This is a genomic window from Seonamhaeicola sp. ABD4_175 (assembly GCF_056160885.1).
On record NZ_JBSWYC010000002.1, the window covers coordinates 57,672 to 519,044 of the forward strand.

Here is a 461,373-nt window from a genome sequence, read left to right on the forward strand (position 1 = left end):
GGTTATTTTTTTAATGATGTTTACAGCATTTCCTTTGGTTTTGACCACATGAAATACGTGGTTGATAGCCCACAAAACGTTACTATTAATGGCTTTATTGATGATAATAGCAACTTTAAAGGCACTTATAACAATGAAACCATAACTATTAATGACGATTTTTTGCAATTTGAATATACTGATGGTTTAAACTACATAAATTTTGAATTAAATAGGTTTGACCATTTGAAGTTTATAAAAACTAATCCTGAAAAAATATATATCAACACAGTTATTGGGGTAGGCACAGGCGTTATGTTTCCAAGAACCAATGCTACATTTTTAGGCAGACCAAAAAATGATAAATTTTCAATTTCTGGTTTTGGTACTTCTATTAAAACGGGTTTAAATATTACATTTTTAAAGCACTTTTTTGTACAAACCGAAGTTAAGAGTGGTTACGTAAATATTCTAAACTCAAAAACTACTAGCAACTCTAATAATAAAGCAAAGCATCACTTTTTTTATTTACAACGCAATATTGTTTTTGGTGGTAGGTTTACATTATTTAAGTAATATGCCAAGGTTTTTTTTGTGATTCAGCTATTTTGGCAGCCGCTAAAAGTAGCTTCTCAAAATGTTCTTGCTTTAAATCTTCAAGGTTTTTTAATTGAATAGATCTTACTTGTTTTCGGTTAGCATCATTCTTTAATTCAGGAAAATCTTTTTCTAATAAAACGCCATGTACAAAAGCAACATCAACATAATCTTTCCCTTTTAATACATTTAAGTAAAGCATTGGTTTTTTGCCAATATTATAAAACGGTATTTTATAACTGTAACGCTCAATTACATTTGGTAAGGTTTTTAAAATAACACTTCTAACATATAGCATTATAGATTGAAATGGTTCTTTTTGATTAAAAAAATAAGCATCAACAGGTTTCAATTTTATTAATTTTAAATAGTTAACTTCAAACTTAACAAAAATTTATGAGCGTTATATCATTTTAATTTACTTACTTTGCAATTCAAAGTACTTTAATATGGAGTCTAAAGATTATTTAAAAGATATTGGTGAAATTAAAGATTTAATGAATAAATCTTCAAGGTTTATATCATTAAGCGGTTTATCTGGTATTTTGGCCGGCACGTATGCTTTAATTGGCAGTGCAATAGCATATTGGTTTGTAAACCAGTACAGCAACGGTATTTTAATTTTAAATGGTTGGGTATTTAATTATTGCTTACTAACACTTGCTTTGGTGGCTTTTTTTAGTATTGTTACTGGTATTTTACTAACTACTAAAAAAGCAAAAAAACAACACATTAGCACATGGAACAGTACATCTAAACGATTAGTTTTAAATTTTTTAATTCCTTTAGTTACTGGCGGACTGTATATTTTAATTATTCTAAGCCAAGGAAAGTACGGGCAAGCGGGTGCTTTAATGCTAATTTTTTATGGTTTAGCCTTAATAAACGCATCAAAATATAGTATTGGAAACATTAGGTTTCTTGGTATTATACAAGTTATTTTAGGCTTAATTGGGGCTATTAAACCTGGGTATGGTTTTTGGCTTTGGGTACTAGGTTTTGGTATAATGCATATTGTTTACGGCACTTGGATGTATTTTAAATTTGATAAAAACAATTCTGAAGTTTAAATAGTTTTTTTAAGAATCATTTACCGTGAGCATAATTAACAACATAAATAAATTATTTGACCACAGGATAAGACTTGGCATCATGTCTATTTTAATGGTGAATGAGTATGCCGATTTTAATATGCTTAAAGAACTTTTAGGCGCTACTGATGGTAATTTAGCTAGCCACACTAAAGCACTTGAAAAAGCAGAATACATAACCATTGAAAAGCAATTTATAGGAAGAAAACCTAACACGCGTTATTACACAACTAAATTAGGTAAAGCAGCATTTAAAAAACATATTGAAGCGTTAGAAAAAATAATAAAGAATCAAACATAAATTTTTTTACAACTACACTTTGAAATTCAAAGTACTTTAAATAAACATCTATGAACACATCAAAAAAAGAACCACAAAACAAGTTTGTGCATTGGCTAAAAACGTCAATTACAGCACGTATGATAATGATTGGCTTTTTAACCCTTTCATTATTAATTCCGTTGTCTTTTATTCAAAACTTAATACAAGAACGCGCGCACAGACAAAATGAAGCCTTAAGTAAAATAAATAACCAATGGGGAAAAGAAATTTTAATGTACGGCCCAATTTTAAAAATTCCATACAAGGTGTATAAAGAAAAAATAATTACAGATAAAAACACAAAAAAAACATATACAGAAACCTACAGCGAAACTAAAGTTGCTTACTTTTTTCCTGAGCAATTACATGTAAATACAATTATAAATCCTGAACCAAAAAAAAGAGGCATTTACACTACAGCCGTATACAATTCTAACTTAAAAATTGATGGTAATTTTGTAAAACCAGATTTCTCTGAAATAGGTATTGATAATGATAATGTTTTATGGAACAACGCTAAATTAATTATTAAAACATCAAACGTAAAGGGCATTAATACGGCAAATTTGCAGGTAAATAGCACACAGCAAAGTTTAACATCAAAATACAATGCCAAAAAAAATTATGGGGATAATATTTATAACCTACATAGTTTAGAAACTAAAAACATATCTGTAAATACAATAAATACGAAACCTTTACATTTTACTTTAGAATTTAGCATTAAAGGCAGCGAACAAATTAGTTTTGTGCCTGTGGGTAAAACTACACAAGCCAATATAAAATCTAATTGGAAAGACGCCAATTTTGTTGGTGAGTTTTTGCCATACAATAATGATAAAATAACGAATAATGGCTTTGATGCGAAGTGGAAAATTTTAGATATTAACAGACCATTTTCTCAGCATCATTTTAATAATTTACCACAATTAAACGACTTTGCTTTTGGTGTAAACTTTATGATTCCGGTAGATGAATACCAAAAGAGTGAGCGCTCATCTAAATACGGTTTTTTGGTTATTAGCTTAACTTTTTTAATTTTCTTTTTAATACAATCTTTAAGCAAAATACATATTCATCCGTTTCAGTATTTAATGATTGGTTTGGCACTTACCATGTTTTACACATTGCTGGTATCAATATCTGAACACAGTAACTTTTTAAAAGCCTATGTAATTGCTGCCGCTTCTGTAATTGTACTTATTAGTTTATACTCTAAAACCATTTTGAAAAAAATAAAATTCCCGCTATTTATTGGCACATCTTTAACCGCTTTGTACACGTTTATTTATGTAATTATACAGTTAGAAAATTATGCTTTATTAGTTGGCAGTATTGGTCTGTTTATAATATTGGCTATTGTAATGTTTGCTTCTAAAAAAATAGATTGGAGTAACGGATAAATAATGAACTGCTTTAAATTGTAAAACATGTATTTAAAACATACTTATATTATTTGGACTTTAATATTATTTGTAACCGAAGTGCTTATAGCTTACTTTTTAAAAACGGGCTTTATTAGGCATACCTTTGGTGACTATTTAGTGGTTATACTGGTTTATTGTTTTGTAAAATGCTTTTACAGCAAGTACAACAACATAATTGCTTTGTGTGTATTAGCCTTTTCATTTTTTGTTGAATTTCTCCAATTAATACGTATTGTAGATATTTTTGAAATTAAAAATAATATTGTAAAAATTATAATAGGAACTACGTTTCAATTATCAGATTTAGTGGCGTATACTTTGGGTATTTGTACTGTTTTAATTTTAGAAAATAGAAAAGCTATTTGGAATAATTTTTGTTATATTAATTAATGGCTGCGTTTTACCTATTACAAAAGTTTTGGTACATTTGCTGCCCGCGTTAAGGATTGAAACGGCATCCTTTTGCTTTTTTTGCAAAAGATATAGTGGAAAGCCTGACCCGATAGGGTAACGCCCAAAATGAAAATTTACTATTTAATGGGGTCGACTGGTTTTGACAGCGAGATTAATTAAACGGTAAGCACGTGGTGTAAGGACTTTGATACACCTTAAAGGCTAAGTCAAACTTTAAACGGCGAAAATAATTACGCTTTAGCTGCTTAATAACTGAATTATAGTAAGTTCAAGCCACGGCGCACAAGGTGCGCAAGCTAAATGTCTCCGGAAAGCCTTGGTTTATGGCGTTCTTTTTTGAGGCATCGTAAAAATAAACTAAGGTGTTATTTTGCTTTGATGTAACACCAAGATTTAAAAGCTAAGTTTTAAGTGGGTTGTTTTTTGCCAGCTTATTACCTAAAATTAAGTTAAAACTAAACGTGTAGAAAGCCCTTTGGTTACTTGTTTGGACCCGAGTTCGAATCTCGGCGACTCCACAATAAAAAAAGAGAACAATTTATTTTTGTTCTCTTTTTTTTCTTTTAACTTAATTAACATTTGTTAATATCCGTTGAAAATATAAGGAAAACCCCTTAACATAAATTAAGCTTTGGTTGTACTTTTGTAGGGCTATTAATTATTATCATAAGGGCAAAAAAATGAGCTCTAAACATTGAGAGGTTTAGAGCTTAATTTTGCTCTGTTTTTTTTAGATAAAACCCTGCTCTTCGGCTACTTTAAATAGTACTCTATCACTTTTGCCATCTACTCTAAATTTTTCTTTTAGTATGCGTTTTCTGCGTTCTATGGCTGCCATTGATAGGTTTAATATTTCAGGTAGCTCATTCATTCTGGCTCCTTTTGAGAGTTCTAACAGCATAACTCTATCTGTAGTATCAAGCACTATATCATTAGTTGTTTTTTTACGTAAAAACTTTATTACGGTTTTACAATAATACGGTGGGTCTTGTATAACGGTTTCAATGGCTTGGGTTAAAATTTCTGGAGTTAAATCGGTTTTTATTAAAAACCCATCTGGGTTAATATTTTTTAATATACTATTAAGTCTTGTATTTTTTGTGTAGGTTGTGGCCACTATAATTTTGGCATTTGGTATTTGTTTGCGTATTATAATACCCAAATCTTCACCTGACACTATTTTACCATCGGTTGATGGTGGTACGCTAATATCTAAAAACACCAAACTAGCATTAGTACATTTTACTAGTTGTTGTATTTTTTGGTTGGCTTCATCACAATTATTGGCTGCTTGTGTGTTAAAAATATAATTTGCATTTGTTTTTCCTAAATGTTTTATAGCGCTATGATAGGCTTTTACTATTAACGGATGATCATCTATTATTAAAACATTTAATGTTTGTGCCATAATTATATTTATATTGAAACTGTTACTAATATGGTTGTGCCTTTACCTGGTTTAGATTTAACGCAAAACGTACCATGCTGCTTTAAAATTCTAGTTTCCATGTTTTTAAGTCCTATACCTTGTTTTGTTTTTGTGGTTACAAACCCTTTACCATCATCATTAATACTTAAGCTTAAAACTTTAGAGGCTTCTCTAAATGTAAGAAATATATTGTTAGCTTCAGAATGTTTTACCACATTTAAAATAGCTTCTTGTATTACTCTGTAAAGAGATATTTTAATTTTATCAGAAATATTGCCCCAGTTAATTGTGTCATCAAAGTGAATAGAGTAATTAAAACCATGCGCTTTACTTTGATTAGATATGTAGTCTTCTACTATAGATGTAAAATCTTTACTAGATTTTAAAATGTTATTTTGAAGCGCATGCGAAATACCTCTAATTTCCTTTTCAATTTCATGAAGTTCATTTAAATAAAACTTATATTCAGTTTGATCTTCTTCATCTCCTTTAAGGTTTAAAAACCCCATACCTACTCTAGCACCAAATAACTTGCCTAAAATACCATCATGCAGTTCTTTTGAAATTCTGTGGCGCTCTTGTTTTCTAACTTCTTCTAAATTTGAATGTTGTTTTAAAAGTAAATCGTAAATTTCTTGATTTGCTTTTTCTTGGTTTTTATCAAACAACAATTCTTTATTTTTAATACGCTGTTGCCTTATAAAGTATAGCAGTATTAACAAAATAATAGCAATAGCTGAAAATACTGTTATTAATATATTTTGCTTTGTTAACCGTTTGGTTTTTTTAATATACGTATCAGTTTCAAAAGCAATACGGTTAAACTTATTTCTTATGCTACGCTCTTCGGTTTGTAAACTATCATTTAATTGAATATAGGTTTCTAAATACTTAGTGCTTTTTGTTTTATCTAATTTTGAAAGAAGTTTTAATGCTTCTAACCTATCTTCATTATCAAAAATTTTTACAGCCAAATTTTCGGCTTCTGTGGCAAGTTTTATAGCTTTTAAAGTATCGGTTTTATATGAATAAAATTCTGCTAAATGTATTTTACTTAGCACAATACCCGAAATTCTGTTAACACTATCTCTAATTTTTAACGCTTTTAACAAATTAGTTTCAACACCAATAGTGTCTTTATTTAATAATTTAGTGTAGTACAAATTATCAATAATTCTAGCGTACCTAGTAGGATCATAACTTTGTAATAACGTAGCGTTTAATGCTTGTTTGTAATTATAAATTGCTCTATTATAATTACCTATTTCTCTGTAAACGTTACCAATATTATTAAAACTAGCAATTTTGTAAAGCTGCTCTCTGTTAGATTTTTTTAAATACTCTAAAGCTTTATTATGGTATGCTAAAGATTTATTGAACTCTTTTAGCTTGTAAAAAATTACGCCCAATAAATTGTAACTTACATACAAAGAGGTGTATTTATTTTGCTTTTCAAATACTTTTATGGCGTCAAATATTAGCTTTTCGCAACCTGTAAAATCTCTAATATTATTTTTAACAACTGCCATAGAATATAAAGTTTTTGCGGCTTTGTATTCACTATTAGAAGCATCAAAAAACTTTTTGGCTAAATTGAAAGCATAAAACGCACTATCTAGTTGTTCTTTTGAAAAGTAGTAGTTTCCTTTAGCGCAATAATATTCTGCTATACCAAAAGAGTCTTTTATTTTTTTTGAAAGCTGCAACCTTTCAGCATTAACTTGTTTAAAGAACGCTGAATCTTTTAGCTTGTAGGCTCTGTAAACAATAGTATCTAAATACTTATTTTTTAGTGTATTATTTTTTTGAAAACGTAAAAGCTTATGTGCTTTTTTTAAGTGTAATATTTTTTGGTTGTAATTTTTTGAAGTATTTCTAGCTAAATCAATATACACAGAAACACTGTCTGTTTTTGATATAATATCTTTTGAAAGTTTATGTTTTTCACAAGTAAAAAGTACAAGTGATAACACACACACAAACCATATTTTTAAGCCAATATTTACCAAATAACAATTCAAACACAACTAATTTAAGGTAATAAGTATTACAAAGTAATTACACATTATGATAGTAGCATGTGTTATTCAACACACTTTAATTTATCAATAAAAAACGCTTTATAATTAATATTTGTAATTTCTTTTGCGCCCTTGGTACCTTTTAAAACAATAGATTTTATAGGAGATTTTTGTAATGTTTCCACATAGTTGGGAGCTAATTTCCCTTTAAACTCAAACCCGCTACAACTGGTGCCATATGTATGATATAACACAACCGAATTGCCATTTTCTAATAAAATTTTAACGTAAGTGTTTTTGTTAGAAAAACCACTAACACAACCAATATTGATGTTTGAAGTTAAAAACAAATCAATTCTTTTTCCTTTTTTATAAAGTTCAGCTTTTAAATCGTCGTGAATTTTATAAGCTTTAGTCATGATCACCTTTTCCTGATAAAGATTATCAAATTCATTCATAACATAATGGCAAGCGCTTCTATATTTCTGAAGTTCTAATTCTTTAATATTTATTTTTTTTCTATTATTTTTTTCTTCAGCCTCAGCCTTAGCCATAGCTTCTAGACGTTTTTTTTCTCTTAAAGCTTCTGCTTTTTTTATAGCTCTTTCTCTAATTAAGGCCTGTTTTTTTCTTTCAAACTCTTTTACCCTAGCCACTGAATCTAAACGACGTTGGTTTTTTAATGCTTCTGCTCGTTTTCTTGCGGCTTCTTTTTCCAAAGCTATACGTTTGCGTTCAGCTGCTTCTTGTTCTAATGCTATACGCTTGCGTTCGGCGGCTTCTACTTTGGCTATGGAATCTAAACGACGTTGGTTTTTTAATGCTTCTGCTCGTTTTCTTGCGGCTTCTTTTTCCAAAGCTATACGTTTGCGTTCGGCGGCTTCTACTTTAGCTATGGAATCTAAGCGGCGTTGAGTTTTCAATACTTCTGCTCGCTTTCTTGCGGCTTCTTGTTCTAATGCTATACGCTTGCGTTCAGCTGCTTCTACTTTGGCTATGGAATCTAAACGACGTTGTGTTTTTAATTCCTCCACTCGTTTTCTTTCAGCTTCTTGTTCCAAAGCTATACGCTTACGTTCAGCTGCTTCTACTTTGGCTATGGAATCTAAACGGCGTTGTTGTTTTAATGCCTCAGCACGTTTTCTTGCGGCTTCTTGTTCTAAAGCTATACGTTTGCGTTCGGCTGCTTCTACTTTAGCTATGGAATCTAAACGGCGTTGTTGTTTTAATGCTTCTGCTCGCTTTCTTGCTGCTTCTTGTTCTAATGCTATACGTTTGCGTTCGGCGGCTTCTTCTTTGGCTATGGAATCTAAACGGCGTTGTTGTTCAATCTTATCTTTATTGACTATTTGATATAACCTCTGTTTACGCGCCTCTTCCTCTTTTAATCTTCGTTGGTGTTCTTTCTCTTGAAATTCAAAATACAAATCATCTATCGCATCATTAACTTCTAAATCTTCAATGGTTACTAAACCCGTCCAATCTTTAAATTGTATTTTATAATTATCATTGCCTAAATAGGCAATTACAGTACATTTTTGTCCTTCTTTAAAACTTGCTATAGGATTTTTTAATTGATTTACGGCTTCATCAAGGCTTTTAAATAATTTTCCTTCTTGTGAAAAGCGTGTAGGTATACTCGCTTCTTGTGCAAAAGATATTGCACAAAAAAACAGTAAAATATAAATGTATAAATGCTTTACCATAAATATAAATAAACGCTTATTGCTTTTAACATGCGCTTACAGATTTTACTTTTAATAGATTTAGGGTTGTGAAATTACAAGTTTCATTACAAATAAAGTAAATAAACTTGTAATAAAAAACCCATACGTAATTATATGGGTTTTAATTTATAAAATTGCTAATAAATTAGCTAACTTTTTGACTTTGTTTTAGTTTCATTTTTTCTAATAACATAAGTTCATGCTGAATTTCTTCTTTGCGTTGGTTGAACTTACGTAATTTTTCATCTCTAATTTTTTGATTAGCTATAAGGCGTTGCTTTTTTAGCTCATCTTTTTCTTCTTGAATTTTTAAATTCCTTTTTTGTTTAATTTTTTCTTGGACTACAGATAAATACGCAAAACCGTACATGCTTAAAAACAGTAGTGCTATTATCCCCAAAATAATATAACCGTTATCCATGATTTAAAATGCTATAATTAATTGTTAAGTGAATTATTTTCTAAGATTTTTAACAAAATCCTAATTACTTATAAATTTATAAAATATAGCTGTTTAAGTAAAATAAAAAAGGTGAATTACCTAAAAAATTGGCTAAAAGCAATTTAAAAATTATGGTGTGATTTTTGTGGTATTATTTTTACTTCACAACGTTGTGTTTTTTACCTTTCCAATTTAAAAAACCTCCGTATAAATTATATATTTCATTAAATCCGGCTGCTTTAAAAACTTCTGTACTTTTAGCACTTCGCCTACCAGATTTACAATAAATATAAACAGGTTTTGTTTTATCTAAAACTTCAATATTTTGCTTAAAATTATCTGATAAAAAATCAATATTTTTTGAGTTCGCAATATGCCCTTCATTAAACTCTTTTGGTGTTCTTACGTCAATTAATTGAATAGTTTCAGTGTTTAAAATTTCAACTAGTTCTTCGGCAGTTATATTTTTATAACCGTTTTGGGCTTTTATATTTTCACAATTAAAAAATAAAACGCACAAGGTTAAAAAAATTATTTTCTGAAAATGTTTCATAGGTTAATTAGTTTCAACCACATCACCTGTCCATTCTAACATGCCACCTTCTAAATTATAGGCATTTTCAAAGCCCATTTCTTCCATAATAGCACATGCTTGTCCACTTCTATTTCCAGATCTACAATACACATAGTAATTTTTACTTTTATCTAGTTTATCTAAGGCATCAATAAATGCATCACCTAAATAAAAATCTATATGTTTAGCGTTTTTTATAATACCTTCAGCAACTTCGGCATCGGTTCTTACATCTAAAACAACAGCATTATCATCTTTTGCTAATTGTTCTACCCATTCTTCTTGTGTTAAATCTTCCATTTTTAAATATTTTGTAAACAAAATTAGTATTTATATATTTTATAGACGAAAAAAATCTGAAGCATTACACCTCAGATTTCAAAAAAAAACATTCGTTTTTCTGTTATACTTTTATTGTGCAACCAATGGCTTTTGTTTCTTTTTCTGGCACCTCTTTTGAGTTAATTAAAGCATCAACTGCGTTTTCAACATATTTGGTAGTTACGGCTTCGGCACTTTTGTAATTATCATCAATAGCACCAATATACTTAACTATATTACCTATTCCTGTTTTTTGCAAAACGAAAACATGTGGTGTTTTTGTGGCTCCAAATTTTGGATATATTTCTTGATTTTCGTCAATTAAATAAGGGAATGTAAACCCTTTTTCTTCAGCACGCTTTTTCATTGCCTGTAAATTATCACCAGGCATTACTTTTGTGTTGTTAGGCATAATGGCAATTACAGGGTAGCCTTTAGCAGCATATTTTTTATCTAAAGCTACTATTCTATCTTCGTACATTACTGCGTATGGGCACGTGTTGCAGGTAAAAGTGACAATAAAACCTTTAGCGTCTTTGTAATTTGATAATGACACCTTTTTACCATCGATGTTTTTTAGTGAAAAATCTTCAGCAATATCGCCAATTTTATAACCTTCTGTGGCATTATTAGAGGGTAAAGTTAACACTACCGAAATTACTGATACGAAAGCTAAGGTTAATAATTTAATTGTTGTACTCATTGTTTTTTGTTTAAAATTTTTGGAGGTTGGTTTCTAATTCTTGGTAAGTAAATGACTGTTCATAAAAACTACGTTTGTTGTTTTTATATATAATGGTTGCTGGTATAGAGCCAGACCAGTTTTTGCTAATTTTTGGTATCCAACTGTTAGAATTGGCATCATCTAAAACCACAACTTTACTTTTTAAATTATGTGCTTTTATAAATGGTTTTAGTTTGGTTTCATATTGGTGCGGAAAATCTAAACTCACCAAAATTACTTCCACATTTTTATTACTGTAATTGGCTTGTAATGTTTCAAAATAAGGTAACTCTTTTACACATGGTGCACACCAAGTAGCCCAAAAATTTACAACATATGTTTTACCATCATTTTTATGCAAAAGTGGTTTTAAGCCTTCATAATTATAAATTTCTAAATCAATATCTTGAGTTTCCTCAACTGTTTTACTTTGTGTTGCATCATCAATTTTAGCCATAGTTTTTTCTTTCACTTTGTTGTTGCAACTAAATAAAATTACAGCTAATAAAATGGTGGCGCTTATTTTCATTTTTAAAATGCTTTCTATTTTTACATTATCATATTCCTATTTACGCATAAAAATAGCAAATAGATTTTTTAACTATCAACCAATTAACAATCTTTTAATTAAAAATTTAAACAAAGTATTGTTTAATAATGTTTTCGTTTTTATATTTGAAGCATAAAATAATTTTACAAATGAAAATATCTTTAAATAATACTTGGTGGTGGTGCTTTCGAAACTAACATTCGTGAAGTAACACCTAGTATATTTAAAATTGAAATATAAATAAAGGCTTGTCATTCACGACAGGCCTTTTTTCTTTGCTTATCACCAAATAAGCATTAAAAACATATAAAATGAAAACATTTAACCTTTTTACACATCATAAAAAAATATTAACAGATACTATTACACCGGTAACCGTATACTATAAAATACGCGATAAATACCCTAATAGTATTTTATTAGAAAGTGGTGATTACCACCGCAACCATAAAAACTTCTCATACATTTGTTTTAACCCAATTGCTTCTATTAAAATTGAAAACGAGGTGATTTCGCAAACATTTCCTGATGGAAGCACTACCGAAACCACTATTAATAACAATGTTAATGTAGTTGATGAAATTTATAAATTCACAAAACGATTTAACACTTCTTGTGATGAAAATTTCAAATTTATAAACAATGGTATTTTTGGTTATACCGCCTATGATGCTGTTAGGTATTTTGAAGATGTTAACATTAGCAAAAAGGATGATTCGGTTAATATTCCAGATGTATATTACGCGGTTTACAAAAACATTATAGCCATAAACCATTTTAAAAACGAAGCCTACATTTTTGCACATTGCTATGATGATATGGATAATAACATTCATGACATTGATGCTTTAATTAACGTTCAAAACTTTGCTTCATATAAATTTACTGCTAAAAACAACATACAATCTAACTTAACTGATAACGATTTTAAAGAACAGGTAAAGCTTGCAAAAAAACACTGCCAACGTGGTGATGTGTTTCAATTGGTACTATCGCGCCTTTTTTCGCAAGAATTTACAGGAGACGATTTTAACGTTTACCGCGCCTTACGAAGCATAAACCCATCGCCCTATTTATTTTATTTTGATTATGGCGATTTTAAAATATTTGGTAGCTCACCCGAAGCCCAATTAATTGTAACAGATGGTTTAGCCGAAATTCATCCAATTGCAGGAACCTTTAAGCGAACTGGTGATGAAGCAAAAGATGAGATTTTAGCCGAAAAACTAAAAAATGACGACAAGGAAAATGCCGAACACGTTATGCTTGTAGATTTAGCAAGAAACGATTTAAGCAGACATGGCAATAATGTAAAAGTAGAAACCTATCGCGAAGTTCAATTTTTCTCGCATGTAATTCATTTAGTAAGTAAAGTTACAGGGCATAAGCACAAACAAACATCTACAATGCAAGTAGTAGCCGATACGTTTCCGGCAGGAACACTAAGCGGTGCACCAAAACATATGGCTATGCAACTTATTGAAAAATATGAAAAAACAAGTCGCGGTTATTACGGTGGAGCCATTGGTTTTATGGATTTTGATGGCAATTTTAACCACGCCATAATGATAAGAACTTTTTTAAGTAAAGATTACAAATTAAACTGGCAAGCCGGAGCAGGTATGGTATCAAAATCTAATGAAGAAAGCGAAACCCAAGAAGTTTACAACAAACTTGGTGCGCTAAAAAAAGCTATTAAAGTAGCCGAAGAAATATAAATAGATTTTAGATGATGCTAAAATTTCAAATTAAATTAAAAACAATAATTTTTTTCCTAAAACAGGAAAATTAAAAAGTTGATATGAAAAAAGTATTAGTAATAGATAATTACGACAGTTTCACATACAATTTAGTGCATTATTTAGAAGACTTAAACTGTAATGTAACTGTTTACCGAAATGATAAATTACAATTAGAAGATGTTGAACCTTTTGATAAAATTGTATTATCTCCAGGTCCTGGCATTCCTGATGAAGCTGGCCTTTTAAAAGCCATCATTAAAAAATATGCCGCCACCAAAAGTATTTTTGGTGTGTGCTTAGGCCAACAAGCAATAGGCGAAGTTTTTGGTGGCACTTTAGAAAACTTAAACGATGTGTACCACGGTGTTGCCACCAATGTAACAATAAGTGTTGATGACGAATATATTTTTAAAGGATTAAATAAAAACATTGAAGTTGGCCGTTACCACTCTTGGGTTGTAAATGCTAATTTACCCGAAAGTTTAGAAGCTACATCATTTGATGAAAACGGGCAAGTAATGTCTTTACGCCATAAAACTTTTGATGTTCGTGGTGTACAATATCACCCAGAATCGGTTTTAACACCAGATGGCAAGAAAATTTTAGAAAATTGGGTAAATCATAAGTAAACAAAAGTAAACACTCCCTATTGAAGAGAATTTAATAAAGAACATGAAAGACATACTAAACAGACTAATAAACCACGAAACCCTCACCACACAAGAGGCAAAACAAATTATAGTAAACATATCAAATGATATGTACAACCCTAGCCAAATTGCATGTTTCCTATCGGTTTTTATGATGCGAAGCATTACTTTAAATGAGTTGCAAGGCTTTAGAGATGCGCTTTTAGAACTTTGCATAAAAGTAGATTTTAATGATTTTAATACCATAGATATTGTTGGTACAGGTGGTGATGGTAAAAACACCTTCAACATATCAACATTATCATCATTTATTACCGCTGGTGCCGGTGTTAATGTTTCAAAACATGGTAATTATGGTGTATCTTCAACCTCTGGTTCTTCAAACGTTATGGAAAATTTAGGGGTTAAATTTTCTAACAATCAAGATTTTTTAAAACGCTGTTTAGATAAAGCAGGCATATGCATTTTACACGCGCCCTTATTCCATCCTGCCATGAAAAATGTAGCTCCAATTCGTAAAGAGTTAGGCGTAAAAACCTTTTTTAATATGTTAGGGCCTATGGTGAACCCATCATTTCCTAAAAGCCAATCGTTAGGTGTTTTTAATTTAGAAGTATTGCGTCTTTACAGTTTTATATACCAAAACACAAATATAAACTATAGTATTGTTTATGCTTTAGATGGTTATGATGAAATTTCGCTTACAGGCAAAGCAAAAATAGTATCAAACCATTCTGAAAAACTATTCTCACCAGAAAATTTAGGATTAAATAAAGTAAAACAGCAAGCAATATATGGAGGCAATACTGTTAAAGATGCCGCTAAAATATTTGTTGACATTATAAGCGGTAACGGTACAGAAGCGCAAAATAACGTAGTTTGTGCAAACGCTGGTTTAGCTATTGCCACTTCAAAACAAATAACACATAAAGAGGGTTTTGAATTAGCTAAAGAATCTTTATTCTCTGGTAAAGCAAAACAAAGTTTAGATAAATTAATAGCATTGAGCAAATAATTTAAGTCTAAGTTAGATGTTAGAAAAATTAAAATTTCAGAATAGAAAAGAAATAAAGACAGCAAAAAAAAGCAAGTCTCAAATTTCGACACGGTTGAAAGCTCAATCTATAGAAATATAGAGCAAAAAACAGAATTGCGAAGCGCAGCTTCAAGCATGAAATTTTTAAAGCGAATGTTCCTAAGGAACTTCCTTAAATTGGTTTGATTTTTTGGTTCAGCTTCGCTTGGTACTCACGTTTAAAAAATACTTTAAACTTAGCAATGTATCAAGACAAAATGAACATAACAAAATAAAAAAAATGAATATACTAGATAAAATAGTAATAGATAAACGCAAAGAAGTAGATTTAAGAAAAAGCTTAATTCCAACTTCACAATTAGAGCAATCAATATTGTTTTCTAAAAACACAATTTCTTTGGCCAAAAGGTTAAAAAACAGTGCTTCAGGCATTATTGCAGAGCATAAACGTCGTTCACCATCAAAATCAATAATTAATAATAGTTTAAACACACAAGATGTAGCCTTAGGTTATGAAAGCGCAGGTGTTTGCGGTATGTCTGTTTTAACCGATGGAAAATATTTTGGTGGTTCTTTAGATGATTTATTAACAGCCAGAGCAGCTTGCAATTTACCTTTATTACGTAAAGAGTTTATAATTGACACATATCAAATTCTTGAAGCCAAAGCCTATGGTGCCGATGTTATTTTACTCATTGCTGCTATTTTAACTAAAGAAGAAATTAAACAATTTTCAGAACTAGCAAAAAGTTTACACTTAGATGTACTTTTAGAAGTGCATAATTTAGAAGAATTACAAAAATCTATTATGCCTAGTTTAGATATGTTAGGCATAAATAACCGAAACTTAAAAACCTTTGAGGTAAGTTTAGAAACCAGTAAATTATTAAGTTCTGAAATTCCAAATGATTTTGTAAAAGTATCCGAAAGCGGCATTAGCAACATTAAAGCCATAAAAGAACTACAACCATTTGGTTATCAAGGTTTTTTAATAGGTGAAAATTTTATGAAAACCGATAATCCTGGAGCAAGTGCAACAAAATTTATAAAAGATTTAGAAGAATGAAGTTAAAAGTTTGCGGAATGAAATATCAAGATAATATTGAGCAAGTTGCCACATTGCAACCAGATTATCTTGGGTTTATATTTTATGAAAAATCACCAAGACATTTTGATGGCATCATGCCTCAATTACCTGAAACCATAAAAAAAACAGGCGTTTTTGTAAATGAAGATTTAAATACAGTTATAGAAACTGTAAATAAATTTAAACTGCAAGCAGTACAATTACATGGCGAAGAGTCGCCGTTTTACTGCAACATGCTAAATACCACAAAACAGCTACATAAACCCATTGAAGTTATAAAAGTATTCTCAGTAAAAGAAGGCTTTAATTTTGAAGTTTTAAAACAATACGAGAGCGTTTGTAAATATTTCCTTTTTGATACCAAAGGCAAACTACCTGGTGGCAACGGCTATACTTTTAACTGGAGCATTTTAAACAACTACCCGTCAACAAAACCTTTCTTTTTAAGTGGTGGCATAGGTTTAGATCAGGTTGCAGACATTAAAAAATTTAAAGAAAGTAACGCTGCAAAATATTGCTATGCTTTAGATGTAAATAGTAAATTTGAAATAGCACCCGGATTAAAAAATATTAGCATACTAAAAGAGTTTCAAAATAAATTGAATAATAAAACTATGCAACAGAATTTTAATGTAGATGATAAAGGCTACTACGGCAACTTTGGTGGCGCTTTCATACCTGAAATGTTATACCCAAATGTAGAAGAGCTACGCCAAAATTATTTAAAAGTTATGGCAGAACCAGACTTTAAAAATGAATTTGATAAGCTTTTAAAAGATTACGTTGGGCGTCCTTCACCGCTATATTTTGCTAAACGCCTTTCAGAAAAATACAACACCAAAATTTATTTAAAACGCGAAGATTTAAACCACACAGGTGCGCACAAAATAAATAATACAATTGGTCAAATTTTAATGGCAAAACGTCTTGGTAAAAAACGCATTATTGCAGAAACTGGCGCAGGCCAACACGGTGTAGCTACAGCTACAGTTTGTGCACTTATGGGCTTAGAGTGTATTGTTTACATGGGCGAAATTGATATTGCAAGACAAGCACCAAATGTTGCACGCATGAAAATGCTTGGCGCAAAAGTTGTGCCTGCGTTGTCTGGCAGCCGTACATTAAAAGATGCTACAAACGAAGCTATACGCGATTGGATTAACAACCCTGTAAACACCCATTACATTATTGGTTCGGCCATTGGGCCGCATCCATATCCAGATATGGTTACACGTTTTCAATCTGTAATTTCAGAAGAAATAAAATGGCAATTAAAAGAGCAAGAAGGTAGAGAAAACCCAGATTATGTGGCCGCTTGTATTGGTGGTGGCAGTAATGCAGCCGGTACTTACTACCATTATTTACACGAAGAAGACGTAAAAATAATTGCTGTAGAAGCTGCTGGTTTAGGTGTAGATTCTGGTGAAAGTGCAGCCACCTCTGTACTAGGAAAAGAAGGTATTATTCATGGCTGCAAAACATTGTTAATGCAAACAAATGACGGGCAAATTACAGAGCCCTACTCCATTTCTGCAGGGTTAGATTATCCTGGTGTTGGCCCAATGCATGCGCACTTAGCCCAAACAGGTCGCGCAGAATTTATATCAATTACAGATGATGAAGCCATGAAAGCTGGTTTAGAACTTTGTAAATTAGAAGGTATAATTCCAGCCATTGAAACATCTCATGCGCTTGCTATTTTTAACCAAAAACAGTTTAAACCAAATGATGTGATTGTAATGAGTTTATCTGGTCGTGGCGATAAAGATTTACAGAATTATATTGATTATTTTAAGATATAAATGTTGATGACTTTTCATTTCCGAGAAATCGGAAATCTTAGTTTATTTTGAAACAACTAAATACGTTAACAACTCTATTAAAAGAGAAAGACAATTAAAAAATGGAATAGGGAATGGAAAATTAGTTTAATAAATAGCTTAAAAACCAGACTATAAAGACCTTACAGAATACATTTAAAAAAGATTCCCTCTTCTGAGAGAATGAAAAAAGTCATTTAAAATGAACAGAATAAACCAAAAATTACAAGAAAATAAAAAGCTACTGTCTATATATTTTACTGCAGGCTACCCCAATATTGATGATACCGTAAAAATTATTCAAGATTTAGAAAAAAACGGAGTAGACATGATAGAAATTGGACTGCCTTTTAGTGATCCGTTAGCCGATGGACCAACCATTCAAGACAGTTCAACAAAAGCCTTAAAAAACGGTATGACCACTCAAGTGCTTTTCAAACAATTGCAAGATATTAGGCAATCTGTTAGTATACCACTAATAATTATGGGATATTTTAACCCCATGCTGCAATATGGTGTTGAAGATTTCTGTAAAAAATGTCAAGAAATTGGTATTGATGGTTTAATCATTCCAGATTTACCAGTTGATGTTTACCATGAACAATACCAAGCTACTTTTGAAAAATACGGTTTAATAAACGTGTTTTTAATTACACCACAAACAAGTGATGAGCGTATTCGCTTTATAGATTCTGTTTCAAACGGATTCATTTATATGGTAAGTAGCGCCAGTACAACCGGAGCAAAATCTGGTTTTGGAGATGAGCAAACAGCTTATTTTGAGCGTATAAATAAGCTAAAATTAAAAAACCCTCAAATTGTTGGCTTTGGTATAAGTAATAACAAAACCTTTACAGCCGCTACAAAATATGCTAAAGGTGCCATTATTGGTAGTGCTTTTGTAAAACACATTACTGCTAATAATGCAAAAAATATTGATGTTTTTGTAAATTCAATTTTAAAATAAAACGCTAAAAAATGGCTAATAAAGAAAAGGTTGTAATTATAGGTGCTGGTTTTGCAGGTTTGCGTATTGCCCAAGATTTAATAAATCATCCGGCCTATGATGTACTGTTAATAGACAAACATAATTTTCATCAATTTCAGCCATTAATGTATCAAGTAGCTTCGGCGCGTTTAGAGCCTGCAAGTATTTCATTTCCTTTACGCAAAGTTTTTCAACGTGCTAAAAATGTAAAAATTAGAATAGCAAAAGTTGAAAATATTAACACTAAAGAAAACTGTATTTCAACAACAATTGGTAATTTTAATTATGATCATTTAGTAATTGCTATTGGTTGTACTACCAATTATTTCAACAATAAAAACTTAGAAGATTATGCTTATCCAATGAAAACCATTCCGGAAGCCATTCAACTAAGAAACAGAATTTTACAAACGTTTGAAGATGCTCTAAATACAAAAGATGACAACCAACTACAAGCATTACTAAATTTTGTTATTGTAGGCGGTGGACCAACTGGTGTAGAGTTAGCGGGTGCTTTAGCCGAAATGAAAAAAAACATTTTACCTAAAGATTACCCAGACAAAGATTTTTCAAAACTCACTATTTATCTTTTAGAAGGTGCACCAAGTACCCTTAACCCCATGAGCAAAGGGTCTCAAACAAAATCGCAAGAATATTTAGAAGATTTGGGTGTGGTTGTAAAAACAAACACACTTGTAAATGATTATGACGGTAATTTGGTAACCTTAAATACAGGTGAAAAAATAACCTCTAAAAATGTAATTTGGGCTGCTGGTGTTACCGGAAATATTATTGAAGGTTTACCCAAAGAAACTATAACACGCGGTAACCGCTTAATAGTAAATAAACAAAATAAAATAATTGGGTTAAACAATGTTTATGCCTTGGGCGATATAGCTTATATGGAAACACCAAACTACCCCAAAGGACATCCGCAATTAGCAGGTGTAGCCTTACAGCAAGCTAAACTACTTGCTAAAAATTTAAAAAACAGTTATAAAAATAAACCCCAAAAAGCCTTTGAATATATAGATAAAGGCTCTATGGCAACCATTGGAAAACGTAAGGCTGTGGTAGATTTACCAAAGTTTAGTTTTCAAGGGCGCTTAGCATGGTTTACTTGGATGTTTATTCACCTTATGCTTATTTTAAGTGTGAAAAACAAACTTTTAATTTTTATGAATTGGAGCATAAGCTACTTTAGTAATGATAGTACTCTTCGTATTTTAATGAAACCAGTAAAAAAACGTGTTAAAACCAAATAAAATGTCTTTAAACATTGTTTTATTTGAGCCCGAAATACCAAACAACACTGGGAATATTGGTAGGCTAACCTTGGCTTCGGGTTGCAAACTGCATTTGGTTAAACCTTTTGGTTTTGAAATTGATGATGCTAAATTAAAACGTGCCGGTTTAGATTATTGGCCACATTTAAATGTTGTTTATTATGAAAGTATTTCGGAATTTTTCAGCATAAATAGAGCAAAAAAACTTATATTTTTGTCTAGCCATGGTACAAAAAATCATTGGAACATTCCTTTTGAAGATGATATGTTTTTAGTTTTTGGAAAAGAATCTGTTGGTCTACCAAAACACATCATCGAAAGCCATGAATCATCGCTTTATAAAATTCCTATTTACAGTAAAAAAGTGCGTAGTTTAAATTTAGCAAATGCCGTTAGCATAATTGTTTATGAAGGCTTACGCCAATTAAGCATTTAATAAATTTACCAAAGCTGGTTTTAAATGGTGATGCTCAAAATTATAACCACTATCTTCAATTTTTTTACTGCTTACACGCTGGCTATCAAATAAAATAGTATGCATTTCGCCTAAAACTAATTTCATAAAAAACTTAGGAATATTAGGTAGAAAAAGTGGCTTGTGTAAAATGCTAGCAATGGTTTTTGTAAGTTCATTATTAGACACCGGATTTGGAGACACGGCATTGTAGACACCAGATAAATTATGTTCTAAAACATGCATGAAAATATTAGCCAAATCATCAATATGAATCCAAGATTGCCACTGTTTTCCTGTTCCAAAGGCAGCACCAACACCATATTTAATTGGCTTTACCATTTGTTGTAATGCTCCGCCTTGGCTAGCTAAAACCAAACCAATTCTAATTTTAGCTGCAGGTATATTTACTTTTGAAAAATCATCAACCGCCTTTTCCCAAGCGTGTACCACCTTGGCTAAAAAGCCGGTATCTTTCCCTTTAAAATCTTCTTCATAATAATTAGTTTGAGAATCTGGATAAACACTAATTCCGCTAGCCGATATAACCTGTTTTATACTGTGTGTTTCGCCTTTAAGCGCGTTAATTAGCACATTAGCAGATTGTGTTCTACTTTGTAAAATTTCCTTTTTATAGCTTTTGGTCCAGCGCTTAGCAACTGTAGCTCCTGCTAAATGAATTATAGCATCTACATTTTTAAAGCACTCAATATCTATATCATTTTTAGCAGGATTCCAATAAAAACCTTTGTAAGTTTCAGTATTTTTAATTTTAGATTTACTTGTGGTTAAGTAATTTACAGTAATATTTTTTTCATGACAGCGTTTTACAATCTCTTGTCCAATCATACCCGTAGCGCCTGTAATTAAAACTTTCATTTTTCAATTTTTAATTAAATTTACAAAACGTTTATTGTAATTGCTAGCTATTTAGCTAAGGTTTAACAGTTGATTATAAAGAAGTAAACGAATACGATATTTAATGTTAAATATTTAAGAAATTTCTTTTCATTTTAAAGGTCAATTAACAATTAAAATACAAAAAAACACACATTTATATTTATAATTTTACACAGAAGAAACGATATGTTTTGTGGCTCTTAGCATTTCGCGCTTTCCTGGTGGCCCTGGTAATTTTTCAACCAAAAACCCTACAGCTTGCATAGCTCTACGCACACTACCTTTGGCGGAATACGTAACTAGTACACCTTCATTTTTAAGCGCTTTGTACATCTTTTTAAAAATAGTTTCTGTCCATAATTGGGGTTGAACTCTAGCTCCAAAAGCATCAAAATATATAAGATTGAACTGATTTTCACAATCAATATCATCAAAAAACTTTTCTTGTTTGGTTAATGTAAATGTGTTAGAAATTTGATGTGCTTCTTCCCAAGTTGAAGCGTGTAATTCATTAAAAAATGATGTTTCAACTTGTAATTCTTCAGCATAATTTAGTTTAGCAACTTCATCCAAAGAAACAGGGTAACCTTCAACCCCAACATAATTTACTGGTATTTTAAGTTTTCCAGATTCAATATACGTTATTAATGCGTTTAAACCTGTGCCAAAACCAATTTCAAGTATTGCATATTCTGTATTAAATTTTGAATGGTAAATATGATGTAAACCATGTTTTATAAAAACATGATATGCCTCTTGTATGGCGCCATGCTTTGAATGGTATTGTTCATTCCATTCAGGAATATGAATGGTTGATGAACCATCGGCGGTAATAATAATTTCGCGTTTCAATGTACCAAACTATTGCGCTACCAACACACCATCGGCTTCAAACGAAAATGTTTTTTTAGGCTGGGTAATAGCGGCAATTTCTTCAGCAGATTTTCCTGCATCTTCAGCGTAGTGTTGTAATTCTTCAACAGGTACTTCATTTACAAAAGCTTTACCGTTTACAATAACTTGTTTGCCTGTAATATCTTTTGGCACAAAAAAACCATAGTCTTTAAATTTTACCATAGTTTCATTGCCATTACCCAAATCTAAAGTCATCCAACAACCTTTTGCCTGACATACATTTTTAACTGTGGCTACAATTTTTGAGTTTATACTATCGCCCACATTCATATCTTTAAAATGAGCTAACATAGATTTAGACGCAATGGCATCATCTGCAATAATTTCTTTTCCAAAAGATGTGTAAGCAACTTTTTCTACTGTTTCTTCAGTTTTTTTAGTTTCTTCAACTTTTTTCTTGCAAGAATTTAACATGAACACACTAATAAATGCAACAATAAATAGCCTCATAGTATAAAAATTTCAATTTTAAATGATTTATGTAAAGATACCCTTTTTTTACAAACCTTTTATTTAACTTTGTTCTTTAAAATTACAGGCTTATGAGCACAATAATCAATGATATTGAGGTTATAAAAACAAAGTCTTCTAAAATTAATGAAGTAGACTTTGATAATTTGAAGTTTGGAAGTGTATTTTCAGACCATATGTTGGTGTGTGATTATAAAAATGGTAAATGGCAAGCACCAAAAGTTATGCCTTACCAAGGAATTACATTAGATCCATCTGCAAAAATTTTCCATTACGGGCAATCTGTTTTTGAAGGCATGAAAGCTTACAAAGATGCCGAAGATAATGTTTGGTTATTTCGACCATTAGATAACTGCAAGCGTTTAAATATTTCATCAAAACGTTTGGCAATACCCGAATTGCCTGAAGATTATTTTATGGAAGGCCTAAAAGCTTTATTAGAAGTTGATAAAGATTGGATTCCTAAAAACGAAGGTAGCTCATTATACATACGTCCGTTTATATTTGCATCGGGCGAAGGCTTTCACGCATCTCCTGCCGATGAATATAAGTTTTTAATATGTACAGCGCCTTCAGGTTCTTATTTTTCTGGCGAAGTAAAAGTATTAATTGAAGAAAAATACTCGCGTTCTGCAAATGGTGGTGTTGGTTTTGCTAAAGCAGGCGGTAATTATGCTGGCCAATTTTACCCAACACAATTAGCCAAAGAAAAAGGTTACCAGCAAGTTATTTGGACAGATGATAACACCCACGAATATATTGAAGAAGCTGGTGCTATGAATATTTTTGTTAGAATTAATGACACATTAATTACTGGGCCAACAAGTGATAGAATACTTGATGGTATTACCCGTAAAAGTATTATTGAATTAGCAAAAGCCGAAGGCATAAATGTTGAAGTTAGAAAATTAAGAGTTGATGAAGTAGTTGAAGCAGCTAAAAACGGTAATTTAAAGGAAATGTTTGGCGCTGGTACAGCTGCGGTAATTTCACCTATTGCCGGATTTGGATACAAAGGTGAAGATTATGATTTACCTAAGTTTGATGATACTTACGCTAGCTTTTTAAAGAAACGCATTACTGATATTCAAACAAATAAAGCTGAAGATCCATTTGGATGGCGTTATAAGGTTTAGCCCATCCCTATCCCTTCCCAAAGGGAAGGTGATACTCATAATTAAATAAAAAAAGGTAGCAATATGCTACCTTTTTTGTCATTCAAAATGACAAATTTTATTTGTCTAAAATAGCTTTTATATTAGGTTTAAAATAATTTGGGCCTTTAAGCACTTTACCATCTTCTCTATAAATTGGCTCACCATCATCTCCTAATTTACTCATATTACTACGCTGTATTTCTTCAAAAACCTCTTCTATTTTATGTTGTAAACCATGCTCTATAATTGTTCCACATAAAATGTAAAGCATATCGCCTAGGGCGTCAGCTACTTCAACTAAATCATTATTATTAACAGCCTCTAAATACTCTTCGTTTTCTTCTCGCATTAATTTATAGCGTAACATATTTTTGTCACTACCTAAATCTGCTTTAGGTGTTTCTCTATAACCAATTTTAAAGGCTGTATGAAATGCTTTAACAGCGTCTATTTTATCTTTCATAAATTTTATATTTTGAAATTAACGTAAAAGCGAAAATCTCATCATTATTAATTAAATTTGCATAAAAGTAATTATATGTTTAGTAAGGGTCAAATAGTATTTGGTGTTTTATTTTTTATTGTATTCGCTATTATTATAGGTTTTATGTACCGTAAAGATTTGAAACTTCATAAACGTTTTTACAAAGGCAGTAGTTGGATATTGCTAGCATTTATTTCCTTTATTTTATTTATTGCCGCAATTAAATTCTTTTTTAAATAATTTTACAAGAACGTATACGCTGTTATTTAAGTTTACAAACTACCTTTTCTTATATAATTAGAAGTAATAGTCTGATTTTCTAATAAATACATTTTAGACAAACTACCATTTACTTCTATAAAACACACACAAGCGCTTTAAATAATTGCTTACTTTTGGGCAGCTATTAACAATTAACCTTAAATAATGAAAACTTTAAAACTGCTAGTATTTTGCTTAGCAAGCGCACTATTTTGTAATTTTTTAAACGCCCAAAGCTTTATTGGCTATACCACAGATAATTATTCTGGCATACATTCTGTAACTGTAAACCCTGCTAACGTAGTAAATGATCACTTTAAACTAGACTTTAATTTAATTTCTTCTAGTGCTTTTGGTGGTAGTGATTATTTTGGTATTAACTTAAGTGATATTATTAAATCTGATGGCGGTTTAGATTTTGATGAAGACACAGAAAGATTTCCCACAAACAACAACAATTTCTTTTTTAATGCTGATGTTTTAGGGCCATCGTTTATGTTTAAACTATCACCAAAAAGTAGCATTGGTCTTACTACAAGGGTTCGCGGATTTTTAAACTTACACAGTATTAACGGTGAACTTTATGAAAATATTACCGATAATTTTAACAGCGAAGAAGACTTTGATTTTGAATCTAAAAACTTGGTTGGAAACATACACGCTTGGGCTGAAATTGGCGTAGCTTACGGACGTATTCTTGTTGATAATGATGCTACTAAACTTAAAGCGGGTGTTACTTTAAAATACCTACAAGGTGCTGGAAGCGTTTTTGTTAACAGTCCTGAATTTAACGGACAATACAGGTACAATGGCGGTAATGGAAACCAAACACTTACAACCACAGGAAGTTTAATTTACGGCTCTAGTAACGATTTTGATAGTGACGATATTGATTTTAAAGACCTAACCGCTGGTTTTGCAACAGATATTGGATTTGTTTTCGAATTGAAAAATAAAAATGTAAACGAAGCATTAGACTCGCTTAACGTACACGCATCACAATACAAATTAAAATTAGCAGCTTCAATAACAGATCTTGGTAGCATAAATTACAAAGAAACCACCATTACTACCTACGATTTAAATGCAACTGCAGATGCTTCAACTTTTGATGATGATACACAAGAATTTTTAGACAACAATTACACATCTACCGAAACAATTGCTGCACAAAAAACTAAACTACCAACAGCCTTACACCTTTTAGCAGATTATAGTTTTACAAAAAAAATATTTTTAAGCGTACAAGGCGATTTCTCTTTAAATAAAGAAACCGAAATGAACGCCAACAGCATAATTAACCAAGTAACCGTAATGCCAAGGTTAGAAACAAAATTTTTAGGATTATATTCTCCAATAAGCTTTAGGCAATATGATTCTGTTGCTTGGGGTGCAGGCTTAAGAGTTGGTCCTTTAACCATTGGCTCTGGTTCTGTATTGAGTAATTTGTTATCAAGCTCTTCAAAAACTACTGATGTATTTGTAGCCACAAAAATTTCTATTAAGCGTAAAAAATAACAATCTTAACTAAAATTAACTTAACATCTAAAAAAATGAAAACTCTAAAAAAAATAACACTATTCAGTTTTATTTTAACGGCACTATTATTTTCTTGTTCTTCTGAAGACTCTAACAATAATAACAACGGTGGAGACACTAAATTAGCCGAAGAACAAAATGCAACAGAAGAAAGAGCCATTCCGCTTTCAGAAATAGAAGCTGGCGTAAATATAGATGGCGCTATAACCAAAACAGGTTTACCACCAGCACCTACAAATAATATAGATTTTCAAGTAGCATCAAATACTGCAACAGCATTTCAAGACAACGGTTTGGTACTTTCATTTTCTTCAACTGATAATTTTAACGGTGCTTATATTGTTTTACAAGATGTAAACGGTAATAAAGCTAACAGCTATATTGAAGTACCACAATCATCAATTGAATTTGGTAAAACTAAAAATCCAAAACATGCTAAATTCTTCAATTTAACTAAAAAAAATGATTCAGATTATGAATTAGCTATTGATTTAAACAATGTTAATCCAGGGAAATTCTGTTATGAAATTTGTCTTTTTGATTCTGAAAATAACATTAGTAGCATTGAAAAAGTTTGTGTTGAAGTTGAAGCTTGGGGTGGTAATGCTTCAATTGTTGATAATTGGGAACTTATTGAACAAATTTATGAAGGTGAAAATGATAATATAACATGTGAAAATGGTGGATCTGTAAGTTATGATGAAGATGATTCTATAGTTAAAAGAGAAGCCAGCATTGATATAAAAAGCAATGGTGATTTTGTTTTAAACTTCTATGAAGAGTATAAAGATTTAGACTGGAACAAAACCTATGAAACCTGTACACTAACGTATTATGAAACCGACATTTATAATGAACGTGAAACAGGAAAATGGGCTTATAACGAAGCTACTAATAAACTTACACTAGTATCTTTTAAATTTGAAGATTTAACAAATGCTGAAAACAATGAAGATTATCCTGACGGCGACCTTGTGGTAGATTCTGCTGATGTTGAAATAGACGGCAATACAATGACATTAACACAAACATACAGTTTTGGCAACATTACTGAAACTTACATAAATATTTTCAAAAGAAAATAAATACTAAAATTTATAAAAAAACAGCCTTTGCTTAATTGTTAAGGCTGTTTTTTTATGCCGTAAAATGCGACATTCATAGTTTGAATGCATCAAAATAAAAAAGCTAACTAGGAAAAACAGTATTATAACTGTTATATAATAAAGCACGATTTTTCACGCAACCTTTTTTTGCCTTATGCATCTAACTAATAACTAAACACCAATAAACAAATGAAAACGCTACTAGTAATTTCTATTCTATTAGTTGTTAATTTACTGCTGCTAATATTTAGTGTTAACAAAAAAACAGAACCTTAATTGCTTAAAGTTCTGTTTTTTATTTTTAGTTTTAATTAAAAAACTAGTTTACTGCAGGTAAAAAATTATAATTAGTACTATAATTTAGCATTTACGCTTCAAAAGTTTCTAGTTGTGTTACTTCAATAATTGGTATTATTCAAATATCATATTTATTTAAACGCTAAAACTAGATTTAAAAATCTAGAATAAAGTGTAGACTTAATTATTAAGTAGATTACAACACTTTTAATATTGGTACCTAAACAATTAATTAATAAAATTAAAAAAATAGTATCTTTGGTATACTAATCTCTCAACCAATCAAAATGAAATATTTAAAGTACATATTTTTCCTTTTACTTATAGCTATTATTGGCGCTGCTATTTATGTTGCTGTGCAGCCAAACGAATTTGAATTTTCTAGAAGCAGAGACATTAATGCACCTGCACCTCTACTGTTTAAAAAAGTAAACGACTATAAAAATTGGCCTGAATTTTCACCTTGGATGGAACAAGAACCAAATGCAAGTTTAAGTTACGGCAATAAAACTACAGGCGTTGGCGGAAGTTACGCCTGGAGTGGCGATATTTTGGGCGAAGGCAATATGGAAACGCTAGCCACTACACCAAATACAAGCATTGAACAACGTATTGAATTTATTAAACCATTTGAATCTGAATCTGATATAACCTGGAATTTTGAAACTACCCAAACAGGCACAAAAGTTACTTGGGCCATGAAAGGCAAGCAAGATTTTATGACCAAATTATTTACTACTTTTATGGGGTCTATTGAAGAAAACACAGCGCCCGATTTTGATAGAGGTTTATTTAAATTAGACAGCATAGTTACAGCAAATATGAAAGAATTTAGTATAATTATTGATGGCGAAACCGAATACGGTGGTGGTTTTTACATGTACAAAACAACATCGGCCACAGGTGCTAACATTAGCCAAATTATGGGTAAACAATATGGCGAAATTATGAGCTACATGGCAAAAAATAATATAGTTGCCAACGGTATGCCATTTACTATTTATAATGAAATGAACCCAGAAACAGGCAATATAATTATGAGTAACGCCATACCAGTTATGAATAAAATAACTGTTGAAAACGGTAGCGAAATACTCTGTGGTTTTATGCCAAATATTAAAACTTTAAAAACTACACTAAAAGGCAATTACACCAATTTACCAAAAGCTTGGGAAGCATCGTATAAATTCATTGCCGAAAATGGTTTAGAAGCAGCCAATTTTAGTCCGTTTGAAGTTTACACCAATGACCCGGGCGATTTTCCAAATCCAGCAAATTGGGTTACTGAAATATACATTCCTTTAAAATAAAAATGAAACAACTTTTATTGGTTTTTATTGGTGGTGGTTTAGGCAGTGTACTGCGCTACTTAATTGGTAAATATTTAAATAATACGCAAACAGGCATACCATACGGCACTTTTACAGCCAACATTTTAGGAAGCCTTCTTATAGGTATAATTTTAGGTTTAGCGGCAAAAAATAACGCGTTAAGCCAAAATCAAACCTTATTATTAGCCACAGGCTTTTGTGGAGGCTTTACAACCTTTTCAACCTTTGCTTATGAAAATCATGTGTTTTTAAAATCGGGTGATTTTACAACCTTTGCTTTTTATACTATTGCTAGTTTTGTTCTTGGTTTTTTAGCGGTATTTTTAGGGATGTTTTTAGTAAAATAACCTCGAAATACTTCACAAAAAAATCATTCATAAAAAATATAACAAACCTTATTTTAACATTTTTTTTTGATGCTTTAACCACCTACAAAGCATAACTTTGCGCCTAATATAATCTTATAGTGTTTGTAATGAATTTAACCATTGAAAACATATTATTAGTTGGCTCATTGCTATTATTTATTAGCCTTGTGGCAGGTAAAACATCCTATAAATTTGGCGTACCAACCTTAATATTATTTTTAGCAATTGGCATGCTTGCAGGCTCTGATGGTATTGGAGGTATTCATTTTGACAATCCGGAAATAGCACAATTTATTGGCATTGTTTCACTAAATTTTATATTGTTTTCTGGCGGATTAGACACTAACTGGAACTACGTAAAACCCATTTTAAAAGAAGGCATAGCGCTTTCAACCCTAGGTGTTTTACTTACAGCACTATCTTTAGGTGTTTTTGTGTGGAGCATTACTAATTTTACCATTTATGAAAGCATGTTGTTAGGCTCCATTGTATCATCAACCGATGCTGCTGCTGTATTTTCTATTTTACGCTCAAAAAATTTAGCTTTAAAAACCAATTTAAGACCAACTTTAGAACTTGAAAGTGGTAGTAACGACCCAATGGCTTATGTTTTAACTATTGCTTTTTTAACATTGGTTATAAATCAAGATCAAAGTTTAGCCTCTGTAATACCACTTTTTTTACAGCAAATGATTTTAGGTGCTGCTTTAGGTTTTGGCTTTGGTAAACTAAGCAAAATAATTATAAATAAAATTAAATTAGATTTTGAAGGATTATATCCTGTACTGGTAATTGCCCTAATGTTTATAACCTTTTCTGCTACCAATTTTGTTGGTGGCAACGGGTTTCTTGCTATTTACATTTGTGCCGTGTATTTGGGAAATCAAGACTTAATTCACAAAAAAACTATTTTAAAAATGTACGATGGTTTAGCATGGTTAATGCAAATTGTGCTATTTCTTACTTTAGGGCTTTTGGTTTTTCCAATGCAAATAATTCCGTACGTAGGCATTGGTCTTTTAATTTCAATATTTTTAATTTTAGTAGCCAGACCCGTAGGCGTTTTTATTAGTTTAATATTTTTTAAAATGCCCACCAGAAGACGCTTTTACATATCATGGGTTGGGTTACGTGGTGCTGTACCTATTGTATTTGCAACGTATCCGTTATTGGCAGGTATTGATAAAGCTCACATGATTTTTAATATTGTATTTTTTATTTCAGTAACATCAGTATTAATTCAAGGCACAACACTTTCCGTTGTTGCTAAATGGTTAGGCGTTGCTTTACCAGAACAAGCCAAAAAACTCACTGCAACCGATTTACTTTTAACTGAAAACCCAAAGGCTGAAATGAAAGAAATTTCAATTACGCCTCATTGTTTTGCTGTTGATAAAAAAATTGTTGAATTAGGTTTTCCTAAAAACGCAATTATAGCCATGATTATTAGAAACGACAGCTATATAACGCCCAACGGCGCTACAAAAATTGAAGCCGAAGACACACTTATTGTTTTAGCCGATAAACGCGAAGTTTTCGATGACGTTTACAAAACGCTTCAAATTAATTTATAAAATTTAATGTTTTTTAAAGGCTTTTACACCAGCTTCAACTCTTAATCTTAAATAATTTTCTCTTGGCACAACAGGGCAAGAATACTTTTCATTGTATGCACAATACGGGTTGTAAGCTTCGTTAAAATTAATAACCATAGTATTACCTTGGGATATTCTGGCATCAATATATCGGCCACCGCCATAGGTTTCAACACCATTAGTTTCGTCTAAAAAAGGTAAGAATAAATAATCTTCAAATCCTTCGTCTTTCATTAAATCTTTCCCTTGATATATGTTTAATTGGCATTTAACCCCCTTTAATTCAAAATTCAAAATACCATAAACACGTTCTTTTGTAACACGCTCTGTTGTTGTTTTCATATAAAACCATTTAGAGTCTGGAGTTCTTTGCAAGGTAGCGGTTACCACGTAACTAGAGTCTGCTTTAAAAAAATCTAGTCCTGAAAAATGCTTTAAATCTTTTTCTTTTAAAGGCGATTTTGTTACGTCTTTAAACATGGCATTTTGATCTCTTTGGTAAGCAGTTTCACCTTTTATTGGTTGTTTATCTTGACCACAACCTACACATATAATTAAACAAAATATGGCTACAAAAAATTGTTTCATTAGTTATTTGAGTTGAATGATGGTGATAAATTAGTACTATAATTTTGTAATAAATTTGATGAAAACGAGTTAAAGGTGTTTTCGTCTGCAAAAGATTTTATTTTCTCAGGATCAAAATTTCCTTGTAAATAATACGCATAAGTACCTGCCTTTGTGCTATTAAAAATAATAGCATCTGTTACTACAGCGCCTAACTCTTTTACTGAAATTATACGGGTTTGATCTATTTCATTTTTTCTAAAAACATCTAAATATCCATTATTGGTAACGGCATTCATTTCAGTAATTAAAAGTTGCCTTTTGGCTTCGTTAACATTGGTAAGTTTTATGTATTTAAAATCATGAATATTACCAATAGCATGTTTAACATCATGAGATAAGTTACTTAAAACTGCTTTCATAAAATTAGGAACTTGAAAACTTGTAGCCCCAACATCGGCTTTATGGTTGTTGTAAAACCCCTGAAAACTACTGCCACAAGCACATAGTAAAATGCTTGAAATTAGAATGATAAAAAAACGTTTCATATAAAAAAATTCATTTCAAAAATACAACTTACAAATATTTTATGTAGGTTTGTTACTCAAAATTATTAGATAATGAGATATTTCGTCGCAATTTGTAAAAAGCAATGGATGATTTCCTTAACCAAGGGATCATGTTGGGCTAATTATATATTGTGGTGATGTAACTATAAAATATTGCAATATTAAAAAGCCCGACTTTACAGTCGGGCTTTTTATTTTTAGTTGATAATCAACATTTTAATTAAACATTTTTTTATGACTTAGAAAATTAGAACACATGAAAACACTAATTAACAACTACGTAAACACGTTTAAAGGACTATCAAGAGAAGTATGGTGGTTAGCGCTCATAACCCTAATTAACAGAGCCGGCACCATGGTAATTCCATTTTTATCATTATATCTTACAAAAAGCTTAGGTTTTACCGTAAGTAATGTAGCTTGGATTATGAGTGCCTTTGGTTTAGGTTCTGTAGTGGGTTCATGGTTAGGCGGTAAATTAACAGACCAAATTGGCTACTACAAAGTAATGTGCTACAGCTTAATTAGCACAGGTATTTTATTTATTGCACTGCAATTTTTAAGCACTTTTGTGGCGTTTTGTATTGGTATATTTTTAGTAATGCTGGTAGCAGATACTTTTAGGCCTGCCATGTTTGTTGCACTTAGTGCATATAGCAAACCCGAAAACAAAACACGTTCTGTTACATTAATTCGTTTGGCTATAAATTTAGGCTTTTCGGCAGGTCCTGCGGTTGGTGGCTTAATTATAACTACATTAGGTTACGGTGGTTTATTTTGGGTAGATGGTATTACATGTATTGTCGCTACATTAGTTTTAATTAACGTATTAAACCCTAAAACCACAAAAATTTTAGACAATATTAAGGTTAACAACCCAAAATCGGCTTATGCAGATAAAGCATTTTTAATATTTTTAGTAGCCATGTTGTTTTTTGGCATTGTATTTTTACAATACTTTTCAACCATGCCTATTTACTATAAAGACGTGCATTTTTTAACCGAATTAGAAATTGGTTTTCTTTTAGGTATGAATGGCTTTTTAATATTCGTTTTTGAAATGCCACTTATAAAATGGCTAGAAAATACTCGTTTTAAAAAAACAAGTCTCATGCTTTTTGGCGCTATTTTAACGGGTTTAAGTTTTATAATATTAAACCTTACGGGTTGGGTTGGTGTATTAGTAATAGGCATGCTGTTAATGACGTTTGGTGAAATGATAGCCTTTCCGTTTTCAAACGCTTTTGCAATGGAAAGAGCTAAAAAAGGCAACCAAGGTGAGTATATGGCATTATATTCAATTGCATTTTCAATAGCCCATATTTTTGGGCACAACATGGGTTTACAATTAACAGCAAACGTTGGATTTAATAACACCTGGTTTTTTATAACAGCACTAGCAGCGGTTTGTGTATTTTTGTTAGTTGGTTTAAAAATATATTTAAAAACTAAAAAGAAATCAAAATCATCATTTATAGCTATTGAAGATGAAGAAATTTTATGGATTTAAATCAAATAACCATACCTTCAATTAATGTTGAAAAAGCAACTAAATTTTACAAAACCTTGGGCTTGCATCTAATTGTTGAAGCACTCCCAAGGTATGTAAGGTTTGAATGCCCAAACGGCCAAAGCACGTTCTCTATTCATAAAGTTGAAAAACTGCCCAAAGGCAACGGTATTACACTTTATTTTGAAGATGAAAAATTAGATGCTTTGGTTGAAAGCCTCCAAAAAAAAGGTATTAATTTTACACAACTACCCGAAGACAAAACATGGCTTTGGCGCGAAGCCCATTTATACGATTTAGATGCAACAAAATTATTTTATACCACGCAGGAAAAAACCGAAAAAATCCGCCGTGGCGCATAAATTAATTCTAATTATATGACAAAAGAAACTTTGCAAACAGAAAAAGATATTATAATTATTGGTGGCGGCCCTATTGGCATTGCTTGTGCTTTAGAATGTAAAAAAAGAAACTGGAACTATGTGGTTATTGAAAAAGGCACTTTAGCTAATTCCCTTTTTAATTACCCTAAAAACATGACGTTTTTTTCTACTTCTGAAAAACTAGAAATAGACAACATTCCCTTTACAAGCAACAACCCCAAACCTAACAGAGATGAAGCACTAGAATATTACAGGCGTGTAACAACATCAAATAACTTAAATATAAATTTGTATGAAACTGTTGAAACCATACTAAAAACAGCCCATACTTTTAAAGTAAAAACAAGTAAACGCCATTACACAGCAAAACATGTTATAATATGTACAGGGTTTTATGATATTCCAAAAATGCTAAATGTTCCTGGTGAAAACCTAAATAAAGTGACACATTATTACAAAGAAGCGCACAATTACACCTTACAAGATGTTGTGGTGGTTGGAGCAAGTAATTCTGCTGTTGATGCTGCTTTAGAAATATGGCGAAAAGGCGGACGTGTAACCATGGTTGTAAGAGGCGAAAACATTGGCCAACGTGTAAAATATTGGGTTAGACCAGATATTGTTAATAGAATTGAAGAAGGCAGTATTAAGGCATATTTTAATTCTGAAATTGAAGAAATAACACCAAATTCAGTTACTGTAAAAACCCCAAAAGGCACGGTTACTTTACTAAATGATTATGTTATTGCTCTTACAGGTTACTTGCCTGATTTTAATTTGCTAAAAAATAGTGGCATTGCAATAACTGATGATGAAAAGCAAATTCCTGTTTATAATAATGATACAATGGAATCTAACATTGAAAATCTATATTTGGCAGGCGTTATTTGTGGCGGAAAAGAAACACATAAATGGTTTATTGAAAACTCTAGAATACATGCAAAACGTATAGCTAAACATATTGAAACAAAACTAAATTTAACCAATTAACATCTTTAAATAGGTTTAATTTCGCTTTGTTTAACAACTCTAGAAAGTACTATTTGCGTTTTACTTTCACCATAAATTATAAGCTGGTCTATAAATGTTTCTAAGTGTTTTTGATTTTTTAAAACCACTTCCATTACAATATTTTCATCGCCTGTTATACGGTAACAATTAACTACTTCATCAAAAGTTTTCACCTTTTCTAAAAACGGTTTTAATTTTCCCATAAAGGCGCGTAGAGTAATAATAGCTTTAAGTTGATAGCCAATTTCAAAAGGAGACACTAAAGCTTTATAGCCATCAATAATGCCCAAATCTTCCATTTTTTTTATGCGCTCTGATACTGCAGGCGAACTTATACCCACTTGTCGGCCAATTTCGGCATTAGAAAGTCTGGCATTTTGCTGTAAACACCTCAAAATCTTCTTATTAAGCTCGTCTATTTGCATTTAAAGATTTTAAACTATAAAAACATATATTTTAAAGCAAAAATACAAATTTACTTTAAATATTAAAGCAAAAAATAATTACTTGTGAGTAATTTTGATAAAATTGTAGTGAAAAAGGAAGCCATGTTACACAATACCCCACAAAACCTATCGGAATTACCTATTTATAGGAAGGCTCTAGAAATTTTAGCGCTTTCTCAAAGTATTTCAACGTATTTAAATGATGATTTAGCGCCATTGAATGAAAATGGCTTTGAAGATTCAAACATTTACTTTTCTGGTGATATTGTGCAACAATCTGTAAACTTAGCGCCAGAAATTGCAAATGCAGAATTGCAACGCCATACTGAAAGAAAACATAAACATGTAGCTTCTTTAAGGCGTTTAACCAATTTGCTTTACAAAAACTCTTACCGTTTAGAAAAATCTAACAGTAATGGTAAAGACTTTTTACCTATTTTAAGGTATGAGTTAAGAAAATTTAAGAAGTTACAGCGTAATTGGATGTTAACACTTTAGTGGGTATTACATACTTTACAATAGGCTTTTTCTTTTAATTCGCCCACCAAGTAACCGTTTTCATTTAATTTGAAATCACAACAATCTACAAAACCTTGTGCTATTAACTTTCTAGCGCGCTGTATTTGAGATTTTACTGTGGGTAAAGGCAGCTGTAATTGCTCTGAGATTTGAACTTGTTTCATGCCTTTTATATCACTTAAAAATAACGGATCTCTGTATTTTTTTGGTAAATTTTTAATAATACCGTGTAAACAATCTTCTTTTGTATGCTCTAGTTTTTTATCTTCAAAAACAAAATCGTCATCGGTAGTTTCATAAACTATTTTTTTGTTTCTAAAATAATCTAAAACCGTATATCGGGCTATTGAGAATAGCCAAGATTTAAGCTTGTCTTCATCTTTTAAAGTATTAAGTTTTGTGTGCACTTTAATAAATGTTTCTTGCAATAAATCATCGGCAACCATAATATCTTTCACTTTACTTAAAATAAAGTGTTTAATAGCATCAGCATAAGTATTCCATACATCTTTAGTATTCATAAATCATCAATAAAATTGCGCTAATTCTAGTTTAAATTTACTAAAATTAGCGCAATTAATTTATGTTTTAATAATGATTAACAGTCACAATTTGAGCATGTGCAGTTGGTACATGTACAATTTTTACAGTTTCCAGTTTTGCAACCAGTGCAGTTGCAGGTACAGTTATTTTTCATGATATCTATTTTTTAAGTTCATAAAATAGACGTAGATGTTTTTAAAAAGATGCAAAAAATTTATGTTTTTTCTAAATGAATTTATTGCAACATAAATACTTTATCAAATTGTCTGTTTTCATCTCCGTAGAACGTAACATTGAGTGTAATTTTCCATTGATTATCTGATAGTTTTTCACCAGAAATAATTCCTGTTGGTGCTACATTTTTTTCTGGAGTATCATCAAAAAAACAAAAACAAGATTTTGATAAAATAACTTTAGCTTCGGTTAAAGCCTCATTAGTTAACTCAAAATTATTTATGGTATTATCAACTTCAAAATATATAAATTCTGAATATTCGTCATCGGCAATTTGTTCATCATCTTTGGCTTTGAAATGGTATTTAAATACTAAATTATTGCCTTCGGAAACTAAACCATATTTCATGTAAGATCCTTCAATAGTATTTACGGTAAGTTCACTTTCAGAGAAAAAATGATATTCATATTTTTCACCAGAAACACTATCATTACTACAAGTAAACATTACAAAACAAATAAGTAAAATGCCTATTTTTTTTATCATAACTTTTTTGTTTTGTAGACGTTAAAATCTTGTATTGGTTGCGTTATGATGTTTTGTTTTTTCTATTTATGATTTAAATTTCATATCAATTTTATACCGAAACGAGTTCGGGATAAGCCATTCACACACTTTTTGAAAACATCTAAAAGTGGTTCTATGCTTACATATTGCGCCTATACTGCCCGCCAACCTCAAACAGGGCATTTGTTATTTGCCCAAGTGAACATACTTTACATACTTCCATAAGTTCATTAAAAATGTTTTCATTATTTATGGCTGCATTTTGAAGCTTTTTTAACAACGCCTCAGTATCATTTGTTTTATGAAGATTTTCTAATGTTTTAATTTGAAATTGCTTTTCGTCTTCGGTTGCTCTAATAACTTCGGCAGGCAATATAGTTGGAGACCCTTTACTACTTAAAAAAGTGTTTACGCCAATTATTGGGAACTTGCCATTGTGTTTTAGGGTTTCATAATACAAACTTTCTTCTTGAATTTTACTGCGTTGATACATGGTTTCCATGGCGCCTAAAACACCTCCACGCTCTGTAATTCTATCAAATTCTTGTAATACGGCTTCTTCAACCAAATCTGTTAATTCTTCTATTATAAACGCGCCTTGTGTAGGGTTTTCGTTTTTAGCCAACCCTAATTCTTTATTAATTATTAATTGAATAGCCATGGCACGACGAACAGATTCTTCGGTTGGCGTGGTTATGGCCTCATCATAAGCATTGGTATGCAATGAGTTACAGTTATCATAAATAGCATAAAGCGCTTGCAATGTGGTTCTAATATCATTAAAATCTATTTCTTGCGCATGTAAACTTCTACCCGATGTTTGAATATGATATTTTAACATTTGTGCTCGCTCATTAGCGCCATATTTATCTTTCATGGCTTTGGCCCAAATACGTCTTGCCACACGCCCAATTACGGCATATTCGGGATCTAATCCGTTGGAAAAGAAAAACGATAAATTAGGTCCAAATTTATTTATATCCATGCCTCTACTTAAGTAATATTCTACATAGGTAAAACCATTAGAAAGCGTTAAAGCCAGTTGTGTTATTGGGTTTGCACCAGCCTCGGCAATATGATACCCAGAAATTGACACCGAATAAAAATTACGCACATTATTATTAATGAAATATTCTTGCACATCGCCCATTAAACGCAATGCAAATTCTGTTGAAAAAATACAGGTGTTTTGCGCTTGGTCTTCTTTTAAAATATCGGCTTGTACAGTACCACGAACCTGTGCAATGGTATCTCTTTTAATATTTTCATAAACATCTTTTGGCAACACTTTATTACCTGTAACGCCCAACAACATTAAACCTAAGCCATCATTACCTTCTGGTAAATCTCCATTATATTTAGGTCTTTCTTTACCTTTATACATGGCGGTTATTTTAGCTTCAACTTCAGCTTCTAAATTATTTTCTTTTATATAAATTTCGCATTGTTGGTCTATGGCTGCATTCATAAAAAAACCAAGCAACATAGGTGCTGGCCCATTAATAGTCATACTTACCGAGGTTTTTACATGGGCTAAATTAAAACCAGAATAGAGTTTTTTAGCATCATCTAAACAGCAAATACTTACACCGGCGTTACCTATTTTACCGTAAATATCGGGTCTGTAATCTGGGTCGTTTCCGTAAAGTGTTACGCTATCAAAAGCAGTTGATAATCGTTTAGCAGGCATGCCTTTACTTACGTAGTGAAATCTTCTGTTTGTGCGTTCAGGCCCACCTTCACCAGCAAACATTCTTGCAGGATCTTCGCCTACTCTTTTAAACGGATACAACCCTGATGTAAAAGGAAATTGCCCTGGTACGTTTTCTTGTAAAATCCATTGTAACAAATCTCCCCAAGCGGTGTATTTTGGCAATGCAACTTTAGGTATTTGAAGATGCGATAACGACTCTGAATGTGTTTCAATTTTTAATTCTTTATCACGAACCTTAAATGTATAAACTGGCGCTTTGTATTTTTCTACTTTCAATTGCCAATTGATAATTAACTCCCAATTTTGTGGTGTTAAATTCATTTTTACGCGGTCAAACTCTTTAAACAGAAGTTTTAAGAGTTGAAATGTATTGCTGGTTATGTCTTCTTCAGTAGAAATACTATTTTCATTTTTAGTAATGCGAAGAATTTCATCCTGATTTATTCCATTGTTATTTAAAATTGATTTTTCATTGACATTTGAAATTTCAGCAACAGAACAAATTGTTTGGTAAATACCGTACAGCTTTTGGGCAATACCGGCTTGTTCTTGTCCTTTTTTATTGTAATTGCGATTGTTTTCTGAAATTTCAGAAAGATAACGTATTCTTGACGGCGGAATGATAAAAAGCTTTTCACTTAAATGATGCGTTAATTTGAAAGACGACTTAAAATTTGCACCTGTTTTTTCAACCAAAGCATCAATAACCGCTTTGTATAATCGGTTCATTCCAGGATCATTAAATTGTGATGCAATAGTGCCGTAAACTGGGAGTTCATCTTCTTCAGCATCCCATAAATTATGGTTTCGTACGTATTGTTTTTTCACATCACGCAGGGCATCTAAAGCACCTCGTTTATCAAATTTATTGACAGCTACAATATTGGCAAAATCTAGCATATCAATTTTTTCAAGCTGTGTGGCTGCACCAAACTCAGGCGTCATTACATACATTGGCACATTGCAATGCTCAACAATTTCAGAGCCCGATTGCCCAATACCCGATGTTTCTAAAATAATTAAATCGAAATTGGAAGCTTTTAAAACCTGTATAGCTTCATCAATATGTTTTGATAGTGAAAGGTTAGATTGACGTGTTGCCAAACTACGCATGTACACCCGAGAATTGTTAATAGCATTCATTCTAATTCTATCACCTAAAAGGGCGCCGCCAGTTTTTCGTTTTGAAGGATCAACAGAAATAATACCAATGGTTTTTTTAGGAAAATCAATTAAAAAACGCCTTACTAATTCATCTACTAATGATGATTTTCCGGCGCCGCCTGTTCCTGTAATTCCTAAAACAGGGGTATTTGAATTTTCTTTATTTATAATTTGAAGCTGTTTTTTTGCAACATCAGGAAAATTTTCGATAGCTGAAATTATTCTAGCAATAGCGCCATGGTTTTGTGCCTTAAGCAACTCAACTTCATTTGTTAATACATTACCAATGGCAAAATCTGATGTTTTAACTAAATTATTAATCATTCCTTGCAACCCCATAGCTCTACCATCATCAGGCGAATAAATTCTTGCAATGCCGTAATGCATTAAATCTTTAATTTCACTTGGTAGAATAACACCGCCGCCGCCGCCAAAAATTTTAATGTGTCCTGCTCCTTTTTCCTGCAATAAATCATACATATATTTAAAATACTCATTATGTCCGCCTTGATATGAGGTTAAACATATAGCATTTACATCTTCTTGAATTGCAGTATTTACAACCTCTTCAACACTTCTATCATGCCCTAAATGAATAACTTCAACGCCCGTAGCCTGAATTATTCTGCGCATTATATTTATAGCAGCATCATGTCCGTCAAATAAAGACGCAGCAGTTACAACTCTAATATTATGTTTTGGTTTATATATATTGGTTTCACTCATTTTTAAAGAAATATCATTTTTACGCTTGCAATTTACGAAATATTCAAAAATACAACCTAATTATAAATTATTTTCAAAAAATATAATTTTAAATAGCATTAGTTCAATTTTAATATAATTTTACTGGCGTTTATATATTTTATGCCTTATGAATAAGATTACCATTTTAATACACTGTAATGATAAACCTAACATTATAGCATCAGTTACCAATTTTATTGCTCAACAAAACGGAAATATTGTTTATATAGACCAACATGTTGATAGAGAGCAGAATATATTTTTTATGCGCTTGGAAAGTGAATTTGCTTCTGAAGCTTTTTCTACTGATGCTTTTAAGGACGCTTTTAAAGGTGTTCTAGCCGATAATTTTGATATGAAATGGCGCATTTATTCTTCTGAAAAGAAACCAAAAATGGCTCTGTTTATTTCAAAATATGATCATTGTTTATATGATCTATTAGGCAGATACAATGCAGGTGAACTTAATTTAGAAATTCCGTTTATAATTAGTAATCATAATACACTAAAAACCATTGCCGATAATTTTAATATTCCTTTTTACCATATTCCGGTAACTAAAGACACCAAAGCTAAAGCCGAAGATGAACAATTAAAATTATTAGAAGAGCATAAAATAGATTTTATTGTGTTGGCACGCTACATGCAAATAGTTTCACCTAAACTAATTAATAAATACACCAACAAAATTATAAACATACATCACTCTTTCTTACCAGCTTTTGTTGGTGCAAAACCATATCACTCAGCATACAAACGTGGTGTTAAAATTATTGGTGCCACCAGCCATTATGTTACTGAAGAGCTTGATGCTGGCCCAATTATAGAGCAAGATGTTACACGTGTTACACATGCACATTCTATACCAGATTTGATTGCTAAAGGCCGTGATTTAGAAAAAATAGTTTTAGCAAATGCAGTAAAATTACATGCCGACAGGAAAGTAATGGTTTACAATAATAAAACCGTAATTTTTTCTTAACAATAAAATTATTACAAAAATAACCTTAAGATTTAGTTAATGTAATGTGACTTTATTATTTTGTGTGTGTCTAACAAGCAAGAAAATTAAAACCATTAACTAAATTTTTTTTTATGAAATCAAATTTTATTTTATGCCTAACTTTACTTTTAGGTTTCGGATTCTCACAAGCTCAAAACTTACCAGCAAACCCAGAGCCTGGTAAATGTTATGTTAAATGTATTACTAAAGATGAATTTAAAACAATAGAAGAAACTATTGAAGTTTATCCTGCTTACACAACTTTAGAAGTTGTTCCTGCAACATACAAAACTGTAGAAGAGCGTGTTTTAGTAAAAGAAGCTACTAAAAAGTTTGTGTATGTTCCTGCTACTTATGAAACTATTGATGTTTCTTACATTAAAAAAGAAGGCAGAAGTGACATTACAATTAATCCTGCTACTTTTGGTAAAAGCTCTAGAACTTTTGAAACATATCCAAAAACTTCTGGATGGGAATACAAAGAAACTGTTTGTAGCTCTCCAAACAAAGAAGATTGTGTTGTAGCATGTTTTGTTGAATACCCAGCGCAATACAGAGATGTAAGCTACACTACTTTAGCTACTGATGCTAATACTAACAATGTGCCTGTTTCTGAGATTCCTTCAACTTACAAAAAGCAAGTTATTAAAACACCTGCTAGAATGGAAGAGCAAGTAATTCCTGCACAATATGCTACTATTAAAAAACAAGTTGTTGATAAGCCTGCTTACACAAAAAGCGTAACTGTACCTGCTAAAACACAAACTGTTACAAGAACTGTATTAGCTAAAAAAGGTGGTATTACTACATGGGAAGAAGTTGATTGTGGTTTATTAGATGCTAACGTATTACCTATTTTTTATGAGTTAGGTAGCGCTAGAATTACACCAGCTTCTAAAAAAGTAATTGATGATACTTTATTACCATTATTAAACAATAAGCCTGTAAGCATTGAGTTAATGTCTCATACAGATTCTAGAGGAAACGATGATTACAACATGTCTTTATCTCAACAAAGAGCTAACTCTGTTGTAAACTACTTAGTTTCTAAAGGTATTTCTAGAAATAGATTAATTGCTAAAGGATATGGTGAAACTAGATTAGTAAACAGATGTTCTAACGGTGTTGATTGTTCTGAAGGTGAGCACAAGAAAAACAGACGTACTGAATTTAGAGTAATTAGCAACTAATAATTACCGCTAAATAATAATAAAAAAAGCACCTTTTTTAAGGTGCTTTTTTTATTATTAAATATTTTTCAAGTGGGGTTTTTGCTTTTTCTAGTTTAATACCATAATTGTCTGATAGGTTAGAAACCATTAAATCATAAAACTTATAATGAATATCCCAATCATGTAAACGTTCATTATTATTTGCTTTATTATTTTTTACAACCACCGGACTCTCTAAAACTTTACTTAACATATAAACCATATCTTTTACTGATACATTATCGGCTTTAATATCAGAATCGCCAATTAAAAAACGCTCTGGGTTATCCTCCCAATTAATTTGAAACGTATCCCATAAAGTTGATGCATTCATATCTAAAACATAACTATCGGTTAAAACAGTTTGTGTTTTCAATTTCATTTTAAGCTTTTTTAAAAATGTATCAGGAAAATTTCTATAGTGCTTAGAGTCTTTTTTCAAATACAATTTATAATATTTATTATCTGCCGGATCAACGTTTACTTGATTTATATTAACCTTCCAACCATAAGCCAAAATAGCATTTAAACGCCCCTGTAGCTCAACATAAGTATGCTTATTTATTATTTGAAAATCTTCGGTTTCAATTACATCAGTTTCTTCGATTTCAATATCTTGCCTTGGCGAATAACTTTCAGCTACTGTATTTTCAGAAATTACAACTTCAAAAACATCAGAAAAAGCACGTTTATTTACACTATTATTTACAAAACCCTGTAATGTGTGGGCCTTTAAATTTGCTGGATGCCCTTCCCAAAGTTTATTACCATTAGCATCAAACAAAACGCCATAAGGTAAGCTTTGTACGTTGTTGTTTTTAAAGGTTTCACCATTATAATCAATAGCCGTAGTTAATGCTAAATTATGCTTAGTTAAGAAGTTTGAAACTATTGCCGCATTTTCTTGTGATAGAGACACAATATGCAAATCATTTGGATGTTGCTTTTGTAAAACCGTTAAGTACTTTGAAGCGCTAATACAGGGTGCGCACCAAGTAGCCCAAAAATCTATAAAATATAATTTGCTTTCATTAGTGTTAACAATTTCAGACTGTTTTATAACTTCTGAAATTCTTATTTGCCCATAAGACAAGAAGTTAAAAATTATAAAACAAACTAATAAAAGTATTTTTTTCATTCTCATGTTTAAATTCATTTATACAATTATAACAAATATCATGCTAAAAAATTATAATTCAAGTTAATAAAACTATTAATGTGACAAATTAGAAAAATTAGTGTCTTAATAAATGTTAAGTATTTATGATTTTAAAAGTGATGTTTTTTTTTGAAGTACGGCATCATATCATCTCCCTAAGGCATCATTCTCTCAGATGCCTTTTATATTTAATATTTTTTAACTTTACACTTAAAATAGAAAACATGATAAAAAAGTTAATTACCCTATTATTAATTTGTAGTCTTACTTCATGCGCAGAGTTGCAACAAGTAGTTAATCAACTGCCGCAAAGTGGCGGTATAACAAACACCGACATTGCTGCTGGTTTAAGGCAAGCTTTAGATTTTGGTATAGATAAGCAAGTAACTAAACTTACCCAAAAAGATGGCTTTTATAAAAACGAATTAGTTAAAATACTTTTACCCCAAGAGCTACAAAAAGTAGATAAAACCCTAAGAGGTATTGGCTTAAGCAAATTAGCCGATGAAGGTTTAAAAGTATTAAATAGAGCTGCCGAAGATGCAGTTAACGAAGCAACACCTATTTTTATTGATGCTGTTAAAGGCATTACCTTTGCCGATGCCAAAAATATATTATTAGGTAATGATAATGCTGCTACACAATATTTAACAAGCAAAACACAAACGGCGTTATATGACAGATTTAACCCGGTAATAAAAAACTCATTTTCTAAAGTGGGCGCAGATGATATTTGGAAAAATTTAATAACCAAATACAACGCCTTACCGCTAACTAATAATGTAAACCCAGACTTAACAGATTATGTTTCAAACGAAGCCTTAAAAGGTGTTTATACCATGATTGCTGTTGAAGAAAAAGAAATTAGAAACAAAGTAAATTCAAGAACTACAGATTTACTAAAAAAAGTATTTGCCTTACAAGATTAATACTTAAATAGACTTATTTATAATAAAAATCTGAATGGTTCATCTGTTCAGATTTTTTTCTTTTAAACCCAAGCATTTAAAACCTATAAATTTAAACATAAATAAATTTGAATACTTCAATAAAAAACGTATATTTAATTTCTTCTTATTCAATAAATTATGGATAGATTAATATTGATAACGCACAAAAAAAACGCCCTAAACCGGCGCTATAAAGAACTTGTTGAAGAAGCCTATAATTTTAGGCAAACAGATTCTGCGTTAAGTGATATTTCTGAATACCGCGCCATAAAACTACTTGATAAAATTAACAAGCTTAAATATTTATCTAGAGATATTGCTAAACCAGCTTAAAAACTTTAGTAATTCTTTAACTTTTTTCTTACATCTAAATTACATGTATTATCGTACTTTATGGTGTAAAAAAGAGAACGTTATGAACAAGCATTTTTGTAGAGTTGGTAAAATTAAGCCTAATTTAAACAAAGTTATTAGTTTAAAAGAAATTGAAAGAACCATTGCTAATTTTGTTGATGATATTAGCAAAGTTGAATTTACTAAAGATTTAAACGAAGCGCTTTAAAATAAGCAAATACTTTTATTAGCCTAGAGCCATACCAAGAAAACATTTCACCGTCTACCAAAATTATTTTTGCGTTAGGAAAAAATGTTTTCAAGTCTTTTTTATGCTTTTCATTAAACGGAAAAGGCTCGCTTGATAGCATAACTAAATCAATTTCCAAATTTACTTGCAATGTAATTTCTGGGTATCTGCTTTGGTTTTTGTAATAATTATTAAAACCATTAATAGCTAATAAATAATTTATAAATGTATTATTTGCAGCTACCATCCAAGGGTTTTTCCAAATAAAATAGGCTACATTAAACTGCTTTTTATTTTTAATAAAATGCTCAAAACCTTTTTGTTGTATTTTTATTTCATTACAAATACGTACTGCGTCTTCTTCAACATTAAATAAAGTACCGTATTGTTTTATAAGTTGTAAACTGTCTTGTATTGTATAAATATCTGATACGTGTACGGTACAAAAAGCTTCACAAGCTTCAACTATTTCTTTTGTGTTTTCTTCTTTATTACAAAGAATAATATTGGGCTTTAATACTTTTATTTTTTCAATATGTATTTGCTTTGTACCACCAACTACAGCTGCATTAGTTTTTATAAAATGCGGATGTACGCAAAACTTTGTAACCCCAATTATTGAAGATTCTAAACCCAAATCGCACAATAATTCTGTTTGACTTGGCACTAAAGAAATTATACGATTTGGTGTTTCTTCAAAAGCAATAATTCTATTTAGTTGATCTTTAATTTTTAGCATTCTGAAGAAAACATTTTACTTTCAGTACTCTTACAAAGCGATTACAATAGCTTTATTGCTTTTAAGAAATACGAGTCAACTCAATTTCCATTTGCTGCTGAAGTTCTTTAGCTTTATTTGCTGCTGCTTGAGCAAAATCTTCATTATTTGAAGCATAAATAATACCGCGCGATGAATTTATTAACAAGCCTATGTTAGCACTCATGCCGTATTTACAAACATCTTGCAAGTTTCCGCCTTGTGCACCTACACCTGGTACTAATAAAAAACTGTTTGGAATAATGCTTCTTATATCTGCCAAATACTCTGCCTTAGTAGCACCTACTACATACATAAGGTTTTCAGAATTACACCATGTTTTTGATGTTTCTAACACTTTTTTATAAAGCTCTTTACCATCAACCGTTTTTGTTTGAAAATCAAAGGCGCCTTGGTTTGATGTTAAAGCCAATAAAATGGTATGTTTGTTTTCAAAAGCTAAAAAAGGTTCAACAGAATCTTTTCCCATATATGGTGCCACGGTTACAGAATCAAAAGCTAAATCTTCAAAAAAAGCTTTGGCATACATAGTACTTGTATTACCAATATCACCTCGTTTAGCATCGGCAATGGTAAATATTTCGGGGTAGTTTTTGTTTAGGTAATTAATTGTTTTTTCTAGCGCTTGCCAACCTTTAATACCGTAAGCTTCATAAAACGCCGTATTAGGTTTATAGGCAACGCATAAATGATGTGTAGCATCAATAATAGCTTTATTGAAAGCAAAAATAGGATCGTCTTCTTTTAAAAGATGTTGTGGTATTTTATTTAAATCTACATCTAACCCAATACATAGAAAGGATTGTTTTCTTTTTATTTCTGAAACTAATTGTTGTGTGGTCATTTCTATTTATTTCAAAACAAACATTTATATAAAAAGATTCCCGCTATTGCGGGAATTACAAATTTATATGGTTTCGTCACTAGCTTTTAACTTTTCAGTATTTTCAGCTAGCATAAGTTCATCAATTATTTTTTGAATATCGCCGTTTACAATGTTTTGTAAATCGTAAAGTGTTAAACCAATTCTGTGGTCTGTAACACGCCCTTGCGGATAATTATATGTTCTAATTTTAGCACTTCTATCACCCGATGTTACCATACTACCACGTTTAGCCGCATCTGCTTCTTGCTTTTTTGCTAATTCTAAATCATATAACCTAGAGCGTAATACTTTAAAAGCTTTTTCTTTATTCTTGTGCTGAGATTTTTGGTCTTGACACTGTGCCACTAATCCTGTTGGAATATGCGTTAAACGCACTGCCGAATAGGTAGTATTTACAGATTGCCCACCAGGACCTGAAGAACAAAAATAATCTATACGAACATCTTTAGGGTTAATTTCTACATCAAACTCTTCGGCTTCTGGAAACACCATACAGGTTGCTGCACTGGTATGCACGCGCCCTTGGGTTTCCGTTTGTGGTACACGTTGTACACGGTGTACACCAGCTTCAAACTTTAATGTACCATAAACATCTTCACCTGATACTTCAAACTGTATTTCTTTAAATCCGCCATTGGTACCTTCACTAAAATCTACCGTACTAACATTCCAGCCTCTGCCTTCACAATATTTGGTGTACATTCTAAACAAATCTCCAGCAAAAATACTTGCCTCATCGCCACCTGTACCAGCACGTAACTCTACCACCGCATTTTTAGCATCTTCAGGGTCTTTAGGTATAAGCAATACTCTAATTTCTTCTTCTAATTTTGGTATGCCTTCTTTGGCTTCATCATATTGCATTTTGGCCATTTCAACCATTTCTGCATCACTACCATCAGAAATTATTTCTTCAGCTTCAGCCAAATTATTAGTTAATTCAATGTAAGCTTCACGCTTATCCATTAAAATTCTAAGATCTTTATATTCTCGGTTTAATTCTACATAACGTTTTTGATCTGAGATAATATCTGGTTGAATGATTAAATCACTAACCTCATCAAAACGCTGTTTTACTATTTGTAATTTCTCTAACATCTGCCGCTTTTAATTGGTGACCAAAAATACGATAATTTATCAATTTTATATAAAGCCTTTTAAGCTATTACTATTATTTGGCAGAATATTTTTATTGAAAGCACGTTTATTATACAACTATGCAGCAATTATTTTCAATATTTATATTTTATAAACCATACTTTCTTTGGTCTTTTGCTATTAATGTATTGTTTTCTTTTATGAAAATTGAACCTGTAGCTATTGTTATAACTAAATTGTTTTTAATAGTTTTTTTATGGTATTTTATTACCGAAACTAACGCCCGAAGAAAATTAGTTCTTTATAAAAACCTTGGCATTTCAACTTTTAAATTATTTTCATTTATCTATTTAATAGATGTTTTATTAAGCATCCCTTTTTTAATTATACTTAGTGAGTTTGTATGATTTTTGAGACTAAAGTTTAGGTTATAATCCAAAAAAGGAAGCCATTTCAGCTTCCTTTTTATTACTTTCTTTTAGTTTTATCCACATTTAGAAGAGCCACAATCTTTACAAGTTAAGCAACCTTCTTGGTAAATTAAATTTTCAGAATTACAGTTTGAACACGTTTGCCCTTGGGCTTTTGTACCATCGGCCACATAACGTTTTAAGGCTCTACCAACGCCATTCTTCCATGTGTTTATAGATTCTGTATCTAGCTGCAAACTATTAATTAAATCTACAATTTTGTCTATTGGCATACCATGACGTAAGGTACTTGAAATTAGTTTAGCGTAGTTCCAATATTCTGGGTTAAATTTATGCGATAAACCTTCAATGGTTATTTTATAACCTCGTTTATCTTTATACTGAAAATCATAACGCTTAGAGCCGTCTTCATTTCTATTTTTAATAATTAGCCCATTATTTACCCAACGCGGAATTAAAATACCGTCTTCATCATCAATTAAACCTGTAAAAATCTCGTATGGCTTCCCTTCAATTAAACCAATAAAGGCAATCCATTTTTCTTTATTATTTTGAAAACGAACAACATCGGCTTCTAAGCTTTGTGGTCTTTTTGTTGGAAAAGCTGTTAAAGTGTTATTATCTGTGGTGTCTTCTTCTTTTTTCTCATCATTGGAAATTAAAACACCTGAGCGTGAACCATCTCGATACACTGTAACGCCTTTACAGCCTACTTCCCAAGCTTTTAAATATAGCTCGCCCACCAAATCTTCGTTTACATCGTTTGGTAAATTTATAGTTACACTAATTGAGTGGTCTACCCATTTTTGTATTGCACCTTGCATGCTAACCTTACTCAACCAATCTACATCATTTGAGGTTGCTTTATAATAAGGCGATTGTTTTACTAAAGCATCTAACTCTTCTTGTGTAAAGTTTTTATTGGTATCAATACCGTTTACTTCCATCCATTGCTTGAATCTATGGTGAAATACCACGTATTCTTCCCATGAGTCACCAACTTCATCAACAAAATCTACGCGCACATCTTTATCACCTGGATTTACTTTTCTTCTACGTTTGTAAACAGGTAAAAATATAGGCTCAATACCTGATGTTGTTTGCGTCATTAAACTTGTTGTACCGGTTGGTGCAATGGTTAATAATGCAATATTTCTTCGGCCATATTCTAGCATTTCGTAATATAGTTTGCTATCGGCTTCTTTCAATCTATTAATAAATGGATTTTCTTTTTCTCTTTCAGCATCAAAAACCTTAAAAGCACCACGCTCTTTAGCTAAATAAACCGAAGCTCTGTAGGCTTCAATGGCTATAGTTTTGTGTACTTCTAAAGAAAACGCATTGCCTTTTTCACTACCGTATTGAATACCCAATGCGGCTAACATATCACCTTCTGCAGTTATACCAACACCTGTACGCCTGCCCTCTTCTGCTTTGCGTTTTATATTTAACCAAAGGTTGCGCTCAATAGATTTTACTTCGGCTGTTTCTGGATCTGCATCAATTTTTTCTAGAATATTATCAATTTTTTCTAACTCTAAATCAATAATATCATCCATTATTCTTTGTGCAAACGCTACATGTTTTTTAAATAAATTAAAATTGAAAGATGCCTTTGCTGTAAAAGGGTTTTCAACGTATGAAAACAAATTAATAGCCAACAATCTACAAGAATCATAGGGGCATAATGGAATTTCTCCACATGGGTTTGTTGATACGGTTTTATAGCCTAAATCTGCATAACAATCTGGCACAGATTCATTAATAATGGTATCCCAAAATAAAATACCTGGTTCTGCAGATTTCCATGCGTTATGCACTATTTTCTTCCACAGTTCTTTTGCTTGAATTGTTTTTAAGGCTTTGGGGTTTTTACTGAACACAGGGTATTTTTGCGTATACTCTGCATCATTTTTTACTGCTTTCATGAAAGCATCATCAATTCTCACAGATACATTGGCTCCTGTTACTTTACCTTGCTCTAGTTTTGCGTTTATAAAATCTTCAGAATCTGGGTGATTAATAGATACTGAAAGCATTAAAGCACCTCGCCTACCGTCTTGCGCTACTTCTCTTGTAGAGTTTGAATAACGTTCCATGAAAGGCACAATACCTGTTGATGTTAATGCTGAATTTTTAACGCCCGAACCTTTAGGACGAATATGTGAAAGATCATGCCCAACGCCGCCTCTGCGTTTCATTAATTGCACTTGCTCCTGATCTATTTTCATAATACCACCGTAAGAATCTGAATCGCCCGAATTACCTATAACAAAACAGTTTGATAATGAAGCTATTTGATACGGATTGCCTATTCCAGCCATTGGGCTTCCTTGTGGCACAATGTATTTAAAGTCTTTTATTAAATTAAAAATCTCATCTTCGGTTAACGGATTTTTATATTTTAACTCAATTCTAGCAAGCTCTTTTGCTATACGACGGTGCATATCATTTGGCGTGAGCTCATAAATGTTTCCTTCAGAATCTTTTAAAGCATATTTATTTAGCCACACTCTAGCCGCTAAATCGTCATTTTTAAAATATTTTAATGATGCTTGAAACGCTTGGTCTTGGGTATACGTTTTTGGGGGCGTTTTGGTTAAGTGCTCTTTCATATTTGCTTGAATGTTAAGTAAAGTTTTGTTAAAAAAAAGTAAACTGCAAATATAGCTAAACAGCACAACTTAACACATGATAAAAATCATAAAGCTTACAAGAAAAACAACTTAAATATTTGAATATTAGATAGTTAAAAATTTATTAACACCAAAAAGTTAACAAGTTTTTAAAATTAATTATAGAAAATAGAAATTAAAAATCTACAGCAAAACCAATACCAAGAAACTGTTTCCACTGTACTTTGGCGCCTTCTTCATCAAACTCTCCATCTACATCGGTTTCTTTTAAGGTTTTAACATCATCATCATACCTTAAATGCGATCCTAGTCTGGCGCGTATGTAGTTATTCACTTTAAAATCAAAATCTAATCTCCAATCTACATCAACATTTCCAAAGTTGTGTATATAATCAGTATACAAACTAACTTTATGCTGCATAGTAATATTTTGTGCCACTTCCATTTCGTAGCTATTGGTAATTAAAATACCTAGTTCACGCCTAAATTGTTCACCCGGTACAATTACATTTCCATCTGCATCTAACTCTGCTGGTTCTACTCCAAAGGCACCAGAATTAGCCAAATCTTCATCTAAAACAAAGGTTGCTTTAAGCGTTAATGGCGAAAAATAAGCCGATATTTTATCAATATCTTTTCCATACTCCATTCCGCCACCAAAAAACAAATACCCCGGTGCTAAAAATCTAGAAATAGGATTATTAGTATCTGGATATTTGTAACCATTAGCAAACTGCGTTCTAAAATTTAATCTTGCAGAATAATACCAATGCGAAGACACAGTAGGTTTGTAGCCAATATTTGAGTTTAGCTCAACTAAATCATCGGTTTTTCTTAACTCTCTAGATTGTTGTTTATTAACACCATAACGCATAATAATATTGTTACGCCATGAAAAATATTTATCGCTATAGTTTCTAGTGGCCTCAAAACCTACAAGCCCCGAAATTGAATTGGTACCACCGGCATTCCAGTTTACAAAAGCCACCTCATTTAAGTCTACAGTAGCTTTGTTTTTTCTTACCCACTGTGGGCCATCGTATTTTTTTGGTTTTTCTTTTAAGTACAGAGAATCTGGCTGCGCGTTTGAAAATAAAAAAGACAAACAAAATAGCGCTAAAATGGTGTATCTCATGGCTTTATGTTAGGTTGTTATAAAGTGTTGAATTTATCAACAATCGTTCCATTTTAACAAAACGAAGTAAAAATATTAATAATTAAACTCCCCAAACGCACTTTTTATGGTGAGTTTTTTTTCTTTTGAAGCTTCAACCCTTCCTATAATTTGCGCATCAACATTAAAAGATTTTGATACTTCTATAATGCTTTCAGCTATTTCAGGTTTTACATACAACTCCATACGGTGCCCGCAATTAAACACTTGGTACATTTCTTTCCAATCTGTTTTTGATTGTTCTTGAATAAGTTTGAACAACGGTGGAACTGGAAATAAGTTATCTTTTATAACATGATTTTCATCTATAAAATGAAGTATTTTAGTTTGCGCTCCTCCTGAACAATGCACCATACCATGTACAGTATCACTATTATATTTTGATAAAATTTCTTTAATTATTGGCGCATAAGTTCTTGTTGGAGACAACACCAATTTACCAGCATTTATTGGTGAATTTTCAACGGCATCAGTTAATTTAACAGCTCCAGAATACACTAATTCTTCTGGCACTGAAGCATCAAAACTTTCAGGAAATTTTTCAGCTAAATACTTATTAAAAACATCATGACGGGCAGACGTTAAGCCATTACTACCCATACCGCCATTATATTCTTTTTCATAAGTTGCTTGCCCAAAAGATGCCAAACCAACAATAACATCTCCGGGTTGAATGTTAGCATTATCTATTACATTACTACGTTTCATTCTTGCCGTTACGGTAGAATCTACAATTATGGTTCTTACTAAATCTCCAACATCTGCAGTTTCGCCACCTGTTGAATGAATGGTTACACCAAACGTTTTTAATTCTGAAATTAATTCTTCTGTACCATTTATAATTGCTGAAATAACTTCACCGGGAATTAAGTTTTTGTTTCTACCAATAGTTGATGACAGCATAATATTATCTGTGGCGCCAACGCAAAGTAAATCGTCTATATTCATAATTAAGGCATCTTGTGCAATACCTTTCCATACTGAAACATCGCCCGTTTCTTTCCAATACATATATGCTAATGATGATTTTGTACCAGCACCATCAGCGTGCATTATTAGGCAATAATCTTCATTATTGGTTAAATAATCTGGTACTATTTTACAAAATGCTTTAGGAAATAACCCTTTATCAATATTTTTTATAGCATTGTGTACATCTTCTTTTGATGCTGAAACACCACGTTGTGCATAACGTTTAGAAACTTCTTGACTCATAATGTTGTATTGTGCTGCAAATTTACTTTTTTGAATTAAAAAATCCTGCTTTTTTGAGGCAGGATTTTGTAAGTTTTAAACACTAGCGTGTAAATAACAATTCTCTGTACTTGGTTAATGGCCAAATTTCATCATCAACTAAGAGCTCTAATTTATCACAATGGTAGCGAATATTATCAAATAATGGTTTTACACTGTTGCAATAAGCCATGGCTTTGTCTTCCATTTTTTCAATTTTATTGGCTTCTTTTCTGGCATCAACCATTTTGTTTACGTGGGTATTTATACCTTCTATATGTGCTGAAATTTGTTCTATTAAATTTATTTGTTCTTTAGCCACCGTTTTAAAGCTTTTCTCAAAAATATCTTTTAAACCTTTTACGTTTTCAATTAAAGTATTTTGATATTTTACAGCTGTAGGCACAATGTGGTTTAATGCAATATCACCAAGTACGCGTCCTTCAATTTGAATGTGCTTAATGTAAGCTTCCATTTCAATTTCATAGCGTGCCCTTGTTTCTATTTCACTCATAACATTCATTTCTTTAAACAAATTAATTGTTTGCTTTGAAATTTTTGCTTTTAGGGCTTCGGGTGTGGTTTTATTGTTACTTAATCCGCGCTTTTTTGCCTCGGTTTCCCATGCTTCGCCATAACCATTTCCTTCAAACAAAATGTCTTTGCATGATTTTATGTACTCGCGTAGCACATTAAAAACAGCTTCATCTTTTTTTAAGCCTTTGGTGTCTATAAGTTTATCTACATCAACTTTAAAATCTTTTAATTGTTTTGCTACAATGGTATTTAAAATTGTCATTGGGTTACCACAATTGGCAGTAGATCCTACGGCTCTAAACTCAAATTTATTTCCAGTAAATGCAAATGGCGATGTCCTGTTTCTATCGGTATTATCTAATAAAACATCGGGTATTTTACCAATTACATTTAGTTTAAGTTCTGTTTTTTCTTCGGGTGATAGTTTTCCTTTTGTAACCCCTTCTAAATCTTCTAAAACCTTAGTTAATTGTTGCCCAATAAACACAGACATTATAGCTGGTGGCGCTTCATTACCGCACAACCTATGATCATTACTTGCTGAAGCTACAGATGCTCTTAATAATGCCTCATGCGTGTGTACTGCCTTAATAGTGTTTACAAAAAATGTTAAAAACTGAAGGTTGCTCATAGGTGTTTTTCCTGGAGACAATAAATTTACACCCGTATTTGTTGATAAAGACCAGTTGTTGTGTTTACCTGAGCCATTCATACCTACAAATGGTTTTTCATGCAGTAAAACTTTAAAATTATGACGCGATGCCACACGACCGATGACATCAACCAACAGAGAATTGTGGTCTACCGCTAGGTTAGCTTCTTCAAAAATTGGTGCAATTTCAAATTGGTTTGGTGCTACTTCATTATGTCTTGTTTTAGCTGGTATGCCTAAAAGCATGCATTCGTGTTCTAAATCTCTCATAAAATTTAGAGCACGGTTTGGTATGGCTCCAAAATAATGATCATCTAATTGCTGACCTTTAGCCGAAGAATGCCCTAACAAAGTACGCCCAGTTAAAATAATATCTGGCCTACTAGCTGCTAATAATTTATCTACCAAAAAATATTCTTGCTCCCAACCTAATGAAGCGTATACTTTTTTTACGCTTTTATCAAAATATTTACAAACATCGGTTGCCGCACTATCAACTGCATTTAGCGCTCTTATTAATGGCGTTTTATAATCTAGCGCTTCACCGGTATAAGCTACAAAAATAGTTGGAATACATAATGTTGTACCGTAAACAAATGCTGGTGAAGAAGGATCCCAGGCGGTATAACCTCTGGCTTCAAAAGTATTTCTAATGCCACCACTTGGAAAACTTGATGCGTCTGGTTCTTGTTGAACTAACTGGCCTCCATCAAACTTTTCAATAGCTACACCATCACTAACCGTTTCAAAAAACGCATCGTGCTTTTCAGCGGTAGAACCGGTTAATGGTTGAAACCAATGTGTGTAATGTGTAACACCTTTAGCCAGTGCCCAATCTTTCATAGAAACGGCAACTTGGTCTGCTACATTTCTATTTATTTTTGTTCCATGCTCAACCGCATTCATAACACCTAAAAAGGCATCTTTTGTTAAATATTGACGCATTGTTTGCTCATTAAACACGTTTTCGCCAAAAATTTCAGAACGCTTTTTTTCTTCTTTTACATGAATTGGCTTGCGCGAAAGTGACACTTTTATAGCATGAAATCTTAGTACAGACATTTATTTAGTTTAAGTGGTTTAATTGTTAATGCAAAAATAATGATAGCGAATTAAAGAAAAAAAGAGATTTAATGATTTTGCAATAATTACATAAAATACTTTACATTTTTTAATGTATACCCTAAAAAAATAGGGTATAAATAAAAATAACATAGCCCTTTACTAAAACCACCCTGCAAAATTTAAAGTATCTATATAAAAGTATATATTTGTTGGAAACAATATTAATTACTCATATTAAATAATACATTATGGCAAAAATTAAACTGGAATACATTTGGTTAGATGGCTATAAGCCAACTCAAAATTTGAGAAGTAAAACCAAAGTAGAAGAACATGAAAATTTTCAAGGCACACTTGAAGAATTAAGTAACTGGTCATTTGACGGTTCATCTACAAGACAAGCTGAAGGAGGATCTTCAGATTGTATTTTAAAGCCAGTTGCTATATACCCAGATCCTGAAAGAAGAAATGGTTACTTAGTAATGACTGAAGTATTAAATGCTGATGGTTCGCCACACGAATCTAACGGTAGAGCTACTATTGATGATGATGACAACGATTTCTGGTTTGGTTTTGAGCAAGAGTACTTTATCATGGATACGCATACACAATTACCTTTAGGTTTCCCTATTGGTGGTTACCCTGCTCCACAAGGTATGTACTACTGTTCCGTTGGTGGTAAAAATACACACGGTAGAGATTTAGTTGAAGAGCATGCTGATTTATGTATTGATGCTGGCTTAAACTTTGAAGGTATTAACCAAGAGGTTGCTTGCGGGCAGTGGGAATTCCAATTATTTGCTAAAGGCGCTAAAAAAGCCGGTGATGAAATTTGGATTGCTAGATATTTACTAGACCGTTTAACTGAAAAATATGGCTACTACATTGAGTACCACCCTAAACCATTAGGTAAAGATATGGACTGGAATGGTTCTGGTATGCACGCTAACTTCTCTAACACTACATTAAGAACTTGTGGTTCTAAAGAAGTTTATGAGAAAATTTGTGAAGCATTCCGCCCTGTAGTAAAAGAACACATTGCTGTATATGGTGAGTTTAACGACCAACGTTTAACTGGTGAGCACGAAACACAATCTATTGACGAGTTCTCTTATGGTATTTCAGATCGTGGAGCATCTATTCGTATTCCAATTATCACTGTAGAGAAAGGTTGGAAAGGTTGGTTAGAAGACAGAAGACCAGCTTCAAACGGTGACCCTTACAAAATTGCAGGAAGAATTGTTAAAACTGTAAAATCTGCTAAAGTTTAATTATAAAGATTAAATTTTGTTCATAATAAAAAAGCACTTTCAATTGAAAGTGCTTTTTTAATTTATCTATTCTAATTTATATTATAAAATCCAACTAGTTTCTTGTAAATAATAAAAACATTAGCACACCATAACCAGCTACTAAAAACATACCTTTAAATCTGCTAATTTGCATACGCTTTGGCAAAAATACTAAAGGAATTAATACCGCTGCAAAACCTAACATCCAAAAAATATCATTAGTTAAAATAGTAGGTTCAGTTACAGGTATGGGTTTTATAATTGAAGTTAAACCTAAAACAGAACCAATATTAAATATATTTGAGCCTATTAAATTACCCAAAGAAATAGCTTTTTCTTGTTTAGCTGCTGCAATTACAGAGGCCGCTAATTCTGGCACACTTGTACCAATAGCAATTAAAGATAAACCTATTACACCTTGACTTACTCCTACTGAAACAGCAATTTCCTCTGCGCCTTTTACTAACCACTCACTACCAAAATACAGCGCTGCAGCGCCTATTAATAACCAAATTACTATTTTAAAATTTGATACAATAGCTAGGGCATCATCAACCTCTTCTGTAATTGTGTCTTTTTTTGCACTTCGTATTAAAATAAATAGAAATAAAATCAATCCTAAAAATAGCGCACCACCTTCTATAGCAGACAAAACACTATCGTTTTTTAAAAAAACATACAAAAGCATTGAAAACACCATCATTACAGGCCAATTGAGCTTGTAAAAAGAGGCATCAACAGCAATAGCACCAACCAAAGCCGTTACACCTAATACTAAACCTATGTTAGCTATATTTGATCCTACTACATTATTTATAGCTATTGCTGGAGAACCAGATAATGCTGCATTTAAACTTACAAGTAATTCTGGCGCTGATGTTGCAAATGAAACAACCGTCATACCTATTACCATTTTAGATATGCTAAATTTAAAAGACAATGCTACTGATGATCTAACCAAAAACTCACCACCAACAACTAAAAGAATAAAACCTAATATTACATAAAGAATACTCATAAACATCTATTTTCTGCGAATATAAACCAAAGTAAAAAGTGAAAAGTGAAAAGTGAAAAATTTTTTAACTGTATTAACTCTTAAAAAAACAAAATTTCAAAAAAAACGTATTAACAAAATAAAAAGCCCCTTGATTTTATAAAAACACTCAAAAAAAGCCCCTTAAAAGTTATAATTCATAACAAAAAATACATTTAAAACTTTCATTTAACAACAATTATAAAGCGCTTCACTTAAATCACAAAACCAATTTCTCTTTTTTACTTACAACTCTATATGCAATTTCATCGATTTTAGATAAAATGTTTGGAAGACATATTCCCAATTATATATCTTAAAAAAACATTGATATAAATAAACTTTTTACTAACCCTAAAACCTTTAAAAAATGATGACACTTGCCAAATTTGTAGTTGATTTAGTAACCACAATTATCACTTCAATCTAAATCAATTAAAAATGTAAAGCTTAGTTCTAGAATAAGTTTTACTATTTTTAACCTCACAAAAGGCATTAAAATGAAAAAGCAAGTTTTTAAAGTTTTAGCAAAAGTTAATAAAACTATTTTACCAAGTTATTCTAAAAAAAGATTAGACCTTGCAAAAGCAAACAAACTACAAATGGCTATTATTGGCTGGAAATGGTTTGTTACAAAAAATGCTTTAGATTAATTTTTAAACATAGAATTATAATCTTGTGGTGTATCGATATCTTTTAAAACATTACCTCTATTTGGAGTTACAGAAACCACATTAAAAACATTACTGTTTAACAATTCTTTAGCGCCTTTATCTCCCTTTAATTTTAAAAGAGTTTCAAAACTTTCCTTTGGAAAAATAGCCGGAACACCATTTTTATCTCCATAATTTGAAGCTATAATACTTTTAGTGTTTTCAGTGTAAATATTAATGAGATTATTAATATAAATAGTATCTACAAAAGGTTGGTCGCAAAGCATAATTAAAATGCCGTCTGGTTGTATTTTTAATGTTTCTATAAAATTAATTCCTGAAACAATACTTGTACTTAAACCTTTCTTCCAGTCTGAATTATAAATAAACTCAACTTGCTGGCTTTTAACTGTATTCTTTATTTCAATTGAATTAGCTCCTAAAACACAATACACTTTATGAGCTTTAGACGCTAATGCCTGCGAAACTGCATGTTCTATAAAGGTTGATTTTTTAAAAGAGAGTAATTGCTTCGTTTTTCCCATGCGAGAAGCGGCTCCGGCGGCAAGTATAATTACAGAAATATTCACTTTAGCAGTGCAATTTACCATTAAGTGTTTTTAAAGAAAAAGGTTCTCTATTTCTATTAACTGCTAAAATTTCAGAAAGAATGGATAACGCAATTTCTTCGGGCGTGATAGCACCTATATTTAAACCGGCAGGACTATGAATACTTTCTAAAAAGCTTTCATTTAAATCTTCAATATATTCAAATAACTCATTTTGAAGCTGCTGCCTTCGTTTCACCGAACCTAAAATGCCAATGTAAGTGAGTTTACAGTCTTTCAACTTTAAAAGGTATCGTAAATCTTGGGCATAATTATGCGTCATTAAAACAACCGAACATTCAGCATCTATTTTATCAACAACAAAAGCCTCGGGTGTATTTGCTACTACCTTTTTTGCTCCAGGAAAATCCTTTAGCTCTTTTGGATCACTCATAGAAGTTACCACATCAACCTCCCAACCTAATAATGACGCCATTTTACATAGTTTAACAGCATCATGCTCTCCGCCAATAATTAAGAGTCTAAAGCAAGGTGGTAATGTTTGAGAAAAAACCTTTAATCCTGCTTGTATTTTAGCTACTTTAAAACCTTCAGAAAATGTAAATTCTTTATTATTTTCAAATTTTATTTTTGATCCAAAATAGCCAATAGCATCATCTTCTTTTTTAAAATAAGATTCAATATTGAATGTTTTCCTGTTTTCTATATTTTGAAAAAATGCGGTTTTGAGTTCTTCTGAAACAAAAAAGGTTTCAATTAAAATATATAGTGAACCTTCGCAACCCAACCTGTAACGTCCATCATAAACCATAACTTTAGATACTCTAGTTGAGAATACAGATTGTGCTCTTCTTAACACCTCCTTTTCAACACAACCACCACTTACTGCGCCCTCCATTACACCGTCTTCAGCAATTAGCATTCTAACTCCTGGTTTGCGGTAAGAAGAACCATCTAAATCAACCACCGTTGCCAAAACACTTTGTTTTCCTTTATCCTGATTTTGAAGAGCAGCTTCTATGATTTGCTGTAACTCGTGGGTCATTAATTCTAAGTTTAGTACCTAAATATAAAGATTATTTACATGGCTAAAGTCTGTTGCCGTATTTCTTTAGGAAATTTTTAAGCTTTTTTAAGGAATTATCATCAAGATTACTTTGCTCTCTTAAATACCAATATACGCGTCTTGCTATAAGAAAATCTGCTTGTAAAAAAGGTAATAAGGCCTTATTAACAACTTCTGAATTCATGTTTTTCACTTCCATTAAACCAAGAAAAACAGAAACTTCCTGAAATGATTTTAAATGATGAATCTCTTCAGCAAAACTATCTAAAAAACCTGCTGAAATAACGTTTTTATTATATTGAAGTGATCTTAATATGGCTATTCTTTGAAGTGCATCTGTGTTTTTAAATATTAACTTTAAAGATAACTCATAAACACTTTGCGGCGCTTTTTCTAAATATTGAATTGAGGGTTTAATTAAATTCTTATTCTTAGACGCTTTTTGGATTATTACATTAACAAATTCTGATGTATAATTATTCCGTTTAGCTAATTCATTTAAAGCAACTTGGTAATAAATTTTATTCTCACTTTTTACAAACTCTAATAACTGTTTGTTTGAAGCGCTTGCTCCTGTTTTGTTTTTTATAATTTCAATAATACCACCATTGGCCCAATGCCATAGCGTATAACATGTTAATGCAGCGCCAGGAACGGTATCTTTTTCATCTAACTGTAAAGCGGTAGCACCAGAAACGGCATCAACACCACCATCTTCACCAACAGATAAGACTTCTGTAATTAACACCTCTTTAAACAGCGAATTTTCATTTGCCAAAACACTATGTAACTTCTTGTAATCTTCAGGCTCAAAAACATCGGCTTTGTATTTTTCTAAAGTTTCTCCCTCTTTTAAAGTGTATTTTTGATAAACACCAATATTATTCCAATGTAATTTTACAGGAATTACTTTGCATACCTTTTCTAAACAGATTACAGAAACCACATTCATAGTATAACCAATAGTTACACTATCTTTATTTTTAATTTCTATTAAAACCACTTCGGTAGGCACGTATTCCCCTGGGTGTTTTACAATAACTTTATGTTCTATTTCAATATTATTATTTGAAATAACATTTGTGTTATTGAAAAAACACATCCAAAAAGGAATTACAAGTAACGATATGATTTTTAATTTATGAATCATTATGCATAACATCTAACCTCAAAAAGTTTAACATTTTTAGCACCGTAAGTATCTTTTAGTTTTAATTTGACTGCTGTAACTTTAGATGGTTTAAACTTGAATTTTATAAGCCTTGTTTTATTATCATCAATAATTCCTAAATCTTGCCACTTACCATTAACTCTCCCCTGTAAACTAAGAGATTTTAGCATTTCAACAGGTACATGGTTTCCGTATAGTTCATCATTTTTACTATCCTTGCGCATCATGATGTTTCGTTTTACATTAGTATCACATTTAAGTTCTACTGCCGAAATTTCTACTGGGTTTTCCCATTCTAACTGAAGTTCTGCATTTAAACCATCAGATTGCCAATGATTAATTGCACCATCAATATCTCTTGAAACACCATTTAATAAGTTTTCAGCATTACCAGAAGATGTACTTGAAGCAAAAATTAAACTGGCTTTTTTTGCCCAATCATTTGCATCATTTGCAGGCCTATTAGGTATAAACGCATCATCTCTCATTAACTGTTCTTGCAGCTCATTAATATATTTTTTAGCAACGTCTCTTGGCAAAACACCTTTCTTGTTACATATAGTTGCAGCAGTACCAACAGCCTGCCCCATTAAAGCACAAGTTGCCATGATTCTTGAAGAAGATAATGCAATGTGTGTTTGACTCACATTTCTACCCGCAAACATTAAATTTGATATGTTTTTGGAATATAAACTTCTAAATGGAAATTCATATATTTTTTTAAAATGATAATGAAAGTAACTTGGCGGTTCTGAAATATTTTCAATTCCTCCTGGGTTATGTTCATCTAAAGACCAACCTCCATAGGCAACGGCATCATTAAAATGTTTATGCTCTGTCATATCTTTTTCAGAAACAATATAATCTCCAATAAATCGGCGCGACTCCCTTCTAGAAGGTAAAGAACCTACCCAATCTAGAGCTAAATTTTCTGCTTCAGGAAAATTACCTGAGTTTTTTATATAATCCCAAACACCGTGTAAATAGCCCATTAATTTATGTCTATTAACCTCAGCATCTGCAATAATATCACCTTTACTGCCAACTTCAATCCACCAAATACCATCTTTAAACCATTTAAAATGTCTACGCGGATGCGCACCTTCATGGGTATATTTTATGGCATATGAAGGCGGATTATACTTCATAGGTCTGCCCATATCTTTTGAAGACATTAAAAGCGTTGCTCCCATTTGCCAACCGTCTGGTTCATCTGGTGCGTAGGTCTCGTTGAATTCTGCTTTTCCTTCTCTACCCGTTCTATATTCAGCTCCTGCCGAAGCTGCTAACAAACCATCGCCAGAGCAATCAATAAAAATAGGTGCATTTATTGTAAACATAATTTCGGTAGTTGCTTGCCAACATTTTGCTGATTTAATTTTATCACCATCCATTATTGCTTCTACCGCCTGTGTATTCATCATTAATGTTAAATTGGGTTCTCTAACCACAAAATCATACATTACATGATCAAAAACAGGATAGGATTCTTGTTCATTTTCAAACCTATTATGTAAAAGCAATTCTTCTATTATACCTGTTTCACGTTCAGCTTTTCCCTTAATGCTATTAACCCCATTAAGGTGTACGCGCATTTCACTTGAGGCATTTCCCCCTAACACTGGTCTATCTTGAACCAATACCGTTTTAGAACCATTTCTTGCCGAAGCTACTGCAGCACAAATACCTGCAGCGCCACCACCAATAACGGCAACCTCAAAATCCTTTGTTACCTTTCTTTCCGGAATGGCTTTTTTACCAGCCCCTAAATGATACCATTTATCTTTGTTTCTATCATCAATAATATCTTTTGAAGTAGCGCAAGATGATGCAATAATTGGTACTACTCCTGCAGCTACAGCTGCTGTTGTTCCTTTTTTAAAAAAATCTCTTCGCTTCATATCTTTTACAATACGCTTATTTCAAAATAAGCTCAATTATATAATGTTTATGTGTTTATGCGTTCAATTAAAGTTGCTTAACGTCAATTTTTAGATGGGTCTATTTCCTTTCCAACCTCTATTAAATTGTTGGGTCAATGTTTCTACCAACTCTGGGTTTTCTTCAGCAATATTCTTTGTTTCGTTGGGGTCTACCATATGGTCATATAATTCAACAAAAACAGGCTTTTTAGATTTGTTAGTTCTGTCCTTCCATAAAATCAATCTATATTGTTGCGTTCTCATGGCGTATCCCATTAAATGGTTTTCAAACAGATCTCTATCCCAAGCATCTCTTTGTTGATTCTTAATTTTTTGCTCTACTTCAGTAAGAAGTGGCCCAAAATATGTTTCTCGCATTGCAGGGCGAATAGGAAATGCTCCCCATTCTCTTAAGGCTGGAGATGGAAACTGACTAAACGCAGCACCTTTCCATGATATAGTAGGGTTTTTAATAAGTGGTTTAAAACTTGTTCCCTCAACATGCTTTGGTGTTTCTATTCCTGCTAAATCACAAAGTGTAGGGTACATATCTATTAATTCTACTAAAGCTTCTGTCTTTTTACCTTGTGCTTCTTTGAGCATATCTGGCGTCCAAATTAACATGGGAACTCTTGTGGCAATTTCGTAGTTAGTTGCCTTTCCCCAAATACCCATATCTCCCAAATGCCAACCATGGTCACTCCAAATAATAATAATTGTGTTATCTCTAACACCAGCGGCTTCTAAAGCGGCTATCATCTTTCCTATTTGTGTATCTACATAACTTACACAAGCTAGGTACGCATGTTTAAGCGTTACAGCCAATTCATCTTCTATCTTTCCTATTTTCGGAATTCCACTTCTAACTCGTAATTCAAAAGATGGATGCAATCCAACTTGAGCTCCATTTTTAGGTGCAACTGTTTGTGAAGTCAATTTTATATCATCACGATTATATAAATCCCAATACTTCTTGGGAGCAACCCAGTTTAAATGTGGTTTATTAAACCCGAGTCCCAAAAAGAAAGGTTTATCAGGATTTTTAGCGAGCATATCTTGCATTGTTGCAATAGCCATTTCGGTATTATACCCATCTGAATATGTATTATCAGGAACGTCTGCACTTTCATATGCTTTCCCCATAGCCAAACCATATCGGGCTACTTTTCCATATGTTTTAAACATGGCTTTACGAGTTGCACTACGTTCCTTTAAATTTTCTTCTAGAGCAAAACCAACAGGATCTTTTATACCCTTGGCTTTCATGCTATCTACTGAAGGCAATCTGCTCCAAGATTTTTCATCATCTAAGTCGCCATGATGAAAAATTTTTCCGCAGTAAACTGTTTCATAACCATTATTTTTAAAATGCTGAGGCAGTGTAATTACGTTAGGACTAGTGTCTCTAAATTTTATATAATTATGAAATACGCCATTAGTTTCTGGTCTAATACCCGTTAAAAGACTTGCTCTACTGGGGCCACAAATAGCTTGTTGACAATAGGCTTTATTAAATTGAAGCCCTTGGGAAGAAAACTTATCTAGGTTTGGACTTATTGCAATGTCTGAGCCGTAACATCCTAATTCTGGCCGTAAATCATCAATACCAATAAAAAGAATGTTTGGTTGCTTTTTAACCTCACTCTTTCTTTCTTGACAGCTAAACATTATAGCTACGGATAAGATTAGGATAAGGTTTTTCATTTGTGTGCTTATTTCTTAGTCCAAACTCTAATATAATCTACATACATGGTAGTTGGTATTCCTTCTAATTGTTTTTTAGCTTCTTCGTCTTTTAGCGGATTTACAGCTCTATTTGCATTGTTTGAAAACTTAACAAAAGGACGTCTTAAACCTAAAGAGGCTGTAACATTCATTGGTCTGTACCAATCTGTATTGGGTTTGCTTGCTATTTTAACACCATCTACATACCAAATAATCTCTTTTTCATTTACTTCACAGCCATAAACATGATAATTTCTACTTGGGTCATCAGGTAAACGGTATTTATTTAATTGCGTTTCAGGGTATTTTTTGGGACGAAACCAAACACCTTTACCGTTAACTTTTTTTACTAAATGTAAGTTATGGTCTGAATCTTTAATATCATCTTGGTGGCCATTATGCCAATCGAATTGCTGTAATTCAACTACATCAATCTCGCAATAAATAGTTTTTCCCTCTTGAGCTTCTTTATCAAAATTACTATACAACCAAAAAGACGGACAAACACCATAGCCATTTTTTGGCCCAGGCACATTAATAACCGCTCCTTTAATTCTTGCTTCTACATAACCTGTTGTAAAGGTTTCTTTTGATTTTAAAATACCAGATTTAAAATAAGTTCCATTATCTGAAGCATTATTTTCATTATGGCGCATGGTTAATTCTGCAACACCATTTTCAAGTGTCACATTTTGTGAGTTATTCCATTTCCAACCTGTAGTATTTGGTAAATTTGATGTTTTAAACCATTTGTTCCAGTTAACTTCAGCATCATTAAACTCATCAGACAAATTAGAAACCATTTGCCAATTATTCGAATTAGGCTCAGATAATGGCTTAAAACTATCATTTAAAACCACTTGTTTTGTTTTACAACTTGAAACAATTAAAAACAAAACCAATATGCTTACACATTTTTTTTTCAACAGATATTATTTTTAAAATTATTTTACTTCTAGTAACAATACTTCCTCTGATGCTAGGTTAAATGTAGCCTCAACAGTATTTCCTGTCATTAAATTTTTGATAGAACTTATGGTTCCTGATTTTAATGATAATGTGATTTTTGCTGTATTGTTACCCACGTTTAGTAAATTAACCAAATACGAGCCATCATTTTGTTTAACAACACGCGATACTGTTGTTTTAAATTCTTGTCCATTATCTGAAGTTACAACAACATTGGGCATAGCGCTAGCAACCTCAGCTAAAGCTTTTGATTTTATTTCTGAAATGCTGGCATTTTCTAAAACAATTAATTTACCATTACCAGCTTGTAATTTTTGGTTTCGTTTTTTACCATATTCATCCATTGAAAGGCTTTCTTCTGAATCTAAAATAACAGTACCACCATTACTTAAATACGTTTGTAAAGCAGCAAACTCATTATTAGTTACATACTTTGTATTGTAAACAACTACGGTATTCCAGGTGTTATTGTCTTGTTTTTCAATAATGTTTTTAGTTACAAAACCAAGTGACAAGCCTTCAAAAAATAACGACTTATATAATTTTGTAGTTTCCGTCATGTATTTATTGGTGTTTATTGCTGATGTTTCAGAATAAAATAAACGTAATGGTCGTGGTTGCTTACGTAATTCAATAATTTCTTCAGAGAATGAATTTAAATCATACATAACCTGTGTAACCTCATTGGTAATGTGAGGTTGCATGTTATTTGAACCAGCATATGCGCCACCTAAACCAGGATCAAAAAAGTTTAATTCGCCTTCCAACCTATCTTCAGGAGAACCGTCTGGGTCACGTGCCCAAAACCAACCAGTGTTAGCATCCATACCCATTAAAGTTGCTAGCCAATAAACATTGCGTACGTAACTAGTTCTTGAATCTAGATCTCTCCACATGCCTGATGACAGGAAATGTGATTCTGAATTTACATTGATTTTGTTAGGTGCTACAGACTCTAAGAAATCGTGTAAAATGGCCATTCCGTCCCACTTGTAAGCATAATCTTTAGTCCAATCAGAATTTATATGAGGCCTAATACTTGCACTACCTAAAGCTTTAGCATCATGCCCTATCATGGTTGTTAATTCTGTAAGGGCTTCAAAATCCATTCCATGCGAACGAGAATCTTCATAAAACGTTCTTGGGAATAATTTTATATGTGTATCTGCCTCAGGATTTACGGTATGTAATTCATTTTGCATAAATGTAAACCAATCTGTACTACGTTGCATGTTGTAACGGCACCAATCAAACCAAATTGGTTTTCCTCTTAAAGCTGTATCAATAGGAATTTCAATAGTAATAGCATCAAAACTTTTAAATTTAGATTCCCAATTTGTATTTAGTTTTGCTAAATTGTTGTTGTATTTATTTTTTAACCAAGTTCTAAAATTATTTAAGGTATATTTTGAAATACCATTCATTTCCTTGTATCTGTAAGTCCAATGATCTTTTTCTGAAAACCAATGAGGCTCATTAGCAAACACATAACCTAACTCTGTTACTTTTTTTCCTTTGGTAAGCTCTCCTGTTTTTCTAATTATTTTACCCCATAAATCTCGTGCTACAGGGTTATCAATATCAAAGCCAGTGAATAACGAACGGCCTTTTCTAATTTCAGGCTCTTTCTTTTCTACCCATTCTGGAATTCCCATAGACCAGTAGTATAAAAATCCAATATTGGTATCTGGAATGCCTGTTAGTTCTTTCATTAATTCTTCATTAAAAGTTCCATCTTCTTTTAATAAAAATGAATTTATAGCACGATCATGATCTACAGGATATAAATTTTCTCCACCATGATATAATGCTCCCAAATGATCATTATAAATAGCTTCATTTGTTAAAGGCTGGCCAACTGTTTTAGAAAAATAATCATAAGGAAATGATGGTTTTCCGTTACTTACAAACATATTATCTGCAGCTTTTGCGTTTTGCCAATCTACTTTATTTACTGGGCGACGTTTGGTTTCTCCACTTAACTCTTTATTTAAATCTGCAATACTTTTATCTAAAATTTGAATAACTTTTTTACGCTCAAAATCTGGCAAAGCTTTAGCTAAAGAATCTTTTTTTGGAGCATAGTAACGCTCATAACCAAACAATTTAGCAACGGCTTCTTGGTTATTTTCATCCCAATTAGCAAACTTTAAAAATTCATTTGCAAACCATAGTGTAGTTTCCTCTCGGGTAACATCAATAGATTTACTTCTGGCTTTGTCCATAAGTCCTTCTAGGGTTTCAATTTTAGACATTGCATCTTGTTGTAGTGTTTTTTCAGACTCACAAGACAATATATTAGCCGCTATAAACAAGCCAATTATTAGGTTTAAGAAATTAGATTTTAAAACATCCATGATTAGTGATTTTATGTAGTATAAGTATTTTGAAATTATAATTAGTTTTTTATTCATTTAAGTCTAAATATGAAATGGTGTATGGTTTATCATGTTTAGAATTTATCATGCCTTTAGCAACCATTAAATCGAAATTTGAAATAATGAGTTTACCATTAAAAACAATAACATCGGCTGGTTGATCTAATGCACCTTGGGCTCCATTATTATCTGGATATTGCGCTAATAATTGCACCTTTTTATTAGTATCAACTTTAAAAATTTGATTTTGTGCAAACCCAGCTACATAAAGGTTTCCTTTGCTGTCAATATTAATTCCATCGGGTGCTGAATTTACAGGAAGTTTTGCGTAAACCTCTTCATTTTCTACTTTTCCTTCAGCATTTAAAGTTAGTTTATAAATAGTGGCATCTCCTAGATTTCCAACAAATAATTCACCTTTTTCATTAAAAACCAACCCATCTAAACCTACTTGACGTTTTTTATTTTGTGTGGTTGAAGTGTAAATTAAACTATCGTCAGAAGTATCGTTATTAACTTTAACATTTCTATCAGACGTTTTAAAACGATACACCCCACTAACTACTTTATCGGTTTTAAGCTTAGGCAAACTGGTTTGTGTAATGTAAACATATCCGTTATTGTACCTTATACCATTTATAGAATTGAAACCAAAAGCAACAACTTTAGTAGAAATCAACTTATTTTCAGCAAAGGTTATTCTTAAAATTCTTCCTTTATTGGTTTGATTATCGCACACATAAAGTGCTCCTTCATCATCATAAGCTATACCCATTGGATTAGAAATTCCAGAAGATTTCAATGCAGGTACATCTATTAATTTTGTTACAGTTCCATTTTTGGTAATGCGCATTAAAACACCTGGTTTAGATTGGTCTGCAAAATTAGGGCAAGATAGTGTTAAACTACCATCAGGCGCCACATCAAAAGCATCTGGTGTTGGGCATATGTTTGGCAATTCGGCAAATAATTTTGCGGTGTTTAAGTGGTTATCTTGAGCTGTACACACTAAGGTGATACAACATAAAAAATATATGAAATGAATTTTTCTCATTTTAACAAAGCTTATTTTGTTTGGTATGTTTTATTAACGCTATTTATATTTAGTTTTAAAGTTTCGCCATTACTCCAAGTAACTATGGCTTCATCTATTGTTTTATAATCACCCAAACCAACATGCAAATAGGTATCTAAACCTTGAGAATATGATGATGATGTAGCCCCAACCACACGTTTATAAATGTTACCATTTACTTTTAGCTGCAAAACGGCACCAATTGCAGATGCTTTACCTGAAGGTGAATTACCTACATTAACCACCACATAATTGTTATTAGATTTTAAATTATTTGTAAACAAATGCCACTTACCACGTTCGTTAGCATAAATAATGTCTAAATCGCCATCTTTATCATAATCAAAAGCTTCGGCACCCATACCTGTGCTACCTCGTTCTTTTCTAATAATGCCATGATTTTTTGATAGTTGAAATGCTTTTCCTTGGTTATTTAAATACAAGAATTGCTCAATAACAGATGCTGATTTTTCATTGCGTACTATAAACATATCTGTCCACCCGTCATTATTAAAATCGGCCACTGCTGCACTTGTTGTTTGCTCATTAATGTTAATGCCCAATTGTTTGGTAACATCAACAAATTTTCCGTTTCTATTTTCTAACAATTTAGCAGGAAGCTCCCTAAGTTTAATAGTTTTAGGAGATTCTATTACATTGTGAATAACCGCTGTTGTTGGTGCGTTTGTAAACCCACCAATACGCCAATAACCGTTACCTAAATAGCCTATGTATAATCCTTTTTTTGAAGTATCATCTGGCCAACCTTTAGCCTCTTGCTGGGTTAGTGTTAAGTCATGGTGCCCGTGTTTATCGGCATTACGCTTGTATAAAGTTTTATTTTTTCCAATAAACACATCAAAATGCGGATATGCCATTTGAAGGTTTTCAATTTTAAAATCACCTTTAACTTTTATACTATCATGCTGAAAGGGTTTGCGTCTGGCTAAAAAATAAAAGGTTTTATCTTCGGCATTATAATCAGCTTCAGAATCAAACGGATGTTTTGCTCTTGTGAGGAACAAATCAAAATCACCATCATTATCAAAATCTATTTCAGAAATACTACTCACCAAGTTGGTGTTAGCTACATTTCCTAATACAGTATCAGTTACATCAGTAAAACCAAAATCTTTATTTCCTTGAACGGCTATTACTTTGCTTCCGCCATAAAACAGAAAATCTTTAATATTATCATTATTAAAATCTGTTATGCTTGTTCTCATATTAAACCTATCAGCGTATGGTAATAATTTTTCAAAAGCAAAATATTTAGATTCGTCTTTTCTGTATAAAAAATGAGCTCTTTCGTATTTATTTTTAGCAGGAAATGCCGATAAAATTAAATCTAAATCGCTATTATTATTAGCATCAAAAAACTTTACAGCACGCCCACGGCTTGCTTCAAAATGCTTAAATTCAAATTCTTTTGAAATTGTTCTATCTGTATTTATGGTGTATGCTCTTAATTTTCTTGGATTTTTGCCATCACCACCACCTGGTTGCACAAGTACTTCAAGTAAACCATCATTGTTATAATCGCCAACCGTCATGCCGTGTGTATCACCAAAAATGAATGGTTCTCCTTGTTCAAAAGTGCCTTTGTTATTCCAGTACAATTCTACTCTACGAGAATGTTCTATTAACAACATATCTAACCAACCATCTTGATCTAAATCGGCTATAACAGCATTGTCAAACTTTCTTCGTGATCGGTCTTCAAAAGATACCACTTTAGAATCTTCAGAAAATGATACATCTTGAATTTGTTGTGCTTTACAGGCAAAAAAAGACAGACCAGACAACAAAAAACATAAGTTATATTTTATGTATTTATTCATATTTTAATTAATTACAACTTTTGATGTAGCAGATGTGTTACCCGATTGAATTTTAAACAAATACACTCCTGATGGTAAATTTAAACCATCTATTTTCTTTACTATTTTTTCTTTTTGAAAACTTTTAAGCAAAACACCCGCCATATTAAACACACTTACGGTACCGTTTAATGGTGAATTAATATGTAAACTATTTTGCGCAGGGTTTGGGTAAATTGAAAAGTTTTCAGTATTATTTTTTGCAGTACTTAACGTATTAGCAAACGTGATATCATCTACATAAAACAAGGCTTGAGCGCCCGATACATTTGCAGATTGTAACATAAACCTTATTCTATCACCGTTTGTTAAACTTTGATTTGAAGCGGCACTACGGCTAAATGTTTTTGAAACTTCTACCCATTGCCCTTTTTGAACTCCTGAAACATCAACATCAATTACCGTCCATGGGTTTTCTAAAATCATTCGTAATGAACTTATTGTAGTACTTGGATCTATCCAAACCTTAAAATTAACTTGGTTACTACCTGCAGGTAAATTTAATGAGCCGTAGGGTGTAAATGTTGTGTAATTGCCTGAAAATGTTCCTGAATGCTGAAAACGCAAACTAAAATCGCCACTGGCAGATTTTTCATTTTTTATGCGCCATTTTGCTGCTGGACCATTCCACCAATGTTGGCTTCTACCTTGAAAATAAAAAGGACCTTCAAAACCTAAGGCATTAAAATTTGGTGGTGTTATGTTTTTTTGCCAAATTCTTACATAATCTATTTTAAACTCTGCTGGCGTAGCTAAGTCTGCCTGAGCAGGCAAACCGTACCAATAGAAAACCTCAGAATCTAACCAAAGTTCTTGAGGATAATCATGCCTCCACTGGTTGTTAGCTTCTAAAGTTTGACGTGTTACTTCCCTTAATAAATTACCATCAACATAGGTTTTTATATAATCTTTATCCCATTCAAAACCGTAAATATGATAATCTTCGGCTAGTCTAACACCCATATCGTTTTCTACTTTCCAATTTTGATGATTTGAAGGAGCGTCGGGGTCCCAATTAATCATATTGGTTCTTTGCTTTCTTTCAATAACCGCATTCGTATTTTCTGGGTTTTCAATAGGTCTTTTACCATAATTTTCAACCATATCAATTTCAGAATGGTACCCTGTTGTCCAGAAAGCAGAAGTAACAGGTGCATTGGCTATTTTAGCTCGAATTTCCATATAGCCATACCTAAAAAAAGTTTCACTCATTACACAGGCCTGTGTAATTGGTTTACTATTATCTGCACTGGTTGCGGTACCTCCGTAATAAGTACCATCTTGTTTTTCATTGGCAAAGGTATAGGTAGGTTCCCATTGACTGGTTAAAACCAATTCGCCACCTTCAACTTTAACATTATGTGGTGCAAACTGCCCTGGTGCTCTACCTTTCCATTTATTTCTATAGTCTCCATTTTCACCTAAAATCCACCATTTAGATGTGTCTAATTGTGGTGTATTAAATTCATCACTAATAGTTGTATTTAAAATCCAACCTTCATTATTTGAAGGATCGGAAAACGGGTTTTGAGCAAATAATACATGCGTAAAGCATACTGCTAATGCAAAGTTTAAGTGGTGTTTTAGTTTGTTGGTTTTCATTTTTTCTTTTTCTTTTTTTACTTCGGAAGGTTGCCTTTCCAACCCTTATTAAATTGTGCTAATAATTGTTTTACTAACTCTGGATTTTCATGAGCTATGTTTTTAGTTTCACCAGGATCTGTTTGGTGGTCATACAACTCATAGAACAATGGTTCACTATCTTTATTTGTGTAATCTTTCCATACAATAAATCTGTAATTTTCTGTACGCATAGCATACCCCATTAAATTGTTTTCAAATAAATCTCTATCCCATTTATCACCCATTTGCGCTTTAATTTTAGCTTCAACATCTTCAATTAAAGGCCCAAAATAGGTTTCTCTCATACCTTGTGATAATGGGTTTGCAGCCCACTCACGTAATGCTGGTGTTGGGAACTGACTAAAGGCTGCTTGTTTCCATTCTTTATTAGGGTTTTCAATTAAAGGTGCAAAACTGAAACCTTCTAAATGCTCTGGTTTTTCTAAACCAGCTAATTCGCATAATGTTGGATACATATCAACCAACTCTACCAAAGCATTAGATTTTACACCTTGTGTTTCTTTTGGCATATTTGGGGTCCAAATCATTAATGGAACACGGGTAGCAACTTCATAATTGGTAGCCTTACACCAAATACCCATATCGCCTAAATGAAAACCATGATCACTCCAAATAATTATAATGGTATTATCTCTAATACCAGCTTCATCAAGCGCATCAATCATTTTACCAATTTGGGCATCTATATAACTTACACAGGCTAAATATGCATGTTTTAAAATTCTAGCTTGCTCATCCTTAATAGGTCCTTTTTTAGGAATACCGTATCTAGCACGCAGCTCAAAAGACGGGTGTAAGCCCATGGTTGCACCGTTTTCTGGCGCTTCAGTTAATGTGGCTAATGCAATATCATCAGGGTTGTATAAATCCCAATATTTTTTTGGTGCTAACCAGTTTAAATGCGGTTTTTTCATACCCACGCCCAAAAAAAACGGTTTATCAGGATTTTTTTGAAGCATATCTTTCATAGTAGCAATAGCCAATTCAGCATTGTAACCATCTTCATAAAAGGTGTCTTCAACATCGGCCTTTTCATAAGCAGGTCCTTTACCTAAACCATTTCTTGGTGCATTTGGCCCATATTTAGCAATAACTTCGGCAGTAGCTTTTTTTGAGAATTCTTGATTTTCTGGCAACGCATAACCACCTGGTGTATTGTTTGGTTTAATAGTCATTTTATCATAGGCTGGTTCTCTGCTCCATGATTTTTCTTTATCTGCCCATGCTTTTTTATGATATATTTTTCCCGTATGAACGGTTTCATAACCATTATTTTTGAAGTGTTGAGATAGGGTTACTATATCTGGATTGGCTTCTCTAAAATAGGTGAAGTTTTCAATAACGTTGATGGTTTCAGGTCTTGCACCCGTCATTAAACTAGCGCGCGAAGGACTACAAATAGGCTCTTGGCAGTAGGCATTATTAAATAACAAACCTTGAGATGCAAACTTATCAAAATTTGGCGTTATTGCTATTTCTGAACCGTAAGCACCAATTTCTGGCCTTAAATCATCAATAGCTAAAAAAAGAATATTTGGTTTTTTAGCAGGTGTTTCTTTAGACGCTTCTTTAGATTTACACCCTACTACAATAGCAAACAAAAGCACTATTTTAAGGAATTTCATAATTAAGGAAATTTATTAAATATACATCCTTCAAATTACGAAAAAATAACCCCTTAAAACAGTGCTTTAGTTACCTTAAGCTTATATTATTTTAACTTGTTTTGTTACAATTTTGGTTTTAATTAAAAGTTATAACAAAACAAACTACTACTTTATTTGTAATATTACTTCTTGTGTTTCAAAACCATCAGATTTAGCTTTTACCTTTACAGTACCTGATTTTAAATTAGACTGCAAAATCATTAACGCTCTGCCTTTTGCACTTGTTAAACTATTAGATTTAAAATCTTGAACATTACTCCTAGCGCCATTATCTACACCTAAAACTCTTGCATCACCCTCAACTTCAAATTCAAATTTTGCATTTTCTGTTTTAACAGGCAAACCATCTTTATCAACCAATTGAACCACAAAATGAGACACATCGTACCCATCAGCCTTTAACGTAGTTTTATCTGCAGTTAAAGTAAAACCTACTGGTTTTGATGTTGTTTTTAATTGGGCTGTAACTTTTTGTGAACCAAAACCTGCTTTTGCTGTTAGCGTGCCAGCTTCAAAAGGAATAGTCCAACGGAATAATCTATCAGGACTTTCAGACATGCTTCTACTACCAAGTGAACGACCATTTAAAAATAGCTCTACAATAGAGTAATTAGAACACACTTCTACAACTACCTGTTCACCTTCATCATAATTCCAATGCATGTTAGAGTCTCTCCATTTGTAAGCGCTACTATTTTCTGGCAGCTGCTGCCCAGAAATTCCTGTTTGTTTAAAGCCTGATTTTGCAACTGGCAAAGTACCTATTGAAATATGAGGTTCATCTACCCAAATGCTTTTAAAATAATTCCAACCTTGGTATTTAAAACCAGCTAAATCTAATAAATCTCCCCAACCGCTTTTTTCAGGCCAATCACCATCGCGCTCACCCATATAATCAATACCTGTCCACATAAAAATACTGAACACGCCTGGGTTTTCAAGTACCTGTTTCCAGTCATCCCAAGTCCCTGGGTTTTCGTTTATGGTTATATGTCTATCTGGCCAGTGTTTATTAGCCCAAGCAATATCTAAATTTCTATAGCTAAAACCAGAAATATCAACAGCATCGGCATAGCCACTAACCATACTTGTTTGAGGCACTACCATGTTGGTTGTTACAACTCTGGTTGGATCTAAAGCTCTGGTCCATTTAGCTAACTTATGGGCTGTTTCTGTTAAAATATGCTCACCTTTTTTAGCGGCATCATAATTAGCTTTAATTTTTTCGGGTGATAAAATTGGCGCACTACCCCAGTAACCACCGGCTGCTTGAGGGTTGTTAGGATCTTTCCAAAAACCGGTATCATACCTGTAGTGTAAATATGTCCATTCAATTTCATTACCAATACTCCATTGAAATACAGAAGGGTGATTTCTATCGCGCAGCATGGTACGAGTTAAATCGCTTTTTGCCCATTTTTGAAAATGTTCTACATAACCACGTGTAATGTAATCTGTGTTTCTATCGTGATAATTTTTACGCTTATCTTTTGCGTAATCCCATTCATCAAAAAATTCATTTTGAACCAATATTCCCATTTCATCACATAACTCTAAAAATTCTTCAGAATATGGGTTGTGTGCGGTTCTAATGGCATTTACACCACAAGCTTGTAATGCCTCTAAACGACGTTTCCAAACACCTTTAGGAACAGCTGCCCCTACTAAACCAGCTGCATGATGTATGCATACACCTTTAACCAATGTGGGTTCTTCATTTAAATAAAAGCCAGATTTGGCATCAAAACGTAAACCTCTAATACCAAAAGGTGTTGTGTATGTATCTATTATTTCGTTTTTATGAATAATATTTGTTACCGCCTTGTACATGTTTGGGTTTTTAGTGCCCCAAAGTTTTGGATTTAAAACAGTAAAATCTTGAACAAACACTTGTTTATTATTACCTTTTAAAGATAGTTTATCTTCTTTTTTAGCGACTTCGTTTCCTTTATTATCAACAATTTTAGTAACTAAAGTAAATTTGCTTTTTTTAGACGACTGATTATTAACAGTAGTTTCTAAATTAATAGTAGCTTTTTCTTTAGTTGCTATTGGTGTTTTTATAAATGTACCCCAAACAGGTATGTGAAGTTTATTAACCGTAATTAGTTTTACGTTACGGTAAATACCACCGCCTGTATACCAACGTGCATCTGCATATCTTGAGTGATCTACGTGTACGGTTAAAATATTCTCTGAATTTTTACTTAAATATGGTGTTAAATCAAAATACACCGGCGAATATCCATACGGGTTTTCGCCTAATTTTTTTCCATTTAACCAAAATGTGGCATTATTGTAAACGCCATCAAATAATACGTAAACACTTTTATTTTCTGTACTTCCTGATAGTTTGAAGTGCTTTTGATACAAGCCAACACCACCTGGTAAATATCCTGTACAACCTTCAAATGCTTCACTAAAAGATTGCTCTACACCAAAATCATGTGGTAATCTAATATCACGCCAATTAGCATCGGCTAATGGAACTGTTGTTGGAAGGGTTGTATCATCTTGTAAATGAAATTTCCAATTAAAATTAAAATCTGTTTCTCTGTTATTGACACTTATTGTTTCTTGTGCTGAAACAAAAAGACAAAAACCAAATAAGAAAAATGTGAGTAAAATACGCTTGTTCATTATATAGTTTAGTTTAAGAACATGCAATTTAATTAAGATTTAGCATTTTTTACTCTTACTAATATTAAAAAAAGCGCTGTCTAGTTTATGTATAGTCTTTTTACTGTAAACATTTAATTATTTCATATGTAAATTTGAACATTTGTTATATGTAATTTATACAAAAACTATTTTTGCCATATAAGAGGCAACCACACACTCATTTCGGCTACACCTCTATTACTCCAAGCAAAATATGGTACAAGCTGAATATTTTTAGTTTCCCAATTGGTATTATTTAACTCTCTATACATAGCTTGAGAAGTATCTTTTTTTAGTTTTACTTCTGCATTAATTGTAGTTATACCTCCCAAGAAATTTGGTTTATAAGTAAGATTTAATTTAGATTCCAAAGGTAAATAAACATCTGTGATTTTTGTATTTTCAGGTAAATCTGGAGATTCTACGCAATACACTACTGGACCTCTTTTTATGGCCACTTGATTTCTAACTTCTTCTATCTGTGGATGCCCTTCGTACAATTTAGCTTCCATAGGCATGTTTATTGTAATAACATCTCCTTTTTTCCAAATTCTATGTATCACTGCAAATGTGCCTGCTTTTATTACTGTATTGGTATTTTCTCCATTGATTAAAATTGAAGTGCCTTTTGCCCATTCTGGTATTCTTAAATAAACATCAAATGCTTTTTTCTTAGCCTGATCTATAGTAATTTTAACAGAACCTTCCCATGGATACTGCGTTTGCTGATGTAGCTTAAGCCTTGAACCATCTAACATTTTAGCATCTAATTTATTTCCGCCGTAAAGGTTTACTGCCACACCATTATTTGTTAAACTATAGGCCCAACCAGATAACTTTGTTATGGTACGTACCAAATTTGGCGGACAACAAAAACAAGGAATGTAAGGTACTCTATTAGGATAATCTGTAATTCCCATATCATGACCAAAACTTCGTCTTAAGGGGTTAGTGTAAAAATAATTTACACCTTTTAAATCTATACCCGAGAGCCCACTATTAAACATTACGGTTTCTATAACATCGGCATATTTAGACTCTCCATGTACGCCCAGTAATCTGTAATTAAACATGGCGTTGCAAAGGTTTGCACATGTTTCATTATAAGAATCTGCATTATGCATTTGATAATCTAGAGTAAACGCTTCATGAACAAAATCTCTATTGGAAGAAGCTCCATCATGTACCTGACCGCAGGCTCCGGTTATATACATTTTCTTATCCACTATGTTATTCCAGATTCTGTCTAAAGCATCGATTAAAGGCTTCTCACCAGTTTCAGCATATATATCGGCTGCACCTGCCCACATGTAAAGTCCAAGAACCGCATGCCCAACGGCTTCCGTTTCCTTTCTTAAAGGTGTTCTTTCTTGAACCATATCTCCAATCATACTATAGCGCACTGTTTCATCTGGCACTACTTTAGATTGCCCTCTCATGTTTACAAAAATTTCAGCTAACTCTAAATAACGTTTGTCTTTTGTAGTTCTGTAAAGCTCTACTAACCCCATAATTTGCACCTGATTAAAACCAAATCTTTTTAAATGTTTTGGTTGAGGCTCAAATGTTTCATATAAATTATTAGCGTGTTTAATTGCAATATCTAAAAAGTTCTTTCTACCTGTTACTCTGTAATAAATACATGCTGCTATATAAAGATGTCCGCTGTTATACATTTCATGATACCTTCTATTTGAAAAGGGCTTAATGCCTCTAATGCTTATTTGAGTTTGAAGAAATCCATTAGACTGTTGTGCTTTGGCTATTATTTGAATATACTCTTCTAGCCTTTTTAAAAGTTCTTCATCCTTGTTAATTGCGTAAACATACGTAGCTGCTTCAATCCATTTATAAAAATCGCCATCATGCCAATGCATTCCTTTGTGTTTCCCTTCTTTAAGGCCAGCTGCTATTTTAAAATTATTAAGTGCATGTCCAACATCTCCTGTAAGCACTTGTTCCATATAAGGCACCATAGATTCTTGAGCTATTTTAAACTTGTCTGCCCAAAAACCATCTGTCCATTGGCAATCACCAATGTTAATACTTTTAAATTTTACATGGTTACTTTCTGAAGTATTTACAATTCCTTTTTCTTGAGAAAAAGAAACATTTACTAAAACAACACTGATAAGGAATAAGGTATTAAGCTTCATTTTACAAGGTATTTATAAATGATTAACAAGAATTAAAAACACGAACTAACAACATATTATAAAATGTAGTGTAGCTTATAATAATAAAATTGTTTTTGTAAGTATATTAGAAAAGTAACATTTTAGCTTTACCTAGATTACAAGCACATTTACATAATCTTATTACTTTTTTCCTACCGAAATTTTAGTGTTTACAGTTTTAATGGTCTTTTTTAATATTTCTCCGTTTGTCCAGATGATTTTTACTTTTACAGTTTTACTACATTTAGAAAGACCAAAATGCACTAAGTTATTATGCCCTTGAGAGTATTGTGAATTTGTTGAGCCAACTCTATATATTTGCTTTACTCCACAAGAAGACAACTCAACTTTTGCACCTAACGGAGATGCATTATTTTTTGGAGATTTACCAACTAAAACATTAATAAAGCTATTGTTTGAATTTTTATTTTTTTGATTTTGAAACAAGTGCCACTTACCACGTTCATTACCAAGTACTACATCTACAAATCCATCTTGGTTATAATCTATAACCTCAACAGCCATACCTAAGGCGCCTAAATCTTTAGTTACAATACCATGTTTTTGTTGTAAATGGAAACCTTCATCTTTTGTATTCACATATAATAGTGCTTCGTTTTTATAAACCAACTCACCCCTTCTAATTATTAAAATATCTTTTAAACCATCATTATTAAAATCTGCTACTGCACTGGCCACTGAGTGATCTTTAGTTAGGTTTTTTAATTTATGTGATGCATCTTTAAAAGTACCTTTTTTATTTTCTAAAAGGATATTTTTAAACCCTTCATTATGCTTGTATTTTTTGTAATTAGATACATTGTGAACAACACCTGTTGAAGGTGCCCATAAATAACCAGCTATACGCCATTTTTTATTTCCAACATAACCAATGTACCAGCCTTTTTTTTGCTTATAATCTTGGTTATCTGGAAAGCCTAACGCATTACTATTTACCAGTTTTATGTTTTTACCAGAATGTGTTTCTCCTTCAAATTCATAACTATAACCTGTTTCTCCTAAAAAGTAGGTATCATTATTTGGCCACTGTGATTGCATGTTTTCAAGTTGTAAAACATCGCCTGTTTGAAAATCATCAAACTTAAATTCTCCGCGTGTTGTAAAAAAGCCTACTGTTTTTTCGGTTTCATTATAAAATGTTTCACCTTTTTCAAATTCATTTTTTCCTCTGGTTATAAACAAATCAAAATCACCATCATTATCAAAATCTATTTCGCTTATACTTGTAGTTTCTTCAACATCAAAAGGAAAAACACTTTTTGTAACTTCGGTATATGTTAAATTGCCATTGCCTTTAAAAGCTTTTGTTTTTCCTTGCCCGTATAAAATAATATCAAAAATATTATCATTATTAAAATCTGTTACCAGTGTTTTTTGTCCGTTACCTTTTGCTGCTGGTAGTTTAGATTTTAAAATTAAATTACCGTCACCATCATTTTCATAAATATAATTTTCGCTTGCTTTAGTTGCCCCCATAATTGACGCATCTAAACTTGGGAATGCGAAGTTTAACAAATCTAAATACCCATTATTATTACCATCAATAAATTTTACGGTGCGCCCACGCATTAAGGCTAATGGTTCTATAAAATCTGGCAAAGGAATGAACTCACGCCCCACCACGCGGTACATTTTAGAATTTCTTGCGTTGCTACCCGAGCCACCACCACGAGACATAATAACTTCTAAATGACCGTCTTTATCAAAATCTGCAATTGAAACACCGTGTAAATCGCCCATAATAATATCATATGGTTTGGCAAATTTACCCTTGTTGTTCCATTGTACTTGTATACCAAAGCCATGATCATTTATTAATAAATCTTGGTAACCATCTTGATCTAAATCTGCCACAACAGGCGCGTCCCATTTGCGTAAGTTTTTTTCTTGTCTTGGATAGTTTTTATCTTCTGAAAACACTATTGCATTATTGCTTTCAGAAATATTTTGAGCGGTTGTTTTAGTAGAAACTGCTATTAAAAAAAGTAGAACGGTTAATAGATGAAAAACTGGTTTTTGAATATGACTCATGTTTTAATTTTTGTATTCTGAAAGTTTTAAAATAAGATGAATTTCAAAATAACTGTTTTTTAAAAAAAATCTTGTATAAAAATTTACCTTATGCTTGCGCTATTTTATCAATTTAACATTGTATTAAATAAAAAAACTGAGAACTTTCGCTCTCAGTTTCCTATCTAAACTAAACTAAACAATATGATTTATGAATTAATTACATGAACCACAGTTTAAATTTTAATACCCATCATTTTGAATAAGGGCAGGTGCTTTATCTATTTCTAATTGTGGTATTGGTAAATAGTAGTGCTTGTTAAACCAAGGCCTGTTTATTACTGTATACTCTTCATGCACCAAGTTACCACTAGCATCTTTGGTCCATTTTAAACCTTTAATATCAAAGCCTAAATTATCAGGGTTCATCCAACGTCTTTCATCAAAAAAGTTGTGTCTTTCAAAACATAACTCTATACGTCTTTCTCTTTTTATGGCTTCTTTTAAAGCATCGCCACTAGATGTGATTTCAGGTTGTAATGCTCTAGTTGACACTCTATTTAAATACGTTCTTGCAATACCATCATTACCCAATTCTGCATTAGCTTCGGCATAGTTTAAGTAAACTTCTGCTAACCTGTAAAGTATGTAAGGGCGCGCCGGTGATAAATCTGTTAAACCAACACTTTCATCTTGAAACTTACGAATATTATATCCTGTTTTTGATGAGTGCAATACGTTACCTAAACCTCTAGGAGAATCTAAACCATCATTCACTTCGTTTACATCTAAAGCATAATCTACAGCTCTACCTCTAAACATTGCTCCTTGATAATTTAAGTTTGCATAATAACGCATTTCTCTATTATCATTTGGATTTGCAGGGTCATAGGTTGCGCCGCTAGTGGTTGTTCCATCGGCCATATTAAATTCTAATGCAAAATTGTGTGTTGGTGATGATAACGCCCAACCACCGTAACCACTAGGTGCTTGTGTTTGGTTTGGTAAAGAATTTACATCTAAACCAAAATCATAAAACTCACCAAATGGTCTTGCAAAAAGTATGTCTTGATTAGCTTGTAGAAATAGTTTCCTATAATCTTCTGCGTTATTAACAGCAATTAAATCTCTATCACCAACCATATCAATTACTTCTTTAGCAGCATTGGCAGCGTCTTGCCATTTTGTTGCTTTTGTATAATCATATAATGGGCCACTTGGCTCTGTGCTAGGGTCATGCAACTTACTAGCTGCGTATAATAACGTACGTGATTTTACAGCTAAAGCAGCTAGAGCTGTAGCTCTACCAAATCCTGCAGCATCTCTTGTTATTGGCAAAACTGCTGCGGCTTCATCTAATTCTGCTACAATAAAATCTACACATTCTTCATAGGTGCTTCTTGGTATATTAAAATCATCATTTAATCCTAACGCCTTGTCTAATAAAGGTACACCACCATATAGTGCTATTAATTTTGAATAGATGTTGGCACGAAGAAATTTCATTTCTGCTTTTAAAACATTTACCTTATCAGGATTTTGTTCCATAGCACCACTATTATCTACTCTATCTAAAAATTCATTTATTTCTCTAATAAACTGATAATAGTCTCTCCATTTATTTCTAAAATCGCCATCATTTAGAGAATTCCAGCCATTAGCTCTTAGGCGTAACCTATCTAAATCTCTAAAATTAAATTTGGCTTCAAAAGATCCTACTTCTAAATTATACCTTCTTGCCCACCAAATGGTTTTATTTAAGCCCCAACTCTCGGTACTGTTGTAAGCAGAATATACAAGTCTTTCAACCTGATCTGGGTCATTATACACTAAATCTTCTCCAAAGGCATCAAGTGCAGTTGTATCTAAAACATCATCACAACTTGTAAATGTTACACAAGCAGTAATAATACAAACTATAATTAGCTTTATATTTTTCATACTGTTTTTTTTTAAAAATTGAAATTAACCCCAAACGTATACATCTTTAATGATGGATAAGTTGCATCTCTAAAATTGTTATAACCTGTAGCCTCTGGATCTAAGCCTAAATCTGCTATATCAGAGAACATTGTTAACAAGTTAAACCCTCTAGCAAATAATTTTATGCTAGCAAACTTAGCTATCTCTTTAGGTATTGTATAACCTATTTCTACTTCTTTTAACCTTAAGAAAGATGCATCATGCAACCATAAATCTGCACCTTGAAAGTTATCTGGATTACCACTTTGGTTTCCGCTATAAGTATCATTTAAACCAAAGGCTCTTGGGTATCTTGAGTTTCGGTTATTAGGCGTCCATCTTTGGTCAAAAACGTATGTTGGTTTTGCTCCATTTTGATCAAAAAACACTAAGGCTTCAGCTTTAGCTTGCCCTTGTAGTAACATGTTAAAGTTCCAGTTTTTGTAGTTAAAGCCTCCTGAGATACCGTATTGAATTTCAGGAATATTAGATATTGATTTTCTTATTCTATCTTTATCATCAATAACATCATCACCGTTAGTATCAACATAAATAGGTTCTCCTTCTACAGTTCCTGCTAACTTAACTGGTGTAGCATCAACTTGGGCTTGGTCTCTAAAAATTCCACTAGTTGGGTATACTACATAAGAACCTATTGGGCTGCCTTCAAGTTTTAAAGCATCAGGAACATTATCGGGTTGTGGAAATGTTTTAATTTCGTTTTTAGCCTGTGTAAAATTGAAGCCTAAGTTGTAGCTAAAATTATCATTTACTTGGTCTGCCCAACCTAAAGTAAGCTCTAAACCGTGGCTATCTACACGACCAAGGTTTTCATCTGGAAACCTAATACCTGTAAAATCTGCAACGTTGCCTGTTCTTGGTATTAAGATGTCTTCTCTTTTTTGTTTGAAATAGTTAATATCTCCTGTTAATCTATTATTTAACATAGCAAAGCTTAACGCAAAATTGCTCATGTAAGCGGTTTCCCAAGTTACATTTGGGTTTGGCACGTTATCACTTCTAAAGCCATTAAATGTTACTCCTGTTTCACCAAAAACGTAATAGTTTGGTCTTGCTGTGTTAGGGTTTGTGTTACCGTAAGAGTAGCGTGTTAAGAATTGAAATGGTTGAATTCTATCATTACCCATTACAGAGTAGCTTGCTCTTAGGTTTAAAGCATCAATCCATGATACATCTTTTAAAAAGTCTTTATTCAATGCCCATGAACCACCAATGCTGTAAAACGTATCAAACCTTTTACCCGGACCAAAATTACTAGAACCATCGCGTCTAACGGTTAATTCTAAATAGTACTTAGAATCGAAATTATAAGCAAAAGACCCCAAATAACTTAATAAAGCACTTTCTGAAGCAGAACCGTTTGCTATAATGCCTTCAGAGCTTCCAGCGAATAAATACGGATGATCTGGTGTTGGGAAATCTATTTTTCTAGCCCAAAAGTTACTAGTTTCAGATGTTTGTTGTTCAAAACCAACAAATGTATTAACAGAATGCTTACCAAAGGTATTGTTGTATCTTAAGGTTGCATTTATTAATGTTTCATCAAATTTCCAGAAATCTTCTCTTAACGTGCGTTGTTGCCCTCCTTGTTGCGAAAATCCTGTTTCTGGGTTGTAGTTACCTGTAACATCATCAAACCTATAAATAGTCCATGGTGTATACCAAGATTTTGTATTATTGTTCATGCGGCGTATCCCTACATAAGCATTAGCGCTTAAACCTTCGGTAATATCATCTAACTTCCAATCTAAAGCTATTCTTCCTCTTAAATCATTAGTATCTCTATCTAAAAAACCAGATTGACCACTAGACATTACTCTTGGGTTAGCACCGTTTTCACCACCCCAACCGTAAAGTCCGTTTGGATATTGGCCAACTTCGGTAGGAAGATTGGTGTAAATGTGTTTATAAATAAAGCCAGCTTCTACACCAGGTTGCTCATCAACAGCAAATCTTCCTGAAAGGTCTACACTAACTTTTATGTCATCGGTTAATTTTACATCAAGATTAGATCTTACTTGTGTTTGTTTGAAATTTAAATCGCCTGATGCAAAAATACCCTGCCTATCAATAAAATCACCACTAACAAAGTAGCTTGTTTTTTCGCTTCCACCAGAAATAGATATAGAACTACGTGTTTCTGGTGATGAATTTGCAAATGTTAAATCTGCCCAATCTGTACTAACCCCAGCGCCCGATGCGAATTCATTAATTTGATTTTGTGTAAAAGGCAAAGTAGTACCGTTTCTATCGGCTATTTCATTTTCATAAATAGCATACTGCTCTGAGTCCATTAAATCTGGCGTTACAGAAAATGACGACAAACTATAAGAGGTAGATAAGCTTACCTTTGGCTTACCAGATTTACCTCTTTTTGTGGTTACAATAATAACACCATTTGCAGCTCTGTTACCATAAATAGCGGCAGCACCATCTTTTAAAACACTTACAGATGCAATGTCTTGTGGTGCAAGTTGGTTAAATGTACCAAAGCCAGATTGTACACCATCAATTAATATAAGTGGTTGGTTATTATTTAATGTTGAAACACCTCTAATTAATAAAGAAAAATCATTAGAACCAGGATAACCACCTCTATCTGAAACTACTAAACCTGATACTCTACCAGATAATGATTTTGCCACATCTCTATTTGATGTATTTTCAATATCTTTTGATTTTACTGTACTAACAGAGCCTGTTAACTCACCACGTTTACGCGTGGTATAACCTACAACAACTATTTCATCTAAACCAGCTATATCTTCTTCTAAAGTTACATTAAGTGTTGTGTTATTTCCAACAACAACTTCTTTTGATTTAAAACCTAAAAAAGAAAAGACTAATGTTGCGTTTTTATCAACAGAAATTGAATAATTACCATCAAAATCTGTTTGTGTTCCTTGTGTTGTACCTTTAATAACAATATTTACACCCGGAAGTGGCCCTGAAGCATCAGAAACTGTTCCGCTAACTGTAAGTTGTTGTAGTTCTATTTTTGTTTTTGAAGACGCTTTATCTTCTATTGTATTTGCATTTAATTGAAGAACGGCTAAAGCAAATACAAATAGCGTAAGTTTGAGTTTAAAATCAAACTTAGAAAAGCAAGACATTTGATATGCTAAATAAGACATATGAGGCCCTGCATGAGCTTGAATTTTCATATTTTTGAATTGAATTTGTGGTTAAATTTTTTAATTTAATCATTTAAACTAGCCAGAAGATGCTCCAACATTTTCTGGTTTTTTTATTTAAATGCTTTGTCTGAAAAAAAGTTGAGAAGTGTTTATGCCATGGTGTTAATAATTTAGTTTATTTTACTTAGTTTGTTAGTGTAAGAAATTAGGTTACAATAGAATAGTATAACCTTAATACAAAGTAAGAAATTATAGAGTGCTATTTATTAAAAAAAATTACCCTTAACTAGTATTATTTTATCAATTAAACACTAATTAAGGGTATATTTTATTAAGCTATTAAATATTTACCAAACAACGGGCATAAATACAGTCATTTCTGCTTGCCCTCTATTACTCCAAGCAAAGTATGGTACTAATTGTGTTTTATACGAAGTTAGTACTGGTTTGGTAATAACTTGATACATTTCGTCATTTTTATCTTTTCTTAATTGCAACTCTGTATTAATTACTGTAACTCCACCTAAGAAATCTGGCTTATGTTCTGCAACTAATTCTGCGTCTCCTTTAATGTAAACATCTAAAATAGATACGTCTTTTGGTAAATCTGGCGTTTCAATACAATATACAATTGGTCCTCGTTTTACAGCTATTTGGTTTCTAGTTTCTTCAATTCTGTTGTGTCCTTCAATTAATTTAATGTCCATTGGCATATCTAACACAATTGAGTCTCCTACTTTCCATTCTCTATTGATAACTGCAAAAGTTCCAGGTACTATTTCAATACCTGTATCTTCTCCATTTACTTTTAATGTGCTGCCTGTTGCCCATTTAGGTATTCTTACTTTGATATCAAAAGCAGCTGCTTTACATTCGTCTACAGTAATTTTCACAATACCTTTCCAAGGATAATCTGTGTCTTGAGTTAACTTGATAGCAGATCCATCTAATAAATTAGTATTTAAAGTATTACCTCCAAATAACACAACTGCTACTCCATTTTCAGATAAGGTATACGCCCAACCTGAACTTTTACAAATAGTTCTTACTAAGTTAGGAGGACAACAAAAACATTCTAAATATGGTTGTCTTACAGGACTCTCCGTAACGTCTGCATGCGCTTCGTAATCTCTAGATCCATTTACCATTCTTAATGGATTAGAGTAAAAATACTCTTTACCATCAATACTAATTCCTGATAAACCACTATTGAATAATACTAATTCAATAATATCTGCGTAACGTGATTCTTCTTTTAAGGCCATCATTCTGTTACTAAACATGGCATTACAAAGGTTTGCACACGTTTCATTATAGGCCGTCATATTGGGCATCATATATGCATCAATAAATCCTTCTTCTATCATATCTAAGCTTGTAGATGCGCCGTAATGTGCTTGCCCTACTGCTCCGGTAACATACATTTTTTTACCTGTAACGTTTTCCCATAATCTATCTAATGCTTCAATTAAAGCTTTTTCTCCTGTTTCGGCATAAACATCGGCAGCTCCTGCGTAGTAATATAATGCTAACACCGCATGCCCCACAGCTTCTTTAGCTTCTCTTAAGGCTGTACGTTCTTGCACCATATCTCCAATAGGATATCCTTCAGTTGTTGAGTCGTGCTTAATTTCATAGGTACCTCTTCGGTTAATAAATTTTTCAGCTAATTTTAAATACTTTTTATCACCAACTGTTCTGTATAGCTCAACTAATCCCATAATTTGAGTTTGGTTAAACCCAAAACGTTGGTAATGTTTAGTATCTGGCATAAAGTAAACACACAACAAATCTGCTTGTTTTATAGCGATATCTAAAAAGTTACGTTGTCCTGTTAAACGGTAATGTACACTTGCTGCTATAAAAAGGTGACCATAGTTATACATTTCATGATACTTTCTGTTTGAAAAACGCTCAGCACCTTCTGTTATTTGTATGTGTGTATGAATGTATCCATCTTCTTCTTGAGCTTTCCCTATCCATTCTATATATTCATCTAATTTCTTTAAAAGCTTTTCATCTTTGGTTAAAGCATAAATATACATACAAGACTCCATGTACTTGAAAAAGTCTCCATCATGCCAATAAAATCCTTTATGTTCTCCTTGTTTTGCTCCCGCCGCAATTTTAAAGTTGTTTAATCCATGACCTATATCTCCACATAAAACGTCTCCCATATACGGAACCATTATTTGAGCAGCTGCTTTTTCTTTATCTGCCCAAAACCCGTCTTTCCATCTACAGTCACCAAAATCAATGCTCTTTAATTTTACGTAGGGACTATTTACTGTATTAGTTATAGCTCTTGTATGCTTTTTATTATCCATTTCTATTATGAATTTAGATGTATTTAAAATTTGTTTTAATCGTATTTCTTCATGTATTCTTTAACTAACTCTGGGTTTCTAAACCAGTCCATTCTGTTAGTATCGTATTTTTCAAACTCTTGTTTTAGAGTCCATAAAGGGCGTTCTAAAGTGAGCTCCCACTCCCATAATTTTTTAAACATGCTTTTTAAACGATCAGGTTCTTGAGATGCTAGGTTGTTTTGTTCTGTTAAGTCTTTAGTTAAATCGTACAATTCGGCTGGTCTATCTGCAAAGCGAATTAATTTCCAATCGTTTTGTCTGTAAACGGCACGAACATCTTTTTTCCAGAATAAATCTTCGTGAGGTCTTGCTTTATTTTTTCCTGTAACATAAGGCAATAAGTTTACACCATCAATATCTATCAAATCATTTACATTACCACCAGCTGCAGCGTAAAATGTGGGCAATAAATCAAAAGTACTTACAGGATAATTGTATACCGTACCTGCTTTAAGTTTTTTTGGCCATTTTATTAAGTATGGCACTCTAAAACCTCCTTCAAGATGGTTAGATTTTGTACCACTTAATGGTAAATTAATTGATGCATTTTTATCTGTTGGACCACCATTATCGTTAGAAAACACAATAATTGTATTATCATCTAAACCTAATTCTTTTAATTTATTCATTACATTTCCACAAGCTCTATCAAGCGCCAAAGTCATAGCTGCAACTTCTTTACGCTTTCCGTTTAAATGTGGAAATTTATCAAGATCTTCTTGTGTGGCTTCCATAGGTGTATGGACTGCGTTAAATGCTAAATAAATAAAGAAAGGTTTATCTTTATGTCTTTCTATAAAAGAAATGGCTTCGTTTGCAAAAGCATCAGTTGCGTATGTTGTGGGTTCTTCAAAATTACCAAAATTACGTTCCATTTTATTGTCATGGTGTACGCCTTTAAAATCTTTTATTGGAAAATAGCTTCTTCCACCACCTCTAAAACCATAAAACTCATCGAAACCTCTATTTAAAGGATGAAAACGATCTGCATTTCCTAAATGCCATTTCCCGTACATTGCGTTGGTATAACCAAGTTTTTTTAGATAATCTGCCATGGTTACTTGGTCTGTTGGTAAGCCCATATCATCACCTAAAAACTTAGAGTTTTTGCTCATATAACCAGGGACATTAATTTCCTGATAACCAAACCGTTGTTGGTATTTCCCTGTTATTAAACCTGCTCTTGAAGGGCCACATGTAGCATCAGTAACATAGCCTTGTGTAAAACGCACACCTTGATTAGCAAGTTTATCTAGATTAGGCGTTTTCATGATTTTACTACCGTGAAAACCGAAATCTCCATAACCGGCATCATCAGCAAACAAGAAGATAATATTAGGTTTTTCTTGAGCTTTTACTGGAGATTTACACGACACCAATAAGGTTAATACTAAAAGAAGCTTGAATGTTTTCATAAATAAAAAATTAGCTTAAAACAATTAAAAAGATTATTTCTATTAAAATATAAAATTAATTGCTTTTAAGTTGAAAAATCTAGTGTTAAGTATCCTAAACTAAAACTTTTTTATCTTTATTTTACACGATTTACATCAACAAAGTGTGGCCCCACCGCTAACCTTTCTACTTTCACATATGCATGTAAATTCCCTACAGCCTCAGGAAATTCTACATTTTTAAATATAATTTGTTTCTGCCCTTTTTTAATTGGTAATTTTAAATGAAGCTTATTGTATTTTAAATGCGCAAAACCATCTTTGTTTATTTCGGGCAAATCTAAAGATACATTATAAACTCCTTTTAAAGTTTTAACCCTCCAATATCCTAGTTGATTGTCTTCTATAACTCTAGGACCGCCATAATCAAAACGAGAGATAACACGAGGCCCACCCCAATCAAATCTTGATAAATTAACATTTGGTTGTTCTTTTGTTCCTAAGAATATGCGCTGAATGCCTTTAGCATCTCTTTCTTCTGTTACTTCATCAAACCAATTTTCATAGCGTTCTAACATAGCGTCCACAACTTCGGGATGCTTTTTAGCTATATTTATTCTTTCGCTAGGGTCATTTTCAACATCGTATAATTCTAAATTCTTTAAAACATTTTTTAAAACAAAATCTGTTGGTTGATGTACAATTCCATGAGGAAAATCATGCGGACTAACCAATTTGTATTTATCTGTTCTTACAGCAAAATGCATGTATTTAAATGGTGTTGGTCCATAATGCATTTGCACATAAAAGTCTCTATTAATTAAAGCCTCTGAATTTCCATTTAACCAAAGTGGTAATAGCGACTTCCCATCAACTTTTAAGTCTTTTGGTAATTTTGATTTTGTAGCTTCTATGATAGTTGGAAAAATATCAATTATAGCTCCCATGTTAGATAAGCTATTTGATGGTTTAATTTTATTGGGCCATCTTACATAAAAAGGCACTCTAATACCCGCATCATAAACACTGGTTTTGGTTCCTCTTAAATTGGCAACCCAACGCCCAGGGTACGAATCATTTTTAGTTCTTCTGTGTCTTGGTCCATTATCTGATAAGAAAATGACAATGGTATTTTCTTCAATACCTAATTCTTTAAGTTTATTTAGTACTCTTCCAACATTATAATCTATACTAGCAAGCATTCCATAGGTAAGTGCATTGTCTTCATGTAACCCCATTTTCCTGTATGGTTCGGCTAACCTATCTGGCACTTGTAAAGGAAAATGAGGTAGATTGGTTGCTAAATAAGCGAAAAACGGCGTTTCTCTGTTCTTTTCTATAAAGTTTAAAGTTGCTTCGGTAAAGATGTCGTCGCAATATCCATTATATGTTTTGGGCGTACCGTTATGCTCCAAAACAGGATCAAAATACGTGTTCCCTTTGGGACCTGCAGCTTGACCAATACCGCCTCCTCTATGAACTAAGGTTTCTTGAAATCCTTGATCTATTGGTCTCATAGGCATATTATCTCCCAAATGCCACTTTCCGAAAATCCCTGTTTTATATCCATTTTCTTCAAGCACTTCTGCAATAGTTACTTCTGATGTATTCATAAAATGATCTACCTGAGTTACAGCCGTTACTCCAGCTCTGTAAGGGTATCTTCCGGTTAATAAAGCTGCTCTTGAAGCAGAGCAATTAGGATATGAAAAGAAATGAGACATTTCTATACCTTGTTCTCCTAGAGTTTCTATTTGCGGTGTTTTAATATAAGGATTACCATGAGCACCAATATCTCCATAGCCTTGATCATCCGTCATCATAATAATGATATTAGGTTTTTCTTGTGCAGATATACTTTGAAATTGAGCAACAAATAGCGCAACTAATACAATTAAATGAAGTTGTGTTTTCATGTTAAGAATTTTAATTTATTGTGATTACCAATTGGTAAAAGACCCATCTTTTCTTATTAGGCGTGGTGTTTCAACAGGCTTAAATCCTTCCTTCAATGCTAATTCTTCATTAAACTCTATGCCCAATCCAAGTACGTCGGAAACTTTGTATCTATTCCCCTCTAATTTTGGTTGTTTTGTATAATAGTTAGCATCATCTAAACCAGGATTTTCAACTGGGGTATTCATTTCTTCTAACCAAGTAAAATTTGGAGAGGCAGCCGCCAAATGTATTGTTGCTGCAGTACAAATTGGCCCTATTGGATTATGAGGAAGTAAATCTATATAATGTGCTTCGGCCATGTTTGCCACTTTTACAGCTTCTGTAATGCCACCTACGTTGCATACATCAATTCTAGCAAATTGGGTAATATTTTTTTCTATGTATGGTAAAAACTGCCATTTACTTGCAAATTCTTCGCCTATTGCAAAGGGTACATTTACCATTTTTCTTAATTCTTGGTATACTTCTGGAGATTCATCTCTTATTGGTTCTTCAATAAAATCTAAAGTTCCTTCGGGCATCCTTTGTAAAAAGGAAACTGTTTCTGGAACTGATAATCTATGATGATAATCTATACCAATGGTTGGTTTAAACCCAACTTCCTTTCTCAATTCTGTAATCCAATCTGCTATAATGGCTATAGATTCTCTAGGCTCAAAAGTAGAGTTATATTTTCCTTCTTCGTATTCAGCTGGGGCTAACCTTAGCATTTGCCAACCTTCTTTTATTAAAACTTTGGCACGTTCAATTAATTCTTCTTTAGAACTAAAGCGAAGGGATGCAAAACACTCTACATAATCTCGTTGCTTTCCTCCTAGTAACTCATATACTGGCACCTCTAGAGCTTTTCCTTTAATATCATAAAGTGCAATATCAATGGCCGATATGGCAGCAGTTAAAACTCTACCTCCTTCAAAATATTGCCCTCTATATAAATCTTGCCAAATAGCACCAATTTGCATTGGATTTCTCCCAACTAACAAGGGTTTAAAATGATTAATAGCACCAATAACGGCATATTCTCTTCCTGTAATACCAGAAGCTCCCCAACCATAAACCCCTATGTTGGTTTCAATTTTTATATTAAGCTGGCTTCTTCCTGCTATGTTTACTGGAAATACTTTTACGTCTGTTATTTTCATTTTAAACATTAATTAAATACATAACAAAATCTGTCAAAAAAACTTTTTTGATTAATATCAATACCTAAAACAGCTTATAGCTTATAAGTTTAGGTTTTTATTTTTGAAGTTTAGCTTGAATTTCTTCAATACTCAAGCCTTTAGTTTCAATTAAGTATTTTGATAAAATTATCATACCCAAAAATACAGTTACAGCATAAAAAAGGAGTGTATTACTAATACCAAAACTTGCCAATTGGGAAGGAAAAAACGCCTGAATTAACCAACTTGTAGTACTTGTTATAAACGTAAAAAACGGTATTGCAATACCCCTTATAGCATTGGGGAAAATTTCAGAAAACAACACCCACATTACTGGCCCTATAGAAAAATGGAAAGCAGCAATAAAACTTAAAATACCTATTAAAATTAATATGGCATTGATTTTAGCTGATTTTTGTATTAACAATCCTGAGTATTGGCGTGCTTCATCTTCACCAATAGCATCAAAAAGGGCTTTTTTAAGTTCAATATCACTGCTGTATTGTATACCAATCATACTTTGTAGCCTTTCAGGATTTTTAAATTCAGTCATTTCAGCCACGGCTTCTTCAGTAAGTGTGTAACTAGCTGTTTTAAATCCGTAATATGCTATTCCTAAACTTAAAACCACCCAAAGCATTCCGCCTAAAATCATGGGTTTTCTTCCTAATTTATCAACACAAACTAAACCTAAAATGGTAAACAACAAACCCGTTAAACCTGTCCAGATAGCTTGCATAAAAGCCGCATCTTTACCAAGGCCTATTTGCTCAAAAACTGTTGGTGCATAAAATAAAATAGCGTTTATACCAGAAGTTTGTTGGGCTATAGCAAGTGTAAAAGCTATTATAAAAACAACTCTATATTCTTTACTGAATATGCCTTTAAATTGTGCCCATACAGACCTATTATCTGTTTCTTGTAAACTTTTATCCATTTCAACAATATGTCCATCAACTTCAGAGGCAGGCATTAATTTTACTAATGTTTTTTTAGCCTCATTAATTTTGCCTTTGAAAAATAACCACGATGGACTTTTTGGCACTACAAACAACAATACAAACCATATGATTGCTGGTATAATTTCAGAACCCAACATCCAACGCCATGTATTTTCATTTAAACCTAAATCTGTTGCCCAATTATTACCAGTTGTTGACCATTGTAATATTAAATAATTGATGAAATAAGCTCCAGATAAACCAATTACTATATTAATTTGTATCATGGTTACCAACTTACCTCTTAACTTTGGAGGTGCTATTTCACCAATATACATTGATGCTAATGATATTGATGTAAAGGCTAAACCACCTAAAAACCTAAATGATAAAAGCGTCCAGTAATCTGGTGCTAATGTTGAACCTATAGCAGATACTACATATAAAGCCGCCACAATTTGCAGGGTAGTTTTTCTTCCTAATTTATCACATGAATAGCCCGCAAAAAGCAATGCTAAAATTACACCTAAAGCAGGTGCGCCAACTACCATACCTAGTTCAAATTCATTTAGACTAAATTCTTGTGAAATAAAATCTACCGTTCCAGATATTAATGCCGCATCTAACCCAAAAACGAAGCCGCCCATGGCTACAATAGTTGAATATATATAAGCTTTCCTTTTATACGAACCCATAATAATTAGTTTAAATAGTTTAGTTTAAGTTGAAGTGTGTTTAGTTTTTTAATTTTGAAGTAATATCTTTAAAAGTATTCATTACAAGCCCAACATCAACTGAATAAGATATATATTGAACTCCAATATCTTTCCACATTTTTGCTTTCTCTGGAGATTCTGTAAATGTACCTAAAGCCTTTCCATGTTTTTTAGCAATTTCAACAGCATCTTTCATAGCGTTCACTACTTTAGGATTATTTACATCACCTGGAACACCACAAGACTGTGATAAATCATAAGGTCCTAAGAAAATAACATCAATACCATCTACCTTCACAATTTCAGTAAGGTTTTCAATACCTTCCATTCCTTCAATATGTACAATTGAAATAACCGAATCATTTGCTTTTCCAAAATGATCTTGCGGACCAATATTTGTATATTCTGCAGCTCTTACATACCTGCACATACCACGCTCACCTTTTGGATAAAACTTAATAGCTTTTACTACCTTGTCTGCATCAGCCTTTGTACACACCTGTGGCACTTGAATACACTTAACACCAATATCTAAAACTCTAAGAATTAATGTTTCAGAGTTTTCTGTAACTCTTACTACCGGTGTAATACCCTGTGCTTCTGCTGCTCTTACCATATTTTGAGCAGACTCTACACTAAAAGGGCCATGTTCCATATCAATAATAACAAAATCAAAGCCACTATGAGCTGCTATTTCAACTATTGCCGGATCTTGTAGTTTACAAAAAGGGCCAAATACAGTTTGACCCTCTTGTAGTTTATTTTGTAATAAATTTTGTTTCATGTTTTAGATTGCTGTTGTAACTCGTTTTTTAACTAAATAATCTTCTAAAGCTAAATGCGAACAATCATGACCAATGCCACTGTTTTTATATCCACCATGTGGCAAATAAATAGCGTACTTAACACCGTTAATTTGTACTTCTCCAAACTCTAACTCTTCAGTGAATTTCTCAATTCTCTTATGATCATTTGTAAAAATATATGATGCTAAACCAAACTCAGTATCATTAGCCAATTCTAAAACTTCTTCGTCTGTTTCAAAAGGCATAATACCTGCAACGGGACCAAAAGTTTCTTGAGTAAATAGTTTCATATCTGTTGTTATACCAGAAACTACTGTTGGCTCAATCCAGTTTCCTCCTTCAGGGAATCCTTCAGGAATTTTTCCTCCGTATTCTAAGGTTGCTCCTTTACTTACGGCATCATCAACAAGATCAAACATTCTATCTCTATCCTTTTTGCTCACCACAGGCCCCATGAAAACTTCAGGGTTTTCCTTAATACCAAACCCTAATTTAATTTCAGAAGCTTTTTTCACATAAGCTTTTACAAATTTATCATAGATATTTTTATGTACAAATATTCTGTTAGCTGCGACACAAACTTGACCTGAATTTCCGAATCTTAAAGCTATTGCAAGTTCTAAAGCATTGTCAAAATCAGCATCCTCAAATACTATAAACGGTGCATTACCGCCTAATTCCATTCCAAACTTTTTTATTGATGTTGTACTATCTGCAATAACCTTTAAACCTGTTTGTGTAGATCCAATCATTGTTAATACAGCGGGTATATGACTAGTGGTCATTGTTGTTGCTACCTCACTACTAGGTCCTGATAAAATATTTACAACACCTGCCGGAAAATTAATAGAATGCATTATCTCTCCAATCATATAAGCAGATAATGGCGATAAAGCTGAAGGCTTAATGATTAATGAACATCCTGCTGCTAAAGCCGGCCCTATTTTGTACCCTACATTTAATAATGGAAAATTCCAAGCTAAATACGCCACAGCAACACCTGCAGGTTTAGATATCATTTTATGAGCATGTGTATTATCATGATCTGGTATCTGCTCTTCTCTTAAGTTTTGCATAGCATTAGGATACCACTCCAAAGCTTCTGTTAGTCTATCGATATCTTCTTGTGACCCTGCATATGTTTTACCCATTTCATGTACCATAGCTGTTCTTAAATCATGCTCCTTTTCTAGAATAGCATCTTTAAGTTTTAACATCCAATTAGTACGTTCTGCTAGAGACAGTTTAGACCAATACTTGAATCCTTTTTGAGCAGTTTCTAAAGCTTTTAACGCATCTTCCTTTCCTGCTCTTGCAACTTGAGCGATAACCTCTCCTGTGGCAGGACAAATAACATCATCTCTTTCTCCACTTGCGGCGTCAATTAATTCTCCGCCTATATATAATTTTTTGTATCCGAAATTTTGGGTTTTCATTGTTCCTTTTTTATACAATAATTTTTTTTGATTTTTTTTCTGAAAAACTTTCTAAAACATCTTCATCAACATCAATACCTAAACCTGGTCTTTTTGGTACTTCTATATAACCATCTTTCATTTCTATTGAAGGAAAGGTTAATTTTTCTCTAAGTCCGTTTTCAGTTTGATCGTATTCCATTAAGAAATCTGGTTGATACATTCTACCAGGAACAGATTCTATATTTGAAATAAAATGAAGCGCCACATGAATACCAATAGAAGTACCCCAAGTATGTGGAATTATGTCTACACCATTAGCACTTGCTAAAGCAGAAATTCGTTTAGCTTCGGTTAAGCCTCCACTTGCGCAAATATCTGGCTGAATAATATCAACTGATTTATTTTGAATTAACTGTTGAAATCCGAATCTTAAATATTCACACTCACCACCAGAAATTGGTATGGTTGTTTTTTGTCTTAATTCACTATACTGTTCATAAAACTCTGGAGATAAAGGTTCTTCAAACCAACCAATGTCATATTGCTCTATTTTTCGGGCCAACTCAGTAGCTTCACGTAATGTGTAAGCGTGATTAGAGTCTACCATTAATTTTATATCTGGCCCAATAACGCTTCGCATTTTAGCAACATTTTCAACATCGGCTTTAATACCTAAACCAACTTTCATTTTCATGGCTTTAAAACCTTGTGATATGTATAGTTTAGCTTCTTCTTCAAAATCTCTTGAAGGGTTATTATGATCTGTAAAATAAAGCCCCGTAGCGTATGGCTGCACCCTATTTCTGTGTGCACCACCTAATAAAGTTGACACTGGTAAACCTAGAATTTTACCTTTTAAATCCCATATTGCAATATCAATTGCACTCATTGAAGCAACTAAAATACCACGTCTGGCAAAGTCTAATGTTTTGCGGTACATTTTATTCCAGATCACTTCATTTTCAAGCGGGTTTTCTCCAACTACAAAAGGTTCTAACAGCTTTATTCCAGCTTCTAAAACTGGTGCAGGCCCGTAACCTTCTCCCCAACCATATGTACCATTGGTAGCTGTAACTTTAACTACACAAATACAACGCTCTGAATACTCCCACTGAGAAAAGAAAAAACTTTTAGATAGTTTATCCTTTAGTATAAAAGTTTCAATTTTTTCTATCACCATCTTAATAATTATTTACGTTTTGGGCTTTTGTAAATTATTATGCCCTTGATTTAGTTGTTACTAAATTAAATTATATGCTAGTTTTAACAGCTCATTAATTTACCCTACAAGTAATCAATATTACCTCTTTTAATAGCATTTATTATATTATCTTGATGAAGATAGTAAAAAAACTATCCATTTTAAGCTTTAAAATACTTTTTAAAAGGTTTGAGTAAATTACACAATAACTTTAATTTAGCTTAAATGTTTCATTAAATCTAGGCATATTATCTGCTTGCCATTGTTGCCCTTCTTTTTCAATATGAAACCATAACGGTTGCTTGTGGCTTTGGCTCCAGGTTTTCCCTTCTTCTACTAAAGTTTTTAAAATTTCAGGATGTGTTTTGCTTACATCATTATTTTCACTTATATCTTTTTCAATATTGAAAAGCTGCCATGGCTTTTGGTATACCTTTAATGCTTTCCATTGGTTTTTTCTAATTGCTACATCACTAAAACCTTTTCTGTGGCGCATTATAAATAGCGGTTGATTTTTTCTTGGGTTTTCGTCTTTTAAAAAGTGATTCCAAAAGTTTACTCCATCTAAAGCTTTATCTTCGGGTATTTTGGCATTAGCTAAATGTGCAAATGTTGGATAAAAATCTAAAGCTGAAATTGGGTAACTGTATGTTTTTCCTTCAGGCACCACGTTTGGCCAGTGTAAAAACATTGGTACACGGAAACCGCCTTCAAAAGCACTACCTTTACCTTCTTTTAACGGATAATTATTAGCCCCAGCCACTGTTTTACCTCCATTATCACTCAAAAACACTATAAGTGTGTTTTCAAATTGATTAGTTTGTTTTAATTTTTCAACAATTTTACCCACACCTCTATCTACAGCATAAACCATAGCTGCATAAGTACGTCTTTTTTTATCTTTTATATGTTGAAACAATTTTAAATCTTCTTTTTTAGCTTCTAAAGGCGTGTGAGGCGCGTTGTAAGATAAATACATAAAAAACGGCTTATCTTTTTTTGTAGCATCATCAATAAAACGGATGGTTTCTCTTGATAAAGCATCGGTAACATACTCTGTTTCATCAACCTCATTTCCGTTATGTTCTAATGGGCGTAAATATTCCCAAATAAAGTCTTGTCCATTAGCTTTTTGCCTATTGTAGGCCTCTTTAAATTGCTTAGGAAAATACTTGTGACCTCCACCAAGAAAACCGTAAAAATCATCAAAACCTCTAGTGTTTGGGTGATACTCTGTTTGAAAACCTAAATGCCATTTACCCATTACTCCCGTGTAATAGCCGGTTTGTTGCAATACCTTACTTATATAGGTTTCACTAACATCAACACCTTTAGTTTCATCACCTTCAGTAGGTAAATTAAACTGTGCGCCAATTTTATGTGCGTATCTACCTGTTAACAAACTAGCTCTACTAGGTCCGCAAAATGGATGTGCCACATAAGCATCATTAAAAATAGTTCCTTTAGCTGCTAGGGCATCTATATTTGGTGTTTTAATGTCTTTTGAGCCATTAAAACCAACATCAGCATATCCTAAATCATCACATAAAACCAATAATATATTAGGCTTTTTTGGTGTTGATGTTTCAGCTTTTTCAGCATTGGTTTGTGCTTTACAGTTAAACACAAACACCAACATTGACAATGCTGTAAGTTTTACAAAAACGGACACTTTTATCATTTTTGAAATATGTTTTTATTTAAGATTTTTTAATTCTTCACGCATTTTAGCTAAAAAAGGCTGTAACTCTTTATAAGGTTTACCTGTTATATTTATCATTTTGTTGTGAAAATCTTTATTAAGCTCCTTTACTTTTTCTTTTATTTCATCTGCATTTAATGCATTAACTTTTGAGTAACCAACAATAAGCGCTGTTCTGGCATTTAACAACTGTTCTTTTTTATCTGGATTTAAGTTATATGTTTGAGCTGATGCTTCAACAAAATGATTTATAAGCTTTTGCTGCCATTTGTTTTGACCAAATGTTACCGTAGCTGTTAGCATAAATAATGCTATTATTAAAATGTTCTTCATAATTTAATTTTTTAAATGTTAATATTTAGTTTTAGTTACTTAACGTTATTGCTTTTGCCAAACTCTAACATATTCAATTTCAAAATCTACAACGCCATCATGTTTTTTATTTTCAGGGCTATGTGCCTCTAGTTCTTCTTTGCTTTTTGGAATGTCATTCCAAGGAAATATTTCCATATCTAACCACAAACTTATTGGCCTTGTAGCTACGTAACCATTATAATTTTCGGGCAATGTTATTTTTTTTCTATTTTCTTTTGCCCAAGCAGTTACCTCTTTGGCTGTAACTTTAGAAAATAGTTTACCGTCTATATAATACTTAACGCCACTAGCATCCCACTCTATACCCCAAACGTGCCAATTATCTGCAATTCTAAAACCAACGTCTTTCTTTTCTGTATAAGTGGGTTTGCCTGTTACGGGTTTATCCCAATCTCTAATAGACCACCACAATTGGTTATCTAAATGCTTTTTTTTGGGGTTAATAGTACCGCCATAGGTTTCAAAAAAATCAAACTCTAACCTATCACCCATAGACCAAAATGCGCTAGATACAGGAGCATCAGCTGCTTTACTTTTAATTTCAATGTAGCCGTATTTAAAAAATTTACGACCTATAAAACACGCTGTTGTTATGTTTTCATAAGGCAAAGCTTCACCAAAAACGGGTTTTCTTATTTCATCACTAAACGGAAAATCTGGCTCCCAACGCGCTTCTAACTTGAGTTTACCATTTTCTAAGCGGTAATTTTTACCAGAAAATTGCGAAGGTGCTCTACCTTTCCAAACTTTTTTATTTGGCAAATCTGGGTGTTTATAAAAAGGCTTTCCGTCTTTAAACTTACCAACAATGTACCAACGATTTTCATCTATTTCATCTGCATCAAACTCGTCACTAACATCTGTATTTAAAACCCATTTGCCATTATTTTCTTGATCTGAAAATGGTAAAACTTGTTGTGCTGATAAATTTAATTTATTTACTGATTTACAACTTGTTATTAGTAATAATACGCTTGCTAACAACAGTGTTTTTCTCAAATTAATCATAAAAAACGTTTTGTTTTAATGTATACAAAACAACACAAAAAAAGGGTTAAGTTATTTAATTAACTTACCCTTTATATATGATATTTTACCTATGTTTTATTGCGAAATAGCAAAAGCTATTATCTACAATTTGTACCTATAGGCTTTTGGTGTTTGGCCCATTATTTGCTTAAATTGTTTATTAAAGTTTGGTATTGATTTATACCCTACAAGAAAACATACTTCGGATATTGGATAATTTTCTTGTATCAACATTCGTGCTGCATTTCTTATTCTTATTTCATTAAGAAATTCAGTAAATGATTTATTAGTCATTTTTTTAAAAAATCTACAAAAAGAGTTTGTTGTCATGCAAGCAATATCTGCAATATCACTTAATGAAATGGTGTTCATGTAATTATCTGAAATATACTTTATAACAGTATCTAACCTATCTGGGTTTTCAGTTGAAAATTGCCTCATATCTGTTGATGAAAGTGTTTTTTTGTCTTCAACCTGCGATAATCTATATAGAAAATCTAACAACCTTATTGATTGTTCTCCTTTTGATAATTGAACTATTTCTAAAATTTCATCGTGCATTTTTTTACTTACACTTTTATCAAATAACACTCCAAATTTAGATTCATCTAGAAGTTTAGCAACTTCGGCAAATTCAGGGTTATCAAAAGTTCCTTCACCCATAAAGTTTTTGGTAAATTTCATCACTATGGTTTTCACTTTTAAATCACCTCCTTTTTCATAATAAGCAGGGTCATTTCTATACAAATGGGGTAAGTAAGAACCTATTAAAACCAGTTCACCTGATGAGAAATGCGACACATTATCTCCAACAAACCTAATACCGCTACTTTTTGATATATATAACAACTCAAACTCTGGATGGTAATGCCATGCAGAATCTAAACAAGGTTGCTCTTTTTTTACAATACTTATTCTTTTGTTTACAAAATTGGCGGTATTTTTTAAAACTAGTTTCATATGTGAAATTTTAACACTTATTAATCATTTTTACCCTAATAAACACAAAAAATATGATTTTTGAGATAAAATTGAATATAAAATAAGCTATTTACACCAACAAGATAGTAATTAAAAAGGAAACCTAAAATATTTTAACATTTTAGCTATTACAAAACACCTAACAAGATAAATTAGAGTAGGTTAAAGGTAATTATGAGTAAAAAAAAAATAATAGCATCCATTAATTTGGAGGTATTAACAACAATACACAAAACTAATATTATGAGAAAATTTTACTATTTATTAATTACTACTTTTTTAACATTTGGTATTAACCAAACGCAAGCACAGGCAGATTTAGAATACACCTTTGATGGTGCTACTTGGGAAGGCTGGACACAAGGTGGTGGTGGCACAGGCCCTTGGGCTTCCTTTTTTGGAAATAACCCCAATGGCGAATTAGAAATAACATGGCCAACAACTACTAATAATGCCATAATGTACGCCCCTGCTGCTGTTGAAGCTTTAGATACTAATTACAAACATTTTGAATTAAAAGTAAGTAACAACTCTAGCCAAGTTAATTTATTAAGAATACGTGCCAGAGATGCTGGAGGCAACTGGTTTAATGCTGCCGACATTGCCATTACTACAGATGCTGTTGGTGTTTTTAAAACATATAATTTTGAAATTACAAATGCTAGTTGGACTGGTACTTTACAAAAGTGGCAAGTTATTTTTAGAAGAAGTGATAGTGGAGATATAACAGATGGAGGCACTGTTCATGTTGATAATATTCTGGTTTCTCAATCTGAAATTTTATCAACTAACAGCAAAAATGCTTTTGAATTTAGTGCTTACCCAAATCCTGTTAAAGATGTTTTATATTTAAATACAAAAGAACCAATTAACAAGGTTGAAGTTTTTGATTTATTAGGCAAATCTGTTTTAACAAAAAACAACGTAACTAACCACATTAACGTTTCTTCATTAAACAAATCTATGTATTTGGTTAAGTTAACATCAAAGAATGGGGTTTCAACTAAAAAATTCTTAAAGCAATAGCTTCAGTAGTTTAAAAATACTTTAATTAAAACGCCTCTTTTTTAAGGGGCGTTTTTTTATTCTTTAAGGTTTATATTAATGGTTGTTAAATAGGAGATTATTCTCTTAGTATCTTCATTTAATAAACTTATTATGGTTGTTAATATGAAAAACCAAACCTCTTAAAAAAACACTTTTTAAAAAGAATTTAAATTTAATATTACTTGTTTTAATAATGCATTATGCAAACCTGAAACACATTAACAGCTTGTTTAATTGTTAACAGCCACTCATTTTAATTATTGTTCAAGTTTAAAATTACCTATAAAAAAAGGGTGAAATTGTAATTTCACCCTTTTCAAACTAACTAAATAACATACTTACTATTGCTTTACAACTTAAGTATTAATTATAAACATCAACTTCGTTTAGTACTATATTGTGTACTTCTGCTCCGTCGTTTATTGTTAAAGTACCTTCACCTGTAGCTTTATCGGCTATTATTTCATACGATTGTGAAGGTGTTTCATCTTCAGAAACTCTAGTAACAACTATATTATAACTGGTTTCTGTTGAATTATCTTGATAATTAGATGTTTTGTAGCTTACAACATTAACTTCAGAAATATATTCTATAATTAAAGCCTTTTCTCTGTAAATATTAATTTTAAAAGGGCCATTACTAATGTTTGTTAAACTGTAAACTGGTGTTAAAACAGCATCAAAATCTTTAAAGTTACTTTCTTCATCACAGGCTGCAACTGTTAATATTATTGCAATTACTGTACATATTTTTATAATTTTTTTCATATTTTTACTTTTAAGGTCTTACTTCTAATTCAACAAATTGAAGATTATCTATATACATTACTTGATTACCTGTAACACCGGGGTTTTCGGCAGCATGTGGTCTAAAGGTAAATCGTAAGTTCATGGCTGGTGTTATCTCATCAGTAGTTACTGTATTTGAAACAGTAATCCACTCTCCTCTTGGTTCATTTTCTACATCCCAAATTTGACGACTAAATGCTGGTTTGTTAAACTCTGTTCTGAAAGTTTTTAAGGTAGTACCTGATTCTATAAACAAATCATAAGACATTAAATATGTTCCGGCTGGTATTGATGCTATTCTGGCTAAACCAAAGCTCCAAAGGTTAACATTAGGGAATGGATTTGATGCTGGCGTGCTCCATTTCATACTAGCCATTCCATCTGAAGCTCTTTCTGTAGTTCTTTCAAAAGCAAAATTACCGCCTCCTAAAATGTTATTATTACCTGTAAAATAATTTAATGCAAAAGCTCTGTTAGCTGCGCCACTTGGCTCTTCAAAACTAGCATGCGCTTTTTCTGGTATAATGTTGCCTGCAAAATGCATTGCAACTGTTTCTGGCCCAAAGGCTTGCAAAACTCTTTCATCGGCAGATTGAATGGCTCCATTTCCGTTGTATGATACTGTTACAACATCACTATTATAAATAGGTGCCGTTAGTACCAGCTCTAAAAAAATAGCATTTTCTTCACTAACTCTAGCTGATGCTACTGGTATATCTTGATTAAAACCTGTTGCTGCGTTGGTTACATTAACTGTGAAATTAGATTCTTCGCCTGTAAATGGTACAAGTTCTCCATTTACTCTAAAACGAATAACTTCACTTTCATCTTCAGTTAAAGCTCCGTCAAATTGAAATGGTTGAGTAGATTGTACTACTTTTACTTTTAACGGAATTACTTTTTCGGCAGTATAACGCGGTAATTCATTTAACCTTAATGAACGAATGGTACCTGCATTAAAAGTTCCTAACTTAAAGAATTTAATTTCACGTTCTGTGCCTCCTATTTGGTTTGGTACACCGTCAGGAATTATCCAGGTTGTACCATTGGGTCTTCCTATGGTTGTATTATCAATATAAGTTAAACCGGTTGCTGCTTCAATTTCTACTGTTGGCCATGAAGCTTCGTCTTCTAAAGATGTTTCTTCATCTCCAGTAATATTTAAAATTTCATTGCCATCTTGTAAAATTGAAAATGCTGGTTTTATTTTAGCATATACATCAAAAGTAAATGTGGTGTCTATTACCCAAAAATCACCTTCTTGGTGTGCCTCAAGAATTCCTTCGCTAGATTTATAGGTTACTTTTTCTTTAAACTTATTTAAAAGTCTTACTTTATTAATTCCGCTATTTTTAAATAACACGAATGCTTTTGGATCTGTTATAGATAAACCTGCATCTTCCATAATAAAAGCATCAAAAATAGAATCTTGAGATTTAAAGCCTGTTTTTAAAAAGTTATTACCCTCTTCTATAATCCATTCATGGCTTAAAGCACCTTGTGATAAATCTAGAAAAGGTACTTGTGTATCTACATTTATACTAAACGGATCATTAACAAATGGCTGTGTACCTATTAGCCATGAAACATCTGACAACTCATCAGGTGCTGTAAAATCTGCATACTCTTTTTCTTCACAACTTGTAAAGCCTAGTAAAATTATACAGATTATTATGTATATATTAATGTTTTTCATAACGTGTTTTTTAGTTTATGTTTGGGTTTGCATTAGCTTCGGCAAATGGTATTGGATAGTACTTTTGAGTACTTTCATTGTAGTTTAATGCCGAAGTGTTATACTCATAATCTACTACTATGTGTTCTCCTACTGGTTGTTCACTTACTAGCGAAGGATAATTAAACCTTGTTTGAATATTACCTTCTTCGTTTACATAACTAAAGTTAACAGCATATAACACTGTGTTTGCTAATTCATTAAGCCTATCTTTAAAGCTATAGTTATCGGATTTTTCCCATCTTACAAAATCTAACCAACGGATTGCATGTCCTTCAATTGACATTTCTAAAGGTTTTTCTACATACATTAAATGCCTCATTAGCGTGCTTTCATTATAAGAAACATCATCATAAGTTCTGTTGGTATTGCCTCCTTGTTCGCCAAGTAATACAAGCCCCCAACGCTTACGTATATTATTTATAAGATCTAAAGCCCCATCAACATCTCCTGTTTTAATTTTACATTCTGCTTGCATTAGCATAACTTCAGATAACCTGTTAACTACTACATTTTTTTCTGATAATGTTGAAGCACCTGTTGGTAATTGACCTTCGGAAGCAACTATATCATGATTTGTGTATTTTTTCCACCAAGCAAAACCCCATGCTGTACCATGAAATCTACTGTATGCACTGGTTTGCACTTCATAATATGTGGTTTGTGTATCATCAACAAGGGCTATCATTGATGATGCTCTTAATGGCACATTTCGTAATGTTAAACCAGTGTCTGGATCTATGTAATAATTTCTATTATCAAGCGGATCCATAGGCTCTGTTTTGTATGCGTGTGCTATCCACGCAGGCCCAACAGCTCCTTTTGTGTTAGAGGTTTGTTGGTTTAACCAGTTGGTTCCTGTTTCACCTATCCATCTGCTTTCGTTTGTTAAATCGGCATCTATAATACTAAAGTTAATTTCAAAAATAGATTCGCTATTAAATTCACCAGCTGTGGTAAACATTTTATCTAAATCGTATTCTAACTGGTAACCATGATTATTAATTACGTCATCAAAATAAGGCATGGCTTTAGCGTACTCTAGGTTTTGTAGGTATGAATGCCCAAGTATTGTTGCTGCTGCGCCAGATGTTACTCTAGTTATATCTCCATTAGGGTATTCTCCTTTTTTGTATAAATTTGAGTAGGCATACTCTAAATCTTCTCTTACAAAGTTTATAACATCTTGAGCAGGTGATAATGCTTTTGCGTAATCTTCATTAGTTACTGGTACTTTATCTCTAATTATGATGCTTCCCTCATTAAAAGTTGTGTATAAATAGTAATGAAATAGCCCTCTAAAAAATCTAGCCTGCGCCATTTGAGAAGTCCATTCTTCTAGGTTATCAGTATTATCTTGTATATTAGTTAGTGCCTCAATTACTTGATTAGCTCTAAATATACCTTGATAACATGTTTGCCATTTATCAATAACTTCATTTGTACCACCGTTGTAGGTGTGTAGATAAAAATCTTCGGTGTTTTGTGGTACTGGCCTGCCGTAACCAGGGTAACCCATATCAGATCTTAATGTTTCAGCAATTACGTTTAATACTGCAGGATGGTACATGGTTTGATAAACGGTGTTTAATCCGGCATTTGTTTCTGATAAGTTTCTCCAAAAACGATCTACCCCAATTATGTTAGGGTTTTGCTCTTGTAGAAACTCATTGTCTGCACATGAGTAGAATGCACTCACTGTAAAGACTAGTATTATTGATTTTATTAATATATGTTTCATAACAAATAAAAGTTTTATCTAAAAGTTTAAGTTGATACCAAATAGGTATTGAATAGATATTGGTCCTGTATCTTTATCTAAACCTCTTGATACAATACCTCCGCCAATTTCTGGGTTATAACCAGAGTATTTAGTAAATGTTAGCGGATTTTGAGTTCTTACATAAAATCTCAAATATTTTAAGCCAAGTTTTTCAACTTTACGTTTAGGTATTGCGTAACCTAAAGACACTTGTCTTAGCCTTAAATACGAGCCATCTTCTAACCAAAAATCACTATATCCTAAGTAGTTAGGATGTCTTCTAACATCATTTCTAAACGCTGGAATTGGAGAATCTTGATTTGCCTCAGACCATTGATAGATTAAATCTTTATGTCTTCCAAAACCATAAGCCCAGGCATCAAAACCATTCATAATTTCTTGTCCTAAGGCAGCGTACCAGTTCATTGAAAAATCCCAACTTTTATAATTTAGGTTTAAGGTGTAGCCTAATTCATATTTTGGTAAACCACTACCACTGTAAACGCGGTCGTTATCATCTAAAATACCGTTACCATCTTGGTCTATGTATCTGGTATCACCCATTCTTGCGTTATTATCAATTAACTGATATTCAGCTAATTTTTCTTCGGTATCAATAATTCCATCAGTTCTCCATAAAAAGAACGCACCGGCTTCATGCCCAGTTGCTAAAGCTGTAACTCTAGATTGTTGAGGTGCTCTTCCCACTAAACCAAAATCATTAGTTAACTGAAAATCTGAATCGCCATTAATTTTAGTGATTTCATTTTCATTGGTTGAGAATGTTCCGTTCATATTAAACCTAACTTTACCAATGTTTCCGCGGTATGCTGCTGAGAGTTCTACCCCTTTATTAATCATGTTACCCACATTTAGGGTTACTTGCGCATTATTACCTCCACCTGCTGATAATGGTAAAAACACAGGAAACAACATGTCTTTTTTATCTGCGTAATAATACTCGGCTGTAAGCGTAACTTTGTTTTTTAAGAACCCTAAATCTATACCAACGTTTGATGTTGTTGTAGATTCCCATTTAAGAGTTTTATTGGCAAAATCTAATTGAGTTGAGCCTAAGTTTACAATATCATTAGACCCAGAGTTTCCTATATAATTAATATTTTGTTCTATACCAGGAATGAATGAATACGGCCTAACACGATCATTACCAATGGTACCATGAGATAACCTTACTTTAAAGTTATTTACAATTCTTTTGTATTTACCCCAAAATGCCTCATCTGAAGCGTTCCAAGCAAATGAAACTCCCGGGAAAGTACCCCATTGTTTTTTAGGTGACACTAAATATGATACTAACGATGAGCCATCTCTACGCACACTTGCACTTAATAAATAACGGCCTTTATAACCATAAAGCACACGCCCAATAGAACCAATTCTTGTTGTTGTATAATCAAAACCAGATGATACACTTTGATCTCCTGTAGCTAAATCTAACACTCTTGCATCTGGATTTGTTGCCTCTAAACGTCTAGCTCTAAAAGCTTCGTTTTGATATTTTTCTCTGTCAACAAAAAATGCAAATGTTAACTTGTGGTCATCATTTATAACCTTTTGGTAGGTTAAACCTGCATTAATATTTAATGATCTGTTATAACTTGTTCTATTATCAATATAACTATTTATAGGTTGTGATTGTAATATGCCTTGGTTATTAAAAATTTCTTGGTAAGGCCTATAATCTTTTCTAAAAGTATTGAAAGCAGATAAGCCTATATTACTTGTAAGTGTTAGGTCTTTAGCGATATCATAATCAATTCTAAAAGAAGCATTTGTTCTTACACTTTTTTGATTTTGCTCAGTTCTTAAACTTTCTAAAACCCACCCTAGCCTATTAACATCATCACCTCCTTGTTCTAACTCATCAAAACTATCTAAATCTAAACCATTTTGCGTTGGCCTATAAACAATAGCTTGTGATAATAAATTTCCTTGAGGAATATCTCTATTATCTTGAATAAAAGCTAAACTAGATTGTATTCTAATTTTATTCTTTTGATATACTGTATTAAAACGCGTATTAAAACGTTGGTATGCAGAATTTACTTGTATACCTTCTTGATCAAAAAAACCAAGCGCTACGTTATATGTAATATCTTCTGTACCACCAGATATATTTAGGTTGTGTGTTTGCGTTGGCACATCTTGATTAAATATAATATCGTTTAAATTTGTTTCGTTTTGAAACTGAATAGGGTTTTGTAAAAGTTGTAACCTTACTTCATCATCAAAAGCGCCACCTGTATTTCTTTGTGTAACAACATCAAAATATGTTTGCTCAACCGAATTCATTAAAGGTACTGCTGCTTGCCTACGCTGTATAGCATAATTACCATGATATCTTACTTGTAAAGACCCTGGTTTACCTTGCTTTGTTGTAATAATTATAACACCCGTTGCACCTCTTGCCCCATAAATTGCTGTAGATGCTGCATCTTTTAATATATCTATAGTTTCAATATCAGTTGGTGGAATTCTTGGATCTCCTTCTTGAACTATTCCATCTACTACGTACAAAGGTGTATTGTTATCTAATGATGTAATACCTCTAATAAGTATTTCAGAATCTCCACCAGGTGTTGAAGAAGACACTACATTAACACCAGCAGCCTGCCCTTGTAAAGCCGTACCCAAATCTGCACTAACAATTTTTTCTAAAGCATCACCCTTTACTTGAGTTACAGCACCAGTTAGTTCTTTTTTCTTAACGGCACCATAACCAATTACAACTACTTCTTCAAGTTCATCAACTTGGGCTTTTAAAACCACATTTAGCTCAGTGCCAATAACTTTTAATGTTTGCGCTGTCATACCTAAATAGCTAAACTTTAGGGTGTCACCAATAGTAGCTTCAATGGTATAATTGCCATCAAAATCTGTTACCGCTCCTGTTGTTTTGTCATTTTTAACAAGAATTACAGAAGCCCCAGGAATAGGCATTCCGTCTTCACCTGAAACCACACCTTTCACTGTTATTTTTCCAGTTTGTGCAAGTAAAGCACAACTTGAAAATAGAAAAACAACAAGCATGAAATTGCTCAGTAATTTTCTCGTAATAAATACGTTTTTCACTTTCATTTGTTTAAGTTTAATTAGCTTGTTTTAATTAAGTTTAAATTTTTGCTTTCAACAGAAAACACATATAAACTGCTGTTAACAAGATGTTAAATTGAGTTTATCAACGTAAAATTACACCATGAAAAGAGGTTATGAATAACAATATTTACCCATAACCTAACCTAAATTACCTAGCTAAACATTTATATTGCTTACCTCATGTTAAAACACAAAAAAAAGCTTGCGTAAAACGCAAGCCTTTTTTACCTCTTTATTATAAAATTATATTTTAAGCACTTTTTTTACAGTTACATTATCATCATGATACAACCTTAAAAAATAAGTACCTTGTTGAAGATTTGACACATTTATTTCAGCTGAACTAACATTAGTTTTTTGTAGTATTTTAACAACTCTTCCTGTTAAGGAAACAACCTCTGCTTTTAAATGGTTTATTACACTTTTAAATTTGATGTTGAAAACATCTTGTGAAGGGTTTGGGTAAACAGTTAATACTGATGCCTTTTTTGAATTTATACTTAAAGTTCCCGAAGCGCCTATTTGGCCAGCGACAGAACCAGAAGTTTCATTATAAGGCCATAAATTATAGTTTGTTGTTTCTGAAGTTATCCAATTTGAAGAATTATTAATACTTGCCCTTAACTGAGCAGGTGTACCAACCAAAGCTCCTGTGTACACACCGTTATCTTGATCTGTTCCTACTGCATTAGCATTAACACCGTTTGTTAAAGCTGTAGGCAATGCACAAAATGTATTACCTCCACCTGTAGCCCAACCTCCATTGGTATTTAAGCCAGTTATCCAAACACTAGAGTTAGGGTCTGTAGGCAACATGAAAGGGTCTACTTGAAAAATTAAAATACCGTCTCCAGCAGTAGCCATATCAAAATCACCATCACTACTTTCAGTTTCTTTACCTGTATGATCATGTGATGTAGTGCCAACTACCGTTTGCGCTCCTTCTGTTACTTGTTTTACAAGACCATCAGAATCTAACACAAAAATAGCGCCAGTGCTAAAAGCATCACCAGCAGTCCACGTCCAAATATCATCAACACTGTAATTTCCAGTCCATCCATCTTGTGTTCCTGCCCACGACCTGTTTGAGATAGATATTTTAGTTGTGGCCGAAATATCTTTAAGCAACATAAAAGCAACAGCCCCGTTATTGGTTCCTTCAGCTTTAAAACCAACAATGGCAATATCTCCAGCTGTTAATGTTGTTGGCACAATAGCATCTAAAACAAAAATACTTGCAGGCGTTGTATTTACTGTACCATAACTTGTTGATTGCAACGTAATTGTTAAGGTTTCAGATGTTTCATCTAAACCATCGGCTGTAGCTTCTACTACTATATCAACGCTGTTTTCACCATTTAAAATAGTTGCAGTGCCTGATAATGTTGTATAATCTGTACCGTTAGTTGTTTCGCCACTAATTGTGTAATTTATGGTTATAGTTTCTGGAGCCAAAACACCTTCGGGTAAGCTTACTGTAAAAATACCATTTACTTCACCTTCAACAGCATCTGTAACTCCTTCAATTGAAATTTGACTTATTTCATTTTCTAATAGTAATTGCTGACTTTCAAATAATCTATTATAACCTGGTAATGTACCATCGTTCCATAAAAAACTATGCGGGTGCCCGCTTCCATCACCATCATTATCATACCAAAGTGGCTTAACATCTTTAAAGTTTACTACTGTGGCCACACCATCATCTAACATATCCTGAATAATTTGTTCTGCATTAGGCTCAGTACTTCTTAAATCTGTAGTTTCACCAGGATCATTCAAAATATCATACAATTTCCACTCACCACTAGCGGTTTTAACAATTTTCCATTTTCCATTTGAAACACCTCCGTTGTGAAATCCGTTTTGTGGTCTCATTATTATAACAGATTCACTTGGTCTTGCATCGGTTCCTGCAATTAAATCATCCATAAAATCTACGCCATCTAGTGTTTTATTTGCGGGTACTGTACCTCCTGCTAAATTTACTAGTGTTGGGTATAAATCTAAAGCGCTTAATTGATAATCATATACAGCGTTTGATGCTATTTGAGCTGGCCAATGTACAAACATAGGTACTTTATGTCCACCTTCTTTAACACTACCTTTTAAAGCATCTAACGGCCAATTAACAGCACCTTTACTAAAGGTATAACCGCCGTTATCACTTAAAAAGATGATGACAGTATTATTAAATTCAGTCATATCTTTTTGTAGTTCGGCAACAACTCTACCAATATTTTTATCCATATTGGCTACCATTGTTGCATAGGTTATTCGAGCTTCAGTTAACTCATCAATTTTGGCTTGTTGCTCTGCTGGAGGTAGTTTTGTAACCGGATTAGAATTTTTTATGTAATCACTATTGCTTACTAAAGATTCAAAATTTGGGTTATCAGCTTTAAATTGTGCTATTTCTGCAGCAGGAGCTTGTAACGGGGTATGAGGTGCATTATATGAAAGATATAGAAAAAAGGGATCTGATGAAGGTGCATTGGTTGCTATGTAATTTATAGCTTCATCAGTAAGTACATCTGTTAAATAATCTTCTTCAGGAGCATCACTAAATTCACTTTCAGCTACGTAACCTCTATTTCGCCAAAGCGGATCTTGATATTCATTTGTTACAGGATTACTTCCCCCCAACCTATTATAATAGGCGTCTTCATAAATATTTTCAAAATAATTCTTTCCACCACCTAACATACCAAAGAAATAATCAAAACCTCTATCTAAAGGTTGGTAAGCGCCATTTTCATGCCCTAAATGCCACTTACCAATAGCTGCTGTATTGTAATTGGCATCTTGTAGTACATTTGTAAAGTATGTTTCATTAGTAGGCACTCCTAAAGTTGTAGTATTATCATTGGGTAAATTATACTGTGCTCCTATTCTATGTGGCATTATACCAGTTAACAGCCCCACTCTACTTGGGCCGCAAAATGGATGTGCTACATGAGCATTTCTACAAATAATACCATTATTGGCTAAAGCATCAATATTTGGTGTTGGTATTATACCACGCTCAGCAGGAAATGGGTGTGTATTACTGTAGGCATCTCTATTGAAACCAACATCTCCATAACCTAAATCATCTGCAAGTATAACAATTACATTAGGTCTTGAACCTGCTGTTTGAGCATTAAATTTTGTTGAATTAAATATTATTAAGGAAAAAATAAAAATTAGGTAATAATGTTTCATCATTTTAAAGTTTAGCTTGGTGCCGTAAAATTAAAATGTTTACTACCTTAAATGGTTACTGCAATTACCATATAACTATTATAATTTACCCGTAAAATGTTTAAACGCAAAAAACATCTTTAAAATGCAAAATCATATACTATAATTTAAACTTTAATTAAAATACTTTAATTATTTACTTTTTTAAACTTTAGTAAATCTATTAACTCTCATAAAACAAAAAACAAGTTTAATTTTTCTAAAATAAAATACAACAAAAAATTTAAATAACTGAAAAACAACGACTTAAACAAATACCAATTTAACATAAATTTAATATTTAGAACTTTTGTGTTACTCAATAGAACATTTGTTTCCCTTAAAACAGGCTATTTTATTCAAATTTGTGTATCAAAACATTTAAAACTAACAAAATATGAAAATCAAATTACTTGAAAGATTGCTATTTAAAGAATGGCAATTCAAGGCTTTTCTTATTGCATGTATTTGCTTAATTGGTGTAAGTAGTGCACAAGCACAAACTTTATCAATTAACGGAAAAATTACTGATACTGCTGGAGAGCCTTTAGTTGGAGCCACTGTAATTGTAGTAGGAAGCTCAACCGGAGCTGTAACAGACTTTGATGGAAACTACTCTATTAAAGCTGCTACTGGAAGCAAACTACAAATTAGCTACCTAGGCTTTGTAGATGAAACTGTTACGGTAGGAACCTCTACAACAATTAATGTAAAATTAAATGAAGACACAGCTGCTTTAGATGAAGTTGTTGTTGTTGGTTATGGTACTCAAAAACGTAAAGAAATCACAGGTGCTGTAGGACAAGTTAAAAATGAAGATCTTGTGCTAAATGCAACTGCAGATTTAGGTACCGCATTACAAGGTTCTGTAGCTGGTGTAAACGTTACTGCTTCTAGTGGTCAACCAGGTGCTGAATCTAATGTACTTATTAGGGGTATTGGTTCTATTAATGGTGTTAACACTCCTTTATACGTTGTAGATGGTATTCCTTTTGATGGAGACCCTAAATTAAGTATTGATGAAATTGAAACTGTAGACGTATTAAAAGATGCTGCTTCTACTGCTGTTTATGGTACTAGAGGTGCTAATGGTGTAATATTAATTACCACAAAAAAAGGTAAAGAAGGTATCATGAAAATGAATATCCATACTTGGTACGGGTTACAATCTATTACATCTGGCCTTCCTTTAATGGAATTAGAAGATCATTTATACGCTACACACTTGAGAACAAATGCTTTAAATGGCACAAACTTTGGGAACACGTGGACACCTATAGTACAAGGTACTCATCAGTTAACAAACAATTCTAATTTAACAGACATCATTCAACAAGATAGTGCTCCTATACAAAACCACAACCTGAGCATTTCTGGAGGAAAAGATGGATTAGCATACAATATTAATGCATCATTTTTTAAGCAAGATGGTATGTTAATTAACTCTGGTTATGAAAGATTTAATGTTAGAGCCAACACTCAATACAGAAAAGGCAATTGGAACATTTCTACTGGTATGGGCTTTAGAGTTGAAGAAAGAGATAGAGAGCCTTGGCAGTTATTACTTATGGCATACAAATACAATCCATATTCTCAACAGCTAGATCCAGATGCAACTGAAATAGAAAACCCAGGATCTACAACAGATAACGATGCTATTAACCTTTCTCAAAACCAACAACGTTTAATTCAAACCGATAAAGATAATGTTGATAGTTTTGATGCCAACATGACTGCAAAGTATAACTTCAATGATAATTTAACATATACAGCAAGAGTTGGTTTAAACATTTCAAATAGCACAAGACGTGTAATAAACCCTTTATTTGTTCAAACAAATGAAGATGGTGAAATTGTACCTCCTCAAGTACTTTCAGGTATAAGAGAAATTTACACAAGAAGAACCAAACAAACTTTTGAAAACTTTTTAAACTACAAAAAAAGCTTTGGTAACCATAACTTTAACTGGACTGGTTTATTCTCTGCAGAAACATCTTTTGCTAGAAGCACTTTTGCAGATAGAAGAGAGTTTGTTAGTAATGAAGTACAAGAATTAGGAGCCGCATTAGGAACATCTGACGTAGGTAACAATGGAGGCAGATGGAACAACCGCACCATAAACCTAATGGGTATGATGACTAGGTTACAATATAACTTTAAAGGTAAATACTTATTAAGTGGTGCTGTAAGACGTGATGGTTCTTCTCAATTTAGTGAAGACTTTAGGTGGGGTAACTTCTTCTCTACATCTGTAGGTTGGAACGTATCTGATGAAGCTTTTTGGCAACCTTTAAAAAGAGTTGCTACATCATTAAAGCTTAGAGCTGGTTATGGAGAAGTAGGTAACGAAGGATTTGAACCCTACAGTAACCAAGCAACTATTCAAATTGAAAGAGATGCAATTTTAGGTCCAGAAGAAGCTGATGCTTTACTTGCCGGGGCTATTCAAGAGCGTTACGCAAACGATAAAGTAAAGTGGGAAACTTCTATATCTAAAAACGCAGGTTTTGAGCTTGGTTTATTTAAAAATAAATTAAACATTTCTGCTGATTTTTATAAAGAAAACAAAAGAGATTTATTACTACCATTATTATTACCACCAACTACATCTGGAGCATCAAATTCAACTGTTATAATTAACATTGGTGATATGGAAAATAAAGGTATGGAGTGGTCTGCCAACTATAAGCATAAAGGAAAACTATCATGGAACGTTGGTTTAACTTATACCAAAAATGAAAATACTGTTACTCGTATGTCAGGTGGTAATGATATTTTATATTTATCAGGAAGTCAAGTTGTACAAGGCGTACCTAACGAAGATTTAGTATCTGCTGTCGCTTTAGGTTACCCTGCAGCTTCTTTCTTCTTAATTAAAACAGACGGTATTATTGACAGCCAAGAAGAACTAGATGAATACAACCCGCTTGTTGGTGGTAATGCCAATTTAGGTGACTTAAAATATGTTGATGCTCCTACGGTTGATACCAACAATGATGGCATTCCTGATGCTGGTGATGGTATTATAAACCTAGACGACAGACAATTTGCTGGTGGTGGTTTACCTGAATTTGAAATGGGTCTTAACTTTGGTGCTAATTATAAAAATTTCGATTTTTCTATGCAATGGTATGGAGCTTTTGGAGGTGAAGTTATGAATGGTAGTAAAGCTTTTGCATACAAATCTGGTCGTCATCAAGACCTAGTACACCAATGGTCTCCTCAAAACACAACTTCTCTAATACCTACAGACCGTGGTAGAGATCATGAAAACTACAGAGGTTATACTGATTATTGGTTAGAAGATGCTTCATTTGCAAGACTAAGAAACGTAGCTATTGGTTATACTATTCCTAAAGATGCAATAGAGAAACATGGTATTTCAAACATAAGAATATACTTGTCTGCACAAAATGCTATCACTATTACTGATTATACTGGTTTTGATCCTGAAGTTGGTAATAACGGATTCAGTACAAGAGGTTTAGATAGAGGCTCATACCCTGTTAGTTCTAGTTTTAGACTAGGTGTTCAGTTTGCCTTTTAATCATAAAATTAATATCTTATGAAAAAAACATTTAATAATAATTCTAACAAATACACAATTATGAAAAAGAAAACATTAAAAAAATTGGCTTTTTTGTTAGTAACTTCTCTAAGTTTTTTCAGTTGTTCTGAAGAATTCTTAGAAGAAACTAACCCCGTTGAGCTTTCAACTAGTAGTTTTTGGCTTAATATTAATGACTTAGAAACAGGATTAACAGCCGTTTACAATGCCTTTAAAGATGGTAGTGTTTTAAGAACTAGTGACGAATATAATAGATCTGACATGACATTCCCTGGTTGGGGGCGCCCTAATACCAGTAACGTATATTGGTTGCAAACATTTAACAATTCTGCTGGTGCACCCAATGCTAAATGGGCAGCATTATACAAAGGTATTTTTAGAGCTAATCAAGTTATTGAAGCTACAGAAAGATTATACCCTGAATTCACAGGTGAAACGCAAGAGCGTGCAGATTTAGTAATGGCTCAAGCCAGAACTTTTAGAGGTTTATACTATTTTTACCTATACACAGGTTTTAATAATGGTGCTGTGCCTATTCTAGATTACGTACCTCAATCTATTGACGATTATTATCAACCTATAAGTCCTGCAGAAACAGTTCAAGAATTTTACAGAGCAGATTTAGAATATGGAGCAGAACATTTACCAATGTCATATTCTGAAGGTAAAGAAGGTAGATTAACATCCGGTGCTGCTATAGCTTTATTAGGTAAAAGTTATCTTTATGAAGGTAACTATACCATGGCTGCCGAATATTTTAAAACTATTATTGATGATCATCCATATTCATTAACACCTGATATTGGTAGCAACTTTACAACCAGAGATGAGTTTAATGAAGAGTCTATTTTAGAAATAGGGTATTCTTTAAATTACAAAGAAGAATTAAGTCCTTACGGACAAGATCAAAACTCATCTACAAACAACTTTTCTTTTAGTCCAGTAGGTGGTTGGAGATCTCTTTACCCTGCATGTTGGTTAAACGATCTATACAGAAATGAAGTACTAGATATGCGAGACCCTAGAAACTTCGTTAGCAGACCACAAACAGATGCAAATGGGCTAGTTGTTAGAGATGTAGACGGAAACCCTGTAATGGAGGAAGATGTACCAAGAGTATTCTCTTTACGTACTTCTGCTTCCATAGCACTTGTTGATGATTTAGATACACAATATTACTTAAAAACGTCTGCACAAGCAACTCCTTTTAATAATGCTGAACATAGTTACTGGAGAAAGTATACAAACTGGGATATTGCAGAAAGCGAAAGAGACATTTCTGCAACAGTACCTAGATCTGGTGTTAATGTACGTGTAATTAGATTAGCCGATATTTACTTAATGTATGCTGAAGCCCTAATTGCTGGTGGCACAAATGATGCTGGTGTTGATGAAGCTTTAGTTTACATAAATAGAGTTAGAAGACGTTCAGGTGTAAGATTACTTGGGTTAGACGGTACTGGTGAATACCCTGTAAATGATCATGATAATGTAACTTACAATGCACAATCTTTAATGGAACACTTAATGTATGTTGAAAGACCTTTAGAGTTATCTGCTGAAGGAAATGCAATACGTACAATAGACTTACGTCGTTGGGGTATTACTAAACAACGCTTTGAAGAATTATCTCAAAGACAATATTGGTCTGATAACTTTAAATTTGAAACAGAAAAAGGTGAAAGTAGTACAAGATGGGGCTCAATTTTATCTGGTACACAAATAGATGATAAAGACCCAGAGCCTAAATGGACTGAATTTGAGCAAGCAGCAGCTAATTACACAGAAAATCTTCATGGTTATTGGCCAATACCTAATAGTGAAGAAGTAGCTAACCCTAGATTATATGAGACTCCATAAAAAAATAAATAACATGAAAAAACATAATATAAAATACAATTTAATTATGGTCATCACTATACTTGCTGTAATATTTACAGCATGTAATAAAGATGATGAGTATGATCAACCAAATTCATTCAGTGATGTAGGTTGGTATATAGCCTATGAACAAAGTCCTTGGCCTGATACACTTTTAACAAATAAAGATGATTATTTAACATTTTCTGATTTATCTCAAAACGCTATTAGCCACAAATGGGAAATTGAATCTGGTAACTTTTTCTTAGAAGGTCCAATTCAAAGATTAGACTCTATTTTTGATGACAAAATAATAGGTTCTGGTTCTTCAGAAGATAAAACAGTAAGCGTTTTATTTAAAAATTCAGGTTATAATCACGTAAGATTGTTTAACATATTTAAAGACAGCGTTACTTTTAGAGGACCTACAGAAGAAGATAATATTTCTGCTGTAAAAGTTGGAGAAAACTGGGTAATAGACAAAACTTTTGTTGTTGATGTCTATGATACAATTGTTCCTACTATAAGAATTGAAAGAAGTAATGGTGAAATTTTAAACCACACTAGCACAGACACCATTTATGTTGAAGCCGGAGACGCTATTAATGTGTTTGATTTAACAGACACTGGAAGACCAGATGATTGGAATTGGAGTATAGGTGGTTCTACAAGCACTGAAAAAGATGCTACTCTAGTATTAAAAAAATTAGGAGCTTTTAATGGTACTTTAACCTTAAGAAGATCAGGACAAAATATTCCTGGAGATTATGAGCAGTATAAAATTCCAGCTCCTTTTAAAGTAATTCCATCAAGTCAACCATTTAGGCTAACAGGAAATGCTTATGAATTAGAAGATCAAACTATAGTTGTTCCTTTTAATGGAGAGTTTGCACCATTTATTAATCATGAATCTTATTTTAGTGTGAGTGTAAACGGAGGCGCTAACCCTGTTACTATAAGCAATGTTAGTACAGATCCTAATGATGCTACATTACTGTGGATTACATTAAATGAAACTATATACAGATCAGATAACGTTACTGTGTCTTATGATGGAAACGGAACTTTCGAATCTACAGATACAAGAACCCCTGAAGTATTTACTGATGCCCCTGTTACTATGCATAATTACAACTATATTAATAGTGATGTAATGGCTAGCTTTGAAGAAGCTGGAAATGGCTGGGAAGAAAGAGGAGGTCCAACATCAGTTGAGTATATTACAACAGCTCCGTCTGGTGAACCTATTCCTGATGGTAATTATATTTTAAAAATTGTAAGCTCTGGTGGTGGTCAAGGTGCCATATTAAAAGACTTTGGTAACTTTGAACCTGGTGTAGATTATAAGCTAAGCTATTGGGTATATGCTGAACCTGGTTCTGCTAACTCATGTCGTGCAGACTTTTTAATTGGCGTTAATGATGCTTTTAATTTCTGGCATAGTTTAGCCCCTGGACCTGCTAGTTGGCAATCTGGTGCTGCTCCTGGTGCTTTTGGAGAGTGGAGAAAAGTAGATAATAAAATCATTAACGTTGATAATGCTAATGATCATTCAATATTTTTCCGCCCCAACGGAGCAGGAACATTTTACTTTGATAATATATATATAGAAAAGGTAGATGTAAGACCTTAATTTTAGAAATTATATTCTTAAAAAGACCTATTTATATTTATTAAATAGGTCTTTTTTTATTAAAAAAAATAATTAGTATATTTAAGTAAAACTAAACTAACATTGAAAAACTTAACATTAATATTATTAATCTTCTGTTCTAATATTATTTTCTCTCAAGTTTTCAAAAACATTGAACAACAAGCAAATCTTTCAAACTTAAGAGAAAACAATGGTGTAGCTGTAGCAGATTATGACGGTGATAAAGATTTAGATTTAATTGTTGTTGCCAAGTCTAAAGACAATAACAATAGCAAAAGCATAACAAGGCTATTTAAAAATAACAACAATGGTACTTTTACAGATGTTACTATAGAAGCTGGTTTAGTTGATTTATATCCTGATTTTGAAAACTCATCTGAATTTAGCGGAATTGACGGTATTAAACACGGCGTTTCATGGGGTGATTATGATAATGATGGATATCCTGATTTATTTTTTACTCACAGCTATAAAGTTCAATTATTTCACAACGAAGGTGACGGATCATTTATAGAAACAACAGAACAAGCAGGAATTTTAAAAAGAAACAATTGCAGAAACACAAGTGCCACCTGGTTTGATGTTAATAATGATAGTTATTTAGATTTATATATCTCAGAATGGGGTGAATGTGAAAATAATACCTTCTACTTAAATAATGGTAATGGCACATTTTCAAATGTTACACAGCAATTTGCACCTAAAAGCCTTAAGTTTTCATACATGAGTATTCCTTTTGATTTTAATAATGATGGTTGGATGGATTTGTATGTAAACCAAGATACAGGTGGAGATAATGACCTATTTATTAATAATAATGGAAGTAGTTTTACAGAAGAAGCAACTAATTATGGATTAAACACTGCTAACAACAATATGGGAGTTGCCATTTTTGATTATGACAATAATGGTTGGTTTGATTTTTTTGTAACAACTATAAATTTAAATGTATTTTTTAAAAACAACAATAACAATACATTTAATAAAACTTTAGAATTTAACAATTTAAGAAACACAGGTTGGGCTTGGGATTTGGCTTTTTCAGACTTTGATCTTGATGGTGATGAAGACCTTTTTATTACAAACGGATTCAAAGAAATGGCTCCTAATGAAAAACAAGAAAACTTTTATTTTGAGAATTTTAATGATAATGGTACAATTTCATTTATTGACAAATCACAAGAAACAAAATTAAACAACCTCTCTGTTAGCGTTGGTGCAACACCTTTTGATTATGATAATGATGGCGATTTAGATTTGTTTGTAACAAACAATAACAGCCCATCAAACTTATATGAAAATAAAATAATAGATTCCTCTCAAGAAAACTTAAACTGGTTCAAACTCATACTTGAAGGCACAGTTTCAAATCGTCAAGCAGTAGGAACCACAGTTTCAATTAAAACTAATTTAAACACACAGCACAGATATTATACAGGTGTACGCTATTTATCTCAAAGTATTCAACCTGTACATTTTGGCTTAGGGCAAGCCACCGAAATTGAGGAAATTTCTATTAAATGGCCTTCAGGAATAATTGAAGTATACAGTTCATTAGAAATTAATTCTACATTTAAAGCTATAGAAAACCAAGGTATTGAAAATTACAATGCTCCTATTGCAATTAAGAGAAAAGGCTGTACAGATATTTCTTCATGTAATTATGATCCCGATGCGTTAATTGATGACGGTTCATGCACTTACTTAAACGCCGGTGAAATAATGGGCAGCACTAATGCTAGCATATTAGAAACCGAACAGTATACATATAACGGTGATAACGGAAACTCAAATTTTTACTGGCAAATTGAAGGAGGAAATATAATATCTGGTCAAAACACAAATACCATAAACGTAAAATGGCATTTATCCTCAAATAATAATATATCTATAACAGAAACAAACTCTCAATGCTCTACAAAAAAAATCACGCTTAATATATCTAATAACCTTGATAATTTAGACATTAATTATTCAATAGCTAGACTTTGGAATGAAGCACTTCTACAAGCTATTAGAAACGACTACGCAAGACCAACAGTACACGCAAGAAATTTATTTCACACAGGAGTAGCAATGTATGATGCCTGGGCTATATATAACAAAAACCACACGTATTTAATTAAAACTGAACAGAACAACCTTTTTGATAATTTCAACCCTGAAAACACAGAAAATCTTAATAAAACCATAAGTTATGCCATGTATAGATTGCTCAACCATAGGTTTAGTAATTCACCAAAATATGAAGACACAAAAATTATTTTAAATAAGCTAATGTCTTTACTAAACTATGATGTAAATTATTCTTCAACAAACTTTAAAGACGGTAATCCAGCTGCACTTGGTAATTATATTGCTAAAACTATAATTGACTATGGCAATAATGATAATTCAAACGAAATAAATAACTACCAAAACAATCACTACCAACCAATTAACCTCCCATTAGCTCCTTCTATTTCAGGAAGCGGAATAATAAATAACCCTAATCGTTGGCAACCATTGAGCTTAAACCAATTTATAGACCAAAGTGGTAACATTATATCTGGTAACACCCCTGAATTTCTAAGTCCAGAATGGGGCCAAGTATTGCCTTTTGCCTTAAATGATAGTAATAAAGTAAATTACAACAGAGAAGGAAATAATTATGCAGTATTTCATGACCCATCTACACCACCCTATCTAAATTTAAACAATGAAAATACTTCAAGTGAAGCCTATAAATGGGGGTTTGGTCTTGTTTCAATTTGGGGATCACATTTAGATCCTACAGACGGTATTCTATGGGATATATCACCAAAATCTATTGGTAATCTAAATATTAATAACTTCCCAAAAAGTTTTGATAACTACTCAATTTTTTATGATGAATTTAATGGTGGAGACAATAGTATAGGGCACAATATTAACCCTATTACTGGGCAACCTTATGAAGAACAAATTGTACCAAGAGGAGATTATGCAAGAGTTTTGGCAGAGTTTTGGGCAGATGGACCCGACTCTGAAACACCTCCAGGGCATTGGTTTACAATACTAAATTATGTTAATGATCACCCATTATTTGAAAGAAAACTAAATGGAAGCGGCAAAGTACTTACACCACTAGAATGGGATGTAAAAGCGTATTTTTTACTTGGAGGCACCATGCATGATGCTGCCATAGCAGCTTGGAGCGTAAAAGGCTGGTACGATTATATTAGGCCTATTTCTGCTATTCGTTATATGGCAGAACTTGGGCAAAGTAGTAATAATATGCTGCCAAACTACAATATAGCTGGTATACCTCTAAAACCTGGATATATTGAACTTGTTGAAGAAAGTGATGATCTCTCGGGAGACTCAAATGAACATGTTGGAAAAATAAAGCTTTACACATGGAAAGGACATGATTATATTGATGATACTAATACTAATGTGGCAGGTGTTGGCTGGATTTTAGCCGAAAACTGGTGGCCTTACCAACGCCCAAGTTTTGTAACGCCGCCTTTTGCTGGTTATGTATCTGGGCATTCAACATTTTCTAGAGCCGCTGCAGAATTAATGACGCTGCTTACAGGGTCAGAGTTTTTCCCAGGAGGTATGGGAGAATTTATTGCCAAGAAAAATGAATTTTTAGTGTTTGAAGAAGGCCCTAGTGTTGATGTTAAATTGCAATGGGCTACTTACCGAGATGCTTCAGATCAATGTAGTTTATCAAGAATTTGGGGTGGTATCCACCCACCTGCTGATGATATACCAGGCAGATTAATAGGTGAAAAAGTAGGAAAAGATGCTTACAATTTTGGAGTTAAATATTTCAACAGCAAACAAACAAATACGGTTTCAGAATATAAAATTTACCCTAACCCAATTAATAACGATTTTGTAATACATATAACAAATACTTCGGTTAACGATAAATTTCAATTAATTGATTTAAAGGGAAGTATTTTTAATATTTCTGAAAAAAAATATAACGAAGAAACAGGCAAAACACAATTACTACTACCTAATAGTTTAGCGTCGGGAGTTTATATTCTTAAAATAAACCAAACTTCCAAACTAATAATAAAACCATAAAATATTTATAGCGTTTATTAATACAAAAAGAGCAAGCTTTTAAGCTTGCTCTTTTGTTGTAGTGACCACGGCAGGATTCAAACCTGCAACCTCTTGAGCCGTAATCAAGTGCGCTATTCAGTTGCGCCACGTGGCCTTTTTTTGTGGGTGCAAATATAGCATTTATTAAAACTATAACAAACATTTATTTAAAAAAACGAAATAAAGCGTTCAAACTTTAAATTAAAAAGATAATTAAACTGAAGATTTTTAAAATATCATATAGTTTTTACATGTTACTTTACATTAAAACCAAGTATTTTAGAAAATTAAAAACTTTGTAATTCGTTATTTTTATGAAATGTTAAATTTTAACAGAAAATAATTTTAAGTTATGTAATATTTATTACAAATAAGACTGAACTGAATCGTATTTTTGTTATAAACTTACAATTATGGATACCGAAATTTTAGCCAGAATACAGTTTGCCTTCACTATTGCGTTCCATTACATATATCCGCCTTTAAGTATTGGAATAGGTTTAATCATGGTAATTTTTGAAGGCTTATATCTAAAAACAGGTAAAAAACAATATGAAATTTTAACACGTTTTTGGTTAAAAATTTTCGCCATAACCTTTGGTATTGGTGTTGCCACAGGAATTATTATGGAGTTTGAATTTGGCACCAATTGGTCTGTATATTCCAGATATGTTGGCGATATTTTTGGTAGTGCTTTAGCAGCAGAAGGTTTGTTTGCTTTTGGGCTTGAAAGTACTTTTTTAGGTATTTTAATTTTTGGCTGGAATCGAGTATCTCCAAAAGTACATTTCATTTCAACTATTGGTGTGTTTCTGGGGTCAATGTTTTCGGCAGTTTGGATTGTAGTTGCTAACAGTTGGCAACAAACACCAGCAGGATATCATATTGTTGGCGAAGGTTTTAATGCCAGAGCAGAAGTTACCGATTTTTGGGCTATGGTTTTTAATCCCTCTAGTGTAGACAGAATTATACACGTATGGCAAGGAGCATTTTTAGCTGGTGCATTTATGGTTTTGAGTGTACATGCATATTATTTATTGAAAGGGCGTTACGTAGAAATTTCAAAAAAAGCTTTTAAAATTTCATTGTTGGTGGCAACAATTATTTCGCTAACACAATTAGTTTCAGGACATAGTTCTGCAGATGGTGTAGCAGTAAATCAACCTGCAAAATTAGCAGCAATGGAAGGTCATTATAATGAATCTTCAGCTGCAGATTTATATTTGTTTGGTTGGGTAAATAACGAATCGCAAAAAGTTACCGGATTAGGCATTCCTGGTGGTTTATCATTCTTGGTACATCAAGATTTTGAAGCACCCATACAAGGTTTAAATGCATTTCCAAAAGATGAAATTCCAACACAAGTTAATGCGGTATTTCAGTTTTATCATATCATGATTTCTATTGGAATGTTTTTAATAGGATTAACACTATACGCTTCTTATTTATGGTGGAGAGGAAAGTTATTTGATAAAAAATGGTTACTTAAAATATTTGCATTTTCGGTGTTATTACCTCAAATAGCTAATCAAGTTGGTTGGTTTGCTGCCGAAATGGGTAGACAACCTTGGGTGGTTTATGGTCACTTAAAAACAAGCGAAGCTTTTTCACAAGAAGTGTCTTCAAATCAAATATTATTCTCGTTAATTTTATTCTTAGTAGTTTATACAATATTATTTTTACTGTTCCTTTATTCTTTAAATAAAAAGATAAAACATGGACCATATAACGAAGCAGAAAAACCAGACGAATTTTTAAAATACACTTAATAGCAGCATTATGGAAACATTTTTAGGTATAGATTATCCAACGTTATGGTATTTAGTTGTAGGACTCTTGTTTTCGGGTTACGCCATTTTAGAAGGTTTTGATTATGGTGCTGGAGCATGGCATTTATTTTTAAGAAAAGACATAAGCAGGCGTATAGCCATTAATGCTATTGGTCCGCTTTGGGATGCTAACCAAGTATGGTTAATTATTGGTGGAGGTGCTTTATTTGCAGGGTTTCCAGTAATGTATGCCACCATGCTATCTGCAATGTACATTCCATTCATGCTGTTTTTAATGCTATTGGTGCTACGTTCTGCAGCCATAAAATTTAGAAGCGCAGAAGAAATGACATGGTGGCGTAAAACATGGGATATCACCTATTTTGTTTCAAACACCTTAATAGGATTTTTATTAGGTGTTGTTTTGGGTAATGTGCTTCAAGGCTTTGAGCTTTATGAGAATTTTGAATATAAAGGCGGCATATTCCTTACTTTTTTAAATCCGTATGCTTTAATGACAGGGTTTACAACCTTATCTATTTTCATGACACAAGGAGCCATTTTCTTGATGCTTAAAACAGAAGGTAGATTGCACGACAGATTATCATTTTTACTTAAAAGAGGTATGATATTTTTTATAGTAAGTTTTGCCTTCACTACATTATATACTCTAATTTTCTTGCCAGGTGTAACCGATAAGTTTAAAGAACATCCAGTATTTTTTGTATTACCTGTTTTGGCGTTTTTAGCAGTTGCAAATGTGCCTAGATTAGTATCTAAGAAAAAATATTCTTACGCTTTAATATTTTCGTCTTTAATCATGGCATTTTTATTAATGTTGGTAGCTTTCCAATTATATCCGGTGTTACTGCCATCTACAATAGATTCTGAGTACAGTGTTACTATTTACAATGCAGCTTCTTCGCAAAAATCTTTAGGTATTATGCTAACTATTGTGCTCATTGGCGCTCCGCTTTTAGCAGGATATTTTTTATTTTTATACAAAACATTTCATGGTAAAGTGAAATTAGATGACACCAGTTACTAGGTATAATTTACTAAATTTTGTAATTATGTATCATTTAATACTCTTAAAGTAACAAAAACTGAAAATGACATTTTTAAAAAAAGCATTTACTATTAAAATTGTTATTTTTGAATATGAATTATGAATTATTACTTCAAAAATTTGGGCATAACTTAGATGATGAGCTAATTAAAGAAATTTCAGAAAAGGGAATTTTTAAAAGTTTTAATAAAGACGATATTATAATAGATATTAATCAACCCTTAAAGTTCATACCTCTTTTATTAACTGGTGATATCAAAATTATAAGAGAAGATAATGATGGCCATGAATTACTTATTTATTTTCTAGAGGCTGGAGATACTTGTACAATGTCTCTTACCTGCTGTTTGGGTACTACAAAAAGTAAAATACGTGCCGTTGCAGAAAAAAATTCTTCTTTAATTATGATACCTGTTGAAAATATGCAAAAATGGTTTCATAATAACGAAAGTTGGCGAAACTTTATTTTAGAAAGTTACCAAACCAGATTTGATGAAATGCTTGATGCCATTGATAGTATTGCATTTTTAAAAATGGATGAGCGTTTGCACAAATATCTACTAAATAAAGCCATACTAAACAGCACTAATATTATTGAAATTAAACATCAAGAAATAGCTGAAGATTTGCACTCATCTAGAGTAGTAATTTCCAGACTATTAAAACAACTTGAACGCGAAGAAAAAATAAGCCTTGGCAGAAACAAAATTGAAATTTTAAAAGCTTAAGTAACCATTGTTACACCTTAACCATTTCTATAACCTTAATTTTGCAATTAAATTAAGTGAAAAATGGAAAATATTTTAAACCCTTGGCCTTGGTATGTTTCTGGCCCTTTAATTGCCTTAATAATGGCTTTACTGTTTTATTTTGGCAAAACTTTTGGCATGTCTTCAAACCTTAGAACCATGTGTTCTGCTTTTGGCGCCGATAAATTTGCAGACTTTTTTAGATTTGACTGGAAAGCTCAAAAATGGAACTTAACCGTTGTTTTAGGTGCTATAATTGGTGGTTATATTGCAGTTAACTTTTTATCAAATAACACACAAACCAATTTAAACCCAACTACAATTGCCGAACTTCAAACTTTAGGTTTTGAAAACGCAGGCGCTACACTTGTGCCAACCGAAATGTATGGTTTAGATGCCTTAACGTCTATTGAAGGTTTACTTATTTTAATTTTAGGCGGCTTACTTGTTGGTTTTGGTACACGTTATGCTGGCGGTTGTACTTCGGGGCATGCTATTACTGGTTTAAGTAGTTTACAAAAACCATCATTAATTGCTGTAATTGGCTTTTTTATTGGTGGTTTAATAATGACAAATGTTATACTACCATTAATTTTCTAACGCATAAATTCTAATTAAAATGAAATTTTTAAAATTTTTAATAGTTGGTATTATCTTCGGAATAATATTAGTAAAATCTGAAGCCGTTTCATGGTACAGAATTTATGAAATGTTTAGGTTTCAATCCTTTCATATGTACGGTATTATTGTTACTGCTATTGCCTCGGGTATCCTATTTCTTCAATTAGCTAAAAAGGGCATTATAAAAAACATTCATGGTGAAAAAATAATGGTTCCTAAAAAAGACAGAAGTTTTGCTCGCTATATTATTGGCGGTACTATTTTTGGTCTTGGTTGGGCTTTAATTGGTGCTTGTCCTGGGCCTATGTACATACTTTTAGGTACGGGCGTAATTAGCATGCTAATTGTAATTGCTGCTGCACTATTAGGTACATTTTTGTATGGGGTTTTAAAAAACAAACTACCTCATTAAAATGGATAATACACAAATTTTTGGCTATATTGGAGCCTTAATTGTTGGTTTGGTGTTGGGTTTAATAGGTGGTGGCGGTTCTATTTTAACAGTACCTTTGTTGGTATATCTTTTAGGCTACAACCCTATTATTGCCACGGCTTATTCATTATTTGTAGTGGGTACAACATCATTAGTTGGTACATTTCAAAAATATAAAAAAGGGTTAGTTGATGTTAAAACGGGGCTAGCCTTTTCGTTCCCATCATTTGTAGCTGTATATTTATCTAGGCGCTATTTAGTACCAAACATTCCAGATAGCCTTTTTTTAATAGGAAATATTGAAATAACTAAAGAAATGGGTATCATGATTTTCTTTTCAATAATCATGCTTATTTCTTCTATTTCTATGATAAAAAATAAGAAACAAAAAAACAATGTTACCGGTAGCAGTCAGCCTTATTACAAGACTTTTGTGCAAGGTGTAACAATAGGTACAATTACAGGAATTATTGGTGCTGGCGGAGGTTTTTTATATGTGCCCGCTTTGGTTCTTTGGGCTAATATACCCATGAAAAAAGCCGTTGGCACATCGTTAATTATAGTTACTATTAATTCTTTAATTGGCTTTACAGGTGATATGCAAACGCTAGCTATAGATTGGTTTTTTCTGCTGTCATTCACCATTACATCTATAATTGGTATCTTATTAGGTGTTTACCTTTCAAAATTTATAAGCAGCAAAAAACTTAAAAAAAGCTTTGGAGTTTTCACCCTAATAATGGCTATTTACATTGTTTATAAAGAAACTATTCTAAAGTAGTTTATGTGACTTAAGTCACACTCATAACATACACACTTTAGTAAATTTGAATAAGAAAAAATTAAAAAATGAAAATAGAACAAATATATACAGGATGTCTAGCACAAGGTGCTTATTACATAGAATCTGAAGGCGAAGTTGCCATTATTGACCCATTACGCGAAACACAACAATACATTGATAAAGCAAAAAACGAAAATGCTACAATTAAGTACATTTTTGAAACGCATTTTCATGCCGATTTTGTGTCTGGCCATATTGATTTAGCAAACAAAACGGGCGCTACCATTATTTTTGGTCCCAATGCTAAAACAGATTATGATGCCTACATTGCTAAAGACAATGAAACTTTTAAAATTGGCAACATAACTATAAAAGTGCTTCATACACCCGGGCATACTCTAGAATCTGCTACTTATTTATTAATTGATAAAAACGGTAAAGATCACGCTATTTTTTCGGGTGACACGCTGTTTTTAGGTGATGTTGGCAGACCAGATTTGGCTATAAAATCTGACTTAACAAAAGAAGATTTAGCAAGTATGTTGTATGATTCACTTCGAAATAAAATAATGCCTTTAGCCAATGATGTTATTGTTTACCCTGCCCACGGCGCTGGTTCTGCTTGTGGTAAAAACTTAAGTAAAGAAACTGTTGGTATTTTAGGAGAGCAAAAGCAAACAAACTACGCCCTTAGAGCAGATATGACAAAAGATGAATTTGTTAAAGAAGTGCTTGATGGTATTTTACCGCCACCACAATATTTTGCAAAAAATGCGCAAATGAACAAATCTGGTTATACCAGTTTTGATACTGTTTTAGAAAAAGGTGACGTAGCGCTAAACCCAGAAACGTTTGAAAATATAGCCAACCAAGAAGGAGCCTTAGTTTTAGATGTAAGAACCGAACAAGAGTTTGTTAAAGCACACATACCTAATTCAATTTTTATTGGTATTCATGGTGGTTTTGCACCATGGGTTGGTGCCTTAATTACAGATTTACAGCAACCTATTTTATTAATAACGCCTGAAGGTAAAGAACAAGAAACTGTTACAAGGCTATCAAGAGTAGGTTATGATAATACCTTAGGCTATTTAAAAGGAGGTATTGAAGCTTGGAAAAACGCAGGAAAAGATATTGAATCTATTGAGTCTATTTCAGCTGAAGAATTAGCGGATATAAATAAAAAAGATACTATTAAAATTTTAGATGTTAGAAAAGATGGCGAATATAAATCTGAACATTTAAAAGGAGATAACGTACATCATTTTCCGTTAGATTATATTAACAATAATATGAATACTATTGATAAAAAATCTAATTATTACATACATTGTGCTGGTGGTTATAGGTCTGTAATTGCAGCATCAATCTTAAAAGCTAGAGGTTTTAATGTAATTGATATAGCTGGTGGATACGCTGCCTTAAAAAAGACAGATTTACCAAAAACAGATTACGTATGTCCTTCAACTTTATAAACATGAATACTACAATACAAATACAAAACTTAAAATGTGGTGGTTGTGCAAATACAATCACCACTAAATTATCTGAATTAGAACTTGTTGATAATGTAACTGTTAACAATGAAAATAATAGTGTTTCATTTTCATATGACAATGAAGAAACACTTAATACAGCAAAAAAGCTACTTGTTAAATTAGGATACCCTGAGGTTGGTACTAATAATGCTATTACTACAAAAGCAAAATCTTTTGTAAGTTGTGCTATTGGCAGAATGCAAAAGTAATTACACTATTTCTGCGCTTAAACCGGCGTTTAACAAGGCTGTACAACGTGGTTTTAAATCATCATAAGCTCCTGTTTTTACTGTGCATTTTCCTTTGTAATGTACAATAATTGAGCATTGTTCAGCTTGTTCAGGAGTATGCTCACAAGCTGTTATTAATGTTTCTATAACGTGATCAAAAGTATTTACATCATCGTTATATAACACAATTTCGTTTGAATTAGCCTCTTTTTCTAAAACGCTAAATTGTTCTTGTATTTTTTCATGTGTACTCATAGCAAGTCAAATTTATAAAAAAATACGTTACAAAAATTGTAAGCATGATATAGATTTTAATTTTGGTGCAGAAAACACGCTTTTTAGTAGCCCATTTTCAGTATTAATTTTAAAAACTTCAATTGTAAAAGAATCTTGATTAGCCACCAATAACCAATTTCCGCAAGGTGAAATTTCAAAATCTCGCGGCGTTTTACCATAAACTTCTTGAATTCCAATACGTTTTAAAACACCTTCGTTCTCAAAAAAACTAAATATTGTAATGGTTTCACTTCCGCGATTAGCGCAATATAAAAATCTACCATTTTTTGATAGTTTTATGGCTGCGCTTGATGGTGTATCATTATAATTTTCTGGTAGAGAATTTACATTATTTATAACTTCAAACCTATGATTGTTTAATTTTAATATGGAAACATCACCGGTTAATTCATTCATTAAAAAACCAAACAAACCGTTAGGATGCATTACTAAATGTCTTGGACCGCCACCTAAAGGTGTATTTATTCTATAAGCCTCTTTAAGCGTGTTTTTAGCTTCAATAGTATATACAACAACCTTATCTAAGCCTAAATCTGGCACAAAAATGTGGTTATTGTGTTCATAAACCATGTGCGTATGTGGGGCTTCTTGCCTAGTTTTATTAACACTACTACCTTTATGCTGTAAAATTTGCGAATGCGCATTTATAGAGCCATCATCATTTAATTGATATACATGAATATTCCCTGTCCAATAACAAGCTACCAATAATGTTTTATCGTTATTTATAAGGTTGATATGGCATGGTAAACCACCCAAAATGGGTTGTTTATTTATAAGCGTTAAACTTTTATCTTCATTTATTTTATAAGCTAATACCTGCGGATTTTTTTCTGGCATCACCTCTTGAAAACTATATAAATACTGCTTGTTTTTTGAAATTACTAAATATGCGGTGTTTACATTTTCATGAATATGCAAAGGTGTTAAACTACCTGTAATTTCATTAAATTTTAATGTTGAAATACCTTTACCAAAACCTTCTAAACCTGGTAAAACTTCGGTTGTATATGAACCTGTAAATACAATCATAATTTATTGATATTTTAATGCTACCCAATTGTTGCGCTCAAAAGTTTCTTGTAGTTTAAGGTTGTTTTTTGAAACCTCAGCATCAATAGTTGGTATGTCGTTATTGTAAAATCCGCTTAAAAATAAGGTACCACCTTTGTTTAAACAAGCAGTGTAGGTTTTCATATCTTGAAGTAAAATATTTCTGTTTATGTTGGCTATAATTACATCATACTTTTTATCTTGTAACAGTGATGCATCACCTTCAAACACTGAAATATTTGAACAATTATTCCTTTCAACATTTTCTAAACTGTTTAAATAGCACCAATTATCAATATCAATAGCATGAATAGGTTTGGCGCCTTTCATTTCTGTTAAAATAGCTAAAACGCCTGTACCACAGCCCATATCTAAAACCGATTTATTTTTAAAATCTTCTTTTAAAATATGCTGAATCATCATATGCGTAGTTTCATGATGCCCGGTACCAAAACTCATTTTAGGCTCTATAACAATATCAAATTCAGTATTAAATTTTTCGTGAAACGGTGCACGAACTGCACAAACATCATCTACAATAATTGGGTTAAAATTCTTTTCCCATTCAGCATTCCAATTGGTTTGTTCAATTTCAGAGAAAGTGTATGTAATTTTAAACTCATTTGAATTTAAAATATTAATATTATTTAAAATAGCATTATGCCATTCATCTTTTTGAATGTAAGCTGTAACGCCTGTTTCGGTTTCAACAAAGCTTTCAAAACCAGCGTAACCTAATTCTGCAATAAGAATTTCGGTAGCTGGTTGCAAAGGTTCTACTTTAAACTCGTAACCAATGTATATGATGTTTGATGACATATTTTATTTTTTGATGTAAATATAATACTTAAGCGTTAACATTGTAATTGAAGTATAATGAAAAAAAGCGCTCAAATTTTAAATTTTGAACGCTTTTTAATTTAGATGTTATTTGAAATGCGTAAGCAAATTCAGCATAACAAGAATATCTTTAATCTAGAATGCATTTACAATAGCAAAGAAATCTTCAGCTTTTAATGATGCACCACCAATTAAACCGCCATCAACATCTGGCTTAGAGAAAATTTCTTGTGCGTTGGCTGGTTTTACACTTCCACCGTAAAGAATTGAAACGCTATCAGCTACTTCTGCTCCGTACTTATTTGCTAACGTTTTTCTAATAAAAGCGTGCATATCTTGTGCTTGCTCTGGTGATGCAGTTTCACCTGTGCCAATAGCCCAAACTGGTTCATAGGCTAAAACTATTTTATTAAATGCCGATGCTTCTAAGTGAAACAACGCATTTTTAATTTGATTTTCTACTACGGTTTCTTCGTTTCCAGATTTTCTATCGGCTAACTCTTCACCAAAACAGAAAATAACGGTCATATCATTTGCTAAAGCAGCATCAACTTTTTTAGCTAAAAGCTCATCAGTTTCATTAAAATATTCTCTACGCTCACTATGCCCTAAAATAACAATTTCTGCTCCAACACTTTTAAGCATGCTAGCGCTAATTTCACCAGTATAAGCACCGTTTTCTGCAAAATGCATGTTTTGAGCGGCTACATGAATATCGGTTGATTTTAAAACTTTATAAGCTTGGTATAAGCTTGTAAATGTTGGCGCTACAATTACCTCTGCGTTTGAAGTTTTTGTTTGGTTTGCTAAATCTGCTAATAACGCTTCAGTTTGTGATAAATCGTTATTCATTTTCCAGTTACCGGCAACAATATTTTTTCTCATAATTCCCATCCTAACCTTCCCAAAGGGAAGGAATTTGTTTATTATAGTTAATTATTATTTTGAATTTGAGACGCTAAAGTACTTAATTTTTAACAGCTTTAATAAGATTTTTGTCATCAGCTTCAATAACATTAAATACAACGATTTCGCTGGCTTTATTTATAACCATATATCTGGGTATCCAACTTATGTTTACAAAATTTGCAAACTCACAATCTTTACCATTTGGCATGTAGTAGTGGTCTCCTTGTACATTGTATTTTTCAATACCCTTTTTCCAAGCAGCTTCTCCTCTATCTAATGATAAAAACACATACGCTACATCTTTATAATTTTCTTGTAAAGCTTTAACTTTTGGCATGTTTTTTATACAATCTCCACACCAAGATGCCCAAATATCAACAACAATGGTTTTGCCTTTGTGCTTGTTTAAAATAGATTGAAAAGTTACGCTTTCACCATTTAACGTTACAAACGTATCATTTAAAGCTGCCTCGCTAAATGTTTTTGGGTCTGGTGTTTTACAACTTAAAAAAGTTACTATTACTAATAGTATTACATATATTTTTTTCATTATTTGATTTTTTTTAAATGTGATTTCCGCCAAAACGGAGATTAAAAATTACTTCAATTTTACTTTAGGATCTAACCAAGCGTAAATTAAGTCGACAAATATATTAATCATTACAAATAAGGTAGCAATTACTAAAACAGCTCCCATTATTACTGGTAAATCTAGCGTGTTTAGTGCGTTAACAATTTCTTTTCCTAAGCCATTCCAACCAAAAATATATTCTACAAAAACAGCGCCTGCTAGCATTGATGCAAACCAACCCGAAATAGCGGTAACCACTGGATTCATTGCGTTTTTTATAGCGTGTTTTTTTATAATTTGAAACTCAGATAATCCTTTTGCTCTTGCGGTTCTTATATAATCTTGATTAAAAACTTCTAAAAGAGAATTTCGCATAAGTTGAATTACAACGGCTAACGGACGAATACCCAACACCACCGCTGGCAACACTAAATTTTTCCATTTTATGTGCATGGCTTCTCCAAAATCGTCTAACTCATAAAGGCTTCCCGTCATTTCTAAATTCGTGTATTCATGTAAAACGAAGCCAAATAACCAAGCAAATAAAATAGCGCTAAAAAATGATGGCACACTCATGCCTAATGTGCTTATCACTTGTATAAATTTATCTAACCATTGGTCTTTATACAACGCTGAAATGATACCCAAAACAACACCTAAAACAATAGCTATAAAAATGGCCGATATGGCCAACACAAACGTATTGGGCAATGTTTCACCTAAAACTTGGGTTACTTTTTTGCCTTGTTTTGTGAAAGATTCTCTTAAATATGGAAACTTTAAAACAGTTGTTGTATTTCCAATGGTAAAAAGTGGCTTAGCAGTGTATTTTCCAGATTGTAAAGCAGTGTAATCTTCTTTATTTTTTGAATGAAATGACAGTGGCGATAAGTCATTTAAATAGTAAACATATTGTATTGAAATAGGCTTATCAAAGCCATATTTCTGTTTTACTAATTTAAGTTGCTCTGTATCTTCATTTTGACCTAACATCATTTGCGCCGGATCACCCGGGAGCACATTAAACAAAAAGAAAATAACAGTTACCACACCAAATAATGTGAGTAAAGCATAAATGATTTTATTTAGTAAATATTGTATCAGCTTATTATTCTTTTAAAACAACTTCAATCATTCCAGAGTAATTACTATTCTTTAATTGATTAATTGAATCCAAAATAGTTGAGGCTGAAGCATCTTTAGTAACACGTATATCTTGCACCTTAAGAGAATCAATAGTATCAAATTTTTCTTTAGATGAGATTTGTCCATTAATCAAATACAAAATTCCATCATTTTTAACCAATGGTACACTTCTTTCAACCTTAGGTAATTCAAAACCTTCCAAATCATTCCAGTGTACTTTTTGTTTAACAGTACCTTGATCTAACTCTAAAATACCAGGGTTTGAACGTACTACAGTTTTAAGCGCTTTTTCATCACATAAATACCAAGTAACATCTAAACCAAAAGCTTCATTTATACGTTGCTTAACATCTTCACCCGATGCTGTTAAACCAATAACCTGATAACCTTGATTTTTAGCGCTTTCAGTAAATGTTTTTAATTTTTTGGCGCCTTCCAATTCAATTTTGTTAAGGTTGTATGACACAATAACTACTACATTATCTTGTGTTAAAAAATATTCGGTTAAATCGTCATTTTCACTTTCAATTGAAAAATCATAAATTGGTGGTTCATAACCTTTTTCAATTTCTGTTGTTTCAACGCTAACAAAATCGCCTTCAACTGTAGGGTAATCGCCTAATGTTTTAATAATTTTTTCTTGGCCATTAACATTAAATTTCCAAGCGTATTCTGTAACTGGTTTTGGTGCATCATCTGGTATACTCATACCTTCAGCTATATTTTTACCAATAGCGTAACCTCTAAAATCTATGGCTGGTAAATGCATTAAAACGTGGTAACCAAACCATAAGCTTACTATAAAACTTAACAACGCTAAAATGGTTGTTTGTAGTTTACTAAATACCGCATTTATATGTTTTACGCCAACAAAAAGTATTATAATAAGCACCAGCAATACAACATCTTTAGTAAAACTTTCCCATGGTGTTAGTTTAAGGGCATCACCAAAGCAGCCGCAGTCTTTTACCTTATCAAAATATGCCGAATAGAAGGTTAAAAATGTGAAGAAAAGTATCATTAAAAGTAAGCTCCAAACGGTAAATTTTGGTTTATATCCTATTAAAAGAAATACGCCCAAAACTACTTCAAAAACCACAACAAAAACAGATATTAGTAATGCGTAAGGTTCTAAAAATGGTATATTTAAAACATCGGCGCTAAAATATTCTTGGAGTTTATATGAAAACCCAAGCGGATCATTAAGTTTTATAAATCCTGATATTATAAAAAGTACGCCTACAAATATTCTTGATATACTTACTATTGCTTTCATGTAGTTTTAATTTATTTTGAATTTTATTCACTTAAGTGAATTAGGGCAAATACCGAGTAGTTTATCATGTCTTGATAATTAGCATCAATACCTTCGCTAACCAATGTTTTGCCTGCATTATTTTCAATTTGTTTAACGCGTAGTAGTTTTTGCAAAATTAAATCGGTTAAGCTACTTACACGCATATCGCGCCATGCTTCGCCATAATCATGATTTTTATTTTCCATTAACTCTTTGGTAATGGCTATGTGTTTTTCGTATAACTTAACGGCTTCTTCGGTGGCTAAATCTGGCTGATCTGCCACACCTTTTTCAATTTGAATTAAAGCCATAACACAGTAATTAATAATGCCAATAAATTCACTTTCTTGCCCTTCGTCTACCTTTTGTTCTTTGTTTTCTTGCAAACCTCTAATACGTTGTGCTTTTATAAAAATTTGATCGGTTAAAGATGGTAAACGCAGTATTCTCCAAGCGCTTCCGTAATCGGCCATTTTCTTTTTAAATAAACTTTTACAAGTTTCAATTACAGCGGTATATTGTTTTGAGGTGTTTTGCATGAAATTAATATGTATTTTGCGTAAATTTCGCTTAAATAGTTCAGAGTTCAAAGTTCTTAGTTCGTATTTATGATTTTATTAAAACTTTAAACCCTAAACAACCCATTTTGAACCCTTTTTTATGACCATAAACTGCAGAGGAAAACTTATTGATTTATCTACCCCAAAAGTAATGGGCGTTTTAAACCTTACACCCGATTCTTTTTTTGATGGTGGTAAATTTAATAATGAAACAAACATTTTAAATCAGGTTGAAAAAATGTTAACTGATGGTGCTACATTTATTGATGTTGGTGCTTATAGTTCGCGTCCAGGAGCCAATTTTGTTAGTGAGCAAGAAGAGCTTAACCGCATTGTTCCTGTGGTTAAACTTATTTTAAAACACTTCTCAAAAACCTTAATATCAATAGATACATTTAGAGCAGAAGTTGCTAAACAATGTATTGAAAATGGCGCTGCTTTAATTAACGATATTTCGGCAGGAAAACTAGACAAAAACATGCTAAAAACCGTTGCTAATTTACGTGTTCCGTACATAATGATGCACATGCGTGGTACACCACAAACCATGCAACAACTAACTAGTTATGATGATATTGTTAAAGACCTTATTTTTTATTTTTCTGAAAGCATACAAACTGCCCACAATTTAGGTATTGCAGATATTATTGTTGATCCTGGTTTTGGTTTTGCAAAAACATTAGAGCAAAACTATGAACTTTTAAATAAACTAGAATTATTAAATATACTTGAAAAACCCATGCTTGTTGGAGTTTCTAGAAAATCAATGATTTATAAATTATTAGAAACCACACCACAAAATGCCTTAAATGGCACTACAGTTTTAAACACCATTAGTTTACAAAAAGGCGCTAACATTTTAAGAGTTCATGATGTAAAAGAAGCCCTAGAATGTATTAAGTTAGTTGAAAATTTAAAAGTTAGAAGTTAGAAGTCATGAAACATTGTTTTTTAGTAGTTTTAGTAGTTTGTATTTTTTCCTGTGGAAATGAAAAAGTAGTGCAATTACCAGAAATTAGTCATTCTGAAATAACAGAAATACAAGATGTATCGGCAGCCTATTTATTTTATAATAACACCAAAACTGATAGTGTTGAGCTTAACCGAAAAAACCTAATTAGCACCACCAACTGGCTAGTTAACGTAGATAAACGTTTAACCCTAAAACAAGTGATTCCGCATATTAAGTTTTTACAAAACAAAAAGGCAAATGCAGGACACAAAAACGAAAAGGCAAAAAACTATTTTACATGCCATGATATTAGTAAAAACAATTTAGGGTTTGTTGAGTTTACTAATGTGGTTTATAACAATGCCATTTCTAACTTAAAAGCATCAAGCAATGAAATAATTCTAAATTTTAATACACCAAATATTATCAGGATTATAAATATAAAATCAGATACCGTTTCAAAAACAATTTCTAAAAATGAGCTTGCAAATACAATAAAACCGCTTGATTTACCTGAAAACACTATTAAACTTCATTTCAATTCAAATGTATCATTTCAAGATTATATTTCGTTTAAAAAACTCATTTCAACAGAAATAAAACAAGCTAAAATCTCTAACAAAGAATCTATTTACAATTAACCTTATTTTATTAAATTTACCAAAACCATTATTCTATTGGACATCTTTAAAGACATTTTAAATCTTCGTTTTATAGATTACCTTGATGTTGTAGTGGTAGCGCTCCTACTCTACTACCTATACAAATTAGTTAAAGGCACCGTAGCCATTAATATTTTTATTGGTATTATTATAATTTATGGCGCTTTTAAACTTACGGGGTTTTTAGATATGCAACTTCTTAACGGCCTATTAAAAGGCTTTATTGAAGTTGGTATAATTGCTTTAATTGTAGTGTTTCAACCAGAAATTAGAAAATTTTTACTCATGGTTGGGTCTACCAATTTTGGGCACAGATTTAAGTTTTTGCAGCGTTTTAAATTTTTAAAAACCGATGCCACAAGTACTACTGATGTTAATGCTATTATTGCAGCTTGTAATAAAATGTCTATGTCTAAAACTGGTGCTCTAATTGTTTTTGAACGTAATAATAACCTAGATTTTTTAACACAATCTGGTGATGAAATGAACATTAAAGTTACCCAACCTATTATAGAAAGTATTTTTTTTAAAAATAGTCCGCTACACGATGGTGCTATAATTGTGAGCAATAATATTGTTAAAGCAACCCGTGTAATTTTACCCGTAAATAACGAAAAAAACATACCACAACGCTTTGGTTTACGCCACAGAGCTGCTATTGGTATTACTGAAAAAACCGATGCGTTAGCACTAGCAGTTAGTGAAGAAACTGGGCATATTTCGTATTTTAAAGATGGCGATTTTATTGCTTTTGAAGATACTAGCCAACTTATTTCTGCCATAAAAAAAGATTTAGCTTAATAACTTATGAAATGTAAAAACTGTAACAGTACCTTAAGAACCGATTATAGTTTTTGTCCAGATTGTGGCGCTAAAGTAATACGAAGCCGTATTACTGCTAAAAGTTTAATTTTTGATTTTTTTGAACGCTATTTTAACCTAGACAACACATTTTTTACCACACTTTGGCATATGCTAATAAAGCCACAGGCTGTTTGTGGTGGCTATATTACTGGTTTGAGAAAAAAATATTTAAATCCAGTGAGTATGCTTGCTATATCATTAACAGCATCGGGTTTTGTAATGTTTTTAATGAAAAAAGTAGCTTGGGAAAACATAGACTTTTCTAAAATAAGTTATGCCCAAACTAGCGGCCAAAATATGGGTACCGAAAAAATAATGGCCGCAACTATGGAGTACAGCTCATTTATTTATTTCTTATATATTCCTATAATTGCTTTTGCTAGTTACGCCGTTTTTAACAAAAAAAATTACAACTATCCAGAGCATATTATAACTGCTATTTACGCACTTACAAGTTTTAGTATTATTTCTACTATTTACACTACAACTTTACTGCTAACAACACCGCAAGCCTTTATTGATACTGCACTTATTTATACAGCTGTTATGGTTTTATTTAGTTTATATGTAGCTTATAAAAATGCACCCGCAAAAAAAACATCACTACTGTGGCGTATTCCTTCGTTTTTAATAATAGTTTTTATGGGCTATATTTTTAGCTCAGTTTTTATGTTAGCTATGTTATTTATTACCGGTGAAATTACGGTACAAGATTTTATACCCAAATAATAAATTACTACGCTACATTTTCTTCTTGTAGAAATTGCACTTCGTAAAGATTTTTGTAGTAACCGTTTTCTTTTTTAAGAAGTTCGTGGTGCGTACCTTGCTCAACAATATTACCAGAATCCATTACAATAATTTTATCGGCTTTTTTAACAGTTGCCAAACGGTGTGCAATAACAATAGATGTTCGCCCTTTTGTAATTTTTTCAGTTGCATTTTGAATGAGTTGTTCTGAATACGAATCTACTGAAGATGTTGCTTCATCTAACACCAAAATACTTGGGTTTGTAACATAAGCTCTTAAAAACGAAATTAACTGTCTTTGTCCAGAAGATAACATAACACCACGCTCTTTAACGTTATAATTATAACCATTTGGTAAACTCAAAATAAAGTCGTTTATTCCAATATCTTTGGCCGCTTGATGTACCTGTGCTTCAGTAATTTCAGGGTAATTTAAGGTTATGTTATTCAAAATAGTATCAGCAAATAAAAACACATCTTGTAAAACAACCGCTATTTGAGTTCTTAACGATGCTAAAGTTACATCTTTAATATTGGTGTTATCTATGTAAATATTACCGCCTTTAATTTCGTAAAATCTACTTAACAAATTTATAATAGTAGATTTTCCGGCTCCTGTAGCACCAACAATAGCAACGGTTTCTCCTTCTTTCACACTAAAAGAAATGCCTTTTAAAACATCTTCATCTTCAACATAACTAAAATGAACATCATCAAATTTAATATTACCTTTAAAATGGTTGGCCACAATATTACCGGTATCATCAATTTGCGATGTAGTATCTAGCACTTTAAAAACACGGGTTGCTGCTACCATACCCATTTGTAGTGTATTAAATTTATCTGCTATTTGGCGTAAAGGCCTAAAAAGCATAGGTATAAACATTATAAATGCCACTAAAACACCTTTAGTAACAGAGCCTTCAACTACATTTAAACCACCATACCACGCAACTAAACCAATGGTAACTGATGACGCCAAATCTGCAATAGGAAAGAAAAACGAGTTGTACCATACAGTTTTTAACCAGCCTTTTTTATGGCGTTCGTTAATTTCTTTAAACTTTTTAAATTCGGTAGCTTCGCGCGTAAAAAGTTGTAATATTTTCATGCCCGTTATACGCTCTTGCACGAAAGAATTAAGATTTGAAACCTCGGTTCTAACTTCTTCAAAAGCTTTCTTCATATATTTTTGAAATACGCGTGTGGCATACAGCAAAACTGGTAACATTAATAATACTATTAGGCTTAATTTCCAGTTTGTATAAACCATAACTCCAAATACAACAAGCATGGTTAAAATATCTCTAAAAATCATGAAAAGTCCTTGCCCAAAAATATCGGCAATACGCTCCATATCTGTAACAGATCTTGTAATTAATACACCTACCGAAGAATTATCATAATACTTCATTTTAAATTTTAATAGGTGATTAAACAGTTTTGTTCTTACATCTTTAACCAAGTTTTGCCCTAACCAAGCAGCATAATAAATAAAACCTAATTGAAAAATGGTTTGTAAAATTAAAACCGCAAACATTATTACCACATAAATTAAAAATGTATTGGGTTTGTTTAATGCTATACCTTTATCTATGGCATCTTTGGTTAAATATGGTGTTGCAGCACTTAATCCTGCTAAAAGAATTACTAAAACAAACAGCCCTATAAAAATACTTTTGTAAGGTTTTATATACTGAAAAAGGCGCTTAAAAAGCACAAAATCAAAAATACTTTCTTTCTTTTTAGTCATTATTTAGTGTTATACTTTTTGGGTATTCTACATTAATTAAATATAAAGCATGTGCAGGTACAGAATATCCAGCTTCGCTTCGGTTTTTTGATGCTATTATTTTATGCACATCATCTATGGTAATTTTACCTAAACCTACATTTATCATGGTGCCCACAACTGCCCTAACCATATTACGCAAAAACCTATCGGCTTTAATTACAAAATGAAGTTCGTCATCTTTAAAAAACCATTGTGCTTTCATAATATCACAATTATACGTTTTTACATCGGTATTTGTTTTAGAAAAGCATTGAAAATCTTTATAATTAAATAAAACATCTGTGGCTTTTTGCATGTTTTCAACATTTAAATCTTGCTTCATAAACAACGCATTATTATATGAGAACACGTTTTTTTTTAGCGTAATTCTGTACAAATAGGTTCTGCTTAAAGCATCAAAACGTGCGTGTGCATTAGGATTTACTTTAAAAATACGTTGTATAGCAATATCTTTTGGTAAAAATGCATTGAGCTTGTAAGCTAATTGTGTTTTACTAAAAGTTACATTTGTATCAAAATGAGCAAACATTTGTGAGGCGTGTACACCTGTATCTGTACGGCCTGCACCAACAATTGCTGTAGGTTGTTTTAGTAATGTTGATAATGCTTTTTCTATAACTTCTTGCACCGTAATTGCTGTAGGTTGGTTTTGCCAACCATGATAGGTGCTTCCGTTATAAGATAGTTCTATAAAATACCTCAAATTGTTTTAATACATTTGTTGAAACAGCAAAGATATATAGTTTTAAGATTCTTTGTACTGTTGAAATCTTAATTAAATATTAAAACACACCAAGTGTTTATTGATATATGACCAAAATTCTACTACTTTCTGATACGCATAGTTATATTGATGATGATGTACTTAAATATGTTAAACAAGCTGATGAGGTTTGGCATGCTGGTGATATTGGCAGTTTAAAGGTAACCGATGCTATTAAAGCCTTAAAACCTTTAAGAGGTGTTTATGGCAATATTGATGATGCTGGCGTTAGGGTTGAATTTCCGGAGCATAACCGCTTTATGTGCGAAAGTGTTGATGTTTGGATTACGCATATTGGTGGCTACCCTGGCGCTTACAATATGCGGGTTAGAGAACTCATTAAACAGCAACCACCAAGGTTGTTTATTTGTGGGCACTCGCATATTTTAAAGGTAATGCCTGATAAGAAACTTAATTTAATTCATATGAATCCGGGGGCGGTTGGTAAACATGGTTTTCATAAAACACGTACTATGTTACGGTTTACTATTGATGGTAAAAAAATTGATAATTTGGAGGTTATTGAGTTTAACAAGCGCTAGTTTTTTTTATGTTTTAATTGAAACTAACTTGACAAATAAGGCTTTTTTTGTTTTTGAAATTATGTTGGCTGGTGGTTGCGTTAGGGATTGCAGCGGTAGCTTTTGGCGAAGTGCGCTTTGAGCCAAAACTTTAAGCGTAAAGCCCGACCCGATAGGGAAACGCCATAATGACACGTTTATTTTTCTAGATTTTAAATTATAAAAAAGCCCAAAGTCTTCACTTTGGGCTTACGCACTAATACTACTAAGATATTAGGTTTTTATCGTAATCTATCTACTGATTTTACAAGGTCTTCGTCCTTTTTAATGGCTTTATTAGCTAAAGCTAAAAATACGATAGAAATTATAGGAAGAAGCACCCCAATACCTTTCTCAGAAACCGCCGTTTCTCCAGATAAATTTAGTGATTGATATACAAAAAATCCTAGTAAGATAAAGTTTAATATCATGTTTAGGCGGCCCAACATAAATTGAGACTTCCTGTTTTTGTATCTAAAAATTGTTACCAATGAAAAAAATGCCGATGTTATAAAAGCTGCAAACACATAATTAATATCTTGGGCATAAACTACGCTACCGCTAGTGGTTTTCCATAGGTTGAATACAAATATTAACCCGCCAGAAACTGCGGCTGCAAGTAAAAGATATATGGTTTGTATACGTTGTAACATACTTATTTCTTGTAATTGGACAGCAAAAATAACAGTTTCTTTAAAATTTTAGTGCAAAAAATTAAAATAAAGTTGTATAATTGCAGTAATAATTCACAACAACCGCTGTTACAAGCGGTTAATTCTCCAGATTAAATCATTTTTTCTCAGAATTACTCAAAAAAAATTATACTCAAAAAAAATTTATATTCAATTATAAACATCAATGTTTGAAATTTCACAATTAAAAGCAAAAAAACTCTCTGAACTACAAGAGATTGCGAAAGAATTAAGTATACCTAAATACCGTTCTTTAAAAAAATTAGATTTAGTTTACCAAATTCTAGATCATCAAGCAGCCAACCCTAAGGCTACAACTGAGGCTAAACCTGAAACTAAAGCCGAAGACAACAAACCAAAACCAAAAAGACAGAGACAGCGCGTACAAAAAAAGCCTGCAAACACAAGCAATACTGCTAAAACTGAAACTACTGCACCTAAAGCTACCGAAGAAAAAGAAAAACCACAAGCACAAGCTAAAAAAGAGGAACAAACTCAAAGTAAACCTCAAAATAATAGCAATAACAACAATAATAACGGTAGTAATAACAATAACCAACAAAAGCATCGCCAACACAAAAACCAACATAAAAATCAAAAAAACAATGTTGATAACGGCAATAAAGACAATAGAAACCGTTATAGAGAACCTGATTTTGAATTTGATGCTATTATTGAAAGTGAAGGTGTTTTAGATATTATGCAGGATGGTTATGGTTTTTTACGTTCATCAGACTATAACTACCTATCATCACCAGATGATATTTATGTATCTCAATCTCAAATTCGATTATTTGGTCTTAAAAAAGGCGATACTGTTTTAGGAAATGTACGCCCTCCAAAAGAAGGCGAAAAATATTTTCCGTTAATAAAAGTAAACAGAATTAATGGGCAAAAGCCCGAGGTTGTTAGAGACCGCGTTTCTTTTGAGCATTTAACACCGCTTTTTCCTAGAGAAAAATTTAATATAGCTGAAAAACAGAGCACCATTTCTACAAGAATAATGGATTTATTTGCTCCTATTGGTAAAGGGCAACGTGGTATGATAGTATCACAACCTAAAACGGGTAAAACCATGTTACTTAAAGATGTGGCCAATGCTATTGCAGCCAACCACCCTGAGGTATATCAAATGATTTTATTAATTGATGAACGCCCAGAGGAAGTTACAGATATGCAGCGTAATGTACGTGGCGAGGTTATAGCATCTACCTTTGATAAAGAAGCACATGAACACGTAAAAATTGCCGACATTGTTTTAGAAAAAGCAAAACGCTTGGTTGAATGTGGCCATGATGTTGTAATACTTTTAGATTCTATTACACGTTTAGCAAGGGCATATAATACCGTACAGCCAGCATCTGGTAAAATTTTAAGTGGTGGTGTAGATGCCAATGCTTTACACAGGCCAAAACGCTTTTTTGGTGCTGCCAGAAATATTGAAAACGGCGGTTCTTTAACAATTATTGCTACTGCACTTACCGAAACAGGCTCAAAAATGGATGAAGTAATTTTTGAAGAATTTAAAGGTACTGGTAATATGGAACTACAGTTAGATAGAAAAATATCTAACAGACGTATTTTCCCTGCTATTGACCTTACATCATCAAGCACAAGAAGAGATGATTTATTACTAGATGAAAACACCATTCAACGCATGTGGGTATTACGCAAATATCTAGCAGACATGAACCCTGTTGAAGCCATGGAATTTACAAACGATCGTTTCAAACAAACTAAAAACAACGAAGAGTTTTTAATATCTATGAATGGATAGAACTAAACACAATTAATATAAAAAGCCTTAACAAAAATTTGTTAAGGCTTTTTTATTTTTCAATTATACAAAGCTTATGCAAACAATACAAATATTATGCAAAGTCAATAAACTACCATAATCATAGTTAGCAATTCATTCTTATTTTTTCAATAAAACTTATATTTGAAACTTTCATATTACCAAAAAAATAAATGCTATTATCATTAAAAAAAATTGCAGCTATTTTAGTTGCACAAAACAAAGAAAAAGAGGGTATAAAATTATTTGTAGAATGTAATTGCGATAAAAATTATATTAGGCAAGAAGTTAAACACATAAACCATGTAAGAGACCAAAGTTTAGCAAATGTGGCTCTTTTTATTTACGATTTACCTAACGAAGCGGAGGCAAAACTTATAAGCTAGAATTTACAGGAAAATCTTCTTTTGAAGGAATTAATAAAACTTTGACTTTTGACTCAAACGCAAACATGACTGCCGATGATGTTAGAAAACGATTAACATGGCGCATTGGACGTGGGTTACTTAGATATGTAATTGAATCTGATTTAGAAAATAAAAGGACAACCAAAAAACAAAGAAATTATTGTAAGAGACCCTTGGAGAAATTGGATTTTTGAAGTTTACGGTCAAGGTAAATTCAGTAAAGAGTCTAGTAGAAAAAAGTTTGATTATAAAGTTGGACTTGAAAGTGATAAAGTAACTGAAAAATGGCGTGTTAGAGCTGATGCTCAACTAAGTCATGCTAACAGTAAATTTATTAGAAACGATGAAGAATTTACTAGTTCAAGAGACAGATATTGGGGGGCATCTAGTATTGTACGTAGTATATCAGACCATTGGTCTACAGGTATATTTGGTAATTTAAGCCATGACACTTACACAAACATAGATTTGGCCTTGGGGTTTTCTCCTGCAATTGAGTATAACATTTTTCCTTACAGCGAAGTTTTAAAAAGAGAAATAGTATTTGCTTATAAAATTGGGTACAAATACAACAATTATATTGAAAAAACGATATTCAATAAAAATGAAGAGTCTATATGGAATCACTCTTTCGATATTCAAGTACGTTACAGGCAACCATGGGGAAATATATACTCTAGAATTGTTGCGTCAAGTTTTTTACAAGATTTATCAAAAAACAGAATACAAAACAATAATACCGTTTCTGTAAGAGTTGTAAAAGGATTCTCAGTTAGATTTACCAGCAACTTACAGTATATTCAAGACCAAACAAACCTGCCTGCGGGAGACGCTTCAATTGAAGACGTGTTATTACAACAAAAACAAATAGCTACAAATTTTAATTTAGGTTTTTCTGTTGGCGTATCATACACTTTTGGTTTTGCTTTTAACAATATTATTAATACAAGGTTATAAAGTATTAAAAAAAGTATAAAAAATTAATTAGTTTCTACTAATTAAAAAAGGATAATTATTGTGAATACATTTATTATTTGTGAAATTTCGGCCATAAAAAAAGCCTTTCTTTTCAGAAAGGCTTTTTTTATAAAATCGTTGTACTACTATAATGCAGCAACATGCTTAGCTAAACCAGATTTAAGGTTAGCCGCTTTATTATTGTGTATAATATTTTTCTTAGCTAATTTATCTAACATAGAAACAACTTGAGGAAATAAAGCCTCAGCTTCTTTCTTATCAGTAAGCTCACGTAACTTTTTAATAGCATTACGTGTAGTTTTGTGTTGATATCTATTTAACACGCGTTTAGCTTCGTTACTTCTTATTCTTTTTAATGCTGACTTGTGATTTGCCATTTTGTTTTTTCTTTAGTAAAAAATTGTAGCCCGTAGGGGAATCGAACCCCTCTTACCAGGATGAAAACCTGGCGTCCTAGCCGATAGACGAACGGGCCATTTAGGTTATTTCAGTGTTTTTATGAACTGAGCAATTCGTGATTGCGGATGCAAAGATACTACTAATTTTGAATGCTGCAACACTTATTTAATTTTTTTTCAAAAAAATTTAAATTAATATGCTTTTGCAAATAAAACCCTACCTTTTGAAGGCGCTCCTGAATATACACAACTACCTGATTCTTCAGTGTTTTCTAAAGGAACACATCTAATTGTTGCTTTTGTTAATTCTTTTATTTTGTCTTCAGTTTCAGGTGTTCCATCCCAATGTGCCGATATAAATCCGCCTTTGCTTTCTAAAACATTTTTAAATTCATCAAAAGTTTCAACCTTGGTTATATGCTCATTTCGGTATGCTAAGGCTTTATTAAACAAACTTTGTTGTATATCTTCTAATAAATCTTCAATTACAACATTTATTCTGTCTAAAATAACGGTTTGTTTGGTTAAGGTATCTCTACGCGCTACTTCAACTGTACCTTCTTCTAAATCTTTTGGACCAATAGCTATTCTTAAAGGTACACCTTGTAACTCATGCTGTGCAAATTTAGCGCCTGGTCTTAAAGTATCACGTTTATCAAACTTAACAGATATATTGCGTTCTCTTAAATCACTAATTATATCTTCTGCTACTTTACTAATGGCTTCAAATTGCTCTTCATTTTTATATATAGGAACAATTACAACTTGATAAGGTGCTAAATTTGGTGGTAAAACCAAACCATTATCATCACTATGTGTCATAATTAGTGCGCCCATTAAGCGTGTTGAAACACCCCAAGAAGTTGCCCATACGTAATCTTGCTTACCTTCTTTGTTTGCATATTTAACATCAAAAGCTTTGGCAAAATTTTGGCCTAAAAAGTGCGATGTTCCTGCTTGAAGTGCTTTTCCGTCTTGCATTAAAGCCTCAATACAATACGTTTCATCGGCTCCAGCAAAACGTTCGCTTTCAGTTTTTACGCCTTGTACTACTGGTATTGCCATGAAATTCTCAACAAAGTTGGCATACACGTTATTCATTTGCTTAGTTTCATCTAAGGCTTCTTGTTTTGTTGCATGTGCTGTGTGGCCTTCTTGCCATAAAAACTCTGCTGTACGCAAAAATAAGCGTGTACGCATTTCCCAACGTACTACGTTTGCCCATTGGTTTACTAAAATTGGTAAATCTCGGTAAGATTGAATCCAATTTCTGTATGTATTCCAAATTATGGCTTCACTGGTTGGCCTTACAACTAATTCTTCTTCTAACTTTGCTTCAGGATCTACTCGTAACTTACCTGGTTTATCTGGGTCATTTTGTAATCTATAATGTGTTACTACAGCACATTCTTTTGCAAACCCTTCGGCATTTTTTTCTTCAGCTTCAAATAAACTTTTAGGAACAAAAAGTGGAAAATATGCGTTTTGATGCCCTGTTTCTTTAAACATTCTATCTAATTCTGCCTGCATTTTTTCCCAGATGGCGTAACCGTAAGGTTTTATAACCATACAACCTCTAACTGCCGAATTCTCAGCTAAATCTGCTTTTACAACCAATTCGTTATACCATTTGGAATAATCTTCTGCTCTACTGGTAAGTTTTTTACTCATATAAATGTTTTGGCACAAATATTGTGATTATGTTAAATAAAAAAATAGTTCAGCAAAACTAACTATTTTTGTTATGTTCAACAATAAAAATTCTAGAGATATGCACTTTTATAACTATACAAAACAAAATGTATCATTCTTAGCCTTAATTGGTTTAATGTTTGGTATTGTATCATGTGGGTCTTATCAATACGTTGGTGTTGACGATGATGGTATTTACGGCACATCTACCGTACAAGTAGCCAATACCCCTACACAAGCAGTTAACGAAGTGCCCGATGATAACAGAAGTAATTATTATAAAAACTACTTTAGAAACAAATCTTTAGAATACGAAAACACATTACAAAACGACGCTATTTTTACTGATATTGATGGTTATTATACTGATGATTACGCGGTAAACGACACTATTTACAATGATTACCAAGGACATGCTGGTTGGGGGCAAAACCCTAACAATGTAACCATAAACTATATTGACAACGGTTGGAATAACTGGGGTTGGAATGCTGGTTTTGGTTGGGGCTGGAACAGACCTTACTCTAGATGGGGATGGAACAATTGGGGTTGGAACACCTATTGGGGATGGAACGACTGGAATTGGGGTTGGAATAACTGGGGCTACTATGATCCTTTCTGGGGAGGTGGCTTTTATGGTGGTTTTTACGGTGGTTGGGCATACAACTCATGGAGAAACTACCCGAACAGATATTATGGCGGTTATTATGGTAATAACAGATATTACAGCAACCGCGGTTACGCATACAACTCTAGCCGCAGAGGCAGCTACTACAATAAAAGCTCAAGAAGTGGTTTAAGTAGTAGAAACTACACTTCTAGACGTGCAACAAGTACAACATCAAAATATAATACAGCTCGCCGTAGCAGTGTTTCTAGCACCTCTAGCAGAGCTTCAACGTATAACAGACGAGGTACAACATCTAGAATTAGTAGCAGTAATAATAGAAGTGCTACAAACAATTACAATTCTGCTAGAAGATACAGCGGAACTAATAGATATTCTAGCACACAAAGTAGAGGTACAACGGTAAATAGAACACCATCATCAAACTCTACTACTAGGTCATCAACACCATATAATAGAAGAAGTTCTAGTTACCAACAACCTACTAGAAACTACAACAATAATTCATCTAGAAGTTCATATCCTACAAGAAATTATGGTAATTCATCTTCAAGTGGAAGAAGTTCTTCTTACGGTTCGTCTAGCCGAAGTTCAAGCTCAAGATCAACAACATCTAGTTCATCATCTAGTAGCAGAAGTGGTGGTAGAAGCTCATCTAGCGGAGGAAGAAGACGATAAAATTTCAGTTTAAAAAAAAAATAAATATCACATATGAAAAAGTTACAATTACTTTGCATAGGCTTGCTATCTATGTCTGCAGTTTACGGTCAAGATTTAACCGATGCGCTTCGATATTCTCAAGACGAAATTCAAGGAACAGCGCGTTTTAGAGCCTTAAGTGGCGCTTTTGGCGCCTTAGGTGGAGACATGAGTGCGGTAAGTATAAACCCAGCAAGTTCTGCTGTTTTTAGCCGAAGTCATGCTTCCATTACAGGAGCAAGCCTTAACACTAAAAATAAAACAGATTATTTTGGTGGCACTGGTAGAACTGATGATACAAACTTTGATATTAACCAAGCAGGTGCTGCATTTGTATTTGCCAGCAACAATAACTCGCCATGGCGTAAATTTTCATTAGCCGTGGCTTATGAACGTACAGCAAATCATGAAAATAATTGGTATGCGCAAGGTTTAAATACTGTTGTTGATCCTGATTTTAGTAATTCTATTGCTAGTTATTTTTATGATTTTGCCCAAGGTTTAAGATTAGATGAAATTTCAGCTTTTGATGGAGAATCTTTAGCTGATGCCTATTTAGATATTGGTACTTCTTTTGGCTTCCCCCATCAACAAGCTTTTTTGGGTTATGAAAGTTTTATATTAGAACCTGAAGAAAACGACGATGCAAATACTAATTACACATCAAATATAGCTGCCGGTGATTTTCAACATGACTACACTTATGCTGCCACTGGTTACAACGGCAAAGTCTCTTTTAACGTAGCTACACAGTATGAAGACAACTTGTATTTAGGTTTAAATTTAAATTCTCACTTTATAGATTATCAACGTTCTACATTACTTTTTGAAGAAAATAATAATGTAGGTTCAACAGTTAATTTTGTTGAATTTGAAAATAATTTAACCACAAGAGGTAATGGTTTTTCATTTCAACTTGGTGGTATCATGAAAGTTACTGATGAATTTAGAGTTGGTTTAACGTATGATTCTCCTACTTGGTATACTATTGAAGAAGAAACTTCACAATATTTAGGTACCGATGGTGCTAATGATTTTGTTGGTATAAATCCGCAAATAATAAACATTTACCCTCAATATAAACTAAAAACACCTTCAAAAGTTACAGGAAGTTTAGCCTATGTATTTGGTAACAAAGGTTTAATTAGTTTTGATTACTCTAGAAAAGATTTTAGCAACACCGAATTTAGACCTGAAAATGATGATTTCTACCAGGTTTTAAACGAAAATATAAGCAATACATTTACTGATGCTTCTACTTACAGATTTGGAGGCGAATACAAACACAAACAATTTAGCTTTAGAGGCGGTTACCGTTTTGAAGAAAGCCCATATAAAGATGGTTTTACAGTAGGCGATTTAAATGGTTACTCACTTGGTTTAGGCTATAATTTTGGCAATACAAAACTAGATGTAACCTACGATTATTTTGAAAGATCTTACATTAACACACTGTATAATTTAGATTTTGGTAACGCCCCAATAGCAACACGAGACAGAAAAGATTCTAACGTAACAATATCATTAAGTTTTAACATATAACCACTTAATAACTTTTTTGAGTGTTAAAAGCTTGAGGAGAATAGCCCCCTCAGGCTTTTCTTTTTTGTAATGATTCCCTAATTAAACAGACCAAAACAAGCATTAGCAATAAATTACAATTAATTGTTAATAATATTAGTTAAATAACCGAAAAACGTATCTTTGCACTCCAAAGTTTATTTTTTACGTTTTTCAACCGTAAAAACAAAAGTTTTAGACACATGAAATTGGAAAGTAATTTAGATGATTTTGATGCTTTAGGAGATGAGCACATTGGTACATCGCAAGACACACCTATGCGTAGTGATGCCTTCAAATTAACTAATGAAGAAAAAATAGACATTATAAAAGATGATGTTCGCCATATAATGGAAACCTTAGGTTTAGACCTTACAGATGACAGCCTTAGAGGCACACCAAACCGTGTGGCTAAAATGTTTGTAAACGAAATTTTTGGAGGGCTAAACCCTAGTAAAAAACCAAGCGCATCAACTTTTGATAATAAATACAAATACGGTGAAATGCTAGTTGAAAAAAATATTACCGTTTACTCAACCTGCGAGCACCATTTGTTACCAATAGTTGGTAGAGCACACGTAGCATACATTTCAAACGGTACAGTTGTTGGTTTATCAAAAATGAATCGTATTGTAGACTACTACGCAAAACGCCCTCAAGTACAAGAGCGTTTAACCATTCAAATTGTAAAAGAATTACAACAAGTATTAAACACCAAAGATGTAGCTTGTGTTATTGATGCTAAACACCTATGCGTAAACTCTAGAGGTATTAGAGATATTGAAAGTAGCACTGTAACATCAGAGTTTGGTGGTAAATTCAAAGACATGGCTACCAGAAAAGAGTTTTTAGATTATATAAAATTAGATACTAAGTTTTAAGGGATAATTTCTAGCAATCAACAACCAAAGCACATCAGCAACCATGCAACTTTACAAAAATCAGGAGATAAAAATTTATAATTCAATTACTGGACAAAAAGAAGTTTTTAAACCTATAAATGAAGGACACGTAGGCATGTACGTTTGTGGCCCAACAGTGTATAGCAATGTACACCTGGGTAATGTTAGAACTTTTATGTCTTTTGATGTGATTTTTAGATACCTAAAGCATTTGGGTTACAAAGTACGCTATGTAAGAAACATAACTGATGCAGGACATTTAGAAAATGATGCCGATGTTGGTGAAGATAAAATAACAAAAAAAGCACGTTTAGAACAAATTGAACCTATGGAAGTAGTGCAACGCTACACCGTAGATTTTCATAACGTATTAAGTACACTAAACTTTTTACCACCAAGCATTGAACCTACTGCAACAGGCCATATTATTGAGCAGATTGAGTTAATTTCTAAAATAATAGACAACGGTTTTGCTTATGTAATAAATGGCTCAGTCTATTTTGATGTGCATAAATTTGATGAATCTAACGAATACGGAAAACTAAGTAAACGTAAGTTAGAAGACTTAATTCACAACACCCGCGAACTTGACGGGCAATCAGATAAAAAGAACCCACAAGATTTTGCGCTTTGGAAAAAAGCCGAACCACAACATATAATGCGTTGGCCTTCTCCTTGGGGCGATGGTTTCCCAGGTTGGCACTTAGAGTGTACTGCAATGAGTACAAAATATTTAGGTGAAACGTTTGACATTCATGGTGGTGGTATGGATTTAAAATTTCCGCACCACGAGTGTGAAATAGCTCAAAATGAAGCTGCTCTAGGCAAATCGCCTGTAAATTATTGGATGCACGCTAATATGCTTGAATTAAACGGGCAACGCATGTCTAAAACCACAGGTAACACCATAAATCCGCATGAATTGCTTTCAGGTAATAATGATAAAATGAGTAAAGCCTACTCACCTAGCGTTATTCGGTTTTTTATGGCGCAATCGTCATACCGCAGTGTGTTAGATTTAACCGATGCAGGTTTACTTGCCAGCGAAAAAGGCTATAACAGACTTATGGAAGCAATGGCATTAATACCATTGCTTAAAGCTTCTGCTTCATCAACATTAAATATAAATGAATGGCTTCAAAAATGTTATGATGCCATGAATGACGATTTTAACACACCAATTTTAATAGCTAATTTATTTGAAGCTGTTAAATATATAAACCTAGTTAAAGATGGTAGTGCAACCCTAACTGCTGATGATATTACACTATTATCAAACAGTTTGAACACTTTTGCTTTTGATGTTTTAGGGCTTTTAAAAGATGCCCAAACAGCCGCTGGTGGCGATAAATTAGCTGGTGCTGTAGATGTTTTAATAAAACTAAGGCAAGAAGCCAGAGCAAATAAAGATTTTGCCCTTTCTGATAAAATTAGAGATGAATTAGCAAGCGTTGGTATTGTACTTAAAGATGGTAAAGATGGCACAACGTTTTCGGTTAACTAATTTCTAATATTTTGTTATTTAGAAAGATATAAAACAATAAATTTTCTAAAATTCAGAAAAATATTAGCCTTCTTACATGCGCTTATAATGATGTTATATAAGTATTTACATATCAGAAATTTAAAATGATTAAAAAAATACTCATAGCACCATTTCTGTTTTTAATAAAAATATATCAAACATTTATTTCACCATTAACACCTGCTACGTGCAGGTATCACCCAACCTGTTCACAATACAGTAAAGAAGCCTTAAAAAAACACGGGCTTTTAAAAGGTGGTTGGCTTGCAATAAAACGTATTTTTAGTTGCCACCCATGGGGCGGATCAGGCCATGATCCAGTACCTTAAGTTTTTAGTTTTAAATATAAATTTACATTCATATTTAAACTTCATAAATTCAAAATTCTTTAGATTTGTGTATCTAAACTATTCTTATGAAAAAACTATTCTTTTTTGCTATTTTGGCAATTACGTTTTCGTGTAAAAACAATACAAAAACATCTGAAAAAGAAGCTTTAAAACAAACTTCAAACGCTAACCCAAACATTATTATTTTTTATGTTGATGACTTAGGATATGGCGATTTAAGTTGTTACGGTGCCACGGGTGTTAATACACCAAACATTGATAAATTAGCCAATAATGGCGTAAAATTTACTGATGCCCACAGTGCCACAGCTACTTGTACACCATCACGTTATGCAATGCTTACTGGTAATTATGCTTTTAGAAGAAAAGCGGCCGTTTTAAAAGGTGATGCACCGCTAATTATAAGTACAGAGCAGCCTACGTTACCTAAAATGCTAAAAAAAGCAGGCTACAAAACAGCCGTTATTGGTAAATGGCACCTTGGCTTAGGTAATGGCAATGTAAATTGGAATACTACCGTTAAACCTGGCCCCAATGACATTGGTTTTGATTACAGTTTTCTTTTACCTTCAACCGGTGATAGAGTTCCTTCGGTTTATATGGAAAATGGAAATATTGTGAATTTAAATGAAAACGATCCGTTAGAGGTAAGCTACACTGAAAAAATTGGTAACAGACCAACAGGCTATGAAAACCCTGAATTAAGACGACAAGTAGCCGACGACCAACATAACAAAACCATTATAAATGGTATAAGTAGAATTGGTTGGATGAAAGGCGGAAAATCTGCAGAATGGACTGATGAAGAATTCCCATACAAATTAACCGATAAAGCCAATAACTTTATAAAAAACAACAAACAACACCCCTTCTTTTTATACTATGCATTTCATGACATTCATGTGCCACGTTTACCTCATAAAAACTTCCAAGGAAAAACAAATATGGGCCCAAGAGGTGATGCTATTGTACAGGTAGATTATGTTGTTGGTGAAATTGTAAAATCTTTAGAAGCAGAAGGTATTGCTAATAATACCATGATTATTTTTACTAGTGATAATGGCCCTGTTTTAAATGATGGCTATGAAGATGATGCAGTTGAAAAATTGGGTAATCATAAACCCACAGGTATTTATAGAGGCGGCAAATACAGTGTTTATGAAGCCGGCACAAGGGTACCCACAATTGTACATTGGCCAGAAAAAGTAACACCAAAAGTTTCTAACGCTTTAATGAATCAAGTAGATTTTTACAGCTCTTTTGCAGCCTTAACAAACCAAACACCTGAAGCATCAATTTTAGATTCTAAAAATTATTTAGATGCATTACTAGGTAAAACAGACGCTGGAAGACAAGAGGTAATTTTAGAAGGCTATACACTAGCACTTAGGCAAGGAAACTGGAAATACATTAAACCATCAAAAAACAAAGGCACATGGATTACCGAAGATAAAAAAATTGAAAGTGGTTTAACAACACAAGAACAACTTTTTGATTTAAGTAAAGACCCAAGTGAACAAAATAACCTTGCTGAACAGCATCCTGAAAAAGTTGAAGAATTAAAAAACAAACTTCAAAACATAGAAAATTTATCTAAATAAATCATTTAAAAAAAGAGACTAAAACAAAGTAGTCTCTTTTTTTAACATTTGTTTTGGAATATTTATTCCAAAAACATATTATATTTGCCTCATGACAAAAAAAGATAGCATAGTAAACGCAGCTTTAAAACTACTTACAGAACAAGGAGTTCACAATACTCCAATGTCTGCTATTGCTAAAGAAGCTAAAACTGGCATGGGTACTATCTATAATTATTTCCCTAATAAAGAAACTTTAATAAACTTCATTTATATAAAAATTAAAGAAGAAGAAAAATTAATAATACAACCATTTAATAATAACAAGCCCATTAAAATTCAGTTTGATAATTATTATTTAACAACTATAAACTTTTTTATAGAAAACCCAATGTATTTCAAGTTTATGGAGCAGTTACAGGCCTCTCCTATTATTACTGAAGAAAGCAGAAACCTTGGTACAGAATCAATGATGCCCGTTTTAAATTTACTAAATAAGGGCAAAAATGATAATATTATAAAAAATATAGATACCTATGAACTCCTAATGTATTTAGGCGGTGCTATACTATCATACCTTAGGTGGTATTTTGGTTCAAAAAAATCACATATGCAATCTATAAAAAATCAATTACAAATGGTATGGGACGCCATAAAGTCTTAAAAAAAATTTAAACAAAATTTGGAACGAACATTCGTTCCGTAAAATTCAAAATTATGAAAAAAAACATTTTAATTACAGGTACATCAACTGGCGTTGGCTTTGAAAGCGCATTACTATTTGCCAAAAATAATTATAAGGTATATGCCAGTATGAGAAATTTAGAAAAGGCTACAAAATTAAAAGAAGCTATTGAAGGTGATAACTTAAATATTGAAATTCTTCAACTTGATGTTACAGATACTGCATCAATAAAAAGCGCTGTAAATTACATTATAAACAAAGATAATAAAATAGATATTCTTTTAAATAATGCGGGTGCTGGTTTTGCAAAAACTACAGAACAAGCCTCTGAAACAGAAATTAATTGGGTAACAAATGTTAACTATCACGGTGTTGTGTTTTGTACCCAAGCTGTTTTGCCTCATATGCGCAAAGCTAGAAACGGACAAATAATTAACATTACATCTGTTGGTGGTTTAGTTGGTCAGCCTTTTAATGAGTTATATTGTGGAGCAAAATTTGCTGTTGAGGGATATATGGAGGCACTATCAACTTATGTTTCAGACGGTTTTAATATTAAAATCACAAATGTTGAACCAGGTGGCATTGCTACAGAGTTTATGACCTCGGCTGTAGAAAAAACAGCTGTAAATGGTGCATTAGCTACAGGTGAATATGCTCCTATTTTTGAAAAATATTTAGCCGGAAACCAACAACGTGCTAAGGAAAGTAAAGAGCAAACTTACCAAACAGGAAATGAAGTTGCTAAAGTGGTTTTAGATGTAGCACAAAATGAAAACCCTCCATTACGTATAAGAACTTCAAAATGGGCAGAAGATTTATGCTCATTGAAAACACAAGCTGATCCTGATGGAACAAAACTTGTTAACCAAATTAAAAAGAGTTTTTTATAAAAACACATTAAAAAACGCCTATAAAAAATAGGCGTTTTTTTTATAAAAATTTTGAAGCAAGCTTTATTAATCGTAATATTGCAATATAAAAATAAATAATGGGTTTAACTAAGTCTGAAATATTTACCAACTCTCAAAATGACATTGCACTTTTAGCCAAGGCCTTTGCGCATCCGGCACGTGTGGCTATTTTAGAACATTTATTCAAAATAAACAGTTGTTATTGCGGAGATTTAGTAAACGAAATTGGTTTAGCACAACCCACTATTTCACAACATTTAAAAGAGCTAAAAAATCTTGGTTTAATAAAAGGCAGCATTGAAGGTACAAGCGTTTGTTATTGTATAAACGAAGATACTTGGAAAAATATGAAAACTGTTTTAGGTGCATTTTTAAATCAAGATATAAATAATAGCAACCAATGTTGTTAAAAAAAATTTGAAAACATTAATCGCATTATTACGATAAAACAATAGAAGCATGAAAAAATTAAGTTTTTTAGATAGAAATTTAACCCTTTGGATATTTTTAGCCATGGCCATAGGTGTGGCGCTTGGGTATTTTATACCATCACTTCCAAACGTTATAAACTCCATGAGCTCTGGTTCAACTAATATTCCCATTGCTATAGGCTTAATAGTAATGATGTATCCTCCACTGGCAAAAGTTAATTACAGCCTTTTACCTAAAGTGTTTAAAAATGTAAAAATACTATTAACCTCATTAATTTTAAATTGGATTATTGGCCCTATATTAATGTTTGTATTAGCCATTACCTGTTTACAAGATCATCCAGATTATATGGTTGGCCTTATTTTAATTGGTTTAGCCAGATGTATTGCAATGGTTTTAGTTTGGAATGATTTAGCTGAAGGCAGCAGTGAATACGGTGCTGGTTTAGTAGCTTTAAACAGTATTTTTCAGGTGTTTGGTTATAGTTTTTATGCGTGGTTATTCATTACAAAACTACCACCTATTTTTGGTTTTGAAGGTGCCATAGTTGATATTTCAATAGCTACCATTGCAGAAAGTGTGCTGATATATTTAGGCTTACCATTTTTAATGGGCATTTTAAGTCGTGTGTTTTTAGTTAAACTGAAAGGTGAAACATGGTATAACAACACATTTATACCTACCATTTCACCGCTAACGCTTATAGCATTATTATTTACCATAGTGGTAATGTTTTCGTTAAAAGGCGAACTTATTGTTGAAATACCAATGGATGTTTTAATTATAGCAGTTCCGCTACTAATATACTTTATAATAATGTTTATTGTGGGCTTCTTTTTTACCAAAAGTGTGGGCGCAAATTATACAAAAACTGCGGCTGTTGCTTTTACCGCTGCTGGTAATAATTTTGAATTGGCCATTGCTGTTGCAATTGCTGTATTTGGTTTAAATTCCGGACAAGCATTTACTGGTGTTATTGGTCCTTTAGTTGAAGTACCCGCTTTAATTTTACTTGTAAAAGTGTCTTTTTGGTTAAAACGAAAATATTTTAAAACTTCAGTAGTTTAATAAAAAAAACTGCCACTATAATTGTTATTGTGAATTTAGCGTGGCAGTTTTTTTGTAAATTATTAAGCTAGCTTTTTTAAGCTTCTGGAATGTTTTTCAAAATTTCTAAAACAAATTTCCAGTATTTTTTAACCGAAGAAATTTGCGCACGTTCATCGGGTGAGTGTGCGCCTTTAATGTTTGGGCCAAAACTAATCATATCCATTTCAGGATAATTTTGACCTAAAATACCACACTCTAAACCTGCATGACAAGCCGCCACGTGTGGTTTTTCGCCATTTAAATCTTCATACAACTTAGTCATTACTTTTAAAATTGCAGAATCCATATTAGGTGTCCAACCCGGATAATCACCTGATAATTCAACTTCACAACCTGTAAGTTCAAAAGTGGCACGTAGTGTATTTGCCAAATCTAATTTTGCACTTTCAACTGAGCTACGTGTTAAACAGGCAATTTTTATATTACCAGCTTTAATATGCACACGTGCTAAATTATTAGAGGTTTCAACCAAATCTGGAATATCAGCACTCATGCGGTACACACCGTTTAAAGCAGCATATAAAGCTCTTGTTACGCCCTCTTGCACGCCTAAATCCATTATTAATTTGGGTGTTTCAGTTTTTGAAATAACAACATCTAAATCGGGCTCTGTAGTTTTAAATTCTTTTTTTATGGTGTTTGAAAGCATTGCCATTTCAAGTAAAAAAGCATCTTCATGAATAGCATCAATAGCTACAATAGCTTTACTTTCTCGTGGTATAGCATTACGTAAACCACCGCCATTAATTTCAGAAATACGTAAACCATAGTTTTCAAAACCATCAAAAAGTAAGCGATTCATAATTTTGTTAGCATTACCTAAACCTTCATGAATTTGCATACCAGAATGCCCTCCTTGAAGCCCTTTTACTTCAATAGAAAATCCTATTTTAAATTCTGGTGTTTCTTCTTCTTTGTATGTTCTTGTGGCTGTTACATCTACGCCACCTGCACACCCCACACCAATTTCGTCATCTTCTTCGGTATCTAAATTCAAAAGAATTCCGCCTTTTAAAAGTCCGCCTTCAAGCCCCATGGCACCTGTCATTCCAGTTTCTTCGTCTATGGTAAAAAGGGCCTCTATTGCTGGGTGTGCTATATCTGTACTTTCTAAAATTGCCATTATAGTGGCAACGCCTAAACCATTATCTGCGCCTAAGGTTGTGCCTTTTGCTTTTACCCAATCGCCTTCAATAAACATGTCTATACCTTGGGTATCAAAATCAAAAACAGTATTGTTGTTTTTTTGGTGCACCATATCTAAATGAGACTGCATAACCACTGTTGTTCTTTGCTCCATTCCAGTTGTTGCTGGTTTTTTAATAATAACGTTACCAACTTTATCAACTTGAGTTTCTAAACCTAAATTTTCTCCAAATTGTTTCATAAAGGCAATAACGCGTTCTTCTTTTTTTGAAGGGCGAGGTACTGCGTTTAAATCGGCAAATTTATTCCAGAGTTGTTTGGGTTCTAATTGTCTTATTTCTGCGTTCATAATATTTAATTCAAGTTTCACAAAGATACTGTTTAGTAGTAAATGTAGCCTTTACAAGTAGGCACTTTTTTTGCAGCTACTCCTGATTGTAGTGGCATCCTTTTTTTGAGGCACGAAAAAAAAGATATAACGGAAAGCAGGTAGAAACCTTTATTAACTTGCACTATGCTGCCGTACTAAATTTTATTATTTTTGAAACTATGCTGAAAAATAAAAAATTACTGCTTGCACTTAGTTTAATACCGCAATATTTACTGGTGTTATGGGCTTCTAAAAACCCTGTTTTTATTGAAAATTTTTACAGCAATGGCCTGTATATTTATATTGCTAAACTATTTAGGTTTGTGTTGGGTTGGTTACCGTTTTCGTTTGGCGATTTTGTTTACGGCTTGGGTATTTTATATGTTTTAAGGTGGGTTATAATTAACCGGAAACGCATTTTAAAGGATACCAAAAATTGGATTATTGATGTTGCTGCGGCTTGTGCCCTACTGTATTTTGCGTTTCACTTATTTTGGGGCTTAAATTATTACCGTTTACCACTGCATAAAAACTTAAATTTAAGTAGTGAATATTCTACTGAACAGTTAATAGCGGTTGCACATAAACTGATTGCAAAGTCTAATAAATTGCATTTTGAAATTACCAAAAATGACACTGTTAAAGTAAAAATGCCTTATAGTAAAAGTGATATTTTTAAAATGGTGCCTAATGGATATGATAATTTAAAAAACACATTTCCGCATTTGGAATACCACCCAAAGAGTATAAAAAAATCGTTATTTAGTTACCCGTTAACTTATATGGGTTTTAGTGGCTATTTAAACCCTTTAACCAATGAAGCGCAGGTTGATGGGTTAATACCTAGTATAAAATTCCCTACAACTTCTGCCCATGAAATGGCGCATCAATTGGGCTATGCTGCCGAAAATGAGGCTAATTTTATTGGTTGTTTGGCATCTATTTATAATGATGACGTGTATTTTAAATACTGTGGTTACGCCTTTGGCTTACGCTATTGCTTAAACGAAATTTACAAACGTGATGAAATACTTTTTAAAGATATTACTAAAACTGTTAATAAAGGTATTTTAAAACATTACGAAGAGGTAAAACTTTTTTGGGAAGCGCATGAAAACCCTATAGAACCTTTTTTTAAAACCTTTTACAGTGGTTACTTAAAGGCTAATAACCAAAGCAAAGGCATGCAAAGTTATAGCTATGTTGTGGCGCTTTTGGTTAATTACTTTAATGAATAATTATTACTACAAGTTAAAATGTGTTAAGAATTTTTTAATAAATTCTTAAATTAACTAATTTAACGCCAAAATAAATATTATTTATGCTTAAAAACTACCTTTGGTTTATTGCCATACTTTTTGTGTGTACAATAAACGCTCAAGACTATTTCCCTAAAAATGATGGTGTAAAAACCCAAAACACTAACTACACAGCATTAACCAATGCTAAAATTTACGTAACGCCTACCCAAATTATAGAAAAAGGCACGCTTTTAATTAAAGATGGTAAAGTGGTAAACGCTAGTAAATTGGTTAACATTCCAAAAAATTCAATTGTTATAGATTTAAATGGCAAAAGTATTTACCCGTCTTTTATTGATATTTATTCTGATTTTGGTATTGAAAAACCTCAAGCCTCTGCATCAAAATCACATTCAGCACAGTATAACCCATCGCGTACTGGCTATTACTGGAATGACCACGTTATGCCCGAAAACAATGCCATAAACAATTTTAATTACAACAAAAAAGAAGCTACCCAATTACTTAAAGCTGGTTTTGGTGTTGTAAACACACATATACATGATGGTATTGTGCGTGGTACCGGAGCATTAATTGCCCTAAACAACACAAATGGTAATGAACAACGTATTATAAATGAAACATCTGGACACTATTTATCGTTTAAAAAAAGTGTAACTTCATCACAATATTACCCTGGCTCTATCATGGGCAGTATAGCACTATTAAAACAATTATACATTGATGCAGATTGGTATGCTAAAGGTAATATTAGCACCAAAGATTTATCACTTGAAGCTTTAAATACAAACAAAAATTTAATTCAGTTTTTTGAAGCAGGTAGTAGAGCAAATATAATGCGTGCAGACAAAATTGGCGATGCTTACGGCATACAATATGTTATTCTTGGTGGCGGCGATGAATATGAGCGTATTAACGATATTAAAGCCACAAATGCTAAAATTATTTTACCATTAAACTTTCCTGATGCGTATGATGTGGAAGACCCATTTGCAACCGCTTCATTATCATTAGAAGATATGCGCGCATGGAACCAAAAGCCGCATAACCCAAAAATTTTAGCAGATAATAACATTGATTTTGCTTTTACGGCTTTCAAACTAAAATCTGTAAAAGAACTGAAATCTAAAATTATAAAAGCCATTGAAGCAGGCCTTTCTAAAGAGAAAGCTTTAGCAGCTTTAACCACTATTCCTGCTCAAATATTAAATAAAAATACCAGTATTGGTTCTTTAAAAAACGGATGTTTAGCTAACTTTTTAATTACTTCTGGTGATATTTTTGATAAAGAAACCACCCTTTATGAAAACTGGGTACAAGGCCAAAAAACAGTTTTTGAAAGTTTAAACACCAAAAACATTTCAGGAACCTATGCCTTCAATATTGATAATCAGCCTTATAAAATGGTTGTTTCTGGTAAACTAAGTAAACCTAAAACCAAAATAACAACGGGTTCGCATACGTTAGGCTCTAAAATAAATTATAAAGATGATTGGGTAAATATTTCGTTTACAACCATTGATACTACAAAACAAGAATTTATTAGAATTGTTGCTAAAGTTGATGACACCAATACGCTAACAGGAAAATCTATTCTTCCAAACGGAGACATATTACCTTTTAATGTAAAATCATCAAAGGAAGATGATGATGATGATTCAAAAAAAGAAACCGATAATGAAGAAAATAATAACACATTTTTTTCTGTTACTTATCCTAATAAAGCCTTTGGTTTTACTAAGTTACCTGAAGCTGAAACGCTACTGTTTAAAAATGCTACCGTTTGGACGGGAGAAGCCGAAGGTATTTTACAAAACACCGATGTTTTAATTAAAGACGGTAAAATTGCAAACATTGGTAAAGATTTAACTGCTGGTAAAGCCAAAGTTATTAATGCTACTGGCAAACATTTAACTGCTGGAATTATTGATGAACATTCGCATATTGCAACAGCATCAGTTAATGAGGGCGGACAAAACTCATCAGCCGAGGTAACAATTGAAGATGTAATTGATGAAACCGATACTAATATTTACCGCAATCTTGCTGGCGGTGTAACATCTATCCAAATTTTACATGGTTCAGCAAACCCTATTGGTGGCCGTTCAGCAATTATTAAATTAAAATGGGGTGAATCTGCCGATAATTTAATTTACAGCAATACGCCTAAATTTATCAAATTTGCCTTAGGTGAAAACGTAAAACAATCAAATTGGAGCAGTTACTCACGCTTCCCACAATCGCGTATGGGTGTTGAGCAATTGTATATTGATTATTTTACAAGAGCAAAAGCTTATGATGATTTGAAGAAAAGCGGAAAGCCATACAAAAAGGATATTGAACTTGACGTTATTGCTGAAATTTTAAATAAAGAACGTTTTATTTCATGTCATTCATATGTACAAAGCGAAATTAATATGCTTATGAAGGTTGCCGAAAAATTTAACTTCAACATTAACACATTCACACATATTTTAGAAGGTTATAAAGTAGCCGATAAAATGGCAGAACACGGTGTTGGCGGCTCTACATTTAGTGATTGGTGGGCCTATAAATACGAAGTAAACGATGCTATACCGTACAATGCAAGCATAATGCACAATGCAGGAGTAACGGTAGCTATTAACAGTGATGATGCTGAAATGTCGCGTCGCTTAAACCAAGAAGCCGCTAAAAGCATAAAATATGGTAACGTTAGTGATGAAGATGCTTGGAAATTTGTAACCTTAAACCCTGCCAAATTACTACATATTGATGACCGTGTAGGCAGTATAAAAATTGGTAAAGATGCCGATGTAGTTTTGTGGTCTCACAACCCTTTATCTGTTTACGCTAAAGCCGAAAAAACTATAATTGAAGGTGTTACTTATTTTGATATTGAGCGCGATAAAAAAATGCGAGAAGCCATAAAATTAGAAAAAAACACACTTATCAACTTAATGCTAAAAGCTAAAAACAAAGGCTTAAAAACACAAGCTATTAAAAAGAAAACCAAAGAGCTTTTACACTGCGATTCTATTGATAAAGAAATATAATTTACTATGAAAAAAATAATAACATACATATTTATACTCAGCATATTTATTGGTTTTGCTCAACAAACACCAGCCCCAAAACAAAACAAAGCCATAACTATTGAAGGTGCAACTGCTCATTTAGGCAACGGTAAGGTTATTGAAAACGCCTTAATTATGTTTGAAAAAGGCAAAATAACATACGTTGGCAGTGCTTTAACAAAAATTGCACGAAAAGGCGAAATTATAAATGCTAAAGGCAAACATGTTTACCCGGGCTTTATAGTTCCTAATTCAACTCTTGGTTTAGTTGAAATTGATGCCGTAAGAGCTTCTGATGACGATGCAGAAATAGGTAATTGGAACCCCAACATTAGAAGCTTAATTGCTTATAACGCGGAATCTAGAGTTGTAGAATCTATGAGACCTAACGGTGTACTTTTAGGGCAAATAACACCTCGTGGAGCACGACTTACAGGTACATCTTCTGTTGTTCAATTTGATGCTTGGAACTGGGAAGATGCTGCTGTTAAAGTTGATGATGCCGTACATTTAAACTGGCCACAAAACTTTAAACAACGCCGTGGTGTTGTTTCTCAAAACAAAGAATACAAAACACAAACTTTAAAAATTGATGAATACTTTAACAATGCTAAAGCCTATTTAAACGGCAACAAAACTACCTCACATTTGCCTTTTGAAGCTTTAAGTGATCTTTTTAATGGTTCAAAAAAACTATTTATTCATGTTGATGAAGAAAAAGGTATTATTGATGCTATAAATTTCACCCAAAAGCACAAACTACAAAACATAGTTATTGTTGGTGGTTATCAGGCTGAAAACACAATAGATTTACTAAAAAAACATAACGTTCCTATAGTTTTAAGGCGTGTGCACTCTTTACCTAATTTAGATGATAATGATTACGATTTACCTTTTAAATTAGCTAAAATTTTAACTGATGCTGGCTTAACTGTTGCTTTAGAAACCAGCGGAGATATGGAACGTATGAACACCCGAAACCTGCCGTTTTATGCAGGAACAACGGTAGCTCATGGTTTAACCAAAGCACAAGCACTACAACTTATAACACTTAACGCTGCTAAAATTTTAGGTATTGATGATAATTATGGGTCTTTAGAAAACGGAAAAAGCGCTACGCTTTTTATATCAGAAGGTGATGCCCTAGATATGAAAACAAATAAAATTTCACACGCTTTTATTGATGGACGCGGTATTAGTTTAGAAACCCACCAAACTAAACTCTGGAAACGGTATTCAAAAAAACTTGAAAAATAGATAAAAAGAAAGCGGTTAATCAACACATTTGATTAACCGCTTTTTTTTTAATTATTATTAAAACTTATTCTGTAACTATTTCAGCATTAGTTGGTTTTTCAAATAACGCATCTGCCGGTTTTTTTCTTGAAACTTTTACATTTATAAACTTATTTTCACTGTGTATAGTTGTTGGTAAATTATTTTCATAATTATAACGAATGCTATTTGCTGGCAATAATAAACCATTTACCGTTTGCCACTCACTGTAACGTCTAAAATGTAATTGTTGTTCTTTTTCTTGTGTAAAAAATGTTACGGTGTAACCTAACCATTCCATCTTATAAGTTTCAGGGTTGTAGTATAGTACATATTCATCTTCTGGAGACTCACCCACGCCAGAATTATACGAAATACTAATTCCTGGATAGGTTTTTCCTTCAAACTCTAAAGGTTTTGCTTCACCATACACAATACCATCATCAGCTAAAACAAAAGGCATTGCATAAAAATAAAACATTAAGTTGTAATAAAATTTTGGGCTATATCCTTTAAATTCTGTTTCTTCTTCTTTTTGTAACCATACATTTTCACCATCAAAACCAATAGCATGACTTGGGGTTTTAATTAAAGATTTTCTTGTATACAAATTGGTTGTAGTAACTTCATCACCCTCTGGTTTTGGCATTGTAAACTCTAAAAACTGCATTTGTTTCCAGTTGTTTAATCCACCATGAGCGTCAAATACTTTTACAAGATTTTCAGGATATTTTTTTTCTACTACTGTAGTTTCTTGTTTAGGTTCAGTTTCAGTAACACTAACCTCTTTTTTTTGCTCTTTACATGATGCAAATAATACAGCTATGACTATTAAAAAAAATTTGTTCATTTTATTAGTAATTTTATTTTTTGTTAAATGTTTTACGGTGCATAATTACACAAAAAGAAGTATTTTAGTCGAGACTTTATGAAAGAAATAACAAGTACCCAAAATAGTTTTATAAAAAACCTTATTCAGTTAAAAGAAAAATCTAGAAAAAGAAAAAATTCTGGTACATTTTTAATTGAAGGACAACGCGAAATTACCCTTGCCATAAAAGGAAATTACAAAATTGAAACTATATTGTTTTATCCGGAATTGTTTGATAAAACTACACTTAATGATTTTACAACTAATGAAACAACTGTAATAGAAATATCAAAAGAAGTATACCAAAAACTTGCTTATAGAGATACTACCGAAGGAGTTTTAGCCGTTGCAAAATGTAAAGAAAATAGCTTAAATGATTTAAAATTCAACACCCAAAACCCTTTAATTTTAGTTGCCGAAGCACCTGAAAAACCAGGAAATATTGGCGCACTTTTACGTACTGCCGATGCCGCTAATGTAGATGCCGTAATTATTGCTAACCCAAAAACCGATTTGTACAACCCAAACATTATACGCTCTAGCGTTGGTTGTTTATTTACAAATAACGTTGCTACAGGAAACACACAAGAAATTATTGATTTTTTGAAGTTAAAAAACATTAATATTTATGCTGCTATTTTGCAAGAATCGGTGGCTTATAATACACAAAACTTTACCAAACCAACCGCCATAGTTGTTGGTACAGAGGCCACAGGTTTAAGTGAGCAATGGCGCATTAATGCTACACAAAATGTTATTATACCTATGCAAGGCGAAATAGATTCTATGAACGTATCAGTTGCTGCCGGAATTCTTATTTTTGAAGCGAAAAGACAACGAAATTTTGAATAGAAATTTATGCTTATGTCAGTCTGAGCGCAGTAGAAGTGCTTTATAATTTCTACATATAATGCGTTTCAACTGCGCTCAGACTGACATAAAAACCAATTTAACATTAGAAAACAATAATGGATTCAACCACCCTTTTTTACATCATCATAGCAATTATAATCATCAATTTTATAATTGACAAAATACTTGATGCACTAAACGCTAAACATTTTAATGACGCATTACCACCCGAATTACAAGACGTTTATGATACCGCAGCTTATAAAAAATCGCAAAATTATAAAGCTACCAAATACAAATTTGGTTTTTTAACCTCTACATTTTCTATTATTTTAACCTTGGGTTTTTTATTTTTTGATGGTTTTGAATTTGTTGATAATATTGCCAGAAGTTATAGTACAAACCCTATTATAATTGCTCTTATTTTTTTTGGTATTATAATGATTGCAAGTGATGTTTTAACCACACCTTTTGAATATTATAGCACATTTGTAATTGAAGAAAAATTTGGTTTCAACAAAACCACAAAAAAAACCTTTGTTTTAGATAAAATAAAAGGTTGGTTAATGAGTGCTTTTTTAGGTGGTGGCATATTAGCCGTAATTATATGGTTCTACAATGCCACAGGCAAACACTTTTGGTTATATGCTTGGGCATTGGTTACTTTTTTTACGGTGTTTATGAATATGTTTTACTCTAAACTTATTGTACCGCTGTTTAACAAACAAACCCCTTTGGAAGCAGGTGAATTGCGAGATAAAATTTCGGAATATGCTAATACCGTTGGTTTTAAGCTTGATAAAATTTTTGTAATTGATGGCTCTAAACGTAGCACAAAAGCTAATGCTTATTTTTCGGGCTTTGGTAGTGAAAAGCGTGTAACACTTTATGATACTTTAATTAATGATTTAGATGATGATGAAATTGTAGCGGTTTTAGCCCACGAGGTTGGTCATTACAAAAAGAAACACATTATTTTTAATTTAGTAACTTCCATTTTGCTAACTGGTTTAACGCTTTATATTTTATCTTTATTTATTGCAAACCCGCTACTATCACAAGCTTTAGGTGTTGAAATGGCTAGCTTTCATGTGGGTTTAATTGCGTTTATGATGCTCTACGCGCCTATTTCAGAAATTACAGGCTTAATTATGAATGTATTTTCTAGAAAATTTGAATATCAAGCTGATGATTATGCTAAAAACACTTTTAAAGCCAAACCTTTAATTAGTAGTTTAAAAAAACTTTCTAAAAATAGTTTGAGTAATTTAACGCCACACCCGGCGTATGTGTTTATGCACTACTCGCACCCTACTTTGTTGGAGCGCATAAAAAATTTAAAAGACAAAAAGCCTTAGTTTTTTAAACAAAGGCTTTTATACTTGAGAGGAAATCTATTTTTACTTCTTTACAAATTTATAAACACCCTCATTAACTGTTAAAAAGTAGAGACCTGATTTTAGCCCCTCAACGTTAACACTTCCCGTAAATGTTCCAGAATCAACCTTAGCTCCTAAAATATTAACAATAGAATATGGTCCTCTTTCTAAATTTCCTTCAATTTTATTTATTACTGGATTAGGACTATAGATTCTATTTGCAATATTATTCTTCACAAACTTTTCTGTACTCAAACTATTATCACCAAAAATCATGTCATCAATCTCAAATTGAAAAGGTGAAGTGTATGTTACAGCTCCATCTATTCTAACATCTAACCTATTAATAAAAGTACCTTCATCAGCAGACATATTAAAAGCTAAAGTTTGCCAAGAACCAAAAGTTGCGGTTCCGGTTCCACCACCATCACCAACATAATTCACTGAAACTTCAGTACCACCAAACGGCTGCAAACTAATTGATCCGTCAGAATCTTTATTGGTTCTAAATTTTAATTGAATAATATAATTGGTAGCATCTACAGTAACACCTTTTGTTCCGTCTCCATTTTTCCTACAACCTACAAGGTGCCATGCAGCTGTATTGTTAGTTGCTTTTTCTATTAAAACAACTTTTTTAGAGTCTACAACACTGATATGATTGACCGTTGGCGATGGATTTGAATAAGTTGGACCTTGTCCAAAAGTTTCATCCCAAAGAGCAGTTACAGTTGAGCCTCCATCTAAAAGTACAGTTTGCGAAAATGATATTCCGCTAATAAGAAAGACTAAAATTAATGTAATTTTTTTCATAAGTTTTTGTTTAAATTAGTTTTGATAAAACTATCAAATAACTTATTACCATAGTAAAACAAATGGTTACATATGTAGAACAAATGTATATAATCAATTAAAACTAAAACATATTAAATAATTATCCTTTCTACTTAACAACCAATAATAAGTAACTAATTAAATACATTCTATCTCAACTATGTCATGTTAAAAACACATTCAAATAAAAAAATACTATATTTGCACCTTTAATGCCTCAGGGTGAGGCTGTGTTACAAGAAGGTTTAGTTTTTTAAGTATGTCGGTTCACTTCTTTATGTAACACTACATAACATAACCACATTACTTAAACTCAAACAATGAGCACATTCTCAAACTTAGGTTTGCAAGATAATCTATTGCAAGCCATTACAGATTTAGGCTTTGAAACACCAAGCGAGGTGCAACAAAAAGCCATTCCTATTTTATTAGAAGAAGAAACAGATTTAGTGGCATTAGCCCAAACAGGTACTGGTAAAACGGCTGCTTTTGGTTTTCCTATGTTACAAAAAATTAATGTAGATAGCCGTACCACTCAAGGTTTAATATTATCACCAACGCGCGAGCTATGTTTACAAATTGCTAATGAACTTAAACTTTACGGTAAATATTGCAAAGGTTTAAATGTTACTGCTATTTATGGTGGCGCAAGCATTACAGACCAAGCCAAACAGGTAAAACGTGGTGCGCAAATTATTGTAGCTACACCGGGTAGAATGAAAGATATGATTAACCGTAGAATGGTTGATATTTCTAAAATTGAATATAGCGTTTTAGATGAAGCCGATGAAATGTTAAACATGGGCTTTTATGAAGATATTACAAACATTTTATCGCACACGCCGCATGATAAAAGTACCTGGTTATTTTCGGCAACAATGCCTAAAGAGGTGGCTACTATTGCTAAAGAATTTATGCATAACCCAAAAGAAATTACGGTTGGCCATAAAAATGAAGGTAGTAAAAATGTATCGCATGAGTATTATTTAGTAAACTCGCGCGATCGTTACCAAGCTTTAAAACGTTTAGCCGATGCTAACCCTGATATATTTTCGGTTGTATTTTGTAGAACTAAACGCGATACACAAAAGGTTGCAGAACAACTTATTGAAGATGGTTACAACGCAGGCGCTTTACACGGCGATTTAAGCCAAAACCAACGTGATTTAGTAATGAAAGCCTTTAGAAACAACCAAATACAAATGTTAGTGGCTACCGATGTTGCTGCACGTGGTATTGATGTTGATGATGTTACTCACGTTATAAATTACCAATTGCCCGATGAAATTGAAACCTACACCCACCGCTCTGGTAGAACAGGACGCGCCGGAAAAACAGGTGTTTCAATGATAATTATTTCTAAAAGTGAAGTTAGAAAAATTAAAAGCATTGAGCGCATTATAAAAAAGCAGTTTGAAAAGAAAAACATACCTGACGGGTCTGTTATTTGCGAAATTCAGCTTATGGCACTTGCCAATAAAATTCACAACACAGAGGTTAACCATGCCATAGACAAGCATCTTGATAATATTAACCAATTGTTTGAAGACACTAGTAAAGATGAATTGATTAAAAAATTCTTCTCTGTAGAATTTACACGTTTTTACAACTATTACCAAAAATCTAGAGATTTAAACGTAGCAGATAATGGTAGAGCCGAAAGTAGTGGTGGCAATTCTACACGTTATTTTATTAACGTTGGAAGAAAAGATGGCTTTGACTGGATGAGTTTAAAAGACTTTTTAAAAGAAGTTTTAGAACTTGGAAGAGATGATGTTTTTAAAGTTGAAACCAAAGACAGTTTTTCATTTTTTAATACCGAAAATGAACACCAACAAAAAGTTTTAGACTTTTTTACAGATTACAAACACAACGGACGTTATGTAAATGTTGAAGTTTCTGAAAACCGAAGTCGTGGAAGAAAACGTGATCGTAAAGGCGGTGGCGGAAAAAAACGTAATTTTTCAGGCAGTAAAAACAACGACGGTAAACGCTCAGGTGGTAAACGCAACAACTCTAACAGCGGAAACTTTGGTGCATCTCGCCCAAGACGCTCAAGAAGATAAGCACCCATAAATTTAAAAAAAAAAAAGCAAAGCATTTTAAATATCATCCATTTAAGCGCTTTGCTTTTTTCATACAACTTCATTAAAAAATCCATATAATACAGTTTGTTTTGTTAATTTTTAGTCAAAAAACCAAACAAAACCACATGTTAATATTTTGTTTAGTACTTTTATACTAAAATTGTTATATTTCAATAAAATGCAAAAATACTTACTCCTTACTATTTGCCTATTTTTTTCATTGGCTACTTTGCACGCCCAAGATGGAAAACGCGCTATTGGGGTAGTTTTAAGCGCTTCAAAAAACAAACCTTTAGAAAGTGTAAATATTGTAAACCTTAACCAAGTTACAGGAACAATTACAAATGATAAAGGAGAATTTAGTATTGCTGCAGAAGTTAATGATACTTTACATTTTTCGTACTTAGGGTATAAATCTATAAAAGTTAGAGTAACAAACGACTGGTTGAAGTTTGGAAGCGCTGAAATTAAACTTACTGAATTAGCCGAAGCTTTAGAAGAAGTAGTTGTAAACCAATTAAGGCTTACAGGTTATTTAGAGGTTGATATTAAACAAGTACCAGAACCTAACAGCAATTACCGCTACCAAATATCTGGTTTACATACAGGTTATGAAGCTTCTAAACCAACAGCAATAAACAAAATAATTGGCTCTATTTTTAATCCGGCAGATTTTTTACACCGCATGTTTGGTAAAAAACCTAATGAGTTACGTAAGCTTAAAAAAATGAAGCAAGATGATGAAATTAGAAACTTATTAGCTTCAAAATTTGACAGAGAAATGCTTACTGCTTTACTTAAAGTTGAAAAGATTGATTTAGACGAAATTGTAACCCAATGCAACTACTCAAAGGGTTTTATACAAACTGCCAACGATTTACAAATACTTGATGCTATTAGTGAGTGCTACGAAGAATACAAAGTACTTAGTAGAGGCAGAAATAATCGTTTGTAATTTTTTATGATTCTAAAATAGCTTTTAAAGCCGTTAAACCTTCATCAAAATCTTTTCCTACGGCTTTATCCATGTTAAAAAACAACATAAAAATACTGAATGGAAATTTGTTTTTCCCTGAAAACCCCCACACAACCTTAGTTTTATTATCACTTAAATATTCAACTTTTAAATAAGCATCAGATTCTGATTTCCATGGCCTAAAAAAACGCAATTCAGACTCTACAACATTATCTTTAACAATACGCTTTATTTCCTGTTCACCTGAGCCTACATCTTTATTACCATTCCATCTAGATATAAAACCAACTTCGCCATCAGTACCTTCAAAATCTTGATCCATATCAGGATCTTTTTTCTTCCACGGAGACCACGCATCTTGGTTTTTTATAAACTTTAAATAATTAAAAACATCGGTTAGCGGTTTTTCTATTTCAACACTTCTAAAAACATGATATTTTTTTGGTGCTATTAACGCTAAAATTGCAAAAACAACAACCAGCGCTAATATAACGTAAAGGAGAGTATACATAATTTTTGGTTTTAGTTAGTTTACTAAATTTACAAAAATTTATGATTTATTATAAAAACGTGATACAATTTCATCGTAACTCTTAACAGTTTTAGCTATCCAATCTATTTTTTTTGCGTTTATTTCATTTTGTGTTAGCTGCCAATTTATATTGGTTTTTCGCAATTTTGTGGTAACATGTTGCAAAATAATTGCTGCTGAAACCGATATATTTAAACTTTCTGTAAAGCCAAACATGGGTATTTTTAAGTAACTATCTGCTGCTTCAATAACCGCTTCAGATAAACCTTCGGTTTCTCTTCCAAAGAAAAAACAAGACTTTTTTGTTACATCAAAATCATGCAATTCGCAATCATTGGTGTGTGGTGTAGTTGCTACAATTTGATAGCCTTCTGCTTTTAAATTTTCAATACAACTTTTAACAGAATTATAACGCTGCAAGTCTACCCATTTTTGTGCACCCATAGCAATTTCTCTATCAATGCGTTTGGTATTTTGTTCTTCAACAATATGCACTTCTTGTATGCCAAAAACATCACAACTTCTTATAACTGCACTGGTATTGTGTAATTGATAAACATCTTCGGTAGCTACCGTAAAATGTTTGGTACGCTGTGGTAAAACTTGGTTAAACCTTTGGCGCCTATTTTCAGTTAAAAAAGTTTCTAAATGTTTTAAAAGTTCTAAATCTATCATAATTCAAATGTAATAAACTTAAAAAAATTGATGGCTTTGTTTACAAAAACAGATTACTTATTTTTATATCTATGAAACAACATTTAGTAGTGCTTACTGGTGCTGGTATTAGTGCCGAAAGTGGTGTAAAAACGTTTAGAGATGCTGGCGGACTTTGGGAAGGGCATGATGTTATGGAAGTAGCATCTCCACAAGGTTATACTGCCAACCCCGAACTAGTTTTAGATTTTTATAACCAAAGACGCAAACAATTATTTGAGGTTGAACCTAATAGCGCGCATAAAGATTTAGCAGCGCTTGAAAACAATTATAAAGTAACCATTATAACCCAAAATGTTGATGATTTACATGAGCGTGGTGGCAGTACAAACGTTGTTCATTTACATGGCGAACTTTTAAAAGTAAGAAGCACCGTTGATGAAACCGATATACAAGAATGGAAAACCGATTTAGTTTTAGGCGATTTATGTAAAAAAGGGCATCAATTACGGCCCCATATTGTTTGGTTTGGTGAAGATGTACCCATGATTGAAAAAGCCATTACTATTTGCGAAACCGCCGATATTTTGGTAATTATTGGCACATCAATGCAAGTATACCCTGCTGCCGGTTTAATTAACTATGTAAAAACTAATGTGCCCATTTATTTTATAGACCCCAACCCTGCTATAACACAAAATAAAAACTTAACGGTTATAGCAGAACCTGCCACAACGGGCGTAAAAACACTTATTACAAAACTTTAATTTGCCACAAATTTTAGCCCAACAATTGATATTATTAAAGTTGTTATAAAAAACAAACGCCAAAATGTAGCGGGCTCTTTAAATACAAAAATGCCCACTAGCACGGTTCCAACAGCACCTATACCCGTCCAAACGGCATAAGCGGTTCCAATGGGTAAGGTTTTTGTAACTTTTACCAATAACAACATGCTAATGGCTAAACAAGCTAAAAACCCCATAAACCAATAGGTTGCCTGAGTTCCTGTTGTTTCTTTTACTTTGCCCAAACACGCAGCAAAGGCTACCTCAAATAAGCCTGCAATAATTAACAAAATCCAGTTCACTCGTATTGGTTTTTTATAATTCTAAAAGTAAGATTTATTCTTGAATTAATTTGTTTTTTGGTTTTAGGTATTTTGTGTTTCCAGAAATGCTGAGTTTTACCTTGCATTAATAAAAAACTACCGTGTTTTAAAGGAATATCAACCCGCTTTAAATTTGTTTTAGTTAAGTGTTTTAGCTGAAATGTACGTGTTTCTCCAAAAGTTACCGATGCAATAACGGGATTTTCACCAAACTCTTTTTCATTGTCTTGATGCCAATCCATACTATCATTACCGTTTCTGTAGTAGTTTAACAAGCAACTAGTAAACTTTACATTTGCCACAGTTTCTACACGCTTTTTTATAAACTGTAAATCGTTTGTCCATGCATGCGGATAAAATGTTAATCCGGAATATTTATAAACATCATTTGTTTCTCCATACAGTGCTGTAAGCCTTGGTACATCAATTATTTTACCATAAAACTTAACTTGATCTTGCTGCCATTTAATGGATGTTTTTAAACTATTGAATAATTTATTTGATTCTTCCGAAGTAAAAAAATTATCATACAACACCACATTAGCATCAGGTAAATTGAAGTCTATTATTTCAGGCTGTTCATTAAATAAACTGTTTTGTAACATGTTATTATTTAGTGTTTTTAGCTTCAATCCATTTACTCATAAACTTAGTGCTTTGTAGTGTGTGATGTTGAAGCATTTGCCCTGTAAAGTTATTAAGTCTGTGTGATTGTAAATTTTGCAATAAAAAATCAAACTTTTCAATACATTTAGTTTGAAAGTTATTTTTATTAAATCTGTTATTTACTACCTCAAACCCGTTATGTTGTTTTTCTTTCCAAAGGGTTTCATTTGTATATAATTCAACCGCTTTTTGGGCAAACTGTTCTACTGAGTTTTCTACAAAACCATTAGGTGGTAAATTTCCAAACATCCCTTCTGCCCCAATATGTGTGGTTACACATGGCGTACCGTTTTGCATAGCATCAACAAGCTTACCTTTTAAACCAGCACCAAACTGCAAAGGCGCTAAACACACTTTGGCTTGTTGCATAACTTTGGTAACATCTGCGGCAAACCCATTTATTAAAAAACCTTCTTTTTTATTATGTAATTGATTTACTTTTTCGCTAGCATAGGCGCCATAAATATGCATTTCGGCATTTGGTAATTGTTTTTTTATAAGTGGCCATATATTTTGTTTTAAATACAAAACACCGTTATAATTGGGTTCATGCAAAAAATTACCAATAGTTATAAAATGTGATCTTTCTGAAAATGATTTTAATTGTTGTATGTCATTTTCAGGAATTTGTTCTAACAAAAATGGTAAATAGCACAATAGAGATTGGTTTACATTAAAATTTGTTTTAAGTATATCTATTTCAGCTTCAGAAATCATAACACTTAAATCGCAACGGTAAATACTTGCTATTTCGCGTTTAGCAATAGTGTTAAATAAATATGCTTTGTTAAAAACAGCCCCATCTTTAAAAGCTTGGTGTCTACCCTTGCGTAAACAATGTAAATCTTCGGTGTCTAAAATTTTAAGTGCTTCAGGACATTGTTCTGTAACGCGCCACCCAAACTGTTCTTCGGTCATAAACCTATCAAACATAACTATTTTGGGGTTTAATTGCTTTACAAAAGCATCAAAACTACTATTGTTTAATTGAATTGAAACTTGCGCAACCCCAATGCTTTCTAAGTTAAACGCATTACTGGTTTTTGCACAAGCACTGGCAAAAGTTATTTTGTAATTAGCTAATTGAAACGTTTCAATAAGTTGCAACATTCTGCTACCTGCTGCTGAACTTTTGGGCTCGGGCCAAACAAAACCAATAATTAGCAAAGTGTTACTCATAAGGCTATATTCACAATATAAAAAATTAAATTCCAAAACCCAAAGCGCTTCTATACTTGGGTTTTGGAATTTTTAGTTTTTGAAAAATTTTAAAGATTTATTCTGGTTTTTGTTTCAAATCGTACGATGTACGCACTTGTTTTGCCCAGGTAATTAAAGCATTAATTTGCTGTGGCGTTAGTTTAGCATCGGCATGCGTCCATGTATAAGAATCTAAAGGCATTTTCCCTTCTTCAACCTCTTCAATAAGTTCTTCAAATTTATGATCTTTTCGTTTTAAAGAATTGCCTTCCCAATTTGATACATTAAAATGCTCTTTACCTTCTTCAACATGATGATTTAACCAATAATTAAGTGGTGTTATACTGTTGTACCATGGGTAGCGTGTAACATTACTATGGCAGTCAAAACAGGCGTTTTTCAAAATTAATTTCACATCTTCTGGCGGGTTAGTCTCAGCATAAAATGCATCTATAGACGCTGCATTTCCATTGTTTTTTTCTGGACCAAAAAATTGGGCAATTATTAATAAAACAACAAGTGCTAATAATACCTTTTTTATAATTTTCATTTTTAATACTTTTAGGTTATAAAAATATGAAATTAGATTTTGACAGCCACCGAACTTTATAACGAATTAAATTACGTAAATCACTCGCGCGAAAAACGTAACTACTACGCTAATTTAATGATTAACAACCCTAATTTAATACCAAAACTACTTGATATTTTATTTATGGTTGACGATAAAATTTCGCCAAGAGCCGCTTGGGTTTTTGAGTTTATGTGCAGTAAAAACATTGATTTTGTAGTACCACACTTAAGCACATTTACCCAAAATATTAAGCATGTACACATTGATGCTGCCGTAAGACCCGTTGCAAAAGTTTGCGAACTTATTGCTGTAGCTTATAAAAACAATCATAAAAAAATAACAAACACCTTAACCCAAACCCACAAAGAACTAATAATTGAAACGTGTTTTGATTATTTAATTAATGATGAAAAAGTAGCCCCAAAAGCATACAGCATGACAACGCTTTATATTTTTGGAAAAGAGTTTGATTGGGTTTACCCCGAACTTATTACCATTTTAGAGCGTGATTTTAACCAACAAAGTGCTGCCTTTAAAGCAAGGGCAAAACAAATACTTAAAAAATTGAAATAGTTTTGAAACAGTTTCTACTTTTTAGGTTTTGAAAATTTATATTTCAACTGCTAATTCATTAAAAAAACTATCTTTGCAACTTGTTAAAAATCAAATTACACTATGTCATTATCTGTATTAAATGCCATTTCACCAATTGATGGTCGTTATAGAAACAAAGCAAACGCCTTAGCCCCTTTTTTTTCTGAAGAAGCACTTATTAAATATCGCGTTTTAGTTGAAATTGAATATTTTATTGCCTTATGCGAAATTCCGTTACCGCAATTAAAAGACGTTGACACCGCTGTTTTTAACGATTTAAGAGCCATTTATAAAACATTTTCTGCGGAAGATGCTTTGGCTATAAAAGATATTGAAAGTGTAACAAACCACGATGTTAAAGCTGTTGAATATTTTATAAAAGAAAAATTTGATGCCTTAGGGTTATCACAATACAAAGAATTTATTCATTTTGGATTAACATCACAAGACATAAACAACACCGCAATACCATTAAGTATTAAGGAAGCTATGAATGATGTTTATGTGCCTGAATATTTTGAAGTTTTAAAAAGATTAAAAGAACTATCTGAAGAATGGAAAGCTGTACCAATGTTAGCAAGAACACATGGTCAACCAGCTTCTCCAACACGTTTAGGTAAAGAAATTCAGGTTTTTGTAACCCGCTTAGAAGAACAATTTAATTTGTTAAATGATATACCAAGTGCCGCTAAATTTGGTGGTGCTACTGGTAATTTTAATGCACACAATGTTGCATACCCCGAAATAGATTGGAAAGCTTTTGGATCTGGTTTTGTTCAAGAAAAATTAGGTTTACACCACTCTTTTCCAACTACGCAAATTGAACACTATGACCATATGGCTGCGTTATTTGATTGCCTAAAACGCATTAACACCATTTTAATTGATTTAGACAGAGATGTGTGGACGTACGTTTCAATGGACTATTTCAAACAAAAAATTAAAAAAGGTGAAGTTGGTAGCTCTGCAATGCCACATAAAGTAAACCCTATTGATTTTGAAAATAGTGAAGGAAATTTAGGTATTGCTAATGCTATTTTTGAACATTTATCAGCTAAACTTCCAATTTCTAGATTACAACGTGATTTAACTGATAGCACAGTTTTACGTAATGTTGGTGTACCATTTGGGCACACTATAATTGGTTTTAAATCTACTTTAAAAGGCTTAAACAAATTACTTTTAAACGAAGGTAAATTTGCCCAAGACCTTGAAAATAATTGGGCTGTAGTAGCTGAAGCTATTCAAACTATTTTACGAAGAGAAGGCTACCCAAACCCTTACGAAGCTTTAAAAGGCTTAACAAGAACAAATGAAGCTATAAATAAAGACTCTATTTCAAATTTTATTGATACTTTAGAGGTAAACAATACAATAAAAGACGAATTAAAACGTATTACACCTAGCAACTATACAGGAATTTAATATTTAACAATTTATGCTAAGCGACAAACAATCTATACTACTTTGCGGATTTATAGCTGTAGTTTTTTTTGTTGCTGGTATGTTAGATGCGCTTAATAATTTTATTGTTTTAACTTTATTAACATTAGCATTTTTAGCCATCGTTCTTAATTTAATTACCGCAAAAAACTTTGTTAAAAAAGACAATGAAGAATTAAATAAAAAGAAATAAAAAAGGTTTACCGTTTGGTAAACCTTTTTTTTATTTAGAATGAGTGTTTTATTATTTGAAAAAATTCATAATTCGCTCAATTTGTGCACCATCAACATCGGCATTTTGTAAACTGTTAATTAATACACCAATTTTTTCAGGATTCATATCATTACCTAAAACGCGTACAATACCAAACCCCATATTTTTGTCTGTTGCAAAAACAACTACTTCATCGGCTGTATCATCTTCACCAATATATTTAACTATTATTTTTCGGCCTTTATCACTAACTTCCATAAGGTCGTTGTACTTTTCATGGCTTAAAATATTTTTTACTTTGGTAATTTCTGCTGTATAATTTTCAACATTATCTTCAGAAGCATTAAAACCTAAAAAATTAAGTTTTTGCACAGAATTATAGGCTTCTTCTTGAGCATCTGTAAAGTTTGATTTATCAATATTTAACATTGATATTGGAAAATCTTGCGATATAAAATTTGAATTCTCTTGGTTATCTACGTAATAACGCTGTAGGCTTTCACCATTACCGCAGCTTATTAATAAAACTGCGGTTAAAATGGTTAAGCATAAATATTTAAAAGTTCGTTGCATGATTGATGATGATGTGTTTGTTATTATTTACCGTTAAGGTGTTGGCCTCCAGGAATGTTCATTTTATTTGTAAGCTTTGATATTTCATTTAAATTAATATCACCAGTAAGAGACACCACTACGGTTTCAATTTTACGTTCTTTACCGTTAATTTCAATTTTATCATCCATTACTTTATCAATACCGTTTACAAAAATTAAAAGTTCTTTAACGTGGTCTGAATCTTTACCTTCTTTTACATAAAATTTAACTTCGGTGCCATCATCTTTTACTTCCATTAACTCATCTAAAGCGCTTGAGCGTGATTTTACCCATTTTGAAATATCACCAGATATAGCTTTATTATCTGTTACTATGGTTTTAAAGCTGGTTATACTTTTAACCATATCAATGTATGCTTTAGCTTCAGGGTCTTCAACATCAATTCCCATTTTTGCTATCATTTGAAACATTTTTGGTTTTATTGATACATAAGTTACATCGGCATTATCGCTATATTTTTCAAAAATATTGCTTTGTGCTACGGCTGTTAATGGCAACAACATTATGGCCATTATTGCTATTATTATTCTCTTTTTCATTGCTATTGTTCTTAAATTTATTGTTGATTTCATTTTTTTAATTTTTTACTTTTTAAAAATAATACTGGTTGTGTTCTCTACTTCGTTTAAGTATCCAAGGGTTGCTGCGCCTTTTTCAAACGTATTTAAATAATTTACACTTTGTGTGCCTTTATTAAAGTGGTTTGAAATCATTGCTAATTGCTTTGATACTTCGTTTAGAGCTTGTTCGGGTTCGCAATAAGTACCTAACTCATTACAATCATTTGTGTTAAACACATTTGAATTTAAATAAAACCCTAGCATAAGAACCGCCACTGCTGCAACAGAAATCCATTTATAATTAAATGTTTTTTTAGTTTTTAATGGAACGTTTTTAGTAAACTGCTCTTGCTTATTTAACAAAAAATAGTTGAACATGGGTTTGTACATTTCTAAATGTGGTGCTACAGTTTCTTGCGAAAAATAGTGTTTTAACTGCGCTTCTTCATTTAAGGTGGTTTCACCGTTCTCGTACTTTTCTATTAATTTTTCTATATTATTTAATACCATAATTATGTGTATTAGTTAATTTTTCTCTTATTGCTTTTCTGGCTCTAGATAGGGCTACACGTACTGCTGTGTTATTCATATCAAGCATTTTTGCTATTTCATCAAGATCGTATTCTTCAATGTCTCTTAATTGAATAATCATTCGTTGTTGTTCTGGTAAATCTTCTATAATTTTTTCTACCCAATTTACGCTATCATTAAGTTCAACCTGTTTTTGTAATGATGTGTTTCCGTCTTCATAATTACTATGCACAATTTTTAAATTTTGTGCTTGTTTAGATTTCAACTTATCAAAACAAAAGTTTTTTGTCATGGTCATTGAAAACGCTTCAACATTTTTGTACTCTTGTATTTTGGTTTTGTTATTCCAAAGTTTTAAAAGCACTTCTTGTGTGGCATCTTCGGCCTCTTCTGTAGATATTAGTAAACGTTTTGCTAAACGAAATACTTTATCTTTAAAAGGCATTACAATATTTAAAAACTCACTTTGAGTCATTTTTGGTGGTTTGGTTTGTTAGCTTTTTGGGCTATTTGTAATTACGACGAGCCATTTACTTTTTTGTTACACAGCTTTTATTTTTTTTCAAAAAAAACAATTTTAACATCCCTTTAAACTAATATTTAAGCCCATTAAACACTTATATTTTAGTTGTAATACAAGCTTTTATTTTTAGTTACACAATTTTGTGTGTAATTTTAGGTTTTTAAATACTACTAAATGTAGAAAATTGCACTATGAAAAACATAAAACTATACCTTATATGCTTATTGGCTATAACTTTTGTAAGCTGTTTTGATGATAACGATGATGACACTGTAAGCGCCAGCCAAATAAACGATTTTGTTTACAAAGGCATGCACAGGTATTATTTGTATAAAGACAATGTTTCTGATTTAGATAATGACAGATTTACAGGCAATGCTGAATATGCAAACTACTTAAACAGTTTTGAAACACCCGAAACATTATTTGAAAGCTTAATTTTTGATAGACAAAACGTAGATAGATTTAGCTGGATTGTTGATGACTATTTTGAATTAGAACGACAGTTTCAAGGCATAAGAGGTACAAACGGCATGGAATTCAGGTTATTTTTTCAACCTAATAGCAACTCAAAACTTTATGGTGTTGTGAGGTTGGTTTTACCTAATAGTGATGCCGATAACAAAGGTTTAAAACGAGGTGATATTTTTGATGCTGTTAATGGTGAAGCTCTTTTTTACAATTCTGAAACAGATAATAATTTAAACCTATTTAACCCCGAAACGTACACCTTAAATTTTGCCAATTATAATGATAATGGCACAACAGAAACTACTGATGATACTGTTGAAAGCAGCAACCAAAGTATTACACTTACTAAGGCTGAATATGTTGAAAACCCTATTTACAACACCAACCTTTTTGAAGTAAACGGGCAAAACGTTGGATATTTAATGTTTAACGGTTTTACTTCAAATTATGAAAACGAATTAAATAATGTTTTTGGTAATTTTAAAGCTAACAACGTACAACATTTAGTGGTAGATTTACGCTACAACCCTGGCGGAAGCGTTTTAATAGAAACTTATTTAGCCAGTTTAATAACTGGGCAATTTACAAACCAATTGTTCACAAAACTTATTTATAACAGCAATTTTAACGATAGTAATTTTAATTTTACTGATAAAATTGATAACGGTAATGCTTTAAACAGCCTAGGTTTAAATCAAGTTTATGTATTAACAACAAGCACATCTGCATCGGCAAGTGAGGGTTTAATTAATGGTTTAAACCCGTATATTGATGTAGTACAAATAGGCACTAACACTACCGGAAAAACACAAGCTTCAAGAACAGTTTATGATTCTCCTAACAATGATTACAGGCGCGAAGGCGCTAACCCAAATCACACCTATGCAATGCAACCATTAATTGCCGATGGTGTAAATAAAAACGGTATTAAAGTACCACAAACAGGTTTAACGCCAGATATTGAGTTTGAAGAAAACAACTTAAATTACGGTATTATTGGTAATGAAAACGAACCTTTTTTAGCGTTTGCGTTAGCCCAAATAGAAGGTTCTACAACTAAAATAAATACACTAAAAAAACAATCTGAAAGTTTTAATTTTAAACTAGTAAAAGATAGTAATGATTTTTCGCCTCGTGAAGGTGGCATGATTGCTGAATAAATTCTTTTATCTTGAAAAAACACAAAACCTATTTTAACTGGAGCACTGGTAAGGACTCCGCTTTGGCGCTTTATTACTTGTTGAAAGATGAAAAATTCATAGTTGATGAATTAATTACAACCGTAAATAGCCATTATAACCGGGTTTCTATGCACGGACTTAGAAATGAGTTACTTGAAGCTCAAACCAATGCTATTGGTATAAAAGCCAACCGTATTGAATTACCCGAGATGCCTGATATGGAAACCTATGAAACCATAATGAATAAAACGGTTTATAGGCTAAAAAATGAAGGCTATACACACAGTGCTTTTGGTGATATTTTTTTAGAAGATTTACGCAAATACCGTGAAGACCAATTAGCAAAACAAGGCTTTAAAGCTGTTTTCCCAATATGGAAACGTGATACTAAAGAACTACTCAATGAATTTTTACAATTAGGTTTTAAAACCATTGTTGTCTGTGCCAATTCTAAATTTTTTAATGCCGATTTTGTAGGCACAATAATAGATGACAGTTTTATTGATAACTTACCCGAAGATGTTGACCCTTGTGGTGAAAACGGAGAATTCCACACCTTTTGTTTTGACGGCCCCATTTTTAAAAAACCGGTAACTTTTTCTATTGGCGAAAAAATATATCGCGAATATAAAAACCCAAAAACAGATGATTCTGTATGTAACAGTAATACCAATACATATGGCGTTTGGTATTGTGATTTAATTCCAAAGTAATTTTTGCACTTAACAACTAATTTGTTTTTCAAGCGCCATAAAGTGTGTTTTGTTATTATAGCCAAACAACGGAAAAATGCTTACTTCACAATTATAAATTTCACCACTTTTTTTATAATTAACAACAAGCTCATGAAATGGTTTATTTTCCTTTAGTAACTTCTTAATATTTTCTTTTGTCTTTAAACTTGTTTTTGGTCCTTGCAAAAACCTTGGTGTTTTGTTTAACGCTTCAACTTTAGCATAACCTGTCATTTTTGTAAAACCTTTATTTACCCAAATAATATTTTGGTAAACATCTGTAACTATAATAGCCTCAAAATTGATATTACTAAAAATAGCATCAATATTGTTTTTCCAATGTAGTTTTTGGGCTAATGTTTTAACGCTATTAATATCGCGTTGGCGTTCGACTTTTTCAAATAAATTTAATCTATTCTCATTAATTACATCCCAACTTTGCAATGGCATTCTACTTTTAATATTATACTCTAACTTACTAGAAACAGCTTTGTATTCATCATTATTTAAAGCAGATAAATACACATCTAGTGCCATCATTTTGTTCAAATTGTACTTCATAATACCATGTGTTTTTCAAAACAAAAAACACCACACACTAGCAGATAATGTGTGGTGCTTTTATTCAAAACCTTATCTCTCACTATAAGGTTATATTTAAACCAAGGTTTACGTTTCGGCCTCTTGTTGTGTAATCTAGAATTTCAAAATAATCTTCATTTAAAATATTAGTTACGTTTAAAAAAAGCTTCACTTTATTTTTTATTAATTTCTGACTGAAATACACATCTATTAAAGAAAATGCATCTAAATCAACATTAGAAAATGTTGCAAAATCTGTATCTAATCGCGTACCTACATATTGATAGTTAATTGAGGCAAACGTTTTTTCATTAAAACTATACCCTAAACCTGCATTTGCTTTATGCTTTGGCACTTTTAAACGTTGGCCGTCTTTCAATTCAGTAAACGTGTAGTTTGCATTAAAACTTAAGTTTTCAATAAGCTTAACATTTGCTTCTACCTCTAACCCATGCACAGTAGCATTAGCACTTGCGTTTTCATAAGCACTTGTGTAAATAATGGTGTTTTCTTCTTTTCTGTTAAAATATAAAGCGCTAAGTAGCAATCCTTTTTTTGTGTTATACTCTAAACCACCTTCAATAGTTGCGTTTTCTTCGGGCTCTAAATCTGGATTTGCTCCAAAAAAGCCAAATAATTGTGATAGATTTGGAGCTATGAATGATGTTGCATAAGACCCAAAAACCTTAGCATAACCGTTATTCACATTTATTTTGTAAGATGGATTTATACTATAAACAAAGTGAGAACCATACTCACTGTGGTTGTTTAATCTACCTCCAAGGTTTAAGTTAAATCCGTAATCTGATACATAAACCACATTTAAATATGGATCTGAAGTGGTGTAATCTTCTTCATCAGTAAAAACAGTTTGAAATTTACCGTAATTAAAGCCTACAATGGTATAAAATTTATCACTAAAATTATACTTATTAAAAGCATCAACCACGTAACTTTCTGCTTCAAAAGCAGCACTAAATTCTGAAATAGTTTCTCGGTCAATTTTTGTGTAAGCTGCATTTACGTTAAAACTACCGTTTTGGTAAGTAAATTTAGGCGCTACTCCTACCCTAGTTTGTTCAGATTTGTATTGGTCATTTGTATCTGCAAAGGTGTATGTTGGCGCCGGAAAACCATCAATATCGGTTTTAAAATTATCATGTGTAGCATATGCTTTAATTTCAAAACTTTCAGAAAATTGATACCCCAAATTCACATTCATATTATATCGTGAAAAGGCATCTTTTTCAGCATTTTCAGACTTTGCAGCCGATAAACCATCGGCATAACTATTACCAAAACCTGCAACATAACTAAATTTATTTGCAGTACCGTTAATGCTTACATTATTTGAAAAGTTAGCAGCATTATAATTTTGGTTGTCTTGATTTTGGTTAGTACCAACCACCGTTAAAAAACTACCCGAAATAGTGTTTTTTGATGCTTTTTTAGTAGTAATATTTATTACGGCCGTAGCAGCTGCATTACCGTATAGTGTACTAGCTGCACCTTTAATAATTTCAATAGATTCAATGGTGTTTAAATCTAAATATCTTAAATCAAAATCATTAGCAACGCCAGATGGGTCGTTAACTTGTACACCGTCAATTAACACTAAAACTTGGCGGTTATTGCCACCACGCACAAAAGTGCTTATGTTTTGTCCGGCCACACTGCGGCTACCATTTACCTCAATACCACTTTTGGTATTTATAAGCTGTGCAATGGTTTTTCCTTGATTTTTTTCAATCTCTGCTCTAGAAATTTTAATAACAGTTTTACCTGTGTTTTCACGTTTTAACGCAAATCTAGAATCTGTAACTACCACTTCATCTAATTGTTCAACATTAGTTGAATTTTCATTTTGTTGTGCAAAGCCAACCCATGATATGCCTAGGCATAACAATGCAAAAACATGTGTTTTTTTGTTCATTTTAATAACTAATTAATCGAGAATCGCATGGATTATCATACGCAAACTTTTATCCCGAAAGTTTAACTTATTTGTTTTGTGAAATTGGCAGGTCTCCTGACTTGTTTTACATTATTTATACCTTCCCAGAAAAAACCAGTGGTATTGCAGTAAATAATGCCCTCAATTTAAGGCACTAGAAATATCTAGCGTAAACTTTACAGTTGCGGGAACAGTTCTGGAATTTCACCAGATTCCCTTTTAATCTACTCAGCAGAAACTGAGCAAAACCAAATTTCGGCTCAAAAATACTTTTAAAAATTGTTTTAACTCTAATAAAACTCACTTTTTCTTATTCATTTTATAAATAAGAAAAATAAAACCAATAAGAAAATGAGCAATAATTACTCCAGCTACTATATATATTGTTAAATTTGAACCGTCTCTCATGGTTATATTTTTTTCAAAATTAGAAATCCTTTACATGAAAAAACGTGATAAAAATCACATAAAAGCAATAAAATACAGCTTAATACTAGTTTTTGTTTGTGCTTGTTTAAGCTGTAAAAACAAGCCTAAAACCCAACTTAAAACAACACCAACAGGCACAAAAATTCAATTAAAATATGCTACAGGTTTTTCTTGTGAAAATTATGATTCATATAAAGTTTTACAAATAAACAAACCTTGGCCAAACGCCACAACAACATACAAATACGCAATAATTAGCAAAGAAAATGCTGCAAAAACCAGTTTTTTAAAAGATGAATATGATGGTATAATACTTACACCCATTGAAAAACTAATAGCTACATCTACCACGCACATACCAGCTTTAGAACTTTTAAATGTTGAAAATACACTTGTTGGTTTTCCGCAAACAAATTTTATTTCTTCTAAAAAAATAAGAAAAAGAATTGATGAAGGTTTTGTTAAAGACATTGGTAAAAACGAAAGTATAAATACCGAAATTCTTTTAAATATTAACCCCAACTTAGTAATTAGTTTTGGTATTGAAGGCGGTAACAAAACCATTGAAACTATTAAAAAAACTGGTATTCCTGTAATTTATAATGGAGATTGGGTTGAACATTCGCCATTGGCAAAAGCAGAATGGCTTAAGTTTTTTGGCATCCTTTTTAATAAAGAAGCCAAAGCAGATTCTATTTTTAACACCATTGAAACCAATTATAACACAGCAAAAAAAATAGCTGCTAAAGTTGAAAACAAACCAACCATTTTAAGTGGCGCTATGCACGGTGATGTTTGGTATTTGCCAAATGGCACAAGTACAGAAGCACAACTTTTAAAAGATGCCAACGTAAACTATTTATGGGCAAACACAAGTGGTGTTGGCAGTTTAAAACTTAATTTTGAAACTGTTTTTAACAAAGCACAACAAGCCGATATTTGGTTAAACCCATCAAACTACTCAAGTTTAGAAAACCTTGAAAACGGTAGTTTACACCATACTAAGTTTAAAGCCTTCCAAAGTAAAAGTATTTACACTACAGCTAATACAACAGGAACTAGTGGTGGTGTTTTATATTATGAATTAGGCTTTGCAAGACCAGATTGGGTTTTAAAAGATATTATTAAAATTTGCCACCCAAAATTATTAACAAACTACACACCTCATTTTTTTAAAAAACTACAATAATTGCCTAATAATAAAAAACATAGCTTATTATTTATAGCACTATTCTTAGTGTTACTTATGTGTTTTTTGGCAAACATTAGTTTTGGTTCTGTATCCATACCGCTAAAATCTGTTTTTAAAAGTTTAATAGGTAATATGCCTAATAACACTGCTTGGAACCATATTATATTACAATACAGGTTGCCAAAAGCTGTAACAGCCATAATAGTTGGGTCTGGTTTAGGTATTTCTGGCTTGTTAATGCAAACACTTTTTAGAAACCCATTAGCGGGCCCATTTGTTTTAGGTATTAGTTCTGGGGCAAGCTTAGGTGTTGCACTTGTAATATTGGGGGCTTCTATTTTTGGTGGATTTTTCGCTATGGTTTTTGCTTCAAAATGGGGTATTGTTTTAGCCGCTAGTTTAGGCAGTTTTTTAGTGCTTTTAGCAGTTACTTTGGTTTCTACTAGAGTAAGAGATACTATGGCCATACTTGTTATTGGACTTATGTTTTCTAGCATAACTTCTGCAATTGTTGGCGTGCTTTCATATTTTAGTTCTGCCCAACAATTACAGCAATATATTTTTTGGGGCTTTGGTAGTTTAGGTAATTTATCATGGCAAGAAATTTTTATTTTAAGCATAGTTTACCTGTTTGGTCTACTAATTAGTATAACAACCATAAAACCTTTAAATAGCTTATTATTAGGTGAAAACTATGCCAAAAGCTTAGGTGTTAACATAAAAAAAAGTAGGTTGTTATTAATAATAGCCACCAGTTTACTTGCCGGAACAATTACAGCATTTGCTGGCCCAATTGCATTTATTGGTTTGGCAATTCCGCATATAACAAGGCAAGTTTTTAATACCACAAACCATAAAACATTAGTGCCAGCTGTATTTTTAATGGGCGCCATAGTTATGTTAATTTGCGATAGTATAGCCCAATTACCAAGCGCCGAATTTACATTACCAATAAACGCTATCACATCATTAGTTGGAGCACCCGTAGTTATTTGGCTTTTGATTAGAAAACGAAACATACTATTTTAAAACGTTTAAATTCTGAATTTAAAATGCTAACTAAACAAGCACACAACGTCATTTTAAAAACCAAAAACCTATCCATTGGTTATACTTCTAAAAAAGCGAAAACCGTTGTGGCTTCAAATATTAATGTAACCCTAAAAAAAGGTGCACTTATTGGTTTAATTGGCACTAATGGCATTGGTAAATCTACATTGCTACGTACACTAACCAAAGTGCAACCGCCTATTAGCGGACAAATTTTTATAAACAATAAATTACTAAACACATACTCTAGTTTAGATTTAGCAAAAACATTAAGTTTAGTACTAACAGAACCCTTAGCCTCAAAAAACTTCACTGTTTTTGAATTGGTAGCTTTGGGTAGGCAGCCATACACTAATTGGATTGGTAATTTAACCCAAACCGATACTCAAATAATAAATAATGCGCTTAAAGAAATTAATATTGAACACTTAAAAAACAAAAAGTGTTTTGAACTTAGTGATGGGCAATTACAAAAAGTATTAATTGCCCGCGCACTAGCACAAGATACAGACATTATAATACTAGATGAACCCACCACGCATTTAGATATGTATCATAAAGCACGCACATTAAAACTTTTAAAAGACCTAGCTAAAAACACCAATAAAACCATCCTTTTTTCATCACATGAAATAGATTTAGCCATTCAGCTTTGTGATGAAATGATTGTAATGACAAAAAATGAAGCTGTTATAAACACACCTTGCAACCTCATTTCTAATGGTATTTTTAATGCTCTTTTCCCTGAAGATTTAATTGCCTTTGATGAAAAAACAGGTAGTTTTAAAGTGAAGAAATAATAATTTACTTAGCAACTTTTCTACATAAAAATTATCTTTGATAAAATCTAAAATTTCAAATGAACGACAGCCTAATTCTCATCATTTCAATACTCGTTTCTGCTTGCATTGGCGGTTACATTGGTTTAACCATTGCTAAGCTAAAAAGCAAAACCGAAAAAAGCACTTTAGAAGAACGCAACAATAATTTACAGCAACAAATTACTGAGCTTAAAACCTTTCACAATACTGAAAACGAAAAACAAAATGAACGTTTTAATAGTCAGTTAAACGATTTAAAAGAAGCTATTTCAAAAATTGAAACTGAACGCGAAACTGTTAGAAGAGAAAAAGAGTTTTTAAATGCCGAATTAACCAGAAAAAACACTGAGTTTGAAAACCTTCAACTTAAAAATAACGAACAAAAAGAAGAGGTTGAAAAACTACAAGAAAAATTCACTAAAGAGTTTGAAAATTTAGCCAATAAAATTCTTGATGAAAAATCAAATAAATTTACAGAGCAGAATAAAGAAAACATCAAAAATATTTTAAATCCGTTACAGGAGAAAATAAAAACCTTTGAAGAGAAGGTAGATTTAACACAAAAAGAAAGCATTAGTATGCATTCGGCTTTAAAAGAGCAATTACTTGGTTTAAAAGATTTAAACCAACAAATGACTAAAGAAGCCACAAACCTAACACGTGCCCTAAAAGGTGACAGCAAAATGCAAGGTAATTGGGGCGAATTAGTTTTAGAACGTGTGTTAGAAAAATCGGGGTTAGAAAAAGATCGTGAGTATTTTGTACAGCAAAGTTTCACTAGAGATGACAACTCGCGTGTAATGCCCGATGTGGTTTTACATTTACCAGACGGTAAAAAAATGATTATTGATAGTAAAGTATCTTTAACCGATTATGAACGCTTTGTTAATGCCGATGATGAGCAAAAAGATTTGTTTTTAAAAGCACACGTAAATTCGGTTAAACGTCATGTAGATCAGCTTTCAGAAAAAAACTATCAAGACTTATATGATATTGAATCGCCAGATTTTGTATTAATGTTTATTCCTATTGAACCTGCATTTGCCGTTGTTGTAAACCAAGATAACACCATATACAACAAAGCGTTTGAAAAAAATATTGTTATTGTAACCCCATCTACCCTTTTAGCTACATTACGCACCATTGATAGCATGTGGACAAACGAAAAGCAACAACAAAATGCCTTAGAAATTGCAAGACAAGCGGGAGCTCTTTACGATAAATTTGAAGGTTTAGTAAAAGATTTAACTGGTGTTGGCAAAAAAATAGACGCTGCTAAAACCGATTATTCTGCAGCTATGAATAAATTGGTTGAAGGCAGAGGAAACCTGATAACTAGTGTAGAAAAACTCAAAAAAATGGGAGCTAAAGCAAAAAAATCGCTGCCGGAAGCCATTATTAAACGTGCAGATGAAGAGTAAAAACCGCACAACATTATCACATAAAAACATGATTTTGTTGAATATCACAAAAAAATACTATATATTTAAAATTCCTTAAATATGGAATATATTTAATTATTCCTTAAATATGGAATATTTATAATTATTCCTTAAATATGGAATTAAAACAGCTGTTGTTTATGACAAGTGTAATTACAGGTGATATTATAAAATCTAGAGGCACAACCCCTGATGTTTGGATGAGTGTTTTAAAAGACGCATTAGTAAAATTAAATTCAAATAACGCACAGTGGGATATTTACCGCGGAGATAGTTTTCAAATTGAAATTCCTAAAATAGAAGACAGTTTTTTAGCAGCTATATACATAAAAGCCTGTATAAAAACCTTAAAAAATCTTGATGTTAGAATTGCCATTGGTATTGGCAAAAAAACATTTAATGGCAAAATGGTAACAGAATCTAACGGCGAAGCTTTTATTTTTTCTGGTGAAACATTAGAACTTTTAAAGAAGGAAAAACAAAACCTTCAAATTAAAACCAGTAACAAAACCTTAAATACTGAGCTAAATCTATATTTTAAATTGGCTTTAACCACCATGGATAATTGGACTACTAATTCTGCCGAAATAGTAAAACTTTCCATTGAAAACCCTAATGCGCTACAAAAAGAACTCGCCGAAAAAATAGGCACCAAACAAGATGCTATAAGCAAACGCCAAAAAAGAGCTGCTTTAGATAATATTTTAGAATTAAACCAAATGTTTAAACAAAAAATTGCTACACTATGATGCTTTTAGTAAAACTAATTTTAGCACACATTATTGCCGATTTTTTTCTGCAACCATCAAAATGGGTAGCTGAAAAAGAACAAAAAAAACTAAAATCTGGCAAGCTTTACATACATGTTTTAATTCATATTATAATAACAGCAATACTATTATGGAATATTAATTTATGGCATATATTACTTTTAATTGGAATATCACATTTTATAATTGATGCGTTAAAACTCATACTTCAAAATGAAAAAAACAAACGCATTTTATTTTTTTTAGATCAATTGTGTCATATAATAGTTATTGTTTTTGCATATATAATAGCTACAAAAAAAGTTATAAATACCGCTATTTTATTTAATGAAACTAATATTTTGTTGGTAACCTGTTTGTTATTTTTAACAATTCCGGCATCAGTAATTATGAAAACTATTTTTTTAAAGTGGAATATTTCAGAACTTTTTAAAAGTGAAGATTCTTTAGAAGATGCTGGTAAATATATTGGTATTTTAGAACGCTTGTTGGTGTTTATTTTTATAATATCAAACCATTGGGAAGCTGTTGGCTTTTTAATTACGGCCAAATCTGTTTTCAGGTTTAAAGATTTAAGAGATTCAAAAGACAGACAATTAACAGAGTACATTTTAATAGGCACACTAATAAGCTTTGGCATAGCCATAATAACAGGAATACTTTTCAATTTAATAGCTTAAACATGTTTAAACACCCAAAAGAATCGCAAGTAACAATTACAGAACTTATGCTGCCATCGCACTCAAATTTTAGTGGAAAAATTCACGGTGGGCATATTTTAAATTTAATGGATCAAATTGCATTTGCATGCGCATCAAAACATTCAAGACATTATTGTGTTACAGCATCTGTTAACAGAGTAGATTTTTTAAATCCTATTGAAGTAGGCGAACTAGTAACCTTAAAAGCATCTGTAAATTACACCGGAAGAACATCAATGGTTGTGGGTTTAAGGGTTGAAGCAGAAAACATTCAAACAGGCGTAGTAAAACATTGTAATTCATCATATTTTACAATGGTTGCAAAAGATGAAAACGGAAACAACGCCAAAGTACCTGGGCTTATTATTGATAGTGTTGAAAGCGTAAGACGTTTTGCACGAAGCATTGCCAGACAAGAACAGGCTAAAAAGAGAAGTTCAAAATTTAAAGCTTCAGAGTTTGAACTTGATGATTATTTAGACATTTTGAAACAACATAACGTAATGATGAATTTATAAATTATAACTTTAAATAGACTAAAATGATTTTTAATACATACAAAAAAATATTTCTACTTACTACATTAGCTTTGTTGTTATTTTCTTGCTCTTCAGACGACTCTGAGAATAAACTTGAAGATGAAATTCTTATTGGCTCGTGGGAGTTTCAAAGACACGGAGAAACATGTTCAAACGGTTTTGACTTAGAAGAAGGCCCTTCTTTCGATTTTATATTTCTTGATAATAACACTGTTGAATTTACAGAACCAGGATATCTAACAAGTTCGTATTACGAATTAATTGACAACGAATTGACTCTAGAAACCGTATACACTTTACCGTCTGGAAGCACACGCGAATTTGTAGGCACTTACACATATTCTGAAGACACAAATAGCTTTACAGGCACCAATACTTTCTCTGCTTTTGACAATGGGGAAACGCTATGGACATGCAATGGTACAACAAGCATTTTTAGAGAATAATATAATAATATACCTATAAATTATCTTATAAAAAAAGCCGCTAAATTTTAATTTTAGCGGCTTTTTGTAAATAAACGTTTTGTTATTACTTACTTAAGTACATTTTTCGTCTTGAATATAAATCGTAAAACGCATCATCTTTTAAGCTATCAATAAATAATATGCTTTCACCTGTACTTTTCATTTCAGGGCCTAAAGTTTTATCAACATTAGGGAACTTATTAAATGAGAAAACTGGTTGCTTTATAGCATAACCTTCTAATTGAGGATTAAACGTAAAGTCTTTTACTTTCTTTTCTCCTAGCATCAATTTAGTGGCATAGTTTACATAAGGCTCTCCGTATGCTTTGGCTATAAATGGTACTGTTCTAGAAGCTCTAGGGTTTGCTTCAATAATATAAACTTTATCATCTTTAATTGCAAACTGTATGTTTATTAAACCTACTGTATTTAGTGCTAATGCAATTTTTTTAGTATGATCTTTTATTTGTTGCATTACATATTCACCAAGGTTAAATGGTGGCAATGTAGAATTACTATCACCTGAATGCACTCCACAAGGTTCAATATGTTCCATTATACCAATAATATAAACATCTTCTCCATCACAAATTGCATCTGCTTCAGCTTCTATTGCTCCTTCTAAATAATGATCTAATAACAACTTATTATTAGGAATTTTATTTAAAAGACTTACCACGTGCTCTTCTAATTCTTTTTCATTAATTACAATTTTCATGCCCTGACCGCCTAAAACGTAAGATGGTCTAACAAGAATTGGGAAATCTAATTCTTTAGCAACGGCTAAGGCTTCATCGGCAGTTTCTGCCGTATCAAATTGCGGGTAAGGAATATTATTCTCTTTTAATAATGTAGAGAAACTTCCTCTATCTTCGGCTAAATCTAAAGCTTTATAACTTGTACCTATTATTTTAATACCGTAACGATCTAATTTCTCAGCGAGTTTTAAAGCTGTTTGCCCACCTAACTGTACAATTACACCTTCTGGTTTTTCATGCTTAATTATATCATAAATATGTTCCCAGAAAACAGGTTCAAAATATAACTTATCGGCTGTATCAAAATCGGTTGAAACTGTTTCTGGGTTACAGTTAATCATAATAGTTTCATAACCACATTCTGCTGCAGCTAAAACCCCATGTACACAACAATAATCAAACTCAATACCTTGCCCAATACGGTTTGGTCCTGAGCCTAAAACAATTATTTTCTTTTTATCTGTTACAACACTTTCGTTATGTGAAAAACGCTCGCCATTAGCTGTTTGCATATCACTTTCAAATGTTGAATAGTAATATGGTGTTTTGGCTTCAAACTCTGCCGCACAAGTATCAACAAGTTTGTAAACTCTGTTTATATTTAACGCTTCACGCTTGCTATAAACTTCGCTTTCTAAACACCCAAGCATATGGGCTATTTGCCTATCTCCGTAACCTTTTTGCTTCGCTTCTAATAAAAGTGGTTTTTCAATGGTGTTAATATTGAAGGTTGAAATTTCTTTTTCTAAGAAATACAATTCTTCATATTGTTTTAAGAACCACATGTCAATTCTGGTAATTTCGTGAATTCTACTTAACGGAATACCCATTTTAATGGCATCGTAAATGATAAAAACACGATCCCAAGAGGCATGTGTTAATTTTTCAATTATTTGTTCGTAATTGGTATTTTCTTTACCATCGGCACCTAAACCATTACGTTTAATTTCTAAAGATTGCGTTGCTTTATGAAGCGCTTCTTGAAAAGAACGCCCAATACCCATAACTTCACCTACGGCTTTCATTTGAAGTCCTAATGTACGGTCTGATCCTTCAAACTTATCAAAATTCCAACGTGGTATTTTCACAATTACATAATCTAAAGTAGGCTCGAATAATGCAGAAGTTGATTTTGTAATTTGGTTACTTAATTCATCTAAACTATACCCTAGCGCTAATTTAGCCGCAATTTTTGCAATTGGATAACCGGTTGCTTTACTTGCTAAGGCTGATGAACGTGATACACGCGGATTAATTTCAATAGCAATAATATCTTCGTTTTCATCTGGTGAAACTGCAAATTGTACGTTACAACCACCTGCAAAATCGCCAATACTACGCATCATATGTATAGCCATATCGCGCATTTTTTGGTAGGTTCTATCGCTTAAAGTCATGGCTGGTGCTACTGTTATAGAATCACCTGTATGAATACCCATTGGGTCCATGTTTTCAATAGAACAAATAATAACTACGTTACCATTTGAATCTCTTAGCAACTCAAGCTCGTATTCTTTCCAGCCTAATAAGGCTTTATCAATCATTACTTCATGAATTGGCGAAATTTCTAAGCCATTACGTAGTAATTTATCAAAGTCTTTTTCTTCATAAACTATAGCTGCACCTGCGCCACCTAATGTAAATGATGAGCGTATACATAAAGGAAACCCAAATTCTTGCGCTATTTCTTTTCCTTTTAAAAATGATGTTGCTGTAGCTTGTGGTGCCATTGGAATTCCAATTTTACCCATAAGCTCTCTAAACTGTTCTCTGTCTTCTGTTATATTAATAGCATCAATATTAACACCTATTAATTCTACACCAAAGTCTTCCCAAATACCTTTTTCATCGGCTTCAATGGCAAGGTTTAATGCAGTTTGCCCACCCATAGTTGGCAAAACGGCATCAATTTGTGGGTGTTCTTTTAGAATCTTAATTATAGATTTGGTGTTAAGCGGCAACAAATACACATGATCTGCCATTGAAGGATCTGTCATTATTGTTGCTGGGTTTGAATTAATTAAAATGGTTTCAATACCGTCTTCTCTTAAAGACCTTAATGCCTGTGAACCAGAATAATCAAACTCACACGCTTGCCCAATAATAATAGGACCCGAACCAATAATTAGAATAGATTTTAAATTTGGATTTTTTGGCATTTTTATAAAGTATTCTTGTTAAAAAAAGTTAGTTACAAAATTAGTAATTAGAAAACATAAAAAAAGGCGTTACACTTAAGCAACACCTTTAATTTATAAACAATTGTTAATCATTATTTTTTATGTCTAGACTCAGATGAAACAGACAATTTCTTTCTACCCTTAGCTCTTCTACGGGCAAGTACTTTTCTACCATTAGCAGTAGCCATTCTTTCTCTGAAACCGTGTTTGTTTCTTCTCTTTCTTTTTGATGGTTGAAACGTTCTTTTACTCATTGTCTTATATCTTTAAATATCTGAAATGTAATTTTAATATATGGCTTTGACCTTTCCGCAAAACCGAGTGCAAATATACAACAGTTTTTTATTTCACAAACTTATTTTAATAATATTTTTTATAGAAAATTTTAGTTTCTTTGCATTTTAAAACAAAACCCTAGTAAATATGGGCAAATATACCCATAATAAATATTTAAAATAAATATGTACAACAAAATTATAAAGCTAATTATAGCAGCAGGAATTATAGCTTACGCCATTTATCAATTTATTGAAGGTTATATAGGTAACGGTATAGCACTTATATTACTATCGGGTATTTTTATTTTTCTGTACTTTAAAAATGAATTTATTTTACTTTCTTTTTTAAGATTGCGTAAGCAAGATTTTGATGGCGCAAAAAAATGGCTTGATAAAATTAAAAATCCAGAAGCCGCTTTAGTAAAAAAACAACAAGGCTACTATAATTATTTACATGGTTTAATGACTATGCAAGATAATATGAACGACTCTGAAAAATATTTTAAAAAAGCAGTGTCTTTAGGCCTATCTATGAAGCATGATTTAGCCATGGCTAAATTAAACCTTGCTGGTATTGCTTTTTCTAAACGTAGAAAACAAGAAGCACAAAAATTATTAAGTGAAGCTCAAACACTTGATAAACACGGTATGTTAACAGATCAAATTAAAATGATGAAACAAAACATGAAACGTGCCGTTGGCCCTAACCAACATTATGGTGCGGGCGGATCTTTAAGATCACAAAAAAGACGTAGCAGATAATACCTCATTACATAACAACATTAAAAGTGAAGCTTTAAGCTTTGCTTTTTTTTTGGTTTAAACTTGAACTTTAATTAGTAAAAATATATTTATTTATAATTAGTCTAAATAAATTTTGTGAATTTATTTTTTAAAATTAGATTTGCCAACAAATAAAAGCACACTAATACATATGAAAAAAAACACCTATACTTTTAGAAAACTAATAAATGATATACACCTTTGGTTGGGTATTGGTAGTGGCATTATTATATTTTTAGTTTGCTTTAGCGGTACTATTTTAGCTTTTGAACACGAAATAAAACATTTGTTTTCTAATGAAATTGAAATTAATGAAACCGAAAACAAAAAAACTGTAACAGAACTAATTAACATTGTAAAAAATAGTAATAACGGTTTTGTAACAGGCTTGAGTATACCCAACAACACTCATGAAGCATATACATTTACAGTAAAAAAAAGCATGAAAGAAAGACGCGGTAGCTCTATGCTAGTAAACCCCTACTCTGGCGAGCTACAAACGGTTGAAAAAACAAGCGCCGACGCCTTTTTATTTAGCATGTTTAAGCTACACCGATGGTTGTTATTAGACTCAAAAATAGGAAGACCCATTGTAGGTATTGCTACCATAATATTTTTAATACTATCTATTTCTGGTATTATTTTATGGTTTCCAAGGAAATTAAAATGGAAAAACTTTAAACCCGGATTTAAAATTAAAACCAATGCAAATTGGAAACGCATTAACCACGATTTGCATAACACATTAGGTTTTTACGCTTGCATTTTTATTGTTATAATGGGAATTACTGGTTTATGCTGGTCTTTTGAAGGTTACCGTAACGGTTTAGGCAATTTAATTGGCACTAAAATTTTTAATAGATCTACACTCAAAATAGAGTTAAACAATACAACTAAAAACATTATTTCTGTTGATAAAGCCATAAACATTGCCAATAAAACACTTAACTATAACGGAAAGCTTAGTGTTTCATTTCCAAACAAGAAAAATAATTATTATGCATTTAGAAAAACTAATGCTAATAATTGGTCTCCTGTAACAACCGATAAGGTTTACATAGACCAATCTGGAAATGTTTTAGCTGTTGATATTTTTAAAAACAAACCGTTAAATGTAAAAATAGCATCACTAATCAAACCTATTCATACAGGTGAAATTTTTGGAACAACTACAAAAATAATATACTTTTTAGCCTGCTTAATTGGAACAAGTTTACCCGTTACGGGCACAATTATTTGGATAAATAAACTTAACAAAAAGAAAAAGAAGAAAAAAACTAATTAAATTAAGGGCGACCATAGCCTGCAATACGATTCTTTTAATTTCTCAAATTTAGAACGATTTGAATGTGCTTTGTAATCTACCTGGTTGCTATGTTTTAAATCTTCTAAAAAGTGTGCTTTTAGTTCTTTACTTTTTTCAATATTATAAATAAGAGAATTTATTTCGAAATTAATATTGAAACTTCTGTAATCCATATTTGATGTGCCTACCATAGCAAAAATATCATCAATAACAATAGTTTTAGCATGCACAAAACCTTTATGATACTTAAAAACTTTTACATTGGCTTTTAACAAAGCTTCTAAAAATGAATTCGAGGCATGCTTAACCACCCAAGAATCTGACTTTTCTGGAATTATTAACCGCACATCAACACCACTTTTAGCCGCTATTTGTATGGCAGCAATCATTTCGTCATTAGGCACAAAATAAGGTGTTGTAATGTACACATATTGTTTAGCTGTAATTATGGCAGTAATTGCTAATTCCATAATATTTGCCCAGTCTGTATCTGGGCCACTACCTGCAATTTGTAATGCTATTTTGGTGTTTAATGCTTTTGTTTCAGGAAAAAAAGGTTTGTAATGTGTTATAATTTCGTTTGAAACAAATTTCCAAGTAGATAAAAAATGTATTTGTAGTGATTTTACAGCATCACCAATAATTCTTAAATGGGTATCGCGCCAAAATTTATTGCCGTTATTTATGTATTCATCGCCTACATTAATACCACCAACATAACCTATTTCACCATCAATAATGGCTATTTTTCTATGATTTCTGTAATTCATTTTACCTGTTAACGCAGAAAATAAAACAGGCATAAAAGGAAAATGATTAACACCAGCATTTGTTAACTGTTGCTTCATTTTTTTTGAAATTTTGCTCCCTACATCATCATAACTTAATCTTACAGTGGTTCCTGTTTTTGCTTTTTCACATAATAAATTAAGCAATTCACTACCAATAGCATCATCTTTAACAATATAATATTCTAGATGTACATGATCTTTTGCTTGCTTAATATCGTTTAATAACTTTTTAAACTTATCATTACCATTTCTTAAAATTTCAACATCATTATTTAGGGTTAAAAGTTCATTTTCATTGTTATGCAACAGCTTTACTAATTTAACTTTTTCATCTAAATAATTTTCAATTTCATTAAATTGATTTCGGCTTAATTCTAATTCTTTATTAACTGTTTTTATTACATTTTTATTTACTATTCCTTTTTTGCTGAAAATTTTGTTTTTTCGGTATTCTTGTCCAAATAAATAGTAAACAATAAGTCCTAAAAACGGAAAAAACACTAAAACTACAATGTAGGATAGTGTTTTTGTTGGGTTTAAATTTTTAAGTATAATTGTTATTACTGCCGATGCTGCAATTACATAATTAACAATAATTAGAATACTCCACCAATTGTGTTTTAGGTATTCTAACATATTATTGGTAGTAGCCTTCTTTAGGAATATCTATGTGATAAAGTTTTCTAGATTTATTATTTAAATGCTTTTCGCGAAGCCAAGGGTTGTGCAACTTTAAAATTTTATAGTTTATACCAAATTTTTCGGCAAACTTTGAAAAATCTGTTACAGCAGTATCAACTTCTACTTTATAAGTTGGAATATTAGTGTATAAATCTTTTTCTCTAAAATTAAAACCGTATTTACCTGGGTTTGATAAAATTTCTTTTAAGGCTACTATTCTAAATAAATATCGGCCGGTTTCTTCTCCAAGTAATAAATCATAATAATCTGTAACATTTTGTTCTCTTAATCTTCGAGAAACACCTGCGGTACCAGCGTTGTATGCAGCTGCAGCTAGTGTCCATGAGCCTAAATTTTCTTTAGCTCTAATTAAATATTTACAAGCTACTTTGGTTGCTTTTTCTAAATGGTATCGTTCATCAACATTGGTGTTAACTTCTAAACCATTTTCTCTACCGGTAGCTTTCATAATTTGCCAAACACCTCTTGCGCCTGCTGGTGACACGGCGTTTGTTAATCCGCTTTCAATAACGGCTAAATATTTAAAATCATCTGGCACGCCATGTTTAGCTAAAATAGGTTCAATTATTGGAAAGTATTTTTTAGCACGTTTAAACATTAATAACCCGTTAGATTGCCAATAGGTGTTAACTAAAAGCTCTCTATCCATACGTTCTAAAATATCTGGATTGCTTAAAGGCATTTGTTCACCTGCAAAATTTAAGTTTTCAGGCACTTGTAATGCATAAACATTATAGTCGTTTATTAATTTTTTTTCAAAATTTTCATCGGTAGGTGCGTCTTGTAGGGCATAAATAAATATAAAACATAAACTTAACAATCCTACACACGCTAAAATGCGTTCTGCTGTCTTCATCATTTAAAAGTTTTGCTTAAAATTACTAAAAAAGCATTAATCTTTTAAAATAATATTGGGTAAATGTGTGTTAAACCATCGGTATTTATTTATAATCATAATATGCGTTCCTTTGGGTATTGTAATACAATGGTTTATGCTTTTAATAGGAAAAACGGCATCATTATCTCCATGAATATGAATTATATTTTCTTGAGGTTTTTCTTGGTTCCAACTTACCATTTCTTTTATTGCCCAATCTAAATATGTATTATCACTAACCGCTAAGTATTTTTTGTACAGTTTTAAACGTTTAGTAAAGCCTTTGCCAAAAGCGTATTTTTCTAAAATATCAATTTTACTTGCTAAATGTGTTGGTAGCAGCTTGTAAACACCTGTGGTTTTGGCTAATTGCATGTGTATTGGTATTTCTTGCCTACTTTTAACACTAGAAACTATAATTACTTTTTTTACCTTAATGTGTTTGCTCATTTCTTGCACAAGCACACCACCAAAGGAAACACCTAATAAAACTGGGTTTTGGTGTTCTATTTTTTTTGTCATTCTTAAAGCATAACTACCTAAGGATTCATCAGTTAAGGGTATTTCCCATTCTAAATAATGCAATTTAAAAGTATCTTGGGGCAAATCTATATATTCAAAAATTAACGAACTAGCGGCCATACCCGGCATTAAGTATATGTGTATTAACTCTTGACTCATAGGCTATTAACTTTACTAAATATTTAATATATGGTTTTTTTTTCGTACTTTTGCACTTTAAAGTAAACGTAGTAAATCGTTTACGTATTTTATTCCTCGCTTAAATTAAAACAAATATACAAATGGTTGATGCTGCTGAATTAATAGACAATGATTTTTTACGCCAATTTGAATTAAAAGTTGATGACAAGTTAGCTAAAATTGAATATTCTTTACAAGAGCGTAAAATATTTTTAACAAAACTTATTATTCCTGAAACAATTAGTGATGACGATTTTAAAAAAGAGTTTTTAGAAGCTGTTTTTGAGTTAATTCAGGAAAGAAACTTAAGCATTGTACCAACAAGTCCGGAAATTGCAAAATTTGTGAGAAGTAACCGAAAATACAAGCGTATGTTACCTGTTGGTGTTAGAATTTAAGTTTCATTTAAAAAAAATTAAAACCGCTACATTGAGTATTCACTTAATTTTAGCGGTTTTTTTAATTATTTTCTAAAAGCGAATAATCATTTGAAATTTTATTCAATATGATATTAGTTTGATTATTAGCCACTAATTGGTTTTGTGTGTTTACAGTATATACTTCAGTTTCTCCGCTTGCTAATACAATTTCAATAACACCATTAGTATTTTTCCAGCTTTTATTGTCTTGAAAGTTTGAAATAATATGTCCTTCAGCATCTTCAACAACATTTATTTTTGCCGATGCACCATGTGTTCCAAAAATTAATTTTAAGGTGTGTGTACTTTGGTTTATGGTTGATATATTTTGCCAAGTACCATAGATAGTAGTGTTTTCATCTACATTATCTTTTGAACACGATAATGTTAAAAAAAAACCAATTAATACTATTTTAGACCAATATGTCATTTTTTTTTTGAAACTTAATATTTTCAATTCAAATGTAACATTAAGCATGTAATGAAAACAAACAAATCTGTTTAAGCGTTATAAATTTAAGTTTAAAATTTAGGCTAATACTTTAGTAAAATTAAAACGCACCAAACCATCTGCATCTATTTCGGTTAACTCAACTTGATGCAACGTATTAACCAAAGCAGGATTCCACGGTGTTTTTACCTTCACGTAATTTTCTGTAAAGCCATGAATATAACCTTCTTTATTTTCGCTTTCAAAAAGCACTGTTCTTGTAGTTCCTATTTGGCTTTCGTAAAAGGCACGACGTTTTTTAACTGATAAGCCACGTAGCATTTTACTGCGTTTACTGCGTATGTTTTTTGGCACTACACCGCCCATAGCTGCTGCTTCAGTATTATCTCGTTCAGAATACGTAAACACATGTAAATATGAAATATCTAATTCATTTAAAAAGTTATATGTTTCTAAAAAATGAGCATCAGTTTCACCAGGAAAACCAACAATAACATCAACACCAATACAGGCATGTGGCATAACTTCTTTTATTTTAGCTACCCTATCAACATACAATTCACGCATGTAACGGCGCTTCATTTTTTTTAAAATTTCATTATTTCCACTTTGTAAAGGCACATGAAAATGTGGTACAAATGCTCTAGATTTTGAAACCAAATCTATAGTTTCATTTTTAAGCAAATTAGGTTCAATAGATGAAATACGTAAACGCTCAATACCTTCAACTTTATCAAGCTCTGTAACTAAATCTAGAAATGTATGCTCATGTTTTTTATTGCCAAATTCACCTTTACCATAATCGCCTATATTAACACCCGTTAAAACAATTTCTTTAATGTTTTTAGCAGAAATTTCTCGGGCGTTTTTTAGCACATTTTCCATGGTATCACTTCGTGAAATACCACGTGCTAAAGGAATTGTACAGTAGGTACATTTATAATCGCAGCCATCTTGCACCTTTAAAAAAGCACGCGTTCTATCTCCAATAGAGTATGAGCCCACGTAAAAATCGGCTTCTTCAATTTCGCAAGAGTGTACTTCGCCAAAATCGTTTTTACTTAGATCGTTCAGATAATCTGTAATTTTAAATTTCTCGGTAGCACCAAGCACCAAATCTACGCCATTTACATCGGCTAACTCTTGTGGTTTTAATTGGGCATAACAGCCAAGAGCGGCTATAAATGCTTTTTCATTAGTTTTTTGTGCTTGCTTTACAATGGTTTTAAAGCGTTTATCGGCATTTTCAGTAACAGAACATGTGTTAATTACATAAATATCTGCTTTTTCAGAAAAATCTACCCTTTCAAAACCTTCATTATTAAAATTTCTTGCAATGGTTGATGTTTCAGAAAAATTAAGCTTACAGCCTAATGTGTAAAATGCCACTTTTTTGTTCATTATATTTGTGCCCTTAACTTGTATCAGGTTCTATTTAAAATTATCTTTACAACTAAAAGATTGCAAATTTACAACTAATAAGTTATATGATAAAACCTATAACAAACCAATTAACAAACTATTTTTCAATTAGTTGTATTATTATTTTTTTATTTTCTTGTACTAATAATGAAAAAACAAACAAAGATCATCTTGTTTTTAGGTACAATGAATATGCTAATATTAACACGCTAGACCCTGCTTTTTCTAGAACGCTACAAGATAACTCTATAAACAATCAGTTGTACAATGGCTTGGTTCAGCTAGATGATGAACTTAATATAAAACCTTGTATTGCAAAAAGTTGGACCATTTCTAAAAATGCAAAAACCTATACGTTCTATTTAAGAAACGATGTTTATTTTCATAAACATTTGCTATTTGGTAAAGATTCAACCAGGACCGTAAAAGCTTCAGATTTTGAATACAGCTTAAACCGCCTAAGAGATGAAAAAATAGCGGCTCCCGGCAGTTGGGTATTAAATAAAGTAGATAATTTTAAAGCCATAAACGACACCGTTTTTCAAATACAACTAAAACAACCTTTTCCTGCATTTATTGGTTTGCTTACCATGAAATACTGCTCTGTAGTGCCAAAAGAAATTGTTGAACATTATGGCAACAATTTTAGAGCAAACCCCATTGGCACAGGCCCTTTTAAATTTAAACGTTGGGAAGAAAACATAAAATTGGTGCTACGAAAAAACAATTTATATTTTGAAAAAGATAGTCTTGGAAATAAATTACCCTATTTAGAAGCTGTTGCGCTTACGTTTTTACCCGATAAGCAAAGCGAATTTTTACAATTTGCGCAAGGTAATATAGATTTTATATCGGGTTTAGATGCATCATACAAAGATGAGCTTTTAACCAGCAATGGTACTTTAAGAACAAAATATGAAACAACGGTGAATATGATTCGTGGCCCGTATTTAAACACAGAATACTTGGGTTTTTATTTAGATTCTGAAACACCTGAAATTCAATCTAAACTCATAAGAAAGGCCATTAATTATGGTTTTGACAGAAAAAAAATGATGCTTTACTTAAACAACGGTGTTGGAAACCCTGCGAATGGTGGTTTTATTCCTTTAGGTTTAGCTGGCCACAGTAAACAATCTGGTTATAACTACAACCCTAAAAAAGCCAAACAATTAATTACACAGTTTAAAAACGAAACAGGTATTGAAAACCCTGAAATTACATTAGTAACAACAAGTAATTATTTAAGCTTTTGTGAATTTATTCAACGCGAACTTGAAAAAGCTGGTTTAAAAATTAATGTTGATGTTATGCCCGAAGCCGCATTACGTAGTGCACGCTCAAACGGTAAAGTAGATATGTTTAGAAGCTCATGGATTGCCGATTATTTAGATGCCGAAAACTACCTATCTATTTTCTACAGCAAAAATTTTGCGCCTAACGGTTCAAATTATTTTCACTTTAAAAACAAAACTATTGATAGCCTATACAACAAAGCCTTTACAATAAGTAATATTAGTGAGCGTAAACATATTTACAAAACTATAGATTCTATTGCTATGGATAATGCTATTATGGTGCCGCTATATTATGATGAAGTCATACGTTTTACAAGAAAAAATGTTGACGGCTTAGGCATTAACCCCATTAACATGATAGATTTACGGTTTGTAAAAAAAGCCGTAAGCAATTAAAATTTACTTTCAAAAAGTGGTTTTACATATTGTTTTTTACCTTCTTCAACAAAACCTGTAATAATTAATAATTGTGAAATACCATAAAACAGCATCATAAGCAATGGGTTAAAAGGAATAATTACTGACGAAAAAGAAGATAAAGATATAAGACTATCTGATACAATAGAAGCCAGTACACCATATAAAACCCACAAATAACTAGACCTGTTAACGGCATTTTTTCTTAATAGCGTAAATAAAAATACATTTACTCCTACAAACAAATAAGTCATGGCTAAATAAAACCATTGGTCATTAAAGTTACTGTACATTAATGAAAAAATAAGCACCATGTAAAGAAACAAAATTGATAAATAAGGTAAAATTTTAGAAAACCTAAAGTCGGTATTTGTAATTAACCTTAATATATAGCATATTTTGGCTAGTGTAAAACATATTACCGCTGCATCGTATAAATGTGGTATTTTATAAAATAACATTAAAATATCTCCAGCCCAAAAAAATAATAACGCTATTGTAACATATATAAAATGACGTTTTTTTTGGTACTGGGTATTGTTATAGCAATAAAAGAATAATGTGAGAATTAATCCCGATTTGGTTATAACCCTTAACAATGAAGTTTCTTCAATAGATTTTATAATAATATCTATTAAAAGTATACTACAAAATATTATAAAAACACGTTTTCTGTTTTTAAAGAGAGACAGCATTAATTAGTTTTTGTATAGTTTACTAAAATAAATAATATTATAAATTATAAAAAGCAAAACTAAAACTATTCGTTTAAATACATACAAATCAATGGTTAACAACTAAGAAACATGTTATTTAGTGTTATGTTCTACGGTATTTTTTAGTTTCTTCAAAAACATGTTCTAGTATTTTTTTATCTAATTCTGTAAAGTCTATTTTACGTCTTGCCATAACTACTTTAGCAACTTCAAAAGCTTTTTTGGTTAAATAGGTTGTAAAACCACTACTTCCACCCCAACTAAAACTTGGCACAAAATTTCTAGGGAAACCGCTACCAAAAATATTAGCACTAACACCAACTACAGTACCTGTGTTAAACATGGTGTTAATACCACATTTACTATGGTCTCCCATCATTAAACCACAAAATTGTAAGCCTGTTTTTGCAAAACCTTCTGTTTTATAATCCCATAGTCTAACTTCGGCGTAATTATTTTTAAGGTTAGAGTTATTGGTATCTGCACCTAAATTACACCATTCACCCAAAACAGAGTTTCCTAAAAACCCATCATGCCCCTTGTTTGAATATCCAAAAATAACGGAATTATTAACTTCACCACCTACTTTACTATGTGGTCCAACCGTAGTTGGTCCATAAATTTTTGTTGCTAATTTTAATGTAGCATTTTCGCATAAAGCTAATGGCCCACGTACTACTGTTCCTTCCATAATTTCGGCATTTTTACCTATGTATATTGGGCCAGAACTAGCGTTTAGGGTCGCAAAATTTAATTTTGCTCCTTTTTCAATAAAAATATTTTCGGCATTTAGTGTATTAACAGTGGCAGGAATTGGCTGCGATTTTCTATTCTTTGTAATAAGATTAAAATCTTCTTGTGTTGCTTCTCCATTTTTTGAAAAAATATCCCAAGTATTTTCAATTTTCAAGCAATCATCTTCAAACTCAATGGCTTCAAATGTTTTAAAATCTATATTTTCTTGAGCTTCTTTTGTATAAAATGCAATTACATCTTCATCTTTAAAAATAGCCTGATTTTCTTGTAAGTTTAACACCATTTCAACCAACTCTAAATTTGGTAAATAGGATGCATTAATCATTATATTTTCATCCATTTCTACCATTGGATATTTTTCAGACAAATAATCTTCAGTAACTGTTGTTGTGGTAGTATTTAAAAACGTTTCCCATTTTTCTCTAATGGTTAAAATACCAACTCTAATATCGGCTACAGGGCGCGTGTAGGTAAATGGTAGTAAATTATTTCTAAAAGGCCCATCAAAAAGAATATAGTTCATTTTTTTAGTTTGAAGTTTAATTTTAAACGTTTTGCTTTAACAACGTTTTCAATATCAAATGTAATTTAAAAGTATAAAACAAAAAAGCCTTTCTTATTCAGAAAGGCTCACAAATATTATTATATAGTTAAGTTTATTTTTTAAACTTAGCGTATTTAGTTTTAAATTTATCAATACGTCCTGCTGTATCTACTAATTTAGATTTACCAGTGTAGTAAGGATGCGATGTTCTTGAAATTTCCATTTTTATTAGTGGATACTCAACACCATCAACCTCTAGAGTTTCATTAGTATCAGCAGTAGATTTTGTTAAAAAAACATCATCATTAGACATATCTTTAAACGCTACTATTCTATAATTTTCTGGATGTATACCTTTTTTCATCGCTTTAAACTTTTAAAGTCCTTAATTTTTCGAGGTGCAAATTTAATCATTTTTTATAATTGAACAACACTTTTTTTAAATTTTATTTAAACTTTTTTTGTAACTATTCATTACTTTTATGCACTAACGCTTTAAATCAACTTTAAAATTACAAAAATATAATGGAAAAATCATTTAAATCTGTAGCGGTAAATTTTGGGCTTTATTTGGGTATTGCTTTAACAATGCTTACTCTTGGCGCCTACATAATTAACGTTGAGCTGTTTTTAAACACACTATTTGGTGTATCATTTTACATCATTGCCATTGCTTTAGCCATTGTTGCTATTATTAACGTAAAAAAACTTTTAAACGGTTTTATTAGTTTTAAAGAAGCTTTTACAACGTATTTTATAACAATACTAATAGGTTTTGGCATTGTTACCTTAGTATCATTTATACTATTTAATTTTGTTGATGTTGAAGCTGCTGCTTTATTAAAAGAAAAATCGCTTGAAAAAATTGCGCGTGTTTATAAAAGTATGAATTTTGCCCCTGAGAAAATTGCAGAAATGGTTGAGAAAATAGAATCAGACAACATGTTTTCTTTAAAAAACTCAATAATATCATTATTTGTAAATTACTTACTACCTTTAAGTATTATTGGGCTGCTAGTTGCTGCAGTTATGAAAAAAAATAATCCAGAGGCCAGATAATTTCACTATTTTTGAGGCTATCTTAAGTTTTCAAATTTTTTAAATGAATATATCTGTAGTTATACCACTACTTAACGAACAAGAATCTTTAAAAGAATTACATGATTGGATTGCGCAAATTATGCAATCCAATCGTTTTTCATATGAAATCATTTTTATTGATGATGGTAGCACAGACAATTCTTGGCAAGTAATTAAAAGTTTATCTTTAGAAAACACCAATGTTAAAGGTATTAGGTTTTTAAAAAACTTTGGAAAATCACAGGCATTACACGCTGGTTTTGAAAAAAGCCAAGGCGATGTTGTGATAACCATGGATGCCGATTTGCAAGATAGCCCAGATGAAATACCCGGACTTTACAACATGATTATTAATGATGGATATGATTTAGTATCTGGCTGGAAAAAGAAACGTTTTGATTCTATTTTAGCAAAAAATCTACCATCAAAACTATTTAATTGGGCTGCCAGAAAAACATCGGGTGTAAAACTAAACGATTTTAACTGCGGCCTTAAAGCCTACAAACAAACTGTTGTAAAAAATATTGATGTTAACGGCGAAATGCATCGCTATATACCCGTACTATCAAAAAACGCTGGTTTTGCCAACATAGGTGAAAAAATAGTAATTCACCAAGCTAGAAAATATGGCGAAACCAAATTTGGCATGAACCGTTTTATAAATGGCTTTTTAGATTTAATAACCATTTGGTTTATTTCAAGGTTTGGCAAACAACCCATGCATTTATTTGGCGCCTTAGGTGTTATTATGTTTATAATTGGCTTAGGTTTTTCAATGTATTTGGGTATAGATAAATTGTTTTTAAACCCCACAGGCCGTTTAATAACAGATCGTCCGCAATTTTATATAGCCCTTTCAACCATGATAATTGGTACTCAATTTTTTGTTGCTGGCTTTTTAGGCGAAATTGTACTACGCTCAACCCAAGACAAAAAACGCTACTTAATAAAAGACAAACTAAATTTATAACAACCTTGCATTTATAGCCGTATTTTTTAATCATTTAACTATTTTTGTACCATAAAAATTTATCCACGCCATGATTCAAATTGAACCAAAAATTTTAGACAGAATAAACACTTGGTTAACATCAACTTTTGATGAAGAAACCCAACAATTTATTAAAGATAGTATTGCGAACAACCCTAAAGATATTCAAGAAAGCTTTTACAAAGATTTAGAATTTGGTACCGGTGGCATGCGTGGTGTTATGGGCATTGGCACAAATAGAATAAACAAATACACCTTAGGCAAAAGCACACAGGGTTTAAGTAATTATTTAAAAGAATCTTTTCCTGGTGAAAACATAAAAACTGTTATTGCTTATGATTGTAGAAATAACAGCAAAACATTAGCTAAAGTTGTAGCCGATGTATTTTCGGCAAATGGCATTGAAGTATATTTATTTGAAGATTTACGCCCTACCCCAGAACTTTCATTTGCTGTAAAACACTTAAACTGCCATTGTGGTATTGTTTTAACAGCGTCTCACAATCCGCCAGAATATAACGGATATAAAGTGTACTGGCAAGATGGTGGGCAATTAGTACCACCACAAGATGGCGCTGTAATAAATGAAATAAATGCTTTAAAATACGAAGACATAAAATTTGAAGCCAATGAAAACCTCATTAATTATATAGGTAAAGATATTGATGACGTATTTATTGATGCTTCAGTAAAAAACGGTAGTTTAAACCTAACACAGCAAGCAAAAGATAACTTAAGCATTGTTTTCACATCACTTCACGGTACATCAATTACCGCTGTTCCTGAAACTTTAAAACGTGCTGGTTATAAAAATGTACATATTGTTGAAGAACAAAGAGAACCTAACGGAAACTTTCCAACGGTAAAATCGCCAAACCCAGAAGAACCTGCTGCTTTAAAAATGGCTTTAGAATTAGCCAATAAAGTAAATGCAGATATTGTAATTGGTACAGACCCAGATTGTGACAGGCTTGGTGTAGCCGTAAGAAATACCGATAATGAATTGGTGCTTTTAAACGGAAACCAAACTATGGTAATGATGACCGATTTCCTTTTAAAACTCTGGAAAAACGAAAACAAAATTAAAGGCAACGAGTTTATTGCAACCACCATTGTATCTACCCCAATGCTTTCAACAATTGCCAAAAGCTATAACGTTGAAAACAAAATAGTTTTAACGGGCTTTAAATGGATTGCTAAACTTATAAAAGATTTCCCTGAGTTAGATTTTATTGGCGGTGGCGAAGAAAGTTTTGGCTTTATGGTGGGTGATTTTGTGCGCGATAAAGATGCCGTAACCTCTACCCTTTTAGCTGTTGAAATTGCAGCACACGCTAAAGCAAATGGCAGCTCATTTTTTGAAGATTTATTAAAACTTTATGTAGAACACGGTTTTTACAAAGAAAAACTAGTATCATTAACCAAAAAAGGTATTGAAGGCGCTGAAGAAATTAAACAAATGATGGTTGATGCCAGAAACAACCCCTTAAAAGAAATAAACGGCGAAAAAGTAGTGCTTATTGAAGATTACCAAACATCAAAAGCAAAACACACGCTAACTGGTGAAGAAACAGATATTGACGTACCAAAATCTAACGTATTAATTTACTACACAGAAAATGGTACACAAATAGCATTAAGACCAAGTGGTACAGAGCCTAAAATTAAATTTTATGTAAGTGCCAACACCTCTCTAAAATCTATTTCAGAATTTAAGAATATTGAAAATACTTTAGACGATAAATTAGATGCTATTTTAAAAGACATGAAGCTTATTTAATGCACTATTTTAAACAGATAATTGCTTTTGCTAAGCCCTACAAGGCTTATGCAATACTAAACATAATATCTAACATATTCTACGCCCTTTTTGGCACTTTAGCAATGGTTTCGTTATTTCCAATGCTAAATGTTTTATTTGACAAAACAAAGCGGTTAGAAACTAAACCTATTTGGAGTGGCATTGCAAATGCTAAAGAATATGCAGAGAGTTACTTAAATTATTTTGTTACTCAAAAAGCAAATCAAGGTAATGATGATGTTTTAATTTTTATGGTAATACTAGTAATTAGTATGTTTTTACTAAAAAACATTTTTAATTACTTAGCCATGTATTTTATTACATTTTTACGCAATGGCGTTTTAAAAGATTTAAGAAACGCACTTTATAATAAAATAATTAACCTTCCTCTTTCATATTTTTCCGAAAAGAGAAAAGGTGATACAATGGCAAGAATTTCTAATGACGTTCAAGAAATTCAGCATTCTTTTTTATCAATTTTAGAACTTATTGTTAGAGAACCACTAATGATAATTTTCACCATTATCACTATGTTTATAATTAGTGCAAAACTCACACTATTTGTATTTATATTCATTCCTGTTTCTGGTTTTTTAATTTCATTAGTTGGTAAAAGTTTAAAAAGAAAATCAGACAAGGTTCAAAAAGAACAAGGTAAATTCTTATCTATTATTGAAGAAACACTAGGCGGTTTAAAAGTTATAAAAGGCTTTAATGCAGAAGAACAATTTAGTAACAGTTTTAAAAACTCTACTACCAGGTTTTTCAATTTTTCAAACAAGCTATTAAATCGTCAAAATTTAGCGTCGCCAACAAGCGAATTTTTAGGTATTTCCGTAATATCTGTATTACTTTGGTACGGTGGCCAAATGGTTTTAATAGATAAAACTTTAGATGCTGGTCTATTTATAGTTTATATGGGGTTGGCCTATAATATTTTAACACCTGCAAAAGCTATAAGTAAGGCAAGCTATAGTGTTAAAAAAGGAAATGCCGCAGCAGAACGTGTACTTGATGTTTTAAACACAAAATCACCTTTAGAAGACAAACCTAAAACTACTAAAAAAGATAATTTTCAAAATACTATTAGCTTCAAAAATATATCTTTTAAATACGAAGACGAATACGTTTTAAAAGACTTTTCATTATCTATTGAAAAGGGTAAAACTGTTGCGTTAGTTGGGCAATCTGGTAGCGGAAAAAGTACCATTGCAAATTTGGTTACTAGATTTTATGATGTTAATAAAGGTAGCATAAGTATTGATGGTGTTGATATTAAAGACATGCCAAAAAAATCATTACGCAGCTTAATTGGTTTGGTAACACAAGAATCTATTTTATTTAATGACACCATTAAAAACAACCTCTTAATAGGCAAAAAAACCGCTACTGATGCTGAGATTATTGAGGCCTTAAAAGTGGCAAACGCCTGGGAATTTGTTAGCGAGTTACCCAATGGCATTGAAACCAATATTGGCGACTCTGGCAACAAGCTTTCTGGCGGGCAAAAACAACGTTTAAGCATAGCACGAGCCGTTTTAAAAAGTCCTCCAATAATGGTTTTAGATGAAGCAACATCTGCCTTAGATACCGAAAGCGAACGCTTAGTGCAAGTAGCCTTAGAAAACATGATGAAAAACAGAACATCAATTGTAATAGCACATAGGCTTTCTACCATTCAAAACGCCGATGAAATTATAGTGCTTAAAAAAGGTAAAATTGTTGAACAAGGCAAACACAATGAACTCATTGAAAAAAATGGCACCTACAAAAACCTTGTTGAAATGCAAAGTTTAGCTTAAATACAAAATACATAAAAAGTAAAAAGGATAGACATTTGGGGCATCTATCCTTTTTTTAGTTAGTTGATAGACATTTGGGGCATCTATCAACACAAGTAGGTTCTGGTACAAACATATTACAAAAAGAAATATTTCACAAGAAAAAAATGCATTTAATCGACTTTAAATGTATTTAATCGATTAAAATTATTATAAATAATTGAATATCAATAAATTAATTTTGTTTAAAATTTTTCTACAAAACAATTAAACTTTTGTAATTTTAAAACGTCTTATAACTAAACTTTGCTGGTGATAAACGAAGACGAATTAATACAACAACTAAAATCTAACACGCACAAAGAACAAGCTTTTAAAGCACTTGTAACGCTTTACAAAGAACGTTTGTATTGGCATATTAGAAACATTGTGAAGCTTCATGATGATGCTGATGATGCTTTACAAAACACCTTTATAAAAGTGTATAAAAACATACATAATTTTAAAGGTGACAGCAAACTATACTCATGGTTGTATAGAATAGCAACCAATGAATCTATAACTTTGTTAAATAAAAAAGCCAAACAACATCAAATTACTAGTGAAGAAATACAACAATTAGCTATAAATAATTTAACATCCGATGTGTATTTTGAAGGTGATACCATTCAATTAAAATTACAAGAAGCTATTGCCAAATTACCTAGTAAACAACAAATGGTTTTCAATATGAAATATTTTCAAGATTTAAAATATAAAGAAATAGCCGAAATTTTAGAAACTAGTGAAGGCGCCCTAAAAGCATCATACCATATAGCCGTTAAAAAAATAGAAAGCTATTTAACTAACAATTAAACCTTTAAAAAAAATAATAGTCTTAGTATTAAGATGAAAAAAGATAAATTACATAATATTAAAAATACGGGTTTTAAAACACCAAAAAACTACTTTAATAGTTTTGATGATAACGTAATTAACAACATCAAACTTAAAGCGCAAGTAGAAAATACAGGCTTTAAAACACCAAATAATTATTTTAATAAGCTAGAAGATGACATAATTAACAACGTTTCAGCCTCAAAAAAACAACCTAAAGTTATTAAGCTGTTCAGCAAAAAACAATTAATATATATTTCTGGCGTTGCTGCAGCCATTGTTTTATTGTTCACTTTAAATATTAAAACTACTGAAAAAACTACAGATTTAGATTATACTACAGTTGAAAACTATATTATTGAAGAAGATATAAGCTCTTATGAAATAGCTGCTTTATTAGATGATACAGATTTAAACGAAACAAATTTTATTGAGTATAACACCATTGAAGAAGATGCTGTTGAAGATTACATTTTAAATAATTTAAATGTTGAAGATTTATATTAAAAAAACTACTATGAAAAAATACATAATAACCATAATAATTTACTTAGTTACAATAACAATAAGCGCGCAGCATAACCGCGAAAAAATACAATCATTAAAAGTAGCGTTTATTACAGAGCAGTTAGATTTAACTAAAAAAGAAGCTCAAAATTTTTGGCCAGTTTACAATGCTTTTGATAAAAAAAGTGCCACTATTAAATATCATGAAATGCGCACACTAAGGCAAGAAATTAAAGAGAACGTAAACACGCTTACAGATGAAAAAGCTTTAGAGCTAATGACTAAAATAGAAAGTATTGAATCTAGATTATGTACACTTAGAATCAATTTTTCTGAAAAAATAAAAACCATTTTACCACCAAAAAAAGTTATAAAACTTAAGGTGGCCGAAGAAGATTTTAAACGAAAAATGCTAGACCGCTACAGAAAACATAGAGGCCCAGATAAACGATAAAACTAAAAGAGACGCACAACAATCGTCTCTTTTTTTATTCAATAAATGTAAGCTTACAAATTCTGCCACTACCAGCAGCGTATGCAACAGTATCATTTAAAAATCTAATGGTGTAAAACGCTTCATCACTTAAATGTTTCCAAGTGTTTCCAGCGTCATTACTATAATCAATTCCTTTAAAACCAACAGTAACTAATGCTTTTGCGTTACTATTAGGCACATATTGCACACAACTTCTATAACCCGGATTTATATTTTGCGCTACTAACTTCCAAGTTTTTCCACCATCGTTAGTTCTAATTTTATTAGCTGCATTACTATTAGGCGCTGTGTAATCTCCACCAATGGCAAAACCGTTATTTTCATCGTAAAAATCAATAGAGTAAATACCTTCAGTGTCTTTACCGCTAATAATTGGTGTGTTGTAAACACGCCATGTTTTTCCTTTATCCTCTGAAAAATAAATTCTACCTGATGTAGTAGCTATCCACGTTTTATTACCTACAACTGCAATATTTGTATTACTAGCAGCAAAAGCACCTTCGTTTTCAAGAGCTTCAGGCAAATTATTGCACGCTATTTTTTGCCATGTATTACCACCATCTCTGGTAATAATTATACTTAAACAACCATCAATTTGGTCGCCAATAGCAATGCCTTCTTGTGTATTCCAAAATGCCATGGCATCATAAAACACTTGTTTATGGGTTTCTTTGTAAACCAATTCCATTTCACCAGAATTTCCAGTTTTAAACAACAATGCCGGATTTGCAATACTCAACATAAAAAAATCTGCATTATTATTTGCTACAGCTCTAAACTCTATATTCAAACTATCATAATTTTGTTTTGAAATAAGCCATTTTCCCGTTTTTGCATCGTACAAACCGTAAGTATTATTATTAGCTGCAAAAGACAAACTGTTTTTATCTAAAACATCAATAGCTCTAATGCTTAAAAGTGTATCATTTAAAATAGTTTCAAAATTAATTTCATTAAAAATTATTGATTTTTCAGCTTTATTGTTTCCGCAAGAAGCTAAAATTAAAACTAGAATTAAATAGGCTAAAAATTGTTTCATTAATTATTTTTTTTGAAAGATAACTTAATATGCTAAATATTAAAAACATTGGCTAAATGTTTACAATTAGTGTAACTTTGCAACCTTATTTATATACAATGCGATTACACCGAAATTTATGCTTTGCCGTTATTGATGGCTTACACCAAATATTTAATGAAGATGAATATGCCGATAAGGTTATACAAGCCCTCTTAAAAAGAGATAAACGCTGGGGCAGCAGAGACCGCGCTTTTGTGGCAGAAACAACCTATGATATTGTTAGATGGAAACGCTTGTATGCAGAAATTGCTGAAGTTAAAGAACCTTTTAACCGAGACAATTTATGGCGTTTATTTGCAGTTTGGGCAACACTAAAAGGCATTAAATTACCCGATTGGAAATATTTTACAAACACACCAACTAGAAAAATAAAAGGCAAATTTGATGAACTCTCTAAAATTAGAAAATTTAGAGAATCTGTACCAGATTGGATTGACGAAATTGGCGCTAAAGAACTTGGTGAAGACATCTGGACCAAAGAGCTTGCAATACAAAACAAACAAGCCGATGTTATTTTGCGCACCAACATTTTAAAAACTACTAAGGAGCAATTACAAAACACATTGTTTGACCAAGGTATTGAAACCGAATTCATTAAAGGCTACCCATTGGCTTTAAAACTTAAAGAGCGCGCCAATGTTTTTGTTACTGATGCTTTTAAAAAAGGATTGTTTGAAGTGCAAGATGCCTCATCTCAATTAGTTGCCGAAATGCTTGATGTAAAACCAGGCATGAAAGTAGTTGACACCTGTGCAGGAGCCGGTGGCAAAACATTGCACATGGCCTCTTTAATGGAAAATAAAGGGCAAATTATTGCTATGGACATTTACGAAAGTAAACTAAAAAAGTTAAAAATTAGAGCCAGACGCAATGGTGTACATAACATTGACTTAAAGGTTATTGACTCTACAAAACCTATAAAAAAACTATATAATAAAGCCGATCGTGTTTTAATTGATGCCCCATGTTCTGGTTTAGGTGTTTTACGCAGAAACCCAGACTCAAAATGGAAATTAGAACCTCAATTTTTAGATCAAATTAGAAGTATTCAACAAGATATTTTACAACAATACTCTAAAATGGTTAAATCTGGCGGAAAATTAGTGTATGCTACCTGCTCTGTTTTACCTTCTGAAAACGAAAATCAAGTTAATGATTTTTTAACATCAGAAGCAGGTAAAGCGTTTACCTTTGTAAACGACAAAAAAGTGCTAGCCCACAAATTTGGATATGATGGGTTTTATATGGCGCTTTTAGAAAAGCACTAACGTAATAAAATGAAACACATACACCTACTGTTGTTTGTAACCTCCTTTTTGGGTTACACGCAAGTTACACCGCCTGCAAACTTACAAAGCTATTATAACGGTGTAGATTTTAACAAAACAGGTTTAAATTTATTTAATGATTTAGCTAACAAAACCTCTAGTAAACACACCAACTTTTTAAGTTACACCCCTGGAATTTGGGAAGCCAGTAAATTTACAGATGAAGACCCAAACAATAGTAATAATGTTCTACTCATTTACGGCTACAATGATAACGGTAGCACTACAGTACATCGCTCTCGCAGCAAGAACAGTAACGGTGGTAACTCTGGAGATTGGAATAGAGAACACACCTATCCAAAATCTTTAGGAAATCCAAATCTAGGTACAGTTGGTCCTGGTGCCGATGCGCATCATTTACGTCCTTCAGATGTGCAAATGAATGCAAACAGAGGAAACAAAAAATACATTGACGGTTCTGGTTTTGCAGGTAGTACTTCTGGAGGTTGGTATCCTGGTGATGAATGGAAAGGTGATGTAGCACGCATGATGATGTATATGTACTTACGCTATGGCTCTCGGTGTTTACCTTCAAATGTTACAATTGGTGCAACAAACAGCATAGACACCAATATGATTGATTTATTATTAGAATGGAATGCCCAAGACCCTGTTTCTGCTTTTGAAGATAACCGAAACACATACCACAGCAACACAAGTAATACATACGCACAAGGCAACAGAAATCCGTTTATAGACAACCCATATTTAGCTACCATAATTTGGGGCGGCACACCTGCCGAGAACCGTTGGGAAAACCCAACAACTCCAGATAATGAAGCGCCTACTACCCCAACAAATTTAACGGCTTCAAACCCTACAGCCACAACGGTTAACTTAAACTGGACGGCTTCTTCCGATAATCTAGCAGTTACAACCTATAACGTATATGTTAACAACAATTTTTATGCATCTACAAATAGTTCTTCAACCTCATACATTGTAACAGGCTTATCTCCTGAAACCTCATACAGTTTTGCCGTTTTAGCTAAAGATGCTGCCAATAACACATCTACACTAAGCAATATTGTTAACCAAACAACATTAGCAAGTGGCAGTAATAATAATGGTAATAACTGTATTAATGAAACTTTTGAAAACATTCCTGCCAATGCTTCAAACTACACTACAAGAACATGGACTGGTGATGATGGTGGTACTTGGACAGCTACAGACGCCAGAACAGATCAAAATTTAAACAACCGAAGTATTTGCATTAGAAATGGATCATTAACATCTCCTACAATATCTGGTGGTATTGGTAACTTAACCGTTACTATGCAATCTACATTTAGCTCAGATTCGTCAGGAAATTTCACATTACTTATAAACGGAAACGCTGTTGGAAATATTCCTTACAACAAAAATTCGTCAACAACTACCACAATTTCTAACATTAATATTTCAGGAAATGTTACGGTGGTTTTAGAAAATCAATCATCATCAAACAGAGTTAGAATAGATGATGTATTATGGACATGCTACCCAAGTTTAAGTACAAAAAAAACACCATTAAACAACGTAAAAATTCACCCAAACCCTATTAAAATGGGTGCTTATTTAAATATTGAAACCTCAACAAATATTACGGTAAATGTTTTCAATGTAATGGGAACTCTAATAGTTTCAAACAATGTAAACCCAAAACACAATAAAATACAGCTTAAAAAATTACATGCTGGTATTTATATTTTGCAACTTTTTGATGGTTTAAACGCATCAACCAAAAAACTAATTATTGAATAAACCATTGTGTTTTTGTTAAAACTTTTGTTAATAATCAAATAGTGTTTCTAAAAAAAAGAGGTTATGAATAGCTAAAAAAATGTATTTTTGCATTTTTAAAAGCAATCGTAATACACTACAAATGATTCATTTCTTCGGAAACCAAAACAGTAAAGTTTTTGCTGTTCAAGCAACAAAAGAATTTACTCCAGAAACTATTTCAAAATTAACATGGTTATTTGGCAACCAGCCTAAAATAGAGCAAGCATCAATTGATGCTTTTTTTGTTGGTCCGCGTGCAGCTATGATAACACCTTGGAGTACAAATGCTGTTGAAATAACCCAAAATATGGGTATTGAAGGCATTATTCGCATTGAAGAATTCACTGCTGTCACTGAAGATTTTAAAGGCTATGACCCTATGATTTCTGAGAAATTTAAGGGGTTAAACCAAGAATCATTCACAATAAATATTCAACCAGAACCTATTTTGAACATTGAAGATATTGCCGCTTATAACCAACAAGAAGGTTTATCTTTAAGTGATGAAGAAGTGGCATATTTACAAGGTGTTTCAAAAAAAATTGGAAGACCGCTAACAGATTCTGAAGTATTTGGTTTTTCGCAAGTAAACAGTGAGCACTGTCGCCACAAAATATTTAACGGTACGTTTGTTATTGATGGTGAAGAAAAACCAACATCGTTATTTAAATTAATTAGAAAAACATCGGAGGCAAACCCTAACGATATTGTTTCTGCCTATAAAGATAACGTAGCGTTTATAAAAGGCCCAAAAGTGGAACAATTTGCACCAAAACGTGCCGATGTGCCTGATTTTTATGAAACTAAAGATTTTGATTCGGTAATCTCAATAAAGGCTGAAACGCACAATTTCCCAACTACTGTAGAGCCTTTTAATGGTGCTGCAACAGGTTCGGGTGGTGAAATTCGCGACCGTTTAGCTGGCGGAAAAGGCTCACTTCCCTTAGCCGGAACTGCTGTTTACATGACATCTTACTCGCGTTTAGAAGAAAACCGCCCTTGGGAACAAGCCGTTAAAGAGCGCAATTGGTTGTACCAAACGCCAATGGATATTTTAATAAAAGCTAGTAATGGTGCTTCAGATTTCGGTAACAAATTCGGGCAACCACTTATTACAGGTTCGGTATTAACCTTTGAGCATGAAGAAGAAGCACGCAAACTTGGTTTCGATAAAGTGATTATGCTTGCAGGTGGTATTGGTTATGGTAAAGCAGACCAAGCCCTTAAAGACACTCCAAAAAGAGACGACAAAGTTGTTATTCTTGGTGGCGAAAACTACCGCATTGGCATGGGCGGCGCAGCAGTTTCTAGTGCTGACACCGGTGAATTTGAATCTGGCATTGAGCTTAATGCTGTACAACGATCTAACCCAGAAATGCAAAAACGTGCTGCCAATGCAGTTCGTGGCATGGTAGAAAGTGACGAAAATTTTATCGTTTCTATTCACGATCATGGTGCTGGTGGCCACTTAAACTGTTTAAGTGAATTGGTTGAAGATACTGGCGGGCATATAGATTTAGATAAACTACCAGTTGGAGACCCAACATTGTCTGATAAAGAAATAATAGGTAACGAGTCTCAAGAGCGTATGGGATTGGTGATAGCTGAAAAGCATTTGGAAACCTTACAAAAAATTGCTGATAGAGAACGTTCTCCAATGTACACCGTTGGTACCGTTACAGGTGATCATAGATTCACATTCCAATCTAAAACTAAAGGCAACAAACCTATGGATTTAGCTATGGAAGACATGTTTGGGAGCTCGCCAAAAACAATAATGACAGATAATACGGTTACACGAAATTATACAGATGTAGCTTACAATAAAGATAAATTTTACGATTATTTAGATCAACTTTTACAACTAGAAGCCGTAGCTTGTAAAGATTGGTTAACAAACAAAGTAGACCGCTGCGTTGGTGGTAAAGTAGCCAAACAACAATGTGTGGGCCCATTACAAATACCACTAAACAACGTAGGCGTCATGGCTCTAGATTTTAAAGGAAAAGAAGGTATTGCTACATCTATTGGGCACTCGCCTATTTCCGGATTAATAGATCCGGTTGCAGGTAGTAGAAATTCTATTACCGAAGCCTTAACCAACATTATTTGGGCGCCTTTAAAAGATGGTTTAAAAAACGTATCATTGTCTGCAAACTGGATGTGGCCTTGTAAAAACGAAGGTGAAGATGCGCGTTTGTATGAAGCGGTTCAAGCAGTATCAGAATTTGCAATAGATTTAGGTGTGAATGTTCCAACAGGAAAAGATTCACTATCTATGAAGCAAAAATATGCTAACGAAGAAGTAATTTCTCCTGGAACAGTTATTATTTCTGCTGGTTCAAACTGTACTGATATTACCAAAATAGTTGAACCTGTTTTACAAAAAAATGCTGGTAATATTTATTACATCAATTTATCGCAAGACAATTTTAAATTAGGTGGTAGCTCGTTTGCACAAATTGTAAATAAAATTGGAAATGAAGCGCCAACAGTAAAAAGTGCCAATTATGTAAAAACAGTATTTAATACCATTCAACAATTAATTTTAGATGAAAAAATTGTTGCAGGGCACGATGTAGCTTCAGGTGGATTAATAACAACACTTCTTGAATTATGTTTTGCTGATAATAATTTAGGTGCCGAATTAGATTTATCTGCTTTAGCTGAAAATGATTCATTTAAATTATTATTTGCTGAAAATGCAGGATTGGTTATTCAAGCTGCTGATGCTTCTATTGAAACAACTTTATCTGAAGCAAATATTGAATTTTTTAACATAGGAAGCGTTACTGATGCTGATGTTTTAAGCATTATTAACGGCACTGATGTTTTTACTATGACTATTTCACGTTTGCGTGATATGTGGTATAAAACGTCGTTTTTACTTGATCAAAAACAAACAGCAAACGGTTTAGCAAAAGATCGTTTTGATAATTACAAAAGCCAACCATTACAGTTTGAATTTCCAAAGCATTTTACAGGAAAACTTCCTGAATTAAACAACCAAAATTCTAGACCTAAAGCAGCTATACTTCGTGAAAAAGGGAGTAACTCTGAACGCGAAATGGCAAACGCCATGTATTTAGCTGGTTTTGATGTAAAAGATGTACACATGACCGATTTAATTTCGGGCCGTGAAACTTTAGAAGATATTCAGTTTTTAGGTGCTGTTGGAGGTTTCTCAAACTCTGATGTTTTAGGCTCTGCAAAAGGTTGGGCAGGAGCTATTAAGTATAACGAAAAAGCTAATGAAGTTATTAAAAACTTCTTTGAAAGAGAAGATACACTTTCTGTTGGAATTTGTAATGGATGCCAATTATGGATGGAATTAGACCTTATAAACCCAGAACACGAGGTTCATGGAAAAATGGTTCATAACAATTCTCATAAACACGAAAGTTCATTTACTTCAGTTAAAATACAAGAGAATAATTCTGTGATGCTATCAACTTTAGCGGGCAGTACTTTAGGTGTTTGGATTTCGCATGGTGAAGGAAAATTTAATTTACCGTATGCCGAAGACCAATATCACATTGTGGCAAAATATGGTTATGAAGGCTATCCGCACAATCCAAATGGCTCCGATTTTAACACCGCTATGATGACTGATAAAACAGGCCGTCATTTGGTAACTATGCCGCATATTGAGCGCTCAACATTCCAATGGAACTGGGCTAATTACCCAAATGGACGTAAAGACGAAGTTTCTCCTTGGTTAGAAGCCTTTGTGAATGCTAGACTTTGGATTGAAAAACAATAAGCCTACTTTCTTTCTGAAAAAACAAAAACCCCGGAGCTTAAAATTTATAGCTTCGGGGTTTTCAATAAAAAAAGAAAAAATGGAAGTTTTAGAAGTTTGAGTTAAGCAAACTTCAATTGTTTATTTATTTTTCTGTAAGCTAAAGTTACTGTTCGTTTCATTAATAATGCTACAATTAAGGCTATTACAAATAAGCCTGCAAAAACCATTAAAGTGGCATCTAGTGAGCCTGTTGTATTTTTAACAATATCATAAATAGTTGGACCTACAACACCCGCAAGCCCCCAAGCTGCTAAAACCATACCATGTATAGCACCTAATTGTTTGGTACCAAATAGGTCTCCTAAAAAAGCAGGTAAGGTTGCAAAACCACCACCATACATTGTAATTACAGTAAACAATACTACTAAAAATGTTATTTCCATTGAAATTTTAGGCAATATCCAAAATGCTAAAATTTGAAACGCAAAAAAAACAATATATGTATTTGCTCTACCTAAATAATCTGATAAAGTAGACCACATAATGCGCCCTAAGCCATTAAAAACACCTATTAACCCAACAATGGCAGCAGCCTGCATTGGTGTATAATTCAATTTCTCTTGCATCATAGGGCTTGCTGCTGAAATTATAGCAATTCCACAGGCTATGTTTATAAACATCATAATCCATATATAATAAAAACGAGGTGTTTTTAAAGCTTCGTTAGCTGTAATATTAGCCATATCTGCTTTAATAGTTTTTCCTTCGCCAGGTTTAAATCCTTCAGGCATGTAACCTTCGGGAGGTCTTTCAATATACCTAGCAGAGGTTAAAATTAAAATCATGTAAATGGCTCCTAAAATGTAAAATGCATTTGACACACCAACACTATCAAATAAAGATTGCATTACAGGCCCAAAAATTAAAGCTGCAAAACCAAACCCCATAATTGCCATTCCTGTAGCTAAACCGCGCCTGTCAGGAAACCATTTAACCAAAGTACTTACAGGCGTAATATAACCTAGCCCTAGCCCTATACCTCCTATTACGCCGTAACACAGATAAAACATCCAAAGCACTTCTAACTGAACCGCTAAACCAGAGCCCAAAATACCTAAACCATAAAATAAACCCGCTGTTGTACCACTGACTTTAGGACCTACTTTTTCTACCCATCGCCCTAAAAAAGCCGCTGATAAACCAAGTAATAGTATAGCTATTTTAAATGCCCATTTTATGACGCTTCCGTCAACTTCAAAAATATCTTTAACAGGATTTGTCATTACCGAATAAGCATACACAGACCCTATAGAAATATGAATACCTACAGCCGAAGCTGCTATTAACCACCTATTTTTTAATTTAGTTTTACTCATAATTTTTTATTTTCAGCTAATTATACATTAGTTAGTTTACTTTTACTTCTTTAAAATATTTTTCTAAAATATTTGTAGCGCTTTCAATTTCGGCTTCTGTATTCTCTCTAGCATCGTGCAATTGATATTGCCAACCCAATTTTTCCCATTTATGGATACCGAGTTTATGATATGGCTGTAATTCAATTTTTTCTATGGTTTTATAATCTTTAAAATGCTTACCCATTGCATGTAACAGTTCTGGGGTGTTTGTTAATTCTGGAATTAACACATAACGCAACCACATGGGTTTACCTGAAGCCTCTCTATGCTTAGCAAAATTAAAGGTTGTTGTGTTATTTTTTTGACCTGTAATCATTTGATAACCATCTTCTTGCATATGCTTAATATCTAGCATTACCAAGTCTGCATAATCATCTAACAACTGTTCTGTAAAATGATTTAACACTCTACCATTAGTATCAATATTTGTATGAATTCCTTCTTCTTTTAACCGCTGAAAAAAATGAATTAATTCTTTAGACTGAAGAAGTGGTTCTCCACCCGACACTGTTACACCACCCTCTTTTCCAAAATAAGGTTTCATGTTAACTGCGCGTTTTACTAAATCTTGAATGGGCATTTCTGTACCGCCGTGCGTATCAATAGTATCAGGATTATGGCAATACAAACATTTTAATTTGCAGCCTTGTAAAAATACAACCATACGAATACCAGGGCCATCATGAGTACCAAAAGATTCTACAGAATGAACTCTTAATGTGTTTTCTAAAGTTTTAATAATATGTGCTTTTATGAGAACTTCCGATGGGTATTTTCACCTTCGGAAGTTCTTGTTTTTGACTAATTCTAAAAACTACATAGATTCGTGGAACGATCTTGTAATAACTTCTAACTGCTGTTCTTTAGTTAATCTTATAAAATTTACAGCATAGCCTGAAACACGTATTGTTAGTTGCGGATATGCTTCTGGGTTTTCCATGGCATCCATTAGTGTTTCTTTATTAAGCACGTTAACATTTAAATGTTGCGCATTTTTTTCAAAATAACCATCTAGCATAGCGGTTAAATTGTCTATTCTATCTTCTTGTGAAGCACCTAATGATTTTGGTACTATTGAGAAGGTGTTTGAAATACCGTCTTGAGAATCTTCATAATCTATTTTAGCTACAGAGTTTAATGATGCTATGGCTCCGTTAGAATCTCGCCCATGCATTGGGTTGGCACCTGGTGCAAATGGTACACCTTTAGCTCTACCATCTGGTGTAGCGCCTGTTTTTTTACCATACACCACGTTTGATGTTATGGTTAGTACAGATAGTGTTGGTTCTGCATTTTTATAAACAGACAACTGTTTTAGCTCGTTATTAAAATCTCTTACTGCATCATGAGCAAATACATCTACTCTATCATCATCATTTCCATATTTAGGGAAATCGCCTTCAATTTTAAAATCTACCGTTAAACCTTCTTCATTTCTAATAGGTTTTACTTTTGCGTATTTAATAGCCGATAATGAATCTGCCACAATTGATAAACCAGCAATACCGTATGCAATATTAATATCTGGATTTGTATCAATTAAAGCCATTTGTGCTTTTTCATAATAATATTTATCGTGCATGTAGTGAATAATATTCATAGAATCATTGTACACACGTGCAACTTCTTTCATGGCTATTTTAAAGTTAGCCATTACTTTATCAAAATCTAAATACTCACAGTCACAAGGTGCTATACCTTCAACCATTTGTGTTCCAGAGTTTTCACAACGTCCGCCATTTATAGCTAATAATAATGTTTTAGCTAAATTAGTACGTGCTCCAAAAAACTGAATTTGTTTACCTAAAGCTTGGTATGATACGCAGCATGCAATACCATAATCATCAGAGCCTCTTAAAGTACGCATCATATCATCATTTTCAAATTGAATTGATGATGTATCAATTGCTACTTTAGCGCAGAATTTTTTAAAGTTTTCTGGCAAATTACTAGACCAAAGAATGGTAATATTTGGTTCTGGTGAAGGTCCTAAATTATAAAGTGTGTTTAGAAAACGGAATGATGTTTTGGTTACTTTGGTGCGACCATCTTCAAACATACCACCAATAGCTTCGGTTACCCAAGTAGGGTCGCCAGCAAAAATTTCATCATAAGCTGCCATACGCAAGTGGCGTACCATACGTAGTTTCATTACAAACTGGTCTATGTATTCTTGGGCTTCGTTTTCAGTAATTATACCTTCTTGTAAATCGTTTTCAATATAAATATCTAAAAATGTAGAAACATTACCTAAAGACATGGCTGCTCCATCTTGCTCTTTAACTGCTGCAAGGTAAGCCATGTAAGTCCATTGCACAGCTTCACGTGCATTTTCAGCAGGACGCGATAAATCTAGGTTATATTTTGCGCCCATTTCTATCATGTCTTTTAAAGCCTTAATTTGGTCTGACACTTCTTCTCGAAGACGAATAACAGCATCAGTCATAGGGCCTTTAATTGCTTTTAAATCGGTTTTTTTAGCTTCAATTAAAGCATTGATACCGTAAAGCGCCACACGACGGTAGTCTCCAATAATTCTGCCTCGGGCATAATTATCAGGCAAACCTGTTAAAAGTCCGTTTGAACGAAATTTTCTTATTTCGGCATTGTATGCTGCAAAAACACCATCGTTATGTGATTTTACGTATTTACTAAATAATTCAGACACGGTATCACTAGCTACTAAACCATGTTCACTTAGTGCTTTTTGCACTACTTTAAAACCTCCAAATGGTTTCATGGCACGTTTTAAAAGCATATCGGTTTGTAAACCAACAATTACTTCGTTTTCTTTATCTATGTAACCCGCTTCAAAGTTATTTACACCAGAAATAGTTTCTGTATCAACAGCTCTAACGCCGTTATTTTGTCTTTCCTCTTTGGCGGCTTCTAAACAAATGTCCCAAAGTTTTTTTGTGCGTTGTGTAGGTCCAACTAAAAAAGTGGCATCTCCATAATATGATGTAATATTGTTTGTAACAAAATCTCTAACATCAATTTTATCATTCCAAACACCCGCTCTAAATGCTTTAACTTCCATAATATTTCTTTTTAAAATGAGTAACTAGTATTTAACAAGTTCAAATTTATGACTGAATATTAAGCATTTAGATGACATTTGTCATATACACATTAATTATCATAATCCTAATAAAACAACCTATTAAATTATCATTTTATTAAAATTAAAGCCTCTTTATTCCTATTTTAATAATACAAAATCACGTACTTTAACACATTATTATTAAAACAACTATTGTAATTTTTATTTATTTTCATATTTTGGTGCACCACATTGAAAAAAGATGAAAGAGATTAATAGAATTTTTGATTTTCCTCACTACCAATTAGAGAATTTCAATTTAGAAAAAGCATTCACTTCTAAATACAACGGAAAATGGGAAAGCATATCTACCCAAGAGTACATAAATCAATACAATAAATTAAGTAGAGGTTTACTAAGGTTAGGTGTACAACCCAATGATAAAATTGCCGTTATTTCTACCACTAACAGAACTGAGTGGAATATTTTAGACATGGCTGTTTTACAAATTGGCGCCCAAAATGTGCCTATTTACCCAACTATTTCTAAAGAAGAATATGAATATGTACTTTCACACTCTGAAGCCACTTATTGTTTTGTATCTGATGTATCGGTTTTAGAAAAACTAAACCCAGTTAAAGGCAACACTAAACTTAAAGCTGTTTATACTTTTGATGACATTGCAGGTGAAAACAACTGGAAAGAGGTTTTAAATTTAGGTGAAGATGATAGCAACCAAAATGATGTTGAAACCAGAAAAAGCAACGTTAAAAGTGACGATTTAGCCACTTTAATTTACACATCGGGTACCACCGGAACTCCAAAAGGTGTTATGCTATCTCATAAAAACTTGGTTTCAAATGTTATTGATAGCTCGCCACGCGTACCCATGGAAAACGGTAAAGCCAAAGCACTAAGCTTTTTACCCGTATGCCATGTTTTTGAACGTATGATATTGTATTTATACCAATATTGTGGTATTGAAATTTATTTTGCTGAAAGTATTGAAACCATTAGTGATAATTTAAAAGAAATTAAACCTAATGTAATGACTGCCGTTCCTAGGCTCTATGAAAAAGTTTACGATAAAATTATTGCAAAAGGCGCAGAACTATCTGGCATTAAAAAAGCCCTGTTTTTTTGGGCTGTAGATTTAGGCTTAAAATTTGAACCATACGGCGCCAATGGCTGGTGGTACGAGTTTAAATTAAAAATTGCCCGCAAACTTATTTTTAGCAAATGGAAAGAAGGCTTAGGTGGTAACCTTGGTACATTAGTATCTGGTAGTGCTGCTTTACAACCACGATTAATTAGAATTTTTTCGGCTGCCGAAATGCCAATTCTTGAGGGTTATGGCCTTACCGAAACATCACCCGTAATATCTGTTAACTGTCCTTTTAATAAAGGTATAAAAATAGGTACCGTTGGAAGAGTTATTGATAATGTTGAAGTAAAAATTGCCGATGATGGCGAAATTTTAGTAAAAGGCAACAATGTAATGATGGGCTATTACAAAGACCCAGAACGTACAACTCAAGTTATTTCAAACGGTTATTTCCACACCGGAGATATTGGTGAGTTAAGCAATGACAATTTCTTAAAAATAACAGACCGTAAAAAAGATATGTTTAAAACCTCTGGCGGTAAATACGTAATACCTGCCCTATTAGAAAATGAGTTTAAACAATCTCGCTTTATAGAACAAATTATGGTTATAGGTGAAGGTGAAAAAATGCCAGCAGCTCTTATTCAAATAAATTTTGAATTTGTTGAAGAATGGGCGCGTCGTCATAATATATCAAACCAAAACCTAATAGAAAACACACAACTAAAAGAACGAATTCAAGAAGAAATTGACCAAGCCAACACAAAATTTGGCAAATGGGAACAAATAAAAAAGTTTGAAATTACACCCGATGTTTGGACTATTGATGATGGCTTACTTACCCCAACCATGAAAATGAAACGTAAAGCCATTAAAGAAAAATATAAAAATTTAATTGAAAAAATTTATAGAGGCTAACACATAGTTAATGCTTAAATAATACATAATCAAACAATTAAATACAACAACTAAATGCTTTACAAAACAGTAAAGTATTTTTTATTTTATAAGGTAATTTAAAAAAATATTATGCATGCATAGTATTTTTTTATATATTTGGAATATAAGAACTAACCATGAGGGATAAAACAATTGATTATGTACTAAGAACAACATGGCTAACTGTTCAAAAAATGTACAACGAAGAAGCCGCAAAGTTTGATAGTACAATGGCAACAGGATTTACATTGTTAAGTATAGACCCAGAAAATGGCACACCATCAACCGCTTTAGGTCCTAAAATGGGAATGGAAGCCACAAGCCTCTCAAGAATACTTAAAACAATGGAAAAAAAAGGGCTAATTGAAAGACACCCAAACCCAGATGATGGCAGAGGTGTATTAATTCACCTAACAGACTTTGGTAAAGAAAAAAGAACGTATTCAAAAGACCGCGTTTTAACCTTTAACAATACTATAAAAGAGTGTATTGATAAAGATAAACTAAACAACTTTTATGAAGTTGCAGAATTAATTTTAGATATGGTTTCAAACAAAAAAATTTACACTAAAACGTAATTAGACTAAACAAGAATGAGCAAACGAATTATTAAAAAAGTTGCAGTTATTGGTTCTGGTATTATGGGTAGCGGTATTGCATGCCATTTTGCCAATATTGGTGTTGAAGTATTACTACTAGACATTGTACCAAGAGAACTAAATGACACTGAAAAAGCTAAAGGTTTAACTTTAGAGCACAAAACAGTTAGAAACAGGCTTGTAAATGATGCATTAACAAAGGCCTTAAAATCTAAACCATCACCAATTTATCATCAAAAATTTGCCAATAGAATTACAACGGGTAATTTAGAAGATGATATAGCAAAAGTAAACGATGTAGATTGGATTATTGAGGTAGTTGTTGAACGTTTAGACATCAAGAAAAAAGTATTTGAAAACCTTGAAAAATACCGCAAACAAGGTACTTTAATTACCTCAAACACTTCAGGAATTCCTATAAAATTTATGAGCGAAGGCCGTAGTGACGATTTTCAAAAGCACTTCTGTGGCACACACTTTTTTAACCCAGCTAGATATTTAAAACTTTTTGAAATTATTCCTGGACCCAAAACCAGTCAATCTGTTTTAGATTTCTTAAATAATTATGGCGAACAGTATTTAGGAAAAACATCGGTAGTTGCTAAAGACACACCTGCTTTTATTGGAAACCGTATTGGTATTTTTGGTATTCAATCACTATTTCACCAAGTAAAAGCATTAGATTTAACCATTGAAGAAGTTGATAAACTTACTGGCCCTGTAATTGGCAGGCCAAAATCGGCAACCTTTAGAACTGTTGATGTTGTTGGCTTAGACACCCTTGTGCATGTTGCAAACGGCATTTATGATAATTGCCCTAATGATGAAGCGCATGAGCTTTTTAAACTTCCAGATTTCATCAACACCATGATGGAAAACAAATGGTTAGGAAGCAAAACAGGACAAGGTTTCTACAAAAAAGTTAAAGGAGAAAATGGTAAAAGCGAAATTTTATCGTTAGACTTAAACACCTTAGAATATCGTTCTAAAAAAAGAGCAAAATTTTCAACTTTAGAACTTACTAAATCGATTGAAAAAGTAATCGATAGATTTAAAATATTAGTGTCAGGTAAAGATAAAGCAGGCGAATTTTACAGAAAAAACTTTGCCGCTATGTTTGCCTACGTATCAAACAGAATCCCCGAAATTACCAATGAATTATATAAAATAGATGATGCCATGAAAGCCGGTTTTGGCTGGGAACATGGCCCATTTCAAATCTGGGACGCCATTGGCGTTGAAAAAGGTTTAGAAATTATGAAAGCCGAAGGTGTTACACCTGCTGCTTGGGTAAATGATATGTTAGCTTCTGGTAGTAAATCATTTTACACAGTACAAAACGGCGCAACATATTTCTACGATATTACTTCAAAAAAACAAGTAAAAAAACCAGGGCAAGACGCTTTCATAATATTAGACAACATCCGTAAATCAAATGAAGTATTTAAAAACTCTGGAGTTGTAATTGAAGATTTAGGTGATGGTATTTTAAACTGCGAATTCCAAAGCAAAATGAATACCATTGGTGGCGATGTTTTAACAGGATTAAACAAAGCCATTGATTTAGCCGAAAAAGATTTTGAAGGCTTAGTTATAGGTAACCAAGGTGCTAATTTTTCAGTAGGTGCTAATATTGGTATGATTTTTATGATGGCTGTTGAACAGGAATATGATGAATTAAACGGCGCCATAAAGTATTTTCAAGATACCATGATGCGCATGCGCTACTCAGCCATTCCAACAATATCTGCGCCTCACGGCATGACGCTTGGTGGTGGTTGTGAATTATCATTACATGCCGATAAAGTAGTGGCTGCAGCCGAAAGTTACATAGGTTTAGTTGAATTTGGAGTTGGCGTAATTCCTGGAGGTGGCGGCTCTAAAGAAATGGCTCTTCGTGCTTCAGATTCCTTTAGTAAAGGTGATGTAGAATTAAATGTACTTCAAGAACACTTTTTAACAATTGGTATGGCAAAAGTTTCCACATCTGCTTATGAAGCTTTTGATTTAGGAATTCTTCAAAAAGGAAAAGATGTAGTTGTTGTTAATAAAGACCGCCAAATTGCTACAGCAAAAGCACACGCCAAATTAATGGCTAATGCAGGCTACACACAACCTATTAAACGTAAAGATGTAAAAGTACTTGGTAAACAAGCTTTAGGTATGTTTTTAGTAGGAACAGATTCTATGGAAGCTTCAAATTACATTAGTGAACATGATCAAAAAATAGCTAACAAACTAGCTTATGTAATGGCAGGTGGTGATTTATCTGAGCCAACCCTAGTTACAGAGCAATACTTGTTAGATTTAGAAAGAGAAGCTTTTTTAAGTTTATGTACAGAACGCAAAACATTAGAACGTATTCAGCACATGCTTAAAACAGGAAAACCTTTAAGAAACTAAGAAAAAATGAAAACAGCATATATAGTAAAAGCATACAGAACAGCCGTAGGTAAAGCTCCTAAAGGTTTGTTTAGGTTCAAAAGAACCGATGAACTTGCTGCCGAAACCATTCAGCATATGATGAATGAACTTCCGCAGTTAGACAAATCAAGAATTGATGATGTTATTGTTGGTAACGCAATGCCCGAAGGTTCTCAAGGATTAAACATGGCGCGTTTAATTTCTTTAATGGGATTAAATAGTGTTGATGTGCCTGGGGTTACCGTAAATAGGTTTTGCTCTTCAGGCGTTGAAACCATTGCCATTGCAACAGCTAAAATACAATCTGGAATGGCCGATTGTATTATTGCCGGTGGTGCAGAAAGCATGAGTGCAGTACCAATGACAGGTTTTAAACCTGAACTTAATTATGACGTTGTTAAAGCCGGACACGAAGATTATTATTGGGGCATGGGAAATACTGCCGAAGCTGTTGCTAACCAATTTAAAGTATCACGTCAAGATCAAGATGAGTTTGCATACAACTCACACATGAAAGCATTAAAAGCTCAAGCTGAAGACAGGTTTCAAGACCAAATTGTGCCTATTGAAGTTGAACAAACCTATATTGATGAAAACGGAAAAAAAGCTACCAAAACCTATACTGTAAACAAAGATGAAGGCCCAAGAAAAGGTACAAGTATTGAAGTTTTAGGAAAATTACGCCCTGTTTTTGCTCAAGGCGGTAGTGTAACAGCGGGTAACTCATCACAAATGAGTGATGGCGCAGCCTTTGTAATGGTTATGAGCGAAGATATGGTGAAAGAATTAAATCTTGAACCTATTGCAAGAATGGTTAATTATGCCGCAGCCGGTGTAGAACCTCGCATTATGGGTATTGGCCCCGTTAAAGCAATTCCTAAAGCTTTAAAATTAGCAGGTTTAAAACAAAACGATTTAGAATTAATTGAATTAAACGAAGCTTTTGCCTCTCAATCTATAGCAGTTATAAGAGAATTAGGTTTAAACCCAGACATTATTAACGTTAACGGTGGCGCCATAGCCCTTGGCCATCCACTAGGCTGCACAGGTGCTAAACTATCAGTACAACTATTTGACGAAATGCGTAAACGAGATATGAAAGGTAAATACGGCGCAGTAACAATGTGTGTAGGAACCGGACAAGGGGCTTGTGGCATTTTTGAATTTCTTAAGTAAAAAACACAACAAAAACTAAGTATAAACTGATTTATAAAATCTACTATAAAAAATGGAAGAAAAAGATATATTAAGAGGTGGACAATTTCTTGTAAAAGAAACTAATTGTGAAGATGTATTTACACCTGAAGATTTTAATGAAGACCAGCTAATGATGAAAGAGGCTGTAACCGAATTTGTTGATAGAGAAATTTGGTCTAAAAAAGCACAATTTGAAAAGAAAGACTATGCTTTAACCGAATCTTGCATGCGTAAAGCAGGTGAACTTGGGTTTTTAAGCGTTGCTGTACCTGCCGAATATGGCGGTATGGGCATGGGCTTTGTAGATACCATGTTGGTGTGCGATTATATTTCAGGAGCAACAGGATCTTTTAGTACCGCTTTTGGAGCACACACAGGTATTGGCACAATGCCAATTACACTTTACGGAACCGAAGAGCAAAAACAAAAATACGTACCTAAATTAGCAAGTGGCGAGTGGTTTGGCTCTTACTGTTTAACTGAACCTAGTGCTGGTAGTGATGCCAACTCTGGAAAAACAAAAGCAGTACTTTCTGAAGACGGAAAAAGCTATAAAATTACAGGACAAAAAATGTGGATTTCAAACGCTGGTTTCTGTAATTTAATGATTGTTTTTGCTAGAATTGAAGACGATAAATACATTACCGGTTTTATAGTAGAATATGACCCAGAAAACCCAAACGGTATTACTATGGGTGAAGAAGAGCATAAACTTGGTATTCGTGCTTCTTCTACACGTCAGGTATTTTTTAATGATACAGTTGTACCCGCAGAAAACATGCTATCAACCAGAGGCAATGGCTTTAAAATTGCTATGAATGCATTAAACGTTGGTAGAATTAAATTAGCTGCCGCTTGTTTAGATGCACAACGCAGAACCATTACCGAGTCTATTAAATATGCCAATGAGCGTATTCAGTTTAAAACGCCAATTTCAAGTTTTGGTGCTATTCGTCAAAAAATAGCTGAAATGGCCACTAACTGTTGGGTAGGAGAAGCCGCAAGTTACAGAGCTGCTAAAAAAATTGAAGACCGTATTGAACTAAGAAGAAACAATGGTAAAGACACACACCAAGAAGCCGAATTAAAAGGTGTTGAAGAATATGCTATTGAATGTTCAATTTTAAAAGTTTCGGTTTCAGAATTTGTACAAAATTGTACAGATGAAGGTATTCAAATTTTAGGTGGTATGGGCTTTTCTGAAGAAACCCCAATGGAATCTGCTTGGAGAGATGCGCGTATTGCTAGAATTTATGAAGGCACCAATGAAATTAACCGTATGTTAAGTGTTGGTATGCTTATTAAAAAAGCCATGAAAGGTCATGTTGATGTGTTAACACCTGCTATGGCTGTAAAAGATGAATTAATGGGTATTCCTTCTTTTGATACACCTGATTTTTCAGAATTATTTTCAGAAGAAAAAAGTATCATCAAAAACTTAAAAAAGTTATTTTTAATGGTAGCTGGTGCTGCACTTGAAAAATATGGTGAAAAAATTGAAGAACAACAACAATTAATGTTAGCTTCTTCAGATATATTGATTCAAATTTACTTAGCAGAATCGGCTATTTTACGTGCCGAAAAAATGGCTAAAAAAGAGGGCGAAGACAACGTAAAAGAGCAAATAGCTATGGCCAAACTTAACCTTTTCCATGCTATTGATGTTATTGAAACTGCAGGTAAGCATTCAATAATTTCATTTTCTAGTGGTGATGAGCAACGTATGATGTTAATGGGCTTAAAACGTTATATTAAATACGTTAACATGCCAAACATAATTGAATTAAGAAACATAATTGCCAACAAGGTTATTAATGAAAATAAATATTGCTTTTAATTGTTAAAAGTATATTGTGACTAACTCAAAAACAAAAAAGTCTTTACGTAACTGTAAAGACTTTTTTAATTAGCAGTTTTCTGTTAATTATTCTTCTTGTTGTTTATTTTCTTTTTTTCTAAGTACAGCATTATTTTTAAAAGCTATTAAATTTATATCTGGCGTACCATAAATTACGGTTTCAGAATCGCCATATGCCTCTATGGCAAGTGTTTTTGCTGCATTCACAACAGCATCACATTTATCTTTTGTTACTAAAGTTATATCATCTAACAACAAATTTTCAGCATTTAACTTACTAGTTTCTTTTAAATTAGCAGTTAATTTAGCACATCCGCCATCAATTAAAACATTGGCGTGTTGGCTTAAATTTGTTGTAATTACAGATCCTGTAATGTGTGCATTTAGTCTTGTATTGTCTTTAAGTGATAATGCTATGGTGTTAGATGTTATACCCAAATCGGCTTTAGCTTTACCCTTACTTACATATTCAAAATCTTTAGAAATTACATTAAAATTGGCTTTTGTAAAATCATTAGCCAGTACTTTTAATGTATCTAACTTTAAAGTGGTGAGCGATGTTAACTCTGCGTTACCAGCTAATGCTATGGTGTTAAGCGCTTCGGTATAAATAACCCTAACATCTAACATTTTGCTAGATGTTATTTTATGAGTTGTTTGAAATTTAAGTTCACCTTCAAAAACATTAAAAGCAATAACATCATGTAAATTACTATCAGTAATAATTTCAACCGAAGGATCACAACCTTGTACCAACGTTACTTTAAAATTATCGGCAAAAGCTAATTTTGTAAAATACGATACTTCACTCAACTGGTTAGTTACAACCCTATTTCCTTTTATCTTCTCTTTATTTTGTGAACTGCATAGTATACAAAAAAGAAAAAAGGCAGAAAGCAAAACTTGTTTAGTCATTATTTTGAGGGATATTTTTTATAATTCAAATATATAAAACTGTTTTTGTATCAAGAGCCTCTTACAGTTAAGTTTTTGATGCGCTTCTTATTTTCAGTATTTTTGATATAAAAACTCATTAAAATGACATTTAAAACACTGCTACTTTTTCTTTTTACTATAAGTATAACTTACGGCCAACAAAAACCTGAAATTTACAATATTATTGAAACTGTTTCGGCTGAAAGAATTCAAAAAGATATTCAAACTTTAGTAAACTTTGGCACGCGTAATACCTTTAGTGACACGCTTTCTAACACACGTGGAATTGGCGCTGCTAGACGATGGATTAAAAAAGAATTTGAAAACATTTCAAAAGAATGTAACAACTGTTTAGAAGTGTTTTACCAAAAAGATTTTGTAAAAAAAGAAGGCAACCGCAGAGTACCTCATGATGCGTGGGTTGTAAATGTAGTTGCAATTCAACGTGGTACAAAATACCCAAACCGCTTTGTAATTATGAGTGGCGATATAGATTCTAGAGCCAGTGATACTATGGATTTTACTACTGATGCTCCTGGAGCAAATGATAATGCCTCTGGTATGGCAGGAACTATTGAGGCTGCCAGGGTTTTAAGTAAATACACTTTTGAAAGCAGCATTGTTTATGTAGGCTTATCGGGTGAGGAACAAGGGCTTTTTGGAGGCGCTGGTTTAGCTAAATATGCAAAAGATAATAATTGGGATATTATTGGAGTTTTAAACAATGATATGATTGGAAACATAAAAGGGGTTGACGGTGTTATTGATAATAGAACTTTTAGAATTTTTTCTGAACCTGTGCCGCCCACAGAAACCGAACGTCAACGTAAACTACGCCGTTTTTATGGTGGCGAAGTTGATGGAATTTCGAGGCAATTGGCACGCTACATTCATAAAAACACAAAAACATACATGCCTGAAATGAACCCTATGATGGTTTATAGGTTAGACAGGTTTGGTCGTGGCGGTCACCATCGTCCGTTTAACGACTTGGGTTTTGCGGGTATTCGTATAATGGAAGCCCATGAAAATTACACACAACAACACCAAGATATTCGTGAAGAAAATGGTATTAAATACGGTGATGTTATTGAACACGTGAATTTTAATTACGCTAAAAAGCTAACAGCTGTAAACGCAATTAATTTAGCAAGTTTAGCTTGGGCGCCACCTCAACCAAAAAATGTAGCTATTGGTGGTATTGTTGAAGCTTCGGTAAAATTTAAATGGACTAAAGTTGAAGATGTTAAAGGCTACAAAATTTATTGGCGAGATACCACATCACCAACCTGGGATTATAGCCGATATGTAGGCAATGTTTCAGAATTCACACTAAATGGTATTGTTATTGATAATTTTTTCTTCGGAATTTCATCTGTTAACGAAAATGGTTTTGAAAGCATTGTAACATTTCCAAATGACGTTTTTCAAAATTAAATTATACAATCTTTAACAAAAACCTATTGAGAAATAAATATTTTTGAGAAAAATTAAAAATATGAAGCATTTTTACATAATAATCATTTTAATATGTATTTCAGTAAATAATATACAAGCACAATTACTAACTGAAAAACACCACTTTACCAAACAAGATACACTTCGTGGCAGCATAACACCAGAGCGCGCTTGGTGGGATTTAACGTATTACCATTTAGATATTAAGGTAAACCCCGAAAAAAAATTTATTTCTGGTAAAAACACCATAACCTATAAAGTTTTAAAACCACATACGGTAATGCAAATAGATTTGCAAACACCCATGAAACTTTTAAAAGCAACACAAAACGGTAAAGAACTTAGTATAAAACATGAAGGTAATGCGCACTTTATTACGCTTATAGACACGCAAGAAATTAACGCTATTAATACCATTGATGTTTTTTATGAAGGCCACCCGCGAGAAGCAGTTAATGCCCCTTGGGATGGTGGTATTTCTTGGAAAAAAGACACCAACGGAAATCATTTTATAGCCTCTTCTTGCCAAGGCTTAGGCGCAAGTGTTTGGTGGCCTTGTAAAGACCATATGTATGATGAAGTTGAAGGCATGAAAATTAGTGTTAATGTACCCGATAATTTAATGAATGTATCTAACGGTGTACTTGTTAGTGAAGAACAATATGGTAATACAAAAACATACCGTTGGCTTGTAAAAAACCCTATTAACAACTACGGTGTTAATATTAATGTTGGTGATTATGCTAGTTTTTCTGAAGTTTATGATGGCAAAGGCGGAAACCTTAAAATGAGTTATTATGTACTTAGAGACAATTTAGAAAAGGCCAAAGAACAATTTAAACAAGCACCAAAAACCATTGAAGCTTTTGAGCATTGGTTTGGGCAATATCCGTTTTATGCCGATGGTTACAAACTTGTTGAAGTACCGTATTTAGGTATGGAACACCAAAGCAGTGTTACCTACGGAAATAAATATAAAAATGGCTATTTAGGCAATGATTTATCGGGTTCTGGTTGGGGTTTAAAATTCGATTTTATTATTGTTCACGAAACCGGCCATGAATGGTTTGCAAACAATATAACCAATAAAGATATTGCCGATATGTGGATACATGAAAGTTTTACAGCATATTCTGAGAGTTTATACGTTGAGTACTTTTTTGGTAAGCAAGCAGGCGCAGAATATGTTGTTGGCACAAAACGCGCTGTATCTAATGATAGGCCTATGATAGGCAATTACAATGTAAACCACGAAGGCTCTGCCGATATTTATTATAAAGGCGCTAACATGCTACACACCTTACGCCAACTAATTGAAAATGATGAGAAATGGCGTGAAATTTTAACTGGTTTAAACACCACATTTTATCATCAAACAGTTACAACTAAACAAATTGAAGATTATTTAAGTCAACAAACAGGTATAGATTTAACCGCTTTTTTTAATCAGTATTTAAGAACTATAAAAATTCCAACTTTAGAATATACTATTAATGGTAAAAACTTAAAATACCGTTACACTAATATTGTTGACGGTTTTGATATGCCTATTAAAGTTATATTGAATAATGAAGCACAATGGCTATATCCAAAAGCCGATTGGAATACATTGAAAACCGATAAAAAAATCACTAATTTTAAAGCAGATTCTAATTTTTATATTGAAGCGAAAAACAATTAACTCTTGAAAGCATTACCCGAGCTTTATTTTGAACGAGATACCGATTGGTATGATTGGCTTTTAAAAAACCACCACACCAATGATGCCGTTTATCTTATATTTTATAAATTAGAAATGAACATTCCTACAATGCGATGGGAAGAAGCTGTTAAAGTAGCACTCTGCTTTGGTTGGATAGATTCTACTGTAAAAAGTTTAGGCAACGGTAAAAGACGTCAATATTTTAGCAAACGTAACCCTAAAAGTACATGGAGTGCGCTTAACAAGCGCTACATAGCAGAATTAGAACAATCTGGTTTAATACAAAAACCGGGTTATAAAATGATTGAGCTAGCAAAACAAACCGGTACTTGGACGGCAATGGATGCTGTTGAAAATGGTATTATTCCAAATGAACTTCAAAAAGCTTTTAATAAAAACCCTGAAGCATTTAAAAACTATAAAAACTTTGCCAAAGGTTACCAAAAGCAATATTTATCTTGGTTAAATAGTGCTAAACGGCAAGAAACCCAACAAAAAAGAATTACTGAAATTATTAAACTTTGTGAAGCAAATATTAAAACGCGCTAATTAATTTGCATTCATAAACTTTTCAACCTCACTTAGGTTTATTTTGGGGTTTGCCCCTTCTTTACTGGCTACCAAAGCACCCACAGCACTTGCAAAATCTAGTGCTTTTTGTTTATCATTACCTTGTAATAATTGACTAATTAATGATGCTAAAAAAGAATCGCCTGCACCTACGGTATCTTCAACCTTTATTTTATAGGTTTTACCAAAAAAAATTTCGTTATTATAAAATAAAAGCGCCCCTTTTGCACCTAATGTTACGCATATATGCTTTGTGTTTGTTTGTTTAGAAATAAACTTTACTGCAGGCTGCACCTCACTAAAATTACTTCCTAGTAGTTCACAAATTTCAAAAAGTTCGTCATCATTAAATTTTATAAAATTAGCTTTTTCCATTAATGTTATTAACGTACGTTTTGTGTAATGAGGCGCTCGTAAATTAACATCAAAAACGTTATAAGGTGATACGTCTAACAACTCAAATAAGGTTTTTCTAGACACGTCATCTCTAGTAATTAAGCTACCGTAAATAAAAGCATTGGCGTAATTAACAGCATCTGTCATGGCGCTTAATTTTACTATTTTATCCCATGCTTTCGGATAGGTTATGGTGTAACTTGCGCTTCCATTAGCATCTAAAGAAATGGCTACTTCACCTGTACCAAAATCTTTTTTTTCTTGAATTAAATCGGTGTTTAATTTGTGCATTTTTAGGTGTTTTAAAAGTTCAACACCTAAATCGTCTTTTCCAATAGCACTAATCATTTTCACGTCATGATTAAAAGAAGCTAACCTTAGTGCTACATTTAATGGTGCTCCGCCAATTTTTTTGGTGTTGTTAGGAAACACATCCCATAATACTTCACCAAAACAAACAACTTTATACATAATTAATAAATGTTTGTTTCCATGGTTTGTTGGTTTATTGAATTTCTAAACACTTGTAACATGCGTTTAGCAATACCAGTCCAACCAAAATTTCTTCTTGCAAAACGGGCACCTTCAACAGATAATTCGTTTCTTAAATTTGGGTACAATAAAGGCATTGAAAGCATTGCACCAAATTCTATTGGCCTATGCGGATCTGCAAAAAGTGCTTGATTTCCAAAATCAATTAAATCATACAAACCACCATGAACTGTTACTACACTTGGTGTACCACAAGCCATAGCTTCAATAGCTACCATACCAAATGGCTCGTAACGCGATGGCATTGCAAATATATTTGCAGAACGATATACATTGGCTAAATCTTCATCGGCTATATAATTTTTCCATTTAATTTTATCTGTTACGCCTAACTCTGCAGCCAATGTTTTCAGCTTTTTAATACCTAATTTATCTTGTGTAGAATCTCCACCAACAGCTGCCACCAATCGTGCTTCCGGGCAAAGTTCAAAAACAGTAGGTAATGCTTTAATTAACAAATCATAACCTTTGTTATGTGCCATTCTTCCTAAGGCTAAAATATCAGTTGGATTAATATCATACTTCACCCTTATTTTATCGTTCTCTTTGGTTGGCACCGGAAAAAATCTATTTTCATCAATTCCTGGAGGAATCATAGTACAATTTCTAGGTAACACATCATATTGTTGCGTTAATAAATCTACCTGCGGAAGTGTTGTTGCTACAATATGGTTACACATTTGGTATACAAAATATTCTTTTCTTATACGCTCTTTAAAACGATAGGTTTTCTCCATTTCTTTTTCGTCCATATCGCTTCCCATAGTGTGTTGTTTCCACCACCCTAAAGAATGCGGTGTATGCACGTGCGAAATACCTAATTCTTCGGCTATTTTTTGTCCTGCCCAACCTGCATCCCAGTAATGAGAATATACTATATCATATTTTTTGCGTTCTTTTTTTATGGCCGCCAAGGTATTAGTTACAAACTTTTTTAGGTGGTCATGCATATCTTCTTTCCTAATGAATTCTTTACCACCAAATGGAATACGCCATACGCTAAAGTTATCATCTACATGATCATATTCTGGTTGGTCTTCAAATTGGCGTGTAACTAAATCTACATTTCTGCCTAAACGGCTAAATCTATCAGCTAATTCAAGCACATAAACTACTTGTCCGCCTGTATCAGGTTTTCCAAGTTCTGGTGTTGCTGATACGTATCCGTGTAAAGAGATCATTAAAATTGATTTCATAATTCTGTAGTTTTATTTTTTAATTAATTTTAAATCATGGCAAGCCGATATATATTGTGCGGCAGACCATGCTTGGTATGCTTTACCCATTGGTTTTCCTGTGGTTCCGTGTGCCCACTCTGTAAATTCCCATTCGTTATTTATACCTTCTTTATTTATTAAGGCTAGTTTGTATAATTCTGAAATTGCTACGTCTTTTAATCCTAATTTATTAACAAACTTCACCCAAAAACCGCCTACAAATGGCCATATACCCCCATTGTGATAATGGTTTGGAAGGTTTAATAAATTAACCGTGTAGTATGGTCTCCAATCAGGGTCGCCTGGGCTTACCACCGGGTATACATTGGCTACAGGATATGGGTCATTAACACCAACACCTAACATAAATTTAAACGTTTGATGTGCTTTTTCAGCATCAATAGTACCATGTAAAAAGGCTAAAACATTTCCTAAAACATCACAACGCCAACTAAAATCAAAAGGTGTGGTTTGTGCAATTAAATAGGAAGTATCACCTAGTGTGAATTGTTTTTCGGCAAAAGAAACAGATTGAAATAATTGTTGCTGCGTTGATGGCCAAAAGTTTTGTACAATTTCTTTTTTAATAACTTGAGACCAACGAATATATTCGCCTGCTTGCTCATGATCACCTAACATTTCATGCATACGCCCGTAGCAAACATTGGCTCTATACCATAAAATTTCATCGTATAAAATATTGTAGCTTCTACCAAAAAGGTCTGTCCAATCACCTGCTTCAGGAATTTCTAAAAGTGCATCATTATTACTATCATGCGCACTTAACCAACGCATGGTTTCTTTAATTCCATCAATATGTTCGCGCAGAAAAACAATATCTTTAGTTACGTTTACATATTCATAAAAAGCAATTATTACCCAAATACCGCTATCTATTGAGCATATGCCACCAACACCAGAATAATCTGGCACGTTGTCTTTTATGCGTACATTTGAAGGTATTTGCCCATTTCTTGAAATATGCTCAAAAAGTGTTAATAATGTTTGCCTTTGGCATTGGTGTATTTCTTTATCATGAATTAATGGTAAAGAGCCTATTACTGTAATAGCACCATCTCTGGCCCACACACTGTAATAATTTTCATCGGTACCATGCGCTACGTTATCTTCTATTGAACAGGCAGAAAAACCTAAGGGTGTAATATTTTTTTTCAAGGCTTCAACCGCTTTTACATAACCTTCTTTAATTAGTGCTACTTTTTCATCTTCATCTTCTGAAGCAATACTATCTAACTCTTTTTTTATAAAAAAATCATCGCTATGATCAATGGTTGTAGCTACTTTTGCTTCTTCTGGAAGGACTTCAAAATATATCAACCCTTCAATAACACCATTACTTTTTTCTTGTTCTGTGTGGTATACTTGTTTGTGCTTTGTGTATTTGTAAAGTTCTTCATGGGCATTTGAAACCACAATACCTTTCACATTTTTTAAATCGAACATGGCCGAATCATTTCCGCTATCGCCCGCCACAACAGTTTCAACTGTGCTAATATTTAACTTTTTAAGCAACCATTGTAGTGCGTTACCTTTATTGGCAAATTTTGGAAGAATATCTAAATATTTTTCTTGTGAATACACCACGTTTACATGCATATCTGCACTGTAAAATTGGGCCTCTATATTTTCTATTAAATTTGCTGATGCGTTATGAAAAAAATAGCTGCGTTTGTAAGCATGCTGAAACCTTGAAGGCTGCTCACTTATTGGATGATTTATATTATTTATAATAGTTTCAACAGATTGCAAATCCCACCCATCATCTAAAACATCATTAAATTCTTTTAGAACAGCATTATTTTTAAAATCGAAAATATGTGTACCAACACCAGATATTATGTAATCTGGTTCTGGTAAAACGCCTTTTTCTATTAGGTTTAAAACATCATCAATTAAACGCCCAGTGTTGTATGTTAAAAGAATACTTTCGGGCTTATGCTTTTTCCAAACATTTTTAAAACTACTTTTATAGGTATGAAAATCTATTAAAGTATTATCAATATCAAAGGACAACAACTTTATGTTATCTTGATTTTTAATGCCTTTTTCGCTCATAGAAAAATTTTAATTTTTATGCGTTTTTACCTGATTTTTGATTAAATTAAGGCTAAAAACACACAAAAACAAGCAAAAAAGGACTGTTTTAATACATTTTCAGAATGTGCTAAACTGATAGTTTTATGATTGCTGATATGTGAAACTATGTAGTATTTTGTTGCTGATTTAACAATATTAAATACCGCTAATAAAACTTCCGTAAGGATCTTTAAACTGTAAGCCTTTTGAGAAACGTTTTTTGCTAAGCTGTTTATTTTCGGCAAGCGCCCAAAGCACAAATTCTTTCATAAAGTACGTGTCTTCTGGTTTTAAATTGGGTGTGTATTTAGCCAACAAATCGTTTAAAGGAGACACGGCATCTAAAATGCTTTGGTATTCTTTATTTCTTAAATCGTCTAATAACTCAAAACCTTCGGTTTGGTTAAAAAACCAAGACACAATATCATCATAAGGTGTTTCTTCGTTTTGCTTTTTCAACTTCTCAATAGGCGGAAACATTGTTTCATATAAACTTTTTACAGCAGCACCTATTAAACTGTAAGCAACCACTGCAGCTCCTTCTTGCTCGCCTTCATACACCAACTCTACTTTGCCTGTAATAGATGGAATAACGCCTAAAAAATCGGTTAATCTAAGCATTGTGTTTTCATCATTAGCTAATAAAGCGCGTCTTTCGGCAGTGCTTAATAGGTTTTCAAAAGCGGTAATACTTAAGCGTGCACTTACACCAGATTTGGCATCAATGTACTCGCTATTTCGGGCCTCAAACACTATTTGTTCTAATAAATCTTTGGCTAATTCGGGCACATACACATTATTTTTTTGGCTTTCAACCAAATTAGCTTCTTGTGCTGTAATGGTGCGTGCTGTTTTAATATCTTGCGGATAATGTGTTAAAATTTGTGAACCAATTCTATCTTTTAAAGGTGTTACAATACTACCTCTGTTGGTATAATCTTCTGGGTTTGCTGTAAATAAAAATTGAACATCTAAAGGCAAACGCACTTTAAAACCTCTAATTTGGATATCACCTTCTTGTAAAATATTGAACAACGCTACTTGAATTCTGGCTTGTAAATCTGGCAACTCATTGATTACAAAAATGCAACGGTTGGCTCTTGGAATCATGCCATAGTGAATAACACGATCATCGGCATAACTTAATTTTAAATTAGCCGCTTTAATGGGGTCTACATCGCCAATAATATCGGCCACAGTTACATCAGGTGTGGCTAATTTTTCTGCAAAACGTGCACTTCTGTGTAACCATGTAATTGGAGTATCATCTGCTTTTTCTTTAATTAATTCAATGGCGTATCTTGAAATTGGGTTTAAAGGGTCGTCATTAATTTCAGAACCTTCAACTACCGGTATATATTCATCTAAAAGATTGAGCATTAAACGTGCTAAACGTGTTTTTGCTTGCCCACGCAACCCTAATAGGTTGATATTATGACGTGATAAAATGGCACGCTCTAACTCTGGAATTACGGTATTTTCATAACCGTGAACGCCTGTAAATGCCGTTTCTTTATTTTTTATTTTTTCGATTAAATTATCTCGAAGTTCATCTTTTATTGATTTAGGTTGGTATCCTGTTTTTTTTAGTGCTCCTAATGTTTTAATATTTTCCATTTCTTTAGCTTTTGCTATTAACGTTTAATTAATTAGCCTTTTATTCTTTTTTTTCTGTTGGTTTCATAATCTTCAAAAATCATTTCACCTAAACCTTTAAGGCCTGTGTAAAATGCTTTTCCTTGGTTTGCATAAGTAAACTCACGCACAAATTGCATGAGGTAATTGTCTTGAGCAATCATGAATGTTGTTATTGGGATGTGAAGCTTTCTGGCTTGCTGCGCCATCATATAACATTTGTTTACAATATGCTCATCTAACCCCATACTGTTTTTATAATATTGACCATCTGGCAAGCGTAAGCAGCTTGGTTTACCATCGGTAATCATAAAAATTTGTTTATTGGTATTTCGTTTTCTTCTTAATAAATCCATTGCTAATTCTAAACCAGCAACGGTATTGGTATGATATGGGCCAACTTTTAAATAAGGTAAATCTTTAATTTCTATTTGCCACGCATCATTACCAAACACTAAAATGTCTAGAGTATCTTTAGGGTATCTGGTAGTTATTAATTCTGCCAAGGCCATGGCTACTTTTTTGGCGGGTGTTATGCGGTCTTCGCCATATAAAATCATGCTGTGGCTAATATCAATCATGAGTACGGTACTCATTTGAGATTTATGCAAGGTGTCTTCAACAACCAAATCGTTTTCCGAAAGGGTAAAATCTGAAATACCATGATTTATTTGCGCGTTTTTTAAGCTTTCTGTTACAGAAACTTTATCTAAAGCATCACCAAATTGATAGGCTCTAAAATCTCCGGTGTGTTCATCTCCAATTCCTGGTGCTTTACTTTTGTGATTGCCTTGGCCACTGCGTTTAATTTTACCAAAAATTTGGTTTAAGGCTTGTTGCCTAATGGCGCGTTCGGTTTTTGCAGTTATTGCTAAACTACCATTGCCGTTAGGGTCTATTTCTTCTTTTAAATAGCCTTTTTTCTTGAGGTCTTCAATAAAATCATCAACAGTATAATCTGGTGTGGTAAGTTTGTATTCTTTATCTAGCTCTCTTAACCAATCTATGGCCTCATCAAAATCACCAGAAGTATGTGTTATTAACTCTTTAAATATTTCAAAAAGCTTATCAAAAGGCGATTGGTATGGTGCTTCATATGTTTTAAATACAAAGCCCTTTTTTACGGTTTTAGTGTGTTTCATAGCCCTATAAAAATACTACATTTTGATGTAACCTTTTACAGGGTGATATTATATTTATCTATAGTTTAACACAATTTTATTATTGTGAGCTATTCAATACGCTTTAAACCTTCAATGTTTTCAATTTTAATGTATTTGCCTTTAGTTGAAATTAAACCTTCTTTTTTAAATTGAGATAATACACGTATGGCAGATTCTGTTGCAGTACCAACAATATTAGCATAATCTTCGCGAGATAAAAGTACGCTGAGAGTACCATCATGGTTTTCGCCAAAACTATCATGAATGTATATTAGTGTTTCAGCTAAACGCTGTTTTACCGATTTTTGTGCCATATTTACTATAACTTCATCGGCTTCCTTTAAATCATTAGCCATATTTTTTAAAACATCTAAAGTAAATTTTGGATTTTTTTGTAAATCGGCTAGAATTTCTCTTTTAGGAATAAAACATAGTTGCATATCATTTAAAGCTATGGCTTTTAGGTTAGAGCGTTCTTCACTTACTACAGAACGTTGCCCAAGCAAATCACCTTGCACCACCATTTTTACTATTTGATCTTTGCCGTTTTCGCTTAACTTGGTGAGTTTACAAATACCATCGCGTATACAATATACGCCATTTAGCATATCGCCTTCTTCAAAAATAACATCGCCTTTTTTTACTGTTTTTGAAGTTTTGCATGCTGAAATTCTAATTAACTCACTTTTTGTTAATGATTTAAGCGAATTAAATTGTTTGATGATACATTGTTCACATTTGCCCATAATACGTTGTTTTAATAAACTACCTGACGTTTTTTAGTGTAATACCAAGAAAGGAATATCTGTGTAATATTTTATTTTTGGCATTTTTGGATGAAACAAGATTTTTTCAAAATAGCTTAAGTTTTTGGCAAGCATAGTTATTAGGTTAATTTGCTGTTTTTCAACAAAGTCTTGCACCTGATTTTCTATGTGATTGTTTGATAAGAAATGAAAACTATGTTCATTGGTTCCTAAATAAGCATCTAATAATTCTTTATTTCGTTTTTGGTCTTCGTTTAAAACTGTAGTTTCATTTTTAATGTGTAAAACCCTTGCCGATGCTTTGTTAGACTCTATAATTCCTGTAATAGCATCTAATGTTTTTGAAGAATACACCGAGAGAAAATCTGTTGGAAACGCTATTTCTGTTAATTGTGAATATTTTGCATTTTCTGGTACCACAATAGTGGCACACCTAACCTTGGTAATTACGTTTGATGCATTGCTACCAATGGGTGTATTTTTAATACCAGAACTTCCTCTGGTACCCATTACTATAAAATCTATTTGATTTTGCTCAACTTGTTTACGTACTGAGCTTACCAAATAACCAGCATCAATAACACTAAAAAACTTATGTTTTGAGCTGTCTGGTAGTTGCTTTTTAATTTTACTTAAAAGTAATTGTAATTGCTTTTTGCATGTTTCCTGCTCATTAAAAGACGCCTTTGCATTAGGCCCATGGCAAACATGTAACACGTAAAAGTTGCAGGTTGATTTTTTAAAAAAATGAACCGCATACTCAACTGCATTCCAAGCATTATCAGAAAAATCTGTTGGTATTAAAATATTAGCCATTGCTTCTTCTTCCTTAATTTACAAGGACAAAGATAGTGCTAAGGCTAAAATTGAAATATGACCAATATCAGAATTTAAGCTGGCTAAAACTGGTTATTCTATTTTTTTTAGCTCTTGTAGGTTTAATACTTTAATATTGCGGCCTTCAATTTCAATAATACCAGCATCTTTAAAACGCGACAATGTTCTAATTAAACTTTCGGTTGCAACACCGGCTACACTGGCTAAATCGTTTCTAGAAATTCTAATAAAATCGGTTGGTTTACTGCCTAATTTATCGGCAAATTTTAAAATAGTAGTAGCTGTTCTCTTTTTAACAGAACTGTAAGCCATTTCTAATAATTGATCTTTTACATTTACTAAATCGTCATTTAAAAGCTGAATTAAATCTAAAGTAACATTATGGTTGCTACTAATAATTTCCATAAATTCATTTTTTGCAATACCAAGTAAAACAGATTCTTTAATGGCTGCAGCTGTTTCTTTATAAGTAGTATTATCTGTAAAAGAGGTGTAACCAAACAAATCATCTTCTTTGTGTAATGCTGTGGTTAAATCTTTTCCTTGATCATCTAATTTATGGCATTTTACTAAGCCTTTTTCTATTAAATAAATGTAGTTTGAATGCTGTCCTTCTTCATAAATTATTTCGCCTTGTTTAAAGGTGAAGGTTTTACCATTATCATCAAAAAAGTTTTTTAAATCGTTTAAATTTCTAATGCTTTGGTCATCATCATCACTATTTACAGCATTTTCTCTGTTATCTTTTAAAATAGCTGCTTTGGCTAGCCTACTTTCAATGGCGCTAATTAGCTCATCTTCTTCAAAGGGTTTTGTTATGTAATCATCGGCACCTAAATCCATACCCTTTCGCACATCTTTTCGTTCAGTTTTAGCTGATAAAAATATAAACGGAATGTGTTTGGTTTCTTCTGTTTTTGATAACCCTTGCAACACACCGTAACCATCTAATTCGGGCATCATAATATCACATACAATAATATCTGGCTGTATATTTAATGCCGTGTTTAAGCCTATTTTACCATTTGGTGCTGTGGTTACGTTGTAGTTTGATAGCTCTAATAATTCGGCTGTGTTTTCTCTTAAAATTACATCGTCTTCTATTAAAAGTATGTGTTTCATTAATTAGCTTTATTTGGTAATTTTATGGTGAATGTGCTTCCTTTGTTTTCTGTACTTATAAAATTTATAGTGCCGCCTAAATTGTTTAAATGGCTTTTTACAATATTTAAGCCTATGCCGGTGCCTTGAATTAACAATGCGTTTTCAGACCTAAAGTAACGATTAAAAATTTGTTTTTGGTCTTTTTCTGGTATGCCAATACCGTTGTCTGTTACAGTAAATGTTGTAGTACTATCATCTTGTTGTATTTGTAAGATAATTTCTGAGTGCTCTGGCGAATATTTAATAGCATTATGCACCAAATTACTCAAAGCTAATTCTACTATTTTCTCATCTTGATGTAGTGATAAACCATCAATATTTTCAGGGTATTTAATAGTTTGTCCTTCTTTTAAAAGCATATTAGCATTATATACAACCTCATCAACCACTTTTGTAAGCATAAAGTTTACACATTTGTATGATACTTTACCGGTTTCTAGCTTTTCAATAGATAAAAAATCATTTAAAATATTGTTTAAATAATGTACTTTATCTGTAATAGTTTTTATGTGTTTATCTCGCCTTTCCTGCTGCTCTGTTAATTTATATTTACTTAACAACATAGCCGATGTTAAAATGCCACTTAATGGTGTTTTAAACTCATGCGACACTAATGACAAAAACTTAGTTTTCAACTCATTAAGTTCTTTTTCTTTTTTAAGCGCATTACTTATTTTATTTTGAGCCTCAATACGTTTTTGTATTTCAACATCTCGTTTTTGGTTGGCAATTTTAAGTTCTGTAACTGTGGCACTTAACTGTGCTGTTCTTTCGGCTACTTTTTGCTCTAATTTATTATTTAACGCTTGTAATTCTTGCTCTTGTTTTTTTCTAACAGAAATATCAATAACCAGCGCCATTATGTAATCTTCGCCATTAATGTGCAACGGGTTTAAACCTGCTTCAACCGGAAACGTTGTGCCGTTTTTACAAGCGCCATACAAATCTCGCCCCTGCCCCATTTGGCGCTTTTTTTGTTTTTTCATAAACCCTTCAACATGCGCACTATGGCCTGCTTTGTACTTTTTGGGTATTAACGTATCTAAATGTTTATTAATTAATTCTTTGTGGTTATAGCCAAACATACTTTCGGCAGATTTGTTTGCTGCCACAATATGCTGTGTTTTATCTACTACAATTACGCCTTCTGAAACAGCTTCAAAAAGCACATTAAAAACATTTGTATCGTTTTGAAAAATCATTAAAACATTAGTTGGTTACATAAAACTGTAAAAGGTAAAAATATATAATTCATGACAGAAATCATATTTTAATTTTAAGCATCTGCTCAATTTTGCAAAAGGTAAAATGAGCAAAAATTATGGAACATAAAACGTGTTTCCACTGTGGATTAGATGCTACAAAAGCAAATATAACTTTTGATAACAAACCCTTTTGTTGCAATGGCTGTAAAACGGTTTACGAAATTTTTACAGTAAACGATTTAACGTGTTATTACGATTTGCAAGCGGCTCCTGGCGCAACACCCAAAGAAGTAGCTGGTAAATACAACTTTTTAGAAAACCCTAAAATAACAGAAAAACTTTTAGAGTTTAACAGTGATGATGTGCATATTGTAAACCTTTACATTCCGCATATACATTGCAGTTCTTGTATTTGGATTTTAGAAAACTTAAATAAACTAAACAAAGCCGTAAGCACATCAACGGTAAATTTTGGTAAAAAAACGGTACGGATTTCATTCAATCCACAAAAAACCAACCTTAAAGAACTGGTAATTTTACTAAGCAGTATTGGTTATGAACCCTATATTAGTTTAGAAGATTACAGTGTTGGAAAAAAGAAAACCAACCGTTCTTTAATTTACAAATTAGGCGTAGCGGGGTTTGCATTTGGCAACGTTATGTTTTTATCGTTTCCTGAGTATTTTGAAGTTGGCGAATACTGGCTAGAACAGTACAAACACCTGTTCCGTTGGCTTATGTTTTGCTATAGTTTACCTGTAGTTTTTTATTCGGCGCAAGATTATTTTATATCAGCATACAAAGGCTTACGCTCAAAAATTTTAAATATTGATGTACCCATTGCCCTTGGCGCCGCTGTATTATTTATTAGAAGTAGTGCCGAAATTATTTTAGATATTGGCTCTGGTTTTTTTGATAGTTTAACTGGCCTTATTTTCTTCTTGCTTGTTGGTAAATTTTTTCAGCAAAAAACCTATACATTTTTATCGTTTGAACGTGATTATAAATCGTATTTCCCCATAGGAATAACAAAAATTACTGCTGAAGGAAATGAAACTTCTATTCAGGTGTATGATATTAAAAAAGGCGACCGATTACTTATTAGAAATGAAGAACTAATACCGGTGGACTGTATTTTAATTAAAGGAAAAGCACGCATTGATTATAGTTTTGTAACTGGAGAATCTAAGGCGGTAACCAAAGCATCGGGCGACAAATTATTTGCCGGCGGAAAACAACTTAACGGCACTATAGAAGTTGATGTTTTAAAATCTGTTGAACAAAGTTACTTAACCCAATTATGGAGTAATGATGTGTTTAAAAAAGACAAAGAATCTGCTTTTACTACCCTTACCAACAGCATAAGTAAAAATTTCACTATTGCTATTTTATGTATTGCCATGGTAGCTACAAGCTATTGGCTTTTTTTTGATGCTAGCAAAGCTATAAATGTATTTACAGCTGTTTTAATAATTGCATGCCCATGCGCCATTGCTTTATCTGCGCCATTTACTTTTGGTAACATTTTACGCATTTTAGGTAAAAAGAAATTTTACCTAAAAAACGCCAGTGTTATAGAGCAACTAGCTAAAATTAACACCGTTATTTTTGATAAAACAGGTACTATAACTTCAAATAAAAGCACCACTATTACTTATGAAGGCGATACACTTACTGCTGATGAAGAAAATTTACTTAAAAGTACTTTACGCGGCTCAAACCACCCTTTAAGTCGTTCTTTATATGATATATTAAACAATGAAAACATTTTAACTTTAGATGATTATAAAGAATACACCGGCAAAGGTATTGAGGCGCACTACAAAACCCAATCTATAAAAGTTGGTGCTGCTAATTTTGTAGGTTTGCAACCCCAAAAAAATAACGCCTTAAACACAGCAGTACATATAAGCACCAATAATATTTACAAAGGTAAATTCACTTTTTACAATGCGTATAGAAAAGGGATGTCTAAACTTTTTAACAAGCTGAAAAAAGAGTATGATTTAGCTATTTTATCGGGTGATAATGCAGGTGAAAAAGATAATTTAAAAAAGCTATTACCATCTAAAACCAAGTTACTATTTAACCAAAAACCCGAAGATAAACTAGAATATATTAAATACCACCAAAGTGAAGGCGCCAATGTTTTAATGATTGGTGATGGTTTAAATGATGCTGGGGCGCTGGCACAAAGTAATGTTGGTATTGCAATTTCAGAAAATGTGAACATTTTTTCGCCTGCATGCGATGCTATTTTAGATGCTTCAAAATTCAATCAGTTATCAAATTATTTAAAAATTGCAAAATCGGCCATTAGTATTATTAAATGGAGTTTTGTGCTTTCTTTTATATATAACTTTATTGGGCTTTACTTTGCGGTTACAGGGCAATTAGCACCCGTTGTTGCTGCTATTTTAATGCCCTTAAGTTCTATTAGCATTGTGGTTTTTACAACCATTTGTACAAATATTATTGGTAAGAAATTGCAATAGAAACAGTGCTAATTTTGGCAAATTATTGCGTTAGGGATTGAAGTGGCATCCTTTTTTGCTTTTACAAATACTCTGCTATTTTGAGACGCAACAACAGCGTAAGGTTATTTACTTACAGGTTGCTTAAACACGCAAAAAAGATATAACGAAAAGCCCGACCCGATAGGGAAACGCCAAAAAAAAAAGATACTGCAAGAAACATGACAAATGTCATTTTATAAAATAAAGGTTGAAAGTACTTTTGACCCATAACTTCAAATAGGTATGAGTGTTATATATGTTTTATTAGCTATAAGCGTAATTGTAGCTGTTGGTTTTTTTATAGCTTTCATTTTAGCCGTTAAAAGCGGACAGTATGATGATAGTTACACACCTTCTGTACGCATGCTTTTTGAAGATGAACTTATTAAAAAAAACATTGAAGAAAACTGTACTAACCAAAAAAAAGATTAAGAATTAAATATGGAACTGCAACAATTTCATTACGATAACAAAATAGTTACAAAGTTTATTTATGCCACCATAGCTTTTGGTGTTGTAGGTATGCTAGTTGGTTTACTACTGGCATTTATGTTTTTGTTTCCAAACCTAACCGATGGTATTTCATGGCTTAGTTTTGGGCGCTTAAGGCCACTACACACTAATGCTGTAATTTTTGCCTTTGTGGGTAACGCCATGTTTGCAGGTATTTACTACTCATTACAACGTTTACTTAAAACCCGTATGGCTAGTGATTTGTTAAGCAACATTAACTTTTGGGGTTGGCAACTTATTATTTTAGCAGCCGCTATATCATTACCTTTAGGTTACAGCACATCAAAAGAATACGCCGAGTTAGAGTGGCCAATTGATATTGCCATTGCCCTTGTTTGGGTGGTTTTTGGTGTGAATATGATTTGGACTATTTTAAAGCGTAGACAACGCCATTTATATGTAGCTATTTGGTTTTACATTGCCACATTTGTTACGGTTGCTGTGCTGCATATTTTTAATAGTTTAGAGCTTCCTGTTGCTTTTTCAAGTATGAAAAGTTACTCGGTTTACGCTGGCGTGCAAGATGCCTTAGTACAATGGTGGTACGGGCATAATGCGGTAGCTTTCTTTTTAACTACGCCGTTTTTAGGTTTAATGTACTATTTTGTACCCAAAGCTGCTAACAGGCCTGTTTATTCATATAGGCTTTCTATTGTTCACTTTTGGTCTTTAATATTTATTTACATTTGGGCTGGCCCTCACCACTTGCTATACACTGCTTTACCAGAATGGGCCCAAAATTTAGGGGTTACATTTTCAGTAATGCTTTTAATGCCATCTTGGGGTGGTATGATAAATGGTTTACTTACACTGCGTGGTGCTTGGGATAAAGTTAGAACAGATCCTGTTTTAAAATTTATGGTAGTAGCTATTACTGGTTACGGTATGGCAACGTTTGAAGGCCCTACTTTATCTCTTAAAAACGTAAATGCCATTGCCCACTTTACAGACTGGATTATTGCCCACGTACACGTTGGTGCTTTAGCTTGGAATGGTTTTATGGCTTTTGGTATTATTTACTATTTAATACCACGTTTATTTAAAACCAAATTACACTCTTTAGCATTAGCTAACCTACACTTTTGGTTAGGTACTTTAGGTATTATAATGTATGCATTACCCATGTATGTTGCTGGTTTTACCCAAGCTAGTATGTGGAAACAATTTAATCCAGATGGCACCTTAGTTTATGGTAACTTTTTAGAAACAGTTACCGAAATTATACCAATGTACTGGATGCGTGCCATTGGCGGCAGTATGTACGTTATTGGCTTACTAATTTTGGTATACAATATTGCTGTTACCATTAAAAAAGGAAGTAAAGTTGAAGATGAGTTAGCCGAGGCTCCTGCGCTTGAGCGTGTTACAAAAAGACGTACTGCTGGCGAAGGTTTCCATACGTGGTTAGAACGCAGACCAATACAATTAACCATTTTAGCAACTGTAGCTATTTTAATTGGTGGAATTATTCAAATTGTGCCAACCATAATGGTAAAATCTAACATACCAACTATTGCAAGTGTAAAACCTTATACACCTTTAGAGTTAGAAGGAAGAGATATTTATATACGCGAAGGTTGTGTGGGTTGTCACTCACAAATGATTCGTCCGTTTAGAAGTGAAGTTGAACGCTATGGCGAATACAGTAAAGCAGGAGAATTTGTGTATGATCATCCGTTTTTATGGGGAAGTAAACGTACCGGACCAGATTTACACCGTATTGGCGGTAAATACTCTGACAACTGGCACTTTAACCACATGTATGACCCACAAAGCACCTCATCTGGTTCCATTATGCCGCGTTACCCATGGTTAATTACAGGGTCTTCAAGTACACTAGATAAATCTGATACTGAAGCTAAAATGAAAACCATGATTGCTTTAGGCGTACCATATACAGATGAAGATATTACCAACGCACAACAAAGTATGCTAGAACAAGGTAAACAAATAGAAGAAAATTTATATTCTGATCCCGATTTTGCTAAAAACTATGAAGCCAATAAAAAATATGCAGCTGAAAACGGCGAAGATTTTGTTGAAATGCATAACAGAGAAATTGTAGCACTTATTGCCTATTTACAACGCTTAGGAACAGATATTAATGTTGAAACAGCACAAAAATAGCTAATAGTACTAACCTGTTGGTTATTAGAAAAAACCAACAAACAATAACAAAACACAGAATACTATGTTAAAATTTGTAAAAAATCATATGGAGAGCATTACAGGTATAGAAATATACCCAATAATCTCTTTACTTATATTTTTCATTTTTTTTGTAGCACTTTTTTGGTGGGTTGTAACCGCAAAAAAAGACTATATAAAAACCGTTAGCAACTTACCCTTAGACAACCAAAATAACAACAAAATATCATGAGAAAATTAATGCCATCTTGGGTAAGAGTACCCGTTGTATTCTTCATCATCTTTGGTGTTGTAGAATTTTTTATTGACTCTGGCGAGAAACCTGCATTTATAAAATTCCCGGTAGTATTACTGTTTCTATTTTTAGTGCTTTTAATTTTAATTGCTATTGAAGCTATAGTTGGTGCCTTAGAAAATGTAATGCTTCAAAAAATGGACGAAGCTGCCAAAGCACGTTTTCTAGCCGATAAAGAAAAAACAGTTCAATTTACATGGTTTAAGAAAATTTACAACAAATTACTAGACCAAAAACCTATTGAACAAGAAGGCGAAATAGTTTTAGACCATAATTATGATGGTATTAGAGAGCTTGATAACAACCTACCGCCTTGGTGGCTCTATGGCTTTTATATTTCTATTGTATTTGCCGCTATTTATTTAGTAAGATTTCACATGTTTGATGGTCCAGGGCAAATTGATGAACTTGAAACTGAACTAGCGCAAGCTAAAATAGCCATTGAAGAATACAAAAAAACAGCTAAAGATTTAGTTGATATTAATACTGTGACTTTATTAACCGATGCATCAGATTTAAACGCTGGTAAAGAAGTATTCAATACCAACTGTGTGGCTTGTCACATGGTAGATGGCGGCGGAGGCATTGGCCCTAATTTAACCGATGCACACTGGATTTTAGGTGGCGGCATTAAAAATGTTTTTAAAACAATTTCTGAAGGTGGACGCTCTGGCAAAGGTATGATTGCTTGGAAAGCTCAATTAAAACCATCGCAAATAGCACAAGTTGCCAGCTACGTTTTAAGTTTACAAGGTACAACACCCGCCAACCCTAAACCTGCCGAAGGCGATGTATGGGTTGAAGAAAACACAAATATTGAAAACTAACATTATTACATAAACTAACTAATGTTAACTAAAACCTGCAAGTAACCATACTTGCAGGTTTACAAAAATTTAAAAATTGGAAACACCCGAAAACGAAATATTTAGAGATTCTATTAGCACAATTACCACCGAAGGTAAGCGTGCTTGGGTGTACCCTAAAAAACCAAGCGGCAAATACTATGATAAAAGAAAACTTGTAAGCTACGGTTTGCTGGCTTTTTTATTTGCAGCACCTTTTATTAAAATAAACGGTAACCAGTTTTTGCTTTTTAATGTTTTAGAACGTCGTTTTAACATTTTTGGCTTTCCGTTTTGGCCACAAGATTTTCACTTGTTTGTTATTTCAATGATAATTGGCGTTGTATTTATTACGCTATTTACAGTGGCTTTTGGTAGAATTTTTTGCGGTTGGATTTGTCCGCAAACCATTTTTATGGAAATGGTTTTTAGGCGTATTGAATATTGGATTGAAGGTGACAGAGGCAAACAAATACGCCTAAATAAACAACCTTGGAATGCCGAAAAAATAAGAAAAAAAGGACTTAAATTTTTCATTTTTTTAATCATTTCATTTTTAATTGCAAATATATTTTTAGCGTATTTAATTGGTAGTGATAAACTTTTACAATATATAAGCGATGGCCCTTTTAGCCACGTGAGCACACTTATTCCATTAACTATTTTCACGGCCGTTTTTTACTTTATTTTTGCTTGGTTTAGAGAGCAGGTTTGTGTTATTGCATGCCCTTACGGAAGATTACAAGGTGTGCTTTTAGACACAAAATCTGTGGTGGTTGCTTATGATTATAAACGTGGTGAAGGCTCTAACGGCAGAAAAAAATTTAGAAAAAACGAAGATAGAAATGCTTTAGGCCACGGTGATTGTATTGATTGTTTACAGTGCGTAAACGTGTGCCCAACAGGAATTGATATTAGAAACGGCACACAATTAGAATGTGTTAACTGTACCGCTTGTATTGATGAGTGCGACCATATTATGGAAAGCATTAATTTACCAAAAGGGTTGATAAGATACGCAAGCGAAGAAAACATTAAAACCAACAAACCGTTTAAGCTAACTGCCAGAATGAAAGGCTATGTTGCGGTACTCTCCATTTTAATTGGCATTTTAACAGGCATGCTGTTTTTAAGAAACGAGGTTGAAGCCAATGTATTAAGGCTACCAGGGCAACTTTACGAACATAAAGATAACAACATTATTAGCAATGTTTTTACCTATAAATTGGTTAATAAAACCACCAAAGCTATTAATAATGTTTCGCTTAAGTTATTATCGCATAAAGGTGATTTAAAATTAGTATCAACCACTAATGTGTTTACAGTACCAAAACAAGGTATTGCTGAAGGTACGCTATTTATTGAAATTAATAACGCTGCTTTAAGTGGCGATAGAAATAAAATTAAAATTGGTGTTTATGCCAATGATACGCTTATTGAAACTTGTACGGCTAATTTTTTAGGTCCTAGAAGTTATAAGTAATTAAATTTTTAGTTTTTGATTGAATGTTAAATGTAAGAACAGACCACCAAAAACTAATAATATAGTTTGAAGTTTTAAAACAACTTTAACTAATTAGCGCATTAGGGATTGAGGCATTTGTTGGAGCTCTCTTGTAAAGAAGCGACTGCCGAAAGCCCGCCCCTAAAGGGTAATGCCCAAAAAATTAAATATCTTAATTGTAAATTAAGAATATAAAAATATAATTATTATGAAACTAAATTGGGGAACCGGTATTGTTATTGCTTTTGTAGGCTTTATTGCTTTTATAATGTACTTTATTATTACAATGAGCGTAAATACTAATTATGATCATGATTTGGTGGTTGAGAATTATTATGCCGAAGAATTAGCTTACCAAACGGATATTAATAAGCTAAAAAATGCCGAAAAATTAAGCACCAATATTATAGTTAAACACACTACCGAAGGTTTGGTTGTTGTGTTTCCTGATGATTTAGATTTTAAAAATATTACTGGAAAAGTGTTCCTATACAGGCCATCTAACAAACAACTAGATTATGAAAGTACCATTTCATTATCTAATACACATTTGCTCATACCTGACTCACGTTTGGTAGATGGCCGTTGGAACATTAAAATTGATTGGCAATATAACGGAATTTCTTATTTATTTAAAAAATCTATTACTTATTAACATGTTATCAGCTGCATTTGCATTGGGTATTTTGGGTAGTTTTCACTGCATTGGTATGTGCGGGCCCATTGCCTTTATGCTGCCTGTTGATAGAACTAATACTTTTAAAAAAACACTTCAAATTACAGTATATCACTTTGGCCGGTTGCTTGCTTATAGCATTATTGGTTTAGTGTTTGGCCTTGTTGGTAAAAGCTTTTACTTATTTGGTTTTCAGCAACAAATCTCTATAATTATTGGTATTGTTATGATTGTTATTGTTTTAATACCACAACAAAAACTTAATAATTTTGGCCTTACAAAACCTATTTATAAAGTAATTAGTAAAATAAAAGTTGCTTTGGGTGCTTCGCTTAAAAAAAAATCGGCCGATACGTTTTTAACCATTGGTTTTTTAAACGGTTTTTTACCGTGTGGTTTAGTTTACATGGCGGTTTTTGGAGCAGTATCTGCTGGAAATGCTTTTAATGGTGGTTTGTACATGCTACTTTTTGGTCTTGGTACTGTACCTTTAATGACTACTGCTATTTACGCAAGCCACTTTTTAAAAGGAAATGCCAGACAAAAAATACAAAAAGCTATTCCTGCTTTTGTTGTGATAATAGGCCTATTATTTATTTTGAGAGGCTTAGGTCTTGGTATTCCTTACATATCTCCTGCCCCTGTGCAAAATATAGTTAATAGCAGTATAGAGTGTCATTAATTTCTTTTCTTAAATTAATCTTAAAGTTATAAATAGCTTTAAAAAGTGTTTTATTTTTGAAACATGCTTTCAAAATTAAAAAATAGCACTTTAACAAAGTTTATTTGGGGTTTTATGGGCTTGTATTTATTAAACATTTGTGTTGATACTGCAGACCCTAATCCGCAATATATTGCTGAAGATCTTACTTTTAACGACCAAGAAAGTATTATTGAAATTATTATTGAAAAAGTTTTGGGTTTTGAAGATGCCATTGATGAATACGATGATTGCGATTCTGAAGATTACAACAATAAAAAACAGGTGAAAATTAATTTATTAATTAATTATTTGCCAACAAAAAACACCCCTACATTAATTACCTTATCTAAAAAAGAACAGTTTATAAACCACAGTGCTGCGGTTTTAAACGGTTTCATAGAAATTGATAGTCCGCCTCCTAAAGTTTATTGTTAACACAAATTACTCCAAGAATAAATGCTTGGTTTCCTTTTTTAACAATTAACTTTATTAACAATGAATATAAAAAAAACATTGATGATTGGCTTTGTATTGCTATCATCATCACAATATATACTTTCACAAAACACAAATACTGTAAAAGACAGTTTATATATTTCAGAAATAGAAGACACGAAAAAACCTGACAAAGTTTTACATGCCGAACCTTTATATATAGACCTAATTAGAGATTTAGGCGCTAGAAAAGGAGAAAGAGAATGGAACTTAGGATTTGGCATTACAGACAACTTAAGCTTTGATGCTTATGAAACCCTAGTTGAATATGAATGGGCACCCGCAGATAGATTAGGTTTAGAAGTTGAACTGCCTTTTACATTTTATACACCAGTTAATGGTAGCGGCCCAACACCTTCAAACCAATTGAACAGTATAAAAATAGCTGCCCAATGGTCTTTTTTTGTGAATAAAAAAATAGCCACCTCTATGGCAATTGGCTATATAAATGAATTTGAACTATCTGATTTTAAAAACTTTGGAGACCCTTTTATTAAAGGTAATGTTTACAACCCATTTTTTGTTATTGCTAAACGTTGGGGAAGCAACTTTCATTCATTAGTTTACACAGGCCCCATGATTGAACAAAATTTTAGCACACATAAATTTCACACAACTTATGATATTAATACTAGTTTTCATTACATGATACCTGGCACCAGAAATTTGGTTGGCATTGAATTTAACAAATCTTTTGACAAAAATGATTTTGATATGACAATGCGCCCACAAATGCGAGTTGGTATTGCAGAAAACTTGCTAGTTGGTATTATTGCTGGTGTACCTGTTAATAGAGAAGACCAGAGATTCAGTTCTTTTTTAAGACTAATTTGGGAACCTAAACATAAAAGCTAAAAAATAATATAAGCGTAATGTATTTTCTATTGGCATTACGCTTATTTTAGTTTTATTTACACTATGCTTCACACAGTAATAAAAAGTATACTATAAAATTTTATTATTTAGCCCATAAACACAATTGATAGTTTATATTTCAAAAATAAAAGTATTACTATTATTTTTGTTAGCAAATATATTAATAATGGATAAACTGCTTTCAAATTTAAAAATAACAGTTCCTGAAAAAATTTATATAAAAGACCCTGAATCTTCAAACTTAGGGAAACGCATAGTTGAACATAGTATTTTACTAATTAATGAAATAGGCTTTGAAGCCTTTAACTTTAAAAAACTAGGCGCTTTAATAGAATCTAATGAAAGTTCTATTTACAGGTATTTTGAAAGCAAACACAAACTTCTTTTATACCTATCATCATGGTATTGGTGTTGGGTAGAATACCAATTAGTGCTTGAAACTCATAATTTAAACACCAAAGAAAAGCTAACCAAAGCCATTGAAATTGTTTCAAGGCCCACCCAACAAGATGCTAACTTTATGCATATAAATGAAGTTATTTTAAATAAGATTATAATTAGTGAAAACTCAAAATCTTATTTAACAAAAGAAGTTGACCAAGAAAATAAAGAGGGTTATTTTATTATTTACAAACGTATTGTATATAGGTTAAGAGATATGATTAATGCGCTTAACCCCAATTACCAATATGCATCTAGTCTTGCAAGTACCATTATTGAAAGCAGCTTACACCAACACTATTTAAAAGACCACTTTAAATCTATTACTGATTGTGATGAAAATGTTTCGCCAGCGGCGTTCATAAAAAATTTAGTTTTCAACACTATTAACAATCAAATTGTATGAAAAAACAAAAAACGCCTTGGCTTAGGCTTATTGGCTTATTAGAACTGGAGAAAAAAGATATTTTTCAAATTTTTTATTACGCCATTTTTTCGGGTTTAGTAGCGCTTTCGCTACCGCTTGGTATACAAGCTATTATTAACTTAATTCAAGGTGCACAAATATCTACATCATGGGTTATTTTAGTTATTTTAGTTACTATTGGTGTAGCATTTTCAGGAGCGTTACAACTTATGCAACTACGCATTATTGAAACCATACAGCAGCGTATTTTTACAAAATCGTCTTTTGAATTGGCTTACAGATTTCCAAAAATTAAAATGGCAGAATTACGTAATTACTACCCACCAGAACTAGCCAATAGATTTTTTGATACCATTACCATTCAAAAAAGCTTATCAAAAATTTTAATTGATGTTCCAACTGCAGTTTTACAAATTATTTTTGCACTCATACTACTTTCTTTTTACCATCCGTTTTTTATCATTTTTGGTTTACTGTTATTGGTTCTTGTTTTAGTTGTTATAAAATTCACAGCTAAAAAAGGTTTAGACACCAGTTTAAAAGAATCTAAAAGCAAATACAAAGTAGCCCATTGGATTCAAGAAATAGCACGCTCTATTCATAGTTTCAAACTATCAGGAAGTACCAATTTGGGTTTAAGTAAAAATGATGTTTTAGTAGGCAATTATTTAAAAGCACGCGAAAGTCATTTTAAAATACTAATGCTTCAGTTCATTCAACTTATAAGTTTTAAAGTTATAGTTACAGCTAGTTTGCTACTCATTGGTGGTGCTTTGGTATTAAACCAAGAAATGAACATTGGCCAATTTGTTGCCGCCGAAATTATTATTATTTTAATTATTGCATCGGTTGAAAAACTAATTTTAGGTTTAGAACCTTTTTATGACACCTTAACTTCATTAGAAAAAATAGGCCAAATTGTAGACAAAGAACTTGAAAGTCAAGAAGGAGACACACCAGAATACACAAAAAATATAAACATTGAGTTAGAAAACATAACATATAGTGTTTCAGACAGAAACAAACCTATACTTCAAAATATTTCTTTAAATATTGAACCTAAAAGTAGAATATTAATTAAAGGCGAAAGTGGCTCGGGCAAATCTACTTTACTTAGGTTAATTTCGGGTGTAATTACAGCAACAGCGGGCAATGTTTACGTAAACAACATGTCTATAAACAGCTTAAAATTAAACCATTACAGATCTCAGTTAGGTTTATCACTGTCTGATGAATCTCCTTTTGAAGGCACCATAAAAGAAAACTTAACCTTTGGCAATGAAAGCATTACCACCGAAAATATTTACAATGTTTTAGAAACAGTTGGCTTAAAATCATTTTTAAGAGAACAACCCGAAGGACTAAACACCGTACTTTACCCAGACGGAAAACGACTTTCATACACTATTTCAAAAAAAATAGTATTGGCAAGAGCCATTTTAAAAACACCAAAAGTTTTAATTCTTGAAGATGCCCTTGATAGATTTAACAAACAAGAAACTCAAACCATAATAGAATATTTAACGCATAAAGACAGGCCTTGGGGTTTAGTTGTTGTAAGTAGTAGCAGCGCATGGATAAACAAATGCACGCAAATAATAACTCTAGAACAAGGTAAAATAAAAAACTAATAGCATGCTAAATATATCTAACAATACACTAAAAAAAGTAGATATTACAGAGTACAAATCTGCTAACTACATTATAAACAAAAGCTACTTTAAATACTTTAATAAGTTTTTATTAACTGCAGCCATTATTTTATTAATAGTGCTGTTTTTACCCTGGACACAAAATATAACTGGCCAAGGCATTGTAACAACACTAAAACCCAATCAGCGTCCGCAAACCATACAATCACCTATTCCTGGTAGAATAGAACAATGGTTTATACAAGAGGGCGCATACGTTAAAAAAGGTGATACTATTTTAAGAATATCTGAAATAAAAACAGATTATTTTGATGACAAACTTGTTGAAAGAACCAACAATCAATTAAAAGCAAAAGCGTCATCTGTAACAGCATATTCAAGCAAAGTACAAGCTTTAAAAAATCAAATAAACGCTTTACAAAATGAGCAAGTTTTAAAACTTCAGCAAGCAAAAAACAAATTATTACAATCGCAATTAAAAGTAAAAAGTGATAGTATAGATTTACAAGCTGCACAAACTAATTTAAACATAGCACAAACCCAATTTAACCGTACTCAAACGCTTCAAAATGAAGGTTTAAAAGCCGTGAAAGATGTTGAAGAAAAGCAACTTAAGTTACAAGAAAATCAAGCCAAGTACATTTCACAACAAAACAAATTTTTAGCTGCTAAAAACGAAGTAATTAACGCCAATTTAGAACTCTCTAGACTTAAAAGTTACTACATTGATAAAATATCTAAAGCACAAAGTGATATGTACACGGCAGAGTCTAGCAAATTTGATACCGAAGCGCAGGTTAACAAACTTGAAAACGCATTTTCAAACTACAAAAAACGTAACAGTTTACTATATGTTACGGCACCACAAAATGGGTACATAAACAAGGCGCTAACGGGCGGTATTGGTGTTACCTTTAAAGAAGGTGAAGCATTGGTTAACATAATGCCTTCAGATTATGATTTGGCGGTAGAAACCTATGTAAAACCAATAGATTTACCTCTGGTTCACATTGGTGAAAAAGTACGCATTCAGTTTGATGGTTGGCCTGCCATTGTTTTTAACGGTTGGCCCAACGTATCATACGGTACTTACGGTGCTAAAATTGTAGCTATTGAAACCTATATTAGCGCCAATGGTAAATACCGTGTTTTATTGGCGCCAGATGAAACCGATCATCAATGGCCAGAAGCCTTAAGAGTTGGCTCTGGTGCACAAACCATTGCTTTGCTTGACGATGTGCCTATTTGGTTTGAATTATGGAGACAACTAAACAGTTTCCCACCAAACTATTACCAGCCACAAACTACCAGCAAAAAACAAAAAAAGTAACACCATGAGATACTTACTTTTAAGCATTTTATTAACCATAACCTCAAGCTATTTAAATGCACAAGATAGCACATCGGTTATATCGCTTTCAGAGTATTTAGGCTACGTAAAATCATTTCACCCCATTGTAAAACAAGCCAATATAGCTTTAAGCGAAAGCGAAGCAAAACTTATGAAAGCCCGTGGTGCTTTTGACCCCAAACTTGAGGTTGATTACAACCGAAAGAAGTTTAAAAACACTGAATATTACGACAAATTAAACACTACATTTAAAATACCAACATGGTTTGGCATTGAATTAAAAGGTAATCTTGAAGAAAATACTGGCGAATATTTAAACCCAGAAAATAATGTGCCGCTAGATGGCTTATACAGTGTTGGCGTATCTGTACCCGTGGCCAGAGGCTTATTAACCAATGAGCGTATGGCTACCTTAAAACAGTCTAAATTATACGTAAAACAAGCCCAAGCCAAAAGGCAATTGGCCATAAACAATATTTTGTACAAAGCCACAGAAACGTATTTTAATTGGTTAAAACATTACAATGAAAAAACAGTGTACGAAACCTTTTTGGCTAACGCCGAAATACGCTTTAAAAACACCAAAACTAGTTTTGAAGCTGGTGATAAACCTGCCATTGACACACTTGAAGCACATATAACATTAACCAGTAGAAAGCTTAATTTAGAAAAGGCTCGTATAAACTTTATTAAATCTTCTTTAGAAATTTCAAACTATTTATGGCTAGACAACAATACACCAATTGAGCTTGAAGCTGGTGTTATACCTGATGTTGATACTAAAACAACTGTAGATTTAACACTAAACACTTTAAATTTTAATATTGAAAATTTTGAAATAAATAACCACCCCAAATTACAAGCTCTAGATTTAAAATACCAAAGTTTAAATATTGAAAAACGACTAAAGCTCAATGAGTTACTACCACAAATAGATTTGCAATACAATTTTTTATCTGAAACCCCCGATGTTGTACGATCTTTTAGCACATCAGCTTACAAAAGCGGATTAAACATAAGTTTCCCATTGTTTTTAAGAAAAGAACGCAGCAACCTAAAACTTGCTAAACTAAAATTACAAGATACCAAGTTAGAAATTTTAAACACTGAAGTAGCATTAAAAAATAAGGTAAATGCATTAAGCAATCAATTAGACTCCTACACGCAACAAACTAATTATACCACTACTATTGTTAAAGATTATGAAACCTTATTATCTGCAGAAGAACGTAAATTCTTTTTAGGCGAAAGTTCTTTATTTCTAGTAAATTACAGAGAAGCTAAGCTAATAGAATCAAAATTAAAAGCTATTGATATTGAAAACTTATTTTTAAAAACTAAAGCTAGTTTATTTAACATTTTAGTTTTACCTAATAATTAAACATGAAAAAAGCGCCGAAATCACACACAGTTTCGGCGCTTTTTAACAAAAACTAATTATCTAAAAAATCACACTATTCTATAATTTAAAGGTCATAACTGGTAGTGTTGAGTGGTTTGCAACATCTTCACTTATGCTACCTTGAAAAAAGTGAGCTAATCCTTTTCTGCCATGTGTTGGCATAATTATTAAATCTGCTCCCAATTTATTGGCACTATTAATAATACCATCTTCAACGGTATAATCGTTAACGTAATAAACATCTTCCATTTTATCTAAATTCTTTTCAGCTTTAGTAAAAAAGTTTACTACTTGTTTTTCAATTTCAACAGAACTTTTAAAACCATCATTTGGTAAGTTTACGTGTACCAAATACAGTTTAGAATTCATTTCATTACATATTTTTGAGGCCTTTATGTAAGAAGCCAAACATTCTTCAGAAAAATTGCAAGCCAAAACAACTACATCAAAATTAACATCGGCTATATCGTTTTTTATTACCAAAACTGGCACATCGGCATTACGTACAACGCGCTCTGTATTTGAACCTACAAAAAATTCTTTAGCACCACTTACACCGTGCGATCCCATTACAATTAAATCTGCGCCTTGCTCTTTAGCAACTTCATTAACTTCGCTAAACACTTTAAAATGTTTTACTATGGGCGTAACTTTAATATTTTGCAGATAGTTTTTATTTAAAAAGCTTTGAAACTTTTGTTCGGCTAATTTTAAAAAGTAAATTACTCTTTGAGGTTCTTCACCACTACTAGTAAGCATTATTTCTGGCATTTCTAGCATGTGTAATGCTAAAACTTCGGCATTATTTTTTTCTGCTAATTTTGCAGCAGCTTTTAATGCATATTCAGAATACTCTGAAAAATCTACGGGTACAATTATTTTTTCCATGTTCTTTCTTTTTTTAGTTTAAACTAAACAGTCATTGAAAACAATTGCGTGTTGGGTTGTTTACGTTGCAATAGCAAATCAAACGCCATACACACATTTCTAACAAATGGCTGTCCTTTTTTAGTCACCTCAATACTTTTTGAATTTATATTGATTAATCCGTCGGTTTCCATTTCCTTCAATCGTATTAACGTTTCTGAAAGCTCGTTAAAATACAAGTTATTTTTACTCCAAGAGGTTTTAAACCTGCACATTAAGTTAAGAATATGCTTTCTTATTATCAAATCTTCCTCGTTCAAAATATGTCCACGATAAACAGGAATGACATCTTTTTCTAAAAATTGATAATACGTTTCAATACCTTTTACATTTTGCGAAAAACCATACCAACTATCACTTATTGACGACACACCTAAACCAATCATTGCCTGTGTTTTAGAGGCTGTATAACCCATAAAATTACGGTGTAAATCTCCGTTTTGCATTGATTTATATAAACTATCAGAAGTTAGCGCAAAGTGATCCATTCCTATTTCATGATAGCCTACCTGTGCTAACAGCTCTTTTCCTAACTCATATTGGCTTCGTTTTAAAGCTGCCGATGGCAAATCTTCATCACTAAAACCTCGTTGACCATTTCCTTTTATCCACGGCACATGGGCGTAGCTGTAAAAAGCTAATCTGTCTGGTAATAATTCCTTGGTTTTTAAAATAGTTTCTTTTACATGTTGTAATGTTTGAAATGGTAAACCAAAAATAATATCATGCCCTACAGATGTGTAACCAATGTTTCTTGCTGCTTCAGTTACGTGTTTTACGTTTTCAAAAGGCTGTATTCTATGTATAGCTTTTTGTACTGTTTCATTATAATCTTGCACACCAAAACTAACACGCCTAAAACCTAAATTAAATAAGGTTTGTAAGTGTTCTTTGGTGGTGTTATTTGGGTGTCCTTCAAAACTAAACTCATAATTATTGGCTAAAACCGCATCATTTAAAATACCTTTTATGAGTAATTCTAAATTTTCGGCACTAAAAAATGTTGGTGTACCACCACCTAAATGCAACTCTTTAATTACTGGTTTTTCATTAAACAACTGTAAATACAAACGCCATTCTTTTAGTACGGCGTTTATGTACGGGTTTTCTACGCTGTGTTGTTTTGTAATACGCTTGTTACATCCGCAAAATGTGCATAAACTTTCGCAAAAAGGCAAATGAATGTATAAGCTTATGCCTTCTTTTAAATTACTTTCATTTAAAGATTTGGCCATTGATGCCTGCCAATTTTCTAAAGAAAACGTATTGGCATTCCAATAGGGCACCGTTGGGTAACTTGTATAACGCGGCCCCGCAATATTATATTTATTTATTAACGCTTTTAACATACCTAACTGTTATGCTACAAAACTACAGGCAATGGCGTTATTAAAATATGACATATATCATGTCTTTAATTTGATGTTAGCCTAATAATGATTACCTTCACACTATAAAATTTCACAATAAAAAACCTTTAAAAACTTACAATCCACATGAAAAAGATTAGTTTTTTATTATTAGTTTTTACATTAAGTATTGTTGCTTGTAAAAACGAAAAAAAAGACACAAAAACTACTGAAACAGAAGCTACAGAAAAAACAACGCAGTTTGTTGTAAAACCTGAAGCAACATCAGTTAAATGGACCGCTTATAAAACAACCGAGAAATTAGGTGTTGGTGGCGAATTTACAGTATTAAATTTTGATGAGAAATCAGGCGCATCACCACAAGAAGCCTTAAATAACCTAACATTTTCAATTCCTATTAGTAGCGTATTTACTAATGATGCTACTAACACCCGCGATGCTAAAATTAAAGAATCATTTTTTGGCACTATGTTAGACACTGAATTTATTAAAGGCACCATTAAAGTTGCAGACAATAAATATGTGGCATCTTTAACAATGAATGGCGTTACCAACAATTTACCTTTAGATGTTAAAATTACTGATGAAAGACGCGTTACTTTAAGCGGTGTTATGAATTTAAAAGACTGGAATGCGCTTGACGCTTTAGCCGCTTTAAATAAAGTATGTTTTGATTTACATAAAGGGCCAGACGGCGTTAGTAAAACTTGGGAAGATGTTGCTATTGAGGTGAATACTTACCTTAGAGAAAACTAATAAATCTCAATTTTAATGACAACCCAACAAATTCTTGAAAAATTAGTATCATTTTCTGTTTTAGGAGGCGATTCTAATTTAGACATTATTAATTGGATTAAAAATTATATTGAAAGCTTTGGTGTAACCACTTTTTTAGTTCCTAATGAAGATTACACCAAGGCTTCACTACATTGCCGTATTGGGCCAGCTGTTGATGGCGGCGTTATACTTTCTGGCCACACCGATGTTGTGCCTGTAAGTGGCCAACCTTGGGAAACTAACCCCTTTGAACTAATTGATAAAGGTGACGGTAATTTATACGCCCGCGGTAGTTGCGATATGAAAGGGTTTTTAGCCTGTTGCCTATCTGTGTTGCCTAAAATGGTAAAAGCACCACTACAAAAACCCATTTATTTTGCATTTACTTATGATGAAGAAATTGGATGTTTAGCTGCCAAATCACTAATAAATCATTTAAAAAAAAGCTATACCGAAACACCCCAATTTGCCATTATTGGAGAACCATCAATGCTACAACCTATTATTGGGCAAAAAAGTATTCATATTTTAGATATTACTATTAACGGTTCTCAAGGCCATAGTAGCCGTATTAAACAAGAAGTAAGTGCTGTACACGAAGCTGCTAAAATTGTACTTTGGGCCGAAGAAAAAATGAACAGCCTCATACAAATTAGTAAAGATGAGCGTTTTAATCCGCCACATTCATCATTACATGTTGGTACTATTAATGGTGGCATTGCGGCCAATATAATAGCAAACAAAGCTACACTATCATTAGATATTCGATGTTTACCAAAAGACAATGCTAACCAATTACACTTAGATTTATTAAACTTTTGTGCTGGCAGAGAAAAACTACAGCAAGCATTGTTTCCTGGTTTTAAAATTAGTGTTGTTGAAAACCATCCTATTGTACCCGCTTTAAACACGCACCAAACATCTAGCGTTGTTAATTTAATTGGCAAAATAACAGGCAATTACAAATGGAGTACGGTTTCATATGCATCAGAAGCTGGCCACTTTGCAAATGCTGGTTTTGAAAGTATTATTTGTGGCCCAGGCTCCATAAAACAAGCACACAGAGCCAATGAGTTTATATCAAAAGAGCAATTACAAAAAGGCACAACCATGATTGAAAACTTAGTAAATGTATTAGAAAATGCTATTTAATGCCTTTGCTTTTGGTTTCAACTAAATTATAACCTAAATTCACCAAAAATTTCTTAAAAAAGAAACACGCAGTATTGCATGCAACTAGACACTCTTGTAAAAAATTTTCAGAATAAAGATGAACAAGCTTTTGAGGCTTTATACACCATGTATAGCCAAAGCATTCACGGTGTTGTTTTTAATATTTTAAAAAACAATGATTTAGCTGACGAAATTACACAAGATGTGTTTATTAAAGCTTGGGATAAAGCGCACACATACAACAGTAGTAAAGGTAGATTTTTTACGTGGATTTTAAATATTGCCAGAAACGCAGCCATTGATAAAACACGCTCAAAAAATTTTAAGAAAAATAAACAAAACCTTAATGCCGATTTTTTCGTAAACATTATAGAAGCCTCTGATAATTTAGATAATAAAACCGATGCTATTGGTATAAAAACGTTTGTTAACAAACTAGCCGATAACTGTAAAAAACTAATTAACCTACTATATTTTAAAGGTTATACACAAAGCGAAGCTTCAGAAACATTAAACATGCCAATTGGCACTATAAAAACAAGAAACCGAAATTGCATTAAAGCATTACGAGAATTAGTGCTTAATTAAAAAATGGATATAAAAGCATACATAGAATCTGGAATTTTAGAGCTATACGTAGCCGGCGCCCTTTCTGAAAAAGAAAACAAAGAGGTGTACGCGCTTATGCAAAAACATCCTGAAATTTTGCAAGAGGTTTTAGAAATTGAAAGCGCTGTAGTTAAACTTACAGCAGCAACCTCAACACACAATCCTAAAAAAACGGTTCAACATTTAAAAGAAAAATTAGGTTTTAAAAACACCAAAGTAGTTTCAATAAAACCTAAATATAATTGGCTAACATATTCTGGTTGGGCAGCTGCTGTAATTTTAGGAGCTGGTTTATTATGGACGGTTAATAGAAACAACCAATTACAAACTGATATTAATGTTGCAACTGTAAATGAGCAATTATTAGAATTTGAAATTGAAAAAGCTAATAACAGCTTAAAAGATGCCAAACATCTTATTTCGGTTTTAAGAGACCGAGATATTATTGCGGTACCACTTGCAGGACAAACCGTTTACCCCGATGCTTACGCAAAAGTTTATTGGGATAAAAAAGCCAATAATATTTATTTAGATGTGCAAGGTTTACCAACACCTCCAGATGGTAAAGTATATCAAGTTTGGTCTTTAACTTTAAATCCGTTAAGCCCAACTAGTTTAGGCACATTAGATGATTTTAACACAGACGAAAATAAAATATTCACTATAGAAAACGCCAACCAATCTCAGGCATTTGGTATTACTTTAGAGCCCGCCGGCGGAAGTATAACACCTACTCTAGAACAACTTTACACTTTGGGTGTAGTTGAAAACAATTCATAAGGAAACTCCTGTTTTTTTTAATACTTTAATTATTTTTTTATTGTTTTATAAATAATAGCAACTTGCTCTATTTTATTGACTTACTAACAAAAAAGAAAGGAAAGCACCTAATTATTTCTAATTAAGTAACTTTCCTTGCAAACCAACCAAAAAATTAGCAATCCCTCGCTAATAGTTCTTAAGAGAATTTTTAAAACTTATAGCTTATAACTCCTTTTATGAAAAATGGCGTACCTGGTGTAAAATGTATTTCTTCAACCGGAGTGGTTTCATTTTGCAATCTAGATTCTGTAGCAAATTGTGTTTCATTCCACTCAGTATCAAAAAGGTTTTCTATTACAACACCAAAGGTTATATTTTTAATTGTGTAGTTAGCATTAATATCGGTTACAAAATATCCATCGGCTACAATGCTGTTATCTTCATTAGCAGGTCTATCATCCAAATATCTGTAGTTAATACTTCCTGAAAAGCCTTTATAATCTTGCAGAGACAAACCACCAGTTACCGTAAAATCTGGTGCCAACGGAATGTAATCATTACCTTCATCTTCTTCAATACTTCTGGCTTTGGTATATGTAGCATCGGTATTAAAATATAAATAATCTGAAAACTGATAGCGCACACCAAAATCTACGCCATAGCGCTCTGTTTTTCCGCTAGGTTCAACAACACCAGCATCACCAACATACACAAACTCTTGTTGTAAATACAAGTACCAAAGTGCTGTATTAATGAAAAGGTTTTTTGTGGGTTTCCAAATATTACCAAAATCTACACCATACGCTTTTGGTAGTATATTTTCTTCGGCATTGGTAACAACCACACGCGTATCGTTGGAATGAAAACCAATACCCGATTTTAAAAACCATTTTAAATTGTTATTAGCCGTGTAAAACAAGTTTAATTTAGGACTAAAAATAGTTTTGCTTTCAGCCTGTGTTCTGCCTGTATTATTAAGTTTGTCTTTGTAAATAAACTTGTAATTATCTAACCTAATACCTGGTGCAAACGTAAATTTACCTTTTGTGAAAGCGGCATTAAAAAACGCCGATGTATTGGTTTGATTGATATCTCCTAACTGAACAGCTTCGTTTAGCGTTGTTTTATTTATAGTTTTTGATAATTCATTGTTGTTTGAAATATCATGTCTAAAAGACAACCCGTAGTTTAAATTTACTTCGGTTTCATTTAAAAATGTTTCGGTTGTAAAAGCAGTGTTTAAGCCAAAAATATTTCTGTTTTCCTTTTGTTTAATTTGGTCTCCGTTGTCTTCATCATCTAAAAAGAAGGTGAAATTTGAAAACAATTCAAAATTATAATTACTGTAAAAAGCGTTGGTTTTAAACGTAGTATTATCACTAATTTGTTTTGTGAAGCTTACATTGAAATTGGTTCTATCTGTTGTGCCACCTTCAGTATCATCAATAGCGCCAAATCTTGAAATTAATCCGCTATTAACAGCTCTTACAGGAATTTGCCCCGAAGCATCCCAAGTACTTGTAAAATGTGATGCTGTTAGCGTTATTTTATCGTTTGAAGGTGTTAAAAACACATATTTCCCAAACATATTAAGTCTGTTGAAATTTTGTGGAGACTCAAAAGGGCCATCGCTTTGTAAATTTTCAATGGCTAAATACGCATGTTGATTATTCACCTTATCTAGCAAATTAAACATACCTAACACGCGAGATGTATTAAATTGCCCTAAACCAAATGAAATTTCGCTGTTATTTAAGTAATCTTTAGTTGAAAAATCAACATAACCCGCAGTGTTAAAATCGCCTTTATTGGCATAATACGGCCCTTTACCAAAATCTATTTTATTTACAGTTTCAGGTATAATAAAGTGTAAATCACTGTAGCCTTGTCCGTGCGCGTGAGATACCATATTTACGGGCATACCATCAACAGACAATGCAATATCAGTACCATGATCAATATCAAAACCGCGTAAAAATATTTGTTCGGCTTTACCGCCACCAGCATGCTGACCAATAATTAAACCTGGTACTTTGCGTAATATTTCTTGTGATGATTTTACGGGGTTTGTATTCAAATCTAAATCAGTAATAGTGCTTAACGCATTTAATTGTTCAGAAATAACCAATTCATCTAAACTATATATTTTTTCAGATAATTGAATAGCCATATGCTCTTGCAAATTCTCTACAGCTATTATTTTAGTATTGTAACCTAAGAGTCCAATTTTAATAGAATCGCCCGCCTTTGTATCATTTAAAATAAACGCGCCAGTTTCCAATGAGTGTGCATGACTTTTTGAGTTTAAATTGTAAATATATGCGGCTTCTAAAGGTTGCTTTTTAGTATTTGCTACGTGTCCTTTAAGTTGTTGAGCATTACTATTTGAGAAAATAAACAACATTAGCAAGCTAAAGAGTAATGTGGTTAGCTTTTTAGTCATAATTAAATATTTTGTATTTTTTTGGTTGTAATAGGGCCTAGTTCAAAGCTACTTTCTAGCAACTCTTGTTTTAGTTTTTTGGCTTCATTAAGCATACCATTTGCTTTGTAAATTTGGGCTAAATGGTATAATGCTTCTGGCTCAAACGTTTTGCCTACTACATGGTTTTGCATTATTGTTAATGCATTTTCTTTTTGGTTATTATTGAAGTAAACCCACGCAAGCAAGCTGTAAGTTTGTGGTGTAGCTCTATTTTCTATTTCAGAAAAAGCTGAACTTAAAACCTCATCAAAACGCGCTGATTCTTCGGCATGCAAAAGTACATTGTGTGTATTATACATGTGGCCATACTGCGGGTTTTTAACACTTTTTTTGTATAATTCTAACTGTGTTTGCTCAAGCGCACTATCTCCTTTGTAGGCTGCTATTTCAGTTTTTAACAAGTAATAATCTGGCGCTTTGTAAGTTGTAGTTATGGTTTCTAAAATTTTTAAGGCTTCATCTGGCTTTTTTTCATAAGAATACACTATCCAAGCAATGCCTTTTTTGGCATACGCATCATTGGGGTTTAACGCTAAGGCTTTTAAATAGTGATTATATGATGTTTTTATGTTTCCGGCATGCCCGTAATAATCGGCTAAATTGGTGTAAACCCATTGTTTCATGCCTTTTAAGTTTGAAGACTCTGCAATGTCTTTAGCGCGTTCCATGTAATTGATGGTAGCATCTAAATTTCCTTTGTGGTCTGACCATTTGGCAATTCTTATTAAAAAATCGAAATCTTTAAAATCTTCAATCTTTTTTAAATAGTTTTCTGCTAATTTATAATTACCCAATTCTAAATGTACATCAAATAACATGCATTGCGTGCCTCTTAGATTTTCGCCAATGGTTTCGGCTTTTTCAACTAATTCAAGCGCTTCTTTAAAACGGTGCTGCGATATGTAATTTCTTGCTAAACTTCTTAAATAGCCCGCTTTTTTATAATGCGTGCTTTTGTTGGCTTCTATTAAATATTTTTCGGCATTTTTTAAATATTCAATATTAGCTGTTTCATTAAATAAAACAGTTTGAGATGCTGCTAGTTTTGCTAAATAAGGAAATTGATTTGGTTCTTTTTCAAGCTTTTTTTTCCAAAATGTTACATCTTCTTTTGCTAAACGCAACATCTCATTATCTGTAATATTTAAAAATGCTGAGTATTCTGATTTTTTGGTTACTTTTTGCGATGTTTTATTACAACTACTTAGGGTTATAACAAGTGCAAAAAGTGCTATTATGGTTTTGGTTTGCATATTCTTTTATTTTTGGGTTTAACTATAGTAGGTTTGGGGCATAGTTAAAAACCCAAGACTTTAAAAGCCTTGGGATTTTATGTTACCATGGCGATGCCAAGTAAGGGAATGAGGCTAAAAAAGGTTTGTCGTTTGCATCAACATTATCATTTGATAATCCTGGGTTTTCAGAAAAATCTTCGCCACCAAAAATAAGTAGTAGTTCAACAGTAATAACATCATCGGCCAAGGCTCTTCCTGTTAAAACGTTTGTTCCGTCGTAAAACGTAGTAGTTCCGTCTAATGATACATTTAAAACATCGGTAGCTAAAAGGCCTGTAAACGTTGCTGCATCTTGCCCAAGAGCATTGGTGTCACCATCATTCGCAAAAGCCGGACTTAAAGCCGTTAAATTAGTTTGAAACATGTTTTGAAATGCTGCATTTTGAGCCGATGGCACTGTTACATTAAACATATCTTTACTATCTGAAGACACAAAAACGGTGTTAACAGCAGGTCTTCCCATTTGATCTTTTTGGGCGTAGGTTCCCGAAAAATCTATAGGATCTGGTTTCATAATATCATTATTATCATCATCTGAACAATTAAAGGCTACAAATGCTACAGCAAGTGCTGCTAATATTTTTATATTTTTCATAATTTTAAATTTTAAAAAGTGTTAGTTATTTTCTTTTAGCTTCAACCCAAGTATTAATGGTACCACTACCACCAATCATAGATTTTGGTACTTCAACTATAACAGACATTACGTTGGTACCCGCAAAAGTATCGGCTCCAGGATTGTTAAAACTTGTGGCATTACCTGCAATAATTTCAGAATATTGAGCAAAATCCATAAAGAAAGGATCATCTCTTGGGCCAGCAAAAAATGTCATACCGCCATTGGTAGCAATAATTTCTGTGGCATCATACGGCGTAATATCTACAACACCACCTGAAGTTGCATTAATTTGCACAGTACTGTTTAAACCTGTTGATGACGGAGCTACAGGCCCAAAGAAATACATTTTACCATCTCTTGGAATAGCTTGAATTACTAGATCTTCAACATTATCACCCGTGTTATCAATATTAAATTCAATTAATACGTTTTCATCAAAAGCTGCTGCTCCTGTTGCTGATGGGCTTAACAAACCTTGTACATTAGCTACAAATACCATATTATCTGTATTGGCACCTTGGAAGGCGTAAAAATCGGTGATATCACTTGTACCACCCTGTACATCGGGCGCATCAATATGATCTGCTGCCACCATAAAGAAACCTGCTATTGCTACAATAGCTATTCCTATAACATTTCTAACTTTTTTCATAATTTTTGACATTTAGTTAATTAAAAATTCATTTATGCCCATACCTACGAAAAAACAGTTTTAGTGGTTTTGTTAAAATTTTGTTAACGAAAAAATTTTTAGTTTATACGCTTTAAATACTACATTTACATAAGCAAAAAAACACCCCATGAACCCATCTGCACAAGGTTGGATAAAAAAATTATTAAAAGAAGTAGAACAAACGCCTGCTTTTTTAAGTTTGAATACCACCCAATTTTATGATGGTTTAAGAAACTGTGGTTTTATTTACGGCAGCAACCTAAATGTGGTTGCTGGTGTTATTACAAATGAAGACCTAACGGAAGAAGAGCGCTCTAAAACCAACCTGTTACTTGCTCTATTTTATACCCATAGCAAAGCTGAAACAAACATACCGTTTATTGATAGTACTATTGATTTTTATACGGCTATTGATGAGTTAAAAACTTCATTTTTTCAGGGGTTGTTAGGTGGTAAAAAAAACAACGAACAACTAGAAAAACTTATACACAAACGCACACAAATTGATGCCAATGTGCTTACAAAAAACTTTAAATATTTTATTATAAATGCCCTATTGTATATTGATGTTTTAGCTTACCAACAATATTTAAAAAATAATACCATTACTATTGATTATTTAAAACAAATTGAAGCCTCAATTGAAGCCATTACACTATCAGTTTTAAATTTAAAATCACATAAAAACCAGTATGATGAAAGTTTAATAAAACTTTTTGAATCGTCTTTACGCTACCACAACAGTGACCCCCTGCAATATGATACTGCCATAAAATACATTACTACAAACCAAGAAAAAAATTACATTTTAGACTTGGCGTGTATGGCTACTTGGACTGATAAAAAAATTGATAAAAACGAACAACGCTTTTTAGTAAAACTTGGTGCAGACTTAAACATACCTAAAGAACGCACCAAAGAAGCTATTACAACCATTAATAAGTTTTACACAGAAAACAAAGACAACATTGCGCTTTTAAGCTCTAAAAATTTAGTGCAAAGTTTTTATAATAATTCTAGTAAAATGGTTACTAAACTTATTTCTAGAAACCGTAAACGCCTGTACCAAGAGTTAAAAGACAGTAAAGAACTTATGGTGTTGCTTACACAATCTACAGTGCGCGATTTAACACAAGAAGAACAAAAAAAAGTACAAGACCAACTGCTTGATGTTTTTAAAAGCATACCAAGTTTAGCCATTTTTATGTTGCCTGGTGGCGCTATTTTATTACCACTTGTTGTTAAGTTTATACCTAAACTTTTACCTTCGGCTTTTGATGAAAATCGTATAGAAGAATGATTTTATTTATTTAAGCCATGCTTAACTTAATTCTAAAACACCTAAAACCATGAAAAAAATAATTTTACTACTTTTTACCGCTTTAATGCTAACAGCATTTAACACCTCTGAAAATTCTGATTTTAGTATTGTAGGAAAATGGGAAGGAGAAGATAAAGGTGATATTGGATATTTTATTTTTGATGCTGAAGGTTATGCGTATATGAAGGTGAAAAATTTTGAATTAGGCGGAAAAGAATTCGAGTTCCAAGGAAAAAGAGGTAAAATGGAATATGAGGTTGACTACTCTAAATCTCCAATTGAAGTTGATTTTGTTGTTACTATTTTTGACGATAATGTAACTAAACGATTATTATGTATTGCTAAAAAAATTGATAATGACAATATGTTATTTTCAATAGGCTTTAAAGGCGATAGACCTTTAGAATTTACAGAAAACAATCAGATGATTTTTAAAAGAATTAAAGAATAGTTTCTTAAAACTAACTACTCTAACCAAGCTTTAAAATCTTTTACACGCTCTCTAGCCACAATAACCTCTTGCTCATTATAGATATTTAATTTTATTTGTAAACGTGAGTTGGTATAGCTTACCATATCTTTTATGGCGTTAATATTTACATAAAACTTTCGGTTAATGCGGTAAAAGGTTTGTGGTTCTAAATCTTCTTCAAGTTGATCTAAAGTTTTATCTAACAAATAGTTTCTGCCATCAGTTGTAAACAAATAAGTGCCTTTGTTTTCAGAATAAATACATTCAATGTCATCAACATTTATAAGCTTTAAATGCTGACCAACTTTTACTGAAAATCGTTTTTTGTATTCTCTATCTAAAGGATTCACTAACAAGTTTTTAATATCGGTAAAATCTAAAGTTACAGCTTGTTTTTTAGGCGCATTTTCTTGATATTTTACTACTGCATTTTCTAATTCATCGGTATCAATTGGTTTAAGTAAATAATCTATACTGTTTAATTTGAATGCTTGTAGTGCGTACTCATCATAAGCTGTTGTAAAAATTATGGCCGATTTTATTTTAATGGTTTCAAAAATTTCAAATGATAAACCATCACTTAACTGTATGTCTAAAAAAATTAAATCTGGATGCGTGTTTTCCTGAAACCATTGTATAGATTCTTCCACAGAGTGTAACATGGTTTCAGCTTCAACACCTAATTTACTTAACATACGTTGCAAACGGCGTGCCGATGGTTTTTCGTCTTCAATAATAATAACATTCATAATAACTACAGTAAATTTTTAAATATTTTGAATTGTGATATTTATACTATTCCCACATTGTGGTTTCTTCCTTTGTGGCTTGTTTTTCAATATAATCTTTAGCTTTTTTTGCTTCCCAACCTTTACTAAAAAAGGTTTTTCCTTTTATGGCCCAACGCCAGTGTAGCACAATAAAAACCGTCCACGCTACAATAAATATACTATTAAACCACGTAAAAAAGTTAGTGTATTTACTTGTATAAATATGAATGTAATAAATATTGTAGCCCATAAGCCCAACAGCTATTAAATAGCCCACCAAATGCAAGTAAAATATTTTCACATGTCTTACTTTTTCTTTGGCTTTAAAGTAGGCTTGCTTGTTTTTATTATTGGTTGGTTTGCTCATGTTACTCATATTTTTCAGTTTCCTCTTTACGCATGTATTCTTGTATTTTGCGTTCTTCCCAGTTTTTACTAAAAAATATGTTTTTACCAAACACCCCCAAAGCATGAAATGCTAAACCTATGCCCCAAAAAAATGCTGTTGCAAATGTGCCAAAGTGCCAAATATTTCCGTTTGAATTTGCACCAATTAATACAATAAGTATTATGTTAATTACCAAATACCACAAGGCGTGAGCGTAAAAACCTTTTAAATCTTTTACACGTTTTTGCGCGCGTAAATAAGCCTCTTCTTTTTTATAGTCTGTATTAAAATCTTTTAATTGTTTCATGTTTTTTTTAATTAGTTCCAACGATCTTTTTGTTCCTCTTGTTTCATGTATTCTTGTATTTTGCGCTGTTCCCAGTTTCTGCCAAAAGCACCGTTGTGTACAAAAACCCTAAATGCTTGTATAACCAAACCTATAGCCCAACCAAACATTGGAAACCAAAACCATTGGAAATGCCACGAGGTTCTATAATTTACAAAAATTAAAAAAGGGATTACAAAAATATATGCCACTAAACTGTAGTAAAAGCCTTTAAGCTCTTCAACATGATTGCGTGCACGTAAATAACTATCGTCTATTTGATTTGATGATTTTGTTCTCATAATTGATATTTGTTTTGTAAGCATTGGTATTGCTACCAAAAACTTAGTTGTTTGTTTGTTAATATCTACCTTGCGGGTAGTTAGCAAATTGTAACGTTGCATAATGTTGCTTAAACCAACACCGCTGCTTTTTTTTACAATTTGCTTGGGTTGTAAATTGTTTTCTACCACTAGGTAACCATTATCTTCAAAAATGGTAATGTGTAAAGGTTTACTTGGGGTTACCATGTTGTGTTTTACTGCGTTTTCTAAAAGTAGTTGTAATGATAATGGAACTACTTTACTTTCTGGGTTAGAAGCTTTTGCTGGCATTGTGAAAACTATACTATCTTCAAAACGCATTTTTATTAAAGACATGTACGTTTTTGCAAATTGCAACTCTTCATCTACAGATACTAATTCTTTGCTTTTTTGCTCTAAAACATACCTGTATACTTTTGAAAGTGATGTTGTAAAATCTTGAGCTTTATCTGGGTTTTCATCAATTAAACTGGTTAACACATTTAAACTATTGAATAGAAAATGCGGATCTAATTGATTTTTTAAAGCATCAAACTTAGCACTTGCTGTACCTGCTATTACTTTTTGCTCTTTTATTTTATTTTGCTGATACCTATTGTAAAAATAAATTACATGAAAAAAGGTAACAATGGTAAGTGTAATCCATAAACCAAAGCTATAATGCCTGTAAGATTGGTTTGCTATAAAATGGCTTACTGTTTCACCACGTAATGTTATAGCCATTATTAAGTTTAGTACAAAAAGACACACAAGAGTAAGTACGGTTGCACCAATAATACCTATAATTATACGTTTAATTTTATCGGTTGGTCTCCAGGTTAATTTTTCTAAATAATCAAAAAAATACATGTTTGAAAACCCAATTACAAATGAGTACAACTGGTAAATCACAAAGGTTACAAGAAAATCTTCGGTAGATTGATATTTAAATCCGTTTGATAAAAAACTTCCAACAACAAACACAACAATGCCTATTATAAATGATGTAATTATATTTTTTAAAAGATGTTTCATTGTAACGTTTTTGTATTTGTACGGTATTTACCTTATTATTCTTTACAAGCTTTTAAAGCCATTTCAGCACGATCTTGCCCCCAATTAGGGTGAAAAGGTGTTTCTGGTTTAAAATTAGCAAAAAGATCTAAAGCTTTTTCTAAATCTTTGCAAAACGGCGTGGTATCTTGCCCAAAAAACTTAGCGCCACCAATATTCCATTCGGCATGGCAATACACAACTCTTGGGTTATTTGGCGCAATGGCCTTAGCTTTAGTATAAATTTCAACTACTTTTGGAGACAATGTCATGCCATATGTTGCGCCATCAAAAGCTACCCAAGCGGTGTGGAGCATTGCTTGCATTACTAAAATTTCGGCATTGTTTTTAGATATTGCAGTGGCATCGTTTAATAAATCTTGTGCCTTTTTTAATTGAGCGGTTAGTTTTTCTTTGTCTTTTAAACCAAAACTATACACAATGTTAATTTGGGCTGCGTAATATGGCGGCAACCAATTATCTTGTTCTGCATTTGCAATACGTTCAAATAAATTAGCTGCTTCAACAGGTTTGCCGTTACTCCACAAATCAAAAGCTTTTTTCATGCCTTTTTCATAATTTCCTTGTGCATTTACTAAACCTGTAATTAATAATACGGTAATGATGATTATTTTTTTCATGTGTTTTAAATTTAGATTAATAACTGTTTGTTTTTTAATTATGACACAAATATGCAACACACATGAAGGTTTTAAAAAAGTGAATTACCCAACTGTAATTTTTATATGATGAATTGTAAATACTTTAAATAGCACATAATTTAGCGGTAGCTAAAAACAAAAAAACCAAGAGCTAATTAATTAACTCTTGGTTTTCCCCACATTGAAATAAAGAACTTTTTACAGACCTATCCTTCTTGATACTTGAAGAATATTGGCACAGCATAAGAAACTTTAACTGGTTTACCGCGTTGTTTACCGGGTTGCATTTTTGGCAACATTCCAATAATACGCTCTGCTTCTTTTTCTAATATTTTATCGGGTCCTCTAGAACGTACACCTGTTACGTGCCCTTTAGTATCTATCATAAATATTACTGATACACGACCTTGTATTCCCATATCTAGTGCAGCCTGGGGATATGTAAAGTGTTTTACAACGTGTTCTTGCATTTTTTGCTGAAAACAAGCTTTTGTTTTTGCCTTACTTAGTTTTTCACAACCTGGAAATACCGGTACGTCTTCAATAATAGCAAAAGCCACCTCTACGTCTTCATACACCTCTTCAACCACAATATCACTTACTTCAACTACCTCTGCAATAGCGTCGTTTTGATCGGTTTCAGAGCTTTCTATAAAGGTTTCTTCAACCTCTTCAGTATCTTCAACAATTTGCACATTTTCTTGAAGAGCAACCGGTGGTGGTGGCGGTGGTGGTGGCGCCATTTGATTTACTATTGGTATTTCTTCTTCAAATTCACTCTCAACTTCTACAATATCAATTGAAACTTCATCTTTCTCGTAAGTTTTGTATTCTAACATACGCCAAGAAAGAAGCAGCATCAAATTAAGACCTATAGCAAAATACAATGTGCTATTGCGTCCTATTTCTAAATTTGGATTCTTTTTTGGTTTCATGACTCTAAAATTTTATACCATAAAAGTAGTTTCAAAGTACATGATAAACTATGACAAAAATCATATCTAAAACTGCAACTATCATTCAAAAGCCTTACATTAGTTTTATGTAACAACACAATTATGAAACTTTATTTCAACATTATAATTTTATTATTATCAAGCACACTAGCTAATTGCCAACAACAAGAAAGGCCCATTTATAAGGTTATAAAAACCAAACAAAACATGGTTATTGATGGTAAAATGAACGAAACCAATTGGCATAAAGCAGAAGCCCGCAAGTTGACACATTTTTACCCACTAAAAAGCAACAACACCTACCAAAACACAACCTATAGAATGCTTTGGGATACTGAAAATTTGTATTTATTTTTTGAATGTAAAGACACCAATATTGTTGCAAGAGAAACCCAAAGAGATGGTAAACCATTTTTTGATGATTGTGCTGAATTATTTTTAATACCAGCCCCAAAACCATTAAACGCACATATTGCACTTGAAGTTAATTTAAACAAAGCCAAAAATGATGTTTTGTTTATTAATAATTTTGAAAAAGATAAAAATATTGTAGCAAAATGGTATAACCCCGAATATGAAGTTGCTGTAACTATTGATGGCTCTGTAAATGATAATTCTGACACTGATAAGGGTTGGACTATGGAGTTTAAAATACCTTTTAATATACTTTGGGGATTAGACAGGGCTTACCCCGTAAAAGCCGGTGCAAAATATATGTTTTTAGCCATTAGGCAAGATAGAAATGAGCTGGAAGGAGAAAACCGCTCTACAACCACTATTTTTCCGGTTGAAAATATTGCAACTAAAGATGTACACCAACCTAAAATGTTTGGTTTATTACAATTAACTGAGTAATTTACCTTTGCAGCCTACCCGAAGTATTGCCATTTAAAATAGCGGTAACCTCATCAACTGTGGCTAAATTTACATCGCCTTCATAGGTATGCTTTAACGCACAAGCAGCACTAGCAAATTTCATGGCTTTACAATCATCAAAACGTTGTAAACCATAAATTAATCCTGCCGCAAAGGCATCGCCCGTGCCTATTCTATCAACAATATGTGTAATATCTAAATCTATAGTTTCTTTAAATTCTTTACCATTATACATTCTTGCACGTATTTTATGCCATGATGAATTTAATGACGTTCTAATTTTATCAAACACTTTTTCAATACTAGGAAATGTTTGCATTAATGCTTTTGAAGCTTCAATAAAATCATCATTTGAATACCCATAATTTGTACCCAAAACTTCGTTTATTTCATTTATACCACCAATAAAAACGGTTGATAACTCTAATAATTCAATTAAAGCATCTTTTGCATCAATACCGTAATTCCATAGTCCGTTTCTGTAAGTTGGGTCTGCAGATACGGTCATACCTTTTTCTTTTGCTAATAACAAACCTTCTTTTAAAATATGAAACGCATGTTTTGAAAGAGCAGGTGTTATACCCGTCCAGTGTAACCACTCAGCGTTAGTTAATGCTTTATCCCAATTAACCATATTGGGTTGTATTTCAGAAAAAGACGAATGTGAACGATTATACGAAATGGTACTTGGGCGCATTACGGCTCCTACCTCTAAAAAATAAACCCCTAACGGACGTTTTGAACGCACAATTGATGATGTATCTACCCCAAATTTATTAATGTAAGAAATGGCTGTTTCACCAATAAAATCATTTGAAACTGCACTAATGTGTTTTACATGGCCGCCAAAACGTGCAATAGAAATGCCAACATTTAACTCTGTGCCTCCAAAAAAAAATTCGGCCACGTTAGATTGTATAAACTTTTTATTTCCCCAAGGTGAAATACGCATTAAAACCTCACCAAACGTAATAACTTGCCCCATATTTATTTTTTTAAAGTTTTAAATTATTGCAAGATAACCAATTATTTAAAACTGGTTTACCAATTTAACAGGTTATTTTTTAGAAGATAAAAAACAAAATTTAGTTCTACAAATTATCTAGCTGGTTGCTTTTTTTATCTTCACTAATTGTCCAGAAAAAACCAATAAAAAAGAACTGATCTGCCGCTGGTGTTAAAGTACGCCTATTAAATTGCCCATTCATGTTTGGTGTGCTTGCGTATTGGTAACCATTTATATTTTTAAAGCCTAGAACATTATTAACAGAGGCGTATAATATTTTTTGAGGCGATATTAAATAGGCCCAATTTAAACTTAGGTTATTAAATGCTTTTGTTTTTTGGTTTAAAAAACCAGACTCATTGGGGTTTGTATAAGTTCTTCCTGAGGCCAAACCATAACTAAACCCAACTTGACTGCGCCATTTATTTATAAAATACTTACCTACTACAGATACGTTATGCTTGTTTGCAAAATTAGGCTGCGCCTTTGTTGGGTAATTTCTGTAATCTCTTTTAGTATCTAAAAAAGAGTAGCTTAACCAATAGTCAAAGTTTTTAATAGAGTTATTGTCTCTCCAGAATAAATCTAAGCCTTTTGCAAAACCATTTCCGTTGTTGTTAAAATCACTTTCAAAACTTGTAAAAGCGGTATTATATTTTACTAGGTTATTATATTTTTTGTAGTAAGCTTCAGCCCTAAAAATACGTCTATCTGCGTTGTATTGATAGTTCATAATATAATGCGTGGTATTTTCGGCTTTCAAATTTTGTTCAAATTTTAAAACATCGCTGGTTGGGTTTTGGTAAAAATTACCATAAGCTAAAGACAACTGACTTTTATTTGATGTTTTATAAGCTAAAGACACTCTTGGAGCCACGTTTATATCTTTAAAAATTTCACTATATTCTGCTCTAATACCTGTTTTAAAAGCTAAATTTTTAGAGATAAATATATCTGCTTCGGCAAATGCAGCAGCAATATTATTATTGTAACCATAATTTACTTCTTCAATAGTTTCATCTTTATAAGTTTCATCATAATCTGTAGCAAAATATTCTGCTCCATAGTACAATTTGAATCTATTACTAAAACGATTTTTAAACTTCAACTTAGCATGAAAAGAATTTTCAGTGTTATTTACATCACTATCAATTACCCCCAATTTATTATTAGCTCTTGTAAAACTTACCCCTCCAAACATAGACCAAGTATCTGTTAAAATACCGCTATATGATCCATTCATATATAAATTTTTATTATTTAATTTGAAGTTTGCACCTTCAGAAAAATCAATATGCGTTTGTGTTAATTCAAAATTACTGGTATCAAAAGCGCCGTAAAACTTAAATAAACCAGAATCTGTTTTATGCCTGTAAACGGCTTCACCTGCAAAGGTTTCAAAAGGTTTTTTCCAATCGTTTCTATCTGGAAACAAAGCAATGTAAGGCGCTAAATTTACATAAGATGCATTTACACTTAAAGAATTAGCACCCCATTTTTGAGTATTTCCTAAGGTTGCTCCAACGCTCATAATACCAATATCTGTTTTTTCTTGGTCTGGTTCATCTATAGTATTTAACAATAAAACACTTGATAAAGCTTGCCCATACTCTGCCGAATAACCGCCTGTTGAAAAGGTAATACCATCAAACAAAAAAGGAGAATAACGTCCGCGTGTTGGTGTGTTATTTGCTGTTGGTGTGTATGGTGTAAATACACGAATACCATCAATAAAAATTTGTGTTTCATTAGCATCGCCACCACGTACAAATAAACGACCATCTTCTGCCACAGTTGATGTCCCTGGAAGCGTTTGCAATGCCCCAACAAAATCTCCTAAAGCACTTGCTGTAGTTACAACATCTAAAGGTTTTAGCACGCTTACTTTACTATTATCACCGGCAGAAAATGTACCTGCCGATAGCACTACGGCATCTAAAGTGCTTACGTCTTCTTTTAGTGTAATGGTTAGGTCTTTCATATACGCTAAATCTCCTACCATTGTAAAGGTTTCATAAGCCAAATACGATACTTTTAAACTTTGAGTGCCGGTTTCTGTGGTTGTAAATGAAAACTCGCCTTTTTCATTTGAAGTGCTTCCATCATAAGTGCCTTCTAAATAAATATTGGTACCCATAATAGGTTCTTTTTTTGAATTAACTACTTTACCTTTAATTAATGTTTGGGCCTGTAATTGAATACTAAATAATGTAATTAAAATGATGATTAGTTGTTTCATGATTATTTAAATACTATTTGTTATTATTGATTGACAGTGCAAATTTGAAGTAGAATTAAGAGTTTCTAAACTTTAAATAACCGAACTGTAAAATCTAATAGATGAATTGAAATTTTAATAGTATTTTCATCTTTTTTGTAACATTTTTAATTTTTAAGCTACCTATTGGTATAACCAAACCATCACATTGAAAAACGAACTAGAACAAAATTTTGTGGAACTGCTTGAAAAGCATCAAAACATCATACATAAAGTATGTAGGTTGTATACCAACAACTATGATGCTCATAATGATTTGTTCCAAGAAATAACCATTCAACTTTGGAAAGCCTACCCAAAGTTTCGTGGCGATTCAAAATTTAGTACCTGGATGTATAGAGTTGGTTTAAATACTGCCATTACCCTATACCGAAAGTCTAAAAGAACCATTAACACCCAAGATTTTGATGGTGTTGCTTTTAAAATAAAATCTGAAGATTATGATGATACTGAAGAACAACAATTAAAAGTACTTTACAAAGCAGTACACCAGCTTAACGATATTGAAAAAGCATTAGTTTTCTTGTATTTAGAAGACAAAGATTATAGAGAAATTAGCGAGACAATGGGAATTAGCGAGGTAAATGCCCGCGTGAAAATGAACAGAATTAAAAACAAGTTAAGAACCATTTTAAATCCGTAATAGCCATGGATGGATTAGATTTACTAAAAAAAGATTGGAATAAACAAGATACCCAAGCTACATTAAAAGCTAAAGATATCTTGCCAATGCTACATAAAAAATCATCTTCAATAGTAAAAACACTTTTTTACATTAGTATTGCAGAGTTAGTTTTCTGGATATTAGTTAACACTATACCTTATTTCACATCAGACACCTACAGATCTCAACTTGATAAAGTATATTCAGATGGTATCATGACAGGATTAAGCATTTTTAGCTATGCCGTAATTTTAGTTTTTATTTTTCTACTGTACAAAGCATACAAATCTATTTCTGTTACAGATAATGCCAGACGTTTAATGAAAAGCATTATAAATACCAGAAAAATTATAAAGTATTATGTTTTATATAATTTAATAATGGTTGCCGTTTCCTTTATTATAGGCTTTTATTATTCATCACATTATGACCCTAACGTTATGAAAGCCATTGAAAGCGCAGGTATGACGGTATATATTATTATAAGCGTTTTGGTATCTGTTGTGTTTATAGTAATTATTTGGTTGTTTTACAGGCTTATTTATGGGCTACTTTTAAAACGCCTTAACAAAAATTATAACGAACTTAAAAAATTAGAAATTTAATAATTAGGGCGTTCCCCTATCGGGTCGGGCTTTCCGCACTACACGGTAGTTGCTTCAATCCCTAACGCAAAGCTTAGGCAGTTCAATAACATCACCAACTTGCATGTTATTTAAGTGCATATTACCAACACGCACACGCACCAAACGCAAGGTTGGAAACCCCACCGCCGATGTCATTTTTCGTACTTGCCTAAACTTGCCTTCATTTAAAGTAACCGAAACCCAAGTAGTTGGCCCATGCCTAGCATCGCGTATTTTTTTTGAGCGCGTTGGTAAATTAGGCGTTTCATTTAAAACATAAACATCACAAGGTTTGGTTTTATATTTTTTACCGTTAAAACCAATTTCAACACCCTTTTTTAATTGCGCTATGGCTTCATTTGTTATGGCGCCATCAACTAAGGCATAATATTGCTTATCTACTTTTTGGCTGTTAATGTAATCACTAATTTTACCATTGGTAGTGAGAAGTAGCAAACCTTCAGATTTTTCATCTAACCTACCAATGGCCATGATTCCTTCAGGAAAATTATATAATTCACCTAAAAATTTCTTTTTTTGCTGCTTAGAGTCGTTACTCATAAACTGACTTAAAAATCCGTAGGGTTTATAAATAATAAAATGGCGGTGAGACATTAAAAATTCTCCTTTAAAATATTATAAACAAGTGCCTTTGTTGGTGTTTGCCCGTTAATTTTAGCTTTAACGGTTTCAAAAGTTACCTTAAAATCACAACCTGTTTTATAGTTACTACAACCATAAGCTGTTTTACCTTTTATAATGGTACCCTTATTACACTTTGGGCAAATGTTATCTGCTGGTTTTGTTTTAACCGTAGCGTTTTTTGGTTCTAACTTCACATTAAAATTATCATCAAAACGCAATAAACCTTCAACAGTTCCTGTTTCAGTTTTAAAACCTTTCAAATTAACAGTGCATCCTTTTTCTAAGAGCCTTATAAATTGTTTTTCAGATATTTTTTTATTGTGAATTTTAAACGGTAATGTAAAACTACAACCATTTTTATAGTTACTGCAACCGTAAGCTGTTTTGCCTTTTAACAAATTGCCTTGTTTACATTTTGGACAAGCAATAGCGGTTATTCCTGCATCTTTTTTAGCTTCTGCCTTAGCTTTATTTTTTTTAACGTTAGCCTCATATGATATATTGGCACGCTTGGTTTCTGTTCTAACCTCATACACCAAAGCATCAACCATACGCTTCATATTATTTATAAAGGCGCCCGCACTAAAATGGCCTTTTTCAATATCTTTTAATTGCTTTTCCCAACGCCCTGTTAATTCAGCCGATTTTAATAAATCATTTTGAATAGTATCAATAAGTTGAATACCAGTTTGTGTGGGTAAAACCTGTTTTTTATTGCGCTTTATATACTTTCTTTTAAAAAGTGTTTCAATAATATTTGCCCGCGTTGATGGGCGTCCAATACCGTTTTCTTTCATTAAATCGCGCATTTCATCATCATCTACCTGTTTACCTGCGGTTTCCATGGCACGTAACAATGATGCTTCAGTAAATTGGTTTGGTGGTTTGGTTTCTTTTTCTAAAAAACTTGGTTCATGCGGTCCTTTTTCGCCTTTTGTAAATGTTGGTAACACGCCTGTTTCTTTTTCTTTAGCATTTGGGTTTATAAATACTTCGCGCCAACCTTTACTTAAAATTTCTTTACCTGTAGTTTTAAACAAAACATCGGCCGCTTTACCAGTAACGGTGGTATTTGCCACATTACAATCTGGATAAAAAACTGCAATAAAACGCTTTGTAATAATATCATACACTTGCTGCTGTGCAGGTTGTAGCCTACCTTGAATACCTGTTGGAATTATAGCGTGGTGATCTGTTACTTTTTTATCATTAAAAACCTTACTAGATTTTTTAATTTTTTTACCTAACAAAGGGGCAACTAACGTAGCGTAATTAGTAAGTTTTTTTAAAATACCTTCAACTTTTGGATAAATGTCTGTTGGTAAAAAAGTGGTATCAACCCTTGGGTATGTAACTACTTTTTGCTCATATAAACTTTGCGCTATTTTTAAAGTTTCCTCTGCCGAAAATCCAAATTTAGTATTACAATATACTTGTAAGCCTGTTAAATCAAACAATTTTGGTGCATACTCTTTTCCTTTCTTTTTAGCAATTGAAACAATTTCAAAATCGCTTTCTTTTACTTTATCGGCTAAAACTTGGCCAGCTTCTTTTTTAAAAAAACGACCTTCTTCATAACTAAAAAGCGTATCTCTATATTTGGTTTGAAGCTCCCAATATGGTTGTGGTTTAAAATTTTCAATATCTCTAAACCTACTTACAACCATGGCCAATGTTGGTGTTTGAACACGCCCAACCGAAAGCACTTGTTTATAACCACCATGTTTTACGGTGTACAACCTGGTGGCGTTTATGCCCAAAAGCCAATCTCCAATAGCACGCGAAAAACCAGCATAGTATAAATTATCATAATTTGTGGCTGGTTTAAGGTTTTCAAAACCTTCTTTTATAGCCTCGGTGGTTAATGATGAAATCCATAAACGTTTTACTTCACCTTGGTAATTAGCCTCATTCATTACCCAACGTTGTATAAGCTCTCCTTCTTGCCCTGCATCACCACAGTTTATAACAACATTGGCTTTTTCAAATAAACTTTTAACAATTTTAAATTGCTTTTGAATGCCCGAGTTTGCTACAACTTTAACTTCAAATTTATCGGGAAGCATTGGTAAATTATTCAAATCCCAACTTTTCCAGTAAGGTTTATAATCTACAGGTTCTTTTAAAGTACATAAATGCCCAAACGTATAAGTTACCGCATAGCCATTGCCTTCAAAATAGCCATCGTGCTTAGTTTTAGCTCCTAAAACAGCCGCTATTTCTCTGGCAACACTTGGTTTTTCTGCTATACAAACTGTCATTTACGTTTATTAAATTTTAACAACGCAAAATAGGCATTTATGTGTTTTTAATAAAACAGTTTTGTTATGATTTATTAACCGCTTATACTCTATTTTTTAACCAACCTGTTACACTTAATCTGGTTATGTTACTTGTAAGCACCTCATGTGGCAGTGTACTTTTAAAAAAAACAAGCCTACCGGGTAATGGCTGCACTTTGGTAACTGAATTATTGTTAGCGTATAGCAGCAGCTCACCACCATCGCCTTCACTCCACGTTTCTGTTAAATATAAAACTACTGAAAATTGCCTGCTATCATCATTAACAAACTGATCTACGTGTTTTTTATAAAACGAACCTTGTTGATAAACCGCATGATGAAACTCAAATGATTTTAAGCCCGCCATACAGGTTTTATTTAAATATTGCACAAAATGTTCAATTTGATTTAAAAATGCTTTTTCATTGTCATCGGCTTTTGAAGTTTCTAACCAATGAATTTGATCATTTCTAATTCTTTTTGCAGTTTGAACATTATCTTTATTACCAATACCCGCTACACGAAAATTATCATTTTGATAGCGTGTTAGAAGTGATTTTCGGAGACCATTTAGTTGTTCTGCTGTCAACCAATTGTCTACGGATTCAAAACCTTTATCCAAAAGGCCTTGAATCAATGTTTCATATGTACTAAACACAATTTACCCTTGCGTAAACCATGAATTTTTCAAAGGCGCGCAAAAGTAAATTATTTTACAATTACTTGTGTTTTTTTAGGTTATTTTTTTGAAGAATTTTAAACCCTATAAAGTTTCTTTCCAAGGTTTTACAAAAAAGCCAGCCAGTTTACCTTTTAAATTGAAAACGGCTCTAACTTCTATATTTGAATTTGAAGTAAAAACGCCTTTAAACCTGTATATTTTATAAGGGTTTGCTAGATTACCTTCAAACATTGATTCAAAATTTAAACCAATATAATCGCCTACCGAAGCTTTGATGCGCTGGTAGGTTGTTTTTTGAAGACTTTCATTTAAACCACTAACCATATCTGGAGTTGCTTCGCTTTCATGTAAGCTATAAAAACTGCCTGTTTTTTGTGCAGTAAGTATTTTATTTGATAATTCTTTGGCATACAAAACATCAATAATATCAACTTTTGATGTTTCAACTTTTGTGAAGTTAGAATGTTCACTAGGTTTGTTTTGGCAATTAACCAACATAACAAATGTTAGCAGAAATAAAAGGCGTGAAATTTGTTTCATGCCTACAATTTAGGCATTATAAACTTGACCTCTATGTGGTTTTAACGCATTTCTTACCTGTGGCATGTTAGTTTCTGAAACTACTAAAAATGCCAGCGTATGCATGTCATTTATGGTTTCAACACCAGTAATTTTATATTCTAAATTTTCGGCAATAGCATATTCTTTCAAATGAATTTCATGATGGCGAGCTGTATTTTCAGCAGCAGGCCCTCTAAAATCCCAAATAAGCTTTAGTTTTTTCATCTTCAAATATTAAAAATTACCATTCTCTAAGTTTATTTAACTCTTCTTGTTCTTTAATTTGTTGCGGTGTTAACACTTTTAAAAATGATGGATGCTGCTCAATGGCATACTCAATTTTACTAACAATATCTTGGGTTGTTTCGTTATCGTAATCAATTTCCAATGGTGCTTTAATTTCCATTGTTTGTAAAATATTTTTCTTTTTAATTCTTAAGCCTTTTTTATCAAATGACCGCCTAAAACCATCAATAACTATAGGTACAACAATAGGTTTATAGCGTTTTATAATATGTGCAGTACCTTTTCTAATAGGCTTAAAAGGTGTGGTTGTACCTTGCGGAAATGTTATTACCCAACCATCATCTAAAGCTTTACCTATATTTGAAATATCACTCATGCGTACTTGCCTGTTTACGTTTTGTCCTGCAGAACGCCATGTACGTTCAATGCTAACAGAACCTACGTATGCTAAAATTTTAGGTAGTAAACCAGCTTTCATGGTTTCTTTAGCTGCCACATAATAAATATTAAGTTTAGGATTCCAAAGATATCCTACATTTTTTATAGAATCTACCCTACCGCTTAAACTGGCGTTAAACACATGAAACATAGCTACAACATCGGCAAAATATGTTTGGTGGTTTGATATAAACAGTACGTTTTTATCGGGTAAATTTTTAATAATTTCAGACCCTTCAATTTGTAATTCATTAAACCCACGAAAACGTCTGTGAGTTATGGTGCCCAAAATTCTTATGAGCCATTTTTTTAAAAATAATATATGTCCGAAAGGATTTTTTTTGAATAATCCCATGAAATTTAGTTTCTGCTTGGTTTTGCTACAAATGTAATAAAACTAAGCTATTAGAGTAGCGCCTTTAATATATCTTTAATTTCGCTAAGCATCATTGCGGTAGCACCCCAAACGGTATAACCATTTAATTTAAATGCAGGCACCTCAACCTCAACACTATATGAGGTTTTAACATTTTTTACAACTTGAACTGTTTCATCTAAAAAATGGTTAACATCAACCTCTATAATACGTTCAACCTCAGCTTCTTCTTTAATAAAAACAGGTGTTTTTTTAGTAATTGCTATAAAAGGTTGTACGTTAAAATTACTTGGCGGAATGTAAACTTGCGATATTTTTTTAACTATTTCCACTTGGTTTGTGGGCACACCAATTTCTTCAAACGTTTCTCTAAGTGCTGTATCTTTTAATGATGTGTCTTGCGGCTCTAATTTACCACCAGGAAAAGCCACTTGGGCAGAATGAACACCTTTATAGGTTTTTCTTAAAATTAAAACGAATTTGGTTTGGTTTGAGAAATCTGGATAAAACAAAGCCAAAACACCTGCCTTTTTAGGGTTTTTCATGACTTTTTTTTGTGCCTGCATTAATTGCTTTCTAAAAGGAGGCACCATTTTAAGCTGCGATATTTCGGCTGGCAATGGTATATTTTCTATTTTTGAAATAGATTTTAAAAACTCATCATAATTCATATTCTATGCGCTATGTAATGCTTTTTTTTGCGTTTATTCTTTTTTTTAATTGTGAAGATAAACAAAAGAAAACTACAACTAAAACATTAAAAACAGTTAACACAGAGAAAACAGACATTAATACTGATACAGTTACAGAAACTGAACCCGACAGACCGTTTCCTAAATTAAACTCTAAAAGCGCTATGGAGTTTTTTTTAAAGTACAACGACATTCACAAAGAAAATAAGGTGCGTATTTTTACAGATTTTGGCACTATTGATATTTTACTTTTTGATGAAACCCGTTTTCACCGTTCAAATTTTATTTTTTTAACAAAACAGCAGTATTTTACAAACACACAATTTTATCGTGTAGTGCCCAATTTTATAATTCAAGGTGGTAATAGTGATGATGTTGAAACCTCAAAAAAACGTGCTTATATTGGCAAATATTTGTTACCACCAGATACTAAAAGAGGTTTTAAACATCACCGTGGTGTTGTATCAATGCCTAGTAGCGAAATTGAAAATCCGCATAAATTGGCATCTCCTTACGAATTTTTTATTGTACAACAACAAGGCGGCGCTTACCATTTAGATGGTGATTATACCGTTTTTGGAAAAGTAATTAACGGCATGGATGTAGTTGATAAAATAGCCAATGTTGAAACAGATGATGGTGAATGGCCTATGAAAAATGTTTACATAAGAAAAGTAGAGATTATTGATTAGTTGTTGGTTTAAACTACGCTTTTAAAAGGCTTTCTTTTTGTAAAACTTTAACTTTCAACTTTTAACTTTCAACTTTTCACTTTAGAACCTTAAAATCACTAAACTAAAACTCTGTTTTATAAATATTTGGTAGTGAAATTTTAAACCTAACAGCTAATAACCTAGTTACAATAATTACGGCTGCTGAAACCATGTAAACTATGTTATTATCAATATTAAAATTATCTAATAGAAAATACACAAAACCTCCTAAAATACAGGTAGTAGCGTAAATGGTTTCGCGTCTAAAAATAATAGGTATTTCGTTACACAAAATATCTCTAATTACGCCGCCAAAACTAGCTGTCATGGTACCTAAAGCTACACAAATTAACGGGTGTAAACCCTCTTGCAAACCCTTTTCAATACCAATTAAGGTATACAAACCAATACCAATGGTATCAAACAAAAACAATGATTTACGTAAATAATTTAAGCGTTTTCTAAAAATAATTGCAAAAATAGTTGAGAAGATAATAACGTAAGCATAGCTTATATCTACCATCCAAAAAACAGGTGTACTTCCTATTAAAACATCGCGCAAGGTACCGCCACCAACAGCTGTTACAAAGGCAATAATTAAAATACCAAAAGCATCCATTCGTTTTTCAAAAGCTATTAAAACTCCTGAAATTGCAAATGCAATGGTACCCAAAATATTTATAATGTAAAACATGCTCATTTTTTCAATATTTAAATAGTGATTTTGTCTTTTTAACTGGCTGTATTATACGAAATACCTAGGACTTTTAGACGTGCTACGAGTATGCAAAACAACATAATTTTACACACTTTTTCAAATAATGATGGTTTACATATTTTGAGTGTAGTAATTGTAATCTTTTAAAATTACATCAATAAACTCAATATCGGTTTTTTGTTTTACATCTTTAATATCTACAACCTCAATAAGTTTGTTTCGTAGTTTTATTAAAGTAGGATAATCTTTTGATGCTTTTGCGGTAGTAAATGTATCTTTAATTATACGCGCATCATTGTCCGATAGTTTAATTACGTTGGGGTATGATGGTGTATAATTTTCTTTTAAATCTTCTAAAATAGTATGACTAATATTCACATTGTTTTTTAAGGCTATAACGGCAGTTCCTGCGGTTATATCACCCAAACGCTGATTTTTTTTACTTGTTACAATGGCAATTAATGCTACTATACCGCTAGCTATGTTTAAATCTATAATTCTGAAAAACCATCTTACAACAAAATCGGCCAATGAGGCTTGGTAACCATCAATTTTTACTACTTTAATTTTAAGCACCCGTTTTCCAGGTGTTTGTCCGTCTAATAAAGTTTCAAACATTAACGAATAAAAAATTACAGGTAAGTAAAAAGATACGTAAATAGCGGCTTGAGACCACCTGTCCATACCAAATACTAAATCTTCAACTCTAAGTAAATTAAACACTATTTGGTAGGTAACAATTATGTATGCTATTTTAATTACCCAATCAACTAAATAAGCCAAAAGGCGTTCACCAACACTAGCAGCCGTAAAATTAATATTTACATTTTGTGTGGTATTTATTTGTAATTGAGCCATTAAAAAGTATTATTTTTCTTTTACAAATCTATTGTAAATTATTGTAAGATATGAAGTACTTTAATAAAATTTTATGTAGCTTTGATTTTAATGAGAGAAGTTGCCTTTATTAAACAAAATAAAGAAAAATGGCTAAATTTTGAAAAAGCTATTTTTGGAAAAAACCTAAAAAACCCTGACGAACTTGCTTCACTTTACATACATTTAGTAAATGATCTCTCGTATGCGCAAACCTATTACCCTAAAAGTAAAACAATACTTTACCTTAACAACTTAGCCGCTAAGGCTTTTCAAAAAATTTATAAAACAAAACGGCAAGACACCAACCGTTTTGTGCATTTTTGGAAAATTGAAGCACCTTTAATTGTATATGAATACAGGCGTTATGTACTTTATGCCTTTATTATATTTTTTAGTTTTGCCGCTATTGGTGCACTTTCTGCAGCTTATGATGATACGTTTGTGAGACTCATTTTAGGTGACCACTATGTAAACATGACGTTAGAAAATATTGAAAAAGGAGACCCCGTAGCGGTTTATAAAAGTGGCAGCAACTGGGGTAGCGCCTTTGGTATTACTTTAAACAATTTATATGTTGGCATTTGCTCTTTTGTATTTGGTGCCGCTGGCGGTTTAGGCACTGGTTATTACATGCTTAACAATGGTATTATGTTAGGCGCTTTTCAGTTTATGTTTTACAAACATGGCGTACTTTGGGAAAGCGTTAGAGGTATTTGGATTCATGGAGCCATGGAAATTTTTGCTATAGTTATTGAAGCTGCCGCTGGTTTAGCGTTGGGTGCTAGTATACTTTTTCCTAAAACATATTCTAGAATAACATCATTTAAAATGGGCGTAAAAGATGGGGTTAAAATATTAATTAGTACTTTTCCTTTTACTATTGCAGCTGGTATTTTAGAAGGCTACGTTACAAGATACTCTAACACTATGCCTAATTGGTTATCGGTTGGTATTATATTAACAACCTTAAGTATTATTTCATTTTACTACTTAATTTACCCATTCATTTTACATAAAAAACTAAAAAACAAACATGCAATTATATAAATCTAGAGGATTTAGTGATTTTTTTCAAGATACCTTTAGTTTTTTAAAACTAAACGGGAAACATTTTTTTAAACACTATTTTATTACAAACGGTATTTTTTTAATTCTGCTGCTAATAATTGGCTATTTTTTTACGCAGTTTTATTCAGATTTTATTTTTAGCGGTTTATCAAACCAACAAAACCCGGGCACTTTAGATGGTTATATGAATGAGAACTTGCCCATGTTTGTTATTTTAGTAATATTATTTTGTATTGTTGGTTTAATTTCGGCCATTATTTCATATTCATATACACCAATTTACCTGCAACTTTACAATACGCATGGTAGTAATAACTTTGATACCAAAGCTATAATTACTAGCTATAAAAAAAATATTGGCAAACTATTAACCTTTATAGTTTGTGGTATTTTAATGGGTATTCCGTTACTAATTGTATTTTTTATATGTGCTTTTGTACTTATAATAACAATTATTGGTTTTTTAGCATTACCTCTATTAATAGGCGCTTTTGCATTGTTTTATTATATGGCGTTATCTGAATATTTAGAAAACAAAAAAGGCATTTGGGATTGCTTTGGGTATGCGTGGACTTTATTAACATCAAAATTTTGGGCGGCAGTTGGCTGTGTGGGTATTTTTTATTTAATAAGCTATGCTTTGCAGTATATTATTCAATTAATAGCTTCAATATTTACTATGGGCGGTTTGTTTATAAATCCAACATCGGCAACTGTAAACCCTACTGATGTTTCCAATAGTATGTCTGTTTTCATGATTGTAACATTCTTTTTATCATTTGCATTAAGCACTATTTTAGGTAGCATTTTACTGCTTAATCAAGGTATTGTTTTTTATAGTTTGAAAGAAGACAAAGAACATATAAACACAAAAGATATTATAGATCAAATTGGTGCAGGTGCATAAAAAGCTTTTTTTACATATTATTTTATTTTTAATAGGAATAACAGCATTTGCTAATAATAACTTACCGGCAAAAGACAGTTTAAACGTTGATACTTCAACAGTTATAAAACCTAAAAGTTTAGATAATTTAACCGAAACCTATAACACCGAAGATTTTATTTATGAACATGATATTGATAAAGCTGGTTGGTGGATGCGTTTTAAACAATGGTTGAATGATTTCTTTTCAGATCTTTTCAACCTAACAAATCAAGGGCAAGCATCAAAAGCCACAGATATTGCTATAAATATTGCCGGTGTAATTATATTTTTACTAGTAATTTACTTCATATTTAAGGCTATTATAAATAAAGAAGGTACTTGGGTTTTTGGTAAATCGTCTGATAAAAGCATTATTCCTGTTACTGATGTTGAAACCAACATTCATGTAACCGATTTTAAAGCACTTATTAATGAAGCCGAAACCAATAACAATTACCGTTTAGCCATTAGGTATTACTATTTATGGCTTTTAAAACAACTTACTGAAGCTGCTATTATTGAATATGATGTTGAAAAAACAAACAGCGATTACCAAAACGAAATTACTAAAGCCAACATAAAAAAAGAGTTTGCCTACACATCATACTTATACAACTACATTTGGTACGGCGAGTTTAATGTAACCGCTACAGAGTTTGACCAAGCCAAACATGCTTTTTCTAACTTTTTAAATAGTTTAAAAGCATGAATAAAACTATAAAAATATACCTTGTTGTTTTAATTGTGCTTTTTGCTGGTGTTATTTTTATTGACATCACAAAGCCAAAACCTGTAGATTGGAGTGCTACTTATAACGAAGAAGACAAAATACCCTATGGTACATATATTTTACACAATGAATTAAAAACGCTATTCCCAAATAGTGCATTAAAAAACATAAAAACCACGCCTTACCAGTACTTCAACCCCAGTTTCAATACAACAGACAGTGTTTACACTAAAACTGGTACCTATATTCAAATAAAAAACTTTTCGCAAGTAGATGATATATCTGCACAAGAACTTTTAGATTTTGCATTACATGGTAACACAGTATTTATTTCTTCAAACTATCCGCCACAAAAAATATTAGATTCACTATCTATTAAAGTAAAAAACCATTACAATTTTAAAGGTAAAGCCACTTTAAGTTTCTCAAACAAATACTTAAAAAACGATTCTATTACCATTAAAAAAGGCCTTAGCAACTACTATTTTTCAAAATTAAACAAAGAAAATACCACGGTTTTGGGCTACCAAAAATTTGATAGTATAAATAGAATTAACTACGTTAAAATAGCACACGGTAAAGGCCAAGTTTTTATTCATTTACAACCTGTTGTATTTACAAACTATCATTTACTAAAAAATAATAATAGTAAATATGCCGCGGGTGTTTTAAGTTATTTGCAAACACATAAAACTTTGTTTTATGATTCGCCTAATAAAGTTGGTGCTAATTTAAGCAGGTCGCCCATGCGTTTTATTTTAAGCAAACCAGCATTAAGAAGCGCTTGGTATTTAGCATTAATTACACTTATTTTATTCATGATTTTTAATGCAAAACGCAGGCAACGCATAGTAAAAGTTATAAAACCTTTAGAAAATTCTACCGTTGAATTCACTAAAACAATTGGTAATTTATATTATGAAACTAAAGACCATAACACCATAATTGAGAAAAAAATAACGTATTTTTTTGAACATATAAGACGAAAATATTTATTAAGCACCGAAGTTTTAGACGATAAATTTGTTAAAAACCTAAGCTTAAAAACCAATAAGCCAAAAGATAAAATTGCGCCGCTTATTACATTAATTTTAAATTTAAAAGCCAAGAACCTTTGTACCGAAGCCGATTTATTGGCGCTTAACAAAGCTATTGAAGATTTTTATACAGCATAATTATGGAGGACACAAACAACCCAGAAAACCAAGATTTACAATCAAACAACAAACAAGAAGCGTTTGAACAAACACCTTCAAACAACACCAATGGCGATTTAGCCTTTAAAAATCGTATAGATTTAACAGAGTTACAAGAAGGCATTAACCTTATAAAAGATGAAATTAGCAAAGTAATTGTAGGGCAAAAAGGCATGATAGATCTTTTAATTGCTTCAATTTTAGCCAATGGTCACTCGTTAATAGAAGGCGTTCCTGGTGTTGCCAAAACAATTTCAGCTAAATTATTGGCAAAATCGTTAGACATTGGTTTTAGTCGTATTCAATTCACACCAGATTTAATGCCAAGTGATATTTTAGGAACTTCGGTTTTCAATGTAAAATCTTCAGAATTTGAATTTAAAAAAGGGCCTATTTTTTCAAACATGATTTTAATTGATGAAATAAACCGTGCGCCCGCAAAAACTCAAGCGGCACTTTTTGAGGTTATGGAAGAACGCCAAATAACTATTGATGGCAACAAATTTATAATGGATTTACCTTTTATTGTGTTAGCTACCCAAAACCCTGTTGAACAAGAAGGCACATACCGCCTACCCGAAGCTCAACTAGATCGTTTTTTGTTTAAAATTGATATTGATTACCCTAATTTAGATGAAGAAATTGAAATTATTAGTAGAGAACAAAACTTGCAAGGTAGCACTAAAACCGATAAAGTAACAGCACATTTAAACCAAACACAAATAGCAAAATTTCAAGATTTAGTAAACCAAATTATAATAGAATCGCATTTAGTAAAATACATTGCAAACATAATTGTAAACACCAGAAATAATGCCTTTTTATATTTGGGTGCTTCGCCAAGGGCATCTATTGCTATTTTAAAAGCAAGTAAAGCCTTTGCAGCTATGAATGGTAGAGATTTTGTAACACCCGAAGACATAAAACAAGCTGCAGTACCAGTATTGCAACACCGCGTTATTGTAACACCAGAACGTGAAATGGAAGGCGTTACAACCAAACAAATTATAAAACAAATTATTGAAACGGTTGAAATACCCAGATAACTTTTAACTTTTAACTTTTAACTTTTAACTTTTAACTTTTAACTTTTAACTTTTAACTTTTAACTTTTAACTTTTAACAAGATTAGTGAAACGCCTAAAATCCTTTTACATACAAAACCGTTTATTTTATGCCTGTATTGGTATTATGATACTATTTATAATAAGTTTTGTATTTCCTGTTTGGTTTAACACTGTTAGGCTTTTACTACTTATTTTAGTTGCTTTAGCGCTACTAGACACCTTGTTTTTATACACTACCAAAAAAGGCGTTTTTGGTGAAAGAATAGTGCCCGAAAAATTATCAAACGGCGATGAAAACCCCGTTCAATTAAACATACAAAACTTTTATACAGTTCCTGTTTTTGTTAGAATTATTGATGAAGTGCCCGAACAATTTCAACTTAGAAACTTTAAAATAGACCGAAAATTAGCACCTTCAAGCAGTACAACTTTAGAATACCAATTACGCCCTACTGAACGTGGCGAATACCACTTTGGCAAGCTTAATATTTATGTAACCTCGGTTTTTGGTTTGGTTGCGCGCCGTTTTAGTTTTAACGATGGCGTAATGGTACCAAACTACCCCAGTTTTATACAGTTACGCAAGTATAATTTACTGGCTATAAGCAATAACCTATCACAATATGGTATAAAAAAAGTGCGCAAACTTGGGCACACCATGGAGTTTGAACAAATAAAAGATTATGTTTTAGGTGATGATTTACGCACCATAAACTGGAAAGCAACAGCTAAAAAAAATCAGTTAATGGTAAATCAATTTCAAGATGAAAAATCGCAACCTATTTATTCGGTAATAGATAAAGGTAGGGTTATGAAAATGCCTTTTAATGGCTTATCGCTTTTAGATTATGCTGTTAACGCAGCTTTAGTTATATCAAACGTAGCATTAAAAAAACAAGATAAAGCTGGTATTTTTTCGTTTTCAAAAAAGGTTGAAAACAGAGTTGTTGCAGAGCGAAGAACCTCGCAAATGAATTTAATTTTAGAAGCGCTTTATAACGTAAACACTAATTTTTTTGAAAGTGATTTTGGGCGTTTATATGCAGATATTAAACGTAATATAACACACCGTAGCTTAATTTTATTATACACAAATTTTGAAACCTTAGATGGCCTACATAGGCAACTACCGTATTTAAAAGGTATTGCAAAAAGTCATTTATTAGTAGTTATATTTTTTAAAAACACAGAACTTAATAACTTAATACACAACAAAGCCGAAACTGTTCAACAAGCTTATGATAAAGTAATTGCCGAAAAGTTTGCCTTTGAAAAACGTCTTATTGTAAACGAATTAAAAAAATACGGCATTTACTCTATTCTTACTACTCCCGAAAATTTAACTATTGATACTATAAACAAATACTTAGAAATAAAAGCCAGAGGGTTATTATAAAAAAAGGCTTTTTTAACTAATACGTTAAAAAAGCCTTTGCTATTAATCAAACCAAACTAACTACACATCTTCGTTTAACCATGCTTTCATCATCCACACGGTTTTTTCTTGTTCGGTAATAAAATCACTCATCATACTATTTGTTCCTTCATCATTAGCATCACCTGCTTTTTCTAGTATGTTTCTTTCTATTTCTAATAATTCTTTTAAAGAATCTACAATTAATCTAACAGCTTTTACATCTTCAGATATATTTTTACCAACTGGCACTTTAGCAGCTGCCGTATAATCTTCAAAAGTATGCAAAGGCGTTACACCTAAAGTTAAAATACGTTCTGCAATTTCATCAACTTTAGCGTTTGCATCGGTATAAAGCTCTTCAAACTTCTCATGTAAATTAAAAAAAGCCTTCCCTTTAATATTCCAATGAATACCTCTTAAATTTTGATAATAAATTTGAAAATTAGCTAATAAACCATTTAAATCGTTTGCTAATTCTACTGTTTTTTTGCTGTCTAATCCTATACTATTTGTTTTCATTTTGGTATCATTTTTTATTATCACAAAATTAATTTATAATTAACATTATTTATTATAAGAATTATTGATAGTTTTTATATTTTTATAATCTAAATTGATTAAAATGACTATTACACAATTATATTATGTATTGGCAGTTGCCGAACATCAAAACTTTACAAAAGCGGCAGAAAAATGTTTTGTAACACAACCAACATTAAGTATGCAAATTCAAAAGTTAGAAGACGAACTTGATATTCAAATTTTTGATAGAAGTAAAAAACCTATTGAGCTTACTGAAGTTGGTAAAAAAATAGTAACACAAGCCAGAAACATAGTAAACGAATCTTACAGAATACAAGATATTGTAGACCAACAGAAAGGATTTATTGGTGGCGAATTTAAATTAGGCATAATACCAACTATAATGCCTACTTTACTGCCCATGTTTTTAAAAACTTTTATAAAAAAACACCCTAAAGTAAAGCTTAAAATTGAAGAGTTAACTACTGAAGAAATAATGAGCCGCATTAAAGATGGCCATTTAGATGCTGCCATTGCCGCAACACCTTTAGAAGATGAAAACATAAAAGAACGCCCACTTTACTACGAACCTTTTGTAAGTTACATACCAAAAAACCACAGGCTATACGGACAAAAAACCATTGCAACTAGCGATTTAGAAATTGAAGACATGCTACTACTCGAAGACGGGCATTGCTTTAGAGATGGTGTTATAAACCTATGCAAAATATTTAAAAACCATGAAGATGATAAATTTCAATTAGAAAGTGGTAGTATTGAAACACTTATAAAATTATCAAACGAAGGTTTAGGCATGACACTTTTGCCCTATTTACATACCTTAGATATAAACGACAAAGAAAAAAACAACTTACACTATTTTAATGAACCACCACCAGCTAGAGAAGTGAGTTTAATTTACCATAAAAGCGAACTTAAAATGCAAATTATTGAAGCCCTACAAGATGTAATTGCAGGTATAGTTAGAGGCGCTATAGCGTTTCAGGATGTAAAAATTATTAGTCCGTTACCTAAATAACAAAATAGCTGCTTAACAATAAGTGTATTTGCTAAGCAGCTATTTTTTATAAACTATAATTTAAATATAATGCTAGCCTGTTTTTAGATTGTACGTTGCCCCCAAATAAATCTTGATGTATTGGCGCCGTAAAATTAACACCTAAAACTAAAGCTTTTAAGTTAAATTCAGTGCCAATTGAAGCGTTAACAATAGTACCATTGGTATCATTTAGTGTTTCATTGTACTGCTTAATTTTGCTGTAACTATCTCCCGAAAGTCCTAAAAAAGGCATAACATTTATTTTTTCGGTTTTAAAAACTGTATAAACATTGGATGAAAAACTAATTTGATCTCCAAACTTATATTCGTTTTTGTTTTCACCTTTTAAATAATAAGAAAACAGTGTATTTACACCTATTTTATTACCCGCATAATTATATCCTGCAGAAAAAACACCATCAAAACTACCTGTACCAACTTGAAAACCCGGATTAACATTATCTGCCAAAGCCTCTTCAAATTTTCCTGTAGGTAATTTTACCCCCAAACCAAATAATAGTGTATGTGCTGTTGCTTGGTTGGTATTATTAAAATCTACTTTATCATCTTTGTCTTTCTTTTTTAAAAGCGGTAGTTTGTACCATGCAATTATGTTTGCATCACCAATTCCATTAATATTTTGAGTTGTTTCGTTTAATGTTCTTGTTAAATCTTGGTAAGGCACATTAGCAGTTATATAATAAGTTTTACTTATTGGAATTTGGGCCCAAAGCTGATAGGCATTAAAGTTTTCTTTGCTTTTAGGTGAATTTTGAAACACACCGTTTTGAGATTCAAACCTTTGATAAATATAACGCAAGCCTACAAAATTAGCATTATTTAAGGTACCAAAGCCCATACTACCACTACTGGTTGAACAGCTACATAAATCACACAAAACACCAAAGTCTGTCTGTGATTTACATGGCCATTCAAAATCTTCGTGAGCATTAATTTTTGTAAAAATCAATACAAAAAAAATAGTAACTAAATGTATTTTATTAAAACTCGGCAAATCTTTCATCATTTAAAAATTCATAATCTGTTAGTGTTTTTAAAAAAGCAATGATGCTTTCCTTTTCGTACGCCGATAAATCAATGCCCAAACTACCATCTTCTTTAACCAAAACAGCATCTACGTTACCTCCATTTTCAGTAACACCATTGCTGTAAAAATCTAAAACAGCTTCTAAAGTTGATAATCTACCATCATGCATGTATGGATTAGATTTTTCAATATTTCGTAAACTGGGAACTTTAAATTTGTATAAATCGTTAGTGTTTTCAAAAATATTAAATCGGCCTTTATCATTTAATCTAGGGTTTACTGGCAAGCCGGTGTTTCGGTAGCTTTGGTCTGTAAACAAATCGGTTGCATGACACGTGGCACATTTATTTTTGAAGGTATTTAAGCCATCCATTTCTATGGTTGAAAGCGTTACGCCATCTTCATTTCTAACATATTTATCGTATTTAGAATTTGATGAAATCATCATAACCATAAATTGAGATAAAGCTTTAAGCATATTTTCACCGTTAATTTCACCATCTTCAAAAGCTTTTGCAAACTGTTTTTGGTAGTAAGCATCGGCTTTAAGTTTAGTTATTACATTACCAATAGTTTCACCCATTTCAACATCACTTGTTAATGGAATTATAGGTTGTAAATCTAGGTGTGTTGAGGCTCCATCCCACATAAATTCAGACTGAAATGCTAAATTTTGCATAGGTTGCGCATTGCGTTTACCAACACCGCCATTTAAACCGTGGCTAACCGTGTGTTCATGGTGCGTAAAAGCAAATGCTTGCTCATGGCAAAAGGCACACGGAATGGCATTATTTGCTGATAACTTACCTTCATAAAATAATTTTTTACCTAGTTGAAAACCCTCTTCTGTAATAGGGTTGTTCTCTAAATTATAAACAATATCTGGAAAGTTTGAAGGTATTTCAACATTTAAAGATACCGGCACATAATCATCAACATCATTAGATTTGGAACAAGAAAAGGCTACTAAAACTAGTAATATTACTATTAGTTTTTTCATAACTTTAATTGTTTTATAAGAAGTTGTGCAAAATCTTGTTTTAAAAGTTTCACACAACTTCAATATTATTTTTTAGTGATTGTGTACGTGGTGTACCATAAACATAGCTGCTACATTTGCTGCTATAATAGGAGTTTCAACTTCATCTACATGAACTTGATCATAGCCATCAGAAAAATTTACAGATTGTACGCCATCAAAGGCTTTCATTAAATCTGCTACAATATGAACTTCAGGTGTTTTATCATTTCTTACAACTATATTGTTTGGAAAAGTAAGTGTGGTTTCTTTGTAATTATCTAAACTTGTGCCCACGCTACCCATATGCATATTTAATGCTTCATTGGTTACAGTATCATTAGAATACGTACCGTCAAACCTAATAAACTTGTAGCCAGTAGCCCAACTCCACATCATGCCTTCTGCCTCAGCTTGTTCTAAAAAATCTCCTTGACCTTCGGCTCCTAAAGCAAAACGTGCTTGATCTATACCAATACCAAACGTAATTTCGGTATAGTTTGCTGCATCAACACCTGCTAATTCTACCCAAATTTCGCCAGCATTATTGGCATTTGCTTCATTTATAATAAAGGCATTATTTTCTGTAGGATACATAAAAGTATTTCCGTTAGCATCTTTAAATCTAACGTTACTAATTATGTATTTTACGGTTTCTAGTTTGAATGATTCGTTGTTTGATTTGCTATATTCAGTATTGAAAATAAAATCGTTACCATCAACACCGTTATCAAATTTTAATACGATGTTTCCTGTTTGTCCTGTTAAATCTTCAGAATCATCTGAAGAACATGAAGCCATTATAGCACACATTAAAAGTGCTATTGAAAGTTTTACAATTTTCATTTCTTAATTTTATTGTAGTGTAGCAAAACACTGCTATAAGTAATGCTACTATAGTTAATTTTTGTTTGATTTGTTTAAAAAAGGGAATTAGGCTAACATTTTTTAACCTATTGAACTTATAAAAATTAAGCTATAAACCGTGGTGGTTTATATTGAAATGATTGAAAATTGAAAGTATATAGTTTAGTATAACTATTTAAAATATTTTTATTAGTAAATTCTGAAGGATTTGATATTGTAAATTGTTGAGCTGCTTGGTAAAATACTACCGAAACAACATCTAAAAAATGTAAAATTGCTGTATCTTCTTCTGAGTTATTTTCTGTAGCTTGAAGTTGTTTAGCTAAATGACATTTACCATTACATGCCATTTCTACTTTTTCTTTATTTACACAAAAAACATCTGTTATATAATCTATATTTATTTGGTAATATGCCAAATAACATAAATTATACATAGGCTTTACTAAAAAAGCAACTAGTAATATGACAAGAAATAGCTTTTTCAAAATTTAGCTGCAAATATAAATAACTTTACAAGTATTTTTAAGAAAAAACGTAATAGAAATTAAAAAGCGACTAATTAGCCGCTTTTTCTTTATGGTTTTAAATAAATTAAACACTGATTAAGTTCTGGGTTTTGCAGTACAAGTGAATTGATAAATATTTTAAGCTCTTCAATTTCATACGGTAGTAATCTAGTAACCGCTTTTTGTACTTCTCTGCAAAACAACGTAGCATCAAAACTCACTTTATTAAGTACAGTTTTAGTGTACTCTAGCATTGCTCTTGCCATAATTATGTTAAGGTTTAGGTTTTTAAAAATTTATAAAAGTAGATTTGTTTATAGGCGAATATATAAAAATTTTGCAGAACTAAAATTAATAAAAAATAATTCTCAAAATTATTTTTAGTCAAAATTTAACATTTTAACCGTATGTTTTTACAGTTCATCGATGCAAAAATAGCTTTTCATCGAAAAAAAAGCTTGTTTCATCTATAAAATTTACTATATTAGCCACTGAATAACCCCAAACTATTCAAATTGCTAAAATAATAAACCAAATCTCTCGTATTATGAATGTAATATACCTACGTTTTCTCTCAGTTCAGTTAAAAACCTTTTTTAAGAAAAGTAATTAAACTCAGTTAATTTTATTAAAACACATGCCTCTCATTAATCTGCAAAGATTAAAGCAATGTGACCAATCGTAAATTATTGTTTCTAAACAATATAGCGCAATATGCCTATATTATTTAAATGTAAATTGCTATGAACTCTCAAAACCTACTATTAGCTTTATGCTATCTGTTATTTTTATGTACCCATGCCCAAACTGGGCCTGGTGGTGTTGGCAATGCTTCAAACAATGGTTTGTGGCTTAGAGCAGACGGTATTTCACAAACAAACAACACACCAGTTGTTACTTGGAACGATGCATCGGGCAACAACAACCACGCCAATGCCATTATTACTGAACAGCCCTTGTTTATCTCTAACAGCAGTTTTAATAATATGCCCGCTGTAAGACTTGATGGGTTAAACGACCAAATGCTAGTTAGTGACGCTGATATTCTTGATGGCTCTGAAGGATTAACTTTTTTTGCTGTAGTAAGACCTAATAACTTAAATGGAAGTACTCCAAGAGGTATTTTAGGCAAAAGAATAAGTTATACCGTTTCATCAAACTATGCTTACACTTGGTTTTTTTGGGGAAGTAATTATTTAACTACCGATATAAATACACAAAATAACAGGTTTGGCACAAGCCCTACTAGTTTTACAAACAACACAAACTATATTTTAAAACTTGGTTTTAACGGTAGCTTACCATCTAACCAAAGAACACATATTAGTAGCGCTGGCAGTTTGGTTAAAACCAGCTCAGAATCTAGTACAAGTGTAATTAATAGTAATGCAGATTTAGTTATTGGAGCTTTAAACCATAATTACAGTTCTTATTTGGGAGCAGATTATGCCGAGGTTATTCATTTTAATAAAGATTTAAATCTTGCTGAAGAAACAATTGTAAACAACTACCTATCTGCAAAATACAATATAAATTTATCTTCAAATAATTTGTACACGCATGACAATAGTGGTTCAGGCGATTTTGATTTTAATGTTGCGGGTATTGGTCAAGCTTCAGATGGCTCTAACCATACAGATTCACAAGGTTCTGGTATTGTTAGAATAAACAATCCTACAAACTTAAATAATAACGAATACTTATTTTGGGGTGAAAAAACGGCAAATCCAACTTACACGTTTAGCACAAATAACCTAACACATACTGAACAATTAAACTCTGTTTGGCGCGTACAAAAAATTGGTAATGTTGGAAGAATTGACATTTCTTTTGATATAAGTGCTTTAGATTTATCTGGAAAACAAAGCTGCAAACCTTTACAACTTGTTTTTGATAATGATGCAGATTTTTCAATGACAGATTCTAATGACGAAGTTTACAACCTAACCATTTCTGGTACAACAGCAACCGCTACAAATGTAAGAGTTAGAAACAACCGCTATTTTACTTTAAGATATACTGATGAAATAGTTTGGAATGGAAGTGCTTTTTGCAATGGTTCAGGAAGCTCTCAAGCACCAAGTGATACTGATGAGTGTTTAAAATTAACGGTTAAACCTGGAACTGATGCCGTAATCACATCACACGCACATGTTAGAGAAATTGAAATTGAACCTGGCGCTACACTAATAGTTAATGATGGTGTTTTACTTGAAGTTGAAAATTTTATAAATACCAATGGTACTATTGATTTACAGGGCGAAGCTCAACTAATTCAAAATCATAATTACCCAAGTAGCAACAGTGGTAGCGGTGTGCTTATAAAAAAGCAACAAGGCGCTACCAATTTATATAATTATAACTTTTGGAGCTCACCAGTTAACAACGCAGGTCATTGGCAAATTGGCGCTATTGAAGATACCAATGGTGTTATAAACTTTCATAGCAACCCAAATGCCGATGCTTCTACCACACCAATTACACTAAGTTCTACATGGCTTTACAGTTACAATGGCTTATCAAACAACTATGCTTCTTGGAACAAATTAACAACCTCTAGTACATTAACACCAGGATATGGTTATACAATGAAAGGCTCTGGAGCTGTTTCAGCTGAACAAGAATATATTTTTAAAGGCATACCTAATGATGGCAACTACACAATACCAATAGCCGCTGGCGATGATATTTTAATAGGAAACCCTTACCCTTCTGCTATAGATGCCGAAGAATTTATAAATGACAATTTACATGTAATTAATGGTTCACTATATTTTTGGGAGCATTTTTCAACAAATAACAGCCATAATTTATCAGATTATGAAGGTGGTTACGCCATTAGAAACTTAATGATGGGTACTGCAGCGGTTTCTGACGCCTCTGGCTTAACAAGCGGCAATGGTTCTACCTCAAAACCCGCACCACCACAATACATTCCTGTTGGCCAAGGCTTTTTTGTAAGAGCAAGTAGTGCTGGTGGTAATATTCAATTTAATAATGGGCAACGTGCTTTTGCAAAAGAATCATTAAGTGAATCTGTATTTTTTAAAGGAAAAAATAAAAAAGCTACAGTTAAGAAAGACGAACGCACTAAAGTTTGGTTATCATTTACAAAGCCCAATAAAATGACAAAACAACTTGGGCTTGGTTTTGATAAAAACGCCACAGTGGATTACGATAAAGGTTATGACGCTATTAGTTATGACGATTTAAGAAATGATGCTAATTGGTTGTTAAATGAAGAAACTTTAGCAATACAAGCATTGCCTGAAATAGAAATTGAAAAAGAACTTCCTTTAAAAATTAAAGTTACTGATGCCGGTATTTTTAAATTTGGCATTGATAAAACTGAAAACTTATCAGGAAACATTGATGTTTTCTTAAAAGATAACTCTAGTAATTCTTTCTATAATTTAACCAGCGATAATACTGAAATTCATATAGAAAAAGGTGATTATAACGATAGGTTTTCTATAGTATTTAAAGAAACACAAAGTTTAAACGTTGAAAATAACAATGAAGATGAAAAACTATCTGTTTTTTATGACAAAACCTCAGGAAGTATAGTTATAAATAATTTTAATAATCTTTCAGAAATTAAAAATGCTAAAGTATATAACAGCATTGGGCAAGAGGTTAAATCTATTAATAACTTAACCTCCAATTATATTAACATTTCAAACAATGCTAACGGCGTTTACATTATAAGTATTACAGCCAACAATGGCGTAAAAACAGGTAAAATTATAAAATACTAACATATTAAAAATCCCCCAAATCACTACACAGAAACAGCCCTTATTCTTAATTTGAATAAGGGCTGTTAACTTTATTTAGTATCTATTTTAGAATCTATTATCGCCATCAAGCAAATCGCCTAAACCACCAAGAATACTGCCTTCTCCTTTACTATTTCCGCCACTTCTTGGAGCCGATGCTAAAACACGTCCGGCTAAACGGCTAAACGGTAAAGACTGTACAAATACGGTGCCTGGGCCTTTTAAAGTTGCAAAAAACAAACCTTCGCCACCAAAAACAGTATTTTTTATACCACCAACAAACTCAATATCATAATCTACAGTATGATCAAAACCTACAATACAGCCTGTATCTACTTTTAGCACTTCGCCTGCCATTAATTCTTTTTTTGCCATAGTACCACCAGCGTGAACAAAAGCCATACCATCACCTTCAAGTTTTTGCATAATGAATCCTTCACCACCAAAAAGTCCGCGACCTAATTTTTTAGAAAACTCAATACCAACACTCACACCTTTGGCAGCACATAAAAAGGCATCTTTTTGGCAAATAAATTTGCCTCCAAACTGCGTTAAATCTATGGGAATAATTTTTCCTGGGTATGGTGATGCAAATGACACACGACGTTTACCAATTATTTCATTGTAAAAAGCTGTCATAAACAAACTTTCGCCAGTTAAAATGCGCTTTCCGGCGCCTAGTATTTTACCTAAAAACCCAGTGTCTTTTTGTGAACCATCTCCAAAAATAGTTTCCATTTTAATGCCTTCGTCCATCATCATAAAGCTTCCGGCTTCAGCAATTACACCTTCTTGCGGGTCTAGTTCTATTTCTACGTACTGCATTTCTTCGCCGTAGATTACGTAATCTATTTCGTGTGCTGTCATTTTTTAATTGATGTTTTTAATTAATGTTGATTTATATATATGTTGATTTGTTTTGTGTTTTGTTACAATTTACTGTTTGCTTTTAACCTTCACACTCCATTCAAAATTAAAGGTAGAAACCTCAACACCATCATTATTAACGCCAACTGCTTTTACCCAAACGGTTTGCCCCTCACCGGTTTCAATAGTTTTTTTTAAAGCCTCATCAATTAAAGCGCCATCATTACAGGTAAAGGTTATTTTACCTGTAGCTTTTTTGGTAAAAGTAGCATTGTTAGTAGTTACTAGCATTGATATTTTTTTGCCAGATTCTTGTATTTTTTTAATCATTAACGCTCCTGATGCTAATTCGGCCGCCATACCTTGTACTGCCCAAAACATAGATTTAAATGGGTTTTGATTAATCCATTTATGTTTTACTGTTATTATGCATTTAGTATCATCTAAATACTTTGCTCTTACACCACATAAATACGCCGAAGGCAGCTTAAACATTGTAAAACTATTTAATTTACTGGGAGTTACATTCATACTATTTGCTTTTAATTTTTCTCTAATTTATGAAATAAAAACACAATACAAAATGTTAAAAAAATGTTAATTTTAAGTACTATGCGTAACAAAGTACCTGATTTTAAACATATATTTGCATAAGAAACTATTATATGTTTTAAAAATCAATCAAAAAAAAGACAATAATCATCATGTTAACTAATCACGTAAAAAACATTGCCACCTTTATTCACCTCTCTACTTTTAGCAGGTTTATAATACCGTTTGGCAATTTTATTGGCCCCATAATTTTATGGATTACGAATAAAGAAAAATCGGAATTTATAGATATGCACGGTAAACAAGCTATAAATTTTCAAATTAGCATTTTGTTGTACGCTATTATTATTGGCACTTTAACTATTCCGTTTTTTATTTTTAAAATTTTTAGCGGTATAGACTTTATAGATTTTAATGGTTTTAGCAATTTTCATGTGAATGTGGGCAAACCATCGCCACTTTTATACATTGGTGGTGCATTGGGTTTTTTAGCGGTTATTGGTTTTATTATTGAACTTGTTTTAATTGTTATTGCCAGCTTAAAAGCTAGAGATGGCGAGTATTACCAATACCCTTTTACTATTAATTTTTTAAAATAATGAGTGGCGCGTTAGGGATTGCAGTGGAAAGCCCACAGTGAGGTACGAACGAGGACTTGAAACGTAAAGCCCGACCCGATAGGGTAACGCCAAAAAAATAAACTTTCATCAACACAATCAATCAATCAATCAATCAAAAAATGAACAGTATTAAAATATTAAACGAATTGAAACTATGAAGATAGAAAACACAAAAGCACAAATGCGTAAAGGCGTTTTAGAATTCTGTATACTATCTGTTTTAAAAAATAACGATGCATACGTTGCAGAAATTTTAAGCACGCTTAAAGATGCAAAGTTGCTGGTGGTTGAAGGTACTATTTACCCTTTACTAACACGACTTAAAAATGCGGGATTATTAAATTACAGATGGGAAGAATCTACCTCTGGACCGCCACGTAAATATTACGGTTTAACTGAAACCGGTAAACTTTTTTTAAAAGAATTAGACACCACCTGGAACGAGCTACAAAACGCCGTTAACATAGTAACAAACCATACAGAAACAAGTACAGCACAAAAAACAACAACCAATGAATAAAACAGTTAACATAAATTTGGCGGGTATATTTTTTCATGTAGATGAAGATGCGTACCTTAAATTACAACGCTATCTGGAGGCCATAAAACGGTCTTTTACAGACTCGCAAGGGCGCTCTGAAATTATTGCTGATATTGAAGCTAGAATTGCAGAGTTATTTAATGAGCGTGTACAAAACACAAAGCAAGTTATTGGCATTAGCCAAGTAGATGAAGTTATTTCTATAATGGGGCAACCTGAAGATTATTTGGTTGATGACGAAATTTTTGAAGACGAACCAAACACTAATTATAAAACAAAATCTGCGCCCAGTAAGAAGCTTTTTAGAGATACTGATAACTCATACATTGGTGGTGTATCAGCTGGTTTAGCTCACTATTTTGGTGTTGATGCTATTTGGATTCGTTTAGCTTGGATACTTTTAATTTTTGGTGCTGGCACCGGTGTTTTACTTTATATTTTACTTTGGATTTTAGTACCCGAAGCTAAAACTACTGCCGAAAAAATAATGATGGCAGGTGAGCCTGTTAATATTAGTAATATTGAAAAGAAAATTAAAGATGGCTTTGAAAATGTTACTGATACCGTAAGCGATGTTGCTAAAAATGTTAGCCACTCTGTATCTGGTGCTGCTAAAAACGTGAGTGATGCTGCAAAAAAGGTTGATTTTAAAAAGCAAACTAATAAAGTAAAATCTTCATCAAGTGCTTTTTTTGATACCATTGGAGAAATTTTTATGTTCTTCTTTAAAGTTTTTGCAAAGTTTATTGGTTTACTGCTTGTTTTTATTGGTGCTGTAACGCTTATATCGTTAGTAATTGCATTCTTTTCTGTGGGTGTTTTAGATATGATTCCGGGTAATTTTTCTCACTTTATAAATGCAGGTAATACGCCTATTTGGTTAGCATCATTGCTAGGTTTATTTGCAGTTGGTGTTCCGTTTTTCTTTCTATTTTATTTAGGTTTAAAAATTTTAATAAACAACTTAAAATCTATTGGTAAAGTAGCCAAATTCACACTACTTGGTGTTTGGCTAATTAGTGTTATTGGGCTTACAGTTATAGGTATTAATGAGGCTAGAGAACATGCTTTTACTGAAACCTACACCGTAAAACATACGCTTAACGTTAAAAGTAATGATACTTTAAAAATTAAAATGACATCTAACGATGTTATTGATAATAGGTTTAACCGAAATGGTTCGTTTAAAATTATAAACAACAAAAACGGCTCTAAAACCATGTATAACTCTGATGTTAAACTTATTGTGAGATCTACCACTGACTCTACAGCCTTTATAAACCTAAAAAAACGTGCCGATGGTAGTGATTATGATAAAGCCATTAACCGTGCTAAAAACATACATTACAATTACAACCTTAACAATAACACGCTTTTACTTGATGCGTTTTTAACTACTGAAATTGACAATAAATTTAGTGACCAAGAGGTTGACATCATTTTATATTTACCCGAAGGAAGCTTTGCTAAATTTCATAACAACACAGAATCGTTTTTAGGGTATTATAAAAACAGTAGTGACATTGTTTCGGCAAACAACACCAACCATTTATTAGAAATTATTGAAGATGATGTTATATGTTTAGATTGCCCAAATAATAATGAAGATAATTTTGATGTTAACATTGATGTTGATAATGATCATTCTAAAGTAAAAATCAACAAAAAAGGTATTGAATTTAAAGACGACGATGTTAATATTAAAATTAACAACAACGGTATTTTATCTGAAGATAACGATGTTAAGGTAAAAATTGATGCCAATGGTATTGAAGTAAAATCAAAAGACAATTAAATAACAATTCATCATTAAAAAATAACATTTCAGAAATTGAAATTTTAAACACACAGCAAAACTTGTAATATTTGCTTCATCAAACAAAAAATCAAACAAATCAAAAAACGAACAATTATGACAACCTTAGTAAAAATTATTGTAGCCACAGTGCTAAGTTTTACACTTTTTTCGTGTAATTTTAATATGAACTTTGATGCCGGCGTTAAAGGCAACGGTAATGTAATTACTAAAAAACGTAATATAGATTACAGCTTTAACACCATTAAAGCCACCGAAGGTTTAGATGTTTATTTAACACAAGGCAACAGTACACACATAACTGTTGAAGCCGATGAAAACATACATGACCTTATTTTAACTGATGTTGAAGATGGTGTTTTAAAAATTCATACCAAACAAAGTATTGGGCGTGCAGCATCAAAAAAAGTACATGTAAGCTTTAAAGATATTAGCGCCATTATTTCCACTAGTGGAAGTGATGTGTATACCGAAAACACTATTACTGTAAATGAGTTAGATGTAAAATCTACCAGCGGAAGTGATATGACGCTTAGCGTAAATACCCAAATTTTAAACTGTAAATCTACCAGCGGAAGTGATTTAAAAATATCAGGAAGCACCAACAAATTAATTGCCGAAGCCACTAGTGGTAGCGATATTAAGGCGGCCAATTTACAAGCGCAATCTAGCACAGTTAAAGCCAGCAGTGGCGCAGATATTACCGTTAACACTGCTAAAGAACTTATTGCAAAAGCCTCTAGCGGTGGCGATATTAAATACTACGGAAACCCAGAAAAAGTTGACAAAACCGATAGTGCTTCGGGTAGTATTAAACAAAAATAATCAACGCAAACCAAACTATAATCAACCAATGTAAGCCACAGTAAATTTTTGTTACTGTGGTTTTTCTTTGAATAAAATGTTGTGACTTCACCATGTTTTTTGGGTCTAAAACTTACTTAAGTAACATTTAACCCATTACAAATGAAAACATTACTACCTGCAATTATACTTTGTATAACTAGCATTTTTAATATATACGCACAAAACACCGAAAAAATTAAAGGTGATAGAACCGTAACTACTCTAGAAACTGAGGTTGACGCTTTTCACACTATTGCATTAGATGAAGATTTTGACATTGAAATTATGCATAGCAACAAACCGCTAGTAATTATTGAAACAGATAGTAACCTGCATGATGTTATTAAATTTAGTGTTAATGATAGTGTTTTAACTTTTGACTTTTTGAAAAAAATAACATCGAAAAAAAGACTATTAATTAAAGTAAATTACACAAATAACCTTAAGGAAATTATTACAAATGATAACGCTGAAATTAAAACCATTTCACCTATAAAATCAGATATTTTTAAAATTAATGCTAATGATGCTTCAAAAGTAAACATGCACGTAAACAGCACTAAATTTGAGTTAACTGGCAAAGGAAAATGTAAAATAACATTAAACTTAAATAGCGAAAACATGACGGCAAGTTTGCAAGATTTTGCTAAACTTAATGTACAAATAAACAGTAATACTTCTCAATTTATTTTACATGAAAAAGCAAGCATTGACATTGATGGTTATACTGATACTGCCAATATTGAAGCAAATAACAACACTAATTTTTCAGGAAAAAATTTAACCGTAAAACAAGTAATGGTAATTGCAGAAATTTCTAGCAATATTACTGTAGAAGCTATAGATAACATTAATATTGAGGCCTCTGGCAATAGCGCTGTAAATATTTACGGCAACCCTGAGATTGCCGTAAATAGATTAGTTGATACATCAAAAATTCAGAAGAAATTGAGGTGATTTTAGTAATACACTTCTAATATTTTAGCCGAATTTGATGCTATGCTTATATTTTTTATTGCTGCCGGAAGCAGTAAAGTTTCACCCATTTTAATACTATAATCTTTGTTATTATGGGTTAATGTTGCTTCACCTTCAACACACATAAAAATTATAAAAGAGTCTATGTTTGAATAATCTTTATCTATGCTACTTTTTAAATCTATTATATTGGTTTTAAAATAAGGCGAGTGCACTAGTGTGTTTGAAACATTAGGCGTTAAACTGTAGGTTGCTTTATAATTATCTTGTGGTTTAAAATCTAAAACATCTAAAGCCAAATCGTTATGTAATTCACGTTTTAGGCCCGTTTTGGCATCTACTCTATCATAATCATAAATTCTATATGTAACATCTGATGTTTGCTGGATTTCAGCCAATAAAACACCTGCACCTATGGCATGCACACGGCCTGTTGGAATGTAAAATGTATCGCCAGCAGTAACATTTTCATGATGCATAACATCTAAAACAGTGCCTGCTTCTAAATGTTTTAAATAGGTTTCTTTACTTATTTCTTTTTCAAAACCAACAATTAATTCGGCTTCATCATCGGCTTGCATTACATACCACATTTCATTTTTCCCAAATGAATTATGACGTTGTTTAGCAACTTCATTACTTGGATGTACTTGTATTGATAGCGGCGTTTTAGCATCAATATACTTAATTAGCAACGGAAATTCTTCTCCAAACTTTTCATAAACAGTATTGCCAACAAAGTTGCCTTTATATTCACTAATAAGTTCTTTTAAAGTTTTTCCTTGTAAGCTACCATTACTAACTAATGTTTCATCATTCTCAACATCAGATATTTCCCAAGATTCTCCAATATTTTCTTCGGTATAATCTTTATTAAATAAATCTTTTAGTTTTTCGCCTCCCCAAATTCTATATTTAAATAAAGGGGTGAATTTTAGTGGATAAAATGTCATGTTATTGGGATTTATTTCTACTATTACTGTAAAAGTATTAAATTCAAATTTAATAGTTACTTTAAATTAAAGTTACTAATTTTCTTTCACATTACTTAAAACTTTAAATTTTTTTCTAAATGCCTAATATAACTATTATTTGCTTTTGCTTTTTTGGCTAAATTGATGTTTAAATTGTTTTTCAGTGAATCTAGGTAGGTGAATGATACGCTTAAACAAACATAATTTATCTTGATTAAATAGTAAAAATAAAAAAAGAACCCTAAATTTCTTTAGGGTTCCAAAACTCAAACTAACTAAATAATAAAACTTCTAACATTTACTTGTTTCCTGTAGAAATTCTCATATTTAACTTTAAAAACTTTTATTGCCACTCTTCTAAATTAATTTCTGTATTTCTGTAAATTAGTTCTTCTTCTACATTGTGTTCATTGCCATTTTCATCAGTATAATTATATTGTAATGAAAAATTTCTAGTATTTGCATTATAATTTCCTGAACCACTTAAATTAGACACTCCTGATTCATCTGACAAAATAACATTTCCGTTATCTTCAATTTGAATTTCCATACTTCTTCCTTCTACTTTAGGGTTTCCTACATATGGTACTGATAAACCATCTTTAGATATTGTAGTTAATAACACATCTTCATTTAGCACCAAATCTGTTTCTGAATAGGTTTCTACGCTGTTATCTACTGTATTAGTATCGGTTCCTTTTACATAATACCAACCTTGATATTTATTAAAATATTTTACTACAACTATTGTATAGTGTTTATCTTGCAATATTGAGTCTGTGGTTGAATTTACTAGTTGTAAAGGCAATGCATAATTATTACCTACAGACATATCATCGGCCATAAAAAGCTCTTTGTTTAATACAACAGGTAAACTCCCTTTAAAATCTCCACTTGGTATTGTAAAACTGTTTCCAGAAATATTATAATAATTGTCTGGTAACTGTGTTAATTCAGGGTATGCATTAAGTAATGTGTCCTGTACAATAAACTCTACTTGTTCATTAACGCTATTACTATATTTACCTCCTAGCACAACACCTACTTCAAACTGTAAATTACTTCCATCTTCATCCACTACTGTTCTAAGCGGAAATTGACGAGAAAAATAAGTGGTTGAATAGAGGAAATCTTCTTTATAATCATCATAACACCCTTGCAGAAGAACAAAGGCACCTAAAAGCATAAGTACTGTTATTTTTTTTATCATTTCTTTTTAATTTACTATTAATATTTTTTTTACCAACCTTGGTTTTGAGTAAGGTTGTTAGTTCTTAACAACTCATTAAAAGGTAATGGCCCATAATTCATATAATTTCTATAACTAGGTGTTTGAATAATTTTTCTTGAATAGTTAAAAGTTCCATTACCATTATTGGTAATTGTTACTCCTGAAATAGGTTCGTTTAAGTTATCTTCCCATCTTCTTAAATCGTAAAACCTATGTCCTTCAAAACAAAGCTCAATGCGTCGCTCATTTTTTATTAATTGTCTCATATCTTCTTTAGAAGAAATAGAGGCCAAGTAATCATCAGTTCCATTAACAGCAACACCTGCTCTTCTCCTTACTTCGGCAATAGCTTCTCTGGCAGACAGACCAAAAGTAGTATCATCTGGTCCATTTGCCTCATTAGCTGCCTCTGCAAAATTTAAAAATATTTCTGCTTTACGAAAAATTGCATTGTAATGAACATCGTTTACTGTGTTTCCATCAACTAAGTTTGCTTCAGAACTAATCCACTTTCTTAAATAATAACCTGTTCTAGTTGCGTTTTCAACTGTAACACCAGGAGCTCCTACCATATGGGTGCCTCCTTCAAAAGTTTCAATTGTTTTACCTTTAAAATCTTGGTTATTGTACATAACGGTTATATAAAACCTGGGATCTCTATTTTGGTACATTTGATTTTCATTATAGCCACTTCCTGCCTCTGATATTGGATAACCGTTAGCCATTGGGAAAGCATCTACTAAATTTTGAGAAGGATTACAGTTACCATTGCCTTCTAGTCCTGCGCCAGGAGGAAAGTGATTTCTTTCTAGGTTATTATTACCACCTGTTCCACCACTAACTTTACGCATTATTAACTCTTCATTTAAATCGTTATTAAAAAAACTATTTGAGATATTGTTAACATTATAAACATCTGGAAGTGTGGCCCCTATATCATCAATAACATCTTTAGCTGCTTGTGCTGCTTCATCATATGATGCAGTTCCAAAGGCTGGACTTGCTGCGTACAGAAGTACTCTAGATTTCAAAGCCTTACAGGCTATTGTTGTAGGCCTACCAAGGTTGGTTAAATCAAAATCAGGATCTACAGTACTATTATCATAAGCTTCAGGAAGTCCTGCGCTTAATGCCGTATTTAAATCATTAATAATTTGTTGTACAGTTTCGTTATAACTATTACGCGGTATACTTGCAATGTTAGCATCTGTGATATCTAAGCTAGATGTCATTAAAGGCACTCCCGTTAATTCTCCATTTTCATCAATACCGCCGTATCTTTTTAATAATTCAAAATGAATATATGCTCTTAAAAAATAGGCCTCACCTTTTAATCGTTCTTTAAAAATAGCGTCTCTAGTTGGGTTAGATCTATAATACATTACCCTATCATCTAAACCTACTTCAATAAAAAGATTTATATTTTTTAAATCATCATATCTATCTTGCCAATTATCAAGAGGGTTTCTAACCGCTGTCCACCAACCATCAGTAGCACTCATTTGGTTCATTGCTCCTGTAAGGTTATTTGATAGTGCATTGTCTGTTGCGCTATCTAAAAAGTCTGTACCGTACATATCAAAAGTAGAGGGAATAGCTCTGTAAGCATATGTTAGTAAACCTCTTACATTATCTGGCTGTGTTAAAAGAACATCAAAAGTTCTTTCATTTGTTAATTTAGGTTCAAAGTAATCTTCACATGAAGAAAACATTAATAAAACACCTAAAATAAATACTAAATTCTTCATTTTATATTTTATTTTGAAAACGTTTATACTTGGTGTACTAAAGTTTTTATTTAACTTATCTTTCATAACAAACTTATTTAGTAAGTTAATTTTAAGCCTAATGATAAAGTTCTAAAACCCGGATAATTAGTAATTCCTGAGTCTAAACTTTCTGGATCTAAGTCTTTAATTTTTGAGATAGTAAACAAATCATTACCTCTAACAAAGAGCCTAAAGTTTGTTGCTCCAAATTTTTTACTAATTCGCTCTGAAAAATTATAAGCTAACTCTGCTGTTCTAAGTTTAAAATAATCTCCACTTGTTAACCAATAGCTAGAAGTACGATAACTATGAGACTGATTTAAAGATGTTAACCTTGGGGCTGTAGCTCCTGAAACTGAGGCTGGATTAGCTGAACCTAAAGCGTACACGGAATATTTATTTTCACCTGTATTCCAGTAATATGAATTATTCAACACTCTATCTGCTCCTGATGTGCCTTGTCCTAAAAGAAATAATTCAACACCCTTGTATTCTAAATTAAGGTTTAATGCATAGTTTACTCTTGGGAACCAATTACCTATAATTTTTCTATCAAATTGATCAATTAAATTGTCATTCTTATCGTTTGTAATATCTAGTAATTTAACATCTCCAGGAATAATTTCACCATACGAGGAAGTAACTCCATGCGAAGTAATATCTGCATTATCTTGATACAACCCATCTGCTTGCCACCCCCAAATACCATCAGTTATCTGTCCGGTAAGGTTTAGGTGTGCATATTCGTTTAATTCATCAAATACTTTATTAACTGCTTTAGAGTAAATAATATTTGCTCCAATAGAATAATTAAAATTATTAATTTTATCTGTATATCTAATTGAGGCATCAATACCATTATTAGATATCTCATTGAAGTTCCCTATTGGTTTTAAATCACCTGTATAATCGGGTAAAGCATTGCTAAGCACCACAGGAATACCTGTTCTTAACTCATCAAAATAATTAATCTCTAAATCTAGTTTATTATTGAAAAATTGGGCTTCTATACCAATATTTATTTCTTGTGACTCTTCAAATGTTAAACTAGGATTACCTATTTGACCTGCTCTCCAGCCATACTCAACATTAGAGTTTTCGGGACCAGTTCTATGTGCTCCACTAGCTTGATAAAAATCACGGTATAACAAATAATCAAAAGCACCTTGTCTATCATAACCCATAACGCCATATGATCCTTTTAACTTTAAATAATTGATAGTTTTATTATCTTTTAAAAAGTCTTCATTAGATATTAACCAAGCAAAACCGCCGGCACCATATAAACCCCATCTTTTATCACTTAAAAACTTATCAGACCCCATGTATGATGAAGAACCTTCAATAGTGTACTTGTTATTTAAAGTATAATTTACTCTTGCTCCAATATTTACATTTTTGTCATCTTGCTGTGTTGTTGGACCACTTAAAGTTGTTTTTCTTTTAAGTGTTTGGTTTATGCCAACTAGATTAATTTGTAAATCATTGTTACCCCAAGACCTTTCATAATCTATTTGTGCTACTAAACCTAAATTTTGTGTAGAGTTATCTCCTCTTCGGCTTTCATCACCGTCAAGCTTATCGGTACCTATTCTTGTTGTTAATGATAAATCATTAGGGTCATCAAATCTTATTCTAGAGTACTCTAAAGGTTTACCTATAGCTATATTATTAAACACATCAAATGTTACATAGCCTTTAGCACTCAAACCTTTGAGTATTCTGTCTAAATTGAAATCAATGCCTAAATTTGTTTGAGCATAATAATTTTTTTCATTAACATAACCAGATCGAGCTAATTCACCTAAAATATTGGTATTAACTCTTGGGCTATAGCCTAAATTATCTGTGTCTCCAACTTCTCCTGCCCATAGAGGATAATCATTAGGACGATGTGAGGAAAGGGCACTAAAAAACTGGCTATTGCTTATATTGGCTCTGTCCCAAATATCCATTCTACCAGCTAAATCTAGAAACATTGATACTGTTTTATTTACAGAGTAATCTAGATTTGCTCGTATATTTAAGCGATCAAATTTTTGAGTTTGCCCTTGATTTTCTAAACCATCTTCATGAATATAGCCCAGATTTAAGAAATATTTGGACTTAGCATCTCCTCCAATTAATTGAGCATTAAACCTTTGAAAAGATGTGCTCTTTTTTAGTAATTCATCGTAAAAATCTACATCTGGGTAAATTACAGATGGATTGTTAGCATAATTATCTATATCTTCAGGTGAATATATGGGGTCTAAGCCATCATTTTCTCTAGCTTGGTTGTATAACATAGCATATTGTGCTGAGTTAACATACTTAGGTAATCTTGTTGGTGTTTTAACCCCATATTCATGATAAAAAGACACTTTACGTTTACCGTTATAGCCCCGTTTTGTGGTTAGCATTATTACACCATTTGCAGCTTTACTACCATATAGCATTTTGGCTGTGGCGTCTTTTAAAATCTGTATGCTTTCTACTTCATCAATTGCTATACTTGATAATGCTCTGTTTGCAATACCATCAATAACAATTAAAGGAAAATCATCTTGTCCGCCTCTAGAAAGTCCTCTAATCTTCATCCAAGTATTATCTAATCCAGGTGAGCCGTTACCTTCATAAACAACCAGTCCTGATGCTTGACCTGCTAGAATTGATTCGACATTATAGTCTGATGAATGCAATAAATCCTCTCCTTTAATTACATCAACAGCTCCTACTAGTTTATCTTTATCAACTTTAGAAAAAGGAACCGCAACTTTTTTAGAGATTTCAACCTTTATTAGTGTATCATTTTTCTGTTGTGCAGAAACACTACCCATAAAGGCAGTTAAAAATAATAATATGTAGTATTTCATTTTTTTAGTTTTAATTACCACCCCGGGTTTTGTTCAAATTTTGTCATTATATCCATAACCTGAATTGGAAAAGGATACCAATAATGTTTATCTTCAAATACGCGTTGCGCACTTTCTATAACCTTTTTTCCATACACAAGTTCTCCATTTATTTCCTGAATATCAGCTGCATAAATCTCTCCTTCTCCTAAAACTTCTTTAGCTAATCTCCAGCGTCTTAAATCATGCCATCTATGTTGCTCATGGTAAAGTTCTACAGCTCTTTCGTTATAGATACGATTTCTAAATTCGTCTTTATTTACAGTATATTTTGACAATACATTAGGCATATTTGCTCTATTCCTTACAACATTTATAGCTTCAATAGCAGTTAAAGAACTTCCTGGAGCTGTACCTGTAGGGCCAAAAGCTTCATTAACGGCTTCGGCATAATCTAAATACAGTTGCGCTACTCTAATGTGCGGAAATGAGCGGTACCATCCTGCCACACGGTTCCATCTATCACAACCAACCCATCTATGCTTTCCTTTATGATAATATCCTGTAAACATTTTATTTTTAGAAACATCAAAATCATAGTGCCATCCATTAGGACTAGAAGCATCTAACACTCTTATGTTTGTATTGCTAGGGTTAGGTAAACCCTCAAACATTTCATCACCGTGTGTAAATATTAGTGTTTTTAATCTAGGATCTCTATTGGAATAGGGGTCACTTGGATTAAAACTTCCACTTGAAATGGCTTCAGGGTCATTTACATCATATCCATCTATGGTTTCAAACCATTCAACAGCATTATGCGTTGGAGGACTCTCGGCAAACCAACCGCCTGCAAATTGAGGTAATAACCAACCCTCTCCTATTAATCCGCCTGCTGGATCTGAATGTCTTGAAAACGGTGGTATAACTAAAGCTTCTTTTGAAAAACCAGGAGATCTACTTAACCAATTTTCTTTATAATTTTCCATAGAGTACATTTCATACCCTCCTGCAGCATAGCCATTTATAGCCTCAGCCGCAGCTATTGCTGCTTTTTCTGCATAGGCTGTATTATATACTTTTGAGTTTGAACCATAAGGGTTTAAATCTGGGTTCATTAGTGGACTTGCGGCATAAAGTAAGGCCATGGCTTTTAAAGCTCTTGCTGATGTTTTTGTAGCTCTACCTGCGTTTTGGTCATTCCACTGTGTTGGTAATGCTTCAATAGCTTTATCTAAATCTGACACTAAAAAATCTGTAGACTCTAGATATGAAGGACGTACTTCATCAAAATCATGACTCGTAGAATAAACTCGATCCATTATAGGGAAACCTCCGTATCTTCTAATAATTTGAAAGTAATGAAAGGCTCTTAAAAAATAACATTGCCCTATTAATTGATCTTTTAATTCTTGTTGTGTATACCCTAACTCTGTTGGATAGTCTTCTAATAAATCTATATTTTCTAAAACAGTATTTACAGCTCTAATACCTAAAATGGCTTTGGCTGCTGGCTCAGAATTAAAATCACTACCATTAAATTCTGCCCCTGCCTTCAGATATTTCATCCCGCCAATTTCTCTATAATCAGAGTTCATCCATACGCCTGCATTAAGGGTAGAATGGGTTGGAAATCTAGGTTGGGACATTTGACATTCATCTGACATGGCTCCAATTTCACTAGACCAATCTGTTCCGTTATAAGCATAGTTATGAATTAACCTATTAGCCCTATCTACTGCGCCTCTTGTACTAAAATAGTTAGTAAAAACCTCCTCTTTATCTATGCCTAAATCTGGGCTAACATCTAAATAGTCTTCACATCCCATAAAAACCATTGCTACCACTATTAAAAATGATAGTTTTTTATAATATCTTTTCATATTTGTAATATTTTATTAAACTTTTAAAATGAGGCTCTCACTCCAAAATTATACCTTCTTACAAGTGGATACACCAATAACTGCCTTTGTTCAGGGTCAAACTCATCTGGTAGTTTAGACCAAGTTGCTATGTTATTTCCATTAGCAAAAATTTCGAAAGATTCAAAAAGACCAATTTTCTTGTTAAGTTCTTTACCAAACTTGTATTTAACTTCTAAAGTTTTAAACCTTAAGAAATCACTTGATCTATTTGTGTATGTACTTTTTTGTGTATCATGTGCGTTAGATGAAGTACGCAATGCTGGATGAACTCCATTTGGGTTTGAGAATGACCACGCATCTCTTTGCTCATTATTTAACAATTGAAACGTGTTAACAGAAACACTAGAATGCTCAAACAAGTAAAGAGTTCCTAAGTCTTTAGATATATCAAACATACCATTAAATAAACCATGAATAGAAAAATTCTTGTAACTAAACCCTAAACTAAAGGCATATGTTTTTGTTGCAAAAGAAGGATTGTTAATAGGTACTCTATCATTTTCATTAATAATACCATCTCCATTATAATCTACAAAACTCAACATACCGGGAATAGCAATGTTATTTGGCATCCATTGAGAAACTGTACTATTGTACAATTCGTCCCATGATGTATGTAAGCCATCAGATATTAAGCCACTATTCCAACCTATAGGTTTTCCTGCTAAACGCCTATGCTCATCTGTTGCTGCTGGATCATCTCTTTCTATTACTCTACTTTCACTTAAAGACATATTTGCTCTTAAAAAATACTCAAAGTCATTGCCTATTCTATCATTCCATTTCAGCTCAATATCAATACCATGATTTTTTGTTTCTCCTATATTTGCAAATGGGGCAGAATTGCCAAACCAAGGTGCCACAGTACGACGCTGCATTAATATGTCACGCCTACGCTCATCAAAAAGTTCTATTTGTAATCTCATTCTGCTATTAAGCGTAGCTAACTCAACGGCTAAATCTTGTTTTATTGCAGTTTCCCAAGTGTTATCTGGTACAGCTGGCAAGCCTTCTCTAAACACACCAAAATCACCTGCACCATAATTAATTAAAGGATCACCATAGAAAAATGCATTTTCCCATGCAGTTCTTGATTCAAATGGTGATATATATAAAAACCTATTGTTACCAATTCCGCCATCTGAACCTATTTCTCCATAAGAATATCTAAACTTTAAAAAATCTAGGAACCTTACATTATCTTTGAACCAATTTTCTTTTGAAACAACCCACCCTACTGCTGCTGAAGGAAAAAATCCAAAGCGTAATCCTGGAGCCCAATTTTCATTTCCATTATATGCTCCATTAAATTCTGCTAGGTATTTACCTTTGTAGCCATACGTGGCTCTACCTACCCAACTTTCTTCATATCTTGGAAAGGCTGTATTACTTTGAGATCTTCTTCTAAAAAATAGTCCCATAATACCAACATCATGGTTTTCTCCAAATGTTTTATCATAGTTTAACCTTAATTCATAATATAAACTACTACTTGATCCTGATATACTTTCACCACTTACAACCGGAGGTGCCTCTACGGCATCAGGGTTATCTGGTAAAGTAAAATCATCAATATCTTCATCATAGTAATAAAATAAGGGACTTGCTGTTATACTACTATTATAACCTTGGCTATAATTGTATGATAATTTTGCACTGGCCTTAAAGCTTGGTGTAATATCTTGAATAAATGTGAAATCGGTATATAATGTATTAGATCTTCTTTTCCACTCACCTTCTCTCTCTACTCTGTAAAAATTTGGATTAACTGTAGCTCCTAAAACAGTTGTTAGCCTACCATCATCTAAAATTGGTTGGGGGCCCGCCAAAGGTGTTTGCCAGATACGCGTAAAACTATCTCCACCTCCTGAAGCTATACCGTTGTTAGTTAGCCTAGTTACAGAGTTACCACTCCATTGTTTAAAATTACCACCAAGACCTACTTTAAACTTAGTAGTTTCACTAAAATTGAAATCTAAATTAGAACGCCAATTATAACGATTTTGAAAAGTACGAGGATCAAAATCTCTTTGTTTTTCAAAATTGAAAACATCACCATCATGCTGATACCCCAAAGAAGTAAAATATTGTACAAAATCATTACCTCCAGAAATATTAAGGTTATATTGAGATGCTTTTCCTGTTGTAAGCAACTCATTAATCCATGTTGTATATGAATACCTTCTTTTATCTCTATTAGGGTCTCTCCAAGTATCAATTACACTTTGAGGCACTAGGTTGCTGTATGCCCTATCATTCATATTTGCTTCATTAAAAGCTTCTAAAGTTGCTGGATAATCTGCAAAGTAATTTGTATTCATAGTAGGTTCTTTTAAGCCCCAACTGCTTGTAAAACTTACTTTGGTTTCTCCTTTTTTACCTCTTTTAGTTGTTACAACTACAACTCCGTTTGCAGCTTTCACACCAAAAACGGCAGTAGCCGAAGCATCTTTTAATACAGATATAGATTCAATTTCGTTTGGGTCTATATCATTAAAATCTCTCTCTACACCGTCTACAACAAAAAGTGGATTGTTATTAGTCCATGTAGACTGCCCTCTTATGAGAATATTTGATGCTGTAGAACCTGGTTGACCAGCAGCTTGCATTGTTGATACACCGGGCATGATACCAGCTAGCGCTTCAGACACTGTTCCTACATTACCAGCCCTAAGAAGTTCTTCTCCTTTTGCTTGTGTAATTGATCCTACTACGGTTTCCTTTTTTTGGCTTCCAAAACCAACTACAACAACCTCATCAAGTTCTGATAGGTTTTCTTTTAATACTATTTTAATTTGTGATTGATTATTAACTGGTATTTCTCTAGTATTAAACCCCAAAAAAGATACAGTTAGTATGGCATTTTTACTGGCTACCTTAAGGGCAAAATTACCATCAAAATCGGCAGTAGCACCATTTGTTGTACCTTTTTCAATAACATTTGCTCCTGGTAGTGGTTGCCCATTTTCGTCTAAAATTGTACCGCTAACCAAAAACTTTGTTTGCCCTTGAGCGTTTATTGATGGCGTCACGTTTTTAAATACCTGTTTAGGTTTTAATACAATTTGATTTCTAGAAACTTTGTATTGAATTTTTGTGTTGAAAAACAAACGATCTAATACTTCTAAAAGCGGTTTTTTAGTGGCGTTTATTGAAACGCGCTTTAGGTAGTTAACGTCTTCATCTTTATAGACAAATTTATAATCGGTTATTGTTTCTATCCGATTTAGCACCTTTTCCAAGCGCACGTTTTCTAAGTTAATAGTTACCGTTGTATTATCTTTTTTAGATACAGGGTTTGCGTGTGTTTGAAACAAGGCTACAATTAAAAATATTGTGGTTAGTTTCATTTTTAAATTGCGTTGTAACAAAAAGAGAGTAGTTTCCCTTTGAATAACAAGGTTTTTCATTATTTTTATAGTTCTTTACGTTGGTTATTAATTTAATCACGCATTTAACCGGTAAAATGTTCCCGCATTTTCCGGTTTTTTTTATGCTTTGTAAGCATATTAAAGTGATTAAGTAGAATAATAAATAGTTTGTTGTGTGGTGTTTTTCTATGTCATATGTGGTATAGTTTAGTTTAGTTGATTATTATAGTTGGCTTGTTTGTTTTGTTATTTATAGTGTAGTTAATACTATAATTTTCTTTAAATGTTTGTAAAATATACTCTATGCTTGTATTATTAAAGCTTGCTGTAAACGATGTATTATTTAAGGCTGTATTAGTACACTGTATTGAAACATCATAATACCTTTCTAGCTTTTTAGTGATATTCTTAAACGGCTCATGTTTAAAACTTACAACGCCATTTACCCAAGAGGTATACAATGAAACATCTACATTTTCTACAATTAAATTAGCACTTTCCCTGTTTAAAACGGCTATTTCTCCTGGCTTTAGTGTTGCTTGAGTTTCATCAATGTTTTCAGCAAATAAACTTACAGCACCTTCTACTAATACTGTTTCGGTTTCTAAATCTTCAGGATATGAAGACACATTAAATTGTGTACCTAAAACCTTAACATTTATACCTTTTGCCTTTACTATAAAAGGGTGGTCTTTATCTTTAGTAACATCAAAAAACGCCTCACCCGTAATAAAAACCTCTCTATTAAACCCTTTTAAAAATTTAACCGGATATTTTAGTGAGCTACCAGCATTTAGTGTTACTTTTGTACTATCAGACAACACAACATCAAACCTTTTACCATAAGGCACTTTTAAGATATTATATATCAATTCTTCAGTTTTGCTATTGTTATTATAATGCAAAACATTTCCTTTTTGCTGCCCGTAATTATTTCCTTTTGAATCTGCTATATCAGCTGTGTTATTCTCTGTAATTATTTTTGTTTCACCAGTTTCTAATTGTAATACTATGGCATCTTCTGGAATAATAATATTGCTACTACTTTGTGACAAGAAATAGACATAGCTAACACCTAAACAAACCACCAAAATAGCTGCATATTTTAAGAGCATAGAAAATTGTATAGTTTTTCTATTTAAGCGCTCAGAATAATCGTTATAGGCTTTATCTGTATTGACTACCTTTAACGTTTCATCAAAAGTTGAAGCCAGGTGTTTTGCTTTCAATACATTAAAGATTTGCGCATTTTGAGCTGAAGCATTTATCCAATTCTCAACAGTCTTAACCTCTTCAGGAGTAGCTAATCCTTTAATATATTTTATGAGTATAGTGTTTTTCATAGTTAGTTGATATTATATAGACGACTAACTCTACAACTATACCTAGTTATATTTTAAAAAAAATGATAATTAATGTTAAATATTCTTTCAAATGAAGTCTCATATGCTGTAAAGCCGTTGAAATATGGGCATCTACAGTTCTTTTAGAAATTTGAAGTTTTTCGGAAATTTCAGCATGTTTTAATCCTTCGAACCTACTTTTAACAAAAACTTTCTTACATTTATCAGGCAATGCTTCAATGGCTCTGTTTATTCGTTCTTGTAATTCAGATTCAATAATTAATGAAACTGCTTCATTTTTAATAAATTGTTTTTGAATTAAAACTCTTTGCTGATAAGATACTGAAAAGTTGTTTTTAACCTTTTGATGCTTAATTAAATCTAAGCAAGCATTTTTGGTAATAGTATGAAGATAATTATTTATGTTTTTAACAGCAGATAAACCATCGCTTTTTTCCCAAATTTTGATAAATACATTTTGCACAATACCTTCAGCATCTTCATAATTATCAAGATATCCTTTGGCTATGTGCAACAATTTACCATAATATAGACGAAAAAGTACCTCATGAGCATTAGTATCTTTTCTTTCTAATAAACTGGTAAACTTTTTAGAACTAATATCTAAATTTGTTTTTTTCAGTTTGGTTGTAGTTAGTTTAGTTTCATAAAACTACTCATTTAATAAAACCATGCTATACTACAAATGATTAAAATATTACAACAAATGATTATTTTACCTTTTTTTGAACGGTATTTACCTTAAAACACCAGTAAAGGACTACTTTATATAAAAAAAAGAAAAACTATATAATGTTTTATTTTAGTAAGAAAATTATAATAATTGAGATAAAAACAGTTAACACAAAAATAAATGCTAACTATTATATTCTTAAAACATTATAACATGCAAGAAAAAAAAGTCGGGATGACAGGATTTGAACCTGCGACCACACGGCCCCCAGCCGTGTACGCTAACCGGACTGCGCCACATCCCGAATTTTAAATAGTTTCCAAAGAAAACATATTTTTAAATAATTACAAAACACAAAATAGCCAAAGTTTTTCCTTTGGCTATTTTGCGTTTCTTTAAGTAGATATTTGCTATTAATTATATGTTGAAGTAGATACTTCAAAAGAAGCATCTTTAGCTGCTAAATAACGCTCAGCATCTAAAGCTGCCATACAACCTGTACCTGCAGCAGTAATTGCTTGTCTGTAAACATGGTCTGCCGCATCTCCAGATACAAATACACCATCTACATTTGTTTTTGCTGTACCTGGTGTATTAATTATATAACCTGTTTCATCCAAATTTAAATAATCTTTAAAAATATCTGTATTAGGTTTATGCCCTATGGCTACAAAAAACCCAGTTGCTGGTATTACGTGTTTTTCTTTTGTTTGGTTATTAAAAACGCGCACGCCGTTTACTAATTGACCATCACCTAAAACCTCATCGGTTTCTGTATTAAATAAAATTTCTATGTTTTCTGTGTTTTTAACACGTTCTGCCATAATTTTTGATGCTCTAAACTCATCACGTCTTACTAACATGGTTACTTTTTTACAAAGTTTAGAAAGATAATGAGCTTCTTCACATGCAGAATCTCCTGCCCCAACAATTACTACTTCTTGATTTCTATAGAAAAAACCATCACAAACCGCACATGCTGAAACACCGCCACCTAACTTTAAATATTTTTGTTCAGATTCTAAACCTAGATATTTTGCTGATGCTCCTGTTGAAACAATAACTGTATCGGCATGAATTTCTTTTTCGTCATTAATCCAAACTTTATGTACATCTCCCGAAAAATCAACCTTAGTAGCCCAACCATCACGAATATCGGCTTCAAAACGTCTAGCTTGCGCTTGTAATTGCAACATCATTTCTGGCCCTGTAACACCTTCTGGGTAACCTGGAAAATTTTCAACCTCGTTAGTAGTTGTTAATTGACCACCTGGTTGTGTACCTTGATATAAAACAGGGTTCATATTGGCTCTTGCAGCATATATTGCTGCTGTGTAGCCTGCTGGCCCGGAACCAATTATTAAACACTTTACTCTTTCAATTGTATTAGACATAATTTTAAAATCTTTTAGGTTAAAACAAAAGTAGAATTTTTAAACAAATCCTTACTTAGAATGTATCAACAGTTTTTATAAAAAAATAAGTAATTGCTATGGTAAGCAAAAAAAACTTTTACTGTATACTTTTAGACGTCATTTAAAAGCAATACCCTTATTAGTTTTTTGTAATATTAATTTTTATGATAATTATCATCCCAATTTTTAATTTTAGGATTACCCAATTTACCAAGAGATTTGGCTACTAAGGTAGAAACTGTAGCATCTCCAGTTACGTTTATTGTTGTTCGGCACATATCTAACGGCCTGTCTACTGCAAAAATTAAGGCTAAGGCTATTGGTAAAATATCAGACGGAAAACCTATAGCTTCTAAAACAATTACTAACATTACCATACCTGCCCCTGGTACGGCAGCGCTTCCTATTGATGCTAAAAGCGCTGTTAAAATTATCATTAACTGATTACTAAACACTAAACCTTCTGGCCATAAAACCTGCATAATAAATACTGCTGCAACGCCTTGATAAAGGCTTGTACCATCCATATTTATTGTAGCTCCAACGGGTAAAACAAAACTAGAGACTTCTTTGTCTACTCCAATATGCTCTTCAACACGTTCCATAGTTACTGGCAATGCTGCAGCACTACTGCTTGTTGAAAATGCTAATAGTTGTGCTGGACTAATTTGGCTTAAAAACCAAATAGGCGATTTTTTTGCGTATAATGCTATTAAAAGTAAATAAAAACATATCATTAATACGAGACCTAAAACCACTACACCAGCGTATTTTAATAGGGCTATGAGTATTTCAGGATCATCGGCAGATACTACAACGGTTGCCAAAAGCGCAAATACTGCATAGGGTGCAGATAGCATAATTAAATCTACCAATTTCAAAATAACTTCATTTAAAGAATCAAAAAAGTCTTTTAAAGGTTTTGCTTTTTCTTCAGGAACTAACAAAATACAAATACCTAATAGTATTGAAAACACAATAACTTGAAGCATTAATTTATTATCGCTCATGGCTGTAACAGCATTATCAGGCACCATATCAACCACAAAATCTAACGGACCAGCTTCAGCTTGTTTTTTCGCATTATTTAAAATGGTTTGCGCTTTTCCGCTTCTAGCATATTTTTCTTTTAGCATTGTAACAGTTTCAGGTGTAATACCCGCTCCTGGCTTTAAAAAATTTACCAAACCTAAACCTATAGTAATTGCTATTACGGTAGTTAAAATGTACACAAAAATAGTGCGTACACCCATATTTTTAAATTTTGAAATATCTTTTAAATCTGACACGCCTTTTATTAACGAAGCTAAAATTAAAGGCACTGCAATGAGTTTTAACAACTTAACAAATATTTTACCAATAGGCTCTATCCAATCTAAAACAAATTGTTGAAGGTTAAATGATGCCATTGTGAAACCAAAAACAACACCAAGCACCATGCCTATTAGTATTTTCCAGTGTAATGCCAATTTCTTCATATATTAAAAGTGAGAATTTAAAAGGTATAAACTTACGGAATTTGCAGCAATTTTTACGAAGTACAAATATTACGGCATAAAAAAAGCACTGCAAAATGCAATGCTTTTTGTCGGGGTGGCAGGATTCGAACCTGCGACCTCCGCGTCCCAAACGCGGCGCGATAACCGGGCTACGCTACACCCCGTAATTGTAACGGGCTGCAAATATAATTTTTTTATTTATTTCAACACCTATTTTTCAAAAAAAATATTAAAATCTAAATCTTTTTAAACTTATTACATAACTTGCTTGCTCTTAACAATACCTTGTGAACAAAAAAAACATTTATTTTATTGTTGTGTTACTTACTAGTGCACTAAGTTTTAGTCAAAAAATAATATCAGGAAAAGTTACCGATTCTAATAACAATATTATAAAGCTTGTTGAAATTAAAAACACTAAAACACAAGATGTTTTTTTTACCAATGCCAACGGAAATTTCGAAATAAAAGCAGAAGGAGTTTATTCCTTTAAAAAAGAAGGCTATACTACAGAATACATACAATTAATTTTTGGAGAAATTTATAATATTCAACTTCAACTAAATCCTTCACAATTAAATGAGGTTTTTGTTACCAGTAGTATAATACCTCAAACGTTAAAAACACTACCTACAACCACAAATATTATTTTAAAAAAGGATATTAATTTAGGTAACAACATTAATATTAACAGTACTTTAAACACAATACCTGGTGTTTTCATGCAAACTGGCGCATTAAACACTAACCGTATTACAATAAGAGGCATTGGTGCTAGAAATTTGTTTGGCACATCAAAAATTAGAGCTTATTTTAAAGATATTCCGTTAACCAATGGTAGTGGCGAAACAAACATTGAAGATTTTGAACTTGGCGCCATTAGCCGCATTGAAATCACAAAAAGCAATGCTTCTAGTGTTTATGGTGCTGGTTTAGGTGGTACAATAACTTTATTTCCTGAAACTTCAAATTTCAATTCTCAAGTCATAAATAACCAATTTACAATAGGGTCTTTTGGGCTTATTAAAAACTTAATCAATATAAATTTTCACACTAAAAAACATAGTTTTAATACTATTTACAGCAATACGCATAGTAATGGTTTTAGAGCTAATAATACATATAATAGACAAACATTTTTACTATATACAAATCATTTTATAAACAGTAAAAACCAAGTATCTTTTTTGGCAAGTTATGTTAATTTAAAAGCTTTTATACCGAGTTCTTTAAACAAAACTAATTTTGAAAACAACCCCGATATTGCAGATATTAACTGGAATAATACCAAGGGTTTTGAAGATTCTAAACGAGGTATTTTTGGCATATCATGGGAGCATAACTACGGCCAAAAACTAAAACAAACCACAAGTATTTTTACATCTTTTAGAAATGCTTTTGAGCCTAGACCTTTTAATATTTTAGAAGAAAACACTGTGGCTTATGGCGCCCGAACCCGATTAACTAACAACTTAAAATTATTTACCAAACCATTAAATTGGACCTTGGGTGGTGAGTATTTTAAAGATATTTATTCATACAAAACTTTTGAAAATTTATATGAAGATTTTCCGTCTAACACAGGTAGTGTTCAAGGTGATTTACTTTCAAACTTTGAAGAAAACAGAAGCTATTTCAATATTTTTTTTGAAGCTAATTACAGCCTAACAAAAAATACAACGGTTATAATTGGTTCAAACCTAAATAAAACATCATATACACTATATGATAATTTTACAGCAAGTACCGATAATCCAGATCAATCAGGCAAATTCAAATACAAAACCATAATATCACCAAAATTTGGTGTATCGTATCAAGCCACAAAAAACTTCAATATTTACAGCAATGTAAGTCACGGATTTTCACCACTTTCTTTAAATGAAACACTTCTACCAAACGGATTAATAAATCCAGATTTAAACCCTGAAACTGGTTGGAATTTTGAAACAGGCTTAAGAGCAACATCAACAAACCATAAATTACATTTTAACATGGCTGTTTACAGGTTAAGCCTAAAAAATTTATTAGTAGCCCGAAGAACTTCCGAAGATGAATTTATTGGTATAAATGCTGGCAAAACACAACACAACGGTTTAGAAACCAGCATGAGTCACCAAATTATTTCAAACAAAAAAATAGATTTATACGCAAGCATTAATGCATCTTTCACAAACTACAAATTCAAACAATTTATTGATGCTACTAACAACTACTCTGGCAATAAAGTTACAGGCGTTCCTTTAAACACCGTAAACATTATTTCTAAATTTAATACAGCCATAGGTTTTTATGGCAACATCAACTTTTTACACGTTGGAAAAATGCCAATTACAGATGCCAACAACTTATTTTCAAACGCTTACAACCTTACTAACACCAAAATAGGTTTCAAGAAAAACATAAATAAAAACATAAAAACAAACCTTTTTATTGGTATAAATAATATATTTGATGTAAAGTATGCATCGCAAATTTTAATAAACGCCTCTAGTTTTGGCGGTAATGCACCCCGATATTACTATCCGGGAAATCCTGTAAATTATTACTGCGGCATTAACTTAAATTACGCATTTTAACAATGAAAAAACTAAGTTTAATACTTATTACATTTATAACTTTTGCTGCTTGTGCGCAACAAACAGAATCTGTTGTAAAAGCTGAAACACCCACAGAAATAAACTATACAACCGAAATGGTTGTACCAGATTTAACAATACCTTGGGGCATGACTTTTTTACCCGATGGTAGCATGCTTATTACTGAAAAAAGTGGCGATTTAATTCTTTTTAAAAACAATAAAAAAACTGTTATTGAAGGTGCACCTGCTGTTTACGTTCGTGGGCAAGGTGGCTTTCTAGATATTAAACTGCACCCCAATTATGAAAACAACGGGTGGATTTACATGACGCACGCCTCTAGCCAAGGCAACGGTGACGGCGGAAACACCGCGTTAGTTAGAGCGAAACTTAACGGCAACAAACTTGAAAATTTAGAAACCCTGTATAAAGCTAAACCTAACACAAAAAAAGGACAGCATTTTGGCTCTAGAATTGCTTTTGATAATGAGGGCTACTTATATTTTTCGGTTGGAGACCGTGGCAATAGAGATGAAAACCCCCAAGATATCACCAAAGATTGTGGTAAAATTTACAGATTACATGATGATGGTACCGTGCCAGAAAGTAATCCGTTTATAAACACCAAAAATGCTAAAACCGCCATTTATAGTTACGGGCACCGTAACCCACAAGGTATGGTAAAACACCCTGAAACTGGCAAAATTTGGACACATGAACATGGTCCGCAAGGCGGTGACGAAATAAATATTATTGAAAAAGGTAAAAACTACGGTTGGCCCGTAATTTCATACGGTATAAATTATAGCGGCACTACTTTTACTGATATTACTGAAAAAGAAGGCATGGAGCAACCTTTATTTTACTGGGTGCCATCCATTGCTCCGAGTGGTTTAGCCATTGTATCTTCAAATAAATACCCAAACTGGAAAGGTAATGTTTTAGTGGGCTCTTTAAAATTTCAATATTTAGAGCGTTTAATTTTAGAAAATAATAAAGTTATTAAACGCGAAAAACTTTTTGAAAATATTGGTAGAGTTAGAAACGTTATACAAGCACCAGATGGTTTTATATATGTAGCCGTTGAAAACCACGGCATTGTTAAAATTGTTCCAAATTAAATTTTAAAAAAAGATGAAAAATTATTACCTACTTACACTCGCTTGCTTATCATTTGCATTTGCACAGGCACAGAATAACCTAAAACAAAGTATTGAAAACGGTAAAGAAATTTACAATGATTTTTGCGTAACATGCCACATGGCAAAAGGCGAAGGCGTTAAAGGCACCTATCCGCCATTGGCAAAATCTGATTATTTAATGAACAACCGAAAAGCCGGCATAAGAGCTATTAAATTTGGCATTTCGGGTGAAATTATTGTAAACGGAGAAACCTACAACAATACCATGGCAACACTAGGCTTAAGTGATGATGAAATTGCCGATGTTATGAACTACATAACCAATGCTTGGGGCAATAAAAACAACAAAATGTTTACAAAAACCGAAGTTAAAAACACGCAAAACCAAAATTAAACACTAAATACTGTTTATGCATTTAAACAATTTTTAGCAGGTTTTTATTTAATTATTCGTAACAAAAACATTAAATACACTAAAATAATACAATAAATAATTTTAAATTTGCCTGTATAATTTTAGGCAAAAACACATGTTAATAATAGGCATTGCAGGCGGTACAGGTTGCGGAAAAACAACAGTAGTAAACCAGCTTCTTAAAGAATTACCCGAAGGTGAAGTGGGTGTTATTTCGCAAGACTCGTATTACAAAGACACGTCACACCTGTCTTATAATGAGCGCGTAAATATTAATTTTGATCACCCAAGATCTATAGATTTTGAACTTATAGAAGCTCATTTAAAACAATTAAAAAAGAATAAACCCATACATCAACCCGTTTATTCTTTTGTAAAACATAATCGCACGGGCGATACTATTTTAACGCACCCAAGAAAAGTTATGATTGTTGAAGGTATTTTAATTTTAACAAACCCAGAGTTAAGGGATATGTTTGATATTAAAATATTTGTTCACACAGATTCTGACGAGCGTTTAATTAGACGTTTAAAACGTGACATTTCTGAACGCGGCAGAGATTTAGATGAAGTTTTATCGCGCTACCAAAACACGCTTAAACCTATGCACGAGCAATTTATTGAACCTATGAAAGAATATGCCGATATTATAATACCAAATAACAGGTACAACACAGTTGCTATTGATATTGTTAAAACAATTATAAACGAAAAGCTATAATGGCATTTTTTAAACATCCTTTTTTTAAACCATTTAAAAACATTTTTATATTAATACTAGTTGCTTTTGGTATTTGGATGCTTTTTTTTGATGCTAATTCACTACTTATTCATCATGAATTAAATTCTGAAATAAATGATTTAGAAGATGAAAAAGAATACTATAAAAAGGAAATAGAAAAAGACAATAAAGCACTAAAAGAACTTAGCACAGACAAAGGTTTAGAAAAATTTGCAAGAGAAGAATATTACATGAAACGCAATAATGAAGAAATTTTTATTATTGAATATGAAGATAGCCTAAAAACAAAAAATAATGAGTAAAAAGTTGTTTAATGGTTTTGATGCGGTTTCTGCTAAACAGTGGAAACAAAAAATTCAGTTTGATTTAAAAGGTGCAGATTATAACACCACATTGAACTGGAATACAAATCATGACATTACAGTTAAACCTTTTTATCATGCCGATGATTTTGAAGCACTTCCAAACACATCCAAAACGCAAGCCACACAATGGCGTATTTGTGAAACTATTTATGTTGCTAATGAAAAAACAGCCAACAAAAATGCTGTAAATGCTATAAAAAAAGGTGCTGATAGTATAAAATTCATTATCCCTTCACAAAACATTTCAATTGAAACTTTAATAGAATCTATAAATACTGAAAACATTTCAATGCATTTAGAATGTGATTTTTTATCTGAATCATTCACTAAAAACACACATTCAAAATTCATAAAAAAGCCTATTTTTCAAAATGACATTATTCACAATTTAACAAAAACAGGTAACTGGTATTCTAATTTAAATTCAGATTTTAATACATTAAAAAATATTGTTTCGGCAACAAATAGTATAAGTATAAATACTGCCTTATACCAAAACGCTGGTGCCAACATAGTGCAGCAATTGGCCTATGCTTTAGCCCATGCTAATGAGTATTTAAACGCTTTAATATTGCCACAAAACGCCGTAATAAATTTTAATGTAGCCGTAAGTTCTAATTATTTTTTTGAAATTGCTAAACTTAAAGCCCTAAGGCTTTTATGGGAAACGCTAGCTCATGAATACCAAACAAATACAGAGTGCCATATTTTTGCAACACCAAGCAAACGCAACAAAACTATTTACGATTATAATACCAACATGCTGCGTACAACCACCGAATGTATGAGCGCTATTTTAGGAGGCGCTAACACCATTAGTAATTTAGCCTATGATAGTGTTTATAATAAAACCAATGCATTTGGTAGTAGAATAGCCCGAAATCAACTATTAATTTTAAAACACGAAAGTTATTTTAATAAGGTTAACAATCCTGCCGATGGCGCTTATTATATTGAAAGCTTAACCCAACAATTAGCTGAAAAAGCTTTAGAATTATTCAAAAATATTGAAAGTAATGGTGGATTTTTAAAACAGCTAAAACTGGGCATTATTCAACGTAAAATAAAAGAAAGTGCCGCTAAAGAAATTGAACAATTTAACAACGGAACACTAGTACTTTTAGGCACAAACAAACACCCAAATAGTTTAGATAAAATGAAAAACAATTTAGAGTTATATCCGTTTGTTAAAACCAATAAAAGAAAAACACTCATTGAACCCATAATTGAAAAACGATTAGCCGAAACTTTAGAACAAAACCGTTTAAAAACTGAAGCATAAAACCTTTTACAATTAATTTAACCCATGAAATCAATTTTAAAAACCTTCATTTTAGCACTTACTTTTGTGTTGTTTAATTGCAAAAACACTAGCAATAATTTAAAGTACAAATACACAAACAAACCCGCTACTATTGCTTGTAAAAACACTAATACTAAACTTTATGCAGAAGCTTTATATGCTTTTGAAGAAGACATTTTAAATTACTACGGAAAAAATAGCCGAAACAACAACGCACAACCTAATTTAACTTATGCTTACAGCCAATTTGTTAGAAATGCTGTTTATAGCAAACCACCTTTTGAAAGTGTTATTTCTCAACACACCATTGATGTATTTCAAGCTTTAAAAAACGATAACACACTATGGGATGCCAATAACACAAAAAGCCATTTAAATTACAACAGCCCACTCATAAAATGTGTTGCTGAAAACTTAAAAAATGATAATTTAAAAACAACATTTAAATCGTTACTTTCAATAAATGATTTGAACCCAAAACTAATTGGGCCTCCAATTGTTTCAAACTACCGAAGCGCTTTAAGCGATAAGCATTTAGCCACTTATATTGCTTTTGATTTCTTTTACGCTAAACTTTTTGAAGTAGATTTAACAAAAGTAAATCCGCACAAAGTAGATTCTAAAGTAGATTTCAACAAAACACCAACTACACCAAAGCAACAATAAAACACAAATAGCTTTTGAGAAAAAACCTTGAACATATTACCCTAAAAAATAGCCAAAGCAATACAACAGAAGAGAAAGATACTTTTGAAACTTCTGAAGGTATTTTAATACAATCAACATATTCTAAAAACGATATAAAAAATTTAGAACACCTTGATTTTGCTGCTGGTATTGCACCCAATTTACGTGGCCCATACAGCACCATGTATGTACGCAGACCGTGGACTATTAGGCAATATGCAGGTTTTAGTACTGCTGAAGAAAGCAATGCCTTTTACCGCAGAAATTTAGCAGCAGGACAAAAAGGTTTATCTGTAGCGTTTGATTTGGCTACACATCGTGGTTACGATAGTGATCATGAACGTGTGGTGGGCGATGTAGGTAAAGCAGGTGTAGCCATAGATTCGGTTGAAGACATGAAAATGCTTTTCAACCAAATTCCACTAGATAAAATGTCGGTTTCCATGACCATGAATGGTGCTGTTTTGCCAATTATGGCATTTTATATTGTGGCTGCTGAAGAACAAGGTGTAAAGCCAGCATTACTATCAGGCACTATTCAAAATGATATTTTAAAAGAATTCATGGTGCGTAATACCTATATTTATCCGCCAACACCATCAATGAAAATTATATCGGATATTTTTGAATTCACCAGCAAAAACATGCCTAAATTCAACAGTATTAGTATTTCTGGCTACCACATGCAAGAAGCGGGTGCAACTTGTGATATTGAATTAGCTTACACCCTAGCCAATGGTTTAGAGTACATAAGAAAAGGCCTTGAAGCAGGTATGGACATTGATACCTTTGCACCACGTTTATCATTTTTTTGGGCTATAGGCATGAATCATTTTATGGAAATAGCCAAAATGCGTGCCGCACGAATGTTATGGGCTAAAATTGTAAAACAATTCAATCCTAAAAATCCAAAATCATTAGCATTACGCACACATTGCCAAACTAGCGGTTGGAGTTTAACTGAGCAAGACCCATTTAACAATGTTGCCCGCACTACTATTGAGGCTGCGGCCGCAGCCTTTGGTGGCACACAAAGTTTACATACTAATGCTTTAGATGAAGCCATTGCACTACCAACAGATTTTTCTGCTAGAATTGCTCGTAACACACAAATATTTTTACAAGAAGAAACACATATTACCAAAACCGTAGACCCATGGGCAGGCAGCTATTACGTTGAAAAATTAACACATGATATTGCCAAAAAAGCATGGAGTTTAATTGAAGAAGTTGAAGCCCTTGGCGGTATGACAAAGGCTATTGAAACTGGTATACCAAAAATGCGCATTGAAGAGGCTGCCGCAAAAAAACAAGCAAAAATAGATTCTGGGCAAGATATTATTGTAGGTGTTAACAAGTACGTTCTCAAAGAAGAAGATCCAATTACTATACTTGAAGTTGATAACCATACCGTAAGAAACCAACAAATAGAAGGTTTAAAAAAACTGAAAGCTACCCGAAACACTGAAAAAGTTAAACAAACGCTTTTAAAATTAACCAAGGCTGCTAAAACAGGTGAAGAAAATTTGTTAGCTTTAGCCATTGAAGCCGCAAGAGCACGTGCAACTTTAGGTGAAATAAGCAACGCTTTAGAAACTGTTTTTGGACGTTACAAAGCACAAGTAAAATCGTTCTCTGGTGTATACAGTAAAGAAGTGAAAAACGATAAATCATTCATAAAAGCACAAGAATTAGCCAATACTTTTGCCGAACAAGACGGCAGACGCCCGCGTATTATGATTGCTAAAATGGGACAAGATGGTCATGACCGTGGTGCCAAAGTTGTGGCCACCGGTTATGCAGATATTGGTTTTGATGTTGATATTGGCCCTTTATTTCAAACACCACAAGAAGCCGCAAAACAAGCCGTTGAAAATGATGTACATATTTTGGGGGTTTCATCATTAGCGGCAGGCCACAAAACCCTTGTTCCGCAAGTTATTGAAGCTTTAAAAAATTATGGCAGAGATGATATTATGGTTATTGTTGGCGGTGTTATACCAAAACAAGATTACCAATATCTTTTTGATGCTGGTGCAATTGCCGTTTTTGGTCCTGGCACCAAAATTAGCGATGCAGCTATTAAAATTTTAGAAATTTTATTGGATTAAAATTGATAATAACCAACTAAAAACTGCATTCTATTTTTATTTAATCATTGTTAACAAAATGGGTTTTTATTCCTCATAAATAATTGTATTTTTACCGTTAATAAAACCAAACTATTTAATGGGTAAAATCATTGCAATTGCTAATCAGAAAGGTGGTGTAGGAAAAACAACTACATCTATTAATTTAGCAGCTTCACTAGGTGTTCTTGAGAAAAAAGTATTACTAATAGATGCAGATCCTCAAGCAAATGCAACTTCAGGTATTGGAATTGATGTAGAATCTGTTGAAATTGGCACATACCAATTATTAGAACATTCACATACTGCCAAAGAAGCTATAGTAAAAACAGAAACTCCTAATCTTGATATTATACCTGCTCATATTGATTTGGTTGCTATTGAGATTGAATTGGTTGACAAAGAATCTAGAGAATATATGCTTAAAACAGCTTTAAGCGATATTAAAGATGAATACGACTATATTTTAATAGACTGCGCTCCATCATTAGGCTTATTAACACTAAATGCCTTAACTGCTGCAGATGCCGTAATAATACCTATTCAATGCGAATATTTTGCTTTAGAAGGTTTAGGCAAACTATTAAACACCATTAAAAGTGTACAAAAAATACACAATAAAAATTTAGATATTGAAGGTTTACTATTAACCATGTATGATTCGCGTTTACGCTTATCTAACCAAGTTGTTGAAGAAGTTCAAAAGCATTTTAACGATATGGTTTTCCAAACCATTATTCAACGAAACATACGCTTAAGTGAAGCACCAAGTTACGGCGAAAGTATTATAAACTATGATGCTAGCAGTAAAGGCGCCAATAACTACTTAAGTTTGGCAAACGAAATTATAAATAAAAACTCCTAAAAAATGGCCAAGGCAAATAAGAAGCAAGCTTTAGGAAGAGGTTTATCGGCCTTATTAAAAGACCCTGAAAACAACATACAATCTGCTCAAGATGAAGGAGCAGATAAAGTAGTTGGCAATATTATTGAATTAGATTTAGATTATATTGAAGTAAATCCGTTTCAACCTAGAAGCAATTTTAACGAAGAAACCCTTCAAGAATTAGCCACTTCTATTAAAGAATTAGGCGTTATTCAACCTATAACAGTTAGAAAACTAGATTTCAATAAATACCAATTAGTATCTGGTGAAAGACGTTTTAGAGCTTCTAAATTACTTGGGTTAGAAACAATACCTGCTTACGTACGAATAGCAAACGACCAAGAATCATTAGAGATGGCCTTGGTTGAAAACATTCAACGTCAAGATTTAGACCCTATTGAAATTGCGCTTTCCTACCAGCGTTTAATTGATGAAATTAACCTAACTCAAGAGCAAATGAGCGAGCGTGTTGGTAAAAAACGCTCTACAATTACAAACTATTTACGCTTATTAAAACTAGACCCAATTATACAAACGGGCATGCGTGATGGTTTTATTTCTATGGGCCACGGGCGCGCTTTAATTTCTGTAGAAGACACATCAACACAGCTAGATATTTATGGCAAAGTATTAGAAAATGAACTTTCAGTAAGAGCTACAGAAACCTTAATTAAAAATTACAACGCCACTAAAAAAGTTACGGTACCTACCAAAGAAAGTGATAATGACGAAAGCACACCTAAATTCATAAAAAAAGGGATTAACGTGTTTTCAGAATACTTTGGACACAAAATAGACGTTAAAGTTTCTAAAAATGGTAAAGGAAAAATAAGCATTCCTTTTCATTCAGAAGAAGACTTTAATCGTATTAAAAAATTAATTGAAGGTGCTAAATAAATCCTTAATAGTAAGTATACTAGCCTTTTTGTTTTGTTTTTCGTTGGTAGCCCAAGAGGAAAAAGAAAAAAAATCAAAACGAAAAAAAATTTCAAAAGAAATAGTAGTAGATTCTGTAATACCCAGAGAACCTATAGACCCTTTATCTCCATCAAAAGCAGCTTTTTACTCTGCTATATTACCTGGTTTAGGGCAAATTTATAACAAAAGATATTGGAAAGCGCCTATAGTTTGGGGCGCTTTGGGTACAGGTATTTACTTTTACACCAACAATAATAAAGAGTATAACAGATACCGTGATGCCTACAAAAGAAGGCTTGCTGGTTTTACTGATGATGAATTTTTAACCGTTGAACAAGATGGTTCTATAACCGAACGTGTTACTACCGAAGGTTTAGAGCGCGCTCAAAAATTTTACAGAAGAAATAAAGAAATATCATTACTTGTTACCATTGGTATTTATGCTTTAAATATTATTGATGCCAACGTTGATGCGCATTTACTGCAATATAATGTAGATGAAAACTTATCTTTGGCACCGCATTACAAGTTCAATGAATTTGATGGCAAAAGTAATGCTGGCTTAACTCTAAACTTTAAATTTTAGTTCTCTTTTACTTGAACTTTAGCAAAAACACATAACCTTTCAAAAATTAAACACATGAAAATTGCTTTATTAGGATACGGACGTATGGGGCAAACCATTGAGAAAATAGCAATTAGCCGCGGACACGATGTGGTTTTAAAAATTGATAAAGACGATGTAGATTATGATATAACACAAGCCGATGTTGCTATAGATTTTAGCTTACCTACAGCTGCTTTTGGAAACATAACAAACTGCATAAACAATAGTGTTCCTGTAGTTTCAGGTACAACCGGTTGGTTAGAAAATTACGAAAAAGCAGTGACCCTTTGTAATGATAAAAAAGGCGCTTTTATTTATGCTTCAAATTTTAGTTTGGGTGTAAATATCTTTTTTGAACTAAATAAAACCTTAGCAAAAATGATGAGTAACTTAAAACAATATAATGTTACTATGGAAGAAATTCATCATACAAAAAAATTAGATGCTCCTAGCGGAACAGCCATTACTTTGGCCGAAGGTGTTATTGAAAACAATACAAATTATAATGCTTGGGAGTTAAACGAAACTAAAAACAATAACGCTATACCAATTGTAGCAAAGCGTATTGGCGATGTGCCTGGTACACATGTAGTTAATTATGCCAGTGAGGTTGACACTATTAACATTGAGCATGTAGCACACAACAGGCAAGGCTTTGCATTAGGTGCTGTTGTTGCTGCAGAATGGTTAGTGGGAAAAACGGGGGTTTTTTCAATGAATGATGTTTTAGGTATTAAATAAATTTGTAAATCTTTGTTAAATGGGTACAAATGCTCACTCATAATTTTTATTTCACCCAGAAAAACTGCAAATTTGAAGCGCTAAAAAATTAACCTAATTGTTTTCAAGCAATTACAATAACATAAAATTATGTCATTATCTCAATGGTTCATATTAATTTTTATAATTCAAGTGATACATGCATTAGGCACTTGGAAATTATACATTAAAGCCGGCAGACAAGCATGGGAAGCCTTTATTCCTGTTTATAACGGTGTTATTTTAATGAAAATAATTAATAGACCGTGGTGGTGGGTAATTTTATTATTTCTGCCTATAGTAAACCTTTTTATGTTTGCAATTATTTGGGTTGAAACAGCTAGAAGTTTTGGTAAAAACCAATATTTAGATACTTTTTTAGCTGTAGTTACACTTGGCTTTTATAACTATTATTTAAACTATGTTGCAGATGTTAGCTATGTAGAAAATAGAGATTTAAACCCTAAATCATCATCAGGTGAATGGACAAGCTCTATACTTTTTGCTATTGTAGCCGCTACTATTGTACATACATATTTTATGCAACCGTTTACAATTCCGTCTTCATCATTAGAAAAATCATTATTAGTAGGCGATTTTTTATTTGTAAGTAAGTTTCATTATGGTGCCAGAGTGCCAATGACAACCGTTGCTGCTCCTATGGTGCATGATACCATTCCTGTTTTAAAAACAAAATCGTATGTTTTTGACGATGATTTTTCAAAACGAAACACCTCATGGTTAAACAAACTACAACTACCCTATTTAAGAATTCCTGGTTTTCAAAAAATAAAAAGAAATGACATTGTAGTATTTAATCAACCTGCGGACACACTTCGTGATATGAATGATTTTCATCCAGACAGGAATTACTATAAACCTATTGATAAAAAAACAAACTTAGTTAAGCGTTGTGTTGCTATTGCTGGTGACACCTTTGAAATAAAAGACGGCTACGTATACATAAACGGCAAAAAAAATGAATTACCAGACAGAGCTAAACTTCAATTTAGTTATTATGTACAAACAAAAGGACGCTTAAACCCCGATTATTTAAAAAAACGCTACGACATTACCGATAACATTTACGCCATGGATGCCCAAGGCACAAGCTATTTACTATCGGCGGTGAGTGATGAGGCCTTAGCCAAATTTAAAAATCACCCCAATGTTGTAAACATTGTGCCTAATAAACAAAAAGAAGGTAAAGGCACACCCGAAGAAACCTTTCCTCACGACCCAAATTACCAATGGAATCGTGATTTTTTTGGTCCGCTTTACGTGCCTGAAAAAGGAAAAACAATTGATATAAACCTTGAAGTTTTACCACTTTACAAACGTGTAATTACAGAATATGAGCACAACAAACTGCAAGTAAAAGGCAATCAAATATTTATTAATGATGCCTTAGCTACCACGTATACATTTAAACAAAATTATTATTGGATGATGGGTGATAACCGCCACAATTCTATTGATGCGCGCGCTTGGGGCTTTGTACCTTTTGATCATGTTGTAGGTAAACCTGTGTTTATTTGGATGAGTTGGGACGGTTTCCCTAATGCACGTTGGGAGCGCTTTTTCACAACCGTTGGTGGTAGTGGTAAAGCAACATCTTTCTTCATTCCGTTTGTAATAGCTCTTTTAGGTTGGATAGGTTTTAATAAATGGCGAAAACGCAAACAAGCCAATGCCTAAATTTATAGGGTTAAACCATGAATAACATACTTATTCACCCAACATATTTTCCTAATGTAGCTCATTTTGTAGCTATAGTTAATGCGGAAAATGTGCATTTTGAAGTTGCAGATAATTTTGTTAAGCAAACTTACAGAAACCGTACTTACATTTATGGTGCCAATGGCAAACAAACCCTAAACATCCCTGTAGTTTACACACAAAAAAACAGACAATTATACAATGAAGTACAAATTTTTAATGACGAAAACTGGCAAGCCAACCACTGGAAATCTTTACTTTCAGCCTACAGAACATCGCCTTTTTTTGAGTATTATGAAGATGAACTTCAACCTTTATTTGAAGAAAGAGAAGACAGCATTTTAAACTTTAACCTAAAATGTTTTAGTATTATTTGTGATTGTTTACAATTAGATATTACACCTTTACAAACTACTATTTTTGAAAAAAAACCTATTAACAAAACAGATTTTAGGCATTTAGTGAACGCAAAAAAAGAACCGATTTATAATTTTGAAAAATACACCCAAGTATTTAGTTCAAAGCACGGTTTTATTGAAAATTTAAGCATTTTAGATGTATTGTTCAACGAAGGCCCAAATGCACTAAATTATTTGGAAAACCAAACCTTAATTACCCTTTAATGCTTCAACCTATAGCACATTACGGTTGCCATTTTTTATTACCATTGGCCGTTGCTTTAATTGCCTTTAAACAACACTGGCAAAAAGCCTATTTAACTATGATTGCTGGTATGTTAATAGACTTAGATCATCTTTTAGCAACACCCATTTTTAGCCCAAACCGGTGCAGTATTAATTTTCATCCGTTGCATACTTATTATGCTATTGCTGTTTATATTTTGTTATTAATTCCGAAGAAAACCAGACTGATAGCCTTAGGTTTGGTAATACATATAATTTCTGATGTTGTTGATTGTAGTTTTATGACATAAAAAAATCAGTCTTTTTCAAGTGATAAGTTAGCCGTAATAGGAAAATGATCAGAAAAATGCTGATTGTAGGCTTTAAAACTGTTCACGCTAAAAGCTTCATCAGCAAAAATAAAATCTATACGCATAGGAAAAAACTTAAAATCGTGCGTACGCCCAAAACCAGTACCAGCTTCATCATAAGTATCTTGTAAATTACCTTTAATTTTTCGGTACACATACGAAAATGCTGTATTATTAAAATCGCCACAAATAACCATTTTATATGGGCATTGTTTTTTATGCATTAAAAATAATTCGGTTTGAAATTGCTGCATTTTAAATGTTGAAATTACGCGCTTAAATAAACGCTCAGAATCTTCGTTTTTTAAATGTTCAACATTGGTATTAATTTTTAAAGATTCTAGGTGAATGTTATAAATTCTAATAGTATCTGCGCCATTAACAACATCAGCAAAAATGGCATTATTGGCTGTATTAGGAAACTCAATAGAACCCGAATTAACAATAGGAAATTGCGAAAAAATAGCCTGACCATATTTATCTTTTTTACCCGATAATTTTTCAAACTTATATTTAAAAAAAGACAGGTTTATATTTTTATGCGGATGATACTCTTGAATGCTTAAAACCTGAGGATTTTCGGTGGTTAAAAAATCTACAATTTGAGTTTCAATGCTATCTTTATCAATCCATTTATATAAATTAAACAACCTAACATTGTAATTCATAACCTTAAAATTGTTAGGGCTTTCAATGTTTTTTGATGCTGAAAACTTAAATAACGATCCGTAAAAAACATATCCTATTAATAAAATAACAATTGAAAGCAAACTTTGCCTTTTCAACTTTAACAACCAATAAACAGCAAATAAAATATTTAGAAGAATGAGCAAAGACACCCCTAAATTTAAAACTGATAATACCGAGAAAGTTTTAGGCGGTAAATAAGGCAGCACGTATGAAAACAAAAGTGCCAGCGCTACTATAACGTTGATGAAGTAAATAATTTTATTTAAAAAACTAAGGTGCTTCATCTTTCATTTAAATTATTGGTGTGTTTTAAGTATTATTGTTTTCCGGCTCTGAACAAGAAATCTTTTTCTTCTGAAGTTAAACTATCGTAACCGCTTTTACTAATTTTATCTAGAATTACATCTACTTTTTTCTGGTTATTAAACTCGTTAAATTCACTTTTAGTATAACCACCAACTTTACTTTTATTTTTATGAACTGTTTTTAACGGACTTTTTTTTGAGGGCTTAAAAACATTAACCAACCCATCCATAAACCTCTCAAAACCTTTACCAATATCAGTGCCTTTAGTAAGCTGTGTTGCGTACAAATACCCCAACAAAGCACCACCTAAATGGGCTAAATTTCCGCCAGCGTTTACTGAGCCTAAACCTATTACGTCTAAAGCCACTATTGCTACAGCTATGTACCAAAGCTTAATTCTAAAACTTAAAAGTGCAACTTCTTGGTTGGGCATATATGCACAAATAAATATGAGCAACGCCCTTACTGATGCTGATGCACCAACTAGTGTAGATGTTCCTCCAAAAATTCCAGGGAATATTTCATACCCCAACATAAACAGTAAACCACCAAAAATGGCTCCTAAAAAATATACGTTTAACGCCAATTTTGGATTAAACAAATTCAAAACACTTTTACCAATAAAGTAAAGCCAAAGCATATTGAAAAGGATATGAAAAAAATCATGATGCAAAAACGCATAAGTTACCAAGCTCCATGGTTTTAAAATAAAACTAGAAAAGCTACTAGGTAACATAAACCATGATAAATTTAAGCGTAATACTACTTGCACTAAATAAATAATAACATTTATAGCTATTATTTTTTCTAGAACATTGAGTCTGCTAAATTTATATTTTATGTTGTTTATAAACGTTGTCATTAATACCAACGGTTTTTATTAAACTGATTTTTTTTCCAGTACCACATAATTAAAAATCCCGTTAAAGCACCACCAACATGGGCAAAATGGGCCACATTACCGTAACCAAAAATAGATTGACCGCTAATACCTGAAATTAAATCTATTAAAATAATACCCGGAATAAAGTACTTTGCCTTAATAGGAATTGGTAAAAATATCATCATAAGTTCTGCATTAGGATTCATCATTGCAAAAGCAACCATTATACCCATTAAACAACCAGATGCACCAACCATTGATGCGTTAAAAGCCGAAAATATGCTTTGTAATTGCGAAAATTGCAGCTCTGTTATACCTGTATCTAACACTTTGTTGGTTGATAACATTTGCAAAATTTCACTTGGTGTTAAACCCGATGAAACTAAGGTGTTATAGGTTGGCACAAACTCATAATAATGGTAACCAACCTGCAAAGCCACAGCACCTAGACCAGCCGAAAAGTATATAAACAAAAACCGTTTACTACCTAAAACCTGCTCTACTGGTGTACCAAACATCCAAAGGGCAAACATGTTAAAAAACAAATGCGCAACACCACCATGCATAAACATATGAGTTACTATTTGCCATGGTTTAAACGCATCATTTTTAGGAAAATGCATTGCAAACCAATCATAAAACAATATGCCGTTACCTACAGCCAAAGTACCAATAAACATAATAACATTAATGATTATTAAATGTTTAACGGTTTCTGAAATTCGCATCATATTTTAAATAAATTTTTTATCTAACTCATCAACACTCATAGTTATAAATGTTGTTTTATTAGTTGGTGTAACATTAGGCTCTTTACAAGCAAAAAGCTTATTTACCAAATGTTCTTGTTCGTCTTTTTTTAAGCTTTGCCCTGTTTTAATAGCTAAGCTTTTTGCCATAGATTTTGCCAACAAGTCTGTAGCGCTAAAATGCGCATTAGGCACTTCATTTTCAACATCGCTAATAAGCTGCTCTAAAATAATTGACACTTCACTTTCTGGTACACTAACGGGCACGCCAGTAATTTCTACAGATTCGTTTAAAACATTAGAAAACACAAAGCCTGTATGCTCTAAATCTTCTTTTAATTGTTTTAAAATTTCAATTTCTTGTACTGAAAAATGTAATTCTAAAGGAAATAGTAATTGCTGACTTACGGCTTCTTTTATTGTCATATTTTTCAAGAAATCTTCATATAATATACGTTGGTGTGCACGGTGTTGGTCTATTAACAACATGCCAGATTTTATAGTACTTACTATATATTTATTGTGAAGCTGATAAGTTGTATGTGTATGCTCTACTTCTTTTTCATCATTAAAAACAGAAGTTGTAGTTTGTTCACTTTCAAAATGAACCTCGCTAAATTCTTGTGGTTCATTATTACTTTTAGATTCTAAACCTACGTACAAACCTTCCCAATTACTCGTTTTTTCTTTTTTATAAGAATAATTGGTTGAAGTTGATGATGGTGTTTTTATGGGCGTATCATCTGCAATAAACGGATTAAAACTTCTATCTACCTCAATAGTAGGAGAATTGGTTTGTTTACGCTCAAAATTATACGGCGTATCTAAGGTTGCATCACGTTCAAAATCTAAAACAGGTGCTATATTAAATTGCCCCAAACTGTGTTTTACTGCAGAGCGCAATAAGGCATAAAGCGTGTGCTCATCATCAAATTTAATTTCGGTTTTTGTTGGGTGAATGTTAATATCAATAGTTTGCGGGTCTACTGTTAGGTTTAAAAAGTAGCTTGCATGTGTACCAGATTTTAACAAACCATCAAAAGCCGATGCTATGGCATGGTTTAAATAGGCACTTTTTATAAATCTGTTATTCACAAAAAAGTACTGTTCGCCTCTTGTTTTTTTAGCATATTCGGGTTTTCCTACAAAACCTGATATTTTTAAAACTTCGGTATCTTCTTCAACAGGCACTAATTTTTCATTGGTTTTTGTACCAAAAATATTTACAATACGTTGCCTGTAGTTGCTAACGGGTAAGTTAAAGGTTTCACTTCCATTGTTGTAAAGTGCAAAATTAATATTACAATGCACTAAAGCAACTCGGTGAAATTCATCTATAATATGGCGTAACTCTACCGCATTTGATTTTAAAAAATTACGACGTGCCGGAATATTAAAAAATAAGTTTTTAACTGAAACTGAAGTGCCTTGTGGTGTAACAACAACCTCTTGAGATGTTACTGTGCTTCCTTCAATAACAATAGCGGTACCAACATCATCACCGGTTTGTTTAGTTTTTAATTCTATATGTGCAATGGCCGCAATACTAGCCAAGGCTTCGCCTCTAAAACCTTTGGTATTGAGTTGAAATAAATCATCAGCCGATTTAATTTTTGAAGTAGCATGACGTTCAAAACACAAACGGGCATCTGTAACACTCATACCTTTGCCATCATCAATAACCTGAATTAAGGTTTTGCCTGCATCTTTTATAATTAATTTTATGGTTGTAGCACCTGCATCAATAGCGTTTTCTAATAACTCTTTAACAACTGATGCTGGCCTTTGTACAACTTCGCCAGCAGCTATTTGGTTTGCAACATGATCAGGTAATAGCTGTATAATGTCTGCCATTTATTATTTTGAAAAGAAAATAGATAAATCAAACCCAATAATAAACAAGAAAATTAATACTAGTATACCAATAATTATTAGCACGCGTTTATCTGCTTCTTTATCTGGGTTATGTTTGTAATCGTTTAATGCATTATTAAATTTTGCTTTTATACCGTTATTGCTGCCAATGGTGGTTCTATGCTCATCAAATTTATGTTTAATTTCATAAGGGTTACCTTCACCTTTATAATAACGTGGCGAATAACTAAATTTTTTGTTTTTTCGCGTTTTTAAAAGTCCCATAATGTGTTGTTTTTGTGAGTTACATGTATTTTTTTTCTAATACATACATGAGAATCAATAATAATACCAAAGCAAGAATTAGGGTTCTTACGGGCAATACACCTTTAACTTTGCGTTTGCCATCTTTGGCAGCTTTCCATTTAGAAATAAAATCGGGCTTAGATTCAATGTTTATTGAATCTTCAGGCTCATGTTCTTTTGAAAACCTTGGCTTGTAATTAAACGTTCTATGTTTACGCTGCTTAAACAAAATAAGTAATACTTGTACTTTCAAAAATACAAACTATAGTTTGAAGTTAAAAGTAGAACCTTAGTAACTTAACAGAAAGTTATGAAAACAGGCAGATATTAACTATTTTTTCTTAATTCTGCCATTTTAATAGCAGCAACAGCAGCTTCGGTTCCTTTATTACCATGTTTACCTCCAGCGCGGTCTATGGCTTGTTGCATTGTATTATCTGTTAACACACAAAAAATAACAGGTGTTTCTCTGTTTACATTTAAATCTTTAATGCCTTGAGAAACTGCTTCACAAACAAAATCAAAATGTTTAGTTTCACCTTGTATAACGCTACCTATTGCTATAACGACGTTTACCATTTGCTCTTGCATTTTTTTTGAGCCGTAAATAAGCTCAAAACTTCCAGGAACATCCCAACGTATAATGTTGCTTGGTAAAGCGCCATTTTCAATTAAAGCATCATGCGCACCTTGGTAAAGTGCTTCGGTGATGTTGTTGTTCCATTCTGAAACAACAATCCCAAACCGGAATTTACTCGCGTTTGGGATTGTTGTTTTATCGTAATCTGATAGATTTTTGTTTACCGTTGCCATAAAAATTTCAAAATTAATTTTGAATTAGCTTATAAACTACAAAGTTAGGCAATATTATTTACTTGCCAATACTTGGGCTTTACCAATAAATGCATCAATATTGGCAGCTTCTGTAGCATTTGGGTAATCTGTTTTTATTTTTTCAAAGTATGATAATGCTTTGCTTGCCTTTCCTAAATCTAAAGCAATGTTACCAGCTTTAAACAAATACATAGGCGTTGTAAACTCATTATCTCTCATATTAGCTGCTTTTTCATAATATCCTAAAGCATCTTCTGGTTGGTTTAACTGCACAAAAGCATCACCAATGTTTCCTTTTGCTAAAGGTGCTAAAACTTCATCGTCACTTTCAAAATCACTTAAATATTCTACAGCTTTCTCATAATCTTTCAATCTTAAATACGCTGTTCCTGCATAGTAGCTTGCTAAATTAGCAGCGTCGGTTCCGCTATATTCACTAATAATATCTAGCATACCATATTTACCTTCACCTCCATTTAATGCTAAATTATAAAGTGAATCTTTTTCAACGGCTGTAGTTGCTTGGTCAAAATATTTTTGTGCTTGAAACATATCATTCATAGCAGTAGTTTGCTTTGGGCCAGCTATAAACTCTCTATAACCAATGGTTCCTAAAACAACAGCAGCTACTACGCCAATAATTATGAAAATGTATTTTTGGTTTTTTTCAACAAAAGCTTCTGTTTTTGAAGCACCTTCATCTAAAGTATTAAAAACCTCTGCAGTTGTAGAGCTTTCTTCAATATCATGTTGTTTTTCAACTTTAGTTGTAGGTTTGTATCCTCTCTTCTTGTACGTTGCCATATATTTTAAATTAATGCGCCGCAAAAATATAATTTTTCTTCATAACTAAAAGGCTATTTATTTGATATTTTTCAATAATTTGCACATCTTTTTGAAGGTTTTCACATAAAAACCATTAAAAAACTGCTTTTGGTTATATGATTTTAAAATCCATTTCATTACTTAACTATAAAAATTTTGACAGTAAAACGTTTACTTTCAATGAAAAGATAAACTGCATTGTTGGCAACAATGGCATAGGTAAAACCAATGTTTTAGATGCTATTTACCACCTTTCTTTTGGTAAAAGTTATTTTAACCCAATAGCTTCTCAAAATATAAAACATGGCGAAGATTTTTTTGTTATTAATGGTGAATACACAAAAAATGATAAACCAGAAAAAATTGTTGTTAGCTTAAAACGCGGACAAAAAAAAGTTATAAAACGAAATGGTAAAGCCTACGATAAATTTAGTGAGCATATTGGTTTTTTACCGCTTGTAATTATATCTCCCGCAGATAGAAACTTAATTATTGAAGGTAGTGATACCAGAAGAAAATTTATTGACAGCGTAATTTCACAAAGCGATAAAACATACTTAAACCATCTTATTAATTACAACAAAACCTTAGTACAACGTAACGCCTTACTTAAATATTTTGCGCTAAACCACACATTTAACGCCGATACTTTAGACGTTTACAACACACAACTCACAGAATTTGGCACGCATATTTTTGAAAAAAGACAAGCTTTTTTAAGTGCCTTTATTCCTATTTTTAAAGAACGTTACAAAGCAATAAGCAACGGTAATGAAACCGTAGATTTGGTTTACAACAGCCATTTATTTAATAATGATTTAAACACCTTGTTAAAACAAGTAATAAATAAAGACAAGGCATTACAATACACCAGTGTAGGTATACATAAAGACGATTTAAGTTTTGATATTGAAACTCACCCTATTAAAAAATTTGGTAGCCAAGGTCAACAAAAATCTTTTTTAATAGCACTAAAAATGGCTCAGTTTGATTTTATTAAAGCACAAAGTGGCGTTAACCCTATTTTATTGTTAGATGACGTTTTTGATAAATTAGATGAACAACGTGTAGCGCAAATAATTAAATTAGTTGATGATGAAAACTTTGGGCAATTATTTATAAGCGATACCCACGCCGATAGAACTGAAAATGCTGTAAAACAAGTGCATCAATCTTTTGAAATTTTTAAATTATAGTTTAACATGTTACCATTTAAAATTTTGGTACTTTTGAAAATTATAAACCTAAGCTTGTTTTTTATTAAATCTTAGGTAAAAACTACACACACTTAAGCTTTAAAAACCATGCCCAAACGCCATAGCGAACATATAAGTATAAAAGACGCTTTAAAAGAATTTGTTGAAAGTAACAAGCTAGACAAAGGGTTAGATAAAGTAAACGTTGCCGATGCTTGGGCAAAATTAATGGGTAATGGCGTAAACAATTACACAAATACTATAACAATACAAAACGGCACACTGTATGTACAACTAAGTTCTAGTGTTTTAAGAGAAGAACTTAGCTACGGAAAACAAAAAATTATATCGTTAATTAACGAAGAGCTAGGTAAAGAAATTGTTAAAAAATTAATTTTGCGTTAAAAAGCGCACAACCTCAACAAATAAAAAACCTCTTACAACCCCTTGTTTTAAAGGCTATAAGCAAAGCTTAAAAAAAAATATTAAAAAATAACGTAAATTAATGATTTACAATTGTTTTAAACACTACCTTAGCAGCAGTATTAATTTAATTTTTATTTAAAATGAGTAAAGGAACAGTTAAATTCTTCAATGACACTAAAGGATTTGGTTTTATTGTAGAAGAAGGTTCACAAAAAGAACATTTTGTTCACATTTCTGGATTGGTTGACGAGATTAAGCAAGGAGATGAAGTAGAGTTTGACCTACAGGAAGGTAGAAAAGGCTTAAACGCAGTAAACGTAAAGGTAATTTAACATATAGTATTACTTATTATTTACAAAAAAAGCCCGCAATTGCGGGCTTAGTTTTTTTATAACATGTTGTATTAAAACTGCTCTCTACCTGAAAAATGAAAAGCACCTTCAATAGCTGCGTTTTCATCACTATCGCTTCCATGAATAGCATTTTCACTTATAGATTCTGCATATAATTTTCTAATAGTACCTTCAGCAGCATCAACAGGGTTTGTTGCTCCTATTAAAGTTCTAAAATCTTCAACGGCATTATCTTTTTCTAAAATAGCTGCTACTATTGGTCCACGCGTCATGTATTCAACTAAATCTGCAAAAAACGGACGCTCATTATGTATAGCGTAAAACGTTTCAGCATCACCTTTAGTCATTTGTGTTAATTTCATAGCTACAATTTTAAAACCTGAAGCTGAAATTTTTTCTAATATTGCGCCAATGTGCCCTTTTTCTACAGCATCTGGCTTAAGCATTGTAAATGTTCTATTTGTTGCCATTTGTTTTTTAAAATTTTGCGCAAAAATACTGTTTTATATTTATTTACGCTATTTATTTAATGTTCATTAATTTTAATGCAAAAGTAAAACTATTGCTTTAAAGCATATGTTATTAAATTGTATATTCGCTAATTATGATAAAACAAGATATTCCTAACATAAAACAATTACTTTCTACACCTAAAAAAATTGTAATTGTACCACATAAAAACCCAGATGGAGATGCTATTGGCTCTACCCTTGGCTTATTTCATTATTTAAATAAATTCAACCATAACGTTAGCGTAATTACACCTAATGATTATCCTACTTTTTTAAAGTGGATTCCCGGTGAATCAACCATTTTAAAGCATGATAGCCAAACAAAACAATGCGATGCTTTAATTAATGAAGCCGAAATAATTTTTACTTTAGATTTTAATGCCTTTCATAGAACAGGCAATATGCAAACCATTTTGGCTAATAGTAACGCTTTAAAAATAATGATAGATCACCACCAGGCTCCCGATGATTATGCCACTTACACCTATAGTGATGTTAGCATGAGTTCAACCTGCGAAATGGTTTACCATTTTATTGATATGCTTGGTGATTTAGAAACCATTAATGCCAATATAGCCACTTGTTTATACACAGGAATTATGACAGATACGGGTTCTTTTAGGTTTTCATCAACAACCAGCACAACCCACAAAGTTGTAGCCACACTTATTGAAAAAGGCGCAAACAACAGCCAAATACACAATAATATTTATGACACCAATAGCTACAACAGGTTGCAATTATTAGGTTGTGCTTTAAATAACTTAAAAATAATACCAGAATTAAAAACTGCTTACATTGTACTTTCTCAAGAAGACTTAAACACTTACAACTACACAAAAGGTGACACAGAAGGTGTTGTAAACTATGGATTATCACTTAATGGAGTTGTATTAGCTGCTATTTTTATAGAAGATAAACAAGAAGGTATTGTTAAAATATCATTACGCTCAAAAGGTGAGTTTTCGGTTAATGAAATGTCTAGAGCCCACTTTGATGGTGGCGGACATACTAATGCTGCTGGCGGAAAAAGCTATTTGACGTTAAAAGATACTGTTGAAAAATTTATTAGTATCTTACCAACATATAACAAAGCCCTAAACAATGCATAAATACATTACCTACTTTATAGTATTACTAATTTTTGGCTGTAAAACACCCGAGGCTCGTAGGCCTATTACTTCAAAATCAGGATCATTCATTAATGCATCTATTGCCAGAAACAAAGCCTTAAACGCTAAAGAAACTGCTATTATTGAAAAAATAATGCAAGAAAGCAACAAAAATTATATAGCCTCAGAAAGTGGTTTTTGGTACTATTACAATACAAAAACTGAAGCAGATACACTTTTTACAGCCCAATTTGGAGACATTGTAAACTACAATTATAATGTTAAAGCGTTAAATGGCAATATAATTTACAGTAAAACCGATACTAAAACTCAAAATTACGCCATGGATAAAGAAGAATTATTCACGGGCTTACGCGAAGGTTTAAAACTTATGAAAACAGGAGAAACTGTTACCTTCTTATTTCCATCACAAAAAGCTTACGGTTATTATGGTGATGAAAATAAAATTGGCACTAATGTACCTTTAATTTGTGAAGTAACTGTAAACTCTATAACCAAAAGCCAAAACTAAACATGCAATTAAGCCCCCAATTTAAGCTGTTTTTACTGGTGTTAACCATAGTTTTCATTTCATGCAAATCTTCTTATGAAAATTTAGACGAAGGTATTTATGCCGAAATTAAAACAACCAAAGGCACCATGTTAACTAAATTAGCCTACAAGAAAGCGCCTGTTTTGGTAGCTAATTTTGTGTCTTTAGCCGAAGGCACAAATACACTTGTAGATAGCGTTTATTTGGGTAAAAAGTTTTATAACGGACTCATTTTTCATCGTGTTATAGACTCATTCATGATTCAAGGAGGAGACCCATTAGCAAACGGCTTAGGCAACCCAGGCTACAGGTTTAATGATCAATTTCACCCAGATTTAAACCACAATAAACCTGGTGTTATTGCCATGGCCAATGCTGGCCCAAACACCAATGGTAGTCAATTTTACATTACTGAAGTTGCAAGACCAGACCTTAATAGCGGTTATTGCGTATTTGGTCATTTAATTGAAGGCACAGAAATACAAGATAGCATATCTAACGTAAAAACCGATGCTAATAATAAACCACTTGAAACCATTAGTATTGAAACTGTAAATATTATTAGAAAAGGCAAAGACGCTAAAACGTTTGATGCTCCAACAATATTTAAAAACCATTTTATTGCTGAAGCTAAAAAAGAAAAGAAAGCCAAAGAAAAAGCCTTAGCCCTATTAAAAGAAACCAAAAAACATTTTGAAAAACAAAAAGCAAAAGCTAAAACATTACCATCTGGTTTAAAATACTACATCACTAAAAAAGGCAATGGGCCAAAATTACCTCCAGACGCTGATGTTAAAACACATTACGCTGTATATTTTGAAAATGGCCAATTACTACAAACAAGTAGTTTAGAAATTGCAACAAAACAAAACGTCGTAAACCAAAAACGAAAAAAAGCCAACGGATACCAACCAATTATTGCTAGCATAAGTGCAGATGCGCAAATGATTCCAGGCTTTAAAGAAGGCTTAAAGCAACTTAACGTTGGAGACAAAGCAACCCTTTTTATACCCTATCATTTAGCCTATGGTGAAGAAGGCAACAGAGGTATTCCTCCAAAATCAAACTTAATTTTTGAAGTAGAAGTTTTAAGTATTAATTAACCCAACATTTTTTTAACACTTAAGTTACAGCAAACACGTATATTTACAGCGCAAAAAACACAAGCATGCAAGCATTAAAATTTGATTGGAACCCTATTACAGGAATAGATATTGTTGGTAATTTTAAACTTCATTTTTACAGCCTTATGTGGGTAGTTGCCTTTATACTTGGTTGGTATATAATGAAACGTATTTTCACAAAAGAAAAAGTATCATTAACTTATCTAGATCCTTTATTTATTTACACCGTTTTAGCCACCATGATTGGTGCGCGCCTAGGGCATGTATTATTTTACCAATCTGAACTTATTGATGATGATTTTTTTAGTATTTTCTTACCTTTTAAATTTAAAGGCGGCATAGAATTTACCGGATTTCAAGGGCTTGCAAGTCATGGTGCTGCTATTGGTATTATTATTGGCATGTATTTATACCGCAGAAAATACAAGTATAAATCAATGCTTTGGATTTTAGATAGAATTGTAATTTCGGTAGCAAGTGGTGCTGTTTTTATACGAATAGGAAACTTTATAAACTCTGAAATAATAGGAAAAGTTTCAGGTAATTTCCCTCTAGGTGTTCGTTTTATTCAAGATGAATATTATAAAAGCCAAATTGTAAAATTAACAGGTATAAAAGATGTTCAAAAGGCATACAACGCCGTAACCGAAAATCCGCAATTTGCCGAATTATTAAACAAAGTTCCTTACCGCCACCCAGCGCAATTATATGAATCTGCTTGTTATATAATTGTATTTTTAATACTGTGGTTTTTCTACTCCAAAACAACTAAAAAGGACCAAACCGGCTTTTTATTTGGCCTATTTTTAATTTTATTATGGACGGTTAGATTTATTGTTGAATTCTTTAAAGAACCACAAGGAGACGAGTACATAAATTGGTTTGGCTTTAACACCGGCCAATGGTTAAGCATTCCGTTTATTTTAATTGGACTTTATTTTATGTTTGGTTTCAAACAAAAAAACACCGTAAAATAATGCACATAAAACATCTTGTTTTCTGTTTAGTTTTTATAGCATTATCCGCATGTAAAAACGATAAAAAAATAGTTTCGCAAACTAAGGTTGCTTTTACCAAAGAAGGTGAACTTACAATACATAAAAAAACACCTGATACTTCAAAAATTAATTTTGATATTGAAATAGCTGATACTGATTTTGATATTCAAACAGGATTAATGTATCGTACCTCAATGGCACAAAACCAAGGTATGCTATTTGTTTTTAATGATGAAACCGAACGGTATTTCTACATGAAAAACACTAAAATACCCTTAGATATTATTTATGTAAATGCAGCTAAAACCATTGTAAGTATTCAAGAAAACGCAAAACCTTTTGATGAAACTTCGTTACCATCAAACGCACCTGCAAAGTATGTTCTTGAAATTAATGCAGGTTTAACACAAACACTAAACATAAAAGTTGGTGATAGCTTAAGTTTTTAAAAACAAGTTTTAAGTTTAGTATATTTATTACAGAAAACAACTAAACTTTATGATTTTAAAAACATTTAAACTAATTGCTTGCGTGCTTTTAATAGTATGCGTAAGCTGTTCAACACCTCAAAAAAAAGGTATAAAAACTGAAAACTGGGGCACTTTTAATAATGAACCAATACAACTTTACACCTTAACCAATAAAAATGGCACAGAAGCAAAACTCACTAATTTTGGTGCCATACTTACAGCGCTTTCGGTTCCTGATAAAAACAACACCTTTACCGATGTTGTTTTAGGTTTTGATAATTTACAACAATATGTTGATGATAATCCTTGTTTTGGCGCCACTATTGGTAGGTTTGCAAACCGTATTAAAAAGGCGCAATTCACAATAGATTCCACTTTATATCATGTTGAAAAAAATGATGGCAATAATCATATTCATGGTGGGCAAGAGTTTAATAAAGCTGTTTGGAAAGGTAACACTTTTGAAAACGATGATGCTGTGGGTGTTACCTTTAGTTACCTGTCTAAAGATGGTGCTATGGGTTTTCCTGGAAATTTAAACTGTACTGTAACGTATACATTAACAAATTTAAACGATTTAAGGATTGACTACACAGCCACGACCGACAAAACCACACATGTAAATTTAACGCATCACAGCTACTTTAATTTAGCTGGTACAGATAAACTCATTTATGATCATAAAATAAAAATTGATGCTGACAATATTACTGCTATTGATGAAGACATAATACCTACTGGTACTCTAGAAAATGTTGTAAACACACCAAAAGACTTAACTAAACTTACAAGAATTGGTGATAATATTGGCACATTTAATAAAAACGGATACCACTTTTGCTATGTTTTTAATAAGAATTTAAATGAAGGCAAAACGGTTATTGAAGTTGTTGAACCTACTTCTGGCAGAACAATGACGGTTACAACAACACAACCTAGTGTACAGTTTTATAGTGGTAATGCTATTAGTAATAAAATTATTGGAAAATATGGGGTTACCTACAAACCACATTCGGCATTTTGTTTAGAAACACAACATTTACCAAACACGCCAAATTTACTTAATTTTCCTAGTACATTGCTAAAGCCCAATGACACTTATAAAGAATATGTTACATATAGCTTTGGTGTTATTAAATAAATTATAATTCTATACTAAGTAAATAAAAAAGCCTATCAACATTTTGTTGATAGGCTAAAACATAATAATTAGTTTTTGTTTTAGTTTTTCTTCTTTTTATCTTCTAATCTTTGAACAGTATCATACATTATTGGTGTTGCTATAAATAACGATGAATATGTACCTACAATTACACCTACTATTAAAGCAAACATAAAGCCTCTAATAGAATCGCCACCAAAAATAAAGATAGCTAATAATACTACCAATGTAGTTAATGAAGTGTTTAATGTTCTACTTAACGTACTACTTAATGATTGGTTTACAACACGGTCAAACTTCCAACCTGTATGCTCATTGAAGAATTCACGAATTCTATCAAACACAACCACGGTATCATTTAATGAGTAACCAATTACTGTTAGAATTGCTGCTATAAATGCTTGGTTTATTTCCATGTTAAAAGGCATAAACTTATATGTTAATGAAAATATACCTAATACAATTAATACATCATGGAAAACTGCTACAACAGCACCAAGTGAATATTGCCAACGTTTAAAACGGAATAAAATGTACAGGAATACAACTATTAAAGATCCTAATACTGCCCAAACAGATGCTTGTTTAATATCATCGGCAATTGTAGGACTTACTTTATCAGACTGCATTAAACCTGTTTGTTTAGTATCATCACTTAAATCTACAAACGCATCATAAGTCATACCATCTAAATAAGGCTGTAAACCATTAAATAATTTTTGTTTAATTTCTTCATCAACCTCTGCTCCACTTTCGTTTACTTTATATTTAGTTGTAATTTTTAACTGATTTTCTGCACCAAACGTTTTAGCTTCAGCACTACCAAAAACAGACTCTTGAGATAAAGCGTTTGTAATTTCAGAAGGACTAACATCATTAGCAAAACGTACTTGATATGTTCTACCACCAACAAAATCTACCCCTTGATCTAAACCTGTTGTAATTAATGAGCCTAAACTTACCGCTATTAAAATTCCTGAAATTATAAACGCAACTTTACGTTTCTTTAAGAATTCAATATTTATATTTCTGAATAAGTTTTTAGTTACAGGTGTAGAGAAGTTTAAGTTTCCGCCTTTGTTTACGTACCAATCTATTAATAATCTAGTAATAAAAATAGCAGTAAATAATGATGTACCAATACCTATTAATAAAGTAGTTGCAAACCCTTTAATTGGGCCAGTACCAAAAATAAATAATATTAAAGCTGTTAAACCTGTGGTAATATTAGCATCTAAAATTGAAGATAATGCGTTACCAAAACCATCGGCAATAGAGTCTTTCAACCCTTTTCCTTTGGCAAGTTCTTCTCTTACACGCTCAAAAATAAGCACGTTAGCATCTACAGACATACCAATTGTTAATACAATACCAGCAATACCAGGTAATGTTAAAACAGCTCCTAAGCCAGATAACACACCAAATATTAAAAGAATATTGAAAGCCATGGCAACATCAGCAAATGCACCTGCTTTACCATAGTAAACAATCATCCAAAGTAATACTACAATTAATGCAATAATAAAAGACATTGTACCACTATCTATAGCTTCTTGCCCTAATGATGGCCCTACAACTTCACTTGAAATAATATCTGCCGATGCTGGTAATTTACCTGCACGTAAAACGTTTGCTAAATCATCTGCTTCTGCCACAGAAAAATCACCAGAAATAGAAGAATTACCACCTGCAATTGGCCCAGTAGTAACACCTGGCGCAGAGTACACAACGTCATCTAAAACAATAGCTATTTGGCTTCTGTTGTTAAATGCATCGCCTGTCATTTTTTCCCAAAGTTTAGCGCCTTTAGCGTTCATTTGCATTGATACTTCTGGCTTACCTGTTGGCCCAAAATTAACACGAGCATCTGTTACTACCGCGCCACTTAATTGCGGTACATTTTCTCTGTTTCCAACTAAGGCGTATAAACCAACAAGCTCAGAATCTTTACTTGGTTTGCCAAAAGCAAATTTTGCAAAACGTTGTTCTGCTGGTAAAAGTGCTCTTACTTCTTTTTTGTTTAAATACTCAAGAATTGTTTCTTTATCTTTTAACTCAAACTGTGCAATAACTGGTCCGCCTTGGTAACCAGGACCTCTAACTAAATCTAGTAACGGATTAACTGTTGCAACCGTTGTAGAATCGGTTGTTGCTTCACCTAAAAGCTCATCAACAGCGTCTTGTGCGGTAGCATCTTCAGCATCATTCCCTTTTACTTCTTCTTGTGGTTTAGTACTTTCAACCAATGGTTTTAAAACCTCATTAGCTTGCGCTAAAAAGTTAAAGAATTGCTCACCTTTGTAAGCATCCCAAAATTGTAATTGTGCCATGGTTGTAAAATTGCGTTCTGCACGCTCAATATCTTTTACACCTGGTAACTCAATTAAAATTCTACCTGAATTTCCTAAACGCTGAATGTTTGGTGATGTTACTCCTAAACCATCAATACGCTTACGTAATACTTCAAAAGCAGATACAACAGACTCATCAATTTTAGTTGAAATTATTGATTTAACCTCATCATCTGTCATGCTTCCATTAATTTCACCATCTAAATCTTTTGTATAAAAAATATCTGGTGAAGCTAATTTTGTATCGCCCTTAATTTTATCAAATTCAATGAAGAAATCTTCTAAAAAAGTATTCTGACTGTTTTTTTGTACTTCAGAAGCGTTTTCTAAAGCTGTATTAAAAACAGGATCTTTTGTATTGTTTGCTAATCCTTTTAAAATGTCTTTTACAGATACTTGAAGAATTACGTTAATACCACCTTTTAAATCTAAACCTAAATTCATGGCTTTAGATTTTACATCGTCATATGTGTATTTTGCTACACCAATATTAAAAACGGTATCTTTTGCAATAGACTCTAAATAACTAGCTTCTTCTTGACTTCTTTTTGCGCGATAATCTTCTTCTGTTTCGGCTATTTTTTCAATAGCTAAAGCCTCGGCATTGCTTTCAACTTGATTTGCTTTAAATGTGAATGATAATTGATAAATACTTACCAAACCAAACAACAAAGCAAATATTTTTACTAATCCTTTGTTTTGCATTCTTATATTATTTTTGGTCAAAAATTTTATAGTCCTAAATTTTAGAACGCGCAAATGTATAATTTACGGGAAAATTTGACAATTATTTTTATGATATTGTTTGAAATATAAGCGCTTAGAACGCTTTTATTTTTTAATGATAGTGGGGTTGTGAAGATTTTTTAACAGATAGGGCCTGCCCTTACCTCTGGAACTTTATGAGGTACGTTTTTTACAGTAAATTGAACCTGCTTGTTTACTTTATAAGCGGTTTTTACTAAATGATTTGTTTTGTTTATTGCTACGCTTATTAGCGGAAAATATACGTTAGGGTTGGTAAACCTATCGGAATCATATTTTATTTGTATGATGTGTTTACCGTTTAAACTTGAAGGGTCTGAGCCTTTTTCAATTTCGTAAACATTTACATTATATGATGATTTTGATGAAGAAGAGCCATCATTTTCTTGCTCAAAAGGTAGTTGTTCTAATACTAAACCATGCTTTTTGGCAAGTATTTGTTTTACATGGTTTACATTAATTACACTGAAGTAACAAATTTTTAAGGTGCCGTTTTTTCCTTCTTGCACCTTAATATTGGTAGCGCCAACGCTTTGCAACTGTTCTTTAACATTATTTATAGCTGTTTGTACCGTTTGTTTGGTAACGTTTGCATTATTGACAAACTCTAAAACAACTTCCTGATTGGGTACAGTAACCTGCTTTTGGGTTAATCCAAAAAAAGCAAATGCTAATAAAAATGTACTAAAGAACCATTTTGCGTTCATGCGCCAAATATATAAAAATAAAGACTGTATTGCTACAGTCTTTATTTAAATGTTATTTTAGTGTTAAAGCATTAAGCTTCAACATTTAATAAACCGTTAGTTTTTCTAACACCTTCGGCACTAGCTTTCATGTGTTCTTTTTCGGCATCACTTAAAGGAATATCTACTATTTTTTCAATACCGTTTTTTCCTAAAACTACTGGTACCCCAATGCAAATATCGTTTAAGCCATATTCACCTTCTAACAAGGTTGAACAAGGATAAATTTTCTTTTGATCGCAAGCAATAGCTTGTACTAAACCACTAACTGCAGCACCTGGTGCGTACCAAGCAGATGTACCTAATAATTTAGTTAATGTTGCACCTCCAACTTTAGTATCGGCGGCTACTTGTGCTAAACGTTCTTCGCTTAAAAACTCAGATACTTTAATACTGTTTCTGGTAGCATGACTTGTTAATGGCACCATACCAGTATCACTGTGACCGCCAATTACCATACCATCTACATCAGAAATAGGAGCTTCTAAAGCTTCTGCTAACCTGTATTTAAAACGTGCAGAATCTAAAGCGCCACCCATACCAATAATTCTATTTTTTGGTAAGTTAGTAGATTGGTGCACCAAATAAGTCATGGTATCCATTGGGTTACTAACTACAATAATTATGGTGTTTGGTGAATGCTCAATTAAGCTAGAAGACACAGATTTTACAATGCCAGCGTTAATACCAATTAACTCTTCGCGAGTCATACCTGGTTTTCTAGGAATACCAGAGGTAATAACACAAATATCACTATTAGCTGTTTTACTATAGTCATTTGTAACACCAGTTATTTTAGTGTCAAATCCGTTTAATGATGCTGTTTGCATTAAATCCATAGCTTTACCTTCAGCATAGCCTTCTTTAATGTCTAACAAAACTACTTCTGAAGCAAAATTTTTAATAGCAATGTATTCAGCGCAACTTGCACCTACTGCTCCTGCTCCTACTACTGTTACTTTCATGTTTTTATTATTTGTTATATTATTTGAAAATATTTTAACGTTCTATTTTATTGGGTTTGCTTAGCAAATTTCAACAAATAAAAAGAAAAAACTCTTGATTAAAGTCATACAAAATTAAGAATTAATATGCTCTAAATAAAAAAAGTACAAGATTAAATCTTGTACTTTTTTAAACAAAAAATTAAATATAAACTAACTAAAATTAAAACATCCTGTTTTTGATGAACTATCGTTAAAATTGATAGTTGTGTTTTATTATCTGAATCCGAAATTAACACCTACAGAAAAGGCGTTAAAATCTGATAAATGATATTCTGCATTAAGTCTAAAAAAACCTAATTTTAATTTTGTACCTATTGTTCCTCTTACGGCTGATATTTCACTTGATACTGAGAATGGATCTTGAATGGTTTCAGAAGAAAATGGTCCACTTCGTACAATGTAAGTTCCTAACAAATCAGATTCTGATGTGCCTTTAATGTAACCAACACCGCCGTAAAAGTTAATTACTGGCAATTTGGTTGAGGCAATTAATTGAAACAACCAAGTGCTTGTATCATTTTCTAAACGTTGGTTTTCTCCATCGATATTTGAAGACTCGGTTAAATCATAACTTCCGTTTAAGTTTGTGTAAGCCACTAAACCAGATATAGCTACTGGCAATAATTTATCTGCAGGTAACCATTTGGTAAACTCAACCTGCAAACCAGCACCATACATACCTAATTCTACATCATCAGTTTCAATATTAGGCACAAAACGCGCTTTCAATTCAATACCTTTACTTAAGCCTATAGCGCCTTGTAAAAAGGCTGTTGGCAATAAATTTGCCGTAGCTGAACCTATACCACTTGGCAGCGTTATTGTTTCTTGTTGTTCACCTAAAATAGCATCTTCATAAGTAATAATAACATCTACATCTGGGTTATTTTCGCCTAAAGCCGTTGCTACGTTTTTAGTAGTAGCTTGGTCTGCAAATTCTATGGTAAAATCTTGATCTGGATTGCTGTTATAATCAGCAATATTCATTAAAAAAGATTTGTTTTCATCATCAACCATGGCTGCATTTGCAATTATAGAAATTTCAAAACCACCAAGAGGTTTGGCATCGGCAGTATTAAACCAGTTGGCATTCATGCTGTGCATTAAACCATTTGTTCCTGGTTTTAAATAATCATTAGCAAATAATTCTGCATTTTCAACACCTGCAGCTAGTAAAGCATCAATGTCTTGAGCTTTGGTTGTAATTGTAGCTAAACATAACACTAGTAGTAACGTTAACTTTTTCATAGGTAATTTTGAGATTTTGGTTAAACAAATGTATAAAAAAAACGACACAAAACAATTTTTTGTCGATATTTTTTGCTTTTAATCGATGATTTTAACTAAAACTGACATCTAAAACTAACATTTGGCGTTAAGCCAAGTGATGTGTTTTCAATTTTAATAGTTGTATTGGTATCATTGGGGTTTACTTCGTAATAAGTGTTTATAATGTTCTGTTTATCTAAAATATTAATTACACCTATTTTTAATGATGATTTTAGGCTGTTTGTTATTTTAAAACTATAGTTTAAAGAAGCATCAAATCGTATAAAATCATTTAAATTCTGGCTATTTGGGGTATCATAATTCACAAAAACATTATTACCGCTTTGTACGGTTTCATTACCTTCAACAGGTTTTGTAAACGGTTGCCCAGTACGCCAAACACCACCAACTGCAACATTTAATTTTTTTAAAACATCATAATTAAATGCCACTGAAACAGAATGCCTTATATCTACATTATTAGGAAAAACCGATGGTGTTAGGGTTTTAAATTCATAATCATTTAAACTATACGTATAACTCAACCAAGCACTGTAATTATTTGCGGTTTTGTTAATTAAAACCTCTGTACCTTTTGCTGTATAATTTCCTATGGCATTTATACTTTGAAAATTGTTATAAAACCCTTGGTTTGATGTAGTAATGCCGTTTACATATTTGAAAAATCCTTCAACATCAAAAAGCCAATTGTTTTTATTATACTGAAACCCGCTTGAAATTTGTTTACTTTCTGAAATTGGAATGCTTTGTTCATTAGCTAAAATCCAGCGCCTTTTTTCAACACCTAAAAAATCATCTTGAAAATCTATAATTTGAGTAGCCGACTGGTTTTTAAATTCGCCTTGTAATTTAAACGCTAAATTGGGCCACAATTTTTGCCTGAAGTTTAACCTTGGCTCTATTAAAAACTTACTAAACTTTTGAAAATAATTCCACCGAATGCCAACGCGCACATACGTTTTGTTGTTATTAAATTCTAACTGGTTAAAAGCGGCATGATTTAGCAACACGTCTTTTTTTGTTTTATCATAAGCTGGAGCGCTTACATTTGTTGCATTTAAAATACCAATTTCGCTAAACTGATAACCGTTTAATAGGTTTAAAAAATTGTTAAGTTTATAATTAACTTTAAGTTTTAAACCAGTTTCTAAAACCTCGTTAGTTTGTGTAAGTTCTTGATCTGTTTCAACTCTGTAATCTTTTGAAAACACATTATATTTTGAGTAAAATCCGCTAAAACTGGTTGTTAATTTTGTATTCCAAACAGCATTCCAACTACCACCAAAACCTAAATTTTCTTGTTTTAAATTACTGGTTTTAGATTGTGTTTTGTTGTTAGTATCTGTAAATTCTTCGGTATAATCTAAATTATTATTTATACCAATAACATGCGCTCTAAATGTTTGATTTTCATTTAAATTGAAAAGCAATTTTGACGTATAATCATAAAAGAAAAAATTAGACGAGCGATTACTCTCACTTATATTATCACTATTTGTGGTTAGTTCACTATCTTGAAAACTCCGGTTAAAATACTTATTATAGGTTGGAGAACTTAAATAGTCTGTAAATGAACGCCTACCGGAAACATGAAATGCTAATTTTTTGGTTATTGGTATTTCAAAAAAAGCATCGGCGTGCATTAAATTAGCGCCAAAACCGCCAGAAAATTCTTTATTAATGGTGTTTTTCGTTTGCATGTTTATAGTGCTTGAAACACCATCACTAAACTCACTAGATGTACCATTTTTAGTTACTGAAACCTTATTTGTTAAATACGGATTATACGCCGAAATTAAACCAAAAAAATGCCCTGAATGATACATTTTTATACCATCCCAAAGTATTAAATTTTGGTCGTTAGTGCCGCCACGTACATTAATGTTAGCAATGCTTTCGTTTACACTTTCTACACCAGGTAATGTTTGAATAGACTGTAAAATATCTGGTTCTGTAAGTCCTGGTAAAATGCCAAATAACTTGGTATTTAAAACCGTACTTCCATCGGTTTGTTTTTGGAAACCTGCGGTTAAAAACTTATAAACCAACACTTTATTTAGGCTTTCTTTTTGCTCATTTAATATGATGGTTTTACAACTATTATCAGTTTTTAATAAATCTTTAGCAATAAAACTAGCAGTTTCAAAACCTAAATACGATATTTCAATAACATCATTTACTTTCAAATTAGTTAATGTAAACAATCCTGTTTCATTGGTAATTACACCTTTTGATGTATTTTTTACTGCTACCGAAGCTCCAAAAAGTGGTTCTTCGTTATTACTTCCAACCAAAATAGCACATACCGTAATGGTTTTATGTAATGTTGACACTGTAATATAACGCTCATTTAAAAATTGAAAATTTAGTAAGGTAACGTCATTTAAATAATTTACTATGCTTTTTAATGTTTTTAATTGCTTGGGTATAGAAACCTCAACATCTGCAACATCATTTACTGAATATGAAAACTTTACATTAAAAGTGTTTTCTAAATGTGCAATTACTGTTTTTAAACGCTGTTTTTCTTGTGCCTGTATTTGTATTGCGAAAAAGACAAAAATCACTGAGCATATAAGGGCTTTATTTAGCTTCATAATTAAATAACTCAACATTTTTACCATTTATTTTGTAGCTAAGTTTTAAAGGAATAGTTACGGCTTGCAGCGCAATATCTTTATTGGTATGCGTAAAACTACCTGTAAAAGGTACTGACATATCAATATTTTTGGCTGTAATTACAATATCATATTGTACTTGTAATTCATTTATAACTTGCCATAGTGGTACATTGTTAAATGTAGATTCTTTTAATAACCATGAAGGTGCTTTTGTGTTTAAATCTTCAACATTTACAATATTTCCATTAACAACTCTAAAGGTTTTTCCGGGTGTTAAAATAGTTTTATTGGTGTTTTGTGTTACACTTACTGAACCTTCATAACAGGTTACTTCAAAAAAATTATCGCGCTCTTTTACGTTAAACTGTGTACCTAAAACTTGTACTAAGCCTGCACTTGTTTGTACGGTAAATTTTTCACCTTTTGTTACTTTAAAAAATGCTTCACCATCTAAATTTAAAGTTCTATTATTTTTCCATGTTTTTTTGTTGAATGATAAGTTAGATTGTGCATTTAATATAACTTCAGATGCATCAGGAAGCTGCAATGTTTCGGTTTGAGCCACAGCTGTAGAAAATGATTTTGTACTATTAAAAAACGTAAAATATGATGCTGTTAAAAGAACAACTAATACTGCTGCAACACGTAAAAACGTTTTTATTTGAAGCGAAATTACCTTTGGCTCTTTTTTAGTTTGCTTATTTTTAAATGCCTGTAGTGCCTGGTGCTTATCAAGTTTTGGTGTTTGTAAATGCTTTGAATAAAACCCAATTTTTTGCAAAGTTGCAAAGTCTTCGTTTGGGTATAAACGTTGTATTTCTTCTGAAGAAATTTCACCATTAAACCATTTTAATATGTCATTTTCTTTTTGCATTTTTTTGGCTTTATATCTTTAAGACACCTTTATTGTTTTTTACCCTACACTAATTAAAAATTAAATTTTCACACCATCCATTTTTTCTCTTAAAATTTTTAAAGCGGCAGACATACGTTTCTCTACCGTTTTTTGCGAAATATTTAAAAGGCTGGCTATTTCTCTATATTTTTTATCTTCTATTCTGTTTAATAAAAAAACTTCGCGTTGCTTATCACTTAAATTAGCTATAACATTTTGTAGTTTTTGTTTAAACTCATCTTCTTCTAAAATATATTCAGGGCTTAAATTTGTTTTATCTAAATAAGGGGTTTCTTTGGCGTAATTTAATACCACTTTAGCATGCCTAACAGTATTTAAAAACAAATTATTTACGGTTGTAAACAAATAGGTTTTAGATTTTGAAACATCAATTTTTGAGCAATTTTCCCAAATTTTAGCAAAAGCATCTTGCACCAAATCTAATGCTGCAGCTTGGTCTCCACATTTATAAAATGCAAAATTATTTACAGCTTCAACATGCTCTAAATAAAAGGTATTAAAGTAACTTTCTTCACAAAGATTAGACTTAGGGTTGCTCATAAATTTATATTAACTCATGTATTCAGCAAAAATATAAATAAAAAAACAAAGATTTATTTACTTAAAAATCAGATAAATACATTCTTTTTAACAAAAAAACAAAAAAAATGATAGGGTAATTTTTTCTGTTAGTGTCTTATTACTGTAAACACAAAATACTATTTTGCCGTAATAAAAAATAAAACACGTGTAGGGTAAAATAAAAATGAAGTGTCTTACCAATAGAAAGCAAAATTGCTATGAAAAAGAAACATTTAAAAACCCAAAAAAACATTGAAATCATGAAAAATTTAAAATCTTTATTTACTATTTTATGTATGTCGTTATTAACGTTTACATCATGTCAAGATGAAATTGACAGCGAAAACGGAGACAGAACAAACACGAATTCAGCCACCTCTCCTACTGCAAATAATTTAGAACGCTCATCAATGTATGATGGCAGCTTTGATGATTTTCTAGACGGCATGTCTTGCTCATCAATATTACTACCAGTAACTGCCACAATTAATAACCAAGAAATCACATTAATTTCGCAAGCAGATTATGCATTAGTTTTAAATATTTTAGGTGAAATTGTTGGTGATGATGATAGTATTGAATTTCAATTCCCTTTATCTGTAAGACTAAGTAATTATACCGAAGTACAAGTAACAAACCAAGCTGAATACGATGCTTTAATGGATGCGTGTGAAGAAGCCGAAGACAAAGCCGAAAATGCTATTAACTGCTTAAATATTGATTTTCCGGTAACCATTTTAACATACAGTTTAAATCTTGAACAAACCGGTAGCATAGTTATTGAAAGTGAACAAGCACTTTATACTTACATGAATAATTTTGGTGATAACGAATTATTTTCTGTTAACTACCCAATAACTGCAACATTAAACAATGAAACCGTTGTTGAAATTTCAAGTGACATAGATTTAAACGCAAGAATTAATGAGTGTTTAAATATTGATGAAGATATGGATGAAGCTGAAGATAATGCAAACCAAGTTGAAGGCATTTTAATTGAGGGTGCTTACAAAATTGAATCGTTTATTAATGCTGGTGTTAACACCGCTAATGATTTTGCAGACTATAGCATAAACTTTGCTAACAATTTAACTTGTACTGCAACAAATACCGTAAACACAACTGCCCAAACTGTTGAAGGCACATACACTGTAACATCTGAACTTGAAGTTTATTTATCATTAACCTTTTCAGGTAACACTACCTTTAATGTTTTAAACAAAACATGGGAAGTAACCAGTTATTCTGAAAACTCAATCTCTCTGCAAAGTACTACAAATGCAGCCGCAACACTTGTTTTAACTAAAATTTAAACTAGTTTAGCATTTGTAACATATGTTATGGTAAAACAGCTGTCATGCATTTGGCAGCTGTTTTTAACAATAAAAACTATAAAAAATGAAACTTAAAATTATAACCTTACTGGCTTTTTCACTTCTATTTTTTGGCTGTACAAAAGATGATGACAGCGCTAACACAAATACCAGTGTAAATAAAAATATAAACAGGCAAGAAACGGGTAGTTCAGCCAATGACATTTTATCTAGCAATACTTTTAAAAGCTTGTTTATAGAATTAGTGTATGTTGAAGGTTTTGAGCCTACACAAACTGCCATTAACAATTTAGTTTCATTTATAAACAACACCTCTAATAAACCAAACGGTATAACAGTACAAAAACGCGCTATACCAGCTACAGGAAAAGATACGTATACAATTAACGAAATTGCTGATATTGAACGTGAACAGCGCCAACTTTACAATACAGATACGCAAATAGCTATTTGGGCATTATTTGTTAATGGGAAATCTAGTAACGACTCTAACAACACCGTTACGCTTGGTAGTGCTTATTGGAATACATCATTTGTAATTTACCAAGAAACTATTGAAAACCTAAGTAATGGCCCTTTTGAACCAGAAAGAACATTACTTGAAACCACTGTAATAACCCATGAGTTTGGGCATTTATTAGGTTTAACTAATGCCGGTACAGATATGCAAAATGATCATGAAGATGAAGAACACCCCAGACATTGTAATGAACAAGATTGTTTAATGTATTGGGCTGCAGAGTCTGGTGCTTCAATTAGCAACATGTCTAACATGAATACGGCCCCACAGCTAGACGCACAATGTTTAGCCGATTTAAAAGCCAATGGCGGAAAATAAAAACATTAATCCCTAAATTATATATTATGAAAACTAATTTTTTAACAGTTATTGCAATTTTAAGTTTTGTGTTTTGCTTACATGCACAAGACAAAGCCACATCAAACGCAGGTATTAAATTTGGTTACAATTTAGCCGCCGTAAGTTTTGATGGTGAAACCGAAACTAGCCAACGTCACGGTTTTCATGCCGGGTTTTATGGCGAATCATTTTTATCTGAAGCATTAGCACTTCAAATTGAAGTTTTATACTCACAACAAGGTTATGAACTTAATGATGGTAGCGGAACTTTTACCCAAAAGCTAGATTATATTAACATGCCGCTACTTTTAAAAATTTATCCTGATAATAATTTTTATTTAGAAGCTGGTCCACAAGTTGGTTTAGCCATAAATCATAAAGAAGAGTTTGATAGTAACTTTAGCTTATTCAGCACATCACAAGAGTTTGATCCTAATAATTTTGATTGGGGCGTAAACCTTGGCGCTGGCTTTAAAACAGATTCTGGCGTAAGCTTAGGTGTAAGATATCATTTAGGCATGGGTAGCGTTTATGATGAAGGCGACCCACAAAATAGAGTATGGCAATTCTCATTAGGCTTCGATTTTTAAAAAAATTTAAAAAAGCGTAGGGTAAACACAACTGTAAGTGTCTTATTAATGAAAAGCGTTTAAAACGCCTTTGTTAAACTAAAAATGTAATATTATGAAAACACTAAAAACAGTTATAGCAGCTTTACTTTTTACAATGTCATTTTCAATATATGCTCAAAATAATGAAGATACAACTAAAAATGCTTCAGTAGATAAAATGAGCTATTATGAAAAACGCGCTAAAGAAGACGCTAAATTTGAACAAAAGTTTAAAGCTGAAAACACCACCGAAGAAGAAAGCTTTTGGGAAGAACAAAAAGCGTATGAAAAAGAGCTAAAAAAACGCGACAAAAAAGCTTATAGAGCATATATGCGAGGAAAAAAAGATGCGTACGCTGAACATTATGAGCATTGTGATAATCATTGTCATCATGGACAACATTACTACAGTCATGCATCATTTTATTACTACAGATATGACAACCATTATTATGAAAGATACCCAAACCGAGGCACAAGTATAAATACCAGTATTCGGTTAAGAACACCTCGTGTTAGTGTTGGTTTATTTTAAATCATAAAAAAAGCTTCCTAAAATTGGAAGCTTTTTTTATAAATATTAACCTAGAATAATTTCAAGATGTTTTTTAAAAAATTACAGTGTTGGTTCCCAACCTTTTTCGTACTCACGTTTCCAATGCTTCATGGCTTTTTTATTACCTTTAACTTTACCTGTTTGTGTATCAATATTAATTGTTTCACCTACAAATTGGGCCATATTCCCGTAGTGGCATAACGCTGTACTTATAGCTGCATCGGCAATTGGTGAGTTTTGTTTTTCGCCTACTCTAATAGCATTAAAAAAGTTACCAATATGCTTAACATCTAAACTACCAGCTCCTGCGGTATTTAACGTTGCACTCTTTTCTTTTTCATCAACTTGTTTAATTAATTTACCATCTAAACCAAACAATTGGTAACTATTTCGGCTCAAAGTAATTGTGCCTTTACTACCATAAATAGTAGCGCCTCTACCAGGTTGATTTGGCAATACTTTACCACGGCTATGGCCAACCCATTTTATGTACTTATCATTATCAAACTCATAAAAAACTTCTTGGTTATCGGTAAATTCCCAATCATCATCATACGTATATTTACCGCCAAAAGAGGTTACTTTGTTGGGTAAATTTAAACCAAGTGCCCAACGGCAAACATCAATTTCATGCGTACCATTATTGTGCACTTCACCAGTTCCCCAAGTTTTAAACCAATGCCAATTATATGGGTGAATATTATCACGGTATTCCTCTCTTGGAGCTGGACCTTGCCATAAATCCCAATCTAAAGTACTTGGTACTGCAACAACTTTACCTTTGCCAATTGAGCCACGATTATTTGAATAATAAGCTTCACCTTTATAAGCTTCGCCTATAATACCTTCTTTTATTTCTTGAACCGCTTGCTGACTTGTTATAGCTGAACGTTGCTGGTTACCCATTTGCACTACTTTGTTGTACTTTTTTTGTGCTTTTACTAACAACTCATTTTCAAAAAGATTGTGGCTACACGGTTTTTCAACATACACATGTTTACCTGCTTGCAATGACGAAATAGCCATAGGCGCATGCCAATGTTCTGGTGTTGCAATAAAAACAGCATCAACATCTTTATCTTCTAAAACCTTTCTAAAATCTTTTTCAACCTTAGCTTTATAGCCTAGCTTTTCAAGCATCCATTCATTGTTCTTAGCTATAATATTATCATCAACATCACAGGTGTAGATAATTTTAGCATTAGGATATTTATGAATAGCTTGCATTAAAGATTTTGCTCTACTACGCACACCTATAACAGCTACATTTACACGCTCATTAGAGCCTAAAATGCTACTATTTGCAAAACTCATACTTGGTAAAACTGTAGCGGCCAAAGTGCCGGTAGCTGCTTTTTTTATGAATTGTCGTCTTGTTGGGTTCATATTGTTTAATATTTTTTAGTTTAGTTGAATTCTCTAATTTTTATACTTCTGAAATGTACCGTATCTCCATGATCTTGTAACAAGATATGACCTGCTGGCCACTGACCAAAATTATCCCATTTTTTATATTTACTGTAAGCAACAAGTGCTCTAAACATATGCGAAAAACGATCGTATTCAATTACTTTTTCGTTGTTTAACCAATGCTCTACTTTGCCGCCGTTTACAATAATTCTGGCTTTATTCCAGTTACCAATACCTTTAAATTGTTTACTTCTTCCTTCAACTGTATAACCTTCAGCAGTCATTAAATCGTATAAAGAACCTACAGTTCTGTTGCCGTTTGTACCTTTTTTAGCATCTGGGTGCTTTTTATCATCTAAAATTTGAAATTCACAACCAATTGCAGAACCTGCGCCTTTATTCAAATTAGGGTCAACAAAATATTTAATACCACTATTAGCACCTTCGGTTATTTTAAATTCTAATTCTAATTCAAAATTGCTAAAAATATCAGTTGTAACAATATCACCAGGACCTGTAGACTCGCCTCCATCGGTAGCCAAAACGGTTAAAACACCATCATTCATTTCCCATCCTGAAGGCGGAAAATCATCACGTTTAGCACCACGCCAACCGTTACTTGTTTTGCCATCCCAAAGTAAACGCCAACCATTTCTAAGTTCAGTATTAGTTAAAGTGTTAACCAAATAGCTCATTTCTTTAACCTCAGGATCTTGTGGTGTTTTACTGTTTTCTAAATTATTGGTTTTAATTCTTATGTTACGCCATTTTATTTGCTTACCATTTTTTTGGTTGTTACCTCCAATTGCATGTACTTGCAGGCCAATAAAACCTGAAGCCGTAATATCATCTACCAAATTGGCACATTGAACGCCATTTATAAATGTTTTAATTGAATTACCAATAGCTTCAATGCGGCAAGAATTCCACTGCCCATTTTTGAAAGCTTTTCTACCTTTTTCATTTAAAGAAAGTGGGTATAACCAACCGCGTCTGGCTTCATCAAAAATACCTCCACTAAAACCACGGCTACTAGGGTCTAATTCAAATTGATAGCCATGAACGCGTCCGTTATTATAATCTTTAAAACTATTAGACCTGAATTGAACACCAGTATTTAGAATAGGGTCTACCATAACTTCAAACTCTAAAATAAAGTCTGAATACATGTCTTTTGTACATAAAAAACTATTGGGTGTTCCCTTTATTGATGTACCTACAATGGCGCCGTTTTCTACTTTATAATCTGCTTTGCCATTTAACTGTTTCCAACCTTTTAAATCTTTTCCATTAAAAAGTGATTTCCACTCGCTATTATTAGCTTGCGCATTAATTTTAACAGACATTACTAACGCTAAAGCTAGCGTAAACAGTATTCTGTAATTTTGTTTTACATTCATTTTAAATTAATTAATAATTATATTATTTAGTTTTCGTGTGCGTGCACGTAAAATTATAAATTTAGTTTTACTATATCAAATAAATACAGTTTTTTATGTTAATTTGTAGCGTTAAAATATGCGTTTATAATAGTTTAGAATATTGACAACAATAAAAGACATAGCAAAAAAAGCAAACGTTTCTACAGGAACGGTAGATAGAGTAATACATAACAGACCTGGCGTATCAAAAAAAACAAAAGCACATATAGAGAAAATTATTAAGGAACATAATTTTCAAATAAATACAATTGCCAGTACTTTGGCATTAAATAAAACATACAAAATTGCTGCATTAATACCCGAAGCTAGCACTGAAAATGAATTTTGGAGCGCACCAAAAAAAGGTATAGAAAACGCTACTGAAGATGTTAAAAACTTTAGAGTAAGCACCTCTTTTTTTATGTATAGCCAATTTGATAGCGCTTCATACAAAAGCGCTTTTAATGCAATTATAAATAATAATTTTGATGCTGTTTTAATAGCGCCTATTTTTCAAAAGGAAACTATTGATATTGTTAAATTGCTTGACAAAAAAAATATACCATATGTTTTTATAAACTCTCAAATAAATGGTTTGAAACCATTGGCTTTTATTGGACAAAATTCTTTTAAAAGTGGTTATTTAGGAGCTAAACTTATGCAAGTAATGGTACCTAAAAACAGTAATATTTTAATTCCTGTATTTAGGCTAAATAAAGGAAACCATACTTCAATAAACGAACGCATTAATGGTTTTAAACAATATTTTGAAGAAAAAAAATATGCTGTAAATATTATTGAAGTAAACATACCTAGTTTTACAGATTTTAATAGTATTACTGAAAAACTAAACCTTGCGTTTAATAGTACATTGTTTAATGGTGTTTTTGTACCATCAAGTAATACGTTTTTAATTTCGAAGTATTTAGAAGCTTCAAACACTAAAAATATGAGAGTTATTGGTTATGACACGAGCAAAAAAAACATAGCTTATTTAAAAAATGATACAATTGATTTTTTAATATCTCAGAATCCATTTTCTCAAGGCTATGATGGTATTAAGCTTTTAAGTGATTATTTGGTTATGAATAAATTACCAGAGTCTCACTATTATGCTCCTATTACTATAATTACTAAAGAAAATTTAGATTAAACAAAAAGCCTCGTTTTAAAAACGAGGCTTTTCAAAAAAACTGTCTTATTTAGTGGTATTACGCATCAATATTAGCGTAAATAGCATTTTTCTCAATAAAATCTCTACGTGGCGGCACCTCATCACCCATTAACATAGAAAAAATTCTATCAGCTTCAGAACCGTTATCAATTTGTACTTGCCTCATGGTTCTAAACTTTGGGTTCATTGTTGTGTCCCATAGTTGCTCAGCATTCATTTCTCCAAGACCTTTATAACGTTGTATTTTGCTACCTTCACCAAATTCTGCAACAACTTCATCTCGTTCTTTATCACTCCAAGCGTAACGTTTTTTGGCTCCGCGTTTTACTAAATATAATGGCGGTGTAGCAATGTAAACATGCCCACTTTCAATCAATTCTTTCATATATCTGAAAAAGAATGTTAAAATTAAGGTTGCAATATGGCTACCATCAATATCGGCATCACACATAATTACAATTTTATGGTAACGTAGTTTTGAAAGATTTAAGGCTTTACTATCTTCTTCTGTACCAATGGTAACACCAAGAGCTGTAAATATATTTTTAATTTCCTCATTTTCAAACACTTTATGTTGCATTGCTTTTTCAACATTAAGAATTTTACCTCTTAACGGTAAAATAGCTTGAAAATTTCTATCTCTACCTTGTTTGGCTGTTCCGCCCGCGGAATCACCCTCAACTAAAAACACCTCACATTTTTCTGGATCTTGTTCTGAACAATCACTTAATTTACCAGGTAAACCGCCAATACTCATAACGGTTTTACGCTGTACCATTTCGCGTGCTTTTTGTGCGGCATGACGTGCTTGTGCTGCTAAAATAACTTTTTGTACTATTGTTTTAGCATCATCAGGATGTTCTTCTAAATAATCGGTTAACATTTCAGATACGGCCTGACTTACTGAAGCAGACACCTCTCTGTTTCCTAATTTAGTTTTTGTTTGGCCTTCAAACTGTGGTTCTGCTACTTTAACAGAAACAATGGCTGTTAAACCTTCACGGAAATCATCTCCAGAAATATCAAACTTTAACTTATCTGTTAAACCAGATGAATCTGCGTATTTTTTTAATGTGTGTGTTAACCCACGACGAAAACCAGATAAGTGCGTACCTCCTTCGTGTGTGTTAATATTGTTTACGTATGAGTGTAAATTTTCAGCATATGATGTATTGTAAATCATGGCAACCTCAACAGGAATGCCATTTTTTTCACCTTCAAAAGCAATAACATCTTTCATTAAAGGCTCTCGTGTAGCATCTAAATATTGAACAAACTCTGTTAAACCAGCTTCAGAATGAAACGTTTCTGTTATAAATTCTCCTTTTTCATCTTTATGTCTTAAATCTGTTAGTACTACGGTAATACCTTTATTTAAGTAGGCTAACTCACGCAAGCGGCTAGCTAAAGTATCATAGTTATACTCTAAAGTTTGTTGAAATATTTGCGGATCTGGTTTAAAAGTTACCACAGTTCCTGTTAGATCTGATTCGCCTACAGTTTTTACAGGGTAAAGTGTTTTACCACGCTCATACTCTTGTTCCCAAATTTTACCTTCTCTGTAAACGGTTGCCTTTAAACTTTCTGAAAGTGCATTAACACAACTTACACCAACACCGTGTAAACCACCCGATACTTTATATGAATCTTTATCAAACTTACCACCGGCACCAATTTTAGTCATTACAACCTCAAGTGCAGAAACGCCTTCTTTTTTATGTAAACCCACTGGAATACCACGTCCGTTATCTTCAGTAGTAATAGAGTTATCTTCGTTTATTGTTACTTTTATGGTATCACAATGTCCTGCTAATGCTTCATCAATAGAGTTATCAACCACCTCATAAACCAAATGGTGTAAACCGCGTACACCAACATCACCAATATACATTGAAGGGCGCATGCGTACATGCTCCATACCTTCTAATGCTTGAATACTATCAGCCGAATAATTATGCTTTTTAGCTTCTTCGCTCATACTTTTATATTTATTTTATTTTTGCTTTTTTTCTGCGCCAAGGCAAGTTAAATTTATGTTGCAGCTATTTTACTTATTACTGCAGTTAGAATTTTGTTTACACAAAAAATGACGCATCATTTCATCGTCATTAAAAACAAATATACGAAATAAAAAAGCGATTTTAACGCTTTTAAAAGAGTTTATACAAAAATTATTAACAATTACTGCAAATTAAAAAAGCTGCTTAAACGCGCTAAAAAACACCTTAAAACAAATTTTCAATATAACGCCTTAAAACTTATTTCAACAAAAACATAAAAGCGCCTTACAACGCATGTTTTATGAACAAACTTTTATAAATTAAGTTTACTTTTAATTGGCTTGTATTAAACTATTACAATATACACTCTAAAAACACTTATTATTTTCACAATTAACTTAAACAGATTACAATTTAAAATCATTTTTTTTAGCAATTCTTTAATTATGAAATACGCCTTAAAAAAAATTTAGTTACTATGCATATTCTAACTATCTTTGGAGCAATAAAAATGAGACATATTAATAACAACAATAATAATTTCAATAATCCTAATTGTTAGGATTGGAAGGTTATTGTTTAAAAATATATAAAAGCCTTCCAATAACGGAAGGCTTTTTTTAATCTAAAAAAGTTAGTAATGAGCAAAATTATGACAGTCGACATTCTGTCGAGTATTAAAGACGCTAAACCTTCTGAAGCCGTTAGCAAATTGTTTGATGTTATAAAAAATGCACATGCCACAAACAATACATTTAATACCAATAAAAGTAATGCTGTTTCTGTTAGCAGTTTAAGAGATGATGTTGTTATTGAAAGCTCTGAAACAGAAAAACAAATTATAAAAGACAATTTTCCTAAGCAGAAAAAAGGATATTTAGTTGTTTCTAAAGTTATAGAAGAATAAGTATGGATTCTCAAATACGCTCATTACACAATAAACTTACAAGCAAAGAAATTTCTTGTGTAAGTTTAGTTAAAGAAAAATTAGCACTTTTAAAAGCCAATACACACAATACCGTTAATAGCTTACTTGATGATATAGCTATTAATTTAGCTGAAAAAGTAGACCGAAAAATAGCAAATGGCGAACCTATTGGCTTGCTAGAAGGCATACCTTTTGGTATTAAAGATGTGTATATGGTTGAAGGCACGTACACTACAGCTAGTTCAGATTTGTTAAAAAAATACAAATCGGCCTATACTGCAACATCCATAAAAAAATTATTAGATGCCGGCGCTATACCTTTAGTAAAAGAAAACTGCGATAGTTTTGGCCACGGCTCATCTAGTGAAAACACCATTTTTGGCGCTGTTAAAAACGCCAAAAACCCAGAGCTTGTTGGTGGCGGCTCTAGTGGCGGTTCTGCTGTAAATGTTGCTAAAGATTTTACCGTATTCTCAATAGGTGGTGATACCGGCGGCTCTGTACGTCAACCTGCTGGTTATAATAGCATTTATGGTTTAAAACCAACGTATGGTCGTATTTCTCGCTACGGTTTAATGGCTTATGCCTCATCAACAGATTGCGTTGGGCCAATTGCAAAATCTATTGAAGACATCCGTATTGTATTAAATGCTATGAGTGGTAAAGATGTAAAAGATCAAACCACTTACGCTTCTTCAGAAATTGAGCAAAATGCAGTTTTAAATACTGAAAATATAAAAACCGTTGGCTATTTTAAAAACTTTGTTGACAGTAATGCTATTGATGAAAACATCAAAAAAGATTTTCTTTCAACTATTGAAAAAATAAAAGCAAAAGGTATTGAAGTAAAAGCTTTAGATTTTTTTGAAGCAGATACTTTAGTTTCTACCTATTATACATTGGCAATGGCCGAAACCGCCTCTAACCTTTCACGTTTAGATGGCACAAATTACGGCAACCGTATTGACGCCGATAATTTAAAAGAAAGCTATTCTATTACGCGTTCTGAAAACCTTTCGGAAGAAACAAAACGCAGAATTGTTGGTGGTAATCAAGTACTATCGCAAGGATTTAGTGATGAAATTTACTTAAAAGGTTTGGCTTTAAGAGACCAAATTTCTCAAAATTTTGAAAAAGATTTTAATGAAGTTGATGTTATTGTTTCACCTGTAACGCCAATGGCGCCACCAAAAATTGGCGACAGTTTAAAAGACCCACTAGCCATGTATTTATCTGATGCTTATACCGTTGGTTTTAGCTTAGGGCAATTACCAACTTTAACAGTTCCACAAGGCACTGAAACAGGCTTACAAATTACGGCTGCTAAAAATAATGATGAACTTGTTTTGAAGTTTGCTAACTTCTTAAAAGACATACTATAATGGATTTAGAGCAATTAAATAACGCACTAAAAGCGCACGAACTTGAATTGGTTATTGGGCTAGAAACACACATTAGATTAAATACAAAAACCAAATTATTCTGCTCGTGTCCTAATGAGGAAACAGATATACCTAACCATCATATTTGCTCTGTTTGTACTGGGCAAATGGGTGTTTTACCTGCTGTAAACAAAGAAGCCATTACCAAAGCTATTTACTTTGGAAAAGCAGTAAAATCTACTTTTAGCAATGAGGTTATTTCTTGGGATAGAAAGCATTATGAATACCCTGATAACCCAAAAAACATTCAAATTACACAGTTTCATAATCCGGTAATTCCAGACGGACAAGTAGCGTGTTTTAGAAACGACGGTAGTGAATTTACCGTAAATTTAACACAAGTACATATTGAAGAAGATGCCGCTAAATTAATGCACGAAAAAAACGTGTCTTTAGTAGATTTTAATAAAGCCGGCGTACCTTTAATTGAAATTGTTACAGAACCATGTATTAGAAATATTGAAGATGCTTCAACCTACGCGCAATACTTACAACGTATTGTTCAAAACTTAAAAATTTCTGAAGCTAATCTTGAAAAAGGTGAGTTCAAATCTGATGTTTCGGTATCTTTAAGAAAAAAGCATAGTTATGAACTTAACCCAAGAACCGAGATTAAAAACCTCAATTCTTTTAAATTCATGACCGAAGCTTTAATTGAAGAAATTGGTAAACAACTCAACTACTTTTTAGAGCATAAAAAATTTAGACCAGACCAAACTACTGTTTTATTTGATGCAGATTTAAAGCAAACCAAAACCATGCGTAAAAAAGAGTTTGAAGCAGATTACCGCTTTATCTCTGAGCCAGATTTACCTTTTGTAAATATAAAAGACGTTGTTAATGCTATTAATGTTGATACTAGCGCACTACCCCACGCCGTTGAGCGTATTTTAATTAAAGGTGGCGTGCTACCTCAAGATGCTAAGTTTTTTACCGCAGATGCCTTACGTTCTCAAACATTTGTTACCATAAACAATGTAATTAAAGAACCGTCATTTGTTGCTAAAACGCTAACCAACAATTTAAAACCAGAAGATTACGCCAACATTAAAAACATCAATGATTTTATTGAAGTTTTCAGTTTATTTAAAGAAGATAAAGTTACACCTGTTTTAGCACAAAATGCTATTTCAAAACTTATTGAAAATCCAAACTTCAACTATAAAACCTATTTTGAAGAAAACACCATTTCTGAAACCACTATAAACAATGCTATTGCTAAAGTAATTTCTGAAAACGAAACCGTTGCTAACGATATTAAAGCCGGAAACCAAGGAAAAGCTGGTATTTTAGTTGGTAAAGTTATTGGCATTATTGGTAAAGGCGCTTCAGGTAAAGTTATTCGCGAAAGTATTTTAAAAGTACTTTCGGGTAAAAATGATGAAAAACAAAATACCGAAATTCACAGTAAAAAAACATCAATAGCCAACAACCAACAACCAACAACCACACAAAAGGAAGAGGTTTTACCAGAAATTCCTTTAGTTATTAAAGATGAATACAGAACCCATATTGCATCGCAACTATCAGAAGATGCTATATCACAAACTGTAACATTAGCAGGTTGGGTTTCTAGTGTTAGAGACCACGGTGAATTAATGTTTATTGATTTACGAGATTCTAGTAACGAAATTTTCCAAGTGCGTTTAAGCAGAGAAACCTATGGTAATATTGACGATTTAGTAAAACTAAAACCAGAATCTGTTATTATGGTTACGGGTATTATTGTAAAACGAAAAGAAGACGATTTTAACCCAAGCTTAAGAACAGGCACTATAGAATTAGAAACATCTGCTTTAGAAATTTTAAACCTTTCAAAAACCCTACCTTTTGAGATAAAGCGCGCTTTAAAAACTAATGAAACCACACGTTTTCAGTATAAATTTCTAGACCACAGAAACCAAGATGTACACCGTGTTATTAGAAACCGCCACAAGGTTATAAAATTAATACGCGATGTTTTAGATGCACAAGATTTTCTTGAAATTGAAACACCAATTTTAAGTGCAGGAACAGATGAAGGTGCACGCGAATTTATTGTACCTTCACGTAAAGAACCCGGAGCGTTTTACACCTTACCACAAGCACCTCAACAATTTAAACAAATGCTTATGGTGAGTGGTTATGAAAAATATTTCCAAATTGCACGTTGTTTTAGAGACGAAGATTCTCGTGGTGATCGTCAACCAGAATTCACCCAATTAGATATTGAAATGGCTTATGCCAGCATGCAACAAATTATAGATTTGAACACCAAAATGTTCAATGATATTGTTACCAAAATTTATGGTAAAAAATGGATTTTAAAACCTTTTGAAGTTTTAACCTACAAAGAAGCCATGGACAAGTATGGTTGTGATAGACCAGATCTTCGTTTTGGTCTAGAAATGCAAGACATTACAGCTATTGTAAAAGATACTACTTTCCAAGTATTTAGCAAACCTATTGATGAAGGCGGTATTGTTAAATGCATAAAAGTATCAGCTAAAGATCAAGGCAAAAAACGCATGTCTAAAGGGCAAATTGAAAAGCTTACTAGTATTGCCCAAGAACATGGCTTAGGCGGACTTGCTTACATTATTGTGAATGAAGACGATTTACAATCACCTATCATTAAGTTTTTAGGCGAAACTATCGCGGCCAATATTATTAAAGCAACAAATGCTAAAGTTGGAGACATTGTATTTTTCTCAGCTGCAGATTATGCCACAGCAAACAAAGCCTTAGATGCTGTTAGACAAGAAATGGGGCGCATGCTAAACCTAATAAACGCTAAAGAATTAAGACCTGCTTGGGTGGTAGATTTTCCTATGTTTGAAAAAACCGACGAAGGAAACTGGACTTTTACCCACAATCCCTTTTCAATGCCAGCAACCTATGATATTGAAAAACATATAAACGGTAAAGAAGAAGAAATTGGCAAAATTATAGCCCAACAATATGATTTAATTTTGAATGGTTACGAAATTGGAGGTGGCTCTGTGCGTGCGCACAAACCTGAAATTTTAGAAGCCACATACCGTAACATGGGGTACAACAAAGAAGAGATGATGAAAAGTGTTGGCACCATGTACAAGGCATTCCATTATGGCGCGCCACCACACGGTGGTATTGCTTGGGGTGTAGACCGATTAATGATGATTTTAGAAAAGAAAGCATCAATTAGAGAAGTTATGGCTTTCCCAAAAACAGGAACCAGTGAAGATTTACTATTTGGGGCTCCATCACTTTTATCTGATAAAAAGGTAGAAGAAATGAATGTAAAAGTTATGAAAAAATAATATTTCAAACTTAGCTTATCGCTTTTTTAGCTAAGTTTGTTATATGAAATTCATAAAACTATTACCTTTTTTTATAGGTGTAATTACCTTTGCACAAGCAAATTGGCAAGCAGTGCCCAACTTAGTCTCAAACGGAGACGGAACACGTTTTGATGATGTTTTCTTTTTAAACGAAACCATAGGTTGGGCAGCAAATGGTTGGCATGCGGCTGTTTATAAAACTACTGATGGCGGTTTAACCTGGACAGAACAGCTTAATGAAATCAATTTAATTGGCGATTATTATTTTAGAAACATCATTTTCTTAAATGAAAACATTGGATTTTTAGGCACCCTTAACAATACCTTTTTTAAAACTACAGATGGCGGACAAACTTGGAGCGAAGTAACAAATATTACACCAAACCCTAATGCCATTTGCGGTCTCGATACCGCTGGAACATCAACAGTTTATGGTTGTGGCGCTTACTTTGAACCTGCCCACATTATAAAATCTACAGATAGTGGCGCTACTTGGCAATACATTGATATGTCTGCATACGCCATAGCTTTAGTTGAAATAAAATTTACTTCGGAAACTACAGGTTATGCCGCAGGAAAAAGTGCAACTGGCGCTATTATTTTAAAAACTACTAATGGCGGCTTAACTTGGACAGAGATTTACAACTCTAACATTGCTGGTGAATATGTATGGAAACTTCAAATTTTAAACAGCGACCCTAATATTTTTTTTGGAGCAATTTACAGTACTGCTCCTAACCCAGGCAAATTAATTTCTTCATCAAATGCTGGTAATACTTGGAATAGTTTTAATGCACCAGAAAGTGATATTCAAGCTGTAGGCTTTATTAATGAAAACACCGGCTATATGGGTGGCCACAACACTGGTTTTTATGAAACCACCAACGGAGGACAAACCTGGACAAATTTAAACATAGGCGGAAATTTAAACCGCATTTTTGTTATAAACAATACCTTAGCTTATGCAAGTGGCACTAGTATTTATAAATTTAGTAATGCGTCTTTAAACACTGAAAACACCAATATAAATCACTCTAAAAACCCGTTAAACATAATCATAACCAAAAACCCAATAAAAGACATTTTAGCTTTTAAAATAGATTTTAAGTCACCAGACAATCTTCTTATAAATTTATATAACAGCAATGGTAAATTAATAAAAAAACTACAACGTGATATAATAACAGCTTCAACAGAAAAAACATATAGTTTTAACTTAAACAACTTAAATAGCGGTATTTACATTGTTGAATTTCATAATAACTTAGGTAGAGTTTCAAAACAAATAATTAAATTATAACTTGTGGTTTTAAGCTTTTAGGCTTTAACATATTTTATGTAAAATTTAACGTTTACAAGGTAAGTTTCACACTAACTTGCGGACAACATTAATTGAATTACATAAAACAAAAAACATGAAAAAATTATCTTTTTTAGGTGCTATTACATTAGCTTTAACCTTATTTTTAACTACCAATGTTACCGCTCAAGAATTTAGAGATTTAGACAAAAGCCCAATGGATGCTGCTGCATTTCCTACAAGCTACAAAAATTCAGACAAATTAATTAAAATAGTATACAGCCGTCCGCAATTAAAAGGAAGAGATATTGCTACTTTAGCTCCTAACGGAAAAGTTTGGAGAACGGGCGCTAATGAAGCTGCAGAACTTACCTTATTTACAGATATGAAATTGGGTAATACTAACGTTAATGCTGGTACATACTCATTTTACACTATTCCGGGTGATAATGAATGGACTGCCATTATTAGTAAAGATGTTAATGTTTGGGGTTCTTATTTTTATAAAGAAGCTAATGATGTTGCAAGACTTACCGTGCCTGTAACTAATGCAAGTGATTCTTTAGAAGCATTTTCTATAGCATTTACTGAAGCTAGCAACGGTGTTACAATGCATTTAGGATGGGGAACAACAAGAGTAGCTGTACCTTTCACTAAATAACAAAACCAAAAAAGCGCTGTAATTCAGCGCTTTTTTTATGCTTTATCATCTAAACTTTCTAAAGCTTCAGACATGTAGTAAAGTTTTTTCAAACTTCGCTTTAATGTTGTAAACCGGTACACACCAATTATTAAAAACAAGCCACTAAATACTAATGATGCGCCTGCTAAATATTTAAAATTAGGAAAATCTTTCAATTGGTAAAATGCAATACTACCAAGTAATAAATATAGTGAAGACCTTATGTATGACAGCAATGTGCGCTCATTTGCCAAACGTGTGCGTTCAATGGCTAAATAATCTCTTAAAATTACTTTTTCATCGGGTTTAAAATGTCTTCCAAAGCTTGGTAACTTCATAACCTTTTCTTTATGGAATATTTAAATATTTATGCGTTTGTAATGATACTTTCCATTTGGGGTTTTGCATAACATAATCTACAATTAATGGCACAACTTTATCGCGTTTACTCCATTCTGGCTGTAAATATAAAATACAATTATCACTTACTTTAGCGGCTTGTTCTTCCGCGAAGCGAAAATCGTCTTTATTATAAACTATAACCTTAAGTTCGTTGGCTTTTTTGCTAACTTCTTGGGTTGGTAATTTCATTTTTTTAGGAGACAAACAAATCCAATCCCATTCACCTGTTAACTTGTAAGCACCCGAAGTTTCAATATGTGTTTTTAAACCTTCGGCTTTTAATTTGGTTGTTAGCAACGTCATATCCCACGTTAAAGGTTCTCCTCCTGTAACAACTATGGTATCACTATACTTTTTAGCGTTTTCAACAATTTTAGTGGTTTTTGTTGGTGGGTGCAAATTAGCATTCCAACTTTCCTTTACATCACACCAATGGCAACCCACATCGCATCCACCAACCCTAATAAAATAAGCGGCAGTACCCTTATAATAGCCTTCACCTTGTATGGTGTAAAACTCTTCCATTAAAGGCAACATTTCACCTTTGTTTACCAATGTTTGTATCTCTTTATTCATAAGGACACAAAGATACGTATTAGTATGGTTTTATATTATATATTTTGAAATTACGTTGAAAACCTATATATTTGGTTTATAAAAATTGCTGATTTACCCAAATCTCTCAATTCTCTCAAAATGAAAAAAACAGCTTACCTACTAGCGCTAGCGCTACTATGCTTTAATGTTTACTTTAGTTTTTCACAAGTTGGTATTGGTACCACAACCCCTGATGCTTCTTCCATTTTACATGTTGAAAGCACAGATAAAGGTATTTTAATACCCCGATTAACTGATGCGCAAATTACTGCCATTACAAACCCAGCTATTGGCCTAATGGTATTTAACACAACTACTAATAAGTTTCAGTACAATAGTGGTTCACCATCTGTACCTATTTGGGAAGATATACAAACAGCCTCATCGTCTTCTGCGTATTTTGGCAGTTTTATAATTAGCAGTACGGGCGCAACCACAATTAAGGGTTTGCCGTTTATGCCTTCTCAAATAAAATTCACAGCTTGTGCCAATGTTGAAACCAGTAACTTAAACGCTGATAATGACGTTGGAAACAACCACGGTGGATTAGCTAATGCTTTTGGCATGATGAGTGGTTATGCTAGCAACTTTGGTGGCTCAATTACCCAGCAAGTTATGTATATTGGTGGAAGCGGAAATTCAATTAACGATATTTCTCGTTACGCCTCAAGCAGTCATGCTATTGGGCTTAGGTACTCTAACCAAAACGGTGATTCTTTAGGCTTAACAAATGCTTCATTAACTAGTTTTAACGCTGATGGTTTTACTCTAAATGTAGCAAACCACTCTGATGATATTTTAGTTATTTATGAAGCTTATAGATAGCTAACTTTCAACACTATTCAAATTAAAATATTAAAGCATTAGCTTCTATTTTTTTTCTTTTTGCTTTTAGTGTATTTTTATGCAAAATTATACGGCATGAATACTAAAGAAACGTTTTTTAATTATATAACTGAAGGCAACAAAACCAAAGGTGATTTTATACCAGTTGGTGCTGCTATGTTAAATGGCGAAACTGTTACAGGAGCGCATGTAAAAATACCGTTAAAAACTTTAAATCGCCACGGTTTAATTGCTGGTGCAACAGGTACCGGAAAAACAAAATCGTTACAAGTATTAGCCGAAAATTTAAGTGAAAAAGGCATTCCTGTTTTACTTATGGATATTAAAGGCGATTTAAGTGGTATTGCCCAAGCCAGTGAAGGACACCCTAAAATTGATGAACGCCACGAAAAAATTGGTTTACCTTTTGAAGCCAAAGCGTTTCCTGTTGAAGTTTTAACATTATCTGAACAAGATGGCGTTAGGCTTAGAGCTACCATTAGTGAGTTTGGTCCCGTTTTATTATCTAGAATTTTAGATTTAACCGAAACACAAAGTGGCATTGTATCGGTTATTTTTCAATATTGTGACGATAATAAATTACCTCTTTTAGATTTAAAAGACTTTAAAAAAATATTACAATACGCCACTCAAGAAGGTAAAGCCGAATTTACCGAGGCTTATGGGCGCATTTCTGCCGCATCAACAGGTGCAATTCTTAGAAAAATTATAGAGTTAGAACAACAAGGTGCCGATTTGTTTTTTGGTGAAACCTCTTTTGAAGTTGATGATTTACTGCGCGTTGATGAAAACGGACGAGGTTACATAAATATTATTAGACTAACCGATATACAAGATAGACCAAAACTATTTTCAACATTTATGCTTAGCCTTTTGGCAGAAATTTACTCAACCTTCCCTGAGCAAGGTGATAGTGATAGGCCTGAACTTGTCATGTTTATTGATGAAGCTCACTTAATTTTCAACCAAGCATCAAAAGCACTACTAAATCAAATAGAAAGCATTGTAAAACTTATACGTAGTAAAGGCGTTGGTTTATATTTTGTAACCCAAAACCCAACCGATGTACCCGAAGAAGTTCTTGGGCAATTAGGTTTAAAAATTCAGCATGCCTTAAGAGCTTTTACTGCCAAAGACAGAAAAGCTATAAAACTTACTGCGCAAAATTACCCCGAATCTGATTACTATGATACTACCGAAGTTTTAACATCATTAGGTATTGGTGAAGCATTAGTTTCTGCTCTTGATGAAAAAGGCCGCCCAACACCATTAGCCGCTACCATGATGCGCGCTCCAATGAGCCGTATGGATGTTTTAACCGACAATGAACTTAGTAGCCTTGTAGCAAACTCTAAACTAGCCAAAAAATACAACAAAACAATAGATAGAGAAAGTGCTTACGAAATGCTTAACGAAAAAATTAAAAAAGCCGAAGCAGACGAAGCTAAAGAAAAAGCAAAACAAGAACAAGAAGCTTTAAAAAAAGCTGAAGCAAAAAGAAAATCTAGAAGCACCTCAACCAGACGCCGAAGCACCAGAATGAATCCTGTAGTTAAAGTACTAACAAGCGCCACGTTTATTAGAAGCGTTTTTGGTATACTAACCAAAGTAATGAAAAACAGATAAGCTGTATTATTTAAAACAAAAACCTATGCGTAAATTAATTTTTAGCCTTTTGGCGCTTACCCTATTTTTAACTAGTTGTAAAAAAGAACAAAACCCATTTGAAGTTACCAAACAACATATTGGTTTACTAACAGACTCTACCCAAATTAAAGATTTAAAAACCATTTTTATAAATGATTCAGTAACAAAATATACCGCAGGCGATGAGTTTGCTGGAGGCATAAGTAATATTGAAATTTTTAAAAAAACTGGCGAAAAACTATTAGTGCTTACCCCAGAAAACGCATTAGACTCCACCTCAACCATACAAAGCATTCAAATTATTGATCCTTTATACAAAACTGCCAAAGGCATTTCTACAGCTAGCACTTTTAAAGATATTGCCGCTGCGTATAAAATTTCTAAAATTGATAATTTAATAAATTCTGTAGCACTATCTGTAAATGAAATCAACGCTAGTTTTGTTATTGACAAAAAAGAATTACCCGCAAATTTACGTTTTGATTTAAATTTAGATTTTGAAGAAACACACATTCCGGACAATGCTAAAATTAAATACTTTTTCTTAATGTGGAATGATTAAATATATACTATGAAAAAGTACACCATACAAAATAACCCATTTATAGTACCAACAACCGATGGCAAAACCATAAAAGAGCATTTTGGCAATGCCACAAACGGCAATTCACAAATTAGCATTGCCCACATGATTGCACCAGCAGGCTGGAGCGAACCGTTTCAAACACCCGAGTTTGATGAGTATACATTTATTATTAAAGGAAAAAAACAATTTATAATTGAAGACGAGGTTGTAACTTTGCAAGCAGGACAATCTATTAAAATTGAAAAAAACACCCGCGTTCAGTATTCAAATCCGTTTAAAGAACCTTGTGAATACTTAGCCATTTGTTTGCCAGCTTTTTCAATGGATTTAGTTCATAGAGAAGATTAACTCATGAAAAAGATTATAAAAAAAAGCATACCTAAAATTATAGGAACCTCATTAAATACCTTAAGCTTTATTGCACCAAAATATGCAACATCAAAAGCTTTAGATATTTTTATGACACCGCGTAAAGGCCGTTTAACCGAAAAACAAAGTGCGTTTTTTGATTCAGCACAACAGCTAGAATTACAATATCAAAGCCACCGTATACAAACTTACAATTGGGCTAACAATGGTAAAACCATTTTATTAGCGCACGGTTGGGAAAGCAATAGCTACCGCTGGAAAACTTTAATTAAAAAATTACAAGCATTTAATTACAACATTGTAGCGCTTGATGGTCCTGCACACGGAAAATCTAGCGGCACAAAATTCAATGCTATTTTATATTCTGAATTTATAAATGTGGTAGCAAACCACTATAAACCTCATATTATTATTGGTCATTCGGTTGGCGGAATGGCTTCTGTATTTTTTCAGCATAATTATCAATTTAAAACCTTAGAAAAATTGGTTTTACTTGGCGCACCTTCAGAATTTACTAAAATTTTCAAAGGTTATGTTCGTATGCTAAATTTCAACAGTAAAATAGAAAATGGTCTTAATAAAATGGTTGAAGAACGTTTTGATAAAGATACAGCGTACTTTTCGTCGGCTAATTTCACAAAAAAAATAGAAACCGAAGGGTTAATCATTCATGATAAACAAGATAAAATTATTGGTTATGATGAAGCTGAACTTATTGCTAGAAATTATAAAAATTCAACGTTAAAAACTACCGAAGGTTTTGGGCATGGTTTAAAAGATGCAAGTATTGATGATGCCATAATTAACTTTATAAACACGTAACTTTTGAGCGATAATTTAACACGATTAAACAAATATTTAAGTGAAGTTGGCTACTGCTCTAGGCGTGAAGCTGATAAACTTATTGATGCTGGCAGAGTAACTATTAATGGCATTGTACCCGAAATGGGCACCAAAGTGGCGCCAAACGATGTGGTTGCTGTTGACGGTGAAATTATTGAAAACACAAAAAAAAGCTTTGTTTATTTGGCTTTTAACAAGCCTGTTGGCATTGTTTGTACAACTGATACGCGTGTTGAAAAAGATAACATTATAGATTTTATTGGCTACCACAAACGTATTTTCCCCATTGGAAGGTTAGACAAGCCTAGTGAAGGTTTAATTTTATTAACCGATGATGGTGATATTGTAAACAAAATTTTACGTGCTAGCAACAATCACGAAAAAGAATATGTTGTTACGGTTGATAAGCCTATTTCGCAAACCTTTATAGAACGCATGCAAAAAGGCATTTATCTTGAAGAATTAAAACAAACAACTAAACCTTGCAAAGTTAAAAAGATAAATACTTCTACCTTTAAAATAATTTTAACCCAAGGTTTAAATAGGCAGATTAGGCGTATGTGCGCTCATTTAAATTACGAAGTACAAACACTTAAACGGGTAAGAATTATGAATATAAAACTAGATTTACCCCTTGGAAAATATAGAGAATTGACTAAAGATGAATTTAGTGAATTAAGTAAACTTATTAGTAGTTCTTCTAAAGAATTTAAACCTAAAAACTTAAGCAGAAGAAAACGTGCTTAACTTTTTAAATGCCTTTCTCTAGCAAGTAGCGTATTTTTTAACAACATAGCAATAGTCATTGGGCCAACACCTCCAGGAACTGGAGTGATATAGCTTGCCTTTTTACTTACAGATTCAAAATGGACATCGCCAGCTAAACGGTAACCATTCTTTTTAGTTTGATCTGGCACGCGTGTAATACCAACATCAATAACAACAACATCTTCTTTAACCATATCTCCGGTTAAAAACTCTGATATACCTATGGCAGCCACAATAATATCGGCAGCTAAAGTAATTTCTTTTAAGTTTTTGGAACGACTATGTACCACTGTTACCGTAGCATCACCAGCTTTACGTTTCTGGCTCATTAAAATACTCATTGGGCGCCCTACAATATGGCTACGCCCCATAACCACTACATTTTTACCTGATGTTTCAACTTGGTAACGCTCTAGCAACTCCATAATTCCGTATGGTGTTGCTGGTAAAAAGGTTGGCAAATCTAGAGCCATACGGCCTACGTTTGTTGGATGAAAACCATCAACATCCTTATCAGGATTTATAGCCATAAGTACTTTTTGCTCATCAATTTGTTCTGGTAATGGCAATTGTACTATAAAACCATCAATATCATTATTGTTGTTTAACTCGTGTATTTTTTCTAACAATGCTTCTTCTGAGGTATATTCAGGTAATTCAATTAGTGTAGAGTTAAAACCTATTTTTTCACAAGCTTTAACTTTAGCATTTACATAGGTCATACTTGCACCATCACTACCAACTAATATGGCTGCTAAATGAGGTACTTTTTCACCTTTAGAAACCATAGCAGCTACATGTTCTGCTATTTCTTCTTTAATATCATTACTTACTTTTTTTCCGTCTAAGATTGTCATAGGTTTTCTCGAAAAGGCGCAAAAAACGCCAAGTTTTTTTATATGTTTTTAAAGTGCTTCGACTGCGCACAGCATGACACTTTTAACTTTTAACTTTTAACTTTTAACTTTTAACTTTTAACAAGATTAACGCATATTTTGCATCATTTGCATCATTTTACGGCCACCGCCACCTTGCATCATCTTCATCATTTTACTCATTTGGTTAAATTGCTTTAACAACTGGTTTACTTCTTGTACTGAAGTACCTGAGCCTTTGCCAATACGTTTTTTTCTACTTGCGTTTATTATTGATGGGTTTTCTCTTTCTTTTGGAGTCATTGAGTGAATAATAGCTTCAATACCTTTAAAAGCATCGTCATCAATATCTACATCTTTCATCATTTTTCCAGCGCCAGGTATCATGCCTATAAGGTCTTTCATGTTACCCATTTTCTTTATTTGCTGAATTTGTTTTAAGAAATCATCAAAACCAAATTTATTTTTAGCAATTTTCTTTTGAAGTTTTCTAGCTTCTTCTTCATCAAATTGTTCTTGAGCTCTTTCAACAAGCGAGACAACGTCTCCCATACCCAATATTCTATCGGCCATACGTGATGGATGGAATACATCAATAGCTTCCATTTTTTCGCCTGTACCAATAAATTTAATAGGTTTATTTACAACAGATTTTATTGAAATGGCTGCACCACCACGTGTATCACCATCTAATTTTGTTAGTATTACACCATCAAAATTTAATACATCGTTAAACGCTTTTGCTGTGTTAACGGCGTCTTGCCCCGTCATAGAATCTACCACAAATAAGGTTTCTTGTGGTTTGATAGCTTTGTGAATGTTTGATATTTCGGTCATCATAGCTTCATCTACAGCTAAACGACCTGCGGTATCTATAATTACTACATTATGCCCGTTAGATTTTGCATGTGCTATTGCTGCTTGCGAAATGGCTACAGGATCATTATTTCCTCTATCACTAAAAACCTCAACACCAATTTGATCTCCAACAACATGCAATTGATCTATTGCTGCAGGACGATACACATCACATGCAACTAAAAGCGGTTTTTTAGTTTTTTTATTTTTAAGATAGTTTGCTAGTTTACCAGAAAAGGTAGTTTTACCAGAACCCTGTAAACCAGACATTAAAATTACGCTTGGTGTGGCTGATAAATTAATACCTGCAGCATCACCACCCATAAGTTGTGTTAACTCATCTTTTACAATTTTAACCATTAATTGCCCTGGTTGTAATGTAGTTAATACATCTTGCCCAAGTGCTTTTTCTTTTACTCTATTGGTAAAATCTTTGGCTATTTTAAAGTTAACATCGGCATCTAATAAAGCGCGTCTTACTTCTTTTAGGGTTTCAGCAACATTTACTTCGGTTATACTTCCGTGCCCCTTTAAAACGTGTAAAGCTTTATCTAATTTATCACTTAAATTATTAAACATAATTTTTTTAAATTTTAAGAATTGCAAATTTAGTGAATTGCCCTGTATTTATAAAGTTTGTTTTTTGTAAAAACAAAAAAAGGCTACCATAATTGGCAGCCTTTTATAGGAAACTTAGCTAATTAACCTAAAAACCGAAAATCTAAGTTTCTATATTTATAATTATTGTGTACTCTCTAACACAAGTATGCGTTCTATTTCGCCTGTAGATGAATAGTCTTTTAACTCTACTCTGTTAGGTGATATTTCTTTAATTTTCCAACGGTGTGTAAACTCACTAAAAGGTTCATCTTGTGTTTTAAAGTTTAAGCCCAAGTATAAGCCTTCATTTCTGTATGATAACCAAGAGCCGTAAAAGTTGTTGCCATCACCTTCAGCAAATACTTTTCCATTTTCATTAAAACCAATTACATAAGCTGCGTAGTTTTGGGTTTCATCTGCTCCCATATCATTATAATTAGCAACTTTCCATTCACTAGAAACTAATACATCTAAAATGTAGTTTATATCTTGGTCTTCTTCAGGGCAATATCTTGCTAAAACCATTTTATTATTTACGTTTTCTAGTTTTATTATGTTTTCTGAAAGGAACGTAATTAACCACTGTAATTTTAAGTTTGGCCTGCCTTCTAAATTAATTTCTAAGCCAATACCGGCATTTCTAACTAACACTTCATAAGTACCTTCAATTAATTGTCCGTCAACTCTAATTTTAACTACGTTATCATCGTAAAACTTTAAAGGTGTTCCTATGTATTGTTTGTCGTTGTCAGTTCCTTCAACATTAATTTTTGTAATACGCCATAAACATTCTTTTAGATGGTTTTGCACGCGTTCTTTTGTGTGCTCAATTACAACATCACAATTACGTTTTAAAATAATGCGGTTACCGCCTTCTTGATAAATTTTAACTTTACCTTCTTCGATTTCGTAAACAAACCAATCTAAAGTAAAATCGGCTAAATTTTCAAAAGCCATTTTAATTCTAGCGCCTCTATCTGTAATTCTAGTTTCCCAACTTCCTGTTAAAATATCACCTTCTCTATCTCTCATAATTACCACGCCATCTTCTTTAAAGTTAATGGCATATTCAAAGAAACCTTCAGTATTATCTTGGTTATCTCTTTTAAATTCATAAACTAACCATGGACATTTTTTTAAGTATTCATCTAAACGTTCTTTAGTAAAATCGTCATCATTATGGTCATTATCATCATCTTCATCGCAAGCATTTTTAGCACCTTTAATTGTATTGTGAAGTTCTTGATTGTTGTTAACCTCAATTTGAGTACCATCGGCAAGTACTAAACTTACAGGGTAATTAATGCTTGCAATTACTTCTTTATTTTTTATGCGTTTCATAAAACGAAACAATTGCTTATCGTTTTCAATTTGAACGGTATCAATTATTTGAAATTCGGCATTAAAAATTGAGAATGATATTGGGTAATTAAAATCTATACATTCAATATCATCATCTTCTTCATTTTCGCCAGCACAGGCCTCAACATATGCTTCAAGTTCATCTTCATTGTTAACAGTAATTTCATCATGTTCAGCATTAATTACTGTAATTGGAAAAATCATATCTAAATCATCTTCATCATCATCAAATTCATCAAAAATGGCTTCAATAACATCAAAATCTTCTTCAGAATCTACAATTATTTCTAAGCCATTCACAATAACTGTAAGTGGTAATTTAACCGATATGCAGCTTGCTTGGTCTATAATATTGTCTTTAGAGCCATCCAATTTAGCGGTAGCGCTAACAAAGGCTGTTAATTCTGCATCAGCAACTAAGGCTTCAGATTCAGAAGGTTCTGTAATTTCAACTACTTCTTCTTGGCATGCTGTAAATAACATGAGGGCAAAAAAAGGTAGCATTAGTAAAATTCTCCATTTAGTTTTCATAGTATTTAATTTTGGGTTACACATAGCTTTTGGTTATAAAACAATTTAAGTTTAAAAACTCCTACCCTAATTGTTAAAAAAAATCAAAAAAAATAATTTTACAAACCCACAACAAATTGCTAAAACCTTTATTTTAGTGGCATTAACTAAACTTTAAAATGAGTAAACAACTACGTGATAATATTTGTGAAGAGCGTATTTTTTCGTCTATTTTTAAAAAACACGCCACAGATTTACACAATTTTCTATACTACAAGTTTGGCAATCTTTTAAATCCGCAAGACAAAACGCAAGAAGCCTTTGTTAAACTTTGGGAAAATTGTAGCAAAATAACACCAGACAAAGCTAAAAGCTTTTTGTTTACCACAGCTAATAATTTAATGTTGAATGAAGCTGCTCATCAAAAAGTTGTTTTAAAACACCAACAAATAGCCAAACCAAAGCTTAGCACCAATGAAAGCCCCGAGTTTTTAATGCAACAAGACGAATACAATAAAAAACTACAAAAGGCTTTAGCTAATTTAACCGAACCACAACGTGTAGCCTTTTTAATGAACCGCATTGAAGGAAAGCGTTTTAAAGAAATTGCCGAAATTTTAGGTATTTCAACAAAAGCAGTAGAAAAACGTATTTATGGCGCTTTGGAAAAATTACGAAAAGACATTAAAGAGTTGTAATAATAGTTTCTAGTAAACTAAAGACTGAAAATTTAAATTTCAAAAAAAATTAAATACAAGGGTAGGAAAAAATAAAAGTAACTTGTTTTATAATTGAATAAAGATAAAATGGATAGAGAAGCTTTAATATTAAAATGGTTAAATAATGATTTGAATGATCATGAACTTCAGGCGTTTAAAAAACTTGAAGATTATGATGATTTAATACAATTAAACACCAGTATTAAATCATTTAAAGCACCAAAATTTAATGATACAGACGCTTTAAACAATGTACTCAACACAATAAAAACAACTAAAAAACCGCAGAAAAGCTATATAAAACCGTTAATGCGTGTTGCTGCTATTTTAGCTATTTGCTTTGGACTTTATTATTACACAACTACACTAAACACTACTATTACAACAGATTTAGCGCAAAAAACCGAAGTAACTTTACCCGATGCTTCTAATGTATTTTTAAATGCCAAATCTGTTTTAATTTATAATAAAAATACTTGGAAAAATAACCGAAACGTTGAATTACAGGGCGAAGCTTTTTTTAAAGTGGCCAAAGGCTCAACTTTCAACGTAAAAACAAAAGCCGGTACTGTAACGGTTTACGGTACCCAATTTAACGTAAAACAAAGAGCCAATTATTTTGAAGTTATATGCTACGAAGGCTTAGTTGGCGTTACTTTTAATTCTATTGAAACTAAATTAAAACCTGGCGACAGTTTTTTAATTATTGATGGGAAAAAAATTGCTAAACAAAAAGAAAGTAACACAACGCCTTCGTGGTTAAATAACGAAAGCCAGTTTAAAAGCCTACCATACAAACAAGTTATTGCAGAGTTTGAAAGACAATACAATGTTACTATTACCCTTGTTGGTGTAAATTCTAGCGAGCTTTTTACAGGTAATTTTACCCACAACAACATTGATGTTGCTTTAAAATCTATTACTTTACCTTTACAATTAACGTACAGCAATAATAACGGTAATATAATTTTAAAGCGTGCGCAGTAAACAGTTATTATTTTTTACTTTTTTCTTACTTTTTTTGAATGTTTTAACACTAAAAGCACAAAGCTTTCAAAAAGAAAAACAACCACTTGCCATAATTTTAAATACTTTAGAAAAAAGATATAACATTAGCTTTTCTTACGCCGATAAAACCATAAAAAACAAACAAGCCACATTACCCAATAAAAACACTAAGTTAAAAGACGCTATAAATACACTAAAAAAAGAAACGCATTTAGATTTTGAACTTTTAGATAATAGGTTTGTTGTTATAAAACCTTCAAAAAAAAAGCGCTCTAGCTTTAAAATTCAAAATTTAAATGAAGTTATAATTAACAATTATCTTACTACTGGTTTAACCAAATTAAATGATGGGTCGGTTACTATAAAACCTGATGATTTTGGTATTTTACCTGGCTTAATTGAACCCGATGTTTTACAAACCATACAAGCGCTTCCTGGTATTTTAAGTACAGATGAAACTGTATCTAACATAAACATTAGAGGTGGCACACACGACCAAAACTTAATACTTTGGGATGGAATAAAAATGTATCAATCTGGGCACTTTTTTGGGCTTATTTCGGCATTTAATCCGCATATCACAAAAAAAATAAATATTTATAAAAATGGGTCAAGTGCTAAGTATGGCGATGGTATTTCTAGTGTTATAGATATACAATTGCCCAACACTGTAGATAATGAGTTTAAGGCTGGTGGTGGTATTAATTTTATAAATGCCGATGTTTTTGCAAAAATTCCACTTTCAAAAAAAACTGAGTTACAACTCTCTACACGTCGTTCAGTAACTGATATTATTGAAACAAGTACGTACAACCAGTATTTTAAGCGTATTTTTCAAGATTCAGATTTTACAAATAACAACAAAGGTTCAAACACAATTTCGCAAAACGAATCATTTTATTTTTACGATGTTTCTGCTAAATTTTTATTTGATATTTCAAAAACAGATAAACTTCGGTTTCATGTATTAAACGTAAATAACAGGTTGAATTACGAAGAACAATCTACCATAAACAACCAACCAGAAGCTTTAAACAGTAAACTATGGCAACAAAATACCGCTGCGGGTGTAACTTATATAAAAGATTGGAATAACCAACTACAAACCACTGCTTTACTATATGTATCAAATTACGATTTAGATGCTACCAACCATGATATTTTAAACAACCAACGCTTAGTGCAAGAAAACGAAGTGTATGATGGCGCAGCAAAAATTGACATAAACTACACGCATAACTATCAATTAAAAATTAATGGTGGCTACCAATTTACTGAGGTGGGCATTAGTAATTTAGAAGATGTAAACAACCCAAATTTTAGAAGCTACATAAAAGAAGTTATCAGAAGTCATGCTGTGTATGCGCAAACTAATTTATTATCATACGGCGCAAATACCAAACTAATATTTGGCACACGTTTAAACTACATTAAAAAGTTTGATATGTTGTTTGCCGAACCTCGCATAAACTTTAGCCAGCGGTTTTTAGGCAATTTTAGGTTTGAAATTTTGGGCGAATTTAAAAGTCAAACCACATCACAAATTATAGATTTACAAAACGATTTTTTAGGTATTGAAAAACGCCGTTGGGTACTTTCAAACAACCAAAACATTCCTGTTTTAAAAAGCAAACAAGCATCTATTGGTATACATTACAAAAAGAATAATTTTTTAGCAAGTGCCGAAACTTACATAAAAAAAGTTGATGGTATAACCACGCGTAGTCAAGGTTTTCAAAATCAATATCAATTTATAAATAGCACCGGTAGTTATGAAATTAAAGGCATTGATATTTTATTAAATAAACAGTTTAATGAGGCGGTAAGCACTTGGGTTTCGTATTCATTTAGTGATAATAATTATATATTTTCAAACTTAAATAACGGTAAAAAGTTCCCTAACAACACCAATATTAGGCACGCCATAACGTTTGCTGGCACGTATGCTTTTAATGATTTTAAATTAGCATTAGGTATTAACTGGAACTCTGGCAAACCCACAACGCTTCCTGCTGTAAACCAAAACCAAAACAATACCATTGTTTACCAAAACCCCAATAGTAGCAACCTTGAAAATTATTTAAGAACAGATTGCTCTGCTACCTATAAATTTAACCTATCAAGAACGTCTTACGCCACTATTGGCGCATCTGTTTGGAATGTTTTAAACCGAAAAAACATTATAAATACATACTACACTCGTGATGATAACGGCAATATTAACACCGTTGAAAACAAATCTTTGGGCATTACACCTAACGTAAGTTTTAGAATTCATTTTTAAGCTTAATTACACTTAATCGATTTTACTAATTGAATTTCGACGAATTACCATCCAACCTTCTGGAATTAAGCCAATTATTATATACTTTAACAAAAAAATAAAGGATGGCTTCATTATCACCTCTTAATTCAAGTTTAGATTTAAGAAAAGCTAAGCATTTGCTTAGGCGCGCTACTTTTAACTATACCAAAGAGCAATTAGATACTTTTGTAGGCATGTCTGCAACAGATGCTGTTAACAGCTTAACTGCAAATGTACCTTATATATTATCTGAACCTTATGATCCACTTCCAATGGAAGCCCCAGATGGTTATTGGACCTCATCTACCAATCACCCTAATACTTTTGACGGACAAGGCAGAAAACGCGCCTATATAGCTGCTTGGTGGTGGCACAATGCGTTTAACCAAGTTAGTTTAAAATATAAACTATCATTCTTTTTTCATACTTGTTTTACTGTGGCCAAAGATGATGGCGCTGGTTTATCTCCTTTTTTTTATGACTATTTAAGGTTACTAGATTTTTATGCCTTAGGCAACATTAAAACCTTAGCAAAAAAAATAAATTTAGATAATGCCATGTTAGATTATCTAGACAATACACAGAACAATAAAAACAACCCTAACGAAAATTACTCTAGAGAATACCTAGAACTATTTACCATTTTAAAAGGCGAACAAATTGGTGATGGTGATTATACTAATTACACAGAATTAGATATACAACAGGCAGCCAAAGTATTATCGGGTTTTAAAAAAACATACGATAGAAGCGGTAAAATTGATACAGACACCAATTTACCAATGGGCTACGCAAACCTTAACCAACACGACACTAATGATAAAACATTTTCAAAAGCCTTTAACAATCATGTAATTACTGGAAGAGATACCGCAGAAACTATGTTTGATGAGCTAGATGATTTTGTAGAAATGGTATTTGCACAAGAAGAAACCGCCAAAGCTTATTGCCGAAGATTATACAAATATTTTGTTAAAAGTAAAATTTCAGCCGAAGTTGAAACAGATATTATAGAACCTTTAGCTCAAATTTTAATAAACAATGATTATGAGGTGCTACCAGTGGTTACCACACTATTAGCTAGCCAGCACTTTTATGATGCAGATGATAGTGACCCAACAGACCATACTATTGGTGCTATTATAAAAAGCCCATTACAATTGCTTTGTGAAGTATTTTCGTTGTTTGACATTAAATACCCAAACCCAGAAACCGAGCAGTTGTTTTTCTACAGAAATTTTTTCCATTGGTATATTACAGGTGGCTTTTTTCAACCTGCTGGTATGGATTTTTTTAACCCAGATTCTGTAGCAGGCTACCCAGCCTATTACCAAGAACCTGGTTTTGATAGAAATTGGTTTTCATCAAACACCATAATTGGCAGATACATTTTAGTGGCTGGTATTCTAACACAAAAAAATAATAAAGCAGAATTAGATACAGTATTATTTGTTGAAAATAAAATAGACCCTAATAATGCAAAAGACCCTAATTTACTTATTACGGCCTTAACAGATTTAATGTTTCCTGAAAGCATAGATACAGATAGAACTAATTACTTTAAAACCTTTTTAATTGAAGATTCAAATGATTTTTACTGGACACGTGCTTGGTCTCAATACATAAACACACACAGTGAAAGCAACAAAAATACGGTTAAAACAAGGTTAGATGCTTTAATTATTGCGTTGGTAAATGCCGCAGAATTCCAATTAATGTAAAACGTTATGAAAAGAAGAAATTTTATAAAATTATCGGCAACAGCTTCAGTAATTGGATTAACCCCTTTTCAAGTTCAAGCTGCATTAAAATCGTTTATTCCTTTTGAATGCTCAAATATTTCAGGCAGAAAATTAGTGCTTATTAATTTAGCAGGTGCCAACGACGGCTTAAACACTATTGTACCTCTAAATCAATATGATACATATAGCAACTTAAGGCCCACCATAAAAGTTCCAGAAACTGGCATAAATAAATACATTACTTTAGATGGAACCTTACCTAACGAACAACAAATTGGACTAAACCCAGCACTTTCTGGTTTTAAATCTTTATATGACAAAGGATTACTTAGAATAGTAAATGGCGTAGGTTATCCATCACAAAATAAAAGTCATTTTAAATCAACCGATTTATATTTTACAGGAAACGACGGCAACAGTGTTTTAAATGGTTCTGAAACCGGTTGGATGGGACGTTTTATGGAACAATATTATGAAGATTTAATAGTTGAAAATTATCCACTAGCTGTAGAAATTGGTTCAAACAAAACCTCGTTAGGGTTTCATGCCGAAGAAGCTCATGGTTTATCATTAAATATTACGGGCCAAGACCCTGCAGGTTTTTATAATGTAGTTAGTGGCCTTGGGGGCGAACCACCTTTAAACATTCCAAATTCAGATTACGGAGATCAGCTTGAATTTATAACCAATACAAGCGCACTAACAAACACCTATGCTGAAGCTATTTCAATAGCCTTCAGTAAAGGTAAAAATGATATTTCATACCCTGATACAGATTTGTCAGACCAATTAAAAACTGTAGCAAGATTAATTAGTGGCAATTTAGGTTCAAAAATCTATATGGTGAGAATCTCAGGTTTTGATACTCATAACGCCCAAGTGCAAGGTGCAGGAGATGTACTTGGTAAACACCATGAATTACTTACAGAACTCTCTGAAAGTATGGAAGCTTTTGTATTAGATTTAGAAAGCCAGAATTTAAGTGGTGATGTTGTTGGTGTAACCTTCTCTGAATTTGGTAGAAAAGCAGCTGAAAACGGCAACTTTGGTACAGACCATGGCGAAATTGCTCCCATGTTTGTATTTGGCAGACCCATAGAAGGTGGTATCACTGGTATTAATCCTAATTTATCTGAAGCTTCAGAAGCAAACAACTGGCAAATTCAAAGCGTACAGTATGATTACAGGCAAACCTTTGCCTCTTTATTACAAGATTTCTTAGGAGCAGATAAAACTATTATAGATAAAACGTTCTTTAATCACACCTCTAATGATAGTTTTACAAATTTAAAAATTGCTGATATTTTAAAATCAGAGTTTGACATCTCAAAAGGCTGTGTCGCTTCAACTAATAACACAATTGATGATGCTAAAAACTGGTTGCTATACCCTAACCCATGCCAAAATGTAACACATTTAACTGGTATTAAAACTTCTGAAACCGTTAGTTATAGAATTTACAATGCCTCCGGACTATATATTTCTGAAAACACCGTTGCCATAGTAGATGGTAAAGCAGATATAAACTTTACAACTCTCAGAAGCGGTCTTTATTTAGTAGAAATTCTAGGAGATAAAAAAGAGATTCACAAAGTTGTAAAATTATAAATAAGTAATTTTTACAATGCTTAAAAAAGCATTCTGTATTATAAGCACCTCATGAGCTAATTTCAATCTTAATTTTTTAATTAAACACTACATTTTTACAATTTGTTTAGTAAAAATATAGATGCAATATCTTTGAATTTGGTTTAAAACTCCCAACTTTGTAGTAAACAACTAAACATTTACAATATGAGTAAAAAGCATATATTAGTTGGCTTAATAGCCTTCTTAATGTTATCCTGCGCTAAAGAAGAAACTACACAAACACAAGAAAATTTTAATTTAGGCTGGAACTTTTTTTTAAGTGATAAAGAAGTTAGTTTTAGTGACATTCAAAACAACCAATACAGAAAAGTAAACCTTCCTCATGATTGGGTTATTGAAGGTGAATTTGATGAATCTTTAGGAAAAGACGCATGGGCAACAGGTTATATAAGAGGTAAAGGTTATGGGTACTACACCAAAACGTTTGATAAGACAGTTTTAGATGATGAACTAGTTTACGTGTTGTTTGATGGCGTTTATAACAATGCCACAATTTTTATAAATGGTCATAAATTAGGGTTTCACCCATACGGATATTCACCGTTTTACTTTGAAATTTCAAAACACCTAAACAAAAACGGAAAAAACAATGTACTTGCCGTACAAATAGACCATTCTAGATATGCAGATAGCCGCTGGTACTCTGGTGCTGGTATTTATAGAGAAGTAGATTTAATAACCGATAAAAAATTACACATACCTGTTTGGGGTACTTTTGTAACCACGCCACAAGTAGCTAAAGACAAAGCTAAAGTTAATATTCAAGTTTCTGTTGAAAATGCTTTTTTACAAGATGAAGACGTTGAAATTACCACTAAATTCTTAGATGAAACTAAAAAAGAAGTTGCAAGTATTTCAAAAACTATTACGGTAGAAAAAACAAGTACTAAAAACATTTCTCAAAACGTTGAAATTAATAATCCAAATTTATGGGGTGTAGATAATCCTTCTTTATATACAGCAGTTACAACCATTAAAAAAGGCGAACATATTTTTGATACTTACGAAACGCGTTTTGGTATTAGAAGCATAAAATTTGATACCAATAAAGGCTTCTTCTTAAATGGTGAAAACATGAAAATTAAAGGAGTTTGTTTACACCATGATGTTGGCTTAGTTGGAGCTGCAGTACCTAAAGGTGTTTGGAAAAGAAGACTACAAGTACTTAAAGATGGTGGTTGTAATGCTATTAGAAGTTCACACAACCCTGCATCAAAAGTATTATTAGAACTTTGTGATGAAATGGGACTTTTAATGCAAGATGAATTTTTTGATGAATGGGACAACCCCAAAGACAAAAGGTACAACCGTTGGGAAGAAAAAAGTACAGATTACATCACTAGAGGTTATGGCGAGCATTTTCAAGAATGGGCTAAAAAAGATTTAACCAATGTGATGCTTAGCCACCGTAACCACCCTTCTATTTTTCAATGGAGCATAGGAAATGAAGTAGAATGGACTTATCCTAGAAATGCGGCATCTACTGGCTTCTTTGATAAAATGACATGGCAAGGAAATTATTTTTGGTCTGAGCCTCCTCATTCTATCGAAAAGATTAGAGAACTCATGAAAACCCTACCAAGAGGCAAGTATGATATTGGTAAAACTGCTCAAAAATTATCTAAATGGACCAAAGCAATAGATACCACAAGACCTGTAATTGCCAACTGTATTTTACCTTCGTCTAGCTATGAATCGGGTTATGCAGATGCGTTAGACATTATTGGTTATAGCTACAGAAGGGTAATTTACGATTATGGCCATAAAAACTATCCAGACTTACCAATTATGGGAACCGAAAACGTAGCGCAATATCACGAATGGAAAGCCATCATGGAACGCCCTTTTATTTCTGGAACTTTTTTATGGACAGGTGCAGATTATATGGGTGAAATAAGACAAAAATGGCCAACAAGAGTACAACCTTCGGGTATGATAAACACAGCCAGTTTCCCTAAAGGGTCGTATTACATGATGAAGTCTTTATGGACAGATGAACCCATGATTCATATGGCTACACAAACGCTAGAAAAATCATTATACAAGTTAGAAAACGACAATTTAGTTGAAAAGAAAAAAGATGGGTGGAAGCACTATTTATGGCGTTGGCAAGATGTAAATGAACACTGGAATTATAATGATGGCGAAACCGTTGTAACAGAAATTTACTCTAACTGCGATGAAATTGAGTTATTCCTTAATGGCACATCTTTAGGCAAACAAAAATTATCTGAAACTGTTGGTAATATTTACAAATGGGCTATTCCTTATAAAGAAGGTTCTTTAGTTGCTAAAGGTGTAAAAAATGGACAACCCATAGAATCTCAATTAATAACAGCTAAAAAAGCAACTAACATTAAGTTAAATACCGATACAACAACAATAAAAGCGAATAATGAAGATGTTGTGCATATAGTGGCTGAATTGTTTGATAACAATGGAAACCCAGCCAGAAGTGATAATAAGCTAATAACATTTACAATTAATGGTGAAGCAAAATTACTGGGAGTTGATAGCGGTTGGAAAAATAGTGTTGAGAAATTCCAATCTAACAAAGGCACAACACACAATGGAAAGATTTTATTAATTATTCAAGCAAAAGATAAAACAGGCGCTGTTGAGGTTATTGCAAATGCTGAGGGTTGCAAAAGTGATTCTGTAACTATCTCAATAAATTAGTGTAATTCAAAACCATAAAATAAAAAACCAGAGAAAATTCTCTGGTTTTTTTATTTCTTATTTTTTATAGATATACTTTTAAAAAGTAATTACATTCTTTCTGGCACATTAATCCCTAAAAGGCTAAACGCATTTTTTATTGTATTTGCTACTAATTTAGATAATTGTACTCTAAATATTTTTTCATCATCATTATCTGCACCTAAAATAGATACGTTTTGGTAAAATGAGTTAAACTCTTTAACCAAATCATAGGTGTAATTGGCTACTAATGCAGGACTGTGGTGTGCAGCTGCATTTTGTATAACCTCTGGAAATAACTGTATTTGTTTAAGCAATTCCTTTTCTTTTTCATGTAAACGTACTTGAACGTTTAAATTTTCAGCTGTAGCTTTCCTCAATATAGATTGAATTCTAGCGTAAGTATATTGAATAAAAGGTCCTGTATTTCCTTGAAAATCTATAGATTCTTTCGGGTCAAATAAAATACGTTTTTTGGGGTCTACTTTTAAAATGTAATATTTTAACGCTCCTAAACCTATTGTTTTATAAAGGTTTTTCTTTTCGTCTTTAGAATAGCCATCAAGTTTTCCTAACTCTTCCGATATTTCTTCAGCTGTAGTTGCCATATCTACAATTAAATCATCGGCATCAACTACGGTTCCTTCACGGCTTTTCATTTTTCCGCTAGGTAAATCTACCATACCATAACTTAAATGGTATAAATTTTCGGCCCAAGAAAATCCTAATTTCTTCAGAATTAAAAATAGCACTTGAAAGTGATAATCTTGCTCGTTTCCAACGGTATAAACCATACCACCAACATCAGGAAAATCTTTAACACGTTGTATAGCTGTACCAATATCTTGCGTCATGTAAACGGCTGTTCCATCGGCACGTTGTACAATTTTTTCATCAAGTCCATCTTCAGTTAAATCACACCAAACTGAGCCATCTTCTTTTTTGTAAAATACGCCTGTTTTTAAACCTTCCGCTACAAATTCTTTTCCTAATAAATAGGTATTACTTTCGTAATAAAGCGTATCAAAATCTACACCTAAATTTTTATAAGTTTGGTTAAAGCCATTATAAACCCAACCATTCATGGTTTCCCATAAAGCCACTACATCTGCATCGCCAGCTTCCCATTTTCGTAACATTTCTTGAGCTTCTAACAAAATAGGAGCATTTTTTTTAGCCTCCTCTTCGCTTTTACCACTGTCTATTAAAGCTTGAATATCTTTTTTATATTCTTGATCAAATTTCACATAGTAATTACCAACTAGCTTATCGCCTTTTAAACCGGTACTTTCGGGTGTTTCGCCATTTCCAAAACGTTTCCAAGCCAACATACTTTTACATATATGAATACCTCTATCATTTATAATTTGGGTTTTATAAACTTTGTTTCCTGCTGCTTTTAATATTTCGGCAACACTATAGCCTAAAAGGTTATTTCTAATATGCCCTAAATGTAAAGGTTTGTTGGTGTTAGGCGAAGAATACTCTACCATAACAGCTTTTTTACTAGCTTGTGGCTCTACAAAACCATAGGTTGTATTGTTTTTAATGCTATTGAAAAAGTTTAAGTAAAAAGAATCGTTAATTTCAATATTTAAAAAACCTTTAACTACGTTAAACGCTTTAACATCTTCAACATTATCAACCAAATAATTACCAATAGTTTCACCTATTTGTACAGGATTGCCTTTTACAAATTTTAACATAGGAAAAACAACCACTGTAATATCACCTGCAAATTCTTTACGTGTTGCCTGAAACTCAACAGATTCAATTTCTACATTATATGAAGCTAAAACAGCTTGTTTTACTTGATTAGATAAGGTTTCTTGTAAATTCATTTACGTTACTTTTTAGGTGGCAAAGATAAAACTTTTATGAAACCTTGGTTAATAAAAATTATTCCAATTACAACTTCTTAATTAAAGAAAAAACATTACTTAATATAATATTTGTACTACAAATATTACAATTTAGGAAATTAGGCGAACACCTTGTTTTTTAAGGTGTTCAACAATGTATTTCATCGATAAAAGTGTATTTTTTCTATGTTTTTTACCGTTTATCTATTCGTCGATTTTTTCATGATTTTTTCCCCGTCATTTTAACTGATTTATTGGTATTAAAACTTAAAAATTAGATTTTAATGGTTGATTTTTCAATTTTTGTTTCTGTAAAAAAGCTATTATTAGTTACAAGTTTAAGCTTGTACATTGTTGGTAACACATACTACTATCACTGTTTTATAAAGTAATCTTAATTTTCCCTCAAAATAAGGCTTCTTTTGTGGTTGTTTTATTGTGTTCTATTTTAAACGTTTATGAGGAGAATTTTTACTTTATTAACTCTTTTATTTGTGGGCATTAGTTATAGCCAAACTAATGACATAGATAGCCTTACCATACAATTAGCTTACCAAAACCAAGACTCAACAAAAGTAGACACCTCATTAAGTTTAATAAAATCTCTTTACCAAATTGGTGAATATGACAGAGCATTAAAATATATTGTACAAAGTGAGCGCTTATCTAGTGAGATTAAGTATGAAAAAGGTATTGCGCAAATAACATTTTACAAGGCACTAATTTATGCCCAAAAAGATGATTATATAAATGCCTTAAGCGGCTATAAAAGGGCTAAAGAGCTTTTTCTCAATTTGAATGATACACTACAAATTGCTAAAGTAAACAACAGTATTGCTAGTATTGAAATTAAACGCGGTAACTATAGCCAAGGTTTACAGTACACATTGGCTTCATTAAAATCTCTTGAAACACACAACGAACCGTTTCATTTAAAAGTAGCCTACAATAATTTAGCAACTGCTTACATTAAAAATAATAATTTTGATGAAGCGGTTAAGTATTATGAAAAAACACTGGCTTTACAAGAACAACTTAAAGATTACAAAGGCGCCAATATATCTTACAGTAATTTAGCTGAACTGTATTCGCAAAAGAAAGAACACAGAAAAGCTATTAATTATTATGAAAAAATACTGAAACGTGTTAAAACAGATTCTGCCAAAGCCCAAATTTACCCAAAACTTGGTGGTGAATATTTAAAATTTAACGATTACTCAAAAGCAACATTATACCTAGTAAGAGGCTACAATGTTACAAAACGAATTAATGATAAACCTAATTTATTAATTACTTTAAACAACCTTGCTAACTTAAATATTCAGCAAGATAGGTTGGTTGTTGCTGAAAAACAACTATTGCTAGCACGAGAAATTGCTATTGAATTAGATAACAAGCAAGAATTGCTAAAGCATTATAAACTTCGAAAATCTTTAGATTCTATTAAAAACAAGTTTGATAAAGCTTTTATCTGGCAAAAAGAATACTATGATTTAAAGCATGCGCTAAATCAAGAAAAAATTGATGCTTTAGAAACTAAGACCAACACTAATAATAATTTAACTGCTATTAAAGACTTAGATACACCTGAAATTAGCATTAGAAAAACAAAAAACCAAAACATAAACAACACACCTATAAATAATGAAAATACGCAATTAGACAAGTTCAAACTTATTTTTTACGGTTTACTTGCGGCTTTAGCTATAGTTACAACCTTTTTAGTTTTAATTTATTTAAAACGAAATAGTAACATAAAATACACCCAAGAATTAGAAGAAAAAAACATTAAAATTGAATTACAAAATCAGGCTTTTTTAGAGCAAACTAAACACCTTGAAAATGTAAACAATGTAAAAGACAAGTTATTTTCTATAGTCTCTCATGATTTAAAAGACTCATTATCATCAATTAACGGGTTTATTGAATTACTAAAAGATGGCTCATTATCTAGAGAAGAATTTGACAATTTAATTCCAGAATTAAGTGAAAATGCCAATAACGCATCGTTATTACTTTTCAATTTATTAAACTGGTCTAAATCACAAATGCAATCTTTAGATCCTAAACCAAGTTTGTTTGATATACAAGAAGTTTTTGAAGACAAAATTAAACTTGTTGATCAGCGTATTGAAAGTAAAGGCATAAACTTAGTTGACCACTCTTTACGTGATTTTGCTTATGCTGATAGAAGTATGTTTGAAATTGTGGTACAAAATCTTTTAGCTAATGCTATAAAATTCTCTAAAAAAGGTGATACAATTACCATTTCAAATCACATAAGTAACGGTAGTTGCATCATTAGCATTGCCGATACAGGCATTGGTATTTCAAAACAAAATTTGGAAAAGTTATTTAAAAATACGTCATTTACTACCATGGGAACCAGTAATGAAAAAGGTACTGGTTTAGGCCTCTCAATTTGTAAAGAATTAGTTGAGCTTAACCACGGTAAAATTTGGGTTGAAAGTACACTAAATGTAGGTAGTACATTTTATGTGCAGTTACCAAAATCTAAACCAAGTTAAATAACTTATTAACATACGTATTTTGAAAAAAACCTTCTTACTGCTACTTATTATAGCTATTTCTGCTTGTAAACAAAAAACTGAAACCCCAAAAATAGATAAAGAACTTGATGAATTATTTGCATTAATGCAAGGCTCTTACAATTCTGAAGCTCAAGCCAAGGCAGACTCTACGTATTACAATATTTCACTTCATATGTACCCAATTTGGGAAGATAAAGGAAATTACCTGTATGTAGAACAGGCTTTAAACAGCATGCAAAACAAACCATACAGACAGCGTATTTATGAAGTTACAAGAGATAGTGATAGTACATTCAAATCGGCTATTTATACTTTAAAAACTGATTCTTTATGGGTTGGAAAATGGAAGAATCCTAAAGTTTTTGATTCTATATCTCCGCAAGACATTGCTTTAAAACAAGGCTGTGAAGTTATTTTAAAGCGCTTAGGTGACAAGCATTATAAAGGTTCAACCATTTTCAAATCTTGTGAAAGCTCACTTAGAGGCGCTAGTTTTGCTACTAGCAAGGTTGAAATAACATCAGAACGTGTTTTATCATGGGATCGAGGTTTTGACTCTTTAGGCAATCACGTTTGGGGTGCTACCAAAGGTGCTTATATTTTTGATAAGCTGAAGTAATTAATTAAGCCTTAGGTAAAAACACTTCAGCCATCATACAACGAGCGCTTCCGCCACCACAAGCTTCAATAGTATCTAGCGAGCTTGAAATAATTGGACAATGTTTTTCAATTTGTGCAACTTGGTTTGGTGTTAAACAATTGTATGCCGCTTGACTCATAACCAAATACAGTTGATTATTTTCGCCTTTTACTTGCAGCATATTACCAGCAAAATTATTTACTTGTGCTTCAGTTATAGTAATAACCTCTTTGTTAGTTTCTTGTAATTTTTTCACTAAATGTTTACGCTCTTTTTTATCATCAATAGCATCTAAACAAATAACGGCAAAAGTTTCAGCTAAACACATCATTACATTTGTGTGGTATATGGCTTTACGCTGTCCGTTTACAGTTTGATTTGCTGTAAATACAACAGGCGTATACTCAAAATCTTCACAAAATTCAATAAACAAACTCTCATCGGCTCTAGCAGACAGTGCACAATAGGCTATTTGGTTTTCTCTATCTAAAAGAATACTGCCTGTGCCTTCTAAAAACACATTTTCGTCTTCCGCCGATGTGTAATCAACTATATTTTCAATAACAAATCCGTTTGCTTCTAAAGTATCTAAAACATCTTCTCTGCGTTCATGCCTTCTGTTTACAGCAAACATAGGATATAATGCTACCGTTCCGTTTTCATGAAAAGAAATCCAGTTGTTAGGAAAAATAGAATCGGGCGTATCAAAATCATCAGTATCAGACACTACAATTACATTAACTCCATGTGCTTTTAGCTTTTCAACATAAGCATCAAACTCATCTTGTGCTTTTTTATTAACGGTTGCAGGTAACAAATTATCAACTACTTTTTGGTAGTAATTATTAACCGCTGTTTGTTCATTCATCCTAAAATTTATAGGACGAATCATTAATATTGTGTTTGTAGTTTGTTGCATTTTAATCTCTAATTAATGGCATTGTAGTACAACGCAGTAATCCTTCTTGTTTACTAATTTCGGCATATGGCACCTCTTCAACTGTGAAACCTTGGGTTCTTAACCAATTATTTAATCGTGTAAAGCTTTTTTCAGAAATTATAACATCTTCAGAAATTGAAAACACGTTACTGTACATTTGGTACATTTCATCTTTTGTTATTTCAAATATGTTTTCGTTTCCAAAGAAATTAACCAACCATTTATATTCACTTTCAACTAAAAATCCGTTTTTATGAATTATGGCTTTATTTTTTCCTATGGGTTGAAAACAACAATCTAAATGCAATGCGTTTTCTTTGGCATTGGTGTTAGATTTTCTAAGCTCAAATGCTTTAACTTTTTTATGAGGAAATAACTCCTGAATAGCGTTTACCGCTTGTATATTAGTTCTGGCCGTAATTATATCTGGATAATCTTTACCAGTGTAAGTTCCTATAAAAACATAGTCGTTCCAGGGCATAACATCGCCACCTTCCACATGGCATTCTTCGGGTAAAATGATTCTATCTTTTTCATCAATTTTATTCCAAACATACCTAATAGCTTCAATTTCTTTATCTCTATCTGGTAAAATATTTGCTCTAACAATTTTGTTATCAATCACAAAAGCAATGTCTCTAGAAAAAATTTGATTGCAATCTTTTAAAACATCGGGTCTGTAAACAGTAACGTTATACTTTTCAAGCACTTTAGTTACAGCATCCATTTCAAAAATCATATCTTCTTCTTTTGGATAAGTGCCTGCTAAAACGTGTTCAACACTTTTAGGGTCATAACAATCTTCTACCTTTGGTGTTGGACCACAACTTTTGGCTGTACCCAAAATAACAGCTCTTAATCTAGACGTTTCATTTTGAATATTTAACTTCACTTGCATTAGAATTTTAAAGTTTCAAAGCTAATGATAAAAAAGTAATTTTTGAATAATTCTTAAAAATAAGTATTTATACAAAAAAAGCTTCACGGTTTTTACGTGAAGCTTAACAATTATTTAAAATAAATATATTTTTACCTGTCAGAAATTGCTTTGAATTTTCTTTCAGTTTCGCCAATATAAAGTTGTCTTGGTCTTCCTATTGGTTCTTTACGTAAACGCATTTCTCTCCATTGAGCAATCCAACCTGGTAAACGCCCAAGTGCAAACATTACTGTAAACATTTCAACAGGAATACCCATTGCACGATAGATTATACCTGAATAAAAATCTACGTTTGGATATAATTTCCTATCAACAAAATATTGATCTTCTAAAGCTTCTTTTTCTAAACCTTTGGCTATATCTAAAATTGGATCTTTAATACCTAAATCTTTTAAAACTTCATCGGCAGCCACCTTTATAATTCTAGCTCTAGGGTCAAAGTTTTTGTAAACTCTATGCCCAAAGCCCATTAAACGGAAAGGATCAGACTTGTCTTTAGCTTTAGCCATGTATTTTTTAGTGTCTCCACCATCTGCTTTTATAGCTTCTAACATTTCTAGTACAGCTTGGTTTGCACCACCGTGAAGTGGACCCCAAAGCGCAGAAATACCAGCAGATAACGATGCAAATAAACCAGCATGTGATGAACCTACAATTCTTACAGTTGATGTTGAACAGTTTTGCTCATGATCTGCATGTAATATTAATAATTTATCTAATGCATCTCTTACAATATGGTTCATTTTATATTCTTCAATTGGTACTTCAAACATCATTTTCATCATGTTATCAACGTAGCCAAGTTTTTTAGAACCGTAGTTTAGTGGTAAACCTTTCTTTTTACGCATTACCCATGCAACTAATACAGGGAATTGCCCTAATATTTTAACAATAGCTCTGTACATTTCTTCTTCAGAATCTACATTTACTGATGAAGGATTAAATGCAATTAAGCCACTAGTTAAAGAGGTTAAAACCCCCATTGGATGTGCATTTTTAGGGAAGGCATCTAGAATTTTGTGAACATCTTCATCAACCATTGAATTGTTCATAATATCTGTATGAAACTTGTTCAATTGATCTGAAGTTGGTAATTCTCCAAAAATTAACAAATAAGCTACCTCTAAGAAATCTGCTTTTTCAGCTAATTCTTCAATTGAATATCCTCGGTAACGTAATATACCTTTTTCACCATCTAAAAAAGTAATAGCACTTTCACAAGACCCTGTATTTTTATAGCCAGAATCTAAAGTTATTAAACCATTTGTTGCTGCTCTTAGGCTTTTAATATCTATTGCAACTTCTTTTTCAGTTCCTTCAATTAGAGGAAATTCATACTTTTTACCATCTATTTCTATGGTTGCGTTATTTGCCATAAGTTTAAGTAAATTTATTTTATTTAAGCGGAGTGCTAATTTACAAAATATCTAAGGATTTTTAAAGTACTTTAACCATAGGTTTACTAAATTAAAATATTGATAAAATTGATAGCACAAAAAAGCGATTATTAAAAATAATCGCTTTTTAAGTATTTATTATAAAATAAGTATTATTACTTAATTTTAAATGCTTTTTCTTGAGGAAAATATGCAACATCTGCAAGCTCTTCTTCAATTCTTAATAACTGATTGTATTTAGCCATACGATCTGAACGTGAGGCAGACCCTGTTTTTATTTGACCACAGTTTAAAGCTACTGCTAAATCTGCTATTGTGTTATCTTCAGTTTCACCAGATCTATGTGACATTACAGAAGTGTATCCTGCATTTTTAGCCATATTTACTGCTGCAATAGTTTCAGTTAAAGAACCTATTTGGTTTACTTTAATTAAAATTGAGTTTGCAATACCGTTTTCAATACCTCTAGATAAACGCTCAACGTTAGTTACAAATAAATCATCACCAACTAATTGTACTTTATCACCAACTTTTTCAGTTAAAGATTTCCAACCGTCCCAGTCGTTTTCATCCATACCATCTTCAATAGAAATGATTGGGTATTTTTCACATAATTCAGCTAAATAAGTAGCTTGCTCTTCAGAAGTTCTAACTTCACCTTTATCGCCTTCAAATTTTGTGTAATCGTATTTACCATCAACATAAAACTCTGCCGATGCACAATCTAAAGCAATCATAACCTCGTCTCCAAATTTATAGCCTGCGTTTTCAACAGCCTTTGCTATAGTATCTAAAGCATCTTCAGTTCCGCCTGCTAAGTTAGGGGCAAAACCACCTTCATCACCAACTGCAGTGCTTAAACCTCTATCATGTAACACTTTCTTTAAATGGTGAAAAATTTCAGTTCCCATTTGCATAGCGTGTGTAAAAGTTTGAGCTTTTACAGGCATAATCATAAATTCTTGAAATGCAATAGGTGCATCACTATGAGAACCACCATTAATAATATTCATCATTGGTACAGGAAGCGTATTTGCTGATACTCCTCCTACGTAACGGTATAATGGTAAACCTAACTCTGAAGCTGCTGCTTTAGCAACGGCTAAAGACACACCTAAAATAGCATTGGCTCCTAATTTAGATTTATTAGCTGTACCATCTAAATCAATCATTAATTGATCTATTAAGTTTTGTTCAAAAACAGAAACACCTAAAAGTTCTTCAGCTATAACAGTGTTTACATTTTCAACAGCTTTTAAAACGCCTTTTCCCATGTAAGTATCACCTCCATCACGTAACTCAACAGCTTCGTGTTCTCCTGTTGAAGCTCCTGAAGGAACCGCTGCTCTTCCTAAAACATTATTTTCTGTAATAACATCTACCTCTACTGTTGGGTTTCCTCTAGAGTCTAGAATTTGTCTAGCATGAATATTTATTATTGAACTCATAATTGGTTTGTTTTTTTACTTTAATTAATATTTCAAATTTAAGGTTTAATCTTGTTTTTTTACCGATGTTTGATAATATTTTTTTAAAAACATCGCTATAACGTTTTAGTAAAATATAAGCCTTAAAAACAGGTGTTTATAAGGCTTATATTGAATATTTATTTTTTTATATTTTCAATAAATTGATCGAATAAATACGATGAATCGTGTGGCCCAGGGCTTGCCTCTGGGTGATACTGTACTGAAAATACATTTTTGCTTTTCATAGCTAATCCTGCTACTGTATTATCATTTAAATGTACGTGTGTAACTTCTAAATTTGTATTAGCCTCAGCTTCTTCTCTATTTACAGCAAAACCGTGATTTTGTGATGTAATTTCACCTTTACCAGTTTTTAAGTTTTTTACTGGGTGGTTTATACCTCTGTGCCCATTGTGCATTTTATAGGTTGAAACACCGTTTGCTAAAGCTATTACTTGATGCCCTAAACAAATACCAAATAATGGTAAATCTCGTTTTATAATTTCTTTAGCTACTTCTTGAGCCTCAACTAATGGTTCTGGATCTCCAGGACCATTTGACAAGAAATATCCATCAGGATTAAATGCTTCTAAATCTTCAAATTTAGAATTGTATGGAAACACTTTTATGTAGCAATCTCTACTAGCTATGTTTCTTAATATATTCTTTTTAATACCTATATCAAGCGCCGCCACTTTATAAGTTGCGTTTTCATCACCAAAATAGTAAGGTTCTTTGGTTGATACTTTTGATGCTAGCTCTAAACCGTTCATGTTTGGCACATCGGCTAGTTGTTTTTTAAGTCCTTCAATATTATCAACATCGGTACTTATAACCGCATTCATTGCGCCATTTTCTCTAATGTAACTCACAAGTGCTCTTGTATCAACATCAGAAATAGCTAAAAGGTTATTCTTCTCAAGAAAATTTTCAAGTGAATCATCGGCAGCATCTCGTGAATATTCATAACTGAAGTTTTTCACAATAAGACCTGCAATTTTAATAGAATCAGATTCTACTTCATCTGCATTTGTACCGTAGTTACCAATATGTGCATTTGTTGCAACCATTAATTGGCCAAAGTACGAAGGATCGGTAAATATTTCTTGGTAACCAGTCATACCTGTGTTAAAACAAACCTCGCCAAAGGCTGTACCTTGTTTGTTTCCTACTGCTTTACCGTAAAAAATTGTGCCATCAGCTAAAAGTACTACGGCATCTTGTTTTTTTTGATATTTCATTTAATTAGTGTTGTTTTATGTGCTTTTACATGTTTTGTTGCACACTAAAAAGTTTTACAAAAATTCAAAAAAAAAGGATAAACTAAAAATAGTTTATCCTTTATATATTAAATGCTTATTAACATTTATTCTTCCTCTTCGTTAGTTGCTGTATTTTCTACCGGAGCTGCAGCTGCTGGTTTAGCACTACCTCTTCTACTTCTTCTAGTAGATTTCTTTTTAGGCTTATCTGCATTATAAATTTCGTTGTAATCTACAAGCTCTATCATAGCCATATCAGCGTTATCACCTAAACGGTTTCCTAACTTAATGATTCTTGTGTAACCACCTGGTCTGTCTCCAACTTTTACAGCTACTTCTCTAAACAATTCTGTAACAGCTTCTTTTTGTCTTAATTTTGAAAAAACAAGACGTCTGTTATGTGTTGTATCTTCTTTAGATTTTGTTACTAAAGGCTCTACAAATTGTTTTAAAGCTTTTGCTTTTGCAACAGTAGTATTAATACGTTTGTGTTCAATTAAAGAACAAGCCATATTAGCTAACATTGCTTTTCTGTGGGCAGTTTTTCTACCTAAGTGATTAATTTTTTTTCCGTGTCTCATGACATTTGTTTTATCATCTTGCTTCCAAACCACATTGCTGTGGGAGCAAAATATGATTAATAATTATGACTAAAAATTAGTCTTTATCTAATTTATATTTACTTAAATCCATTCCGAAGTTTAAACCTTTAACATTTACAAGCTCTTCAAGCTCGGTTAAGGACTTCTTACCGAAGTTTCTAAATTTCATTAAGTCGTTTTTGTTAAATGATACTAAGTCTCCTAAAGTATCAACTTCTGCAGCTTTTAAACAGTTAAGAGCACGCACTGATAAATCCATATCAATCAACTTCGTTTTAAGTAATTGACGCATGTGTAATGATTCCTCATCATACGTTTCAGTTTGTGCAATTTCATCAGCTTCTAAAGTTATACGCTCATCAGAGAATAACATAAAGTGGTGAATTAACGTTTTTGCTGCTTCAGTTAAAGCATCTTGTGGTGTAATTGAGCCATCAGTAATAATTTCAAAAACTAATTTTTCATAATCAGTTTTTTGTTCTACACGATAGTTCTCAATACTATACTTAACATTTTTTATTGGTGTGTAAACAGAATCTGTAAATATAGTTCCTACTGGTGCTGCAGCTTTTTTATTCTCTTCTGCAGGCACATAACCTCTACCTTTTTCAATTGTAATTTCAAGGTTTAAGTTTACTTTAGGATCTAAATTACATATTACTAACTCTGTGTTTAACACTTGAAAACCAGATATAAATTTCTGGAAATCGCCAGCTGTAATTCTTTCTTGGCCAGAAATTGAAATTGAAACAGATTCGTTATCAATATCATCAATTTGCTTTTTAAAACGTACTTGTTTTAAATTTAAGATGATTTCTGTAACATCTTCAACCACACCCGCAATTGCAGAAAACTCATGATCTACACCTTCAATTCTTACAGAAGTTATTGCATAACCTTCTAATGAAGATAGCAACACTCTTCTAAGTGCATTACCAACTGTTAAACCGTAACCAGGTTCTAAAGGACGAAATTCGAATTTCCCTTCGTAATCAGTTGAATCAATCATGATTACTTTGTCGGGCTTCTGAAAATTAAATACTGCCATATGTTTGTTTCTTCGTTTTAATTGTTATTTGGTTGCGCGGTTTATAAGTTTGAAGAAGAACAAATAAACCCTTTGGCCAAATACCAATGTTGTTAATTATTATTTAGAGTATAATTCGACGATGAATTGCTCATTGATATTCTCTGGAATTTGAATTCTTGCAGGAACTGAAACGTATGTTCCTTGTTTAGTATCATTATTCCAAGTAATCCACTCATATACTTGAGATGAGTTAGATAAAGAATTAGCTATAACTTCTAATGATTTTGATTTCTCTCTTACCGCTACAACATCACCTGCTTTTAATTGGTAAGAAGGAATATTTACTAAGTTACCGTTTACAGTAATGTGTCTGTGAGAAACTAATTGTCTTGCGCCACTTCTTGATGGTGAAATTCCCATACGGTAAACAACGTTATCTAGTCTAGATTCACATAATTGTAATAAAACTTCACCAGTAATTCCTTGAGAAGCTCTTGCTTTTTTAAATAATCCTCTAAATTGACGCTCTAAAATACCGTAAGTGTATTTAGCTTTTTGCTTTTCAGCTAATTGAATTGCGTATTCAGATTTTTTTCCACGGCGTCTGTTATTTCCGTGTTGACCTGGAGGATAATTTCTTTTTTCAAATGATTTATCTTCTCCAAAAATAGCTTCACCAAATTTTCTAGCTATTTTAGTTTTAGGACCAGTATATCTTGCCATTTTTAATTGTTTTTAAGAGTGGTTATGAATTAAGGTCTTAATCTTATCCTTCGATAACCGTTTGATCTCTTGTTGATACTTGTTGTTATTTTTCAGTTTGCAAATGTACATAAAAAATTAATATCATCTGATTATCAGATGATATTAATTTTTTATGTACTTTTTCTAACTACTTAAATGTAGTTAAAAATCTTGCTTTTAATTAAACTCTTCTACGTTTAGGAGGTCTACATCCGTTGTGTGGTAATGGTGTTACATCAATAATTTCTGTAACTTCAATACCTGCGTTGTGAATTGAACGTATAGCAGATTCTCTACCGTTACCTGGTCCTTTTACATAAACCTTTACCTTTTTTAAACCTGCTTCTTGTGCAACACCAGCAGCATCTTCTGCAGCCAATTGCGCAGCATAAGGTGTGTTTTTCTTAGAACCTCTAAATCCCATTTTACCAGCTGATGACCATGAAATTACATCACCTTTTTTGTTGGTAAGTGAAATAATAATGTTATTGAAAGAAGCTGTAATATGAGCTTCGCCTATAGACTCTACAATAACTTTACGTTTTTTTGTACTTGTTTTTGCCATATTCTTTTAGTTTCTAGCTGTTAGCTTTTAGTTGTTAGAATCCTAAACATTTCTATTTCAAGCAGATTCATCTAACGTCTAAATACTAATGACTAATATCTTATTAATTATGCTTTTTTCTTGTTAGCAACAGTTTTTCTTCTACCTTTTCTAGTTCTAGAATTGTTTTTGGTACGTTGCCCTCTTAATGGTAAACCAGCTCTGTGACGAATACCTCTAAAACAACCTATATCCATTAAACGTTTAATGTTTAATTGTGTTTCAGAACGTAATTCACCTTCTATAGTGTACGCAGCAATAGCTTCACGAATACCACTAATTTGGTCATCATTCCAATCTTGAACTTTAATGTTTTCATCTACCTTAGCAGTAGCTAAAATTTCTGCTGCTCTACTTTTACCTACTCCGTAAATATAAGTTAAAGCAATTACTCCTCTTTTTTGTTTTGGTATGTCTACACCTGCAATTCTTGCCATATTCTTTTAGTTTCTAGCGTTAGCTTTTAGTTGTTAGAATCCTAAACATTTCTATTTCAAGCAGATTCATTCTAACCACTAAAAAACTAATGACTTGTTTTCTAATTTAACCTTGTCTTTGTTTAAATCTAGGGTTCTTTTTGTTAATTACGTAAAGTCTTCCTTTTCTACGCACTATTTTACAGTCTGCGCTTCTTTTCTTTACTGATGCTCTTACTTTCATCTTTATATAGTTTAAAAGTTTAAAGTTCAAAGTTTAAAAGTTGAACAACTCTACTTTGCAACTTTTAACTTTATTACTTTATAACTTGATATAATTAATATCTATAAGTTATACGAGCCTTAGATAAATCGTAAGGACTCATTTCTAATTTTACTTTATCTCCTGGTAATAATTTAATGTAATGCATACGCATTTTACCAGAAATGTGAGCTGTCACAATGTGACCATTTTCTAACTCTACACGAAACATAGCGTTTGATAATGCCTCTATAATTGTTCCGTCTTGTTCTATTGCTGCTTGTTTTGCCATAGTATATTATATATTAAGCTACTGCTTTTCTATTTTTACCAGTTTTCATCAAGCCATCATAATGTCTATTCAACAAGTATGAATTAACTTGTTGCACAGTATCAATTGCTACACCTACCATAATTAGTAATGAGGTACCTCCAAAAAATAATGCCCATCCCTGTTGTACATCCATAAGCTTAACAATAAAAGCAGGAAATATTGCAATTAGAGCTAAAAATATTGAACCTGGTAAGGTTATTTGAGACATTATTTTATCTAAATACTCAGCAGTATCAGAGCCTGGACGAATACCTGGAATAAAACCACCACTACGTTTTAAATCATCAGCCATTTTATTAGTTGGTACTGTAATTGCAGTATAGAAATAAGTAAATATTATAATTAATAAAGCAAATAATAAATTGTACCAGAATCCAAAAATATCTGAAAAATTTGTTTGTAACCATGCGCCTGCAGTTGTTTCTTTCATAAATGAAGATCCTCCAATTAAACCTGGCACAAACATGATTGCTTGGGCAAATATAATTGGCATTACACCCGAGGCATTTAATTTTAATGGTATATATTGTCTAGAACCTCCTGCAGCTGCTTTTTCATAACCTCCGCTAGCGGTTCTTCTTGCATACTGTACAGCTATTTTTCTAACAGCCATTACAAGCATTATAGATGCTAAAATGATAACAAACCATATTACAAGTTCAAAAAGAATTAACATTACATTATTACCTTCCATTCTTGTTGCTGCATTTTGAACAAAAGATTGAGGTAATGTGGCAATAATACCTACCATAATTAATAATGAAATACCATTGCCAATACCTTTATCTGTTATTTTTTCACCTAACCACATGGCAAAAATACACCCTGTAACTAATATACTTATTGATGAAAAATAGAATAAAGGCCCAGTACCAAGTAAAAATGCACTTTGAGGCACACCTAAACTAGGTAAACTTGCTAAGTAAGCCGGCGATTGGAATAAACAAATTGCTATTGTTAACCAACGGGTAATTTGTGTTATTTTCTTTTGGCCGCTTGCTCCTTCTTTTTGAAGTTTTTGTAAATAAGGAATTGCAATACCCATTAATTGTACAACAATAGAAGCAGAAATGTATGGCATAATACCTAAGGCAAATACCGATGCTCTTGATAAAGCACCGCCTGTAAATGCACTAAGAATTCCCAAGATACCAGAATCTGTATTATCCGCTAAATTTTGTAATTGTTCAGCATCAATACCTGGTAGTGTAACTTGTGTACCAAATCGATAAACTAATAGCAAACCTAGTGTTAACACTATTCTGTTTCTTAGTTCTTCAATTTTCCAAACATTTTTTATTGTTTCTATAAATTTCATACGTTATAATGGGTCTTATAATGTTACAGCTTCACCTCCAGCAGCTTCAATAGCAGCTTTAGCTGAGGCAGTAAATTTATGAGCAGATACTTTTAATTTAGCTTTTAATTCACCTCTACCTAAAATTTTAACTAGATCATTTTTTCCAGCTAAATTGTTAGATAAGATAATATCTAAATCTACAGTATCACTAATTTTTTTATCATCAACCAATTGTTGTAAAGTATCAAGATTAATACCTTGATATTCTACGCGGTTAATATTTTTAAAACCAAATTTAGGAACACGTCTTTGAAGTGGCATTTGACCACCTTCAAATCCTAGTTTCTTTGAGTATCCTGAACGTGATTTAGCTCCTTTGTGACCACGTGTAGCAGTACCACCTTTACCAGAACCTTGACCACGTCCTACTCTTTTACCTTGATTTTTTACTGAACCTTCTGCAGGTTTTAAATTACTTAAATCCATTTTCAGTTTTGTATTATTTAAGCTTCTTCAACAGAAACTAAATGTGAAACTTTAGCAATCATACCAATGATATTTGGTGTTGCTTCGTGTTCTTTAACTTGTCCAATTCTTTTAAGACCTAGAGCTTCTAAAGTTCTTTTTTGTCTTTGCGTACGATTGATAGCGCTTTTAACCTTTGTTACTTTAATCTTTCCCATTATTAATGTTATTAAGCGTTAAAAACTTTTGCAAGTGAAATACCTCTATCTTTTGCAATAGTATTAGCATCTCTTAATTGTAATAAAGCATCAAAAGTTGCCTTTACTACGTTATGAGGGTTTGATGAACCTTGAGATTTTGATAATACATCATGTACACCAACTGCCTCTAAAACGGTTCTAACAGCACCACCTGCAATTACACCTGTACCAGGAGCCGCTGGAATAATGTTTACTCTTGCGCCACCGTATTTCCCTTTTTGCTCATGTGGTAAAGTACCTTTTCTTATAGGAATACGTACTAAGTTTTTCTTAGCATCTTCAACTGCTTTTGCAATTGCACTAGCAACATCTTTAGATTTACCTAAACCTTGACCTACAACACCAGCTTCATCACCAACTACAACAATAGCTGAAAAACCAAATGCTCTACCACCTTTAGTTACTTTTGTAACTCTTTGTACACCAACTAAACGATCTTTAAGATCTAATCCACCTGGTTTTACTAATTCTGCACTTTTATATTTTTGATACATAATTTCTTAAAATTTTAGTCCAGCTTCTCTAGCTCCTTCTGCTAATGATTTAATTCTTCCGTGGTATAAATATCCACCTCTATCAAAAGCAATAGTTTCAATACCTGCTTTTAAAGCTTTTTCGGCTACGGCCTTACCAACTAATTTGGCAGCTTCACTTTTATTCACTTTAGCAGTATCAATATCTTTATCTCTAGAAGATGCAGCGCTAATAGTTTCACCAGAAACGTCATCTATAATTTGAGCGTAAATTTCTTTATTACTTCTGTAAACAGCTAATCTAGGTCTTGCTTCTGTACCAGAAACTACCTTACGTATTCTGTTTTTTATTCTTAACCTTCTTTCGTTCTTTGTTAATGCCATAACTTACTTATTAAGCTGATTTACCTGCTTTTCTTCTTATTTCTTCACCAACAAACTTGATACCTTTACCTTTGTAAGGTTCTGGTTTTCTGAAACCACGAATTTTTGCAGCTACTTGACCTACAAGTTGTTTGTCATGAGAAGTTAATTTTACTATTGGGTTTTTACCTTTTTCACTTACTGTTTCAACTTTAACTTCAGGAGCTAAATTTAAAACTATGTTGTGTGAAAAACCTAAAGCTAAATCAAGTTTTTGACCTTGATTACTTGCTCTGTAACCTACACCAACAAGCTCTAACTCTTTTGTAAATCCTTTTGATACACCTTCAATCATATTGTTAATTAAAGCTCTGTAAAGACCATGTTTAGCCTTTTGTGCTTTAGCATCAGATGAACGTGAAACTTGTACGTTTCCTTCTTCAACTTTAATATCAACTGTATCAAATTCTTGTGTTAACTCTCCTAATTTACCTTTTACAGTAATTACGTTATCTTTTACATCTACAGTAACGCCTTCTGGAATTGAAACTGGGTTATTTCCTACTCTACTCATTGCTTTCTTCCTTTTTATAGATTAGTAAACATAACATAATACCTCACCACCTACATTGTCTCTTTTAGCTTGCTTTCCAGTCATCACTCCATGTGAAGTTGAAACTATAGCAATACCAAGACCATTAAGGATTCTAGGTAATTCTTTAGCACCAGCATACTTACGTAAACCTGGTTTACTTATTCTTTGAATTTTCTTAATAACAGGCTCTTTAGTAACACTATTGTATTTAAGTGCTATTTTGATAGTACCTTGTGTTGTAGAATCATCAAACTTGTAACTTAAAATATATCCTTGTTCGAATAATATTTTAGTTATGTCTTTCTTTAAATTAGATGCAGGAATCTCTACCACTCTGTGGTTAGCACGCACTGCGTTTCTAATTCTTGTTAAAAAATCCGCAATTGGATCTGTGTACATAATTAATTGATTTTGCGATTTTGGTTTTCAGTGTTGGTAACTGAACCTTAAATCTGATTATATAAATAATATTACCAACTAGCTTTCTTAACTCCAGGGATTAGGCCTTGATTAGCCATTTCTCTAAATGTTACACGAGATATACCAAAAGTTCTCATATACCCTTTAGGTCTTCCTGTTAGTTTACATCTATTATGCTGACGAATAGGAGAAGCATTTTTTGGTAACTTTTGTAATGCTTCATAATCTCCAGCTTCTTTTAAAGCTTTACGTTTAGCTGCATATTTAGCTACTGTTTTAGCTCTTTTTACCTCACGGGCTTTCATTGATTCTTTAGCCATATCTTAGTTCTTTTTAAAAGGTAACCCTAATTCAGTTAATAATGATTTTGCTTCTTTATCAGTTTCAGCAGAAGTTACAAATGTAATATCCATACCAGAAATTTTATTCACTTTGTCAATATTTATTTCTGGAAATATTATTTGCTCAGTAATTCCTAAGTTGTAATTACCTCTTCCGTCAAAACCTGTTGCTTTAATTCCGTTAAAATCTCTTACGCGTGGTAAAGCAGATGTAACTAATCTATCTAAAAACTCGTACATTCTTTCGCCACGTAATGTAACTTTAGCTCCAATTGGCATACCTTTACGTAATTTAAACGATGCAACATCTTTTTTAGACATTGTTGCGATTGCTTTTTGTCCTGATATTGTTGTTAACTCTTCTAACGCGTAGTCTATTAACTTTTTATCAGCAACTGCAGCACCTACACCTTTTGATATTACTATCTTTTCAAGTTTAGGAACTTGCATTACGTTTTTATATCCAAATTCTTCGGTAAGAGCTGCAATTACTCTGCTTTTATACTCTTCTTTAAGTCTTGGTGAATATGCCATAACTATATTACTTCATTAGATTTTACTGAAAATCTCACTTTCTTATCGCCTTCCATTCTATAACCTACTCTTGTTGTTTCTCCTTTTGAAGTTAACAATGATAAGTTTGAAATGTGTATTGGCGCTTCTTTTTCTACAATGCCTCCTTGTGGGTTTTGTGCACTTGGTTTAGTATGTTTCTTAACCATGTTTACACCCTCAACGATTGCTTTATTCTTATCTATTAATACCTTTTGTACTTTACCTTCAGCCCCTTTGTGGTCTCCAGCAATTACTTTTACGGTATCTCCTGATTTTATTTTAAGCTTTGTCATTTTAATAATGTATTAAAGCACTTCAGGTGCTAATGATACAATCTTCATGAATTGCTTATCACGAAGTTCTCTTGCAACAGGACCAAATACACGTGTACCTCTCATTTCACCTTGTGGGTTTAACAGAACACATGCGTTATCATCAAATCTAATATAAGATCCGTCTGGTCTTCTTACTTCCTTTACGGTACGTACAACTACTGCTGTAGAGACTGCTTTTTTCTTAACGTTTCCGTTAGGTGTAGCATCTTTTACAGATACAACTATTTTGTCTCCAACAGAAGCATATCTTCTTTTTGTACCTCCTAAAACACGTATTACTAAAACTTCTTTAGCTCCTGTGTTATCAGCTACTTTTAATCTTGATTCTTGTTGTACCATAATTACTTAGCTCTTTCAATTATTTCAACTAATCTCCAACACTTAGATTTACTTAAAGGACGAGTTTCCATAATCCTTACTGTATCACCTTCGTTGCAGTCGTTTTTTTCATCGTGTGCAACGTACTTCTTCGTTTTTAATACGAATTTTCCATACATAGGGTGTTTTACTTTTTTCACCTCAGAAACCACAATTGATTTCTGCATTTTGTTACTTGTAACAACTCCTATACGTTCTTTTCTTAAATTTCTTGTTTCCATCTTTCAGCAGAATTATTGTAATTCTCTTTTAGTTAATTCGGTTGCAATTCTAGCTACAGTTCTTCTTGCAGAACGTAATTGAATTGGATTTTCTAAAGGAGATATTGCATGAGCCAGTTTAAGGTCTGAATAACTTTTTTTTGTCTCACCAAGTTTTTCTTGTAACTCAGCTGTAGATAATTCTTTAATTTCTGATTGTTTCATAATATCAAATAAATTATGCTTCGTAATCGCGAGCAATTAAAAACTTAGTTTTTACTGGTAATTTTTGAGCTGCTAAACGTAATGCTTCTTTAGCTACTTCTAAAGGTACACCACCAACTTCAAACATTACGCGTCCTGGTTTTACAACAGCAACGTATAATTCTACGGCACCTTTACCTTTACCCATACGTACTTCAAGAGGCTTTTTTGTAATAGGCTTGTCTGGAAATATTTTAATCCATAACTGACCTTCTCTTTTCATATAACGAGTAGCGGCAATACGCGCAGCTTCAATTTGACGAGCTGTAATAAACGTAGCATCTAATGCTTTTATTCCAAAAGTTCCGTTTGAAAGTTGATGTCCTCTTTGAGACAGACCTTTCATACGTCCTTTTTGTTGCTTACGAAATTTTGTTCTTTTAGGCTGTAACATGTTTCTTTACTTTAAAAAATTACTTTCTACGACGAGGGTTTTTGTTATTATTACCTCTACCGCCACCTTTTCCTTGCTTCTTAGATAATCCAACAAGCGGAGAAAGCTCTCTTTTACCATATACTTCACCTTTCATTATCCATACTTTAACACCTAATCTACCGTAAGTAGTATGTGCTTCAACTAAAGCATAGTCAATATCGGCTCTAAATGTTGATAAAGGAATACGACCTTCTTTGTAATGTTCGCTACGTGCCATTTCAGCACCGTTTAAACGACCACTAATTTGAATTTTTATTCCTTCAGCATTCATACGCATAGTAGCAGCAATAGCCATTTTGATTGCACGACGGTATGAAATACGGTTTTCAATTTGTCTTGCAATGCTTGAAGCTACTAAAAACGCATCAAGTTCAGGTCTTTTAATTTCAAAGATGTTAATCTGAACTTCTTTTCCTGTAATTTTTTTAAGCTCTTCTTTTAACTTGTCTACCTCTTGGCCACCTTTACCAATAATGATACCTGGTCTAGCCGTAGTGATAGTAACGGTTACAAGTTTAAGAGTTCTTTCAATAATTACTCTACTCACACTAGCTTTAGATAAACGTGCGTGAACGTATTTTCTAATCTTATCGTCTTCGGCTAATTTATCACCATAATCATTTCCTCCATACCAGTTAGATTCCCATCCTCTGATAATTCCTAAGCGATTCCCGATTGGATTTGTCTTTTGTCCCATATCTCTATCTTAGCTTTGTGTGTTATTGTTAGAACCAACCACTAACGTAACGTGGTTAGAACGTTTTCTAATTCTATGTGCACGACCTTGAGGTGCTGGACGCAATCTTTTTAACATTGATCCGCCATCAACTCTAATTTCTTGTACAAATAATTCAGCCGACTCAACATCTGCATCTTCGTTTTTAGCTTGCCAGTTGGCAATTGCAGAAAGTAATAACTTTTCTAAACGGTTTGATGCTTCCTTTTGGCTAAACTTTAAGATATTAAGTGCTTTTTCAACGCTTTCACCTCTTACTAAATCAGCTACTAAACGCATTTTTCTTGGTGATGTAGGACAATTATTAAGTTTTGCAAAAGCAATTTGCTTCTTTTGCTCCTTAATAGCGTCTGCCATTTGTTTTTTACGACTTCCCATAGCTTACTACTTTTTACCTTTGTTTTTAGCACCTGCATGTCCACGGAATGAACGTGTTGGTGAAAATTCTCCTAATTTATGACCTACCATGTTTTCTGTTACATAAACAGGCACAAATTGGCGGCCGTTGTGTACTGCTATTGTTTGTCCTACAAAATCAGGAGTAATCATACTAGCTCTAGACCAAGTTTTGATTACTGTTTTTTTGTTAGCCTCAACATTTGCAGCTACTTTTCTTTCTAATTTATAATGAACGTAAGGTCCTTTTTTTAATGATCTTGCCATGTCTTATTTCTTTCTACGTTCTACAATATATTTATTACTAGATTTTGTTTTAGAACGTGTTCTAAATCCTTTTGCAGGAATACCGTTTCTAGAACGAGGGTGACCTCCTGAAGCACGACCTTCACCACCACCCATTGGGTGATCTACTGGGTTCATTCTAACAGGGTTTGTTCTAGGTCTTCTACCTAACCATCTTGTTCTACCTGCTTTACCTGACACTAATAACTGATGATCTGAATTAGATACAACACCTATTGTAGCCATACAAGTAGTTAATATTAAACGTGTTTCACCTGAAGGTAATTTAATAGTAGCAAATTTACCTTCTCTTGCCATTAATTGAGCAAAAGCTCCTGCACTACGCGCCATAACAGCACCTTGACCAGGACGTAATTCTACACATGATATAATAGTACCTAAAGGAATTTGGCTTAATGGCATTGCATTACCTATCTCTGGAGCAATACCTTCATTACCTGACACTACGTTTTGCCCTACTTGCAAACCATTTTGAGCAATAATATATCTTTTCTCACCGTCTTGATAATTCAATAAAGCAATAAAAGCAGATCTGTTTGGATCGTATTCTATGGTTTTAACTTCAGCAGGAACTCCTACTTTATTTCGTTTAAAATCAATGATACGATACTTTTTCTTATGACCTCCACCTTTGTAGCGCATGGTCATTCTTCCTTGACTGTTTCTACCACCAGAACGTTTTTTCGGAGCTAATAAACTTTTCTCCGGCTTATCAGTAGTAATGGCGTCAAATCCATTTACCACTCTAAATCGCTGTCCTGGTGTGATTGGTTTTAATTTTCTTACTGACATTGTTGTCTAATTACATATTAGCGTATAAATCAATCATTTCACCTTCCGCCAGTTGTACAATTGCCTTTTTAACAGCATTTGTTTTACCATGTTGAATACCTGTTTTTGTGTAACGGGTTCTTCTATCTGGACGGACATTTATAGTACGAACTTTTTCAACAGAAACACCATAAGTAGCCTCTACAGCTTTTTTTATTTCCACCTTGTTCGCCTTTGTATTCACTGCGAATGTATAGCAGTTTCTTAACTCGCTATCAGCAGTCGCTTTTTCTGTGATTATAGGTTTAATTAAGATACTCATTTGTTTCTTATTTACTTAAGTTAGATTCAATTCCTTCTAAAGCGCCTTCTAAAAGCACAATTTGATTTGCATTTAAAATCTTATAAGTGCTTAATTCTGAATTAGTTATAACCTCAGAACCTTTTAAATTACGCGATGACAAATATACGTTATTATTTGACCCACCCAACACAAACAATGATTTTTTATCTTCTAAGCTTAAAGCCTTTAAAATAGCTGTAAAGTTTTTAGTTTTTGGAGCTTCAAAATTGAAGTCTTCTAAAACTGTTATAGCCTTTTCGTTTGCTTTTATACTTAATGCAGATTTACGTGCTAAACGCTTTAAGTTTTTATTTAATTTAAAACTGTAGTTTCTTGGTCTTGGACCGAACATACGACCACCGCCTTTAAAAACACCAGATTTAATACTACCTGCTCTGGCTGTACCAGTTCCTTTTTGCTTCTTGATTTTACGAGTACTTCCGGCAATTTCTCCTCTTTCTTTAGATTTGTGAGTACCTTGACGTTGGTTAGCTAAAAATTGCTTAACGTCTAAATATACCGCATGATCATTTGGCTCAATAGCAAACACATCTTTAGAAAGCTCTGCTTTTCTACCTGTGTCTTTTCCGTTTATATCTAAAACTGCTACTTTCATTACTTCTCAATAATTACATAAGCGTTTTTGTGACCAGGAACACATCCTTTTACAACAAGTAAATTCTTTTCAGAAACTACTTTTAACACTTTTAAGTTTTGTACTTTTACTTTATCTCCACCCATTCTTCCGGCCATTTTCATGCCTTTGAATACTCTTGCAGGATAAGATGCTGCACCAATAGAACCTGGAGCTCTTAAACGGTTATGCTGACCGTGAGTAGCTTGACCTACACCACCAAAACCATGACGTTTAACTACACCTTGAAATCCTTTACCTTTTGATGTACCAGAGATATCAACAAACTCACCTTCGTTGAATAAATCTACATTGATAGCATCACCTAATTTGTACTCCGCATCAAAACCTTTGAACTCAACAACTTTGCGTTTTACAGAAGTACCTGCTTTTTTAGCATGACCTAAGTCTGCTTTAGTAGCACCTTTTTCTGTCGCGTCATCGAAACCAAGTTGTACAGCTTCATAACCGTCAACTTCTTCAGTTCTGACTTGGGTAACGATACATGGACCTGCTTCAATTACTGTACAAGGAATATTTTTCCCGTTTTCATCGAAAATGCTGGTCATACCGATTTTTTTTCCAATTAACCCAGACATAATTTAATTATTAATTTATTTATTATTTGTTTAAAAAAAATTCAGGGACAAATACGTTTCGTCCCTGAAATGTATTTTTCCGTTTTTCCCGCGACCGCATCGGTGGGACATGTTATAGATTCCCACTTTCGTGGGAATGAAAACTATACTTTTATCTCTACTTCAACACCACTTGGTAACTCAAGCTTCATTAACGCATCAATAGTTTTTGATGACGAAGAGTAGATGTCTAATAATCTTTTATAAGAAGATAATTGAAACTGCTCTCTTGATTTTTTGTTAACGTGTGGAGAACGTAATACAGTAAAAATCTTTTTGTGTGTTGGTAATGGAATTGGTCCAGTTACAACAGCACCAGTACTCTTTACTGTTTTTACAATCTTATCAGCAGATTTATCTACTAAATTGTGATCGTAAGATTTTAATTTTATTCTGATTTTTTGACTCATTTTCTTTTAGATTTAAGCTTCAACGCCTTTAGCTGCTTTAATTACTTCTTCAGAAATGTTTGAAGGAGTTTCAGCATAGTGTGAAAATTCCATTGTAGAAGTTGCTCTACCTGATGATAATGTACGTAAAGAAGTAACATATCCGAACATTTCAGATAATGGTACATTAGCCTTTACAACTTTGGCACCAGCTCTATCTCCCATATCATTTACTTGACCACGACGACGGTTTAAGTCACCTACAATATCACCCATGTTTTCTTCAGGAGTAATAACTTCAAGCTTCATTATTGGTTCCATGATTACAGCTTTTGCTGCTTTTGATGCTGCTTTAAAACCTAATTTTGCAGCTAATTCGAATGATAATTGATCCGAATCCACATCATGGTAAGATCCATCAGTTAAAGTAACTTTTAAAGCATCAACTTCATAACCCGCTAACGGACCATTAGTCATAGCCATTTTGAATCCTTTCTCAATTGAAGGAATAAACTCTTTAGGAACGTTACCACCTTTAATTTCTGAAATAAACTCAAGACCTTGTTTACCTTCTTCAGCAGGCTCTACAGTAAATACAATATCAGCAAACTTACCACGTCCACCAGATTGTTTTTTATAAACTTCTCTGTGTTCAGCACGTTGTGTAATAGCTTCTTTGTACTCAACTTGAGGTTGCCCTTGGCTAACTTCAACTTTAAATTCACGCTTTAAACGATCAACAATAATATCTAAGTGAAGCTCACCCATACCAGATATGATTGTTTGACCTGAAGCTTCATCTGTTCTAACTGTAAAAGTTGGATCTTCTTCAGCTAATTTACCTAAAGCAATACCTAATTTATCTACATCAGCCTTTGTTTTAGGCTCAACAGCAATACCAATTACTGGATCTGGAAAATCCATAGATTCTAAAACAATTGGTGATTTTTCATCAGATAATGTATCACCTGTTTTAATATCTTTAAATCCTACAGCTGCACCAATGTCACCCGCTTCAATATATTCAATAGCATTTTGCTTGTTAGAATGCATTTGGTAAATACGTGAGATACGCTCTTTTTTACCAGAACGGTTATTTAACACATATGAACCAGCATCTAAACGACCTGAATATGCTCTAAAGAAAGCTAAACGACCTACAAAAGGATCGGTTGCAATTTTAAATGCTAATGCAGCAAAAGGATCACTCGCTTTTGGCTTACGCACTTCTTCTTTATCAGTATCAGGGTTTGTACCTACAATATTATCTCTATCTAATGGAGACGGTAAGTAACGACATACAGCATCTAATAAAAACTGCACACCTTTATTTTTAAATGAAGAACCACATACCATTGGTATGATAGCCATATCCATTACAGCAGCTCTTAATGCAGCGTGCACTTCTTCTTCTGTAATAGAATCTTCATCTTCCATGAATTTTTCTAAAAGATTCTCATCATACGTTGCTACTTCTTCAATAAGTAATGCTCTGTATTTTCTAGCTTCTTCTTTTAAATCTTCTGGTATATCAACTACATCAAACGTAGCACCTTGTGTTTCATCATGCCATACAATAGCACGGTTTTTTACTAAGTCTACAATACCTTTAAAATCTGCTTCATCACCAATATTTAATACAATTGGTACAGCGTTAGATTTTAACATATCTTTTACCTGTTGGCAAACAGCTAAAAAGTTAGATCCCTGACGGTCCATTTTATTAACAAAACCAATTCTAGGAACTTTATAGTTATCTGCTAAACGCCAGTTAGTTTCAGATTGAGGCTCAACACCATCAACTGCAGAAAACAAAAATACTAAACCATCTAAAACACGTAAAGAACGGTTTACTTCAACCGTAAAATCTACGTGACCTGGAGTATCAATAATATTGAAGTGATAATCTTTTGTTTCAGGCAATGGTTGCGCATTTTCCATTGGGAATTTCCAAGTACAAGTTGTAGCGGCAGACGTAATTGTAATACCTCTTTCTTGTTCTTGTTCCATCCAGTCCATGGTTGCAGCACCATCGTGCACTTCTCCAATTTTGTGAGATACACCTGTATAATAAAGTATACGCTCTGTAGTTGTTGTTTTACCTGCGTCAATATGAGCAGCAATACCAATGTTTCTTGTGTATTTTAAATCTCTAGCCATTATTTTTAAAATCTAAAGTGTGAGAATGCTTTGTTTGCTTCTGCCATTTTATGGGTATCAACTCTTTTCTTAACCGCAGCACCTTCTTCTTTTGAAGCAGCTAAAATTTCTGAAGCCAATCTTTGAGCCATTGATTTCTCATTACGTTTACGAGCATAACCAATTAACCATTTCATTGCTGTAGAAATTTTTCTATCTGGACGAATTTGCATAGGAATTTGGAATGTTGCACCACCAACACGACGACTACGCACTTCTACGTGAGGCATAACGTTAGATAAAGCATCTTTCCAGATTTCTAAAGCAGATTTTTCATCATCTGTTTTTTTAGCATCTACAATATCAATGGCATCATAGAATACTTTGAACGCTACAGACTTTTTACCATCCCACATTAAGTTATTCACAAAACGTGTTACCAACTGATCATTAAATCTTGGATCTGGTAAAAGAGGTCTTTTTTTAGCTTGTCTTTTTCTCATGTCTTCTTGTTACAAAGTTTTAATTACTTTTTAGGGCGTTTAGCACCATACTTAGATCTACGTTGCGTTCTACCGTTAACACCTGCTGTGTCTAAAGCACCACGAACAACGTGATATCTAACTCCTGGTAAATCTTTTACCCTTCCACCTCTAACCAATACTATCGAGTGTTCTTGTAGATTGTGTCCTTCTCCACCAATGTATGCATTAACCTCGTTACCGTTTGTTAAACGCACCCTTGCTACCTTACGCATTGCTGAGTTAGGTTTTTTTGGTGTTGTTGTATAAACACGAGTACACACACCGCGTCTTTGCGGACAAGAATCTAAAGCAGCCGATTTACTCTTCTTGGTTATTTTGGCTCTTCCTGTTCTTACTAATTGTGAAATTGTTGGCATATAAATTCTTATATAAATTTAAAATCCTCTTCTTAGAGGGCTGCAAAGGTAGTAATTAAATTGAATAATTCAAACCCTAATTCATTAATTTTCAAAGTAGATAGATTTTTTTTATTTTTAAAAAGCTTGCATTAAAAATTTCCAATACAATAAACTACCAATTAACACTTTAAAAACATACAAATAATTAGGTGTTAATTTTACAACCAACCTAATAATATGGCAACTAAATAATTTTACGTTAGTTTTACATAATAAAACCTCAAAACACTACTGTGAAAAAACACTATTTGCTTTTCCTTTTATTATTTAGCTGTTTTTTTTATGCGGTTAGTCAAAATTTGAATTTGAAAATCTACGGAAATTCACAATATGAAACATCTGTTATTGATTCATTAAACTACACCAAGCAACACAAAGATTTATCAGCTATTAAAACCGAAATAAACACAACATTAAAAACACTATATAAAATAGGTTATTTAGAAAGTAACCCTGAGCCAATAACCAAAATTAATGACAGCACATTTAGGTGTAAAATACATTTAAACAATTTATATAAAAACTTGACAGTTTATAATACTGCAGAGACAAACATTATTAAAGAAACTTTAGGTAACAAATACAAACCCCCGTTTAAGTTGAAATTTTCTGAAATAGAACCTACTTTAAACAATTTAAATAAAAAAATAATAGAAAAGGGTTTTCCCTTCACAATACTAAAACTTGATAATTTAAGAATTACAAATAAAAAAACGGTAGTTGCCAATTTAGTGGTTGAAAAAAAAACAAAAAAACGAACTACAGACGCTATTATTGTTAAAGGCTATGAGAAGTTTCCAAAATCATTCTTGAAACATTATTTAAAAATTAAAACAAAACAACCTTTCAACATAAACAAGATAAAAAAACAAGCGCAAGCATTACAAATGCTAACATTTGCTTCTGAAATAAAAACACCCGAAGTTTTATTTACTAAAGATTCCACCACTCTTTATCTGTATCTTAAAAAAAAACAAAGTAATACTTTTGACGGTTTTTTAGGATTTGGAACTAACGAAGAAACTAATAAAATTGAATTTGACGGCTATTTAAACCTGAACCTCACTAATAATTTAAACTTTGGAGAATCATTTCAACTCTTATACAAAAGCGACGAAAACGACCAAAAAACATTTAACGCAAACCTATCATTACCATACATATTTAAACTACCCATTGGAATAGATTTAGCTTTAAATATTTTCAAAAAAGACTCTACCTTCTCAACAGCCACACAAAGTACTAAATTACACTACCAAATAAACCCTAAACACAAGTTTTACGCTGGCATAGTTAACGAAACATCAAGCAACCTATTAAACTCTAATACGCAAAAAACTATTTTTGATTACAAAAAAAACTACTTAAGCTTAGCCTATCAATACACAAAGCCACAAAGCAACGATGTTCTTTTTCCAACAAATGCTTTTTTTTATATTGAAAGTAATTTTGGCAACCGTAAAGAAGCAAACAGCGCAGAAAAACAAAATTCACAAAACATAAATGCATTTAAAATTTTCAACTTAAACACCAAAAACAGTTTATATATTGGAGTGAACGGTTCTACAATTAACTCAAATACATTTTTTGAAAATGAATTATTAAGATTTGGTGGCATTAACTCAATTAGAGGTTTTGAAGAAAATAGTCTTTACGCAACACTTTTTGGTGTTATAAATACAGAATACAGATTAAAACTAAATAACAGTATTTACTTACACAGTGTAATTGATGCAGCCTATTATGAAAATGACATCATAAATAGTAAAGAAAAACTTTTTGGTTATGGTTTTGGGTTTGGCATTTTAACTAAATCTGGTTTATTCAAACTAAATTACGCCAATGGTAAAACCGAAAACCAACAATTCAAATTCTCCAACTCAAAAGTTCACATTAGTTTAACTACAATTTTTTAAAAAAAAAGCTTTACATAAATAAAATTTAAAGCAATTCACTGTTTTTTGTTAATTTTTCACTCATAAAAACAAGTTTTAACCAAAATTTATTGTTTTATTAACTTTTTATTTTGATTTTTGACATTGACTAATTCAAATAATTATAAAATGAAAACAAAGTTTAGTGGAATTCTAACGCTATTGCTTGCGTTAGTTGTGCATATTTCTTTTGCACAAGAAAAGACTATTTCTGGTACGGTAACAGATGAATCTGGCCTACCATTACCAGGAACAACCGTCTTAGTTAAAGGTACCACATCTGGTACATCAACAGATTTTGATGGTAAATACTCTATAAAAGCAAGCCAAGGCTCTGTACTTGTGTTTAGTTTTGTAGGTTACACCACCAAAGAAGCAACTGTTGGAGCTTCAAATACTATTAATTTAACCATGCAAGAAGATGCCGCTTCTTTAGAAGAGGTTGTTGTCGTTGCCTATGGTACTCAAAAGAAAGAAGAGATTACAGGATCTGTAACAACAATAAAAACTGAAGAGTTAAGCAATGTTCCTTCAGCATCTGTAGTACAAGGACTTGTTGGACAAGTTTCTGGTGTTCAAATCATAAACCAATCTGGTGCTCCTGGTGCTGACCCAACTGTTCGATTTAGAGGTATTGGCTCTATTAATTCTTCAAGCGCTCCATTATACGTAGTTGATGGCATAGTTTTCAACGGAAATTTAAACGCCATAAACCCGCAAGATATTGAGTCTATGACGTTTTTAAAAGATGCATCTGCAAACGCTTTATATGGTAGTAGAGGTGCAAATGGTGTTATTATCATTACTACAAAAAAAGGCTCTTCTGAAAAATTAGAAGTTACACTAGATACTAAAGTAGGTTTTAATTACAGAGCTGTACCTGAATATGATATTATCACTGATTCTGGCCGTTACTACGAAGCTGTTTTTGACAGAACTAGATTAGACTTAATCAATGGAGGGGCTACTGCCGCTGATGCTGCTCAAACAGCTGCTGCAAATATCGTTTCTAACCCAGATTTCCCTCTTGGTTACAATAGTTTTAATGTTTCTGAAGGTCAAATAATTGACCCACTTACAGGAAGAATAAACCCTTCTGCTAATTTATTATATCAAGACAGCTGGTTAGACGAGTCTTACAGAACAGGGGTTAGACACGAAAACTATCTAAGTTTACGTTACAGAAATGAAAAACTAAGCACTTTCTTATCATTAGGACACCTTGATGATGAAGGAATTATAGTAAATTCTGGTTTTGAAAGAATCACTGCAAGACTTAGCTCCGAATATCAAGCAAAAGATTGGTTAAAATTTAGCGCTGGTATTAATTATTCAAATACTGTTGCGGACAATCCACTTGGAGGTTTTGGCTCTAATAGCGTTAGCAACATTGCTGGTTGGGCTCGAGGAACTGCTCCTATTTACCCTGTATACAGTAGAGATGCAAACGGTAATTACATACTTGACTCAAATGGAAAAAGAATATTTGATTTTGGATTAGGCACTGGTGGTGCTGTTGGTACTAGACCTAGTTTTAAATCAAACTCAAACCCTGTAGGAACAAGTAAATTAGATGTTAATGATAATATCTCAGACAACCTTTCTGGTAGATTTAGTGTTTCTGCAAAATTTTTAAGAGATTTTGAATTTACTTACAATGTATCAGCTGATTTAACACTTGCCAACATTACAAGATATGCAACTCCTGAAGGAGGTGATGCACTTTCTTTTAATGGAAGAATAACAACTAGATCTAACAGAGGTATAACAGTTGCACACCAACAATTATTAAATTGGAATAAAGATTTAGGAAAACATAGCCTATCTGTTTTAGTTGGACATGAAAGTAACGACTATAATTTTAGACTTTTAGCTGGACAAGTTACTGAAACTGTACTAACAGGATTACCTGTTTTGAATAACGGTACTAACATTCAGTTTTTAACAGGTTATCAAAAAGACTACACCGTAGAAGGTTATTTATCTAGATTAACTTACGATTTTGATGACAAATACTTTCTAAACGCAAGTTTTAGAAGAGATGGTTCTTCTGTATTTCACCCAGACAATAGATGGGGTAATTTTTATGGCTTAGGTGGAGCTTGGTCTGTTCATAAAGAAGATTTTTTCAATGTTTCTTGGTTAAACAGCTTACGTTTAAAAGCTAGTTATGGTCAACAAGGAAATGACGCTATTCTTTATGAAGACACTAGAACAATAGTTGGTGATAATGATAATCGTAATTACTATGCTTATACAAACCAATCTGATATTATTAATGCTGGTGGTAACATTCCTGGAATAACTTTCTTCCAACTAGGAAACAAAGATTTAGTTTGGGAAACATCAACAAACATAAATGCCGGTTTAGAGTTTTCTTTATTTAACAATAGATTGACTTTTAACGGAGAATATTTTATTAGAGAAGTTGAAGACTTATTATTCTTTGAACCATTAGCACAAAGTGATGGTGTAGGAACAAAACCAGCTAACGTTGGTGATATGGAAAATAAAGGTTTTGAAGTTTCATTATCTGGAGATATAATATCAACAGAAGACTTTCAATGGTTTCTATCATTAAATGGTACTCACTATAAAAATGAAATAACATCTTTACCTGAAGAATTCATTGACGACGGTTTATTCAGGCTTCAAGAAGGTAAATCTAGATATGATTATTTCATTAGAGAGTTTGCAGGAGTAGATGAAGCTAATGGTGATGGCCTATGGTATACAGACATTTTAGAAAATGGAGAACCTACTGGCGAAAGAGAAACTACTAACGACAGAGTTAGCGCTACTGAATACTTTGTTGGTAAATCTGCTATACCTGATTTATACGGAGGATTCTCAACAAATTTTAGATATAAAAACTTTTCATTAGGAATTAACTTTTCTTATCAAATTGGGGGGTATGGTTATGACGGTGTTTACCAAAACTTATTAGGAACAACATCTGCTGGAGATAATTTCCACAATGATGTATTTAAATCTTGGACACCAGAAAACCCAACAGCATCAATACCTAGATTAGATATTAGTGATGTAAATCAAGCAGGAACATCTTCATTTTTCCTTGTTGATGCTTCTTATTTAAATCTTCAAAATGTAACCTTAACTTACAACTTTAACAACAAGTTATTAGATCGTTTAGGCATAACTGGAGCAAAAATATATGCTACAGGAAACAACCTCCATTTATGGTCAAAAGCCAGAAAAGGATACGATCCTAGATTAAGTATTACTGGTAATGCCATTAATGAATTTGGTTTATCTAGAACTACTTCTTTAGGTTTAACTCTTAATTTCTAAAAAACTATGAAAAAATTAAAATTTTTATTTATAATATTATTGGGAGGTCTTTTCTCTTGTGAAGAAGACTTCTTAGATACTGAACCTGCAAATTCTATTTCGGATGAACAGGTTGCTAGTACTCCTGCTGCTAATCAAGCTATTTTGAGAGGTATATATGCCAATTTAAGAACCAATGGAGTTGGTAATCCTGCTCGAGTAGATGTAGATTATGGTCAAAAAGGTATTATGGCCATTACTGATATGATGGGTCAAGATATTGTTTTAAATAATTTCAATTGGTATATATTTTTATATAATTATAACGGGAGACAACAAACAAGCTCAAGAACAAACATTGTTTGGAATACTTATTATACAGCTATCGCTGATGCAAATATTGTTATTAATGGTTTGCAAGATAAAGAATTTAGAACAGCAAGTGAAGATGCATTACTTGGTCAAGCTTTAGCTATAAAGTCATTTTCTTTATTTAACTTAGTCCGTGTTTATTCAGACACTTACATAGGTAATGAAAATTCACCAGGTGTACCAATTCCAGATCGTATTGATTTTTCAGGAAAGAGTAGAGGAACAGTACAAGATGTTTATGACCAGATTATCCCTGATTTAGAACAAGCAAAAACTCTTTTAGACGAGTACTCTAGAGCTAACAAACAAGAGATAGATAAAAATGTTGTAGAAGGTTTTCTTGCAAATGTTTATTTAGAAACTGGTAATTGGCAATTAGCTGCAGATAACGCTGCTGCTGCTAGGTCATCATATACTTTAATGCCTGGTGAAAATTACGCTACTGATGGGTTTGATGATATAAACAATGTTGAATGGATGTGGGGTGCAGATATAGACAACCTAACTTCTACTACATTTATTTCTTTCTTTTCTCACTTTGATAGTACTGCTGATGGTTATGGAGGTGTAGGTTTTGGGTTTGGGTTTAAAATGATTGACGCTAGATTATATGACCAAATTCCTGATACTGACTTACGTAAAGCAGCATGGATCGATCCTGTAGATGGCAACCCAGATTTTCCTGCTGAAGAAGGTTACATTGGATATGCTAACGTTAAATTTATTGATGCTGGCGGATCATTCGAGGGAGATTATTCGTACATGAGATCTGCTGAAATGTACCTAATTGAGGCAGAAGCTAAAGCTAGATTAGGAGACGCAACTGCTGCCGATGTTTTGTTTGAGTTAGTGAGCAACAGAGATCCTGGCTACACAAAATCAACTAATACGGGAATGGATTTAGTTGAAGAAATATATTTACAAAGAAGAATTGAACTATGGGGCGAAGGTGTTTCTTGGTTTGATTTAAAAAGGTTAAAGAAACCTTTAGATAGAACTGGAGAGGGCTCTAACCACAGAAGTTTTGGAGCAATAGACATTCCTGTTGGAGGTGATTTCTTTAAAATGCAAATACCGCAAGGGGAAATCAATTCTAACCCTAACATAAACGTTGGTGATCAAAACCCATAATTTCAGCTCTAATTAAAACAGAGTAAAATATAAACCACCCTTTATAGGGTGGTTTTTTTATTATATTAGATTATAACTTCAAAACTTAGCTGTATAAAATAAAGCTCAAAAACCAAAACTTACATTAACATTGTAAAATAATGATTAAACGCACACTCATTTATTAATATATAATTTAAAGCTACATATTTTATAAAATACACATATTTTAACACAAATCAGAAAGTTTTAAGTCAAATTTATTGTTTTATTAACATTTTATTATGATTTTTGGAGTTGACTAATTCAAATAATTATAATATGAAAACAAAATTCAAAGGAATTTTAATGCTATTTCTAGCATTTGTTGTGCAACTCTCTTTTGCTCAAGACAAGAAAATTTCGGGTGTTGTTAGTGATGAAAGTGGGCTACCACTTCCAGGAACTACAGTTTTGGTTAAGGGATCAACATCAGGAACTTCAACAGATTTTGATGGTAGATATACCATAAACGCCAGCCAAGGTGCTACTTTAGTTTATAGTTTTGTAGGCTACGTTACTAAAGAAGTTACTATTGGAGCTTCAAACACAATTAATGTAGTAATGAGCGAAGATGCAGCTGCTCTAGAAGAAGTTGTTGTTGTTGCTTATGGCACACAAAAAAGAGAATCAATTACTGGTTCTGTTAGTGTAATTAAATCTGATCAAATTGAAAATGCCACATTCTCAAACCCTGTTAAAAGTTTAGAAGGTTTAGTATCAGGACTTAGAGTTATTCAAGCTAATGGTCAACCAGGTTCAGATCCTTTAATTAGAATTAGAGGTTTTGGTTCTATTAATGCTGATAGCGCTCCTCTTATAGTTTTAGATGGAGTTCCTTACTCTGGGAGTTTAAGCAGTATAAACCCTCAAGATATTGAATCTACAACGGTTTTAAAAGACGCTTCTTCTACATCTTTATATGGTAATAAAGCCTCAAATGGTGTTTTATTAATTACCACAAAAAGTGGAAAAAAGAATAGAAAACCAAAAATAAGTATAGATACTAGATATGGTTTAACACAAAGAGCTACAAAGGAATATAACATAACTGAAACACCTCAGGAATTCTACGAAGCTTACCATAGTGTTTTAACAAATTCAGAGTTTTATCGCCAAAATGAAGCTGGAACTCCTATAAGTATAGAACAAGCTAGACAATTTGCTTCAGATAATTTAATTGACAGATTAGGTTACAACTTATATGATGTTGCAGATAACGTACTAATTGATCCTACAACAGGTAAACTTAATACTTCAGCAAATTTATTAGTAAATGATAGATGGGAAGATGCTTTATTTAGAGACAATGCTTCTTTTAGTTCAACTAATTTAAATATTTCAGGTGGGTCTGAAAATATAGACTATTATTTCTCATTAGGTACTGAAGAAAACAATGGCTACACAGTAAGAAGTAATTTTAAGAGACACACTTCTAGATTAAAAGTAAATGCTACTAATATAGCAGATATTATTACTTTAACAGGAGATGTTGCTTATGCAAAATCTAAAAGTCAAGCTGTACCTAGTACTGTTACTGCGGCAGGTGTACCAACAACAAACTTTGCAAATGCTTTTTTCTGGAACAGAAGAATTGCACCAATTTACCCTGTTTATCAGTATGATGAAAATTGGAACCACATCTTAAACCCAAATAACCCAAATGGTTATGCATATGACTTTGGTCAACCACAAAACTTCGCTAACGGTACAAGTAGAGGCCCAAGAAACTATGCTCCAGGAGAACACCCTCTTGCAGTAATTGAAAACTCAATCGATACTAATGATAGAGACAACTTTAATGCAGCCTTAAGAGCTCAGGTAGATTTACCTTTCGGTTTCAAATTTCAATACGTAATGAATTACTTAACCGAAGTTGATAAAGGTATAGATTTTACAAAACCAGGAGCTGGTGCTTTTGCCGAAGCTAATAATGGTTTACTAACAAATAACAGAGATAATTTTTCTGCTTTTACAAATCAGCAATTATTAACTTGGAATAAAGAATTTGGAATTCATAGTTTTGATGTGCTTTTAGGTCATGAAACATATGAAGAAAACTTTACTACACTTTCTCTTTCTAAAAGAAACATCATAGGAGATTTTAGCCCTATCTTAGATAATACATCAGTATATGCTTCTGCAAGTAATTACAATACAAACTACACTACTGAAGGTTACTTCTCAAGATTTATTTACGGCTTAGATAACACTTACTATGTTAATTTAACAGCAAGACATGATGCGTCATCTGTTTTCCATCCAGATGCACGTTGGGGTACTTTTTGGTCTGCTGGTGCATCTTGGGTAATCAGTAATGAAGACTTCTTAAGCAATTCCTCTGTAATAAATTATGCTAAATTAGCTTTAAACTATGGTACTACAGGTAACGATAGAATATTTTATGAAGGAACCTCTACAAGAAACTTAGTTGCATATGAAGATCAATATGAAATTGGTGAAAATAATGGCCAACTTACACAAAAACTTTACAGCTTAGGTAGTAAAGATATCACTTGGGAAAAAGCAGCCAGTCTTGATATTGCCTATGAAATGAGTTTATTTAACAGCTTAAATGTATCGTTAGGGTACTTTAGAAAAGAATCTGAAGACTTATTATTCAGCAAACCATTACAAATATCTACGGGTCAAGGCTCTAGACCAGAGAATTTTGGTTCCATGGTTAATAGTGGTTTTGAAGCTGAAGTTTCTTGGAATGCTGTTAAGAAAGAAAAATTTAATGTTTCTTTTAACGCTAACGTTTCTACACTTAAAAATGAAATTACTGAACTACCAAGAGACTCCATCCAATCAGGTAACTTCCGCAGAGTAGTAGGTAGAAGTATCTTTGATTATTTTATGGTACAATCTGCTGGTGTAAATGCTGATAATGGTAACGCTCAATATTATACTACTGACGAAACAACAGGCGAAAGAATTATAACAGAAGATTACGCTGATGCTGTTAGTAACGGAAGAGCATTTTTAGATAAAACGGCAATTCCTGACATTACAGGAGGTTTTGGAACTAACATAACTTTTGGAAACTTTTCACTTGGATTACAGTTTGCCTACCAAATAGGTGGTTATGGTATTGACAATGAATATTACGGTTTATTAGGAGCTACGCAAAATGTAACAAATTTTGCTGATTATAACAAAACTTGGACTGTAGATAACCCTACAGCTAGCTTACCAAGAGTTGACCCATTAAGTCCAGACCAATATAGAGTATCTGATATGTGGCTTGTAGACCTAAGTTACCTAAGTTTAAACAACATAAACTTTGGTTACACTTTACAAACCGAAGCGCTTAAAAAATATCACATAGAAAATATTAGACTATATGGAACCGTTAATAATGCATTTTTATTATATAGAGCTAGACAAGGTTATGACCCACGTCTCAACTCAGTAGGATCTTCTTCAGCTGAGTATGGAGCCAACAGAACTATTGCTTTTGGTGTGAATATTAATCTTAATTAAAAAAAAATTAGAAAAAGATGAAAGAAAATAAATTTATAAAAATGAATTTTGGCAGATACTTTGCTTACATCATCACTTTAACATGTTTTGTTTCTTGTGCTGATTTTGACAGAGATTTTGAAGAAGAAAGATACTTTACTTCTTCACATGCCGAAGCAAATAACGCTGCTGGAGGTACTGTTGGTTTGCAAGCTCTTGATGGTGCAATATTATCATACCTCAGAGATGGCGAAGATGTAACAGATGAGTTTGGTATTAAAGCTGTTGACTTAGGAATGGATTTAAGAAGTAATGATATGGACATGAGTAGAAACACCTGGTTTGGTGCTTTTAACAATTATGACAACATCATTCTTACTTCTAACGACAATGACTTTATGTGGGAGTTTTTCTATAAAGTTATAAATAATGCAAATGGTATTATTAACACAATACCTGAAGAATCGCCTGAAGAAACATTAATTTTTAAATATAAATCTCATACTTATAGAGCAATAGCTTATTTCTACCTTTTAAGAATTTACCAACACACTAAAGCTAGTGATGATACAGAAGCTATTCCAATTGATTTTGGAGATTTTGTTGGGCAACCTAAGTCTACAGTAGGAGAAGTTAAAGAACTTATTTTAGAAGATTTAACTGCTGCATATAACGGCTTAGAAAACTACGAAAGAGATTCAAAAGAAGAAGTTGATGCTAGTGTAGTTGCTGCATATTTAGCACGTTTTCATCTAACTTATGAAAACTGGAGTGAAGCAGAAAAATATGCTGATATTGCAATGTCTGTTGGTAGCATAGAAAGTGATGTTATGCATGGCTTTGATGAACTTTCACTATCTGAAGTTATTTGGGGCGCAGAGGTAACTGAAGCAACAAGTGAAGTTTACCAATCTTTCTTCTCACATGTAAGTCAAATAAACGATGGTTACAGTGGTTGGAATCACTTTAAAACAGTTAACTCAAACCTTTATGACATGATACCTGATACTGATGTTAGAAAAGGTTGGTTTGCTGATCAGCAATATGACCCTGGTGTAATTTTAGTACCTGGTACTTGGGGACACTACAATATAACCCCTAAATACACTAGTTTGAAATTTATTGCACAACCAGGTCCTGGAGTTTTTATTGGTGATTACATTTATTTAAGAAATACAGAGTTTTATTTAACTAAAGCTGAAGCTTTAGCCAGACAAAACAAAGATACTGATGCACAACAAGTTCTTTTCGATTTAAACTCTGTTAGAGATGAAAACTATACATTATCTACAAAAACGGGGCAAGATTTAATTGATGAAATTTTAATGTACAGACGTATTGAATTATGGGGTGATGGTGTTGCTTCTTTCGATATGGCAAGATTAGGCATAGGATTGAATAGAAAAGATGGTAGAGAAAACTTAGTAATGCCTGGTGCAGATTTAGAAATTCCTGCTCTAGATGAAAAAATGATTTACCAAATTCCTATTAGAGAAGTTGATGCTGCAAACTAAACGCCTCTAATTTTACAAATTTAAATTAAAACCAGAGAAAATTTATTCTCTGGTTTTTTTATACCTTTACCCCATGCAAAACCAAACACAAATATTCGGTATTAGAGCCATTATTGAAGCCATAAACGCTGGAAAAACCTTAGATAAAGTTTTTTTACAAAAAGGGTTAAAAGGCGATTTGTATTCTGAATTAGAAACTCTTATTAGAAAACAAAGCATCAACATGGCTTACGTGCCTGTAGAAAAATTAAACAGGCTCACTAAAAAAAATCATCAAGGTGCGGTTGCAAATATTTCACCGGTGGATTTTCTTGATATTGAAGATTTGGTTTTAAACACTATTGAAGCTGGTAAAACGCCACTATTTTTACTATTAGATCAGTTGAGCGATGTTAGAAATTTTGGCGCTATTATAAGAACTGCAGAATGCACTGGTGTTAACGGTATTATTTTTCAGAAAAAAGGTGGCGCTCCTGTTAACGGAGATACTATTAAAACAAGTGCTGGTGCCGTTTTTAAAATGCCTTTATGCAAAGTAGACCATATAAAAGATGCTGTTTTTTACATGCAAGCATCGGGTATAAAAGTTATTGCTGCAACTGAAAAAACAGACAATACATTATATGATGTTTCTTTTAATGAACCATGTGCTATTATTATGGGCTCTGAAGATAGAGGTATAAATCCGTCTACATTAAAAGTGGTTGATGAGAAAGCTAAACTACCGTTGTTGGGCGATATTGAATCGTTAAACGTTTCTGTGGCTTGTGGTGCTTTTTTATATGAAGCAGTGCGCCAAAGAATTTTAAACGATAATTAATATTTTTTTGATTTAATTTACTCGTTTTCCTTTTTATAAATGTAATTTATTGTTGCATTTTCATCTGTTTCTTCTGGTGATTTTGTTTCAATAAAATTACCATCTTCATCAAAATGCTTTAAAAAAGGGTCGTCGTTTTCATTATAATTATCGTTTTCCCAATCGTACTTTTTGGGTTTTGCAATATTACTTTTAAACAGTAAGGCAAATATAAAACCTGTTATTAATCCTGCTAAATGCCCTTCCCAAGACACACCTTCTTTAATAGGCATTACATACCAAACCATACTACCATACAAAAACACAACCAATAAACTTAGGGCTATTAAACGGTAATGTTTTGCAAAAATACCTTTAAAAAAAGTAAAACTTACAAGTACATAAATAAGGCCACTTGCACCTATGTGATATGATGGCCTGCCAATACACCAGGTTATAAAACCAGAAACTAAAATACCATAAATTAAAATTTTCCAAGCTAAAGCTCTGTAGAAGTAAAATAAAGCCATGCTTAACACAAAAAGCGGTACTGTATTATGATATAAATGCTCTATACTACCATGAATAAACGGGCTAAACACAATACCTCGTAACCCTTTTAAGCTTAGTGGATAGATGCCATATTTATTAAAACTTGTATGAAACTGCACCTCAAAAGACATAACAGACCATATTATTAACACAAAAAATATTGGGTATGCTATTACGCCAGTACTAAATGTAAAATGCTTGTTGCTCATAATACTAAAATAGCAAATAATAAACCATTTATAATAAAGGTGTTATTTTGGCAGATATGTGCGTGAGGGATTGCAGCGGTATCCTTTTTTGAGGTACGATAAAAAGATTTAGCGGAAAGCCCGACCCAAATGTATTTGGGGCACGCTATAACAAAAAAATAGATTAATTTTACTGTATGAATGAACCTTTAGCTGAAAGATTACGTCCAAAAACTTTACAAGATTATGTGAGCCAGAAGCATTTGGTTGGTGAAAATGGTGCTTTAACCAAAAGTTTAGAGCATGGTTTAATTCCGTCTATGATTTTTTGGGGGCCACCTGGTACCGGAAAAACTACTTTGGCTAATATTATTGCTACAGAATCTGGCAGACCATTTTACACTTTAAGCGCCATTAGTTCTGGCGTTAAGGAGGTGCGTGAAGTTATTGAAAAGGCTAAACAAAGT

General features: G+C 32.5%; 412 protein-coding genes, 4 tRNA genes, 1 other RNA gene, 2 pseudogenes and 1 riboswitch (2 of these 420 running past the window's edge). Of the genes and pseudogenes, 198 read left to right on the forward strand and 221 right to left on the reverse strand.

All coding sequences use genetic code 11. From position 1 onward, the window contains the following. Positions 1-555 carry the 3' portion of a hypothetical protein gene (locus ACXAG4_RS06570; RefSeq protein WP_475295291.1) on the forward strand. Its footprint begins 291 nt before the window's first position, so only the last 555 of its 846 coding nucleotides appear in the window; its start codon lies beyond the left edge, outside the window; its stop codon occupies positions 553-555. Here ACXAG4_RS06570 and ACXAG4_RS06575 read toward each other — a convergent pair. After that, positions 548-928, reverse strand: a complete 381-nt coding sequence (locus tag ACXAG4_RS06575; protein ID WP_475295292.1) for a DUF1801 domain-containing protein — start codon at positions 926-928, stop codon at positions 548-550. The genes ACXAG4_RS06570 and ACXAG4_RS06575 overlap by 8 nt on opposite strands. A gap of 97 nt (positions 929-1,025) precedes the next feature. On the opposite strand from ACXAG4_RS06575, the gene ACXAG4_RS06580 reads away from it, so the two are divergent. The 5 genes from ACXAG4_RS06580 to ssrA all read left to right on the forward strand — a co-directional run bounded on the left by ACXAG4_RS06580 (position 1,026) and on the right by ssrA (position 4,351). Beyond that, positions 1,026-1,646: a hypothetical protein gene (locus ACXAG4_RS06580; RefSeq protein WP_475295293.1), complete on the forward strand. Its 621-nt coding sequence runs from the start codon at positions 1,026-1,028 to the stop codon at positions 1,644-1,646. A 25-nt stretch (positions 1,647-1,671) separates the two neighbouring features. Beyond that, positions 1,672-1,968 carry a winged helix-turn-helix domain-containing protein gene (locus ACXAG4_RS06585; RefSeq protein WP_475295294.1) on the forward strand — a complete coding sequence of 99 codons (297 nt, stop codon included), beginning with the start codon at positions 1,672-1,674 and terminating at the stop codon, positions 1,966-1,968. Between the two features lie 50 nt (positions 1,969-2,018). Further along, a complete protein-coding gene (creD, locus tag ACXAG4_RS06590) occupies positions 2,019-3,392 on the forward strand; it encodes a cell envelope integrity protein CreD (protein WP_475295295.1) in 1,374 nt (457 codons plus the stop codon). 27 nt (positions 3,393-3,419) lie between these two features. Beyond that, positions 3,420-3,806, forward strand: a complete 387-nt coding sequence (locus tag ACXAG4_RS06595; protein WP_475295296.1) for a ribosomal maturation YjgA family protein — start codon at positions 3,420-3,422, stop codon at positions 3,804-3,806. Between the two features lie 149 nt (positions 3,807-3,955). After that, positions 3,956-4,351: a transfer-messenger RNA gene (ssrA, locus tag ACXAG4_RS06600) on the forward strand. A 209-nt stretch (positions 4,352-4,560) separates the two neighbouring features. Here ssrA and ACXAG4_RS06605 read toward each other — a convergent pair. The 8 genes from ACXAG4_RS06605 to ACXAG4_RS06640 all read right to left on the reverse strand — a co-directional run bounded on the left by ACXAG4_RS06605 (position 4,561) and on the right by ACXAG4_RS06640 (position 11,597). Next, positions 4,561-5,238 carry a response regulator gene (locus tag ACXAG4_RS06605; protein WP_475295297.1) on the reverse strand — a complete coding sequence of 226 codons (678 nt, stop codon included), beginning with the start codon at positions 5,236-5,238 and terminating at the stop codon, positions 4,561-4,563. Between the two features lie 8 nt (positions 5,239-5,246). Further along, on the reverse strand, positions 5,247-7,232 hold the full coding sequence (locus tag ACXAG4_RS06610) for an ATP-binding protein (protein ID WP_475295298.1): 1,986 nt from the start codon (positions 7,230-7,232) through the stop codon (positions 5,247-5,249). A 110-nt stretch (positions 7,233-7,342) separates the two neighbouring features. Then, the gene (locus ACXAG4_RS06615; protein WP_475295299.1) at positions 7,343-8,986 is read right to left on the reverse strand and encodes a hypothetical protein; all 1,644 of its coding nucleotides are present in this window, start codon (positions 8,984-8,986) and stop codon (positions 7,343-7,345) included. 166 nt (positions 8,987-9,152) lie between these two features. Beyond that, complete coding sequence (locus ACXAG4_RS06620) at positions 9,153-9,428, reverse strand: hypothetical protein (protein ID WP_475295300.1); 276 nt, start codon at positions 9,426-9,428, stop codon at positions 9,153-9,155. Positions 9,429-9,606: 178 nt separating this feature from the next. Continuing rightward, positions 9,607-10,002, reverse strand: a complete 396-nt coding sequence (locus tag ACXAG4_RS06625; RefSeq protein ID WP_475295301.1) for a rhodanese-like domain-containing protein — start codon at positions 10,000-10,002, stop codon at positions 9,607-9,609. 3 nt (positions 10,003-10,005) lie between these two features. After that, entirely contained in the window at positions 10,006-10,323 is a 318-nt protein-coding gene (locus tag ACXAG4_RS06630; protein ID WP_475295302.1) for a rhodanese-like domain-containing protein, read from the reverse strand. Positions 10,324-10,426: 103 nt separating this feature from the next. Then, positions 10,427-11,047 carry a thioredoxin family protein gene (locus ACXAG4_RS06635; RefSeq protein ID WP_475295303.1) on the reverse strand — a complete coding sequence of 207 codons (621 nt, stop codon included), beginning with the start codon at positions 11,045-11,047 and terminating at the stop codon, positions 10,427-10,429. Positions 11,048-11,057: 10 nt separating this feature from the next. Next, positions 11,058-11,597 (reverse strand): TlpA disulfide reductase family protein, encoded by a 540-nt coding sequence (locus ACXAG4_RS06640; protein ID WP_475295304.1) that lies wholly within the window; start codon positions 11,595-11,597, stop codon positions 11,058-11,060. 332 nt (positions 11,598-11,929) lie between these two features. Here ACXAG4_RS06640 and ACXAG4_RS06645 point away from each other — a divergent pair, with 332 nt between their 5' ends. The 9 genes and pseudogenes from ACXAG4_RS06645 to ACXAG4_RS06685 all read left to right on the forward strand — a co-directional run bounded on the left by ACXAG4_RS06645 (position 11,930) and on the right by ACXAG4_RS06685 (position 20,663). Next, positions 11,930-13,336: an anthranilate synthase component I family protein gene (locus tag ACXAG4_RS06645; protein ID WP_475295305.1), complete on the forward strand. Its 1,407-nt coding sequence runs from the start codon at positions 11,930-11,932 to the stop codon at positions 13,334-13,336. Between the two features lie 83 nt (positions 13,337-13,419). Next, positions 13,420-13,989 carry an anthranilate synthase component II gene (locus ACXAG4_RS06650; RefSeq protein WP_475295306.1) on the forward strand — a complete coding sequence of 190 codons (570 nt, stop codon included), beginning with the start codon at positions 13,420-13,422 and terminating at the stop codon, positions 13,987-13,989. A gap of 43 nt (positions 13,990-14,032) precedes the next feature. Further along, positions 14,033-15,025, forward strand: coding sequence for an anthranilate phosphoribosyltransferase (trpD, locus tag ACXAG4_RS06655; RefSeq protein ID WP_475295307.1), 993 nt, complete (start codon positions 14,033-14,035; stop codon positions 15,023-15,025). Positions 15,026-15,326: 301 nt separating this feature from the next. Continuing rightward, on the forward strand, positions 15,327-16,112 hold the full coding sequence (trpC, locus tag ACXAG4_RS06660; RefSeq protein ID WP_475295308.1) for an indole-3-glycerol phosphate synthase TrpC: 786 nt from the start codon (positions 15,327-15,329) through the stop codon (positions 16,110-16,112). A gap of 17 nt (positions 16,113-16,129) precedes the next feature. Beyond that, positions 16,130-16,714, forward strand: a pseudogene (locus ACXAG4_RS06665) (phosphoribosylanthranilate isomerase); the annotation flags it as partial. A gap of 33 nt (positions 16,715-16,747) precedes the next feature. Next, positions 16,748-17,935 (forward strand): tryptophan synthase subunit beta, encoded by a 1,188-nt coding sequence (gene trpB / locus ACXAG4_RS06670; RefSeq protein ID WP_475295924.1) that lies wholly within the window; start codon positions 16,748-16,750, stop codon positions 17,933-17,935. Positions 17,936-18,155: 220 nt separating this feature from the next. Beyond that, complete coding sequence (trpA, locus tag ACXAG4_RS06675; protein WP_475295309.1) at positions 18,156-18,920, forward strand: tryptophan synthase subunit alpha; 765 nt, start codon at positions 18,156-18,158, stop codon at positions 18,918-18,920. 11 nt (positions 18,921-18,931) lie between these two features. Continuing rightward, positions 18,932-20,206, forward strand: a complete 1,275-nt coding sequence (locus ACXAG4_RS06680) for an NAD(P)/FAD-dependent oxidoreductase (protein WP_475295310.1) — start codon at positions 18,932-18,934, stop codon at positions 20,204-20,206. Position 20,207: 1 nt separating this feature from the next. Then, positions 20,208-20,663 (forward strand): tRNA (cytidine(34)-2'-O)-methyltransferase, encoded by a 456-nt coding sequence (locus ACXAG4_RS06685; RefSeq protein WP_475295311.1) that lies wholly within the window; start codon positions 20,208-20,210, stop codon positions 20,661-20,663. Here the strand turns inward: ACXAG4_RS06685 and ACXAG4_RS06690 are convergent. The 3 genes from ACXAG4_RS06690 to ACXAG4_RS06700 form a co-directional block, all read right to left on the reverse strand. Then, the gene (locus ACXAG4_RS06690) at positions 20,652-21,560 is read right to left on the reverse strand and encodes a TIGR01777 family oxidoreductase (RefSeq protein WP_475295312.1); all 909 of its coding nucleotides are present in this window, start codon (positions 21,558-21,560) and stop codon (positions 20,652-20,654) included. The genes ACXAG4_RS06685 and ACXAG4_RS06690 overlap by 12 nt on opposite strands. Before the next feature lie 189 nt (positions 21,561-21,749). Continuing rightward, positions 21,750-22,433 carry a tRNA (5-methylaminomethyl-2-thiouridine)(34)-methyltransferase MnmC2 gene (mnmC2, locus tag ACXAG4_RS06695; protein ID WP_475295313.1) on the reverse strand — a complete coding sequence of 228 codons (684 nt, stop codon included), beginning with the start codon at positions 22,431-22,433 and terminating at the stop codon, positions 21,750-21,752. Positions 22,434-22,442: 9 nt separating this feature from the next. Then, positions 22,443-22,946 (reverse strand): DUF4920 domain-containing protein, encoded by a 504-nt coding sequence (locus tag ACXAG4_RS06700; RefSeq protein WP_475295314.1) that lies wholly within the window; start codon positions 22,944-22,946, stop codon positions 22,443-22,445. A gap of 92 nt (positions 22,947-23,038) precedes the next feature. On the opposite strand from ACXAG4_RS06700, the gene ACXAG4_RS06705 reads away from it, so the two are divergent. Further along, entirely contained in the window at positions 23,039-24,103 is a 1,065-nt protein-coding gene (locus ACXAG4_RS06705) for a branched-chain amino acid aminotransferase (RefSeq protein WP_475295315.1), read from the forward strand. Between the two features lie 97 nt (positions 24,104-24,200). On the opposite strand, the gene ACXAG4_RS06710 is transcribed toward ACXAG4_RS06705, so the two are convergent. After that, positions 24,201-24,587, reverse strand: a complete 387-nt coding sequence (locus ACXAG4_RS06710) for a pyrophosphohydrolase domain-containing protein (protein ID WP_475295316.1) — start codon at positions 24,585-24,587, stop codon at positions 24,201-24,203. A 447-nt stretch (positions 24,588-25,034) separates the two neighbouring features. Here ACXAG4_RS06710 and ACXAG4_RS06715 point away from each other — a divergent pair, with 447 nt between their 5' ends. From ACXAG4_RS06715 to ACXAG4_RS06735, 5 genes are all read left to right on the forward strand, one after another. Continuing rightward, complete coding sequence (locus tag ACXAG4_RS06715; RefSeq protein WP_475295317.1) at positions 25,035-26,387, forward strand: DUF5723 family protein; 1,353 nt, start codon at positions 25,035-25,037, stop codon at positions 26,385-26,387. A gap of 35 nt (positions 26,388-26,422) precedes the next feature. Continuing rightward, entirely contained in the window at positions 26,423-27,493 is a 1,071-nt protein-coding gene (locus ACXAG4_RS06720) for a hypothetical protein (protein WP_475295318.1), read from the forward strand. A 605-nt stretch (positions 27,494-28,098) separates the two neighbouring features. Next, complete coding sequence (locus tag ACXAG4_RS06725) at positions 28,099-29,121, forward strand: SRPBCC family protein (RefSeq protein ID WP_475295319.1); 1,023 nt, start codon at positions 28,099-28,101, stop codon at positions 29,119-29,121. A 2-nt stretch (positions 29,122-29,123) separates the two neighbouring features. After that, positions 29,124-29,489 carry a fluoride efflux transporter CrcB gene (gene crcB, locus ACXAG4_RS06730; RefSeq protein WP_475295320.1) on the forward strand — a complete coding sequence of 122 codons (366 nt, stop codon included), beginning with the start codon at positions 29,124-29,126 and terminating at the stop codon, positions 29,487-29,489. 128 nt (positions 29,490-29,617) lie between these two features. Then, a complete protein-coding gene (locus ACXAG4_RS06735) occupies positions 29,618-31,084 on the forward strand; it encodes a potassium/proton antiporter (RefSeq protein ID WP_475295321.1) in 1,467 nt (488 codons plus the stop codon). 3 nt (positions 31,085-31,087) lie between these two features. On the opposite strand, the gene ACXAG4_RS06740 is transcribed toward ACXAG4_RS06735, so the two are convergent. Together ACXAG4_RS06740 and ACXAG4_RS06745 are read right to left on the reverse strand one after the other, a co-directional pair. Continuing rightward, entirely contained in the window at positions 31,088-31,693 is a 606-nt protein-coding gene (locus ACXAG4_RS06740; protein ID WP_475295322.1) for a DUF1684 domain-containing protein, read from the reverse strand. Continuing rightward, the gene (locus ACXAG4_RS06745) at positions 31,693-32,220 is read right to left on the reverse strand and encodes a DUF4252 domain-containing protein (RefSeq protein ID WP_475295323.1); all 528 of its coding nucleotides are present in this window, start codon (positions 32,218-32,220) and stop codon (positions 31,693-31,695) included. Before ACXAG4_RS06745 ends, ACXAG4_RS06740 begins: the two co-directional genes overlap by 1 nt. Before the next feature lie 277 nt (positions 32,221-32,497). Between ACXAG4_RS06745 and ACXAG4_RS06750 the strand changes: the two genes are divergently transcribed. From ACXAG4_RS06750 to ACXAG4_RS06760, 3 genes and pseudogenes are all read left to right on the forward strand, one after another. Next, positions 32,498-33,751, forward strand: coding sequence for an MFS transporter (locus ACXAG4_RS06750; protein WP_475295324.1), 1,254 nt, complete (start codon positions 32,498-32,500; stop codon positions 33,749-33,751). Then, positions 33,742-34,118: pseudogene (locus tag ACXAG4_RS06755) on the forward strand (VOC family protein). Before ACXAG4_RS06750 ends, ACXAG4_RS06755 begins: the two are co-directional and overlap by 10 nt. A gap of 10 nt (positions 34,119-34,128) precedes the next feature. Further along, positions 34,129-35,124, forward strand: a complete 996-nt coding sequence (locus tag ACXAG4_RS06760; RefSeq protein WP_475295325.1) for a YpdA family putative bacillithiol disulfide reductase — start codon at positions 34,129-34,131, stop codon at positions 35,122-35,124. Between the two features lie 5 nt (positions 35,125-35,129). Here the strand turns inward: ACXAG4_RS06760 and ACXAG4_RS06765 are convergent, their stop codons facing one another. Further along, on the reverse strand, positions 35,130-35,570 hold the full coding sequence (locus ACXAG4_RS06765) for an Lrp/AsnC family transcriptional regulator (protein WP_475295326.1): 441 nt from the start codon (positions 35,568-35,570) through the stop codon (positions 35,130-35,132). Positions 35,571-35,654: 84 nt separating this feature from the next. Between ACXAG4_RS06765 and ACXAG4_RS06770 the strand changes: the two genes are divergently transcribed. Next, the gene (locus ACXAG4_RS06770) at positions 35,655-36,089 is read left to right on the forward strand and encodes a hypothetical protein (protein ID WP_475295327.1); all 435 of its coding nucleotides are present in this window, start codon (positions 35,655-35,657) and stop codon (positions 36,087-36,089) included. Here the strand turns inward: ACXAG4_RS06770 and ACXAG4_RS06775 are convergent. The 3 genes from ACXAG4_RS06775 to ACXAG4_RS06785 form a co-directional block, all read right to left on the reverse strand. Continuing rightward, positions 36,086-36,631 carry a sigma-70 family RNA polymerase sigma factor gene (locus ACXAG4_RS06775; protein ID WP_475295328.1) on the reverse strand — a complete coding sequence of 182 codons (546 nt, stop codon included), beginning with the start codon at positions 36,629-36,631 and terminating at the stop codon, positions 36,086-36,088. The genes ACXAG4_RS06770 and ACXAG4_RS06775 overlap by 4 nt on opposite strands. A 257-nt stretch (positions 36,632-36,888) precedes the next feature. Further along, positions 36,889-37,374: a hypothetical protein gene (locus tag ACXAG4_RS06780; RefSeq protein ID WP_475295329.1), complete on the reverse strand. Its 486-nt coding sequence runs from the start codon at positions 37,372-37,374 to the stop codon at positions 36,889-36,891. Between the two features lie 160 nt (positions 37,375-37,534). After that, positions 37,535-40,999 carry a methylmalonyl-CoA mutase family protein gene (locus ACXAG4_RS06785; RefSeq protein WP_475295330.1) on the reverse strand — a complete coding sequence of 1,155 codons (3,465 nt, stop codon included), beginning with the start codon at positions 40,997-40,999 and terminating at the stop codon, positions 37,535-37,537. A gap of 148 nt (positions 41,000-41,147) precedes the next feature. On the opposite strand from ACXAG4_RS06785, the gene purU reads away from it, so the two are divergent. After that, positions 41,148-42,002, forward strand: coding sequence for a formyltetrahydrofolate deformylase (gene purU, locus ACXAG4_RS06790; RefSeq protein WP_475295331.1), 855 nt, complete (start codon positions 41,148-41,150; stop codon positions 42,000-42,002). Between the two features lie 113 nt (positions 42,003-42,115). Continuing rightward, positions 42,116-43,213 (forward strand): OmpA family protein, encoded by a 1,098-nt coding sequence (locus ACXAG4_RS06795; RefSeq protein WP_475295332.1) that lies wholly within the window; start codon positions 42,116-42,118, stop codon positions 43,211-43,213. 37 nt (positions 43,214-43,250) lie between these two features. Here the strand turns inward: ACXAG4_RS06795 and ACXAG4_RS06800 are convergent, their stop codons facing one another. After that, on the reverse strand, positions 43,251-44,372 hold the full coding sequence (locus ACXAG4_RS06800) for a TlpA family protein disulfide reductase (protein WP_475295333.1): 1,122 nt from the start codon (positions 44,370-44,372) through the stop codon (positions 43,251-43,253). 245 nt (positions 44,373-44,617) lie between these two features. Here ACXAG4_RS06800 and ACXAG4_RS06805 point away from each other — a divergent pair, with 245 nt between their 5' ends. From ACXAG4_RS06805 to ACXAG4_RS06815, 3 genes are all read left to right on the forward strand, one after another. Next, positions 44,618-45,322 carry a DUF4197 domain-containing protein gene (locus ACXAG4_RS06805; RefSeq protein ID WP_475295334.1) on the forward strand — a complete coding sequence of 235 codons (705 nt, stop codon included), beginning with the start codon at positions 44,618-44,620 and terminating at the stop codon, positions 45,320-45,322. Between the two features lie 159 nt (positions 45,323-45,481). Beyond that, positions 45,482-45,676, forward strand: a complete 195-nt coding sequence (locus ACXAG4_RS06810) for a Lacal_2735 family protein (RefSeq protein ID WP_475295335.1) — start codon at positions 45,482-45,484, stop codon at positions 45,674-45,676. Between the two features lie 82 nt (positions 45,677-45,758). Beyond that, a complete protein-coding gene (locus ACXAG4_RS06815) occupies positions 45,759-45,905 on the forward strand; it encodes a hypothetical protein (protein WP_186826888.1) in 147 nt (48 codons plus the stop codon). Here ACXAG4_RS06815 and ACXAG4_RS06820 read toward each other — a convergent pair. The 7 genes from ACXAG4_RS06820 to ACXAG4_RS06850 form a co-directional block, all read right to left on the reverse strand. Then, complete coding sequence (locus ACXAG4_RS06820; protein WP_475295336.1) at positions 45,880-46,665, reverse strand: ABC transporter substrate-binding protein; 786 nt, start codon at positions 46,663-46,665, stop codon at positions 45,880-45,882. The genes ACXAG4_RS06815 and ACXAG4_RS06820 overlap by 26 nt on opposite strands. 61 nt (positions 46,666-46,726) lie before the next feature. After that, a complete protein-coding gene (pyrF, locus tag ACXAG4_RS06825) occupies positions 46,727-47,548 on the reverse strand; it encodes an orotidine-5'-phosphate decarboxylase (protein ID WP_475295337.1) in 822 nt (273 codons plus the stop codon). Between the two features lie 63 nt (positions 47,549-47,611). Beyond that, positions 47,612-48,688, reverse strand: a complete 1,077-nt coding sequence (gene prfA / locus ACXAG4_RS06830; protein WP_475295338.1) for a peptide chain release factor 1 — start codon at positions 48,686-48,688, stop codon at positions 47,612-47,614. A gap of 484 nt (positions 48,689-49,172) precedes the next feature. Further along, a complete protein-coding gene (locus tag ACXAG4_RS06835) occupies positions 49,173-51,734 on the reverse strand; it encodes an adenosylcobalamin-dependent ribonucleoside-diphosphate reductase (protein WP_475295339.1) in 2,562 nt (853 codons plus the stop codon). 196 nt (positions 51,735-51,930) lie between these two features. Continuing rightward, the gene (locus ACXAG4_RS06840) at positions 51,931-52,890 is read right to left on the reverse strand and encodes a DUF3078 domain-containing protein (protein WP_475295340.1); all 960 of its coding nucleotides are present in this window, start codon (positions 52,888-52,890) and stop codon (positions 51,931-51,933) included. Positions 52,891-52,965: 75 nt separating this feature from the next. Further along, on the reverse strand, positions 52,966-54,144 hold the full coding sequence (locus tag ACXAG4_RS06845; protein WP_475295341.1) for an AIR synthase related protein: 1,179 nt from the start codon (positions 54,142-54,144) through the stop codon (positions 52,966-52,968). An 82-nt stretch (positions 54,145-54,226) separates the two neighbouring features. Then, positions 54,227-56,413, reverse strand: a complete 2,187-nt coding sequence (locus ACXAG4_RS06850; RefSeq protein WP_475295342.1) for a glutamine synthetase III family protein — start codon at positions 56,411-56,413, stop codon at positions 54,227-54,229. Between the two features lie 251 nt (positions 56,414-56,664). On the opposite strand from ACXAG4_RS06850, the gene ACXAG4_RS06855 reads away from it, so the two are divergent. Then, on the forward strand, positions 56,665-57,687 hold the full coding sequence (locus ACXAG4_RS06855; RefSeq protein WP_475295343.1) for a glutamine synthetase beta-grasp domain-containing protein: 1,023 nt from the start codon (positions 56,665-56,667) through the stop codon (positions 57,685-57,687). Positions 57,688-57,781: 94 nt separating this feature from the next. On the opposite strand, the gene ACXAG4_RS06860 is transcribed toward ACXAG4_RS06855, so the two are convergent. Then, a complete protein-coding gene (locus ACXAG4_RS06860) occupies positions 57,782-58,726 on the reverse strand; it encodes a calcium/sodium antiporter (RefSeq protein ID WP_475295344.1) in 945 nt (314 codons plus the stop codon). 518 nt (positions 58,727-59,244) lie between these two features. Between ACXAG4_RS06860 and ACXAG4_RS06865 the strand changes: the two genes are divergently transcribed. Next, the gene (locus ACXAG4_RS06865) at positions 59,245-59,397 is read left to right on the forward strand and encodes an SsrA-binding protein (RefSeq protein WP_475295345.1); all 153 of its coding nucleotides are present in this window, start codon (positions 59,245-59,247) and stop codon (positions 59,395-59,397) included. On the opposite strand, the gene ACXAG4_RS06870 is transcribed toward ACXAG4_RS06865, so the two are convergent. The 28 genes from ACXAG4_RS06870 to ACXAG4_RS07005 form a co-directional block, all read right to left on the reverse strand. Then, positions 59,394-60,008, reverse strand: coding sequence for a nucleotidyltransferase family protein (locus tag ACXAG4_RS06870; protein ID WP_475295346.1), 615 nt, complete (start codon positions 60,006-60,008; stop codon positions 59,394-59,396). The genes ACXAG4_RS06865 and ACXAG4_RS06870 overlap by 4 nt on opposite strands. Then, the gene (locus tag ACXAG4_RS06875) at positions 59,989-61,011 is read right to left on the reverse strand and encodes an XdhC family protein (protein ID WP_475295347.1); all 1,023 of its coding nucleotides are present in this window, start codon (positions 61,009-61,011) and stop codon (positions 59,989-59,991) included. The genes ACXAG4_RS06870 and ACXAG4_RS06875 overlap by 20 nt, the downstream gene beginning before the upstream one ends. A 43-nt stretch (positions 61,012-61,054) precedes the next feature. Further along, on the reverse strand, positions 61,055-62,182 hold the full coding sequence (locus tag ACXAG4_RS06880) for a hypothetical protein (protein WP_475295348.1): 1,128 nt from the start codon (positions 62,180-62,182) through the stop codon (positions 61,055-61,057). After that, the gene (locus ACXAG4_RS06885) at positions 62,182-64,104 is read right to left on the reverse strand and encodes an FAD-dependent oxidoreductase (RefSeq protein ID WP_475295349.1); all 1,923 of its coding nucleotides are present in this window, start codon (positions 64,102-64,104) and stop codon (positions 62,182-62,184) included. The genes ACXAG4_RS06880 and ACXAG4_RS06885 overlap by 1 nt, the downstream gene beginning before the upstream one ends. A 90-nt stretch (positions 64,105-64,194) precedes the next feature. Next, positions 64,195-65,829: a sulfatase gene (locus ACXAG4_RS06890; protein ID WP_475295350.1), complete on the reverse strand. Its 1,635-nt coding sequence runs from the start codon at positions 65,827-65,829 to the stop codon at positions 64,195-64,197. Positions 65,830-65,837: 8 nt separating this feature from the next. Beyond that, entirely contained in the window at positions 65,838-66,776 is a 939-nt protein-coding gene (locus ACXAG4_RS06895) for a family 16 glycosylhydrolase (RefSeq protein WP_475295351.1), read from the reverse strand. Between the two features lie 18 nt (positions 66,777-66,794). Further along, a complete protein-coding gene (locus ACXAG4_RS06900) occupies positions 66,795-69,233 on the reverse strand; it encodes a beta-galactosidase (protein ID WP_475295352.1) in 2,439 nt (812 codons plus the stop codon). Continuing rightward, complete coding sequence (locus tag ACXAG4_RS06905; RefSeq protein WP_475295353.1) at positions 69,226-70,251, reverse strand: SMP-30/gluconolactonase/LRE family protein; 1,026 nt, start codon at positions 70,249-70,251, stop codon at positions 69,226-69,228. Before ACXAG4_RS06905 ends, ACXAG4_RS06900 begins: the two co-directional genes overlap by 8 nt. Positions 70,252-70,262: 11 nt before the next feature. Then, on the reverse strand, positions 70,263-72,113 hold the full coding sequence (locus ACXAG4_RS06910) for a CRTAC1 family protein (RefSeq protein WP_475295354.1): 1,851 nt from the start codon (positions 72,111-72,113) through the stop codon (positions 70,263-70,265). A 3-nt stretch (positions 72,114-72,116) separates the two neighbouring features. Continuing rightward, on the reverse strand, positions 72,117-73,754 hold the full coding sequence (locus tag ACXAG4_RS06915; protein WP_475295355.1) for a T9SS type A sorting domain-containing protein: 1,638 nt from the start codon (positions 73,752-73,754) through the stop codon (positions 72,117-72,119). A 17-nt stretch (positions 73,755-73,771) separates the two neighbouring features. Beyond that, positions 73,772-75,421 (reverse strand): sulfatase, encoded by a 1,650-nt coding sequence (locus ACXAG4_RS06920; protein ID WP_475295356.1) that lies wholly within the window; start codon positions 75,419-75,421, stop codon positions 73,772-73,774. Positions 75,422-75,568: 147 nt separating this feature from the next. After that, positions 75,569-78,103 carry a glycoside hydrolase family 2 TIM barrel-domain containing protein gene (locus ACXAG4_RS06925; protein WP_475295357.1) on the reverse strand — a complete coding sequence of 845 codons (2,535 nt, stop codon included), beginning with the start codon at positions 78,101-78,103 and terminating at the stop codon, positions 75,569-75,571. A gap of 167 nt (positions 78,104-78,270) precedes the next feature. Then, positions 78,271-80,280: a glycoside hydrolase family 127 protein gene (locus ACXAG4_RS06930; RefSeq protein ID WP_475295358.1), complete on the reverse strand. Its 2,010-nt coding sequence runs from the start codon at positions 80,278-80,280 to the stop codon at positions 78,271-78,273. 162 nt (positions 80,281-80,442) lie between these two features. After that, entirely contained in the window at positions 80,443-82,353 is a 1,911-nt protein-coding gene (locus ACXAG4_RS06935) for a CRTAC1 family protein (RefSeq protein ID WP_475295359.1), read from the reverse strand. Positions 82,354-82,575: 222 nt separating this feature from the next. Continuing rightward, positions 82,576-84,273, reverse strand: a complete 1,698-nt coding sequence (locus ACXAG4_RS06940; protein ID WP_475295360.1) for a RagB/SusD family nutrient uptake outer membrane protein — start codon at positions 84,271-84,273, stop codon at positions 82,576-82,578. Positions 84,274-84,284: 11 nt separating this feature from the next. Beyond that, entirely contained in the window at positions 84,285-87,479 is a 3,195-nt protein-coding gene (locus tag ACXAG4_RS06945) for a SusC/RagA family TonB-linked outer membrane protein (RefSeq protein WP_475295361.1), read from the reverse strand. A 320-nt stretch (positions 87,480-87,799) separates the two neighbouring features. Then, positions 87,800-89,779, reverse strand: coding sequence for a glycoside hydrolase family 127 protein (locus ACXAG4_RS06950; RefSeq protein WP_475295362.1), 1,980 nt, complete (start codon positions 89,777-89,779; stop codon positions 87,800-87,802). Positions 89,780-89,814: 35 nt separating this feature from the next. Beyond that, on the reverse strand, positions 89,815-91,236 hold the full coding sequence (locus tag ACXAG4_RS06955; protein ID WP_475295363.1) for a sulfatase-like hydrolase/transferase: 1,422 nt from the start codon (positions 91,234-91,236) through the stop codon (positions 89,815-89,817). A 116-nt stretch (positions 91,237-91,352) separates the two neighbouring features. Next, complete coding sequence (locus tag ACXAG4_RS06960; protein WP_475295364.1) at positions 91,353-93,131, reverse strand: arylsulfatase; 1,779 nt, start codon at positions 93,129-93,131, stop codon at positions 91,353-91,355. A gap of 24 nt (positions 93,132-93,155) precedes the next feature. Beyond that, positions 93,156-94,316: a mandelate racemase/muconate lactonizing enzyme family protein gene (locus ACXAG4_RS06965; RefSeq protein ID WP_475295365.1), complete on the reverse strand. Its 1,161-nt coding sequence runs from the start codon at positions 94,314-94,316 to the stop codon at positions 93,156-93,158. A gap of 97 nt (positions 94,317-94,413) precedes the next feature. Then, on the reverse strand, positions 94,414-95,973 hold the full coding sequence (locus tag ACXAG4_RS06970; RefSeq protein ID WP_475295366.1) for an MFS transporter: 1,560 nt from the start codon (positions 95,971-95,973) through the stop codon (positions 94,414-94,416). Between the two features lie 40 nt (positions 95,974-96,013). Then, complete coding sequence (locus ACXAG4_RS06975; RefSeq protein WP_475295367.1) at positions 96,014-96,778, reverse strand: HpcH/HpaI aldolase family protein; 765 nt, start codon at positions 96,776-96,778, stop codon at positions 96,014-96,016. A gap of 3 nt (positions 96,779-96,781) precedes the next feature. After that, positions 96,782-98,236 carry an NAD-dependent succinate-semialdehyde dehydrogenase gene (locus ACXAG4_RS06980; RefSeq protein ID WP_475295368.1) on the reverse strand — a complete coding sequence of 485 codons (1,455 nt, stop codon included), beginning with the start codon at positions 98,234-98,236 and terminating at the stop codon, positions 96,782-96,784. Positions 98,237-98,246: 10 nt separating this feature from the next. Next, positions 98,247-99,398: a mandelate racemase/muconate lactonizing enzyme family protein gene (locus ACXAG4_RS06985; protein WP_475295369.1), complete on the reverse strand. Its 1,152-nt coding sequence runs from the start codon at positions 99,396-99,398 to the stop codon at positions 98,247-98,249. A 232-nt stretch (positions 99,399-99,630) separates the two neighbouring features. After that, positions 99,631-101,100: a sulfatase-like hydrolase/transferase gene (locus ACXAG4_RS06990; RefSeq protein ID WP_475295370.1), complete on the reverse strand. Its 1,470-nt coding sequence runs from the start codon at positions 101,098-101,100 to the stop codon at positions 99,631-99,633. A 15-nt stretch (positions 101,101-101,115) separates the two neighbouring features. Further along, a complete protein-coding gene (locus ACXAG4_RS06995) occupies positions 101,116-101,454 on the reverse strand; it encodes a hypothetical protein (RefSeq protein WP_475295371.1) in 339 nt (112 codons plus the stop codon). Positions 101,455-101,499: 45 nt separating this feature from the next. Continuing rightward, on the reverse strand, positions 101,500-102,504 hold the full coding sequence (locus ACXAG4_RS07000; RefSeq protein ID WP_475295372.1) for a family 16 glycosylhydrolase: 1,005 nt from the start codon (positions 102,502-102,504) through the stop codon (positions 101,500-101,502). 123 nt (positions 102,505-102,627) lie between these two features. Next, positions 102,628-103,485, reverse strand: coding sequence for an AraC family transcriptional regulator (locus tag ACXAG4_RS07005; RefSeq protein WP_475295373.1), 858 nt, complete (start codon positions 103,483-103,485; stop codon positions 102,628-102,630). A 264-nt stretch (positions 103,486-103,749) separates the two neighbouring features. Here ACXAG4_RS07005 and ACXAG4_RS07010 point away from each other — a divergent pair, with 264 nt between their 5' ends. After that, the gene (locus ACXAG4_RS07010; RefSeq protein ID WP_475295374.1) at positions 103,750-104,532 is read left to right on the forward strand and encodes a T9SS type A sorting domain-containing protein; all 783 of its coding nucleotides are present in this window, start codon (positions 103,750-103,752) and stop codon (positions 104,530-104,532) included. Positions 104,533-104,916: 384 nt separating this feature from the next. On the opposite strand, the gene ACXAG4_RS07015 is transcribed toward ACXAG4_RS07010, so the two are convergent. The 5 genes from ACXAG4_RS07015 to ACXAG4_RS07035 form a co-directional block, all read right to left on the reverse strand. Then, positions 104,917-105,321, reverse strand: a complete 405-nt coding sequence (locus tag ACXAG4_RS07015; protein WP_475295375.1) for a hypothetical protein — start codon at positions 105,319-105,321, stop codon at positions 104,917-104,919. 10 nt (positions 105,322-105,331) lie between these two features. Beyond that, a complete protein-coding gene (locus ACXAG4_RS07020; protein ID WP_475295376.1) occupies positions 105,332-107,038 on the reverse strand; it encodes a hypothetical protein in 1,707 nt (568 codons plus the stop codon). A gap of 10 nt (positions 107,039-107,048) precedes the next feature. Beyond that, positions 107,049-108,818: a RagB/SusD family nutrient uptake outer membrane protein gene (locus tag ACXAG4_RS07025; protein ID WP_475295377.1), complete on the reverse strand. Its 1,770-nt coding sequence runs from the start codon at positions 108,816-108,818 to the stop codon at positions 107,049-107,051. A gap of 18 nt (positions 108,819-108,836) precedes the next feature. Then, positions 108,837-111,938 carry a SusC/RagA family TonB-linked outer membrane protein gene (locus tag ACXAG4_RS07030; protein WP_475295378.1) on the reverse strand — a complete coding sequence of 1,034 codons (3,102 nt, stop codon included), beginning with the start codon at positions 111,936-111,938 and terminating at the stop codon, positions 108,837-108,839. A gap of 261 nt (positions 111,939-112,199) precedes the next feature. Next, positions 112,200-115,163 (reverse strand): sulfatase-like hydrolase/transferase, encoded by a 2,964-nt coding sequence (locus tag ACXAG4_RS07035; RefSeq protein ID WP_475295379.1) that lies wholly within the window; start codon positions 115,161-115,163, stop codon positions 112,200-112,202. A 412-nt stretch (positions 115,164-115,575) separates the two neighbouring features. Between ACXAG4_RS07035 and ACXAG4_RS07040 the strand changes: the two genes are divergently transcribed. From ACXAG4_RS07040 to ACXAG4_RS07055, 4 genes are all read left to right on the forward strand, one after another. Continuing rightward, positions 115,576-118,725 carry a SusC/RagA family TonB-linked outer membrane protein gene (locus ACXAG4_RS07040; RefSeq protein WP_475295380.1) on the forward strand — a complete coding sequence of 1,050 codons (3,150 nt, stop codon included), beginning with the start codon at positions 115,576-115,578 and terminating at the stop codon, positions 118,723-118,725. An 18-nt stretch (positions 118,726-118,743) separates the two neighbouring features. Next, positions 118,744-120,606, forward strand: coding sequence for a RagB/SusD family nutrient uptake outer membrane protein (locus ACXAG4_RS07045; protein ID WP_475295381.1), 1,863 nt, complete (start codon positions 118,744-118,746; stop codon positions 120,604-120,606). A 13-nt stretch (positions 120,607-120,619) separates the two neighbouring features. Continuing rightward, the gene (locus ACXAG4_RS07050) at positions 120,620-122,239 is read left to right on the forward strand and encodes a carbohydrate binding domain-containing protein (RefSeq protein WP_475295382.1); all 1,620 of its coding nucleotides are present in this window, start codon (positions 120,620-120,622) and stop codon (positions 122,237-122,239) included. A gap of 102 nt (positions 122,240-122,341) precedes the next feature. Continuing rightward, positions 122,342-126,322: an FG-GAP-like repeat-containing protein gene (locus tag ACXAG4_RS07055; protein ID WP_475295383.1), complete on the forward strand. Its 3,981-nt coding sequence runs from the start codon at positions 122,342-122,344 to the stop codon at positions 126,320-126,322. A gap of 62 nt (positions 126,323-126,384) precedes the next feature. On the opposite strand, the gene ACXAG4_RS07060 is transcribed toward ACXAG4_RS07055, so the two are convergent. Next, positions 126,385-126,458: transfer RNA gene (locus ACXAG4_RS07060), tRNA-Arg, on the reverse strand. A 298-nt stretch (positions 126,459-126,756) separates the two neighbouring features. Here ACXAG4_RS07060 and ACXAG4_RS07065 point away from each other — a divergent pair. The 8 genes from ACXAG4_RS07065 (at position 126,757) to ACXAG4_RS07100 (ending at position 133,515) form a co-directional block, all read left to right on the forward strand. Then, complete coding sequence (locus tag ACXAG4_RS07065) at positions 126,757-128,112, forward strand: cytochrome ubiquinol oxidase subunit I (RefSeq protein WP_475295384.1); 1,356 nt, start codon at positions 126,757-126,759, stop codon at positions 128,110-128,112. 10 nt (positions 128,113-128,122) lie between these two features. Beyond that, entirely contained in the window at positions 128,123-129,160 is a 1,038-nt protein-coding gene (gene cydB / locus ACXAG4_RS07070; RefSeq protein ID WP_475295385.1) for a cytochrome d ubiquinol oxidase subunit II, read from the forward strand. A gap of 113 nt (positions 129,161-129,273) precedes the next feature. Beyond that, positions 129,274-129,909: a Crp/Fnr family transcriptional regulator gene (locus ACXAG4_RS07075; RefSeq protein WP_475295386.1), complete on the forward strand. Its 636-nt coding sequence runs from the start codon at positions 129,274-129,276 to the stop codon at positions 129,907-129,909. A gap of 63 nt (positions 129,910-129,972) precedes the next feature. Beyond that, positions 129,973-130,530 carry a YeeE/YedE family protein gene (locus ACXAG4_RS07080; protein ID WP_475295387.1) on the forward strand — a complete coding sequence of 186 codons (558 nt, stop codon included), beginning with the start codon at positions 129,973-129,975 and terminating at the stop codon, positions 130,528-130,530. A gap of 19 nt (positions 130,531-130,549) precedes the next feature. After that, entirely contained in the window at positions 130,550-130,963 is a 414-nt protein-coding gene (locus tag ACXAG4_RS07085) for a DUF6691 family protein (RefSeq protein ID WP_475295388.1), read from the forward strand. A 1-nt stretch (position 130,964) separates the two neighbouring features. Beyond that, positions 130,965-131,765, forward strand: a complete 801-nt coding sequence (locus ACXAG4_RS07090; RefSeq protein WP_475295389.1) for a sulfite exporter TauE/SafE family protein — start codon at positions 130,965-130,967, stop codon at positions 131,763-131,765. 68 nt (positions 131,766-131,833) lie between these two features. After that, positions 131,834-133,243, forward strand: coding sequence for an MBL fold metallo-hydrolase (locus ACXAG4_RS07095; protein WP_475295390.1), 1,410 nt, complete (start codon positions 131,834-131,836; stop codon positions 133,241-133,243). Positions 133,244-133,245: 2 nt separating this feature from the next. Continuing rightward, a complete protein-coding gene (locus tag ACXAG4_RS07100; protein WP_475295391.1) occupies positions 133,246-133,515 on the forward strand; it encodes a heavy-metal-associated domain-containing protein in 270 nt (89 codons plus the stop codon). Here ACXAG4_RS07100 and ACXAG4_RS07105 read toward each other — a convergent pair whose 3' ends face one another. The 8 genes from ACXAG4_RS07105 to ACXAG4_RS07140 form a co-directional block, all read right to left on the reverse strand. Continuing rightward, on the reverse strand, positions 133,516-133,791 hold the full coding sequence (locus ACXAG4_RS07105) for an ATP-dependent Clp protease adaptor ClpS (RefSeq protein ID WP_475295392.1): 276 nt from the start codon (positions 133,789-133,791) through the stop codon (positions 133,516-133,518). It abuts the gene before it with no gap. A 27-nt stretch (positions 133,792-133,818) separates the two neighbouring features. After that, on the reverse strand, positions 133,819-134,865 hold the full coding sequence (locus ACXAG4_RS07110) for a lactonase family protein (RefSeq protein WP_475295393.1): 1,047 nt from the start codon (positions 134,863-134,865) through the stop codon (positions 133,819-133,821). Between the two features lie 3 nt (positions 134,866-134,868). Further along, positions 134,869-135,705: a 50S ribosomal protein L11 methyltransferase gene (gene prmA, locus ACXAG4_RS07115; RefSeq protein WP_475295394.1), complete on the reverse strand. Its 837-nt coding sequence runs from the start codon at positions 135,703-135,705 to the stop codon at positions 134,869-134,871. 156 nt (positions 135,706-135,861) lie between these two features. Beyond that, a complete protein-coding gene (tpiA, locus tag ACXAG4_RS07120) occupies positions 135,862-136,611 on the reverse strand; it encodes a triose-phosphate isomerase (RefSeq protein ID WP_475295395.1) in 750 nt (249 codons plus the stop codon). Positions 136,612-136,693: 82 nt separating this feature from the next. Next, complete coding sequence (locus ACXAG4_RS07125; protein ID WP_475295396.1) at positions 136,694-137,185, reverse strand: TlpA family protein disulfide reductase; 492 nt, start codon at positions 137,183-137,185, stop codon at positions 136,694-136,696. A 48-nt stretch (positions 137,186-137,233) separates the two neighbouring features. Then, positions 137,234-138,310 (reverse strand): ABC transporter permease, encoded by a 1,077-nt coding sequence (locus tag ACXAG4_RS07130; protein ID WP_475295925.1) that lies wholly within the window; start codon positions 138,308-138,310, stop codon positions 137,234-137,236. 4 nt (positions 138,311-138,314) lie between these two features. Continuing rightward, the gene (locus tag ACXAG4_RS07135; RefSeq protein ID WP_475295397.1) at positions 138,315-139,628 is read right to left on the reverse strand and encodes a BT_3928 family protein; all 1,314 of its coding nucleotides are present in this window, start codon (positions 139,626-139,628) and stop codon (positions 138,315-138,317) included. A 23-nt stretch (positions 139,629-139,651) separates the two neighbouring features. Next, entirely contained in the window at positions 139,652-140,188 is a 537-nt protein-coding gene (locus tag ACXAG4_RS07140) for a DUF1599 domain-containing protein (protein WP_475295398.1), read from the reverse strand. Positions 140,189-140,309: 121 nt separating this feature from the next. Here ACXAG4_RS07140 and folP point away from each other — a divergent pair, with 121 nt between their 5' ends. Genes folP through ACXAG4_RS07160 form a run of 4 tightly spaced genes read left to right on the forward strand, consistent with a single transcriptional unit; the run spans position 140,310 to position 143,416 of the window. Continuing rightward, complete coding sequence (gene folP / locus ACXAG4_RS07145) at positions 140,310-141,140, forward strand: dihydropteroate synthase (protein ID WP_475295399.1); 831 nt, start codon at positions 140,310-140,312, stop codon at positions 141,138-141,140. 5 nt (positions 141,141-141,145) lie between these two features. Next, on the forward strand, positions 141,146-141,802 hold the full coding sequence (locus ACXAG4_RS07150; protein WP_475295400.1) for a hypothetical protein: 657 nt from the start codon (positions 141,146-141,148) through the stop codon (positions 141,800-141,802). A gap of 36 nt (positions 141,803-141,838) precedes the next feature. Beyond that, positions 141,839-142,624: a diadenylate cyclase gene (locus ACXAG4_RS07155; protein ID WP_475295401.1), complete on the forward strand. Its 786-nt coding sequence runs from the start codon at positions 141,839-141,841 to the stop codon at positions 142,622-142,624. 6 nt (positions 142,625-142,630) lie between these two features. Further along, the gene (locus ACXAG4_RS07160; RefSeq protein WP_475295402.1) at positions 142,631-143,416 is read left to right on the forward strand and encodes a DUF3667 domain-containing protein; all 786 of its coding nucleotides are present in this window, start codon (positions 142,631-142,633) and stop codon (positions 143,414-143,416) included. A gap of 7 nt (positions 143,417-143,423) precedes the next feature. Here ACXAG4_RS07160 and ACXAG4_RS07165 read toward each other — a convergent pair whose 3' ends face one another. After that, a complete protein-coding gene (locus tag ACXAG4_RS07165) occupies positions 143,424-145,190 on the reverse strand; it encodes an ABC transporter ATP-binding protein (protein WP_475295403.1) in 1,767 nt (588 codons plus the stop codon). Then, positions 145,183-145,935: a tRNA pseudouridine(38-40) synthase TruA gene (truA, locus tag ACXAG4_RS07170; RefSeq protein WP_475295404.1), complete on the reverse strand. Its 753-nt coding sequence runs from the start codon at positions 145,933-145,935 to the stop codon at positions 145,183-145,185. The genes ACXAG4_RS07165 and truA overlap by 8 nt, the downstream gene beginning before the upstream one ends. 107 nt (positions 145,936-146,042) lie before the next feature. On the opposite strand from truA, the gene ACXAG4_RS07175 reads away from it, so the two are divergent. Beyond that, a complete protein-coding gene (locus tag ACXAG4_RS07175) occupies positions 146,043-146,537 on the forward strand; it encodes a metallophosphoesterase family protein (RefSeq protein ID WP_475295405.1) in 495 nt (164 codons plus the stop codon). Positions 146,538-146,797: 260 nt separating this feature from the next. Here the strand turns inward: ACXAG4_RS07175 and ACXAG4_RS07180 are convergent, their stop codons facing one another. After that, entirely contained in the window at positions 146,798-147,208 is a 411-nt protein-coding gene (locus ACXAG4_RS07180) for a DUF4293 domain-containing protein (RefSeq protein WP_475295406.1), read from the reverse strand. Between the two features lie 205 nt (positions 147,209-147,413). On the opposite strand from ACXAG4_RS07180, the gene rho reads away from it, so the two are divergent. The 3 genes from rho to ACXAG4_RS07195 all read left to right on the forward strand — a co-directional run bounded on the left by rho (position 147,414) and on the right by ACXAG4_RS07195 (position 150,409). Further along, the gene (gene rho / locus ACXAG4_RS07185) at positions 147,414-149,024 is read left to right on the forward strand and encodes a transcription termination factor Rho (protein WP_475295407.1); all 1,611 of its coding nucleotides are present in this window, start codon (positions 147,414-147,416) and stop codon (positions 149,022-149,024) included. A gap of 194 nt (positions 149,025-149,218) precedes the next feature. Next, on the forward strand, positions 149,219-149,431 hold the full coding sequence (locus tag ACXAG4_RS07190; RefSeq protein ID WP_475295408.1) for a hypothetical protein: 213 nt from the start codon (positions 149,219-149,221) through the stop codon (positions 149,429-149,431). A gap of 207 nt (positions 149,432-149,638) precedes the next feature. Further along, positions 149,639-150,409, forward strand: coding sequence for a DUF481 domain-containing protein (locus ACXAG4_RS07195; RefSeq protein WP_475295926.1), 771 nt, complete (start codon positions 149,639-149,641; stop codon positions 150,407-150,409). Between the two features lie 146 nt (positions 150,410-150,555). Here ACXAG4_RS07195 and rpsT read toward each other — a convergent pair whose 3' ends face one another. The 3 genes from rpsT to proS form a co-directional block, all read right to left on the reverse strand. Next, the gene (rpsT, locus tag ACXAG4_RS07200; RefSeq protein WP_475295409.1) at positions 150,556-150,807 is read right to left on the reverse strand and encodes a 30S ribosomal protein S20; all 252 of its coding nucleotides are present in this window, start codon (positions 150,805-150,807) and stop codon (positions 150,556-150,558) included. Positions 150,808-150,833: 26 nt separating this feature from the next. Continuing rightward, positions 150,834-150,905 (reverse strand) — tRNA-Glu (locus tag ACXAG4_RS07205). Between the two features lie 115 nt (positions 150,906-151,020). After that, positions 151,021-152,499, reverse strand: coding sequence for a proline--tRNA ligase (proS, locus tag ACXAG4_RS07210; protein WP_475295410.1), 1,479 nt, complete (start codon positions 152,497-152,499; stop codon positions 151,021-151,023). A 73-nt stretch (positions 152,500-152,572) separates the two neighbouring features. On the opposite strand from proS, the gene ACXAG4_RS07215 reads away from it, so the two are divergent. From ACXAG4_RS07215 to arsB, 10 genes are all read left to right on the forward strand, one after another. Continuing rightward, positions 152,573-153,826: a hypothetical protein gene (locus ACXAG4_RS07215; RefSeq protein WP_475295411.1), complete on the forward strand. Its 1,254-nt coding sequence runs from the start codon at positions 152,573-152,575 to the stop codon at positions 153,824-153,826. A 33-nt stretch (positions 153,827-153,859) separates the two neighbouring features. Beyond that, the gene (locus tag ACXAG4_RS07220; RefSeq protein ID WP_475295412.1) at positions 153,860-155,389 is read left to right on the forward strand and encodes an OmpP1/FadL family transporter; all 1,530 of its coding nucleotides are present in this window, start codon (positions 153,860-153,862) and stop codon (positions 155,387-155,389) included. Between the two features lie 221 nt (positions 155,390-155,610). Further along, on the forward strand, positions 155,611-156,288 hold the full coding sequence (gene folE / locus ACXAG4_RS07225) for a GTP cyclohydrolase I FolE (protein WP_475295413.1): 678 nt from the start codon (positions 155,611-155,613) through the stop codon (positions 156,286-156,288). Between the two features lie 43 nt (positions 156,289-156,331). After that, entirely contained in the window at positions 156,332-157,813 is a 1,482-nt protein-coding gene (gene cysS, locus ACXAG4_RS07230; protein WP_475295414.1) for a cysteine--tRNA ligase, read from the forward strand. A 125-nt stretch (positions 157,814-157,938) separates the two neighbouring features. Continuing rightward, positions 157,939-158,163: a membrane protein insertion efficiency factor YidD gene (gene yidD, locus ACXAG4_RS07235; protein ID WP_475295415.1), complete on the forward strand. Its 225-nt coding sequence runs from the start codon at positions 157,939-157,941 to the stop codon at positions 158,161-158,163. An 86-nt stretch (positions 158,164-158,249) separates the two neighbouring features. Next, a complete protein-coding gene (locus ACXAG4_RS07240) occupies positions 158,250-159,785 on the forward strand; it encodes a sulfatase family protein (RefSeq protein ID WP_475295416.1) in 1,536 nt (511 codons plus the stop codon). Between the two features lie 91 nt (positions 159,786-159,876). Continuing rightward, positions 159,877-160,428, forward strand: coding sequence for a TetR/AcrR family transcriptional regulator (locus ACXAG4_RS07245; RefSeq protein WP_475295417.1), 552 nt, complete (start codon positions 159,877-159,879; stop codon positions 160,426-160,428). 53 nt (positions 160,429-160,481) lie between these two features. Continuing rightward, positions 160,482-161,342 carry an SDR family oxidoreductase gene (locus ACXAG4_RS07250; RefSeq protein ID WP_475295418.1) on the forward strand — a complete coding sequence of 287 codons (861 nt, stop codon included), beginning with the start codon at positions 160,482-160,484 and terminating at the stop codon, positions 161,340-161,342. A gap of 98 nt (positions 161,343-161,440) precedes the next feature. Beyond that, positions 161,441-161,773, forward strand: coding sequence for an ArsR/SmtB family transcription factor (locus tag ACXAG4_RS07255; protein ID WP_475295419.1), 333 nt, complete (start codon positions 161,441-161,443; stop codon positions 161,771-161,773). Between the two features lie 49 nt (positions 161,774-161,822). Further along, positions 161,823-162,863, forward strand: coding sequence for an ACR3 family arsenite efflux transporter (gene arsB / locus ACXAG4_RS07260; RefSeq protein WP_475295420.1), 1,041 nt, complete (start codon positions 161,823-161,825; stop codon positions 162,861-162,863). Positions 162,864-162,939: 76 nt separating this feature from the next. Here the strand turns inward: arsB and ACXAG4_RS07265 are convergent, their stop codons facing one another. Continuing rightward, positions 162,940-164,400: an aminoacyl-histidine dipeptidase gene (locus tag ACXAG4_RS07265; RefSeq protein WP_475295421.1), complete on the reverse strand. Its 1,461-nt coding sequence runs from the start codon at positions 164,398-164,400 to the stop codon at positions 162,940-162,942. Between the two features lie 200 nt (positions 164,401-164,600). Between ACXAG4_RS07265 and ACXAG4_RS07270 the strand changes: the two genes are divergently transcribed. The 3 genes from ACXAG4_RS07270 to ACXAG4_RS07280 all read left to right on the forward strand — a co-directional run bounded on the left by ACXAG4_RS07270 (position 164,601) and on the right by ACXAG4_RS07280 (position 169,996). Beyond that, complete coding sequence (locus tag ACXAG4_RS07270; protein ID WP_475295422.1) at positions 164,601-165,659, forward strand: DUF3810 domain-containing protein; 1,059 nt, start codon at positions 164,601-164,603, stop codon at positions 165,657-165,659. 83 nt (positions 165,660-165,742) lie between these two features. Further along, positions 165,743-168,718, forward strand: coding sequence for an amidohydrolase family protein (locus ACXAG4_RS07275; RefSeq protein ID WP_475295423.1), 2,976 nt, complete (start codon positions 165,743-165,745; stop codon positions 168,716-168,718). A 6-nt stretch (positions 168,719-168,724) separates the two neighbouring features. After that, a complete protein-coding gene (locus tag ACXAG4_RS07280; protein WP_475295424.1) occupies positions 168,725-169,996 on the forward strand; it encodes an amidohydrolase family protein in 1,272 nt (423 codons plus the stop codon). Positions 169,997-170,060: 64 nt separating this feature from the next. On the opposite strand, the gene ACXAG4_RS07285 is transcribed toward ACXAG4_RS07280, so the two are convergent. Further along, positions 170,061-170,864 carry a DUF6503 family protein gene (locus ACXAG4_RS07285; protein WP_475295425.1) on the reverse strand — a complete coding sequence of 268 codons (804 nt, stop codon included), beginning with the start codon at positions 170,862-170,864 and terminating at the stop codon, positions 170,061-170,063. Positions 170,865-170,942: 78 nt separating this feature from the next. Here ACXAG4_RS07285 and ACXAG4_RS07290 point away from each other — a divergent pair, with 78 nt between their 5' ends. Together ACXAG4_RS07290 and ACXAG4_RS07295 are read left to right on the forward strand one after the other, a co-directional pair. Next, positions 170,943-171,737, forward strand: a complete 795-nt coding sequence (locus ACXAG4_RS07290; protein ID WP_475295426.1) for a TrmH family RNA methyltransferase — start codon at positions 170,943-170,945, stop codon at positions 171,735-171,737. A gap of 116 nt (positions 171,738-171,853) precedes the next feature. Next, the gene (locus tag ACXAG4_RS07295) at positions 171,854-173,095 is read left to right on the forward strand and encodes a M48 family metallopeptidase (RefSeq protein WP_475295427.1); all 1,242 of its coding nucleotides are present in this window, start codon (positions 171,854-171,856) and stop codon (positions 173,093-173,095) included. A 42-nt stretch (positions 173,096-173,137) separates the two neighbouring features. Here ACXAG4_RS07295 and ACXAG4_RS07300 read toward each other — a convergent pair whose 3' ends face one another. Further along, on the reverse strand, positions 173,138-173,929 hold the full coding sequence (locus ACXAG4_RS07300) for a T9SS type A sorting domain-containing protein (protein WP_475295428.1): 792 nt from the start codon (positions 173,927-173,929) through the stop codon (positions 173,138-173,140). 341 nt (positions 173,930-174,270) lie between these two features. Here ACXAG4_RS07300 and ACXAG4_RS07305 point away from each other — a divergent pair, with 341 nt between their 5' ends. Together ACXAG4_RS07305 and ACXAG4_RS07310 are read left to right on the forward strand one after the other, a co-directional pair. Next, complete coding sequence (locus ACXAG4_RS07305; RefSeq protein ID WP_475295429.1) at positions 174,271-176,016, forward strand: DEAD/DEAH box helicase; 1,746 nt, start codon at positions 174,271-174,273, stop codon at positions 176,014-176,016. Positions 176,017-176,215: 199 nt separating this feature from the next. Further along, entirely contained in the window at positions 176,216-176,992 is a 777-nt protein-coding gene (locus ACXAG4_RS07310; RefSeq protein ID WP_475295430.1) for a carboxypeptidase-like regulatory domain-containing protein, read from the forward strand. A 4-nt stretch (positions 176,993-176,996) separates the two neighbouring features. Here the strand turns inward: ACXAG4_RS07310 and ACXAG4_RS07315 are convergent, their stop codons facing one another. Together ACXAG4_RS07315 and ACXAG4_RS07320 are read right to left on the reverse strand one after the other, a co-directional pair. Further along, complete coding sequence (locus ACXAG4_RS07315; RefSeq protein ID WP_475295431.1) at positions 176,997-177,524, reverse strand: SRPBCC family protein; 528 nt, start codon at positions 177,522-177,524, stop codon at positions 176,997-176,999. Positions 177,525-177,563: 39 nt separating this feature from the next. Next, entirely contained in the window at positions 177,564-178,220 is a 657-nt protein-coding gene (locus tag ACXAG4_RS07320; RefSeq protein ID WP_475295432.1) for a TrmH family RNA methyltransferase, read from the reverse strand. Positions 178,221-178,291: 71 nt separating this feature from the next. Between ACXAG4_RS07320 and ACXAG4_RS07325 the strand changes: the two genes are divergently transcribed. Continuing rightward, a complete protein-coding gene (locus ACXAG4_RS07325) occupies positions 178,292-178,966 on the forward strand; it encodes an SIR2 family NAD-dependent protein deacylase (RefSeq protein WP_475295433.1) in 675 nt (224 codons plus the stop codon). On the opposite strand, the gene ACXAG4_RS07330 is transcribed toward ACXAG4_RS07325, so the two are convergent. From ACXAG4_RS07330 to ACXAG4_RS07345, 4 genes are all read right to left on the reverse strand, one after another. Next, complete coding sequence (locus ACXAG4_RS07330; RefSeq protein ID WP_475295434.1) at positions 178,963-179,289, reverse strand: DMT family transporter; 327 nt, start codon at positions 179,287-179,289, stop codon at positions 178,963-178,965. The genes ACXAG4_RS07325 and ACXAG4_RS07330 overlap by 4 nt on opposite strands. Then, positions 179,286-179,915, reverse strand: coding sequence for an alpha-ketoglutarate-dependent dioxygenase AlkB family protein (locus ACXAG4_RS07335; protein WP_475295435.1), 630 nt, complete (start codon positions 179,913-179,915; stop codon positions 179,286-179,288). The genes ACXAG4_RS07330 and ACXAG4_RS07335 overlap by 4 nt, the downstream gene beginning before the upstream one ends. Before the next feature lie 4 nt (positions 179,916-179,919). Continuing rightward, entirely contained in the window at positions 179,920-181,155 is a 1,236-nt protein-coding gene (locus ACXAG4_RS07340; RefSeq protein ID WP_475295436.1) for a glycosyltransferase, read from the reverse strand. A gap of 97 nt (positions 181,156-181,252) precedes the next feature. Continuing rightward, positions 181,253-181,726: a heme-binding domain-containing protein gene (locus ACXAG4_RS07345; protein ID WP_475295437.1), complete on the reverse strand. Its 474-nt coding sequence runs from the start codon at positions 181,724-181,726 to the stop codon at positions 181,253-181,255. A gap of 39 nt (positions 181,727-181,765) precedes the next feature. Between ACXAG4_RS07345 and ACXAG4_RS07350 the strand changes: the two genes are divergently transcribed. The 3 genes from ACXAG4_RS07350 (at position 181,766) to ACXAG4_RS07360 (ending at position 183,980) form a co-directional block, all read left to right on the forward strand. Next, positions 181,766-182,323 (forward strand): adenylosuccinate lyase, encoded by a 558-nt coding sequence (locus ACXAG4_RS07350; RefSeq protein ID WP_475295438.1) that lies wholly within the window; start codon positions 181,766-181,768, stop codon positions 182,321-182,323. A gap of 102 nt (positions 182,324-182,425) precedes the next feature. Beyond that, entirely contained in the window at positions 182,426-183,769 is a 1,344-nt protein-coding gene (gene purB / locus ACXAG4_RS07355; RefSeq protein ID WP_475295439.1) for an adenylosuccinate lyase, read from the forward strand. 13 nt (positions 183,770-183,782) lie between these two features. After that, entirely contained in the window at positions 183,783-183,980 is a 198-nt protein-coding gene (locus ACXAG4_RS07360; RefSeq protein WP_475295440.1) for a hypothetical protein, read from the forward strand. Positions 183,981-184,031: 51 nt separating this feature from the next. On the opposite strand, the gene ACXAG4_RS07365 is transcribed toward ACXAG4_RS07360, so the two are convergent. From ACXAG4_RS07365 to ACXAG4_RS07380, 4 genes are read right to left on the reverse strand one after another with little or no spacing between them, the layout of a single operon-like run. Continuing rightward, positions 184,032-184,574 carry a DUF4252 domain-containing protein gene (locus ACXAG4_RS07365; protein ID WP_475295441.1) on the reverse strand — a complete coding sequence of 181 codons (543 nt, stop codon included), beginning with the start codon at positions 184,572-184,574 and terminating at the stop codon, positions 184,032-184,034. Positions 184,575-184,597: 23 nt separating this feature from the next. Beyond that, positions 184,598-185,188 (reverse strand): DUF4252 domain-containing protein, encoded by a 591-nt coding sequence (locus tag ACXAG4_RS07370; protein ID WP_475295442.1) that lies wholly within the window; start codon positions 185,186-185,188, stop codon positions 184,598-184,600. Positions 185,189-185,200: 12 nt separating this feature from the next. After that, positions 185,201-185,686: a hypothetical protein gene (locus ACXAG4_RS07375; protein WP_475295443.1), complete on the reverse strand. Its 486-nt coding sequence runs from the start codon at positions 185,684-185,686 to the stop codon at positions 185,201-185,203. Continuing rightward, positions 185,673-186,182, reverse strand: a complete 510-nt coding sequence (locus tag ACXAG4_RS07380) for an RNA polymerase sigma factor (protein WP_475295444.1) — start codon at positions 186,180-186,182, stop codon at positions 185,673-185,675. Before ACXAG4_RS07380 ends, ACXAG4_RS07375 begins: the two co-directional genes overlap by 14 nt. Positions 186,183-186,421: 239 nt before the next feature. Between ACXAG4_RS07380 and ACXAG4_RS07385 the strand changes: the two genes are divergently transcribed. Both ACXAG4_RS07385 and ACXAG4_RS07390 read left to right on the forward strand, forming a co-directional pair. Beyond that, entirely contained in the window at positions 186,422-187,861 is a 1,440-nt protein-coding gene (locus tag ACXAG4_RS07385) for a S41 family peptidase (protein ID WP_475295445.1), read from the forward strand. An 11-nt stretch (positions 187,862-187,872) separates the two neighbouring features. Further along, positions 187,873-188,595, forward strand: coding sequence for a Dph6-related ATP pyrophosphatase (locus ACXAG4_RS07390; RefSeq protein WP_475295446.1), 723 nt, complete (start codon positions 187,873-187,875; stop codon positions 188,593-188,595). 9 nt (positions 188,596-188,604) lie between these two features. On the opposite strand, the gene ACXAG4_RS07395 is transcribed toward ACXAG4_RS07390, so the two are convergent. Continuing rightward, a complete protein-coding gene (locus ACXAG4_RS07395) occupies positions 188,605-189,177 on the reverse strand; it encodes a PAS domain-containing protein (RefSeq protein WP_475295447.1) in 573 nt (190 codons plus the stop codon). A gap of 82 nt (positions 189,178-189,259) precedes the next feature. Beyond that, positions 189,260-191,131: a TonB-dependent receptor plug domain-containing protein gene (locus ACXAG4_RS07400; RefSeq protein WP_475295448.1), complete on the reverse strand. Its 1,872-nt coding sequence runs from the start codon at positions 191,129-191,131 to the stop codon at positions 189,260-189,262. Between the two features lie 69 nt (positions 191,132-191,200). Beyond that, positions 191,201-191,420, reverse strand: a riboswitch (cobalamin riboswitch). Between the two features lie 174 nt (positions 191,421-191,594). Between ACXAG4_RS07400 and ACXAG4_RS07405 the strand changes: the two genes are divergently transcribed. From ACXAG4_RS07405 to ACXAG4_RS07440, 8 genes are all read left to right on the forward strand, one after another. Next, positions 191,595-192,770, forward strand: a complete 1,176-nt coding sequence (locus ACXAG4_RS07405; RefSeq protein ID WP_475295449.1) for an ABC transporter substrate-binding protein — start codon at positions 191,595-191,597, stop codon at positions 192,768-192,770. After that, positions 192,771-193,802: a FecCD family ABC transporter permease gene (locus tag ACXAG4_RS07410; protein WP_475295450.1), complete on the forward strand. Its 1,032-nt coding sequence runs from the start codon at positions 192,771-192,773 to the stop codon at positions 193,800-193,802. 23 nt (positions 193,803-193,825) lie between these two features. Then, positions 193,826-194,623 (forward strand): ABC transporter ATP-binding protein, encoded by a 798-nt coding sequence (locus ACXAG4_RS07415; protein ID WP_475295451.1) that lies wholly within the window; start codon positions 193,826-193,828, stop codon positions 194,621-194,623. A 59-nt stretch (positions 194,624-194,682) separates the two neighbouring features. Next, entirely contained in the window at positions 194,683-196,065 is a 1,383-nt protein-coding gene (locus ACXAG4_RS07420) for a DNA recombination protein RmuC (RefSeq protein WP_475295452.1), read from the forward strand. Between the two features lie 161 nt (positions 196,066-196,226). Beyond that, positions 196,227-196,835, forward strand: a complete 609-nt coding sequence (locus ACXAG4_RS07425) for a transcriptional regulator (protein ID WP_475295453.1) — start codon at positions 196,227-196,229, stop codon at positions 196,833-196,835. After that, a complete protein-coding gene (locus ACXAG4_RS07430) occupies positions 196,832-197,536 on the forward strand; it encodes a DUF3307 domain-containing protein (RefSeq protein ID WP_475295454.1) in 705 nt (234 codons plus the stop codon). The genes ACXAG4_RS07425 and ACXAG4_RS07430 overlap by 4 nt, the downstream gene beginning before the upstream one ends. 2 nt (positions 197,537-197,538) lie before the next feature. Beyond that, positions 197,539-198,075: an acyl-CoA thioesterase gene (locus ACXAG4_RS07435; RefSeq protein WP_475295455.1), complete on the forward strand. Its 537-nt coding sequence runs from the start codon at positions 197,539-197,541 to the stop codon at positions 198,073-198,075. 23 nt (positions 198,076-198,098) lie between these two features. Continuing rightward, a complete protein-coding gene (locus ACXAG4_RS07440; protein WP_475295456.1) occupies positions 198,099-198,542 on the forward strand; it encodes a hypothetical protein in 444 nt (147 codons plus the stop codon). 85 nt (positions 198,543-198,627) lie between these two features. Here ACXAG4_RS07440 and carB read toward each other — a convergent pair whose 3' ends face one another. Both carB and rpmH read right to left on the reverse strand, forming a co-directional pair. Continuing rightward, positions 198,628-201,480: a carbamoyl-phosphate synthase large subunit gene (carB, locus tag ACXAG4_RS07445; RefSeq protein ID WP_475295457.1), complete on the reverse strand. Its 2,853-nt coding sequence runs from the start codon at positions 201,478-201,480 to the stop codon at positions 198,628-198,630. Between the two features lie 113 nt (positions 201,481-201,593). Continuing rightward, entirely contained in the window at positions 201,594-201,755 is a 162-nt protein-coding gene (rpmH, locus tag ACXAG4_RS07450; RefSeq protein WP_129761309.1) for a 50S ribosomal protein L34, read from the reverse strand. A gap of 207 nt (positions 201,756-201,962) precedes the next feature. On the opposite strand from rpmH, the gene ACXAG4_RS07455 reads away from it, so the two are divergent. Both ACXAG4_RS07455 and ACXAG4_RS07460 read left to right on the forward strand, forming a co-directional pair. Then, complete coding sequence (locus ACXAG4_RS07455) at positions 201,963-202,541, forward strand: tetratricopeptide repeat protein (protein WP_475295458.1); 579 nt, start codon at positions 201,963-201,965, stop codon at positions 202,539-202,541. Between the two features lie 172 nt (positions 202,542-202,713). Then, on the forward strand, positions 202,714-203,847 hold the full coding sequence (locus ACXAG4_RS07460) for a PepSY-associated TM helix domain-containing protein (protein WP_475295459.1): 1,134 nt from the start codon (positions 202,714-202,716) through the stop codon (positions 203,845-203,847). Here the strand turns inward: ACXAG4_RS07460 and cls are convergent. The 3 genes from cls to ACXAG4_RS07475 are packed head-to-tail and all read right to left on the reverse strand — an operon-like array spanning position 203,844 to position 206,919. Next, positions 203,844-205,295 carry a cardiolipin synthase gene (gene cls, locus ACXAG4_RS07465; protein WP_475295460.1) on the reverse strand — a complete coding sequence of 484 codons (1,452 nt, stop codon included), beginning with the start codon at positions 205,293-205,295 and terminating at the stop codon, positions 203,844-203,846. The two genes, ACXAG4_RS07460 and cls, sit on opposite strands and share 4 nt — an antisense overlap. A gap of 1 nt (position 205,296) precedes the next feature. Beyond that, complete coding sequence (locus ACXAG4_RS07470) at positions 205,297-206,217, reverse strand: lytic transglycosylase domain-containing protein (RefSeq protein ID WP_475295927.1); 921 nt, start codon at positions 206,215-206,217, stop codon at positions 205,297-205,299. A gap of 36 nt (positions 206,218-206,253) precedes the next feature. After that, positions 206,254-206,919, reverse strand: a complete 666-nt coding sequence (locus ACXAG4_RS07475; RefSeq protein ID WP_475295461.1) for an alpha/beta hydrolase — start codon at positions 206,917-206,919, stop codon at positions 206,254-206,256. 122 nt (positions 206,920-207,041) lie between these two features. Here ACXAG4_RS07475 and ACXAG4_RS07480 point away from each other — a divergent pair, with 122 nt between their 5' ends. Then, entirely contained in the window at positions 207,042-207,338 is a 297-nt protein-coding gene (locus tag ACXAG4_RS07480) for an N-acetyltransferase (RefSeq protein WP_475295462.1), read from the forward strand. Between the two features lie 61 nt (positions 207,339-207,399). On the opposite strand, the gene ACXAG4_RS07485 is transcribed toward ACXAG4_RS07480, so the two are convergent. Together ACXAG4_RS07485 and mtaB are read right to left on the reverse strand one after the other, a co-directional pair. After that, the gene (locus ACXAG4_RS07485; protein ID WP_475295463.1) at positions 207,400-207,789 is read right to left on the reverse strand and encodes a hypothetical protein; all 390 of its coding nucleotides are present in this window, start codon (positions 207,787-207,789) and stop codon (positions 207,400-207,402) included. A 99-nt stretch (positions 207,790-207,888) separates the two neighbouring features. Continuing rightward, on the reverse strand, positions 207,889-209,211 hold the full coding sequence (mtaB, locus tag ACXAG4_RS07490; protein ID WP_475295464.1) for a tRNA (N(6)-L-threonylcarbamoyladenosine(37)-C(2))-methylthiotransferase MtaB: 1,323 nt from the start codon (positions 209,209-209,211) through the stop codon (positions 207,889-207,891). Positions 209,212-209,297: 86 nt separating this feature from the next. Here mtaB and ACXAG4_RS07495 point away from each other — a divergent pair, with 86 nt between their 5' ends. Further along, the gene (locus ACXAG4_RS07495; RefSeq protein ID WP_475295465.1) at positions 209,298-210,926 is read left to right on the forward strand and encodes an ABC transporter substrate-binding protein; all 1,629 of its coding nucleotides are present in this window, start codon (positions 209,298-209,300) and stop codon (positions 210,924-210,926) included. Here the strand turns inward: ACXAG4_RS07495 and ACXAG4_RS07500 are convergent. The 3 genes from ACXAG4_RS07500 to ACXAG4_RS07510 form a co-directional block, all read right to left on the reverse strand. Then, positions 210,923-211,642 (reverse strand): lysoplasmalogenase family protein, encoded by a 720-nt coding sequence (locus ACXAG4_RS07500; RefSeq protein WP_475295466.1) that lies wholly within the window; start codon positions 211,640-211,642, stop codon positions 210,923-210,925. The two genes, ACXAG4_RS07495 and ACXAG4_RS07500, sit on opposite strands and share 4 nt — an antisense overlap. Before the next feature lie 124 nt (positions 211,643-211,766). Further along, positions 211,767-212,942, reverse strand: a complete 1,176-nt coding sequence (locus ACXAG4_RS07505; RefSeq protein ID WP_475295467.1) for a GlmU family protein — start codon at positions 212,940-212,942, stop codon at positions 211,767-211,769. Between the two features lie 133 nt (positions 212,943-213,075). Further along, on the reverse strand, positions 213,076-213,327 hold the full coding sequence (locus tag ACXAG4_RS07510; protein ID WP_147135912.1) for a type B 50S ribosomal protein L31: 252 nt from the start codon (positions 213,325-213,327) through the stop codon (positions 213,076-213,078). 161 nt (positions 213,328-213,488) lie between these two features. Here ACXAG4_RS07510 and ACXAG4_RS07515 point away from each other — a divergent pair, with 161 nt between their 5' ends. The 7 genes from ACXAG4_RS07515 (at position 213,489) to ACXAG4_RS07545 (ending at position 220,453) form a co-directional block, all read left to right on the forward strand. After that, a complete protein-coding gene (locus ACXAG4_RS07515; protein ID WP_475295468.1) occupies positions 213,489-214,022 on the forward strand; it encodes a DUF4199 domain-containing protein in 534 nt (177 codons plus the stop codon). 43 nt (positions 214,023-214,065) lie between these two features. Then, entirely contained in the window at positions 214,066-215,013 is a 948-nt protein-coding gene (locus ACXAG4_RS07520; protein WP_475295469.1) for a glycosyltransferase family 2 protein, read from the forward strand. A 70-nt stretch (positions 215,014-215,083) separates the two neighbouring features. Further along, the gene (locus tag ACXAG4_RS07525; RefSeq protein WP_475295470.1) at positions 215,084-216,814 is read left to right on the forward strand and encodes a phospho-sugar mutase; all 1,731 of its coding nucleotides are present in this window, start codon (positions 215,084-215,086) and stop codon (positions 216,812-216,814) included. Next, a complete protein-coding gene (locus ACXAG4_RS07530; protein ID WP_475295471.1) occupies positions 216,814-218,637 on the forward strand; it encodes an ABC transporter ATP-binding protein in 1,824 nt (607 codons plus the stop codon). Before ACXAG4_RS07525 ends, ACXAG4_RS07530 begins: the two co-directional genes overlap by 1 nt. A 291-nt stretch (positions 218,638-218,928) precedes the next feature. Then, entirely contained in the window at positions 218,929-219,471 is a 543-nt protein-coding gene (locus ACXAG4_RS07535; protein WP_475295472.1) for an RNA polymerase sigma factor, read from the forward strand. Positions 219,472-219,504: 33 nt separating this feature from the next. Further along, positions 219,505-219,999, forward strand: coding sequence for a hypothetical protein (locus tag ACXAG4_RS07540; protein WP_475295473.1), 495 nt, complete (start codon positions 219,505-219,507; stop codon positions 219,997-219,999). A gap of 10 nt (positions 220,000-220,009) precedes the next feature. Continuing rightward, positions 220,010-220,453 carry a sensor of ECF-type sigma factor gene (locus tag ACXAG4_RS07545; protein WP_475295474.1) on the forward strand — a complete coding sequence of 148 codons (444 nt, stop codon included), beginning with the start codon at positions 220,010-220,012 and terminating at the stop codon, positions 220,451-220,453. A gap of 34 nt (positions 220,454-220,487) precedes the next feature. Here the strand turns inward: ACXAG4_RS07545 and ACXAG4_RS07550 are convergent, their stop codons facing one another. Further along, a complete protein-coding gene (locus tag ACXAG4_RS07550; protein ID WP_475295475.1) occupies positions 220,488-221,534 on the reverse strand; it encodes a WD40/YVTN/BNR-like repeat-containing protein in 1,047 nt (348 codons plus the stop codon). Between the two features lie 98 nt (positions 221,535-221,632). Here ACXAG4_RS07550 and ACXAG4_RS07555 point away from each other — a divergent pair, with 98 nt between their 5' ends. From ACXAG4_RS07555 to purL, 3 genes are all read left to right on the forward strand, one after another. After that, entirely contained in the window at positions 221,633-222,844 is a 1,212-nt protein-coding gene (locus ACXAG4_RS07555) for an RsmB/NOP family class I SAM-dependent RNA methyltransferase (RefSeq protein ID WP_475295928.1), read from the forward strand. Positions 222,845-222,853: 9 nt separating this feature from the next. Next, the gene (locus ACXAG4_RS07560; RefSeq protein WP_475295476.1) at positions 222,854-224,650 is read left to right on the forward strand and encodes an endonuclease; all 1,797 of its coding nucleotides are present in this window, start codon (positions 222,854-222,856) and stop codon (positions 224,648-224,650) included. A 121-nt stretch (positions 224,651-224,771) separates the two neighbouring features. Continuing rightward, positions 224,772-228,434: a phosphoribosylformylglycinamidine synthase gene (gene purL / locus ACXAG4_RS07565; protein ID WP_475295477.1), complete on the forward strand. Its 3,663-nt coding sequence runs from the start codon at positions 224,772-224,774 to the stop codon at positions 228,432-228,434. Positions 228,435-228,535: 101 nt separating this feature from the next. Here the strand turns inward: purL and ACXAG4_RS07570 are convergent, their stop codons facing one another. Genes ACXAG4_RS07570 through pflB form a run of 3 tightly spaced genes read right to left on the reverse strand, consistent with a single transcriptional unit; the run spans position 228,536 to position 232,874 of the window. Further along, the gene (locus tag ACXAG4_RS07570; protein WP_475295478.1) at positions 228,536-229,792 is read right to left on the reverse strand and encodes an L-lactate MFS transporter; all 1,257 of its coding nucleotides are present in this window, start codon (positions 229,790-229,792) and stop codon (positions 228,536-228,538) included. 31 nt (positions 229,793-229,823) lie between these two features. Beyond that, positions 229,824-230,588 (reverse strand): pyruvate formate-lyase-activating protein, encoded by a 765-nt coding sequence (gene pflA / locus ACXAG4_RS07575; RefSeq protein WP_475295929.1) that lies wholly within the window; start codon positions 230,586-230,588, stop codon positions 229,824-229,826. Between the two features lie 60 nt (positions 230,589-230,648). After that, positions 230,649-232,874 carry a formate C-acetyltransferase gene (pflB, locus tag ACXAG4_RS07580; RefSeq protein WP_475295479.1) on the reverse strand — a complete coding sequence of 742 codons (2,226 nt, stop codon included), beginning with the start codon at positions 232,872-232,874 and terminating at the stop codon, positions 230,649-230,651. 265 nt (positions 232,875-233,139) lie between these two features. On the opposite strand from pflB, the gene ACXAG4_RS07585 reads away from it, so the two are divergent. The 5 genes from ACXAG4_RS07585 (at position 233,140) to ACXAG4_RS07605 (ending at position 240,978) form a co-directional block, all read left to right on the forward strand. After that, positions 233,140-234,900 carry an AMP-dependent synthetase/ligase gene (locus ACXAG4_RS07585; protein ID WP_475295480.1) on the forward strand — a complete coding sequence of 587 codons (1,761 nt, stop codon included), beginning with the start codon at positions 233,140-233,142 and terminating at the stop codon, positions 234,898-234,900. Between the two features lie 158 nt (positions 234,901-235,058). Next, positions 235,059-235,499 (forward strand): MarR family winged helix-turn-helix transcriptional regulator, encoded by a 441-nt coding sequence (locus ACXAG4_RS07590; RefSeq protein ID WP_475295481.1) that lies wholly within the window; start codon positions 235,059-235,061, stop codon positions 235,497-235,499. Between the two features lie 15 nt (positions 235,500-235,514). Continuing rightward, the gene (locus ACXAG4_RS07595) at positions 235,515-237,923 is read left to right on the forward strand and encodes a 3-hydroxyacyl-CoA dehydrogenase NAD-binding domain-containing protein (RefSeq protein ID WP_475295482.1); all 2,409 of its coding nucleotides are present in this window, start codon (positions 235,515-235,517) and stop codon (positions 237,921-237,923) included. A 6-nt stretch (positions 237,924-237,929) separates the two neighbouring features. Then, entirely contained in the window at positions 237,930-239,120 is a 1,191-nt protein-coding gene (locus ACXAG4_RS07600) for an acetyl-CoA C-acyltransferase (protein ID WP_475295483.1), read from the forward strand. A gap of 52 nt (positions 239,121-239,172) precedes the next feature. Beyond that, positions 239,173-240,978: an acyl-CoA dehydrogenase family protein gene (locus tag ACXAG4_RS07605; protein WP_475295484.1), complete on the forward strand. Its 1,806-nt coding sequence runs from the start codon at positions 239,173-239,175 to the stop codon at positions 240,976-240,978. Positions 240,979-241,065: 87 nt separating this feature from the next. On the opposite strand, the gene ACXAG4_RS07610 is transcribed toward ACXAG4_RS07605, so the two are convergent. Beyond that, positions 241,066-241,914, reverse strand: a complete 849-nt coding sequence (locus ACXAG4_RS07610) for a GIN domain-containing protein (RefSeq protein ID WP_475295485.1) — start codon at positions 241,912-241,914, stop codon at positions 241,066-241,068. A gap of 123 nt (positions 241,915-242,037) precedes the next feature. On the opposite strand from ACXAG4_RS07610, the gene ACXAG4_RS07615 reads away from it, so the two are divergent. The 3 genes from ACXAG4_RS07615 (at position 242,038) to ACXAG4_RS07625 (ending at position 245,644) form a co-directional block, all read left to right on the forward strand. After that, positions 242,038-243,372 (forward strand): M28 family peptidase, encoded by a 1,335-nt coding sequence (locus ACXAG4_RS07615; RefSeq protein WP_475295486.1) that lies wholly within the window; start codon positions 242,038-242,040, stop codon positions 243,370-243,372. A gap of 61 nt (positions 243,373-243,433) precedes the next feature. After that, positions 243,434-245,074, forward strand: a complete 1,641-nt coding sequence (locus tag ACXAG4_RS07620) for a M1 family metallopeptidase (protein ID WP_475295487.1) — start codon at positions 243,434-243,436, stop codon at positions 245,072-245,074. A 3-nt stretch (positions 245,075-245,077) separates the two neighbouring features. After that, on the forward strand, positions 245,078-245,644 hold the full coding sequence (locus ACXAG4_RS07625) for a YdeI/OmpD-associated family protein (protein ID WP_475295488.1): 567 nt from the start codon (positions 245,078-245,080) through the stop codon (positions 245,642-245,644). On the opposite strand, the gene ACXAG4_RS07630 is transcribed toward ACXAG4_RS07625, so the two are convergent. From ACXAG4_RS07630 to ACXAG4_RS07670, 9 genes are all read right to left on the reverse strand, one after another. After that, a complete protein-coding gene (locus tag ACXAG4_RS07630; RefSeq protein ID WP_475295489.1) occupies positions 245,645-246,532 on the reverse strand; it encodes a carbohydrate kinase family protein in 888 nt (295 codons plus the stop codon). 2 nt (positions 246,533-246,534) lie between these two features. After that, the gene (locus ACXAG4_RS07635; RefSeq protein WP_475295490.1) at positions 246,535-247,809 is read right to left on the reverse strand and encodes a glycosyltransferase; all 1,275 of its coding nucleotides are present in this window, start codon (positions 247,807-247,809) and stop codon (positions 246,535-246,537) included. Positions 247,810-247,821: 12 nt separating this feature from the next. Beyond that, entirely contained in the window at positions 247,822-249,906 is a 2,085-nt protein-coding gene (locus tag ACXAG4_RS07640) for an HAD-IIB family hydrolase (RefSeq protein WP_475295491.1), read from the reverse strand. A 177-nt stretch (positions 249,907-250,083) separates the two neighbouring features. After that, a complete protein-coding gene (locus ACXAG4_RS07645; RefSeq protein ID WP_475295492.1) occupies positions 250,084-251,544 on the reverse strand; it encodes a MoxR family ATPase in 1,461 nt (486 codons plus the stop codon). Positions 251,545-251,576: 32 nt separating this feature from the next. Further along, entirely contained in the window at positions 251,577-252,704 is a 1,128-nt protein-coding gene (locus ACXAG4_RS07650; RefSeq protein ID WP_475295493.1) for a vWA domain-containing protein, read from the reverse strand. Positions 252,705-252,793: 89 nt separating this feature from the next. After that, positions 252,794-253,471 (reverse strand): Crp/Fnr family transcriptional regulator, encoded by a 678-nt coding sequence (locus ACXAG4_RS07655; RefSeq protein WP_475295494.1) that lies wholly within the window; start codon positions 253,469-253,471, stop codon positions 252,794-252,796. Between the two features lie 33 nt (positions 253,472-253,504). Then, on the reverse strand, positions 253,505-254,308 hold the full coding sequence (locus tag ACXAG4_RS07660; protein WP_475295495.1) for a universal stress protein: 804 nt from the start codon (positions 254,306-254,308) through the stop codon (positions 253,505-253,507). Positions 254,309-254,401: 93 nt separating this feature from the next. Continuing rightward, positions 254,402-255,451 carry a response regulator gene (locus ACXAG4_RS07665; protein ID WP_475295496.1) on the reverse strand — a complete coding sequence of 350 codons (1,050 nt, stop codon included), beginning with the start codon at positions 255,449-255,451 and terminating at the stop codon, positions 254,402-254,404. Beyond that, positions 255,451-256,695, reverse strand: coding sequence for a PAS domain-containing sensor histidine kinase (locus ACXAG4_RS07670; RefSeq protein ID WP_475295497.1), 1,245 nt, complete (start codon positions 256,693-256,695; stop codon positions 255,451-255,453). Before ACXAG4_RS07670 ends, ACXAG4_RS07665 begins: the two co-directional genes overlap by 1 nt. 119 nt (positions 256,696-256,814) lie before the next feature. Here ACXAG4_RS07670 and ACXAG4_RS07675 point away from each other — a divergent pair, with 119 nt between their 5' ends. The 14 genes from ACXAG4_RS07675 (at position 256,815) to ACXAG4_RS07740 (ending at position 272,521) form a co-directional block, all read left to right on the forward strand. Beyond that, a complete protein-coding gene (locus tag ACXAG4_RS07675) occupies positions 256,815-259,193 on the forward strand; it encodes a heavy metal translocating P-type ATPase (RefSeq protein WP_475295498.1) in 2,379 nt (792 codons plus the stop codon). A gap of 264 nt (positions 259,194-259,457) precedes the next feature. Then, the gene (gene ccoS / locus ACXAG4_RS07680; RefSeq protein ID WP_475295499.1) at positions 259,458-259,646 is read left to right on the forward strand and encodes a cbb3-type cytochrome oxidase assembly protein CcoS; all 189 of its coding nucleotides are present in this window, start codon (positions 259,458-259,460) and stop codon (positions 259,644-259,646) included. Between the two features lie 9 nt (positions 259,647-259,655). Next, a complete protein-coding gene (gene ccoN, locus ACXAG4_RS07685) occupies positions 259,656-261,854 on the forward strand; it encodes a cytochrome-c oxidase, cbb3-type subunit I (RefSeq protein ID WP_475295500.1) in 2,199 nt (732 codons plus the stop codon). 64 nt (positions 261,855-261,918) lie between these two features. Next, the gene (locus tag ACXAG4_RS07690) at positions 261,919-262,107 is read left to right on the forward strand and encodes a CcoQ/FixQ family Cbb3-type cytochrome c oxidase assembly chaperone (protein ID WP_475295501.1); all 189 of its coding nucleotides are present in this window, start codon (positions 261,919-261,921) and stop codon (positions 262,105-262,107) included. After that, positions 262,104-262,997 carry a cbb3-type cytochrome c oxidase N-terminal domain-containing protein gene (locus ACXAG4_RS07695; RefSeq protein ID WP_475295502.1) on the forward strand — a complete coding sequence of 298 codons (894 nt, stop codon included), beginning with the start codon at positions 262,104-262,106 and terminating at the stop codon, positions 262,995-262,997. Before ACXAG4_RS07690 ends, ACXAG4_RS07695 begins: the two co-directional genes overlap by 4 nt. Positions 262,998-263,073: 76 nt before the next feature. After that, positions 263,074-264,498 carry a cytochrome c oxidase accessory protein CcoG gene (ccoG, locus tag ACXAG4_RS07700; protein WP_475295503.1) on the forward strand — a complete coding sequence of 475 codons (1,425 nt, stop codon included), beginning with the start codon at positions 263,074-263,076 and terminating at the stop codon, positions 264,496-264,498. 229 nt (positions 264,499-264,727) lie between these two features. Beyond that, positions 264,728-265,174: a FixH family protein gene (locus ACXAG4_RS07705; protein WP_475295504.1), complete on the forward strand. Its 447-nt coding sequence runs from the start codon at positions 264,728-264,730 to the stop codon at positions 265,172-265,174. Position 265,175: 1 nt separating this feature from the next. Further along, complete coding sequence (locus tag ACXAG4_RS07710) at positions 265,176-265,877, forward strand: sulfite exporter TauE/SafE family protein (protein ID WP_475295505.1); 702 nt, start codon at positions 265,176-265,178, stop codon at positions 265,875-265,877. A gap of 63 nt (positions 265,878-265,940) precedes the next feature. Continuing rightward, positions 265,941-266,333, forward strand: a complete 393-nt coding sequence (locus ACXAG4_RS07715) for a hypothetical protein (RefSeq protein ID WP_475295506.1) — start codon at positions 265,941-265,943, stop codon at positions 266,331-266,333. A 60-nt stretch (positions 266,334-266,393) separates the two neighbouring features. Next, positions 266,394-267,248 carry an HAEPLYID family protein gene (locus tag ACXAG4_RS07720; RefSeq protein WP_475295507.1) on the forward strand — a complete coding sequence of 285 codons (855 nt, stop codon included), beginning with the start codon at positions 266,394-266,396 and terminating at the stop codon, positions 267,246-267,248. 187 nt (positions 267,249-267,435) lie between these two features. Then, positions 267,436-268,116, forward strand: a complete 681-nt coding sequence (locus ACXAG4_RS07725; protein WP_475295508.1) for a TetR/AcrR family transcriptional regulator — start codon at positions 267,436-267,438, stop codon at positions 268,114-268,116. Next, positions 268,113-269,768: a peptidase domain-containing ABC transporter gene (locus ACXAG4_RS07730; RefSeq protein ID WP_475295509.1), complete on the forward strand. Its 1,656-nt coding sequence runs from the start codon at positions 268,113-268,115 to the stop codon at positions 269,766-269,768. Before ACXAG4_RS07725 ends, ACXAG4_RS07730 begins: the two co-directional genes overlap by 4 nt. 4 nt (positions 269,769-269,772) lie before the next feature. Further along, positions 269,773-271,119, forward strand: coding sequence for an HlyD family secretion protein (locus tag ACXAG4_RS07735; RefSeq protein ID WP_475295510.1), 1,347 nt, complete (start codon positions 269,773-269,775; stop codon positions 271,117-271,119). Between the two features lie 4 nt (positions 271,120-271,123). Continuing rightward, complete coding sequence (locus tag ACXAG4_RS07740; RefSeq protein ID WP_475295511.1) at positions 271,124-272,521, forward strand: TolC family protein; 1,398 nt, start codon at positions 271,124-271,126, stop codon at positions 272,519-272,521. A gap of 78 nt (positions 272,522-272,599) precedes the next feature. On the opposite strand, the gene ACXAG4_RS07745 is transcribed toward ACXAG4_RS07740, so the two are convergent. Both ACXAG4_RS07745 and hemN read right to left on the reverse strand, forming a co-directional pair. Continuing rightward, complete coding sequence (locus tag ACXAG4_RS07745; RefSeq protein WP_475295512.1) at positions 272,600-273,430, reverse strand: universal stress protein; 831 nt, start codon at positions 273,428-273,430, stop codon at positions 272,600-272,602. A gap of 23 nt (positions 273,431-273,453) precedes the next feature. Next, entirely contained in the window at positions 273,454-274,818 is a 1,365-nt protein-coding gene (gene hemN / locus ACXAG4_RS07750; RefSeq protein ID WP_475295513.1) for an oxygen-independent coproporphyrinogen III oxidase, read from the reverse strand. Between the two features lie 147 nt (positions 274,819-274,965). Between hemN and ACXAG4_RS07755 the strand changes: the two genes are divergently transcribed. The 4 genes from ACXAG4_RS07755 (at position 274,966) to ACXAG4_RS07770 (ending at position 278,178) form a co-directional block, all read left to right on the forward strand. Then, positions 274,966-275,595 (forward strand): YceI family protein, encoded by a 630-nt coding sequence (locus tag ACXAG4_RS07755; protein ID WP_475295514.1) that lies wholly within the window; start codon positions 274,966-274,968, stop codon positions 275,593-275,595. 15 nt (positions 275,596-275,610) lie between these two features. Beyond that, a complete protein-coding gene (gene argE / locus ACXAG4_RS07760) occupies positions 275,611-276,768 on the forward strand; it encodes an acetylornithine deacetylase (protein WP_475295515.1) in 1,158 nt (385 codons plus the stop codon). A gap of 78 nt (positions 276,769-276,846) precedes the next feature. Beyond that, the gene (locus ACXAG4_RS07765; protein ID WP_475295516.1) at positions 276,847-277,377 is read left to right on the forward strand and encodes an RNA polymerase sigma factor; all 531 of its coding nucleotides are present in this window, start codon (positions 276,847-276,849) and stop codon (positions 277,375-277,377) included. A gap of 3 nt (positions 277,378-277,380) precedes the next feature. Then, positions 277,381-278,178, forward strand: a complete 798-nt coding sequence (locus tag ACXAG4_RS07770) for an anti-sigma factor (protein ID WP_475295517.1) — start codon at positions 277,381-277,383, stop codon at positions 278,176-278,178. Positions 278,179-278,368: 190 nt separating this feature from the next. Here the strand turns inward: ACXAG4_RS07770 and ACXAG4_RS07775 are convergent, their stop codons facing one another. The 4 genes from ACXAG4_RS07775 to ACXAG4_RS07790 all read right to left on the reverse strand — a co-directional run bounded on the left by ACXAG4_RS07775 (position 278,369) and on the right by ACXAG4_RS07790 (position 283,211). Further along, complete coding sequence (locus ACXAG4_RS07775) at positions 278,369-280,603, reverse strand: TonB-dependent receptor (protein ID WP_475295518.1); 2,235 nt, start codon at positions 280,601-280,603, stop codon at positions 278,369-278,371. A gap of 2 nt (positions 280,604-280,605) precedes the next feature. Beyond that, a complete protein-coding gene (locus ACXAG4_RS07780) occupies positions 280,606-281,898 on the reverse strand; it encodes a tetratricopeptide repeat protein (protein WP_475295519.1) in 1,293 nt (430 codons plus the stop codon). Between the two features lie 82 nt (positions 281,899-281,980). Next, on the reverse strand, positions 281,981-282,535 hold the full coding sequence (locus ACXAG4_RS07785; RefSeq protein ID WP_475295520.1) for a DUF4331 family protein: 555 nt from the start codon (positions 282,533-282,535) through the stop codon (positions 281,981-281,983). A 25-nt stretch (positions 282,536-282,560) separates the two neighbouring features. Further along, complete coding sequence (locus ACXAG4_RS07790; protein WP_475295521.1) at positions 282,561-283,211, reverse strand: DUF4331 family protein; 651 nt, start codon at positions 283,209-283,211, stop codon at positions 282,561-282,563. Between the two features lie 148 nt (positions 283,212-283,359). Between ACXAG4_RS07790 and ACXAG4_RS07795 the strand changes: the two genes are divergently transcribed. Both ACXAG4_RS07795 and ACXAG4_RS07800 read left to right on the forward strand, forming a co-directional pair. Continuing rightward, positions 283,360-284,532 (forward strand): LETM1-related biofilm-associated protein, encoded by a 1,173-nt coding sequence (locus ACXAG4_RS07795; RefSeq protein ID WP_475295522.1) that lies wholly within the window; start codon positions 283,360-283,362, stop codon positions 284,530-284,532. 49 nt (positions 284,533-284,581) lie between these two features. Continuing rightward, positions 284,582-285,004, forward strand: coding sequence for a hypothetical protein (locus ACXAG4_RS07800; RefSeq protein ID WP_475295523.1), 423 nt, complete (start codon positions 284,582-284,584; stop codon positions 285,002-285,004). A gap of 14 nt (positions 285,005-285,018) precedes the next feature. Here the strand turns inward: ACXAG4_RS07800 and ACXAG4_RS07805 are convergent, their stop codons facing one another. The 6 genes from ACXAG4_RS07805 to ACXAG4_RS07830 all read right to left on the reverse strand — a co-directional run bounded on the left by ACXAG4_RS07805 (position 285,019) and on the right by ACXAG4_RS07830 (position 289,460). Further along, entirely contained in the window at positions 285,019-285,774 is a 756-nt protein-coding gene (locus ACXAG4_RS07805) for a LytR/AlgR family response regulator transcription factor (RefSeq protein WP_475295524.1), read from the reverse strand. Positions 285,775-285,820: 46 nt separating this feature from the next. Further along, on the reverse strand, positions 285,821-286,162 hold the full coding sequence (locus ACXAG4_RS07810; protein WP_475295525.1) for a 2TM domain-containing protein: 342 nt from the start codon (positions 286,160-286,162) through the stop codon (positions 285,821-285,823). A gap of 1 nt (position 286,163) precedes the next feature. Beyond that, positions 286,164-286,490, reverse strand: a complete 327-nt coding sequence (locus ACXAG4_RS07815) for a 2TM domain-containing protein (protein ID WP_475295526.1) — start codon at positions 286,488-286,490, stop codon at positions 286,164-286,166. Between the two features lie 11 nt (positions 286,491-286,501). After that, positions 286,502-287,845, reverse strand: coding sequence for a histidine kinase (locus ACXAG4_RS07820; RefSeq protein ID WP_475295527.1), 1,344 nt, complete (start codon positions 287,843-287,845; stop codon positions 286,502-286,504). A 35-nt stretch (positions 287,846-287,880) separates the two neighbouring features. Further along, positions 287,881-288,504, reverse strand: a complete 624-nt coding sequence (locus ACXAG4_RS07825; protein WP_475295528.1) for a hypothetical protein — start codon at positions 288,502-288,504, stop codon at positions 287,881-287,883. A 227-nt stretch (positions 288,505-288,731) separates the two neighbouring features. After that, positions 288,732-289,460, reverse strand: coding sequence for an energy transducer TonB (locus tag ACXAG4_RS07830; RefSeq protein WP_475295529.1), 729 nt, complete (start codon positions 289,458-289,460; stop codon positions 288,732-288,734). 123 nt (positions 289,461-289,583) lie between these two features. Between ACXAG4_RS07830 and ACXAG4_RS07835 the strand changes: the two genes are divergently transcribed. Next, a complete protein-coding gene (locus ACXAG4_RS07835) occupies positions 289,584-290,336 on the forward strand; it encodes a carbohydrate-binding family 9-like protein (RefSeq protein ID WP_475295530.1) in 753 nt (250 codons plus the stop codon). Position 290,337: 1 nt separating this feature from the next. Here ACXAG4_RS07835 and ACXAG4_RS07840 read toward each other — a convergent pair whose 3' ends face one another. Together ACXAG4_RS07840 and ACXAG4_RS07845 are read right to left on the reverse strand one after the other, a co-directional pair. After that, positions 290,338-291,342 (reverse strand): sugar kinase, encoded by a 1,005-nt coding sequence (locus ACXAG4_RS07840; protein ID WP_475295531.1) that lies wholly within the window; start codon positions 291,340-291,342, stop codon positions 290,338-290,340. A gap of 106 nt (positions 291,343-291,448) precedes the next feature. Continuing rightward, positions 291,449-293,602 (reverse strand): TonB-dependent receptor, encoded by a 2,154-nt coding sequence (locus ACXAG4_RS07845; RefSeq protein ID WP_475295532.1) that lies wholly within the window; start codon positions 293,600-293,602, stop codon positions 291,449-291,451. Positions 293,603-293,789: 187 nt separating this feature from the next. On the opposite strand from ACXAG4_RS07845, the gene ACXAG4_RS07850 reads away from it, so the two are divergent. Then, positions 293,790-294,284 carry an RNA polymerase sigma factor gene (locus ACXAG4_RS07850; protein WP_475295533.1) on the forward strand — a complete coding sequence of 165 codons (495 nt, stop codon included), beginning with the start codon at positions 293,790-293,792 and terminating at the stop codon, positions 294,282-294,284. A 5-nt stretch (positions 294,285-294,289) separates the two neighbouring features. Further along, entirely contained in the window at positions 294,290-294,910 is a 621-nt protein-coding gene (locus ACXAG4_RS07855) for a hypothetical protein (protein ID WP_475295534.1), read from the forward strand. Between the two features lie 54 nt (positions 294,911-294,964). Here ACXAG4_RS07855 and ACXAG4_RS07860 read toward each other — a convergent pair whose 3' ends face one another. From ACXAG4_RS07860 to ACXAG4_RS07890, 7 genes are all read right to left on the reverse strand, one after another. Beyond that, entirely contained in the window at positions 294,965-295,546 is a 582-nt protein-coding gene (locus tag ACXAG4_RS07860) for a pseudouridine synthase (protein ID WP_475295535.1), read from the reverse strand. Next, positions 295,546-297,837 carry a type IA DNA topoisomerase gene (locus ACXAG4_RS07865; protein WP_475295536.1) on the reverse strand — a complete coding sequence of 764 codons (2,292 nt, stop codon included), beginning with the start codon at positions 297,835-297,837 and terminating at the stop codon, positions 295,546-295,548. The genes ACXAG4_RS07860 and ACXAG4_RS07865 overlap by 1 nt, the downstream gene beginning before the upstream one ends. A gap of 82 nt (positions 297,838-297,919) precedes the next feature. Further along, positions 297,920-298,495, reverse strand: a complete 576-nt coding sequence (locus ACXAG4_RS07870; RefSeq protein ID WP_475295537.1) for a 2OG-Fe(II) oxygenase — start codon at positions 298,493-298,495, stop codon at positions 297,920-297,922. 126 nt (positions 298,496-298,621) lie between these two features. Then, positions 298,622-299,080 carry a hypothetical protein gene (locus ACXAG4_RS07875; RefSeq protein ID WP_475295538.1) on the reverse strand — a complete coding sequence of 153 codons (459 nt, stop codon included), beginning with the start codon at positions 299,078-299,080 and terminating at the stop codon, positions 298,622-298,624. A gap of 9 nt (positions 299,081-299,089) precedes the next feature. Continuing rightward, positions 299,090-299,326 (reverse strand): hypothetical protein, encoded by a 237-nt coding sequence (locus ACXAG4_RS07880; protein WP_475295539.1) that lies wholly within the window; start codon positions 299,324-299,326, stop codon positions 299,090-299,092. A gap of 16 nt (positions 299,327-299,342) precedes the next feature. Then, on the reverse strand, positions 299,343-300,140 hold the full coding sequence (locus ACXAG4_RS07885) for a lysophospholipid acyltransferase family protein (protein WP_475295540.1): 798 nt from the start codon (positions 300,138-300,140) through the stop codon (positions 299,343-299,345). 50 nt (positions 300,141-300,190) lie between these two features. Beyond that, positions 300,191-300,832 (reverse strand): NUDIX hydrolase, encoded by a 642-nt coding sequence (locus tag ACXAG4_RS07890; RefSeq protein ID WP_475295541.1) that lies wholly within the window; start codon positions 300,830-300,832, stop codon positions 300,191-300,193. Positions 300,833-300,837: 5 nt separating this feature from the next. Between ACXAG4_RS07890 and ACXAG4_RS07895 the strand changes: the two genes are divergently transcribed. Continuing rightward, positions 300,838-301,545, forward strand: a complete 708-nt coding sequence (locus tag ACXAG4_RS07895) for a peptidylprolyl isomerase (protein WP_475295542.1) — start codon at positions 300,838-300,840, stop codon at positions 301,543-301,545. 103 nt (positions 301,546-301,648) lie between these two features. Here ACXAG4_RS07895 and ACXAG4_RS07900 read toward each other — a convergent pair whose 3' ends face one another. Both ACXAG4_RS07900 and ACXAG4_RS07905 read right to left on the reverse strand, forming a co-directional pair. Further along, positions 301,649-302,260 (reverse strand): trimeric intracellular cation channel family protein, encoded by a 612-nt coding sequence (locus ACXAG4_RS07900; RefSeq protein ID WP_475295930.1) that lies wholly within the window; start codon positions 302,258-302,260, stop codon positions 301,649-301,651. A gap of 135 nt (positions 302,261-302,395) precedes the next feature. Next, a complete protein-coding gene (locus ACXAG4_RS07905; protein WP_475295543.1) occupies positions 302,396-303,142 on the reverse strand; it encodes an RDD family protein in 747 nt (248 codons plus the stop codon). Between the two features lie 90 nt (positions 303,143-303,232). Here ACXAG4_RS07905 and ACXAG4_RS07910 point away from each other — a divergent pair, with 90 nt between their 5' ends. The 6 genes from ACXAG4_RS07910 to ACXAG4_RS07935 all read left to right on the forward strand — a co-directional run bounded on the left by ACXAG4_RS07910 (position 303,233) and on the right by ACXAG4_RS07935 (position 309,548). Beyond that, a complete protein-coding gene (locus ACXAG4_RS07910; RefSeq protein WP_475295931.1) occupies positions 303,233-304,210 on the forward strand; it encodes a stage II sporulation protein M in 978 nt (325 codons plus the stop codon). Further along, positions 304,197-305,138, forward strand: a complete 942-nt coding sequence (locus ACXAG4_RS07915) for a hypothetical protein (protein ID WP_475295544.1) — start codon at positions 304,197-304,199, stop codon at positions 305,136-305,138. Before ACXAG4_RS07910 ends, ACXAG4_RS07915 begins: the two co-directional genes overlap by 14 nt. Continuing rightward, positions 305,131-305,868 carry a DUF4129 domain-containing protein gene (locus ACXAG4_RS07920; protein WP_475295545.1) on the forward strand — a complete coding sequence of 246 codons (738 nt, stop codon included), beginning with the start codon at positions 305,131-305,133 and terminating at the stop codon, positions 305,866-305,868. Before ACXAG4_RS07915 ends, ACXAG4_RS07920 begins: the two co-directional genes overlap by 8 nt. After that, positions 305,865-307,064 (forward strand): DUF4350 domain-containing protein, encoded by a 1,200-nt coding sequence (locus ACXAG4_RS07925; RefSeq protein ID WP_475295546.1) that lies wholly within the window; start codon positions 305,865-305,867, stop codon positions 307,062-307,064. Before ACXAG4_RS07920 ends, ACXAG4_RS07925 begins: the two co-directional genes overlap by 4 nt. A gap of 2 nt (positions 307,065-307,066) precedes the next feature. Then, on the forward strand, positions 307,067-308,131 hold the full coding sequence (locus tag ACXAG4_RS07930) for an AAA family ATPase (RefSeq protein ID WP_475295547.1): 1,065 nt from the start codon (positions 307,067-307,069) through the stop codon (positions 308,129-308,131). 85 nt (positions 308,132-308,216) lie between these two features. Next, positions 308,217-309,548, forward strand: a complete 1,332-nt coding sequence (locus ACXAG4_RS07935; RefSeq protein WP_475295548.1) for a DUF58 domain-containing protein — start codon at positions 308,217-308,219, stop codon at positions 309,546-309,548. A 60-nt stretch (positions 309,549-309,608) separates the two neighbouring features. Here the strand turns inward: ACXAG4_RS07935 and ACXAG4_RS07940 are convergent, their stop codons facing one another. Continuing rightward, positions 309,609-310,088, reverse strand: a complete 480-nt coding sequence (locus ACXAG4_RS07940) for a Dps family protein (protein WP_475295549.1) — start codon at positions 310,086-310,088, stop codon at positions 309,609-309,611. Between the two features lie 103 nt (positions 310,089-310,191). On the opposite strand from ACXAG4_RS07940, the gene ACXAG4_RS07945 reads away from it, so the two are divergent. Then, a complete protein-coding gene (locus tag ACXAG4_RS07945) occupies positions 310,192-311,130 on the forward strand; it encodes a LysR substrate-binding domain-containing protein (RefSeq protein WP_475295550.1) in 939 nt (312 codons plus the stop codon). 46 nt (positions 311,131-311,176) lie between these two features. On the opposite strand, the gene ACXAG4_RS07950 is transcribed toward ACXAG4_RS07945, so the two are convergent. The 5 genes from ACXAG4_RS07950 to ACXAG4_RS07970 all read right to left on the reverse strand — a co-directional run bounded on the left by ACXAG4_RS07950 (position 311,177) and on the right by ACXAG4_RS07970 (position 314,859). After that, positions 311,177-312,121 carry a transporter family protein gene (locus ACXAG4_RS07950; protein ID WP_475295551.1) on the reverse strand — a complete coding sequence of 315 codons (945 nt, stop codon included), beginning with the start codon at positions 312,119-312,121 and terminating at the stop codon, positions 311,177-311,179. Between the two features lie 31 nt (positions 312,122-312,152). After that, complete coding sequence (locus ACXAG4_RS07955) at positions 312,153-313,199, reverse strand: cytochrome-c peroxidase (RefSeq protein ID WP_475295552.1); 1,047 nt, start codon at positions 313,197-313,199, stop codon at positions 312,153-312,155. A 72-nt stretch (positions 313,200-313,271) separates the two neighbouring features. After that, entirely contained in the window at positions 313,272-314,063 is a 792-nt protein-coding gene (locus ACXAG4_RS07960; protein ID WP_475295553.1) for an MbnP family protein, read from the reverse strand. 125 nt (positions 314,064-314,188) lie between these two features. Beyond that, positions 314,189-314,572, reverse strand: coding sequence for a hypothetical protein (locus tag ACXAG4_RS07965; protein WP_475295554.1), 384 nt, complete (start codon positions 314,570-314,572; stop codon positions 314,189-314,191). A gap of 89 nt (positions 314,573-314,661) precedes the next feature. Continuing rightward, positions 314,662-314,859, reverse strand: a complete 198-nt coding sequence (locus ACXAG4_RS07970) for a hypothetical protein (RefSeq protein WP_475295555.1) — start codon at positions 314,857-314,859, stop codon at positions 314,662-314,664. A 477-nt stretch (positions 314,860-315,336) separates the two neighbouring features. On the opposite strand from ACXAG4_RS07970, the gene ACXAG4_RS07975 reads away from it, so the two are divergent. Further along, positions 315,337-318,351: a T9SS type A sorting domain-containing protein gene (locus tag ACXAG4_RS07975; RefSeq protein WP_475295556.1), complete on the forward strand. Its 3,015-nt coding sequence runs from the start codon at positions 315,337-315,339 to the stop codon at positions 318,349-318,351. An 87-nt stretch (positions 318,352-318,438) separates the two neighbouring features. Here ACXAG4_RS07975 and ACXAG4_RS07980 read toward each other — a convergent pair whose 3' ends face one another. Beyond that, the gene (locus ACXAG4_RS07980; protein ID WP_475295557.1) at positions 318,439-319,239 is read right to left on the reverse strand and encodes a TIGR00266 family protein; all 801 of its coding nucleotides are present in this window, start codon (positions 319,237-319,239) and stop codon (positions 318,439-318,441) included. A 69-nt stretch (positions 319,240-319,308) separates the two neighbouring features. Beyond that, a complete protein-coding gene (locus tag ACXAG4_RS07985; protein WP_475295558.1) occupies positions 319,309-319,770 on the reverse strand; it encodes a DUF4442 domain-containing protein in 462 nt (153 codons plus the stop codon). 173 nt (positions 319,771-319,943) lie between these two features. Here ACXAG4_RS07985 and ACXAG4_RS07990 point away from each other — a divergent pair, with 173 nt between their 5' ends. From ACXAG4_RS07990 to ACXAG4_RS08010, 5 genes are all read left to right on the forward strand, one after another. Next, positions 319,944-320,390: a DUF4870 domain-containing protein gene (locus ACXAG4_RS07990; RefSeq protein WP_475295559.1), complete on the forward strand. Its 447-nt coding sequence runs from the start codon at positions 319,944-319,946 to the stop codon at positions 320,388-320,390. A 175-nt stretch (positions 320,391-320,565) separates the two neighbouring features. After that, positions 320,566-320,931, forward strand: coding sequence for a PadR family transcriptional regulator (locus tag ACXAG4_RS07995; RefSeq protein WP_475295560.1), 366 nt, complete (start codon positions 320,566-320,568; stop codon positions 320,929-320,931). Continuing rightward, positions 320,924-322,747, forward strand: coding sequence for a PspC domain-containing protein (locus ACXAG4_RS08000; RefSeq protein WP_475295561.1), 1,824 nt, complete (start codon positions 320,924-320,926; stop codon positions 322,745-322,747). The genes ACXAG4_RS07995 and ACXAG4_RS08000 overlap by 8 nt, the downstream gene beginning before the upstream one ends. A 117-nt stretch (positions 322,748-322,864) precedes the next feature. After that, complete coding sequence (locus ACXAG4_RS08005) at positions 322,865-323,593, forward strand: head GIN domain-containing protein (protein WP_475295562.1); 729 nt, start codon at positions 322,865-322,867, stop codon at positions 323,591-323,593. A gap of 141 nt (positions 323,594-323,734) precedes the next feature. Further along, positions 323,735-324,571, forward strand: a complete 837-nt coding sequence (locus ACXAG4_RS08010) for a GIN domain-containing protein (protein ID WP_475295563.1) — start codon at positions 323,735-323,737, stop codon at positions 324,569-324,571. A gap of 2 nt (positions 324,572-324,573) precedes the next feature. On the opposite strand, the gene ACXAG4_RS08015 is transcribed toward ACXAG4_RS08010, so the two are convergent. From ACXAG4_RS08015 to ACXAG4_RS08070, 12 genes are all read right to left on the reverse strand, one after another. Next, complete coding sequence (locus tag ACXAG4_RS08015) at positions 324,574-325,545, reverse strand: type I phosphomannose isomerase catalytic subunit (protein WP_475295564.1); 972 nt, start codon at positions 325,543-325,545, stop codon at positions 324,574-324,576. Between the two features lie 364 nt (positions 325,546-325,909). Next, positions 325,910-326,776 (reverse strand): DUF1735 domain-containing protein, encoded by an 867-nt coding sequence (locus tag ACXAG4_RS08020; protein WP_475295565.1) that lies wholly within the window; start codon positions 326,774-326,776, stop codon positions 325,910-325,912. Between the two features lie 29 nt (positions 326,777-326,805). Beyond that, positions 326,806-328,611, reverse strand: a complete 1,806-nt coding sequence (locus tag ACXAG4_RS08025; protein ID WP_475295566.1) for a RagB/SusD family nutrient uptake outer membrane protein — start codon at positions 328,609-328,611, stop codon at positions 326,806-326,808. Positions 328,612-328,622: 11 nt separating this feature from the next. After that, the gene (locus ACXAG4_RS08030; RefSeq protein WP_475295567.1) at positions 328,623-331,421 is read right to left on the reverse strand and encodes a SusC/RagA family TonB-linked outer membrane protein; all 2,799 of its coding nucleotides are present in this window, start codon (positions 331,419-331,421) and stop codon (positions 328,623-328,625) included. Positions 331,422-331,435: 14 nt separating this feature from the next. Then, the gene (locus ACXAG4_RS08035) at positions 331,436-333,283 is read right to left on the reverse strand and encodes a RagB/SusD family nutrient uptake outer membrane protein (RefSeq protein ID WP_475295568.1); all 1,848 of its coding nucleotides are present in this window, start codon (positions 333,281-333,283) and stop codon (positions 331,436-331,438) included. Positions 333,284-333,306: 23 nt separating this feature from the next. Continuing rightward, positions 333,307-336,675, reverse strand: coding sequence for a TonB-dependent receptor (locus tag ACXAG4_RS08040; RefSeq protein WP_475295569.1), 3,369 nt, complete (start codon positions 336,673-336,675; stop codon positions 333,307-333,309). A 233-nt stretch (positions 336,676-336,908) separates the two neighbouring features. Further along, complete coding sequence (locus ACXAG4_RS08045; RefSeq protein WP_475295570.1) at positions 336,909-338,039, reverse strand: FecR family protein; 1,131 nt, start codon at positions 338,037-338,039, stop codon at positions 336,909-336,911. 46 nt (positions 338,040-338,085) lie between these two features. After that, a complete protein-coding gene (locus ACXAG4_RS08050; RefSeq protein WP_475295932.1) occupies positions 338,086-338,682 on the reverse strand; it encodes an RNA polymerase sigma-70 factor in 597 nt (198 codons plus the stop codon). A gap of 280 nt (positions 338,683-338,962) precedes the next feature. Then, positions 338,963-339,037 (reverse strand) — tRNA-Pro (locus tag ACXAG4_RS08055). A gap of 109 nt (positions 339,038-339,146) precedes the next feature. Continuing rightward, positions 339,147-340,127, reverse strand: coding sequence for a thioredoxin-disulfide reductase (gene trxB, locus ACXAG4_RS08060; RefSeq protein ID WP_475295571.1), 981 nt, complete (start codon positions 340,125-340,127; stop codon positions 339,147-339,149). A 176-nt stretch (positions 340,128-340,303) separates the two neighbouring features. Further along, complete coding sequence (locus ACXAG4_RS08065) at positions 340,304-341,626, reverse strand: dicarboxylate/amino acid:cation symporter (RefSeq protein WP_475295572.1); 1,323 nt, start codon at positions 341,624-341,626, stop codon at positions 340,304-340,306. Between the two features lie 110 nt (positions 341,627-341,736). Then, positions 341,737-341,811, reverse strand: a tRNA-Pro gene (locus tag ACXAG4_RS08070). A 123-nt stretch (positions 341,812-341,934) separates the two neighbouring features. Between ACXAG4_RS08070 and ACXAG4_RS08075 the strand changes: the two genes are divergently transcribed. The 15 genes from ACXAG4_RS08075 (at position 341,935) to ACXAG4_RS08145 (ending at position 356,832) form a co-directional block, all read left to right on the forward strand. Next, complete coding sequence (locus ACXAG4_RS08075; RefSeq protein ID WP_475295573.1) at positions 341,935-344,226, forward strand: TonB-dependent receptor domain-containing protein; 2,292 nt, start codon at positions 341,935-341,937, stop codon at positions 344,224-344,226. Between the two features lie 2 nt (positions 344,227-344,228). Continuing rightward, positions 344,229-345,347: a PQQ-dependent sugar dehydrogenase gene (locus tag ACXAG4_RS08080; protein ID WP_475295574.1), complete on the forward strand. Its 1,119-nt coding sequence runs from the start codon at positions 344,229-344,231 to the stop codon at positions 345,345-345,347. A 13-nt stretch (positions 345,348-345,360) separates the two neighbouring features. Then, positions 345,361-345,762 carry a c-type cytochrome gene (locus ACXAG4_RS08085; RefSeq protein ID WP_475295575.1) on the forward strand — a complete coding sequence of 134 codons (402 nt, stop codon included), beginning with the start codon at positions 345,361-345,363 and terminating at the stop codon, positions 345,760-345,762. A gap of 136 nt (positions 345,763-345,898) precedes the next feature. Continuing rightward, positions 345,899-346,504: a uridine kinase gene (udk, locus tag ACXAG4_RS08090; RefSeq protein WP_475295576.1), complete on the forward strand. Its 606-nt coding sequence runs from the start codon at positions 345,899-345,901 to the stop codon at positions 346,502-346,504. Next, positions 346,504-346,827 carry an FtsB family cell division protein gene (locus ACXAG4_RS08095; protein WP_475295577.1) on the forward strand — a complete coding sequence of 108 codons (324 nt, stop codon included), beginning with the start codon at positions 346,504-346,506 and terminating at the stop codon, positions 346,825-346,827. The genes udk and ACXAG4_RS08095 overlap by 1 nt, the downstream gene beginning before the upstream one ends. Further along, positions 346,820-348,172: a methylmalonyl-CoA mutase subunit beta gene (locus ACXAG4_RS08100; protein ID WP_475295578.1), complete on the forward strand. Its 1,353-nt coding sequence runs from the start codon at positions 346,820-346,822 to the stop codon at positions 348,170-348,172. Before ACXAG4_RS08095 ends, ACXAG4_RS08100 begins: the two co-directional genes overlap by 8 nt. 24 nt (positions 348,173-348,196) lie before the next feature. Beyond that, entirely contained in the window at positions 348,197-348,859 is a 663-nt protein-coding gene (locus tag ACXAG4_RS08105; RefSeq protein WP_475295579.1) for a hypothetical protein, read from the forward strand. A 14-nt stretch (positions 348,860-348,873) separates the two neighbouring features. Continuing rightward, positions 348,874-350,991 (forward strand): methylmalonyl-CoA mutase, encoded by a 2,118-nt coding sequence (gene scpA, locus ACXAG4_RS08110; RefSeq protein ID WP_475295580.1) that lies wholly within the window; start codon positions 348,874-348,876, stop codon positions 350,989-350,991. A gap of 118 nt (positions 350,992-351,109) precedes the next feature. Then, positions 351,110-351,874, forward strand: coding sequence for a ParA family protein (locus tag ACXAG4_RS08115; RefSeq protein ID WP_475295581.1), 765 nt, complete (start codon positions 351,110-351,112; stop codon positions 351,872-351,874). 3 nt (positions 351,875-351,877) lie between these two features. Beyond that, positions 351,878-352,792 (forward strand): ParB/RepB/Spo0J family partition protein, encoded by a 915-nt coding sequence (locus ACXAG4_RS08120; protein WP_475295582.1) that lies wholly within the window; start codon positions 351,878-351,880, stop codon positions 352,790-352,792. Beyond that, positions 352,782-353,399 carry a DUF5683 domain-containing protein gene (locus ACXAG4_RS08125; RefSeq protein WP_475295583.1) on the forward strand — a complete coding sequence of 206 codons (618 nt, stop codon included), beginning with the start codon at positions 352,782-352,784 and terminating at the stop codon, positions 353,397-353,399. The genes ACXAG4_RS08120 and ACXAG4_RS08125 overlap by 11 nt, the downstream gene beginning before the upstream one ends. A gap of 54 nt (positions 353,400-353,453) precedes the next feature. Next, positions 353,454-354,161: a 4-hydroxy-tetrahydrodipicolinate reductase gene (gene dapB, locus ACXAG4_RS08130; protein ID WP_475295584.1), complete on the forward strand. Its 708-nt coding sequence runs from the start codon at positions 353,454-353,456 to the stop codon at positions 354,159-354,161. Positions 354,162-354,290: 129 nt separating this feature from the next. After that, the gene (gene lepB / locus ACXAG4_RS08135) at positions 354,291-355,877 is read left to right on the forward strand and encodes a signal peptidase I (protein WP_475295585.1); all 1,587 of its coding nucleotides are present in this window, start codon (positions 354,291-354,293) and stop codon (positions 355,875-355,877) included. A gap of 17 nt (positions 355,878-355,894) precedes the next feature. Then, positions 355,895-356,521 (forward strand): WbqC family protein, encoded by a 627-nt coding sequence (locus ACXAG4_RS08140; protein WP_475295586.1) that lies wholly within the window; start codon positions 355,895-355,897, stop codon positions 356,519-356,521. After that, entirely contained in the window at positions 356,521-356,832 is a 312-nt protein-coding gene (locus ACXAG4_RS08145) for a DUF6122 family protein (protein ID WP_475295587.1), read from the forward strand. Before ACXAG4_RS08140 ends, ACXAG4_RS08145 begins: the two co-directional genes overlap by 1 nt. Positions 356,833-356,837: 5 nt before the next feature. Here ACXAG4_RS08145 and ACXAG4_RS08150 read toward each other — a convergent pair whose 3' ends face one another. From ACXAG4_RS08150 to ACXAG4_RS08185, 8 genes are all read right to left on the reverse strand, one after another. Then, on the reverse strand, positions 356,838-357,662 hold the full coding sequence (locus tag ACXAG4_RS08150; RefSeq protein ID WP_475295588.1) for an endonuclease/exonuclease/phosphatase family protein: 825 nt from the start codon (positions 357,660-357,662) through the stop codon (positions 356,838-356,840). A gap of 236 nt (positions 357,663-357,898) precedes the next feature. Next, entirely contained in the window at positions 357,899-358,750 is an 852-nt protein-coding gene (locus tag ACXAG4_RS08155; protein ID WP_475295589.1) for a rhomboid family intramembrane serine protease, read from the reverse strand. Then, the gene (locus tag ACXAG4_RS08160; protein ID WP_475295590.1) at positions 358,750-359,502 is read right to left on the reverse strand and encodes a rhomboid family intramembrane serine protease; all 753 of its coding nucleotides are present in this window, start codon (positions 359,500-359,502) and stop codon (positions 358,750-358,752) included. Before ACXAG4_RS08160 ends, ACXAG4_RS08155 begins: the two co-directional genes overlap by 1 nt. Before the next feature lie 3 nt (positions 359,503-359,505). Further along, positions 359,506-361,374 carry a DNA mismatch repair endonuclease MutL gene (mutL, locus tag ACXAG4_RS08165; protein ID WP_475295591.1) on the reverse strand — a complete coding sequence of 623 codons (1,869 nt, stop codon included), beginning with the start codon at positions 361,372-361,374 and terminating at the stop codon, positions 359,506-359,508. Positions 361,375-361,377: 3 nt separating this feature from the next. Continuing rightward, a complete protein-coding gene (locus tag ACXAG4_RS08170) occupies positions 361,378-361,659 on the reverse strand; it encodes a riboflavin synthase subunit beta (protein ID WP_475295592.1) in 282 nt (93 codons plus the stop codon). A gap of 19 nt (positions 361,660-361,678) precedes the next feature. Next, positions 361,679-361,933: a hypothetical protein gene (locus ACXAG4_RS08175; RefSeq protein ID WP_475295593.1), complete on the reverse strand. Its 255-nt coding sequence runs from the start codon at positions 361,931-361,933 to the stop codon at positions 361,679-361,681. Positions 361,934-362,007: 74 nt separating this feature from the next. Then, on the reverse strand, positions 362,008-362,493 hold the full coding sequence (gene ribH / locus ACXAG4_RS08180) for a 6,7-dimethyl-8-ribityllumazine synthase (RefSeq protein WP_475295594.1): 486 nt from the start codon (positions 362,491-362,493) through the stop codon (positions 362,008-362,010). A gap of 54 nt (positions 362,494-362,547) precedes the next feature. Then, the gene (locus ACXAG4_RS08185; protein ID WP_475295595.1) at positions 362,548-363,318 is read right to left on the reverse strand and encodes a tetratricopeptide repeat protein; all 771 of its coding nucleotides are present in this window, start codon (positions 363,316-363,318) and stop codon (positions 362,548-362,550) included. 137 nt (positions 363,319-363,455) lie between these two features. Between ACXAG4_RS08185 and recF the strand changes: the two genes are divergently transcribed. From recF to ACXAG4_RS08200, 3 genes are all read left to right on the forward strand, one after another. Next, complete coding sequence (gene recF / locus ACXAG4_RS08190; protein ID WP_475295596.1) at positions 363,456-364,535, forward strand: DNA replication/repair protein RecF; 1,080 nt, start codon at positions 363,456-363,458, stop codon at positions 364,533-364,535. 108 nt (positions 364,536-364,643) lie between these two features. Continuing rightward, positions 364,644-364,940 (forward strand): DciA family protein, encoded by a 297-nt coding sequence (locus tag ACXAG4_RS08195; RefSeq protein WP_475295597.1) that lies wholly within the window; start codon positions 364,644-364,646, stop codon positions 364,938-364,940. A gap of 161 nt (positions 364,941-365,101) precedes the next feature. Continuing rightward, positions 365,102-365,293 carry a cold-shock protein gene (locus tag ACXAG4_RS08200; RefSeq protein ID WP_147135520.1) on the forward strand — a complete coding sequence of 64 codons (192 nt, stop codon included), beginning with the start codon at positions 365,102-365,104 and terminating at the stop codon, positions 365,291-365,293. Positions 365,294-365,364: 71 nt separating this feature from the next. Here the strand turns inward: ACXAG4_RS08200 and ACXAG4_RS08205 are convergent, their stop codons facing one another. Continuing rightward, entirely contained in the window at positions 365,365-365,784 is a 420-nt protein-coding gene (locus ACXAG4_RS08205; RefSeq protein ID WP_475295598.1) for a nucleoside-diphosphate kinase, read from the reverse strand. 134 nt (positions 365,785-365,918) lie between these two features. Between ACXAG4_RS08205 and ACXAG4_RS08210 the strand changes: the two genes are divergently transcribed. From ACXAG4_RS08210 to ACXAG4_RS08235, 6 genes are all read left to right on the forward strand, one after another. Next, positions 365,919-366,938, forward strand: a complete 1,020-nt coding sequence (locus tag ACXAG4_RS08210) for a DHH family phosphoesterase (protein WP_475295599.1) — start codon at positions 365,919-365,921, stop codon at positions 366,936-366,938. After that, positions 366,931-367,470, forward strand: coding sequence for a gliding motility-associated peptidyl-prolyl isomerase GldI (gene gldI, locus ACXAG4_RS08215; RefSeq protein WP_475295600.1), 540 nt, complete (start codon positions 366,931-366,933; stop codon positions 367,468-367,470). Before ACXAG4_RS08210 ends, gldI begins: the two co-directional genes overlap by 8 nt. 2 nt (positions 367,471-367,472) lie before the next feature. Continuing rightward, a complete protein-coding gene (locus ACXAG4_RS08220; protein ID WP_475295601.1) occupies positions 367,473-368,594 on the forward strand; it encodes a peptidylprolyl isomerase in 1,122 nt (373 codons plus the stop codon). A gap of 65 nt (positions 368,595-368,659) precedes the next feature. Then, on the forward strand, positions 368,660-369,592 hold the full coding sequence (gene lgt / locus ACXAG4_RS08225; protein ID WP_475295602.1) for a prolipoprotein diacylglyceryl transferase: 933 nt from the start codon (positions 368,660-368,662) through the stop codon (positions 369,590-369,592). Then, positions 369,592-370,062 carry a DUF192 domain-containing protein gene (locus tag ACXAG4_RS08230; RefSeq protein ID WP_475295603.1) on the forward strand — a complete coding sequence of 157 codons (471 nt, stop codon included), beginning with the start codon at positions 369,592-369,594 and terminating at the stop codon, positions 370,060-370,062. Before lgt ends, ACXAG4_RS08230 begins: the two co-directional genes overlap by 1 nt. A 49-nt stretch (positions 370,063-370,111) precedes the next feature. Next, entirely contained in the window at positions 370,112-371,224 is a 1,113-nt protein-coding gene (locus tag ACXAG4_RS08235) for an aldose epimerase family protein (RefSeq protein ID WP_475295604.1), read from the forward strand. Positions 371,225-371,304: 80 nt separating this feature from the next. Here ACXAG4_RS08235 and secDF read toward each other — a convergent pair whose 3' ends face one another. The 7 genes from secDF to ACXAG4_RS08270 form a co-directional block, all read right to left on the reverse strand. Continuing rightward, positions 371,305-374,301 (reverse strand): protein translocase subunit SecDF, encoded by a 2,997-nt coding sequence (gene secDF, locus ACXAG4_RS08240; protein WP_475295605.1) that lies wholly within the window; start codon positions 374,299-374,301, stop codon positions 371,305-371,307. A gap of 161 nt (positions 374,302-374,462) precedes the next feature. Further along, positions 374,463-375,068: a hypothetical protein gene (locus tag ACXAG4_RS08245; protein WP_475295606.1), complete on the reverse strand. Its 606-nt coding sequence runs from the start codon at positions 375,066-375,068 to the stop codon at positions 374,463-374,465. Between the two features lie 71 nt (positions 375,069-375,139). After that, positions 375,140-376,072 carry a malate dehydrogenase gene (gene mdh, locus ACXAG4_RS08250; RefSeq protein WP_475295607.1) on the reverse strand — a complete coding sequence of 311 codons (933 nt, stop codon included), beginning with the start codon at positions 376,070-376,072 and terminating at the stop codon, positions 375,140-375,142. 255 nt (positions 376,073-376,327) lie between these two features. Next, entirely contained in the window at positions 376,328-377,362 is a 1,035-nt protein-coding gene (locus ACXAG4_RS08255; RefSeq protein ID WP_475295608.1) for a DUF6588 family protein, read from the reverse strand. A 95-nt stretch (positions 377,363-377,457) separates the two neighbouring features. Continuing rightward, positions 377,458-380,001: a TonB-dependent receptor gene (locus ACXAG4_RS08260; RefSeq protein WP_475295609.1), complete on the reverse strand. Its 2,544-nt coding sequence runs from the start codon at positions 379,999-380,001 to the stop codon at positions 377,458-377,460. Next, positions 379,988-380,899, reverse strand: a complete 912-nt coding sequence (locus tag ACXAG4_RS08265) for a FecR family protein (protein ID WP_475295610.1) — start codon at positions 380,897-380,899, stop codon at positions 379,988-379,990. The genes ACXAG4_RS08260 and ACXAG4_RS08265 overlap by 14 nt, the downstream gene beginning before the upstream one ends. Positions 380,900-380,959: 60 nt before the next feature. After that, positions 380,960-381,481, reverse strand: a complete 522-nt coding sequence (locus ACXAG4_RS08270) for an RNA polymerase sigma factor (protein WP_475295611.1) — start codon at positions 381,479-381,481, stop codon at positions 380,960-380,962. A 239-nt stretch (positions 381,482-381,720) separates the two neighbouring features. On the opposite strand from ACXAG4_RS08270, the gene ACXAG4_RS08275 reads away from it, so the two are divergent. The 4 genes from ACXAG4_RS08275 (at position 381,721) to ACXAG4_RS08290 (ending at position 384,841) form a co-directional block, all read left to right on the forward strand. After that, positions 381,721-382,815: a hypothetical protein gene (locus tag ACXAG4_RS08275; protein ID WP_475295612.1), complete on the forward strand. Its 1,095-nt coding sequence runs from the start codon at positions 381,721-381,723 to the stop codon at positions 382,813-382,815. Positions 382,816-382,900: 85 nt separating this feature from the next. Next, positions 382,901-383,674 (forward strand): membrane metalloprotease, encoded by a 774-nt coding sequence (locus ACXAG4_RS08280; RefSeq protein WP_475295613.1) that lies wholly within the window; start codon positions 382,901-382,903, stop codon positions 383,672-383,674. A 26-nt stretch (positions 383,675-383,700) separates the two neighbouring features. Then, on the forward strand, positions 383,701-384,285 hold the full coding sequence (locus ACXAG4_RS08285) for a porin family protein (RefSeq protein ID WP_475295614.1): 585 nt from the start codon (positions 383,701-383,703) through the stop codon (positions 384,283-384,285). Between the two features lie 94 nt (positions 384,286-384,379). Beyond that, the gene (locus ACXAG4_RS08290) at positions 384,380-384,841 is read left to right on the forward strand and encodes a hypothetical protein (RefSeq protein WP_475295615.1); all 462 of its coding nucleotides are present in this window, start codon (positions 384,380-384,382) and stop codon (positions 384,839-384,841) included. A gap of 81 nt (positions 384,842-384,922) precedes the next feature. On the opposite strand, the gene ACXAG4_RS08295 is transcribed toward ACXAG4_RS08290, so the two are convergent. Both ACXAG4_RS08295 and ACXAG4_RS08300 read right to left on the reverse strand, forming a co-directional pair. Then, positions 384,923-386,248, reverse strand: coding sequence for a Gfo/Idh/MocA family protein (locus ACXAG4_RS08295; RefSeq protein ID WP_475295616.1), 1,326 nt, complete (start codon positions 386,246-386,248; stop codon positions 384,923-384,925). 20 nt (positions 386,249-386,268) lie between these two features. After that, complete coding sequence (locus ACXAG4_RS08300) at positions 386,269-387,672, reverse strand: 3-keto-disaccharide hydrolase (protein WP_475295617.1); 1,404 nt, start codon at positions 387,670-387,672, stop codon at positions 386,269-386,271. 142 nt (positions 387,673-387,814) lie between these two features. Between ACXAG4_RS08300 and ACXAG4_RS08305 the strand changes: the two genes are divergently transcribed. Continuing rightward, the gene (locus tag ACXAG4_RS08305; protein WP_475295618.1) at positions 387,815-388,846 is read left to right on the forward strand and encodes a substrate-binding domain-containing protein; all 1,032 of its coding nucleotides are present in this window, start codon (positions 387,815-387,817) and stop codon (positions 388,844-388,846) included. Positions 388,847-388,904: 58 nt separating this feature from the next. Here the strand turns inward: ACXAG4_RS08305 and gyrB are convergent, their stop codons facing one another. After that, positions 388,905-390,845 (reverse strand): DNA topoisomerase (ATP-hydrolyzing) subunit B, encoded by a 1,941-nt coding sequence (gyrB, locus tag ACXAG4_RS08310; RefSeq protein WP_475295619.1) that lies wholly within the window; start codon positions 390,843-390,845, stop codon positions 388,905-388,907. Between the two features lie 674 nt (positions 390,846-391,519). On the opposite strand from gyrB, the gene ACXAG4_RS08315 reads away from it, so the two are divergent. From ACXAG4_RS08315 to ACXAG4_RS08335, 5 genes are all read left to right on the forward strand, one after another. Continuing rightward, positions 391,520-391,774, forward strand: coding sequence for a hypothetical protein (locus ACXAG4_RS08315; protein ID WP_475295620.1), 255 nt, complete (start codon positions 391,520-391,522; stop codon positions 391,772-391,774). Between the two features lie 2 nt (positions 391,775-391,776). Continuing rightward, on the forward strand, positions 391,777-393,177 hold the full coding sequence (locus tag ACXAG4_RS08320) for an amidase family protein (RefSeq protein ID WP_475295621.1): 1,401 nt from the start codon (positions 391,777-391,779) through the stop codon (positions 393,175-393,177). Beyond that, the gene (gatB/aspS, locus tag ACXAG4_RS08325) at positions 393,177-396,518 is read left to right on the forward strand and encodes a bifunctional amidotransferase subunit GatB/aspartate--tRNA ligase AspS (RefSeq protein WP_475295622.1); all 3,342 of its coding nucleotides are present in this window, start codon (positions 393,177-393,179) and stop codon (positions 396,516-396,518) included. The genes ACXAG4_RS08320 and gatB/aspS overlap by 1 nt, the downstream gene beginning before the upstream one ends. A 43-nt stretch (positions 396,519-396,561) precedes the next feature. Further along, positions 396,562-397,839 (forward strand): YCF48-related protein, encoded by a 1,278-nt coding sequence (locus ACXAG4_RS08330; protein ID WP_475295623.1) that lies wholly within the window; start codon positions 396,562-396,564, stop codon positions 397,837-397,839. A gap of 115 nt (positions 397,840-397,954) precedes the next feature. Further along, positions 397,955-398,500, forward strand: a complete 546-nt coding sequence (locus ACXAG4_RS08335; protein WP_475295624.1) for a DUF2911 domain-containing protein — start codon at positions 397,955-397,957, stop codon at positions 398,498-398,500. A 35-nt stretch (positions 398,501-398,535) separates the two neighbouring features. On the opposite strand, the gene ACXAG4_RS08340 is transcribed toward ACXAG4_RS08335, so the two are convergent. Together ACXAG4_RS08340 and ACXAG4_RS08345 are read right to left on the reverse strand one after the other, a co-directional pair. Next, positions 398,536-398,859 (reverse strand): DUF202 domain-containing protein, encoded by a 324-nt coding sequence (locus tag ACXAG4_RS08340; RefSeq protein WP_147135442.1) that lies wholly within the window; start codon positions 398,857-398,859, stop codon positions 398,536-398,538. Positions 398,860-398,869: 10 nt separating this feature from the next. Further along, entirely contained in the window at positions 398,870-399,499 is a 630-nt protein-coding gene (locus ACXAG4_RS08345) for a 7-carboxy-7-deazaguanine synthase QueE (RefSeq protein ID WP_475295625.1), read from the reverse strand. 120 nt (positions 399,500-399,619) lie between these two features. Here ACXAG4_RS08345 and ACXAG4_RS08350 point away from each other — a divergent pair, with 120 nt between their 5' ends. From ACXAG4_RS08350 to rluF, 6 genes are all read left to right on the forward strand, one after another. Beyond that, positions 399,620-400,345 carry a hypothetical protein gene (locus tag ACXAG4_RS08350; protein ID WP_475295626.1) on the forward strand — a complete coding sequence of 242 codons (726 nt, stop codon included), beginning with the start codon at positions 399,620-399,622 and terminating at the stop codon, positions 400,343-400,345. A 96-nt stretch (positions 400,346-400,441) separates the two neighbouring features. Further along, the gene (locus tag ACXAG4_RS08355) at positions 400,442-401,992 is read left to right on the forward strand and encodes a helicase HerA-like domain-containing protein (protein ID WP_475295627.1); all 1,551 of its coding nucleotides are present in this window, start codon (positions 400,442-400,444) and stop codon (positions 401,990-401,992) included. A 25-nt stretch (positions 401,993-402,017) separates the two neighbouring features. Then, positions 402,018-402,575 carry a hypothetical protein gene (locus tag ACXAG4_RS08360; protein WP_475295628.1) on the forward strand — a complete coding sequence of 186 codons (558 nt, stop codon included), beginning with the start codon at positions 402,018-402,020 and terminating at the stop codon, positions 402,573-402,575. 9 nt (positions 402,576-402,584) lie between these two features. Further along, entirely contained in the window at positions 402,585-402,947 is a 363-nt protein-coding gene (locus ACXAG4_RS08365) for a cupin domain-containing protein (RefSeq protein WP_475295629.1), read from the forward strand. Positions 402,948-402,950: 3 nt separating this feature from the next. Beyond that, positions 402,951-403,790 carry an alpha/beta hydrolase gene (locus ACXAG4_RS08370; RefSeq protein WP_475295630.1) on the forward strand — a complete coding sequence of 280 codons (840 nt, stop codon included), beginning with the start codon at positions 402,951-402,953 and terminating at the stop codon, positions 403,788-403,790. Positions 403,791-403,793: 3 nt separating this feature from the next. Further along, a complete protein-coding gene (rluF, locus tag ACXAG4_RS08375; RefSeq protein WP_475295631.1) occupies positions 403,794-404,558 on the forward strand; it encodes a 23S rRNA pseudouridine(2604) synthase RluF in 765 nt (254 codons plus the stop codon). Here the strand turns inward: rluF and folD are convergent. The 3 genes from folD to ACXAG4_RS08390 all read right to left on the reverse strand — a co-directional run bounded on the left by folD (position 404,555) and on the right by ACXAG4_RS08390 (position 408,805). After that, positions 404,555-405,436, reverse strand: coding sequence for a bifunctional methylenetetrahydrofolate dehydrogenase/methenyltetrahydrofolate cyclohydrolase FolD (gene folD, locus ACXAG4_RS08380; RefSeq protein WP_475295632.1), 882 nt, complete (start codon positions 405,434-405,436; stop codon positions 404,555-404,557). The genes rluF and folD overlap by 4 nt on opposite strands. Positions 405,437-405,562: 126 nt before the next feature. Further along, the gene (gene ffh / locus ACXAG4_RS08385; protein ID WP_475295633.1) at positions 405,563-406,891 is read right to left on the reverse strand and encodes a signal recognition particle protein; all 1,329 of its coding nucleotides are present in this window, start codon (positions 406,889-406,891) and stop codon (positions 405,563-405,565) included. Between the two features lie 162 nt (positions 406,892-407,053). Next, positions 407,054-408,805, reverse strand: a complete 1,752-nt coding sequence (locus ACXAG4_RS08390; RefSeq protein WP_475295634.1) for a hypothetical protein — start codon at positions 408,803-408,805, stop codon at positions 407,054-407,056. Positions 408,806-408,963: 158 nt separating this feature from the next. Between ACXAG4_RS08390 and ACXAG4_RS08395 the strand changes: the two genes are divergently transcribed. The 6 genes from ACXAG4_RS08395 to ACXAG4_RS08420 all read left to right on the forward strand — a co-directional run bounded on the left by ACXAG4_RS08395 (position 408,964) and on the right by ACXAG4_RS08420 (position 418,887). Further along, positions 408,964-409,482, forward strand: coding sequence for an RNA polymerase sigma factor (locus ACXAG4_RS08395; RefSeq protein ID WP_475295635.1), 519 nt, complete (start codon positions 408,964-408,966; stop codon positions 409,480-409,482). A 93-nt stretch (positions 409,483-409,575) separates the two neighbouring features. After that, a complete protein-coding gene (locus ACXAG4_RS08400) occupies positions 409,576-410,490 on the forward strand; it encodes a FecR family protein (RefSeq protein ID WP_475295636.1) in 915 nt (304 codons plus the stop codon). A 34-nt stretch (positions 410,491-410,524) separates the two neighbouring features. After that, positions 410,525-412,795 carry a TonB-dependent receptor plug domain-containing protein gene (locus tag ACXAG4_RS08405; RefSeq protein ID WP_475295637.1) on the forward strand — a complete coding sequence of 757 codons (2,271 nt, stop codon included), beginning with the start codon at positions 410,525-410,527 and terminating at the stop codon, positions 412,793-412,795. A gap of 104 nt (positions 412,796-412,899) precedes the next feature. Continuing rightward, positions 412,900-414,537 carry a DUF1800 family protein gene (locus ACXAG4_RS08410; RefSeq protein WP_475295638.1) on the forward strand — a complete coding sequence of 546 codons (1,638 nt, stop codon included), beginning with the start codon at positions 412,900-412,902 and terminating at the stop codon, positions 414,535-414,537. A gap of 6 nt (positions 414,538-414,543) precedes the next feature. Continuing rightward, complete coding sequence (locus ACXAG4_RS08415; RefSeq protein ID WP_475295639.1) at positions 414,544-416,166, forward strand: DUF1501 domain-containing protein; 1,623 nt, start codon at positions 414,544-414,546, stop codon at positions 416,164-416,166. A gap of 186 nt (positions 416,167-416,352) precedes the next feature. After that, entirely contained in the window at positions 416,353-418,887 is a 2,535-nt protein-coding gene (locus tag ACXAG4_RS08420; RefSeq protein ID WP_475295640.1) for a glycoside hydrolase family 2 TIM barrel-domain containing protein, read from the forward strand. Between the two features lie 89 nt (positions 418,888-418,976). On the opposite strand, the gene argS is transcribed toward ACXAG4_RS08420, so the two are convergent. After that, entirely contained in the window at positions 418,977-420,749 is a 1,773-nt protein-coding gene (argS, locus tag ACXAG4_RS08425) for an arginine--tRNA ligase (RefSeq protein WP_475295641.1), read from the reverse strand. Between the two features lie 479 nt (positions 420,750-421,228). On the opposite strand from argS, the gene ACXAG4_RS08430 reads away from it, so the two are divergent. Together ACXAG4_RS08430 and ACXAG4_RS08435 are read left to right on the forward strand one after the other, a co-directional pair. Further along, entirely contained in the window at positions 421,229-423,298 is a 2,070-nt protein-coding gene (locus ACXAG4_RS08430) for a tetratricopeptide repeat-containing sensor histidine kinase (protein WP_475295642.1), read from the forward strand. Between the two features lie 22 nt (positions 423,299-423,320). Then, positions 423,321-423,941, forward strand: a complete 621-nt coding sequence (locus ACXAG4_RS08435) for a chromophore lyase CpcT/CpeT (protein WP_475295643.1) — start codon at positions 423,321-423,323, stop codon at positions 423,939-423,941. 4 nt (positions 423,942-423,945) lie between these two features. On the opposite strand, the gene ctlX is transcribed toward ACXAG4_RS08435, so the two are convergent. The 37 genes from ctlX to rpsL all read right to left on the reverse strand — a co-directional run bounded on the left by ctlX (position 423,946) and on the right by rpsL (position 447,600). After that, positions 423,946-424,881: a citrulline utilization hydrolase CtlX gene (ctlX, locus tag ACXAG4_RS08440; protein WP_475295644.1), complete on the reverse strand. Its 936-nt coding sequence runs from the start codon at positions 424,879-424,881 to the stop codon at positions 423,946-423,948. 1 nt (position 424,882) lies between these two features. Then, the gene (locus ACXAG4_RS08445; protein ID WP_475295645.1) at positions 424,883-425,800 is read right to left on the reverse strand and encodes a dimethylarginine dimethylaminohydrolase family protein; all 918 of its coding nucleotides are present in this window, start codon (positions 425,798-425,800) and stop codon (positions 424,883-424,885) included. Between the two features lie 131 nt (positions 425,801-425,931). Beyond that, positions 425,932-427,218 (reverse strand): citrate synthase, encoded by a 1,287-nt coding sequence (locus ACXAG4_RS08450; RefSeq protein WP_475295646.1) that lies wholly within the window; start codon positions 427,216-427,218, stop codon positions 425,932-425,934. Positions 427,219-427,394: 176 nt separating this feature from the next. Further along, a complete protein-coding gene (gene eno / locus ACXAG4_RS08455; protein ID WP_475295647.1) occupies positions 427,395-428,687 on the reverse strand; it encodes a phosphopyruvate hydratase in 1,293 nt (430 codons plus the stop codon). 158 nt (positions 428,688-428,845) lie between these two features. Continuing rightward, positions 428,846-429,949, reverse strand: coding sequence for a glutamine-hydrolyzing carbamoyl-phosphate synthase small subunit (gene carA / locus ACXAG4_RS08460; protein WP_475295648.1), 1,104 nt, complete (start codon positions 429,947-429,949; stop codon positions 428,846-428,848). Positions 429,950-430,074: 125 nt separating this feature from the next. Then, on the reverse strand, positions 430,075-430,551 hold the full coding sequence (gene rplQ, locus ACXAG4_RS08465) for a 50S ribosomal protein L17 (protein ID WP_475295649.1): 477 nt from the start codon (positions 430,549-430,551) through the stop codon (positions 430,075-430,077). A 76-nt stretch (positions 430,552-430,627) separates the two neighbouring features. Beyond that, positions 430,628-431,620: a DNA-directed RNA polymerase subunit alpha gene (locus tag ACXAG4_RS08470; RefSeq protein ID WP_475295650.1), complete on the reverse strand. Its 993-nt coding sequence runs from the start codon at positions 431,618-431,620 to the stop codon at positions 430,628-430,630. Positions 431,621-431,719: 99 nt separating this feature from the next. After that, on the reverse strand, positions 431,720-432,325 hold the full coding sequence (gene rpsD, locus ACXAG4_RS08475; protein WP_475295651.1) for a 30S ribosomal protein S4: 606 nt from the start codon (positions 432,323-432,325) through the stop codon (positions 431,720-431,722). A gap of 202 nt (positions 432,326-432,527) precedes the next feature. Further along, a complete protein-coding gene (gene rpsK / locus ACXAG4_RS08480; RefSeq protein WP_475295652.1) occupies positions 432,528-432,911 on the reverse strand; it encodes a 30S ribosomal protein S11 in 384 nt (127 codons plus the stop codon). Between the two features lie 107 nt (positions 432,912-433,018). Beyond that, the gene (gene rpsM, locus ACXAG4_RS08485) at positions 433,019-433,387 is read right to left on the reverse strand and encodes a 30S ribosomal protein S13 (protein ID WP_475295653.1); all 369 of its coding nucleotides are present in this window, start codon (positions 433,385-433,387) and stop codon (positions 433,019-433,021) included. 106 nt (positions 433,388-433,493) lie between these two features. Then, positions 433,494-433,610, reverse strand: coding sequence for a type B 50S ribosomal protein L36 (ykgO, locus tag ACXAG4_RS08490; protein WP_013305171.1), 117 nt, complete (start codon positions 433,608-433,610; stop codon positions 433,494-433,496). A gap of 94 nt (positions 433,611-433,704) precedes the next feature. Next, positions 433,705-433,920: a translation initiation factor IF-1 gene (infA, locus tag ACXAG4_RS08495; RefSeq protein WP_028289261.1), complete on the reverse strand. Its 216-nt coding sequence runs from the start codon at positions 433,918-433,920 to the stop codon at positions 433,705-433,707. Between the two features lie 13 nt (positions 433,921-433,933). Next, positions 433,934-435,280 carry a preprotein translocase subunit SecY gene (gene secY, locus ACXAG4_RS08500; RefSeq protein ID WP_475295654.1) on the reverse strand — a complete coding sequence of 449 codons (1,347 nt, stop codon included), beginning with the start codon at positions 435,278-435,280 and terminating at the stop codon, positions 433,934-433,936. Positions 435,281-435,295: 15 nt separating this feature from the next. Then, positions 435,296-435,748: a 50S ribosomal protein L15 gene (gene rplO, locus ACXAG4_RS08505; RefSeq protein ID WP_475295655.1), complete on the reverse strand. Its 453-nt coding sequence runs from the start codon at positions 435,746-435,748 to the stop codon at positions 435,296-435,298. Positions 435,749-435,765: 17 nt separating this feature from the next. Next, a complete protein-coding gene (gene rpmD / locus ACXAG4_RS08510) occupies positions 435,766-435,945 on the reverse strand; it encodes a 50S ribosomal protein L30 (RefSeq protein ID WP_475295656.1) in 180 nt (59 codons plus the stop codon). A gap of 11 nt (positions 435,946-435,956) precedes the next feature. Then, positions 435,957-436,481, reverse strand: a complete 525-nt coding sequence (gene rpsE, locus ACXAG4_RS08515) for a 30S ribosomal protein S5 (protein ID WP_475295657.1) — start codon at positions 436,479-436,481, stop codon at positions 435,957-435,959. Positions 436,482-436,487: 6 nt separating this feature from the next. Beyond that, positions 436,488-436,844 (reverse strand): 50S ribosomal protein L18, encoded by a 357-nt coding sequence (gene rplR / locus ACXAG4_RS08520; RefSeq protein ID WP_475295658.1) that lies wholly within the window; start codon positions 436,842-436,844, stop codon positions 436,488-436,490. A gap of 10 nt (positions 436,845-436,854) precedes the next feature. After that, on the reverse strand, positions 436,855-437,397 hold the full coding sequence (gene rplF / locus ACXAG4_RS08525; RefSeq protein ID WP_475295659.1) for a 50S ribosomal protein L6: 543 nt from the start codon (positions 437,395-437,397) through the stop codon (positions 436,855-436,857). Positions 437,398-437,418: 21 nt separating this feature from the next. Beyond that, positions 437,419-437,817: a 30S ribosomal protein S8 gene (gene rpsH, locus ACXAG4_RS08530; RefSeq protein WP_475295660.1), complete on the reverse strand. Its 399-nt coding sequence runs from the start codon at positions 437,815-437,817 to the stop codon at positions 437,419-437,421. 71 nt (positions 437,818-437,888) lie between these two features. After that, positions 437,889-438,158 carry a 30S ribosomal protein S14 gene (rpsN, locus tag ACXAG4_RS08535; RefSeq protein ID WP_136480159.1) on the reverse strand — a complete coding sequence of 90 codons (270 nt, stop codon included), beginning with the start codon at positions 438,156-438,158 and terminating at the stop codon, positions 437,889-437,891. A gap of 3 nt (positions 438,159-438,161) precedes the next feature. After that, positions 438,162-438,713: a 50S ribosomal protein L5 gene (gene rplE / locus ACXAG4_RS08540; RefSeq protein WP_475295661.1), complete on the reverse strand. Its 552-nt coding sequence runs from the start codon at positions 438,711-438,713 to the stop codon at positions 438,162-438,164. Positions 438,714-438,715: 2 nt separating this feature from the next. Then, positions 438,716-439,027 carry a 50S ribosomal protein L24 gene (gene rplX / locus ACXAG4_RS08545; protein WP_147135338.1) on the reverse strand — a complete coding sequence of 104 codons (312 nt, stop codon included), beginning with the start codon at positions 439,025-439,027 and terminating at the stop codon, positions 438,716-438,718. A gap of 12 nt (positions 439,028-439,039) precedes the next feature. Further along, the gene (gene rplN, locus ACXAG4_RS08550) at positions 439,040-439,408 is read right to left on the reverse strand and encodes a 50S ribosomal protein L14 (RefSeq protein WP_147135335.1); all 369 of its coding nucleotides are present in this window, start codon (positions 439,406-439,408) and stop codon (positions 439,040-439,042) included. A gap of 2 nt (positions 439,409-439,410) precedes the next feature. After that, a complete protein-coding gene (rpsQ, locus tag ACXAG4_RS08555) occupies positions 439,411-439,668 on the reverse strand; it encodes a 30S ribosomal protein S17 (protein ID WP_044626931.1) in 258 nt (85 codons plus the stop codon). Positions 439,669-439,680: 12 nt separating this feature from the next. After that, a complete protein-coding gene (gene rpmC / locus ACXAG4_RS08560) occupies positions 439,681-439,872 on the reverse strand; it encodes a 50S ribosomal protein L29 (RefSeq protein WP_475295662.1) in 192 nt (63 codons plus the stop codon). A gap of 13 nt (positions 439,873-439,885) precedes the next feature. Further along, the gene (gene rplP, locus ACXAG4_RS08565) at positions 439,886-440,305 is read right to left on the reverse strand and encodes a 50S ribosomal protein L16 (RefSeq protein ID WP_147135329.1); all 420 of its coding nucleotides are present in this window, start codon (positions 440,303-440,305) and stop codon (positions 439,886-439,888) included. A 19-nt stretch (positions 440,306-440,324) separates the two neighbouring features. Then, on the reverse strand, positions 440,325-441,044 hold the full coding sequence (gene rpsC, locus ACXAG4_RS08570; RefSeq protein ID WP_147135326.1) for a 30S ribosomal protein S3: 720 nt from the start codon (positions 441,042-441,044) through the stop codon (positions 440,325-440,327). Positions 441,045-441,053: 9 nt separating this feature from the next. Beyond that, a complete protein-coding gene (gene rplV / locus ACXAG4_RS08575) occupies positions 441,054-441,461 on the reverse strand; it encodes a 50S ribosomal protein L22 (RefSeq protein ID WP_475295663.1) in 408 nt (135 codons plus the stop codon). A 6-nt stretch (positions 441,462-441,467) separates the two neighbouring features. After that, on the reverse strand, positions 441,468-441,746 hold the full coding sequence (gene rpsS / locus ACXAG4_RS08580) for a 30S ribosomal protein S19 (RefSeq protein ID WP_013869040.1): 279 nt from the start codon (positions 441,744-441,746) through the stop codon (positions 441,468-441,470). Between the two features lie 3 nt (positions 441,747-441,749). Then, the gene (rplB, locus tag ACXAG4_RS08585) at positions 441,750-442,577 is read right to left on the reverse strand and encodes a 50S ribosomal protein L2 (protein ID WP_475295664.1); all 828 of its coding nucleotides are present in this window, start codon (positions 442,575-442,577) and stop codon (positions 441,750-441,752) included. A 10-nt stretch (positions 442,578-442,587) separates the two neighbouring features. Continuing rightward, the gene (gene rplW / locus ACXAG4_RS08590) at positions 442,588-442,878 is read right to left on the reverse strand and encodes a 50S ribosomal protein L23 (RefSeq protein WP_147135317.1); all 291 of its coding nucleotides are present in this window, start codon (positions 442,876-442,878) and stop codon (positions 442,588-442,590) included. 7 nt (positions 442,879-442,885) lie between these two features. Continuing rightward, on the reverse strand, positions 442,886-443,515 hold the full coding sequence (gene rplD, locus ACXAG4_RS08595; RefSeq protein WP_475295665.1) for a 50S ribosomal protein L4: 630 nt from the start codon (positions 443,513-443,515) through the stop codon (positions 442,886-442,888). Further along, positions 443,515-444,132, reverse strand: coding sequence for a 50S ribosomal protein L3 (gene rplC, locus ACXAG4_RS08600; protein ID WP_475295666.1), 618 nt, complete (start codon positions 444,130-444,132; stop codon positions 443,515-443,517). Before rplC ends, rplD begins: the two co-directional genes overlap by 1 nt. A gap of 143 nt (positions 444,133-444,275) precedes the next feature. Next, the gene (gene rpsJ, locus ACXAG4_RS08605; protein WP_007650482.1) at positions 444,276-444,581 is read right to left on the reverse strand and encodes a 30S ribosomal protein S10; all 306 of its coding nucleotides are present in this window, start codon (positions 444,579-444,581) and stop codon (positions 444,276-444,278) included. Positions 444,582-444,593: 12 nt separating this feature from the next. Next, positions 444,594-446,720: an elongation factor G gene (gene fusA, locus ACXAG4_RS08610; protein ID WP_475295667.1), complete on the reverse strand. Its 2,127-nt coding sequence runs from the start codon at positions 446,718-446,720 to the stop codon at positions 444,594-444,596. 5 nt (positions 446,721-446,725) lie between these two features. Next, positions 446,726-447,202, reverse strand: a complete 477-nt coding sequence (gene rpsG, locus ACXAG4_RS08615; protein WP_475295668.1) for a 30S ribosomal protein S7 — start codon at positions 447,200-447,202, stop codon at positions 446,726-446,728. A gap of 23 nt (positions 447,203-447,225) precedes the next feature. Beyond that, the gene (gene rpsL, locus ACXAG4_RS08620; protein ID WP_475295669.1) at positions 447,226-447,600 is read right to left on the reverse strand and encodes a 30S ribosomal protein S12; all 375 of its coding nucleotides are present in this window, start codon (positions 447,598-447,600) and stop codon (positions 447,226-447,228) included. Between the two features lie 341 nt (positions 447,601-447,941). On the opposite strand from rpsL, the gene ACXAG4_RS08625 reads away from it, so the two are divergent. The 6 genes from ACXAG4_RS08625 (at position 447,942) to rlmB (ending at position 460,187) form a co-directional block, all read left to right on the forward strand. Then, positions 447,942-449,558 carry a POTRA domain-containing protein gene (locus ACXAG4_RS08625; RefSeq protein ID WP_475295670.1) on the forward strand — a complete coding sequence of 539 codons (1,617 nt, stop codon included), beginning with the start codon at positions 447,942-447,944 and terminating at the stop codon, positions 449,556-449,558. Between the two features lie 147 nt (positions 449,559-449,705). Further along, positions 449,706-452,888, forward strand: coding sequence for a SusC/RagA family TonB-linked outer membrane protein (locus ACXAG4_RS08630; RefSeq protein ID WP_475295671.1), 3,183 nt, complete (start codon positions 449,706-449,708; stop codon positions 452,886-452,888). Positions 452,889-452,894: 6 nt separating this feature from the next. Then, on the forward strand, positions 452,895-454,370 hold the full coding sequence (locus ACXAG4_RS08635; protein ID WP_475295672.1) for a RagB/SusD family nutrient uptake outer membrane protein: 1,476 nt from the start codon (positions 452,895-452,897) through the stop codon (positions 454,368-454,370). 300 nt (positions 454,371-454,670) lie between these two features. Continuing rightward, on the forward strand, positions 454,671-457,874 hold the full coding sequence (locus ACXAG4_RS08640) for a SusC/RagA family TonB-linked outer membrane protein (RefSeq protein ID WP_475295673.1): 3,204 nt from the start codon (positions 454,671-454,673) through the stop codon (positions 457,872-457,874). A gap of 17 nt (positions 457,875-457,891) precedes the next feature. Next, positions 457,892-459,367: a RagB/SusD family nutrient uptake outer membrane protein gene (locus ACXAG4_RS08645; RefSeq protein WP_475295674.1), complete on the forward strand. Its 1,476-nt coding sequence runs from the start codon at positions 457,892-457,894 to the stop codon at positions 459,365-459,367. A gap of 73 nt (positions 459,368-459,440) precedes the next feature. After that, positions 459,441-460,187 carry a 23S rRNA (guanosine(2251)-2'-O)-methyltransferase RlmB gene (gene rlmB, locus ACXAG4_RS08650; protein WP_475295675.1) on the forward strand — a complete coding sequence of 249 codons (747 nt, stop codon included), beginning with the start codon at positions 459,441-459,443 and terminating at the stop codon, positions 460,185-460,187. 17 nt (positions 460,188-460,204) lie between these two features. Here rlmB and ACXAG4_RS08655 read toward each other — a convergent pair whose 3' ends face one another. Beyond that, positions 460,205-460,927, reverse strand: a complete 723-nt coding sequence (locus ACXAG4_RS08655; RefSeq protein ID WP_475295676.1) for a rhomboid family intramembrane serine protease — start codon at positions 460,925-460,927, stop codon at positions 460,205-460,207. 176 nt (positions 460,928-461,103) lie between these two features. Between ACXAG4_RS08655 and ACXAG4_RS08660 the strand changes: the two genes are divergently transcribed. Further along, positions 461,104-461,373: the start of a replication-associated recombination protein A gene (locus tag ACXAG4_RS08660; protein WP_475295677.1), read on the forward strand. 1,011 nt of this gene lie beyond the right edge of the window; the window shows 270 of its 1,281 coding nt (coding positions 1-270); the start codon lies at positions 461,104-461,106; the stop codon falls past the right edge of the window.

Bases quoted from the DNA above. Each gene is read 5' to 3' on its own strand.
- ACXAG4_RS06910 (WP_475295354.1), bottom strand. From the start codon at position 72,113: ATGAATAAATACATAAAATATAACTTATGTTTTTTGTTGTCTGGTCTG.
- rpsK (WP_475295652.1), bottom strand. From the start codon at position 432,911: ATGGCAAAAACAAGTACAAAAAAACGTAAAGTTATTGTAGAGTCTATA.
- ACXAG4_RS06615 (WP_475295299.1), bottom strand. From the start codon at position 8,986: ATGGTAAAGCATTTATACATTTATATTTTACTGTTTTTTTGTGCAATA.
- ACXAG4_RS07765 (WP_475295516.1), top strand. From the start codon at position 276,847: ATGCAACTAGACACTCTTGTAAAAAATTTTCAGAATAAAGATGAACAA.
- ACXAG4_RS06765 (WP_475295326.1), bottom strand. From the start codon at position 35,570: ATGCAAATAGACGAGCTTAATAAGAAGATTTTGAGGTGTTTACAGCAA.
- ACXAG4_RS07915 (WP_475295544.1), top strand. From the start codon at position 304,197: ATGCAATTATATAAATCTAGAGGATTTAGTGATTTTTTTCAAGATACC.
- ACXAG4_RS06640 (WP_475295304.1), bottom strand. From the start codon at position 11,597: ATGAAAATAAGCGCCACCATTTTATTAGCTGTAATTTTATTTAGTTGC.
- ACXAG4_RS07005 (WP_475295373.1), bottom strand. From the start codon at position 103,485: ATGAAACTAGTTTTAAAAAATACCGCCAATTTTGTAAACAAAAGAATA.
- trxB (WP_475295571.1), bottom strand. From the start codon at position 340,127: ATGTCTAATACAATTGAAAGAGTAAAGTGTTTAATAATTGGTTCCGGG.
- rpsT (WP_475295409.1), bottom strand. From the start codon at position 150,807: ATGGCAAATCACAAGTCAGCATTAAAAAGAATAAGAAGTAACGAAGCT.
- ACXAG4_RS07075 (WP_475295386.1), top strand. From the start codon at position 129,274: ATGAATTATGAATTATTACTTCAAAAATTTGGGCATAACTTAGATGAT.
- ACXAG4_RS06890 (WP_475295350.1), bottom strand. From the start codon at position 65,829: ATGAAAAACCTTATCCTAATCTTATCCGTAGCTATAATGTTTAGCTGT.
- ACXAG4_RS07600 (WP_475295483.1), top strand. From the start codon at position 237,930: ATGAAAACAGCATATATAGTAAAAGCATACAGAACAGCCGTAGGTAAA.
- ACXAG4_RS06620 (WP_475295300.1), bottom strand. From the start codon at position 9,428: ATGGATAACGGTTATATTATTTTGGGGATAATAGCACTACTGTTTTTA.
- ACXAG4_RS07025 (WP_475295377.1), bottom strand. From the start codon at position 108,818: ATGAAACATATATTAATAAAATCAATAATACTAGTCTTTACAGTGAGT.
- ACXAG4_RS08255 (WP_475295608.1), bottom strand. From the start codon at position 377,362: ATGAAAAAGTTAACGTTACTACTAGTGTTATGTTTAGCTACAATTACA.
- ACXAG4_RS06935 (WP_475295359.1), bottom strand. From the start codon at position 82,353: ATGAGTCATATTCAAAAACCAGTTTTTCATCTATTAACCGTTCTACTT.
- trpC (WP_475295308.1), top strand. From the start codon at position 15,327: ATGAATATACTAGATAAAATAGTAATAGATAAACGCAAAGAAGTAGAT.
- ACXAG4_RS06990 (WP_475295370.1), bottom strand. From the start codon at position 101,100: ATGATAAAAGTGTCCGTTTTTGTAAAACTTACAGCATTGTCAATGTTG.
- cls (WP_475295460.1), bottom strand. From the start codon at position 205,295: ATGTTAGAATACCTAAAACACAATTGGTGGAGTATTCTAATTATTGTT.
- ACXAG4_RS08635 (WP_475295672.1), top strand. From the start codon at position 452,895: ATGAAAAAATTAAAATTTTTATTTATAATATTATTGGGAGGTCTTTTC.
- carB (WP_475295457.1), bottom strand. From the start codon at position 201,480: ATGCCAAAAAATCCAAATTTAAAATCTATTCTAATTATTGGTTCGGGT.
- ACXAG4_RS06875 (WP_475295347.1), bottom strand. From the start codon at position 61,011: ATGACCCACGAGTTACAGCAAATCATAGAAGCTGCTCTTCAAAATCAG.
- rpmH (WP_129761309.1), bottom strand. From the start codon at position 201,755: ATGAGTAAAAGAACGTTTCAACCATCAAAAAGAAAGAGAAGAAACAAA.
- ACXAG4_RS07745 (WP_475295512.1), bottom strand. From the start codon at position 273,430: ATGGAAAAAATAATTGTACCCGTAGATTTTTCAGAGTATTCTGAATAT.
- ACXAG4_RS06840 (WP_475295340.1), bottom strand. From the start codon at position 52,890: ATGAGATACACCATTTTAGCGCTATTTTGTTTGTCTTTTTTATTTTCA.
- ACXAG4_RS08345 (WP_475295625.1), bottom strand. From the start codon at position 399,499: ATGAATAAAGAGATACAAACATTGGTAAACAAAGGTGAAATGTTGCCT.
- ACXAG4_RS06705 (WP_475295315.1), top strand. From the start codon at position 23,039: ATGAGCACAATAATCAATGATATTGAGGTTATAAAAACAAAGTCTTCT.
- rplR (WP_475295658.1), bottom strand. From the start codon at position 436,844: ATGGCATTAACAAAGAACGAAAGAAGGTTAAGAATAAAAAACAGAATA.
- ACXAG4_RS07660 (WP_475295495.1), bottom strand. From the start codon at position 254,308: ATGGCTAATATTTTAATACCAACAGATTTTTCTGATAATGCTTGGAAT.
- ACXAG4_RS08350 (WP_475295626.1), top strand. From the start codon at position 399,620: ATGAAAAAAACAGCTTACCTACTAGCGCTAGCGCTACTATGCTTTAAT.
- trpB (WP_475295924.1), top strand. From the start codon at position 16,748: ATGCAACAGAATTTTAATGTAGATGATAAAGGCTACTACGGCAACTTT.
- ACXAG4_RS07540 (WP_475295473.1), top strand. From the start codon at position 219,505: ATGAAAAAAGATAAATTACATAATATTAAAAATACGGGTTTTAAAACA.
- ACXAG4_RS06920 (WP_475295356.1), bottom strand. From the start codon at position 75,421: ATGAAATTCCTTAAAATAGTGCTTTTGTTTGCTATTGTAGTAGGGTGT.
- ACXAG4_RS07610 (WP_475295485.1), bottom strand. From the start codon at position 241,914: ATGACTAAACAAGTTTTGCTTTCTGCCTTTTTTCTTTTTTGTATACTA.
- ACXAG4_RS07525 (WP_475295470.1), top strand. From the start codon at position 215,084: ATGATTCAAATTGAACCAAAAATTTTAGACAGAATAAACACTTGGTTA.
- ACXAG4_RS08360 (WP_475295628.1), top strand. From the start codon at position 402,018: ATGCGTAAATTAATTTTTAGCCTTTTGGCGCTTACCCTATTTTTAACT.
- ACXAG4_RS07770 (WP_475295517.1), top strand. From the start codon at position 277,381: ATGGATATAAAAGCATACATAGAATCTGGAATTTTAGAGCTATACGTA.
- ACXAG4_RS07090 (WP_475295389.1), top strand. From the start codon at position 130,965: ATGGATAATACACAAATTTTTGGCTATATTGGAGCCTTAATTGTTGGT.
- ACXAG4_RS07250 (WP_475295418.1), top strand. From the start codon at position 160,482: ATGAAAAAAAACATTTTAATTACAGGTACATCAACTGGCGTTGGCTTT.
- ACXAG4_RS08010 (WP_475295563.1), top strand. From the start codon at position 323,735: ATGAAAACATTACTACCTGCAATTATACTTTGTATAACTAGCATTTTT.
- ACXAG4_RS06970 (WP_475295366.1), bottom strand. From the start codon at position 95,973: ATGGGTTCGTATAAAAGGAAAGCTTATATATATTCAACTATTGTAGCC.
- ACXAG4_RS07670 (WP_475295497.1), bottom strand. From the start codon at position 256,695: ATGATTTTTCAAAACGATACAAATGTTTTTAATGTGCTTTTTGAAGCT.
- ACXAG4_RS06650 (WP_475295306.1), top strand. From the start codon at position 13,420: ATGAAAAAAGTATTAGTAATAGATAATTACGACAGTTTCACATACAAT.
- rpsC (WP_147135326.1), bottom strand. From the start codon at position 441,044: ATGGGACAAAAGACAAATCCAATCGGGAATCGCTTAGGAATTATCAGA.
- ACXAG4_RS07285 (WP_475295425.1), bottom strand. From the start codon at position 170,864: ATGAACAAATTTTTTTTAATAGTCATAGCTGTATTATTTGCATCATGT.
- ACXAG4_RS06760 (WP_475295325.1), top strand. From the start codon at position 34,129: ATGACAAAAGAAACTTTGCAAACAGAAAAAGATATTATAATTATTGGT.
- ACXAG4_RS07605 (WP_475295484.1), top strand. From the start codon at position 239,173: ATGGAAGAAAAAGATATATTAAGAGGTGGACAATTTCTTGTAAAAGAA.
- fusA (WP_475295667.1), bottom strand. From the start codon at position 446,720: ATGGCTAGAGATTTAAAATACACAAGAAACATTGGTATTGCTGCTCAT.
- ACXAG4_RS07665 (WP_475295496.1), bottom strand. From the start codon at position 255,451: ATGAAACACATACTTTTAATAGAAGACGATGTAATTTTAAGAGAAAAC.
- ACXAG4_RS07960 (WP_475295553.1), bottom strand. From the start codon at position 314,063: ATGAAAATTGTAAAACTTTCAATAGCACTTTTAATGTGTGCTATAATG.
- ACXAG4_RS07630 (WP_475295489.1), bottom strand. From the start codon at position 246,532: ATGTATAAAGTTGTTTGTTTTGGTGAAGTATTATGGGATGTGTTTCCT.
- ACXAG4_RS07655 (WP_475295494.1), bottom strand. From the start codon at position 253,471: ATGGGCAAATGTGAACAATGTATCATCAAACAATTTAATTCGCTTAAA.
- ACXAG4_RS07755 (WP_475295514.1), top strand. From the start codon at position 274,966: ATGAAAAAGATTAGTTTTTTATTATTAGTTTTTACATTAAGTATTGTT.
- ACXAG4_RS06870 (WP_475295346.1), bottom strand. From the start codon at position 60,008: ATGGTAAATTGCACTGCTAAAGTGAATATTTCTGTAATTATACTTGCC.
- ACXAG4_RS08470 (WP_475295650.1), bottom strand. From the start codon at position 431,620: ATGGCAGTATTTAATTTTCAGAAGCCCGACAAAGTAATCATGATTGAT.
- pflB (WP_475295479.1), bottom strand. From the start codon at position 232,874: ATGGAAGTTAAAGCATTTAGAGCGGGTGTTTGGAATGATAAAATTGAT.
- ACXAG4_RS07910 (WP_475295931.1), top strand. From the start codon at position 303,233: ATGAGAGAAGTTGCCTTTATTAAACAAAATAAAGAAAAATGGCTAAAT.
- purB (WP_475295439.1), top strand. From the start codon at position 182,426: ATGTCATTATCTGTATTAAATGCCATTTCACCAATTGATGGTCGTTAT.
- ACXAG4_RS07160 (WP_475295402.1), top strand. From the start codon at position 142,631: ATGAAATGTAAAAACTGTAACAGTACCTTAAGAACCGATTATAGTTTT.
- ACXAG4_RS06885 (WP_475295349.1), bottom strand. From the start codon at position 64,104: ATGAAGCGAAGAGATTTTTTTAAAAAAGGAACAACAGCAGCTGTAGCT.
- ACXAG4_RS07255 (WP_475295419.1), top strand. From the start codon at position 161,441: ATGGGTTTAACTAAGTCTGAAATATTTACCAACTCTCAAAATGACATT.
- proS (WP_475295410.1), bottom strand. From the start codon at position 152,499: ATGAGTAAAAAACTTACCAGTAGAGCAGAAGATTATTCCAAATGGTAT.
- ACXAG4_RS08025 (WP_475295566.1), bottom strand. From the start codon at position 328,611: ATGAAAGATAAGTTAAATAAAAACTTTAGTACACCAAGTATAAACGTT.
- ACXAG4_RS07110 (WP_475295393.1), bottom strand. From the start codon at position 134,865: ATGATTGTATTTACAGGTTCATATACAACCGAAGTTTTACCAGGTTTA.
- ACXAG4_RS07265 (WP_475295421.1), bottom strand. From the start codon at position 164,400: ATGAACGCAGAAATAAGACAATTAGAACCCAAACAACTCTGGAATAAA.
- ACXAG4_RS07430 (WP_475295454.1), top strand. From the start codon at position 196,832: ATGATGCTTTTAGTAAAACTAATTTTAGCACACATTATTGCCGATTTT.
- ACXAG4_RS08015 (WP_475295564.1), bottom strand. From the start codon at position 325,545: ATGACATTTTATCCACTAAAATTCACCCCTTTATTTAAATATAGAATT.
- ACXAG4_RS06955 (WP_475295363.1), bottom strand. From the start codon at position 91,236: ATGAAAACATTCAAGCTTCTTTTAGTATTAACCTTATTGGTGTCGTGT.
- ACXAG4_RS07805 (WP_475295524.1), bottom strand. From the start codon at position 285,774: ATGAATGTTATTATTATTGAAGACGAAAAACCATCGGCACGCCGTTTG.
- ACXAG4_RS08265 (WP_475295610.1), bottom strand. From the start codon at position 380,899: ATGCAAAAAGAAAATGACATATTAAAATGGTTTAATGGTGAAATTTCT.
- ACXAG4_RS07020 (WP_475295376.1), bottom strand. From the start codon at position 107,038: ATGAAAAACATTAATATATACATAATAATCTGTATAATTTTACTAGGC.
- ACXAG4_RS07505 (WP_475295467.1), bottom strand. From the start codon at position 212,942: ATGAACTATATTCTTTTTGATGGGCCTTTTAGAAATAATTTACTACCA.
- ACXAG4_RS07415 (WP_475295451.1), top strand. From the start codon at position 193,826: ATGCTAACTAAACAAGCACACAACGTCATTTTAAAAACCAAAAACCTA.
- argS (WP_475295641.1), bottom strand. From the start codon at position 420,749: ATGAATTTACAAGAAACCTTATCTAATCAAGTAAAACAAGCTGTTTTA.
- ACXAG4_RS08220 (WP_475295601.1), top strand. From the start codon at position 367,473: ATGCAATTAAGCCCCCAATTTAAGCTGTTTTTACTGGTGTTAACCATA.
- infA (WP_028289261.1), bottom strand. From the start codon at position 433,920: ATGGCAAAACAAGCAGCAATAGAACAAGACGGAACAATTATAGAGGCA.
- ACXAG4_RS08095 (WP_475295577.1), top strand. From the start codon at position 346,504: ATGGCATTTTTTAAACATCCTTTTTTTAAACCATTTAAAAACATTTTT.
- ACXAG4_RS08080 (WP_475295574.1), top strand. From the start codon at position 344,229: ATGAAAAAACTAAGTTTAATACTTATTACATTTATAACTTTTGCTGCT.
- ACXAG4_RS07140 (WP_475295398.1), bottom strand. From the start codon at position 140,188: ATGCAAAACACCTCAAAACAATATACCGCTGTAATTGAAACTTGTAAA.
- ACXAG4_RS07085 (WP_475295388.1), top strand. From the start codon at position 130,550: ATGAAATTTTTAAAATTTTTAATAGTTGGTATTATCTTCGGAATAATA.
- ACXAG4_RS06710 (WP_475295316.1), bottom strand. From the start codon at position 24,587: ATGAAAGATAAAATAGACGCTGTTAAAGCATTTCATACAGCCTTTAAA.
- ACXAG4_RS06580 (WP_475295293.1), top strand. From the start codon at position 1,026: ATGGAGTCTAAAGATTATTTAAAAGATATTGGTGAAATTAAAGATTTA.
- ACXAG4_RS08330 (WP_475295623.1), top strand. From the start codon at position 396,562: ATGAAATTCATAAAACTATTACCTTTTTTTATAGGTGTAATTACCTTT.
- ACXAG4_RS07705 (WP_475295504.1), top strand. From the start codon at position 264,728: ATGAAACTAAATTGGGGAACCGGTATTGTTATTGCTTTTGTAGGCTTT.
- ACXAG4_RS07650 (WP_475295493.1), bottom strand. From the start codon at position 252,704: ATGAAACACACTAAAACCGTAAAAAAGGGCTTTGTATTTAAAACATAT.
- ACXAG4_RS07855 (WP_475295534.1), top strand. From the start codon at position 294,290: ATGGATGGATTAGATTTACTAAAAAAAGATTGGAATAAACAAGATACC.
- ACXAG4_RS07555 (WP_475295928.1), top strand. From the start codon at position 221,633: ATGCGATTACACCGAAATTTATGCTTTGCCGTTATTGATGGCTTACAC.
- rpmC (WP_475295662.1), bottom strand. From the start codon at position 439,872: ATGAAACAATCAGAAATTAAAGAATTATCTACAGCTGAGTTACAAGAA.
- ACXAG4_RS07500 (WP_475295466.1), bottom strand. From the start codon at position 211,642: ATGCTGTCTCTCTTTAAAAACAGAAAACGTGTTTTTATAATATTTTGT.
- ACXAG4_RS07315 (WP_475295431.1), bottom strand. From the start codon at position 177,524: ATGTATACTCTCCTTTACGTTATATTAGCGCTGGTTGTTGTTTTTGCA.
- ACXAG4_RS07725 (WP_475295508.1), top strand. From the start codon at position 267,436: ATGGATAAACTGCTTTCAAATTTAAAAATAACAGTTCCTGAAAAAATT.
- ACXAG4_RS07485 (WP_475295463.1), bottom strand. From the start codon at position 207,789: ATGACATATTGGTCTAAAATAGTATTAATTGGTTTTTTTTTAACATTA.
- ACXAG4_RS07135 (WP_475295397.1), bottom strand. From the start codon at position 139,628: ATGAAAGCAATAGTAAGTATATCAAGAATATTTGTAGGCGTACTTTTT.
- ACXAG4_RS07720 (WP_475295507.1), top strand. From the start codon at position 266,394: ATGAATATAAAAAAAACATTGATGATTGGCTTTGTATTGCTATCATCA.
- ACXAG4_RS08140 (WP_475295586.1), top strand. From the start codon at position 355,895: ATGAATAACATACTTATTCACCCAACATATTTTCCTAATGTAGCTCAT.
- ACXAG4_RS07050 (WP_475295382.1), top strand. From the start codon at position 120,620: ATGAAAAAACATAATATAAAATACAATTTAATTATGGTCATCACTATA.
- rpsG (WP_475295668.1), bottom strand. From the start codon at position 447,202: ATGAGAAAAAGACAAGCTAAAAAAAGACCTCTTTTACCAGATCCAAGA.
- ACXAG4_RS07475 (WP_475295461.1), bottom strand. From the start codon at position 206,919: ATGAGTCAAGAGTTAATACACATATACTTAATGCCGGGTATGGCCGCT.
- rpsD (WP_475295651.1), bottom strand. From the start codon at position 432,325: ATGGCAAGATATACTGGTCCTAAAACTAAAATAGCTAGAAAATTTGGT.
- ACXAG4_RS07740 (WP_475295511.1), top strand. From the start codon at position 271,124: ATGAGATACTTACTTTTAAGCATTTTATTAACCATAACCTCAAGCTAT.
- ACXAG4_RS06855 (WP_475295343.1), top strand. From the start codon at position 56,665: ATGGCAAAAATTAAACTGGAATACATTTGGTTAGATGGCTATAAGCCA.
- ACXAG4_RS07440 (WP_475295456.1), top strand. From the start codon at position 198,099: ATGATTTTTAATACATACAAAAAAATATTTCTACTTACTACATTAGCT.
- ACXAG4_RS07690 (WP_475295501.1), top strand. From the start codon at position 261,919: ATGTTAAAATTTGTAAAAAATCATATGGAGAGCATTACAGGTATAGAA.
- ACXAG4_RS08065 (WP_475295572.1), bottom strand. From the start codon at position 341,626: ATGAAGAAATTGGCATTACACTGGAAAATACTAATAGGCATGGTGCTT.
- hemN (WP_475295513.1), bottom strand. From the start codon at position 274,818: ATGTTAAAAGCGTTAATAAATAAATATAATATTGCGGGGCCGCGTTAT.
- ACXAG4_RS07885 (WP_475295540.1), bottom strand. From the start codon at position 300,140: ATGGGATTATTCAAAAAAAATCCTTTCGGACATATATTATTTTTAAAA.
- ACXAG4_RS07380 (WP_475295444.1), bottom strand. From the start codon at position 186,182: ATGACTCAAAGTGAGTTTTTAAATATTGTAATGCCTTTTAAAGATAAA.
- lepB (WP_475295585.1), top strand. From the start codon at position 354,291: ATGTCATTATCTCAATGGTTCATATTAATTTTTATAATTCAAGTGATA.
- ACXAG4_RS08195 (WP_475295597.1), top strand. From the start codon at position 364,644: ATGCCCAAACGCCATAGCGAACATATAAGTATAAAAGACGCTTTAAAA.
- folD (WP_475295632.1), bottom strand. From the start codon at position 405,436: ATGACAATCTTAGACGGAAAAAAAGTAAGTAATGATATTAAAGAAGAA.
- ACXAG4_RS07295 (WP_475295427.1), top strand. From the start codon at position 171,854: ATGGATTCAACCACCCTTTTTTACATCATCATAGCAATTATAATCATC.
- ACXAG4_RS08020 (WP_475295565.1), bottom strand. From the start codon at position 326,776: ATGATAAAAAAAATAACAGTACTTATGCTTTTAGGTGCCTTTGTTCTT.
- ACXAG4_RS07300 (WP_475295428.1), bottom strand. From the start codon at position 173,929: ATGAAAAAAATTACATTAATTTTAGTCTTTCTTATTAGCGGAATATCA.
- ACXAG4_RS07995 (WP_475295560.1), top strand. From the start codon at position 320,566: ATGAAGATAGAAAACACAAAAGCACAAATGCGTAAAGGCGTTTTAGAA.
- yidD (WP_475295415.1), top strand. From the start codon at position 157,939: ATGATTAAAAAAATACTCATAGCACCATTTCTGTTTTTAATAAAAATA.
- secY (WP_475295654.1), bottom strand. From the start codon at position 435,280: ATGAAATTTATAGAAACAATAAAAAATGTTTGGAAAATTGAAGAACTA.
- ACXAG4_RS08645 (WP_475295674.1), top strand. From the start codon at position 457,892: ATGAAAGAAAATAAATTTATAAAAATGAATTTTGGCAGATACTTTGCT.
- ACXAG4_RS07875 (WP_475295538.1), bottom strand. From the start codon at position 299,080: ATGAAACAAATTTCACGCCTTTTATTTCTGCTAACATTTGTTATGTTG.
- recF (WP_475295596.1), top strand. From the start codon at position 363,456: ATGATTTTAAAATCCATTTCATTACTTAACTATAAAAATTTTGACAGT.
- ACXAG4_RS06810 (WP_475295335.1), top strand. From the start codon at position 45,482: ATGGATAGATTAATATTGATAACGCACAAAAAAAACGCCCTAAACCGG.
- ACXAG4_RS08295 (WP_475295616.1), bottom strand. From the start codon at position 386,248: ATGAACCCAACAAGACGACAATTCATAAAAAAAGCAGCTACCGGCACT.
- ACXAG4_RS08340 (WP_147135442.1), bottom strand. From the start codon at position 398,859: ATGAAGTTACCAAGCTTTGGAAGACATTTTAAACCCGATGAAAAAGTA.
- ACXAG4_RS07035 (WP_475295379.1), bottom strand. From the start codon at position 115,163: ATGATGAAACATTATTACCTAATTTTTATTTTTTCCTTAATAATATTT.
- ACXAG4_RS07215 (WP_475295411.1), top strand. From the start codon at position 152,573: ATGTTCAACAATAAAAATTCTAGAGATATGCACTTTTATAACTATACA.
- ACXAG4_RS08285 (WP_475295614.1), top strand. From the start codon at position 383,701: ATGAAAACTAATTTTTTAACAGTTATTGCAATTTTAAGTTTTGTGTTT.
- ACXAG4_RS08430 (WP_475295642.1), top strand. From the start codon at position 421,229: ATGAGGAGAATTTTTACTTTATTAACTCTTTTATTTGTGGGCATTAGT.
- ACXAG4_RS06750 (WP_475295324.1), top strand. From the start codon at position 32,498: ATGAAAACACTAATTAACAACTACGTAAACACGTTTAAAGGACTATCA.
- ACXAG4_RS08420 (WP_475295640.1), top strand. From the start codon at position 416,353: ATGAGTAAAAAGCATATATTAGTTGGCTTAATAGCCTTCTTAATGTTA.
- ACXAG4_RS06820 (WP_475295336.1), bottom strand. From the start codon at position 46,665: ATGCTAAAAATTAAAGATCAACTAAATAGAATTATTGCTTTTGAAGAA.
- ACXAG4_RS07905 (WP_475295543.1), bottom strand. From the start codon at position 303,142: ATGGCTCAATTACAAATAAATACCACACAAAATGTAAATATTAATTTT.
- ACXAG4_RS07955 (WP_475295552.1), bottom strand. From the start codon at position 313,199: ATGAAAAAACTAATAGTAATATTACTAGTTTTAGTAGCCTTTTCTTGT.
- ACXAG4_RS07845 (WP_475295532.1), bottom strand. From the start codon at position 293,602: ATGAAACAACTAATCATCATTTTAATTACATTATTTAGTATTCAATTA.
- ACXAG4_RS06690 (WP_475295312.1), bottom strand. From the start codon at position 21,560: ATGAAAGTTTTAATTACAGGCGCTACGGGTATGATTGGACAAGAGATT.
- ACXAG4_RS06965 (WP_475295365.1), bottom strand. From the start codon at position 94,316: ATGAAAATAACAGACGTAAAAGTATTTCCAGTAAACATAGCAGGAAGA.
- ACXAG4_RS07795 (WP_475295522.1), top strand. From the start codon at position 283,360: ATGAACCCATCTGCACAAGGTTGGATAAAAAAATTATTAAAAGAAGTA.
- rplC (WP_475295666.1), bottom strand. From the start codon at position 444,132: ATGTCTGGGTTAATTGGAAAAAAAATCGGTATGACCAGCATTTTCGAT.
- ACXAG4_RS06985 (WP_475295369.1), bottom strand. From the start codon at position 99,398: ATGGTGATAGAAAAAATTGAAACTTTTATACTAAAGGATAAACTATCT.
- ACXAG4_RS07165 (WP_475295403.1), bottom strand. From the start codon at position 145,190: ATGACTAAAAAGAAAGAAAGTATTTTTGATTTTGTGCTTTTTAAGCGC.
- ACXAG4_RS06980 (WP_475295368.1), bottom strand. From the start codon at position 98,236: ATGAAAACCCAAAATTTCGGATACAAAAAATTATATATAGGCGGAGAA.
- ACXAG4_RS08390 (WP_475295634.1), bottom strand. From the start codon at position 408,805: ATGAAAACTAAATGGAGAATTTTACTAATGCTACCTTTTTTTGCCCTC.
- ACXAG4_RS06725 (WP_475295319.1), top strand. From the start codon at position 28,099: ATGAAATATTTAAAGTACATATTTTTCCTTTTACTTATAGCTATTATT.
- ACXAG4_RS06905 (WP_475295353.1), bottom strand. From the start codon at position 70,251: ATGAGAAAAATTCATTTCATATATTTTTTATGTTGTATCACCTTAGTG.
- ACXAG4_RS07125 (WP_475295396.1), bottom strand. From the start codon at position 137,185: ATGAAAAAAATATATGTAATACTATTAGTAATAGTAACTTTTTTAAGT.
- ACXAG4_RS07975 (WP_475295556.1), top strand. From the start codon at position 315,337: ATGAACTCTCAAAACCTACTATTAGCTTTATGCTATCTGTTATTTTTA.
- ACXAG4_RS07335 (WP_475295435.1), bottom strand. From the start codon at position 179,915: ATGTTACAAAACAGTTTATTTAATGAACAGCCTGAAATAATAGACTTC.
- ACXAG4_RS07220 (WP_475295412.1), top strand. From the start codon at position 153,860: ATGAAAAAGTTACAATTACTTTGCATAGGCTTGCTATCTATGTCTGCA.
- ACXAG4_RS06795 (WP_475295332.1), top strand. From the start codon at position 42,116: ATGAAATCAAATTTTATTTTATGCCTAACTTTACTTTTAGGTTTCGGA.
- ACXAG4_RS07810 (WP_475295525.1), bottom strand. From the start codon at position 286,162: ATGAGCAAACCAACCAATAATAAAAACAAGCAAGCCTACTTTAAAGCC.
- ACXAG4_RS07290 (WP_475295426.1), top strand. From the start codon at position 170,943: ATGAAAGAAATAACAAGTACCCAAAATAGTTTTATAAAAAACCTTATT.
- ACXAG4_RS07245 (WP_475295417.1), top strand. From the start codon at position 159,877: ATGACAAAAAAAGATAGCATAGTAAACGCAGCTTTAAAACTACTTACA.
- ACXAG4_RS08235 (WP_475295604.1), top strand. From the start codon at position 370,112: ATGATTTTAAAAACATTTAAACTAATTGCTTGCGTGCTTTTAATAGTA.
- ACXAG4_RS07495 (WP_475295465.1), top strand. From the start codon at position 209,298: ATGATAAAACCTATAACAAACCAATTAACAAACTATTTTTCAATTAGT.
- ACXAG4_RS07940 (WP_475295549.1), bottom strand. From the start codon at position 310,088: ATGAAAACAAATAGTATAGGATTAGACAGCAAAAAAACAGTAGAATTA.
- ACXAG4_RS07455 (WP_475295458.1), top strand. From the start codon at position 201,963: ATGTACAACAAAATTATAAAGCTAATTATAGCAGCAGGAATTATAGCT.
- ACXAG4_RS06915 (WP_475295355.1), bottom strand. From the start codon at position 73,754: ATGAAAACCAACAAACTAAAACACCACTTAAACTTTGCATTAGCAGTA.
- folE (WP_475295413.1), top strand. From the start codon at position 155,611: ATGAAATTGGAAAGTAATTTAGATGATTTTGATGCTTTAGGAGATGAG.
- ACXAG4_RS06845 (WP_475295341.1), bottom strand. From the start codon at position 54,144: ATGAGTCAAGAAGTTTCTAAACGTTATGCACAACGTGGTGTTTCAGCA.
- lgt (WP_475295602.1), top strand. From the start codon at position 368,660: ATGCAAGCATTAAAATTTGATTGGAACCCTATTACAGGAATAGATATT.
- ACXAG4_RS07150 (WP_475295400.1), top strand. From the start codon at position 141,146: ATGAAACATTGTTTTTTAGTAGTTTTAGTAGTTTGTATTTTTTCCTGT.
- ACXAG4_RS07675 (WP_475295498.1), top strand. From the start codon at position 256,815: ATGGAACATAAAACGTGTTTCCACTGTGGATTAGATGCTACAAAAGCA.
- dapB (WP_475295584.1), top strand. From the start codon at position 353,454: ATGAAAATTGCTTTATTAGGATACGGACGTATGGGGCAAACCATTGAG.
- rplV (WP_475295663.1), bottom strand. From the start codon at position 441,461: ATGGGAAGTCGTAAAAAACAAATGGCAGACGCTATTAAGGAGCAAAAG.
- rpsM (WP_475295653.1), bottom strand. From the start codon at position 433,387: ATGGCAAGAATTGCAGGTGTAGACATACCAAAACAAAAAAGAGGAGTA.
- ACXAG4_RS07190 (WP_475295408.1), top strand. From the start codon at position 149,219: ATGCTATTATCATTAAAAAAAATTGCAGCTATTTTAGTTGCACAAAAC.
- ACXAG4_RS07270 (WP_475295422.1), top strand. From the start codon at position 164,601: ATGCTGAAAAATAAAAAATTACTGCTTGCACTTAGTTTAATACCGCAA.
- ACXAG4_RS06900 (WP_475295352.1), bottom strand. From the start codon at position 69,233: ATGAATAAAAAACTAATTATAATTTCAAAATACTTATACTACATAAAA.
- ACXAG4_RS07065 (WP_475295384.1), top strand. From the start codon at position 126,757: ATGGATACCGAAATTTTAGCCAGAATACAGTTTGCCTTCACTATTGCG.
- ACXAG4_RS07480 (WP_475295462.1), top strand. From the start codon at position 207,042: ATGGTTGATGCTGCTGAATTAATAGACAATGATTTTTTACGCCAATTT.
- rho (WP_475295407.1), top strand. From the start codon at position 147,414: ATGTTTGAAATTTCACAATTAAAAGCAAAAAAACTCTCTGAACTACAA.
- ACXAG4_RS07570 (WP_475295478.1), bottom strand. From the start codon at position 229,792: ATGAGTAAAACTAAATTAAAAAATAGGTGGTTAATAGCAGCTTCGGCT.
- ACXAG4_RS08655 (WP_475295676.1), bottom strand. From the start codon at position 460,927: ATGAGCAACAAGCATTTTACATTTAGTACTGGCGTAATAGCATACCCA.
- ACXAG4_RS07030 (WP_475295378.1), bottom strand. From the start codon at position 111,938: ATGAAAGTGAAAAACGTATTTATTACGAGAAAATTACTGAGCAATTTC.
- ACXAG4_RS07865 (WP_475295536.1), bottom strand. From the start codon at position 297,837: ATGACAGTTTGTATAGCAGAAAAACCAAGTGTTGCCAGAGAAATAGCG.
- ACXAG4_RS07395 (WP_475295447.1), bottom strand. From the start codon at position 189,177: ATGAAGTACAATTTGAACAAAATGATGGCACTAGATGTGTATTTATCT.
- ACXAG4_RS06775 (WP_475295328.1), bottom strand. From the start codon at position 36,631: ATGAATACTAAAGATGTATGGAATACTTATGCTGATGCTATTAAACAC.
- ACXAG4_RS07730 (WP_475295509.1), top strand. From the start codon at position 268,113: ATGAAAAAACAAAAAACGCCTTGGCTTAGGCTTATTGGCTTATTAGAA.
- rplE (WP_475295661.1), bottom strand. From the start codon at position 438,713: ATGGCATATTCACCAAGACTTAAAGAAGAGTATAAAAGCAGAGTAATT.
- ccoS (WP_475295499.1), top strand. From the start codon at position 259,458: ATGAGTGTTATATATGTTTTATTAGCTATAAGCGTAATTGTAGCTGTT.
- rplB (WP_475295664.1), bottom strand. From the start codon at position 442,577: ATGTCAGTAAGAAAATTAAAACCAATCACACCAGGACAGCGATTTAGA.
- ACXAG4_RS06865 (WP_475295345.1), top strand. From the start codon at position 59,245: ATGAAAAAGCAAGTTTTTAAAGTTTTAGCAAAAGTTAATAAAACTATT.
- cysS (WP_475295414.1), top strand. From the start codon at position 156,332: ATGCAACTTTACAAAAATCAGGAGATAAAAATTTATAATTCAATTACT.
- ykgO (WP_013305171.1), bottom strand. From the start codon at position 433,610: ATGAAAGTAAGAGCATCAGTAAAGAAAAGAAGCGCAGACTGTAAAATA.
- ACXAG4_RS08415 (WP_475295639.1), top strand. From the start codon at position 414,544: ATGAAAAGAAGAAATTTTATAAAATTATCGGCAACAGCTTCAGTAATT.
- ACXAG4_RS07620 (WP_475295487.1), top strand. From the start codon at position 243,434: ATGAAGCATTTTTACATAATAATCATTTTAATATGTATTTCAGTAAAT.
- ACXAG4_RS07015 (WP_475295375.1), bottom strand. From the start codon at position 105,321: ATGAAAAAAATTATAAAAATATGTACAGTAATTGCAATAATATTAACA.
- ACXAG4_RS07310 (WP_475295430.1), top strand. From the start codon at position 176,216: ATGCAAAAATACTTACTCCTTACTATTTGCCTATTTTTTTCATTGGCT.
- ACXAG4_RS08410 (WP_475295638.1), top strand. From the start codon at position 412,900: ATGGCTTCATTATCACCTCTTAATTCAAGTTTAGATTTAAGAAAAGCT.
- ACXAG4_RS07930 (WP_475295547.1), top strand. From the start codon at position 307,067: ATGGAGGACACAAACAACCCAGAAAACCAAGATTTACAATCAAACAAC.
- secDF (WP_475295605.1), bottom strand. From the start codon at position 374,301: ATGCAAAACAAAGGATTAGTAAAAATATTTGCTTTGTTGTTTGGTTTG.
- ACXAG4_RS06950 (WP_475295362.1), bottom strand. From the start codon at position 89,779: ATGGATAATAAAAAGCATACAAGAGCTATAACTAATACAGTAAATAGT.
- ACXAG4_RS07010 (WP_475295374.1), top strand. From the start codon at position 103,750: ATGAGAAAATTTTACTATTTATTAATTACTACTTTTTTAACATTTGGT.
- ACXAG4_RS06925 (WP_475295357.1), bottom strand. From the start codon at position 78,103: ATGAACAAGCGTATTTTACTCACATTTTTCTTATTTGGTTTTTGTCTT.
- ACXAG4_RS08630 (WP_475295671.1), top strand. From the start codon at position 449,706: ATGAAAACAAAGTTTAGTGGAATTCTAACGCTATTGCTTGCGTTAGTT.
- rpsQ (WP_044626931.1), bottom strand. From the start codon at position 439,668: ATGGAAACAAGAAATTTAAGAAAAGAACGTATAGGAGTTGTTACAAGT.
- ACXAG4_RS08260 (WP_475295609.1), bottom strand. From the start codon at position 380,001: ATGAAGCTAAATAAAGCCCTTATATGCTCAGTGATTTTTGTCTTTTTC.
- ACXAG4_RS07895 (WP_475295542.1), top strand. From the start codon at position 300,838: ATGCGCTATGTAATGCTTTTTTTTGCGTTTATTCTTTTTTTTAATTGT.
- ribH (WP_475295594.1), bottom strand. From the start codon at position 362,493: ATGGCAACGGTAAACAAAAATCTATCAGATTACGATAAAACAACAATC.
- ACXAG4_RS08030 (WP_475295567.1), bottom strand. From the start codon at position 331,421: ATGAAATACTACATATTATTATTTTTAACTGCCTTTATGGGTAGTGTT.
- ACXAG4_RS08210 (WP_475295599.1), top strand. From the start codon at position 365,919: ATGATAAAACAAGATATTCCTAACATAAAACAATTACTTTCTACACCT.
- ACXAG4_RS08300 (WP_475295617.1), bottom strand. From the start codon at position 387,672: ATGAATGTAAAACAAAATTACAGAATACTGTTTACGCTAGCTTTAGCG.
- ACXAG4_RS07365 (WP_475295441.1), bottom strand. From the start codon at position 184,574: ATGCAACGAACTTTTAAATATTTATGCTTAACCATTTTAACCGCAGTT.
- ACXAG4_RS06800 (WP_475295333.1), bottom strand. From the start codon at position 44,372: ATGAAAAAAATACTTTTATTAGTTTGTTTTATAATTTTTAACTTCTTG.
- rlmB (WP_475295675.1), top strand. From the start codon at position 459,441: ATGCAAAACCAAACACAAATATTCGGTATTAGAGCCATTATTGAAGCC.
- ACXAG4_RS07590 (WP_475295481.1), top strand. From the start codon at position 235,059: ATGAGGGATAAAACAATTGATTATGTACTAAGAACAACATGGCTAACT.
- gldI (WP_475295600.1), top strand. From the start codon at position 366,931: ATGCATAAATACATTACCTACTTTATAGTATTACTAATTTTTGGCTGT.
- ACXAG4_RS08205 (WP_475295598.1), bottom strand. From the start codon at position 365,784: ATGGCAACAAATAGAACATTTACAATGCTTAAGCCAGATGCTGTAGAA.
- ACXAG4_RS08045 (WP_475295570.1), bottom strand. From the start codon at position 338,039: ATGAAAAACACTATACTCATAAAATATATTAAAGGATTAGCTACTCCT.
- ACXAG4_RS07435 (WP_475295455.1), top strand. From the start codon at position 197,539: ATGTTTAAACACCCAAAAGAATCGCAAGTAACAATTACAGAACTTATG.
- ffh (WP_475295633.1), bottom strand. From the start codon at position 406,891: ATGTTTAATAATTTAAGTGATAAATTAGATAAAGCTTTACACGTTTTA.
- ACXAG4_RS08100 (WP_475295578.1), top strand. From the start codon at position 346,820: ATGAGTAAAAAGTTGTTTAATGGTTTTGATGCGGTTTCTGCTAAACAG.
- ACXAG4_RS07385 (WP_475295445.1), top strand. From the start codon at position 186,422: ATGAAAAACATAAAACTATACCTTATATGCTTATTGGCTATAACTTTT.
- ACXAG4_RS07530 (WP_475295471.1), top strand. From the start codon at position 216,814: ATGCACTATTTTAAACAGATAATTGCTTTTGCTAAGCCCTACAAGGCT.
- ACXAG4_RS08275 (WP_475295612.1), top strand. From the start codon at position 381,721: ATGAAAAAGAAACATTTAAAAACCCAAAAAAACATTGAAATCATGAAA.
- ACXAG4_RS07710 (WP_475295505.1), top strand. From the start codon at position 265,176: ATGTTATCAGCTGCATTTGCATTGGGTATTTTGGGTAGTTTTCACTGC.
- ACXAG4_RS07635 (WP_475295490.1), bottom strand. From the start codon at position 247,809: ATGAAATCAATTTTAATGATCTCTTTACACGGATACGTATCAGCAACA.
- ACXAG4_RS07045 (WP_475295381.1), top strand. From the start codon at position 118,744: ATGAAAAAAACATTTAATAATAATTCTAACAAATACACAATTATGAAA.
- creD (WP_475295295.1), top strand. From the start codon at position 2,019: ATGAACACATCAAAAAAAGAACCACAAAACAAGTTTGTGCATTGGCTA.
- ACXAG4_RS06780 (WP_475295329.1), bottom strand. From the start codon at position 37,374: ATGATAAAAAAAATAGGCATTTTACTTATTTGTTTTGTAATGTTTACT.
- ACXAG4_RS07830 (WP_475295529.1), bottom strand. From the start codon at position 289,460: ATGAAACCAAAAAAGAATCCAAATTTAGAAATAGGACGCAATAGCACA.
- ACXAG4_RS06645 (WP_475295305.1), top strand. From the start codon at position 11,930: ATGAAAACATTTAACCTTTTTACACATCATAAAAAAATATTAACAGAT.
- ACXAG4_RS07305 (WP_475295429.1), top strand. From the start codon at position 174,271: ATGAGCACATTCTCAAACTTAGGTTTGCAAGATAATCTATTGCAAGCC.
- ACXAG4_RS06850 (WP_475295342.1), bottom strand. From the start codon at position 56,413: ATGTCTGTACTAAGATTTCATGCTATAAAAGTGTCACTTTCGCGCAAG.
- rplP (WP_147135329.1), bottom strand. From the start codon at position 440,305: ATGTTACAGCCTAAAAGAACAAAATTTCGTAAGCAACAAAAAGGACGT.
- rpsS (WP_013869040.1), bottom strand. From the start codon at position 441,746: ATGGCAAGATCATTAAAAAAAGGACCTTACGTTCATTATAAATTAGAA.
- ACXAG4_RS08355 (WP_475295627.1), top strand. From the start codon at position 400,442: ATGAATACTAAAGAAACGTTTTTTAATTATATAACTGAAGGCAACAAA.
- ACXAG4_RS08105 (WP_475295579.1), top strand. From the start codon at position 348,197: ATGAAATCAATTTTAAAAACCTTCATTTTAGCACTTACTTTTGTGTTG.
- ACXAG4_RS06815 (WP_186826888.1), top strand. From the start codon at position 45,759: ATGAACAAGCATTTTTGTAGAGTTGGTAAAATTAAGCCTAATTTAAAC.
- ACXAG4_RS07420 (WP_475295452.1), top strand. From the start codon at position 194,683: ATGAACGACAGCCTAATTCTCATCATTTCAATACTCGTTTCTGCTTGC.
- ACXAG4_RS07780 (WP_475295519.1), bottom strand. From the start codon at position 281,898: ATGCAAACCAAAACCATAATAGCACTTTTTGCACTTGTTATAACCCTA.
- ACXAG4_RS07520 (WP_475295469.1), top strand. From the start codon at position 214,066: ATGAATATATCTGTAGTTATACCACTACTTAACGAACAAGAATCTTTA.
- ACXAG4_RS07105 (WP_475295392.1), bottom strand. From the start codon at position 133,791: ATGAGTACACATGAAAAAATACAAGAACAATTTAGCGTTTTAGAAAAA.
- cydB (WP_475295385.1), top strand. From the start codon at position 128,123: ATGGAAACATTTTTAGGTATAGATTATCCAACGTTATGGTATTTAGTT.
- ACXAG4_RS08040 (WP_475295569.1), bottom strand. From the start codon at position 336,675: ATGAAACTAACCACAATATTTTTAATTGTAGCCTTGTTTCAAACACAC.
- ACXAG4_RS06635 (WP_475295303.1), bottom strand. From the start codon at position 11,047: ATGAGTACAACAATTAAATTATTAACCTTAGCTTTCGTATCAGTAATT.
- ACXAG4_RS07775 (WP_475295518.1), bottom strand. From the start codon at position 280,603: ATGACTAAAAAGCTAACCACATTACTCTTTAGCTTGCTAATGTTGTTT.
- ACXAG4_RS07790 (WP_475295521.1), bottom strand. From the start codon at position 283,211: ATGAAAAAAGTTAGAAATGTTATAGGAATAGCTATTGTAGCAATAGCA.
- folP (WP_475295399.1), top strand. From the start codon at position 140,310: ATGACCATAAACTGCAGAGGAAAACTTATTGATTTATCTACCCCAAAA.
- ACXAG4_RS07815 (WP_475295526.1), bottom strand. From the start codon at position 286,490: ATGAAACAATTAAAAGATTTTAATACAGACTATAAAAAAGAAGAGGCT.
- ACXAG4_RS08365 (WP_475295629.1), top strand. From the start codon at position 402,585: ATGAAAAAGTACACCATACAAAATAACCCATTTATAGTACCAACAACC.
- rpsN (WP_136480159.1), bottom strand. From the start codon at position 438,158: ATGGCTAAAGAATCAATGAAAGCCCGTGAGGTAAAAAGAGCTAAAACA.
- ACXAG4_RS07980 (WP_475295557.1), bottom strand. From the start codon at position 319,239: ATGACAGCACACGAAATAGATTACGTAATCTACGGCGAAGAAATGCAG.
- ACXAG4_RS07645 (WP_475295492.1), bottom strand. From the start codon at position 251,544: ATGGAAAATATTAAAACATTAGGAGCACTAAAAAAAACAGGATACCAA.
- ACXAG4_RS06625 (WP_475295301.1), bottom strand. From the start codon at position 10,002: ATGAAACATTTTCAGAAAATAATTTTTTTAACCTTGTGCGTTTTATTT.
- ACXAG4_RS06960 (WP_475295364.1), bottom strand. From the start codon at position 93,131: ATGAAAACACAACTTCATTTAATTGTATTAGTTGCGCTATTTGTTGCT.
- ACXAG4_RS07970 (WP_475295555.1), bottom strand. From the start codon at position 314,859: ATGGCAAGAGCAATGCTAGAGTACACTAAAACTGTACTTAATAAAGTG.
- ACXAG4_RS07345 (WP_475295437.1), bottom strand. From the start codon at position 181,726: ATGAAAATTATAAAAAAGGTATTATTAGCACTTGTTGTTTTATTAATA.
- ACXAG4_RS06715 (WP_475295317.1), top strand. From the start codon at position 25,035: ATGAAAACTTTAAAACTGCTAGTATTTTGCTTAGCAAGCGCACTATTT.
- ACXAG4_RS07715 (WP_475295506.1), top strand. From the start codon at position 265,941: ATGCTTTCAAAATTAAAAAATAGCACTTTAACAAAGTTTATTTGGGGT.
- ctlX (WP_475295644.1), bottom strand. From the start codon at position 424,881: ATGCAACAAACTACAAACACAATATTAATGATTCGTCCTATAAATTTT.
- trpA (WP_475295309.1), top strand. From the start codon at position 18,156: ATGAACAGAATAAACCAAAAATTACAAGAAAATAAAAAGCTACTGTCT.
- ACXAG4_RS08270 (WP_475295611.1), bottom strand. From the start codon at position 381,481: ATGAGCAACCCTAAGTCTAATCTTTGTGAAGAAAGTTACTTTAATACC.
- crcB (WP_475295320.1), top strand. From the start codon at position 29,124: ATGAAACAACTTTTATTGGTTTTTATTGGTGGTGGTTTAGGCAGTGTA.
- ACXAG4_RS07280 (WP_475295424.1), top strand. From the start codon at position 168,725: ATGAAAAAAATAATAACATACATATTTATACTCAGCATATTTATTGGT.
- ACXAG4_RS08200 (WP_147135520.1), top strand. From the start codon at position 365,102: ATGAGTAAAGGAACAGTTAAATTCTTCAATGACACTAAAGGATTTGGT.
- ACXAG4_RS08315 (WP_475295620.1), top strand. From the start codon at position 391,520: ATGACAGTCGACATTCTGTCGAGTATTAAAGACGCTAAACCTTCTGAA.
- ACXAG4_RS06805 (WP_475295334.1), top strand. From the start codon at position 44,618: ATGATAAAAAAGTTAATTACCCTATTATTAATTTGTAGTCTTACTTCA.
- ACXAG4_RS07470 (WP_475295927.1), bottom strand. From the start codon at position 206,217: ATGAAGACAGCAGAACGCATTTTAGCGTGTGTAGGATTGTTAAGTTTA.
- ACXAG4_RS07425 (WP_475295453.1), top strand. From the start codon at position 196,227: ATGACAAGTGTAATTACAGGTGATATTATAAAATCTAGAGGCACAACC.
- ACXAG4_RS08640 (WP_475295673.1), top strand. From the start codon at position 454,671: ATGAAAACAAAATTCAAAGGAATTTTAATGCTATTTCTAGCATTTGTT.
- ACXAG4_RS07880 (WP_475295539.1), bottom strand. From the start codon at position 299,326: ATGAAAAAACTAAAGCTTATTTGGGATTTTAGAGGGCCTGCTGCTGAA.
- gatB/aspS (WP_475295622.1), top strand. From the start codon at position 393,177: ATGGATTTAGAGCAATTAAATAACGCACTAAAAGCGCACGAACTTGAA.
- ACXAG4_RS08395 (WP_475295635.1), top strand. From the start codon at position 408,964: ATGAGTAAACAACTACGTGATAATATTTGTGAAGAGCGTATTTTTTCG.
- ACXAG4_RS08230 (WP_475295603.1), top strand. From the start codon at position 369,592: ATGCACATAAAACATCTTGTTTTCTGTTTAGTTTTTATAGCATTATCC.
- rplD (WP_475295665.1), bottom strand. From the start codon at position 443,515: ATGAAAGTAGCAGTTTTAGATATAAACGGAAAAGACACAGGTAGAAAA.
- pyrF (WP_475295337.1), bottom strand. From the start codon at position 47,548: ATGACCACACAACAATTAGTTTCAGAAATAAAAAGAAAACAATCCTTT.
- ACXAG4_RS07945 (WP_475295550.1), top strand. From the start codon at position 310,192: ATGACTATTACACAATTATATTATGTATTGGCAGTTGCCGAACATCAA.
- ACXAG4_RS06975 (WP_475295367.1), bottom strand. From the start codon at position 96,778: ATGAAACAAAATTTATTACAAAATAAACTACAAGAGGGTCAAACTGTA.
- ACXAG4_RS07615 (WP_475295486.1), top strand. From the start codon at position 242,038: ATGACATTTAAAACACTGCTACTTTTTCTTTTTACTATAAGTATAACT.
- ACXAG4_RS07405 (WP_475295449.1), top strand. From the start codon at position 191,595: ATGAAAAAACGTGATAAAAATCACATAAAAGCAATAAAATACAGCTTA.
- ACXAG4_RS06945 (WP_475295361.1), bottom strand. From the start codon at position 87,479: ATGAAAATTCAAGCTCATGCAGGGCCTCATATGTCTTATTTAGCATAT.
- ACXAG4_RS07325 (WP_475295433.1), top strand. From the start codon at position 178,292: ATGAAACAACATTTAGTAGTGCTTACTGGTGCTGGTATTAGTGCCGAA.
- ACXAG4_RS07900 (WP_475295930.1), bottom strand. From the start codon at position 302,260: ATGTTTTACATTATAAATATTTTGGGTACCATTGCATTTGCAATTTCA.
- ACXAG4_RS07820 (WP_475295527.1), bottom strand. From the start codon at position 287,845: ATGAAACATCTTTTAAAAAATATAATTACATCATTTATAATAGGCATT.
- ACXAG4_RS08085 (WP_475295575.1), top strand. From the start codon at position 345,361: ATGAAAAATTATTACCTACTTACACTCGCTTGCTTATCATTTGCATTT.
- ACXAG4_RS06700 (WP_475295314.1), bottom strand. From the start codon at position 22,946: ATGAGGCTATTTATTGTTGCATTTATTAGTGTGTTCATGTTAAATTCT.
- ACXAG4_RS07550 (WP_475295475.1), bottom strand. From the start codon at position 221,534: ATGAAACAATTTTTAGCCTATTTAATTCTAGTTTTAATTTTAGCTTCT.
- ACXAG4_RS07510 (WP_147135912.1), bottom strand. From the start codon at position 213,327: ATGAAAAAAGGTATACATCCAGAAAATTATAGAATAGTAGCGTTTAAA.
- rplO (WP_475295655.1), bottom strand. From the start codon at position 435,748: ATGGATTTAAGTAATTTAAAACCTGCAGAAGGTTCAGTAAAAAATCAA.
- rpsE (WP_475295657.1), bottom strand. From the start codon at position 436,481: ATGTATCAAAAATATAAAAGTGCAGAATTAGTAAAACCAGGTGGATTA.
- ACXAG4_RS07080 (WP_475295387.1), top strand. From the start codon at position 129,973: ATGGAAAATATTTTAAACCCTTGGCCTTGGTATGTTTCTGGCCCTTTA.
- ACXAG4_RS07695 (WP_475295502.1), top strand. From the start codon at position 262,104: ATGAGAAAATTAATGCCATCTTGGGTAAGAGTACCCGTTGTATTCTTC.
- ACXAG4_RS08370 (WP_475295630.1), top strand. From the start codon at position 402,951: ATGAAAAAGATTATAAAAAAAAGCATACCTAAAATTATAGGAACCTCA.
- ACXAG4_RS08320 (WP_475295621.1), top strand. From the start codon at position 391,777: ATGGATTCTCAAATACGCTCATTACACAATAAACTTACAAGCAAAGAA.
- mutL (WP_475295591.1), bottom strand. From the start codon at position 361,374: ATGGCAGACATTATACAGCTATTACCTGATCATGTTGCAAACCAAATA.
- ACXAG4_RS07360 (WP_475295440.1), top strand. From the start codon at position 183,783: ATGCTAAGCGACAAACAATCTATACTACTTTGCGGATTTATAGCTGTA.
- ACXAG4_RS06685 (WP_475295311.1), top strand. From the start codon at position 20,208: ATGTCTTTAAACATTGTTTTATTTGAGCCCGAAATACCAAACAACACT.
- ACXAG4_RS08335 (WP_475295624.1), top strand. From the start codon at position 397,955: ATGAAAAAATTATCTTTTTTAGGTGCTATTACATTAGCTTTAACCTTA.
- prfA (WP_475295338.1), bottom strand. From the start codon at position 48,688: ATGTTAGAGAAATTACAAATAGTAAAACAGCGTTTTGATGAGGTTAGT.
- ACXAG4_RS07785 (WP_475295520.1), bottom strand. From the start codon at position 282,535: ATGAAAAATATAAAAATATTAGCAGCACTTGCTGTAGCATTTGTAGCC.
- argE (WP_475295515.1), top strand. From the start codon at position 275,611: ATGACAACCCAACAAATTCTTGAAAAATTAGTATCATTTTCTGTTTTA.
- ACXAG4_RS07640 (WP_475295491.1), bottom strand. From the start codon at position 249,906: ATGAGCGAAAAAGGCATTAAAAATCAAGATAACATAAAGTTGTTGTCC.
- ACXAG4_RS07825 (WP_475295528.1), bottom strand. From the start codon at position 288,504: ATGAAAAAAATAATCATCATTACCGTATTATTAATTACAGGTTTAGTA.
- ACXAG4_RS07890 (WP_475295541.1), bottom strand. From the start codon at position 300,832: ATGAATTATGATGAGTTTTTAAAATCTATTTCAAAAATAGAAAATATA.
- ACXAG4_RS08450 (WP_475295646.1), bottom strand. From the start codon at position 427,218: ATGGCAAATAACGCAACCATAGAAATAGATGGTAAAAAGTATGAATTT.
- ACXAG4_RS07040 (WP_475295380.1), top strand. From the start codon at position 115,576: ATGAAAATCAAATTACTTGAAAGATTGCTATTTAAAGAATGGCAATTC.
- ACXAG4_RS07835 (WP_475295530.1), top strand. From the start codon at position 289,584: ATGAAACTTTATTTCAACATTATAATTTTATTATTATCAAGCACACTA.
- ACXAG4_RS06785 (WP_475295330.1), bottom strand. From the start codon at position 40,999: ATGAGTGAAACCAATATATATAAACCAAAACATAATATTAGAGTTGTA.
- rplQ (WP_475295649.1), bottom strand. From the start codon at position 430,551: ATGAGACACGGAAAAAAAATTAATCACTTAGGTAGAAAAACTGCCCAC.
- ACXAG4_RS06835 (WP_475295339.1), bottom strand. From the start codon at position 51,734: ATGAAAGAGCACTTAACCAAAACGCCCCCAAAAACGTATACCCAAGAC.
- ACXAG4_RS08035 (WP_475295568.1), bottom strand. From the start codon at position 333,283: ATGAAAAGATATTATAAAAAACTATCATTTTTAATAGTGGTAGCAATG.
- ACXAG4_RS08445 (WP_475295645.1), bottom strand. From the start codon at position 425,800: ATGCAAGTGAAGTTAAATATTCAAAATGAAACGTCTAGATTAAGAGCT.
- ACXAG4_RS07585 (WP_475295480.1), top strand. From the start codon at position 233,140: ATGAAAGAGATTAATAGAATTTTTGATTTTCCTCACTACCAATTAGAG.
- ACXAG4_RS07000 (WP_475295372.1), bottom strand. From the start codon at position 102,504: ATGATTAATTTGAGAAAAACACTGTTGTTAGCAAGCGTATTATTACTA.
- ACXAG4_RS06940 (WP_475295360.1), bottom strand. From the start codon at position 84,273: ATGAAAAATATAAAGCTAATTATAGTTTGTATTATTACTGCTTGTGTA.
- ACXAG4_RS06735 (WP_475295321.1), top strand. From the start codon at position 29,618: ATGAATTTAACCATTGAAAACATATTATTAGTTGGCTCATTGCTATTA.
- ACXAG4_RS07375 (WP_475295443.1), bottom strand. From the start codon at position 185,686: ATGGTATTAAATAATATAGAAAAATTAATAGAAAAGTACGAGAACGGT.
- ACXAG4_RS06740 (WP_475295322.1), bottom strand. From the start codon at position 31,693: ATGAAACAATTTTTTGTAGCCATATTTTGTTTAATTATATGTGTAGGT.
- ACXAG4_RS08000 (WP_475295561.1), top strand. From the start codon at position 320,924: ATGAATAAAACAGTTAACATAAATTTGGCGGGTATATTTTTTCATGTA.
- prmA (WP_475295394.1), bottom strand. From the start codon at position 135,705: ATGTCATCAAACATCATATACATTGGTTACGAGTTTAAAGTAGAACCT.
- ACXAG4_RS07320 (WP_475295432.1), bottom strand. From the start codon at position 178,220: ATGATAGATTTAGAACTTTTAAAACATTTAGAAACTTTTTTAACTGAA.
- ACXAG4_RS07990 (WP_475295559.1), top strand. From the start codon at position 319,944: ATGTTAACTAATCACGTAAAAAACATTGCCACCTTTATTCACCTCTCT.
- ACXAG4_RS07240 (WP_475295416.1), top strand. From the start codon at position 158,250: ATGAAAAAACTATTCTTTTTTGCTATTTTGGCAATTACGTTTTCGTGT.
- ACXAG4_RS08280 (WP_475295613.1), top strand. From the start codon at position 382,901: ATGAAACTTAAAATTATAACCTTACTGGCTTTTTCACTTCTATTTTTT.
- udk (WP_475295576.1), top strand. From the start codon at position 345,899: ATGTTAATAATAGGCATTGCAGGCGGTACAGGTTGCGGAAAAACAACA.
- ACXAG4_RS07275 (WP_475295423.1), top strand. From the start codon at position 165,743: ATGCTTAAAAACTACCTTTGGTTTATTGCCATACTTTTTGTGTGTACA.
- ACXAG4_RS06595 (WP_475295296.1), top strand. From the start codon at position 3,420: ATGTATTTAAAACATACTTATATTATTTGGACTTTAATATTATTTGTA.
- ACXAG4_RS08185 (WP_475295595.1), bottom strand. From the start codon at position 363,318: ATGGCAACGTACAAGAAGAGAGGATACAAACCTACAACTAAAGTTGAA.
- ACXAG4_RS07175 (WP_475295405.1), top strand. From the start codon at position 146,043: ATGACCAAAATTCTACTACTTTCTGATACGCATAGTTATATTGATGAT.
- mdh (WP_475295607.1), bottom strand. From the start codon at position 376,072: ATGAAAGTAACAGTAGTAGGAGCAGGAGCAGTAGGTGCAAGTTGCGCT.
- ACXAG4_RS07370 (WP_475295442.1), bottom strand. From the start codon at position 185,188: ATGAAATCAACAATAAATTTAAGAACAATAGCAATGAAAAAGAGAATA.
- ACXAG4_RS06880 (WP_475295348.1), bottom strand. From the start codon at position 62,182: ATGATTCATAAATTAAAAATCATATCGTTACTTGTAATTCCTTTTTGG.
- ACXAG4_RS07460 (WP_475295459.1), top strand. From the start codon at position 202,714: ATGAAAAAAAACACCTATACTTTTAGAAAACTAATAAATGATATACAC.
- ACXAG4_RS07340 (WP_475295436.1), bottom strand. From the start codon at position 181,155: ATGAGTAACACTTTGCTAATTATTGGTTTTGTTTGGCCCGAGCCCAAA.
- purL (WP_475295477.1), top strand. From the start codon at position 224,772: ATGATTCATTTCTTCGGAAACCAAAACAGTAAAGTTTTTGCTGTTCAA.
- ACXAG4_RS07515 (WP_475295468.1), top strand. From the start codon at position 213,489: ATGGAAAAATCATTTAAATCTGTAGCGGTAAATTTTGGGCTTTATTTG.
- ACXAG4_RS06745 (WP_475295323.1), bottom strand. From the start codon at position 32,220: ATGAAACGTTTTTTTATCATTCTAATTTCAAGCATTTTACTATGTGCT.
- rplX (WP_147135338.1), bottom strand. From the start codon at position 439,027: ATGACAAAGCTTAAAATAAAATCAGGAGATACCGTAAAAGTAATTGCT.
- ACXAG4_RS08170 (WP_475295592.1), bottom strand. From the start codon at position 361,659: ATGGGACTTTTAAAAACGCGAAAAAACAAAAAATTTAGTTATTCGCCA.
- ACXAG4_RS07925 (WP_475295546.1), top strand. From the start codon at position 305,865: ATGAATAAAACTATAAAAATATACCTTGTTGTTTTAATTGTGCTTTTT.
- tpiA (WP_475295395.1), bottom strand. From the start codon at position 136,611: ATGAGAAAAAATATTGTTGCCGGTAACTGGAAAATGAATAACGATTTA.
- ACXAG4_RS08160 (WP_475295590.1), bottom strand. From the start codon at position 359,502: ATGATGCGAATTTCAGAAACCGTTAAACATTTAATAATCATTAATGTT.
- ACXAG4_RS07840 (WP_475295531.1), bottom strand. From the start codon at position 291,342: ATGGGGCAAGTTATTACGTTTGGTGAGGTTTTAATGCGTATTTCACCT.
- ACXAG4_RS08120 (WP_475295582.1), top strand. From the start codon at position 351,878: ATGGCCAAGGCAAATAAGAAGCAAGCTTTAGGAAGAGGTTTATCGGCC.
- ACXAG4_RS06720 (WP_475295318.1), top strand. From the start codon at position 26,423: ATGAAAACTCTAAAAAAAATAACACTATTCAGTTTTATTTTAACGGCA.
- ACXAG4_RS08155 (WP_475295589.1), bottom strand. From the start codon at position 358,750: ATGACAACGTTTATAAACAACATAAAATATAAATTTAGCAGACTCAAT.
- eno (WP_475295647.1), bottom strand. From the start codon at position 428,687: ATGAGTTCAATAATAAATATTCATGCTAGACAAATTCTAGACTCTAGA.
- ACXAG4_RS07180 (WP_475295406.1), bottom strand. From the start codon at position 147,208: ATGTTACAACGTATACAAACCATATATCTTTTACTTGCAGCCGCAGTT.
- ACXAG4_RS06930 (WP_475295358.1), bottom strand. From the start codon at position 80,280: ATGAAGCTTAATACCTTATTCCTTATCAGTGTTGTTTTAGTAAATGTT.
- trpD (WP_475295307.1), top strand. From the start codon at position 14,033: ATGAAAGACATACTAAACAGACTAATAAACCACGAAACCCTCACCACA.
- ACXAG4_RS07735 (WP_475295510.1), top strand. From the start codon at position 269,773: ATGCTAAATATATCTAACAATACACTAAAAAAAGTAGATATTACAGAG.
- ACXAG4_RS07985 (WP_475295558.1), bottom strand. From the start codon at position 319,770: ATGAATGTAACTCCCAGTAAATTAAATAGTTTTACAATGTTTAAGCTG.
- ACXAG4_RS06995 (WP_475295371.1), bottom strand. From the start codon at position 101,454: ATGAAGAACATTTTAATAATAGCATTATTTATGCTAACAGCTACGGTA.
- mtaB (WP_475295464.1), bottom strand. From the start codon at position 209,211: ATGAACAAAAAAGTGGCATTTTACACATTAGGCTGTAAGCTTAATTTT.
- ACXAG4_RS07860 (WP_475295535.1), bottom strand. From the start codon at position 295,546: ATGTCTCACCGCCATTTTATTATTTATAAACCCTACGGATTTTTAAGT.
- rplN (WP_147135335.1), bottom strand. From the start codon at position 439,408: ATGGTACAACAAGAATCAAGATTAAAAGTAGCTGATAACACAGGAGCT.
- ACXAG4_RS07545 (WP_475295474.1), top strand. From the start codon at position 220,010: ATGAAAAAATACATAATAACCATAATAATTTACTTAGTTACAATAACA.
- ACXAG4_RS07100 (WP_475295391.1), top strand. From the start codon at position 133,246: ATGAATACTACAATACAAATACAAAACTTAAAATGTGGTGGTTGTGCA.
- rplF (WP_475295659.1), bottom strand. From the start codon at position 437,397: ATGAGTAGAGTAGGAAATAACCCAGTTTCAATTCCAGAAGGCGTTACT.
- rpsJ (WP_007650482.1), bottom strand. From the start codon at position 444,581: ATGAGTCAAAAAATCAGAATAAAATTAAAATCTTACGATCACAATTTA.
- ACXAG4_RS07595 (WP_475295482.1), top strand. From the start codon at position 235,515: ATGAGCAAACGAATTATTAAAAAAGTTGCAGTTATTGGTTCTGGTATT.
- arsB (WP_475295420.1), top strand. From the start codon at position 161,823: ATGAAAAAATTAAGTTTTTTAGATAGAAATTTAACCCTTTGGATATTT.
- ACXAG4_RS07800 (WP_475295523.1), top strand. From the start codon at position 284,582: ATGAAAAAAATAATTTTACTACTTTTTACCGCTTTAATGCTAACAGCA.
- rpsH (WP_475295660.1), bottom strand. From the start codon at position 437,817: ATGTACACAGATCCAATTGCGGATTTTTTAACAAGAATTAGAAACGCA.
- ACXAG4_RS08145 (WP_475295587.1), top strand. From the start codon at position 356,521: ATGCTTCAACCTATAGCACATTACGGTTGCCATTTTTTATTACCATTG.
- ACXAG4_RS06680 (WP_475295310.1), top strand. From the start codon at position 18,932: ATGGCTAATAAAGAAAAGGTTGTAATTATAGGTGCTGGTTTTGCAGGT.
- ACXAG4_RS08245 (WP_475295606.1), bottom strand. From the start codon at position 375,068: ATGAACGCAAAATGGTTCTTTAGTACATTTTTATTAGCATTTGCTTTT.
- ACXAG4_RS08005 (WP_475295562.1), top strand. From the start codon at position 322,865: ATGACAACCTTAGTAAAAATTATTGTAGCCACAGTGCTAAGTTTTACA.
- carA (WP_475295648.1), bottom strand. From the start codon at position 429,949: ATGAAATATCAAAAAAAACAAGATGCCGTAGTACTTTTAGCTGATGGC.
- ACXAG4_RS06605 (WP_475295297.1), bottom strand. From the start codon at position 5,238: ATGGCACAAACATTAAATGTTTTAATAATAGATGATCATCCGTTAATA.
- ACXAG4_RS07400 (WP_475295448.1), bottom strand. From the start codon at position 191,131: ATGAACAAAAAAACACATGTTTTTGCATTGTTATGCCTAGGCATATCA.
- ACXAG4_RS07095 (WP_475295390.1), top strand. From the start codon at position 131,834: ATGAAAATAGAACAAATATATACAGGATGTCTAGCACAAGGTGCTTAT.
- ACXAG4_RS08115 (WP_475295581.1), top strand. From the start codon at position 351,110: ATGGGTAAAATCATTGCAATTGCTAATCAGAAAGGTGGTGTAGGAAAA.
- ccoN (WP_475295500.1), top strand. From the start codon at position 259,656: ATGGAACTGCAACAATTTCATTACGATAACAAAATAGTTACAAAGTTT.
- ACXAG4_RS06630 (WP_475295302.1), bottom strand. From the start codon at position 10,323: ATGGAAGATTTAACACAAGAAGAATGGGTAGAACAATTAGCAAAAGAT.
- purU (WP_475295331.1), top strand. From the start codon at position 41,148: ATGAATAAGATTACCATTTTAATACACTGTAATGATAAACCTAACATT.
- ACXAG4_RS08290 (WP_475295615.1), top strand. From the start codon at position 384,380: ATGAAAACACTAAAAACAGTTATAGCAGCTTTACTTTTTACAATGTCA.
- rpsL (WP_475295669.1), bottom strand. From the start codon at position 447,600: ATGCCAACAATTTCACAATTAGTAAGAACAGGAAGAGCCAAAATAACC.
- rplW (WP_147135317.1), bottom strand. From the start codon at position 442,878: ATGAGTATCTTAATTAAACCTATAATCACAGAAAAAGCGACTGCTGAT.
- ACXAG4_RS07560 (WP_475295476.1), top strand. From the start codon at position 222,854: ATGAAACACATACACCTACTGTTGTTTGTAACCTCCTTTTTGGGTTAC.
- ACXAG4_RS06860 (WP_475295344.1), bottom strand. From the start codon at position 58,726: ATGAGTATTCTTTATGTAATATTAGGTTTTATTCTTTTAGTTGTTGGT.
- rpmD (WP_475295656.1), bottom strand. From the start codon at position 435,945: ATGGGAAAGATTAAAGTAACAAAGGTTAAAAGCGCTATCAATCGTACG.
- gyrB (WP_475295619.1), bottom strand. From the start codon at position 390,845: ATGAGCGAAGAAGCTAAAAAGCATAATTATTCGGCTGATAGTATTCAA.